Origin of the sequence: Pseudomonas syringae KCTC 12500 (genome assembly GCF_000507185.2) — a bacterium.
In the GTDB taxonomy this organism is placed as follows: Bacteria; Pseudomonadota; Gammaproteobacteria; order Pseudomonadales; family Pseudomonadaceae; genus Aquipseudomonas; species Aquipseudomonas syringae.
Genome location: NZ_AYTM02000002.1, coordinates 1,928,291 through 2,389,663, shown reverse-complemented (window position 1 = coordinate 2,389,663; position 461,373 = coordinate 1,928,291). Strand labels below are relative to the sequence as shown.

General features: G+C 59.2%; 380 protein-coding genes, 1 other RNA gene and 15 pseudogenes (2 of these 396 only partly in view). 184 read left to right on the top strand and 212 right to left on the bottom strand.

Going from position 1 to position 461,373, the window contains the following annotated elements:
* A protein-coding gene (gene argH / locus V476_RS10970) for an argininosuccinate lyase (protein WP_003340027.1) crosses the window boundary here: on the bottom strand, positions 1-664 show its start. The gene continues 731 nt to the left of window position 1, outside the view; 664 of the gene's 1,395 nt are visible here — the first part of the coding sequence; it begins with the start codon at positions 662-664; its stop codon lies beyond the left edge, outside the window.
* Between the two features lie 133 nt (positions 665-797).
* On the opposite strand from argH, the gene V476_RS10965 reads away from it, so the two are divergent.
* The 8 genes from V476_RS10965 (at position 798) to V476_RS10930 (ending at position 8,374) form a co-directional block, all read left to right on the top strand.
* The gene (locus tag V476_RS10965) at positions 798-1,880 is read left to right on the top strand and encodes a sensor histidine kinase (RefSeq protein WP_003318424.1); all 1,083 of its coding nucleotides are present in this window, start codon (positions 798-800) and stop codon (positions 1,878-1,880) included.
* A complete protein-coding gene (locus tag V476_RS10960; RefSeq protein WP_003421579.1) occupies positions 1,877-2,623 on the top strand; it encodes a LytR/AlgR family response regulator transcription factor in 747 nt (248 codons plus the stop codon). Before V476_RS10965 ends, V476_RS10960 begins: the two co-directional genes overlap by 4 nt.
* 231 nt (positions 2,624-2,854) lie before the next feature.
* Positions 2,855-3,796, top strand: a complete 942-nt coding sequence (hemC, locus tag V476_RS10955) for a hydroxymethylbilane synthase (RefSeq protein ID WP_017278951.1) — start codon at positions 2,855-2,857, stop codon at positions 3,794-3,796.
* Positions 3,793-4,566 (top strand): uroporphyrinogen-III synthase, encoded by a 774-nt coding sequence (locus tag V476_RS10950; protein WP_024958962.1) that lies wholly within the window; start codon positions 3,793-3,795, stop codon positions 4,564-4,566. The genes hemC and V476_RS10950 overlap by 4 nt, the downstream gene beginning before the upstream one ends.
* A 53-nt stretch (positions 4,567-4,619) precedes the next feature.
* Positions 4,620-5,741 carry a uroporphyrinogen-III C-methyltransferase gene (locus tag V476_RS10945; protein ID WP_024958963.1) on the top strand — a complete coding sequence of 374 codons (1,122 nt, stop codon included), beginning with the start codon at positions 4,620-4,622 and terminating at the stop codon, positions 5,739-5,741.
* On the top strand, positions 5,738-6,982 hold the full coding sequence (locus V476_RS10940; protein WP_004403524.1) for a heme biosynthesis protein HemY: 1,245 nt from the start codon (positions 5,738-5,740) through the stop codon (positions 6,980-6,982). Before V476_RS10945 ends, V476_RS10940 begins: the two co-directional genes overlap by 4 nt.
* Before the next feature lie 216 nt (positions 6,983-7,198).
* The gene (locus V476_RS10935) at positions 7,199-7,726 is read left to right on the top strand and encodes a disulfide bond formation protein B (protein ID WP_024958964.1); all 528 of its coding nucleotides are present in this window, start codon (positions 7,199-7,201) and stop codon (positions 7,724-7,726) included.
* A 174-nt stretch (positions 7,727-7,900) separates the two neighbouring features.
* The gene (locus V476_RS10930) at positions 7,901-8,374 is read left to right on the top strand and encodes an Rsd/AlgQ family anti-sigma factor (RefSeq protein ID WP_003340038.1); all 474 of its coding nucleotides are present in this window, start codon (positions 7,901-7,903) and stop codon (positions 8,372-8,374) included.
* Between the two features lie 78 nt (positions 8,375-8,452).
* Here V476_RS10930 and V476_RS10925 read toward each other — a convergent pair whose 3' ends face one another.
* Entirely contained in the window at positions 8,453-9,130 is a 678-nt protein-coding gene (locus tag V476_RS10925) for an FKBP-type peptidyl-prolyl cis-trans isomerase (protein ID WP_003340040.1), read from the bottom strand.
* A 216-nt stretch (positions 9,131-9,346) separates the two neighbouring features.
* Here V476_RS10925 and V476_RS10920 point away from each other — a divergent pair, with 216 nt between their 5' ends.
* Positions 9,347-10,363 carry an AlgP family protein gene (locus tag V476_RS10920; protein WP_024958965.1) on the top strand — a complete coding sequence of 339 codons (1,017 nt, stop codon included), beginning with the start codon at positions 9,347-9,349 and terminating at the stop codon, positions 10,361-10,363.
* On the opposite strand, the gene V476_RS10915 is transcribed toward V476_RS10920, so the two are convergent.
* Positions 10,360-10,836, bottom strand: coding sequence for a TIGR02444 family protein (locus tag V476_RS10915; protein WP_024958966.1), 477 nt, complete (start codon positions 10,834-10,836; stop codon positions 10,360-10,362). The two genes, V476_RS10920 and V476_RS10915, sit on opposite strands and share 4 nt — an antisense overlap.
* A gap of 46 nt (positions 10,837-10,882) precedes the next feature.
* Between V476_RS10915 and V476_RS10910 the strand changes: the two genes are divergently transcribed.
* The 6 genes from V476_RS10910 to V476_RS10885 all read left to right on the top strand — a co-directional run bounded on the left by V476_RS10910 (position 10,883) and on the right by V476_RS10885 (position 17,136).
* Positions 10,883-12,793: an ATP-binding cassette domain-containing protein gene (locus tag V476_RS10910; RefSeq protein ID WP_004403512.1), complete on the top strand. Its 1,911-nt coding sequence runs from the start codon at positions 10,883-10,885 to the stop codon at positions 12,791-12,793.
* Between the two features lie 16 nt (positions 12,794-12,809).
* Entirely contained in the window at positions 12,810-13,403 is a 594-nt protein-coding gene (locus tag V476_RS10905; protein ID WP_024958967.1) for a mechanosensitive ion channel family protein, read from the top strand.
* 240 nt (positions 13,404-13,643) lie between these two features.
* Positions 13,644-14,276, top strand: coding sequence for a LysE family transporter (locus tag V476_RS10900; protein ID WP_003421569.1), 633 nt, complete (start codon positions 13,644-13,646; stop codon positions 14,274-14,276).
* 156 nt (positions 14,277-14,432) lie between these two features.
* Positions 14,433-16,331 carry a cytochrome c/FTR1 family iron permease gene (locus V476_RS10895; protein WP_024958968.1) on the top strand — a complete coding sequence of 633 codons (1,899 nt, stop codon included), beginning with the start codon at positions 14,433-14,435 and terminating at the stop codon, positions 16,329-16,331.
* 208 nt (positions 16,332-16,539) lie between these two features.
* Positions 16,540-16,767 (top strand): hypothetical protein, encoded by a 228-nt coding sequence (locus V476_RS10890; protein ID WP_010423119.1) that lies wholly within the window; start codon positions 16,540-16,542, stop codon positions 16,765-16,767.
* Positions 16,768-16,851: 84 nt separating this feature from the next.
* The gene (locus V476_RS10885; RefSeq protein WP_003318443.1) at positions 16,852-17,136 is read left to right on the top strand and encodes a hypothetical protein; all 285 of its coding nucleotides are present in this window, start codon (positions 16,852-16,854) and stop codon (positions 17,134-17,136) included.
* A gap of 68 nt (positions 17,137-17,204) precedes the next feature.
* Here V476_RS10885 and V476_RS10880 read toward each other — a convergent pair whose 3' ends face one another.
* Positions 17,205-17,492, bottom strand: coding sequence for a YheV family putative zinc ribbon protein (locus tag V476_RS10880; protein WP_003318444.1), 288 nt, complete (start codon positions 17,490-17,492; stop codon positions 17,205-17,207).
* Positions 17,489-19,576, bottom strand: coding sequence for an oligopeptidase A (gene prlC / locus V476_RS10875; RefSeq protein ID WP_161780141.1), 2,088 nt, complete (start codon positions 19,574-19,576; stop codon positions 17,489-17,491). The genes V476_RS10880 and prlC overlap by 4 nt, the downstream gene beginning before the upstream one ends.
* A 76-nt stretch (positions 19,577-19,652) precedes the next feature.
* Here prlC and V476_RS10870 point away from each other — a divergent pair, with 76 nt between their 5' ends.
* Entirely contained in the window at positions 19,653-20,198 is a 546-nt protein-coding gene (locus tag V476_RS10870) for a gamma carbonic anhydrase family protein (RefSeq protein WP_024958970.1), read from the top strand.
* A gap of 171 nt (positions 20,199-20,369) precedes the next feature.
* Here V476_RS10870 and V476_RS10865 read toward each other — a convergent pair whose 3' ends face one another.
* Positions 20,370-21,425: an aminopeptidase gene (locus V476_RS10865; RefSeq protein WP_024958971.1), complete on the bottom strand. Its 1,056-nt coding sequence runs from the start codon at positions 21,423-21,425 to the stop codon at positions 20,370-20,372.
* Positions 21,426-21,518: 93 nt separating this feature from the next.
* Between V476_RS10865 and V476_RS10860 the strand changes: the two genes are divergently transcribed.
* On the top strand, positions 21,519-21,947 hold the full coding sequence (locus V476_RS10860) for a PA0061/PA0062 family lipoprotein (protein ID WP_003318448.1): 429 nt from the start codon (positions 21,519-21,521) through the stop codon (positions 21,945-21,947).
* On the opposite strand, the gene V476_RS10855 is transcribed toward V476_RS10860, so the two are convergent.
* On the bottom strand, positions 21,948-22,181 hold the full coding sequence (locus V476_RS10855) for a DUF1161 domain-containing protein (RefSeq protein WP_003318449.1): 234 nt from the start codon (positions 22,179-22,181) through the stop codon (positions 21,948-21,950).
* Positions 22,182-22,299: 118 nt separating this feature from the next.
* Entirely contained in the window at positions 22,300-22,731 is a 432-nt protein-coding gene (locus V476_RS10850; protein ID WP_003340074.1) for an OsmC family protein, read from the bottom strand.
* A 212-nt stretch (positions 22,732-22,943) separates the two neighbouring features.
* Here V476_RS10850 and V476_RS10845 point away from each other — a divergent pair, with 212 nt between their 5' ends.
* On the top strand, positions 22,944-23,945 hold the full coding sequence (locus V476_RS10845; RefSeq protein WP_024958972.1) for an LLM class flavin-dependent oxidoreductase: 1,002 nt from the start codon (positions 22,944-22,946) through the stop codon (positions 23,943-23,945).
* A gap of 136 nt (positions 23,946-24,081) precedes the next feature.
* On the opposite strand, the gene V476_RS10840 is transcribed toward V476_RS10845, so the two are convergent.
* On the bottom strand, positions 24,082-24,306 hold the full coding sequence (locus V476_RS10840) for a DUF1161 domain-containing protein (RefSeq protein WP_003318454.1): 225 nt from the start codon (positions 24,304-24,306) through the stop codon (positions 24,082-24,084).
* 145 nt (positions 24,307-24,451) lie between these two features.
* On the bottom strand, positions 24,452-24,667 hold the full coding sequence (locus tag V476_RS10835; RefSeq protein ID WP_003318455.1) for a dodecin: 216 nt from the start codon (positions 24,665-24,667) through the stop codon (positions 24,452-24,454).
* Between the two features lie 165 nt (positions 24,668-24,832).
* Between V476_RS10835 and V476_RS10830 the strand changes: the two genes are divergently transcribed.
* Positions 24,833-25,159 carry an ElaB/YgaM/YqjD family protein gene (locus tag V476_RS10830; RefSeq protein ID WP_003318456.1) on the top strand — a complete coding sequence of 109 codons (327 nt, stop codon included), beginning with the start codon at positions 24,833-24,835 and terminating at the stop codon, positions 25,157-25,159.
* Here V476_RS10830 and V476_RS10825 read toward each other — a convergent pair whose 3' ends face one another.
* Positions 25,160-26,116, bottom strand: coding sequence for a LysR family transcriptional regulator (locus V476_RS10825; protein WP_024958973.1), 957 nt, complete (start codon positions 26,114-26,116; stop codon positions 25,160-25,162). It abuts the gene before it with no gap.
* 79 nt (positions 26,117-26,195) lie between these two features.
* Here V476_RS10825 and trpB point away from each other — a divergent pair, with 79 nt between their 5' ends.
* The 3 genes from trpB (at position 26,196) to V476_RS10810 (ending at position 28,887) form a co-directional block, all read left to right on the top strand.
* Positions 26,196-27,425: a tryptophan synthase subunit beta gene (trpB, locus tag V476_RS10820; RefSeq protein WP_003318458.1), complete on the top strand. Its 1,230-nt coding sequence runs from the start codon at positions 26,196-26,198 to the stop codon at positions 27,423-27,425.
* Positions 27,422-28,231, top strand: coding sequence for a tryptophan synthase subunit alpha (trpA, locus tag V476_RS10815; RefSeq protein WP_003421561.1), 810 nt, complete (start codon positions 27,422-27,424; stop codon positions 28,229-28,231). The genes trpB and trpA overlap by 4 nt, the downstream gene beginning before the upstream one ends.
* 125 nt (positions 28,232-28,356) lie before the next feature.
* Positions 28,357-28,887 (top strand): anti-virulence regulator CigR family protein, encoded by a 531-nt coding sequence (locus V476_RS10810; protein ID WP_003437105.1) that lies wholly within the window; start codon positions 28,357-28,359, stop codon positions 28,885-28,887.
* 34 nt (positions 28,888-28,921) lie between these two features.
* Here the strand turns inward: V476_RS10810 and V476_RS10805 are convergent, their stop codons facing one another.
* The 8 genes and pseudogenes from V476_RS10805 to V476_RS10770 all read right to left on the bottom strand — a co-directional run bounded on the left by V476_RS10805 (position 28,922) and on the right by V476_RS10770 (position 38,109).
* Positions 28,922-29,746, bottom strand: a complete 825-nt coding sequence (locus V476_RS10805) for an alpha/beta fold hydrolase (protein ID WP_024958974.1) — start codon at positions 29,744-29,746, stop codon at positions 28,922-28,924.
* A 213-nt stretch (positions 29,747-29,959) separates the two neighbouring features.
* The gene (locus V476_RS10800) at positions 29,960-30,292 is read right to left on the bottom strand and encodes a DOPA 4,5-dioxygenase family protein (protein WP_024958975.1); all 333 of its coding nucleotides are present in this window, start codon (positions 30,290-30,292) and stop codon (positions 29,960-29,962) included.
* Positions 30,293-30,420: 128 nt separating this feature from the next.
* Positions 30,421-30,849, bottom strand: a pseudogene (locus tag V476_RS28860) (hypothetical protein).
* Positions 30,850-30,922: 73 nt separating this feature from the next.
* A complete protein-coding gene (locus tag V476_RS10790) occupies positions 30,923-31,528 on the bottom strand; it encodes an immunity protein Imm33 domain-containing protein (protein WP_024958978.1) in 606 nt (201 codons plus the stop codon).
* A gap of 144 nt (positions 31,529-31,672) precedes the next feature.
* On the bottom strand, positions 31,673-31,978 hold the full coding sequence (locus tag V476_RS10785; protein WP_024643261.1) for a hypothetical protein: 306 nt from the start codon (positions 31,976-31,978) through the stop codon (positions 31,673-31,675).
* Between the two features lie 155 nt (positions 31,979-32,133).
* The gene (locus V476_RS26995) at positions 32,134-33,084 is read right to left on the bottom strand and encodes an RHS repeat domain-containing protein (RefSeq protein WP_080278385.1); all 951 of its coding nucleotides are present in this window, start codon (positions 33,082-33,084) and stop codon (positions 32,134-32,136) included.
* Between the two features lie 23 nt (positions 33,085-33,107).
* Entirely contained in the window at positions 33,108-36,716 is a 3,609-nt protein-coding gene (locus tag V476_RS28855) for an RHS repeat domain-containing protein (RefSeq protein WP_235810952.1), read from the bottom strand.
* A 442-nt stretch (positions 36,717-37,158) separates the two neighbouring features.
* Complete coding sequence (locus tag V476_RS10770; protein ID WP_024958981.1) at positions 37,159-38,109, bottom strand: choline sulfate utilization transcriptional regulator; 951 nt, start codon at positions 38,107-38,109, stop codon at positions 37,159-37,161.
* A 114-nt stretch (positions 38,110-38,223) separates the two neighbouring features.
* Here V476_RS10770 and betC point away from each other — a divergent pair, with 114 nt between their 5' ends.
* The 4 genes from betC (at position 38,224) to V476_RS10750 (ending at position 42,816) form a co-directional block, all read left to right on the top strand.
* On the top strand, positions 38,224-39,729 hold the full coding sequence (gene betC / locus V476_RS10765) for a choline-sulfatase (RefSeq protein WP_024663968.1): 1,506 nt from the start codon (positions 38,224-38,226) through the stop codon (positions 39,727-39,729).
* Positions 39,730-39,765: 36 nt separating this feature from the next.
* The gene (locus V476_RS10760) at positions 39,766-40,692 is read left to right on the top strand and encodes a choline ABC transporter substrate-binding protein (RefSeq protein ID WP_024958982.1); all 927 of its coding nucleotides are present in this window, start codon (positions 39,766-39,768) and stop codon (positions 40,690-40,692) included.
* Between the two features lie 166 nt (positions 40,693-40,858).
* Positions 40,859-41,176: a hypothetical protein gene (locus V476_RS10755; RefSeq protein ID WP_024958983.1), complete on the top strand. Its 318-nt coding sequence runs from the start codon at positions 40,859-40,861 to the stop codon at positions 41,174-41,176.
* Positions 41,177-41,247: 71 nt separating this feature from the next.
* A complete protein-coding gene (locus V476_RS10750) occupies positions 41,248-42,816 on the top strand; it encodes a SulP family inorganic anion transporter (RefSeq protein ID WP_024958984.1) in 1,569 nt (522 codons plus the stop codon).
* Positions 42,817-43,073: 257 nt separating this feature from the next.
* On the opposite strand, the gene aroE is transcribed toward V476_RS10750, so the two are convergent.
* Together aroE and hemF are read right to left on the bottom strand one after the other, a co-directional pair.
* A complete protein-coding gene (gene aroE / locus V476_RS10745; protein ID WP_024958985.1) occupies positions 43,074-43,898 on the bottom strand; it encodes a shikimate dehydrogenase in 825 nt (274 codons plus the stop codon).
* Positions 43,898-44,812 carry an oxygen-dependent coproporphyrinogen oxidase gene (hemF, locus tag V476_RS10740; protein ID WP_024958986.1) on the bottom strand — a complete coding sequence of 305 codons (915 nt, stop codon included), beginning with the start codon at positions 44,810-44,812 and terminating at the stop codon, positions 43,898-43,900. Before hemF ends, aroE begins: the two co-directional genes overlap by 1 nt.
* A gap of 171 nt (positions 44,813-44,983) precedes the next feature.
* On the opposite strand from hemF, the gene V476_RS10735 reads away from it, so the two are divergent.
* Complete coding sequence (locus V476_RS10735) at positions 44,984-45,958, top strand: quinone oxidoreductase family protein (protein WP_003318470.1); 975 nt, start codon at positions 44,984-44,986, stop codon at positions 45,956-45,958.
* 36 nt (positions 45,959-45,994) lie between these two features.
* On the opposite strand, the gene tsaC is transcribed toward V476_RS10735, so the two are convergent.
* From tsaC to V476_RS10720, 3 genes are all read right to left on the bottom strand, one after another.
* On the bottom strand, positions 45,995-46,552 hold the full coding sequence (gene tsaC, locus V476_RS10730) for an L-threonylcarbamoyladenylate synthase type 1 TsaC (RefSeq protein WP_003340101.1): 558 nt from the start codon (positions 46,550-46,552) through the stop codon (positions 45,995-45,997).
* A 38-nt stretch (positions 46,553-46,590) separates the two neighbouring features.
* A complete protein-coding gene (gene dprA / locus V476_RS10725; RefSeq protein WP_024958987.1) occupies positions 46,591-47,709 on the bottom strand; it encodes a DNA-processing protein DprA in 1,119 nt (372 codons plus the stop codon).
* Positions 47,710-47,832: 123 nt separating this feature from the next.
* Positions 47,833-48,855, bottom strand: coding sequence for a LysM peptidoglycan-binding domain-containing protein (locus V476_RS10720; protein ID WP_024958988.1), 1,023 nt, complete (start codon positions 48,853-48,855; stop codon positions 47,833-47,835).
* A 125-nt stretch (positions 48,856-48,980) separates the two neighbouring features.
* Between V476_RS10720 and def the strand changes: the two genes are divergently transcribed.
* From def to V476_RS10695, 5 genes are all read left to right on the top strand, one after another.
* Entirely contained in the window at positions 48,981-49,487 is a 507-nt protein-coding gene (gene def / locus V476_RS10715; protein WP_003318474.1) for a peptide deformylase, read from the top strand.
* 53 nt (positions 49,488-49,540) lie between these two features.
* A complete protein-coding gene (fmt, locus tag V476_RS10710) occupies positions 49,541-50,485 on the top strand; it encodes a methionyl-tRNA formyltransferase (protein ID WP_003340111.1) in 945 nt (314 codons plus the stop codon).
* Positions 50,482-51,807 carry a 16S rRNA (cytosine(967)-C(5))-methyltransferase RsmB gene (rsmB, locus tag V476_RS10705; protein WP_024958989.1) on the top strand — a complete coding sequence of 442 codons (1,326 nt, stop codon included), beginning with the start codon at positions 50,482-50,484 and terminating at the stop codon, positions 51,805-51,807. Before fmt ends, rsmB begins: the two co-directional genes overlap by 4 nt.
* A 4-nt stretch (positions 51,808-51,811) precedes the next feature.
* Positions 51,812-53,185 (top strand): Trk system potassium transporter TrkA, encoded by a 1,374-nt coding sequence (gene trkA / locus V476_RS10700; RefSeq protein WP_003315933.1) that lies wholly within the window; start codon positions 51,812-51,814, stop codon positions 53,183-53,185.
* A gap of 154 nt (positions 53,186-53,339) precedes the next feature.
* Positions 53,340-55,703 (top strand): FdhF/YdeP family oxidoreductase, encoded by a 2,364-nt coding sequence (locus tag V476_RS10695; protein ID WP_024958990.1) that lies wholly within the window; start codon positions 53,340-53,342, stop codon positions 55,701-55,703.
* A 68-nt stretch (positions 55,704-55,771) separates the two neighbouring features.
* On the opposite strand, the gene V476_RS10690 is transcribed toward V476_RS10695, so the two are convergent.
* Both V476_RS10690 and V476_RS10685 read right to left on the bottom strand, forming a co-directional pair.
* Complete coding sequence (locus V476_RS10690) at positions 55,772-56,659, bottom strand: lysophospholipid acyltransferase (RefSeq protein ID WP_003304634.1); 888 nt, start codon at positions 56,657-56,659, stop codon at positions 55,772-55,774.
* Positions 56,660-56,697: 38 nt separating this feature from the next.
* Positions 56,698-57,249, bottom strand: a complete 552-nt coding sequence (locus V476_RS10685) for a DNA-3-methyladenine glycosylase I (protein ID WP_024958991.1) — start codon at positions 57,247-57,249, stop codon at positions 56,698-56,700.
* Between the two features lie 80 nt (positions 57,250-57,329).
* On the opposite strand from V476_RS10685, the gene glyQ reads away from it, so the two are divergent.
* From glyQ to V476_RS10665, 4 genes are all read left to right on the top strand, one after another.
* Positions 57,330-58,277 (top strand): glycine--tRNA ligase subunit alpha, encoded by a 948-nt coding sequence (glyQ, locus tag V476_RS10680; RefSeq protein ID WP_002551326.1) that lies wholly within the window; start codon positions 57,330-57,332, stop codon positions 58,275-58,277.
* Positions 58,274-60,328, top strand: a complete 2,055-nt coding sequence (gene glyS / locus V476_RS10675; RefSeq protein WP_024958992.1) for a glycine--tRNA ligase subunit beta — start codon at positions 58,274-58,276, stop codon at positions 60,326-60,328. Before glyQ ends, glyS begins: the two co-directional genes overlap by 4 nt.
* 12 nt (positions 60,329-60,340) lie before the next feature.
* Positions 60,341-60,883: a D-glycero-beta-D-manno-heptose 1,7-bisphosphate 7-phosphatase gene (gene gmhB / locus V476_RS10670; protein ID WP_003340124.1), complete on the top strand. Its 543-nt coding sequence runs from the start codon at positions 60,341-60,343 to the stop codon at positions 60,881-60,883.
* Positions 60,884-60,948: 65 nt separating this feature from the next.
* Positions 60,949-61,719: a lysophospholipid acyltransferase family protein gene (locus V476_RS10665; protein ID WP_003315938.1), complete on the top strand. Its 771-nt coding sequence runs from the start codon at positions 60,949-60,951 to the stop codon at positions 61,717-61,719.
* A gap of 638 nt (positions 61,720-62,357) precedes the next feature.
* Here the strand turns inward: V476_RS10665 and V476_RS10660 are convergent.
* The 5 genes and pseudogenes from V476_RS10660 to dnaA all read right to left on the bottom strand — a co-directional run.
* Positions 62,358-62,534 (bottom strand): annotated as a pseudogene (locus V476_RS10660) (helicase); the annotation flags it as partial.
* Positions 62,535-62,649: 115 nt separating this feature from the next.
* On the bottom strand, positions 62,650-65,067 hold the full coding sequence (gyrB, locus tag V476_RS10655; protein WP_003340175.1) for a DNA topoisomerase (ATP-hydrolyzing) subunit B: 2,418 nt from the start codon (positions 65,065-65,067) through the stop codon (positions 62,650-62,652).
* A gap of 4 nt (positions 65,068-65,071) precedes the next feature.
* The gene (gene recF / locus V476_RS10650) at positions 65,072-66,175 is read right to left on the bottom strand and encodes a DNA replication/repair protein RecF (protein WP_003340176.1); all 1,104 of its coding nucleotides are present in this window, start codon (positions 66,173-66,175) and stop codon (positions 65,072-65,074) included.
* Positions 66,176-66,197: 22 nt separating this feature from the next.
* Positions 66,198-67,301, bottom strand: coding sequence for a DNA polymerase III subunit beta (gene dnaN / locus V476_RS10645; protein ID WP_003421522.1), 1,104 nt, complete (start codon positions 67,299-67,301; stop codon positions 66,198-66,200).
* Positions 67,302-67,339: 38 nt separating this feature from the next.
* Complete coding sequence (dnaA, locus tag V476_RS10640; protein ID WP_024958994.1) at positions 67,340-68,875, bottom strand: chromosomal replication initiator protein DnaA; 1,536 nt, start codon at positions 68,873-68,875, stop codon at positions 67,340-67,342.
* Between the two features lie 584 nt (positions 68,876-69,459).
* Here dnaA and rpmH point away from each other — a divergent pair.
* From rpmH to V476_RS10525, 23 genes and pseudogenes are all read left to right on the top strand, one after another.
* Positions 69,460-69,594 (top strand): 50S ribosomal protein L34, encoded by a 135-nt coding sequence (gene rpmH, locus V476_RS10635; RefSeq protein ID WP_002551315.1) that lies wholly within the window; start codon positions 69,460-69,462, stop codon positions 69,592-69,594.
* A gap of 16 nt (positions 69,595-69,610) precedes the next feature.
* Positions 69,611-70,012: a ribonuclease P protein component gene (gene rnpA, locus V476_RS10630; RefSeq protein ID WP_002551314.1), complete on the top strand. Its 402-nt coding sequence runs from the start codon at positions 69,611-69,613 to the stop codon at positions 70,010-70,012.
* On the top strand, positions 70,005-70,250 hold the full coding sequence (gene yidD / locus V476_RS10625) for a membrane protein insertion efficiency factor YidD (RefSeq protein WP_002551313.1): 246 nt from the start codon (positions 70,005-70,007) through the stop codon (positions 70,248-70,250). The genes rnpA and yidD overlap by 8 nt, the downstream gene beginning before the upstream one ends.
* Before the next feature lie 2 nt (positions 70,251-70,252).
* A complete protein-coding gene (gene yidC / locus V476_RS10620) occupies positions 70,253-71,944 on the top strand; it encodes a membrane protein insertase YidC (RefSeq protein WP_003315945.1) in 1,692 nt (563 codons plus the stop codon).
* A gap of 78 nt (positions 71,945-72,022) precedes the next feature.
* On the top strand, positions 72,023-73,393 hold the full coding sequence (gene mnmE / locus V476_RS10615; protein WP_024958995.1) for a tRNA uridine-5-carboxymethylaminomethyl(34) synthesis GTPase MnmE: 1,371 nt from the start codon (positions 72,023-72,025) through the stop codon (positions 73,391-73,393).
* Between the two features lie 576 nt (positions 73,394-73,969).
* Positions 73,970-75,862, top strand: a complete 1,893-nt coding sequence (mnmG, locus tag V476_RS10610) for a tRNA uridine-5-carboxymethylaminomethyl(34) synthesis enzyme MnmG (protein WP_004403388.1) — start codon at positions 73,970-73,972, stop codon at positions 75,860-75,862.
* Positions 75,859-76,503 carry a 16S rRNA (guanine(527)-N(7))-methyltransferase RsmG gene (rsmG, locus tag V476_RS10605; protein ID WP_003367844.1) on the top strand — a complete coding sequence of 215 codons (645 nt, stop codon included), beginning with the start codon at positions 75,859-75,861 and terminating at the stop codon, positions 76,501-76,503. The genes mnmG and rsmG overlap by 4 nt, the downstream gene beginning before the upstream one ends.
* 18 nt (positions 76,504-76,521) lie before the next feature.
* Positions 76,522-77,313: a ParA family protein gene (locus tag V476_RS10600; protein ID WP_002555991.1), complete on the top strand. Its 792-nt coding sequence runs from the start codon at positions 76,522-76,524 to the stop codon at positions 77,311-77,313.
* A gap of 9 nt (positions 77,314-77,322) precedes the next feature.
* A complete protein-coding gene (locus tag V476_RS10595; RefSeq protein ID WP_003315951.1) occupies positions 77,323-78,195 on the top strand; it encodes a ParB/RepB/Spo0J family partition protein in 873 nt (290 codons plus the stop codon).
* Positions 78,196-78,341: 146 nt separating this feature from the next.
* Entirely contained in the window at positions 78,342-78,749 is a 408-nt protein-coding gene (locus V476_RS10590) for a F0F1 ATP synthase subunit I (RefSeq protein WP_002555989.1), read from the top strand.
* A gap of 16 nt (positions 78,750-78,765) precedes the next feature.
* Positions 78,766-79,635: a F0F1 ATP synthase subunit A gene (gene atpB, locus V476_RS10585; RefSeq protein WP_003315954.1), complete on the top strand. Its 870-nt coding sequence runs from the start codon at positions 78,766-78,768 to the stop codon at positions 79,633-79,635.
* Between the two features lie 138 nt (positions 79,636-79,773).
* Positions 79,774-80,031, top strand: a complete 258-nt coding sequence (gene atpE / locus V476_RS10580; protein ID WP_002555987.1) for a F0F1 ATP synthase subunit C — start codon at positions 79,774-79,776, stop codon at positions 80,029-80,031.
* A gap of 57 nt (positions 80,032-80,088) precedes the next feature.
* Positions 80,089-80,559: a F0F1 ATP synthase subunit B gene (locus tag V476_RS10575; RefSeq protein ID WP_003315955.1), complete on the top strand. Its 471-nt coding sequence runs from the start codon at positions 80,089-80,091 to the stop codon at positions 80,557-80,559.
* Between the two features lie 12 nt (positions 80,560-80,571).
* Positions 80,572-81,108, top strand: coding sequence for a F0F1 ATP synthase subunit delta (locus V476_RS10570; RefSeq protein WP_003315956.1), 537 nt, complete (start codon positions 80,572-80,574; stop codon positions 81,106-81,108).
* A 21-nt stretch (positions 81,109-81,129) separates the two neighbouring features.
* Positions 81,130-82,674 carry a F0F1 ATP synthase subunit alpha gene (atpA, locus tag V476_RS10565; protein ID WP_003315957.1) on the top strand — a complete coding sequence of 515 codons (1,545 nt, stop codon included), beginning with the start codon at positions 81,130-81,132 and terminating at the stop codon, positions 82,672-82,674.
* Positions 82,675-82,724: 50 nt separating this feature from the next.
* Entirely contained in the window at positions 82,725-83,585 is an 861-nt protein-coding gene (gene atpG / locus V476_RS10560; protein WP_003367855.1) for a F0F1 ATP synthase subunit gamma, read from the top strand.
* A 27-nt stretch (positions 83,586-83,612) separates the two neighbouring features.
* Positions 83,613-84,992 carry a F0F1 ATP synthase subunit beta gene (gene atpD, locus V476_RS10555; RefSeq protein ID WP_002555982.1) on the top strand — a complete coding sequence of 460 codons (1,380 nt, stop codon included), beginning with the start codon at positions 83,613-83,615 and terminating at the stop codon, positions 84,990-84,992.
* A 43-nt stretch (positions 84,993-85,035) separates the two neighbouring features.
* On the top strand, positions 85,036-85,461 hold the full coding sequence (locus V476_RS10550; RefSeq protein WP_003413751.1) for a F0F1 ATP synthase subunit epsilon: 426 nt from the start codon (positions 85,036-85,038) through the stop codon (positions 85,459-85,461).
* Between the two features lie 125 nt (positions 85,462-85,586).
* Complete coding sequence (glmU, locus tag V476_RS10545) at positions 85,587-86,954, top strand: bifunctional UDP-N-acetylglucosamine diphosphorylase/glucosamine-1-phosphate N-acetyltransferase GlmU (RefSeq protein WP_004403369.1); 1,368 nt, start codon at positions 85,587-85,589, stop codon at positions 86,952-86,954.
* Between the two features lie 215 nt (positions 86,955-87,169).
* Positions 87,170-87,937, top strand: a complete 768-nt coding sequence (locus V476_RS10540; protein WP_003413748.1) for a DeoR/GlpR family DNA-binding transcription regulator — start codon at positions 87,170-87,172, stop codon at positions 87,935-87,937.
* A 9-nt stretch (positions 87,938-87,946) separates the two neighbouring features.
* Positions 87,947-89,782 (top strand): glutamine--fructose-6-phosphate transaminase (isomerizing), encoded by a 1,836-nt coding sequence (gene glmS, locus V476_RS10535; RefSeq protein ID WP_024958996.1) that lies wholly within the window; start codon positions 87,947-87,949, stop codon positions 89,780-89,782.
* A gap of 844 nt (positions 89,783-90,626) precedes the next feature.
* Positions 90,627-92,036: a hypothetical protein gene (locus V476_RS10530; protein WP_024958997.1), complete on the top strand. Its 1,410-nt coding sequence runs from the start codon at positions 90,627-90,629 to the stop codon at positions 92,034-92,036.
* 407 nt (positions 92,037-92,443) lie between these two features.
* Positions 92,444-92,971: pseudogene (locus V476_RS10525) on the top strand (IS21 family transposase); the annotation flags it as partial.
* A gap of 254 nt (positions 92,972-93,225) precedes the next feature.
* On the opposite strand, the gene V476_RS10520 reads toward V476_RS10525, so the two are convergent.
* Genes V476_RS10520 through V476_RS10480 form a run of 9 tightly spaced genes read right to left on the bottom strand, consistent with a single transcriptional unit; the run spans position 93,226 to position 119,586 of the window.
* Entirely contained in the window at positions 93,226-94,857 is a 1,632-nt protein-coding gene (locus tag V476_RS10520; RefSeq protein WP_027903009.1) for an ATP-binding cassette domain-containing protein, read from the bottom strand.
* A complete protein-coding gene (locus tag V476_RS10515) occupies positions 94,850-96,079 on the bottom strand; it encodes an MFS transporter (protein WP_024958998.1) in 1,230 nt (409 codons plus the stop codon). Before V476_RS10515 ends, V476_RS10520 begins: the two co-directional genes overlap by 8 nt.
* A gap of 58 nt (positions 96,080-96,137) precedes the next feature.
* Positions 96,138-96,719, bottom strand: coding sequence for an isochorismatase family protein (locus V476_RS10510; protein ID WP_024684158.1), 582 nt, complete (start codon positions 96,717-96,719; stop codon positions 96,138-96,140).
* A gap of 7 nt (positions 96,720-96,726) precedes the next feature.
* A complete protein-coding gene (locus tag V476_RS10505; RefSeq protein WP_024684159.1) occupies positions 96,727-98,130 on the bottom strand; it encodes an FAD-dependent oxidoreductase in 1,404 nt (467 codons plus the stop codon).
* Positions 98,127-99,014, bottom strand: coding sequence for an ACP S-malonyltransferase (locus V476_RS10500; protein ID WP_024958999.1), 888 nt, complete (start codon positions 99,012-99,014; stop codon positions 98,127-98,129). Before V476_RS10500 ends, V476_RS10505 begins: the two co-directional genes overlap by 4 nt.
* Positions 99,004-104,427, bottom strand: a complete 5,424-nt coding sequence (locus tag V476_RS10495) for a beta-ketoacyl synthase N-terminal-like domain-containing protein (RefSeq protein ID WP_024959000.1) — start codon at positions 104,425-104,427, stop codon at positions 99,004-99,006. The genes V476_RS10500 and V476_RS10495 overlap by 11 nt, the downstream gene beginning before the upstream one ends.
* Positions 104,411-109,867 carry a beta-ketoacyl synthase N-terminal-like domain-containing protein gene (locus V476_RS10490; RefSeq protein ID WP_024959001.1) on the bottom strand — a complete coding sequence of 1,819 codons (5,457 nt, stop codon included), beginning with the start codon at positions 109,865-109,867 and terminating at the stop codon, positions 104,411-104,413. Before V476_RS10490 ends, V476_RS10495 begins: the two co-directional genes overlap by 17 nt.
* Positions 109,868-112,885 (bottom strand): alpha/beta fold hydrolase, encoded by a 3,018-nt coding sequence (locus V476_RS10485; protein ID WP_024959002.1) that lies wholly within the window; start codon positions 112,883-112,885, stop codon positions 109,868-109,870.
* The gene (locus V476_RS10480) at positions 112,882-119,586 is read right to left on the bottom strand and encodes an SDR family NAD(P)-dependent oxidoreductase (RefSeq protein WP_024959003.1); all 6,705 of its coding nucleotides are present in this window, start codon (positions 119,584-119,586) and stop codon (positions 112,882-112,884) included. The genes V476_RS10485 and V476_RS10480 overlap by 4 nt, the downstream gene beginning before the upstream one ends.
* A gap of 110 nt (positions 119,587-119,696) precedes the next feature.
* Between V476_RS10480 and V476_RS10475 the strand changes: the two genes are divergently transcribed.
* Positions 119,697-120,491 (top strand): autoinducer binding domain-containing protein, encoded by a 795-nt coding sequence (locus V476_RS10475; RefSeq protein WP_080278387.1) that lies wholly within the window; start codon positions 119,697-119,699, stop codon positions 120,489-120,491.
* An 84-nt stretch (positions 120,492-120,575) separates the two neighbouring features.
* Entirely contained in the window at positions 120,576-121,145 is a 570-nt protein-coding gene (locus V476_RS10470) for an acyl-homoserine-lactone synthase (protein ID WP_024959005.1), read from the top strand.
* 739 nt (positions 121,146-121,884) lie between these two features.
* On the opposite strand, the gene V476_RS10465 is transcribed toward V476_RS10470, so the two are convergent.
* From V476_RS10465 to V476_RS10410, 12 genes are all read right to left on the bottom strand, one after another.
* On the bottom strand, positions 121,885-122,889 hold the full coding sequence (locus V476_RS10465; protein ID WP_024959006.1) for an SdiA-regulated domain-containing protein: 1,005 nt from the start codon (positions 122,887-122,889) through the stop codon (positions 121,885-121,887).
* A gap of 41 nt (positions 122,890-122,930) precedes the next feature.
* Positions 122,931-124,460: an ArnT family glycosyltransferase gene (locus V476_RS10460; protein WP_024959007.1), complete on the bottom strand. Its 1,530-nt coding sequence runs from the start codon at positions 124,458-124,460 to the stop codon at positions 122,931-122,933.
* Complete coding sequence (locus V476_RS10455) at positions 124,457-124,741, bottom strand: lipid-A-disaccharide synthase N-terminal domain-containing protein (protein WP_003316004.1); 285 nt, start codon at positions 124,739-124,741, stop codon at positions 124,457-124,459. Before V476_RS10455 ends, V476_RS10460 begins: the two co-directional genes overlap by 4 nt.
* A complete protein-coding gene (locus tag V476_RS10450) occupies positions 124,738-125,481 on the bottom strand; it encodes a glycosyltransferase family 2 protein (RefSeq protein WP_003316005.1) in 744 nt (247 codons plus the stop codon). Before V476_RS10450 ends, V476_RS10455 begins: the two co-directional genes overlap by 4 nt.
* Before the next feature lie 11 nt (positions 125,482-125,492).
* Positions 125,493-126,488, bottom strand: coding sequence for an NAD-dependent epimerase/dehydratase family protein (locus V476_RS10445; RefSeq protein WP_024959008.1), 996 nt, complete (start codon positions 126,486-126,488; stop codon positions 125,493-125,495).
* Positions 126,485-127,813, bottom strand: a complete 1,329-nt coding sequence (locus V476_RS10440; protein WP_024959009.1) for a UDP-glucose dehydrogenase family protein — start codon at positions 127,811-127,813, stop codon at positions 126,485-126,487. Before V476_RS10440 ends, V476_RS10445 begins: the two co-directional genes overlap by 4 nt.
* Positions 127,814-127,996: 183 nt before the next feature.
* Entirely contained in the window at positions 127,997-129,040 is a 1,044-nt protein-coding gene (locus V476_RS10435; protein ID WP_024959010.1) for a FecCD family ABC transporter permease, read from the bottom strand.
* Positions 129,037-129,987: an ABC transporter substrate-binding protein gene (locus V476_RS10430; RefSeq protein WP_024959011.1), complete on the bottom strand. Its 951-nt coding sequence runs from the start codon at positions 129,985-129,987 to the stop codon at positions 129,037-129,039. The genes V476_RS10435 and V476_RS10430 overlap by 4 nt, the downstream gene beginning before the upstream one ends.
* 1 nt (position 129,988) lies before the next feature.
* Complete coding sequence (locus tag V476_RS10425; protein WP_024959012.1) at positions 129,989-130,768, bottom strand: ABC transporter ATP-binding protein; 780 nt, start codon at positions 130,766-130,768, stop codon at positions 129,989-129,991.
* 276 nt (positions 130,769-131,044) lie between these two features.
* Positions 131,045-131,458, bottom strand: coding sequence for a VOC family protein (locus tag V476_RS10420; RefSeq protein WP_024959013.1), 414 nt, complete (start codon positions 131,456-131,458; stop codon positions 131,045-131,047).
* A gap of 159 nt (positions 131,459-131,617) precedes the next feature.
* A complete protein-coding gene (locus V476_RS10415) occupies positions 131,618-132,565 on the bottom strand; it encodes a methyltransferase (RefSeq protein WP_024959014.1) in 948 nt (315 codons plus the stop codon).
* Complete coding sequence (locus tag V476_RS10410; RefSeq protein WP_024959015.1) at positions 132,562-134,013, bottom strand: iron-containing redox enzyme family protein; 1,452 nt, start codon at positions 134,011-134,013, stop codon at positions 132,562-132,564. Before V476_RS10410 ends, V476_RS10415 begins: the two co-directional genes overlap by 4 nt.
* Positions 134,014-134,348: 335 nt before the next feature.
* Here V476_RS10410 and V476_RS10405 point away from each other — a divergent pair, with 335 nt between their 5' ends.
* Positions 134,349-134,867, top strand: coding sequence for a DUF4142 domain-containing protein (locus tag V476_RS10405; RefSeq protein WP_003401379.1), 519 nt, complete (start codon positions 134,349-134,351; stop codon positions 134,865-134,867).
* 121 nt (positions 134,868-134,988) lie between these two features.
* On the opposite strand, the gene V476_RS10400 is transcribed toward V476_RS10405, so the two are convergent.
* On the bottom strand, positions 134,989-135,186 hold the full coding sequence (locus V476_RS10400) for a hypothetical protein (protein WP_024959016.1): 198 nt from the start codon (positions 135,184-135,186) through the stop codon (positions 134,989-134,991).
* A 36-nt stretch (positions 135,187-135,222) separates the two neighbouring features.
* On the bottom strand, positions 135,223-136,104 hold the full coding sequence (locus V476_RS10395) for a manganese catalase family protein (protein ID WP_003340229.1): 882 nt from the start codon (positions 136,102-136,104) through the stop codon (positions 135,223-135,225).
* 427 nt (positions 136,105-136,531) lie between these two features.
* Here V476_RS10395 and V476_RS10390 point away from each other — a divergent pair, with 427 nt between their 5' ends.
* From V476_RS10390 to V476_RS10360, 8 genes and pseudogenes are all read left to right on the top strand, one after another.
* On the top strand, positions 136,532-136,756 hold the full coding sequence (locus V476_RS10390) for a DUF6555 family protein (protein WP_003316018.1): 225 nt from the start codon (positions 136,532-136,534) through the stop codon (positions 136,754-136,756).
* Positions 136,757-137,181: 425 nt separating this feature from the next.
* Positions 137,182-139,212: a methyl-accepting chemotaxis protein gene (locus V476_RS10385; RefSeq protein ID WP_024959017.1), complete on the top strand. Its 2,031-nt coding sequence runs from the start codon at positions 137,182-137,184 to the stop codon at positions 139,210-139,212.
* Positions 139,213-139,393: 181 nt separating this feature from the next.
* Positions 139,394-140,413: pseudogene (locus V476_RS29305) on the top strand (methyl-accepting chemotaxis protein); the annotation flags it as partial.
* 39 nt (positions 140,414-140,452) lie between these two features.
* On the top strand, positions 140,453-141,316 hold the full coding sequence (locus V476_RS29300; protein WP_373365895.1) for a methyl-accepting chemotaxis protein: 864 nt from the start codon (positions 140,453-140,455) through the stop codon (positions 141,314-141,316).
* Between the two features lie 479 nt (positions 141,317-141,795).
* Entirely contained in the window at positions 141,796-143,550 is a 1,755-nt protein-coding gene (locus V476_RS10375) for an ABC transporter permease (protein ID WP_024663810.1), read from the top strand.
* Between the two features lie 22 nt (positions 143,551-143,572).
* Entirely contained in the window at positions 143,573-144,877 is a 1,305-nt protein-coding gene (locus tag V476_RS10370; protein ID WP_024959019.1) for an ABC transporter ATP-binding protein, read from the top strand.
* Between the two features lie 51 nt (positions 144,878-144,928).
* Positions 144,929-145,996 (top strand): sensor histidine kinase, encoded by a 1,068-nt coding sequence (locus V476_RS10365; RefSeq protein WP_024959020.1) that lies wholly within the window; start codon positions 144,929-144,931, stop codon positions 145,994-145,996.
* Positions 145,996-146,634, top strand: coding sequence for a response regulator transcription factor (locus V476_RS10360; protein WP_003340244.1), 639 nt, complete (start codon positions 145,996-145,998; stop codon positions 146,632-146,634). Before V476_RS10365 ends, V476_RS10360 begins: the two co-directional genes overlap by 1 nt.
* Positions 146,635-146,740: 106 nt before the next feature.
* Here V476_RS10360 and V476_RS10355 read toward each other — a convergent pair whose 3' ends face one another.
* The 3 genes from V476_RS10355 to V476_RS10345 form a co-directional block, all read right to left on the bottom strand.
* Positions 146,741-148,624, bottom strand: coding sequence for an acyltransferase family protein (locus tag V476_RS10355; RefSeq protein ID WP_024959021.1), 1,884 nt, complete (start codon positions 148,622-148,624; stop codon positions 146,741-146,743).
* Between the two features lie 95 nt (positions 148,625-148,719).
* The gene (locus V476_RS10350; protein ID WP_024959022.1) at positions 148,720-150,003 is read right to left on the bottom strand and encodes a membrane protein; all 1,284 of its coding nucleotides are present in this window, start codon (positions 150,001-150,003) and stop codon (positions 148,720-148,722) included.
* 376 nt (positions 150,004-150,379) lie between these two features.
* On the bottom strand, positions 150,380-151,999 hold the full coding sequence (locus V476_RS10345) for a glucan biosynthesis protein D (protein WP_024663184.1): 1,620 nt from the start codon (positions 151,997-151,999) through the stop codon (positions 150,380-150,382).
* Between the two features lie 528 nt (positions 152,000-152,527).
* Between V476_RS10345 and hflK (V476_RS10335) the strand changes: the two genes are divergently transcribed.
* The 5 genes from hflK (V476_RS10335) to cfaB all read left to right on the top strand — a co-directional run bounded on the left by hflK (V476_RS10335) (position 152,528) and on the right by cfaB (position 159,960).
* A complete protein-coding gene (gene hflK / locus V476_RS10335; protein WP_024959024.1) occupies positions 152,528-154,474 on the top strand; it encodes a protease modulator HflK in 1,947 nt (648 codons plus the stop codon).
* Between the two features lie 11 nt (positions 154,475-154,485).
* Positions 154,486-155,508 (top strand): protease modulator HflC, encoded by a 1,023-nt coding sequence (gene hflC, locus V476_RS10330; RefSeq protein ID WP_024959025.1) that lies wholly within the window; start codon positions 154,486-154,488, stop codon positions 155,506-155,508.
* A complete protein-coding gene (gene hflK / locus V476_RS10325) occupies positions 155,505-156,575 on the top strand; it encodes a protease modulator HflK (RefSeq protein ID WP_016569356.1) in 1,071 nt (356 codons plus the stop codon). The genes hflC and hflK (V476_RS10325) overlap by 4 nt, the downstream gene beginning before the upstream one ends.
* Positions 156,572-158,536, top strand: coding sequence for a heavy metal translocating P-type ATPase (locus V476_RS10320; RefSeq protein WP_024959026.1), 1,965 nt, complete (start codon positions 156,572-156,574; stop codon positions 158,534-158,536). Before hflK (V476_RS10325) ends, V476_RS10320 begins: the two co-directional genes overlap by 4 nt.
* A gap of 236 nt (positions 158,537-158,772) precedes the next feature.
* Positions 158,773-159,960 carry a C17 cyclopropane fatty acid synthase CfaB gene (gene cfaB / locus V476_RS10315; protein ID WP_024959027.1) on the top strand — a complete coding sequence of 396 codons (1,188 nt, stop codon included), beginning with the start codon at positions 158,773-158,775 and terminating at the stop codon, positions 159,958-159,960.
* A 46-nt stretch (positions 159,961-160,006) separates the two neighbouring features.
* Here cfaB and cls read toward each other — a convergent pair whose 3' ends face one another.
* Positions 160,007-161,446 (bottom strand): cardiolipin synthase, encoded by a 1,440-nt coding sequence (cls, locus tag V476_RS10310; RefSeq protein WP_004419280.1) that lies wholly within the window; start codon positions 161,444-161,446, stop codon positions 160,007-160,009.
* 169 nt (positions 161,447-161,615) lie between these two features.
* On the opposite strand from cls, the gene V476_RS10305 reads away from it, so the two are divergent.
* Together V476_RS10305 and V476_RS10300 are read left to right on the top strand one after the other, a co-directional pair.
* Positions 161,616-162,137 (top strand): DUF3617 domain-containing protein, encoded by a 522-nt coding sequence (locus tag V476_RS10305; RefSeq protein WP_003316040.1) that lies wholly within the window; start codon positions 161,616-161,618, stop codon positions 162,135-162,137.
* 200 nt (positions 162,138-162,337) lie between these two features.
* Positions 162,338-163,564, top strand: coding sequence for an N-acetylmuramoyl-L-alanine amidase (locus V476_RS10300; RefSeq protein ID WP_003340262.1), 1,227 nt, complete (start codon positions 162,338-162,340; stop codon positions 163,562-163,564).
* Between the two features lie 5 nt (positions 163,565-163,569).
* Here the strand turns inward: V476_RS10300 and V476_RS10295 are convergent, their stop codons facing one another.
* Positions 163,570-163,953 carry a hypothetical protein gene (locus V476_RS10295; RefSeq protein ID WP_024649894.1) on the bottom strand — a complete coding sequence of 128 codons (384 nt, stop codon included), beginning with the start codon at positions 163,951-163,953 and terminating at the stop codon, positions 163,570-163,572.
* Positions 163,954-164,093: 140 nt separating this feature from the next.
* On the opposite strand from V476_RS10295, the gene zigA reads away from it, so the two are divergent.
* Positions 164,094-165,302 carry a zinc metallochaperone GTPase ZigA gene (gene zigA / locus V476_RS10290; RefSeq protein ID WP_024959028.1) on the top strand — a complete coding sequence of 403 codons (1,209 nt, stop codon included), beginning with the start codon at positions 164,094-164,096 and terminating at the stop codon, positions 165,300-165,302.
* The gene (locus V476_RS10285) at positions 165,302-165,952 is read left to right on the top strand and encodes a DUF1826 domain-containing protein (protein ID WP_024959029.1); all 651 of its coding nucleotides are present in this window, start codon (positions 165,302-165,304) and stop codon (positions 165,950-165,952) included. Before zigA ends, V476_RS10285 begins: the two co-directional genes overlap by 1 nt.
* Positions 165,953-165,955: 3 nt before the next feature.
* On the opposite strand, the gene V476_RS10280 is transcribed toward V476_RS10285, so the two are convergent.
* Entirely contained in the window at positions 165,956-166,330 is a 375-nt protein-coding gene (locus V476_RS10280) for a hypothetical protein (RefSeq protein ID WP_010422769.1), read from the bottom strand.
* Between the two features lie 52 nt (positions 166,331-166,382).
* Here V476_RS10280 and V476_RS10275 point away from each other — a divergent pair, with 52 nt between their 5' ends.
* Entirely contained in the window at positions 166,383-167,354 is a 972-nt protein-coding gene (locus V476_RS10275) for a CobW family GTP-binding protein (protein WP_024959030.1), read from the top strand.
* Between the two features lie 143 nt (positions 167,355-167,497).
* Here the strand turns inward: V476_RS10275 and V476_RS10270 are convergent, their stop codons facing one another.
* Positions 167,498-167,890, bottom strand: coding sequence for a DUF3301 domain-containing protein (locus V476_RS10270; protein WP_003316050.1), 393 nt, complete (start codon positions 167,888-167,890; stop codon positions 167,498-167,500).
* A gap of 118 nt (positions 167,891-168,008) precedes the next feature.
* Between V476_RS10270 and pdxY the strand changes: the two genes are divergently transcribed.
* Entirely contained in the window at positions 168,009-168,875 is an 867-nt protein-coding gene (gene pdxY, locus V476_RS10265; RefSeq protein ID WP_003340274.1) for a pyridoxal kinase PdxY, read from the top strand.
* Between the two features lie 46 nt (positions 168,876-168,921).
* Here the strand turns inward: pdxY and V476_RS10260 are convergent, their stop codons facing one another.
* On the bottom strand, positions 168,922-169,407 hold the full coding sequence (locus V476_RS10260) for an acyl-CoA thioesterase (protein ID WP_003316052.1): 486 nt from the start codon (positions 169,405-169,407) through the stop codon (positions 168,922-168,924).
* A gap of 291 nt (positions 169,408-169,698) precedes the next feature.
* Between V476_RS10260 and V476_RS10255 the strand changes: the two genes are divergently transcribed.
* The gene (locus V476_RS10255; protein ID WP_003421442.1) at positions 169,699-171,462 is read left to right on the top strand and encodes a cation:proton antiporter; all 1,764 of its coding nucleotides are present in this window, start codon (positions 169,699-169,701) and stop codon (positions 171,460-171,462) included.
* Between the two features lie 38 nt (positions 171,463-171,500).
* Here the strand turns inward: V476_RS10255 and V476_RS10250 are convergent, their stop codons facing one another.
* The 3 genes from V476_RS10250 to uvrD all read right to left on the bottom strand — a co-directional run bounded on the left by V476_RS10250 (position 171,501) and on the right by uvrD (position 175,269).
* Positions 171,501-171,908, bottom strand: a complete 408-nt coding sequence (locus V476_RS10250; protein WP_003316056.1) for an SMI1/KNR4 family protein — start codon at positions 171,906-171,908, stop codon at positions 171,501-171,503.
* A 131-nt stretch (positions 171,909-172,039) separates the two neighbouring features.
* Positions 172,040-172,885 carry a Tim44 domain-containing protein gene (locus tag V476_RS10245; RefSeq protein ID WP_003421439.1) on the bottom strand — a complete coding sequence of 282 codons (846 nt, stop codon included), beginning with the start codon at positions 172,883-172,885 and terminating at the stop codon, positions 172,040-172,042.
* 200 nt (positions 172,886-173,085) lie between these two features.
* Complete coding sequence (uvrD, locus tag V476_RS10240) at positions 173,086-175,269, bottom strand: DNA helicase II (RefSeq protein ID WP_024959031.1); 2,184 nt, start codon at positions 175,267-175,269, stop codon at positions 173,086-173,088.
* Between the two features lie 308 nt (positions 175,270-175,577).
* On the opposite strand from uvrD, the gene hexR reads away from it, so the two are divergent.
* Both hexR and V476_RS26980 read left to right on the top strand, forming a co-directional pair.
* Positions 175,578-176,444 (top strand): transcriptional regulator HexR, encoded by an 867-nt coding sequence (hexR, locus tag V476_RS10235; RefSeq protein WP_003316059.1) that lies wholly within the window; start codon positions 175,578-175,580, stop codon positions 176,442-176,444.
* Positions 176,445-176,588: 144 nt separating this feature from the next.
* A complete protein-coding gene (locus V476_RS26980; protein ID WP_003316061.1) occupies positions 176,589-176,774 on the top strand; it encodes a PA3496 family putative envelope integrity protein in 186 nt (61 codons plus the stop codon).
* On the opposite strand, the gene V476_RS10230 is transcribed toward V476_RS26980, so the two are convergent.
* Positions 176,728-177,678 (bottom strand): LysR family transcriptional regulator, encoded by a 951-nt coding sequence (locus tag V476_RS10230; RefSeq protein WP_024959032.1) that lies wholly within the window; start codon positions 177,676-177,678, stop codon positions 176,728-176,730. The two genes, V476_RS26980 and V476_RS10230, sit on opposite strands and share 47 nt — an antisense overlap.
* A 160-nt stretch (positions 177,679-177,838) precedes the next feature.
* On the opposite strand from V476_RS10230, the gene V476_RS10225 reads away from it, so the two are divergent.
* Together V476_RS10225 and oadA are read left to right on the top strand one after the other, a co-directional pair.
* On the top strand, positions 177,839-179,254 hold the full coding sequence (locus tag V476_RS10225; protein ID WP_003401293.1) for an acetyl-CoA carboxylase biotin carboxylase subunit: 1,416 nt from the start codon (positions 177,839-177,841) through the stop codon (positions 179,252-179,254).
* A gap of 100 nt (positions 179,255-179,354) precedes the next feature.
* Positions 179,355-181,163, top strand: a complete 1,809-nt coding sequence (gene oadA, locus V476_RS10220) for a sodium-extruding oxaloacetate decarboxylase subunit alpha (RefSeq protein WP_024959033.1) — start codon at positions 179,355-179,357, stop codon at positions 181,161-181,163.
* Between the two features lie 152 nt (positions 181,164-181,315).
* Here the strand turns inward: oadA and V476_RS10215 are convergent, their stop codons facing one another.
* The 3 genes and pseudogenes from V476_RS10215 to V476_RS10205 form a co-directional block, all read right to left on the bottom strand.
* Positions 181,316-181,984, bottom strand: a complete 669-nt coding sequence (locus V476_RS10215) for a GNAT family N-acetyltransferase (protein ID WP_024959034.1) — start codon at positions 181,982-181,984, stop codon at positions 181,316-181,318.
* A gap of 15 nt (positions 181,985-181,999) precedes the next feature.
* Complete coding sequence (locus V476_RS10210; RefSeq protein ID WP_024959035.1) at positions 182,000-182,446, bottom strand: GNAT family N-acetyltransferase; 447 nt, start codon at positions 182,444-182,446, stop codon at positions 182,000-182,002.
* Positions 182,443-182,772: pseudogene (locus V476_RS10205) on the bottom strand (FMN-binding negative transcriptional regulator); the annotation flags it as partial. The pseudogene V476_RS10205 and the gene V476_RS10210, both read right to left, overlap by 4 nt.
* 43 nt (positions 182,773-182,815) lie before the next feature.
* On the opposite strand from V476_RS10205, the gene V476_RS26975 reads away from it, so the two are divergent.
* Positions 182,816-184,191, top strand: a protein-coding gene (locus tag V476_RS26975) for an IS3 family transposase (protein WP_103715870.1) whose coding sequence is annotated in 2 segments (ribosomal slippage) — positions 182,816-183,287 and positions 183,287-184,191 — 1,377 coding nt in all. Because the reading frame shifts where the segments join, the coding sequence is not laid out codon by codon here.
* Positions 184,192-184,268: 77 nt separating this feature from the next.
* Here the strand turns inward: V476_RS26975 and gshA are convergent.
* The 3 genes from gshA to V476_RS10180 all read right to left on the bottom strand — a co-directional run bounded on the left by gshA (position 184,269) and on the right by V476_RS10180 (position 188,805).
* Positions 184,269-185,861: a glutamate--cysteine ligase gene (gene gshA, locus V476_RS10190; RefSeq protein WP_024961496.1), complete on the bottom strand. Its 1,593-nt coding sequence runs from the start codon at positions 185,859-185,861 to the stop codon at positions 184,269-184,271.
* Positions 185,862-186,103: 242 nt separating this feature from the next.
* On the bottom strand, positions 186,104-186,487 hold the full coding sequence (locus V476_RS10185) for a PaaI family thioesterase (protein ID WP_003314033.1): 384 nt from the start codon (positions 186,485-186,487) through the stop codon (positions 186,104-186,106).
* A complete protein-coding gene (locus V476_RS10180) occupies positions 186,487-188,805 on the bottom strand; it encodes a Tex family protein (RefSeq protein ID WP_024961497.1) in 2,319 nt (772 codons plus the stop codon). Before V476_RS10180 ends, V476_RS10185 begins: the two co-directional genes overlap by 1 nt.
* Before the next feature lie 299 nt (positions 188,806-189,104).
* Between V476_RS10180 and ompR the strand changes: the two genes are divergently transcribed.
* Together ompR and V476_RS10170 are read left to right on the top strand one after the other, a co-directional pair.
* Complete coding sequence (gene ompR / locus V476_RS10175; RefSeq protein WP_003318889.1) at positions 189,105-189,845, top strand: osmolarity response regulator transcription factor OmpR; 741 nt, start codon at positions 189,105-189,107, stop codon at positions 189,843-189,845.
* Positions 189,846-190,007: 162 nt separating this feature from the next.
* Positions 190,008-191,312 carry an ATP-binding protein gene (locus tag V476_RS10170; RefSeq protein WP_024961498.1) on the top strand — a complete coding sequence of 435 codons (1,305 nt, stop codon included), beginning with the start codon at positions 190,008-190,010 and terminating at the stop codon, positions 191,310-191,312.
* A 253-nt stretch (positions 191,313-191,565) separates the two neighbouring features.
* Here V476_RS10170 and V476_RS10165 read toward each other — a convergent pair whose 3' ends face one another.
* From V476_RS10165 to V476_RS10150, 4 genes are all read right to left on the bottom strand, one after another.
* Entirely contained in the window at positions 191,566-192,033 is a 468-nt protein-coding gene (locus tag V476_RS10165; protein ID WP_024961499.1) for an inhibitor of vertebrate lysozyme family protein, read from the bottom strand.
* 2 nt (positions 192,034-192,035) lie between these two features.
* Positions 192,036-192,200, bottom strand: coding sequence for a DUF1328 domain-containing protein (locus V476_RS10160; protein ID WP_002555679.1), 165 nt, complete (start codon positions 192,198-192,200; stop codon positions 192,036-192,038).
* Between the two features lie 53 nt (positions 192,201-192,253).
* Positions 192,254-192,541 carry a hypothetical protein gene (locus tag V476_RS10155; RefSeq protein WP_003318892.1) on the bottom strand — a complete coding sequence of 96 codons (288 nt, stop codon included), beginning with the start codon at positions 192,539-192,541 and terminating at the stop codon, positions 192,254-192,256.
* A gap of 229 nt (positions 192,542-192,770) precedes the next feature.
* Positions 192,771-193,610 carry a BON domain-containing protein gene (locus V476_RS10150; protein WP_003347445.1) on the bottom strand — a complete coding sequence of 280 codons (840 nt, stop codon included), beginning with the start codon at positions 193,608-193,610 and terminating at the stop codon, positions 192,771-192,773.
* 197 nt (positions 193,611-193,807) lie between these two features.
* Here V476_RS10150 and algB point away from each other — a divergent pair.
* A pseudogene (gene algB, locus V476_RS10145) lies at positions 193,808-194,263 on the top strand (sigma-54-dependent response regulator transcription factor AlgB); the annotation flags it as partial.
* Positions 194,264-194,296: 33 nt separating this feature from the next.
* On the opposite strand, the gene V476_RS26970 reads toward algB, so the two are convergent.
* From V476_RS26970 to V476_RS10125, 3 genes are all read right to left on the bottom strand, one after another.
* Positions 194,297-195,672 (bottom strand): IS3 family transposase gene (locus V476_RS26970; protein ID WP_103715870.1). Its coding sequence is split into 2 segments (ribosomal slippage): positions 194,297-195,201 and positions 195,201-195,672, totalling 1,377 coding nucleotides; the frame shifts between segments, so codons are not numbered across the junction.
* A 205-nt stretch (positions 195,673-195,877) separates the two neighbouring features.
* The gene (locus V476_RS10130; protein ID WP_003425976.1) at positions 195,878-196,828 is read right to left on the bottom strand and encodes a homoserine kinase; all 951 of its coding nucleotides are present in this window, start codon (positions 196,826-196,828) and stop codon (positions 195,878-195,880) included.
* Positions 196,829-196,864: 36 nt separating this feature from the next.
* Entirely contained in the window at positions 196,865-197,152 is a 288-nt protein-coding gene (locus V476_RS10125) for a DUF2782 domain-containing protein (RefSeq protein WP_003318904.1), read from the bottom strand.
* A 74-nt stretch (positions 197,153-197,226) separates the two neighbouring features.
* Between V476_RS10125 and polA the strand changes: the two genes are divergently transcribed.
* Positions 197,227-199,992, top strand: coding sequence for a DNA polymerase I (gene polA, locus V476_RS10120; RefSeq protein ID WP_024961494.1), 2,766 nt, complete (start codon positions 197,227-197,229; stop codon positions 199,990-199,992).
* 241 nt (positions 199,993-200,233) lie between these two features.
* Here polA and yihA read toward each other — a convergent pair whose 3' ends face one another.
* Positions 200,234-200,869, bottom strand: coding sequence for a ribosome biogenesis GTP-binding protein YihA/YsxC (gene yihA, locus V476_RS10115; RefSeq protein ID WP_003341625.1), 636 nt, complete (start codon positions 200,867-200,869; stop codon positions 200,234-200,236).
* A gap of 293 nt (positions 200,870-201,162) precedes the next feature.
* Here yihA and V476_RS10110 point away from each other — a divergent pair, with 293 nt between their 5' ends.
* From V476_RS10110 to V476_RS10095, 4 genes are all read left to right on the top strand, one after another.
* Complete coding sequence (locus tag V476_RS10110; RefSeq protein ID WP_003425972.1) at positions 201,163-201,807, top strand: thiol:disulfide interchange protein DsbA/DsbL; 645 nt, start codon at positions 201,163-201,165, stop codon at positions 201,805-201,807.
* 9 nt (positions 201,808-201,816) lie between these two features.
* Complete coding sequence (locus tag V476_RS10105) at positions 201,817-202,692, top strand: endonuclease/exonuclease/phosphatase family protein (protein WP_024961493.1); 876 nt, start codon at positions 201,817-201,819, stop codon at positions 202,690-202,692.
* Positions 202,689-204,758: a GGDEF domain-containing protein gene (locus tag V476_RS10100; protein ID WP_024961492.1), complete on the top strand. Its 2,070-nt coding sequence runs from the start codon at positions 202,689-202,691 to the stop codon at positions 204,756-204,758. The genes V476_RS10105 and V476_RS10100 overlap by 4 nt, the downstream gene beginning before the upstream one ends.
* Positions 204,759-204,853: 95 nt before the next feature.
* The gene (locus V476_RS10095; protein WP_024961491.1) at positions 204,854-205,633 is read left to right on the top strand and encodes an N-acetylmuramoyl-L-alanine amidase; all 780 of its coding nucleotides are present in this window, start codon (positions 204,854-204,856) and stop codon (positions 205,631-205,633) included.
* A 28-nt stretch (positions 205,634-205,661) separates the two neighbouring features.
* On the opposite strand, the gene V476_RS10090 is transcribed toward V476_RS10095, so the two are convergent.
* Together V476_RS10090 and V476_RS10085 are read right to left on the bottom strand one after the other, a co-directional pair.
* Positions 205,662-207,449 carry a KinB sensor domain-containing domain gene (locus V476_RS10090; protein WP_010413459.1) on the bottom strand — a complete coding sequence of 596 codons (1,788 nt, stop codon included), beginning with the start codon at positions 207,447-207,449 and terminating at the stop codon, positions 205,662-205,664.
* Positions 207,450-207,459: 10 nt separating this feature from the next.
* A pseudogene (locus V476_RS10085) lies at positions 207,460-208,359 on the bottom strand (sigma-54 interaction domain-containing protein); the annotation flags it as partial.
* Between the two features lie 35 nt (positions 208,360-208,394).
* Here V476_RS10085 and V476_RS26965 point away from each other — a divergent pair.
* Positions 208,395-209,770 (top strand): IS3 family transposase gene (locus tag V476_RS26965; protein ID WP_103715870.1). Its coding sequence is split into 2 segments (ribosomal slippage): positions 208,395-208,866 and positions 208,866-209,770, totalling 1,377 coding nucleotides; the frame shifts between segments, so codons are not numbered across the junction.
* Positions 209,771-209,916: 146 nt separating this feature from the next.
* Here V476_RS26965 and znuA read toward each other — a convergent pair.
* Positions 209,917-210,858: a zinc ABC transporter substrate-binding protein ZnuA gene (gene znuA / locus V476_RS10070; RefSeq protein ID WP_024959389.1), complete on the bottom strand. Its 942-nt coding sequence runs from the start codon at positions 210,856-210,858 to the stop codon at positions 209,917-209,919.
* Positions 210,859-210,925: 67 nt separating this feature from the next.
* On the opposite strand from znuA, the gene V476_RS10065 reads away from it, so the two are divergent.
* Genes V476_RS10065 through V476_RS10050 form a run of 4 tightly spaced genes read left to right on the top strand, consistent with a single transcriptional unit; the run spans position 210,926 to position 213,729 of the window.
* Positions 210,926-211,408: a Fur family transcriptional regulator gene (locus V476_RS10065; protein ID WP_003425978.1), complete on the top strand. Its 483-nt coding sequence runs from the start codon at positions 210,926-210,928 to the stop codon at positions 211,406-211,408.
* Positions 211,408-212,193, top strand: a complete 786-nt coding sequence (gene znuC / locus V476_RS10060) for a zinc ABC transporter ATP-binding protein ZnuC (protein ID WP_003341613.1) — start codon at positions 211,408-211,410, stop codon at positions 212,191-212,193. The genes V476_RS10065 and znuC overlap by 1 nt, the downstream gene beginning before the upstream one ends.
* Complete coding sequence (gene znuB, locus V476_RS10055) at positions 212,186-212,974, top strand: zinc ABC transporter permease subunit ZnuB (protein ID WP_024959390.1); 789 nt, start codon at positions 212,186-212,188, stop codon at positions 212,972-212,974. Before znuC ends, znuB begins: the two co-directional genes overlap by 8 nt.
* Before the next feature lie 38 nt (positions 212,975-213,012).
* Positions 213,013-213,729, top strand: a complete 717-nt coding sequence (locus V476_RS10050) for a PA5502 family lipoprotein (protein WP_024650022.1) — start codon at positions 213,013-213,015, stop codon at positions 213,727-213,729.
* A gap of 175 nt (positions 213,730-213,904) precedes the next feature.
* Here the strand turns inward: V476_RS10050 and katE are convergent, their stop codons facing one another.
* On the bottom strand, positions 213,905-216,055 hold the full coding sequence (katE, locus tag V476_RS10045) for a catalase HPII (protein ID WP_024959391.1): 2,151 nt from the start codon (positions 216,053-216,055) through the stop codon (positions 213,905-213,907).
* A gap of 307 nt (positions 216,056-216,362) precedes the next feature.
* Between katE and V476_RS10040 the strand changes: the two genes are divergently transcribed.
* From V476_RS10040 to V476_RS10025, 4 genes are all read left to right on the top strand, one after another.
* Positions 216,363-217,370, top strand: a complete 1,008-nt coding sequence (locus tag V476_RS10040) for a methionine ABC transporter ATP-binding protein (protein ID WP_024959392.1) — start codon at positions 216,363-216,365, stop codon at positions 217,368-217,370.
* The gene (locus V476_RS10035) at positions 217,370-218,044 is read left to right on the top strand and encodes a methionine ABC transporter permease (RefSeq protein ID WP_003317371.1); all 675 of its coding nucleotides are present in this window, start codon (positions 217,370-217,372) and stop codon (positions 218,042-218,044) included. Before V476_RS10040 ends, V476_RS10035 begins: the two co-directional genes overlap by 1 nt.
* A gap of 51 nt (positions 218,045-218,095) precedes the next feature.
* Entirely contained in the window at positions 218,096-218,869 is a 774-nt protein-coding gene (locus V476_RS10030; RefSeq protein WP_003392501.1) for a MetQ/NlpA family ABC transporter substrate-binding protein, read from the top strand.
* 283 nt (positions 218,870-219,152) lie between these two features.
* Complete coding sequence (locus V476_RS10025; protein ID WP_003425986.1) at positions 219,153-220,052, top strand: DMT family transporter; 900 nt, start codon at positions 219,153-219,155, stop codon at positions 220,050-220,052.
* Between the two features lie 38 nt (positions 220,053-220,090).
* Here the strand turns inward: V476_RS10025 and V476_RS10020 are convergent, their stop codons facing one another.
* Both V476_RS10020 and V476_RS10015 read right to left on the bottom strand, forming a co-directional pair.
* Entirely contained in the window at positions 220,091-220,723 is a 633-nt protein-coding gene (locus V476_RS10020) for an SCO family protein (protein ID WP_003392498.1), read from the bottom strand.
* A gap of 63 nt (positions 220,724-220,786) precedes the next feature.
* Positions 220,787-221,281, bottom strand: coding sequence for a cytochrome c oxidase assembly protein (locus V476_RS10015; RefSeq protein ID WP_024959393.1), 495 nt, complete (start codon positions 221,279-221,281; stop codon positions 220,787-220,789).
* Positions 221,282-221,560: 279 nt separating this feature from the next.
* Between V476_RS10015 and V476_RS10010 the strand changes: the two genes are divergently transcribed.
* The gene (locus V476_RS10010) at positions 221,561-222,211 is read left to right on the top strand and encodes a hypothetical protein (RefSeq protein WP_004414456.1); all 651 of its coding nucleotides are present in this window, start codon (positions 221,561-221,563) and stop codon (positions 222,209-222,211) included.
* Between the two features lie 120 nt (positions 222,212-222,331).
* Here V476_RS10010 and V476_RS10005 read toward each other — a convergent pair whose 3' ends face one another.
* From V476_RS10005 to V476_RS09985, 5 genes are all read right to left on the bottom strand, one after another.
* The gene (locus V476_RS10005) at positions 222,332-223,864 is read right to left on the bottom strand and encodes a SulP family inorganic anion transporter (protein ID WP_003392495.1); all 1,533 of its coding nucleotides are present in this window, start codon (positions 223,862-223,864) and stop codon (positions 222,332-222,334) included.
* A 104-nt stretch (positions 223,865-223,968) separates the two neighbouring features.
* The gene (locus V476_RS10000) at positions 223,969-224,709 is read right to left on the bottom strand and encodes a carbonic anhydrase (protein ID WP_004409041.1); all 741 of its coding nucleotides are present in this window, start codon (positions 224,707-224,709) and stop codon (positions 223,969-223,971) included.
* Between the two features lie 207 nt (positions 224,710-224,916).
* A complete protein-coding gene (locus V476_RS09995) occupies positions 224,917-225,975 on the bottom strand; it encodes a PA0069 family radical SAM protein (RefSeq protein WP_024959394.1) in 1,059 nt (352 codons plus the stop codon).
* 120 nt (positions 225,976-226,095) lie between these two features.
* Positions 226,096-226,764, bottom strand: coding sequence for an isoprenoid biosynthesis glyoxalase ElbB (gene elbB, locus V476_RS09990; RefSeq protein ID WP_010413499.1), 669 nt, complete (start codon positions 226,762-226,764; stop codon positions 226,096-226,098).
* A 217-nt stretch (positions 226,765-226,981) separates the two neighbouring features.
* Complete coding sequence (locus tag V476_RS09985) at positions 226,982-227,644, bottom strand: DedA family protein (RefSeq protein WP_003392491.1); 663 nt, start codon at positions 227,642-227,644, stop codon at positions 226,982-226,984.
* A 231-nt stretch (positions 227,645-227,875) separates the two neighbouring features.
* On the opposite strand from V476_RS09985, the gene hemB reads away from it, so the two are divergent.
* Positions 227,876-228,886: a porphobilinogen synthase gene (hemB, locus tag V476_RS09980; protein WP_024959395.1), complete on the top strand. Its 1,011-nt coding sequence runs from the start codon at positions 227,876-227,878 to the stop codon at positions 228,884-228,886.
* A gap of 16 nt (positions 228,887-228,902) precedes the next feature.
* Entirely contained in the window at positions 228,903-231,113 is a 2,211-nt protein-coding gene (ppk1, locus tag V476_RS09975) for a polyphosphate kinase 1 (RefSeq protein WP_003392490.1), read from the top strand.
* Here the strand turns inward: ppk1 and ppx are convergent.
* The 5 genes from ppx to V476_RS09950 all read right to left on the bottom strand — a co-directional run bounded on the left by ppx (position 231,100) and on the right by V476_RS09950 (position 236,706).
* Positions 231,100-232,602: an exopolyphosphatase gene (gene ppx / locus V476_RS09970; RefSeq protein WP_003341571.1), complete on the bottom strand. Its 1,503-nt coding sequence runs from the start codon at positions 232,600-232,602 to the stop codon at positions 231,100-231,102. The two genes, ppk1 and ppx, sit on opposite strands and share 14 nt — an antisense overlap.
* Before the next feature lie 1,255 nt (positions 232,603-233,857).
* Complete coding sequence (locus V476_RS09965) at positions 233,858-234,592, bottom strand: amino acid ABC transporter ATP-binding protein (protein ID WP_003317352.1); 735 nt, start codon at positions 234,590-234,592, stop codon at positions 233,858-233,860.
* Complete coding sequence (locus V476_RS09960) at positions 234,579-235,229, bottom strand: amino acid ABC transporter permease (RefSeq protein ID WP_032619528.1); 651 nt, start codon at positions 235,227-235,229, stop codon at positions 234,579-234,581. Before V476_RS09960 ends, V476_RS09965 begins: the two co-directional genes overlap by 14 nt.
* Entirely contained in the window at positions 235,226-235,891 is a 666-nt protein-coding gene (locus tag V476_RS09955; RefSeq protein ID WP_003317350.1) for an amino acid ABC transporter permease, read from the bottom strand. Before V476_RS09955 ends, V476_RS09960 begins: the two co-directional genes overlap by 4 nt.
* 29 nt (positions 235,892-235,920) lie before the next feature.
* A complete protein-coding gene (locus V476_RS09950; protein ID WP_003317349.1) occupies positions 235,921-236,706 on the bottom strand; it encodes a transporter substrate-binding domain-containing protein in 786 nt (261 codons plus the stop codon).
* 250 nt (positions 236,707-236,956) lie between these two features.
* Between V476_RS09950 and V476_RS09945 the strand changes: the two genes are divergently transcribed.
* The 6 genes from V476_RS09945 (at position 236,957) to V476_RS09920 (ending at position 243,041) form a co-directional block, all read left to right on the top strand.
* On the top strand, positions 236,957-237,661 hold the full coding sequence (locus tag V476_RS09945; RefSeq protein ID WP_003365835.1) for a FadR/GntR family transcriptional regulator: 705 nt from the start codon (positions 236,957-236,959) through the stop codon (positions 237,659-237,661).
* Positions 237,662-237,782: 121 nt separating this feature from the next.
* A complete protein-coding gene (trxA, locus tag V476_RS09940) occupies positions 237,783-238,112 on the top strand; it encodes a thioredoxin TrxA (protein ID WP_024959397.1) in 330 nt (109 codons plus the stop codon).
* A 231-nt stretch (positions 238,113-238,343) separates the two neighbouring features.
* Entirely contained in the window at positions 238,344-239,603 is a 1,260-nt protein-coding gene (rho, locus tag V476_RS09935; protein ID WP_002551560.1) for a transcription termination factor Rho, read from the top strand.
* 127 nt (positions 239,604-239,730) lie between these two features.
* Entirely contained in the window at positions 239,731-241,197 is a 1,467-nt protein-coding gene (gene ubiD / locus V476_RS09930) for a 4-hydroxy-3-polyprenylbenzoate decarboxylase (RefSeq protein ID WP_003403254.1), read from the top strand.
* Complete coding sequence (locus V476_RS09925) at positions 241,197-242,165, top strand: CDP-6-deoxy-delta-3,4-glucoseen reductase (protein WP_016566929.1); 969 nt, start codon at positions 241,197-241,199, stop codon at positions 242,163-242,165. The genes ubiD and V476_RS09925 overlap by 1 nt, the downstream gene beginning before the upstream one ends.
* A gap of 207 nt (positions 242,166-242,372) precedes the next feature.
* A complete protein-coding gene (locus tag V476_RS09920; RefSeq protein WP_003317342.1) occupies positions 242,373-243,041 on the top strand; it encodes a gamma-glutamylcyclotransferase in 669 nt (222 codons plus the stop codon).
* On the opposite strand, the gene glpT is transcribed toward V476_RS09920, so the two are convergent.
* Positions 243,042-244,391, bottom strand: a complete 1,350-nt coding sequence (gene glpT / locus V476_RS09915) for a glycerol-3-phosphate transporter (protein WP_003317341.1) — start codon at positions 244,389-244,391, stop codon at positions 243,042-243,044. It abuts the gene before it with no gap.
* A gap of 274 nt (positions 244,392-244,665) precedes the next feature.
* Between glpT and V476_RS09910 the strand changes: the two genes are divergently transcribed.
* Positions 244,666-245,331: an energy transducer TonB gene (locus V476_RS09910; RefSeq protein WP_373365904.1), complete on the top strand. Its 666-nt coding sequence runs from the start codon at positions 244,666-244,668 to the stop codon at positions 245,329-245,331.
* Complete coding sequence (locus V476_RS09905; protein WP_024959399.1) at positions 245,328-245,963, top strand: hypothetical protein; 636 nt, start codon at positions 245,328-245,330, stop codon at positions 245,961-245,963. Before V476_RS09910 ends, V476_RS09905 begins: the two co-directional genes overlap by 4 nt.
* 585 nt (positions 245,964-246,548) lie before the next feature.
* Here V476_RS09905 and V476_RS28850 read toward each other — a convergent pair.
* The 5 genes and pseudogenes from V476_RS28850 to V476_RS09875 all read right to left on the bottom strand — a co-directional run bounded on the left by V476_RS28850 (position 246,549) and on the right by V476_RS09875 (position 251,432).
* Complete coding sequence (locus V476_RS28850; RefSeq protein ID WP_024959400.1) at positions 246,549-247,013, bottom strand: hypothetical protein; 465 nt, start codon at positions 247,011-247,013, stop codon at positions 246,549-246,551.
* 327 nt (positions 247,014-247,340) lie between these two features.
* Positions 247,341-248,132 carry a hypothetical protein gene (locus tag V476_RS28120; RefSeq protein ID WP_024959401.1) on the bottom strand — a complete coding sequence of 264 codons (792 nt, stop codon included), beginning with the start codon at positions 248,130-248,132 and terminating at the stop codon, positions 247,341-247,343.
* 47 nt (positions 248,133-248,179) lie between these two features.
* A complete protein-coding gene (locus tag V476_RS09890; protein ID WP_003350197.1) occupies positions 248,180-248,449 on the bottom strand; it encodes a bacteriocin immunity protein in 270 nt (89 codons plus the stop codon).
* Positions 248,446-250,344 (bottom strand): annotated as a pseudogene (locus tag V476_RS09885) (S-type pyocin domain-containing protein). Before V476_RS09885 ends, V476_RS09890 begins: the two are co-directional and overlap by 4 nt.
* Positions 250,345-250,430: 86 nt before the next feature.
* Complete coding sequence (locus V476_RS09875) at positions 250,431-251,432, bottom strand: NADPH:quinone oxidoreductase family protein (protein ID WP_024959403.1); 1,002 nt, start codon at positions 251,430-251,432, stop codon at positions 250,431-250,433.
* A gap of 130 nt (positions 251,433-251,562) precedes the next feature.
* Here V476_RS09875 and V476_RS09870 point away from each other — a divergent pair, with 130 nt between their 5' ends.
* The gene (locus tag V476_RS09870; RefSeq protein WP_003317335.1) at positions 251,563-251,970 is read left to right on the top strand and encodes a flagellar basal body-associated protein FliL; all 408 of its coding nucleotides are present in this window, start codon (positions 251,563-251,565) and stop codon (positions 251,968-251,970) included.
* A gap of 6 nt (positions 251,971-251,976) precedes the next feature.
* On the opposite strand, the gene V476_RS09865 is transcribed toward V476_RS09870, so the two are convergent.
* Entirely contained in the window at positions 251,977-252,426 is a 450-nt protein-coding gene (locus tag V476_RS09865; RefSeq protein ID WP_003414138.1) for an EVE domain-containing protein, read from the bottom strand.
* Between the two features lie 193 nt (positions 252,427-252,619).
* Between V476_RS09865 and V476_RS28590 the strand changes: the two genes are divergently transcribed.
* Positions 252,620-252,772 carry a hypothetical protein gene (locus tag V476_RS28590; RefSeq protein ID WP_003317333.1) on the top strand — a complete coding sequence of 51 codons (153 nt, stop codon included), beginning with the start codon at positions 252,620-252,622 and terminating at the stop codon, positions 252,770-252,772.
* Between the two features lie 45 nt (positions 252,773-252,817).
* Here the strand turns inward: V476_RS28590 and V476_RS09855 are convergent, their stop codons facing one another.
* The 4 genes from V476_RS09855 to V476_RS09845 form a co-directional block, all read right to left on the bottom strand.
* Entirely contained in the window at positions 252,818-253,429 is a 612-nt protein-coding gene (locus V476_RS09855) for a 5-formyltetrahydrofolate cyclo-ligase (RefSeq protein WP_003317332.1), read from the bottom strand.
* A 94-nt stretch (positions 253,430-253,523) separates the two neighbouring features.
* A non-coding RNA gene (gene ssrS / locus V476_RS26950) (6S RNA) lies at positions 253,524-253,702 on the bottom strand.
* Positions 253,703-253,732: 30 nt separating this feature from the next.
* Entirely contained in the window at positions 253,733-254,062 is a 330-nt protein-coding gene (locus V476_RS09850; RefSeq protein WP_003317331.1) for a cell division protein ZapA, read from the bottom strand.
* Positions 254,059-254,268, bottom strand: a complete 210-nt coding sequence (locus tag V476_RS09845; RefSeq protein WP_002551573.1) for a TIGR02449 family protein — start codon at positions 254,266-254,268, stop codon at positions 254,059-254,061. Before V476_RS09845 ends, V476_RS09850 begins: the two co-directional genes overlap by 4 nt.
* Before the next feature lie 150 nt (positions 254,269-254,418).
* On the opposite strand from V476_RS09845, the gene V476_RS09840 reads away from it, so the two are divergent.
* From V476_RS09840 to V476_RS09825, 4 genes are all read left to right on the top strand, one after another.
* Positions 254,419-254,973, top strand: coding sequence for a YecA/YgfB family protein (locus V476_RS09840; protein ID WP_004414488.1), 555 nt, complete (start codon positions 254,419-254,421; stop codon positions 254,971-254,973).
* Positions 254,974-255,048: 75 nt separating this feature from the next.
* Positions 255,049-256,383 carry a Xaa-Pro aminopeptidase gene (gene pepP, locus V476_RS09835; RefSeq protein ID WP_003426021.1) on the top strand — a complete coding sequence of 445 codons (1,335 nt, stop codon included), beginning with the start codon at positions 255,049-255,051 and terminating at the stop codon, positions 256,381-256,383.
* On the top strand, positions 256,380-257,567 hold the full coding sequence (gene ubiH / locus V476_RS09830) for a 2-octaprenyl-6-methoxyphenyl hydroxylase (RefSeq protein WP_003426025.1): 1,188 nt from the start codon (positions 256,380-256,382) through the stop codon (positions 257,565-257,567). The genes pepP and ubiH overlap by 4 nt, the downstream gene beginning before the upstream one ends.
* Positions 257,568-257,618: 51 nt before the next feature.
* Complete coding sequence (locus V476_RS09825; RefSeq protein WP_024959404.1) at positions 257,619-258,848, top strand: 2-octaprenyl-3-methyl-6-methoxy-1,4-benzoquinol hydroxylase; 1,230 nt, start codon at positions 257,619-257,621, stop codon at positions 258,846-258,848.
* Between the two features lie 196 nt (positions 258,849-259,044).
* Here V476_RS09825 and V476_RS09820 read toward each other — a convergent pair whose 3' ends face one another.
* Positions 259,045-260,037, bottom strand: a complete 993-nt coding sequence (locus V476_RS09820) for an AraC family transcriptional regulator (RefSeq protein ID WP_024959405.1) — start codon at positions 260,035-260,037, stop codon at positions 259,045-259,047.
* A gap of 611 nt (positions 260,038-260,648) precedes the next feature.
* On the opposite strand from V476_RS09820, the gene V476_RS09815 reads away from it, so the two are divergent.
* The 4 genes from V476_RS09815 to V476_RS09800 all read left to right on the top strand — a co-directional run bounded on the left by V476_RS09815 (position 260,649) and on the right by V476_RS09800 (position 264,774).
* Positions 260,649-261,959 carry an MFS transporter gene (locus V476_RS09815; RefSeq protein WP_080278439.1) on the top strand — a complete coding sequence of 437 codons (1,311 nt, stop codon included), beginning with the start codon at positions 260,649-260,651 and terminating at the stop codon, positions 261,957-261,959.
* A 213-nt stretch (positions 261,960-262,172) separates the two neighbouring features.
* Positions 262,173-262,754: an alpha/beta hydrolase gene (locus V476_RS09810; protein ID WP_003317322.1), complete on the top strand. Its 582-nt coding sequence runs from the start codon at positions 262,173-262,175 to the stop codon at positions 262,752-262,754.
* Positions 262,755-262,837: 83 nt separating this feature from the next.
* Positions 262,838-263,788, top strand: a complete 951-nt coding sequence (locus tag V476_RS09805) for a sigma 54-interacting transcriptional regulator (RefSeq protein WP_003426033.1) — start codon at positions 262,838-262,840, stop codon at positions 263,786-263,788.
* A 203-nt stretch (positions 263,789-263,991) separates the two neighbouring features.
* Positions 263,992-264,774 (top strand): MetQ/NlpA family ABC transporter substrate-binding protein, encoded by a 783-nt coding sequence (locus V476_RS09800; RefSeq protein WP_003317320.1) that lies wholly within the window; start codon positions 263,992-263,994, stop codon positions 264,772-264,774.
* Between the two features lie 257 nt (positions 264,775-265,031).
* Here the strand turns inward: V476_RS09800 and V476_RS09795 are convergent, their stop codons facing one another.
* Positions 265,032-266,285 carry a lipase family protein gene (locus tag V476_RS09795; RefSeq protein WP_024959407.1) on the bottom strand — a complete coding sequence of 418 codons (1,254 nt, stop codon included), beginning with the start codon at positions 266,283-266,285 and terminating at the stop codon, positions 265,032-265,034.
* A 178-nt stretch (positions 266,286-266,463) separates the two neighbouring features.
* On the opposite strand from V476_RS09795, the gene V476_RS09790 reads away from it, so the two are divergent.
* Positions 266,464-267,690: an MFS transporter gene (locus tag V476_RS09790; protein WP_024959408.1), complete on the top strand. Its 1,227-nt coding sequence runs from the start codon at positions 266,464-266,466 to the stop codon at positions 267,688-267,690.
* 115 nt (positions 267,691-267,805) lie between these two features.
* Here the strand turns inward: V476_RS09790 and V476_RS09785 are convergent, their stop codons facing one another.
* Positions 267,806-270,904, bottom strand: coding sequence for an autotransporter domain-containing protein (locus tag V476_RS09785; RefSeq protein ID WP_024959409.1), 3,099 nt, complete (start codon positions 270,902-270,904; stop codon positions 267,806-267,808).
* A 218-nt stretch (positions 270,905-271,122) separates the two neighbouring features.
* Between V476_RS09785 and V476_RS09780 the strand changes: the two genes are divergently transcribed.
* The 10 genes from V476_RS09780 (at position 271,123) to V476_RS09735 (ending at position 283,709) form a co-directional block, all read left to right on the top strand.
* Entirely contained in the window at positions 271,123-272,019 is an 897-nt protein-coding gene (locus V476_RS09780) for a TauD/TfdA dioxygenase family protein (RefSeq protein WP_003341514.1), read from the top strand.
* A gap of 16 nt (positions 272,020-272,035) precedes the next feature.
* Complete coding sequence (locus tag V476_RS09775; RefSeq protein WP_024959410.1) at positions 272,036-272,917, top strand: ABC transporter ATP-binding protein; 882 nt, start codon at positions 272,036-272,038, stop codon at positions 272,915-272,917.
* A gap of 232 nt (positions 272,918-273,149) precedes the next feature.
* Complete coding sequence (locus tag V476_RS09770) at positions 273,150-274,016, top strand: ABC transporter permease (protein WP_024959411.1); 867 nt, start codon at positions 273,150-273,152, stop codon at positions 274,014-274,016.
* 38 nt (positions 274,017-274,054) lie between these two features.
* Positions 274,055-275,074 (top strand): ABC transporter substrate-binding protein, encoded by a 1,020-nt coding sequence (locus V476_RS09765; RefSeq protein ID WP_003341510.1) that lies wholly within the window; start codon positions 274,055-274,057, stop codon positions 275,072-275,074.
* 491 nt (positions 275,075-275,565) lie between these two features.
* Complete coding sequence (locus V476_RS09760) at positions 275,566-275,781, top strand: DUF6124 family protein (RefSeq protein WP_003392450.1); 216 nt, start codon at positions 275,566-275,568, stop codon at positions 275,779-275,781.
* Positions 275,782-275,891: 110 nt separating this feature from the next.
* Entirely contained in the window at positions 275,892-276,839 is a 948-nt protein-coding gene (locus V476_RS09755; protein WP_024959413.1) for an RHS repeat-associated core domain-containing protein, read from the top strand.
* 70 nt (positions 276,840-276,909) lie between these two features.
* Positions 276,910-278,016, top strand: coding sequence for an RHS repeat-associated core domain-containing protein (locus V476_RS09750; protein WP_024959414.1), 1,107 nt, complete (start codon positions 276,910-276,912; stop codon positions 278,014-278,016).
* A 394-nt stretch (positions 278,017-278,410) separates the two neighbouring features.
* Positions 278,411-279,529: an efflux RND transporter periplasmic adaptor subunit gene (locus tag V476_RS09745; protein ID WP_024959415.1), complete on the top strand. Its 1,119-nt coding sequence runs from the start codon at positions 278,411-278,413 to the stop codon at positions 279,527-279,529.
* Positions 279,526-280,611, top strand: a complete 1,086-nt coding sequence (locus V476_RS09740) for an efflux RND transporter periplasmic adaptor subunit (protein WP_024959416.1) — start codon at positions 279,526-279,528, stop codon at positions 280,609-280,611. The genes V476_RS09745 and V476_RS09740 overlap by 4 nt, the downstream gene beginning before the upstream one ends.
* Positions 280,608-283,709 (top strand): efflux RND transporter permease subunit, encoded by a 3,102-nt coding sequence (locus V476_RS09735; RefSeq protein ID WP_024959417.1) that lies wholly within the window; start codon positions 280,608-280,610, stop codon positions 283,707-283,709. The genes V476_RS09740 and V476_RS09735 overlap by 4 nt, the downstream gene beginning before the upstream one ends.
* A 52-nt stretch (positions 283,710-283,761) precedes the next feature.
* On the opposite strand, the gene V476_RS09730 is transcribed toward V476_RS09735, so the two are convergent.
* The 13 genes from V476_RS09730 to V476_RS09670 form a co-directional block, all read right to left on the bottom strand.
* Entirely contained in the window at positions 283,762-284,265 is a 504-nt protein-coding gene (locus V476_RS09730; RefSeq protein ID WP_024693453.1) for a hypothetical protein, read from the bottom strand.
* Positions 284,266-284,394: 129 nt separating this feature from the next.
* Positions 284,395-285,021 (bottom strand): class I SAM-dependent methyltransferase, encoded by a 627-nt coding sequence (locus V476_RS09725; protein WP_003317298.1) that lies wholly within the window; start codon positions 285,019-285,021, stop codon positions 284,395-284,397.
* A gap of 56 nt (positions 285,022-285,077) precedes the next feature.
* Complete coding sequence (locus V476_RS09720; protein WP_003341491.1) at positions 285,078-285,722, bottom strand: methionine ABC transporter permease; 645 nt, start codon at positions 285,720-285,722, stop codon at positions 285,078-285,080.
* Positions 285,712-286,842: a methionine ABC transporter ATP-binding protein gene (locus V476_RS09715; protein WP_024959418.1), complete on the bottom strand. Its 1,131-nt coding sequence runs from the start codon at positions 286,840-286,842 to the stop codon at positions 285,712-285,714. The genes V476_RS09720 and V476_RS09715 overlap by 11 nt, the downstream gene beginning before the upstream one ends.
* Positions 286,839-287,627, bottom strand: a complete 789-nt coding sequence (locus V476_RS09710; protein WP_024959419.1) for a MetQ/NlpA family ABC transporter substrate-binding protein — start codon at positions 287,625-287,627, stop codon at positions 286,839-286,841. The genes V476_RS09715 and V476_RS09710 overlap by 4 nt, the downstream gene beginning before the upstream one ends.
* A 475-nt stretch (positions 287,628-288,102) precedes the next feature.
* Positions 288,103-289,464 carry an LLM class flavin-dependent oxidoreductase gene (locus V476_RS09705; RefSeq protein WP_024960023.1) on the bottom strand — a complete coding sequence of 454 codons (1,362 nt, stop codon included), beginning with the start codon at positions 289,462-289,464 and terminating at the stop codon, positions 288,103-288,105.
* Positions 289,464-290,669: an SfnB family sulfur acquisition oxidoreductase gene (locus tag V476_RS09700; RefSeq protein WP_024960024.1), complete on the bottom strand. Its 1,206-nt coding sequence runs from the start codon at positions 290,667-290,669 to the stop codon at positions 289,464-289,466. The genes V476_RS09705 and V476_RS09700 overlap by 1 nt, the downstream gene beginning before the upstream one ends.
* A 25-nt stretch (positions 290,670-290,694) precedes the next feature.
* Complete coding sequence (locus tag V476_RS09695; RefSeq protein WP_024960025.1) at positions 290,695-291,867, bottom strand: SfnB family sulfur acquisition oxidoreductase; 1,173 nt, start codon at positions 291,865-291,867, stop codon at positions 290,695-290,697.
* A 538-nt stretch (positions 291,868-292,405) separates the two neighbouring features.
* Positions 292,406-293,125 carry a hypothetical protein gene (locus V476_RS09690; protein ID WP_024960026.1) on the bottom strand — a complete coding sequence of 240 codons (720 nt, stop codon included), beginning with the start codon at positions 293,123-293,125 and terminating at the stop codon, positions 292,406-292,408.
* A 577-nt stretch (positions 293,126-293,702) separates the two neighbouring features.
* Positions 293,703-294,446 carry an L-cystine ABC transporter ATP-binding protein TcyN gene (gene tcyN, locus V476_RS09685; RefSeq protein WP_024661619.1) on the bottom strand — a complete coding sequence of 248 codons (744 nt, stop codon included), beginning with the start codon at positions 294,444-294,446 and terminating at the stop codon, positions 293,703-293,705.
* Positions 294,447-294,449: 3 nt separating this feature from the next.
* Positions 294,450-295,118, bottom strand: a complete 669-nt coding sequence (gene tcyL / locus V476_RS09680) for a cystine ABC transporter permease (protein ID WP_003403129.1) — start codon at positions 295,116-295,118, stop codon at positions 294,450-294,452.
* Positions 295,115-295,912: a cystine ABC transporter substrate-binding protein gene (gene tcyJ / locus V476_RS09675; RefSeq protein WP_024960027.1), complete on the bottom strand. Its 798-nt coding sequence runs from the start codon at positions 295,910-295,912 to the stop codon at positions 295,115-295,117. The genes tcyL and tcyJ overlap by 4 nt, the downstream gene beginning before the upstream one ends.
* A 220-nt stretch (positions 295,913-296,132) precedes the next feature.
* Entirely contained in the window at positions 296,133-297,131 is a 999-nt protein-coding gene (locus tag V476_RS09670) for a D-cysteine desulfhydrase (protein WP_003317287.1), read from the bottom strand.
* 197 nt (positions 297,132-297,328) lie between these two features.
* Between V476_RS09670 and epsC the strand changes: the two genes are divergently transcribed.
* Entirely contained in the window at positions 297,329-298,282 is a 954-nt protein-coding gene (gene epsC, locus V476_RS09665; protein WP_003341466.1) for a serine O-acetyltransferase EpsC, read from the top strand.
* A 12-nt stretch (positions 298,283-298,294) separates the two neighbouring features.
* Here the strand turns inward: epsC and V476_RS09660 are convergent, their stop codons facing one another.
* From V476_RS09660 to hutC, 6 genes are all read right to left on the bottom strand, one after another.
* Positions 298,295-299,002: an anti-sigma factor gene (locus tag V476_RS09660; RefSeq protein WP_003392419.1), complete on the bottom strand. Its 708-nt coding sequence runs from the start codon at positions 299,000-299,002 to the stop codon at positions 298,295-298,297.
* A complete protein-coding gene (locus V476_RS09655) occupies positions 298,999-299,565 on the bottom strand; it encodes a sigma-70 family RNA polymerase sigma factor (protein ID WP_024960028.1) in 567 nt (188 codons plus the stop codon). The genes V476_RS09660 and V476_RS09655 overlap by 4 nt, the downstream gene beginning before the upstream one ends.
* Before the next feature lie 103 nt (positions 299,566-299,668).
* Positions 299,669-300,202, bottom strand: coding sequence for a DUF3455 domain-containing protein (locus V476_RS09650; protein WP_003365928.1), 534 nt, complete (start codon positions 300,200-300,202; stop codon positions 299,669-299,671).
* 105 nt (positions 300,203-300,307) lie between these two features.
* Positions 300,308-301,483: a Na+/H+ antiporter NhaA gene (gene nhaA, locus V476_RS09645; RefSeq protein ID WP_004414562.1), complete on the bottom strand. Its 1,176-nt coding sequence runs from the start codon at positions 301,481-301,483 to the stop codon at positions 300,308-300,310.
* A 49-nt stretch (positions 301,484-301,532) separates the two neighbouring features.
* Positions 301,533-302,129 (bottom strand): HutD/Ves family protein, encoded by a 597-nt coding sequence (locus V476_RS09640; RefSeq protein WP_024960029.1) that lies wholly within the window; start codon positions 302,127-302,129, stop codon positions 301,533-301,535.
* Complete coding sequence (hutC, locus tag V476_RS09635) at positions 302,126-302,836, bottom strand: histidine utilization transcriptional repressor HutC (protein ID WP_161420743.1); 711 nt, start codon at positions 302,834-302,836, stop codon at positions 302,126-302,128. Before hutC ends, V476_RS09640 begins: the two co-directional genes overlap by 4 nt.
* 204 nt (positions 302,837-303,040) lie before the next feature.
* On the opposite strand from hutC, the gene V476_RS09630 reads away from it, so the two are divergent.
* Complete coding sequence (locus V476_RS09630; protein WP_024960030.1) at positions 303,041-304,405, top strand: formimidoylglutamate deiminase; 1,365 nt, start codon at positions 303,041-303,043, stop codon at positions 304,403-304,405.
* 180 nt (positions 304,406-304,585) lie between these two features.
* On the opposite strand, the gene V476_RS09625 is transcribed toward V476_RS09630, so the two are convergent.
* The 6 genes from V476_RS09625 to V476_RS09600 all read right to left on the bottom strand — a co-directional run bounded on the left by V476_RS09625 (position 304,586) and on the right by V476_RS09600 (position 313,710).
* Positions 304,586-305,164: a lipocalin family protein gene (locus V476_RS09625; protein ID WP_003304589.1), complete on the bottom strand. Its 579-nt coding sequence runs from the start codon at positions 305,162-305,164 to the stop codon at positions 304,586-304,588.
* A 3-nt stretch (positions 305,165-305,167) separates the two neighbouring features.
* Complete coding sequence (gene bamE / locus V476_RS09620; protein ID WP_003304592.1) at positions 305,168-305,422, bottom strand: outer membrane protein assembly factor BamE domain-containing protein; 255 nt, start codon at positions 305,420-305,422, stop codon at positions 305,168-305,170.
* Positions 305,423-305,673: 251 nt separating this feature from the next.
* Positions 305,674-306,684: a class 1 fructose-bisphosphatase gene (locus tag V476_RS09615; RefSeq protein ID WP_003341445.1), complete on the bottom strand. Its 1,011-nt coding sequence runs from the start codon at positions 306,682-306,684 to the stop codon at positions 305,674-305,676.
* A gap of 133 nt (positions 306,685-306,817) precedes the next feature.
* Positions 306,818-308,167: a DUF3999 domain-containing protein gene (locus V476_RS09610; RefSeq protein ID WP_024960031.1), complete on the bottom strand. Its 1,350-nt coding sequence runs from the start codon at positions 308,165-308,167 to the stop codon at positions 306,818-306,820.
* Positions 308,168-308,193: 26 nt separating this feature from the next.
* Positions 308,194-311,007, bottom strand: coding sequence for a DUF2339 domain-containing protein (locus V476_RS09605; RefSeq protein ID WP_024960032.1), 2,814 nt, complete (start codon positions 311,005-311,007; stop codon positions 308,194-308,196).
* Positions 311,008-311,259: 252 nt separating this feature from the next.
* The gene (locus V476_RS09600; RefSeq protein ID WP_003427706.1) at positions 311,260-313,710 is read right to left on the bottom strand and encodes a glycogen/starch/alpha-glucan phosphorylase; all 2,451 of its coding nucleotides are present in this window, start codon (positions 313,708-313,710) and stop codon (positions 311,260-311,262) included.
* 280 nt (positions 313,711-313,990) lie between these two features.
* Here V476_RS09600 and pip point away from each other — a divergent pair.
* From pip to mdoH, 4 genes and pseudogenes are all read left to right on the top strand, one after another.
* Positions 313,991-314,963 (top strand): annotated as a pseudogene (gene pip / locus V476_RS09595) (prolyl aminopeptidase).
* Positions 314,964-315,002: 39 nt separating this feature from the next.
* The gene (gene dtd, locus V476_RS09590) at positions 315,003-315,440 is read left to right on the top strand and encodes a D-aminoacyl-tRNA deacylase (RefSeq protein ID WP_024960033.1); all 438 of its coding nucleotides are present in this window, start codon (positions 315,003-315,005) and stop codon (positions 315,438-315,440) included.
* 263 nt (positions 315,441-315,703) lie between these two features.
* Positions 315,704-317,647: a glucan biosynthesis protein G gene (locus tag V476_RS09585; protein WP_024649753.1), complete on the top strand. Its 1,944-nt coding sequence runs from the start codon at positions 315,704-315,706 to the stop codon at positions 317,645-317,647.
* Complete coding sequence (gene mdoH / locus V476_RS09580; protein WP_024960034.1) at positions 317,640-320,222, top strand: glucans biosynthesis glucosyltransferase MdoH; 2,583 nt, start codon at positions 317,640-317,642, stop codon at positions 320,220-320,222. Before V476_RS09585 ends, mdoH begins: the two co-directional genes overlap by 8 nt.
* Positions 320,223-321,899: 1,677 nt before the next feature.
* Here mdoH and V476_RS29295 read toward each other — a convergent pair.
* The 13 genes and pseudogenes from V476_RS29295 to ubiE form a co-directional block, all read right to left on the bottom strand.
* Positions 321,900-322,616 (bottom strand): methyl-accepting chemotaxis protein, encoded by a 717-nt coding sequence (locus V476_RS29295; RefSeq protein WP_371834360.1) that lies wholly within the window; start codon positions 322,614-322,616, stop codon positions 321,900-321,902.
* A 141-nt stretch (positions 322,617-322,757) separates the two neighbouring features.
* Positions 322,758-323,810 (bottom strand): annotated as a pseudogene (locus V476_RS29290) (methyl-accepting chemotaxis protein); the annotation flags it as partial.
* A 235-nt stretch (positions 323,811-324,045) separates the two neighbouring features.
* Complete coding sequence (locus tag V476_RS29555) at positions 324,046-324,909, bottom strand: methyl-accepting chemotaxis protein (RefSeq protein WP_445081738.1); 864 nt, start codon at positions 324,907-324,909, stop codon at positions 324,046-324,048.
* A pseudogene (locus tag V476_RS29550) lies at positions 324,901-325,872 on the bottom strand (methyl-accepting chemotaxis protein); the annotation flags it as partial. The pseudogene V476_RS29550 and the gene V476_RS29555, both read right to left, overlap by 9 nt.
* Positions 325,873-326,051: 179 nt before the next feature.
* Positions 326,052-326,759 (bottom strand): 16S rRNA (uracil(1498)-N(3))-methyltransferase, encoded by a 708-nt coding sequence (locus V476_RS09565; protein ID WP_010405758.1) that lies wholly within the window; start codon positions 326,757-326,759, stop codon positions 326,052-326,054.
* The gene (gene tatC / locus V476_RS09560; protein WP_003316630.1) at positions 326,756-327,556 is read right to left on the bottom strand and encodes a twin-arginine translocase subunit TatC; all 801 of its coding nucleotides are present in this window, start codon (positions 327,554-327,556) and stop codon (positions 326,756-326,758) included. Before tatC ends, V476_RS09565 begins: the two co-directional genes overlap by 4 nt.
* Positions 327,553-328,029 (bottom strand): Sec-independent protein translocase protein TatB, encoded by a 477-nt coding sequence (gene tatB / locus V476_RS09555; protein ID WP_003316631.1) that lies wholly within the window; start codon positions 328,027-328,029, stop codon positions 327,553-327,555. Before tatB ends, tatC begins: the two co-directional genes overlap by 4 nt.
* 4 nt (positions 328,030-328,033) lie before the next feature.
* Positions 328,034-328,309, bottom strand: a complete 276-nt coding sequence (locus V476_RS09550) for a twin-arginine translocase TatA/TatE family subunit (RefSeq protein ID WP_003316632.1) — start codon at positions 328,307-328,309, stop codon at positions 328,034-328,036.
* Positions 328,310-328,353: 44 nt separating this feature from the next.
* A complete protein-coding gene (locus V476_RS09545) occupies positions 328,354-328,686 on the bottom strand; it encodes a phosphoribosyl-ATP diphosphatase (protein WP_002551631.1) in 333 nt (110 codons plus the stop codon).
* A gap of 2 nt (positions 328,687-328,688) precedes the next feature.
* Positions 328,689-329,081: a phosphoribosyl-AMP cyclohydrolase gene (hisI, locus tag V476_RS09540; protein WP_003432368.1), complete on the bottom strand. Its 393-nt coding sequence runs from the start codon at positions 329,079-329,081 to the stop codon at positions 328,689-328,691.
* Between the two features lie 67 nt (positions 329,082-329,148).
* Entirely contained in the window at positions 329,149-330,768 is a 1,620-nt protein-coding gene (gene ubiB / locus V476_RS09535; RefSeq protein WP_024961477.1) for a ubiquinone biosynthesis regulatory protein kinase UbiB, read from the bottom strand.
* Positions 330,765-331,388, bottom strand: a complete 624-nt coding sequence (locus V476_RS09530; RefSeq protein WP_003316636.1) for a ubiquinone biosynthesis accessory factor UbiJ — start codon at positions 331,386-331,388, stop codon at positions 330,765-330,767. The genes ubiB and V476_RS09530 overlap by 4 nt, the downstream gene beginning before the upstream one ends.
* A complete protein-coding gene (ubiE, locus tag V476_RS09525) occupies positions 331,388-332,158 on the bottom strand; it encodes a bifunctional demethylmenaquinone methyltransferase/2-methoxy-6-polyprenyl-1,4-benzoquinol methylase UbiE (RefSeq protein WP_003341410.1) in 771 nt (256 codons plus the stop codon). The genes V476_RS09530 and ubiE overlap by 1 nt, the downstream gene beginning before the upstream one ends.
* Positions 332,159-332,302: 144 nt before the next feature.
* Between ubiE and V476_RS09520 the strand changes: the two genes are divergently transcribed.
* The 4 genes and pseudogenes from V476_RS09520 to V476_RS26935 all read left to right on the top strand — a co-directional run bounded on the left by V476_RS09520 (position 332,303) and on the right by V476_RS26935 (position 335,066).
* The gene (locus tag V476_RS09520) at positions 332,303-332,581 is read left to right on the top strand and encodes a polyhydroxyalkanoic acid system family protein (RefSeq protein WP_003316638.1); all 279 of its coding nucleotides are present in this window, start codon (positions 332,303-332,305) and stop codon (positions 332,579-332,581) included.
* Positions 332,582-332,646: 65 nt separating this feature from the next.
* Positions 332,647-332,845 (top strand): annotated as a pseudogene (locus tag V476_RS09515) (phasin family protein); the annotation flags it as partial.
* Between the two features lie 10 nt (positions 332,846-332,855).
* Entirely contained in the window at positions 332,856-333,587 is a 732-nt protein-coding gene (locus V476_RS09510; RefSeq protein WP_024961476.1) for a phasin family protein, read from the top strand.
* Positions 333,588-333,690: 103 nt separating this feature from the next.
* Positions 333,691-335,066, top strand: a protein-coding gene (locus tag V476_RS26935; protein WP_103715870.1) for an IS3 family transposase whose coding sequence is annotated in 2 segments (ribosomal slippage) — positions 333,691-334,162 and positions 334,162-335,066 — 1,377 coding nt in all. Because the reading frame shifts where the segments join, the coding sequence is not laid out codon by codon here.
* A 1-nt stretch (position 335,067) separates the two neighbouring features.
* On the opposite strand, the pseudogene V476_RS09495 reads toward V476_RS26935, so the two are convergent.
* The 5 genes and pseudogenes from V476_RS09495 to hutU form a co-directional block, all read right to left on the bottom strand.
* Positions 335,068-336,471: pseudogene (locus V476_RS09495) on the bottom strand (HAL/PAL/TAL family ammonia-lyase); the annotation flags it as partial.
* Positions 336,472-336,483: 12 nt separating this feature from the next.
* Positions 336,484-337,314 (bottom strand): quaternary amine ABC transporter ATP-binding protein, encoded by an 831-nt coding sequence (locus V476_RS09490; RefSeq protein ID WP_024663819.1) that lies wholly within the window; start codon positions 337,312-337,314, stop codon positions 336,484-336,486.
* Entirely contained in the window at positions 337,311-338,162 is an 852-nt protein-coding gene (locus V476_RS09485) for an ABC transporter permease (RefSeq protein WP_003343849.1), read from the bottom strand. Before V476_RS09485 ends, V476_RS09490 begins: the two co-directional genes overlap by 4 nt.
* A gap of 73 nt (positions 338,163-338,235) precedes the next feature.
* Positions 338,236-339,204: an ABC transporter substrate-binding protein gene (locus tag V476_RS09480; protein ID WP_003413481.1), complete on the bottom strand. Its 969-nt coding sequence runs from the start codon at positions 339,202-339,204 to the stop codon at positions 338,236-338,238.
* Between the two features lie 113 nt (positions 339,205-339,317).
* On the bottom strand, positions 339,318-341,015 hold the full coding sequence (gene hutU / locus V476_RS09475; RefSeq protein ID WP_024960317.1) for a urocanate hydratase: 1,698 nt from the start codon (positions 341,013-341,015) through the stop codon (positions 339,318-339,320).
* Positions 341,016-341,664: 649 nt separating this feature from the next.
* Here hutU and betT point away from each other — a divergent pair.
* On the top strand, positions 341,665-343,620 hold the full coding sequence (gene betT / locus V476_RS09470; protein WP_205902143.1) for a choline BCCT transporter BetT: 1,956 nt from the start codon (positions 341,665-341,667) through the stop codon (positions 343,618-343,620).
* A 169-nt stretch (positions 343,621-343,789) separates the two neighbouring features.
* Here betT and V476_RS09465 read toward each other — a convergent pair whose 3' ends face one another.
* Positions 343,790-344,836, bottom strand: a complete 1,047-nt coding sequence (locus V476_RS09465; RefSeq protein WP_024960318.1) for a LacI family DNA-binding transcriptional regulator — start codon at positions 344,834-344,836, stop codon at positions 343,790-343,792.
* Between the two features lie 117 nt (positions 344,837-344,953).
* Entirely contained in the window at positions 344,954-345,121 is a 168-nt protein-coding gene (locus V476_RS28845; RefSeq protein ID WP_003384477.1) for a hypothetical protein, read from the bottom strand.
* Here V476_RS28845 and V476_RS09460 point away from each other — a divergent pair.
* The 4 genes from V476_RS09460 to mgrA all read left to right on the top strand — a co-directional run bounded on the left by V476_RS09460 (position 345,056) and on the right by mgrA (position 350,838).
* Entirely contained in the window at positions 345,056-347,323 is a 2,268-nt protein-coding gene (locus V476_RS09460) for a TonB-dependent receptor (protein ID WP_032629331.1), read from the top strand. The two genes, V476_RS28845 and V476_RS09460, sit on opposite strands and share 66 nt — an antisense overlap.
* Before the next feature lie 34 nt (positions 347,324-347,357).
* Positions 347,358-348,683: an LLM class flavin-dependent oxidoreductase gene (locus tag V476_RS09455; protein ID WP_024960320.1), complete on the top strand. Its 1,326-nt coding sequence runs from the start codon at positions 347,358-347,360 to the stop codon at positions 348,681-348,683.
* 100 nt (positions 348,684-348,783) lie between these two features.
* Positions 348,784-349,719, top strand: a complete 936-nt coding sequence (locus tag V476_RS09450; RefSeq protein ID WP_027903026.1) for a sulfonate ABC transporter substrate-binding protein — start codon at positions 348,784-348,786, stop codon at positions 349,717-349,719.
* Between the two features lie 81 nt (positions 349,720-349,800).
* Entirely contained in the window at positions 349,801-350,838 is a 1,038-nt protein-coding gene (gene mgrA, locus V476_RS09445) for an L-glyceraldehyde 3-phosphate reductase (protein ID WP_003426913.1), read from the top strand.
* Here mgrA and V476_RS28100 read toward each other — a convergent pair.
* The 8 genes from V476_RS28100 to glnA all read right to left on the bottom strand — a co-directional run bounded on the left by V476_RS28100 (position 350,804) and on the right by glnA (position 359,054).
* Positions 350,804-350,989 (bottom strand): hypothetical protein, encoded by a 186-nt coding sequence (locus tag V476_RS28100; RefSeq protein WP_146050777.1) that lies wholly within the window; start codon positions 350,987-350,989, stop codon positions 350,804-350,806. The two genes, mgrA and V476_RS28100, sit on opposite strands and share 35 nt — an antisense overlap.
* A complete protein-coding gene (locus V476_RS09440) occupies positions 350,986-352,779 on the bottom strand; it encodes an amidase (protein ID WP_024960321.1) in 1,794 nt (597 codons plus the stop codon). The genes V476_RS28100 and V476_RS09440 overlap by 4 nt, the downstream gene beginning before the upstream one ends.
* 105 nt (positions 352,780-352,884) lie before the next feature.
* On the bottom strand, positions 352,885-354,318 hold the full coding sequence (gene ntrC / locus V476_RS09435; RefSeq protein WP_024960322.1) for a nitrogen regulation protein NR(I): 1,434 nt from the start codon (positions 354,316-354,318) through the stop codon (positions 352,885-352,887).
* Positions 354,315-355,400, bottom strand: a complete 1,086-nt coding sequence (gene glnL, locus V476_RS09430) for a nitrogen regulation protein NR(II) (RefSeq protein ID WP_002555720.1) — start codon at positions 355,398-355,400, stop codon at positions 354,315-354,317. The genes ntrC and glnL overlap by 4 nt, the downstream gene beginning before the upstream one ends.
* Positions 355,401-355,682: 282 nt before the next feature.
* A complete protein-coding gene (locus V476_RS09425; protein WP_024960323.1) occupies positions 355,683-356,300 on the bottom strand; it encodes a DUF4124 domain-containing protein in 618 nt (205 codons plus the stop codon).
* 11 nt (positions 356,301-356,311) lie between these two features.
* Complete coding sequence (locus V476_RS09420; RefSeq protein ID WP_024960324.1) at positions 356,312-356,848, bottom strand: DUF4124 domain-containing protein; 537 nt, start codon at positions 356,846-356,848, stop codon at positions 356,312-356,314.
* Positions 356,849-356,925: 77 nt separating this feature from the next.
* Complete coding sequence (locus V476_RS09415) at positions 356,926-357,483, bottom strand: chorismate mutase (protein ID WP_003343819.1); 558 nt, start codon at positions 357,481-357,483, stop codon at positions 356,926-356,928.
* Positions 357,484-357,647: 164 nt separating this feature from the next.
* Positions 357,648-359,054: a glutamate--ammonia ligase gene (glnA, locus tag V476_RS09410; protein ID WP_003343817.1), complete on the bottom strand. Its 1,407-nt coding sequence runs from the start codon at positions 359,052-359,054 to the stop codon at positions 357,648-357,650.
* Positions 359,055-359,390: 336 nt separating this feature from the next.
* Between glnA and thiI the strand changes: the two genes are divergently transcribed.
* The gene (gene thiI / locus V476_RS09405; RefSeq protein ID WP_024960325.1) at positions 359,391-360,845 is read left to right on the top strand and encodes a tRNA uracil 4-sulfurtransferase ThiI; all 1,455 of its coding nucleotides are present in this window, start codon (positions 359,391-359,393) and stop codon (positions 360,843-360,845) included.
* Between the two features lie 142 nt (positions 360,846-360,987).
* Positions 360,988-362,808 carry a translational GTPase TypA gene (gene typA / locus V476_RS09400; RefSeq protein ID WP_003316380.1) on the top strand — a complete coding sequence of 607 codons (1,821 nt, stop codon included), beginning with the start codon at positions 360,988-360,990 and terminating at the stop codon, positions 362,806-362,808.
* Positions 362,809-362,906: 98 nt separating this feature from the next.
* Here typA and V476_RS09395 read toward each other — a convergent pair whose 3' ends face one another.
* The 3 genes from V476_RS09395 to V476_RS09385 form a co-directional block, all read right to left on the bottom strand.
* The gene (locus tag V476_RS09395; protein WP_003316379.1) at positions 362,907-363,731 is read right to left on the bottom strand and encodes a DeoR/GlpR family DNA-binding transcription regulator; all 825 of its coding nucleotides are present in this window, start codon (positions 363,729-363,731) and stop codon (positions 362,907-362,909) included.
* A 130-nt stretch (positions 363,732-363,861) separates the two neighbouring features.
* Positions 363,862-364,635, bottom strand: coding sequence for an L-iditol 2-dehydrogenase (locus V476_RS09390; protein WP_024960326.1), 774 nt, complete (start codon positions 364,633-364,635; stop codon positions 363,862-363,864).
* A 39-nt stretch (positions 364,636-364,674) separates the two neighbouring features.
* On the bottom strand, positions 364,675-365,991 hold the full coding sequence (locus V476_RS09385; protein WP_024960327.1) for an ABC transporter substrate-binding protein: 1,317 nt from the start codon (positions 365,989-365,991) through the stop codon (positions 364,675-364,677).
* A 282-nt stretch (positions 365,992-366,273) separates the two neighbouring features.
* Between V476_RS09385 and V476_RS09380 the strand changes: the two genes are divergently transcribed.
* Positions 366,274-367,173, top strand: a complete 900-nt coding sequence (locus V476_RS09380) for an AraC family transcriptional regulator (RefSeq protein ID WP_024960328.1) — start codon at positions 366,274-366,276, stop codon at positions 367,171-367,173.
* Here V476_RS09380 and V476_RS09375 read toward each other — a convergent pair whose 3' ends face one another.
* Positions 367,174-368,433: a cation:proton antiporter gene (locus tag V476_RS09375; protein WP_003343805.1), complete on the bottom strand. Its 1,260-nt coding sequence runs from the start codon at positions 368,431-368,433 to the stop codon at positions 367,174-367,176.
* Between the two features lie 278 nt (positions 368,434-368,711).
* Positions 368,712-369,041, bottom strand: a complete 330-nt coding sequence (locus V476_RS09370) for a DUF2790 domain-containing protein (protein WP_003426956.1) — start codon at positions 369,039-369,041, stop codon at positions 368,712-368,714.
* Positions 369,042-369,259: 218 nt separating this feature from the next.
* On the opposite strand from V476_RS09370, the gene V476_RS28445 reads away from it, so the two are divergent.
* Together V476_RS28445 and V476_RS09360 are read left to right on the top strand one after the other, a co-directional pair.
* A complete protein-coding gene (locus V476_RS28445) occupies positions 369,260-369,481 on the top strand; it encodes a hypothetical protein (RefSeq protein WP_003343801.1) in 222 nt (73 codons plus the stop codon).
* A 472-nt stretch (positions 369,482-369,953) separates the two neighbouring features.
* Positions 369,954-371,279, top strand: coding sequence for an OprD family porin (locus V476_RS09360; protein ID WP_024960329.1), 1,326 nt, complete (start codon positions 369,954-369,956; stop codon positions 371,277-371,279).
* Positions 371,280-371,338: 59 nt separating this feature from the next.
* Here the strand turns inward: V476_RS09360 and V476_RS09355 are convergent, their stop codons facing one another.
* The 17 genes and pseudogenes from V476_RS09355 to V476_RS09275 form a co-directional block, all read right to left on the bottom strand.
* Positions 371,339-372,301, bottom strand: coding sequence for a fatty acid desaturase family protein (locus tag V476_RS09355; protein ID WP_024960330.1), 963 nt, complete (start codon positions 372,299-372,301; stop codon positions 371,339-371,341).
* On the bottom strand, positions 372,288-372,905 hold the full coding sequence (locus V476_RS09350) for a phosphatase PAP2 family protein (protein WP_024960331.1): 618 nt from the start codon (positions 372,903-372,905) through the stop codon (positions 372,288-372,290). Before V476_RS09350 ends, V476_RS09355 begins: the two co-directional genes overlap by 14 nt.
* Positions 372,906-372,939: 34 nt before the next feature.
* A complete protein-coding gene (locus tag V476_RS09345) occupies positions 372,940-374,034 on the bottom strand; it encodes a glycosyltransferase family protein (RefSeq protein WP_024960332.1) in 1,095 nt (364 codons plus the stop codon).
* Positions 374,031-374,774, bottom strand: a complete 744-nt coding sequence (locus V476_RS09340) for a hypothetical protein (RefSeq protein WP_024960333.1) — start codon at positions 374,772-374,774, stop codon at positions 374,031-374,033. The genes V476_RS09345 and V476_RS09340 overlap by 4 nt, the downstream gene beginning before the upstream one ends.
* On the bottom strand, positions 374,771-375,763 hold the full coding sequence (locus V476_RS09335; RefSeq protein ID WP_024960334.1) for a hypothetical protein: 993 nt from the start codon (positions 375,761-375,763) through the stop codon (positions 374,771-374,773). Before V476_RS09335 ends, V476_RS09340 begins: the two co-directional genes overlap by 4 nt.
* Positions 375,764-375,816: 53 nt before the next feature.
* Positions 375,817-376,878, bottom strand: coding sequence for a glycosyltransferase family 2 protein (locus V476_RS09330; protein ID WP_024960335.1), 1,062 nt, complete (start codon positions 376,876-376,878; stop codon positions 375,817-375,819).
* Positions 376,879-377,068: 190 nt separating this feature from the next.
* Positions 377,069-377,797 (bottom strand): DKNYY domain-containing protein, encoded by a 729-nt coding sequence (locus V476_RS09325; protein ID WP_024960336.1) that lies wholly within the window; start codon positions 377,795-377,797, stop codon positions 377,069-377,071.
* Positions 377,798-378,300: 503 nt separating this feature from the next.
* Positions 378,301-379,356 carry an SEL1-like repeat protein gene (locus V476_RS09320; protein ID WP_024960337.1) on the bottom strand — a complete coding sequence of 352 codons (1,056 nt, stop codon included), beginning with the start codon at positions 379,354-379,356 and terminating at the stop codon, positions 378,301-378,303.
* 136 nt (positions 379,357-379,492) lie between these two features.
* Entirely contained in the window at positions 379,493-380,548 is a 1,056-nt protein-coding gene (locus tag V476_RS09315; protein ID WP_024960338.1) for an SEL1-like repeat protein, read from the bottom strand.
* Positions 380,549-380,684: 136 nt separating this feature from the next.
* Entirely contained in the window at positions 380,685-381,740 is a 1,056-nt protein-coding gene (locus V476_RS09310) for an SEL1-like repeat protein (protein WP_024960339.1), read from the bottom strand.
* Positions 381,740-382,993 (bottom strand): annotated as a pseudogene (locus tag V476_RS09305) (phospholipase D-like domain-containing protein); the annotation flags it as partial. The gene V476_RS09310 and the pseudogene V476_RS09305, both read right to left, overlap by 1 nt.
* 125 nt (positions 382,994-383,118) lie before the next feature.
* Positions 383,119-384,174: an SEL1-like repeat protein gene (locus V476_RS09300; protein ID WP_024960341.1), complete on the bottom strand. Its 1,056-nt coding sequence runs from the start codon at positions 384,172-384,174 to the stop codon at positions 383,119-383,121.
* A complete protein-coding gene (locus V476_RS09295; RefSeq protein ID WP_024960342.1) occupies positions 384,174-386,039 on the bottom strand; it encodes a phospholipase D-like domain-containing protein in 1,866 nt (621 codons plus the stop codon). Before V476_RS09295 ends, V476_RS09300 begins: the two co-directional genes overlap by 1 nt.
* Positions 386,040-386,196: 157 nt before the next feature.
* On the bottom strand, positions 386,197-389,088 hold the full coding sequence (locus tag V476_RS09290; protein WP_051128932.1) for a type VI secretion system Vgr family protein: 2,892 nt from the start codon (positions 389,086-389,088) through the stop codon (positions 386,197-386,199).
* A 435-nt stretch (positions 389,089-389,523) separates the two neighbouring features.
* Complete coding sequence (locus V476_RS09285) at positions 389,524-392,676, bottom strand: CusA/CzcA family heavy metal efflux RND transporter (RefSeq protein WP_024961102.1); 3,153 nt, start codon at positions 392,674-392,676, stop codon at positions 389,524-389,526.
* A 24-nt stretch (positions 392,677-392,700) separates the two neighbouring features.
* Positions 392,701-393,954, bottom strand: a complete 1,254-nt coding sequence (locus V476_RS09280; RefSeq protein ID WP_024961103.1) for an efflux RND transporter periplasmic adaptor subunit — start codon at positions 393,952-393,954, stop codon at positions 392,701-392,703.
* Between the two features lie 67 nt (positions 393,955-394,021).
* On the bottom strand, positions 394,022-395,248 hold the full coding sequence (locus tag V476_RS09275; RefSeq protein ID WP_024961104.1) for a TolC family protein: 1,227 nt from the start codon (positions 395,246-395,248) through the stop codon (positions 394,022-394,024).
* A 251-nt stretch (positions 395,249-395,499) separates the two neighbouring features.
* On the opposite strand from V476_RS09275, the gene V476_RS09270 reads away from it, so the two are divergent.
* The 3 genes from V476_RS09270 to V476_RS09260 all read left to right on the top strand — a co-directional run bounded on the left by V476_RS09270 (position 395,500) and on the right by V476_RS09260 (position 398,079).
* Entirely contained in the window at positions 395,500-396,174 is a 675-nt protein-coding gene (locus V476_RS09270; protein ID WP_003420115.1) for a heavy metal response regulator transcription factor, read from the top strand.
* On the top strand, positions 396,171-397,562 hold the full coding sequence (locus tag V476_RS09265) for a heavy metal sensor histidine kinase (RefSeq protein ID WP_024961105.1): 1,392 nt from the start codon (positions 396,171-396,173) through the stop codon (positions 397,560-397,562). The genes V476_RS09270 and V476_RS09265 overlap by 4 nt, the downstream gene beginning before the upstream one ends.
* Before the next feature lie 115 nt (positions 397,563-397,677).
* Positions 397,678-398,079, top strand: coding sequence for an MAPEG family protein (locus V476_RS09260; RefSeq protein WP_003316365.1), 402 nt, complete (start codon positions 397,678-397,680; stop codon positions 398,077-398,079).
* Between the two features lie 46 nt (positions 398,080-398,125).
* Here V476_RS09260 and V476_RS09255 read toward each other — a convergent pair whose 3' ends face one another.
* The gene (locus tag V476_RS09255; RefSeq protein WP_003316364.1) at positions 398,126-398,542 is read right to left on the bottom strand and encodes a DUF1090 domain-containing protein; all 417 of its coding nucleotides are present in this window, start codon (positions 398,540-398,542) and stop codon (positions 398,126-398,128) included.
* A gap of 40 nt (positions 398,543-398,582) precedes the next feature.
* A complete protein-coding gene (gene ligB, locus V476_RS09250; RefSeq protein ID WP_024961106.1) occupies positions 398,583-400,268 on the bottom strand; it encodes an NAD-dependent DNA ligase LigB in 1,686 nt (561 codons plus the stop codon).
* A 286-nt stretch (positions 400,269-400,554) separates the two neighbouring features.
* On the opposite strand from ligB, the gene V476_RS09245 reads away from it, so the two are divergent.
* On the top strand, positions 400,555-401,175 hold the full coding sequence (locus tag V476_RS09245; RefSeq protein ID WP_024961107.1) for a LysE family translocator: 621 nt from the start codon (positions 400,555-400,557) through the stop codon (positions 401,173-401,175).
* Positions 401,176-401,256: 81 nt separating this feature from the next.
* Here V476_RS09245 and metK read toward each other — a convergent pair whose 3' ends face one another.
* The gene (gene metK, locus V476_RS09240) at positions 401,257-402,447 is read right to left on the bottom strand and encodes a methionine adenosyltransferase (RefSeq protein ID WP_003372639.1); all 1,191 of its coding nucleotides are present in this window, start codon (positions 402,445-402,447) and stop codon (positions 401,257-401,259) included.
* Positions 402,448-402,467: 20 nt separating this feature from the next.
* The gene (locus V476_RS09235; RefSeq protein WP_024961108.1) at positions 402,468-403,463 is read right to left on the bottom strand and encodes an ArsR/SmtB family transcription factor; all 996 of its coding nucleotides are present in this window, start codon (positions 403,461-403,463) and stop codon (positions 402,468-402,470) included.
* Positions 403,464-403,721: 258 nt separating this feature from the next.
* Between V476_RS09235 and tkt the strand changes: the two genes are divergently transcribed.
* From tkt to fba, 7 genes are all read left to right on the top strand, one after another.
* Positions 403,722-405,719, top strand: coding sequence for a transketolase (tkt, locus tag V476_RS09230; protein WP_003393691.1), 1,998 nt, complete (start codon positions 403,722-403,724; stop codon positions 405,717-405,719).
* Between the two features lie 119 nt (positions 405,720-405,838).
* Positions 405,839-406,882 (top strand): erythrose-4-phosphate dehydrogenase, encoded by a 1,044-nt coding sequence (epd, locus tag V476_RS09225; RefSeq protein ID WP_003411999.1) that lies wholly within the window; start codon positions 405,839-405,841, stop codon positions 406,880-406,882.
* A 22-nt stretch (positions 406,883-406,904) separates the two neighbouring features.
* Entirely contained in the window at positions 406,905-408,068 is a 1,164-nt protein-coding gene (locus V476_RS09220; RefSeq protein WP_024961109.1) for a phosphoglycerate kinase, read from the top strand.
* A 27-nt stretch (positions 408,069-408,095) separates the two neighbouring features.
* Complete coding sequence (locus tag V476_RS09215) at positions 408,096-408,326, top strand: lipoprotein (RefSeq protein ID WP_003316354.1); 231 nt, start codon at positions 408,096-408,098, stop codon at positions 408,324-408,326.
* Positions 408,327-408,410: 84 nt separating this feature from the next.
* Entirely contained in the window at positions 408,411-408,608 is a 198-nt protein-coding gene (locus tag V476_RS09210; protein WP_003316353.1) for a hypothetical protein, read from the top strand.
* Positions 408,609-408,660: 52 nt separating this feature from the next.
* Positions 408,661-408,987 (top strand): MliC family protein, encoded by a 327-nt coding sequence (locus V476_RS09205; protein WP_024961110.1) that lies wholly within the window; start codon positions 408,661-408,663, stop codon positions 408,985-408,987.
* Between the two features lie 113 nt (positions 408,988-409,100).
* Positions 409,101-410,165, top strand: a complete 1,065-nt coding sequence (gene fba, locus V476_RS09200) for a class II fructose-bisphosphate aldolase (protein WP_003316351.1) — start codon at positions 409,101-409,103, stop codon at positions 410,163-410,165.
* 175 nt (positions 410,166-410,340) lie between these two features.
* Here fba and V476_RS09195 read toward each other — a convergent pair whose 3' ends face one another.
* From V476_RS09195 to V476_RS09175, 3 genes are all read right to left on the bottom strand, one after another.
* The gene (locus tag V476_RS09195; protein WP_051128927.1) at positions 410,341-411,288 is read right to left on the bottom strand and encodes an IS110 family RNA-guided transposase; all 948 of its coding nucleotides are present in this window, start codon (positions 411,286-411,288) and stop codon (positions 410,341-410,343) included.
* A gap of 1,215 nt (positions 411,289-412,503) precedes the next feature.
* Positions 412,504-412,923, bottom strand: a complete 420-nt coding sequence (locus V476_RS09180; protein ID WP_003316349.1) for a DUF3010 family protein — start codon at positions 412,921-412,923, stop codon at positions 412,504-412,506.
* A gap of 55 nt (positions 412,924-412,978) precedes the next feature.
* Positions 412,979-413,389, bottom strand: coding sequence for a lysozyme inhibitor LprI family protein (locus tag V476_RS09175; protein WP_003347277.1), 411 nt, complete (start codon positions 413,387-413,389; stop codon positions 412,979-412,981).
* Positions 413,390-413,616: 227 nt separating this feature from the next.
* Here V476_RS09175 and V476_RS09170 point away from each other — a divergent pair, with 227 nt between their 5' ends.
* The 6 genes from V476_RS09170 to etfB all read left to right on the top strand — a co-directional run bounded on the left by V476_RS09170 (position 413,617) and on the right by etfB (position 421,363).
* Complete coding sequence (locus V476_RS09170; protein WP_003316346.1) at positions 413,617-414,594, top strand: dipeptidase; 978 nt, start codon at positions 413,617-413,619, stop codon at positions 414,592-414,594.
* Positions 414,595-414,678: 84 nt separating this feature from the next.
* On the top strand, positions 414,679-415,209 hold the full coding sequence (locus tag V476_RS09165) for a DUF5943 domain-containing protein (RefSeq protein WP_024649247.1): 531 nt from the start codon (positions 414,679-414,681) through the stop codon (positions 415,207-415,209).
* Positions 415,210-415,224: 15 nt separating this feature from the next.
* Positions 415,225-417,285 carry a dimethylglycine demethylation protein DgcA gene (dgcA, locus tag V476_RS09160; RefSeq protein WP_004415601.1) on the top strand — a complete coding sequence of 687 codons (2,061 nt, stop codon included), beginning with the start codon at positions 415,225-415,227 and terminating at the stop codon, positions 417,283-417,285.
* 109 nt (positions 417,286-417,394) lie between these two features.
* Positions 417,395-419,356, top strand: a complete 1,962-nt coding sequence (gene dgcB, locus V476_RS09155) for a dimethylglycine demethylation protein DgcB (protein WP_024961217.1) — start codon at positions 417,395-417,397, stop codon at positions 419,354-419,356.
* Positions 419,356-420,576: an electron transfer flavoprotein subunit alpha gene (gene etfA / locus V476_RS09150; protein WP_024961218.1), complete on the top strand. Its 1,221-nt coding sequence runs from the start codon at positions 419,356-419,358 to the stop codon at positions 420,574-420,576. Before dgcB ends, etfA begins: the two co-directional genes overlap by 1 nt.
* Positions 420,566-421,363, top strand: coding sequence for an electron transfer flavoprotein subunit beta (gene etfB / locus V476_RS09145; RefSeq protein WP_024961219.1), 798 nt, complete (start codon positions 420,566-420,568; stop codon positions 421,361-421,363). Before etfA ends, etfB begins: the two co-directional genes overlap by 11 nt.
* Before the next feature lie 2 nt (positions 421,364-421,365).
* On the opposite strand, the gene V476_RS09140 is transcribed toward etfB, so the two are convergent.
* The 3 genes from V476_RS09140 to gbcA form a co-directional block, all read right to left on the bottom strand.
* Positions 421,366-428,499 (bottom strand): phosphoinositide-specific phospholipase C-related protein, encoded by a 7,134-nt coding sequence (locus V476_RS09140; protein ID WP_080278618.1) that lies wholly within the window; start codon positions 428,497-428,499, stop codon positions 421,366-421,368.
* A 769-nt stretch (positions 428,500-429,268) separates the two neighbouring features.
* Positions 429,269-431,713 (bottom strand): fibronectin type III domain-containing protein, encoded by a 2,445-nt coding sequence (locus tag V476_RS09130; protein WP_024961222.1) that lies wholly within the window; start codon positions 431,711-431,713, stop codon positions 429,269-429,271.
* A gap of 179 nt (positions 431,714-431,892) precedes the next feature.
* Positions 431,893-433,191, bottom strand: coding sequence for a glycine-betaine demethylase subunit GbcA (gene gbcA, locus V476_RS09125; RefSeq protein ID WP_004415612.1), 1,299 nt, complete (start codon positions 433,189-433,191; stop codon positions 431,893-431,895).
* Between the two features lie 309 nt (positions 433,192-433,500).
* Between gbcA and gbcB the strand changes: the two genes are divergently transcribed.
* The gene (gbcB, locus tag V476_RS09120) at positions 433,501-434,601 is read left to right on the top strand and encodes a glycine-betaine demethylase subunit GbcB (protein WP_003393669.1); all 1,101 of its coding nucleotides are present in this window, start codon (positions 433,501-433,503) and stop codon (positions 434,599-434,601) included.
* A gap of 314 nt (positions 434,602-434,915) precedes the next feature.
* Positions 434,916-435,092, top strand: coding sequence for a hypothetical protein (locus V476_RS28090; protein WP_154218250.1), 177 nt, complete (start codon positions 434,916-434,918; stop codon positions 435,090-435,092).
* 172 nt (positions 435,093-435,264) lie between these two features.
* Here V476_RS28090 and V476_RS09115 read toward each other — a convergent pair whose 3' ends face one another.
* Positions 435,265-435,537, bottom strand: coding sequence for a hypothetical protein (locus V476_RS09115; RefSeq protein ID WP_003347256.1), 273 nt, complete (start codon positions 435,535-435,537; stop codon positions 435,265-435,267).
* A 119-nt stretch (positions 435,538-435,656) separates the two neighbouring features.
* Positions 435,657-435,887, bottom strand: a complete 231-nt coding sequence (locus V476_RS09110) for a DUF6124 family protein (RefSeq protein ID WP_024961223.1) — start codon at positions 435,885-435,887, stop codon at positions 435,657-435,659.
* Positions 435,888-436,264: 377 nt separating this feature from the next.
* Here V476_RS09110 and V476_RS09105 point away from each other — a divergent pair, with 377 nt between their 5' ends.
* Positions 436,265-437,101 (top strand): 23S rRNA (adenine(2030)-N(6))-methyltransferase RlmJ, encoded by an 837-nt coding sequence (locus tag V476_RS09105; RefSeq protein WP_003347252.1) that lies wholly within the window; start codon positions 436,265-436,267, stop codon positions 437,099-437,101.
* A gap of 259 nt (positions 437,102-437,360) precedes the next feature.
* Here the strand turns inward: V476_RS09105 and msrA are convergent, their stop codons facing one another.
* From msrA to V476_RS09075, 6 genes and pseudogenes are all read right to left on the bottom strand, one after another.
* Positions 437,361-438,008: a peptide-methionine (S)-S-oxide reductase MsrA gene (msrA, locus tag V476_RS09100; protein WP_024961224.1), complete on the bottom strand. Its 648-nt coding sequence runs from the start codon at positions 438,006-438,008 to the stop codon at positions 437,361-437,363.
* Between the two features lie 150 nt (positions 438,009-438,158).
* Positions 438,159-440,850: pseudogene (locus tag V476_RS09095) on the bottom strand (bifunctional diguanylate cyclase/phosphodiesterase).
* Positions 440,851-441,100: 250 nt separating this feature from the next.
* Positions 441,101-442,513, bottom strand: coding sequence for a multidrug transporter subunit MdtD (gene mdtD, locus V476_RS09090; RefSeq protein ID WP_024961225.1), 1,413 nt, complete (start codon positions 442,511-442,513; stop codon positions 441,101-441,103).
* A 9-nt stretch (positions 442,514-442,522) separates the two neighbouring features.
* On the bottom strand, positions 442,523-443,848 hold the full coding sequence (locus tag V476_RS09085) for a TldD/PmbA family protein (RefSeq protein ID WP_024961226.1): 1,326 nt from the start codon (positions 443,846-443,848) through the stop codon (positions 442,523-442,525).
* Positions 443,848-445,290, bottom strand: a complete 1,443-nt coding sequence (locus V476_RS09080) for a TldD/PmbA family protein (RefSeq protein WP_024961227.1) — start codon at positions 445,288-445,290, stop codon at positions 443,848-443,850. The genes V476_RS09085 and V476_RS09080 overlap by 1 nt, the downstream gene beginning before the upstream one ends.
* A gap of 123 nt (positions 445,291-445,413) precedes the next feature.
* Complete coding sequence (locus V476_RS09075) at positions 445,414-446,454, bottom strand: threonine aldolase family protein (RefSeq protein WP_003316332.1); 1,041 nt, start codon at positions 446,452-446,454, stop codon at positions 445,414-445,416.
* A 99-nt stretch (positions 446,455-446,553) separates the two neighbouring features.
* Between V476_RS09075 and V476_RS09070 the strand changes: the two genes are divergently transcribed.
* Positions 446,554-447,300 carry a TraX family protein gene (locus V476_RS09070; protein WP_003316331.1) on the top strand — a complete coding sequence of 249 codons (747 nt, stop codon included), beginning with the start codon at positions 446,554-446,556 and terminating at the stop codon, positions 447,298-447,300.
* Between the two features lie 204 nt (positions 447,301-447,504).
* Here the strand turns inward: V476_RS09070 and V476_RS09065 are convergent, their stop codons facing one another.
* Together V476_RS09065 and V476_RS09060 are read right to left on the bottom strand one after the other, a co-directional pair.
* The gene (locus V476_RS09065) at positions 447,505-448,701 is read right to left on the bottom strand and encodes a class I SAM-dependent rRNA methyltransferase (protein ID WP_003393654.1); all 1,197 of its coding nucleotides are present in this window, start codon (positions 448,699-448,701) and stop codon (positions 447,505-447,507) included.
* 85 nt (positions 448,702-448,786) lie between these two features.
* A complete protein-coding gene (locus tag V476_RS09060; protein ID WP_024961228.1) occupies positions 448,787-449,326 on the bottom strand; it encodes a type 1 glutamine amidotransferase domain-containing protein in 540 nt (179 codons plus the stop codon).
* Positions 449,327-449,565: 239 nt separating this feature from the next.
* Here V476_RS09060 and V476_RS09055 point away from each other — a divergent pair, with 239 nt between their 5' ends.
* The 3 genes from V476_RS09055 to V476_RS09045 all read left to right on the top strand — a co-directional run bounded on the left by V476_RS09055 (position 449,566) and on the right by V476_RS09045 (position 451,672).
* Entirely contained in the window at positions 449,566-450,378 is an 813-nt protein-coding gene (locus V476_RS09055; RefSeq protein WP_170855983.1) for an HDOD domain-containing protein, read from the top strand.
* Positions 450,379-450,423: 45 nt separating this feature from the next.
* Positions 450,424-451,236, top strand: coding sequence for a bifunctional DNA-formamidopyrimidine glycosylase/DNA-(apurinic or apyrimidinic site) lyase (gene mutM / locus V476_RS09050; protein WP_003316327.1), 813 nt, complete (start codon positions 450,424-450,426; stop codon positions 451,234-451,236).
* A gap of 97 nt (positions 451,237-451,333) precedes the next feature.
* Positions 451,334-451,672, top strand: a complete 339-nt coding sequence (locus tag V476_RS09045) for a hypothetical protein (RefSeq protein WP_003348751.1) — start codon at positions 451,334-451,336, stop codon at positions 451,670-451,672.
* A gap of 9 nt (positions 451,673-451,681) precedes the next feature.
* On the opposite strand, the gene V476_RS09040 is transcribed toward V476_RS09045, so the two are convergent.
* Both V476_RS09040 and coaD read right to left on the bottom strand, forming a co-directional pair.
* A complete protein-coding gene (locus tag V476_RS09040) occupies positions 451,682-451,933 on the bottom strand; it encodes a YfhL family 4Fe-4S dicluster ferredoxin (protein WP_003316325.1) in 252 nt (83 codons plus the stop codon).
* A 98-nt stretch (positions 451,934-452,031) separates the two neighbouring features.
* Entirely contained in the window at positions 452,032-452,511 is a 480-nt protein-coding gene (coaD, locus tag V476_RS09035; protein ID WP_003348749.1) for a pantetheine-phosphate adenylyltransferase, read from the bottom strand.
* Positions 452,512-452,879: 368 nt separating this feature from the next.
* Between coaD and V476_RS09030 the strand changes: the two genes are divergently transcribed.
* Positions 452,880-453,542, top strand: a complete 663-nt coding sequence (locus tag V476_RS09030; protein ID WP_003393649.1) for a TetR/AcrR family transcriptional regulator — start codon at positions 452,880-452,882, stop codon at positions 453,540-453,542.
* Between the two features lie 54 nt (positions 453,543-453,596).
* Positions 453,597-454,454 (top strand): sulfurtransferase, encoded by an 858-nt coding sequence (locus V476_RS09025; protein ID WP_024961229.1) that lies wholly within the window; start codon positions 453,597-453,599, stop codon positions 454,452-454,454.
* Between the two features lie 14 nt (positions 454,455-454,468).
* Here the strand turns inward: V476_RS09025 and V476_RS09020 are convergent, their stop codons facing one another.
* The 5 genes from V476_RS09020 to V476_RS09000 form a co-directional block, all read right to left on the bottom strand.
* On the bottom strand, positions 454,469-455,503 hold the full coding sequence (locus V476_RS09020) for a hydrolase (RefSeq protein WP_024649263.1): 1,035 nt from the start codon (positions 455,501-455,503) through the stop codon (positions 454,469-454,471).
* Between the two features lie 112 nt (positions 455,504-455,615).
* Complete coding sequence (locus tag V476_RS09015; RefSeq protein WP_024961230.1) at positions 455,616-455,909, bottom strand: HigA family addiction module antitoxin; 294 nt, start codon at positions 455,907-455,909, stop codon at positions 455,616-455,618.
* 131 nt (positions 455,910-456,040) lie between these two features.
* Complete coding sequence (rsmD, locus tag V476_RS09010) at positions 456,041-456,625, bottom strand: 16S rRNA (guanine(966)-N(2))-methyltransferase RsmD (protein ID WP_003411937.1); 585 nt, start codon at positions 456,623-456,625, stop codon at positions 456,041-456,043.
* Positions 456,625-458,115, bottom strand: a complete 1,491-nt coding sequence (locus V476_RS09005; protein WP_024961231.1) for a M16 family metallopeptidase — start codon at positions 458,113-458,115, stop codon at positions 456,625-456,627. Before V476_RS09005 ends, rsmD begins: the two co-directional genes overlap by 1 nt.
* Positions 458,112-459,464: a M16 family metallopeptidase gene (locus tag V476_RS09000; RefSeq protein ID WP_024961232.1), complete on the bottom strand. Its 1,353-nt coding sequence runs from the start codon at positions 459,462-459,464 to the stop codon at positions 458,112-458,114. The genes V476_RS09005 and V476_RS09000 overlap by 4 nt, the downstream gene beginning before the upstream one ends.
* 256 nt (positions 459,465-459,720) lie before the next feature.
* Between V476_RS09000 and ftsY the strand changes: the two genes are divergently transcribed.
* On the top strand, positions 459,721-461,205 hold the full coding sequence (ftsY, locus tag V476_RS08995; RefSeq protein WP_024961233.1) for a signal recognition particle-docking protein FtsY: 1,485 nt from the start codon (positions 459,721-459,723) through the stop codon (positions 461,203-461,205).
* Positions 461,202-461,373, top strand: the 5' end (the start) of a protein-coding gene (gene ftsE / locus V476_RS08990; protein ID WP_002555631.1) for a cell division ATP-binding protein FtsE. 500 nt of this gene lie beyond the right edge of the window; 172 of the gene's 672 nt are visible here — the first part of the coding sequence; the start codon lies at positions 461,202-461,204; its stop codon lies off the right edge, out of view. Before ftsY ends, ftsE begins: the two co-directional genes overlap by 4 nt.

The window sequence follows — 461,373 nt, the reverse complement described above, 5'->3', positions numbered from 1 at the left end:
CCAGCAGTGTGCAGGTCAGCTCGCGGTCGATCGGGTAGGTGGTGCCCGCCAGCGCCGCGCTGCCCAGCGGCATGCGGTTGAGACGCTTGCGGCAGTCGACCAGACGCTCGTAGTCGCGGCTGAGCATTTCGAACCAAGCCAGCATATGGTGACCGAATGTTACCGGCTGGGCCGTCTGCAAGTGGGTAAAACCGGGCATGATGGTTTCAGCTTCACGCTCGGCCTGGCCCAGCAGGCCTTGCTGCAAACGTGTGATTTCGCTGAGGATCAGGTCGATTTCGTCGCGCAGCCACAGACGGATATCGGTGGCGACCTGATCATTGCGGCTGCGACCGGTGTGCAGCTTCTTGCCGGTGATACCGATGCGGTCGGTCAGGCGTGCTTCAATGTTCATGTGCACGTCTTCCAGATCGACGCGCCAGTCGAACTGGCCAGCCTCGATCTCGGCCTGAATGGTGTTCAGGCCGTCAACGATGGTATCGCGCTCGGCGTCGGTCAGTACGCCCACCTTGGCCAGCATTGTGGCGTGGGCGATGGAGCCCATGATGTCGTGGCGATACAGGCGTTGATCGAAGGTGACGGAGGCGGTGAAACGCGCGACAAACGCGTCGACGGGTTCACTGAAGCGGCCGCCCCAGGACTGGTTGGTCTTGTCGGTGCTCATGGATTCGCTCGTTGCTGACTGAAAGTGACGTGCCCGATACCTGGCACAAGAACGAACGCGATGATAACAGGGTTGATGCATTTTTATCCCCGGACAGCTTGCCGCTGACGAGGCCAGGGCAGAGACTGGAGCCATGCGAATCGAACCTGTGAAACACGATGCCCGGCCCGCGCCCGGCAAAGACTTTTTCCTCCCTGAACTGTGCCTGCCGCAGGCATTGCTGGTGCTCGTCGTGCTGGCGGAGCTGCTGGTTCTGGTTCTGGTGCTGGTAGAACCGATGCGCAGCGGCTTCGACTGGGTACGCCTGGCGTTGATGTCGCTGTTTGTGCAATGGATCGTGCTACTGTCCGCAGCGCTGCTGTGCGGGTTGCGGCCTTGGCTGGCGCGATTGACGCCGGGCCTGGCGGGCATGCTCAGCTGCCTTTTGGTGGTCGGCTTGACGCTGCTGTGCACAGCCGTCACCGATGTCTGTCAGCTTACCGGGCGAATTTCGGTCAGCGGCATGGTCGAGCGTTATCTGCGCTACTCGACGATTGCCCTGATCATGTCCGCTCTGATGCTGCGCTACTTTTATCTGCAGAGTCAGTGGCGCAAGCAGCAACAGGGCGAACTGCGCGCCAGGATCGAATCGCTGCAGGCGCGCATCCGCCCGCATTTCCTCTTCAACACACTCAACAGTATCGCCAGTCTGGTGGCCAGCAACCCGGTCAAGGCCGAGCAGGCGGTGCTGGATCTTTCGGACCTGTTTCGCGCCAGTCTGGCCAAGCCGGGCAGCCTGGTGACATGGGGTGAAGAGCTGGCATTGGCAAAACGATATTTATCGATTGAGCAATATCGTCTTGGCGAGCGTCTACAGTTGGACTGGAGGGTGAGTGCAATTCCCGATGACTTGCCAATCCCCCAGCTAACCTTGCAGCCATTACTTGAAAACGCTTTGATTTATGGCATTGCTCCGCGGGTTGAAGGGGGCGTTGTAACAGTCGAAGCGAACTATGAAGGGGGAGAGTTCATATTGAGCGTCAGCAATCCCTATGAAGAAGTTGCCAATCGGCAGACTTCCAACGGTACTCAGCAAGCTCTGACGAATATAGGCGCACGAATTGCGGCACTTTTTGGCCCGCATGCCAGTCTGAGCGTGGAGCGCCGTGACGGTCGTCACTACACCTGTCTACGCTATCCTTGTGCGAGACTCACGCAGGAAGCCAGAGCTATATGAATGTCCTGATCGTTGATGACGAACCCCTGGCCCGCGAGCGATTGAGCCGCATGGTCAATGAAATCGAGGGTTATCGAGTACTGGAACCCAGCGCTTCCAATGGCGAAGAAGCCTTGGCGCTGATCGAAACCCACAAACCGGACGTAGTGCTGCTCGATATCCGCATGCCGGGTCTCGATGGCCTGCAGGTCGCAGCGCGACTGTGCGAGCGCGAAGCACCGCCTGCAGTGGTCTTTTGCACCGCCCATGATGAGTTCGCCCTGGAAGCTTTCCAGGTCAGTGCGGTCGGCTATCTGGTCAAGCCAGTGCGTCCCGAGCACCTTATCGATGCGTTGAAAAAGGCCGAGCGGCCAAACCGCGTGCAACTGGCGGCGTTGACCCGCCCGGCTGCCGAAAGCGGATCGGGCCCACGCAGCCACATCAGCGCGCGTACCCGCAAAGGCATCGAGCTGATTCCCCTGGATCAGGTGATCTACTTTATCGCCGATCACAAGTACGTGACCTTGCGTCACGAGGGCGGCGAAGTGCTGCTGGACGAACCGCTCAAAGCGCTGGAAGACGAGTTCGGCGACCGTTTCGTGCGCATTCACCGCAATGCGCTGGTGGCCCGCGAGCGAATAGAACGGTTGCAGCGCACCCCGCTGGGGCATTTCCAGCTGTTCCTCAGAGGGCTCAATGGCGATGCACTGATCGTCAGCCGCCGCCACGTCGCCGGAGTCCGCAAAATGATGCAGCAGCTCTAGCGCTTGGCCGCTCTGGAGCCTCTGCGCCCAGGCCGATACATGGAACGGGGAGAATCCCGGATCCATGTGTTTTTCGGCTGGCCTGCGGGCCGCCTTCCCCATGCGCCCCTCAGGCACTGCCGTTTGATTGATCGGCTTGGTGTCTGAAGCAAGTTCCAATCGGCGCCGAAGCCGCCCCGACCGAGATTGAGCTGTTATTATCCGTCGCATTCACTCAGTACGGATTGTTCAATGTCCTCTCGCGAAATCCGCATCGCCACTCGCAAAAGCGCGCTGGCACTCTGGCAGGCCGAATACGTCAAGGCTCGCCTGGAACAGGCCCACCCCGGCCTGCTCGTGACGCTGGTGCCCATGGTCAGCCGTGGCGACAAACTGCTCGACTCCCCGCTGTCGAAAATCGGTGGCAAAGGCCTGTTCGTCAAGGAACTGGAAACCGCGCTTCTAGAGCACAACGCCGACATCGCCGTGCACTCGATGAAAGACGTGCCAATGGACTTTCCACAAGGCCTGGGCCTGTTCTGCATCTGCGAGCGTGAAGATCCGCGCGATGCATTCGTCTCCAACACCTTTGCCAGCCTGGATCAGTTGCCGGCGGGCAGCATTGTCGGCACCTCCAGCCTGCGCCGTCAGGCCCAATTGCTGGCGCGCCGACCCGATCTGCAGATCCGTTTCCTGCGCGGCAACGTCAATACCCGTCTGGCCAAACTGGATGCCGGTGAGTACGACGCCATCATCCTCGCTGCCGCTGGCCTGATCCGCCTGGGTTTCGAAGACCGTATCACCTCGGCGATCAGCGTCGATGACAGCCTGCCAGCCGGCGGCCAGGGCGCGGTGGGTATCGAATGCCGCAGCGTCGACGCCGAAATTCATGCGCTGCTTGCCCCTCTGCATCACGAAGACACCGCCGTGCGCGTAATTGCCGAGCGTTCGCTGAACAAGCACCTCAACGGTGGCTGTCAGGTGCCGATCGCTTGCTACGCCGTGCTGGAAGGCGATGACGTCTGGTTGCGCGGCCTGGTAGGCGATCCATCCGGCAGCGTGTTGCTGCACGCGGATGCCCGGGCACCTCAGACATCCGCCCAGGCGTTGGGTGTGCAGGTGGCCGAAGCGCTGCTGGAGCAGGGCGCCGCCGACATCCTGAAAGCGGTCTACGGCGAGGCCAATAACGAATGAGTGGCTGGCGTCTGCTGCTGACCCGCCCGGCCGAAGAGTCGGCAGGGCTGGCCAGGGTGCTGGCCGAGGACGGTATCTTCAGCAGCAGCCTGCCCCTGCTTGAAACCGAGCCGTTGCCCTTGACGCCTGCACAGCGTTCGATCATTTTCGAGCTGCTCAATTATTGTGCAGTGATCGTGGTCAGCAAACCTGCCGCGCGACTGGCCATCGAGCTGATCGACGAAGTATGGCCGCAGCCGCCCTTGCAACCCTGGTTCAGTGTGGGTTCAGCAACCGGGCAGATACTGCTTGATTACGGGCTCGATGCGAGCTGGCCGGAGCAGGGCGACGACAGCGAAGCCTTGCTTGAACTGCCGCGCCTCAAACAGGCGATTGCCGTACCGGGAAGCCGTGTGTTGATCATGCGCGGTGACGAGGGGCGCGAACTGTTGGCCGAGCAACTGCGCGGGCTGGGGGTGGGCGTTGATTACCTGCCGCTGTATCGTCGCTACCTGCCGCAGCATGCGCCCGGCGCCCTGGCGCAACGTGTCGCGGTGGAACGCTTGAACGGGCTGGTGGTCAGCAGTGGGCAGGGTTTTGAACATTTGCTTCAGTTGGCGGGGGATTCATGGCCGGACCTGGCCGATCTACCGCTGTTTGTACCGAGCCCCCGGGTTGCCAGCATTGCGCGGGCAGCCGGAGCAAGGACCGTTATTGATTGTCGTGGCGCCAGCGCCGCGGCATTGCTGGCAGCGTTGCGGGAACAACCTCAGCCTGCCGTCAAGGCGTAATGATCGACACCTGTCGTTTACGCTATTACGCCAAAATGCAAAGGATGGGATACGTGAGCGAAACAGCCTTGCCTAAAGACGAAGAATCGGTGTTGAAAACGCCTGCATCCAAGCCTGAGCCAGTCCGCACCGAGCGCACCGGCAGCCGCAACAGTGGCCTGGTGTTCCTGGCCTTGCTGCTGGCAATTGCCGGTATCGCCGTCGCCGGCTGGGGAGTCTGGCAACTACGCATGTTGCAGGCCGGGCATCAGCAACAGCGCGGGCAGGTCGAGGACATCGCGGAACAGACCCTGGTGCTGGCGCAGAATGACCAGCAACTGAGCGCACGCATCGCACAATTCCCGCCAGCCAATCAGCTGGAAGACAGCCGACGTCTGGTCGCGCAACTGCAAGGCGATCAGCAGCGCCTCAGCCAGCGACTCGAAACCGTGCTGGGGGCGAGCCGCAAGGACTGGCGTCTGGCCGAGGCCGAGCATCTGCTGCGTCTGGCCAGCCTGCGCCTTTCAGCGCTGCAGGACATCAACAGTGCGCAAGCGCTGGTTCAGGGAGCCGACGAAATTCTGCGTGAGCAGGACGATCCAGGCTCATTCGCTGCCCGCGGGCAACTGGCCAAGAGCCTTGCCGCCCTGCGCAGCGTCGAGCAGCCGGACCGCACGGGGCTGTTTCTACAACTGGCGGCATTGCGTGAGCAGGCTGTGCAGCTCAACAAGCTGGCTCCCGAATACGAAGACAAAGGCGAGTCGCTTATGGGGCTGACCGCCGACAAGACCGAAACCAGCCGGTGGTCGCAGTGGTGGGACGAGATCTCCCATTACTTCCGCATCGACTTCAACGCCGACAAGGACATCCGCCCGGTACTCGCCGGCCAGAGCCTTTCGCAGGTACGCCTGGCCCTGAGCCTGGCGTTGGAGCAGGCGCAGTGGGCAGCGCTTAACGGCGAGCCCGAGGTTTATTCCAAGGCCATCACCGAAGCGCAAAGCGTTCTGAAAGCCAACTTCGATCAGGACGACCCACAGGGCAAGGCACTCGGCCAGGGGCTTGATGCTGTTGCCAGCCAGCCGGTATCGGTGAAGACACCAGATCTGGCACCGACCCTGAGCGCCGTGCAGGCCTACCTTGAACGCCGTCACGCTGCCGGCCAGCCAGCCGAGGCGCAACAGGGGACCAGCCGATGAAGCGCTTCTATGTGCTGTTATTCATCGCGATCGCCGCTGCGGCGCTGATCGGGGTCGCCGTCGCCGAGCATTCCGGCTATGTCCTGATCGCCTATCAGAACTTCCGCTATGAATCGAGCCTGTGGGCGACCCTGGCGCTGCTGGTCGTTGCGCTGCTGGTGATCGCGCTGCTGAGGCTGCTGATCAGCCTGCTGACGACCTCAGGCCGCGTGGTCAACCCATGGTCGCGTCGCAACCGCCGTCGTCGCGTGCAAATAGCCATCGAGCAAGGCCAGATGGACCTTGCCGAGGGCCGCTGGTCCAGCGCCCAACGTCATCTGCAACGCGCGGCCGAAGCCGATACTCATCCGCTGCTCTACTACATCGGTGCTGCACGTGCTGCCAACGAGCAGGGCCGCTACGAAGACTGCGACGCCTTGCTGGAACGCGCGCTCGAGCGTCAGCCACAAGCCGAGTTGGCGATCGCCCTGAATCACGCTCAACTGCAGCAGGACCGCGGTGACACCGACGGTGCGCTGACCACACTGCTGGCCATGAAAGAGCGTCATCCGCATAACCCACAGGTGCTTCGTCAGCTGCAACGCCTGCATCAGCAACGTGGTGACTGGTCCGATGTTGTCCGTCTGATGCCGGAACTGCGCAAGGACAAGGTCCTGCCCCCCAAGGAACTGGCCGAGCTGGAACGCCGCGCCTGGGGCGAGAACCTGAGCCTGGCGGCGTACAGTGAAGGCATCGAAGGCGCACCGACCGGTCTGCCTTCACTGGAAAGCGCCTGGCAAGGGCTGGGTTCTGCGCAACGTCAGGAGCCGCAACTGGTGCTGGCGTATGCCGATCAATTGCGCCGTCTAGGTGCCGAAGCCCAGGCTGAAGAGGTGCTTCGTAGCGCCCTCAAGCGCGAGTACAACAGCCATCTGGCGCGTCTGTACGGGCTGGTTCGCGGCACCGATCCGTTGAAGCAGCTGCAAGCGGCGGAAGGCTGGCTCAAGCACCATCCTGCTGATCCAAGCCTGTTGCTGAGCCTGGGACGTATCTGTCTGCAAGGCCGCTTGTGGGGCAAGGCGCGGGATTATCTGGAGAGCAGTCTGCGTATGGAACGCAATCCCGAAACCTGTGCCGAGCTGGCTCGTCTACTGGGCCAGCTGGGCGAGACGGATCGCAGCAATCAGCTGTTTCAGGAAGGCCTGGGCCTACTCGACGAGCGCCTCCTGTCGCGCCCCTTGCCGGTGCTGACCAAGGCGTGAATCCACCGGAGAGTCCTCGGTGAGGGCTCTCCGTGCTGCCTCGCCACCCCGTCAAATTCAACGCGTGAGAATCGTCCTACATACATGTGTAAAAGAACCACGCGGCGGTGTGTTCTTTTTCCTCGGTAAACAGCGACGCATCCGTACGCCGCCACCTTGAATGCGCCGCCCCCTTTCCTCTACCGTAATCGTCTCGTCCTTTGTTACGGATTTGCCATGTATCTGGCTCGCACACGCTTTCTGTTTTTCCTGGCATCGCTGGCCTGTGCATCAATCATTGGCGTCGCCTTTTACCTGCAGCAAGCTGTCGGTCTCGACCCTTGCGCGCTGTGCATGGTGCAACGGGCTGCATTCATCATCTGTGGCGTACTTGCGCTCTGCGCTGCCTGCCACGCCCCTGGCCCGACAGGCACGCGGCGCTACAGCCTGGCGCTTCTGCTGGTCGCTCTGGCCGGGCTTGCCACAGCAGGCACACAGGTGTGGTTGCAGACCGCCTCGGCCGATCAATTGATACCTGTTATTACCAGACTGGAGCACGTATTGAGCCTGCTCTCCCTGGACATGTGCATCGACCGGCTGCGAAGCGACGCGCTATTTTGCGCCGAAATCACCTGGACACTGTTCGGTATCAGCCTGCCGGAGTGGAGTCTGCTGGGTTTTACGGGTCTGGCGCTGTTGCCGCTGTATCCCCTTTTCAGCGAATTCAGCCACTGGCTGGCGACCAGAGATCGGGGCAGCCATTAAACGCTTGTATGAACTTTATCTCCTGCGTACCTTGATGGCCTTGTCGAGCGGGCATAATCTGGGCCGCACGCGTCACTGGAAATATGCTGTCCTGACGCATTTATCAGGCTTGGTCCCGGCTAATCACCCGGACCGGCACAGGACTGCATGCCCCTGAAGGGAAGAGAGAAGACCATGCTGGAAAGTTGTCAGAATGCTCAGGAACGCTGGGGCGGAGTGAACAAGCTGATCGATCGCTGGCTTCAAAGCCGTCTCGAACTGGTCGAAGCCTATGACGCGCTGGGCGACACGCCCGAAGCGCTGGCAGCCGACCTCGAGGGCCTGCAGAACTTCTGCGGGATTCTTGTGGATTACGTCTCTGCCGGGCACTTTGAAGTCTACGAACAACTGGGTGATGAAGCCCGGGCGTTCAATGACGAGCGTGGGCTCGAACTGGCAGACACGATCTATCCACGTCTGGACGTCATCACCAAGTTTGCCCTGACGTTCAATGATCGCTGCGAAAAGGGCGACTGCTCGGATGCGGCGGTGGTAGCCCGGGAATTCAATCAGCTGGGGCAACTGCTGCACGAGCGTTTCGAGCTGGAAGACTGCCTGATTGAAGTGCTGCACAACTCGCACAAGGAAGAGATCGCCGCTCAGGCGTGACCGTGTCGGTGACAGCGCTACACGCCAAGGGTGCTTATCGCACCCTTTCGCATGTCTGAACGCCGGTTTTACGCCCGCTTACTGTGAAACTGCAACCAGCTCGATTTCAAATACCAGCGGTGTAAACGGATCAATCAGATCACCAGCGCCCTCGGCGCCATAGGCTTGATCCGAAGGGATCACCAGCCGCCACTTCGCGCCAGTCGGCATGTTCTGCAAGGCGCTGGTCCAGCCGCTGATCACGCTGTCGAGCCGGAACCACTGGGGCTGGGTGCTCTGATCGAAGATCGTGCCGTCCGGCAAACGACCGACATAACGCACTTCAACCCGGCCATCGGCACTGGGCTTGGGGCCGGTACCCGGGGTCAGCTCGGTCATGAGAATGCCGTCAGCCATCACCTTCACACCCGGTTTGGCCTTCTCGCTGTCCATGAACGTGCGCTCGGCCTTGAGGGCCGCCTCGGTCGGCGCATCCGTACCGGCAGTCTCGGCCTGGGCGATAGCGGCGTCATGCTCGCGCAGAATCTGGTCGATGCGGTCCTGCTTGAGCGCCAGCGGCTTGCCCTGGTAAGCCTGCTGCAAGCCTTCTACCAACGCCTTGAGGTCCAGATCAGGGACTTCCTGATGCAACCGCTCGCCAAGGCTTGCACCCAGGCTGTAGGCGAGATCGTGGCCGTCACTGGACGCCGGTGGCGCCTCAGCGGCCTGAGCCAGGGGAAGCAAGAGGAACAACGACGTTAACAGGTAGCGCGACATTAATGCTCTCCGGCCTGGGAAGGCAGCGATTATGCCTGCGCCAGCGCGAGTAGTGACGAGTCTTGTGACGTGAATTTCACAATGCCTTTGCATCGTGTCGAGCAATCATTTCTCTCAGTATGCAACAGGGACCCATGGATGCTGTCAAGATGCCCTAGCGGCGATGCGCGCAGAAGCCTAGTATGAGCCGCAATTTCGTCACCCAGGAGGTAAGTCATGTCGGCCAAAAAGAAGCCAGTAAATACTCCGTTGCATTTGCTCCAACAATTATCGGGCAGCTTGCTTGAACATCTGGAAGACGCCTGTTCCCAAGCCTTGGCTGATGCCGAGAAACTGCTCGCCAAGCTTGAGAAACAACGCGGCAAGGCGCAGGAAAAACTGCACAACTCCCGCATCAAGCTGCAGGACGCTGCCACTGCCGGAAAATCCAAGGCGCAGGCCAAGGCCAAAGGTGCCGTGTCCGAGCTGGAAGAGTTGCTGGACGCTCTCAAGGATCGTCAGACCGAAACCCGCACTTACATCCTGCACCTCAAGCGTGATGCCCAGGAAAGCCTGAAACTGGCCCAGGGTATTGGCCGCGTGAAAGAAGCGGTCGGCAAGATCCTGACCACTCGCGACGCCAAGCCTGTCGCGCCTAAAGCCGCCGCCAAGGCACCTGTTGCCAAGACACCCACTGCCAAAGCTCCCGCAAAAACCGCAGCCAAAGCGCCGGTTAAAGCGGCCGCCGCCAAGCCAGTCGCCAAAGCCGCAGCCAAGCCTTCCGCAGTTGCCAAGCCAGCTGTCAAAACCGCTGCTGCCAAGGCCCCGGTAAAAGCCGCTGCCAAACCGGCCGCCCGCACGACTGCAGCAGCCAAGCCTGTCGCAGCCAGGACAGCTGCCGCCAAACCGGCTGCGGCCAAGCCTGCTGCCACCAAGGCGCCGGCTGCCAAGACCACCGCCAGCAGCGCTGCCAAACCAGCAGCAGCAAAAGCGGCGGCCGCCAAACCTGCGGCGAAAGCGCCTGTGAAAGCGCCCGTCAAGGCACCGGCCAAAGCACCTGCCAAGGCACCTGTGAAAGCAGCGGCCAAGCCTGTCGCCAAACCTGCGGTCAAGCCTGCCGCGAAGCCAGCCGCCGCCAAACCGGCCACGCCAGCACCTGCTGCTGCAGCCAAGCCGACAACGCCTGCACCTGCTGCGCCAGCCGCCGCACCGGCAACACCTGCCAATGGCGCAACGCCAACCAGCGCTTCCTAAGTCTGGTCGACGGCAAGTCCAACCGCGATGCGCAGCACATGCAGCGCATCGCGGTTTTTTTCTGCGTCCCCTTCGGCAAGCTCGAGCAGCCACTCCTCTGCATTCCTTGCCTCACCCGCCGGCCAGTCCCCGGTCAGCGCCTCAAGCTTCATCATCAGACCCTGTTCGGCCTCCAGTTCCAGCGCCTTGACCTTCATTCGTAATGGGGTGAGCAACGCATCTTCAAGCGCCGCATTACGCCATTGGTTACGCAAATCCCGCAGCGGACGCACCACATCGTCATGCCAGGGTGTCGCCAATTGCTTTATTTGCCCCACTCGCTGAGCGTCACACGCCACGTCGCGCGTGCCCAGCCACACCCCGCAAAGCACCATGCACACGTTGGCCCCGTTGGCTTGCAGCGTCAGACAAGCCTGTTCCACACCCGGCCGGGCGTAGAAATCGAGGGTGAAACTCCAGAGCGCTGAAGGCATAGTGATCCACCTGTTCAGGACGAAGCTGGTAGACTCCGCCGCCATTATGATTCGACTTCAAAGCCTTACCTTACAGCGTGGTCCGCAACGTCTGCTAGAAGACGCCGAGCTGACTCTGCACGCCGGCCATAAAGCCGGTCTGATCGGTGCCAATGGCGCCGGTAAATCCAGCCTGTTTGCCCTGTTGCGTGGAGAGCTGACGCCGGATGCCGGCGACTGCCTGCTGCCCGCCGACTGGCGTATCGCGCACATGCGCCAGGAGGTCGACACACTCGAACGCCTGGCCGTGGATTACGTGCTCGATGGCGACGAGCGCCTGCGAGAAGTACAGAGCTCGCTGGCCGAGGCCGAAGCCGCGCAGGACGGCGCCGCTCAGGCACGTCTGCATTCGGAGCTCGACAGCGCCGACGGTTACACCGCCGACGCACGCGCTCGCAAGCTGCTGGCCGGGTTGGGCTTCACCAACGAGCAGATGGAGCGTCAGGTCGGCAGTTTCTCCGGTGGCTGGCGTATGCGCCTGAACCTGGCGCAGGCATTGATGTGCCCCTCGGACCTGCTGCTGCTCGACGAACCGACCAACCACTTGGACCTCGACGCCATTCTGTGGCTTGAAGACTGGCTCAAGAGTTACCCCGGCACCTTGCTGCTGATTTCCCACGACCGGGATTTTCTGGATGCCGTGGTCGATCACATCGCCCATGTCGAGCAACGCAAGATCACCTTGTATCGCGGCGGCTACAGCGCCTTCGAGCGGGCTCGTGCCGAACGTCTGGCCCAGCAGCAACAGGCCTACGAGAAGCAGCAGGTGCAACGTGCGCACATGGAAAAATACATTGCGCGCTTCAAGGCTCAGGCCACCAAGGCCCGTCAGGCACAAAGCCGGATCAAGGCGCTGGAGCGCATGGAAGAGCTGTCCGCAGCGCATGTCGACTCACCGTTCAACTTCGTCTTCCGTGAGTCCGACAAGATATCCAGCCCTCTGCTGGACCTGTCCGACGCGCGTCTGGGTTATGGCGACAAGACCATCCTCGAGAAGGTCAAGCTGCAACTCACGCCGGGCGCACGCATCGGTCTGCTGGGTCCGAACGGCGCAGGCAAGTCGACGCTGATCAAAAACCTCGCCGGCGAGCTTGAGCCGCAAAGCGGTCGGCTGGTGCGTGGCGAAAACCTCACCGTGGGCTACTTTGCCCAGCATCAGCTCGACTCACTGGACGCCAAGGCGACGCCGTTGCTGCACTTGCAGCGCCTGGCACCAACTGAGCGTGAACAGACGCTGCGCGATTTTCTTGGCGGTTTCGACTTCCGTGGCGCGCGTCTGGATGAGCCGGTGCTGAATTTCTCCGGTGGCGAGAAAGCCCGTCTGGCGCTGGCGCTGATCGCCTGGGAAAAGCCCAACCTGTTGCTGCTCGACGAACCGACCAACCACCTCGACCTGGAAATGCGCCTGGCGCTGACCATGGCCTTGCAGGAGTTCGGTGGCGCGGTACTGGTGGTGTCTCACGATCGGCACTTGCTCAAGAGCACGACCGATGACTTCCTGCTGGTGGCCGACGGTCGCGTGCAGGAGTTCGACGGCGATCTGGATGACTACACGCGCTGGCTGGCCGATTACCGGCTGCGCAACGCGCCGGTCAGCAACACGCCCGTCAACGCCGACAAGACCGACAAGAAAGCCCAGCGCCAGCAGGCAGCGGCCTTGCGTCAGCAACTGGCGCCGCACAAGCGCGAAGCCGACAAGCTGGAGCGTGATCTCGGACTGGTGAATGAAAAGCTCGCCAAGGTCGAAGAAGCACTGGCCGACAGCACCAACTACGAGGCGGCCAACAAGGACAAGCTGCGCGATTTGCTGGCCGAACAGGCCAAGCTGAAAGTGCGTGAATCCGAGCTGGAAGACGCCTGGATGCACGCTTTGGAACTGCTGGAGTCAATGCAGGCCGAACTGGAAGCATTGTCGTGAGCGAGGCAGGCAAGTGATGGACATGTTGGGCCTGCCAGTATCCGCTTACTGGCTTGAACCGCTGCTGGTGGGTGCGCAGATTATGCTGATCCTGTTAGCCGGTTACGTACTGCAACGCATCGTCGGTGGTTTTCTGACCGGTCTGGGCGAGCGTTATCCGTTGCCGCCAGAATTGCTGGTGCCGGTTCGCGGCGGTTTGCGCTGGTTCATCATGGGCAGCGCCTTTGTCCTCGTCCTGGGCCGACTCGGGGTGTCGGCCACGGTGCTGTGGACGGCACTGTCGGGCTTCGTCGCCGTTGCGGCAGTGGCGTTCTTCGCCATGTGGAGCGTGCTGTCGAACCTGCTCTGCGCCATTCTGATCTTCACCATCGGCCCGTTCCGTATCGGTGACATGGTCGAGTTGGTCGATACGCTGGACAAGCCGGGCGTGAAGGGCAGGGTGGTTGCCATCAACCTGATGTTCACCACGCTGATCGAAACCCCGGAAGCCGGTGGCGCATTGGTTCAGGTGCCCAACAGCCAGTTTTTCCAGAAGTCGGTGCGCCGCTGGCGCGGCAGCGATCTGTTTCCGCAGATGGTGGTTGCAAAGCAGCCGGATGAGCAGGATTAGGGTCTTTACGAAAAGTGGCTGCGCTCGGTGATGCTGCGTTAAAAACAGGCTCGAGCGCGAGTCCGATCGGAATACTCATTTACAACACGTAGAGTCGAACGCGACCCCGGCCGTTCCTCGCCTGTTTTTGCCTTGCCTGACCTTCGCTCGCCGACTTTTCGTAAAGACCCTAGAAATCGTTAGCGTTCCAAAGCAACCCGCATTAATTTACTGAGCATTCGACTTTGTATGAGGTGCACGATGGCGCTTGAAACGTGGCTGGGCTTTTTTGCGGCCTGCTGGATTATCAGTCTGTCTCCCGGCGCGGGCGCCATCGCTTCGATGTCCTGCGGCCTGCAATACGGCTTCTGGCGTGGCTACTGGAATGCCCTGGGCTTGCAGATTGCGTTGGTGGCACAGATCGCCATTGTCGCGGCAGGTCTGGGTGCAGTGCTGGCGGCCTCCGATATGGCGTTCACGCTGATCAAATGGTTCGGCGTCGCGTATCTGGTCTATCTCGGCATCAAGCAATGGCGCGCCCTGCCAGCCGACCTGGCCGATGAATCCGCTGTGCGCCCGGTGGGCAAACCGATGACGCTGGTATTGCGTGGTTTTCTGGTGAATATCAGCAACCCCAAGGCGCTGATTTTCATTCTGGCGATCCTGCCACAGTTCATCGACACGGCCGCTCCGCTGCTCATCCAGTACGCGATCATCGCGGCGACCATGGTGGTGGTCGATCTGATCGTGATGGCGGGCTACACCGGGCTGGCCTCCAAAGTGCTGCGCCTGCTCAAGACGCCTCGCCAGCAACGTCGAATGAATCGCACCTTCGCCAGCCTGTTCGTGGGCGCGGCAGGTTTCCTCGCGACGTTACATCGCGGTACGGCCTGAAACGTGTCGGTCTTGAGCCCTGAGCAGACACCCGCTTTGCTCAGGGCAACTGAAGGCTGAATGTAAGATTCTGTAACAAAAATGGACCTCGACTATTGAGTAGTGCCGTTGCGGCGTTAACAATGCAACGCTTCGCATTCCCGTCGAGATTCTGCAATGCCCGTCCATTCTCGTTTTCTTGCCTGGTTACTGTTGCCGCTCTTGGCGTTGGGCAGTTGCATTGCGCTGGCCGACCCGGTCGAGGGTGCGGCCCAGGCGCTGCATCTGCTCGATTACCTGGGGGCCGATTATCCGGCGACCGTGGCGGACGGCAAGGTTGTGGACACCGTCAAATATCAGCAGCAGGTCGATAACCTGGCTGCGTTGCAGGGCATGGTCATTGCCTTGCCACAGCGCGCCGAGCGTGAGGCTCTGGAGCAGGCGGTAACCCAGTTGAAAAGCGCTGTGACGGGTCGGCAGGACGCTGTGCAGGTCAGTCGTCAGGCACGGCAGTTAAGTGCGAAGCTCGCGCTTGCCTATGAGGTCAGTCAGGCCCCGGCCATTACGCCGGACCCCGCCCGTGGCGCGCCCCTGTACGCTCAGTATTGTTCGGTGTGCCATGGCGACAGCGGTGCAGGGGATGGACCGGCAGGCATCGGCCTGGAACCGCCCCCCTCGAACCTGCGGGATACCGCGCGGCTGGATCGCCTGAGTCTTTACGATCTGTACAACGCGACCGGGCTGGGGATTGCCGGCACCGATATGCCCGCGTTCGCCGACCAGCTGGACGATCGCCAGCGCTGGGACATCGCGACCTATATCGCCAGCTTCAGCGCACAACCTGTCGCCCAGCCAGCCAAGACCTTCAACCTCGCCGATCTGGCTCGCCAGACGCCGGCCGAAGTCCAGGCTGCCGAAGGTCCGGACGCTACCGCCACCTTCCGGGCCCAACGCGCTCAGCCACCTCAGGTGCAGCGCGGCCCGGCGCAACTGCTGGATTACACCAGTGTAACGCTGGACAAGAGCCTGGCAGCCTACAAGGCTGGTGATCGCGAGCAGGCCTATGATTTGTCGGTCGCGGCATATCTGGAGGGTTTCGAGCTGGTCGAAAGCTCGCTGGATAACGTCGACGCCAATGTGCGCAAGGACACTGAAAAGAGCCTGATGGCTTACCGGCAGTCCTTGCAGGACAGCATGCCGCTACCTCAGGTTGCGCAGAAGCTGGAAGCAGCCAAAGGCAAGCTCAAGGAGTCGGCGGACCTGTTGGGTAGCGACGGCCTGAGCCTGTCGCTGAGCTATATTTCGGGCCTGCTGATCCTGCTGCGTGAAGGACTGGAAGCGATTCTGGTACTGGCGGCGATTCTGGCGTTTCTGCGCAACACCGGCCAGCAGTCTGCCGTACGCAGCGTCAACATCGGCTGGGGCCTGGCGCTACTGGCCGGGCTGGCCACCTGGGCGCTCGCGGCGTATGTCATCGACGTCAGCGGCGCGCAACGTGAATTGCTGGAAGGTGCCACCGCGTTGTTCGCCAGTGTGATGGTGCTCTGGCTCGGGGTGTGGATGCACGACCGTCGTCACGCTGCTGCGTGGCAGGACTACGTCAAAAGCAGCCTGGTCGGCGGCGGCGGTCGTTTCGGCTTCGCGCTGCTGGCGTTCTTCTCGGTCTACCGCGAACTGTTCGAAGTCATCCTGTTCTACGAAACCCTGTGGCTGCAGGCAGGCCCTGCCGGGCACGATGCCGTGCTGGCGGGCGGTGCCACGGCGCTGGTGCTGCTCGTGGGCCTGGCGTGGGTCATCCTGCGCGGTTCGGCGAAGCTGCCGCTGTCGCTGTTCTTCGGCATCAATGCTGCGCTGCTCTGCGCACTGTCCGTGGTGTTTGCCGGTCACGGCGTCAAGGCGCTGCAGGAGGCGGGCATATTCGGCACACGGCCGGTGCCGTTCTTCGAGTTCGACTGGCTGGGCATTCACGCCGACCTGTACTCGCTCGGCGCACAGGCGATCGCCCTGATTGCCATTGCAGTGCTGTACGGCAGAAGTCGTCTGGCCGAGAAGCGCAGGCTGCAGACGGCAGACTGACGTTTGCCTGCCAGGGACAAGTGGTGCTCACCGCTTGTCCCTGCTTCCCCCGCAGCGTTGTTGCGATTCTGCGTCTTGACTTCCCGCCCTGTACAAAAAACCACCTGTTACTTCTGCCAGTAGACGCCCTTTTTCTTCAGGCCTAGTGTAGCGAAACGCCAACTCGGCTATCGGGTACTGGCGCATTTACCTGACAACGGGGTGGGTGATGGCCAAGTATGAAATTCGGTTGTGGGCTGAAGACATTGAGGAACATGACCATCCTGAAATAGCCATTGAATTTTATGAAAACGATGACCTGCAAGAACACGCCTGGGTCAGGCTGCACCCGCAGGGAAAACACAAGATTCGCGGCGAACTGGGCAGGGATGAGGAGGTGCTGACGGTTCTGGCGCTGGCCTTCAGGAAGAAGGTGGCTGAGTTGGCCGATTGGTGACGCCTGGTAATAAAACCTGATTTACGCAGGTGCCGGAAAGGTATGCAGTACTGGCATCTCAATCAATAAAAGAGGATTGAGAACATGGCTAATTATGAAGTAAGACTTTCAAGCGCCGAACTTGAAGGCGACGCGACGCCTGAAGTACTCGTAGAGTTCTGGGACAGTGAAGCTGTCAATGAAAGAACAGGCCGCAAGGGAGACGTGGCGTTTACGGCGTTTGTAACGGCTTCCGGTAACGGCGACGGTTACGATACGGTCAAGAGCAAAGCCGACGTTGATGGGGTAGAGGGAATCGATGGCAAGGATGACGCCATTTTGATCGAACTGGCCAAAGCATTCACCAAAATGAATCTTTCCATCAAGTAAACAGCGACACGACCGTCAGGAGTGAGGGGCACTTTCGATGCCCCTCGACATGCTGAGTCAGACGTTGATCACTCCAGATCAACCGGCTTCTTCAACTTCGGATTCGGGAAGAACTGCACACCCTGCACCTTCGGATCCGCCGGTTTGACCACCGCCTTGTTGACCCGCGTACCCAACTCCTTCGGTATCGAAATACCCTGCTCGTTGAGCGTATCGCTGTAGCCGCAACTCACGCACTCGCGATGCGGCACGTCGTTTTCGTTCCACATCATCAGTTTGTCAGGCTCGCTGCACGCCGGGCACACCGCCCCGGCGATAAAGCGTTTCTTGGTAATGACTACCGGTGTATCGGTCATGCTGCCGCGTCCTCACTCAAGCCACTGTGACGCAACAATGCGTCAATCGACGGCTCGCGTCCGCGGAAGTCGACGAACAGCACCATCGGTGCCTGCGAACCGCCACGCGCCAGAATGGCTTCGCGGAAGGCGCGTCCGGTTTCAGCGTTGAGCACGCCATCTTCCTCGAACTTCGAGAACGCATCGGCGGACAGCACTTCAGCCCACTTGTAGCTGTAATAACCGGCTGCGTAACCGCCTGCGAAGATGTGCGCGAAGCTGTTCGGGAAGCGGTTGTAGGCAGGCGGACGCATCACCGAGACTTCATCACGAACGCCTTCCAGAACTTCAAGCACGCTGCGGCCATCACCGTGAGTGGCGTGCAGCTCGAAATCGAACATCGAGAACTCCAGCTGACGCACCATCATCAGGCCGGACTGAAAGTTCTTGGCAGCGAGCATCTTCTCCAGCAGATCCTGCGGCAGTGGCTCGCCGGTTTCGTAATGACCGGAGATCAGCGCCAGGCCTTCGGGCTCCCAGCACCAGTTTTCCATGAACTGGCTCGGCAGCTCGACGGCGTCCCAGACCACGCCATTGATACCGGATACCCCGGCATGCTCGACGCGGGTCAGAAGGTGATGCAGGCCGTGACCGAATTCGTGGAACAGCGTGGTCACTTCGTCGTGCGTCAGCAGCGCAGGCTTGCCGGCAACAGCGGGTGTGAAGTTGCACACCAGATTGGCCACCGGGCTTTGCAACGTGCCTTGCGCCGTACGGCGACGGTCACGCGCGCCGTCCATCCAGGCACCACCACGCTTGTTGGCGCGGGCGTACAGATCGAAGAAGAAGCGCCCGACGTGCTGGCCGTTTTCCTTGATCTCGAACAGACGAACATCCGGATGCCAGGTGTCGAAGCCTTTCTGCTCGGCAATCTCAATGCCGTACAGGCGCTGAACGATGGTGAACAGGCCGCCGAGCACCTTATCGACAGGGAAGTAGGCACGCAGGATTTCCTGGGAAACGCTGTAGCGCTGCTCGCGCAGCTTCTCCCCGTAGAAACCGCTGTCCCAGCTTTGCAGATCCGGGCAGCCCTGTTCGGCGGCATAAGCCTTGAGCTGCTCCAGATCCTGGGCAGCAAACGGCTTGCTGCGCTTGGCCAGGTCACGCAGGAAGCTCAGCACCTGATCGCTGGACTCGGCCATCTTGGTCGCCAGGCTCAGTTCAGCGTAGTTGGCATAGCCGAGCAATTGCGCGAGTTCCTGACGCAGGTCGAGGATCTGCTCCATGACCGGCGTGTTGTCGTTCTTGCCCGCGTTCGGGCCTTGATCCGACGCGCGGGTGGCGTACGCCGCATAGACTTCTTCGCGCAGTGCTCGGTCTTCGGCGTAGGTCATCACCGCGTAGTAGCTCGGGAATTCCAGCGTGATCAGATAGCCTTCCAGATCCTTGGCCTTGGCGGCGGCGGCCATCTGCTGTTTGGCAGAATCGGTCAGGCCGGCGAGGGCGGACTCATCGGCGACCAGCTTGGTCCAGGCCTGAGTGGCATCGAGCAGTTGGTTGGAAAACTGGCTGCCCAGCTCTGACAGTTTGCTCTGCACTTCGGCGTAACGCTTCTGCTGCTCTGGCGGCAGATCGATACCGGACAGGCGGAAGTCACGCAGTGACTGCTCCAGAATGGTCTTCTGGCCAACGTCGAAACCGGCGGCTTCCGGGCCATTGGCCAGAGCTTCATAGGCCTGGAACAGTGCGCGGTTCTGGCCCATCTCGGTGGAGTAGGCGCTCAAGGCCGGCAGGCACGATTCATACGCTTCGCGCAGCTCGGCGCTGTTGCACACGGCATTGAGGTGGCTGACGGGGCTCCAGGCAGCGCCCAGGCGGTCGTTCAGCTCGTCCATGGTCAGCACCAGCCCGGCCCAGGTCGGTGTCGAACCCTGTTTGGCGAGGATGTCGGCAATCGCGGCACGGTTATCCGCCAGGATCTGTTCGATAGCAGGTTTGACATGCTCGGCACGAATCGCCGAAAAGGGTGGCAGGTCGTACGATTGCAGAAGAGGGTTGTTCGCGCTCACGGTTTTGCACCTTGCCTTGAAGAAACACTCAGCCATCTTAATTACAATCGACGCCGACCGCAGCAACCAAACCCGCTCTACACGCCTATCACTGCCAAAGAAGGAGCCTATCGTGGCCATTCGCAAGTTTCAGGAGCACACCCCAGCCCTCGGCGAACGGGCCTTTGTCGATCATTCAGCGGTGGTTATCGGTGACGTCGAAATCGGCGCCGACAGCTCCGTCTGGCCGCTGACCGTAGTACGCGGCGACATGCACCGCATCCGCATCGGCGCCCGCACCAGCGTGCAGGACGGCAGCGTGCTGCACATCACCCACGCCGGCCCCTTCAACCCGGACGGTTTTCCACTGCTGATCGGCGATGAAGTGACCATCGGTCACAAGTCCATGCTGCACGGCTGCACAATCGGCAACCGCATCCTGGTCGGCATGGGCACCACCATCATGGATGGCGCGGTTGTCGAAGACGAGGTGATCATCGGCGCAGGCAGCCTGGTGCCGCCGGGCAAAGTGCTGGAAAGCGGCTTTTTGTACGTCGGTCGCCCGGTCAAACAGGTGCGCGCACTCACCGAAAAGGAAATCGCCTTTTTCCCGTACAGCGCGACTAATTACGTGAAGCTCAAGGATCAGCACCTGGCTGAGGGGTTTGATAAGGGTTGAGGCCCGCTATTAATAATGCGCTCTGCACTCAGTCGGCCTTCAATTCTGGCCGAAGGCCGTAGGCGCGAGCCGGGGCGACGCTTCGCTTGTTCGCGAAGACCGCGGTTCAAACGCCCTTTGTGTGGGCGCTGTGCCGACCTCTTCGCGAGCAAGCTCGCTCCCACAGGAGCTTCAAGGCATCAACGCCCGCAGCGCCGCCTTGCGCGCCTCGACCGGCATCGCGCCCAACTTTTCCACAGCGTTATAAAACGCCTGCCAGTCGCCATTCACCTGCCTGAACAACGTCTCGAACGCTGGCACCCATTGATCGTAAAGACCAAAAGGCAGCAGTTTGGCGTTGTTCATCGGGCTGTTGATCCAGGCATCGAAACGCTTGTCGCCAGCCCACTGCTCATCCCGCAACGCCCGATAGTCACGACGCATCCGCTCGAATGCTTCAGCCTTGCGCGCGCGCATCACCTCAGCCGACAGGGGTTGACGATAAAGCCCCTTGAGTCGCTCCCGGGTGTCGAGTACCAACCGGGTAAACTGATCACGCCGCGCCGACTGCGAAACACTCTCCGGCGGTAATCCCCGCGCCGCACGCCATTGCCGCGTACCTTCCTGCTCGACGAAACTGGCGTAGGACTCGTTGAACTCGGTGTCGTCCTTCACATAAAAACGCTGATGCGCCAACTCATGAAAAATCAGCGTGGCCAGACGCTCGTCACCCCAGCCCATCATCGAACTGAGAATCGGATCATTGAACCAACCCAGCGTCGAATAGGCTTCCACGCCACTCAAATACACATCCTTGCCCGCCTGGCGCTGCAACGCAGCCTCGCCACGCGCCCCGCCAGGGCTGTAATAACCGCGATACGCGACACACCCTGCAATCGGAAAACAATGCGTGACCGGCTCCAGCGAGAACTCGTCCGTCGCGAACACATTCCACACCACATAAGGGCGGCCCAGGTCCGCATACAGGCGGTAACTCTTGTTGTCCGGCAGATGCAAATGCTCACTGGCAAACGTGCGCGCCAACTGCGACCGGACCAGATGCTCGCGCAAACCCGCATCCCGAGTCGGGTCAGCCACGATCTTCTCTACCGGCTCGCGCGCCTGCAGCAACTGCCACTGTCCTTGAGCCAACTGGCCGTAATAGGAAACGCTGGAGCAGCCGGCAAGCAGCGTGACGGCCGTCAGCGCTAGCAGGTGGCGAAGGCGTGGTAGGGAGAATGTGGCCATGAAGGGAAGGGCTTTGGTGATGTGGAGAAGGTGATGTTATGCCGGACGGGTGTGGCAGGCTATGCTCAATTCACACAATCCGGAACCGCCCACATGCGCTTCACGACACTGCCGATCGCACTTGTACTCGCCACCCTCGCCGGATGCGCCGGTCCCTTGCCCGCCGTCAATCCGGACATGGCGTGGGTCGACATGCGCACCATCACCGGCCAGTTGATCATGGGCGACAAGCTCGATGGCAAGAACACGTATGACGGGCGCTACTTTCAAGTCACGCCGGGCAGCCATGAGTTGCAGGTGCGTTATGACTATGAGTACCGCTCGGGCGGCATGGGGATGATCGGCGACGAGTACACCGAGATCACCTGTTACGTCAGTGTTCGTTACGACCACTTCGCTGCCGGGCAGCGCTATGTGCTGGAGGTACGCTCACTGGCGAACAGTGTCGATGCCTGGCTTTACGATGCAGAGCGCAAGGTGGTGGCCGAGGAGGAAGAAGAGGGCGGGGTGCACTGCATCTGATCAGCGTCCGTTGAGCTGATAGATGATCTTTTTCGTACCGTTGTCGCAGCTGCCGACGATCATGCTTGGATCGGTGGCTTCTTCGTTGCTCACGATTTCCAGCGTATAGGACGTGACGTTGTTGGCCTGGATCTTGGCTTCGATTTCAGCCTTGAGTTCTTCGCAGGATTTCGGTGCCGCCAGGGCACTGGTTGCCAGCAGGGTGCAGGTCGCTGCCAGAATAAAACGTTTCATGCTCGACTCCTGATCATAATCAAACCATGCGTCAACCAACGCATGACCGATGAAGCAAGCCAGCTTTATACAGCAGATACAGGAGCGCACAAGGCGCCCCTGCAAGGCTGGCTGTGAATCAGCTCAGCAATGTCGCATCCAGGGTGATCTTGGCGTTCAGTACCTTGGAAACCGGGCAGCCTTCTTTGGCCTGCTTGGTCAACTCGTCGAACTTCTCTTGGGTCGCGCCTGGCACTTTGGCCTTGAGGGTCAAATGCACAGCGCTGATCGCGAAACCGCCTTCTACCTGATCCAGCGACACCTCAGCCTGAGTATCGATGCTTTCAGCAGTCAGGCCTGCACCGCCCAGAATCATGGACAGTGCCATCGAGAAACAGCCTGCGTGGGCTGCACCGATCAGTTCTTCCGGGTTGGTGCCTTTGCCGCCTTCAAAACGTGCCTTGAAGCCGTAAGGTGCTTCGCGCAACACGCCGGTTTCCGTGGAGATGCTGCCGATACCGCTTTTCAGATCACCTTCCCAGTGGGCGGATGCTTTCTTGACGATGCTCATAGTGGCTCCTTTTGGAATGAATTTGGATCGTTGCTGTTACAGCATTCTGAGGATAGACGGCTCTGGAAAGTTCAACCGTCGGAAAGACCTACCATTTCAGTAGGTTTTTCTACACTGCCCCATTGAAAAGCCGGACTTGCGCCCGCACTGCTGTTTCATCGTGGGCAGCTCCAGCAGCCGGCCCATCACAATTCGAGGAGCTACCCCGGCCTATGAAACGTCTGGCAGATGTAAAAATTTCCACCCTTGATCTGGTGCCGGTGCGCCACGACAAAGGGCCCGCCGAATCGCTGCGCAACTCGCTGAACCTCGCCCAGCATGTCGAAAAGCTCGGTTACAACCGCTTCTGGGTGGCCGAACACCACAACATGGACGGCATCGCTAGTTCAGCGACTGCGGTGCTGCTCGCCTACCTTGCAGGCGGCACGTCGACCATTCGTGTCGGGTCGGGCGGGATCATGCTGCCCAACCACGCGCCGCTGGTGATTGCCGAGCAGTTCGGCACCCTGGCCAGCCTGTATCCCGGCCGCATCGACCTGGGGCTGGGCCGCGCACCGGGCTCTGACCAGATGACTGCGCGTGCCTTGCGCCGCGAGCGCTCCGGCAGTGCCGATGACTTTCCGGATGATGTCACCGAGCTGATGGAATATTTGGGCCCGCGCACGCCTGATCAAAAAGTGATCGCCGTACCCGGTTCAAACACCAACGTGCCGATCTGGCTGCTCGGCTCGAGCCTGTTCAGCGCCCAGCTGGCAGGCATGCGCGGCTTGCCGTATGCCTTCGCCTCGCACTTTGCGCCGCGTTACATGCACGAGGCGATTCGCGTGTATCGCAATCACTTCCAGCCATCGGAAGTGCTCGACAATCCTTACGTAATGCTCGGCGTGCCCCTGTCGGCAGCCGACACGGACGAGCATGCCGAATACCTGGCGACCTCGGTCTATCAGCGCATTCTGGCGCTGATGCGTGGACACAGCCTGATGCAGCGTCCGCCTGTCGAATCGATGGACGGTCTGTGGCTGCCACACGAGCGTGAGGCCGTAGCAAGCTTCCTCGGGCTGGCGATGGTGGGTGGCCCGGACAAGATTCGCGCCAAGCTGGACGTACTGCTCGAGCAGACCGATGCCGATGAGTTGATCTTCACCTGCGACATGTACGAGCATGAGGATCGACTGCGGTCCTACGAGATCCTCGCGCAGGTCGCACATGGCTAAGCGCTTTTCCGAATCGGGAAAAGCAGCCACAAACAGAATCGCCCCGGACTGGATGACAGCCCGGGGCGATTCTGTTCGTGAAACCTGCAAACGGGATTAACCGGGCAACCCGGCCTGAGCCGGGCCCGGTTGGCAATCAACCGCGCTGGTAAACGATTTCCTTGGTACCACCTTCGCAGGTGCCGACGACTTGCTTGTCGGCCGCGCTGCCTTTCTCGACCACTTCCAGCGTGTAGGACGTTACGCCCTTCGCCTGGAGTCTGGCATCGAGTTCACTTTTCAACTCTTCACATGGCTTGCCTGCCGCGAGGGCAGTGCCTGCAATGCTCAGCAAGCCTACGGCCAACAAAAACTTCTTCATGGGTAATCCCTCTCGTCCGGCCAAATGAAGACGCCATCGGAACAGGCGCCCATTGAAATCCCCACGCTCACACAGCGAACGCGTGGCCACATCTGCGTGTAGCGCAAGTTATGGCAATCGGCCAGCCGAAAGGTTCAGATCACCCTCAGCTGTTGGTGATGCGGAAGCCCACTTTCAATGTCACCTGGAAGTGCGCGACTTTGCCGTTTTCGATATGGCCGCGGGTTTCAGTCACTTCGAACCATTCCATCAGGTCGAGGCTTTTGCTGGCTTCGGCCAGGGCATTGTTGATGGCGTCTTCGATGGTGGTCGTGGAAGAGCCTACGATTTCAACTTTCTTGTACGTGTGATGATCCGACATGGCAGTTCTCCTGAGGTCTGAAAAAGACGCGATATAGAGCGCGCTCCCTGCTTCTGTCAGGAGAAGGCGCGCAAAAGTTCAGACCTTTGCAAAAATCCCATCGCACTTTCCAAAAAGCCCGGAGTCCGAAACAACACGCTCACTCATCATTGCAGGAGAAACACCATGGCTACTACGTCACTTCGCAAAGCCTCGTTGCAGAGTATGGAAGCTGAAATCGAGAGCCTCCTGAAGTCCCTCGAGGGCCTGAAAGCCGATGCTACCGACGAGTCGCGCAAGACTCTGAAGAATCTGAAAGCCAACGCTGAAAGCGCGCTGAGCCATTCGCGCAGCCTGCTCAGCGATGTCTACGAAGACGTCAAAGAGAAAACCCGCGAAAACGCACTGGCAACTCGTGACTACGCTCAGGAACATCCTTGGACCACCGCCGGCGTTGCGGTAGGTGCCATCGGCCTGATCGCTGCCTACATGCTGTTCAAGCGCGGTAACTGATCAGTTTCTGATCGGTTCCCCGGACCGCTTCAGCTCATTTTTCAACCATTGAGCAAGCTGTTGCGCCCGTCCATCGGCCGCACGTCTGGGTACCCAAAGCGCCAGCTGCGCCGGGGTTTCACTGAACCCCCAAGGCGCAGCCAGGCGACCGGCCTTCAGGTCATCGATGACCAGAGGTTCCGGCGCAATCGCGATGCCAAGGCCCGCCACGGCCGCCTCCAGCAAATAATACAAATGCTCGAAACCCTGCCCGTAACGCAATGACTGCGGGTCGATACCGTTCTGCTGCGCCCAGCTTGGCCACGCCTGCGGACGCGATGTGGTTTGCAGCAATGATTCTTCCAGCAACGCCTCGACAGGTGCATCGCACAGACGCTGGAATCGCGCGAAGCGTGGGCTCAACACCGGTCCGATCCGCTCGCTTGCCAGTTCGAATACCTGCATGTCTGCAGGCCACGGCGGCTCGGCAAAGATCAGCAGGGCATCAAGCCCTGGCCGACGCGGGTCAAGGTCACCTTCGCCTGCCGACAAGTGCAGACGCAGGTCCGGCAGCTCGGCATTCAGGCGGCTCAAGCGTGGGATAAACCAGCGCGCCAGCAGGCTGCCCGAGCACCCCAGCACGAACGGCGCATCTGCGCTGCCCTTGCTCAGCTCTGCACATACACCGCGCAACCGGTCGAACGCGTCGCCGCTGACATCGCGTAGACGAATACCTGCATCTGTGAGTTTCAAGCCTCGTCCGTCCTTGCTGAACAGGCTTACACCTAGGTGCTCTTCAAGCACTTTCAACTGGCGACTGACAGCGCCATGTGTGACGTTCAGCTGTTCAGCGGCCTGACTGACACTGCCAAGCCGGGCAGTGCTTTCAAAGGCGCGCAATGCATTGAGGGGAGGGAGGTCGCGGCTCATGATCTGTGAGTTTTCCTGACAGGTTGCAGCGATCTTATCGGTTTTCATCCGGCCTTGCGCTGGTTAAAGTGGACCCATTGCCAATACGGCTCAACCTATTCGCCCAATACCGCAACTGGAGCACTTCATGACCCAGACCAATTTCCGCAGCGGCCCCGACGCCAACGGCCTGTTCGGCTCATTCGGCGGCCGCTACGTGGCTGAAACCCTGATGCCGCTGGTGCTCGACCTCAACCGCGAGTACGAAGCGGCCAAGGTAGATCCGGAATTCATCAAAGAAATGGCCTACTTCCAGCGCGATTACGTGGGCCGTCCGAACCCGCTGTACTTCGCTGAACGCCTGACTGAGTTCTGCGGCGGCGCGAAGATCTACTTCAAGCGCGAAGAGCTCAATCACACCGGCGCGCACAAGATCAACAACTGCATCGGCCAGGTGCTGCTGGCCAAGCGCATGGGCAAAAAACGCCTGATCGCGGAAACCGGCGCCGGCATGCACGGCGTTGCCACGGCAACGGTCGCTGCACGTTTCGGCCTGCCTTGTGTGATCTACATGGGTGCTACCGACATCGAGCGTCAGCAGGCCAACGTGTTCCGCATGAGGCTGCTGGGCGCTGAAATCGTTCCGGTCACTTCCGGCACCGGCACCCTGAAAGATGCGATGAACGAAGCGCTGCGTGACTGGGTGACCAACGTTGAAGACACCTTCTACCTGATCGGCACCGTTGCAGGACCGCACCCTTACCCGGCGATGGTCCGTGATTTCCAGGCCATCATCGGCAAGGAAACCAAAGAGCAGATGCTGGAGAAGGAAGGTCGTCTGCCGGACAGCCTGGTCGCCTGTGTCGGTGGCGGTTCCAACGCCATGGGCCTGTTCCATCCGTTCCTGGATGACGCCAGCGTGGAAATCATCGGTGTTGAAGCGGGCGGTCATGGCGTCAGCACCGACAAGCACGCGGCCAGCCTGAACGGCGGCGTACCGGGCGTGCTGCACGGCAATCGTACCTACCTGCTGCAGGATGGCGACGGTCAGATCACCGATGCGCACTCGATCTCTGCCGGTCTGGACTATCCAGGCATCGGCCCGGAACACGCATTCCTGCACGAAGTGAAGCGCGTCGAGTACGTCAGCATCACCGATGATGAAGCGCTGGACGCTTTCCATCAGTGCTGCCTGCTCGAAGGCATCATCCCGGCGCTGGAAACCGCTCACGCCCTGGCCGAAGCCATGAAACGCGCGACCAACCTGCGCGACGACCACCTGATGGTCGTGTGCCTGTCCGGGCGCGGTGACAAAGACATGCAAACCGTCATGAACCACATGGCCGCCGCCGAACACACTCAGGAGCAGCTGGTATGAGCCGTCTAGAACATCGTTTCGCCCAGCTTAAAACCGAAGGTCGTGCGGCGCTGGTCACCTTCATCACCGCCGGTGACCCTGGCTACGACACTTCGCTGAAAGTCCTGAAGGGCCTGCCTGCGGCGGGTGCTGACGTGATCGAGCTGGGTATGCCGTTCACCGATCCGATGGCCGACGGCGTGGCGATTCAGCTGGCGACCCTGCGTGCTCTGGACGCTGGCCAGACCCTGCAGAAAACCCTGCAGATGGTCAGCGAGTTCCGTGTCGACGATCAGACTACGCCGATTGTGCTGATGGGTTACTACAACCCTATCCACCGCTTTGGCGTCGAAGCCTTCGTGACGCAGGCAAAAGAAGCAGGCGTTGACGGTCTCATCATCGTTGACCTGCCACCCGAGCACGACGCCGAGCTGGCGACACCTGCACAGGCGTCCGGCATCGACTTCATCCGTCTGACCACGCCGACCACTGACGATGCGCGTCTGCCGCGTGTGCTGGAACGGAGCTCCGGGTTCGTCTACTACGTGTCGGTTGCCGGTGTGACCGGTGCTGGCTCGGCCACCACCGAGCACGTCACTGAGGCCATCGCTCGCTTGCGCCGCCACACAGATCTGCCGATCAGCGTCGGTTTCGGTATCCGCACACCCGAGCAGGCCGCGGCGATTGCGCGTCTGGCTGACGGCGTGGTCGTGGGCTCGGCCTTCGTCGACAAGATCGCCAGCGCCGAGTCGCCGGAGCACGCCATCGACGGCGTACTGACGCTGTGCGCGGCACTGGCCGAGGGCGTACGTAGCGCTCGTCGCTGAGGGTAAAGTTTCTGATACAGAGGAATCAAAGCCTGAGCGGCGGCTCTATGTAGCAAGACATAAGGGGTTCATGACCAACGTCATGAACCCCTTTTTGCTGCATCGCGTGAAGTCTAGGAAGCACCATGAAACTGCCAAACCGTTTTATCACCGGACTGGGTATCTTGATGATCAGCGCCAGTCCGCTGCTGCACGCTGCACCACCTGATCAGCGCGGTGATGGCCCGGACGACAACCGTGGTGCCCAACAGCCAGGACCGCCGAACGACGGCGGGCCTAACCAGCGCGGCAATGACCGTGGACCGGGCAATGACAATGGCAGGGGTCCCGACAAAGGCCCGGGCAACCCGCCAGGCAGACAGGCGCATCAGGACAACCGCGGCGGCAACCGCCCACCGCAGGATTTCGGCCCGGTACGCGAGACTTTCCAGCAACACCGCGACGTCATCGGCCGGGGCCAGCCACTGCCGCCGGGCGTACACATCGCCAAGGGCCGTCCATTGCCACCTGGTTACGGCAAGCGCCTGGACAGCCGCTCGCTGCAATACCTGCCACAGTATGACGGCTACGAATGGCGCCGCTTGGGCACCGACGTCGTGCTGATCGCCGTGGGTTCGGGGATTGTGTACGCGATTCTGGATGGTGTGCTGAATTGATGGGGTGCTGACGTCCTTGAAGGCGCGGCTCAGCTCAACCCTGCTTCTGGTTAACCCGCGCCAGGAACGTCATCAGCGCACCCGATACGAACGCGGGATTTTCCAGATTGGTGATATGCCCCGCCTCAGGCACCAGCACGTAAGGGCAGCCGATCAGGTTCGCCATCTCATGCGTTTCCTCAGGCGGGCGCGGAATATCTGCATCACCACACATCACCAGCGTGGTGTCGGCATTCAGCTGTTCGATCAACCCGAGCCGGTCATCACGACCGAAAATCATTCTTCCCAGCGGTACCACGGACTGACGCAACTGCTCGGCATTCATGCCAGCAAGCGCTGCACGAAACGACGTGTACACAGGCGACTGCGGATCAATCCCAGGACGGAAGAAGATCGGTACAACGATATCCAGCAGCGGCTCAGGAAAGCTCCCGACTTCTTCCAGCTTGTCGAGCAACGAGAAATAGTAGGCTTTCTTGGCCTCGGTCTCTTTGCCCAGATAGGTGTCCATCAGCACCAGCCCGGTGATGCGCTCTGGCGCGAGCAGTGCAGCGATTGCGCCCCACATACCGCCGACCGACAGCCCGACGATGCTGCAACGCTCGATATTCAAATGATCCAGCAGCGCCAGCGCATGCCGCGCCAGGTCATCGAGATTGCGAGTGCCCTCCGGGAAACCGCTGGAATCCCCATGCCCCCACAGATCCGGCACAATCACCCGATACTGGCTGGCCAGGGTATCAATCTGCGCACTCCACATCGCCTTGTCCCAGAGATAGCTGTGACCGAGCAATACCACCGGGCCCGTGCCCTGGTCGGAATAGTGAAGTGTCTTACCGTCGATGAGTAGATCCGGCATTTCTGATGATCCTCTGTTCTGGTCTTTCAGCATTCAGCTCAAGCCGCCCGTAGCAGGCGAATTACCATGTTGAAGCGTATGCATGACCATCTTGTGGGTGTTTGCGCTGCAACGGACCTAGCGGTCATTTTTCAGCGGAGCTATCTTACATCGATCTTTTCAACGATGGATGCGCTAATAACCGCAGAAGGAAAATGGCCAGGAAGCTGGCTATCAGCCAGCCAGCGAGCTCAAGTTCAAAGGCCTGACCGCGCCCATCCAGATGGCATGATCGGTATGGTCGCGCAGCTCATCGCCCGTCAACGGATGCAGAAACACCACCAGCCCATCGCGATTCAACGCAAGCCACAGCGTAACGTCAGCCAACTGCTCATGCCCGAACGCCAACTGGCAACTCCAGTCCGGATGCGGCCCGACCAGCTTCTGATGGACGCGCCCCATCTGCACTGCAAATTTCTCGGTCGCGGCCTCGCACAGGGCTCGGGCCTGGTCCAGGGTTTGGGCGTTGAAATAGATGTGGGCGTGGTAGCCGTGGATGTCATGCATTGAGGTAGAGGCTCCTTTCTCGGCTGAAGGCCTGACTGATGCAGGAGTGTCGTCAGCCTTGATCATTTTTCTCGTGTGTAGACCGATAGTAGGTCCTGCATGAGGGTTGAGAAAGTCTCATGACCGTCTTAGATGTGAAGTCCCACAGCATCGAGCGGCTCCAAAACGACGCTCTTTGCCAATAAAATACACGCTGCACCGCAGACAGCCTCGAGCTCAAACAATACAAGCTTGCCGGTGCGAACGAGGTCCAGTTCTGTAAAAAGCCAGCGCTGTTTAAGTCGTCTGATTGAGGACCGCGTCCTTTCCTCAGGAAAAACAAACAATGTGCAGCTTCGATTTCTTGATCGTTACTGACATCGAGAAAATTTACGCGGTCGACAATATTCAAAACCCTCATACCATTCAGGCTAAAATCTTCGACACCCTTAGCAATTATTTTGATAACGCTTTTTGCCTTGCCACGGACTTGTCACGTGTATGCGAATTTGTTTTTCGGTCGAAAATACATGAATCGAATCAATCGTAGCCTCTACTAAAATATCCCATAGACTCATAACATCTCCTTTCGCTCAAAGCGGGGGCTGCTAAGAAAATTGACATCCCCCACCCATCGCTCATATTGAAAAATTATCGAAGTAGCCATATATCCGTCTGATTTTTATCTTTCCATACATCACCGCTTGCCTCATGGAACCGGTAACCAAAGGGCAAGGCTAAAAACTTCACAAGGTCAGGACGATGCTCTGCCACATGGTGTGCGTGAACCGTCTTTAGCGTTTGTGTATCGCCGTTATACCGGTCTGTGGTTATCCACCAGCCAGACATATGCTCGGGCGACGGATAGCGAACGCCCTCAACGGCGTCGCCCTCGAACACACCATCAGAAATGACTATCAGCGGATCGTGAAGTGGGACGGAATGCTCGACGCCGACTTTCGCACACAGCGCGTGCTGCTCGGCGCACATTTTTAGTGTAGTCGTAATTCCAAGCACATAATCGCCTGTTAAAGGAACTTGCTCAAAGAACATTAGCTCCTGACAATCATTGAGCTGCATTTTTGTTATCCATGAGCCATAGCCCAAAGTTTCATTTGGTGAAATTTTATGACCCGTTTCGAGATAATGAAAGACCGTCTCAACAAACTCAATTGCGTATTCTTCTAAATCTTCATCATGAGTCTGAACATTTATCTCGTAACCGTACTTTTGTAGAAGCCTATCGGTTTTTAGCATCAATCCAGATTTATTTAGGGATACATTTATCTTCACCGATTATCCCTCTAGACGCAGCGTAATTTTTTATACCATGTACAGCTAGCAAAGCAGGACGTGTATGCATACATACATACAAGCCCATGCTCGTTAAACCAAGTGAAGCTAATTCCATATGACCCGAGGAAATCCTGGCTTCGAAAGCTGCATAGCTTCCGGCCCATTAAACCCATCCGGGCTCATATCAATTCTAACTTTTGCTAAACCTTCGAAAACAAGCTCAATTTCCAGTTCGCTTTCTGAGACGCTTAAAAGCTTTTTCCCTTGTAGACCCTTAACTGTCGAGCCAATAATGCTGTATGAATTATAGACGCTCACTATAATATCCTCGGAAAAAAATAGTTGAAAATAGTCGTGAATAACAAGCGCCGTTACAACATCACTTCCAACAAGATTGGTAAGAACAGTCATCGCACAACACCCCATTAATCAATTGGAAAATGAATTTTTAAAAGTTGGAAAAGTACGTCCTATGTGAAGGACCACTCCCCGATCTAAACTATTCTGTAGAAATCCATCGCTTTTTAGTATCACCCTATATTGATTTATGGAACTACTTATCTTCACTATTCTATCGGGAAATGACTTTTAGAGTGTGACAAAGTCCGTCCTGTGTAAGGGTCGACACCCTGATCTAACCTGTTTTCGTATTTAATATAACCATTTTTGTAACCTGGGTTCTTACCTAGTGGACGTGTTGGATTCATGAGGCGCAGGGAACTAACTTGACCATTATCACCACCTTTACCATTAATAAAAGCAGAACCTGTGATATTTCCTGCACGATTCATATTAGGCGATGGGCCCGTCGCCCCCTTAGGTACAGGAAAAACAGTCCCATTCGGTGATATCAAGAAGTCAGGAGCTGCGGATGATGTAGCGGTGTCGACATGCGGACGTATATCGGATGCCCTTTCCAGCCCTCGTGCTCCCTGAATGGCCAAACCTGCTGCTCCAGGTACCATGGGAATCGCAGCGAGTACCCCATCTGCAGCGATACCGACACCATCTAAGGCAGCAGCACCATAATTCCCCTCTTTTACATTCTGATGAAAACTGGCCATCCCCACCGCTAAGCTCATCGTCTCGATAATGAGGTCAGCGTACAAACCGCTAGGATCAGAAAACTTATATGGATTATTATTTGCATAAGCATATCGATTAAAGCTATGCAGATTACTTTCCTGAAAGTCGACCGGATCAGCACCCATGAAGCGACCGAGCAGTGGATCGTAATACCGTGCGCCCATGTAAGAAAGGCCGATATTATCGTCAAATACTTTTCCATGAAAACCGACCTTGTTGCTACTGACTGGACTCGTTTGGTTTAGTTTTTCTCCATACGGTTTATAACTTTCCTTCCAGAGCAGATTGCCAGTTTCATCGGTCGCAACCATAGGGCTGCCGGATATATCATTATGAAAATAGGTAACGGTATTTGCCAAAGCGGCATGAGTCACCACGAGTGCCAGCATCGCGACACTGACTTTGCGAAATAGCTTTTTTATAATTTGCATGGTTCGGTTTCCTTGACACCCGATCATGGGCTTACCTGCTGTGCAATGCGCTGGTCACCCAAATAGAAATACTCGGTTAGCTTGTCTCCCTCGAGTTCCATCCGTAACCTTCCATCGGCATCTTGCATCTCGTATATTTTGTTGCCCGCAGAACTGACGGAACTGCGTTGATTCAAACCATCGTACTGATATTCAACTTTTTTGTCGGGACTCGCGCAGTTAACGCATACAAGATTGGGAACATTATTGTAAAGGTAAGCGTTGTCAGCACTACTGCTGACGTTGCCATAAGCATCGTAGTTTATACTATCAATGCGCGGTCCATCGACAGAAGTCAGGCGGTTTTGTATATCGTAGTTATAGTTCAGGCTTGAATCGCCAAACGTTTTTTGGGTCAAGTTTCCTACACCGTCGTAGGCGAGGGTTCCTACCCCCCAGAAACCATCGGCACTCACCAAACGATCAAGGCTGTCGTAAGCAAGGGTACGGTCCATGCTGTTGTCCACGCCGTCCCTGATGGTCAACAAGTTACCCGCACCATCATAGTCGTACATGCTTTTCAGGTAATCGACTCCAGCGGGTGAGGTAATGTTGAAAGAAGCTGGCCAGAGACGACTATTTTGTTCGTAACTGACCGCCGCACCGTTGGCATAGATGACCTGTTTAATCATACCGTTCGGCCAATAAGCAATATTGCTAACGTAGCCCGATACCATTGTGGGCCTGCCTAATACGTCTGGCGCATATTCAACTATGCGACCAGACGGATTATAAGTGAGGCTTTTCAGCCGATCATTTTCATCGTAGCCATAAGAAAGCTCAAACAGCTTACCTTCAATAGAAAGGCTTTCCGTTATGACGAACCCTGCAGGATTGTATGTAAAGCTTCGAATACCCGTACTGCTGTCCGCTATTAGCAGATTATTTTGTTTATCATAAGTATTTTTGATAGCGGGAGTGCCTTGCGCATAATTGATTGCAGTTTGTCGATTCTGCCCGTCGTATGTGTACGTTGTAACATCTGACTGCCCCACCTGCTTTGAAGTCATATTGCCTGCAATGTCTCGACCGTAGACGGTGTCTCCAGTTTCGGGATTGCTGACCGAGATCAAATAACCATTTGCGTTATAGCCGTAATGGCGTGTGAAATTGCCTTGTGTAACCGACGTCACTTGTTCGCGACCATTTCGAGTCAAGGTTATACTGGCTGCCGGATCCGACGGCTGAAATGACATCAGAGACAATTTTTCGGGGTCGCCATAGCCACGATAGTTATAAGTAGTGGAATTGCCTCGTTCGTCAGTTATGACTTTGTGGGCAAAACCGTAGGCAGTGCTCTGGTAGGTACCGTCCGCATGAGTGATCCGAATGACGCGACCCAGCGCATCATACTGATAACGGGTTCCCATACTTGAGTTAGGGTCTGAAGTAAACGTTACGCGGCCATAGGCATCGTACGCATAGGTGGTTGTTATATCACCTCTAACAATACTGGAGACACGACCAGACAGATCATATTGAGTTATCTCGGACAGATTGCCGCGCAGATTTGTCTTGCTGGTGGGTGTGTATATTATTTTTTGACCAGCGCCTTGCGGCGGAGTGATAGAGGTTACGCGATTCAACCTGTCGTATTCGTAGTGCGTTGTGTGGCCTTCACCGTTGGTCTCAGAGGTAACATTGCCAGCGTCGTCGACTGCACGCGAAATAGTAATACCCTCTGGCTGAACCTCAGTTTGCGGAGTACCGAGTTTATAATTCATGTAGCTGTAATGACGATCACCCGGGCGAATTTGCGTCGCTTGATTACCTTGAGCATCGTAGGTATACGCAGTCGCAACACCATCGCGATTGTAACTGATTAGCTTACCGTTCTCATCGTAGATACGATGTACAGAACTATCAGGTGACATCTGATCTATAGGACGACCTATTATCCATTTATCAGTATTATTATACCAAGTCAGCGTGGTAGTTCGACCATCACTATTAGGACCTGTTTCAGTCAATATTCCAGGATTGCCATAAGCATCGTAGTTAGAGTAGTGACTACTGTAGGTTGCGCCATCACGGACAAAAGTTCGCTCTTGAAGGTCAGCTGCCCAGATTGTATCGTCCGTGACTACACCGAGTTCAAACACATATTCTCTTCCATGCGAAATAAACCGTTGCTGCCACTTGTATGTTTCATAACTCCCGTCCGGTCGGGTAATTTTAACCGGACTCCCTATACTCCACACGGTATTATTTATAGTGTTTCCATCTGTAGCAATACTGTATCCAGGGCCAATAAACTCATGGATGGTTGTGCCATCCGGCCCGGTGATAACTGTACTATCGTATTGTCCAATATTTCCACGATTATAGGCATAAGCCCAGTGATTTCCGGCTGCATCAATTTTGCGGCTTATACGCTCGAAACGCGACCAGACAAAGCGTCCACCAAGACGGCCTTCTAGATCCACATATGAGTATTCATATGTCGTTTTTCCACCGCTGGGCTGCTCAATCGATATAAGTTTGCGAGCGGCAGCTCTTTGATCATTCGCATAACTTTCATTGGAAACTACTATCTGAAACCATTCTCCAGGGTGATAGGCATACTTCCAGACTTCTCCAGTAGGCCCAGTTACCTGCGCCAGGGCCTGAGAGTTCAGATAGTCTTTCGCGGTGTATCCATACTGAACCATGCGCTGATTATTATCGGCCAGCGAAAGAAGGCGGCCTGTCGCAGGGTCGTAATTAAAATCAACAGCTCTGCCGTCACTGGACGTTATCCTAGATAAAAGCATATCGGACTTTTCGCAGTTGGCGGCGTCTTCAAGGTTGGTTTGAAGACAGTGGTCAATATAAACACTCCCTGAAATTGGAACGCTTAAAGGGGGGCCAAATTGAGTATAGTCGTAAGCGATCCAGTTACCATTAAGGTCAGTTGCCTTTTTTGTCAGAAAAATAGATTCTGTAAAATCTGGATCTTCCATAGGAAACGATGTAACTGAAGCACTAAATTTCATATCTACATCGGCACGCCCCATGTCATACCTAATTCCAGATGGCGACGTTAGCGTAAGCACCATTGAATCGCAACGTAAACGCCAATTTGATTTGGTTCTGTCTTCATAAGGTGCAACACGATAAAATTTTTCGCTACTACCATCCGGAAGTCTTAAATTAAATCGGGCGCTGGGACGTTCACCTTGATTGTTACACAACTGAAAAGTTGAGTTCATGTAATAGTTAGGTGTCCCGCTACGATCACGAAGATGATAATTGGTGGCATGATAAATCTTCGGCGCTGCCGCGATTGTCCAACCGGGTCCTAAAGCGGTCCATTCCGTACTTTGCCTATATGGCGCAGCAAACCCGGCGGTTAAACGCTGTAGGTCGTAGCTTCGATGAATATTGATATCCATGCCTGCCGTCCCAGGAATACTTAAATCAATATGACTGACTTTGAGATTCCCGGACCAAGGGTCAACGCTGTCAACCGCATTAGAAACCAGCCCACGATTTTTCTTCGGTGCTAAATCATACGGCGTAGACTCTAACTCTTCAGAATGTCCAAGCTGACTTCCCAATAGCGCGCCAAACAGCAAAACTTTCATAATATTGTTTTTCTTTTTTCCAAGCACGTTAAATCCATCCATTATCTTAAATAGTAAAAAGCAAAGCTCATAGCAGCCTTCCACAGCCTTATTGATGTGATATAGATTTTTGGGCCTATGATCACTCGCTGCATGCCATAAACTGGTCAGTATTGATACGGCATGGGCAAAGCGCTCTATTTAGGAGCACTTAAACTGATCTATAAGTTAAATCTCAAATACTCGCTTTATGCGCTTTTAAGCAAGATCCATGATGATTGAAATTATCAAATCGCGTCACACACGTCTATTTGAGAAAGCCATAACTTAAAGTCATTCCAGATGCAGCCGCCATCTAATACACAACCTAAGCAATGCTATATGAGAACAAAAGTAAACCCGCTTACGTCCGTAAAACTTGTAAGAAATTTCCTATCTAACCAATAATTGCTTCGAACTTATATTTAATTCAACCTTGAACACCGCTTCCCTAAACCGCAATCGACGGCAATGGCCTACCCGTCAGCGAAACCCCGCTCAACGCCTGCTCGCTGGCCAGCCAGTCCACGAACTGCTGAACGATCTGCACGCGGCGTTTGCGCTGGGGCAGGACCACGTAATAGCCCTGACCGGAAATCGCCGCGCCGGCGATGGGGCGGCAGAGCAGGCCCTGATCGAGCAGGTCGTCGACCAGATGCTTCCAACCGATGGCGATGCCTTGTCCGCCGATGGCCGCCTGGATCAGCAGGGTGTAGTTGTCGAAGCGTAGCTGACCGGGCGCGGGGGCTTGGGGGATGTCGAGCGCGCGAAATACGCCCGCCCAGTCGAACCAGTTGTTGATGTTTTCGCCACGCAGGTGGAGGAGTGGAAAGTCGCACAGCGCATCGTTGGGCAGCGGCGTCTGGCGCCCGGCGAGCAATTGCGGGCTGCACACCGGGAAGACCTCTTCGCTGAACAGCCAGTGGCTTTCGCCCTGTTTGAAGCGCCCGTCACCGAACAGCACGGCAACGTCGATGTCGGCGCGTAACATGCTGTGGGTACGCTCGCTGGTGACCAGGCTGACGTCCACGTCCGGGTTGACCTTGTGGAAACGGTGCAGACGCGGCATCAGCCAGTAGGCGGCAAAAGCGAAGTCGGTCGCCACTTGAAGCACTTCGTGCTGATGGTGTTCGGTGATCGCTATCAATCCGCTGTCGATGGATTGCAGTCCGGCCTGCACATGGCTGAACAACACTTCACCGGCGTCGGTCAATTCGATACCACGGTAGATGCGGTCAAACAGACGGGTAGCGATTTGCTCTTCGAGGCGCTTGATCTGCTGGCTGACAGCGGGCTGTGTCGTGCCCAGTTCGAGGGCTGCCGCTGTGAAGCTGCGCAAGCGCGCCGCGACCTCAAAGGCACGCAGCAGGTCGAGTGACACATCGCCGAAAGATTCAAACATTAGCTGGGCTTATCCTAGGCATTGCTGTGTATGGGCTTTACCCTGAAAGTTATGGACTCCATTCTCATACCCGGCACTTTCGCATAACTTTTCACAATGGGACGCAGCGATTACATGAAGCGCAAAAATATTCTGTTCATCATGGCCGATCAAATGGCCGCGCCAATGTTGCCGTTTTACGCCCGGTCCCCGATTCTGATGCCGAACCTGAGCCGCATGGCTGCCAACGGCGTAGTGTTCGACTCGGCGTATTGCAACAGCCCGCTATGCGCACCGTCGCGCTTTACCCTGGTCAGCGGCCAGTTGCCGAGCAGGATCGGTGCGTACGACAACGCAGCCGACTTCCCGGCCGATATTCCGACTTATGCCCACTACCTGCGTGCGCTGGGTTACAAGACCGCCCTGGCAGGCAAGATGCATTTCTGCGGACCGGATCAACTGCACGGCTACGAAGAACGCCTGACCAGTGACATCTACCCGGCCGATTACGGCTGGTCGGTCAACTGGGACGAGCCGGACGTGCGGCCAAGCTGGTATCACAACATGTCTTCGGTGTTGCAGGCCGGTCCGTGCATTCGCACCAACCAGCTGGACTTCGATGAAGAGGTGCTGTTCAAGTCCCAGCAATACCTTTATGACCATGTGCGCCAGGACGGGGATGCGCCGTTCTGCCTGACCGTTTCCATGACTCATCCTCATGACCCGTACACCATCCCTCTGCCGTTCTGGGACCTGTACGCCGACGACGAAATACCGATGCCCACGCCGCACGCCAATCAGGCCGCGCTGGACCCGCATTCGCAACGGCTGCTCAAGGTCTATGACCTGTGGGACAAGCCCATGCCGACCGACAAGATTCGTGATGCACGTCGCGCCTACTTCGGTGCGTGCAGCTACATTGACCTCAACGTCGGCAAGCTGATGCAGACGCTCGATGAAGTCGGGTTGGCGGAAGACACCATCGTGGTGTTCTCCGGCGATCACGGCGACATGCTGGGCGAAAAGGGTCTCTGGTACAAAATGCACTGGTTCGAAATGGCCGCGCGCGTACCGCTGGTGGTGTACGCGCCGGGCCAGTTCAAACCGGGAAGGGTCAGTGCGTCGGTGTCGACTGCCGACTTGCTGCCGACCTTCGTGGAAATGGCCAAAGGCAAACTGGACGCCGGTTTGCCATTGGACGGACGCTCGCTGATGCCGCATTTGAAACGCAAGGGCGGACACGATGAGGTCTTCGGCGAGTACATGGCCGAAGGCACAACCAGCCCGCTGATGATGATCCGTCGTGGCGCGTACAAATTTATCTATTCGGAGCAGGACCCGTGCCTGCTGTTCGATGTGAAGAAGGACCCGAAAGAGCAGAAGGACCTGAGCCAGTCACCCGCCCATGAAAAGCTGTTCACTGACTTCCTGGCGGAAGCTCGGGCCAAGTGGGACATACCGGCGATACACCAACAGGTGCTCGCCAGCCAGCGCAGAAGGCGCTTCGTCGCCAAATCGCTGGCAACCGGCAAGCTGAAGAGTTGGGATCACCAGCCACTGGTCGACGCCAGTCAGCAGTACATGCGCAACCACATTGATCTGGACGATCTGGAGCGCAAGGCACGTTTTCCGCAACCTTGACCCTGCCCACACCAAAAAAACCAAAGGGGTACATCAATGAAGAAGTTATCCACAGCCGTTGCGGTCGCGGTCATGACCCTCGGCAGCCTTGCAGCGCAGGCAGAGGACGCCAGTTGCAGTACCGTGAAGATGGCCGATCCCGGCTGGAGTGACATTGCGGCCACCAACGCGATTACCAGCGTGGTACTCGAGGGCCTGGGCTACACGCCCAAGGTCGATACCCTGGCCGTGCCGATTGCCTATGGCGGTTTGAAAGACGGCAAGCTCGATGTGTTTCTGGGTAACTGGATGCCGGCGCAGCAGGGCTTTTACGACAAATTCGTGGCCACCGGTGATGTGACGCAACTGGCGAAAAACCTTGAGGGCACCGAGTTCACCCTGGCCGTGCCGGATTACGTCTGGGATGCCGGTGTGCATAACTTTGCCGACCTGAACAAGTTCGCTGACAAGTTCGACAAGAAGATCTACGGCATCGGTTCCGGCGCACCTGCCAACCTGTCGTTGCAGGAGATCATCAAGAAGAACGAATTCGATCTGGGCAAATGGAAGCTGGTGGAATCCAGCGAGACCGCGATGCTGGCCGAGGTCAATCGCAACGTGAAGAAAAAGGCCTTTGTGGTGTTCCTCGGCTGGACGCCGCACCCGATGAACGTGCAGATCAAGGGCATGCACTACCTCAAGGGCGGCGAGAAATATTTCGGCGACACCGGCTCGGTCTTCACCCTGACCCGCAAGGGTTATGCTCAAGCCTGCCCGAACGTCGGCAAGCTGCTGACCAATCTGAGCTTCACCCTGGACATGGAAAACAGCATCATGGCCGAGGTGGTCAACAAGAAGGTCAGCAATAGCGCAGCCGCCAAAGCCTGGATCAAGGCCAACCCTGCGTTACTGGACACGTGGCTGGAGGGCGTGAAGACGGTTGATGGCAAAGACGGGCTGGCGGCAGTGAAGGCGAAGTTGTAGGCCTCGACATTAAGTAGTGACCCGGCGTCAGGGGTTTCCACCGCGCCGGTTTTCAGCAATATTGGCACTTCAAAGCGTCATTCTGGAAGACACCAGCTGGGAACCAACGAAAGGGGATAAACCACTAGACTGCCGTGCGGCCTATCCGCTAACTCTGGAGAACAGTATGAAAATGTCACTTATACCCCTCTCGCTGGCCCTGATTCTGAGCGCATCCTTTGCCTCTGCGGGTAGCTGGCCACCAGAAACCAGCGCCAAAGTGCCTGGAAACGCTCTGGAATATCCGACCAAGCTGGAGGCCGTCAATGTCTCTATGGAAGAGATGCTCAATGCAGGAGCAACGGTCGTTTCTTCGTACGTGGCAGACATTGGTCCGGTAGTGACCCTCAAGAACAAGAAACACTATGTTATCTGCATGCTCAGAGGCGCTGGAACCGGGTCAGACACAAACGTCGCCACCTCGAAATGCTACGCCATGAACTAGCGTTCGCTCACGGCTCCGGGCAGAAACGGTCTGACGTAGTGATGCAGTGACCCATCCAACATGAGGGACCGATGCGCTGGCTCAATCGCCATAAATTTCTACCCTTTCTCGCCTGGCTGCCGCAGCAGAATCGCGCCAGCGTCGGGCGTGATGCGCTGGTGGGCCTGAGTGGCGCCATTCTGGCGCTGCCGCAATCCATCGCTTACGCACTGATCGCCGGGCTGCCGCCTGAGTACGGTCTCTACGCTGCGATTGTTCCAGTCCTCGTGGCCTGTCTGTGGGGATCGTCCTGGCACCTGATCTGCGGGCCGACTGCGGCTATATCCATCGTGCTGTATGCCAGTGTCAGCCCGCTCGCCGTCCCGGCCAGTCAGGACTACATCATGTTGATCCTGCTGCTGACCTTCATCGCCGGTGTGTTTCAGCTGTTGCTGGGGATGATGCGCTTCGGTGCGCTGGTGAATTTCGTTTCGCATTCGGTGGTGCTGGGTTTCACGCTGGGCGCTGCGGTGGTGATTGCGCTCGGGCAGATGCCCAATCTGTTGGGCATCGATCTGCCGAGTCAGACCACCGCCCTCAAAAGCCTGACCGCCGTGCTCGAGCATTGGCGTGAAGTCGATCTGTCTTCGCTGATGCTCGGTCTGTTGACCCTGGCACTGGGCATCGGACTCAAGCTTCTGGTGCCTCGCTGGCCGACGCTATTGATCGCACTGGTATCGAGTAGCCTGCTGGTGTGGCTGTGGCCAGCGATGTTCGGCCATGTCCGTGTGGTCAGCGCCTTCGTCGGCCATCTGCCGCCCTTCAGCCCGTTGCCGCTGGACGTCGAACTGATCCTCAAACTGCTGCCGACCGCCGTGGCGGTGGGCATGCTCGGGCTGGTCAACAGCCTGTCGATTGCCCGCTCGCTGTCGGCTCGTTCGCAGCAGATGCTCAATGCCAATCAGGAGGTGCGTGCCCAGGGGCTGTCGAACATGGTCGGCTCGCTGTTCTCCGGCTACCTGTCAGCCGGGTCTTTTACCCGAGCGGCATTGAGTTACGAGGCAGGTGCGCGCTCGCCGTTGGCGGGAGTGTTTTCTGCGTTGTGGGTGGCGTTGTTCGCGGTCGCCGGTGCCTCGTTGATATCGCACATTCCGATCCCGGCCATGGCCGCCTCAATTCTGCTGATCTGTTGGGGGCTGGTGGATCGTCGAGGCATTCGTGCGCTGTTCCGCGTCAGCCGCGCCGAGTTTTTCGTGATGGCGCTGACCTGTCTGGCCACCTTGTTGCTGGAGCTGCAAACCGCGATCTACGCCGGTGTACTGGCCTCGCTGCTCTTCTACCTCAAGCGCACCTCGCAACCGCGCGTCCAGCAGTGGCGCGAGGGCGACGAGGAGGTCCTGCGGGTCGGCGGATCGATCTTCTTCGGCGCCAGCCACTACCTGCAGACCCGCCTGCAACGTACCGAAGGTGTGCGAGTGGTGATCGATGCGCAGCAGATCAACTTCATCGATTACTCAGGCGTGGAGATGCTTCATCAGGAAGCCAGACGACTGGGCCGGCAGGGCAGAGTGCTGGTCCTGCGCAATGCCAGGCCGCAAGTGATCGAAGAACTGCACAAGCTGGAAGGGGCGGAGAAGTGCCCGATTCTGTTTGAGGATTGAGCTGTGAATCATCGTCGCGATGCTCTGCGTTCTACAAAGGTCCCGATAAGCCCGTAGATTTGGCTTCTGCCCGGAGGGCGTGGGAGCGAACTTGTTCGCGAAAGGGCAGGTATAATCGCCGAAAATACATCATCTGAAATACCGCCTTCGCGAACAAGCGAAGCGTCGCCCGGTTCGCTTCCACGGCCTTCGGCCAGAATCAAAAGCGGACTTGTGTATAACTCGGAGCATTGGCACGGTAGTCCGCAGATAGCCGATCAACCCGCAGCCAGCAATCTGCGCAACTCCGCCAATACAGGCGCTGAATCCGGGCGCACGCCGCGCCACAACAGGAAGGCTTCTGCAGCCTGTTCGACCAGCATCCCCAGGCCATCAACCGACTGCGCCGCACCCTGTTCTGTGGCCCACCGGCAAAAAGCAGTGGGCTCGTTGCTGTACATCATGTCGTAGCAGAAGGTCACTCCCGGCTGGATGAGGCTGGGCGCAATGGGTGGCAGCTCTCCGGCCAGGCTGGCCGAGGTGGCGTTGATGATCACGTCCACCGACTCTTCAAGCCAGTCGAAGCTGCTGGCAAATACCGGCCCGAGGTCGGCGAACTCCTGCGCCAGTCGCTCGGCTTTCTCGACCGTACGATTGGCGATCACCAACGCAGCGGGCTGTTGCGCAAGCAACGGCTCCAGCGCGCCACGCACCGCACCGCCTGCGCCCAGCAACAGAATGCGCTGACCACGCAGGCTGCGCGCGCAGTTGACCGTCAGATCACGTACCAGCCCCGCACCGTCAGTGTTATCGCCCAGCAGAGTTCCGTCGTCGAGCTTGCTCAGGGTGTTGACGGCCCCCGCACGCTGCCCGCGCTCGGTCAGGCTGTCGGCCAGGCGAAACGCCTCCTCCTTGAAAGGCACCGTCACGTTGGCACCACGCCCGGTCTGGAAAAACGCCTGGGCAAACGCCGTGAAATCGTCCAGCGGTGCCAGCGCGGTCTGGTAATTCAGTGCCTGACCGGTTTGCTCGGCGAACAGGCGATGAATCAGCGGCGACTTGCTGTGACCAATGGGGTTACCGAAGACGACATACTGGTCCATCAGTTATCCGCCAGCCAGTCGCGATCGGTCAGGAAGTAATCAGTCAGACGCGCCTCTTCGCTGCCCGGCGCGGCCTTCCAGTCGTAACCCCAGCGCACTTGCGGCGGCAGCGACATGAGGATCGATTCGGTACGCCCACCCGATTGCAGACCGAACAACGTGCCGCGGTCATACACCAAGTTGAACTCGACGTAGCGACCGCGACGGAATTCCTGAAACTCACGCTGCTGCACCGTATAGGCCGCAGCCTTGCGGCGGCGCACGATTGGCAGGTAGGCATTGATGAACGCATCACCGATGGCGCGGATGAAGGCGAAGCTGGTGTCGAAATCCCACTGGTTCACGTCATCGAAAAACAGACCACCGATGCCGCGCGGTTCATCGCGATGCTTAAGGTGGAAGTAACTGTCGCACCAGGCCTTGTAGCGCGGGTAGACATCGTCACCGAAGGGCGCACAGGCGCGCTCGGCAACTCGGTGCCAGTGCACGCAGTCCTCCTCAACGCCGTAATAAGGGGTCAGGTCGAAACCGCCACCGAACCACCAGACGGCCTCTTCACCTTCTTTCTCGGCAATGAAGAAGCGCACGTTGGCGTGGGACGTCGGCACGTGCGGGTTATGCGGATGGATCACCAGCGAAACGCCCAGCGCCTCGAAACCACGCCCGGCCAGTTCAGGCCGATGAGCGCTGGCAGACGGCGGCAGATTACTGCCGAAAACATGGGAAAAATTGACACCGCCTTTCTCGATGACCGTGCCATTCTCGATCACCCGCGTGCGACCACCGCCGCCCGCCGGACGCGTCCAGGCATCTTCCATGAAGTGTGCGCTGCCATCTTCCTGTTCAAGCGCAGTGCAGATACGGTCTTGCAGGTCGAGCAGGTAGGCTTTTACGGCCTCGGTACGGGTACTCATGAGGATCCCTTACGGCTGACGTCAAACGGCTGAGCCCCCGCAGCAAAAGAGGCGCAGGCAAATTGGCGCGTAGCATACCATCGGCGACGCGGGCTGGCAGTTGACGAAGGTCCGGGGAAGGAGTCCGATGGGGGCTTTCGCAGCTTGTTTTAACCATCAAGGAGAGAGCACATGGCAAAGCGTATCCAGTTCAGCGCTGTCGGAGGACCCGAGGTTCTTGAATATGTCGATTTCGAACCGGAGGCTCCGGGGCCGCAGGCGGTGGTTGTGCGTAACAAGGCCATCGGCCTGAATTTCATCGATACCTATTACCGCAGCGGGCTGTATCCGACGCCGCTGCCTTCCGGCCTCGGTGCCGAAGGGGCGGGGGTGGTCGAGGCGGTGGGGGCCGAGGTGACGCGCTTCAAGGTCGGTGATCGTGTCGCCTACGGCACCGGGCCGCTGGGGGCGTACAGCGAAGTGCACGTGCTGCCTGAAGCGAATCTGGTGAAGCTGGCTGACTCGATCAGTTTCGAGCAGGCCGCAGCCCTGATGCTCAAGGGCCTGACGGTGCAGTATCTGCTGCGTCAGACGTATCAAGTGAAGCCGGGCGAGATCATTCTGTTTCATGCCGCTGCGGGTGGTGTGGGCTCGCTGGCATGCCAATGGGTCAAGGCGCTGGGCGCCAAAATGATCGGTACGGTCAGTTCGCCGGAGAAGGCCGCACACGCTAAGGCGCTGGGTGCCTGGGAAACCATCGATTACAGCCACGAAGATGTCGCCAAGCGCGTGCTGGAACTGACCGACGGCAAGAAATGCCCGGTGGTCTACGACGGGGTGGGCCAAGACACCTGGCTGACGTCACTCGACTGCGTGGCGCCACGCGGGCTGGTAGTGAGCTTCGGCAATGCGTCCGGGCCGGTCTCGGGCGTGAATCTCGGGATTCTGGCGCAAAAGGGTTCGGTGTATGTCACCCGCCCGACGCTGGGCTCTTACGCCAACAATGCGCAGAACCTGCAGGCCATGGCTGACGAGCTGTTCGACATGCTCGCCAGCGGCAAGCTAAAGGTCGATGGCATTCAGCAGTACGCCCTGAAAGACGCCGCCAAGGCGCAGACCGAGCTGTCGGCCCGGCGCACCACTGGCTCGACCATTCTGATCCCTTGATCGTCTACCACTGAACCCGCGCTGTGTGCGCCAGCGTCAGCCGGCGCGCACGATCTGCGCGGTTGCGATATCGCGTATCACGCTGGGGTTCCGACGGCCGCCCAGGCTGCCGCCAAGAACCCCGTCGATCTGCCCGCGGAAATACTGCTCGACGCGCAATCTCGAACGCGCGGCAGGGCGACCCGCCGGGTTGGCGGAGGTGGAGATCAACGGACCGACCAGCGCGCACAGTTCACGCACAGTCGGGTGATCGGTAACACGCAGCGCCACGGTTTCGTGAATGCCGGTGATCCACTCGGGCAGCAGGTTCTGATGCGGTACCAGCCAGGTGTTGGGCCCAGGCCAGGTGCTGGCCATGCGGTCGAGCCACAGTTCGGGGAAGTCTTCGAACAGGAAGTCGAACTGGCGAATGTTGTCGGCAATCAGGATCAGGCCTTTTTCCACCGGCCGTGACTTGATCGCCAGCAGACGATAGACCGCTTCTTCATCCCACGGATCGCACCCCAGCCCCCAGACTGCCTCGGTCGGGTAGGCAATCACCGCACCGGCTCGAATATCCTGAGCGGCTTGTTGCACTCGCCAACTGCTGACCATTGTTTGTCTCTCCACTGAATCCTGGGGGCAGTTTAACCTCAGGGCGCTCTGGCGAACCATCGTCCTGCTTCACAGCTTATGCGTCCATCCAGTTCCAGCTCGGTCAGGCCTGCCAATACCTTGGGCAACGGCCAGCCGCATGACACCGACAGCCCCTCGCTGGTGTGCGGTGCGGCGTGCAGCAGCGCCAACAGCGGATGATCGCAAGGGCCAGGCTTCGCCGGCGTGACGGGATCGACGCTGGGCGCAACACGTTTCCAGTGCTGCAAGCCTTCAAGAATGTGCTCGACGGTCTCGACCAGTGTCGCGCCGTCACGTATCAACTGATGACAGCCCTTGGCGCCAGGGTGATGAATCGAGCCGGGTATCGCATACACCTCCCGTCCATGCTCGGCGGCCAGTCGCGCGGTAATCAACGAGCCGCTGGCGACACTGGCCTCGACCACCAGTATGCCCAGCGACAGGCCGCTGATGATTCGGTTACGTCGCGGGAAGTTGCTGGCCTGCGGTTCGGCGTCCAGCGGGAACTCGGAAATCACTGCGCCGCCCTGGGCGGCCATCTGCGCGGCGAGGGCGCGATGCTGCTGTGGATAAAGTTTTTCGAGCCCGGTGCCAAGCACGCCGATTGTAAGCCCACCGACATCCAATGCGCCCTGATGCGCGGCGCCGTCAATACCTCGCGCCAGACCGCTGGTGATCACAAAACCGGCAGCCGCCAGGCTGCGCGCAAAAGCGCTGGCGGTGTCCAGCCCGGGTCGGGAGGCGCGACGACTGCCGACCATTCCCAACTGCGGACGCTCGAGGATCGAAGGGTCGCCGGCAATGAAGATCAGCGGCGGTGGATCAGCGATCTGCGCCAGCAATGCGGGGTAGCCAGGGTCGTCCCACATCAGCAAATGCTGGGCCGGACGCTCCAGCCAGGCCAGTGCGGCACTGGCGCCATCACGTACTAATGGATCACGACGCGCCTCGGCACAGGCACCAGGAATGCCCAGCGCACGCCATGCGCTGGCCGGCGCACTGAGCGCCGACGAGGCCGATCCGAAGGCTTCGATCAGTCTGGAAAAGCGTTTCGGCCCTATCTCAGGCAGGCGGTGGATGCGCAAACGCGCTTCCAGCTCTGCGGGCGAAGAGGGGGCATTTTCGAACAATGGCATGAGATCGTCCCTGATCCATCGTGCATCCCGAATGATGCACAAACCTGTGGATAACTCTGTTGACAACAATTTGATAAGTGTCTGGTTCGTCACACAAATCCGTGTCAGATCTGAAACATGCGTCTACGGGTTGCGAACCTTGTCCATGATGGCCAAAGATCGGTTGGCTTGCAGGACCAAGGCGTAACTAAGCTTGTCGTAGGTACGGAAAACCATCAGCAGGCCGGCCCGTTCGTCGGGGATTTTTACCAGCTCTCCGGTGATTCGGTCGCGCACAGTCTCGCTGGTCTTGTAGATCGCCAGCACGTTGCCCTCGGTCAGGCCGTCGCGTTTGCCCTTGTCGAGGGTGACCACATCCAGCACGCTGACCTGGGTGACGCCGCGTGGTACATCCAGAATCAAACCGTCTATCGGCGCCTGCGGAGCGCTGGGCAGGAACGTCGAGCTGATGGCGCGCTCTTCGCTGCTTAACAAGCGGTCGCCCAGACGCACTTCCTGCGTGGAGCGCTGCAGAATCAGGGTCGAGACGTCACCCTCGGTGGCGACCACCTCGGCGCTGCCGACGTCATCGGCGTTGATGCCCAGCACTTCCTGGGTCTTGGGATCGATGTAGGTCTTGCCCTGACGGAAGATGCCATAGACGCTGTGCGACGGGTCAAGCGCGCCCCGTGCGTAGGCGCGATCACCGTTGCCACTGAGCACGCGCTCGGCATTGCCGGCGACGATGTAGGGGGCTTTTTCGAACTGCTCGGCGCTGTCGACAATCCGATTGCTGATCAGGAATGCGTTGATCGCCCCCAACGGAATGCTCGGAATGGCCTCGACCATCGGCGTACTGCGCACACGCGGTGACAACTTGATGGTGCCACGCGACTCGCCGCGATTGAGCGTCACACGCGGCTGACCATCGACCCAGGTCAGCGCGAGCGTGTCACCGGGGTAGATCAGGTCGGGGTCGTGGACTTGCGGATTGGCCCGCCAGATCTCGCGCCATTTCCACGGTTCACGCAAGAACTTTCCGGAAATGTCCCAGAGTGTGTCCCCGGCGACAACGGTGTAGCTCTGCGGATAGCCTTCCCTGAGTTGCACTTGCGCCTGCGCAAGACCGCTGGCGGTGAGCAGCAGGGCGAGTAGTGATTTCCTCATGCGGTGAATCCCTTTATCATGTTGCCTCACGCGAACCCTAGAGTCCTGTCCTGGGCTGCCTGCCTTGAACTCCCGGGCCCGGCACCCAACATTGACTTTACCTTAACAGTGCAGCTCTTACGTATATGGCCATTCTAAACATCCTCGAATTTCCCGATTCGCGCCTGCGCACCATCGCCAAACCTGTGGCGATGGTAGACGAAGGCATTCGCCAGTTGGTCGACGACATGTTTGAAACCATGTACGAAGCGCCAGGTATCGGCCTGGCAGCGACTCAGGTCAACGTCCACAAGCGCGTGGTCGTCATGGACCTGAGCGAAGACCGCAGCGAACCGATGGTCCTCATCAATCCTGAAATCGAAAAACTGACCGATGAAATGGATCAGTATCAGGAAGGCTGCCTGTCGGTTCCCGGTTTCTACGAGAACGTCGACCGTCCGCAAAAGGTCCGCGTCAAGGCACTGGACCGTGACGGCAAGCCTTACGAACTGGTCGCCGAGGGCCTGCTCGCCATCTGTATCCAGCATGAATGCGATCACCTGAACGGCAAGCTGTTCGTCGATTACCTTTCCAACCTCAAGCGTGACCGGATCAAGAAGAAGCTCGAAAAGCAGCACAAGCTCAACGCCTGATCCGTCGTTACCCCAAAAGGCCTGAACAGGCCTTTTTTTATAATGAGAACTCCATGACTGAGCCACTGCGCATCGTCTTCGCCGGCACCCCGGAATTCGCCGCCGAACACCTCAAGGCCCTGCTCGACAGCCCTCACCAGATCGTCGCCGTGTACACCCAGCCCGATCGCCCGGCCGGTCGTGGACAAAAGCTGATGCCCAGCCCGGTCAAGCAACTGGCGCTGCAACACGACGTACCGGTCATGCAGCCGCCCACACTGCGCGATCCTGCTGCGCAGGCTGAACTGGCAGCGCTGCAACCGGATTTGATGGTGGTAGTCGCCTACGGCCTGATCCTGCCGCAAGTGGTGCTGGATATTCCGCGCCTGGGTTGCATCAACAGCCATGCGTCGCTGCTGCCGCGCTGGCGCGGTGCGGCGCCGATTCAGCGTGCGGTGCAGGCCGGTGATGCAGAGAGCGGCGTGACCGTGATGCGCATGGAAGCGGGCCTGGACACCGGGCCGATGCTGCTCAAGGCCGTCACCCCGATTACCGCGCAGGACACGGGCGGCACGCTGCATGATCGCCTGGCCGAACTCGGTCCGCCTGCTGTGTTGCAGGCCATTGCCGGTCTGACGGACGGTTCGCTGGTCGGCGAGGTTCAGGATGACAGCCTGGCCAACTACGCCCACAAACTGAACAAGGACGAAGCGCGTCTGGACTGGACACGTCCGGCTGATGAGCTCGAGCGTCTGGTCCGCGCCTTCAACCCCTGGCCGATCTGCCATAGCACGCTGAACGAAGAAACCTTGAAAGTCCTGGCCGCCGATCTGGCCGAAGGGCAGGGCGCGCCGGGGACGATTCTTGGCGCCAGCAAGGATGGACTTATCGTCGCCTGCGGGCAGAACGCGCTGCGCCTGACCCGTCTGCAATTGCCGGGCGGCAAACCGCTGAACTTCACGGATCTGTTCAACAGCCGCCGCGAGAAGTTTGCCATCGGCACGGTGCTGGGCCAATGAACCCGCGTCTGGCCGCCGCCAAGGCACTGGCTGCCGTGCTCAGCGGCAAGGCCTCGCTGAACAGCTCGTTGCCGACTCAACTGGACAAGGTCGAGGTGCGTGATCGTGGCCTGACTCAGGACCTCGCATTCGGCACCGCGCGCTGGCAGCCACGCCTGTCGGCACTGGCGGCCAAGCTGCTGCAGAAGCCCTTCAAAGCCGCCGACGCCGACGTTGAAGCCTTGTTGCTGGTCGGCCTCTATCAGCTGTTCTACAGCCGCATTCCGGCCCACGCCGCCATCGGTGAAACCGTGGGTTGCGCCGACAGGTTGAAAAAGCCCTGGGCCAAAGGCTTGCTCAACGCCGTGCTGCGCAATGCGCAACGTGATGGCGAGGCGCTACTGATCGAGCTGGAACACGACCCGGTGGTGCGTACGGCCCACCCGCGCTGGCTGCAGAAAGCCCTGAAAGCCGCCTGGCCGGAACAGTGGGAAGCCATCTGCGCGGCCAACAATGCGCACCCGCCGATGATCTTGCGCGTCAACCGACGCCACAACCGTCGCGATCAATACCTCGAACTGCTCAACACTGCCGGCCTGCAAGCCAGCGCATGCACGTTCAGTCAGGACGGCATCGTCCTCGCCGAGCCGTGCGATGTGCGCTCGCTGCCCGGTTTTGCCGAAGGCTGGATCAGCGTGCAGGACGAAGCCGCGCAACTGGCCGCAGACCTGCTGGAGCTGGCCCCCGGGCAACGAGTACTCGATGCCTGCTGCGCACCGGGCGGCAAGACCTGCCATTTGCTGGAAGTGCAGCCGCAACTGAGCGGCGTGGTGGCGGTGGATCTGGAAGCCAAGCGTCTGGTGCGCGTGCGTGAAAACCTCGATCGCCTGGGTCTGGATGCCGAGCTGATTGCAGCCGATGCACGCGAGACAGCGCAGTGGTGGGACGGCAAACCGTTCCAGCGCATCCTGCTCGACGCACCGTGCTCGGCGACCGGCGTGATTCGTCGGCATCCGGACATCAAACTGACTCGCCAGGCAGACGACATCGCCGCGCTGGCGACGTTGCAGGGCGAGCTGCTCGACGCGTTGTGGCCTACGCTGCAGGTAGGCGGCATGTTGGTGTACGCGACCTGCTCGACACTGCCGACCGAAAACACCGACGTCATCGAGGCGTTTCTGGCGCGCACCTCCGGGGCCCGAGAGCTGGACATCGCCGGGCAGGCCGGACAGCCGCCCGCGGGTATCAAGCAAGCCCATGGTCGCCAGCTGCTGGCCCAGCAAGGCGGCCACGACGGTTTCTACTACGCCAAACTGATCAAGATCGCGGCGGCGCGGGAGTAAGCGCGTGAAAATCATCATTCTGGGTGCAGGTCAGGTAGGCGGTACGCTGGCCGAGCATCTGGCGGGCGAAGCCAACGACATCACCGTGGTCGACACTGACGGCGACCGGTTGCGCGATCTGGGCGACCGCCTGGACATCCGCACCGTGCAGGGCAAGGGCTCCTACCCGGCGGTATTGCGTCAGGCCGGCGCAGACGACGCCGACATGCTGGTAGCGGTGACCAGCAGCGACGAAGCCAACATGATCGCCTGTCAGGTGGCCCATACGCTGTTCCACACGCCGACCAAGATCGCGCGCATCCGTGAGGCGGCGTACCTGACACGCGCAGGCCTGTTCGATAAAAACGCGATCCCGGTCGACGTGCTGATCAGTCCGGAGCAGGTCGTCACCAACTACATCAAGCGTCTGATCGAATACCCCGGTGCGCTGCAAGTGATCGACTTCGCCGAAGGCAAAGCGCAGCTGGTCGCGCTCAAAGCCTACTACGGCGGCGCGTTGGTCGGACAGCCGCTGCGCCAGCTACGAGCGCACATGCCGAATGTCGACACACGCATCGCGGCGATCTATCGCCGCGACCGGGCGATACTGCCGCATGGCGACACGGTCATCGAGGCCGACGACGAGGTGTTCTTCATCGCCGCCAAGGCTGACATTCGCGCCGTGATGGGCGAACTGCGGCGCCTGGACGAGAACTACAAACGTATTGTCATCGCCGGTGGCGGCAACATCGGCGAGCGTCTGGCTGAAGCCATCGAAAGCCGCTATCAGGTGAAGATCATCGAAGTGAGCCCGGCGCGCTGCCGCTATCTGTCGGAGCACCTGGACAGTACAGTGGTTCTGCAGGGCAGCTCATCGGACCGCGATCTTCTGCTGGAAGAAAACATCAGCAACACCGACCTGTTCCTGGCGCTGACCAACGACGATGAAGCCAACATCATGTCGTCGCTGCTGGCCAAGCGTCTGGGCGCACGCAAGGTAATGACGCTGATCAATAACCCGGCTTACGTCGACCTGGTGCAAGGCGGCGAAATCGACGTTGCGGTCAGCCCGCAACTGGCAACCATCGGCACGCTGCTGGCCCACGTGCGCCGCGGTGATATCGTCAGCGTGCATTCGCTGCGACGCGGTGCAGCCGAAGCCATCGAGATCGTCGCTCACGGCGACTCGAAATGCAGCAAGGTCGTCGGCCGCGCCATCAAAGACATCAACCTGCCGACCGGTACGGCAATCGGTGCAGTCATCCGCGACGAACAAGTGCTTATCGCTCATGACATCACCGTGATCGAATCCGGTGACCATGTGATCATGTTCCTTGTGGACAAGAAGTGCATCCGCGAGGTCGAGCGGCTGTTTCAGGTCGGCCTGAGCTTTTTCTGAACCGCTCCTGAACAGGGGATGACCCTGACTGAACCTCTTGCCGACGCGCCCTGTCGGCAACGCTCGTCGACTCGGGCGAATTCTCTCTGAGCCCGTGTATCTCAGACACACGAGCATCATGCCTTCACGGGCTTTATGAGAGAGAACACACCCCATGTCCGAATCGGAAAATTCCCAGGCCCCGCTTCAGGGATCACAGACCGACGGCACACCGGCGGGTGGCTGGCCCGCGCTCAGTGCGGTCAACAAGCACCTGCTGCACCAGCATGTGCTGATCAAGGGCAACCGCACGCTGATGTCCATGAACAAGCCTGGCGGCTTCGACTGCCCCAGTTGCTCCTGGCCGGACCCAAAGAAGCCGCATACCTTTGAATACTGCGAGAACGGTGCCAAGGCACTGGCCTGGGAATCGACCAAGAAACGTGTGACGCCCGAGTTCTTCGCCCGGCACACGGTCAGCGAACTGGCGACCTGGAGCGATCATGACCTGGAAGCAGAAGGCCGTATTACCGAGCCGATGCGCTACGACGCCGCCACTGACAAATACCTGCCGGTCACTTGGGACGAAGCGTTCGCCGAGATCGGCGAAGAACTGCGCGGCCTGAGCGATCCGTGGAAGCTGGAGCTGTACACCTCCGGGCGCACGTCGAACGAAGCCGCCTTTCTCTATCAGCTGTTCGGTCGCCTGTACGGCATGGCCAACTTCCCTGACTGCTCGAACATGTGCCATGAAACCACCACCGCGGCGCTGCCCGAGTCGATCGGGGTCGGCAAAGGCACCACGACGCTGGAAGATTTCGAGAACGCCGACGCGATTTTCATCATCGGCCAGAACCCCGGGACCAACAGCCCGCGCATGATGTCCGAGCTGCACGCCGCCGCGCGCCGGGGCGCGAGCATCATCTCGTTCAACCCGCTGCGGGAGAGGGCGCTGGTACGTTTTGCGGCGCCGCAGGACCCGCGCGACATGCTCAGTCTGCATGGGGTGGAAATCAGCTCGCAGTACCATCAGGTCAGGATCGGCGGCGACATGATCGCCCTGCAAGGCGTTTGCAAGGCCGTGATCGAAGCCGATGACGTGGCGCAGCGTGAAAACCTGCCGCGTGTCCTCGATGTGGCGTTCATTGAAGAACACACCCATGGCTTCGAGCAGTACGCCGATTATTGCCGACAGTTGCCCTGGGACATCATCGAGCGCCATTCGGGTTTGACGCGTCAGGCCATCGAAGAGGTGGCGACGGTCTATAAGCGCTCGAAGGGGGTCATCTGCTGCTGGGGGATGGGCGTCACTCAGCACAAGCGTGGCGGTGATGCCATGCAGCAGATCATCAACCTGCTGCTGTTGCGCGGCAACATCGGCAAGCTCGGTGCGGGCGCTTGCCCGGTACGTGGACACTCCAACGTACAGGGCGACAGAACGATGGGCATCTATGAAAAGGCCGGCGAACCGTTTCTGGCCAGCATGAGCAAGGTGTTCGGTTTTGAAGCGTCCAGAGAAAAAGGCCATGCCGTGGCCGAGACCTGCGAAGCCCTGTTGCGTGGCGAGGTGGAAGCGCTCATCTCCATGGGCGGCAATTTCTTCCGTGCCATTCCGGACACCGATGTGATCTGCCCGACCGTCAGCCGTCTGAAAATGACGGTGCTGGTCAACACCAAGCTCAACCGCAGTGCGACGGTACATGGACAGAAGGCCTTTCTGCTGCCATGCGTGGCGCGTTCGGAACGCGACCTGCAGAACGGCGTGGCGCAAACCATCACGGTGGAGGACTCGATGTCGATGGTGCACGGTTCGACCGGCATGCTGGAGCCTGCGTCGAAACATCTGATTTCCGAAATCGCCATCATTGCCGGTATCGCCAAAGCGACGCTTGCGCCCAATCCCAAGGTGGACTGGGACAGCTATGTGGACGACTACGCCAGGATTCGCGACAAGATCGAAGAAGTGCTGCCCGAACAGTTCTATGACTTCAATCAGCGCATCCTCGAACCTGGAGGGTTCCGTCTGCCCAATGCTGCCAGTGAACGCAAGTGGGACACCGAGTCGGGCAAGGCCAACTTCCTCTTTCCCGAAGGCATCTACGACGAAGACGACACGCCGCCGGGCGCCGAGCATTTGCAGTTGATGACGATCCGCAGCCATGACCAGTTCAACACCACGGTGTATTCCAACGATGACCGTTATCGGGACATCTTTGGCGATCGCATGGTGGTGATGCTCAACCCGCAGGACATTGAACGCCTGGGGCTAAAGGCCGGGGACTACATCGAGTTTCAGACGGCGCTCGACCCGACCACGGCGCGGCGTGCAGCGGGTTTCAAAGTCATTCCCTACGACGTGCCGCAGGGTTGCTGCGCCGCGTACTACCCGGAAACCAACGGCCTGCTGCCACTGGCCAACCGGGATAAACACGGCAACACCCCTGCAGCCAAATCCATCCCGGTGAACCTGATACGAATGAGTCCGGAAGGGACTCAGGTGGCGCTGGGACGACGCGGGTTGATTGCGGCGGCCAGTTGAGGGAAACACTATCGTGCCCATGCTCCAGCGTGGGCACGCCGTTCCGGACGCTCCGCGTCCGTTCTTTCCTAGTACCAGCGCGCCTCGCCTGGCGGGCGTTTCTTGAAGCGCTTCATGGTCCACATGTACTGGCTCGGGTACGCCCGCACGTATTTCTCGACCACTTTGCTCATCGCCGCTGCCGAGGTTTCGGTGTCGGTGCTGTACATGGCTTCCGGAGCCGCTTCGAGTACCACTTTGTAACCCGATCCGTCCGGCAGGCGCATAGCGTGCAGGAATACGCCGACTGCCTTGCCACCGGCCAGCATGTTCGGCACGAACTTGCTGGTCAGCGCCTGGGTACCGCAGAAGGGCACGAAGATGCCGGCTGATTCGGCCGGCTCCGGATCGGCCGGAATGCCCACCGAGCCGCCTTTGCGCACTTCCTTGATGACACTGAGAATGCCTTCCTTGGTCGACGCCGCCACCCGGTTGCCCAACTGCACACGCTGCTTGCGCAACAGATCGTCCACGGCTTTCAGCTTGGGTGGGCGATAGAAAATGATCGGCTTGCACTGGCTGCAATAGAAGTGATTGAGCACTTCCCAGTTGCCCAGGTGACTGGTGATGCCGACCACGCCCTTGCCGGAGGCCAGCGCGTCCTTGAGCACATCGAGCCCTTCGACTTCACGCACCAGGTCGATCGATTTCTGTGCCGGCCAGATCCACGCACAGGCGCTTTCGGTCAAGGTCTTGCCGATGTCCATGAGACTGCGGCCGACGAGCTTTTCCAGCTCTGGCTCGCTCAACTCGGGGAAGCACTTGGACAGATTGATCCGCGCCACTTCCCGCGAACGGTTGGGCAGCTTCCACATCAGCCAGCCAATCGCGGTGCCTGTCCACTGCACAGCGCGCCATGGCAACAGCGCAAACAATCGCAACGCCCCGACCATTACGGCGCCTTTGAACTTATCCACAGATGACTCCCAGATTCTCGAGGCGGGTAGTGTAACCGTCAGCGGCTCAGGATCGTATACCGATCGCAATCGACGGTGTGGTCCATGACCATGCCGCTGGCCTGCATGTAGGCGTAACAGATGGTCGGGCCGACAAAGGTGAAACCGGCTTTTTTCAGTGCCTTGCTCATCGCTTCGGCCTCGGCGGTAATCGCCGGGACTTCGCTGCGATCCTTGAAGTGATTGATCTTCGGGGTACCGCCAACAAACGACCAGAGCAGAGCGACCGGGTCTTCCAGCGCCAGCCAGGCCCGCGCATTGGTGCGCACGGCCTTGAGCTTGAGGCGGTTGCGGATAATGCTCGGATCGAGCATCAGCGCCTCTATTTCGGCATCGCTCAGCTGCGCCAGGCGCTCAACGTCAAAACCGTGCAGCACTTCGCGATAACGCGCCCGCCGCTTGAGAATCGTGATCCACGACAGCCCGGCCTGGAACCCTTCGAGCAAAAGCAACTCGAAGAGCTTCTGCGCATCGCGCAGCGGCACTCCCCACTCCTGATCGTGATATGCGATGTACAGGGGGTCTTCGTTGCACCAAAAGCAGCGTGTCATAGGGCTCCCAACGAGTGGACGTGCGGCCGAATCGGGTATACTCCCGCTCTTTGAATCGCAGCCCAGCACAGGTGAAATTTGTGAGCCAGCCTACGCCAGCCGTGCGTACCTTCCAAGACTTGATCCTCGCCCTCCAGCAATACTGGGCAGAACAAGGTTGCGTGGTACTTCAGCCCTACGATATGGAAGTAGGCGCCGGCACGTTCCACACTGCCACGTTTCTGCGCGCCGTAGGCCCGGAAACCTGGAACGCCGCTTACGTACAGCCAAGCCGTCGCCCGACTGACGGCCGCTACGGCGAAAACCCGAACCGCCTGCAGCACTATTACCAGTTTCAGGTGATTCTCAAGCCGAATCCGGACAACTTCCAGGAACTGTACCTGGGCTCGCTCAAGCACATCGGCCTCGATCCGCTGGTGCACGACGTGCGCTTCGTCGAAGACAACTGGGAATCGCCGACGCTGGGCGCCTGGGGTCTGGGCTGGGAGATCTGGCTCAACGGCATGGAAGTCTCGCAGTTCACCTACTTCCAGCAGGTCGGTGGTCTGGAGTGCTACCCGGTCACCGGCGAAATCACCTACGGCCTTGAGCGTCTGGCGATGTACCAGCAGGGCGTGGACTCGGTCTACGATCTGGTCTGGGCTGACGGCCCGTTCGGCAAAGTGACCTACGGCGACGTGTTCCACCAGAACGAGGTGGAGCAGTCGACCTACAACTTCGAACACGCCAACGTCGACAAGCTGTTCGAGCTGTTCGACTTCTACGAAAGCGAAGCCGCACGCCTGATCGAGCTGGAGCTGCCATTGCCTGGCTACGAAATGGTCCTCAAGGCCTCACACACCTTCAACCTGCTGGATGCCCGTCGCGCGATTTCCGTGACGGCACGTCAGCAATACATCCTGCGCGTACGCACGCTGGCCCGCTCGGTGGCTCAGGCCTACCTGCAGGCCCGGGCCCGTCTCGGCTTCCCGATGGCGCCGCCCGATCTACGCGATGAAGTGTTGGCCAAGCTGGAGGCAGCGCAATGAGTGCTCAAGATTTTCTGGTCGAACTGGGCACCGAAGAACTGCCACCCAAGACCCTCGTCTCACTGGCCGATGCATTTCTCGCCGGCATTGAAAAAGGCCTCGCTGGCGCAGGTCTGACCTACAGCGCCAAACAGGTCTACGCCGCACCGCGTCGTCTGGCCGTGCTGATTACCGCACTGGCCACGCAACAACCGGATCGCAGCGTCAACCTCGACGGCCCGCCGCGTCAGGCAGCGTTCGATGCCGACGGTAATCCGACTCAGGCCGCCCTGGGCTTCGCCAAGAAGTGCGGCGTCGACCTGAGCGAAATCGATCAGAGCGGCCCGAAACTGCGTTACAGCCAGACCATCCTCGGCAAGCCGACGACGTCCCTGTTGCCGACCATCGTCGAAGACTCGCTGAACGACCTGCCGATCGCCAAGCGCATGCGCTGGGGGGCTCGCAAGGAAGAGTTCGTGCGGCCGACCCAGTGGCTGGTGATGCTGTTTGGTGATCAGGTAGTCGATTGCACGATCCTCGCCCAGAGCGCGGGTCGTCATTCGCGCGGTCATCGCTTCCATCATCCGCAAGACGTGCGCATTTCTTCGCCTGCCGGTTACCTCAGTGACCTGCGCGCCGCTCATGTACTGGCCGACTTCAACGAACGTCGCCAGATCATCAGTAAACGCGTCGACGAACTGGCCGCCCAGCAGGAAGGTACCGCCATCGTGCCGCCAAGCCTGCTGGACGAAGTCGCCGGTCTGGTCGAGTGGCCGGTTCCGCTGGTGTGCTCGTTCGAAGAGCGCTTCCTGGAAGTCCCTCAGGAAGCCTTGATTACCACCATGCAGGACAACCAGAAGTATTTCTGCCTGCTGGATGGCGCCGGCAAACTGCTGCCGCGCTTCATCACCGTGGCCAACATCGAGAGCAAGGACCCGGCACAGATCATCGCCGGTAACGAGAAGGTGGTTCGTCCACGCCTGACCGACGCCGAGTTCTTCTTCAAGCAGGACAAGAAGCAGAAGCTGGAAACCTTCAACGATCGCCTGAAGAACGTCGTGTTCCAGGCGCAATTGGGCAGTGTGTTCGACAAGGCCGAACGCGTGTCGAAACTGGCCGCCTACATCGCCCCCCGCATTGGCGGCGACGCCCAGCGTGCAGCGCGGGCCGGTCTGCTGTCCAAGTGCGATCTGTCGAGCGAGATGGTCGGCGAGTTTCCGGAAATGCAGGGCATTGCCGGTTACTACTACGCCAAGGCCGACGGCGAGCCTGAAGATGTCGCACTGGCGCTCAACGAGCAGTACATGCCACGTGGCGCGGGTGCCGAACTGCCGACCACGCTGACTGGCGCTGCGGTGGCCATTGCCGACAAGCTCGACACACTGGTCGGCATCTTCGGGATCGGCATGCTGCCTACCGGCAGCAAAGACCCCTATGCACTGCGTCGTGCTGCGCTGGGCATCCTGCGTATCCTGATCGAGAAGAAGCTCGACCTGAACCTGATCGAAACGGTGAAATTCGCCGTTACGCAGTTCGGCGCGAAGATCAAGCCAGCCGGTCTGGCGGAACAGGTCCTTGAGTTCATCTTCGATCGTCTGCGCGCGCGTTACGAAGACGAAGGCGTCGACGTGGCGGTGTACCTCTCGGTACGCGCCCTGCAACCCGCTTCGGCGCTGGATTTCGATCAGCGCGTCCAGGCGGTCCAGGCCTTCCGCAAACTGCCACAGGCCGCTGCACTGGCCGCAGTGAACAAGCGTGTATCGAATCTCTTGAGCAAGGCCGAGGGCAGCATTGCCCAGACCGTCGAGCCCAAGTATTTCGACAACGCCAACGAGTTCTCGCTGTACTCGGCCATCCAACAGGCCGATCACGCGATCCAGCCGATGGCTGTCGAGCGTCAGTACAGCGAATCGCTGGCGCGTCTGGCGATGTTGCGTGAGCCGGTCGATGCATTCTTCGAAGCCGTCATGGTTAACGCGGAAGACGCCAACGTACGTGCCAACCGTTATGCCCTGTTGTCGCGTTTGCGCGGTCTGTTCCTCGGCGTCGCCGACATCTCGCTGCTGGGCTGACAAGGAGTCGCTGTGAAACTGCTGATACTCGATCGGGATGGCGTGATCAATCATGACTCCGACACTTACATAAAGTCGGTGGCGGAGTGGCTGCCCATTCCTGGCTCGATCGAAGCTATCGCAGCGCTGAGCAAGGCCGGCTGGACGGTGGCCGTCGCCACCAACCAGTCGGGCATTGCCCGAGGTTATTACGATCTGGCCACTCTGGATGCCATGCACGTGCGCTTGCGCAAGCTGGTGGCGGAGCAGGGCGGCGAGCTCGGTTTGATCGTCTATTGCCCGCATGGGCCAGACGATGGCTGTACCTGCCGCAAGCCAAAACCCGGCATGCTGCAGGCCATCGCCCGTCATTACACAGCGGACCTCAAAGGTCTTTGGTTCGTGGGCGACAGCAAGGGTGACCTGCAGGCCGCATTGGCCGTCGATTCGCAGCCTGTGCTGGTGATGACCGGCAAAGGACGCAAGACACTGGAAGGCGGAGTGCCGGCAGGCACATTGATTTTTGACGATCTAGCGGCAGTTGCCGCAGAACTTATCCACAATAGCGCTCACTGAACAGTCAGCTCTTCAGGTTCAGGACGCTCAAGGAGCGGGCACCTGCCCGTACGGTAAACGTAACTATGTCGATCATGCAGGCAATCAGGACCTTCTTCTTTTACCTGTTGCTGGGCACCAGCTCGCTGCTGTGGTGCACGTTGAGTTTTTTCATCGCGCCTTTTCTGCCGTTCAAAGCCCGCTATCGCTTCATTAACGTCTACTGGTGCCGCTGCGCCATCTGGCTGACCAAGGTGTTCCTGAACATCAAGGTCGAAGTGACTGGCGCTGAAAACGTCCCGAAAACCCCCTGCGTGATCATCTCCAACCATCAGAGCACATGGGAGACCTTCTTTCTGTCGGCGTATTTCGAGCCGATGAGTCAGGTCCTCAAGCGTGAACTGCTGTATGTGCCGTTCTTTGGCTGGGCGATGGCAATGCTGCGCCCGATCGCCATCGACCGCGAAAACCCGAAAGCCGCACTCAGGGAGATTGCCAAGAAGGGCGACGAGCTGCTCAAAGATGGCGTCTGGGTATTGATCTTCCCGGAGGGCACACGCGTGCCTTATGGCCAGGTCGGCAAATTCTCTCGCGGCGGTACTGCACTGGCAGTGAACGCTGATCTGCCTGTGCTGCCTGTTGCGCACAACGCAGGCAAGTACTGGCCTCGCGACGGCTGGGCGAAAAAACCAGGCACCATTCAAGTGGTAATCGGCGAGCCAATGTATGCAGAAGGCACAGGCCCACGCGCCATTGCTGCATTGAATGACCGTGTGCAGACTTGGAATGAAGACACACAGCGCGCAATGGGTTCGCCTGTCGAGCCTGCAGCAACTCCCGAAAAAGTCCCGGCGTGATTTTGTGGATAACCTGTGTACGGTTTTTCCGAGATCGCTGAAAAAGACTGCTTAACCTGTTAATTCGTATACATATTTTTTCAGGCTATAAAAACCGGAAAAACGTGCATAAGTTTTAATGATGTATCAGAAACCGACCTGTAAGAGGTCGGTTTTTTTATGCGCGGGGGGTTGGCATGCAGGACTCGAATTGGCTTGTACAGGCTCAACAAATGGAGGCAAGCGTCCCTTGCAACGCTCGTGAGTCGAAGTCTTCTGGATCGGGCCTATTCCAATTCCGCTCGCCGCTGAGAAAAGCTCAAACCCTCTCTACGGTAATCAGTTCCACGTGGAACAATCCGATATCGCTGATGACAGTACGTCTCTCCTTAGCCAGCTAATACAACGTCTCTCTTTAACGAACGATCAAAGGATCAGATCAGGACATCTTTGACCTGGTCGAGATCGTTTGCCCAGAACGTGTTCACCCTCTACACCCAGAGTGTGGGCAAGGGGGCCTTTGCTGATCGAAGTTATATCCCCGTTGGAAAATGGGAATTTGATATTGATGAGGGCTGTTGAACAGGCCTGTAACTGTTGTTTTGCTCGGTTGCATCTTGAAATCCTTATCAGTGCTTTAAATCGAGCGGCAGTGACTTTTAAGCAATATCCAGTGCCGGGAGTGAGTTAACGATTTTGGGGTTTTCCAAGCTCACTGAGACAACGCGCTGGAACAGCTCCAGAGGGTACTTGGAGTTGCCCATCGTTTCGGTGACCCAGTCATTAGCGTCGTTGAAGATGCTGCTGGCTTCGTCGGTGTGCAAGGCTTGGCGCGCCTTCAAGCAGTCCAGTGCTATGTGAAAAGCCTTCAACCAAAAGAAAAAACCCCGGCGCTAGGCCGGGGTAGGGACACTTTTTGTCATGACAATTAACTTGCCCGTCGACAACTGATCAGAAGTCCAGGTTGGACACTGCCAGCGCATTGCTCTCGATGAAGTCACGGCGTGGCTCGACCGCATCACCCATGAGGGTGTTGAAGATCTGGTCAGCGCCGATGGCGTCTTCGATGGTGACTTTCAGCATGCGGCGCACACTCGGGTCCATGGTGGTTTCCCACAGCTGGTCCGGGTTCATTTCACCCAGACCTTTATAGCGCTGGATGGTGTGGCGCTTGGTGCTTTCGGCCATCAGCCAGGCGAGGGCTTCCTTGAACTCGTTGACGGGCTTCTTGCGCTCGCCACGTTGCACGTAGGCACCTTCTTCCAGAAGCGTGCTGATCTGCGCCCCCAGAGCGGTAACGGTCTTGTAGTCGTTGCTGCCGAAGAAGTCGCGGTTGAAGGTGACGTAGTTCGACAGGCCGTGGGAGATCAGTTCGACCTCTGGCAGCCAGACGTTGCGTTCACGGTCTTCACGCAGGCTGGCCTTGTAGACCAGACCCGACTTCTCGCCGGTGCGCAGACGCGCGTCGAACAGTGCCAGCCAGGCTTGCATGCCCTCGTGATCCGACAGCTGTTCGAGCGTGATCGGCGGCAGGTAGACGAAGTGCTCGGTCAGTTCCTGTGGGTACAGACGCGACAGGCGCTTGAGCGTCTTCATGACCATGCGGAAGTCGTTGACCAGCTTCTCCAGCGCGGTACCGGAGATACCCGGTGCCGATTCGCTGAGGTGCAGGCTGGCGTCTTCAAGGGCCGACTGGGTCATGTATTCTTCCATGGCCTCGTCGTCCTTGATGTACTGCTCCTGCTTGCCTTTCTTGACCTTGTACAGCGGCGGCTGAGCGATGTAGATGTAGCCACGCTCGATCAGCTCGGGCAACTGACGGAAGAAGAAGGTCAGCAGCAGGGTACGGATGTGCGAGCCGTCGACGTCAGCATCGGTCATGATGATGATGTTGTGATAACGCAACTTGTCGATGTTGTACTCTTCACGGCCGATACCGCAGCCCAGCGCAGTGATCAAGGTGCCCACTTCCTGCGAAGAGATCATCTTGTCGAAACGCGCTTTTTCAACGTTCAGGATCTTGCCCTTGAGCGGCAGGATGGCCTGGGTTCTACGGTTACGCCCCTGCTTGGCTGATCCGCCAGCAGAGTCCCCTTCCACCAGGTACAGTTCGGAGAGGGCAGGGTCTTTTTCCTGGCAGTCCGCCAGTTTGCCCGGCAAGCCAGCGATATCCAGCGCGCCTTTACGACGGGTCATCTCACGCGCCTTGCGCGCAGCTTCACGGGCGCGGGCTGCGTCGATCATCTTGCCGACAACCGCTTTGGCTTCGTTCGGGTTTTCCAACAGGAAGTCGGAGAAGTACTTGCCCATTTCCTGTTCGACAGCCGTTTTGACTTCGGACGAAACCAGCTTGTCCTTGGTCTGCGAGCTGAACTTTGGATCAGGCACCTTGACCGAAATGATCGCCGTCAGACCTTCACGCGCGTCATCGCCGGTGGTCGCGACCTTGTGCTTCTTGGCCAGACCTTCCTGCTCGATGTAGTTGTTCAGGTTGCGCGTCAACGCAGAACGGAAACCCACCAGGTGAGTACCGCCATCACGCTGCGGGATGTTGTTGGTGAAGCACAGCAGGTTCTCGTTGAAGCTGTCGTTCCACTGCAGAGCAATTTCGACACCGATACCGTCATCACGCTGAATGTTGAAGTGGAACACTTCGTTGACCGGCGTTTTATTGGTGTTCAGGTACTCAACGAATGCGCGCAGACCGCCTTCGTATTTGAACAATTCTTCCTTACCGCTGCGCTCATCCTTGAGGACAATGCCGACACCGGAGTTCAGGAAGGACAGTTCACGAATCCGCTTGGCCAGAATGTCCCAGCTGAAGTGGATGTTCTTGAACGTTTCAGCGGAAGGCTTGAAGTGGATCTGAGTGCCTGTGCTGTCACTTTCACCGACGATCTTCATCGGTTCCTGTGGAACACCATGAACATAGGTCTGTTCCCAAATCTTGCCGCTACGACGAACCGTCAGTAACAGAAGCTCTGAAAGGGCGTTAACCACAGAGACACCTACACCGTGCAAACCACCGGATACTTTGTAGGAGTTGTCATCAAACTTACCGCCAGCGTGGAGCACGGTCATGATGACCTCGGCTGCCGATACGCCTTCTTCTTTATGCACGTCTACCGGAATACCGCGGCCGTTGTCGCGCACGGTGATAGATTCGTCTGGGTGGATGATGATGCTGATGTCGTCGCAATGGCCTGCCAATGCTTCGTCGATCGAGTTATCAACCACCTCGAACACCATGTGGTGCAGACCGCTGCCATCGTCTGTATCACCGATGTACATTCCGGGACGCTTGCGTACGGCATCAAGTCCTTTCAGCACCTTAATGCTGGACGAGTCGTACGTTTGGTTTTCGCTCATGCAATCACTCCCGATGGTCGTGGGTCTGGGTGATACGGCCTTGTTCCACGTGGAACAAAGCGACTGGCGTTTCCGTCTGCCAGCCTTCCCTCAAAAATTCTTGATCTACACAGGTGATAAAAACCTGGCAGCGTAATTCTTCCAGCAAGCGGCAAAGCGCGCGTCGATGGTTGTCATCCAGTTCGGAGGGCAAATCATCTACCAGGTAAATACACTGGCCTCGACGGACCTGGCTGACCAGATGTCCCTGAGCAATACGCAGTGCGCAGACCACCAGCTTTTGCTGACCGCGAGACAGAATATCTGCCGCATTGTGCGCGCCTAATCTAAGGCGCAGGTCAGCTCGTTGTGGTCCGGCCTGGGTGTGGCCCATTTGCTGATCGCGGTGGAGGGAAGAGGCGAGCACTGTACTTAGCTCTTTTTCCTTGTCCCATCCTCGGTAGTAGCTCAGGGTCAAACCTTCAAGCTCAACAAGTTCGCTCAAAGTCTGTTCAAAGACCGGCTTCAGTGCCTTGATATAAGCCCGACGGAACTCGTCGATCTCATCACTTGCCGAGCACAGCTCACGGTCCCATGCCGCCTGTGAAGCGGCGTCAAGTGTACCATGCCGAAGCCACGAGTTCCGCTGCTTGAGGGCCTTCTGCAGGCGCTGCCACGTAGCCATAAAGCGAGGTTCCACGTGGAACACTCCCCAATCCAGAAACTGCCTGCGTATCTTCGGCGCGCCTTCGAGCAATCGGAAGCTGTCGGGGTTGATGAGCTGCAGCGGCAGAATTTCTGCTAGCTGCGCTGCGCTTCTGGCGTTTTGCCCGTCGATACGAATCTGGAACTCGCCTTGGCGGTCGCGTGAAACACCCAGATTGCTGTGTCCACCTTGCGCAAGATCGACCTGCCCGAAAACCGTACATGACGGCTGCTCGTACTGAATGACAGGCAACAGGCGACTGCTGCGAAACGAGCGGGCGATGCCCAGCAGATGGATAGCTTCCAGCACGCTGGTTTTGCCACTGCCGTTTGCGCCGTAGAGGATATTGATACGCGGGGAGGGGGAGAGGGTCACCGGGTGCAGATTGCGCACCCCGGTGACCGAGACGCGACTAAGAGACATCTAGGTTGCGCTTGACATGAATTTACAGACGCATCGGCATGACAACGTAGGCGGAGTCGTCATTATCAGACTCTTGCACCAGTGCGCTGCTGTTGGAGTCAGACAGAATCAGGCGAACCTGCTCAGTCGTCATAACGCCCAGCACGTCGAGCAGGTAGCTCACGTTGAAACCAATCTCCAGCGAATCACCGTTGTATTCAACGCTGATTTCTTCTTCTGCTTCTTCCTGCTCAGGGTTGTTGGCCTGAATCTTCAATTGACCGCTGGCCAGTTGCAGACGGATGCCGCGGTACTTCTCGTTGGACAGAATCGCCGTACGGCTGAACGCCTCACGCAGTGCCTGACGATCACCGAGCACCAGCTTGTCACCACCTTTAGGCAGCACGCGCTCGTAGTCGGGGAACTTGCCATCCACCAGTTTGGAGGTGAAGGTGAATTCGCCAGTGGTCGCACGAATGTGATGCTGACCCAGAACGATACTGACCGTGCCGTCCTGCTCGGTCAGCAGGCGCGCCATTTCGAGAATACCTTTACGTGGAACGATCACCTGATGGCGATCGGCATGTTCGATATCGGCAGACATCGAGCACATGGCCAGGCGGTGACCGTCAGTAGCCACTGCGCGCAAGATACCGGCGCTTACTTCCAGCAACATGCCATTGAGGTAGTAACGAACGTCCTGCTGGGCCATCGCAAAGCTGGTGCGCTCGATCAAGCGACGCAGTTTGCTCTGCACCAGAGTGAACGTCAGCGAGCCCGGACCTTCTTCGACGGTAGGGAAGTCATTGGCAGGCAGTGTCGACAGAGTGAAACGGCTACGACCGGCCTTGACGATCAGTTTCGAGTCGTCGAGCTTGATGTCGATCAGCGCGTCATTAGACAGGCTCTTGCAAATGTCCATGAGCTTGCGCGCAGGAACCGTGATCTCTCCAGGCTCGGCAGGCTCTTCCAGCTGGACGCGGCCAACCAGTTCGACTTCCAGATCCGTACCCGTCAGCGACAGTTGCTGACCTTCGACGACCAGGAGAACATTGGAAAGAACCGGCAAGGTCTGGCGGCGTTCGACGACGCCGGCGACCAATTGCAGGGGTTTCAACAGGGCTTCGCGTTGAATGGTGAAATGCATGGTCTAGTCCCTTGCCTTGATGAGCTGCACTGGCGTTATCACGTAGTCAGAGTGCGCAGCAGGTTCTTGTAGTCCTCGCGGATATCCGCATCGGATTCCTTGAGCTCGTTGATCTTTCGGCATGCGTGCAAGACGGTCGTGTGGTCACGGCCACCAAACACATCACCGATTTCCGGAAGACTGTGGTTGGTGAGTTCCTTGGAGAGCGCCATCGCGACCTGGCGAGGCCGGGCGACAGAGCGGGAACGACGCTTGGACAACAGATCGGAGATCTTGATCTTGTAGTACTCGGCGACGGTGCGCTGAATGTTATCCACACTGACCAGCTTGTCCTGCAACGCCAGCAAGTCCTTTAGCGACTCGCGAATCAACTCGATGGTGATGTCGCGGCCCATGAAGTGCGAGTGAGCGATGACGCGCTTGAGCGCACCTTCAAGCTCGCGCACGTTGGAGCGAATTCGCTGGGCAATGAAGAACGCTGCGTCATGAGGCAGATCGACCTTGGCCTGATCTGCTTTCTTCATGAGGATCGCCACGCGGGTTTCCAGCTCCGGAGGCTCGACGGCAACCGTCAGGCCCCAGCCAAAACGCGACTTGAGTCGCTCTTCAAGGCCTTCGATTTCCTTGGGATAGCGGTCGCTGGTCAGAATGACCTGTTGTCCGCCTTCCAGCAGCGCGTTGAACGTGTGGAAAAACTCTTCCTGCGAGCGTTCCTTGCGCGCAAAAAACTGGATGTCATCGATCAGCAGCGCATCGACTGAGCGGTAGAAGCGCTTGAACTCGTTGATTGCATTGAGCTGCAAGGCCTTGACCATATCTGCGACGAAGCGCTCCGAGTGCAGGTACACGACCTTGGCGTTCGGATTCTTCTTCAGCAGGTGGTTACCCACAGCATGCATCAAGTGAGTTTTACCGAGACCCACACCGCCATAAAGGAACAGCGGGTTGTAGCCATGCTTGGGGTTGTCGGCAACCTGCCAGGCCGCAGCGCGTGCCAGCTGGTTGGACTTACCCTCGACGAAATTCTCGAAGGTGAACGTACGGTTCAGGTAACTGGTGTGCTTGAGCGCACCTTCTACCTGAACGGTGCGCTGTTCTGCGCGAGCGGGCGCTTGTTGCGAGCTGGCACCCGCCATCGGATCAAAGCTGTCACGCGACGGCTCGTTGTGTGCTGCAACGTTCTGGACCGGTGCCGGCGTCGCTACTGCAGCAGCTGGCGCAGCCGTGGCAGGAGCCGGTGCCGAGACGCTGCTCACCGAATTGGCAGACAGCGCCTGGGAGGCTGCAGCGGCCAATGGCGCATTCGGAGCGGCACGGGGTGCGGAGCTGCGCTTGCTTCCTATTAATAAGGAAAGAGCAGGGGCAATGCCTTGACCGTGTTCGCCAAGAAGCTCGAGCAAACGACCAAGGTACTTTTCGTTGACCCAGTCGAGAACAAAACGATTGGGTGCATACACACGCAACTCGTCGCCTTCGGCTTCGACCTGTAGCGGACGGATCCAAGTGTTGAATTGCTGGGCAGGCAGCTCATCGCGCAAAAGCTCCACGCACTGCTGCCAAAGTTCCACTGACACGGATATCCCCTGAGTTGAAAGCCGGTGAGGCAAAAACAGCCGCCATTGTAACGACCCAGAGGCGACTTATCCACATGTAGGTTGCTCACAGACGGCTATAAATCAACGATTTATGCATGGCCCACACGACAAACGGTCAACGCGTAAGCGCTGTGGATAACCCGTCTTCAGCCCGTTGCATAAGTCGGGCTTGAACTCTGTGGATAACTTACCTGTGGATAAAGAGGCGTTCCATGCACAGCTTTTCCGAGGGTCCGGCACAGGCAAAGCACCGTTTCTCGACAACCTTTCTGACCTCTGTACACATTGAATAACAAGGGCTGTGTAATGTTATCCACAGAAAAGCTCTGCGTAAGAGTTATAAGCTTTATAAAGAAGCTTTAAATACTCTCTTCTTTTTATTTCTATAACAGGAGCGGGTTAGCGTAGCGGTGAATGAGAAGAAGAGGACGTTCAGCTATAAAAAGACGCCTATGAAGAAAAGCTGGTTGGAAATTGACCTGCGGGCCTGCTTTCTCTAGAATCCCCGGTCTCTTAAAACGGGGGCCATTCCGGCCCGTAGTGGACGAACCAGGTAACACGCCATGAAACGTACTTTCCAACCCAGCACTATCAAGCGCGCCCGCACCCACGGTTTCCGTGCACGTATGGCCACCAAAAACGGCCGCGCAGTTCTTTCGCGTCGTCGTGCCAAAGGCCGTAAGCGTCTGGCAGTTTGATAAATCGGCACAGGAGGTGAGTCGAGACTTCAGTCGGGAAAAGCGTTTGCTCACTCCCCGGCATTTCAAGGCAGTCTTTGACTCCCCTACCGGCAAGGTTCCGGGGAAAAATCTCCTGCTCCTTGCGCGCAACAACGACCTCGATCATCCCCGCCTGGGGCTTGTGATAGGTAAAAAGAGCGTGAAGCTCTCCGTCGAGCGCAATCGTTTGAAACGCCTGATGCGCGAATCATTTCGCCAACACCAAGACAGTTTGGTCGGTTGGGATATCGTTATCGTCGCGCGTAAAGGCTTGGGTGACGTAGAAAACCCTGAACTGATTCAGCATTTCGGCAAGCTCTGGAAACGTCTGGCGCGTAGCCGACCCATTCCGGAAGAAAAATCCGAACCTGCAGGGGTAGACAGTCCAGATGCGTAAACTGGCACTCGTTCCGATCCAGTTCTATCGCTATGCCATTAGCCCGCTGATGGCCAGTCACTGTCGTTTCTACCCCAGTTGCTCCTGCTACGCGTATGAAGCCATCGAAAATCATGGCCTTTTGCGCGGTGGCTGGCTGTCAATTCGTCGTCTTGGTCGCTGTCACCCATGGAATCCCGGTGGTTATGACCCGGTTCCAGCTGTCCCCACCTCCCGTTCTTCTTCGATGGCCGAGTAATCATGGATATTAAACGCACGATCCTGATCGTCGCCCTGGCAATCGTGACCTACGTCGGGGTTCTGAAATGGAACCAAGACTATGGCCAGGCTGCCATGCCGACCCAGAATGTTGCAGCCAGCACCACCGCACCGGGTATTCCGGATACGGCCGCTGGTACTAATGGTTCTGCAAGTGCCGATGTTCCAAGCGCAAACGCTACGGCCAATACGGCTGCAGCACCTCTTGAAACTCCGGCCGTAGCCAGCAAAGACCTTATCCACGTCAAGACCGATGTGCTCGATCTGGCGATCGATCCGGTGGGTGGCGACGTCGTTCAGCTTCGTTTGCCTCTGTACCCACGTCGTCAGGATCGTCCTGACGTTCCGTTTCAGTTGTTCGACAACGGCGGCGAGCGTACTTTTCTGGCACAAAGCGGCCTGACCGGGACCAACGGTCCTGATGCACGCGCTGCCGGTCGTCCGGTTTACACCTCCACACAAAAGACTTATCAACTGGCTGATGGCCAGGACACTATGGTCGTGGATCTGAAATTCTCGGAAAACGGCGTCAATTACATCAAGCGCTTCACCTTCAAGCGCGGTCTGTACGATTTGGTCATGACTTACGTTGTGGATAACCAGAGCGCACAACCCTGGTCGGGTAATCTGTTCGCGCAATTGAAGCGCGATGCCAGCTCCGATCCTTCTTCGACGACTGCTACCGGCACCGCTACCTATCTGGGCGCTGCCTTGTGGACTGCGGCCGAGCCGTACAAGAAAGTGTCGATGAAAGATATCGACAAGGGCCAGGTCAAGGAAACTGTCCAGGGCGGTTGGGTTGCATGGTTGCAGCACTACTTCGTGACTGCGTGGATTCCGGATCACAACGCAACCAACGCCGTTCAGACCCGCAAAGACAGCCAGGGCAACTACATCATCGGCTTCACCAGCCCAACTCTGTCGGTTGCACCTGGTGCACAAGGTGAAACCAGTGCCACCCTGTACGCAGGTCCGAAAAGCCAGGCGGTACTCAAAGAGTTATCCCCAGGCCTGGAGCTGACTGTCGATTATGGTTTCCTGTGGTTCATTGCCCAGCCTATCTTCTGGCTGCTGCAACATATCCACGCCATCCTCGGTAACTGGGGCTGGTCGATCATTGTTCTGACCATGCTGATCAAAGGCCTGTTCTTCCCGCTCTCCGCAGCCAGCTACAAGTCGATGGCACGTATGCGCGCTGTGGCTCCGAAGCTTGCATTGCTGAAAGAGCAGCATGGCGATGATCGTCAGAAGATGTCCCAGGCAATGATGGAGCTGTACAAGAAAGAGAAGATCAACCCGCTGGGTGGATGCTTGCCGATTCTTGTGCAAATGCCGGTTTTCCTTTCGCTGTACTGGGTACTCCTGGAAAGCGTGGAAATGCGTCAGGCACCATGGATCCTGTGGATAACCGACCTGTCGATCAAGGACCCGTTCTTTATCCTGCCGATCATCATGGGCGCGACCATGTTCATTCAGCAGCGTCTGAACCCGACTCCGCCGGATCCGATGCAGGCCAAGGTCATGAAAATGATGCCGATCATTTTCACGTTCTTCTTCCTGTGGTTCCCTGCCGGTCTGGTTCTGTACTGGGTTGTGAACAACACCCTGTCGATCGCTCAGCAGGCTTACATCACTCGCAAGATCGAAGCGGCTACCAAGAAAGCAGCTGCCTGATCTAACCTGTGAATAAGTTCTACAAGACGCCCCCTCGTGGGGCGTTTTGCTATCCGTCATTTGCCCGGGAGCCGGAGCATGAACGTTCCTCGTGAAACCATTGCCGCCATCGCCACAGCCCAAGGGCGCGGCGGTGTCGGTATCGTCCGGGTGTCAGGTCCTCTGGCGGGCAAGGCCGCCGAAGCCATTATCGGCCGGACCCTCAAGCCTCGATTTGCCCACTACGGCCCCTTTGTCGATGACGCCGGACAGGTACTCGACGAAGGCATAGCGCTGTATTTTCCGGGACCCAACTCATTCACCGGTGAGGACGTGCTTGAACTTCAGGGCCACGGCGGCCCCATCGTTCTGGACATGCTGCTGCAACGCTGCCTGCAACTGGGCAGCCGACTGGCTCGTCCGGGCGAGTTCAGTGAGCGCGCCTTTCTCAATGACAAGCTCGATCTTGCTCAGGCAGAAGCGATTGCCGACCTGATTGAGGCAAGTTCTGCACAGGCAGCGCGTAATGCACTGCGGTCACTGCAAGGTGCTTTCTCACGGCGTGTGGATAACTTGACCGAGAAATTGATCAGCCTGCGCATCTACGTAGAGGCTGCAATCGACTTCCCCGAAGAGGAAATCGACTTCCTTGCCGATGGCCACGTTCTGAACATGCTCGATGACGTGCGTGCCGAGTTATCCACAGTGCTGCGTGAAGCCGGGCAGGGTGCCCTGTTACGCGACGGCATGACCGTGGTGATTGCCGGACGCCCCAATGCGGGCAAATCCAGTCTGTTGAACGCTCTGGCGGGCAGGGAGGCGGCGATTGTCACCGAGATCGCCGGCACAACTCGAGATGTACTGCGTGAACATATCCACATAGATGGAATGCCCTTGCACGTCGTCGACACCGCAGGGCTGCGGGATACTCAAGATCAGGTGGAAATGATCGGCGTGCAGCGCGCACTCAAGGCCATCGGCGAAGCTGACCGGATTCTGCTGGTGGTGGATGCGACCGCGCCGGAGGCAGCAGACCCGTTCGCACTGTGGCCCGAATTCCTTGAGCAGCGTCCGGACCCGTCGAAAGTCACGCTGATACGCAACAAGGCAGATCTGAGTGGAGACCCCGTCGATCTGCAGACCAGCGTTGATGGCCACGTCACCATCAGCCTGAGCGCCAGGTCTGGTGGCGAAGGGCTTGAACTGCTGCGCGAGCATCTCAAGGCCTGCATGGGCTATGAACAAACCTCGGAAAGCAGCTTCAGCGCGCGTCGACGCCATCTTGAGGCGTTGAGCCATGCCAGTGACTCGCTGGAACACGGCAGGGCTCAACTCACCCTGGCGGGCGCTGGAGAGCTACTGGCCGAAGACCTGCGTCAGGCACAACAAGCGCTTGGCGAGATTACCGGCGCATTCAGTTCCGACGACCTGCTTGGCAGAATCTTCTCCAGCTTCTGCATCGGTAAGTAAACCTCCTGGCATGGCCCGCCCTGGGTCATGCCTTCAAGCACCACAAGACGCCTCTTTCAGCGGCAGCGTTATCCACATACTCGGCTATTTCCTCCTTTAATTCTGCCTCGACACCTGAATCTGACGAGCAGACATGCCCGAGGGAGGGATTTTCTGTGCCTGATTTTTGCTGAAGAGCCGTTTTTTTGTGGATTAAGCCCTGTGAATAACTGCCCTTCAGCTCGGTGGGTAAGCAGGGTGCAAACCTGAAGATAAATGCCCTTGTGGACAAGTGGCTATCTTATCAACAGGCTCAGGACGGTTATCCAAACCCCTCATACCCACATGAACACAGACTTTTGAATCTCTGTACACATTGAAAATAAAGGACTGTAGAGATCTATCCACAGAAAGGTGGCTCAGTAAGAATAAACATAAAAACAAGGCTTTATAAACTTTCTTTCCTTTTTATTTTCTTTATCCGCGAGTTTTCCACAGCTGGTTAAATTTTGTCCAACGGGTTTCATTCAGGTGGGGTAAGTCCCTATACTTGTCAGCTATCCCAATTTCTCATCGACAACAGGCACGAGGTGCGTGGTGGATTTCCCTTCCCGTTTTGAAGTGATCGTCATCGGTGGCGGTCATGCCGGTACCGAGGCCGCACTGGCGTCGGCACGCATGGGTGTCAAAACCCTGTTGCTGACCCACAACGTGGAAACACTCGGCCAGATGAGTTGCAACCCGGCCATCGGTGGTATCGGTAAAAGCCATCTGGTCAAGGAAATCGACGCCTTGGGCGGTGCCATGGCCATGGCTACTGACAAGGGCGGTATCCAGTTCCGCGTGCTGAACAGCCGCAAGGGGCCGGCAGTACGAGCCACCCGTGCACAGGCTGATCGCGTGCTGTACAAGGCAGCCATCCGCGAAACCCTGGAAAACCAGCCGAATCTGTGGATATTTCAGCAAGCCTGCGATGACCTGATCGTCGAACAGGATCAAGTGCGCGGCGTCGTGACCCAGATGGGTATGCGTATATTTGCCGAGTCCGTGGTGTTGACCACAGGTACGTTCCTTGGCGGACTTATCCACATCGGTATGCAAAATTACTCGGGCGGTCGGGCAGGTGATCCTCCCTCGATCGCACTGGCGCAACGACTGCGTGAACTACCGCTGCGCGTCGGCCGCCTGAAAACCGGGACCCCGCCACGCATTGACGGGCGTTCTGTGGATTTCTCGGTGATGACCGAGCAGCCAGGTGACACACCGATCCCGGTCATGTCGTTCCTGGGCAACAAGGAACAGCATCCGCCGCAGGTCAGTTGCTGGATTACGCACACCAACGCGCGGACTCACGAAATCATTGCGTCCAACCTCGATCGCTCGCCGATGTATTCGGGCGTGATCGAAGGTATTGGTCCACGTTACTGCCCGTCGATCGAAGACAAGATCCACCGCTTTGCCGACAAGGAAAGCCACCAGGTCTTCATCGAGCCGGAAGGGTTGACCACGCACGAGCTGTACCCTAACGGCATTTCCACGTCGTTGCCATTCGACGTGCAATTGCAGATCGTCCAGTCGATTCGCGGCATGGAGAACGCACACATCGTTCGCCCTGGTTACGCCATCGAATACGACTATTTCGACCCGCGTGATCTGAAATACAGCCTGGAAACCAAGGTTATCGGCGGTCTGTTCTTCGCTGGCCAGATCAACGGCACGACCGGTTACGAAGAGGCAGGCGCTCAGGGCTTGCTGGCCGGGACCAATGCCGCGCTGCGCGCACAGGGTCGAGACAGCTGGTGCCCGCGTCGCGATGAAGCGTACATCGGCGTTCTGGTCGACGACCTGATCACCCTTGGTACGCAAGAGCCTTACCGGATGTTCACTTCCAGGGCCGAATACCGTTTGATCCTGCGCGAAGACAACGCTGACCTGCGACTTACCGAAAAGGGCCGCGAACTGGGCCTGGTCGACGACGCCCGCTGGGCTGCGTTCTGCACCAAGCGTGAAAGCATCGAGCTGGAAGAACAGCGTTTGAAAAGTACCTGGGTGCGTCCCGGTACCGAGCAGGGCGATGCGATTGCTGCACACTTTGGCACGCCGCTGACCCACGAATACAATTTGCTCAACCTGCTGACTCGTCCGGAAATCGACTACGCCAGCCTGATTTCAATCACTGGCCAGGGCTGCATCGATCCCCAGGTCGCCGAGCAGGTCGAGATCAAGACAAAATATGCCGGTTACATTGACCGCCAACAGGACGAAATTGCCCGTCTGCGCGCCAGTGAAGACACTGGTCTGCCGGAAGACATCGACTACGCCGCGATCTCCGGCCTGTCGAAAGAAATCCAAAGCAAGCTGGGGATAACTCGTCCGCAAACACTCGGACAGGCCTCGCGCATCCCCGGCGTCACGCCTGCGGCGATATCGCTGTTGATGATCCATTTGAAAAAACGCGGCGCGGGCCGTCAGTTGGAGCAAAGCGCTTGAGTTCTATGGTCACCCCGCAACACGCCCAAGAGTTATCCACCGGTGCCCGGGAATTGGGGATTGACCTCAGCCCGGCCCAGCACGAGCAACTGCTGGCGTATCTGGCGTTGTTGATCAAGTGGAACAAGGCCTACAACCTGACTGCGGTACGCAACCCGGACGAAATGGTATCGAGGCATCTGCTCGACAGTCTCAGTGTGGTGCCCTTCATCGAAGGTACACGCTGGATCGACGTCGGCAGCGGCGGTGGGATGCCCGGCATTCCCATGGCCATCCTGTTTCCGGAGCGCAAAGTGGCGCTGCTGGACAGCAATGGCAAGAAAACCCGGTTTCAGACCCAGGTCAAACTTGAGCTGAAACTGGATAATCTTGAAGTTATCCACAGCCGTGCAGAAAGTTATCAGCCTGAAGTGCCTTTCGACGGGATCATCTCCCGTGCGTTCAGCAGCCTGGAAGACTTCACCGGCTGGACGCGTCACATGGGCGACGTCAATACACGCTGGCTGGCAATGAAAGGGCTGCATCCTGACGATGAGCTGGTAGCATTGCCCTCGGATTTTCACCTCGATAGCGCACACGCCTTGACCGTTCCGGGTTGCCAAGGCCAACGCCATCTGCTGATACTGCGCCGCACGGCATGACTGGGAACACAAGCAAGAATGGCTAAGGTATTCGCGATAGCGAACCAGAAAGGTGGGGTCGGCAAGACCACCACATGCATCAACCTCGCCGCGTCACTGGTCGCGACCAAGCGCCGTGTGCTGTTGATCGATCTCGATCCCCAGGGCAATGCGACCATGGGCAGCGGTGTGGATAAACACAACCTGGAAAACTCCGTCTACGACCTGTTGATCGGCGAATGCGATCTGGGCGAGGCCATGCAGTTTTCCGAGCACGGTGGTTATCAACTGCTTCCGGCCAACCGTGATCTGACGGCGGGCGAAGTGGTTCTGCTGGAAATGCAGATGAAAGAGAGTCGTCTGCGCAATGCGCTGGCGCCTATCCGCGAGAATTACGATTACATTCTCATCGATTGCCCACCTTCGCTGTCGATGCTGACCCTGAACGCGCTGGTCGCGGCAGACGGCGTAATTATCCCCATGCAGTGCGAGTACTTTGCACTTGAAGGTCTCAGTGACCTTGTGGATAACATCAAGCGCATCGCTGAACTGCTCAACCCGCAGCTGAAAATCGAAGGCCTGCTGCGCACCATGTATGATCCGCGGCTGAGCCTGATCAACGACGTTTCGGCGCAGCTCAAGGAACACTTCGGTGAGCAGCTGTACGACACCGTGATACCGAGGAACATCCGCCTGGCCGAGGCACCGAGTTTCGGCATGCCGGTACTGGCGTATGACAAGTCGTCTCGTGGTGCGCTGGCCTATCTGGCCCTGGCAAGTGAACTGGTTCGTCGTCAACGTCGCGGCGCAAAAACCGCTCAGCCAACCTAAGGAATTCCCATGGCCGTCAAGAAACGAGGTCTCGGACGTGGGTTGGACGCACTTCTGAGCAGTCCAACCGTCAGTTCGCTGGAAGAACAGGCCGTCAAGGCCCCGCCAAGTGAGTTGCAGCATGTGCCGCTGGACCTGATCCAGCGCGGCAAGTACCAGCCGCGTCGTGACATGGACCCGCAGGCACTTGAAGAACTTGCGCAGTCGATCAAGTCGCAGGGCGTGATGCAGCCGATCGTGGTGCGTCCTATCGGTGACAACCGCTTCGAGATCATCGCGGGTGAGCGTCGCTGGCGTGCCAGCCAGCAGGCAGGTGTCGAGACGATCCCGGCGATGGTTCGCGATGTACCGGACGAAACCGCGATTGCGATGGCGCTGATCGAGAACATCCAGCGTGAGGACCTCAACCCGATCGAAGAGGCCATGGCGCTGCAGCGCTTGCAGCAGGAGTTTCAACTGACCCAGCAGCAGGTGGCTGATGCCGTCGGCAAGTCGCGAGTCAGTGTCGCCAACCTGTTACGCCTGATCGCCTTGCCGGAGGCCATCAAGACGATGCTGTCTCATGGCGATCTGGAAATGGGCCATGCGCGTGCATTGCTCGGACTGGGTGAAGATCGGCAGGTCGAAGGTGCGCGACATGTTGTCGCACGCGGGCTTACCGTACGCCAGACCGAAGCACTGGTCAGGCAGTGGCTGAGTGGCAAGGCAGAGGCCGCCGAGCCGGTGAAGACCGACCCGGACATCAGCCGCCTCGAACAGCGCCTGGCCGAGCGTCTGGGCTCTGCGGTGCAGATTCGTCACGGTCAGAAGGGCAAAGGGCAATTGGTTATCCGTTACAACTCGCTGGACGAGCTTCAGGGAGTGCTCGCTCACATCCGCTGAAACAATTGCTCTGTAGCGTATAGTCGGAAATCACTACCCGACTGTTGAATAGGGGCTTAACCGCCCCTATACTCTGCGCGCATTTTGTCGGCACAAATTATGCCAAGTTATTGATCATGGCGACCGACATCAAAGGAGCAGTTGCGATGGAATCCCGCATGCCAGACCGCTTGCCGTTCTATCGCCTAGCGGTTTTCCCGCTTTTGCTGGCTCAATTGATCGTGCTGCTCATGGCCGCATTGGTGCTGTGGCAGTGGCAAGGAGTCGTTGCAGGATATTCGGGACTCTGCGGAGGCCTGATAGCCTGGCTACCCAATTTATACTTTGCTCACAAGGCATTCCGGTTTTCCGGGGCCAGAGCAGCGCAAGCCATCGTTCGGTCGTTCTACGCCGGCGAGGCAGGCAAACTGATTTTCACGGCAGTGCTTTTTGCATTGACGTTCGCAGGTGTGAAGCCTTTGGCGCCGCTGGCTGTATTCGGCGTGTTCATGTTGATCCAGGTGGTCAACTGGTTCGCTCCCCTGCTTACGAGAACAAGACTTTCGAGACCTTAGGGCGTTTGAGGCAACCATGGCAGAGCAAACAGCTTCGGGCTATATCCAGCACCACTTGCAGAACCTTACATTCGGGCACCTGCCTAATGGCGAATGGGGCTTTGCCCACACCGCAGCGGAAGCCAAGGAAATGGGTTTCTGGGCCTTCCACGTCGATACCCTCGGCTGGTCGGTTGCGTTGGGTCTGATTTTCGTTCTGATCTTCCGCATGGCGGCCAAGAAGGCAACTTCCGGTCAGCCTGGCGCACTGCAGAACTTCGTCGAAGTTCTGGTCGAGTTCGTCGACGGCAGCGTGAAAGACAGCTTCCACGGCCGCAGCGCGGTCATCGCGCCACTGGCGTTGACCATTTTCGTCTGGGTATTCCTGATGAACGCGGTCGACCTGGTACCGGTGGACTGGATTCCACAGCTGGCAATGATGATTTCGGGTGACTCGCACATTCCGTTCCGTGCCGTTTCGACCACTGACCCGAACGCCACGCTGGGCATGGCCCTGTCCGTGTTCGCACTGATCATTTTCTACAGCATCAAGGTCAAGGGCATCGGCGGTTTCATCGGCGAGCTGACCCTTCACCCGTTTGGCAGCAAGAACCTGTTCGTTCAGGCGCTGTTGATCCCGGTCAACTTCCTGCTGGAATTCGTGACGCTCATCGCCAAGCCGATTTCCCTGGCTCTGCGTCTGTTCGGCAACATGTATGCTGGCGAGCTGGTCTTCATTCTGATCGCCGTGATGTTCGGCAGCGGTCTGTTGTGGCTCAGCGGTCTGGGTGTAGTGCTGCAGTGGGCGTGGGCTGTGTTCCACATCCTGATCATCACCCTGCAAGCGTTCATCTTCATGATGCTGACCATCGTCTACCTGTCGATGGCTCACGAAGATAACCATTGAGATTCGTCTCAGGACGCGTCTGATGACCGTCTCGCCTGTGGCGAGGCGGTGCCCGCGAGGGCTGATGTAGAAACGATTTTGTTTTACCGCTTCAATTAAAAAAACCTAACCAATACGACGTAAAAGTCGGGAGGAAAGATGGAAACTGTAGTTGGTCTAACCGCTATCGCTGTTGCACTGTTGATCGGCCTGGGCGCACTGGGTACTGCAATCGGTTTCGGCCTGTTGGGCGGCAAGTTCCTGGAAGGCGCAGCGCGTCAGCCGGAAATGGTTCCAATGCTGCAAGTTAAAATGTTCATCGTTGCGGGCTTGCTCGACGCCGTGACCATGATCGGTGTTGGTATCGCTCTGTTCTTCACCTTTGCGAACCCCTTCGTTGGTCAACTCGCTGGCTGATCACTCGAATTTTCGAGTTGATTGGTGTGATGGACAACGAACGAGCGAGGTGTTGGCGTGAACATTAATGCAACCCTGATTGGCCAGTCCGTTGCGTTCTTCATTTTTGTGATTTTCTGCATGAAGTTCGTGTGGCCTCCGGTCATCGCGGCTTTGCACGAACGTCAGAAGAAGATCGCGGATGGACTGGACGCTGCTTCCCGAGCAGCTCGCGACCTGGAGCTGGCCCAAGAAAAAGCGGGTCAACAACTGCGCGAAGCTAAAGCTCAAGCAGCCGAGATCATTGAGCAAGCCAAGAAACGCGGTACTCAGATTGTCGACGAAGCCCGTGAAACGGCACGCGTTGAAGCTGACCGTGTGAAGGCTCAGGCTCATGCCGAGATCGAGCAGGAACTGAACGGTGTCAAAGACGCCTTGCGCGCCCAGTTGGGTAGCCTGGCAGTCAATGGCGCAGAGAAGATCCTGGGTGCCACAATCGATCAAAACGCGCACGCGGAGCTGGTTAACAAACTGGCTGCTGAAATTTAAGCGAGGGCGATCATGGCAGAACTGACCACGTTGGCCCGACCTTACGCGAAGGCGGCCTTCGAGCATGCGCAGGCCCACCAGCAGCTGGCCAATTGGTCAGCCATGCTCGGCCTGGCTGCTGCGGTGTCACAAGATGACACCATGCAGCGCATGCTCAAGGCCCCGCGACTGACGAGCGCACAAAAGGCCACCACTTTTATTGAAGTGTGTGGCGAAAAGTTCGATGCCAAGGCACAGAATTTCATTCACGTCGTTGCTGAAAACGACCGCCTCCCGCTCTTGCCGGAGATCGCCGAACTGTTCGACCTGTACAAGGCCGAGCAGGAAAAATCGGTCGATGTGGATGTCACCAGTGCTTTCGCATTGAACCAAGAACAGCAAGACAAACTCGCCAAGGTTCTCAGTGCACGGCTCGGCCGGGAAGTGCGCCTGCATGCTGCGGAGGATGCCTCTCTTATAGGGGGTGTCGTCATCCGCGCCGGCGACCTGGTTATCGATGGCTCAGTTCGTGGCAAGATCGCGAAACTAGCCGAAGCATTGAAATCTTGAGTTTGAAGGGGCAGCAGAGCAATGCAGCAACTCAATCCTTCCGAAATAAGTGAAATCATCAAGGGTCGCATCGACAAGCTCGATGTAACCTCCCAAGCCCGTAACGAAGGCACAGTCGTCAGCGTGTCTGACGGTATCGTGCGGATTCATGGTCTGGCCGACGTAATGTACGGCGAAATGATCGAGTTTCCGGGCGGCGTCTACGGTATGGCGCTGAACCTTGAGCAAGACTCCGTGGGTGCCGTTGTACTGGGCGCTTACACGACTCTGGCTGAAGGCATGAGCGCCAAGTGCACTGGCCGCATCCTCGAGGTTCCGGTGGGTAAGGAACTGCTGGGTCGCGTTGTCGATGCACTGGGTAACCCAGTTGACGGCAAAGGTCCGCTGAACAACACCGAGACCGATGCGGTCGAGAAAGTTGCTCCAGGCGTGATCTGGCGTAAGTCGGTAGACCAGCCTGTACAGACTGGCTACAAGGCTGTCGATGCCATGATTCCTGTCGGCCGTGGCCAGCGTGAGCTGATCATCGGTGACCGTCAGATCGGTAAAACCGCTCTGGCCATCGACGCAATCATCAACCAGAAGAACAGCGGCATCTTCTGCGTCTACGTAGCGATCGGTCAGAAGCAATCGACCATCGCCAACGTTGTTCGCAAGCTCGAAGAAAACGGCGCACTGGCTAACACCATCGTCGTGGCTGCAAGTGCTTCCGAATCCGCTGCGCTGCAGTTCCTTGCACCGTACTCGGGTTGCACCATGGGCGAGTTCTTCCGCGACCGCGGTGAAGACGCGTTGATCGTTTATGACGATCTGTCCAAGCAAGCAGTGGCTTACCGCCAGATTTCCCTGCTGCTGCGCCGTCCACCAGGCCGTGAAGCTTACCCAGGCGACGTGTTCTATCTCCACTCCCGTCTGCTGGAGCGCGCATCGCGTGTTTCCGAAGAGTACGTAGAGAAGTTCACCAACGGCGCAGTGACCGGCAAAACCGGTTCCCTGACCGCACTGCCGATCATCGAAACCCAGGCTGGCGACGTTTCCGCGTTCGTTCCGACCAACGTGATTTCCATCACCGACGGTCAGATCTTCCTGGAATCGGCCATGTTCAACTCCGGCATCCGTCCGGCTGTGAACGCCGGTGTTTCGGTATCCCGTGTGGGTGGTGCCGCTCAGACCAAGATCATCAAGAAGCTTTCCGGTGGTATCCGTACCGCTCTGGCTCAGTACCGTGAACTGGCGGCATTCGCCCAGTTCGCTTCTGACCTGGACGAGGCGACCCGCAAGCAACTTGAGCATGGTCAGCGCGTTACCGAGCTGATGAAGCAGAAGCAATACGCACCAATGTCGATCGCTGACATGGCGCTGTCGCTGTATGCCGCTGAGCGTGGGTTCCTGACTGACGTCGAAATCACCAAGATCGGCAGCTTTGAACAAGCGCTGATTGCTTACTTCAACCGCGATCACGCCGATTTGATGGCGAAGATCAACGTGAAGGGTGACTTCAATGACGAAATCGATTCTGGCATGAAAGCCGGCATCGAGAAGTTCAAGGCCACCCAAACCTGGTAAGCCGCAGCGGGGGCCGCAAGGCTCCCGCTTGCTAACCTGATAGGTGTTACATGGCAGGCGCAAAAGAGATTCGCAGCAAGATTGCGAGCATCAAAAGCACGCAAAAGATCACCAGCGCCATGGAAAAAGTGGCGGTTAGCAAAATGCGCAAGGCTCAAATGCGCATGGCTGCTAGCCGTCCTTACGCGGAGCGCATTCGTCAGGTGATTGGTCATCTGGCAAACGCCAACCCGGAGTACCGCCACCCGTTCATGATCGAGCGCCCTGTTAAGCGCGTCGGTTATGTCGTAGTGAGCAGTGACCGTGGTCTGTGTGGTGGCTTGAATACCAACCTGTTCAAGACTCTGGTCAAGGACATGGCGGTGAACCGTGAAAACGGTGTAGAGATCGATCTGTGCGTGGTCGGCAGCAAAGGTGCGGCATTTTTCCGCAACTTCGGCGGTAACGTCGTCGCTGCGATCAGCCACCTGGGCGAAGAGCCGTCGATCAACGACTTGATCGGCAGCGTCAAGGTGATGCTGGATGCCTACCTGGATGGCCGTATTGATCGCCTGTCCGTGGTATCCAACAAGTTCATCAACACCATGACCCAGCAACCAACAGTGGAGCAATTGATTCCGCTGGTGGCAACCCCGGATCAAGGGCTCAAGCACCACTGGGACTATCTCTACGAACCCGATGCCAAAGAGCTGCTAGACGGCCTTATGGTTCGCTACGTGGAATCGCAGGTGTACCAGGCGGTGGTCGAGAACAACGCAGCTGAACAAGCAGCGCGGATGATCGCGATGAAGAACGCCACAGACAACGCCGGTGATTTGATCAGCGATTTGCAACTGATCTACAACAAGGCGCGTCAGGCAGCGATCACCCAAGAGATCTCGGAAATCGTCGGCGGCGCTGCCGCGGTTTAACGGTTCAAATATTAGAGGAACCAGCTAATGAGTAGCGGACGTATCGTTCAAATCATCGGCGCCGTGATCGACGTGGAATTCCCACGCGATAGCGTACCGAGTATCTACAACGCGCTGGAAGTTCAGAGCGCGGCAGGAACCACCCTGGAAGTTCAGCAGCAGCTGGGTGACGGCGTGGTTCGTACCATTGCGATGGGCTCCACCGAGGGCTTGAAGCGTGGTCTGGAAGTAACAGACTCTGGCGCAGCCATCTCCGTACCGGTCGGTAAAGCGACGCTGGGCCGGATCATGGACGTACTGGGCAACCCGATCGACGAAGCTGGCCCGATCGCCACCGAAGAGCGCTGGGGCATTCACCGTCCTGCACCGTCCTTCGCTGAGCAGGCAGGCGGCAACGACCTTCTGGAAACCGGCATCAAGGTTATCGACCTGGTCTGCCCGTTCGCCAAAGGCGGTAAAGTCGGTCTGTTCGGTGGTGCCGGTGTCGGCAAGACCGTAAACATGATGGAGCTGATCCGTAACATCGCCATCGAGCACAGCGGTTATTCCGTGTTCGCCGGTGTGGGTGAGCGTACTCGTGAGGGTAACGACTTCTACCACGAGATGAAGGACTCCAACGTTCTGGACAAAGTGGCACTGGTCTACGGTCAGATGAACGAGCCGCCGGGTAACCGTCTGCGCGTAGCACTGACCGGCCTGACCATGGCCGAGAAGTTCCGTGACGAAGGTAACGACGTTCTGCTGTTCGTCGACAACATCTATCGTTACACCCTGGCCGGTACCGAAGTATCCGCACTGCTGGGCCGTATGCCTTCCGCAGTAGGTTACCAGCCGACCCTGGCTGAAGAGATGGGCACTCTGCAAGAGCGCATCACTTCCACCAAGAATGGTTCGATCACCTCGATCCAGGCCGTATACGTACCAGCGGATGACTTGACTGACCCGTCGCCAGCGACCACGTTTGCCCACTTGGACGCCACCGTCGTACTGTCCCGTGACATCGCCTCCCTGGGTATCTACCCGGCGGTAGATCCACTGGACTCGACTTCGCGCCAGCTGGACCCGAACGTCATTGGCCAGGAACACTACGACACCGCTCGCGGCGTTCAGTACGTGTTGCAGCGCTACAAAGAGCTGAAAGACATCATCGCGATCCTGGGGATGGACGAGCTGTCGGAGACCGACAAGCAGTTGGTTAACCGTGCTCGTAAGATCCAGCGCTTCCTGTCCCAGCCTTTCTTCGTGGCAGAAGTCTTCACCGGTGCTTCGGGTAAATACGTTTCCCTGAAAGACACCATTGCTGGCTTCAAAGGCATCCTCAACGGTGACTACGACCACCTGCCAGAACAAGCGTTCTACATGGTCGGCGGCATCGAAGAAGCGATCGAGAAAGCCAAGAAACTGTAATCCCGGCGCCCGGCAACGGGCGCTATTAGGTTGAGGCAAGCAAATGGCTATGACAGTCCATTGCGACATCGTCAGCGCGGAAGGGGAAATCTTCTCCGGTCTGGTCGAGATGGTGATTGCGCACGGCAACCTGGGTGATATCGGTATCGCTCCAGGCCACGCGCCGCTGATCACTGATCTGAAGCCGGGCCCGATCCGCTTGATCAAGCAGGGTGGGGAAGCCGAGGTGTTCTACATCTCTGGTGGTTTCCTTGAAGTTCAGCCGAACATGGTCAAGGTGCTTGCCGATACTGTGCAACGTGCTGCCGACCTGGATGAAGCTTCTGCTCAGGCGGCCGTACTGGCTGCAGAGAAGGCCCTGAACGAGAAGGGCGCAGATTTCGATTACGGATCTGCAACTGCTCGTCTGGCCGAGGCTGCAGCTCAGCTGCGCACCGTTCAGCAAATTCGCAAGAAGTTCGGCGGCTAACCCTGCTGCACTCGATGCGCGATTGAGAAAAAGGGTAGCCTCGGCTACCCTTTTTCTTTTTTCAGATTTCCTCTTTCAAGTCAGCCCGTCTTCGGTCCGGTTGCCGCTCAGTTGGTAGTCCTATCATGTCTCTCGATATCGTTATTCTCGCTGCTGGCCAAGGTACCCGGATGCGTTCCGCGCTGCCGAAGGTTCTGCACCCCGTGGCCGGCAATTCCATGCTGGGTCATGTTATCCACAGCGCACGTCAGTTATCCCCAAGTGGAATACACGTCGTGATCGGGCACGGCGCCGATGCCGTGCGTGAACAGCTGGCAGCCGATGACTTGAATTTCGTGATGCAGGACAAGCAACTCGGTACCGGCCATGCGGTTGCTCAGGCGCTGCCCGCGCTCACGGCTGACACCGTATTGATTCTTTATGGCGATGTACCGTTGATCGAAGTGGAAACACTTTCGCGCCTGCTCGAACTGGTTAACCCGCAGCAACTGGGTCTGCTGACCGTTACGCTGGATGACCCGACCGGTTACGGCCGTATCGTTCGCGACGATCAGAATCGTGTCTGTGCCATCGTCGAGCATAAAGACGCGAGTGACGCGCAGAAGGCTATCACCGAAGGCAATACCGGAATTCTCGCGGTGCCTGCCGCTCATCTCGCTGATTGGCTGGGGCGGCTGTCCAACAACAATGCCCAGGGTGAGTATTACCTCACCGACGTGATCGCCATGGCGGCTAACGACGGCCTGGTGGTTGCCACAGAGCAGCCCCACGACGCGATGGAAGTGCAGGGCGCCAATGATCGCAAGCAGCTTTCCGAGCTGGAACGTCATTACCAGATGCGCGAAGCCCGTCGTCTGATGGCGGCTGGCGTGACCCTGCGCGACCCTGCGCGCTTCGATGTGCGCGGTGAAGTCAGCGTCGGGCGCGACGTGCTGATCGATATCAATGTGATTCTTGAAGGCAAGGTCGTGATCGAGGATGACGTGGTCATCGGTCCGAACTGCGTCATCAAGGACAGCACCCTGCGCAAGGGTGTCGTCGTTAAAGCCAACAGCCACATCGAAGGCGCAATCCTGGGTGAGGGCAGTGATGCAGGTCCGTTTGCGCGCCTGCGACCAGGCAGCGTGCTGGGTGCCAAGGCGCATGTGGGTAACTTTGTCGAGCTCAAGAATGCGAACCTCGGCGAGGGTGCCAAGGTCGGCCACCTGACGTACCTGGGCGACGCCGAAGTTGGCGCACGCACCAATATCGGTGCCGGCACCATTACCTGTAACTATGATGGTGCCAACAAGCACAAGACCACGTTGGGTGCAGACGTCTTCATTGGTTCCAACAACTCTCTGGTTGCGCCTGTGGATATCCTGGACGGTGCGACGACTGCAGCCGGTTCGACCATCACCCAGAACGTTCCTGCTGAACAACTCGGCGTAGCCCGCGCCCGCCAACGCAATATCGAAGGCTGGAAGCGGCCGGTGAAAATCAGGAAAGACTGAGTTATCCACAGCGTCTGATGACCCGCGTGCCAATGCTCGGCATTGGCACGCGTGGGAATGCCGTTCCTGACGCTTCGCGTCAAACCCCAGGCTCAAAAGCCGGTGTCACGAGTATTTGATAGAAATTGCGCCGCCCCATCCCGAAACCTTGACCAAACCCCAAAAATAGGTTTTGATTGCCTTCGTTATCTTTCGAAACGAAACTTAAGGCAGTCATGTCGAAGCGTAATACACCACAACGTCGCCACAACATTCTCGCCCTGCTCAATGAGCAAGGTGAAGTCAGTGTGGACGACTTGGCAAGACGCTTTGAAACTTCCGAAGTTACGATTCGAAAGGACCTGGCTGCGCTTGAAACCAACGGCCTGCTGTTGCGCCGCTACGGGGGCGCCGTGTCGCTTCCCCATGAGCTTATAAGCGATGGCAGTCAGCCGGTTTCCCGTTACAAACAGGCCATCGCCCGTGCTGCGGTTTGCAGAATTCGCGAGCACGCCAGAATCATCGTCGACAGCGGCAGCACCACGGCTGCATTGATTCCTGAGCTGGGCCAGCAACCCGGCCTGGTGGTCATGACCAATTCCCTGCATGTTGCGCGCGCCCTGACCGAGCTGGAACACGAACCGGTCCTGTTGATGACGGGCGGAACGTGGGACCCGCACTCGGAGTCTTTTCAGGGGCAGGTCGCAGAGCAGGTACTGCGCTCCTACGACTTTGATCAGCTGTTCATCGGTGCCGACGGCATCGATCTGGTGCGTGGCACCACCACCTTCAACGAGCTGCTGGGCTTGAGCCGGGTCATGGCGGAAGTCGCCCGGGAAGTGGTGGTCATGGTCGAAGCCGACAAGGTCGGTCGCAAGATCCCCAATCTGGAGCTGCCCTGGAGCAGTATCCACACCCTTATTACTGATGATCGCCTGCCCAGTGAGGCACGCGATCAGATACAGGCCCGCGGCATCAATCTGATTTGTGCTGCTGTCAGCTAGGAGATAACCATGTGTGGAATCGTCGGCGCCGTTGCTGAACGTAATATCACGGCCATTTTGCTCGAAGGCCTCAAGCGCCTTGAATACCGCGGCTATGACAGCGCGGGCGTGGCAGTCTTCAGCAACGAAGGCATCCTTGAGCGCCGTCGTCGCTCGGGCAAGGTCTGTGAACTGGAACAGGCACTTGCCGGCGAGCCGCTGATCGGCCGTCTGGGCATCGCCCACACGCGTTGGGCAACCCACGGCGCCCCGTGTGAGCGTAACGCCCACCCACATTTCTCGGCCAACACGCTGGCAGTTGTCCACAACGGCATCATCGAGAATCACGAAGCGCTGCGTGAACAGCTGAAAGGCCTGGGTTACGTCTTCGCATCCGATACCGACACCGAAGTCATCGTCCATCTGCTGCACCACAAGCTCAAGGACACCGCCGATCTGGCGGTTGCCCTGAAAGCTGCGGTGAAAGAGCTTCATGGCGCCTATGGTCTTGCGGTCATCAATGCCGCGCAGCCGGATCGCCTGCTGGCAGCCCGCAGTGGCAGCCCGCTGGTTGTCGGCATAGGCTTGGGTGAACACTTCCTGGCCTCCGACCAACTGGCGCTGCGTCAGGTCACCGACCGTTTCATGTACCTGGAAGAGGGCGACATCGCCGAGATCCGTCGCGACAGCGTGCAGATCTGGAACGTCGACGGTGTGTCGGTCGAGCGCGAAGTGGTGCAATACCATGAAGGCGCCGAAGCCGCCGACAAGGGCGAGTACCGCCACTTCATGCTCAAGGAAATTCACGAGCAGCCCAAGGTCGTACAGCGCACCCTCGAAGGTCGTCTGGGGCAGCAGCAAGTGCTGGTCCACGCATTCGGCCCACAGGCTGCCGAGCTGTTCGCCAAAGTACGCAACGTTCAGATCGTGGCCTGTGGAACCAGCTACCACGCCGGCATGGTCGCGCGTTACTGGCTTGAAGGCCTGGCCGGCATCCCTTGCCAGGTCGAAGTGGCCAGCGAGTTCCGCTATCGCAAGGTAGTGGTTCAGCCGGACACCCTGTTCGTCTCGATCTCGCAGTCCGGTGAAACCGCCGACACCCTGGCAGCGCTGCGCAACGCCAAGGAACTGGGCTTTCTGGCCAGCCTGGCGATCTGTAACGTGGGCATCAGCTCACTGGTGCGGGAATCCGACCTGACCCTGCTGACCCAGGCCGGTCCGGAAATTGGCGTGGCATCGACCAAAGCTTTCACCACCCAGCTGGTCGCCTTGTTGCTGCTAACCCTGTCCCTGGGTCAGGTCAAGGGATCGCTGGAGGAGGGCGTCGAAGCGCAGCTGGTCGAAGAACTGCGTCGCCTGCCAACCCGCCTCGGCGAAGCGCTGGCAATGGACGGCACGGTCGAGAAAGTCGCCGAACTGTTCGCCGAGAAGCACCACACCCTGTTCCTTGGGCGCGGCGCACAGTTCCCGGTGGCAATGGAAGGCGCACTCAAGCTCAAAGAGATTTCCTACATCCACGCCGAAGCCTACCCGGCCGGCGAACTCAAGCACGGCCCGCTGGCGCTGGTCGACGCCGACATGCCAGTCGTCACCGTCGCACCAAACAACGAACTGTTGGAGAAACTCAAATCCAACCTGCAGGAAGTGCGCGCACGCGGCGGCGAGTTGATCGTATTCGCCGATGAGCAAGCCGGCATGAAGAACGGCGAAGGCACCCACGTCATCGCCATGCCACACATCATCGATGCTTTGGCACCGATTCTGTACACCATCCCGCTGCAGTTGCTTTCGTATTATGTGGCTGTGCTGAAAGGGACGGATGTGGATCAACCGCGGAATCTGGCGAAGTCGGTGACGGTGGAGTGAGTTATCCACAGGGGTTATGATTTTGATTTTTGATAATTAAAACTGTCGCATGTGAATTAAATCTGTCGCAGGTTTCTCCAAAATAGTTTCTCGCCCCATCACTTAGACAGCCCTCTTTGCCTCTCGGGGTCCGTTCGCGTCGCTGACGACGTGACGGACCCTATTCGCTCTGTTAGATGCCGACTAGCTGTACCTGAGTTAAAAATCTTATGCGGCCAAAAATACAACCCAATGAGTCACTTCGTTCTTATGTCGAACGCAGCATATTTTTGAGTTTTGGCCACCCTGATAAAGTAATCAGCGATGCGTCAAAGTTTGTGATGAAAAATGGAAATGTTCGAGCAATTGCAGAGTATCTCGGGTGGGATGGGTGCTATGGGTTCAATTGGTTAATCCATAATCACACTAGTTATCCGTTGAAATCTTTATTCAAAAGCGATATTGCGGACTTTTCTTATCCGGGTACAAAATTTGAACTCTATAATAACTTTATAGAGAATGAAGAAAGGAAGCCTGCGTTTTGTCCGAGTGGTGTTAAAGACGACATGAAAAAGCATGGGTTTTCCTACTGGCGCCGCATACCAAATTTTATAAATGTCTGCGCTACTCATAAGTTAACACTTGTAGTTGATTGTCCATTTTGCGGTGTAACACTTTCTGAGCATGGCGCTGGTAAGGGATTTAGGTCTATGTAGGAAGGCTGCAAAGGTCGAAATTTTTCGGAAATACAAGCCCGGAGTTCCGGCGGCAAGGGATAGTTGCAGGTGTAGCAGCGATTGTTCTCACGCATAGGTCCGCCAATGAAGATGCTAACTGGGCCATTGACGTTTGTGACAGGGGAGTGATGACGCCAGAATGTGCAGAGTTCTTCGTGCGCAGTTCCCATCTTTTGCATCACCCGGTGCTCTACATTACCCGTGGTCTGGTGGCATTGCTTGACGAATCTCCCCTCGGGAAAGACGCGCATTCCCTGCTAGTCAGGCTTTCTGCGCATCCATACGAGCAGATTTGTGTAGAGGCAATTGGAGGGATGTTGAGGTCTTGGAACCGGCTGCCAGAGGTAGCGTGGTCAGCACTTGACCTGGCGGTATCATTAGCAATGACTGAGCATCATCCGTTCACGATACCTGAGGAAGAGAAAGAAAGGCTTAGCCGAGCTCGCATTTCGCTTTTGATATCGAAAGCGTTGCACTGGGTCAACTCCTCCGAGCGAGAACCTAAAGAGCTTCCTCAAATGCCTCCGGCTTGGGTACCTGTCGCAGACGAGGCTCCATTGAAAAGAATGGTTCGTGGGCGAGTAATCACCGCAGAGTGGGATTATCCATCAGTTGAGCCCAACATTGATTGGTTAGGAAAAATCCTTAGTTACATCCCACTCGAGGCAGCACTGTCAGACCTACAGCGCAAGCCGCTCTTGTTGGCATGGTGCGACGATTTGGTTCTGTGGACGATTGAGCGTGTTTACCCTTCGTGGGCAATAAAAGAAGGGAGGCCAAACCGTGAGGAAAAGGCGTCGGATCTATTTGTATGGAGGCGTTGCCTCTTCGGGTTTCTCGGGAAACTGTCTCTTTTCATCAGTACCGCGGAAAGCTCTACACGGTTTATTGAGCCAGCTGCTGCCACAAGCGATAAAATCTTTACCTCCCTGATGGTCAGTTACCAAGAGAGTTTGATTTGTAGCTTGCTTGATGAGGCCGAGCTCTCAGATGTTCCGTTGACGCTGCTCAGGCTGATAGTGTCGAGGATGATTGCCTGCGAAAGCTTCCGGTACTCTGGCAGGTACGGTTCTCTTTCAGATTCCGACTTATCTACCATGGTTAGAGAAGTATTCTTTGTCGAGATCGAGAATGCAGGTGGCGCGGCGCGATTTGCCAACGGAGACTGGCGTGAGCTCCCTGCGGTTTTTGACGTCACGGCACCTTTACTGAATGCCCATGGGAGTGTGGCGGTGGTAGCTGATGCATTTGTAACCCAGTGCGAGCGTGCGTTTGAACATTACCCCCTAGATCGTTTTGCTGCACAGCTAGATATCGTTCTCACTCAAGCCGACGGCGTGCCGGCGGGGTGGCGGGATAGGACTCTACCCGCAAGAATCGCCAATCTCATTCAAAGGTTTTCCGAGAAGGTGTCCCCGCTTCCTAATGAGACGGCACAGGTCCTGCTGCGAGGACTTGATGCTCTAGTGGACATGGGAAATCGCCGCGCAGCGGCAGTGCAGGTCACTGAAGCATTCAAAACCGTGAGGATTACTTGAGAGAACAAAGCTCTTAGGGGAGCCAGAGACAGTCTGGAAACGGGGCTCGACTGCACCCGACGTGGCAGGGAAACGTGTGATTGGCCGGCTATCAGGTCGTGAAGCGGGCTACCGAATGCCAGGGGAACTCAGTGATGGAGTGGGCGGGGGGAGATTTGGCTTCTCGCCAACCCACCCGTCCTCTAGCTTGATGACCTCAAACACCCATCACTGCTGGCTGCGACAGATTTAATTCCCTAGAGCTTGATCTCGAGGCGCCGATTTTGGCCTTTGCGACAGTTTTGCGTTGCTTTGTTGCCGCTGACCGAAAACTGACCCAGTAGAGGCTCTTCTGCCGACTGAAAACTGACCCGGGTGTTCAACTGCTTCTGCTCACTTTTCGAGCAGGAGAACACAGGGTGATCAGCATGGAAATGTTGCTAAAAATCCGGCGGATGTACTTCCGCGACAAGCTCTCGCTGCATCAGATAGCCAAGCGTACCCTGCTGTCGAGAAACACCATCCGAAAATGGGTCAGAGCGCCCGAAGCCACTCAGCCAGCGTACCAACGGTGCGCAACCTTCAATAAGCTCAGTCTTTTTCACGAGACCTTGGAGCAGGCGCTCCAGGCCGATTCGTTCCGGCCAAAACACAACCGCAGGAGCGCCAAAGCACTTTTTGAGCAAATCAAGGCCGAGGGTTATGACGGCGGTTACAGCCAGCTCACGGCGTTTGTGCGCTCTTGGCGAGGCGAGCAAGGCAAGTTTTTACGCGCTTTTGTACCGCTGACGTTTGCGCTCGGTGAGGCCTTTCAATTTGACTGGAGCGAAGAAGGTCTGTTGATCGGTGGTCTTTTTCGACGTATCCAGGTCTCCCACATGAAGCTGTGCGCCAGCCGCGCATTCTGGTTGGTTGCGTACCCCAGCCAAGGCCACGGGATGCTGTTTGATGCCCATAACTCCGGCCGAGAAAAAGCAGAAGCCCAAGCGCACCGCATTGCCGCTTATGCAGACTTGACCCTGCTGCCGAGATTTCGCTGACCAAAGCTTCTACTTCGTAAAGCGGTAGCAGGTCTGACTTTGGGTTAACTCCTTATGGGGCAACGTCAGGTCGGCAGATGGGTCAATTCTGCATCAGCGATAACACCGGGCTTCAGATTCGGGAATTTCTTATCTGTCGATGCCCGGAATCGTAATTCAGCCTTCGCTATTCATTGCCCGCCATCATCCCACGGCTCGTAGCGCCAACCTGTTGGTTGCCAGATGAACTGGTGCGTCAATTCCAAGGCCTGCAGAAAATCAGGATCGTGAGCACTCACTATGAGCGCGCCTTTGAATTGTCCGAGCAACTGCTCGACTGCTTCCAAGGCCGCGATGTCGAGATGGTTGTTCACTTCGTCGAGCAGCAACAGTTGCGTCTGTTCGGGGCCGCCTGCCAGCCAGGCGAGCGTTGCGCGCAGGCGCTCGCCACCACTGAGCCGACCGAATGGCGTAGCCATCTGCCGAGCGTCGAGCCCGGCGTTGGCGAAGACCTGGCGAAAGCGGCCCTCCTCGACAGTGCCCAGCTCATTGCGTAGCACCTGCTCGATACTGTGCTCGGGGTCGAAGGTTTGAGCGTGCTGGTCGATCAGGTGAGTGCGTAAGATATGCCGGGCGATGCCGCTGGCGGGCGCCAGTTGCCCGGCTATCACCTTCAGCAGGGTTGATTTTCCGCAGCCGTTCGGCCCGATCACCGCGACTCGCATCGGGCCGTGCAGGGTGAGATCGATGAAGCGGCTGTCGGGGGGGCCGTAGGGGAGCTCGCAGTGTTCGAGCGTGACCACTTGGGTCGCGTTGGCGACCAGGCCGGTCGGGGCAAGCAGTTGGCTTGGGCGTACCGGCTCGACGTTCGCATTGGCCTGGTCGACCCGCTCTCGCGCCATTTGGCTCAGACGCGCCTGCTGGATGCGCTGATGGCCGCTGTGTTGCTCGGCGCGCTCTGCCTGCGCATTGGCGACGATGGCCGGGGTGCCTGTGGCACGCGCCACCTTACGACCATGACTGGCACTTTGCACTTCGCGCTGGCGGGCCATGGTGATCTGCTGCTCGACGCTGTCGCGTGCCGCGCGTGCCCTGACCAATGCAGCCTGTGCGTTGTCCTGCTCGGCCTGGCGCTGCTCGCGATAGTTGTTGTAGCCGCCGCTGTATTGAACCAGCGCGTCGCTGCGAAGCTCGAGGATACGATCGGCATGTTCCAGCAGCGCCCGGTCGTGGGAGATGACAATGCGGGTTTCCTTGCCTTGGCGCAGCTCTTTGCTCAACTGCTCGCGGGCCTGGCGATCCAGATGGTTGGTGGGCTCGTCGAGTATCAATACCCGCGCGCCGCCGAGGCGCAGACCGGCGAGCATCAGGCGTACAGTCTCGCCTCCGCTCAAGGCCTCGCTTGCGCGATCAAGCGGCAGATGTGCTAGGCCCAAGCGCGTCAGACAGGCGTGGATATCGCCCGGCAGGTTCCAGCGGTCGTCGATCAGGTCGAACAGCGCTGGGTCGCAGGCGCCCGCCTCGACCTCTGCCAAGGCCTGCAAAGCGTTATGTACCCCCAGCAGGTCGGCAACGGTCCCGTCGATAGGCCCTAGCCATTGCGGCAAATAACCGACACTGCCAGCACACTGGACGCTGCCTTCGCTCGCGGTCAGGCGACCCGCCATGATCTGCGCCAACATCGATTTGCCGCTGCCGTTGGGCCCGACGATGCCGGTGAACTGCCTGGAGAACGTTGCGTTGAGCCCCGAGAACAGCGGCCTGCCGTCTGGCAGGCGCAAGGTCAGGTCTTTGATGATCAAGGTGGCGTTGTCGCTACTCATCTCGATCTCTTCCCAAAACCAGGATGACCCAGCTCAGGGCCAGCGCAGCCACGCTCAACGAGGCCAGCAGCAGATTGCCCCAGACGCCGATTATCCCGCCGAGCAACGCCGTGACGGCTGCGGCGCCGGCAGCCAGTGAAGCGGCGATGCCCAGCACCGTGCCACGCAGGCTTGACTGCTCGCATGCCAAGGCATGCCCGATCAAAGCAGTGTAGGCCACCCCATAGGCGATCGCGGCAAGCGCACCGAAAACCAGGGCAAGCGAGTTGTCGAGCGTGGCCGCTAGCAATGCGCAGCTTACCACCAGCATGGGGATGGCAGCGCGCGCGATCTGTGGCGCTGGATACCGGGTTTGCAATGCTCCGGCCACCCAGATGAAGGCGATGCACATGCCGATCCCGACCACTGTTAGCAGTAGGCTGATGCTGCCTACGGTCTGGCTCTGGCGTGCGAGCATCCAGGGCAAGTACTGGTAGAAGAGATTCCAGCCGATTTGCAGCCAGAGTAGTGCAAACAATGGTCTGCGCGTGGCTGGCGAGGTGAAGCCGTTCAAGACCTGTCTGATCAGCGATGGGCCCGTTGTTGCAGCCGGAGCTGGGGTAGAGGTCAGCAAGAAGGCCATCAACAGGCACAGCACGCTGAGGGTCAGCGCGACCTGCAAGGGCAGGAGCAGGCTAGCTCCCGGTGTATGAGCTGCTAGCAGGATGCCCGTGAGCGCGGGACCGGTGAAAAACCCCGCAGTCATGGCAAACATTACCCAGCCAATGCGTTTCATTGCGCTGTCGGGGGTCTGGACCAGCATGGCCTGTGCTACCGGGACGCTACCGGCGAAGGTGCCTCCCAGCAAGCGCCCGGCGATCAGCAAGCCCACGCTGCCCACGCTCACGGCCCAAGTGCTCAGGGCATAACCGGCGACCGACCCTGTCACCGCAAGCAGAAGCGTTGGGCGCCGCCCGATGCGGTCTGAAAGCGCACCCAGCAGAGGCGCGCCCACCATCATCGCAAAGGCGTAGCCTGCCAACAGCACGCCGTAGAGCCAGGCGGTCCGAGCGGCAGTAGGTGCGCTGCCGAAAACCACCCCCGCAGGGTCGCCCGGGTCGAGCAGCATCGGTAGCATCGGCAGCAGCAATGCCGTGCCCAGGCCGTCGATGAAAATGATCATCAGCAGGATCAAGGGCGCGGCCTTGGCAGTGGCGGGTGTCTGCGAGAGAACGGCGGTCATGGCTGGCTCCTTGCGAAAAAGGTGCGAGTGGGCATGGTGTCAGGTGCGGCAATCCGAGTCATTCGCCGTAGGTCCTCAGGTAGCGGCCATCGAGAAAGCGTTGGCTCAGCGCCAGGTAATCGCATCGCTCCGACTGCGCCATGGTTTCGAAGAACAACATCTCGCGGGTGATCAGTTCCACACCGTGGCGTGACATGCGGGAGAGCGCGACCTCGTGATCCAGGACGCTGCGGGACGCCACTGCGTCTACCACAACCGAAACCTGGTCACCGCGTGCGCGTAGCGCCAGTGCCGATTGCAGGATACACACGTGGGTTTCCACACCCGCGAAAATCCAGTGATTGCCGGGCGTAGCGGTACGGAAGATGTCGATCCCCCGTTCATCGAGCACATTGAAGTGGCATTTGGAGAATGTTGTGCAAACACCTGCTGCCTTGCGTAGTCGTGCTGGCAGCGCGCCCAGCTTTTCATGGCAAACTAGAGCAACGGGCAGCTCGATTTCCTGGGCAAGCTCCGCCAGCCAGCAGCAATGCTCCAGCACGCGGCTAGCGTCCTGGATCATGGGCAGCAGATCGACTTGCATGTTGTTGATGATCAGGGTTTTTTTGCCATGGGCACGGGAAGGGATCGAAGATGTCATGCAAGCCTCATTGCAAGTAATGGCGCATCACGCGCGGTGCGAGACGCTCGACGGCGCCCATTTTTTCGGCGATGCGCAGCAGGCGCTGGTCCAGTTGGCGTATCAGTTTCCCGGACGCCGATTCAACGCCCATCAGGTCCTTGACCAGCTCGAACTGGATGCGTGCACTGGCATTGCTGCCTTGGTCCACTGACGCGCCGAAACGCTGGGCCAGCACCAGACCTGAGGTCAGGGCGCCTTCATGGCCGCCATAGGAGAAGTCGGTTCCGCAGTACCAGATTCGTTCACGGCCTTGGATCGCCCTTATCAGGGAGCGCCGATGCAGGTCGAGTGGTCGCAGCTTGGGCAGCTTCCACTGCTTGCGCAGGATGACCTTGGATGGGTCCAGCACCATTTTCGGGTCGAACGTCACGTAAAGCGGCGTGGATGAGGGCTCGAAGTGGGTGACTACTCGGGTCAGGGTCCCCCAGGCATTGTTCGCCTCGGCCGGTGCGTCTGCGGCTTTGACGAAGACGCAGTAACTTTCGGGCGAGCCGTGGGCGACCGCTGCGCTGTCACTGTGCAGGATGGCTTCGACCGGAACATATTCGTACGCCCCGAGCAGGGTTGTCTGTTCGGGAGTGGGCGTCTCGAGCAGGCGCAGCGCTTGATCGGCGTGGTTCGCCAGTACAACCTGGTCGAAATCCTGTGATCCTGCAAACGTGCTGACCTCCACGCCCCGCTCGTGCGGACGGACAGCCGTCACTGGGGTATTCAGGCGCACCCGCGGGCCGAGCACGCGATGCATGATCTTCAGGTATCCATCAATCCCGCCTGTGGCCTTGCGCCAGTAGGCGGGTGAGAAGAACGACAGCAGGTTCATGTTGAAGGAGACCGCGCAGTACACCAGGCTGTAGTCCAGTGAGGGACCATTGCATCCGGAGTACACGGTCAACAGCGGGAGCAAGGCTTGGTGGACAAAGCTGGAGTCGTAGCCCCGCTCCCTGACGAAATCTCCCACCGACCAGCTCTTGTAGCGTTCCTGGTGGAGGCTGACCTCAACCATGTCCTGATGAAACCGATCGAATGCCTGTCGCAGCGCCGGACTCAATGCTTTGCCGGTGTGCTGGTTGCTCCATAGCTCGGAGGCGTCGGGGTCCAGGCAACTGAATGACAACGGCGCGACGAAGGTTCCCACATCGAGCGCCTTGAGATGCGCCATCAAATTGGGTGCGAGCCGCTCCGTGAAATATTCGACACCCATGTCGGCATGGATTAGCTTGCCCTCATGTATCAGGGTGTGGGTGAAAGCGTGGCCACCCAACTGCTCGCCCGCCTCGAACAGGGTGACCTGGTGCAGCGCGGCGAGATGCCAGGCAAGCGTCGCGCCTGCGGTCCCGCCACCAACGATAGCGATTCGTTGTGGTTTCATCGCGATGCCTCTTTCGATTGGTGATGGGCGTCTATGGCAGCGATAAGGCGCGTAAGTACCTGGCCCGGGCCCGGCTCGATGAAGTCGAGCAGTGAATAACGTTGCCTCAGCACTTGGATTGTCTGCAGCCAGCGCACCGGGCTGGTCAGCTGGAAAACGATTTCTTCGAGCAGATGGGTGTCAGGTACCGGTCCGCCATGGGTGGTGGAAATCAATGGACAGGTCCCGGGGCTGAAAGTGACCCGCTCCACATAGCGACTCAGGGCTACGCGTGCGGTTTCCATGTACCGGGAATGAAACGCCCCGCTGACATTCAGATGCACCGCGCGCAGGCCGCGTTGTTGAAGGTCGTGTGCCGCGCGCTCGATGGCCTGGCTCGGACCGCTGAGCACGGTTTGCTCCGGCCCGTTCACGTTGGCAATGTCGAGACTGTCCAGCCCCTGTTCGAGCAGGTAGGCCTCCAGGCCCTGGGCGTCGATGCCCATCACCGCGAGCATCGCCCCGTCCCCGGCAGCCTTCATCAGCTGTCCACGCTCGATCACCAGTTTCAAGGTGTCTGCGAAACCGAGCCGGCCGCTGGCGTGGATGGCGCCGAACAGCCCCAGGCTGTGGCCAAGCATCAGGTCGGCTCGATCTATATCGCGGTCCTGGCGCATTGCCTCGAAGCTCATCGCGCTGACGACGAATACGGCAGGCTGCGTGAAAGCGGTGTCGGCAAGTCTGCCGGCATCTTCGAGCAACTCGGCTAGCCGCAGGCCCAGCAGTGTTTCAGCGATTTCGGTCATCTCGCGGAACCTGGGCAGAAGCTCCAGCCCCATTCCAGGAAATTGCGAGCCTTGGCCAGGAAAGACGATTGCCAGCGCGCCAGGTCGTTCAAAGTTCATGCAGCACCACCTTCGGGCGTGCCGCAGGCTTTTGCCCGCGCGCCACATCATGGGTTGGGTTCAGTGAAACCAAGCCTTGGATACGCAGGACCGGACTCATGTCCTGAGCAAGAAACTCGAAATCGTGGGTCACGCTCCGGGCGGTTTTTTCGCGTCGCTGGCAGCACACGTAGGCAATCGCCGCATGAGTGGACAGCCGCTCGACCTTCTCGGCCATCCAGGGTACCCAGGCCGGACCTGCCTCCCCGTCGTCGAGCAGTAGCGCGGTCTGCAGACCGGCGTCGATGATCGCGGGCGACAGTGGCAAAGCGAAGCTGCGCGCGGGCAGCACACTCGCCTGCACCTTGTCGTCTCCAACACAGGCCCAGCGCAGCAGGCGCAGTGAGTCACCGTAGCAATAGCCCATGCGTGCGAACTTCTGGTAGATCGCTGTGCGCGGCAGGTAATGGCCCGAGTCCAGTGTCCAAGGCTGCTGCTGGTCGTGGCTGTGCTGCTCCAGGGTGGAGGCGCTGGCGACAGTAGTGTTGGCGATGGTCACTGCAAACCTATCCGCTGTCTGCTCCGTGCCGACGCAATCAAACGACTGGGCGCGGGCCTCGAATCGCACATCCATCAGTCCAGCGGTTGAAGTGTCAGCCAGCAGGCGTGCCAAGTAGTAGCCTGCCGGTACTATCGCCTGTCCGTCGATGTTGTGGTCGGCCAGCAGCGTGTCAAGGCTTTCGAAACCCGACTCCCGAGCCTGCACCCAGAGTGGCGTGCCGTCGAAGCAATATTCCGGCAGCTCGAGCGGTTCATCGGCTGCGAACAGGGCGTGCCAATCTGGCAGTGCACCACCCAGATAAGCCTGGCGAACGCTGTCCAGGTCCATGTCTTGCTGCTGGTCCGGCATGCGCATCGAGTTCATCGCGTTTGCATCACAACCCGCCACTGCAGTGCTTTCACCGTTACCACGCAGGTCTACCAACGATAGCGCCAACTGGCGGCGCAGATCCTGCGTCGAGTCGCTGCACACGGCTAGGCGGTGGCGTAGGTGATCACGCTGGTGGGCAAGGCTGGCGGCCAGGCGTGGCAGAGGCACATCGTTTTGCTCCAACCATTGCAATAGCGCGATACGAGAGGCATCCAGTGCCTGAACACTATGGGCCGACAGCATGATCAGCTGTCTCGCCGATGTCGGATGTCTCGCCGGCCTCGAGGTCTGGATCGCAGAGCTCAGCAGCACGTGTGCGTTGGCACCTCCTGCGCCAAAGGACGACAACGCCGCGCGATAGGGTTGGTTATCGCGTGCAGGCCATGGCCTGGCATGGCGATTGACCATCAGCCCGGTCGCCTGAGGCTCCAGTAATGGATTGGCCGGGTGTGCATGCAGCGACGGGAGCAGTGTGCGATGACGCATCTGCAGCAGGATCTTCACTGCACCCGCCAGTCCGGCTGCCGACTCCAGGTGGCCGATGTGGCCCTTTATCGAGCCGATCGGCAGACGCGAGGTCTCTGTGCGTCCTTCGCCAAGCACCGCCGCTAGGCTCTTGAACTCGATCGGATCGCCGAGCGCGGTGCCGGTGCCGTGAGCCTCGACGTAGTCCAGTTGCGTCGGAGCCCACTTGGCCTTGTTCAAGGCCTCGCGAATCAGGCGGGACTGCGCCTGCGGGTTGGGTGCGCTGTAGCCGTTGGATTTGCCTCCGGCATTTAGTGCCGAGGCTTCTATCACCCCGTACAACGGATCCTCATCCGCCAGAGCCCGGTCGAGCGGTTTGAGCAGCATGGCGCACACCCCTTCGCCGTCGACGAAACCATCGGCGCCCTCGCCGAACGGTCGGCATACGCCCTCTAGCGAGAGCATGTGCAAGCGGCACAAGTCGTCGTACTGTCGAGGGTGTGCGATCACGTTCACGCCTCCGACCAGGGCCATGTCGCAGTCGCCCAAGCGCAACGCATTCACCGCAGTGTGCAGAGCGGTCAAGGAGGCAGAGCATGCGGTATCGACCGCCATGCTCGGACCGTGCAGATCAAAGTGGTATGACACCCGATTGGCGATCGACCAATGCAGTGATGTCGGCCTAGGGCCGTCGCTGTCTATCGGTGTCAGGTTGGCATAGCCGGTATTCATCACGCCGACGTACACCCCGGTTCGGCTGCCCTTGAGTCGCGATGCCGGATGAGCACCATGCAGAAATGTCTGGTACGCGGTCTCCAGGAACAACCGTTCCTGGGGATCCATCAGGGTTGCGTCCATTGGTGTGATGTTGAAGAACCCGTGATCGAACCTGTCGACGTCACTGAGAAATGCACCAACACCGGCATAGGTCGACGTTTGCATGTGCTCCCGGGGCCAGCGTGCGGGAGGTACCGGACTGCTCAGAGGCACGTCCTGCAGCAGTCGCTCCCAGAGCTGTGCGGTGTCCTCCGCACCCGGGAAACGTCCGCGGTAGCCGATGATGGCGATCGCTTGCGCCTGCGCTGGTTGATCGGTGCGCAGGTCAGCAGGCTGTGGTCCTTGCCCGGTCGTGGCGTGTGCATGACCCGCAGCTGTTACCTTGGCTTGCGCGCTCGTGGCGTGCTGGCCCAGATGACCGGCCAGTTGCGCGATGCTTGGGTATTCGAACAGCAAGGTCGCGGGCAGATAGCCGTAACGAGCCTGCAACGGCTTGATCAACTCCAGGCTGATCAGTGAGTCGATGCCGTAGCTGGCGAATGCAGCGTCATCGTCGAGTTCGTCGAGGGACATGTGCATGACCTTGGCGATGCTTTCACGCACGAAGTGCAGGGTGTCGGACTCCCCACCAGGCTGCGCGGCGGTTGCAGGGGCGCTGCTGTCCGCAACCTTGAAGGCTTCTGGGTGGCACTGCTCCAGATAGCCCGCCAGGTCGGCGAGGGTGGGGTATTCGAAGAACAGCGTGGCTGGCACGTATCCGACCTTGTCTTTGAACGGCTTCACTAACTCCAGCGCAATCAGGGAGTCGATCCCATAGTCCTTCAGTGCTCGCGTGGGGTCGAGGTCAGAAGGGGTCAGGTGCATGACCGAGGCGATCGCGTCCCGAGCGAACGCCATCGCCGAGCTCAAGCGCACCTCGTCGATGTTCGCGGCTGCTGCGCCCGAGGTTTGGCTGGCGCTGGCGGCAGGGGCCCTTTCGGCTGGCGCGCCTGCCGTGGCCGATACAGGAACGCGGGCGACGATCAGTCCTTGGGTTTGATTGCCGTGGTGCTCGGTGTTTTCGAAGCCGGTTTCGCGCAACAGCCGCTGCCAGGTGGCCGCGTCGAGCAATGGGCTTCCTTCTATTCGCTCGGGGCCGGTGTTGAGCCACCAGCCCTTGGTCAGGCCGAACGTCAAGGTTGCGTAGTGCTGCAGTGCCGTCACCTCGTTGAGCACGATTACGCCGCCTGGACGCAATGCGCGACGAATATTGCGCAGTGACTCGCGGATGTCGCGGGTGGCGTGGATCACGTTGGTCGCCAGCACGATGTCGAATGCGCCAAGCCATTGAGGAGGCTGTTCCACGTTGTAGATGCTGGCCTCGAAGCAGGGCTGGTCGAAGGTTCTTCTGGCCCGGTTGATGAAAGATAGCGAGAGGTCGGTGAAGCGGTACTGGCCTAGCCTGTGGCCCACGCGCGCCATCACTTGCTCGGTAGTGCTGCCTGTGCCAGCGCCAATCTCGAGCACGCGAAGCGGCTGTTCAGTGCTGTCGGCCAGACGCTCGACGATGGTCGCCATGGTCTGGTTGTAATAGTCGGCCACGGGGTTGTTACGGTACACCCCCTCTACCCGGTCGAAGCTGCCATGGGGGAACAGCACCTCTAGCGGATCGGTCTTGCCTTGCAGGATCGAGGCGAAGTCGGCCATGCAGGCGTCCAGCAGATCAAGGTGCGCGCGCAGGTGGGCAAAGCGCTGCAACAAGCTGTGTCGATCCAGCGCCTGGGGCGCATCCTCTATGGCGCTCAGTGCCTGGGCCAGTGCTTGGTGGTGAGCTGCGATGTTGGTGGGCATGCCTATGCGATGAATGGCGCGACGGGCGTATTCATCCAGCGCCACGCTGGCCTGCTCGTTGCGTCTGACCCATTCGGCCTGATCATCAAACGGGGGGATTAGGCTTTGAAGTTCATCGACTGGCACGACGCCTGGGCTGTCGGCGGTTTCGAAGCCCATGGCCAACAGGGCTTGTGCGTTGGCCTTGAGCGCCATCACCTGGCGTTGGTCGCTGCTGATCAGGGCTTCGATGGTGGCGATGCCGTCTTCGGCTTCGAGTGAGCCAACCCCGACCTTTTCCATGCGTTCCCGATAGTAAGGCGCGGCCACCGCGCCGACACTGCCCCAGTAACCCCAGTTGATGATCTTCGAAGGGATCTGGAAGGTCTCCTCAAGCAAGGCGGCCATGGCGTCCTTGACCGCGCAGGCGGCCGTGTAGGCGCCTTGGCCAGGATTGGCAAGGTGTGATTGGATCGAGGAAAAGAACAGCACGAAATCTACCGGATGCTGGCGCAGTGCTTGAATCAAACCATAGCTGCCCAGGAGCTTGGGCCGCAGATTGCGTTCAAGCTGGGCAGGCTGCAAGGTGTCTAGGGTCTGGTCGTGCAGATCCATCGCAGAATGAATCACCGCGTCGAACGGGCCGTGCGCTTCGAAGATCGCCTCGAGCGCTTGAGGCACGCTGATGTCGCAGGAGCTATGACGCATGAGTTCATGCAGTTCGAAGTCGGGCGCAGACCTCGAGACCAGGTGCACCCGCGCCTGATGGCGCTCAACCAGATAGCTGGCAAGCATCCGTCCCAGACCGCCCGTGCCACCCAGCACCAGATAGTGCCCGCCTTTGCGCAGGGCCAGGCCCGATACGCTGCTGTTCAGCGATGCCCGTTTGAAGTGGCGGACGGCATAGCCGTCCTGGGTGATGTGCACCGGTGTCGCGGGGGCATGTGTGGGGCGGTGGCTGAACGCGCGGTGCAAGGTGGCTACAGCGAAATCGCACAGGCTGAAGGCATTGATGCTCAGGTGGGGATACTCGCGACTGGCAGTCTGGGCCAGCCCCAGGCAGGTCGCATCCAACGGATAACGGACATCCTGGCCGGGTGGTCCTGCAAGGGCTCGGCAGGCAACCACATCGATCCGTGCGCGCTGTAGCCGGCTCAGAGTCTTGAGCAGATTCAGCACCGCCACTGTCACCGACGTTTGTGCCCCTTGTGCCCAAGGGCTGCGTACGATGATTGCGTAGTGATCCCCGGGTGGCAGGTCAAGCGGCGCTTCGGTAAAGGTTCGCACCCTCTGCTCGCCCAGTAGTCCTGCCATTTCCTCTGCCAGCGACGGCTGTGTTGCTGGCACCAGAATCCAGTCTGGCACCGATTCTTGGGGCGAATGCGCGGTCATGGTGAATTGCCAGTCAGGCTCGAAGAGGCCAAGGCTTGGTGTGTCAGCGTTGCTGTTCATGCGCGTCTCCCAAAATGTTCCCGGAATAAGGCTTGATACCCAGGTCTATGAATTGCGCGATCACTCGGAAACGGTCATCGCAGAGCAGGATCTGGGTCCTGAAGTCGCTGGTCTTCTCCGTCAAGGCGTAGTAGGTGCCGGCCGGGCAGTCCACAGGTGCGCTCCAGACCAGTGCGCCCAGGGTGAATGGCAATACGGGTGTACTGCGGCTCTCCAGGGTCAAGGCCAATCCCGATTGCAATGCCCCGTCGAGCAACCCCCACTGCTGGATCGCTTCAGTGCCGTGGCAAATCAGGCGTGCGCATGCGAGCGGCCCTTGCCGATCAACCCAGATGACGCTGCGAAAATCCCTGCTGTACTCGATACCCAAGGCATCGAATGCCTCGTAAAGACGGGCAGCATCTATACGCCGCGCATCCGGCAGGCGTCCTTGGACCTCACGCAGGCGCTGCAATGCCTGGCTGGTCGGAGCCGGGTAATGCAGGTCGAACGAGAGCGTCCCGTTGACCAACGGTGTGTCGCCTGACAGCAACCTGAACGTGCCATCGTCTGTAAGGGTCAGATCCAGCGCGCTATCGGCGGCGAACTGGCTGAGCGGTAAGCGCCAGGTGATGTCCACCAGGCTCCTGTGCAAGGTATCGTGGCGGGCGAGACGTAACCCCCAATACAATGCGCATACGCCGGGTAGAACGCCTTGGCGGTTCACCTGATGGTCTTGGAAGACAGGGTGACGTGCGGTCACCTCCGAGGGGCGATCGTGGCAGGGCTTCAAGTTCAGCTGCAAGGTCGATGGCAGTGGGTAGCGATAGCTGCCATCGAAGCGATAAGTTGGCAGGCGTACTGGGAGTATCGAGGGGTCGAACAGTGACGGCTCAAGCGTGCCCCCCTGCAGGTAGTTGCCTGCTGCCTGTTGCAGTGCAAGGTCTTCGATTGCAGGCAGGGGATGGTCTTCGATGATGCATTCCAGGGCCTGAAGCAGGCTCTGGTGATCGTGCACCGCCACGGCAACGCGCGAGGCCATTGCGGTGCGATGCAATCCCAGGGTCTTGGTAATGGCAGCAAGACTCGCATCCGGATGTTCCGTCAGCCAGGTTTTCAGAGCCTTGGCCTGACGCTTGAGTGCTGGCGCATCGAATCCCGAGAGCACTGCAAGGCAGGGGGCTTGGTTTTGCATTCGTTCGTGGCTGGCGGGCCGTGAGGGAACGTTTTGCACCACCGCGTGTGCCCCGGAACCTCCAAAGCCATAACTGCAGACCCCGGCCCGGCGAATATCGCCGGCCTTGGGCCAGTTCTGGTTGCCGGCCTTGGCTAGTGCCGCACCCTCCAGTTTCACCCGCGGGTTCTCAGGGCCTCGCTCCGGGTTTGCCGGCACCATGGCTTCGGCGACGACCTTGACCGCCTTGATCAGGCCGAACAGTCCGGCAGCAGCCTCCAGATGGCCGAAGGCGGCCTTGGACGTGCCAAGGCAGATCGGTGCGTCGCCCCGAACGTGCATGCTGCTCAGTGCGCGACTGATGCCTTCGGCCTCGATGGGGTCGCCCAGGCGCGTGCCTGTTCCGTGGGTCTCGATGAATCCGACGTCTGAGGTGCCGCCAAGGGAGCGATAAATACTTGCGATCATGTCAGCCTGGGCGCTGGCGCTTGGCGCGGTCAAGGATGCGGAGCGTCCGCAATGGCCGTCCTCGACCGCTGCCAGCAGCGCACACGGCCCCAGGCCGGGCACTGTCTCTCCGGCCCTACACAACAGCATGGCAAACACGCCTTCGCCCCTGACATACCCGTTCGCAGCTTCGGCAAATGGGGAGCAGACACCGTTCGGTGAGAGGAACTGTCCTGCACGCAATGCATCATCTGTGCGTGAATCGATCAGAAGATTCACCGCACCTACGAACGCCATGTCGCAGCGGCCCTGATGCAAATCGGCCGCAGCTCGGGCGAGTACGGTCAGACCGCTGGAGCAGGCCGTGTCGATCGTCACCGATGGCCCCCGCCAGTCGAATTGGTACGACAGCCGGTTGGCCAGGATGCTCGCCGAGGTGCCTGTCATGTCGTAGGCATGGGCCGTTTTTTGCCGCGCCGATACGACCGTGGCGTATTCGCAGCCTGTGGCCGCGATATAACAACCAACGCGCGCGCCGCGGTAGTCGTCGGGGACTAGGCCGGCATCTTCGAAGGTCCGCCAGCACTCTTGCAGTAGCAGACGCTGGCGTGGGTCCATGTGCGCAGCCTCAACGGCCGAAATGCCGAAAAAAGAGGCATCGAAGCTGTCGATGTCATTCAGGTAGCCGCCCGGCAAGATGCTCGGCGAATCGGATCTGACGCATGGGGCTATGCAATTGCGCTGCTCCAGCATCGCTTGCCAAAGTTCATCGATGTCCAGCCCTGCCGGGCCGACGCCTGCCATCCCGAGGATGGCCAGCGGCGCAGCCTCAAACTGGGCTGCTGGTTTGGGACTGGAAAGTTCGCTGGGCGTTTCGGTATGCAATGCGTTGGCGATGGCGGTGAGACTGCTGAGTTCGTAAAAGCGATGCGGCGCAATATCCACTGCGAGTTCGTGGCGCAAGCGCTCTGCCAACAAGTTGAAGCCGATTGAATCCACACCCGCAGCGACCAGTGACTGATTGGGGTCTTGGACCTGTACACCCAATGTTTCGGCAATTAATCTGCGCAGCTCGGTGATTCCCTGCGACTCGCTGTCGCGGCTTGGACCGCTCTCTTGCTCATGCGCCGAGCGAGCCAGCGTCTGCAACTCGGCTTGCATCAGCCTGCGCAAATCGAGCTTGCCGTTGGGGGTGTGCGGCCACTGGTCCACCAATACATAGCGTGATGGGCAACGCTGCTCGGGTAGCCGAGATTCGACTTGTGCGCGCAGCGTTTCCACGTCGAATGGACGGCCTTGAGCCGGTCGAATGAATGCGCACAGGTAGGCGACAGGCTCCTCGCGCACCACACAGCAAGGCTCCACACCGGGTGCAAGGCGCCTGATCAGCGCCTCAGCCTCGGACAGCTCCACGCGATGGCCGCGTATCTTGACCTGAGAGTCCAGCCGACCGAGGTAGTCGATACGTTGCTCGCCCCAGGCTACAGCTCGATCGCCGGTGCGGTAGGCGCGATTGCTCTGCGCGCTGAATGGCTCGATGAAGTTGTGCTGCGGGGCCGGCGGCAGGTAACCCGCTCCGACCAACGATCCGCTGATGAGCAGTTCGCCGGGAACACCCAAGGCGAGCGGCTGCAATTGATCGTCCACGACCTGCAGGGCGGTGTTGTCCAGCGGATGCCCGATGCTGAGCGGCATGCCGCGGGTGACGCGCTGGCAACTGGCCCAGATGGTGGCCTCGGTAGGGCCGTAGACATGAAACAGCGTATGGCCTGCAGCCAGGACCCAGTCTGCCATTTCCTGACTCAGACGCTCGCCACCGCACAGTAGGGTGATGGGGCGTCGTGCCTGCCAGTCGGAGTCTTTCAACAGACGCAGGCTGGATGGGGTGAGCTGCAGGATTTCGATCCGATCTCGCTCGATACGATCGATCAGTTGTCGGCCACTGCGTCGTACAGGGTCGTCGGCCATCACGATGCAGCCGTTGCTGCACAGCGGTAGCAGTGCTTCGAGCAAGGAAATGTCAAAGCTGAGTGGAGTCAGCGCAATCCAGCGCGCACCCGGATAGCAAAACGGCATCGCGGCCATGGCCGTCAGGAAGGCTGCCAGATTGTCACGGCCGATCTGGATACCCTTGGGGACGCCAGTACTGCCTGAGGAAAACATCTGGTAGGCAATGGGGTCGATTTCTTGCGAAGACGATGTAGACGTTCCTGCCCCGGACATCACCTGTGTTTCGATGTTCAGGAGCACCGCTTGGGGAGCCGCATGGGCAAGACGGGCATGGGTAGAGCGATCGCACAGTACGTAGCTGATCTGGGTTCGGTGGATCAGATCGCTCAATGCTTCGTCGGGCAGGCCGGCCTCAAGTGGGGTGAAGCGAACGCCGTGCTTGAGCGCTGCCAGCAGTGCGATCGGCAGCCAACGGTTGCGGCCGATGCAGACCCCGACTTGGCTGACTCCTTGTTGCGCCAGGCGTACAACGGTGGCATCGATACTGCTGCGCAGTGCGCTGTAGGTCAGCTCACCATCGTCGTCAATTACCGCAATCCGTTCTGCCTCGGCCTGTTCCAGTGCGCACAGCATCTGCTCCAGCGAAACGGGAGGGATTCGTTGGCCTCGTTCGCCAGGCTCTGGTCGCTTCAGTGTTGCCAGCGCTGCGAAGGGCTGCTGCGTGTCCTCGAGCAAGTCGTGTAGGCTGTGTTGAAACTGTTCTGCGAACTGCGCGAACCAGCGCGGCGTGCTGCGTTCGTGACTGGCTTCCAGGCGCACTTGCAGACATCCTCCGGCCATCGAGCACACGGCGGCCAGATCGTACGGTCCACCTGCGCATGGCAAGGCACGAACTTCGCAGACCTCGCCTATCGTTGGGGCGGTCGGTGTAAGCAGCCCAGGCGACTCATTGATGACGACATTGCCTGCGCTCCCCGCCGGGAACTGAGCCAGCAGCTCGTTCCATGGTGTGTGCTGGAAGGGACGGATGCGTCGACGTGTTTCGCCAATGTGTTGCAACAGTGTGTGAGCGTCTGAACAGGCATCCACATCGACAGGCAGAGGAACAAGGTTGCTGCAGGTCCCTGCGTCGGGGCCGCCAGGCACTTGTACTGTATGGCACAGCATTATCTTGGCGTTCTGCTCCCAAGCCCGCAGGTAGCGGGCAAGGGTCAGTGCCATGGCCGCGCAGGTCAGGCGAAATCCGCTGGTTTGCAGGGTGTTGCACTGATCGGGGGTGACCCGGCTCAAGGTCATTGTGGCTGTCCTGACCTGACCTGACCGGGGGCCTGAGGCAGGCGGCATCATCGGCAGGGATTGCTCAAGGGTGTAACCGGCGAGCAGCTCGCTCCAGAAACCTGCAGGCGCCGGTGTGCGTGGGCCGGCTGCGGGGCAGGGCACCGGCGTGCGGCCGGCGTAGCATTCGCTAAGGGCTGCCAGAAAGCGCTGTAGACTCACGCCGTCCATCACCAGGTGGCTGAAGAGGCAGTCCAGGTAGCACTGCCCGTCCTCAAGTGTCTGCAGGACGAAGCGATAGTGCTTTGAGCGGCCCTGCGTCAGGGATTGCAATGGTTGCGGGCAACTATCGTATTCCAGCACCTCAGGGCTGAGGGCCAGGCGCTTGCTGAGCAGCGTGCCGTTGTTGAGCAAAAACGTATTGCGCAGGCTGGCGAAGGGCCCGGCCAGCAACCTATACAGTGCATGGTCCAGAAGCTGGACATCCACCGATGATGCCAGCGCGAAGCGGTAGCTCAATATCAGTCCCGGATCGCCGGCATGCGTCTGGCTGCGGCGCCAGATCAGCGTTTCTTCTGGTGTGGCAGGACGGCAATCGGCAATGAGGGTGTCCATTCAAGCTACCTGAGTGACGTTGGCGGAGGGCTTGCTGACGTGTAGCCAGTCGAGCAACGTTCGGTTGACGAGCGTGGCGTGTGTCAGAGGCGAGAAGTGACCGGCATCGGCAATCTCCAAGAACCGTGCCTTTTCGAGCTGTCGCAGCGGCATGACGCACTGGGCCTGGATCACATTGTCCTGAGCGCCGTGGATGACCAGCAGCGGCACGTTCAGATCTCCCAATGCCTCGCGGATGTCGAATGTACTCAGCGCATTAATGTAGGCACCCAGGCTCCTGAGGTTCAGGCCCGCGCCGATCCGTGAGGCGACGCTGCCGTTACCCGGTAGAATTTGGTCGAACATCTCGCCGCGCCCCTCCAGTTCACTTTGCGCTTGCAGAGTGTCTTCCAGGATCGTCTCGCCGAACCACGGCGCGGCACTGATCACCGTGATGGGCCCTACGCAGGGCGAGTGTTGGAGCGCAGCATGCAGTGCCACGCAGCCTCCAAGCGACCAGCCGATGCACGGGACTGGCTGACCCGCCACGGACAGTTCCTCGCACAATTGCGCCAATTGCGCAGCGACCCTACCCAGATCGATCTCTGGGGTATCGGGCTGTACTGCGTCATGCAGCGGCAATTCGACGATGCAAGGATTCCAGCCATCACGACGCAGCATGGGCAACTGCTGCACCCAGATTCTGGGTGAGGCATTGAGCGGGCTGACCAGTATCACAGGCGGCAAGTTGCCTGCCTGGTCCAGCACTGTCAGGCCGCTGCGGGTCTGACGCCGGCGCAGGCCCAGTGGCAGGTCGGTCGCCGCTTGGTCAGCTACCCGGCCCGACTGCGCCGCACGTTCGATCAGCGTGGCCAGTTCGGCAAGAGTGCTTGCGGCAAAGGCCTGTTCGACAGCTATCTTCCCGCTCCGTTTCTGGAAGGGTGCCAGCAGCTGCAGTACCGTCAGGGAGTCGAGCCCAAGGCTGGACAGCGGAGCTTGGCTATCGACCTCTTCGAGTCGGTAGCCGCACAGCTGGGCCAGGCGTTGGCGCAGTTCCTCCAGCACGTTGGCGGATCCGCCAGCGTTGTCCTGGTCTGTGGCTGTGCTTGGCAGGCCAGGCCAGAACGCGCGGCGGGCGAAGGGGTAGGGGGGCACATGGATGGCCTGGGATACTCCGATGCGGGTAGCCATGCCTTGCAGCCAGCGAGCAGCGACGCCGTCGGGTCGACGAGTGCTGGCGGGCAGCTCTTGGTAGTCGCGAGCGACAACCACCCCTGTCGGAGTCGAGCGCCCCCATCGCGCCAGGGCATCGACCACTTGGTCGACCTGCTCTGCGCAGACCACCGCCCGCACGGCCTGAGGCGTTCTGGCGGCACAACTGGCACACACTTGTGCATATGACAGTGTGCCTTGGGCGAGAAATCGGGCCAGCAATAGTGCCGTTCTTTGTAGTCCGGCTTCACTGGCGGCGCTGATGCACAGGCCTTCGATATCGACCTGTACAGCGCTTGCGCTGCCTGGCTTGTGCAACAACACATGGGCGTTCACACCGGTGAAGCCGAACGCGCTGATGGCGATGCCGGCGCCGGGCGGCAGCGCATGTGCGGTGTGCGGGGATGATACCGGCATGATGTCGTGCCAGTGCGAAGAAGATGGCCTCAGCAGCGGCCCGGGTATCTGCTGCCGGTCCAGGGCCAATAGAGCCTTGAGCACGCTGAGTAGCCCAGAACTGACCAAGGTATGACCGAAGATCGTTTTGTTCGCCCCAAGGTATCGCAGCCCTTGTCCCTCGAGCTGCCCGTAGGTCTGCGCCAACGCCTTGGCTTCGAGCGGATCGCCCACTGGGGTTCCTGTACCGTGGGTCTCGATCAGGGCAATGTGCTCAGGTCCTTGCCCACCTTGTCGTCGCGCATCCTCCCAGGCTGCACGGATGACCTCGGTTTGCCCGCTCACACTCGGCGACATCAGGCCATTGCTGCGACCATCGTGGCCAACCGCACTGCCATCGAGCTGCGCGAGCATTGCCAGCCCCAGGTTCTGGGCCACCTCTTGGGTGGTCAACAACAGCGCTCCGGCGCCCTCGGCGGGTGCGAAGCCGTCAGCGCGTTCGTCGAATGCAAGACAGTGCCCGGAGGCAGAGAGCACCTGGCTTGCCTGTGCTAGGCGAAAAACTTCATCGGTGCAGAACAGCGTCGCTGCGCAGACGATAGCGGCATCGCACTCGCCACTGCGTAATGCCATGGCGGCTTGGTGTAGTGCCACCAGGAAGGATGAGCAGGCGGTGTCGATCGAAAGCACAGGTCCCGGCAGGTCGAAACAGTAGGCGATACGACCGGCCAAGGCGGAGAACGCATTGCCGGTGAAAGCCGCAGCACTGATTGCTTGCTCGCTGTGTGCGCTGAGTACGTGGCGGTAGTCGCCCGGCAGCCCGGTGGCGAATACGCCGCAACGCAGTGTCTTGAGCTCGGCCAGGGTCAGTCCGCTGCACTCAATGGCGTGCCAGGCCTGCTCCAGGGAAAGCCGTTGCTGCGGATCGACGCAGACCGACTCGTTGGGCGAGAGATGGAAGAAGCCATTGTCGAAGGCGTCGATGTCCCGCAGAAACCCACCCTTGAAGCTCCCGGTTCGTTTGTGATCACCCATGACGCCGGTTTGCGGTTTGCCGCTCTCGAGCACTGCCCACAGTTCGTCGAGCGATGCCGCACCTGGGAAACGACCGGCGGCGCCCACGATCACCGGTGTGCGTCCAGTCTTGGAGCGAGGGTTTTCGTTTGGAGTTGTCCGTGTTGTGGTCGAAGGTTCGATGCGTACTTGAAGCAGTTTCAATAGCTCGCGCAGCGAGGCGGCCTCAAACAGGTCCGCCGTGCGGCAGGGCACTGCGAAGCGTTGGGCAATGGCCTTCGCCAGCTGCGCCGCGAGGATCGAATCGACGCCACGTTCGATGTAGGGTTCGTCTGCGTCGAGCGGCTCGACTTCGAGCAGCGCATCGGCGAACAGTTTCTGCAGGGCCGATAACGATAATGCGTCAGGGTGAGTCATGAGGCCTCCAGGTCTGCGGCGGTTTCGAACCAGTAAGGTTTGCTGTCGAAGGCATAGCCAGGTAGCGAAATGCGTCTGCCGGGGCCCTTCAGGTAAATGCGTCTGAGCGTGTCGCGGCCCTGCAGGTAAGCGGACGCAAGCTCGGTGACGACGCTGTTGTCGAGCTCCAGCAGCGGCCCTTCGTTGACGTGGCTCCTGAGGGCGTGGGGCTCGACGTAGTGCAAGGCCGCGCTGCTCAACTGCTCGATCAATGAGGGCAGATCCATGGCGCTTACCACCAGTCGGTGCTCGAAGCTTTCACGCCCGATTGCCAAGGTCCGGGCCACGTCTGCTAGGGGCAGGTGCGGGTTGCTGCGCAGATGCTCGATCAGTTCATCGCGCATGCGTTCAAGCGATTCCTTGGTTCTGGCGCACAGGCCTACCAAGTGCAGTTGCCCAGGTTGTGCCGTGACTTGTTGTGTCGGTGCATCGGCCTGCGTTAGCACCACATGCGCATTGGTGCCGCCAAAGCCGAAGGAACTGATGCCTGCGACACGGTCGTTTGACCGCCAGGGCTGCTTTTCGGTGAGCAGTGAAAAAGGCGTGTCCTGTAGGTCGATTTCCCGATTTTGCTGACGGAAGTTCAAGTTGGCAGGCAGCCAGCCGGTCTCTATCGCCTTGATGACCTTGACCAAGGCCGGTACGGCTGCTGCAGGTTCCAGGTGGCCCGTGTTGGTCTTGACCGCTCCGACCAGCACGCTTGCCGGTGGCTTTGCGGGGGCTTGCTGGGCGATGAAGGCACTCAGGGCTTGCAGCTCTATCGGGTCACCAAGGCGCGTCCCGGTGCCATGCGCCTCGATGTAGCCCAGGCGCTCTGCCAACTCGGGCGTGTACGCCGCCAGCAACAGATCACACTGGGCGTTCGGGTTGGGGGAAGTCAGCGAATTGGCACGCCCCCCGTGATTGACCTGGCTGGCGACGATCCGCGCTCTGATGTTGTCGCCATCGCGCACCGCATCGGCGTAGCGCTTGATGAGGAAGGCGCCACACCCTTCACCGCGCACATAGCCATCAGCCGATTCATCGAACGTGGCGCAGCGAGCGCTCGCCGACAACACACCCATGCTGGCGGCCGCGTGGGTTACGACCGGGTCGATCATTAGGCTGACTCCGCCACACAGTACCGTATCGCACTCCTGTTCCTGCAGGGCCTTGATGCCGCGATGCAAGGCGACCAGTGTTGACGAGCAAGCGGTGTCGACCGTTTCGCTGGGGCCACTGAAACCGAATTGGTAGGACACCCGGTTGGAGAGCATCGCATGAGCGTTGCCCGTGGCGGCGAAGGGATGTTTTGAGCGACCCCACAGCTGCAGCAGCACCTGGTAGTCGTTGAACTGCACGCCCGCGAAGACACCGGTGCGGGTGATGTCGCCTGGTCGATAGCCCGCGTCGAGGCAGGCGTTGTATGCCGTTTGCAGGAACAGTCGATGCTGGGGATCCATCAGCATCGCCTCACGTGCCGAGAGACCAAAGAAGCGTGCATCGAAATGCTCGATATTCCGCACCGCACCGCCGTAGAGGTCCTCCTCGGGCCAGCGCGTCATCGGCACGATGGCGCTGCGCCCATGCAGGAGCGAGTCCCAGAATGTCTCGACAGTGTCCCCACCTGGCAACGTGGCGGCCATACCGATGATGGCATAGCCTGTGAGCGATTCATCGGGATGGCCGGCGTCGGGTGCTCTGCTCGTGCTCAGGCCTTGTGTGTCGGATGCCCGTTGGCTGTCGAGATAGCGGACCAACTGACTCGGGGTGTTGTAGCGAAACAGGGCGCTGGCGGCCATCGGCACCGAGAACCGAGCCTGTACGTTTTTCGCCAGTTCTTGTAGGCCGACCGAGTCGAGCCCCATCTCGCCCCAACGCGCCTCAGGATCAATCCTCTGCGCAGGAATGGCGGTGAGCGTCTCGAGCAGTTCGTTCACTGCCTCACGCAATGCATCAGGTGAGTTCGACTCGCAAGCCCGATTGCCTGCGGGATCTTGGCGAGGTGGTGCGAGCAACCGTTCGGTGATGCGTCCGGTATCGCCGCCAAGTACCGCCACCGCCCACACATCTGCGGCCAGTGCTGAGGGCAGTCGCAGTACCAGATCTACCCCAGTGTTCGCTTCAAGGGGCTCGAGCCCGGTTTCATGTGTCATGAACTGAAGGGTCTGGGTATCGACTTGCATGCCAGTGTCTTTCCAGAGCGGCCATGCGACGCTGAGGGTGCGGCCATGGCGCTGCCCGAGCGCCACCGCACGGCTACGCGCCTGGGCGAAACCATCGAGCCAGGCGTTGGCGTAGGCGTAGTCGGTCTGCCCTGCGTTGCCGAATGCCGCAGCGATTGAAGAGAACAGCATGAACAGGTCCAACGGGGCCGAGCCGATCGCTTCGTCCAGCGCCAGGGTGGTCTCGATCTTGCTGCGTGCGACTTGTTCAAAGTCTTCGAACGCCTTGTCGGTCAGTACCCCATCGCGCAGCACGCCGCTCGCGATCAGCACACCGTTCAGTGGGCTCATTTGGGCGAGCAATGCCTTGGCTGCCCCGACGTCTGCCAGGTCAGCGCTGTAGTAGCGAACCGTCCCGCCCTGCGCGCTCATTTGTTGGCACTCATGCCTGATGTGCGCGCTGTCAGGTCGCCGTCCTACCAGGCTGATATGGGCACCGAAGTCACTCGCCAGTCGGCGAGCGACGGCTTGGCCGATTCCGCCGAAGCCTCCGGCGATCAGGTAATGTCCGCCCTGACGCCATAGCGTCGGGGGTGCGACTGGCAACTCTATCGGGCGCCATTGCAGGCGTTGGCTTTGCGTGCCCTGCAGACGTTCGTGCACGTGGCCGCTGACTGGTATGAATGCTAGGCGTGCCAAGGCCTGCTGGAGAACATTGGGGTGCGCCAGCGAACCGCCGAGCTGCAGTGACAAGATCCTCAGCTGCGGTTGTTCCTTGCAAAGGCTGCGCAGCAAGCCGACGAGACCTGCTTGGGCATCGGGTTCGTTTGGCAGACAGACCATCAGTGATCTTGGGCCTTGCAGATGAGCAATGGCTTGGAACAGTGCCCAGTGCAGCGCGCGTTGGGTAGGCTCCTGCGCGATAGGGGTACTCGATGTGTTGCCTAGGGCAATGACGATGGGATGCTCTTGCGGGATGTCGTCGAGTGCGCGCTTGCAGGCTTGTACGAGGTTGGTGGTACGGGGGGCGCCGCAGGACGATGTTGGCGCCGGGTCGACCGGGTCCAGCACGACGATCCGATGCCCATGGCCTCGGAGTTGTCGATCCAGCTCCGGATCGACAATTAAGGTGAAGGGGCTGGTGAACGTGCGCGTTGTCTCGGACGCATTGGACGTGAAGTCCGCAACTGCGAGCAGAAGCCTATCATCGGTTTCTGGTGGTGGATTCGAGCTTTGTGGTTCGTGTGATACACGTAGTTCATTGGCCCACAGTGGTATTTTCTCGAAAGGATAACTCGGCAGGTCGAGCATCTTGCCCGGTGGGTTGTGGTGCCGCCAGTCGATGCTTTCCCCTGCCTGAAAGCGGCTGGCTGCCTGCTCGAGCTGAGCGCTGAAGCTCGCTTGGTGCGCAGTCGACGATGCCAGTGCGTTGGCCAGGTCATCCAGGTCGGTGACCAAGGCGCAGAACCTGTAGCGCATTGCCGGACGGGTCACGTTTAACGTGTAGGCGACGTCCTCCAGGCACAGCCCCTCCTGCTTAAGCAGGTAGTCGAGGATGGCGGCCTTGAGCGCATTCAACGACGCTTCACTTTGCGCGCTGATGGCCACTGCCATGGGTACGGCGTCATGTCGTGCCGGAGCATTCACCTGCGGCGGCATGTATTCGCCCACGATGACATGGGCGTTGGCACCACCAGCGCCGAAGCTGCTTAGACCGGCGTAGCGACGCTGGCCGTCAGGTGTGTTCCAAGGCACAAGTTCGGTCTGCGGACGAACTGTTCCCTCACCGACGGGTATCAATGGATTGGCGATGTCGCAACCGATCGTAGGGGCGAGCGAGCGGTGACGAAGTTGCAACACGATCTTGGCCAACCCCGCCAGACCGGCGGCAGGCTCCAGATGGCCGATATTGCTTTTGATCGATCCTACGGCGCAGTGCCCGTAATCACGCGCCCCATATATGCCGTTCAGCGCTTCGATCTCGATCGGATCTCCTAAGCGAGTGCCGGTGCCATGCGCCTCGATGTAGGTGATGTCGTGTGCCTGGCGGTCGGCATCGCGCAGTGCGGCTTCGATGACCTTGGTTTGCGCTGCTGCCGAGGGTACCGTGAAGCCGCTGCTGCGCCCGCCTGCGTTAACCGCGCTACCATGGATGACCGCATGGATGCGTGCGTCGGCATCGATTGCCTCCTGCAAGGGCTGAAGGACGAAGACCACGTGCCCTTCACCTGGGACATACCCGTCTGCCTGTGCACCGAAGGTATGACAGCGGCCCGTCGGGCTGAGGAATTTGCCCTGGCTGAGCACCCGATATTTATGTGGGCTGACCATGATATTGGCCGCGCCTACGATTGCCTGCCGGCACTCGCCGCGGCGCAGTGCTGCGATGGCCAGATGGAGGGCCGTCAGCGATCCTGAGCACATGGTATCCAAGGTCAGCGATGGCCCCCGGAAGTCGAAATGATAAGAAAGCCGGTTGGCCTGGGCAGAGAACGAGGTGTCGATGGGCTGGGACGCTTCCAATTGCTGGTAGTGTCCGTACATCGCTGCGATGAAAACCCCTACGTCTGGAGTCGGCGCGGCGAAGAATCCTGAGTTTTCCAGCGCATGGTGAGTCGTCTGCAGCAGTTTGCGCTCGGCTGGGTCCATGCGCTCGGCAGCTTTGAACGTGGTTTGGAAGAACAGGGGGTCGAACATCTCGACATTGTCGATGAAGCCGCCATGGCGGGCATAGCTACGTCCCGTGGCGCTGGCATCGCTGTCATAGAACGCGCGCCAGTCCCAGCGTTGCGATGGGACGGGGCGCACTGCCAATCGCGCTTCTGCCAGCAGCGGCCACAATTCTTCCATGCTGGTAGCACCTGGAAAAGAGCCCGCCATACCGACGATGGCAATATCCTGCGCCCGCCAGTGCGGCTCGTCTTGGGTGTGAGCGCGCACATGTGGGGAGGGGGCTCGCCAAGTGAGCTCGGGAGGGGACTGAGGTGCCACCGCGGGCTCGGGCTGCAGTCCAATGATTGCCGCGCGAGCCTCTATGTAGGCCGACAGGCTCGAGATACTCGGGTGCTCGAACAGGATGGAGCGGGGGACTCTAGTGACCATGCCTGCCTCGGCCAGGCGGCGTTCGATCTCTGCGGCAATGCTGATCGCCGCGACTGAGTCAGCGCCGTGATCCAGCACGTTTTCAGCCTCTGCGAGATTTTCCAGGCCAGTAAACTTGGCAATGGCTTGGCGCACCAGCAGCGTAGTATCCAGCGTTGGCGCGCGACTGGCTTTCGCCGCTTGTCGACCGGAGGGTGCCTCAGTCAGCAGCCTGCCAGCGTAAATCAGGGCGTCGGCGCAGCGGGCGGCAAGCAGCTCATCCATCGCCGCCAGGGCTTTGTCAGGGGCCATAGGCAACAGCAGTCCGCGGTCCTGGCCCATCGCCATACCGCTCACATCCCAGATACCCCAGCCGATGGTTGACCAGCCCGTATGGCCTTGCAGGCATTGCCGCTCAGCCAGAGCATGCAGGTAGGCGTTGGCTGATGCGTAGGCCGTCTGTCCGGCCAGACCGACGGTTGCTGATAGCGAGCCGAACATGACCACGCGGCGTATTGCCATCTCGTTCTGCAGATGCGCAAGGGCAAGGGCCGGCGCGATCTTGGTCTTCATGACCTTTTCCAAAGAGGAAGTCGTCTGCGATTGGAAAAGGCCATCTTCCAGATGACCGGCGAGGTGAAAGACGGTGTCCACCCGACCGTAGCGTTCATGGAGCGTCGAAAGCGTCTGTCGCAGGCTCTCGGTGTCCGTCGCATCGCCTTGGAAATAGCCTGAGCAACCCAGCGCTTTCAAGCGCGAGCGTCGTTCATCGCTCAAGGGCGAGCGGCCCATGACGAAAACCGGTTGCTGGCCGACGATATGTTCCAGCAGGTGCTGGCCGATGCCACCCAAGCCGCCGATGATCAGCGCCGGCCCGTCCTGGCTTCTGGTTTCGTTCGCGAGCGGCGTTACTTGTTGGTGCAGATGAGCCACTAGGCGCTTGCCGCCCTCGACTCGCAGGCGCCGAAGCCCTTCCTGCTGCATTAGCCCGCAGATGGTGAGTGACTGTGCCAGGCTCGCATCGCTTTCCAGCCAGGTGTGAGCCAGTTGTTCGGTTTCGCAGCGCAGGGATTGCAACAAGCCGTGCGCAGCAGCTGCGTCGGCGTTGGCGATACCGCTGAAAAGCAAAAGCTTCAGATGCGTGCCCGTCGCCAGCAGCGCGGCGATGATGCGATGAATCGACTCAAACTGGCTTTGCGCCAGCTGCCATGGGCCAGAGGTTTCGGTTTCGGATACAGCCACCAGCACAGTGTCGCCCGCCGCGAGGGCGCTGCCTGCGATCCGGTCGGCATCGATCGGAATGCAGCCGTCGGGGGTATCGCAGTGTTGGCCATCTGCTATTGCAAGCCACGTTCTACCGGTCGAGGCAGGGCTGCAAGATTCGGCAGACCATACGATTTTCGCGGTGTGGCAAGTCGAACGCTCATCGGATTGCATGGCATTGCCTTCTGGCTGCGGGCGGGAACAGGGATGCTAGGGCAGTGGCCAGATGCAAGAAATTACAAGAATTGGTAGGTGATTAATCGTGGCGTTTATTCGTATAAGCGATGTGTGGTCTGACCGGGGCTGCGAGACGGGCAAAAGCGCTCTACACTGTTCAGCCGGTGGATGACCAGGAGGGCTCGTCGGTGGGATTGGGAATGTTGGAGTGGTATAGCGACGTCATGAGAGAAATTTCGGCGGCTCATGAAATCGAAAATCTGGTGTCGATCCTGCACCGTGAGGCCATAGAGTGTGGCTTCGAACATGTTGGTCTGGCCTTGCAAGCGCCCACGCCTTTCACTCGGCGTAAGACGCTCATCATGGGCACCTATCCGCTTGAGTGGCAGGAGCGCTATGACGAGCAAAGTTATGGTGCGATTGATCCTGTGATTGAGCACAGCATGGCCAAAGCGGATGTCTTGAACTGGAGTGATGTTCAAGCCAGCTGCCACCGACGTTTCTTCGCCGAGGCCGCTCAGTTTGGCCTGGTTCATGGAATGACCTACAGTGCCTTGGCGACCAGCCGTGATACGCACGTCATCTCTTTTGCTCGAGGCCGTCGCCGGGTCAGTCAGATCGAGCAACTGGAGCTGGGGGTGAAGCTGCGTTGCCTGAGCGATGCCAGCCGCCAGGCGTTGGCGCGGTGGAACCTGTCGGCAGTCGAACGCTGCGTCCTTTCCGACAGGGAAGTGGAAATCCTCAGATGGACTGCAGACGGCAAATGCGTCAGTGATATCGCCCAGATCCTGTGCATCTCCGATAACACGGTGAATTTTCATATCAAGAAGATCGTCGGTAAGTTTGGATCGCCCAACAAGGCACACGCGGCCGCACACGCCGTGGCATTGAATCTGATCTGAACGCTCGCGCTACCAGAAGAGGTAGTTGTCGTTGATCGCTCGGTCATGGGGTAATTGCGTGCTTTCAAACTTCGGGTGATGCAGATGGAGATTCTGGCGGGCAGCGCGAGTGAACTGGGCGACAGTGTCTACCAATCGCTTATACGTTTTCGCTACGAGGTTTTCATCCGTAAATTGCGATGGCGCCTTCCCTTGGATCAGCAGACGGCCCGCGTAGAGACCGATCAGTTCGATACTCCTCATGCGCGCTACATCGTTGGTCTGGAGGACGGACAGGTCGTGAGTTGCGCTCGATTATTGCCCACGCTCAAACCTTATCTACTGGGAGAGGTTTTTGCGTGGATCAGCGATGCTCCGTTGCCGGTCGATCCACATGTGTGGGAAGTATCGCGCTTCGCTGCTGCCAAACAGGCCGGTCCTGATGTTGGGGCTGCGCTCTTTCGCCATGCGCTGTTAGAAGCGGGTGCATCGGGGGCCGATACTGTCGTGGCGGTCACGACGGTGCAGTTGGAAAGATACTTTCGCAGGCACGGCATTTGGCATGAGCGTATGGGCCCGACGCACCGACACGAGAACGACACACTGGTGGCGCTGCGTTTTCAGGCGGGGCAGCAAGGTGCCTTGCCGTGCCCACGACATAAGATGTCGGCTTGAACCAAGCCTCTCGCGCGTTCACCACGACCCCATCCCAGGCACCAGTGACACAGCGAACTGACTGGGGTAGCTGCGCTTGACGGTTGGGGTAACGGATCTCGGGCAAAGATTTCTCGTCGATTTCTCGCAGATTTTCTTTGTACCATTTTTCTACTTTTAGCTCCCGATGCAGTTTCCAGAAAGGTCCCGGCATCCTAGCTGATCCTCTGCCATCTGGCAGGTGTCACCGCCTTGAAGGATGACCCTCAGCACCCTGCTAGCAGAGCAAGAAGCGGTTAGAGCAGCCAAGGCAAATATCGATACGTGGAAGTGGTGTCGGTCAAATCAATGTAAAAGGGCAGCCAACGCCAGGTAATCGTTCCATTGATTTTCGAAAAGCCGTATCTATTTCCAATCCTCCACCTCACACCAAGAGCCGGATGCGAAACGCTAGGGAGCTTACAGAAAGGCTGGTGGCGATAGTCAGTGGCAGGATTTAGCCGCATGTCCAAACTTTATTCCAAATAAAAATTCTTCAGATTTGAGCTTAGGTACAAACTTTATTCCAAAGATCGCTTTCGGTAGGTACGAAAAATCAATGACTTAAGCCGATTTTACGTACAAATTTTATTCAAAAGAGACATTTGGCTTTTCAAAACTCAAAACCACCCCCTGTGGATAAACCCTCGCAACTCGCTGATCAACTCGACCAGCGATACTCCCAAAACAGACCCTACCCCCACACCCCCGAAAGTCGCCCTCAAGGCCTGATTTCTTCAACCGATCGTTCCGACACTTTCGAAAACTTGTAAAACAGATTCGGCTCACTGACGACGTACAGGTTGCCTGCGCGATCCATGGTCAGGCCTTCGGGTTGGGGGGCGCTGTGCTTGAGGTCGGAGAAGGTACCCAGCAGTGATCGAATGCTGACGAATCGTCCTTTGCTGTCCAGTTCTGTGATCGAGCGCGACTGGTCGCTGAGCAGCAGCAAATGGCCGGTTCGCGGATCGTAGTAGCCGTCTGAAAGGTCGCGTGCAGCGACACTTTTCGTGATCCAGTTCAGCCGGTCGACGATTTTGATCTGCAAACGGCCCTGATCGATGGAGCGCAAGACGCCGGAAACCTCGAACATCTGGCGTGGATCGCGTTCCTTGATCGCGAACAGGCGGTCGTTGGCGGGATCGTAGGTTACGCCTTCGAATCCCTTGTTATGAATACTGGGGTTGATCAGTAGCGCAATGAACTGAGCTTCCTCGACGTGGATGGGGCGTGCCTGCGGCGGCAACGTGATGATGTCCAGTTGCTGGAGATCTTCATCGCACAGCACGATGCGACCGTTGCCCAGATAAGCCACACCTTCGGTGTCGTCGAAACCGATCAATGGGTAGCGGGCGACTATGTCGCCGTTCACGTTCAGCGCCAGCACTTGCATGGGGCCTTTGTTGGTCACTGCCAGCAGTCGGTCATTGTCGTAGTCGTAGGTGATCCCGGAGATATTGGCGACGTCCGGTGCAAGTGGTTTGGCGTCGATAACCACATGGAAATCCGGCAGCCAGATATTTTTGTCGGCTGCCGTATTGCCCTTTAACCAGGTGCGACCGTACTGGTACAGCTGTTGGGGGACTTGGAAGTGTGTCGACACGGCGTAGGCCAGGATCAACAGCCCGAGGGCAGCTGCACTCAGCACGAGTTGTGCGAGTGATACCTGCCTTCGTGCGACGTTCGACCACGTCAGGCGCTTTGCCTTGATCGTTTCCAGCTGCATGGCGTCAGGCACTCCCGCGTGTTGGGCGGCTGGGCGGGGGATTAATCAACATTCTGCTGCCAGGCGAAGCGATAGGCCTGCATCGGACTTTCCGGTTTACACAGGCCGTTGTCGGCATCGGCATCGACGATGAACCAGTCAGCTCTGGAGGTCTGACCCAGCGGCCGGGCTTTTTCCGGCAAGAAGCAATTGGCCAGTTGCTCGCCTGGCACCAGCGCAAAGGTGCCGGGGTGTTCTCTTAGCCAGCGGGCGGCCTGTTCGGTTGCCGACGGCTTGGCAAAACCGAAATGCACAATGGGTTGGCGTGCATAGAGCCAGTGCCCCTCGCGCCAGTTGACCAGCACCAGATCGGCACCTTGCGTGACATAAGCGGCCTGTTCCATCAGTTCCTTGTGTGGGTTTTGGCCCTCTATGACGGGTTCGACGAACCCTCTGGCGAACCACAGACCAAGCCAGGCGACCACCACCACCGGGACGATTTGCCGGGCCCTGACGCGGTCGTGGAACCAGCGTTTCAACAGCCAGGGCAGCAAGGGGGCCGCTACCAGCACCAGACCAGGCAGCGCCGGAAAGATGTAGATCTTGCGTTTGCCACTGGAGAGGCTGAAGAACAGCAGCACCAGCAACACCCAGCCGAGCAGTACCAACACCCGGCCGTCGTGCTTGCTCAACTGTCGGCGCCAGGCCGGGATCAGCCAGGGCAGCACCAACACCAGCGGCAGCCAATACTGCGGGATGACTTTGACGAAGAAATACCAGAAGGGCTCGCGATGGTCCCAGGCGCTGGCGTAGCGATTGGCCGTCTGGTGCAAGAGTATTTCCTGCACATAGGCGAACCCTTCCGGGCCGCCGTCACGCACGACCGAGATAATCATCGGCACCAGCCACAGGCAGCAGGCCAGCAATAACACCAGCAGACCCAGCGCCCAGCGCGCGGCCTGTCCAGGCATGGCCACCACACCGTGCCAACCTTTACGCGCGGCATAGGCGTAAGGGATCAGCATCAACGCGGGAACAAAACCGACGCCTTTGGTGATAATGCCCAGGCCCATGGCCGCACAGCTGAAATAGAACCAGCCCCAGGCCGGCCCGAGCAACACGTGGCGAACCAGACCGTAGAAGCCCAGCGCAATCCACAGGCACAGAAAACTGTCGATCTGCCCGGTGCGCAGGATGCTGTAGGTCTGATAGGTCGCCAGGAACAACAAGGCAGCGTACCGACCGATGCGTCGGTTCCACAGGCGGGTGCCCAGATCGTAGAGGACTGCGGTGGTTGCGCCTGCAGAGAGCAGCCCGGGCAGGTAAAGCGCGATATTCGGGCTGCCGGTCAGCCAAATGAAGAATGCCGTCGCCCACATGAACAGCGGCGGTTTGTCGGCATAGATCTGCGCGGCCCGGTGCGGGACGAACCATGAGCCGTTCTGCAGCATTTCCAGGGCAACGCCGAGAAACCGCTCTTCATCCACGTTCTGCGGCAGACGCAAGCCCAGGCCGCCCCCGACCAGTAAAACGGCCAGCGCGACCAGTAGCCATCCCTCGAGGCGAGGCGAAAGGTGAGTTCGCACCGTCATTGCTCCTCGGATGTCTTGGCCTGTCGGCTGATCAGCTGCAGGTTGCGCATGTACACCAGCAGACCAAAGGCCTGGCCGGCGATGAAGACCGGATCCTGTCGATAAATGGCGTAGGCCAGCAGGATCGTGCTGCCCAGCATGCTCAGGTACCAGAAGCCCACCGGGATGATGCTGCGCTTCTTGAATTCGCTGTACAGCCATTGCAGGACAAAGCGGCCGGTAAATACGGCCTGCCCGACAAAGCCGAGGATCAGCCAGAAGGTCTCGTTGTCCGGCTTCATGACCGCAGTTCCTGTGCCTGAACATCCAGCCGAGTCCGGCGGATCAGCCACCAGACGCCGACCAGATCAAGAATGCCGACCAGCGCGCGGTCCAGGTTGCCGTACTTGGACACGCCAGCCTGGCGATGACGGTGGTTGACCGGGTGCGTGACCATACGGCCGTTATGTCGCTGAATCAGCGCTGGAATGAACCGGTGCATATGGTCGAAGTACGGCAGGCGCAGAAACGCGGCTCGCTCGATCAGTTTCAGGCCACACCCGGTGTCTGGAGTTGCGTCCTTGAGGAGCCGGCTGCGCAACCCGTTGGCAAAGCGCGAGGCCCAGCGTTTGCTGGCGGTATCGCGCCGATTCACTCGGTGGCCTGCCACCAGCTGTATCGCCCCGGAGCCGTTTGCGTGAGCGCGTACCAGCGCCAACATACCTGGAATGTCCGCAGGGTCGTTCTGACCGTCACCGTCCAGGGTCGCCAGCCAGGTGCCGTTGGCCGCCAGTGCTGCGTGATAGACCGAAGTGCTCTGCCCGAGCGATCGCTCGTGGCGCAGGATCCGCAACAAGGTCAATCCGCTGTCTTTGAGGTGAGTCAGCACTTTCAAGGTGTCGTCTGTGCTGCCGTCATCAACGACCAGAATCTCGTAGCGTTCCCCGTCCAGCGCTGTGCAAATCTCTTTTATCAGGCTGGGCAGGTTGTCGGCTTCGTTTTTGGCCGGGATCACGACGGAGAGAAAAGTGGGCGTGGTCATGGAAGTCCTTGTTATTGAAGTGGCGCACAGATCCGGGCCTGATAGTGCTCCCGATACCAGTCGACGAAGGCCCTGACGCCAGTGTCGACCGAGACCTGCGGTTGAAAGTCGATCCATTGGCTCAGCGCACTGACGTCTGCCCAGGTTTGCAGCACGTCGCCCGCTTGCAAGGGCAGGTAGCGCCGCTCGGCGCGCAGGCCTAGCGCGGCCTCCAGGCAATCGACGAACTCCAGCAGCTTGACGGGCTGACCCCGGCCGATGTTGAAGAGCTGATGAGGCGGCTCGCTGCCAACCGCATCGGGCGGCAGCAGGCGCAGGCGCAGGATGCTTTCGACAATGTCGTCGATGTAGGTGAAGTCCCGCGCCATTTCGCCGTGGTTGTAGATATCCACAGGCTGGCCGGCGAGCATGGCTTTTGTGAACTTGAACAGCGCCATGTCCGGCCGGCCCCAGGGGCCGTAGACGGTGAAAAAGCGCAGCCCTGTGGCGCGCAGGCCGTACAAGTGGCAATAGCTGTAGGCGGTGAGTTCGTTGGCGCGCTTGGTGGCGGCATACAGCGACAGCGGCCGGTCGACGGCATCCTCTACCTGAAACGGCATGCGCGTATTGGCGCCGTACACCGAGCTGCTCGACGCGTAGATCAGGTGCGCCGGTCGATACTGCCGACAGGCCTCGAGCACGTTGATAAAGCCGACCAGATTGGATTGGGCGTAAACATTCGGCTGTTCAAGCGAATAACGCACACCGGCCTGCGCCGCCAGATGAATGACCTGTTCGAAGGCGTTTTGCGAGAAGAGGGTGTACAGGCCTTCGGTGTCGGCTATGTCCAGCCTGTGGAAAGCGAACCCTGGATGGCGCTGGAGTATGTCCAGGCGCGATTGTTTAAGCTCGACGCTGTAATAATCGTTGAGGTTGTCGATGCCGACGACCTCCACACCGAGTTCGCCCAGACGCCTGGCGACATGAAAGCCGATGAACCCTGCAGCACCTGTCACCAGTACCTTCATGCCGGAGTCGCCCGGCCACGACCAATGCCGTAGTAGGTAAAGCCTGCCTCACGCAGTTGCGACGGGTCGAACAGATTGCGGCCATCGAACACCACGCGATCACCGAGCTTTTCGCCGAGCTGGTTCAGATCCAGTACCCGGTAGTCCTGCCATTCGGTCACCACCACCAGAGCGTCTGCGCCTTCCAGAGCATCCTGCTTGCACTGCACCAGCTGCAGGTCGTTTCGCTTACCGTAATGATGCCTGACCGCTTCCAGTGCCTGAGGGTCATGTGCCTGAACCCGGGCACCGGCTGCCCAGAGCGCTTTGAGCAGGGTATGGCTGGAGGCTTCGCGAATGTCATCGGTATTGGGCTTGAAGGCCAGTCCCCAGACGGCGAAGACCTTGCCACTGAGATCACCACGATAATGCGTATGGATATTTTCAAACAGGCGGTGCTTCTGGCGGCGATTGACCTGTTCCACAGCGTTGAGCAACGCCGTTTCCACGCCATGCTCGCTGGCTGTGCCGATCAGCGCCTGCAAGTCCTTGGGAAAGCATGAGCCGCCGAAGCCGCAGCCCGGGTAAATGAAGTCATAGCCAATGCGCGGGTCGGAGCCGATGCCTAGCCGCACCTGTTCTATGTCGGCACCCACCTGTTCAGCCAGGTTGGCGATCTCGTTGATGAACGAAATCTTGGTCGCCAGCAGGCAGTTGGCAGCATATTTGGACAGCTCTGCGCTGCGCGCATCCATGACCACAAACTTCTCGCGGTTGCGACTGAAGGGCTGATACAACTCGCGCATCTGCTCCAGCGCTCGCGGGCTGGCCCCGCCGACGATAATGCGATCCGGACGCAGGCAGTCACTGACCGCGCAGCCTTCCTTGAAAAACTCGGGGTTGCTGATCACTTCAAAGCCGTCATCGCGTCGCGTACTGGCAGCGATCTCAGCGAGCAGACGGTCAACGGTGCCCACTGGCGAGGTCGACTTGTTGACAATGATCGGGGCGCTCTCGGCGTGTCTGATCACCGAGTGCAGTACGGCAAGCACCTGGCTCAGGTCCGCCTTGCCATCGGCTTGCGCTGGCGTACCGACTGCGATGAATAGCAACTCTGCAAAGCGACTGGCGTGTACTTCATCGGTCGTGAAACTCAGTCTCTTGCAGTCCAGGCCATTGCGCAGGAGTTCGCCAAGACCAGGTTCGAATATCGGACATATGCCTTCGCGCAGCGCGTCGATGCGCTTGCTGTCGACGTCCATGCAACACACGGTATGGCCTACTTCAGCCAGACAAGCAGCAAGAGTAAGTCCCACATAACCGGTTCCGAACACTGTCACTCTCAAGTGTCGCTCCTTCTGCTTCATGCATGAATGGATGAGCCGGTTTGTATTCAGGTGCGTCGGCAGCCTTAAATAACCAGCGCAAAATAAATGTCATAAAGGTGTTAAGAAACGATGACACAAGTTTGTCATGTAGCCAGAAGGGTCGCGGTCAGTCCTGTTTGCCTGCAGCAAACACGTTGCCGATTACTGACCGCGCTTCATCATGAAAATGAAAAACAGCCCTCCTAACAAGGCGGTCGTAATGCCTATCGGCAGGTCTTCGGGGGCGATCAGCGTGCGGGAGATGACGTCGACCCAGACCATCAACAATGCGCCCAGAAGGGTGGCGACAGGCAACAATCGTCGATGCTCCGAGCCCACCAGACGTCTGGCCATGTGCGGCACCATCAGGCCGACAAAACCGATGGAGCCGCACAGGGCGACCAGTACGCCGGTCATCAGTGAGGCGATCAGAAAAACCAGCAGGCGCACGTTGCGCACTTGCAGGCCAAGGCTCACGGCGGTTTGATCGCCGCCCATCAGCGCGTTCAGTGAACGACCCAGCCCTTGCAGCAGGACCCAACCGCACAGCACCGTGATAAACGGCACCGCAAGCAATTCCCAGCGGGCCAGACCCAGCCCGCCGAGCATCCAGAACAGCACAGAGGAACTGGCGCGGTGGTCGCCCAGAAACAACGACAGGTTGGCAATTGCCATCATCACGAAGGACACGGCCACGCCGCCGAGCAGCAGGCGCTGGCTGTCCAGGCGGCCTTGGTGACTGGCCAGCCACAACACCAGGCACAGGCTGACCAGCGAGCCTACAAAGGCGGCCAGTGGCAATGTCAGCATGCCAAACACTTCGCCCACATGCATGACCACGATCACTGCGCCAAGCGTCGCCCCCGAGGTCGCTCCCAGCAAATGCGGGTCGGCCAGCGGATTACGGGTCGCGGCTTGCAGAACACAGCCAATCAGTGCCAGCCCTGCGCCTGCCAGCGCGCCCAGCAGTACGCGGGGCGTGCGTATCAGCCAGACGATGGTTTCCTGACCCGCTGTCCAGAGCGGTGAGTGTTCGGCAGTGCCTAAGACTTTGAACATCAGGATACCCATCACCCGGCTCAAGGGCACGGGGGCCGCGCCGAAGGTGATGCACACCAGGCACGACGTCAGCAGCAAAAGCGTCAGAGCGATCAACAGGCCCAGGTAACGACGCGGCCGTTCGGTCAGCCACTGCGCCAGCGTCATCGCTTCACGTCATGAAATGCCGCTGCAAGCGTTTCGATGGCCGTGACATTGTCGATGCCTGGCGTCACCGCCACATAGGGCAGCACGACATAACGCCGATTGCGGATCGCGTCCACGGATTGCAGTGCCGGATTGTTTTCAAGAAAGTGCTGTTTCTGCGCAGCGCTGACTTCGCCGTAGTCAACGATCACGATCACCTCGGGATTGCTTTGCACGACCGACTCCCAGTTGACGTGGGTCCAGCTGGCCGCGACGTCGCCCATGACATTGCGGCCGCCCGCAGCGCTGATCAGCGCCTGGGGAATGGCCAGGCGCCCGGCGGTCATCGGCCGGTCTTCGCCGCTGTCATACAGGAATACCCTGGGCGGCGATTTGCCTGCCACGCGTTTTTCGACGTCGCTCACGCTGCTGCGCATCTGTGCAACCAGCGTTTTGGCCCGGGTCTGCACATCGAATATCCGGCCCAGATTGAGCAGGTCGTTGTAGACATCCTCCAGCGTCGCTTCGGTGCGGGGCATTATCTGGGCGCAGGATTCGGTCAGTTCGTAGGCCTGAATGCCCAGCGGGGCGAGACTTTGCGGCGTGACATCGCCACCCACGCGCATGCCATAGTTCCAGCCGGCAAAATAGAAGTCGGCGTTGGCATTGAGCAGCGTTTCCAGAGATGGATATTTACTGGACAGCTCGGGCAGCTTGCCCAGCTCGCGCAACAGCGCCTGGTCGGGCTTGTTCCAGCCGGTGATGCCGCTGTAGCCGACCATGTGCGATTGCAAACCCAGGGCAACCATCATTTTGGTGAGGTTCACATCGTTGCTGACGGCACGCTGCGGCGCAGCCGTGAACGTCACCGAGCGGTCGCAGCTTTGCACCGTGACGGGGTAGGCGGCATGCGCCATCGGGCTGCATAGCAACGCGGCAAAAGCCAAGCGGGCGGACAGGCAGTTCATGTCAGGGTATCCAGGTGATGCGTGGGTAGTCACGCAGAGGGTGGCTGTCGACCAGCGCCTTGGCGCCGAACACGTTGAACAGCATTTCCGGGGTCAGCACCTCCCGGGGCGTGCCTTGCGCAATGAGCCGGCCGTGATGAATGACACACAGGCGATCACAGAATGCCGCCGCCAGGTTCAGGTCATGAATACTGGCCAGCGTGGCCATGCCGAGCTGTTTGACCAGCCCGAGCAATTCCAGTTGATGGCGCGGGTCGAGGTGGTTGGTGGGCTCGTCCAGCACCATCAATCGGGGTTCTTGCACCAGCGCCCGCGCCAGCAGACAACGCTGCTTCTCGCCGCCGGAAAGCGTGTCGAACCGATGCTGCTCATAGCCCGCCAGCCCGACGGCGTTCAGCGCGTTTTGTACAATCGCGCGGTCGTGGTCACTGTCTGCGGCAAAGAACCCCTGATGAGGCGCGCGACCCATGTTTGCCACATCCAGCAGCGTCAGGCCGAATGCATCGGGAAACTCCTGGGCAACCACTGCCACGTGCCGGGCGCACCAGCGCGGGCTGCAGGACCAGATATCGCGGGCGTTGATGGCGACCTTGCCGCTGCGCGGGCGGCTGTAGCGGAATGCGCAACGCAGCAGGCTGGTTTTGCCGCTGCCATTGGGCCCGATCAGGCCGACGAACTCGCCTGCGGCGATCTGCAGGTCGATATCCTTCAAGGCAAAGTGTTCGTGCGTGCAGACTGACGTCTGTTCCGGTGCCCACGCGAGGCGTTCCAGCGCCAGCATCAAACACGCGGGCCTACAGTGACGTGCCGCGAGGGCGGCTCACCCGGTAGCCATTGCCAAGCGTGCTGACCGACCTGCAAGGCGTGCTTTGTGGTGACTGGAAAGGATTGGGAAACAGGCTTGATCATGGCGTGGGAAGGTCGCTAGGGAAGGCTGCGTTAAGAGTCTTTAATTGTTATAACATAACATTCGAAGTGCAGCACTCTCGCTTATCAACCTTCGATAACCCTCGGTGTATCGACCCACCTTTCGCAGGCTGCACCTGACCTGGACGATTCAATAAATCGTCCAGCAGCCCGGCGTGAGAAGTTCGACGAGATTTTCATCGGGGTCGCGGAAGTAGATACTTGATCCGCCCTTGGGCCATTCGGTGCGGCCTTCGATGGCGACGCTGGCCCTGGCAAGGCGATCAGCCCAGGGTTGCATCTCGTCGGCATTGATGGCGAAGCACACATGAATCCGGCCCTGTGCGTCGTGCGGTGGTATCTCTCCGCCGCTCAGGTACTGCGTCTGCAGTGACGCGCCGCGCTTGAACAGCAGCAGAGTGCTCACGCCGCCGACATTGAAGGCCACCAATGTCGCGCTTTCGAACATCACTTCCAGTTCAAGGGTGCCGGAATAGAATTCCTTGGCGTTCGTCAGATCTTCTACGTAGAGGGCTGTTTCGATAATCCTGTTCAGGCGTGGCATGTGTCGTCATCCTTTTCGGTGCGCTACGAGCCTGCATCGATCAACAGCAAGGTGTTGATCGATGGCTCGTAGCAAGTGTCACCGGGATGCTGACTGGCTGACCAATGCTCGGTTCTTATGCGCGCTATAAGCATGAACTATTGAAGATATTTCGGTGGGTCATGCGGGCCGTCGGGTGACGACCAGTTCGACTGCTGCAATACGGTCCACGTCCTCGTAGCCCTCTTCAAGCAGCTCTTCGCCGAAGACATCCGGGTCCAGTTCACGGTAGGTCCATGCCAGTGCCGCATGGTCGATATCGGCCTGCACCGCCTCGAAAAACGGATCGTGCTCGCCCACCATGGCCACGCCGGTGTAAAGCACCAGCGAGCCGCCCGGCGTGAGGCGGTCCAGTGATTCGCGCACGATGCGCACGGACAGGTCCGCGCCCAGTGCATCACCACCGTGGCGGTAGGCGCGGCGCTGGGTGTCTTTCATGTAGGGCGGGTTGGCGACGATCAGGTCGAAATTTCCACTCAGGCCCGAGAGAATATCGCTGTGGCAGCACTCCATATTCTTCAGCCCGGCGACCGTGGCATTGGTTTGGGCGAAATGCAGGGCCTTGGGGTTGATGTCGACGGCATGCACCTGAGCCTGCGGACGGGCGACCGCGATCAACATGGCACCGGCGCCCGTACCGCAGCCGATGTCGACGGCGCGGTTGATCGGGTGCGACGTGCCTTGCAGATGACGATTGATGGACTGCGCGAAGCGATAGGTATCCGGACCGAAAAATACCGAGTCTTCATCTGTGGTAGGAAACGCCGAATGCACCAATAGCAGATTATCCAGGCTGGAAAATCTCACCCGGCTTTTCAAGCCATCTTCCTTGCGTTCCAGAATACCGGCAGCCAGCAGGCCTTGAGCCTCTTCTACCGGCAACATGGATTCCGGTATCAGCCGACTCCAGCCGAAGACATCGCGCAGTGACGCGGCAGTACGATTTTCCGGGCGTTGATTGACGTGTTGATGGGTCAGGGGTGTGGGCGTGATAAAGCGATAGCCACTGGTATCAAGGCGCTGCGCCAAGGCAATCAGCGCGGCGCTGTCGGGGAGGGGATGACTCATGCCTGGGCTCCTGTCATGCGCTCGGCCATGCTGCTCACAAACAGACGCGTCGCGTGCAGGCCGGCGGCCGTTGCGTGTCTTGCTGGCGACATGCTTTCGATCAACGTGGACATTTTCTCCGAGGCGGGCGCAGATTCCAGTTTCCTGTGCAGTTCGCGAACGTCCGGATCAGCATCCGCCGAGGCAGGCACAGCAAGCTCAGGGGAGGGCTGAGCGCCGTCTTGCAGATTGCGGAAGCGCGAGCGAAAGGCTTCCGGAAGCCGTTTGCCGATCGTGGGTTGAGCGCTGCCATCCGACAGCCACTCACCGGCGATCCAGTCATGCACGAGTTGTTTTTCATAACCGTTGAAGACGCCGAACATCGGTGCACCGGCACCCTCGAACAGCTTCCAGAAACGGCTGTGCAGAGGGTCTTCGTGACGTTTGATCCAGCCCCTATTCTCCAGTACGGCAAGAAATTCCGGGATCTGATCGGGCTCGGCGAGCCACTCGTTGACGGTCTTGCCGTCGAGACGGCAGTAATCGGAATGCATGTGCTGACCGAACGTGCGCTTGCGCTCGAGCATGGCGATCACTTCCTGCTCCAGGTCGAACGACTGGATCACCTTAGTTGATCCCATGCCCAGCTCATTGAGGCGATAACCACTCGCGACACGACGATAAAACTCGTCGCGCTCCTGGCCGACAGGCATCAGTTCCAGGACGCTCTGCGCAGCCTTGCGCGCATGACCGGTGCTGGCGTTATCGATCGTCACATGCAGGGTGAAGTAGTAAGGGTCAATGCCCAGTTCATTCAGCTCGAATGATGTGATGAGCAAGTGCAGTGGCAGCTGTTCATAGCCCAGGTTGTAACCAATGACCTCGGGAAGGTACTGCTCGCCAAGCTGGCCCAGCGACAGCTGAATGGCACCCTGCAGGTAGGCGTCGTCTGCCAGTGGCGCGCTGGTATCGCAGTCCAGATCCGCCAGCAGTTTCCGATACAGGGAAACGTGATTCTGCGCCTGTTCGCCGTCACCGAGTTCCTCAAGGTACGTACGAATCAGGCCATGAAAGCGGTAGTCTGCCCAGCGCGGCAGCAATCCGTATAGCCAGGCGCCGTCGACCATTTTGGTCGGTGCAACTTGCTGAATGAAATACATCGCGTGCGCTTTGCTTTTGAAAAACCGTCTCGGTTTTCCTGCGCGGCGTTGCTCAAGATAGAGCGCATATTGATCAGCCACGACCCCTACGTTCTGCTCCATCCACTGTTCAAGCGCTTCAGGCTGGGCCGGAAGGTCGCAGTGTTCCCGCTCAGCCAGGGCCAGGCAGTGATTCAGAAACATGACCGCATCGTGTTGATGTTCGGGAGCACGTTCATTCATCCATGATTGATAGACGGTCTTTGAACGGGCTTCTTCAACGACGGTTTTGACGACGGCATCGCCTGTCATCACTTGAAGAGACGTCATGAAAATCGTACCTCGGCAGTTGAACATCACGATTGACGCAGTCATTCGAGACTTTCTGTTTTTCTGTGCAGCGTAGATAAGTGAGTGCCCCAGTACAGGGAAATTCAGCGTAATTTTCCGGGCGCCGATAGGTGGCGATCGTGCTTATTCCAGCGGGCGATGGTTGCGCGGAAAAAATGCATTGCCGGTCGGGGTTTACATCCGCAACAGGTGACCGCGGCATCGGCGTATGCCGTGTCCGATCAAAAAGGCTGAACGCAGGTATTTGAAGCCGGTCGTAACGTTTATGTCATCGATAACGATGACGTATTCAGCCCATAAAAGGATGACCGAAAATGAACAATTATTTTCGCATGAGCGCCATTGCCGTTGTGCTTTCGCTAGGTTCGCAAATGGCTGTTGCTGCTCAGGACGCTGATGATTTCGTAGAAGATGCTTCTGCCAAAGGCATCGCCGAAGTTCAGGTTGGCAAGCTCGCACAGGATGAGAAAGGTGTCTCTGCAGATGTGAAGGAATTTGCAAAGCAGATGGTCACGGATCACACCGCTGCCAATGAGAAGCTGGCTGCGATCGCAAAAAGCAAGAACCTTGAAGTGTCCGAAGACCCTATGCTGATGGACAAAGCCAAGGCGATGATTCTGGAGATGCGCGAGAAGTCGTTCGACCAGGCTTACGCCAACAATCAGGTCTCCGCGCATGAACAGGCGATCAAGCTGTATAAGGAAGAAGCCGAGAATGGCAAGGATCCAGAGCTGAAGGCGTTTGCAAAGGCAACGCTGCCTACGCTGGAGAAGCATCTGGAGCATGCGAAAAAACTCGCTGCTGCGCATGGCGGTGATGCTGCCAAGAAGTAAATCCTCTGCACCGCATGACGGGATCTACACCCTGTAGAGCGTCATGCGGGTAACGCTGAGAAACCATCATTACGTTTTCAAAGTGACTGGTTGAGGCGCGTGCCGTTGATGATCCGTTGGATCATCGACGTGGCAGGTCGTTTTCAAGAAGAGTTCCAACGCCGAAACCCTTGGTCGCCATCACCACTTGAAAGCCTCGGCGTGCAAGCAGTGCCTGCGCCTCGAAGGCACGAAGCCCTTTTACAAACACCCTGTCGGTCAACGCGCTATCCAGCTGGTCGCGAGGCGTGAGAGGTTGACTGGAGCTGAGTTTTTTCATGATTCCATTCTCCTGATCAAAACTAAGGTTGCCGTTTCAAGCGTCTTTGCCCTGGACAAAACCAGAGCCCAGGTCCGCACCGGTGATTGGGTTGGCGGCCGGGTCGGACTGGGTCCGTTCCTTCATCATTTCCAGCACTTCTGTATCTTTTTCATCCAGCGTGACCGAGGCCGTACCATCGCCGCCATCGACAGCCGCTTGTGGCGATTCCACATACTCCCAGTCACCGCCCTGATTCCAGGCGCCGCGTACATTGGGCTCGCCGGACATGTTGAAGTACTTGTTGGTGAATTCCGGCATGCCAGGCAGTTTGCCCTGCGGGAAGTTGGGCTGGATGGCGTGCAGGGCTTTTTCAAAAGACAACTGGTGTGCAATTTCGCGAGTCATGAGAAAGCCCAGCGCTTCTTTAACGCCCGGGTCATCCGTCACGTTCATCAATCGCTCGTAAACAATCTTGGCTCTGGATTCTGCGGCGATGTTGGAACGGAAGTCTGCTGTTGGCTCACCGATGGTATCGATATAAGCCGCTGTAAAGGGCACGCCGGCAGAGTTGGTCAATGGCGCACCGGAGCCGTACAGCAGGCTAGTGATGTGTGAGTCATTGCCGTTACCGTTGATAGAGCGATACAACTCGCCTTCTTCTTCGATGCCTTCAGCCAATTGACCTTTAGCGCCCTTATTGAGCATGACAATAATGGAACCCACAATTTCAAGGTGGCTCAGTTCTTCGGTGGCGATATCCATCAGCAGGTCTTTACGGCCTGGGTCTTCTTCGCTCAACCCTTGAGTGAAATAGCGTCCGGCTGCAGCCAGTTCACCCTGAGCCCCGCCGAACTGCTCAAGCAGAAGGTTGGCCAGTCCAGGATTGGGTCTTGCTACACGTACGGTATATTGAAGTCGCTTGTTATACATGAACATGTCGTATCCTCAGGCTTTGATCTCTCGGGAAGCGTCAACCCATGTGCATGGGCTCGATTCAACGCAGTCACAGGTTATGAGAGACTGAAGAGCACGATCGTTACTGCTAACTTTTTTAAAAAGGACCGACGGTGTTTAAACTGCAGTTCAATAGAAATTGATTATTCCCCCGGCGTCGCTGAATGGACGTTCATCGTGGCGGAGAAGCCTACTTGGACTGACCTGTAGGCGCTCACTGTTCAAGGTAGGAAACAGCGTGAAAAGCGCTGTTATAAACAAACTCTATCGTCAACTAAACCCCAGAGTTCAGTTATAAGGACACATAGCTTATGGCTATATGACATCATTTAAATGATGGTATTAATATTTTGAATTTTTTGAAACTGCTGTGATCTGTTTTGCGAGTCGACAAAGCAGGAGCACCCCAATGGCTGATGAAAAACACTACCGTATCGATTACCTGCTGCATGGCAGTTACAAGACGTTCTACATAAGGGCAGGTGCCATGGACAACAAAGAGGCCTGGCACTGGGCTTCAGTGGATGCCGGGTTCGGTGCGATCCCCAAGTACCGTTCCGACCCGGTGCCGAAGCTGAGTAAGCCTCAGGCGGAAAAGCTCGGTCTGTCGAACGTGGAGTGGGCGAGGGCTTGAATAGCCCTCGATCACCTCGATACGACGCTTACCGTCGTGCGTCACCGTGGCGCACGACGGTATTACCCTTTTGCAAAGTCTACGGTCGCCAGACTGTCAGATGAACGGTTGTTTCCCGCCTGATTCACCTGAATACCCTCATTCGGGTCATGCCTGCTGCAAGCGTCTTAGCGGCAAATCGCTCTAGCCCGCCATCCTCCCGATGATCTTGACCTCACGTTAACCGTGGCTTGGTCGATAGCCCGAGTATCAGGCTATGGCACCCACTGAACTTCCTGATAGGCCATTGCTCTCAAGTGATGTCAATGTGCCTCTATCTGAATGGATTGCCGCGTTCAGCACAGCACAGCCGGCCCTTATTACCCGTGATGCAAAGAAAGGAGCTTTTCCACCCGGATTGGACCCCTAATTAAAAAGAGAAAACTATGAACATCCTTTCGCCTGGTATCTACCTGACCAATCGCCTGCGCTTCCCTGCCAAGTTTGCCGTTTTAGCCATCATTATCGTTATCCCGCTGATCGTTCTCGGTCTGCGGGTTTTCAACAGCCTGAATGCAAGCATCGACACCGTCGCGCAAGAGCGCGTTGGCCGTGAGTACCTGCAACTGACCACCCCCGTTCTGCGACTCTCCATGCTGCAGCGTGCGGTCAGTAACCGTCTGCTGGCCGGCGATGCCTCTGCCGCTCAGGATATGACCAGCAACCGCGCTCAGCTCGAGACTGCTCTTGCTAACCTTGCCGACATGGATGCGCGACAAGGGCAGCAGCTGGAAACCGAGAACCGCGTACAGCGCCTGCGCGAAAGCACCCGTTCCCTGATGGACAGTATCAAGCCAGGCCTGTCGCAGGATGAAGTGTTCGCCCAGTGGAATGAGCAACTGGCCCAGACACTCAACTTTATCTACTACGTCTCGGCTACCTCAGGCATGGTGCTGGACGAAGATTACGCCTCGCTGTTTCTGATCGACCTGAGCACCATCCGTATGCCCCGGGAAATCAACGTCGCCGGTCAGATCCGCGGTATTACGGCAGGTTTGATAACCGGTCAGGGGCTGAGTGTATCGATGCGCGGCTCGCTCGAGAGCCTGCTGAAGATCGAACTGCAATTTCGTGCGGAGCTGGAGCAAAGCATTCGACTGCTCAAGCGCCGTTCGCCAGAACTGGCCGCGCGCATCAGTGACCCGATCACTGCCTCTACAGCAGCGATGGACAGCTTTCGCGGCGACCTGCACGCGTACGTAAAAGGCACAGAGTTCTCGGTGCAGCAGGGGCAGGCGCTGAGTGCGCGCGGCAACGTCGTTGTTTCGGGCCTCTACAAGGCTCAGGACGAAATTCAGACTGCGCTTCAGGATGAGTTGAATACGCGCTACGACGCTCTGGTGCTGCAACGCGAAGTCGTCATTGCCATGTGCGTGGTCATGGGTTTGCTGCTGCTCTATGCGTTCTGCAGTATCTACCGCGCCTTGCGCCTGACCATCGACAGCCTGCTGGGCGTTACCCGCCGTCTGGGCGAGGGCGATCTGAGTGCCCGCGTAGCGGTCGTCAGCAAGGACGAAGTGGCGGATATCGCCAACGGCCTGAACCTGATGGCCGACGCCTTCGCCAGTTCTATCTCGCACATGGACCGCACCTCTTACGAACTGACGGATGTCGCGTCCCGGTTGGGCGCATCCATCGGCCTGGCCAAGCAGTCGATGAACGCGCAGCAGGCTGAAACGGAGCAAGTGGCGACCGCGATCAACGAGATGACCGCGAGCGTCGCCGACGTGGCGCAGAACACCGAAGGTGCTGCGCTGGCCGCCGATGAAGCGAACACTGCGTCACGTAACGGGCTGCGCATCATGCATCAGGCTCACTCGACCATTCAGGCGCTGGCCGAAGAAGTGGAACTCAGTGCCCAGAAAGTCCAGGCGCTGGCCCTGCACAGTCAGTCGATTGGTGGCGTTATCCAGGTCATCAGCACCATTGCCGATCAGACCAATCTGTTGGCCCTCAATGCTGCCATCGAAGCTGCGCGGGCGGGCGAGCAGGGTCGCGGTTTTGCCGTGGTGGCTGATGAAGTCCGGACGCTGGCTTCGCGCACTCAGGCGTCGACCGAAGAAATTCGCGGCATCATCCAGCAGCTGCAAGGTGCGACCGACGCTGCCGTGCAGCAGATGCAGGCCGGGCAGCAGAAGGCGCATGCGTGTATCAGTGCCGCCAGCGATGCCTCGGGCAGCCTGTCGAGCATCAGTCAGGGCGTGGAGCGTATCGTCGAGATGAACACGCAGATCGCCAGTGCTGCCGTACAGCAGCATGCGGTCTCCGAAGACATCAACCGCAATGTCATGGAGATTCGTAACAGCTCCGGGACGTTGATGCTGGGTATCGATAACAATGCGGTCACCGCCGATGAACTGGCGCGGGTCGCCAGCGACATGCGCAATGTCGTGGCGCGTTTCAAACTGACTGCCTGATTGAATCGGGGGCTGTTCAGCCCCCGATTTCCCTCCCGAATCGGCGCGCTCGCGCGGATTGCCTTTTTCCGATCAAGTTTTGCTCTTCTGCGGCCGATAGCTCTGGCGCGCGGGTTTGCTGTCCATAAAAACAAATCTCAGCTCTTTCGTTGCGCACAAAAAAGCATTTTCAGGAGATTTTATGAACAGCAGATTTGCGAATATCAGCGTCAACATGAAGTTGGCATTGGGCTTTGGGACCGTTCTTTTCTTCACGGCTGTCCTCGCCCTTGTTGGCTGGACCAGCCTCGACAAGCTCATCTATCGCACCGACCGAATCGGCGATATCACCAGGCTGAGTGACAACCTGACCACTCTGCGAATCGCGCGTCTGCAATACATGTTGACGGACGGCGATGAAACCGCAGCGCAGAACATGCGAAGCAAGCTGGATGTGTTCAAGGCGCAGCAGCAATCACTGCTCGTCAGCTTCAACAATCCGGTCAACCTCAAGCCGCTGCGCGAACTGGCCGATGTCACTCGCGACTATGAAGCATCCCTGAACAGCATGCGCGCCGCGTACCAGGCCGGTGCCAACGTGCGCAACGAGATGACCGCCAATGGCACAGCAGCGATGCAGGCCGTCGAGTCGTTGAACAATGCGGTCATGCAGATAGATCCTTCTGACCCGGCACGCTTCGATCTGGCCCAGTTGGCAAACAGCGCTCGGCAAGACCTGGTTCTGGTGCGTTATGAAGTGCGCGGCTATACCGGCAATCCGAATGACAAGACCGAGACAGCAGCTTTTCAGCAGCTCGATAGCGCGATCAGTCATCTGGACAGGCTCAAGGCCGCTTTTGGCACTGCCAACCGCGAACAGATCGCACAGTTTGAAAGCGCTTTACGCAATTACCGCAGCTCGGTCGATACCTTCAAGGCGACCACTCAGACAGCGGCGAGCGTGCGCAAGGATCTGACTACTCAAGGCGCCACCATCGTCAAGCTGGGCGAAGAGTTGTATGGCCTGCAGATGCAGATGGGCAAGGAAGACACCGCTCACGCGCGCAGCCTGCAGATGGGGTGTGTGGTGTTGGTCATGCTGCTGGGCATTCTTGCCGCTGTGGTCATCACGCGTCAGATCACTCGTCCATTGCGCGATACGCTGGCCATCGTCGAACGTATTGCGTCCGGCGACCTGACCCATACCGAAGCGGTCACCCGACGCGATGAACTGGGCGTCTTGCAGCAAGGCATCCAGCGCATGGGTACGACGCTGCGTGAACTGATCTCTGGTATTCGCGATGGCGTCACGCAGATTGCCAGCGCGGCCGAAGAACTGTCGGCGGTCACCGAGCAGACCAGTGCAGGGGTCAACAGCCAGAAGGTCGAGACCGACCAGGTGGCCACCGCCATGCATCAAATGTCGGCGACTGTTCATGAAGTGGCACGCAATGCCGAGCAGGCGTCCGTGGCGGCCTCCGATGCCGACAAGCAGGCGCGTGAAGGCGACAAGGTCGTCGGCGAGGCGATCCAGCAGATCGAACGACTGGCTGCCGAGGTGATTCGCTCATCTGACGCAATGAACGTGCTTGAGCAGGAAAGTGACAAGATCGGCAAGGTCATGGATGTGATCAAGGCGGTCGCCGAGCAGACCAACCTGCTGGCCCTCAATGCCGCCATCGAAGCCGCGCGTGCCGGGGAAGCCGGCCGGGGTTTTGCCGTGGTGGCCGACGAAGTTCGCGGCCTGGCGCAACGTACCCAGCAGTCCACCGAAGAAATCGAAGGGCTGGTGTCGGCCTTGCAGAATGGCACGCGTCAGGTGTCGGGCATCATGCTTGGCAGTCGCACGCTGACTGACAGCAGTGTCGAACTGACGCGCAGGGCCGGTACGTCGCTGGAAAGCATCACCCGTACGGTATCGAGCATTCAGGCGATGAACCAGCAGATCGCTGCGGCTGCCGAGCAACAAAGTTCGGTGGCCGACGAAATCAGCCGCAGCATCGTCAATGTTCGCGACGTATCCGAACAGACCGCCGAAGCCAGCGAAGAAACCGCAGCCTCCAGCGTCGAACTGGCACGCCTCGGTGGCCAGCTGCAGATGATGGTCAGCCACTTCCGGGTGTGATCCACCTGACGGTCATGCCCACGCGGAGCAGACGGACACTTATCGTTGCGCACGCTCCAGCGTGGGGATGCATTTGGTGAGGCTCTGCGTCACAGCTCCACGTCGCGCCACCTGCTCAAGAGAGGACGCGGAGCGTCCGGAACGGCATACCCACGCGGAGCATGGGCACGATAGGTGTTCTCATGAGCGCCTATCGTTCCTCACGCTCCAACATGGGCGCGATAATGTTCTTTTGCGCGACGCTAAACTGGCCTGAATAACGGGGCGATAGTTATATAACTATACGTTGGTATACCTCACTCATACTTACAGATAAACATGAGCTACTTTTGCAGGTTTCTAGTGTTGATCGAAACGCTATAAGCTTTACCTCACTGTACTGCAACTATTAACTCACGGCCTTTATCTGTTATCGCTGACTGCCTGTTTGCTTATAAAACGGGTGGGTCTGCGTCTGCGCGGCCGGCTCGAGGTGAGCAATGCATTCGATATTTGAATTCGGTAAAAGCCTGCGGACGCCCCGTTTCGTAAAACCCGGTGCACGCACGCCTTATTGGGCCGATGGTATTTGCCTGGCCATTCTGACGCTGTTCATTGGCCTGTTCATTTATGGTCTTGGCCAGATGATGCAGCCGCTGACCGTGCTGAATTCCAGCCCCATGAGCCTCGACCCGGCGCGCCTGCCCGAATATGCCTTGCGCACCACGCTGCGTATGTTCATCGCGCTGGGCGCTTCATTGATCTTCACTTTTGTCGTGGCCACGCTGGCAGCCAAAAGTCGCAAGGCCGAGCAGGTGATCATCCCGGCGCTGGATATTCTTCAGTCGGTGCCGGTGCTGGGTTTTCTGACGTTCACCGTGACCTTCTTCATGGGCCTGTTTCCCGGTCGGCAGATGGGCGTCGAATGCGCAGCGATCTTTGCCATCTTCACCAGTCAGGCCTGGAATCTCGCGTTCAGTTTCTATCAGTCACTGCGTACTGTGCCGAGTGATCTGAACGAAGTCAGCCGTCAGTTCGGGCTGTCTGCGGTATTGCGTTTTACACGCCTGGAACTGCCATTCGCCATTCCGGGGCTGGTGTGGAACATGATGATGTCGATGTCCGGCGGCTGGTTTTTCGTGGTCGCCTGCGAGGCCATTTCGGTCGGCGATACCACGGTCAATCTGCCGGGCATTGGGTCCTGGCTGGCGCTGGCCATCGAGCAGAAGAACCTGGCTGCGATTGCCTGGGCAGTGGGCGCAATGGCGCTGGTGATTCTGGCCTATGACCAATTGCTGTTCAGGCCTATCGTCGCCTGGGCGGACAAATTCCGCTTCGAGCAAACCGCATCGTCGAAGCGTCCGCGCTCATGGATGTACAGCCTGCTGGGCCGTTCCCGTGTGGCACCGATGCTGGGTTCGGTCCTGGCTGCACCGTGGAAGTGCCTTATGCTGATCGACTGGCGGGTGTTCTCCCGGCTGTGGAAAGTGAAGCTCACCCCAGGCGTCGCCCGTGTGCTCGACTACGCGTGGCTGGGGCTGGTCATGGCTGCCTGCCTGGCTGGCAGTGTGTACCTGTTCAGGTTCATCGAGGCGTCACTGGGCGCCAGCGACATGGTCACGGCCTTTGGTCTGGGCTTGGCGACGATGGTGCGTGTGATCGTACTGATCGTTATCGCAAGCCTGATCTGGGTCCCCGTCGGTATCTGGATCGGCCTGCGTCCGGTCTGGGCTGAACGCTTGCAGCCAATCGCGCAGTTCATGGCGGCGTTCCCGGCCAACGTTCTGTTTCCTTTTGCGGTGATCGCGATTGTCGGCCTGCACCTGAACCCGGACATCTGGCTGTCGCCGCTGATGGTGCTCGGCACCCAGTGGTACATCCTGTTCAACGTGATCGCCGGGGCCAGTGCCTTGCCGACTGACCTGCGCGAAGCGGCGACCATGTTCAACATGCGCGGCTGGCAGTGGTGGCGCCGTGTCGCGCTGCCCGGCGTGTTTCCCTACTACATCACCGGTGCGCTGACCGCGTCGGGTGGTTCGTGGAACGCCAGTATCGTCGCCGAAGCGGTTTCCTGGGGCGATCAGCACCTGGAAGCTGCAGGCCTGGGGTCATACATCGCCAATGCGACCCAGGCGGGCGACTTTCCACGCGTCGCACTGGGCATCGTGGTCATGTCGGTCTTCGTGATTGCGTTCAACCGGTTGCTGTGGCGCCCCCTGTACGGGTTTGCCGAGCGACGTCTGAGTCTTGTCTGATCTTGTGTAAGGGGAGGGCGCCATCATGATGGCTGTCGAAACGCGTTGCCTGGTAGATGTTCAGAAGGTCCGACATGTGTACGGCAAAGGCAGCAAAGAGCGCCTGGTGCTGGATGACGTGACACTGACGCTCAACGAGAACGAAATAGTGGGCCTGCTGGGCCGGTCCGGTTCGGGCAAGTCGACCCTGCTGCGCTCCATCGCCGGGCTGGTGGTGCCCACCGAAGGTGAGGTGAATTTCCCGCGCCGTGCGCAAGGGCGGGCGATGTCGGTGGGCATGGTGTTCCAGAGCTTTGCGCTGTTTCCCTGGCTGACCGTGCTGGAAAACGTCGAAGTCGGCCTTGAAGCACAAGGTGTGCTCGCCGCGGTACGCCGCAAGCGCGCACTGGCGGCCATCGATCTGATCGGCCTGGACGGTTTCGAGAGCGCTTATCCCAAAGAGCTGTCCGGAGGCATGCGTCAGCGGGTGGGCATGGCGCGCGCGCTGGTCATCGATCCTGACGTGCTATTGATGGACGAACCGTTTTCTGCGCTCGACGTGCTCACCGCCGAAACCCTGCGCACTGACTTGCTGGACATGTGGAGCGAAGGGCGCATGCCCATCAAGTCGATCCTGATGGTGACGCATAACATCGCCGAAGCCGTGCTGATGTGCGACCGCATCCTGCTGTTCTCCTCCAATCCTGGGCGGGTGATCAGCGAGATAAAGGTCGATCTGCCCCAGCCGCGCAACCGCCAGGACCCGATCTTCCGGGCGCTGGTGGAAGAAATCTACGTGCTGATGACCCAGGACAACGACGCCGGCGAGATTCGTCAGGGCGTGTTTCCGGGTACCGGGCTGGGAATGGTGTTGCCGCAGGTTTCCACCAACGCACTGGCCGGGCTGATCGAGGCGATTCACGCGCCGCCCTACAGCCTCAAAGCCGACCTGCCGGAGCTGGCTGCTGCGCTGCACTACAACGCCGACGAGCTGTTTCCGATTGCCGAAGTGCTGCAACTACTGCGCTTCGCTGAACTGAAGGGCGGCGACATTCGCCTGCTGCCAGCCGCCAATCGCTATGCGCTGGCGGATGTCGACGAGCGCAAGCAACTGTTCGCCCAGCACCTGCTGAGCTTCGTGCCGCTGGTGGCGCACATTCGGCGGGTGCTGGATGATCGTCCCACGCACACGGCACCGGCACGGCGCTTTCGCGATCAACTCGAAGACTTCATGTCTGAAAGCGATGCCATGCAGACCCTCAACGCAGTGATTCAATGGGGGCGCTACGCGGAGTTGTTCGCCTATGACGAACTGGCTGATCAGTTCAGCCTGGACAACCCGTCCTGAGGTTTGTAGGACATACTCAACGGGCCTTTTGCAACCAGCGGGATGATGCGCATGCGTGAACCGGAATCCTACGGCAAGGCCGCTATGGCGGTGCGGCTGATCGCTTTGCTGATGCTGGCGCTGGTCATTGCGGTTGCCGATACCTTGACCGACCTGGAAATCGCCGTGGGCGTATTCCAGATTGTTGTGGTGCTGCTGGCGGTCAGGTTCCTGCCGGCCACAGGCGTTATCGCGATGGCGTTGCTGTGCATGGTGCTGACCGTGATCAGTTATGAGATGACGACCTCCAGAGGCAGTGAGGCGTCCGGGCTGATCAATTGCATTATCAGCCTTTCGGCCATCGCCATGACCACCTGGCTGGCGCTGCGCATGGCGCTGGCCATTCGCTCGGTACATGAGGCGCGCTCACAGCTGGCGCGGATCGCACGGGTCAATCAACTGGGTGAACTGACGGCGTCCATTGCCCACGAGATCAATCAGCCGCTGTCGGCCATTGTCACCAGCGGCAATGCCTGCCAGCGCTGGCTGGCCACCGAGCCGGTCAATCTGGAAAAGGCCCGGCAGGCCGTCGACCGCATGATCAGTGACGCGAACCGCGCAGGCGACATCATCGTGCGGGTGCGCGCCCTGGCGAAGCGTTCGTCCACTCACAAGGAGTGGATCAGCGTGGCCGATACCGTCGCCGAGATCGTGGCGCTGGCACACAGCGAGATAGAGGGGCAGGGCGTCGCACTGCTGGTCGACGTTCCGGAGGGCCTGCCGCCGCTGCTGGCTGATCGGGTGCAGATCCAGCAAGTGTTGCTGAACCTGATGCTCAACGGCGTCGATGCGATGAAAAAGCTCGAGGCGGATCAGGCGCAACTGGAGATTCGGGTGGGCTGGCATGACGGCGGCGATATCGGATTTGCGGTCAGCGACAGTGGTATCGGCGTGCAGCCGGAAAACATCCATCGGTTGTTCGACGCGTTCTACACCACCAAGGAGGAAGGCATGGGGATCGGTCTGGCGATCAGTCGTTCGATCATCGAAGCTCATGGCGGGCGCATCTGGGTCACGCCCAACCCTGCAATCGGTGCTACGTTTCACTTCACCCTGCCCACCGGAAAGATGGAAACCTGATGAGCACAGCCGCCACCGCCTCACCGACCGAAGAGCCGATCATCTACGTCCTCGATGACGACCTGTCGGTGCGCTCCTCGCTGGAGGACCTGCTGGCCTCGGTCGGATTGCGCAGCATGCTGTTCGGCTCGACCCGCGAGTTTCTGGACACCCCGCGCCCTGATGCGCCGGGCTGCCTGATTCTGGACATCCGCATGCCGGGCATGAGTGGCCTGGATTTTCAGGAGCATATGGCCAGGTCAGGGATTTCCCTGCCGGTCATTTTCATCACCGGGCATGGCGACATTCCCATGTCCGTACGGGCCATGAAGGCCGGTGCGGTGGAGTTTCTGACCAAGCCCTTCCGTGACCAGGACTTGCTCGACGCCATTCAGCAGGGGTTGGCGCAGGATCGCAGCCGGCGCCAGAGTGCCGCCGTGGGTGCCGAACTGCAGCGCCGCCACGCCAGCCTCAATCTCGGTGAGCAGCAGGTGATGGAGCTGGTGGTCAGCGGCCTGCTCAACAAACAGATTGCAGCCCGGCTGAACGTGAGTGAAATCACCGTCAAGGTCCGCCGTGGTTCGGTGATGCGCAAGATGGAAGCCGATTCCCTGGCCGACCTCGTCAAGTTCGCCGAGCGCCTCAAAGAGCTGCACTGATCGACGACTCACACCGAGCCCTCATCGTTATACACAAGTCCGCTTTTGATTCTGGCCGGAGGCCGCTACAGCCTCCAGAAACAGGACGTTTGTACTCAGCGGCTGACTAATTCACCAATTGCGGCAGTACATAGTTGCGCACCACGTACAGCGAACCTTCTGCGCTCAAGTGTCCCGAGTCGATCTGCAGCAGAGAGCGGTTGTCTTCCAGGCGTACCCGGCAGGCATCGGCGACGCACAGTTTGTCGATCAGTGACACGAACTGGATGCCTGCCGATGCGGCCAGTGCGCGGGTTGCCTGATCCACCAGCATGACGCTTTGATCCAGAGCCGGATCGCGGATGTGCGATTCGCTCAGCCCCCAATGACGGTTGGCGATGACGCTGGGCAGCGACGGGTTCCACTGCGGGACCGGGCCGATCAGCACGATATGCTTCACGCCAAGGCTCTTGAGCCGGGTCGCTATCTGCGTCCAGTCGGTCTTGTCATGCCCGTCCTTCTGCGCGATGACCACGATGTCCGGACGCAGCTTTTCGATGCCCTGCAGGGCCGTTCTGTTGGAGTAGTCACAGGCCCTGCTGGTCGCAGAGGTACGTCCTTGATGGTCACTCAGAGCGGGGCGGCAACTGGCTGAGGCGACCTGATAGAAGGGCGTGCTGTGTGTCAGCAAGGTACGCAAGCCGAGCGACAGCGCCTGCGCGTGAGAGTCGCCCCACAGGAACACGCCGCCCGCACCTTGCTTGCGCGTGCAGGCTTCGTCGATGGCTGATTGGCCGCGTTGGGTCAGGGCAGAGAAGGCATCACATTTCAGCCAGTAAGGCTCATACAGGTTGTGCTGACGATCAGCGTATTCCTGAATGAAACGCGCCTTGTCCGAAACGCTGACCGGGCGCAGTGGCGATACCACGCCGCCGGTCGCACTCACCAGTGCTCCGCAGACGAATACCAGAGCGATCAGCGTGCCGAACGTGGCATATCTGCTGCGCTGATCAGACGACGGCCTGCTGGCGTTCTGCTCGATCAGCCACCATGAGACCAGACCCAGCGTCACGGCCATGCCGATGCCCACCAGCACTGCGCGGGTCTCGCCCAGTAACCCGGCGTCATTCATCCACACCACCACCGGCCAATGCCAAAGGTACAGCGAGTACGACCGTGTGCCGGTCCATTGGGCGAGCGGGTTACAGGTCAGCAGTGAGTCGTTGCGTGCGGCGACGATCACCGCGAACGTCCCCAGCACCGGCATCAGCACCAGATAACCCGGCCACGTGTCCTGCACGGACAGCAGAAAGAAACCGGCCACGATCAGCGTCAGTCCGATGTGTTCCAGAACGCGCTGCTGCAGGGCCTTCAATTGCAGCGGGAACAGACAGGCGACGCCACCTGCCAGCAACTCCCAGGCGCGGGTCGGCAGCAGGTAAAACGCCGCCTCCGGCCATTGCGAGGAGGCATACACGCACGCTACAAAGCCTGTCAGGCTTGCGCCCAGTACCCACCAGCGCAGGTTGTGCAGCGCGACGAAGCGACTGAGTATCAGCAGCACGATCGGGTACAGCAGGTAGAACTGCCATTCCACCGACAGCGACCAGGTGTGCAGCAGCCATTTCTCATGGGCACTGGCGGTGAAATACCCCGCCTCACGCCAATAGACAATGTTGGAAACGAACCCCAGGCTGCTCGCCACGTGTGTGCCCAGCGCGCGGTAGTCCAGCGGCAGCAGGGAAAACCAGCCCAGCAGCAGCAAGGCAAAACACAGCGCAGCGAGGGCCGGGACGATGCGCCTGGCCCGTGACGTGTAGAACGTCGCCAGCCTGAACTTACCGCTCCTCAAGCCGCGCAGGATGATCCCGGTGATCAGATACCCCGAGATCACGAAAAACACGTCTACACCGGCAAAGCCACCAGGCAGCCATTCGGGGTGAAAGTGGAAGAGCAGTACCGCAATCACTGCGATGGCGCGCAGGCCATTGATGTCTTTTCTGAAGTCCATTTGAGAAAGCCATCCGTTGGCTGATCGTGAGGAAGAGGCTGCCGGTGATCAGCCGAAACGTGTCGGCGGCCAGCGCGGTGATGATGGGGTGGCGGTCAGCGTGCAGTCGACGACAGACCGGGCGTATGGCTCGCAGACGGTTCTCTGCCGGCAATCACATGACCAATGGCCAGGCCGATGAACAGGTTGGCAACAGCGACCTCGAACATGTCGGTGGTCCAGCTGATCAGGCACCAGCAGAAGCTGATTGCCAGCAGCATATGGCCGACACGGGTCTGATCATCGATCAGTCGGAACAACAGCGAAATCTGCAGCGTATACAGCAGCAAGCCGAGCACGCCCAGCATTGCCCAGAGGTACAGGGCGGAGCTGTCCATACCGAGAAAGACCCCGGCGCCGTCCACCGGAAACAGCCCCATCGTGCTGCCGACCATGCCGAAGCCTGCGCCGCTGATCATCCAGCCTTCGCGACTCATCGCATTGATCAGGCCGGGCCAGGTGTTGATCATCCGGTCATACAGCGAGGCCAGAGAGCCGCCGCTGCTGACCGCGTAGGCATCAGGACTCACGATCAGCCCAAGCGCCGGCAACAGCAGACCGATGCCCACCACCACGGTGCACACTGTCCTGCAGGTCCAGCTCATCCGCCGCAACAACAGCAGCACGATGGTCAGCGCGAAGGCCGCGGCTGGCGCTTTGCTGGTGGTCAGCACGATGGCGTAAAGCGCCACTGCACTCAGCAACAACATCATCAGGCGCGAGCGCAGGAACATGATCAGGTACAGCGTGTAGAAGGCGATCATGATCGACAGCACGTTGGACACTCTGGCGAAACCGGCAATGCGATCCACCTCGTCCGCACTCCATGAGGTATTGGCGCTCAACTGGGTTTCACCGACGCTGTAGCTGTAGCCCTTCCACGGCACGGAGGTGAGCTTGTCCATGGCAATCCCCAGTAGTGAGGCCAGCAGGCAGAACGCAATGGCGCGGTACAACAGCTTGCGGCGATACAGCAGGTGCCGGCCACATACCAGGCCGAATACCAGCGGGCTCAGCGCGAACAGGCTAAACGCCAGGTTGTGCACGCTGGCGCGATGCAGCATGGCCAGCAGCCCGGAAAGCAGCCACAGAATCATGAATGTCCAGAACAGCCTTCCTGCCCTGAAGGTGCGCAGTTCGAGCGCAAACAGCAGGATGCAGGCGGCTTTGGGCAGATAGAGCAGGGGACTGAGACCTGCCTGATCGAAGTAGAAGCGCAAGGCTCCGGAAAAGGTCTCGACCAGCATCAGGCCGATGGCGACCCACACCACCACCGTGGACTTGTCAAAGGACATCAACGACGACCTGGCGTCGACGCCGTTCGCAGTATTCAACGCCATGCTGGCTGCCTTGTGAAATACGTCAGGGGAATTGCGCGGACAAAGCTACCGCCCGACGATCACGGGGACGTGTCGACACAGGCAGGCTTTGGGAGATGGGGGTCTGGAGCGGACGCTCGCAACGGCATGACAACAGGTATATCAGTCGCAGTTGGGGCAACTGTCAATTAATTAGTCAGGATTAATGGTTATGCGCCGCACGACCCGTGCCCGGGACAGGACGCGGAGCGTCCAGGACGGCGTGCCCACGCTGGAGCATGGGCACGATAGTGTTCCTGAGAACCCCTGTCGTTCCTCACGCTCCAGCCCAGACACTTATCGTTCCTCACGCTCGTGGGAATGCCCTTCGTGACGCTCTCCGTCACCCATCTGCGGATTACGGGTACTTGCGTCTGTCCGGTGCAGGCGGGAAGTACTGATAGAGCCAGGTCTCGCTCAGCGTACGGTCGCCAGTGCGGATGAACATGCGCATTTCGACCGGCTCGACCGAGTCGCTGTCCGGTACCCAGTCGAAGGTGACGCGGTAGCCCTTGATGTCCGGCAGCACGAGGATGTTGAAGTCCTGCACCTTGCCATGAGTGACCGTGACGATGGGTTCGATTCCGGTGCCTTCCGGCAAGCGATCCAGACCGCCGCCGTTGAAGTCCACCGCGAAGCGACGGGCCCAGGTTGTCGGGTAATGCTCGCCCGGTGCCCAGCCTTCGAGGAAGCCGCCCATGCCTGAGCGTGTCGCGTGGACCTGTGCCAGCGGCGTGCTCACCGGCGGCAGCGGGCTCCAGAACAGCTTGTAGCCGAAGTTCATCGAATCCCCGGCCTTGACCGGCGTCTTCGGTGTCCAGAACACCACGATGTTGTCCATCGTCTCGCCGGTGGTCGGCAGTTCCAGCAGGCTGACCTCGCCTTCGCCCCACGCCGTGATCGGCTCGACCCACAGGCTTGGACGGCGGCTGTACCAGACGACCGTGTCCTGGTAGCTGGAGAATTCATGATCGCTCTGTACCAGCCCGAAACCTTTCGGATCGGTGTCGGAGAACGCACTGAATTGTGGTTTGGCCGGGTTGTTCAGCGGACGGCAGATCCACTCACCGTTGCCACGCCACATCGACAGGCGATCCGAGTCGTGGATTTGCGGGTGGATGGTGTCGCACATGCGGCGTTCGTGAGTGCCGCAGCTGAACATGCTGGTCATCGGTGAAATGCCCAGCTGCTGGATATCGGTACGCGCATTGACGTGCGCGTCGATTTCCATGACCACCTGGCCAGCCTGACAGTCGATGTCGAAGCGGTAGGCACCGGTCGCGCTCGGCGAATCGAGCAGTGCGTAAACCACGAAGCGCGTCGCGTTCTTGTCCGGTGTTTCAAACCAGAACTTGGTGAAGTCCGGGAATTCTTCCTGACGCTTGGCGTAACTGTCGATGGCCAGGCCGCGGGCCGAGAGGCCGTATTGCTTGTTGCTGTCAACGGCGCGGAAGTAGCTGGCGCCGAGGAACGAAACGACGTCATTGATGGCGATTTCAGGCGCCTTGAACAGCTTGAAACCGGCAAAGCCCAGGTCGCCCTTGACCTGGTTCTTGTCGATGCCGCTGTTCTCGTAGTTGAACAGGTCATGGCGGAAGTGCACTTCGCGCGCCTGCTTGCTCTGCGGATCGACGCTGTACATGCGCACGGGCGTCTTGAAGCCCATGCCGACGTGGAAGAAATGCACGTCGAGCTGGCCGTGGACGTCTTTCCACAGCGAGTGATTCGGGTCGTAGCGGATGGCATTGAATTGCTGCGGCGTCATGTTCGCAAGTACCGGTGGCAGCACCTGCTTGTTGCTCACATACCCTTTGCTCGCAAGCTTCTTGGCATGCGCCTGCAACTCTGCAAAATCGAAGTGTTCGATCTCGCCATCGGCTGCGGCGGCCAGTGCCCGCGCAGCAAAAAGCCCTGAGGCCGATACGCTGCCGTAGGCGGCCAACGCCATGGACGCTTTCAGGAGATTTCTGCGATTCATAAAGGTGAAGCCTCTGAGTAATTCTGTGCGTCCTGCACAAAAAATGGCGCGCCAACGACTCCTTGCCGAACGCAAACTACCCACAACAGATAACAAAGACGAGATACGGTTCGGAAATTGGCCAAAAAAAAACGTCGATCATGGGTAATGAATCCGGCGTATTGACGGCTATGACGCTGTTTTTTTACTCGCTTTAGACTAATCGATTAAGCGCATCGCCGCTTGGCGCAAGGCTTTCAGACGATCGGGGCAAGAAGCGCCGATCAACTCGATGCCTTCGGCCGACGCTAAAAACTTTTTTGCCAAGCAATATTCAGCAATCATTTTGCTGACGCACGGGCTCGCCACCTGCACAACTTCCGGTCGATCTTCCCGTTGGGCAGCGCCGCTATCGCACATTCGTTCAGCTAATAGTCCTGACGAAAGTTTCACTCCGCGTGTTATATCGTAACGCTATGATTCACTGGCATTCAGATGCCAATGCAGGGCTCTCCAAAGGGCGATAAATAAGCGGGTGCCGGGGTAGTGATGCGGGTTGATTTGGATGAGCACGAAGGCCTTGAAGGCCTGCCGCGTTTTCAAATGGCGGTGCAACAGGTTCGGCGTCTGGGACGATTGATGTATGTGACCGGTGGGGCAGGAGCATTCGGGCTGCTGCTGGCGTTGTCCATCGATCTGTTTTCCCCTGGCTCTTTGTGGATGGCTGTGCTGTGCAACGCCTCGGCGGCGTTGTTTCTGCTCACGGCGGGCTTGCAGTCGGCGCGACATGTCGCGCTGTGGCGGGCTCGCGCGCTGCGTTCGCCGGATGCGGACACGCTCGACGAAAACCTGTCTGCTGGCGACGAGAGCGGCTGGTACGAGCGCCTGCTTGAACGGCTGAGTGATTTCGGCAAATCGCTGGTCAGGCATGTGGGCAGCTCGGCCCTGTGGCTTGCCGGTTGGGCGGTGCTGGCGTTGATCGTCGTTCGCGCCTTCTGGAACCTGGCGCTGTCCGGTGCCGACCTCTCCACCGCCGGTAGCCTGGCCGGCAGCGTTATGCTGCTGTTGGCGTTCGGGCTGCTGGTCATCGAGCGACAGCTGAGCAGCGAGTCCGACAGTCAGTCGCCGGAGGCCGGAGCGCTGGCGCAACTGGTGCGCATGACGCTCATCGTTCTGCTGATTGGCGCGCTGTGCCTGTTCTTCTCCAGTGCAGAGCGTGTCTGGCCTGCGCGGCTGGCGGTGTTGATCGGCCTGCTGCCGCTTGGCGTGGCGCTGGAGTTCCTGCTGCGCGCTGTGCTGTCGGTGTTCAGCCCGCGCAACCCACGTAGCGAACCGCGCCTGCTGGCCGCCAGTTTCATCGCTGACCTGTTGCGCTGGCCGCCGCGCCCGCTGCTCGCCCTGCAGCACGAACTGCACAACCGTTTCGGCATCGATCTGCGCCAGATCTGGGCCTTTACCTACATGCGTCGCGCCTTTTTGCCGGTGCTGGCGGTGGTCGCAGCGCTGGGCTGGGTGCTGAGCGGCGTGCATGAAATCCCCATGCAGGGGCGGGGCATTTATGAGCGCTTCGGCAAGCCGGTCGATGTATTCGGTCCCGGTCTGCATGTGGGTTTGCCTTGGCCGTTCGGGCGCGTGCTGGCGGTTGAAAACGGCGTGGTTCATGAGCTGGCGACCAGCGTTTCTGCCGCCGACACCTTCGAGCAGACGCTGGACCCGGCCGAAGGCCCGCCACCGGGCAGCGCCAACCGTCTGTGGGATGCCAGCCATATCAACGAAAAATCCCAGGTCATTGCCAGCAGCGCCGGCGACAAGCAGAGCTTTCAGATCGTCAACATGGATGTGCGATTCGTCTACCGCATTGGTCTGACGGATGCCGCAGCCATGGCGTCGACCTATAACAGCGCTGACATTCCGGCCTTGATTCGCAGCACGGCCAGCCGGGTGCTGGTGCATGATTTTGCTTCGCGCACGCTGGATGAACTGCTCGGCGAACAGCGTAGCGAGCTGGCCGATGACATCGGCAAGGCCGTGCAGGCCGACTTGCAGCGTCTGGACAGCGGCGTCGAATTGCTCGCCACGGTGGTTGAAGCCATCCACCCGCCCGCCGGTGCTGCCAACGCCTATCATGCTGTTCAGGCTGCGCAGATCGGTGCACAGGCGCTGATCTCCCGCGAACGCGGCGCGGCCAGCGACAAGGCCAATCAGGCGCAGCTCAATGCCAGCGTGGCGCGTGATCAGGCCAGTGCCGCCGCCCGCGAGATTCTGGCCGGCGCACAGGGTGCAGACCTGCGCTTCAGTGCTGAACGTCAGGCCTATGCCAAGGCAGGCCAGGCGTTTTTGCTGGAGCAATACCTGGCCCAACTGACCGAGGGCCTGGGCAATGCGAAGTTGCTGATACTGGATCATCGTCTGGGCGGCGACAGTGCGCCGACCATCGACCTGCGTACCTTCACCCCCCCGGCAGACCCAACGGCGCCGCGTAAAGCCGTTCAGTAAGGAGTCGTCCCTTGAGTCTGTTCCATCATCATCACGATCACGCCGACCACGATAGCCATGACAGTCATGGCCATCACCACCATCATCATGGCGCGAGCGGCCCGGCAGCGTTCCCCTGGCGACGGGCAAGCCTGGCTGCGCTGCTGATCGCGTTTGCGATTGCAGCAGCGAGCCTGGTGCAGGTGCGTTCGGGCGAGGCGACTGTCGTCACGCGCTTCGGCAACCCGTCCCGGGTCCTGCTGGAGCCGGGCCTCAACTGGCGCTGGCCGGCACCGTTCGAGGCGACCATCCCGGTGGACCTGCGCCTGCGCACCACCTCCAGCGGTCTGCAGGACGTCGGTACTCGCGATGGCTTGCGCATCATCGTTCAGGCCTACGTGGCGTGGCAGGTGCAGGGCGACGCCGACAACGTGCAGCGCTTCATGCGCGCAGTACAGAACCAGCCCGACGAAGCGGCGCGGCAGATCCGCACTTTTGTCGGCTCGGCGCTGGAAACCACGGCGAGCAGTTTCGACCTCTCCAGCCTGGTGAATACCGACGCCAGCAAGGTGAATATCACCGCCTTCGAAAATCAGCTGCGCCAGCAGATCGATCAGCAACTGCTGGCGACTTACGGAGTGCGTGTCTTGCAGGTCGGCGTTGAACGACTGACCCTGCCGTCGGTGACGCTCAACGCTACGGTGGACCGCATGCGCGCCGAGCGCGAGACCATCGCCACCGAGCGCACCGCCGTGGGCAAGCGAGAGGCGGCGCAGATTCGTTCGGCCGCCGAGCGCGATGCACGGATTGTCGAAGCCGATGCCACGGTCAAGGCGGCCGATATCGAAGCACAGTCGCGGGTTGAAGCCGCGCAGATCTATGGCCGTGCCTATGCGGGCTCGCCGCAGCTCTACAACCTGCTGCGCTCGCTGGACACGCTGGGCACCATCGTAACGCCCGGCACGCGTCTGATACTGCGTACCGACGCTGCGCCGTTCCGCGTGCTGGTGGACGGCCCGCCGACGCTGGATGGCAAGAGCGGAACGCAGCCATGAGCCAGCCGGTCGACGAAGCCGTGGCGCAGCGCCCGCCGGTGAACAGCCCCTGGTTGCAGGCGAGTCGTCTGGCGTTTATTGGGCTGTATGGTGTGACACTGCTGGCCGCGCTGGCCTGGGCGACGTCCAACGTGCGCCAGATCGACCCACAGAACCGCGCGGTGGTCATGCACTTCGGCGCGATCGAACGGGTTCAGAACGCAGGATTGCTGGTCGCCTGGCCGCAGCCGTTCGAACAGGTGGTGCTGCTGCCTTCGGCTGATCGGGTGATCGAGCGGCGCGTGGAAACCCTGCTGCGTTCGCCTGCCGCGTTGAAGGCCGATGAAATCGCGACCCTGTCGGCACCCATGAGTGATGCACTGGCAGGCTCCGGTTTTCTGCTGACTGGCGATGCCGGTGTGGTGCAACTGGACGTCACGGTGTTTTACAAAGTGACTGACCCCACTGCCTTCGTGTTGCAAGGCGAGCATGTATTGCCCGCGCTGGACCGACTGGTCAATCGCAGCGCTGTGGCGCTGACGGCAGCGCGGGATCTGGACACCATTCTGGTTGCCCGTCCCGAGCTGATCGGTGCTGACAGCCAGGCTGCCGAGCGCCGTGAGCGGCTGCGTGGCGATCTGGTGCGCGGCATCAATCAGCGTCTGGCCGAGCTCAAGGCGACCGGCATGGGCATCGGTGTCGAGGTCGCTCGGGTGGATGTGCAGTCGAGCCTGCCGACCTCCGCAGTCAATGCGTTCAATGCCGTGCTGACGGCCAGTCAGCAGGCCGATCAGGCTGTGGCCAATGCACGCACTGATGCCGAAAAGCTGACCCAGACCGCCAATCAACAGGCCGACCGAACCCTGCAAGTGGCGCACGCACAGGCGTCCGAGCGTCTGGCCAAGGCGCAGGCGGCCACTGCAACGGTCGTCAGCCTGACCCAATCAGCCGAAACCCGCAGCGACCCCGGCCTGATGCAACGCCTCTACCGTGAACGTGTACCGGCCATTCTGCATCAGGCGGGTTCGGTGACCACGGTCGACCCCAAAGACGATTCCCGCCTGATCATTCAGGGAGCACCACAATGAGTGGCGAAGCCGTTCACACCCACGACGCCGACCAGCCGCAAGCGCCTGGCAGTCTGCTGAGCAGCGCAGAACAGCGCAGTGCCGCCCGGCAACTGACCCTCGCGATGCTGGCCTTGGGCTTGCTGGGATTGGGACTGGTCTGGCGTTTTTTCGCCCCGGAGCAGGAAGGTGTCAGCCAGTTGCTCTTGGGCGCTGCATCACTGTTGGTGGCAATACCGGTGATCAGCGCCGGCTGGCACAGCTTGCGGCATCCGAGCCTGCACGGCATCACCGACCAGTTGATCGCGCTGGCGATGCTCGGTGCCTGGGCCACCGGTGACCTGATGACCGCCGCCTTGCTGCCGATCATCATGATCTTCGGCCATGTGCTGGAAGAGCGCAGTGTGATCGGCTCGCAGGAGGCCATTGAGGCGCTGGGGCGCCTGACCCGCAGCCAGGCGCGTTTGCTGGGCGCCGACGGCAGCGTGCGCGAGGTCGACAACGCGACGCTGAAAGCCGGCGATCAGGTGGAAGTGCGAGCGGGCGACCGCGTTCCGGCGGACGGTCGGGTGCTGTCCGGGCAAGCCAGTCTGGATACGTCGTCGATCACCGGCGAATCGGTCCCGCTGGAAGCCATTGTCGGGGTCGAGGTGTTCGGTGGCGCCATCAATCTGGACGGCCTGCTGCGCATTGAAGTGACCCGCATCGGCGATCAGTCCACGCTGGGCAAGGTCATCGCGCTGATGCAGAGCGCAGAGCGCTCCAAGCCGCCTATCACGCGTCTGCTGGAGCGTTACGCAGGCAGTTACATGGTACTGGTCTTGCTGATCGCGGCGCTGACCTGGTTTATCACTCAGGATGCGCAGGCGATGCTGGCGGTGCTGGTTGCGGCCTGTCCCTGTGCGCTGGTGCTTTCGGCACCCGCCACTGCCATTGCCGGTATTGCGGTTGCGGCCCGGCACGGAATTCTGATCCGCAGTTCGGCGTTTCTTGAAGAATTGGCTGACCTCAACTCACTGGTTGTGGACAAGACCGGCACCCTGACCTATGGCCGTCTACGCCTGCAGTCCGTGCAGGCCGACGGTCCACAGCATCCGCAATTGCTGGAGCTGGCCGCGAGCCTCGGGTCGGCCAGCAGCCACCCGGTGAGCCGGGCTTTGGCCGGGCTGGTGGACAACGCCCGGCTGCTGCCGTTGACCGACACCCGTGAGCGCCAGGGTCTGGGGGTGGTGGCCTCGACCGGGCAGGGTGATGCGGCACTGGGCCGCCCGGAGTTGTTCGCGCAGATGGGCATCATCACGCCTGCCGTCCCTGCACATGACGGCCCGCTGGCCGGGCTGTCGCTGGACGGTGTTTTTCTCGCCTGGCTGCTGCTGGCCGACAGCGTCAAACCCGAAGCCCAGGCAGCACTGTTCGAATTGCGTGGCCTGGGCCTGGGGCGACAGTTGCTGTTGACCGGCGATCGGCAGAGCGTGGCCGACAACCTGGCGCACGATATCGGCATCGCTGACGTGCAGGCGCAGGCGCTGCCTGAGGACAAGCTCAACCGAGTCATGGGTGAGATTGCCAAAGGGTTCCGGCCGATGGTGGTGGGCGACGGGGTCAACGATTCGCTGGCCCTGAAGGCGGGCGTGGTCGGCGTGGCGATGGGCGCGGGCGGGGCGGATATCGCGCTGGCGTCCGCCGACATCGTGCTGATCGGCAGCGACCTGCGCCGCCTCGGCACCTGCGTGCGACTCAGCCGCCAGTGTCGTCAGACCTTGCAAGTCAACGTCATCATCGGGCTGGGCTGGACGCTGGCCATCGTGGCACTGGCCGCCTTTGGTCTGCTTGGTGCTGCGGGTGCGATGGTCGCGGCTATCCTGCACAATCTAAGCACCCTGTTGGTATTGGGCAACGCCGGACGTTTGCTGCGCTTTCAGGAGCCATTGCTCAAGCTCGAAGACGTGGGTGTGCAACATCAGGTCTCACGCCTGCACTGATGATCAGTGCGTCAAACGGCTTGAGCTTTGACTAATTCTGTTACAGATTAAGCGCTGTGTTTCATTGTGTGATCCAAATTCAGGCTGACTCTCGGCTCGAATCAGAGGGCACAGGGCTGTTCCCCCGCAGTTGATTCATAGCAGTTTTGCCGTCGCCAATGCCTTTTCGGGCCCTTTTGCGGGGCCCTTGCTGGATTACTCTTTTTTGAGTTTCTGGATAAGGGGGTGATTTTGAAATGCTTACACAACTTCCAACGGCCCTGCAGAATCTCCATCTGCCGTTGCGGCTAAAGCTCTGGGACGGTCATCAGATGGACCTCGGGCCGTCGCCCAGCGTCACGATAGTCGTCAAGGATCCGCAACTGGTCTCCGACTTCAGCCACCCCAGCCTGGGCCTGCTCGGCAGCGCGTTCGTGGAGGGACGGCTGGAGCTGGAGGGTTCAATCAGCGAAGTGGTCCGGGTCTGCGATGAACTGACCCACGCGCTGGTGGACGATGACGACAGCGCAGGCAATCCGATCCGGGTCGAGCATGACAAGGACACTGATGCGGCGTCGATTGCCTACCACTACGATGTTTCCAACGACTTCTACCAGCTCTGGCTCGACAGGGAGATGGTCTACTCCTGCGCGTATTTCAAGACCGGCGACGAATCGCTGGAGCAGGCGCAGCAGGATAAATTCCACCACCTGTGCCGCAAGTTGCGGCTCCAGCGCGGTGAGTACTTGTTGGACGTCGGCTGCGGCTGGGGCGGGCTGGCGCGTTTTGCTGCTCGCGAATACGGCGTGAAGGTCTTCGGCATCACCCTGAGCCAGCAACAATTGGCGCTGGCTCGCGAGCGGGTTCAAGCCGAAGGTCTGCAGGACAAGGTCGACCTGCAACTGCTCGATTACCGTGACCTGCCGCAGGATGCGCGCTTCGACAAGGTGGTCAGTGTCGGCATGTTCGAGCACGTCGGGCATGCCAACCTGCCGTTGTACGCGCAACGCCTGTTCGGCGCGGTGAAGGAGGGCGGCCTGGTGATGAATCACGGCATCACCGCCCGGCATACCGACGGTCGTCCTGTCGGGCGTGGTGCCGGCGAGTTCATCGATCGCTATGTTTTCCCCAATGGCGAGCTGCCGCACCTGGCCATGATCAGCGCCCAGATCAGCGAAGCCGGGCTTGAAGTGGTCGACGTCGAAAGCCTGCGCCCGCACTACGCGAAAACCCTCGAGCACTGGAGCGCTCGACTGGAAGCCCGGCTCGACGAAGCCGCGCGCATCGTGCCCGAACAGACCCTGCGCATCTGGCGGCTGTACCTCGCAGGCTGTGCCTATGGATTCACCAAAGGCTGGATCAACCTGCACCAGATACTCGCCGTAAAACCCTTCGCCGACGGCAAGACTGGGCTACCGCTGACGCGTGAGGATATTTACGGGTGACGTCCCGTTTAGCCCCTCAAGGCAAGCAGCGTAGCGAGCACAGGTCTCACAGAATCGGTGAAATCAGCCGCGCCACACGCATACCCAGTTGATGCAGACGCCGCGTTTCGTGGCTTTCCTGCACGGAGATTTCGCGGGCGAGGTTGAAGTCGGCGGTGAGCATGGATTCCACCTGGCTAGAGAAGTCGCTGTCGACCGTCAGCAGCATCAATTCGAAGTTAAGGCGGAACGAGCGGTTGTCTAGGTTGGCGCTGCCGATTGCGGTAATCTCGTTGTCGACCAGGACGACCTTCTGATGCAGGAAGCCCGGTTCGTAGCGGAATACCCGCACTCCGGCACGCACAGCATCGAAGGCGTACAGACTTGAGGCGGCATACACCACGTAATGGTCGGGGCGCGACGGCAGCAGCAGGCGCACGTCCACGCCGCGCAACACTGCCAGGGTCAGCGCAGCGGTGACGGCTTCGTCAGGGATGAAGTAGGGGCTGGTGATCCACACGCGTTCTTCGGCCGCGTGGATGGCTTCTACGAAGAACAGCGAGCAGGTCTCCTGCGCATCAGCCGGGCCACTGGTCAGCAACTGGCAAAGCACACCGTCTTCGGGAAATTCATCAGGCAGGCTGAGCGGTGGCAGTTCGCGAGTGGCCCAGAACCAGTCCTCAGCGAACGACTCCTGCAAGCAGGCGACCACCGGGCCGATGACTTGCACGTGAGTATCGCGCCATGGGGCCAGCGGCGGCTTCAGGCCCATGTATTCATCACCCACGTTATGACCGCCTATATAGCCTTTCAGGCCATCGACGACGACGATCTTGCGGTGGTTGCGGAAGTTGATCTGAAAGCGATTGAGCCAGCCGCCGCGTGTGGCGAAGGCTTTTATCTGCACGCCACCGTCGCGCAGCTTATCGATATAGGCACCTGGCAGAGCGTGGCTGCCGATGCGGTCGTAAAGTACAAAGATCGCCACGCCTTCGGCGGCTTTTTCCAGCAGCAGCGATTGCAGTTCGCGCCCGAGTTTGTCGTCATGAATGATGAAGAACTGAATCAGGATGGTCTTTTTCGCTTCACGGATGGCCTGAAAAATGGCTCCGAAGGTTTCCTCGCCATTGATCAGCAACTTGACCTTGTTGTTGGCCAGCGCCGGCATGTTGCCCAGCTTGGGCATTGCACGCAGCGCCGCATACGCCTCTGATCGACGCGCAGCCACAGCTTCTTCCATCCATGGGCGCCAGTTGAGGTCGCCGATCGCGATCCGCATTTCCTGGTTGGCCTGGCGGCGCGCCTTGATGTACGCGTCGAATGAGCTTCGGCCGAACACCAGATAAGGCAGTAAGGTGAAATAGGGAATGAACAGCAGCGGCATCGCCCAGGCAATTGCGCCTTGGGAAGTCCGCACCGTCAGCAATGCATGGATGGCGGCACCTGTACCGAGTAAATGAATGAAACCCAGGACGTAACCGAAAAAGTACGGGTCGTGATAATCCATGTGGAACAATGCTCCTCGCCTTTGCTGCCTAACAGACCACAGCTGAACAGGAATGTCGCTATTTAATTCCGGGTGCAACTGGGCGACATGTCTGCCGTCTAAGGTTTATCTTTTGGCTGGATTATTCCAGTCTCGTTTTCATCCGCAATGCCCGATCAGGAATCTTGAAATGAACAAACGCATGTTGGCTTGGATGTTTTGTCTGGCGGCTCCTTTGGCTCAGGCGCAGATGCTGCAACCGGGGTTGTGGGAGCTGACGTCCAGCAATATGAAAGTGGACGGACAACAGCTACCGGACATGCAGTTGATGCTGGGGCAGTTGCAAAACCTGCCGCCCGAGCAGCGCGCGATGATGGAACAGATGATGAAGAAGCAGGGCGTCACCCTGGGCGGCAAAGGTGTGAGGGCTTGCCTGACTCAGGCGCAAGTACAGTCGGACGACATTCCGCTGACTGACCCGGCATCCGGATGCACGCAAAAAATTACTGCGCGCAACGGCAAGACCTGGAATTTTCAGTTCAGCTGCCCGAAAGCCAAGGGCACCGGGCAGGCGCAGTTCCTGAGTGATCGTGAGTTCACCACCAATGTTGTGGGTACATTCAACGCTACCGGTCAGCAACAGAACGGCAGCATGGACACCCGTGCAGTGTGGCTGGGGCCACAATGTGGCAACGTCGCCCCGCGTACCTGATCAAATTCATGGAGTTATGTTCCACGTGGAACACGCTGCGCAGAGGTGATGATTTTTTGTCGCCTTTGACAGCGTTTCAGATGACTTAATCTTCATGAAGGGCCTCATCTTTCGTCCGTAACTGCATGTTATATTGTTACTAATGATGTGGATGAACCCTTCGTGAGCCGGGATGCTCAATTTGCTCTTTGAGACGTTCCATGCACCGACGCCAAGTGTTGCTCAACATGCTGCTGGCCAGCGCGGCCCTTACGTTGCCGTTGGGTGCCTTCGCCACGCAGATCCGTAACGCCCGCCTTTGGCGTACCAACGACAAGCTGCGACTGGTCCTCGACCTGAGCGGCCCGGTGCAATACAAGACCTTCACCCTGACAGCCCCCGACCGCCTGATCATCGACGTCAGCGGTTCGCGGCTGACCGGCGACTTCAGCCAGTTGGCGCTGGACCGTACCGTCATAAAATCGATTCGTTCCGGGCACTACGGCCAGGGTGACGACACACGCATCGTGCTGGACCTCACCGCACCGGTACAGCTCAACAGTTTCCTGCTTGGTCCGGAAGGCGGGCAGGGGCATCGGCTGGTGCTGGACATGAGTTCCACGGCCCATGCTCCTGTGCAGATGGCTGAGCTGCCGCCGCCGGTGCCTGTGCCGATCCCGACCAGCAAGGCGCACACCGGACGCGACATCATGGTGGTGGTCGATGCCGGCCATGGCGGCAAGGATCCTGGTGCCGTGGGTTCGCGGGGGGAGCGCGAAAAAGATGTGGTGCTCTCCATCGCTCAATTGCTGGCCCGACGCTTGAAGCGCGAGAAAGGCTTCGACGTACGTCTGGTGCGCAACGATGACTTTTTCGTACCGCTGCGCAAGCGTGTCGAGTTCGCGCACAAGTCCAACGCCGACATGTTCATTTCCGTGCACGCCGATGCTGCGCCTCGTCTGACGGCATCGGGTGCGTCGGTGTTCGCTCTTTCCGAAGGTGGTGCAACGTCGGCAACGGCGCGCTTCATGGCTCAGCGGGAAAACGGCGCGGACCTGCTGGGTGCCACGTCGCTGCTCAATCTGAAGGACAAGGACCCGATGCTTGCCGGGGTGATTCTCGACATGTCGATGAACGCCACCATTGCGGCCAGTCTGCAACTGGGTCACACCGTGCTGGGCAGTCTGGAAGGCATCACCACGCTGCATCAGAAGCGTGTTGAACAGGCCGGGTTCGCCGTTCTCAAATCACCGGACGTGCCGTCGATTCTGGTCGAAACCGGTTTCATCTCCAACAGCCGCGATAGTCAGCGTCTGGTTACTGCGCGTCATCAACAGGCCGTTGCCGATGGCCTTTTCGATGGCCTGCAGCGCTATTTCCAGCGTAACCCGCCAGTGGATTCGCACATGGCCTGGCTGCAGGCGCAGAAGCAGGAACAGCCGGTCTGACCGGCTTAGCGGCAGCCGTTCAAGCGGCTGCAGGTGATCTTGCTGCGCGTACCGCTTGAGCTGGATACCCGAGTGATTGTCGTCCAGCCTACGCGCTGCACAGTGCCTGCCCAGGCTTCGCCGTCGGAAGCCAGCCCGGTAAAAAACGTCAACTGGCCATAGCGACTGTTGGTCTGTGCCCAGCGGCGCTTGTCGAGTACCTCGTAACCCTTCAACCAGGTCGTTGATCCGGCGGTGGCCACGCTGTAGCTATTGCCGTGCGCATCGTTGCACGCCAGCAGCGTCGCACTGCGCGTGCAGGTGGCGAGATCGGCGGAGGGTCTTGGTGGTGCAGCCATCAAATGCGCGCTGATCAGCAGCGCCATCAAGCCTGTTGAAACCCGTCTCATGAAGATCCCTTCAGCAAGGCCATAGCTATTTACAGTTGTTATACTATAACATCCTGTTGTGATTAGAGTTGGCTGCCAGAGGGATTCGTCGCAGCTGACATGAACAAGGTTCAAACCTTGCAGCTGCCTGGAGAATCCTGATGGCAAATCTTCTACCCGTTACCGTCCTGTCCGGTTTTCTCGGGGCCGGAAAAAGCACTTTACTCAATTACGTGCTGCGCAACCGTGAAAACCTGCGGGTTGCGGTGATCGTCAATGACATGAGCGAGATCAACATCGACGGCAGCGAAGTTCAGCGTGATGTCAGCCTGAACCGTGCCGAAGAAAAGCTGATCGAGATGAGCAATGGCTGCATTTGCTGCACCCTGCGCGAGGATCTGCTCGAAGAGGTCAGCCGTCTGGCTCAGGACGGTCGTTTTGATTACTTATTGATCGAATCCACAGGAATCTCCGAGCCGTTGCCCGTGGCTGAAACCTTCACCTTCCGCGACGAGGCCGGCAAAAGCCTGATGGACCTGGCGCGCCTGGACACCATGGTCACCGTGGTCGACGGCGTGAACTTCCTGCTCGATTACGAGGCGGCAGACGGCTTGTCCACACGCGGTGAAACCATGGGAGAAGACGATGATCGCTCGATTACCGACCTGCTGATCGAGCAGATCGAGTTTGCCGACGTCATCCTGCTCAGCAAGATCGACCTGATCAGCTCCAGTGAGCGTGAAGAGCTGATGGCGATCCTCAAACGCCTCAACCCGGAAGCCGAGATTGTGCCGATGGTGATGGGCCATGTGCCGTTGGCGACGATTCTCAACACCGGACGTTTTGACTTCCAGCGCGCTTCCCAGGCACCGGGCTGGCTCAAGGAAATGCGCGGCGAACACCTGCCGGAAACCGAAGAGTACGGCATTGCATCAACGGCCTATCGTGCTCGCCGACCGTTCCATCCGGAGCGCTTTTTCGATTTCATCAATCGTCCCTGGAGCAACGGCAAGCTGTTGCGCTCCAAAGGCTTCTTCTGGCTGGCCAGTAAATACAAGGATGCGGGCAGCTGGTCGCAGGCAGGCGGCTTGATGCGTCATGGTTTTGCCGGGCGCTGGTGGCGTTTCGTGAACCGCGACAGCTGGCCCGACGACAAGGAAAGTGTCAGTTCCATTCTGGAGAACTGGACGACTGAAACCGGCGACTGTCGGCAGGAGCTGGTGTTCATCGGCCAGAACATTGATTTTGCGCAGTTGACTGCCGAGCTGGACAACTGCCTGCTCACTGATGCGGAGATGGAGGCGGGCGCCGACCGTTGGCGTGCGCTGGCCGATCCGTTTGGCGATTGGCATGAAGAGGTGGCTGCCTGATGCTGGCTTATCGTTTTAAACCTGAAACCGCAATCCGACAGGCACAGGGCGATACGCCCGACGTGCTGGGCGATATTCTGCAGGATGGCGTCAACCTGGCGCTCTGGCAGCGTCAACTGCCTGCGCACATAGAAGACTTCGGTGCCTTGCTGCTGTCGATGGGTGAGCCTTTAGCCGAGTCCATGACCCTGGAAGTGCAGGGCGGCGAGGTCGAGCCTGACTTGAGCGCGCTGGCATCGGGCTATTCCGACCTGCTGGGCTATCAGGGATTCATTGCCGACGTTTCCTGGCTGGTCGGCGCCTATGCCTGTCTGCTGGGTGCCGAATGCGTTGGCCTGCGCTTGCGGGTGCTCGACAAGGCCATGTGCCCGCGCTTCCATGTCGACCACGTGCCTGTGCGTCTTATCACCACTTACGGTGGGGTTGGCAGTCAATGGCTGCATGAAGGGGTGATGGACCGCAAACAACTGGGGCATCTGGACGCCGAGCCGACAGATGTCGCCCATATCCAGCAGATCAATAGTGGTGAAGTAGCGCTGCTCAAGGGCGAGCGCTGGCACGGCAATGAAGGTTTTGGCCTGATCCATCGCTCGCCGCAACTGCTGCGCAATGAGCGCAGGTTGATTTTGACGCTGGACTGGATGGCGTGATGCTCAGTCAGGCGTTATCCACTGCCCCTTGCTCTGGCCTTCGCAAAAGGGCTTGAGGTACAGCGCGTCACCGGCGACGCCGTAATAGTGGATGTGCTCGCGATACGGCATATTGGCAACCTGCGCATTGCGGCAAACGCCGAATGCGCCTGCCGGGCATTGTTGCGAATAGGTGGTCTCGGTCTTCTGCCCGGCCAGTTGCGGCTGGCAGAAGCTGTCGTGAAACAGGTTTGCCGGAATGTTGATATTTTCCTGGCAGACCTTCACGTCGAGCCTTTCGGCCTGGCTGTGGACCAGACACGCTTCGGCCCACGCCGAGCCGCAAGACGCTGTCAGCAGCATCAACGCCAGGCGGGCAGACAGCCGCATTACTTGCATCGGTATCCTTCCTTGCTCTTCAATGAACAACGCATTCGCCAAAAGTGATCTCATGCTGCAAAACATACCGACGCATGTCATCGGTGGCCCGTTGGGCGCCGGCAAGACCAGCCTGATCAAGCGTCTGCTGGCGCAGAAACCTGCCCATGAGCGCTGGGCTATATTGATCAATGAGTTCGGGCAGATCGGCCTGGACGCCGCGCTGCTGACCACGGATGCCGATGGTATCGCACTTGGCGAAGTGGCTGGCGGCTGCCTGTGTTGCGTCAATGGCGTGCCATTTCAGATCGGCCTGGGGCGTTTGTTGCGCAAGGCGCGGCCGGACCGTCTGTTGATCGAGCCTTCGGGGCTGGGCCATCCCGCGCAACTGATGACGCAATTGCGCGAAGCGCCGTGGCGCGGCGTTCTGGATGTTCAGCCCGGCGTGGTGGTGCTGGATGCGCAGGCAATGCTCGCCGGACAACCGTTGCCGAGTACTCAGCAGGAAGCCCTGGCGCACGCCGGGCTGGTGGTCATGAACAAGTCCGAGCAACTGGATGATGTCGCTCGCCAGGCATTGGCCGAACAGTTGCTGCCGCATGCCTTGATCTGGACCCGACACGGCGAGCTGCCCCTGAGCCGTGTGCCGGGGTTCGCCAGTGGCACCGCTGTGGATAAACAGACTGTGGATAAGCTGATGCTGCCCAACGGCGTCGGCCACTTGCCCGCGCTATGGACCGACCCGAAGGTGCCGATCTGTCTGAGTCAGGTCAGTGCTGACGGCTGGAGCATCGGCTGGCGCTGGCATCCCTCGCAGCGCTTTGATCTGCAGCGCATCCTGCACTGGCTGGAAAGCCTTGATTGGCGGCGGGCGAAGATGGTTATCCACAGCGAGGGCGGCTGGTATTCCGGCAACGTGGTAAATGGGGCTCCGCTGGCCTGGCAAATCAGCGAATGGCGTCAGGACTCTCGCCTGGAGTTGATCTTTTCCACAGCGCAGGATGTGGATAAGTTGCAGGCGCAGATGCGGGAGTGTCTGGCGTGACAGGTGACAGGTGACAGGTGATAGCTGAGGGCAGCACGCAGAGCGTCCGGGACGGCATGCCAACCCGGAGCCCTGGCACGCTAGTCAGCCGGATTTGCGCATGGAGATGAGCGCTGAATCGCGGCAACAAGAGTCGTGCGTGGCTACTGCTTCCATTTCTGATGCGATTGACGCCATTCGCTCATCTGAATAACTTCAGCGCTGGGTGGTGGTGTTTTGATTTCAAACGGGTAGGGTGCCAGTTCGATTTGCGCAGTGTGCGCGCCGAACATGGTGATCGTGCCAGGGTGACGTTGCTCGCCGGTCACCGTGAACTCGAAGCCATACACGCGGGCCAGGCGTTTGCGGCCCTGAGCGTCGCGGGCGAAGGTCAGGCGGCGCAGGGCAACCGCGTCGTCCAGCAATTGCAGCTCAAGGCGTTCGCAGTGCTGCTTGACGCGTGCCAGCGCCTTTTCGCGCAGACCATGGGCGTGCCACCACCAGGCCGCGGCGCTCGCGAACAGCATCAGCACGAAGATGTTTCCCAGGGTCAGCATGACGGAGTGCTCCAGCGTAGGAGTCGTCAGCTTAACTGTCCTGAGTGATTTACAGCCATACTGCGCGACTTATATTTCTCATTATTGCATTTGCATCGTGTTCAGGATTCCGCCCCCCATGAAACGTACGCCTCATTTGCTCGCTATCCAGTCCCATGTGGTATTCGGCCACGCCGGCAACAGCGCAGCGGTGTTCCCGATGCAGCGTATCGGGGTCAACGTCTGGCCGCTCAACACGGTCCAGTTCTCCAACCACACGCAATACAAGCAGTGGACCGGCGAAGTGCTGGCTCCGCAGCAGATTCCTGCGCTGATCGACGGGATTGCCGCCATCGGCGAGCTGGGCAACTGCGATGCGGTGCTGTCGGGGTATCTGGGCAGTGCGGCGCAGGGCAGGGCGATCCTCACGGGCGTGGCACGCATCAAGGCGGCCAATCCGAAAGCGCTGTACCTGTGCGACCCGGTGATGGGCCATCCTGAAAAAGGCTGCATCGTTGCGCCCGAAGTCAGTGATTTCCTGCTGCAGGAAGCGGCGGCCATGGCGGACTTCATGTGCCCCAATCAACTGGAGCTGGACAGCTTCTCGGGGCGTAAGCCCGAATCACTGCACGACTGCCTGGCGATGGCGCGTGCCTTGCTGGCGCGTGGTCCCAAGGCGATTGTGGTGAAACACCTCGATTACCCCGGCAAGGCCGCCGATGGTTTTGAAATGCTGTTGGTCACTGCCGAGGCCAGCTGGCATCTGCGCCGCCCGTTACTGGCATTTCCGCGTCAGCCGGTCGGCGTGGGTGATCTGACCTCCGGGTTGTTTCTGTCGCGTGTGCTGCTCGGCGACGATCTGGTTGCAGCGTTCGAGTTCGCTGCGGCCGCCGTCCACGAGGTGCTGCTGGAAACCCAGGCCTGTGGCAGCTATGAGCTGGAACTGGTGCGCGCTCAGGATCGCATCGCGCATCCACGGGTAAAGTTCGAAGCCGTGCGTTTGTAATAGAGCTGCTATCAAAGGCTCGGGCATCGATGCCCGAGCCGGGTAATTACAACGCTTCTTCCTTGATGTCCTGATAACGCTTTTCCAGTTCCTGACGAATCTGGCGGCGTTGCTGCGCCTGGATGAAACGCCGCTTGGCATCGGCCGATTCGGGCTCCAGGGGCGGGACGCTGGCGGGCTTGCGATTGTCGTCCACGGCAACCATGGTGAAGAAGCAGCTGTTGGAGTGACGTACCGAGCGTTCGCGGATATTTTCGGTGACCACCTTGATGCCCACCTCCATGGAGGTGTTGCCGGTGTAATTGACCGAGGCGAGAAAGGTCACCAGCTCACCGACGTGCACCGGCTCACGGAAAATCACCTGGTCTACCGACAGCGTCACCACGTAGCGTCCGGCGTAGCGGCTGGCACATGCGTAGGCCACTTCGTCCAGGTACTTGAGCAATGTGCCGCCGTGTACGTTGCCAGAGAAGTTGGCCATGTCCGGGGTCATCAATACAGTCATCGACAGCTGGGCGTTTCCGGGTTCCATAGCGTACTCACACGGTCAAGGTGTTCAAGGGGCGCCTATGCTGGCGCTCAAGGGGCTTGCGACAGTTATCGGGACGCTGGCCAGCAGGCGGCCGTCACGCGTCATAACTATCTGTTTCCATATATTGCACCGCCTTTATGTCGAAGGGGGCGGTGTTAACCTGCAAAAACCTGTGGGTCGGGTTTTTTCCTACGTCTTTATCGGATTTTAGTGACGAAAAGGATAGCTGTCGCCCTGAAGGGCGCGGCGATATCGGCTTGCAACGTCATCATCACAAGGAGCTTCGCCATCATGCATGCCATCAATTTCATTCAGGATCTGGCAGTGATCATGCTGGTGGCCGGTGTGGTGACCATTCTTTTCCATCGCCTCCGGCAGCCGGTCGTACTGGGCTATATCGTTGCCGGGTTCATCATCGGTCCGCACACCCCGCCATTCAGTCTGATCCACGACGAAGACACCATCAAAATTCTGGCCGAACTGGGGGTGATCTTCCTGATGTTCTGCCTCGGGCTGGAGTTCAGCCTGCGCAAGCTGTTCAAGGTCGGTGCCACGGCGTTCATCGCGGCCTTTCTGGAAATTGCCCTGATGATCTGGATCGGTTATGAGATCGGGCAGTTCTTTGGCTGGAAAACCATGGACTCGCTGTTTCTCGGCGCGATTCTGGCGATCTCTTCCACCACCATCATCGTCAAGGCGCTCAACGACCTGAAGATGAAGAACCAGCGCTTTGCCCAGTTGATTTTCGGCGTGTTGATCGTGGAAGACATTCTCGGTATCGGCATCATTGCGCTGCTGTCCGGGATCGCCGTCAGCGGCTCGGTCAGTTCCGGGGAAGTGTTCTCCACCGTCGGCAAGCTGTCGCTGTTCATGATCGTGGCGCTGGTGGTCGGTATCCTTGTTGTGCCTCGACTGCTGTCCTATGTCGCCAGATTCGAAAGCAACGAGATGCTGCTGATCACCGTCCTGGGCCTGTGTTTCGGCTTCTGTCTGCTGGTGGTCAAGCTGGAATACAGCATGGTACTCGGCGCCTTCCTGATCGGCGCGATCATGGCCGAGTCGCGTGAGCTGCTGAAGATCGAGCGCCTGATCGAGCCGGTTCGCGACATGTTCAGCGCGATCTTTTTCGTGGCCATCGGTTTGATGATCGATCCGGGCATCCTGCTGCAATATGCCTGGCCGATCGCCGTCATTACCGTTGCCGTAGTGCTGGGCAAGATGCTGTCCTGCGGCCTGGGCGCCTTTATCGCAGGCAACGATGGCCGTACCTCACTGCGCGTGGGCATGGGACTGTCACAGATTGGCGAGTTTTCCTTCATCATCGCAGCGTTGGGCATGACCCTGCAGGTCACCAGCGACTTCCTGTACCCGGTGGCAGTCGCCGTATCCGCCATCACCACCCTGCTGACACCGTACCTGATTCGCGGCGCAGACCCGTTGTCGCTCAAGCTGGCGGCGATCATGCCCCGGCGCGTTGCACGGGTGTTCGGCATGTACGGCGAGTGGCTGCGCAGCATTCAGCCGCAAGGCCAGAGTGCAGTGCTGGCCGGGATGATCAGGCGGATTCTCTTGCAGGTCGGCGTCAACCTGGCACTGGTGATGGCGATCTTTTTCAGCGGTGGCTATTTTGCCGAGCGTCTTGGCGGCTACATGAGCGAATGGGTGGGCGATGTCAGCCATCAGAAAGCCTGGATCTGCGGCGCGGCGCTGCTGCTGTCACTGCCTTTTCTGATTGCTGCGTACCGCAAGCTCAAGGCACTGTCGATGCTGCTGGCCGAGATGGGCGTGAAGCCCGAGATGGCGGGCCGGCATACCGTGCGCGTGCGCAAGGTCGTGGCCGAGGTGATTCCGCTGTTATCGCTGATGGTGATTTTCGTGATGCTGGCGGCGCTGTCGGCAAGCATTCTGCCGGCCAACGAACTGCTGCTGGTGGTTGCTCTGGTTGCTGCGCTGGTCGCTGCATTGCTGTGGCGCTGGCTGATCCGTGTGCATACCCGGATGCAGATTGCGTTACTGGAAACACTGGGTAACCATCAAGAGAACTCCGGGCACTGAGGCCCGGAGATTCTTGAATACTGCGCAGCAGAGGTGTCTCAGCTTTCCAGCCAGACATCCCGAGCCCAGTGCCAGACCGATTCCCAGCTGTCTTCGGTGACCAGTTCTTCCTCGGCGGACCACAGCAATACAGTGCCGTCTTCCTCGACGCAGTAGTAGTCGTCACCGTCCTGACAGATCGGGATCAGCTCGCGTGGCACGCCCAGATCCCAGGCCGTAGCGGCCACGTCAGGCAGGTAAGTGTGCGACTGCGGGTCGGTCACAGTGACGGGTTCAAGGCTGCCATACACCACATCGCTGACTGTCAGGAGAAATTCCTTGAAGACAAACGGAATGTTGATGAACAGCTGTTCCTCGATCTCTACCAGTTGGTCTTCGTCAGGCAGCTCAAGCGGAACCGGAACCGGTTCATTTGCTTCACGCAGTTGTTCAATGACTTCTTCCACGACACAGATCCTCTCACTTGATGGCGCGGGTTATACAGTAGCGTAAAGCCTTTCTCAAAATAACTATCCGAACGGATAAACAAAAAACCCCGGACATGTCCGGGGTTCTGAACGCGAGAACGGGTTCTGGTTCAACCGTTCTGGCGAATTCCTGCCACCAGCCAAGGCTGGTTATCGCCTTGCGGGCGTTCCATGTTCCAGCTTTCGCTGAACACTTCGCCCTGGTCGAAACGCGACGTCTTGGACACGCCCGAGAACGTCAGTGTGGCAATGGTCTTGTCGGCACGATCATCCACACCGTCCAGCTGGACCTGAAGGTTTTCGATGTAGGTCGACTGGAAACCGTCGCCCAGGTCCGCACGTTCCTTTTTCAGGAACTGCAGCATTTGCGGGGTGACGAACTCGGCGATCTTGTCCATCTCGTTGGCGTCCCAGTGCTGCTGCAGCGACTGGAAGTGGCCGCGAGCAGCGTCCAGGAAGCGCTGTTCATTGAACCAGGCAGGTGCGTTGATCACTGGCGCAGTGGAGGCCGGGGAAGAACTGCCGAAGATCGGGTTCTGCGCAGGCTGGCTGGTTTCGCGCTGGTACGGTGGTGCACCGGCAGCGGCCATTTTCGGCTGTTGCTGCTGCCGACGACGCGCAATGAAGCGGAAGATCAGAAAGGCGATGAGGCCCATGATCAGGATGTCGAACAGTTGCAGGCCGTTGAAGCCGTCCCCCATGAACATCGACGCGAGAAGGCCACCGGCAGCGATACCGGCCAATGGGCCCAGCCAGCGCGAAGCACCGCTTGGCGCAGCGGCAGGACGACCCGCAGCGTTAGGCGCTGCCGCAGGTGTGGAAGGCGCGGCCTGACGTGTCTGATGCGTAGGCGCCGAGCCCATGCTCTTGCCGCCACCGAAGCGCGCGGCGTTCACATCCAGGCTCATGGTGAGCCCGATGCACAGCGCCATCGCGATGCTTAGAAAACGTTGCATAAGGGTATTCCCGTTTTGTGATTGCACGCGCGCCATGTTGCACAGCGGATGGCGACATGACCAGCGCGTTAGTGTTTCGGACTTTTACATAAACAGCGTAGGACTTTTCTACGCGCTTCGTAAGATGTGTACGAGGATTATCGTTCCTCACGCTAGCGTGGGAACGATAGTCAGGGACGTATGGGCGATGATCGACCGGCCTACAACGGCACCAGCTTCGCGTAGCCCATCATCAGCCACTTGCTGCCCTCGGGGAAGTTGACCTGCACCCGGGCCTGGGCGCCAGCGCCTTCGAAGTTGAGGATCACACCTTCGCCGAATACCGCATGCTGGACGCGCTGGCCCATGGTGAACTCGGTTTCCGGAATGCCGGTGCCGTTGAACAGGCTGCTGCTGTTGAATTTCGGCGAGCCGCCGAACGGACGGTTGACGCTGTTGGACAGCCGGACTTCCTGAATCAGCGCCGGCGGGATTTCGCGTACGAAACGCGAGACCTTGTTGTAGGTTTCGCTGCCGTACAGACGACGCGTTTCGGCGTAGGTCATCACCAACTGTTTCATGGCCCGGGTGATGCCGACATAGGCCAGGCGCCGTTCCTCTTCAAGACGGCCCGGTTCTTCCAGACTCATCTTGTGCGGGAACAGCCCTTCCTCCATGCCCACCAGGAACACGTGCGGGAATTCCAGGCCCTTGGCGCTGTGCAGGGTCATCAGCTGAATGCTGTCTTCATGCTCCTGCGCCTGGGTGTCGCCCGCTTCCAGCGAGGCATGCCCCAAAAACGCGGCCAGTGGCGTCAGGTCTTCTTCGCTTTCGTGATTCTCGAAAGCACGGGCAGCGCTGACCAGTTCCTCAAGGTTTTCTACCCGCGCCTGACCTTTCTCGCCTTTTTCCTGCTCGTGATAGGTAATCAGCCCGGACTGTTCGATCACCGTCTGGGTCATCAGGTGCAGCGGCATTTCCATGACCTTGGCCGCGAGGTTCTCGATCAGCTCGATGAAACCGCCCAAGGCAGTGGCGGCGCGTCCGGTCAGGCCCTTGTTGGCAACCAGCAGGCGCATGGCTTCCCACATGGAGACGTCGGCATGACGCGCATGCTCGCGAATCGCTTCGACGGTTTTTTCACCGATGCCGCGCGCCGGAACGTTGATCACCCGCTCCAGTGCCGCATCGTTGCCACGGCCTTCCAGCAAGCGCATGTAGGCCATCGCGTTCTTGATTTCGGCACGTTCGAAGAAGCGCTGTCCGCCGTAAATGCGGTACGGAATGCGCTCACGCAGCAGGGCTTCTTCAAGCACCCGCGACTGGGCGTTGGAGCGGTACAGAATGGCGATGTCGTTGCGCGAAATACCGGTTTTCAGCGCGCTTTCGATGGTCTCGACCACGTAACGCGCTTCATCGTGCTCGTTGAACGCGGCGTACAGATTGATCAGCTCGCCATCGCCGACGTCGGTCCACAATTCCTTGCCCAGGCGACCACTGTTATTGATGATCAAGCCGTTGGCGGCCTTGAGGATGCTCGCTGTGGAGCGGTAGTTCTGCTCCAGGCGGATGACTTCGGTGTCCGGAAAGTCCGAGGAATACTGGTGGATGTTCTCGATCTTCGCGCCGCGCCAGCCGTAAATGGACTGATCGTCGTCGCCGACCACCATCAGGCTGTCGCCCCCCTGGGCGAGCAGGCGCAGCCAGGCGTACTGCACGGCGTTGGTGTCCTGGAACTCGTCCACCAGGACGTGACGGAAGCGGCGCTGATAATGCGCCAGCAAGCCCGGGTTATCGCGCCACAGGTCGAGAGCGCGCAGCAGCAGCTCGGAGAAGTCGATGACGCCGGCCCGCTGGCAGGCGATCTCGTAGGCTTCGTAGACGCTTTTCATGGTGGTCAGGAACAGGTCGCCGCTGGCCTGAATATGTTTCGGGCGCAGGCCTTCGTCTTTCTGACCATTGATGAACCACTGGGCCTGACGTGCAGGCCAGCGTTGTTCGTCCAGACCCAGCTCGCGCATCACGCGCTTTACCAGACGCTGCTGGTCATCGCTGTCGAGAATCTGGAAGGTCTGCACCAGCCCGGCTTCCTGCCAGTGCGCCCGCAGCAGGCGATGGGCCAGCCCGTGGAAGGTGCCCACCCACATGCCAGCCGGGCTGATGCCCATTAGCTGCTCGATACGGTGGCGCATTTCGGCGGCAGCCTTGTTGGTGAACGTCACCGACAGGACCGAATGCGGGGAGGCTTGCTCGACCTGCATCAGCCATGCGATGCGATGCACCAGCACACGGGTTTTGCCGGAGCCAGCACCAGCCAGAACCAACTGACGACCCAGAGAGGCGGCTACGGCCTGACGTTGGGCATCGTTGAGGGAATTCAGAAGAAGAGAGAGATCATCGCGCATCAGCGCATTCTAGGGTGCCGCGCGATGACGGGCAAACCATGCTTTGCGTCAGCCAATAAAAATAGCGGGGGCGCTGACGACCGGTCGTCGCCTGTTGTCGGGCGCGAATGCGTTGCGTCTACCTTTATGGGTGAACAGGCAGGGTCTGACTGGCGAATGGGCCTAATGTAGGATTATTCCCACAATTGCCGCTGATAACGCCCGCACGGCGCGTTCCGGCTTCGTTTAACTGGGCGGCTGGCGGGTCATGTAGTATAACTACAAGAAAGCTACAACCATCCCATCTCTCTTTTTGCCGAGTCTGCCCCTTGAATCTGCTGCAACACATCGCCCAGTCACGTAATTTGCTGCGCAAATCGGAGCTCAAGGTAGCCGACCATGTGCTGCTCGACCCTGCGGCCGTGATGCACAGTTCCATGGCAGATCTGGCGCACAGTGTCGGTATCAGTGAGCCGACCATCGTGCGTTTCTGCCGCGCCATCGGCTGCTCCGGGTTTCAGGACCTCAAGCTCAAGCTGGCGCAGAGCCTCGCGGCGGGCGCAAGTTTTGGGCAGTTCGCGATTCACGAAGACGATTCGGTTGCCGACTACAGCCTGAAGATTTTCGACACCACGCTGCACACGCTCATGGAAGTGCGCGAAAACCTCGACCCCCATGCGTTGCAACTGGCAGTCACGGCCATGGCCGGGGCCAATCGGGTCGAGTTCTATGGGTTTGGCGCGTCCGGCGCAGTGGCCGCTGATGCGCAGCACAAGTTCTTTCGTCTACTGCTGACCGCTGCGGCGTATTCCGATCCGCACATGCAGGCGATGTCAGCTGTCACGCTCAAGCCGACAGATGTCGCGGTGTGCATTTCGCAGTCAGGCCGTTCGAAGGATTTGCTGATCACCGCCAATCTGGTCCGCGAGAGCGGCGCGACGCTGATCACGCTGTGCCCCAGCCAGACACCGCTGGCCGAGCTGTCGTCGGTCAACCTGGCCATCGATGTGCACGAAGACACCGAAATCTACACGCCGCTGACTTCCCGTATTGCACACCTGGTTGTCATTGATGTGCTGGCAATGGGCGTCGCCATGGCGCGCGGCCCCGGTCTGGTCAACCACCTCAAGAGCGTCAAGCGCAGCCTGCGGGGCTTGCGCCTGTCACCAAAGTCGATCAAGACCCACGAAGACTGAGCCGATCCCGTTACATCAAATTTCATCGATCTGTCACCTGCGTGCCGCCTGACTGTCACTGTCACGCTCCATTCTGGTGCTCCCACAAAACGTATTGGGAGACAGGACATGGCTCGGCATTACGATGATTTACCCACCAGCACCGTGAAAACCCGCCGTCAGCAGGAAGATCAGCGTCGCATGGAGTTTCGTCGGGCAATTGAAAGCTACAGCGAGGCACGTCAGCTCAATCAGGAGCTGTGTGACTACATGGATGGCATGGATAACGCCGTTTGGCAGACGATCAAGTTGCCCGCGGTCGACCGTCGAAACGCTCGACAAGCTGGCTGATCTGCGCACGTTCGGTGCGGATGAACGCAAGAAACGCATGTGCCACAGGTGAAAGGCGTTTGTCCCCGGCCTGAGCCACGCACCAGCTTCGATACAGTGGCAACTCCGCCACGGGCAGCTCGACCAGGGCGCCTGTGGCGAGTTCCTGGCAGACCGCGTGTCGGGTCAGCATCGCCAGGCCCAGCCCGGCTACCACGCATTCACGTTGTGCTTCGCTGGAGGACACTTCCAGCGTCTGCGTGAAATGCACGCGCTTCTCTTTGAAGAACTCCTCGCAGGCCCGACGCGTGCCCGATCCTGTTTCCCGGGTCAGCAACGGCCATGGCTCCAGATCTTTCAGGTTCAGCGTCGCGCGGCTGCTCAGCGGATGGTCAGGCGGCGCTACGGCGACAATCGGGTTATTCAGGAACGGCAAGAACTCCAGGCCCATGTCCAGCGGCACTGCCGACATCACCACAAGATCATCGCGGTTATCCGCCAGGCGCCTGATGACTTGCGCGCGATTGACCACCATCAGGCTCAGGTTGACTTCCGGGTGCTGGCGCTTGAAGGCGGCGAACAGGTGAGGGATGAAGTACTTGCAGCTCGATTCGACTGCCAGCTTCAACTGGCCTTGCAGCGAGCCCTGCATGTCGGAAAGCTGCATGTCCAGGCTTTCCAGGCGCCCGAAAATATCCCGGCTGGCCTGTTGCAGCGCTTGCGCCGCTTCGGTCAGGTAGAGCTTTTTGCTGACGTATTCGAACAGCGGCTGGCCGATCAGCTCTTCGAGCTGGCGAATCTGCAGGCTGACAGCGGGTTGTGTCAGCGACATCTCTTCGGCCGCGCGGCTGTATGAGCGCAGATCGCACACTTCATTGAAAATGCGCAGTTGACGCAATGTCATACGCATCAATGACTTACGCATTTATAAAGGCTCCGCGATACGACTGAAGCGCCAACTATAAGCTTTTACTTATGCACCTCCCAACTTTTACTCATTTTTGTTAATCCTCGATTGGGCATAGGGTGGCCCTGCGACATTCAGTCACATACACGGTTACAAGTGTGGGTCGAGGGAAACGCCAGTGATAACAAAAATTCTGATCGCCAACCGTGGGGAGATTGCCGTTCGCATCGTGCGTGCATGCGCCGAGATGGGCATTCGCTCGGTGGCGATCTTTTCCGAAGCGGACCGGCATGCCTTGCATGTCAAACGTGCGGACGAAGCCTATAGCATTGGTGCCGAACCTCTGGCGGGTTATCTGAACCCGCGTAAATTGGTGAATCTGGCAGTGGAAACCGGTTGCGATGCGTTGCATCCCGGCTATGGCTTTCTTTCCGAGAATGCCGAACTGGCCGATATTTGTGCCGAACGAGGGATCAAATTCATCGGCCCCTCAGCAGAAGTTATTCGTCGCATGGGGGATAAGACCGAGGCCCGGCGCAGCATGATCAAGGCCGGCGTACCGGTCACGCCCGGCACCGAAGGCAACGTGGCAGATATCGACGAGGCGCTGGCCGAGGGCGAGCGCATCGGTTACCCGGTGATGCTCAAGGCCACCTCCGGGGGCGGCGGACGGGGTATCCGCCGCTGTAACAGCCGCGAAGAACTCGAGCAGGCCTTCCCGCGCGTGATTTCCGAAGCGACCAAGGCCTTCGGCTCGGCAGAAGTCTTTCTTGAGAAATGCATCGTCAATCCCAAGCACATTGAAGCGCAGATTCTGGGCGACAGCTTCGGCAACGTGGTGCACCTGTTCGAGCGCGACTGTTCGATTCAACGACGCAACCAGAAACTCATCGAAATTGCTCCCAGCCCGCAGTTGACCCCCGAACAGCGCGCCTACATCGGCGATCTGTCGGTACGTGCGGCCAAGGCAGTCGGTTACGAGAATGCCGGCACCGTGGAATTTCTGCTCGCCGAGGGCGAGGTGTACTTCATGGAGATGAACACCCGGGTGCAGGTCGAGCACACCATCACCGAAGAAATCACCGGCATCGATATCGTTCGCGAGCAGATTCGTATCGCCTCCGGTCTGCCGCTGTCGGTGAAGCAGGAAGACATCATCCATCGCGGTTTTGCCCTGCAGTTCCGGATCAACGCCGAGGACCCGAAGAACAACTTCCTGCCCAGCTTCGGCAAGATCACTCGTTATTACGCGCCCGGCGGGCCTGGCGTGCGTACCGACACGGCGATCTATACCGGCTACACCATTCCGCCGTTCTATGACTCGATGTGCCTGAAGCTGATTGTCTGGGCGTTGACCTGGGAAGAGGCCATGGACCGCGGCCTGCGTGCGCTCGATGACATGCGCCTGCAAGGGGTCAAGACCACGGCTGCCTATTACCAGGAAATCCTCCGCAACCCGGAGTTTCGCAGCGGTGAGTTCAACACCAGCTTTGTCGAGAGCCACCCCGAGCTGACCAATTATTCGATCAAACGCAAACCCGAAGAGCTGGCCCTGGCCATCGCCGCCGCCATTGCCGCCCATGCAGGCTTATGAATAAGCAGCTGCAAGTTTCAAGCTATAAGCTGCAAGTAAAAGCCGAGTCGCTCTTACTTTAAGCTTGCAGCTGACAACTTGCAGCTCGAAAGGACTACCCATGACCAAGAAGATCTTTGTAACCGACACCATCCTGCGTGACGCTCACCAATCGTTGCTGGCAACCCGCATGCGTACCGAAGACATGCTGCCGATCTGCGACAAGCTCGACCAGGTCGGCTACTGGTCGCTGGAAGTCTGGGGCGGCGCTACCTTCGATGCCTGCGTGCGTTTTCTCAAGGAAGACCCGTGGGAACGTCTGCGCCAGCTGCGTGCGGCCTTGCCCAATACCCGGTTGCAGATGCTCCTGCGCGGCCAGAACCTGCTGGGCTATCGGCATTACAGCGATGACGTGGTCAAGGCGTTCGTCGCCAAGGCGGCGGTCAACGGTATTGATGTGTTCCGTATTTTCGATGCCATGAACGATGTGCGTAACCTGCGGGTTGCCATCGAGGCGGTGAAAGCGGCGGGCAAACACGCGCAGGGCACCATCGCTTACACCACCAGCCCGGTGCACACCATCGAGGCCTTCGTGGCGCAGGCCCGGCAGATGGAAGCCATGGGTTGTGACTCGGTGGCGATCAAGGACATGGCCGGCCTGTTGACGCCTTATGCCACGGGTGAGCTGGTCAAGGCGCTGAAGGCCGAGCAGTCGTTGCCGGTGTTCATCCACTCGCATGACACGGCGGGTCTGGCCGCGATGTGTCAGCTCAAGGCGATCGAAAGCGGCGCGGACCATATCGACACGGCGATCTCCAGCTTTGCCTGGGGCACCAGCCATCCGGGCACCGAATCGATGGTGGCCGCGCTCAAGGGTAGCGAATTCGACACCGGCCTGGATCTGGAGCTGCTGCAGGAAATCGGTCTGTACTTCTACGCGGTGCGTAAGAAATACCATCAGTTCGAAAGCGAATTTACTGCAGTCGACACGCGGGTACAGGTTAATCAGGTGCCGGGCGGGATGATTTCCAACCTGGCCAATCAGTTGAAAGAGCAGGGCGCGCTCAACCGCATGAGCGAAGTGCTGGCTGAAATTCCGCGCGTGCGCAAAGACCTCGGCTATCCGCCGCTGGTAACCCCGACCTCGCAGATCGTCGGTACTCAGGCGTTCTTCAATGTGTTGGCTGGGGAGCGTTACAAAACCATCACCAATGAAGTGAAGCTTTATCTGCAAGGCGGCTACGGCAAGGCGCCGGGTCAGGTGGATGAAAAACTGCGCCGTCAGGCGATCGGCAATGAAGAGCTGATCGATGTTCGTCCGGCCGACCTGCTCAAGCCGGAGATGACCAAGCTAAGGGCTGATATCGGCGCACTGGCCAAGTCCGAAGAGGACGTGCTGACGTTCGCCATGTTCCCGGACATTGGCCGCAAGTTCCTTGAGGAACGTGCAGCCGGGAAACTGGCACCGGAAGTGCTGCTGCCGATTCCCGAAGCCGGAAGCGTGGCAAAGGCAGGCGGTGAGGGCGTACCGACCGAGTTCGTTATTGATGTGCACGGCGAAACCTATCGGGTCGACATCACCGGTGTGGGCGTCAAGGCCGAGGGCAAGCGCCACTTCTACCTGACCATAGACGGCATGCCGGAAGAGGTGGTGTTCGAGCCGCTCAACGAATTCGTCGGCGGCGGGGCTAGCAAACGCAAACAAGCCCACGCACCGGGTGACGTCAGCACCACCATGCCCGGCAACATCGTCGATGTGCTGGTCAAGGAGGGCGATGTGGTCAAGGCCGGTCAGGCAGTGTTGATCACTGAAGCGATGAAGATGGAGACCGAGGTTCAGGCATCGGTAGCGGGCAAGGTCGTCGCCATCCACGTCGCCAAAGGCGACCGCGTCAATCCGGGCGAAGTGCTGATCGAGATCGAAGGTTGAGCTGACGCCTGAGCATCATCCAAAGGTTTACCTCAGGGAAGCACTCGTGGCTTCCCTTTTTTTATTCTGTGCAGGCGCGGCCAGTGGTCACGACTATCGTTCCGCACGCTCCAGCGTGGTAATGCAGTTCTGGACGCTCTGCGTCCTCAGGATTACCGAAACGCCTCAAGCCCCTTGATCTGTTGCCCGTCAGTGAAGTTATCCACAGCCAGCCAGCGCTCAAAGGCGTTCTGCCGCTCAGGCCATTCGCTGTCGAGGATCGAATACCACGCGGTATCCCGGCTCTGGCCTTTGACCACCATGTGCTGGCGGAAGGTGCCTTCGTAGCTGAAGCCGAATCGCTCGGCAGCGCGTTTGGAGCGGGCGTTGTTGGCGTTGCACTTCCACTCCAGGCGACGATAGCCCAGTGCGAAAATCTCTCTGGCCAGCAGGTAAATGGCTTCGGTGCCTTTGGGCGTGCGTTGCATGGCCGCGCTGAAGGTGACATGACCTATCTCGATACGCCCATGGGCAGCGACGATCGACATCAGGCTGATGACGCCTTCGGCCTTATCGGTCTGCTGATCGACCACGGTGTAAAACCACGGATCGGTGGCCGCCTGATGCCCGGCCAGCCATCTATCGAAAGCGCTACGGTCGCTGAACGGCCCGTATGGCAGATAATCCCACAACTTCGGGTCCGCATTCGGACCCTCGAGTGCCGCCCACAAGTCATCGGCGTGACGCGCGGCATCGAGTTTTTCCAGGCGAATGAAACGGCCTGTCAGTGTATGGGCCGAGGGCAATGCAGCGGCTTGCCAGTCCAGCAGGGTGTCGGACATCAGTCACTTCCTGTTTCAGAGTGCTTTACGAAATTGTATGAGGCCGGGCCGTTCGGCGATTCGCTCGTACAACTGAATGGCCGTGGCGTTGGTTTCGTGGGTCAGCCAGTGCACCTTGTCGCAACCGTCTGCCTTGGCCGTGGCGTAGACAAACTCGATCAGTTGCCTGCCGATGCCTGTCCCGCGTTGTTCGGGGGCGACGATCAGATCCTGCAGGTAACAGGCGTTGTTGATGCTCCAGTTGGAGCGATGGTAGATGAAATTCACCATGCCCACCGCCTCGTCACCCCGCCAGGCGAGCGCCGAGTGAGTCGGTTCGTTCGCGTCCACAAGGCGTTGCCAGGTGATGTCGCTGACGCCTTCGGCCAGCTCGGTGTTGTAGAAGCGCAGATAGGCCTGCCACAGAGGCAGCCACGCGTGATGGTCGTCGACGTTAACGGGGCGAATCTGCACATCGGTCATGAGCTGCTCCCTTCGCTCATCAAGCGAGCGACGTGTTGGTCATTTGCATCCTGGCTTGAGGCGAGGCCGTCGCGCACACCGGCCATGTCCGCAGCGCTGCGATTCTGACTGAGTTTACGTTTGCCCTGCAGCCGCTGCACCGGAATGGAGAACCCGACAATCGCTCCGAGCATTTTTGCGATGTAGTCCGCCGGCGCATCGTCAATGGACCAGGGTTGCGCTCGGTTGGATTCATGGCGATGGGTCAAGTCAGCCAGCAACTGATGCAATTGCGTAGCATCGGTAAAAACCTCGGCCTGCCCATAAGCATGCACGGCCACATAATTCTGGTGTGACCCCCGAAGGTTGGATGCAACCTTTGGAGGCGTCATGGGTAAATATACAGAGCAGGCAAAACTCGCAGCCGTGAAAGAGTATTGTGCTGGCAAGGCAGGTTTGAGGGATGTTGCGCATCGCCACGATGTGGATTTTTCCTGCCTTAGGCAGTGGGTTGCGGCCTATCAGATTCATGGCGTAGCGGGCCTGCAAGAGAAAAAACGCCAGCGCTACAGTGACGAGTTCAAGCTGACTGTTTTGAAGCGCATGCATGATGAGCGTTTATCTCTGCGCCAGACAGCGGCCTTGTTCGATATCCGTCAGTTCGGCATCATCGGTCTATGGCAGCGCCATTATGAAGAAGGGGCCTTTGATGCCTCCTCCAAGCCACCCACAAAAGCCGGACGCCCAAGAAAGATGACGACTGCACTTCCGCCTGTGAACGCCCCCTCAATCGACGATGAATCGCGCTCGCGTGACGAGTTGCTTGCCGAGGTGAAGCAACTGCGGATGGAGGTCGACTATCTAAAAAAGCTCGATGCCTTGGCTCAGAAGAAGCAACGAATAGCGCAACAGAAAAAGCGCAAATCGTAACCGAACTGAGACTGGGGCATTCTCTGGGTGGCCTGCTGAAGCTTGCCGGTCTGGCGCGCAGCACTTTTTACTATCAACAAAAGGTACTGCAAGCGGGCGATAAGTACGCCGGGCTGAAAGACCTGATTCAGACAGTTTTCTACGATCATAAAGGCCGGTATGGCTATCGTCGTATCACGGCGGCGTTGCGGCGCGCAGGCCATCTTGTGAACCACAAGACGGTGCAGAAACTGATGGGGCAGCTTGGCCTGAAGAGCCTGGTGCGAGTGAAGAAATACCGCTCTTACAAGGGCGAAGTAGGCAAGGCTGCGCCCAACATTCTCAAGCGTGATTTCAAGGCCCAGCACCTTAATGAAAAATGGGCCACGGACGTCACCGAGTTCAAAGTGGGAGGCCAGAAGCTCTATCTGTCGCCCATCATGGATCTGTACAACGGCGAAATCATTTCCTATGCAATCGCCAGGCGCCCGCTGTACTCCATGGTGGACGAAATGCTTGAAGGAGCGTTCAAGAAGCTTGAGCCGCATGAAAAGCCTATTTTGCACTCAGACCAGGGCTGGCAATATCGGATGCCTGTTTACCAACGATTACTCAATGAGCATTCGATCACATGCAGCATGTCGCGCAAGGGCAACTGCTACGACAACGCGGCTATGGAAAGTTTTTTTGGCACGCTGAAGTCCGAGTTTTTCTATCTGAACAAATTTAACAATCTGGATGAGCTTCATGCGGGCATCGACGAGTACATTGAGTATTACAATCAGTCACGCATCAAACTGAAACTTAACGGCCTGAGCCCTGTGGAGTTCAGAATGCAGGCCGCTCAGGCAGCGTAGAAATAATCGTCCAACCTTCGGGGGTCATACCACTCCGCGTGGGAATGCCGTTCGTGACGCTCTGCGTCATCTGTGCATCAGTTGCTGATCGACAGAATGCTCGCCTGATACGAACCCACGAACGTGTCGAAATCCACCACTTCTTCCGTTGCTTCCAGCTCGACCTGTTCCTCGATGGAGGTTTTGGCCTGGGCTTCGAAGTCTGCCTGTTCCTGAGCGCTCAGCGGGTGAGTGCGGAAGTATTCGGCGTGGACCTGGCTCTGGCGCAGGGAGAACGCGGTAAAGCCCTCGTTATGCGCTTCCATGCTGGCCAGCACCTGGGCAGACGGTGTGAGCGCGGTATCGTCGATCTTGGCCTGTTGCACCGCAATCGATTTGAGGTGCTCATCGGTGCCCTGAGCCTGATCGAGCAAGCGGGCAATCGGCGTGATCTTCTCCACCAGCTCGGTTGCCCAGGTCTTGAGATCGACAGGGCGGTTGTCACGCATCAGGCTCAGGCCCGGGCGACGCCCTTCCTTGACCACTGACAGGAAGTTCGAGCTTGCGTTGGAGCACTCGTGGCTGGCCAGTTGCCGGCTTTCCTCAAGGGCGCAATACAGCACGAAGGCATCGATGAAGCGCGACTGCTCCAGGCTGATGCCGGTCGGCAGAAACGGGTTGATGTCCAGGCAGCGCACTTCGACGTACTGCACACCACGGGCCACCAGCGCCTGAATAGGGCGTTCGCCGCTATAGGTCACACGCTTGGGGCGAATGTTGGAGTAGTACTCGTTCTCGATCTGCAGCACGTTGGTGTTGAGCTGTACCCACTCGCCGTTCTGGTCATGGGTGCCGACCTCGACGTAAGGCTTGTAAGGCGTGGCCACGGCCTTGCGCAGGCTGTCGGTGTAGCTGACCAGATCGTTGTAGCAAGGGGTCAGGTCGGCCTGGGCGTCACTCTGATAACCCAGGTCGCTCATACGCAGACTGGTGGCGTACGGCAGATACAGGGTGTCTGCGTCGAAGTGCTGCTCCAGCTGATGCTTGCGGCCGCGCAGGAAACCCGCGTCGAGTGCCGGTGAAGCGCCGAACAGGTACATCAGCAGCCAGCTGTAGCGGCGGAAGTTACGGATCAGCGCAATGTAGGAATGCGACTGGTAGTCGCGCGCATCGCCTGCAAAGTCCTCGGTCTGCTTGAGCAGCCCCCAGGCGTCTTCCGGCAACGAGAAGTTGTAGTGAATGCCGGCAATGCACTGCATGGTCTTGCCATAACGCAGCGCCAGGCCCTTGCGGTATACGTACTTGAGCTTGCCGATGTTCGACGTGCCGTAATAGGCGATCGGTATGTGCTCTTCATCGGGCAACGGGCACGGCATCGACGGGCTCCACAGCAGCTCGTCACCCAGCTTGCTGTAAACGAAGCGGTGGACCCGGTCCAGGTTGTCGATGGTCTCGGCCGGGTTCTTCAAGGCTGGTGTGATGAACTCCAGCAGCGATTCGGAATAATCGGTCGTCACCTGACCGTTGGTCAGGGCGGCACCCAGAGCTTGCGGGTGGGGCGTCCGGGCCAGTTCTGCCGTTGCGGTAACGCGCAGGCACTCACGCTCGATACCGTGCAGGCACTGCTCCAGAAGAGAGAGGTTGTTACGCTCGCCGAGCAATGCAAGACGACGGTTTAAAAGTTCGCTCAAGGTGTAATCCTTCACGCATCGGTCGCCCCGATATGGGGGTGGACTTGACGGTCTACAAGGGTGAAGAAAGGAACTGGCGTAGTCGCCTGGTTGGTCGGTAGCGCCTGTTCACAATCACTGCTCTTTGTCGTACTACCCAAATGGACTCGGCACCACGCTAATGGTGCCGAAATTAACCCAAATGATGTCGGTACGGCTAGGTTCAGTTCGCAGGGATGCTGTTCATCAGCCCTCGATCAAGTCTAGATCACCGCAAATGTGCCTTGGGCTTTGGCCACAAGCTTGTCGCCCTGAACGACTTCGGCCTCGACCACCAGCGTGCGGCGACCCGCGTGCAGCACCTTGGCGATGCACAGGACTTCGCCCTCGGAGACGCCACGCACGTAGTTGATCTTGCACTCGATGGTCACGCTGCGCTGGTCGAAACCGTGAACGCTGGAACAGGCCAGGCCCATGGCGATATCGACCAGGCTGAAGATTGCACCGCCGTGCATCACGTTGCCGCGATTGCGCAGGTGCGCCTCCAGCGGCAACGCAACCTCGGCAACGCCCTCGTCCAGACGCCGCAGCTCGCAGCCGAGCATTTTGAAGTAGGCGCTGTGGGTCAGATCTTCAGGAATATCCATCAGCGCTTCTTCAGTTGCTTGGCATTGGCGAACAGCGACGCCATGGCATTGTTGGCGGGCGCTGGCGCAGTGGTTTCCTTGCGCGGCGCGTTGTTCTGGCGAGGCGAAGAACCTGGACGGGCACCGCGTGCACCATCGATTTTCTCGCCGGGCGTATCGCTCATGCGCATCGACAGACCGACGCGTTTGCGCGGGATATCGACTTCCATGACCTTCACTTTCACCACATCACCGGCCTTGACCGCTTCACGCGGGTCCTTGATGAACTTCTCGGACAACGCCGAGATGTGCACCAGACCGTCCTGATGCACGCCGATATCGACGAATGCACCGAAGTTGGTGACGTTGGTGACCACGCCTTCGAGGATCATCCCCAGTTGCAGGTCCTTGAGGTCTTCGACCCCGTCCTGGAACTCTGCGGTCTTGAACTCCGGACGCGGATCGCGGCCCGGCTTTTCGAGTTCCTGGAGGATGTCTGTCACAGTTGGCAGACCAAAGGTCTCGTCGGTGAATTTCTTCGGGTCCAGACGCTTGAGAAAGCTGGCGTCGCCGATCAGCGAGCGAATATCGCGGTCGGTTTCAGCCGCAATGCGCTGCACCAGCGGGTAGGCTTCCGGGTGAACGGCGGAGGCGTCGAGCGGGTTGTCACCGGTCATGACGCGCAAGAAGCCGGCGGCCTGTTCAAAGGTCTTTTCGCCCAGGCGGCTGACTTTCTTCAGCGCCGAGCGGGTTTTGAACGCGCCGTTTTCATCACGATGCGCAACGATGTTCTGCGCCAGCGTGGTGTTGAGGCCGGAAATGCGTGCCAGCAGCGCCACGGAGGCCGTATTCACATCCACGCCCACGGCGTTTACGCAGTCTTCCACCACTGCATCCAGGCCGCGCGCCAGCTTGAGCTGCGAAACGTCGTGCTGGTACTGGCCGACCCCGATGGATTTCGGGTCGATTTTCACCAGTTCGGCGAGCGGGTCCTGCAAGCGACGGGCAATGGACACCGCGCCACGGATCGACACGTCGAGGTCCGGGAATTCCTTGGCGGCCAGTTCCGATGCCGAGTACACCGACGCGCCTGCTTCGGAAACCATGACCTTGGTCATCTTCAGACCTGGGTATTTTTTGATCAGGTCGGCAGCCAGCTTGTCGGTTTCACGGCTGGCGGTGCCGTTGCCGATGGCAATCAGATCGACCGAATGTTTGGCGCACAGTGCGGCCAGTACGGCGATGGTCTGGTCCCACTGGTTTTTCGGTACGTGCGGATAGACGGTGGCGTAGTCGAGCAGTTTGCCGGTGGCGTCGACCACGGCGACCTTGCAGCCGGTACGCAGGCCAGGATCGAGGCCCAGCGTGGCACGCTGACCGGCCGGAGCGGCCAGCAACAGGTCGTGCAGGTTGTGGGCGAACACATTGATCGCTTCGGTTTCCGCGCCGTCACGCAGCTCACCCAGCAGATCGGTTTCAAGGTGGCTGTACAGCTTGACCTTCCAGGTCCAGCGCACCACTTCGGCCAGCCATTTGTCTGCCGGGCGGTTCTGGTTCTGGATGCCGAAACGCTCACCGATCATCAGCTCGCACGGGTGCATGGCGCCCGGCAATTCTTCACCGACTTTCAGTGCCGAGCTCAGGAAGCCTTCGTTACGACCGCGGAAAATCGCCAGCGCACGGTGCGACGGCATGCTCTTGAGCGGTTCGTCGTGTTCGAAGTAGTCGCGGAACTTGGCGCCTTCCTCTTCCTTGCCCGGCACCACGCGTGCGCTGATCACCGCTTCCTGCTTGAGGAAGCTGCGCAGCTTGTCCAGCAGCGAGGCATCTTCGGCAAAGCGCTCCATCAGAATGTACTTGGCGCCTTCCAGCGCAGCCTTTACATCAGCAACGCCTTTATCCGCGTCGACGAAGCGGGCTGCTTCTGCTTCCGGAGCCAGGCTCGGGTCGTTGAACAGGCCGTCGGCCAGCTCGCCCAACCCGGCTTCAAGGGCGATCTGGCCCTTGGTGCGGCGTTTCTGCTTATAAGGCAGGTACAAGTCTTCGAGGCGGGTCTTGGTGTCGGCCAACTTGATATCGCGGGCCAGCTCCGGGGTCAGCTTGCCTTGCTCTTCGATGCTGGCAAGAATGCTGACGCGCCGCTCGTCCAGTTCACGCAGATAACGCAGGCGCTCTTCCAGATGGCGCAGTTGCGTGTCATCAAGACTGCCGGTCACTTCCTTGCGGTAGCGGGAAATGAAGGGCACGGTCGAGCCTTCATCCAGTAGTGCTACGGCCGCTGCGACCTGTTGTGGGCGTACGCCGAGTTCTTCGGCGATGCGGCTGTTGATGCTGTCCATAAAACCACCTGGAGTTGTGAGCAAAAAACTGGGCTATGTACGAATTGCCTTGCCTGGGTATCGTGCGCCAGCATTTATTTTCAGGGCTGGCGAACCGCCATGAGTCCGGCGTTGCCTGACTTCGAGGGCGGCGCATTATACCCAGCGAAGCCGGATTAGGGGATCGGCCGATAAATGGGGTGTTTTTTCGGCGAAAACGCAGGCACAAGTGTCGCCTCCAGTAAAATCTGCTAACAATGCACAAGGTGCGCATCACCGCAGCTACGCCATAATGCGCCCCGAGATCAGAGGAGCATCCGATGAGCAGCACCGCACAAAATGCCGAAGGCGAAAAAATCCTTATTGTCGATGACGATCCGGGGCTGAGCAGCCTCCTGGAACGTTTTTTCACCAGCAAGGGCTATCGTGCCCGCGCCGTGGCAAATGTGGAGCAAATGGACCGGTTACTGGCCCGTGAGGTGTTCAACCTTGTGGTGCTGGACCTGATGCTGCCCGGCGAAGACGGCCTTTCAGCCTGTCGTCGTCTGCGTGCCGCAAACAATCAGGTGCCGATTATCATGCTGACCGCCAAGGGCGATGAGCTGAGCCGCATCAAGGGGCTCGAACTGGGGGCTGACGATTATCTGGCCAAGCCGTTCAACCCGGACGAGCTGATGGCGCGGGTCAAGGCGGTGTTGCGTCGTCAGGCTGCACCGGTGCCCGGCGCCCCTGGCAGCGAAGACGAGTCGGTCAGTTTCGGTGACTACGTGCTGTCTCTGGCAACCCGCGAGCTCAAGCGCGGTGAAGAAGTGCACATGCTCACCACCGGTGAATTCGCGGTACTGAAAGCGCTGGTCATGCACGCTCGCGAGCCGCTGACCCGCGACAAACTGATGAACCTGGCGCGTGGCCGGGAGTGGGATGCGCTGGAGCGATCCATCGACGTGCAGATTTCCCGTCTGCGTCGTCTGATCGAGCCTGATCCTTCCAAGCCCCGTTATATCCAGACGGTCTGGGGCGTAGGTTATGTATTCGTTCCGGACGGCGCCGGAAGTCGCTGATAACCCGGTTGTCGGCCCAGAAATCCGTCATTGCTGCCAGTCACGTCGATAATCTTTACAGGTTTATCGACGTACTGGTTTTTTGCGTTCGTCCATCGGGTCCGGCCCGCGTTCGGCAAACCTGCGAGCCCCGCTCGCCCTGCAAAGTGTATGGCTGCAGTTATGAAGACTCCGCTCTGGTTCCCGCAAAGCTTTTTCTCCCGCACGCTCTGGCTGGTGCTCATCGTCGTGCTGTTTTCCAAGGCCCTGACGCTGGTTTATCTGCTGATGAACGAAGACGTGCTGGTCGACAGGCAATACAGCCACGGCGTTGCTCTGACCCTGCGCGCGTACTGGGCAGCCGGTGAAAACGATCGCGAGGCGATTGCCGAGGCGGCGGGTCTGATTCGGGTGGTGGGCGGTGGCGTGCCGGAAGGCGAGCAGCACTGGCCTTACAGTGAGATCTATCAGCGGCAGATGCAGGCTGAGCTGGGCGCCGATACGGAAGTGCGTCTGCGGGTACACGCGCCACCCGCGCTGTGGGTGCGAGCGCCGAGCCTGGGTGATGGCTGGCTGAAAGTGCCGCTTTATCCGCACCCGTTGCGCGGTCAGAAAATCTGGAACGTGCTGGGCTGGTTCCTGGCCATCGGGTTGCTTTCCACTGCATCTGCCTGGATTTTCGTGCGTCAACTGAGTCAGCCGCTCAAGCGTCTGGTGTTTGCGGCGCGCCAGTTGGGGCAGGGGCGCAGCGTACGCCTGCCGGTCAGCGACACGCCGAGCGAGATGACCGAAGTCTACCGGGCCTTCAATCAGATGGCTGAAGACGTCGAGCAGGCCGGGCAGGAGCGCGAGCTGATGCTGGCCGGTGTTTCCCACGACTTGCGCACACCGCTGACGCGCCTGCGCCTGTCTCTCGAACTGATGAACGACAATGAGTTCTCCGAAGGCATGGTGCGTGATATCGAGGACATGGACGCCATTCTCGATCAGTTCCTGGCGTTCATCCGCGATGGGCGCGACGAAGAGATCGAAGAGGTCGATCTGGGGCACCTGGTGCGCGATGTGGTTGCCCCCTTCAATGACGATGAAGACAGCATTCGTCTGTGCCTGGAGCCCATTCCGCCGTTCCCGCTGCGCCGCGTCTCGATGAAGCGCCTGCTGACCAATTTGATTGGCAACGCCAAGCACCACGCCGGTAACGGTATCGAAGTCGCCGCCTATGTATCCGGTGACCGAAACGCGCCTTACGTGGTGTTGAGCGTGCTGGACAGGGGCGCGGGCATCGATCCGTCCGAGCTGGACACCATCTTCAACCCGTTCATTCGTGGTGATCGCGCACGCAGTGGCAAGGGCACCGGCCTCGGCCTGGCCATCGTCAAGCGTATCGCTGCCATGCACGGCGGCAACGTCGAGTTGAGAAATCGTTCGGGGGGTGGACTGGAAGCACGCGTAAGGCTGCCACTGATGCTGCCGAGGGATGCAATTTAACAAGAGGGCGAAGCGAGAAGGGAAATATAAAGCGCCGTGCAGGGTCACAGGAAGCGTTCGAAACGTCGACGCATTCTCGTGGTCCTGCACGGCGGCTTGCCTGACCCGGCCCTTGGCGGAGGTACTCCCTGTACCCCTAGGTCACGCCGATCCACTTGATCAACGCGTCCCGGCCCCTTGGTCATGCGCGTACCTTCTCAGGCCGCACAAAGCCGAAAAGTGTCGACTCCTGAGCCGACACCTTTCTTCTGGATCAATACCAGTTAGGGTCCTTGCGCAGCTCTTCATTCAAGAGCTTTTGCATACCCTCGTCAGGCTTACCCAGGTAACGGTAAGTCGCGTGACGTGTTGGCGATTTGTCTGCAGGAAGACCGGCAGGCACTTCAACCAACATGGCATAAGCGTCTTTCTTGTCGAGGCTGAAAGCCACGATCAGGCGCTTGCTTTTGCACGTATCGGCCGTCTCGCAAAGCGGTCCAACCAGATAGTTGTCATCGTCCTCACGGGCCGCTGTCATCTGCTGCTCGGAAGCACCGGACAGGTTGATCACCCAATCCGGCAAACGCTCTTCCTTCTTGACGACCTTCGCCCAAGTGGTGCGGTACTTGGGGGCGGAGCTTAGAAGCTCATTGACCCGAGACTGCCCATCATTGGCTGCCATGACCATGGCACTGCCACCCATCAACAGGGCGGCGGCCAGTGTGCGAAATGACGTGTGCATTATCAGCCTCGACCGCGACGACCGAAGAAGAACGACACAACGAACATCACCAGGAAGACGACGAACAGGATCTTGGCGATACCAGTAGCCGTGCCCGCGATACCACCGAAGCCCAGTACTGCAGCGACGATAGCGATGATCAGAAACGTGATTGCCCAACTCAACATGGTGATACTCCTTTTGATGCCGTTTTAATAAGGGTGCTGCTTTTAAGGTCGGGTCAGAAAACCCATTTTTGCTGTGGAGCGACTTCATCTACAGAAACCAGGCCGTCGACATTACGCAGGCTTGAGGACATGTCCTTGACCGCTGGTGCACTAACACCGCGGTAGGAGGTGCTGCTGGTCTGGATGAATTGCTGTTTCGGTTGAGCTGCCTCGTTGGCTTGATTCCAACGCTGGAACTGCTGAATGGCGATCAGAGTGACGAGCAAGGCAAGGAGCAGAAAAAGACCTTGCTGAAGGTGCAGGGGAGAGATACGCAATTGTGCAATACGCTGGCTGTTCATCTGCAAAATCCCCTTGCCTGAGTGGGCATTCAATCTGATGGGTCGTTGTGGATCGACCTTTGTTGAATGAGTTATTGCAGACTGCATGCCAGTTTTTTGATCGATATAAATTTCTTTAAAATCAATGGTTTAATAAGTTTGGTGAGGGCATGTTACCAGCAAGCTGCACGATTACCCCTTTGTAATCGTGCGTTCTGCACGAAGCGCTCAGCGCGATGGCGCTGAACCCTCAGCCTGCGCTGCGTGCCATGACCTTCAGTGCGTCGCCGTTGACGCCTTTGACACCACGAATGTTTTTCGCGATTTCCACCGCCAGTTCTTTCTCGGCGAAGTTGGCGACCACGCCATTCAGGCTGACGACACCGGCCTTGGTATCCACTTTGATGTTCAGCCCATCCAGCGTGCGGCTGTAGATCAGGCTTGCCTTGACCTTGCTGGTGATCCAGGCGTCACTCATTTCCTCGGTCGGGGTCAGCGACTGTGGCTGGGTCTTGGCCGCAATCGAGTCGGCTGCGCTGAGGCTGATCAGGTTGTTGACGCTGACCACGCCATCGGTATTGCTGGCCAGGCTACCCGCCAGCTCTTTGGCTTCGGGACTCTGTGCACGGCCCTTGAGGGTGATGACGCCGTCCTTGCTGTCGACCTCGATATTCAGCGCTTCGGTCACGCTGCTCCACAGCAGCTTGGATTTCACCGTTGCGACCAGCGTTGCATCCTCGAACCGCTGAGCCATGTTGGTCCGGGTGCCAGGCTCGGTGGCGACAGCAGGATCCACCTCGAGCTGGTTGTCGACCTTTTCGATGCCTTTGGTATCCAGTGCGATGCGCTCGGCCAGCTCGCGGTCCACTTCGTTTTCAACCTTGCCCTTGAGCGTCGCAGTGCCTTGCTCGACACCCACATCGATCTTGAACGGGCTCAGATGCTTGTTCAGCGCGAAAGCTGTCCAGATCGAGCCTTCCTGACGCGCCTCGGTGAGCTGAGTAGGCAGATCAGGCTGGGCGAGTACCGGGCCGCTGCCCAGTAGCGCAGCGGCGGCGGTGATCAGAGCAATCTTTTTCAGTGAAAACATAGGAGTGTTCCTTTTGCGGTGAGATTTCGTCTCCGAATAGACGGTTTTGACGGCATAAACGCGGATTAGTCAGGCTGTTCGCCATTAGCTGATCAGAAAGCTACCATGCATGCCGAAGAATCAATCAGAATTGACCATGCAACTTGCCCGATGATTCCGAGACTAACTGAGACAATTCATTAAGGAGCGTAGGAAAAATGGAAGCAGCCACTGAGAATCAGGGCCGTATTCTGCTTGTGGACGATGAGTCCGCCATCCTCCGCACTTTCCGATACTGTCTGGAAGACGAAGGCTACAGTGTTGCCACTGCCAACAGCGCAGCCCAGGCCGACACGCTCATGCAGCGTCAAGTATTCGATCTGTGCTTTCTCGATTTGCGTCTGGGCGAAGACAATGGCCTGGACGTGCTGGCGCAGATGCGGATTCAGGCGCCGTGGATGCGTGTGGTGATCGTGACTGCTCATTCGGCGGTCGATACGGCTGTCGATGCCATTCAGGCTGGCGCAGCCGACTACCTGGTCAAGCCGTGCAGTCCTGACCAGTTGCGTCTTGCGACGGCCAAGCAGCTTGAAGTTCGACAACTGTCTGCACGTCTCGAAGCACTGGAAGGTGAGGTTCGCAAGCCCAAGGATGGTCTGGATTCCCACAGCCCTTTGGTATGACCCCCGAAGGTTGGACGATTATTTCTACGCTGCCTGAGCGGCCTGCATTCTGAACTCCACAGGGCTCAGGCCGTTAAGTTTCAGTTTGATGCGTGACTGATTGTAATACTCAATGTACTCGTCGATGCCCGCATGAAGCTCATCCAGATTGTTAAATTTGTTCAGATAGAAAAACTCGGACTTCAGCGTGCCAAAAAAACTTTCCATAGCCGCGTTGTCGTAGCAGTTGCCCTTGCGCGACATGCTGCATGTGATCGAATGCTCATTGAGTAATCGTTGGTAAACAGGCATCCGATATTGCCAGCCCTGGTCTGAGTGCAAAATAGGCTTTTCATGCGGCTCAAGCTTCTTGAACGCTCCTTCAAGCATTTCGTCCACCATGGAGTACAGCGGGCGCCTGGCGATTGCATAGGAAATGATTTCGCCGTTGTACAGATCCATGATGGGCGACAGATAGAGCTTCTGGCCTCCCACTTTGAACTCGGTGACGTCCGTGGCCCATTTTTCATTAAGGTGCTGGGCCTTGAAATCACGCTTGAGAATGTTGGGCGCAGCCTTGCCTACTTCGCCCTTGTAAGAGCGGTATTTCTTCACTCGCACCAGGCTCTTCAGGCCAAGCTGCCCCATCAGTTTCTGCACCGTCTTGTGGTTCACAAGATGGCCTGCGCGCCGCAACGCCGCCGTGATACGACGATAGCCATACCGGCCTTTATGATCGTAGAAAACTGTCTGAATCAGGTCTTTCAGCCCGGCGTACTTATCGCCCGCTTGCAGTACCTTTTGTTGATAGTAAAAAGTGCTGCGCGCCAGACCGGCAAGCTTCAGCAGGCCACCCAGAGAATGCCCCAGTCTCAGTTCGGTTACGATTTGCGCTTTTTCTGTTGCGCTATTCGTTGCTTCTTCTGAGCCAAGGCATCGAGCTTTTTTAGATAGTCGACCTCCATCCGCAGTTGCTTCACCTCGGCAAGCAACTCGTCACGCGAGCGCGATTCATCGTCGATTGAGGGGGCGTTCACAGGCGGAAGTGCAGTCGTCATCTTTCTTGGGCGTCCGGCTTTTGTGGGTGGCTTGGAGGAGGCATCAAAGGCCCCTTCTTCATAATGGCGCTGCCATAGACCGATGATGCCGAACTGACGGATATCGAACAAGGCCGCTGTCTGGCGCAGAGATAAACGCTCATCATGCATGCGCTTCAAAACAGTCAGCTTGAACTCGTCACTGTAGCGCTGGCGTTTTTTCTCTTGCAGGCCCGCTACGCCATGAATCTGATAGGCCGCAACCCACTGCCTAAGGCAGGAAAAATCCACATCGTGGCGATGCGCAACATCCCTCAAACCTGCCTTGCCAGCACAATACTCTTTCACGGCTGCGAGTTTTGCCTGCTCTGTATATTTACCCATGACGCCTCCAAAGGTTGCATCCAACCTTCGGGGGTCACACCACTCCGCGTGGGCATGCCGGTCTGGACGCTCCGCGTCCTCTTGCGACGCAGAGCGTCACCAACTGCATTCCCACGGAGCATGGGAACGATAGTCAACTGTCCAACTTTTTGGGATCAGCTCAGAGCGTTGGGACGACAATCGACTCGCGGAGACAGGTCTGGTCTCAGAGCGCAAACGGCAATGCAATGTGCGCTTCCTGGCGCTCGGCCAGGCGGCGCTCGAACTCCGCAGGATCATGAATCAGCACATCCTGCCCGGCGAAGGTTTCGGCGGCGATCAAACGTGACAGCCAGAAACGCACACAAGCGATACGCAACATAGTCGCCCAAAGCTTCGACTCCGCAGCCGTAAACGGTCGCAAGCCCGCATAGGCGCCCAGCAAGGCGCGCGCGCGGACAGCGTCGAGCTGACCGTTTTCCCGGGAACACCAATCGTTCAGGGCAATCGCCAGGTCGTACAACATCGGACCCGAGCAAGCATTGTAGAAATCGATCAACCCGGTCAGGTGCGTACCTTCGAACAGTACGTTGTCGCGGAACAGATCGGCATGCAGATTGGCGCGCGGCAGCGCCATGATCTGCGGCTTGAACGCCTCGATCTCCTGAAGGCTCTTTTCAAGCAGCGCTCGCTGAGTCTCGCCCAGGTGCGACAGAAAATTGCGCCCCTCACTCAGCATCCAGTCCAGGCCGCGATCAGTCTTGCGCTCGACGATCTGCCCACGGGTCGCCAGATGCAGGTTGGCCAGCAACTCGCCGATCTGCACGCAGTGCTGGGTGTTCGGCTCGCTGATGTGCTTGCCCGGCAGACGCGGCTGCAAAAGCGCCGGTTTGTCTGCCAGCTCGCGCAGCGCCTGACCGTCGGTGGTGCGCAGCGCATAAGGCACTGGCAGATCGGCTTCATGCAGCACGTCGAGCAGCTCGATGAAGAACGGCATCTCCTGAACCGGGCCGCGCTCGACCAGCGTCAGCACGAACTCGCCCTGCTCCAGGCTGATGAAGTAATTGGTGTTTTCACTACCGGCAGCGATGCCCTGATAGTCAAGCAGACGGCCGAGCCCGTAAGGGGCGAGAAATGTTTCCAGCTCGGGCCGAGCCAGTGGGGTAAAAACGGACATATCAGGACTGCCAACGATTGAAGTGAATGTAGGGTGCTACCAGCTGAATATTTCCCACTGCGGGATCAGCATGTCCGGTTGGTCCGAACGAATGAAATTGGGGCTTGTACCATCGGCGCGCACCAGAAAATAGGGTTTGCCGTGTTTCGGGGTGATTTTAACCGCATACAGAAAGCCGTTCTGGCGGTATTCCTGAATGGTTCTGTCACCGTCAGTGCGAATAGTAACGTCCGGCGCCGCAGAAGGTGGATCTTCTGCTGCAACAACGAACAAAGGGCAAAAGGCCAACAGCCCGGTCAATATCAGTCGATTTACCTTGCGCATGATAACCTTGTCCCTTTGTCGTCAATGGTTCGCGCATTCTAGCGCCGCCCCCGCCGAAAAGGTTGATTCTGCTCATGACCCAAGCGCCACTCGTCCTGGTAGACGGTTCCTCTTACCTCTACCGCGCCTTCCACGCACTGCCACCACTGGCCACCTCCAAAGGATTGCCGACCGGTGCCGTCAAGGGCGTGCTCAACATGCTCAAAAGCCTGCGGCGCCAGTATCCGGACAGCCCGCTCGCCGTGGTGTTCGACGCCAAGGGCGGGACGTTCCGTGATGCGCTGTATAACGATTACAAAGCCAACCGGCCGAGCATGCCGGATGATCTGCGTGTGCAGGTCGACCTGCTGCATGCCTGCGTCAAAGGTATGGGCTACCCGTTTCTGTGCGTCGAAGGCGTCGAAGCCGATGACGTGATCGGCACGCTGGCACGCAGCAGCGCGGCAGCCGATCGTCCAGTGGTGATCTCCACCGGCGACAAGGACATGGCGCAACTGGTCGACGGCCACATCACCCTGGTCAACACCATGACCGGCAGCGTGCTGGATGTGGCGGGCGTGAAAGAGAAATTCGGCGTCGGTCCGGAGCACATCATCGATTACCTGGCTTTGATGGGCGACAAGGTCGATAACATTCCCGGCGTGCCCGGCGTTGGCGAGAAGACCGCAGTCGGCCTGCTGGTCGGCATCGGCGGTGGCATCAAGGAGCTTTACGAGAACCTCGACAAGGTCGCTTCCCTGCCGATCCGTGGCGCCAAGACCCTGGCCGCCAAACTCGAAGAACATCGTGAGATGGCCTTTCTGTCTTACGAACTGGCGACCATCAAGATCGACGTACCGCTGGACATCGAGCTGGATCAATTGCATTGCGGCGAGCCCGACCGCGACACGTTGATGGAGCTGTACGCCGAGCTGGAATTCAAGAGCTGGATCGAAGACCTGCAACGCGACGCCAAACGTGCCGGCCAGGAGCTGACCGTCGAAGAGCCGACTGTTGAGGACAGGGAAGCGGCTTATGAAGTCATTCTTGAACAGGGCCAGTTCGATGCGTGGCTGAAGAAGCTGCAGGCAGCGCCGCTGTTTGCCTTCGTCACCCAGAGCAACGGCACCGATGCCCAGCGTGCGCAACTGGTCGGCCTGTCCTTCGCCATTCAGACCCACGAAGCCGCCTACATTCCGCTGACCCACTCGTACATGGGCGTGCCGCAGCAGTTGGACCGCGACACCGTGCTCAAGGCGCTCAAGCCGCTGCTGGAAGACCCGGACAAAACCAAGGTCGGCCAGCACGCCAAGTTCGCTATCAACCTGCTTGCCAATTGCGCGATCGACGGCGATCAGGCTCAAGGTATCGACCTGCAGGGCGTGCGCTTCGACACCATTCTGGAATCCTACGTACTGGACTCCACCGCCACCCGCCACGACCGCGACAGCCTGGTGGCCAAGTACCTGACGCACACGCCGATCAATTTCCAGGAGATTGCCGGCAAAGGTGCCAAACAGCTGAGCTTTGACCAGATTGCACTGGAACAGGCGGGTAATTACGCCGCCGAAGAAGCGGACCTGACCCTGCGCCTGCATGAAGTCTTCGACGCACGGCTGGCCGCGATTCCGACCCTGCAGCCGGTATTGAACGATATCGAGATGCCGCTGGTGCCTGTGCTGGCGCGTATCGAGCGCCAGGGCGCGCTGGTCGATGCCAACCTGCTGGGTATCCAGAGCGTCGAACTGGGCGACAAGATGACTGCGCTGGAGCGCGAAGCCTTCGCCATTGCCGGCGAAGAGTTCAACCTCGGCTCACCCAAGCAGCTGGGCGTAATTCTCTACGAGAAACTCGGCATGCCGATTCTCAGCAAGACCGCCACCGGTCAGGCATCGACTGCCGAGGCCGTGCTTGCCGAACTCGCGGAGCAGGATTTCCCGCTGCCCAAGGTGTTGATGCAATACCGCTCGATGAGCAAGCTCAAGAGCACCTACACCGACCGCCTGCCAGAGCAGATCAACCCGCGTACCGGGCGGATTCACACCTCCTATCATCAGGCGGTGGCCGTCACCGGTCGCTTGTCGTCCAGCGATCCGAACCTGCAGAACATCCCGATTCGTACCGCTGAAGGCCGGCGCATTCGTCAGGCGTTCGTGGCCCCGAAGGGTTACAAACTGCTGGCCGCCGACTATTCGCAGATCGAACTGCGCATCATGGCGCATCTGGCCCAGGACGAAGGCTTGCTGCACGCGTTCCGCAATGACCTGGACGTTCACCGCGCGACGGCTGCAGAGGTATTTGGCGTCGAGCTGGAAAACGTCACCACTGACATGCGTCGCAGCGCCAAGGCGATCAACTTCGGCCTGATCTACGGCATGAGCGCGTTCGGTCTGGCCAAGCAGATTGGCGTCGATCGCAAGCAGTCACAGGCGTATGTCGACCGCTACTTCGCCCGCTACCCTGGCGTGCTGAACTACATGGAGCGCACCCGCGCCCAGGCTGCCGAGCAAGGTTTTGTCGAAACCATCTTCGGTCGTCGCCTGTACCTGCCGGATATCAACGCCAAGAACCAGTCCCTGCGCAAAGGCGCGGAGCGCATGGCGATCAACGCGCCGATGCAGGGCACCGCTGCGGACATCATCAAGAAAGCCATGGTGGCGGTGAACGGCTGGCTGGACGAGTCCGGCCTGGATGCACGGGTCATCCTGCAGGTTCATGACGAACTGGTACTTGAAGTGCGCGAGGACCTGGTCGATCAGGTCAGTGAACAGATCCGTCCACACATGAGCGGCGCAGCAGAACTGGCAGTGCCGTTGCTTGTGGAAGTGGGGGTTGGCAACAATTGGGACGAGGCTCACTGAGCCTGAAATGGCGAACCTGTACGCAGGTTCGTCAAATATTGTAGGAAATGTGAACTTTTCTTCACTGCTGGAACTTAACCGTTTGGACAGGAGTCAGACGTGTCGATTGGTTGAAAAATCGATCGTGCTCCTAGTTGTGTTAAGTGTTGGCAGTTATCCAGATCCCACCCTAAGGTCTGGACCTTAAGCCCCGGAACTTCCCCCTCCCCATGCGAAGTCCGGGGTCTTTTTTGCCTGCGATTTACTCCGCAGGTGCCTTGTCTTCCAGTTCCATCCAGTCGGCCAGCACGGTGTAGGCCTCTTCCAGCCCCATGCGCTTGGGGGCCGAGAACAACTGGATGCTCACTGCATCGCCCCAGCCTTTGCGAATCTCGGCCTGAACCTTGAGCAGCGTGTTCTTGGCCGCGCCATAGGTCAGCTTGTCAGCCTTGGTCAACAGAATGTGCATCGGCATGTTGCTGGCGATGGCCCAATCCAGCATCAGTACGTCGAAGTCGGTCATTGGATGACGGATATCCATCATCAGGATCAGACCCTTCAGGCTTTCGCGGCTGCCCAAATAGGCTTCCAAGTGACGCTGCCAGTGCAGTTTGAGCGGAATGGGCACTTTGGCGTAGCCGTAACCAGGCAGGTCGACCAGACGGCGATCTTCGTCCAGACCGAAAAAGTTCAGCAACTGGGTACGCCCCGGCGTCTTCGATGTGCGCGCCAGGCTGGCGTGGGTCAGGGTGTTCAGCGCGCTCGATTTGCCCGCGTTGGAGCGACCGGCAAACGCGACCTCAAAACCTTCGTCGTCGGGGCATTGGTCGACCTTGGCGGCGCTGAGCATGAACGTGGCCTGTTGGCACAGACCGAGGATGGGGTTTTTGAGTTGCATGTGATTTCCGGTGAATACCTGCCTGCAAGGGGTGCGGCAGGAGGTGTCGGTTTCGTTTGGATCCGTGCGCATATAATGACACACCTGCCCCCCGACCCACACTCACACCGTATCGAGCCGATCTGATAGATATGCTGGAACATTCAGACATGACCTGCTTCACTCCTTGTGCAAAAAGGCCGTCCTCGGTCGCCCATTTTTACAACCTCAGCGTTACACTAACGAACTCAGGCTTTCGCGTCCGGTCGAAACACCGTCGCTTGAAGGCGATTCAATCTGCTCAGGAGTAAAGCATGCGTAATCTGATCATCAGCGCCGCTCTGGTTGCCGCCAGTCTGTTCGGTATGTCCGCCCAGGCTGCCACGCCCATCGAGGCCGGCAAGCAATACGTAGAGCTGGCAAGCGCTGTGCCTGTTGCCGAGCCAGGCAAGATCGAAGTCATCGAACTGTTCTGGTATGGCTGCCCGCATTGCTACGCGTTCGAGCCGACCATCAATCCATGGGTCGAAAAACTGCCGTCCGACGTACATTTCGTGCGTATTCCTGCCATGTTCGGCGGCCCTTGGGACGCTCACGGCCAACTGTTCATCACCCTCGACACCATGGGCGTCGAGCATAAAGTCCACGCGGCCGTATTCGAAGCCATCCAGAAAGGCGGCAAGCGTCTGACCGACAAGAATGACATGGCTGATTTCGTCGCCACTCAGGGCGTGAACAAGGACGAATTCCTGAAGACTTTCGATTCTTTCGCGGTCAAGGGCAAGATCGCCCAGTACAAGGAACTGGCCAAGAAGTATGAAGTGACCGGCGTGCCGACCATGATCGTCAATGGCAAGTACCGCTTTGACCTGGGTTCTGCCGGTGGTCCGGAAAAGACCCTGGAAGTTGCCGACCAGTTGATTGCCAAAGAGCGAGCGGCTGCCTCAGCCGCCAAGTAAGCGCACGTCATGCGCCGCTGGGGCAAAGGCAGTACCCGTATCGTTGGCCTGCATGATCCGCAGGTCAACGAACATCATCTGCTGCAAAACGGCCTGCCGGAAGACGGCAGGCTGCGTTTGCTCAGTTTCAATATCCAGGTGGGTATCAGCACCCAGCGCTACCATCATTACCTGACGCGCAGCTGGCAGCACTTGCTGCCGCATGGTGGCCGGGCTGGCAACCTGCAGAAGATCGGCGCTCTGATCAACGATTTCGATCTTGTCGCGCTGCAGGAAGTCGACGGCGGCAGCATGCGCTCCGGCTTCGTCAATCAGGTCGAGCATCTCGCCCAACTGGGCGGCTTTCCGTACTGGTATCAACAGCTCAATCGCAACCTCGGACGCCTGGCCCAGCACAGCAACGGCGTGCTGAGCCGTCTGCGTCCGACCAAGATCGAGGATCACCCGCTGCCAGGCCCCGCCGGGCGCGGCGCAATTCTTGTGCGTTTCGGCGAGGGCGAGGATGCACTGGTCGTGGTCATGATGCACCTGGCGCTGGGGACCCGAACCCGAACCCGGCAGCTTGCGTACATTCGCGAACTGATCGGCGGTTATCGCCATCAGGTGCTGATGGGCGACATGAATACCCACGCCAATGACCTGCTTGAGCACTCTCCGCTACGGGATCTGGGGCTTCTGGCCCCGCAGATAGAGGCGACCTTTCCGAGCTGGCGGCCACAACGCTGCCTCGATCACATTTTGCTCAGCCCGACCCTGACGCTCGAGCGCGTGCAGGTACTGGCGCAACCCATTTCCGATCACCTGCCTGTCGCTGTCGAGATTCGCCTGCCAGACTCATTGCGTGGGGACTCACTGCCTGTGCCCTCTGGTGGAAGCCTTGCATGAGCGACGACGCGGAGCGTTGGAAAGAGAAATACCTCAAAGGGATCGAGCAGCAGGACACACTCGAAAAGCGCTGGGATGCGCGGCTCGATTTGTTGCGACGCGGTCTGGTACGCAGCAGTCTGGCGGCTGAGGGCTCTGACCGCGCCGTCGACGAATGCATGAAGGAAATGCGCGAAATCGTCCGCAAGGACGATATGGATGCGGGCCTGGCAGCCTTGATCCCGCGCCTTGAAAAAGCCGTACTGGACTCTGAGCAACGCCGCGAAGTACGGGCCGCTCAAATCAGTTCGGCACTGACCGCACTGGTTGCACAGCTACAGTCACTACCGCTGCCACGCGAAGTACGCAGGCCGCTCAAGCGCTTTGCCAAGGAGCTTGAAGAGCGCGCCTCCCAGGCCCGTGAACTGCCCCTGCTGCTTGGCGAGTTGAGCAATTTGCAGGGCCAGGCACTTACCCAGATTGAAAAACCCGAAGAAGGCCCGCGCCAAGGGTTGCTGCAACGCCTGTTCGGTTCACGCGAAGGCCACAGCAACGAGCCCCATCCTGAAGCGGCTCACCCCGAAGACGCCCCCCCCACACCGGAATCGCATGAGCCCGAAGCCGAGCGGCAAGCAGCAAGCGCTCACGCTCCGCCAGACGCCTCTCCTGGCGAAGCCGAGGCCGTTGATTCCCCTACCGCAGCCGCCGTCGCCGCAAACAGCCCACTGCCGACGCCTGCCCCGCAAAGCGCTGCGCCTGCCGCAGTGATACCCGCTGCAGTGACGCCTGAAGAACCTGCGCCACCGACCACTGCCACGGACATTGCACCGATATCGGTAGAAGCCGTCGCCGGGCCTGCACCTGCCACCGTCGAACCCATCGATTTCGCGGATGTTCTGGCGCCAGTCCCATCAGTGCCTTACCAACAGCGGCCCGCGCCAATCGACGTGACAGTCGCAGAACCCGACGCAGAGGCCGAGCAGCAGCCCGAGTCGGCAGAGGGCGAAGAAGGTTACGCGCTGCCCTCCTCACCAGAGCCCAGTTACAGCTCGGTGGCGGCGCACATTGAACAGACTTTGCTGGGCCTGCTGGACGACCTGACCCTGTCCGAGCACTTTCGCCCGCAGGTTGAGGATATGCAGTTACGCTTGAAACATGGGCTTAACTGGTACGAGTTGCTGCCGATCCTCGACGATCTGGCGGTGTTGATGCTGGCGATCAATAACGGTGGTCAGCAGGAGTTCGGCACTTACCTCAAGCAGCTCAATGAGCGGCTCGAATCGTTTCAGAGCCATTTGCAGGCCGCCAGTGAAGATCACGCCGAGGATCAGACCACTGCGCGCGACCTGAACGACCAGTTGCGCGAACAGGTGGGCGGCCTGCAAAGCAGTGTTCAGGACGCCTCCGATCTGCCCAGCCTCAAGCGGGTGCTCGACAATCGGCTTGAGGCCCTGCTCGGCACCATGGATCACTACCAGCTCAAGCGCGATGCCCGCGAGCGCGAAGTGGCCTCGCGCCTGCAAGGTCTGGCGGCCCGCGTCGCGAGCATGGAGCAGGAAGCCCTGGGTTTCAGGACTCATCTGGAGGAACAGCGTCAAAAGGCCCTGATCGACCCGCTCACCGGACTGCCCAATCGTGCAGCCTGGGGCGAGCGACTCGAACAGGAGATGGCCAGGTGGCAGGAAGAAAAAAACAGCTTGCTGGTGTGCATTCTGGACCTGGACCATTTCAAACGCATCAACGATGGCTACGGGCACCTGGCTGGCGATAAGGTATTGAAGATCGTCGCCAATGTCCTCAGCAAACGCCTGCGCGCCGACGACTTCATGGCACGGTTTGGCGGCGAAGAATTTGTCATGCTGCTGCCCGCGACATCTCCCGCCACCGGGCTGACGCTCCTGGATGAACTGCGCGCCGCCGTCGAGTCGTGCCCTTTCCACTTCAAGGGTGAGCGAGTCACCATCACCGTCTCCATTGGACTGACGGCTTTTCGCCCGTCAGAGAAGAGCGACACCGCCATCAAACGTGCTGATCAGGCGCTTTACAAGGCCAAGGAGAACGGCCGGAACCGCATCGAACAGGGCTGACTGAAACATTTTGACCTGAACAAATAGCGGGTGCCCCATGCTATTCGCACACATTTTGTTATGATGTTTCATTTCCTGCCGACGCTGCCGACCTCATGAAGCTGTATTTCTCTGCCTTGCTCATGCTTCTCCTCACTGCCTGTGCCAGCGGCCCCAGGCTGGACACCAGCCATCCCTCGGTAAATTTCGATGGCCGTGCCCAGTACATCGTGATGCATTACACCTCGACGTCGCTGGAACGCTCGCTGCAATTACTGACCCATGGCGAGGTCAGCGCCCACTACCTGATCGGTGACGACAGCAAGGCCACCATCTACAAGCTGGTCGATGAAAGCGCGCGTGCCTGGCATGCCGGCGAAAGCGAGTGGGAAGGCCGTACCTGGCTCAACTCCAGTTCGATCGGCATCGAGATCGTCAATCCGGGCTTCAAGGAAACGCCGACAGGTCGCCTGTGGTATCCGTACACCGAAGCGCAGACCCAGTCGATCATTGTCTTGCTCAAGGACATCGTCAAACGCAACAGGATCGACCCCAAACACATCATCGGTCATAGCGACATCGCCCCGTTGCGCAAGCAGGATCCGGGGCCATTGTTCCCATGGAAACGCCTCGCTGCCGAAGGTCTGGGCAACTGGCCGGACGAACGCCAGGTTGCCCAGCGTCAGGCATTGCTGGCAGTCAATCTGCCGAGCATCACCTGGTTCCAGCAGCAATTGGCACGCTTGGGCTACAGTACCCCGCAGACCGGTGAACTGGACGTCGCAACACGCCAGGTACTGGCCGCCTTCCAGATGCACTATCGCCCGGCACGCTTCGACGGCGAGCCTGACGCACAGAGCGCGGCCATCCTGCAGGTGCTCAATCACTCGAATTGAAGCGCGTGAGGGCTTGGTGCTCAAGCCCTCAGAGCGGTAAAGCCATATAGAACTGCGTGCCCTGCCCCGGCCGTGAATAAACGCCCATGCGTCCGCCGTGCAGCTGGACAATCTCCTTGCACAGCGCCAGCCCGAGCCCGGCGCCGCCTTTCTTGCGGCCGACCTGGACGAAGGGTTCGAAGATCCGCCCCTGCTGTCCGTAGGCAATGCCCTCGCCGTTATCTTCGACGCTGATGATCGCCCGCTCACCGTGACGCCTGGCCTGCAGGCGAATCAGGCCGTTCGGCGGCGTGTGACGCAAGGCATTGTCCAGCAGATTATCCAGTACCCGCTCCAGCTGGGACTGATCGGCATGCAGGCGCGGCATCGGCTCCTGCATATCCAGCATCAGCACAATATCCTGCTCCTGGGCCTGATCCTCAAAGCGCGCCTTGGCTTCTTGCAGCAAGGTCTCGATGGAGCACGGTGCAAGTTTGAGCTTCTGCAGACCGTTCTGATAACGCGAGAAATTCAGCAGGTCGTTGATGAGCTGCATCAGGCGCTGCATTTCTTCGGTGACCGTATTGAGCAGATCGGCCTCACGGGACTCGGGAGCAAAATGCAGACGCTCCTGAAGAAGGCCGAACGCCATGTGCATCCCCGTAACCGGCGTGCGCAACTCATGCGAGGCGCGCAGGACGAACTCGCTGCGTACCCGCTCGAAAGCACGTTGCTCGGTCACGTCGTGCAGCACCATCACCGCACCCAGGATGTGGCCTTTGGTGTGGCTGACCGGCGTCATGCTGTAGGTCAGCAGTCGCGACTCGCCGTCGATTTCGATGGCCAGGTCTTCCGGCGCACGTTCCAGCGTTCCGCCTCGCAGCACCAGATGCAATTGCTCATCCAGCTCGGGGCGGCCCAACGCCTCGCCCAGACTGTGCCCGAGGCGACTCTCGTCCCATCCGAGCTGGCGCTGCGCAACAGGGTTGAGGTGCTCCAGGTGGCCCTGGCGATCAATCATCAGCAGGCCATCGTCGATACTGTCGAGAACCGCCTGCAGACGTTGCTGGCCCGCCAGAAGCTCATCGACGTTGGTCGCCTGATGCTGGCGCAGGGCTTCGGCCATGATGCCGAAGCGCCGGGTCAGCAGGTTCATTTCGGCGGCCGAGGAAATGGGCAGCGTGACCTCGTAATCACCCTCACCAATGCGATCGGCAGCCTTGGCCAGCGCCTCGATCGGCGCACCGAAACGGCGGGCGATGCCATGCGCGGTCACAAAGCCGATGCACAGCACAGCCAGCCCGACCAGGCCCAGCAAGCCGGCGATCCACAATGCACGATCCCTGGAGTTGATCTCGGCGTTGCTGATGTTCTCCAGCGCCTTGCGATGCACATCCATCAGACCGTTACGCAACGTGTCGAAACTTTCGCTCAATTGCGAGTTGCCGCGTATGCCTCGCGGATCATTGCCATACTGCTGCCAGGCGGCAATGAATCGCTGATAATCGCCTCGGGTCTTCTCAAAACCGTTGCGCACATCTTGCTGGGTGTCCTGCGCCGATCCCTCCTCCAGCAGCTCTTCGAACTGCTTCTGCATTCTTTGCAGCTCAGGCTCATTGCGATTGGAACCGGTCATCAACACCAACTGATCACCCATGTTCTGACGCAACTTCAGACCCAGATCGAGGATGGCGAAGTTATGCTGAATCAGCGATTCCTGAGTACGGGCCATCTGCATGACACTGACGAGCCCCAGCAGCAGCCCGAGCAAAGCGACCGTGATCAGCGCCGAAATGCTCAGAAAGAGGCGGGTGCGCAACTTCATGGCCAGCTTCATTTGAGGTATTTCATAGGTTGTACTGTTTTCGTTTGCGGTAAAGCGTCGAAGCATCGATACCCAGGGTCTTGGCGGCCTGATCAAGGGTCTCACTGGTTGCCAGTACGGCCCCGATGTGCGCCTTTTCAAGCTCGTCCAGACTCAAGGCCGCTCCCACCCGCGGTGCGTTGTTGGTCGGTTGCTCAGCCATGCCCAAATGACTGACCTCCACGCGCTCCTGTGGACAGATAATGCTGGCTCGCTCGATCACGTTGCGCAGCTCACGAATGTTGCCCGGCCAGCGGTAATTGAGCAGTGCCGCTCGGGCCTCTTCGCTGAAGCCGCGAGCCGGACGGGCGTACTCCTTGACGAAACGCGCCAGAAAGCGGTCCGCCAGGGTCAGAATGTCTTCGCTGCGCTCACGCAGGGCTGGCAGATTCAGGGTAATCACGTTCAGGCGGTACAGCAGATCCTCACGGAAACGTCCGCTGCGCACCATGTCCTCAAGGTTGAGGTTGGTGGCGGCCAGGATGCGCACGTCGGCACGTCGGGTCACCGGGTCACCGACGCGCTCGTATTCCTTGTCCTGAATGAAGCGCAGCAACTTGGGCTGCAGCGTCAGCGGGAAGTCACCGATTTCGTCGAGAAACAGGGTGCCGCCATCGGCCTGATTGACGCGACCCAGCGTACTTTCGCTGGCGCCGGTAAAGGCGCCGCGGCTGTGGCCGAACAGTTCGCTTTCCATCAGTTCTGCAGTCAGCGATGGGCAGTTGATCGTGACGCAGGACTTCTTGGCGCGTTTGCTCCAGCCATGAATCGCCCTGGCCAGTTCGCCCTTACCGGTACCCGACTCGCCCAGAATCAGGATGTTGGCATCGGTTACCGCAACCTGACGGGCCGTTTCCAGAATGGCCATCATCGAAATGGTGTGACCCCCGAAGGTTGGATGCAACCTTTGGAGGCGTCATGGGTAAATATACAGAGCAGGCAAAACTCGCAGCCGTGAAAGAGTATTGTGCTGGCAAGGCAGGTTTGAGGGATGTTGCGCATCGCCACGATGTGGATTTTTCCTGCCTTAGGCAGTGGGTTGCGGCCTATCAGATTCATGGCGTAGCGGGCCTGCAAGAGAAAAAACGCCAGCGCTACAGTGACGAGTTCAAGCTGACTGTTTTGAAGCGCATGCATGATGAGCGTTTATCTCTGCGCCAGACAGCGGCCTTGTTCGATATCCGTCAGTTCGGCATCATCGGTCTATGGCAGCGCCATTATGAAGAAGGGGCCTTTGATGCCTCCTCCAAGCCACCCACAAAAGCCGGACGCCCAAGAAAGATGACGACTGCACTTCCGCCTGTGAACGCCCCCTCAATCGACGATGAATCGCGCTCGCGTGACGAGTTGCTTGCCGAGGTGAAGCAACTGCGGATGGAGGTCGACTATCTAAAAAAGCTCGATGCCTTGGCTCAGAAGAAGCAACGAATAGCGCAACAGAAAAAGCGCAAATCGTAACCGAACTGAGACTGGGGCATTCTCTGGGTGGCCTGCTGAAGCTTGCCGGTCTGGCGCGCAGCACTTTTTACTATCAACAAAAGGTACTGCAAGCGGGCGATAAGTACGCCGGGCTGAAAGACCTGATTCAGACAGTTTTCTACGATCATAAAGGCCGGTATGGCTATCGTCGTATCACGGCGGCGTTGCGGCGCGCAGGCCATCTTGTGAACCACAAGACGGTGCAGAAACTGATGGGGCAGCTTGGCCTGAAGAGCCTGGTGCGAGTGAAGAAATACCGCTCTTACAAGGGCGAAGTAGGCAAGGCTGCGCCCAACATTCTCAAGCGTGATTTCAAGGCCCAGCACCTTAATGAAAAATGGGCCACGGACGTCACCGAGTTCAAAGTGGGAGGCCAGAAGCTCTATCTGTCGCCCATCATGGATCTGTACAACGGCGAAATCATTTCCTATGCAATCGCCAGGCGCCCGCTGTACTCCATGGTGGACGAAATGCTTGAAGGAGCGTTCAAGAAGCTTGAGCCGCATGAAAAGCCTATTTTGCACTCAGACCAGGGCTGGCAATATCGGATGCCTGTTTACCAACGATTACTCAATGAGCATTCGATCACATGCAGCATGTCGCGCAAGGGCAACTGCTACGACAACGCGGCTATGGAAAGTTTTTTTGGCACGCTGAAGTCCGAGTTTTTCTATCTGAACAAATTTAACAATCTGGATGAGCTTCATGCGGGCATCGACGAGTACATTGAGTATTACAATCAGTCACGCATCAAACTGAAACTTAACGGCCTGAGCCCTGTGGAGTTCAGAATGCAGGCCGCTCAGGCAGCGTAGAAATAATCGTCCAACCTTCGGGGGTCATACCAGAGCATGGGCACGATAGTGTTATCCCTGACGACTATCGTTCCTCACGCTCTGGTGTGAATGCAGTTCGTGACGCTCTGCGTCACACGGCAGTGCTGCGATGTGGGCGGTGGCAGTCAGAGACTGCTCAGGCAACCCGCCAAATCATCAGCCAGCTTTTGCAGTACTTGCTCGTAACCCTGCGCGGTGGCTGGGGTGTAGCCGCCCAGTCCGTCCAGTTCGGCCAGTTTGACCGGCAGGCCGGTGCTCAGTGTTTCGGTCAGGCGCGGGCGCAGGGGTGGTTCGCTGAATACGCAGGTCTTGCCGGCAGCTTTCAGGCGTTCGCGCATGGCGGCGACGTGCTGGGCGCCGGGCTGGATCTCGGCGGCGATGGCGAATACCCCGGCATGCTTGAGCCCATAGGCCTCTTCGAAATAATCGAAGGCCTCGTGGAACACGAAGTACGGCTTGCCTGCCACTGCGCTGACACGCTGCTTGATACGAGCGTCCAGCGTATCGAGACGTTTGCTGAAGGCCTCGGCATTGCTGGTGTAGCGTGTTGCATTGGCAGGGTCGGCAGCGCTCAGGTCAGCGGCCATTTTTGCGGCGATCACTCGCGCGTTGACGGTCGACAGCCACAGGTGCGAATCGAGACTGCCTGGCCGGTGGTCGTGGTCATGTTCATCTGCGTCGTTGTCGTGATCATGCTCGTGGTCATCATGCGAGGCGTTGTCTTCGCCAAAGTGGCGCAGGTGCATACCCGGCAGTGTCTGCACGGCAACCGTAGGCAGTTTGCGGCCTTTCAGGACGCGCGGCAGGAAGGTTTCCATGTCCGGGCCGATCCAGTAGAGCAACTCGACGTCCTGTACCCGCCGTACGTCGGATGGGCGCAGTGCGTAGTTATGCGGTGAGGCACCCGGTGGCAGAAGCACTTCCGGGTTACTGACGCCGTCCTGCACAGCCGCCGCAATCAGCTGCAGAGGCTTGATACTGGTCAGCACTCGGACCTCAGCCTGAGCAGGGGCGATGATCAGCAGGCTGACCCAGAAAACAGCAGCAAGATTTAAAAGACGGCGCACTCGAATCACTCATATCAGCCAGGAACGGGTAACATAATAACGTCTCTAGCCAATATCGTCGCTGCTCATGCCCAATACTCCCCTGGCCAGTCGCCCCCATGACCACTCTCACTGCGTGCATTCGGCCCTCGCCGAAGCTGATGCGCTGTGCGCCAAACAGGGTCTGCGCCTGACCACCTTGCGCCGTCGCGTGCTGGAACTGGTCTGGCAAAGCCACAAGCCGCTGGGTGCTTACGACATCCTTGCAGTGCTGAGTGATGAAGACGGTCGCCGTGCGGCCCCGCCAACCGTTTACCGTGCGCTGGATTTCCTCCTGGAAAACGGGCTGGTACACCGGATTGCCTCGCTCAACGCCTTCACGGGCTGCAACCACCCCACCCACGCGCATCAGGGCCAGTTCCTGATTTGCCGCTTGTGTCATGCGGCGATCGAACTGCAGCACCCGGCCATCAGCAATGCCGTGGTCGACGCCGCCGCAGGCGTCGGCTTCGCGGTGGAAGGCCAAACGGTCGAGATCGTCGGCGTGTGCGCTGGCTGCAAGGCCGCTTGATGTCGGATGCATTGATACGTCTGGACAAGGTCGCCGTTACGCTTTCCGGGCAAAACGTCCTGGATGACATCCAGTTGAGCGTCAAGCCTGGCGAGATCGTCACCCTGATCGGCCCCAACGGTGCTGGCAAGACCACGCTGGTGCGTGCGGTGCTGGGGTTGCTCAAGCCCGACTCCGGTAGCGTCTGGCGCAAGCCGAAGTTACGTGTCGGCTACATGCCGCAAAAACTGCATGTGGACCAGACGCTGCCGCTGTCGGTGCTGCGTTTCCTGCGCCTGGTTCCCGGTGTGGATCGCACGGCCGCAGCGTCGGCGCTGGAAGAAGTCGGCGCCGGAAAGGTCATCGATAGCCCGATTCAAGGCATTTCCGGTGGCGAGATGCAGCGTGTTCTGCTGGCACGCGCGTTATTGCGCAAGCCTGAGTTGCTGGTCCTCGACGAGCCGGTGCAGGGTGTCGACGTGGCCGGACAGGCCGAGCTGTACAGCCTGATTACCCGGCTGCGCGACCGCCACCAGTGCGGCGTGCTGATGGTTTCCCACGATCTGCATCTGGTCATGAGCACCACCGATCAAGTGGTGTGCCTGAACCGCCACGTTTGTTGCTCCGGGCATCCCGAGCAGGTCAGCCATGACCCGGCCTTTGTCGAGCTGTTCGGCAAAAATGCGCAGAGCCTGGCGATTTATCACCACCATCACGACCACGCCCATGATCTGCATGGCGCGGTGGTGAATGACGCTGCGACCTCCCACACTCATGTTCACGGAGACGGCTGCAAGCATGGCTGATTTTCTACTGTATGCCTTGCTCGCAGGCGTTGCTCTGGCCGTGGTCGCTGGCCCGCTGGGATCATTCGTGGTCTGGCGGCGCATGGCGTATTTTGGCGACACACTGTCCCACGCCGCGCTGCTCGGCGTCGCGCTGGGCTTCCTGCTCGATATCAGTCCGACCATCGCGGTGACGGTCGGCTGCCTGCTGCTGGCGGTGTTGCTGGTCACGTTGCAGCAGCGCCAGCCGCTGGGGTCGGACACGCTGCTGGGGATTCTGGCACCAAGCACCTTGTCGCTGGGGCTGGTGGTGCTCAGTTTCATGCACGAAGTGCGCATCGACCTGATGGCCTACCTGTTTGGCGATCTGCTGGCCATCAGCCCGGCTGATCTGGGCTGGATTCTGGGCGGCAGCACGTTGGTGCTGGTGCTGATCGTCGCGCTGTGGCGCCCACTGCTGGCAATGACCGTGCATGAAGAACTGGCGCGTGTCGAAGGCCTGCCGGTTGCTACACTGCGCATGACGTTGATGCTGCTGATCGCGGTGGTGATCGCGGTAGCGATGAAAATCGTCGGTGTTCTGCTGATTACTTCGCTGTTGATCATCCCGGCGGCTGCGGCACAGCGTCACGCCCGTTCGCCGGAGCAAATGGCGCTGGGCGCGAGCCTGTTAGGCGTGATAGCCGTGTGTGCCGGGCTATCATTGTCCTGGTTCAAGGACACCCCTGCCGGACCGTCTATAGTGGTATCTGCTGCGGCGTTGTTCTTGCTCAGCTTTGTTCTACCCAGGCGAGCGGTGTAGACTTGCTCGTTTTTTGCGCAAACTAGAGAATCGCAGGAATGAAGCCGTTCGCCCCACGCTATCTGCTGCTTGTCGCATTTTCCATCCTGTTGGGTGCCTGCCAGAGTGCGCCCACTGTCGAGGCGCCTGGCTCCGAGTCTCAGCCTGACGCGTTCGCTCAGCTCGAGCAGAACATCGCCGGCAATGAGCTGGCAACCGCCGAGGACCAATTGGCGGCGTTGCAGGCGGCCAATCCTGCCGACATCCGTCTGGAGCCTTTTCAGCGTCGTCTGGCCGAAGCCTATCTGAGCCGCAGCCAGATCAGCCTGCAGAAGGGTGACATGAACGCGGCGGCCTCTGCGCTGAGCCGTGCACGCGCCCTGATGCCCAAGGCACCGGCGCTGACCAGTGGCGTCAACGGCGCCATTGCCCATGCACGCAAGGCCGAGCTGGAAAAAGCCGAAGCGGATTTGAAGGCGGCCGAAGCCAGAAGGGTTGCCAAGCTGATTGATCCGTCGGCAGAAAGCACGACGATTGAGCTCAAGATCGGCGATATGCGTGCATTGCGTCGTCAACTGAACGATATCGCAGCCGATACCGTAGCGTTCAATTGTGAAGTGCTGATGGTGGTGCCGCGCACCGAAGACTATCCGTGGCTGGCTACGTTGCTGACCAAGCGGGTGGTCAAGACCAATCCGGATTTCGAACTGCAATTGCGTCGCCAGATCGAGCGCAATGAAAAAGCGCAGATCATCCTGACGCCAGCCAAGTCCTGAGTCGATCCTTCAAAGCGGACGCAGAGCGTCCAGAACTGCATTCCTACGCGGAGCGTGAGGAACGAGAAGTGTTCGGGAGTATAAGCGGGGGGAGAGAGCGTAAAAGCGGACGCAGAGGGTCCGGAAAGGCGCTCCCACGCCGGAGCGTGGGAGCGATACGCGTAGCAGCGTCAGATCAAGCCGGAACAGCCTTGGCTTTCACTTCACGATCCCACACACGGTGCTGAGCAATCGCGTGGAAGAACGCTTTGAACGACTTGCTATCGGATACCTCCAGCAGGCCCGCATCTTTTTCCAGGCGTAGCGTCTTCAACAGCTCTTCGGCTTCCCCGGCAAAGGAGATGGCTTTGAGGTGCTTGTAGGCTTCCAGGATGAAGTGCAATGCCACGCCGTCGCCTTCCAGCGCTTTGATCGACGCCTTGCCACCCGGCACGAAGACTGCGTCGAACGCTACCGAAGGCAGGCCTTCAGCCGAAGCGTCCACCGGCAGGCTCTTGCCGTCAGCTGTCTTGACCGGTGCGGAGGTCGGGCCCAATACCTTGGCGTGTGCGCCTTCGGCAGTCAGCGCGGCTTTCATGGCTTCGACCGCTTTGCTGTCGACGCCATCAGCCACCAGAATGGCAACCTTGCGCGAAACGATATCGCCAGACAGCAGGTTGACCTGGCTCAGCGCAGGCGACTCTTTAACCGAAGTCTGACGCACAGGTACGGTACCGGCAGTCGGTGCTGGCAAGCCGAGGTTAGCGGCTACACGCTTGGCCAGCTCCAGATCGATGTTGGCCAGAATCTCGTTGACCTGACGGGCACGAATGTACTCGCGCTCGACCTTGCCCAACTCGAAGCTGTAGGCCGCGATGATGTGCTCTTTCTCGTGATGGCTCATGCTCTGGAAGAACAGGGTGGCCTGCGAGAAGTGATCGCCGAACGATTCGCTGCGCTCACGCACCTTGTGCGCTTCAACACGCTCAGGGTAGGTCTCGAAGCCGCCATCTACCGGGCCGGCAGGGGTTTCTTTCGGCCAGCCGCCATCGATCGAGTTCGGCTCGTAGGAAGCGCGGCCCTTGTCGATAGTGGTGCGATGCTGTGCATCACGCTGACCGTTGTGGTTCGGTGCAATCGGACGGTTGATCGGGATTTCGTGGAAGTTCGGCCCACCCAGACGGCTGATCTGCGTGTCGGTGTAGGAGAACAGGCGACCTTGCAGCAGTGGATCGTTGGAGAAATCGATACCCGGCACGATGTGGCCCGGGCAGAAGGCGACCTGCTCGGTCTCGGCGAAATAGTTGTCCGGGTTACGGTTCAAGACCATCTTGCCCAGCGGGGTGACCGGGACCAGTTCTTCCGGGATGATCTTGGTCGGATCGAGCAGGTCGAAGTCGAACTTGTGCTCGTCTTCCTCGGCAACGATCTGTACACCCAGTTCCCATTCCGGGTAGTCGCCCATCTCGATGGACTCCCACAGGTCGCGGCGGTGGAAATCGGTGTCCTTGCCAGCGAGCTTCTGCGCCTCGTCCCAGACCAGCGAGCAGACGCCGAACTTGGGCTTCCAGTGGAACTTCACGAAGCTCGACTTACCTTCGGTGTTGATGAAGCGGAAGGTGTGGATACCAAAGCCCTGCATGGTGCGCAGGCTTTTCGGGATCGCACGGTCGGACATGGTCCACAGCACCATGTGCGCGGATTCCGGCACCAGCGAGACGAAGTCCCAGAAAGTGTCGTGAGCCGAGCCACCCGTCGGGATTTCGTTGTGCGGCTCGGGTTTCACCGCGTGCACGAAGTCAGGAAACTTGATCGCGTCCTGAATGAAGAACACCGGCATGTTGTTGCCCACCAGGTCGAAGTTGCCTTCGTCGGTGTAGAGCTTGACGGCAAAGCCACGCACGTCACGCACGGTATCGCCCGAGCCGCGTGGGCCCTGAACGGTGGAGAAACGCACGAACACCGGAGTCTTCTTGCCCGGATCACGCAGGAAGCCTGCTTTACTCAGGGCGCCGTGGTCTTCGTAAGTCTGGAAATAGCCATGCGCTGCAGTGCCACGGGCGTGGACGATACGCTCCGGAATACGCTCATGGTCAAAGTGCGTGATCTTTTCACGCATGATGAAGTCTTCGAGCAGCGATGGGCCGCGGCTGCCGACTTTCAGGGTGTTCTGGTTATCGGAAATCTTGACGCCGTGGTTGGTGCGCAGGGCCTGCTGGGTCGCGTCCGAGCGAAACTGCTCGAGACTTTCCAGCTTTTCGTTGGTATTGCCACGGTCCAGGGTGTCGGTACCTGCCATTTCGCTCTTGGGCGTTTCGGTTACAGGTGGTGCGTTCTTGCTAGCCATCAGAGACTCCTTATCTCGCCCCAATCATTGAGTTGGGTTCGCTGATTACGACTTCCCTGGCGTAAGCGGGAAATCACGGTATCCATGAAGTGACCGGAGCAAAAAACAGCCGTTCCTTTTATTTTCGTCATACGCTCACCAACGGTCGTGTTATGCCCATTGCGCAGGACCGCCGGTAAATAAATGCTAAGCACAGCGGGCCGGACAGGCTAAAATGCGCGCCCGGCTTTATCTGGCCGAGGTAACGAAGCAGGTGGTGCTCTAGCCACTGCGCTGATTTTTTAACGCGCCCCACAAGGTTCGCTCCGTGATCGAGTTTCATAACGTCCACAAAACCTATCGGGTGGCAGGCAAGGAAATACCGGCCCTGCACCCCACCAGCCTGCGCGTCGACAGCGGCCAGGTGTTCGGCATCATCGGCCACTCCGGCGCGGGCAAAAGTACCCTGCTGCGCCTGATCAACCGCCTGGAAACCCCGAGTGGTGGACAGATCGTGGTCGATGGCGAAGACGTCACTGCGCTCGACGCCAATGGCCTGCGCCGCTTCCGCCAACAGGTCGGGATGATTTTTCAGCACTTCAATCTGCTGGCGTCCAAAACCGTGGCCGACAACGTCGCCATGCCGCTGACCCTGGCAGGCGATATGCCGCGCAAGCAGATCGACCAGCGCGTGGCCGAGTTGCTGGAGCGCGTCGGCTTGTCCGATCACGCCAAAAAGTACCCGGCACAACTGTCGGGTGGCCAGAAGCAGCGCGTCGGCATCGCCCGCGCACTGGCTACCAAACCAAAAATCCTGCTGTGCGATGAAGCCACCAGCGCGCTGGACCCGCAGACCACTGCGTCGGTCTTGCAACTGCTGGCCGAGATCAATCGTGAGCTGAAGCTGACCATCGTGCTCATCACCCATGAAATGGACGTGATTCGTCGCGTCTGCGATCAGGTGGCCGTGATGGACGCCGGAGTGATTGTCGAGCACGGCAAGGTCGCTGATGTGTTTCTGCATCCACAACACCCGACGACCAAGCGCTTTGTGCAGGTCGACGAGCAGGTCGACGAAAACGAGCAGCGTGACGACTTCGCTCATGTTCAGGGCCGTATCGTGCGTCTGACGTTTCAGGGCGAGGCCACCTACGCGCCGTTGCTCGGCACAGTGGCGCGGGAAACCGGAGTCGATTACAGCATCCTCGCCGGTCGTATCGACCGCATCAAGGACACTCCTTACGGGCAGTTGACGCTGGCCATCACCGGCGGCGACATGGACGCCGCCTTTGCGCGCTTCACCGCCGCTGATGTTCATATGGAGGTGCTGCGCTGATGGACGCTTTTCTGAACCTGTTTTCCAATGTCGACTGGTACGAGATCTGGGTGGCCACTGGCGACACGCTGATCATGCTCGGTGTATCGCTCGGTTTCACCATCCTGCTCGGCCTGCCGCTGGGCGTGCTGATGTTTCTCACCTCGCCGCGTCAGTTGCTGGAGCACAAGCAGCTGTATGCCACGGTCGGGGTGATCGTCAACATGCTGCGCGCGCTGCCGTTCATCATCCTGCTGATCGTGATGATGCCGTTGACCGAGATCATTACCGGCACGTCACTGGGCATCCTCGGCACATTGCCTCCGCTGATCGCTGGCGCCACGCCGTTCTTTGCGCGCCTGGTAGAGACAGCCTTGCGCGAAGTGGATCGCGGCATCATCGAAGCCACCCAGGCCATGGGCGCGACCACTCGGCAGATCATCGTCAAGGCGCTGCTGCCTGAGGCGCGGCCTGGCATTCTGGCGGCGATCACAGTGACCGCTATTGCGCTGGTGTCTTTCACGGCCATGGCCGGTGCAGTGGGCGCTGGCGGGCTGGGCGACCTGGCGATTCGTTATGGTTATCAACGCTTCCAGAACGATGTGATGTTCGTGACGGTCGTATTGTTGCTGGTGCTGGTGCAGATTCTGCAGACCATCGGCGACAGACTGGTCGCGCATTTCACACATCGTTGATCGAACCCGTTGGTATTGGCCCGTCTCGTACGGGCCCAAAGGAGTTGTTGTATGAAGAAACTATTGGCCATATTCGCTGCTGTCACCGCTTTGTCCGCGCAGGCCAACGAAACTCTGACCGTCGCGGCCTCTGCCGTGCCGCACGCCGAGATTCTCGAGTTCGTCAAACCGACCCTGGCCAAAGAAGGCGTGGATTTGAACATCAAGGTGTTCAATGACTACATTCAGCCTAACGTGCAGGTGTCGCAGAACCGTATGGACGCGAATTTCTTCCAGCACCAGCCGTATCTGGATGAGTTCAACAAGGGCAAAGGTACTGATCTGGTGGCCGTGGCCAAGGTGCACATCGAGCCTTTCGGCGCTTACTCGGACAAGCTCAAGACGCTGGCAGACCTGCCCAACGGTGCCAACGTCGCGCTGCCCAATGACGCCACCAACGAAGGCCGCGCCTTGCTGCTGCTGGCCAAGGCAGGTCTGATCACCCTGAAGGATCCGGGCAACATCCTGTCCAAGCCTTCGGATGTCGTGAATAACCCGAAAGACCTGAAGTTCCGTGAACTGGAAGCGGCCACGCTGCCCCGCGTGCTGACTCAGGTCGATCTGGCGCTGATCAACACCAACTACGCTTTGAGCGCCAAGCTCGATCCGACCAAGGACGCGCTGATCATCGAAGGTGCCGATTCGCCCTACGCGAACATTCTGGTGGCCCGCCCGGACAACAAGGACTCGGACGCGATGAAGAAGCTGGTAGCCGCCTTGCAGAGCCCGGAAGTGAAAACGTTCCTGGCCGAGAAGTACAAAGGCGCTGTGGTTCCGGCGTTCTGATTTAGCTGCCTGCAGAGGATCGAGCGCGACGCGATACCCTCGATCCCGAGCCAGCTTCAAGTTGGCTCGACGCTCAGGGCGCTGTGTGGCAACCATCATGGCCCGCGCGCACTTCTACAGAACCTGTTCTGGATCAGTCTGGTAATCTGTCCCGGTGATTCCAGCCCTCTGGCCTGTCGCTGGTGATCTTGCTGACTGGCTCGGGGCAACGCTCAAACTTTGGTCCTTCAGGTAGGGACCGGCCTTTTATTAAACGACGCGTCAGCGACAGGGACTGTCATCAATGCAATCTAATTTCAGCAAAGGCATCTTCTTTGCGCTCTCCGCCGCAGCCCTCAACGCAACGATTGGAGTGCTCAGTAAAATCCTCATGAGTCATGGTTTTACCCCCAGCAGTGTGGCGGTTATCAAGACCATCCTGGGCTGCCTGCTCCTCTCGGTCTTATTGCTTTTCTTAAGGCGTCCGGCGTCGAAAGCGAAATGGGTACACGCAGCAGTCTGTGCATTCCTCGGCATTTTCGTACTGTTCCACTTTGAAACGTCCGCCTACCGAAGTTACGCAGCGGCAGGCGTCGTCGTGGTGCTGATGGCCAGCGCCTCGATTTCCTCGATTATTCTGGGGCGTATCTTCCTCAAAGACGCCATTACCGCGAATGCAGTGGTGGGGGCTGCGCTCGCTATTGCCGGGATCGCAGTGATTTTTGGCGCCGATATTCAGCAGGGCTTCACCCTGCAGGGTGCCGCACTCGCCTCTATTGCCGGTTGTGGTTACGGGGCTTTTTCAGTCGCCATGAAGCATATGGGTGTGGCAGGAGGGCTGCATTTTACCCGGCAGCTGCTGTTTTTTGGCGGGCTGTACCTTCTGATGCCAGCAGCGGCAGATGGTTTTGTGATCGGCGAACTGTCAGCGCTTGTGATTGCCGCACTGTTAGCGCTGGCGGCGTTGCCGACCATATTGGGGTTCTTTTGCACAACCAAGGCCATCGAGTACCTCAAACCGTCCCAGGTACAGGCATTGGAGTTGACCGAACCGCTGTTCGCCGCGCTGTTGGCGTTCGTGGTGCTCAATGAAGTGCCGCGTGAGAGCTTGTACGTCGGGGCGATGCTCATCATCGCAGGGTTATGTTTCTCCAATGAGCTGATTCGTTTGGGAAGCAAGGCGCCTGTTCGGTTGAGCGAGTAAACCTTTATCAGGTTCGTTGGAGCGGCAGAACGCTCGGTTTAATCCCGCTCCAGCAACCCCGGCAATTGTTTCACCAGCTTCTGGTTGTTCAGCGGGGCACGGATAAAGCCTCGCTGGGTACCGTCCGGGCCGATCAGGGCCAGGTTACCGCTGTGATCGACGAAGTAGTTCGGTTTACTGGTGTCTGCAGGAATGAACGGAATGCTCACGGCATTGGCCAGTGTCTGAATATCAGCGACAGGTGCCGTCAGGCCGATGTACTGCGGGTCGAAGTAGCCCAGGTACTGCTTGAGCTGCTGCGGCGTGTCACGGTTCGGGTCGACGCTGACCAGTACTACCCGCATGTGCTTGACTGCCTCTTCGGGCAGCTCGGCCCTGATCTGCTTGATTTGCGCCAGCGTCGTGGGGCAAATGTCCGGGCAGAAGGTGTAGCCGAAGAACATCAGCGTCCATTGGTCTTTCAAGCCATCAAGCGCTACAGCCGCGCCGTTCTGGTCGGTCATGCTCAGGGCTGGCAATTGGCGGCTTTTGGGGAGCAGCACAATACCCGCGTCGTTGAGCGCCGCCTGGTCCTGTGAGCTGCGACCAGGCAGCACCTGACTGAGGATCACGCCCAGAAGCAGGGCGACGATGGCGGCAGCAATGAAAACGGCTTTCTGGGTACGGGTCATGGTGTCAGCGCGAGTCGTGATCGGCGTAAGGTCGAGGATGATGGCCTATATTGCGCACCGAGCCTAGCGCGTGGTGACATCGAACAGCGTATAAGCCAGCGTCAGACTTTTTACATCGTCGGGCAGGTCACGGTCGACGATGAAGCGCACCGGCATCTCGATACGCTCGCCCGGTTGCAATGTCTGTTGGGTGAAGCAGAAGCATTCGGTCTTGTGAAACCACGCTGCCGCCTTTACAGGCGAAATACCCGGTACGGCCTGGGCTTGCATCGGCCTGTCGGTCGGGTTCTGCGCGATGAAGATCATCTCGTTGACCGCACCGGGGTGGACCTGCATCTGGCGGGACTGCGGGTAGAACGCCCAGGTCATCCCGGCCGCGTTGCCGGCAGTAAATTGCACCTCGACCTGACGAGAAGCGTCCTCCCCCTGCACGCCGACTCTGTCATGCCCGGTCAGCACGGCATAGAGCGACGGCAATGCCAATCCGCACATCAGCATGATTACCATTAAGCACGTCAAACGCAGAACGAGCCGTTTGGACAAAAGAGGCTGAGTCATGCGTGGCTCACTTTTTATGTCGGACAGCGTGTCGAAAGAGCTGCGGGCGACTTCAGAGTAGCCTGCTTATGCAAAACGCGAGCTGCAGCGCGTCCGCATAGCCGGGCACGGCAGCCGTATTTGGTCAGAAATTGAGCAAAGGCTGTTTTAATATAGCCAATGTATCTAAATGTGAGTCGCATATAGCAAAACCGTCTTAGGCGGTTAGTTAAGCAAGCTAACGTATGACTCTTCATCAACGAACCACGGGGTCTGACGCCTCAAGGAGTCCCAGCAGCCATGAACACCGCCGCATTGCGCGAGCAGATACAACTAGCCCATCAACATGAGGCCCGGACCGGCCACTTGCTGCAACAGCTGGAACAAAAGCTCCCACATCTTCATCCCGCCATTCATCTGCCGGAAGTCGACGCGAAAGACGTACTGACGCGTTTCGTCACGGCCTATATCGATCTGGTCCCCGATCTGCTGGACGCCGCCCATGAGGTCGCGCTGCAAGCCGGGATCGAAGGGCAGATAAAGCCGGTGCTGAAAATCGCCGAGCATTTTTTCGCGGCCCCGCCTTCCATCATGGATGGGCATGAAGGCCTGGAAAGCCTGTTGGACGAGGCTTATCTGGCCCACCGGCTGGTCGAGGAAGTGAATGACCTGTACATCAAGCATTTCGGTCAGCCGCTGATACCGTCAAATACCACGGTTGCCAGCGTGATCGCCCACCAGTTGATCGGCGAGCAATTTGCCAACCAGCTGGACGAAGCGGTGCACCATGCTGTCGATGAATTGCTTGATGAGGAGAGTTTCGCGCTGGACTCGGTCGAGGCCTATCGCGAGAAGCTGATCAGCCCTGCAACGGGGGCGGCCTGGCAGCGCTGGCCAAGCCTGTCACGGCAATTGGGCGTCGGCCTGGAGCTGGAGCGCTCCGCGGTCTGATTCAGAGGCCCGAATCACTGTCTTCGCCGGCAATGGAAGGAGCCGGATATCGCTCCGCTGCTACGCGAAGACCCATCCGGCTCCCATGTTTCCAAGGCTGTGATAACAAGGTAGCGACTATCAGGCCGCGCCCGAGCCGATCCCCGTTGTCGTGTAGATCCGCCCTTCAAGACGACGCTTCAGGCCACGCGATTCGATCAGCAACCGTGTGCCATGAGCGGCATTGGAACGACCCCATTCTTCCAGCAGTTCCAGACACGAGTGGTCGATGTAGGACAGATTGCCCAACGGCACATGCACCGTGCTGCCCTGCGGGATAGTGCCCAGTGCCTGAGTCAGCGCCGGCACCTTGAGGAAGGTTGCGGCACCGACCAGACGCAGCTCGAATTCCTTCTCGCCCGCCAGTTCGACCACATTGATCTTCAGGCGCGAAGCCTTGAACGCCAGTTTCACCAGAGTCAGGCCGAAACCGACCAGCACACCGGTCAGCAGGTCGGTGAAGATGATCGCAATGGCAGTCGCCGCATAGGTGAACATCGGCATCCGGCCATAGCGGCCCAGACCGCGAAACGCCTTCAGATCGACCAGCTTCAGGCCGGTGTAGACCAGCACGCCAGCCAGGCTCGCAACCGGAATGCTCTGCAGTACGCTCGACAGCAGCAACACGAATGCGAGCAGCCACAGGCCGTGGAAGATCGTCGAGAAGCGCGTGGTGGCACCGGCCTGGACGTTGGCCGAGCTGCGTACGATAACGCCTGTCATCGGCAACGCACCGAGCAGGCCGCAGAGCATGTTGCCCACGCCTTGAGCGCTGAGTTCCTTGTCGAAGTCCGAACGCTGGCCACTGTGCATGCGGTCAACCGCCGAGGCGGAAAGCAGCGTTTCGGCACTGGCGATGAACGCTACGACGATAGCCGCCACCAGAATGGCCGGGTCGGCCAGATTCATCAGGTCGGCCGGGCGAAGCCAGTCGATGGCGTCGGCCAGGTTGTCAGGCACTTCGACACGCTTGACCTGCAAGGCCATGAACAGGCTGATGCCGGTGGCGATGCCCACGCCCAGCAGTGCGCCGGGTACGAAGCGCAAAGACTGCGGACGGAGTTTTTCCCAGCCCCACATGATCAGCATGGTGCCCAGACCGAGCATACCGGCCTGCATGCCGGTGCCGGGTCCGAAGGCCTGGATCAGTGTGGAAGGGAAGGCGATCAGGTTGTCCAGCCCGGAGGGTTTGGGGCCGCTGTCAAACATCACGTGTGCCTGTGACAGTACGATCAGCACACCGATACCGGCGAGCATGCCATAGACCACTGCAGGTGCCGTGACCCGGAACCAGCAGCCAAGCTTGAATCGACCCGCCAGCAGCTGAAGCAGTCCGGCGAGTACCAGAATAGGACCCAGCATGGCCATGCCGTGCTCGCGCACCACTTCAAAAACCAGTACTGCCAGACCGGCTGCGGGTCCGCTGACCTGCAGCGGCGAACCGGCTATCCAGCCGACTATCAGCCCGCCCACGATGCCGGTGATCAGACCTTTGGCCGGAGGCATGCCGGATGCAATGGCGATGCCCATGCACAGCGGCAGGGCGACCAGGAACACGACCACGGAAGCGAGCAACTCCCGTGGTAAAGCGGTTTTCAATGCTGTAATACCCATGACGCTTCTCCGGGATTCTTCAGACGAGGCAAGACGGGCGACGCGCATCCTGCGCAGTCGCCATCAGCTGATTAAGAAGGGCTTGCCGTCAGTCGGACTGGTGATCAGTCGGCTGAAAAGCGTGCTTTCGGTGAAGCCATCGGCGTCGGTCCCTTACCGTCGAGCGGTATGAAACGATCGAGCTCGGCGTCATAAGCCAGGATTTCGCTGGTTTCGATGCTGTAGACCCAGCCGTGAATGAACAACTGGCCGCTAGCCATTTTCGCTGCGACCGAAGGGTGGGTGCGCAGGTGTTGCAACTGGGAGATCACGTTTTCCTGAGTCAGGACCTGCATGGTTTCCAGTTCGCCGCTGCAGCTGCAGTTCTGCTCGACCACCGTGCGGGCAACCTCGGCATGGCGCAACCAGGCTTTTACCGTAGGCATCTTGTCCAGGCTGTCGGGGTTGAGCACTGCGCGCATGGCGCCGCAGTCAGAGTGTCCGCAAACGATGATGTGCTGCACGCCCAGTGCAACCACTGCGTATTCCAGAGCGGTGGACACGCCGCCATTCATCTGGCCATACGGCGGTACGACGTTGCCGACGTTACGCGTGACGAACAGGTCGCCTGGCGAACTTTGGGTAATCAATTCGGGCACGATGCGCGAGTCGGCGCAGGTGATGAACATGGCCCGTGGAGATTGGGCGGTCGCCAGCTTCTTGAACAGTTCTTCCTGCTGGGGGAAGACCTCTTTACGGAAATGTACAAAGCCATCGACGATATGTTTCAACGCTACGTCGGCGCTGTCCGAATGGCTTGATGTGCTGGACGACGTAGCCGAATGCTGTTTACCGATGTCTGTCATGTCTTCACCCTCTCTGACGAATTGATGTGGATTCTTCATGCCTGTTTGACCAGAGCCGGATGTGATCCCTCTCTAAAAGGCATCACGAACAAATCCCTTGAGCGCTATCGCTGATGACACTCCGAGTAACAGACTAATCGCCGAAGCTTAAACGAAACTGAATGCGATGGCTCTGGGACGCGGGTTTGCACGATAGTACCAAGTTCGTCACAGCAGCGACATTTGCCCTCCCGGCGGACAAAACGCATCGCAATCGAGTGCAAATCTACCCCGTTTGTTCAATCCGAGCCGTTTGATCGCCAGCGCATAGCGTTGAGCCAGCAGGTCGGCAAACGGTCCTTCGCCACGCATTCGAGAACCAAACGTGCTGTCGTACAGGGCTCCGCCGCGACTTTGACGAATCAGACTCATGACATGATCGGCGCGTTGCGGGTAATGCGTCTTCAGCCACTCGTCGAACAGCGGCGCGACTTCCAGCGGCAGGCGCAGCATCACGTAGCTGGCGCTCAGGGCACCCGCAGCTTTCGCTTCGCTCAGCAGTGCCTCCAGCTCGCTGTCGTTGATCATCGGGATCATCGGCGCACACAGCACACCGACCGGGACCCCCGCCTGACGCAATACCCGAATGGCCCGCAAGCGAGCCTTGGGCGCCGCGGCCCTGGGTTCGAGGATGCATTTGAGTTCGTCATCCAGCGTCGTCAGGCTGATGAAGACCGACACCAGCCGCAGCCTGGCCATTTCTGCCAGCAGATCCAGATCGCGCAGGATCAGCGAGCCTTTGGTAATGATGCTGACCGGATGTCGATAGCGCAGTAACACCTCAAGCGTCGCCCGGGTGATGCGGTACTCACGCTCGATCGGCTGGTAGGGGTCGGTGTTGGCCCCGAGGGTGATGGGCGCGCAGCGGTAGCCGGGTTTGGACAGTTGTTGCTCCAGCAGCGCCGCCGCGTTGGTCTTGGCGATCAGCTTGGTCTCGAAGTCCAGGCCCGGCGACATGTCCCAATAGGCGTGGCTGGGTCTGGCGAAACAATAGATGCAGCCGTGCTCGCAGCCCCGGTAAGGGTTGATCGACCTGTCAAAGGGGATATCCGGCGAGCTGTTGCGGGTAATGATGCTTTTGGCTGTTTCGCTGGTGACCTGGGTGCCTTGCGTGAGCGGTACTTCCTGATACCAGCCATCGTCTTCAACCACCGACTGACTGGGTGCGAAACGGTTATGCGGATTGCTGGCAGTGCCTCGGCCACGAACCGGATAGAGACTGGACATCTGGCGTTACTCGTATACTGTTCATACATACAGTAAAGCATAAAGCCCGGATGGATCACCATGGCCAGCCTGCAAAACACCGCCCGTCTGACAGGCGGTGTTTTGTAGGCAGGGCGACGGTCAGGCATCGCCCTCGTGAGTCAGCTCCAGCACGCGGTCAACCAGCTTATTGATGCCCGAGGCCGCTTCGCTGATGCTCTTGGCGACCATATAGGCAGGTGTGCTGACCAGTTTTCGCGCTTCGTCCTCGACGATGTCATCGACGGCGCATTCAGCATGGCTGCCACCCATTTTAGTGATGGCCGCAGCGGTTTCAGGGTCGCTGCCGATGGTGCAGGTCACGCCGGGGCCATAGATCTTGGCCGCGAGTGCCGGGGTGATGCAGATCAGCCCGACCGGTTTTCCGGCTTCGGCAAACGCCTCGGCGAGCTCCAGCAGCCCGGCTTCGACCTGGCAGGCATGGCCTTGCAGGGCAAGGTCGGAAAGGTTCTTTGCCGAGCCGAAGCCGCCCGGGATGATCAGGGCGTCAAAGTCTTCGGCATTTGCTTCGCGGATGTCCTTCACTTCGCCCCGTGCAATGCGCGCAGACTCGACCAGCACATTGCGCGACTCGGGCATTTCCTCACCGTTCAGGTGATTGATGACGTGATGCTGAGCGATGTTGGGGGCGAAGCACTGAACCTGCGCACCGCGCTGATCCAGACGCAACAGGGTGAGAACGCTTTCGTGAATCTCGGCACCGTCGTAGACGCCACAGCCGGAGAGGATTACAGCCACTTTTTTCTGCATCGATTTCGGCTCCTTGTGCTCGATCAACTTAATGTTTGTTTTAATTTGTCTGTTCAGTTGATCGCTTTACGGGCCGAGTGTTCAGTTGAGGCATCGTTGGCGGTGCAAAGCCGGCTGAGCAAAGGTGCATGGGGAGGGCGGTGGTCGCGAGTTCGGCAGCGTCTGTGCGCTATCGCCGAGCGAGGCTTGTCAGCCTGCGCTCGGGAGGGGGGGACGTTTATTCGTCGGATTTTTTCGTCAGATCGACGGGCACGGTGACCGGCGTTTCCAGGTCGGAGGCCGCTGCCGATGCACAGAAACGGCTCTTTTCTTCACGCTCTTCACGGGCGATCCGGGCGTTCTTGACGCGTCGGCGTATCCACAGGGCCAGCCCCACCAGAACCAGTGCGCCCAGCACCCAGAGTTCATATTTCTTGACGTTACCCAGCAAGCCTTCGAGCACCGCGCCGAAGTGGTAAGCAGCCGAACCCAGCGCCGCAGCCCAGACAGCCGCGCCGATACCGTTCAGCAGAAGATAACGCCCGGGTGGATAACCCGACAGGCCGATGGCCACGGGCATGACCGTTCGCAGGCCGTACACGAAGCGGAAGCCCAATACCCAGATGTCCGGGTGCTTGCGGACCAGCCGTAGCGCCTTGTCGCCCATGAGTTGCCAGCGAGGCTTGCGCGCCAGAAGCTTGCGGCCGTGCTTGCGTCCCATGAAATACCACAACTGGTCGCCCGCATAACTGCCACAAAAGGCTACGAGGATGACGATATTGAGGTCCATGTATCCGCGGAACGCCAGGAATCCGGCAAGAACCAGAATGGTCTCGCCTTCAAAAAAGGTGCCGAGGAACAGGGCAAAGTAGCCGAATTCGTTCAAGAAATTCTGGAGCATTGTCTGGATGCTGGCGAAATGAACGCGCAGCCTAACGCGCCCAAGGCAATCATGAAAGTGTCCATATGTGTCTCGACGTTAAAGATTCTTGCAACCACAATGGTCGTATCCCCTTTAAGGCCGTGACCGCGACGTGCAGTCGCAGGTCGAACCATGACTGTCACACATTGGTCATAATGGCGGCTTATAACTGTCGCGCTTGCCCGCGTAAGCGGGCTCAGGAGTCTCGCCGTGAGCTTTACCCCCGCTAACCGCCTGTTTCCTCTCACTCGTCTGCGCCGTAATCGCCGCGACGACTTTTCCCGTCGGCTGGTGCGTGAAAACGTTGTCACTGTCGACGATCTGATTCTTCCCGTATTTGTTCTCGATGGTGAAAACCGTCGTGAGTCCATCGCCTCGATGCCTGGCGTCGAGCGCTTGAGCGTTGATCTGTTGCTCAAGGAAGCCGAGCACTGGGTCGCGTTGGGTATCCCTGCGCTGGCGCTGTTCCCGGTGACACCGCCGGAAAAGAAATCCCTCGACGGTGCCGAAGCCTGGAGCCCGGACGGCATCGCCCAGCGCGCGACCCGCGCCCTGCGTGACCGTTTCCCGGAGCTGGGCGTCATCACTGATGTGGCGCTGGACCCGTTCACCACGCATGGTCAGGACGGCATCCTCGACGAAGAGGGCTACGTTCAGAACGACATCACTGTCGACGCGCTGGTGAAACAGGCGCTGTCGCACGCCGATGCCGGTGCTCAGGTGGTCGCACCATCGGACATGATGGACGGTCGCATTCAGGCCATCCGCGAGTCTTTGGAGCTGGCCGGGCATGTGAATGTCAGGATCATGGCCTATTCGGCCAAGTACGCCAGTGCCTACTACGGTCCGTTCCGTGATGCGGTGGGTTCCTCCCTGAATCTGGGCAAGGCCAACAAGGCCTCCTATCAGATGGACCCGGCCAACAGCAACGAGGCTCTGCACGAAGTGGCAGCCGACCTTGCCGAAGGCGCCGACATGGTCATGGTCAAGCCTGGCATGCCTTATCTGGACATTCTGTACAGGGTCAAGGATGAGTTCAAAGTGCCGACCTTTGTGTATCAGGTCAGCGGTGAATACGCGATGCACATGGCCGCAATCCAGAACGGTTGGCTGAGTGAAGGGGTGATTCTCGAGTCCCTCACTGCCTTCAAACGCGCCGGCGCCGACGGCATTCTTACCTACTTTGCTGTTCGCGCCGCTCAACTGTTGAAGGGGCAATAGCCTCACAGGAACATTCATGAATACCGAAGCACTCATCGAAGCCGCTGTTCAAGTCGATGTCCCGGAGGCAACACCCGTGGTCGAACCTGACATCGAAGTAATCCCGGCCATCGAGGCACCCGCCGCTGCGGTGCCCGCTATCGTCGCTCCGAACCTGGACGATAGCAGCCTGTATATCCACCGTGAGCTGTCGCAACTACAGTTCAATATCCGGGTTCTGGAACAGGCGCTCGATGAGTCCTACCCATTGCTGGAGCGGCTGAAGTTTTTGCTGATCTTCTCCAGCAACCTCGATGAGTTCTTCGAGATTCGTGTTGCAGGCCTGAAGAAGCAGATCACCTTTGCCCGCGAACAGGCGGGCGCTGACGGTCTGCAGCCGCATCAGGCGCTGGCCAGGATCAGTGAACTGGTACACGGTCATGTGGATCGCCAGTACGCGATCCTCAACGATATTCTGCTGCCGGAGCTGGAGAAACATCAGGTCCGCTTCATTCGTCGCCGTCACTGGACGGCCAAGCTCAAGGCCTGGGTACGACGCTACTTCCGCGACGAGATCGCGCCGATCATCACCCCGATCGGCCTCGACCCGACGCACCCGTTCCCTTTGCTGGTCAACAAGAGCCTGAATTTCATCGTCGAGCTTGAAGGCATCGATGCCTTCGGGCGCGACTCCGGTCTTGCGATCATTCCCGCGCCGCGTCTGCTGCCGCGAGTGATCAAGGTGCCGGAAGATGTCTGCGGGCCTGGCGACAACTTCGTGTTCCTGTCGTCGATGATCCACGCCCACGCTGACGATCTGTTTCAGGGCATGAAGGTCAAGGGCTGCTACCAGTTCCGCCTGACCCGAAACGCTGACCTGGCGCTGGACTCCGAAGATGTGGAAGACCTGGCGCGCGCATTGCGTGGCGAGCTGTTCTCGCGTCGCTATGGTGATGCGGTACGCCTTGAAGTGGCGGACACCTGCCCGAAACACCTGTCGGACTACCTGCTCAAGCAGTTCAATCTGAACGAGTCCGAGCTGTATCAGGTGAATGGCCCGGTCAACCTGACGCGTCTGTTCAGCATCACCGGCCTGGACAGCCATCCCGAATTGCAATACCCGCCGTTCACGCCAGCTATCCCCAAGCTGCTGCAGAACAGCGAAAACGTTTTCAGCGTGGTCAGCAAACAGGACATCCTGTTGCTGCACCCTTTCGAGTCGTTCACGCCCGTGGTCGACTTGCTGCGCCAGGCAGCAAAAGACCCGCACGTGCTGGCGGTACGCCAGACGCTGTATCGGAGCGGCGCGAACTCGGAAATCGTCGATGCACTGGTCGATGCCGCGCGTAACGGCAAGGAAGTCACTGCGGTGATCGAGTTGCGTGCGCGCTTCGATGAAGAGTCCAACCTGCAACTGGCCAGCCGCCTGCAGGCCGCCGGTGCGGTGGTGATCTACGGCGTGGTCGGCTTCAAGACCCACGCCAAGATGATGTTGATCCTGCGTCGCGAAGCGGGCGAGATCGTGCGTTATGCGCATCTCGGGACCGGCAACTACCACGCCGGTAACGCACGTCTGTATACCGACTACAGCTTGCTGACCTCCGATGACGCGTTGTGTGAAGACGTCGGCAAACTGTTCAGCCAGTTGATCGGCATGGGCAAGACGCTGCGCATGAAGAAGCTGCTGCATGCGCCGTTCACGCTCAAGAAAGGCATGCTCGACATGATCGCCCGCGAGACGCAATTTGCGCTCGATGGCAAGCCCGCGCACATCATCGCCAAGTTCAACTCGCTGACCGATCCGAAGATTATCCGGGCGTTGTACAAGGCCAGCCAGTCCGGTGTGCGCATCGATCTGGTGGTGCGCGGCATGTGCTGCCTGCGTCCAGGCATCGCCGGGGTTTCGCACAACATCCATGTGCGCTCGATCATCGGCCGCTTCCTGGAGCACACGCGAGTGTTCTACTTCCTCAACGGCGGCGACGAGCAGATGTTCCTGTCGAGTGCCGACTGGATGGAGCGCAACCTCGACAAGCGCGTCGAGACCTGCTTCCCGGTGGAAGGCAAGAAGTTGATTCTGCGTGTGAAGAAGGAACTGGAGAGCTACCTGACCGACAACACCCACAGCTGGCTGTTGCAGTCGGACGGGCGTTACGTGCGCAGCACGCCGACCGGTAATCAGAACCCGCGAAGCGCCCAGGCGACTCTTTTGGAGCGCCTGAGCAACCCGGTCCTCAGCGTACGCTGAAGACGATGCCGACTCGGGTCAGCCACTCCGCTTCCAGCGCGAAGTCGGCCTGAGTCAGCTGGTTGTTTTCCAGCCAGCCTTTCGGGAATTCGGCGTCCAGATTCGGGCCGTCGGCACGCAACGTCACACGTGGCATCTCCTGGGTGCCACGAATGTGGTGAAACAGAATCGCAAAGCGCAACAGCACGCACAGGCGAATCAGCTTGATGCCTTCATCGCCGAACTCGGCGAACTTGTCCTTGGGAATATTACGGCGATGACCGCGCACCAGCAGTGCGAGCATTTGCTGGTCTTCGCGTGAGAAACCGGCCAGGTCGGAGTGCTCGATCAGGTACGCGCCGTGCTTGTGGTAGTGATAGTGAGCGATGTCCAGGCCGATCTCGTGCACCTTGGCCGCCCAGCTCAGCAGTTCGGCGTAGCTCTCGTGCTGCAGCTCCCAACTCTCGGCAACCTGCTCCAGCGCATGCAGCGCCTTGGCTTCAACGCGTGCGGCCTGCTCCAGATCGACGTGATAACGCTCCATCAGCGAGCTGAGCGTACGCTCACGCACGTCTTCGTGATGATGGCGGCCCATCAGGTCATACAACACGCCTTCACGCAGGGCACCTTCGCAGTGATCCATGCGCTTGAGCTCGAGGGCGTCGAAGATGGCTTCCAGAATCGCCAGGCCTGCGGGAAAAATGGCGCGACGGTCGGGTTTGATGCCGTCGAAGTCGATCTTTTCCACGTCACCCAGCTTGAACAGCTTGCGCTTGAGCCAGGCCAGCCCTTCGGCGTTGACCTCGCCAGCGCCGTAACCATTGGCCTTGAGCGCCACGCCGATAGCACGAATGGTGCCTGACGAACCGATCGCTTCATCCCACTTGAGGCGATGCAGCGCGTGTTCGATGCTCATGATTTCCAGACGGGCAGCGGTATAGGCCTGAGCGTACCGGGCCGGTGTCACCTTGCCGTCGCGGAAGTAGCGCTGGGTAAAACTCACGCAGCCCATCTGCAAGCTTTCACGCAGCAGCGGCTCGAAGCGCTGGCCGATGATGAATTCGGTACTACCGCCGCCGATATCGGCGACCAGACGTTTGCCCGGGGTGTCGGCCAGCGTGTGGGAGACGCCCAGGTAAATGAGGCGCGCTTCTTCGCGGCCGGAAATCACTTCCACCGGGTGGCCGAGGATTTCTTCGGCGCGGTGAATGAAGTCGTTGCGGTTACGCGCCTCGCGCAGGGCATTGGTGCCCACGATGCGCACCGCACCGAGCGGCAGCCCGTTGATCAACTGGGCGAAGCGTTTCAGGCAGTCGAGACCGCGTTGCATGGATTCTTCGGTCAACTGGCGCTCTTCGTCGATGCCAGCGGCCAACTGCACCTTCTCGCCCAGGCGCTCAAGAATGCGAATCTCGCCCTGATTGGCTTTTGCCACAACCATATGAAAGCTGTTGGAGCCCAGGTCGATAGCGGCGATCAGTGAAAAATTCTTGGGTGTTGAGTGCGGCATGGTCAGGAAGTCCGGTTCGATAACCGGACCATCGTGCCACGATCCATGCTTGCCGCCAACGCGAAGCTGTTCAGGCACCGGAAATACCCGGTATTACTCGCGCGCGTGGCGTATGGCTATCAATGCCATGTGGCGCAGAGCGTCACCAAAATGCATTGCCACGCTAAAGCATGCGGAACGAGAGGTATCCCTAAGAACGCCATCGTGTCTATGCGCCGCGCTCAGCGTAATACACAGTCTTCGTGGGAGCGAGCTTGCTCGCGAAGAGGCCGGTGCAGCCCCCGGAGATATGGTGTTTGGACCAACGCCTTCGTGAGCAAGCTCACTCCCACAATGATTTCTGTCCAGCGTGATGCAGCATGAAGCTGTGACGCGGAGCGTGAGGAACGATAAGTGCCTGCAACATGCTCCGCGCTCAGCGTTACACACAAGTCTTCGTGGGAGCGAGCTTGCTCGCGAAGAGGCCGGTGCAGCCCCCGGAGATATGGTGTTTGGACCAACGCCTTCGTGAGCAAGCTCACTCCCACAAAGATTTCTGTCCAACGTGATGCAGCATGTAGCTGTGACGCGGAGCGTGAGGAACGATAAGTGCCCGCAACATGCTCCGCGCTCAGCTTTACACACAAGTCTTCGTGGGAGCGAGCTTGCTCGCGAAGAGGCCGGTGCAGGCCCCGGAGATATGGTGTTTGGACCAACGCCTTCGTGAGCAAGCTCACTCCCAGAAAGATTTCTGTCCAGCGTGATGCAGCATTTAGCTGTGACGCGGAGCGTCACGAAATGCATTCCCACGCGGAGTGAGGAACGATAAGTGCCTCCAACATGCTCCGCGCTCAGCGTTACACACAAGTCTTCGTGGGAGCGAGCTTGCTCGCGAAGAGGCCGGTGCAGCCCCGGGAAATATGGCGTTTGGACCAAAGTCTTCGTGAGCAAGCTCACTCCCAAAAAGATTTCTGTCCAACGTGATGCAGCATGTAGCTGTGACGCGGAGCGTGAGGAACGATAAGTGCCCGCAACATGCTCCGCGCTCAGCGTTACACACAAGTCTTCGTGGGAGCGAGCTTGCTCGCGAAGAGGCCGGTGCAGCCCCCGGAGATATGATGTTTGGACCAACGCCTTCGTGAGCAAGCTCACTCCCACCAAGATTTCTGTCCAGCCAGACACTGCCGATTCAGCCCTTTTCCAGGCTCTTCGGGGTTTGTGTATAACGCTGATCGCTTCGCGTGGACATGCTGTTCCGGACGCTCTGCGTTCAGCGTCAGGCGTGCTCCACTGTGCCGATGAAGTTCGCCAGTTCCGGGGTTTTCGGGTTGGCGAAGAGTACTTTCGGATCGCCCACTTCATGCACCTTGCCCTGGTGCATGAACACCAGCTTGTCGCCCACTTCGCGCGCGAAGCGCATTTCGTGGGTGACCATGATCAGGGTCATGCCATCGGCTGCCAGCTGGCGCACCACGCTGAGTACTTCGTTGACCAGCTCCGGGTCCAGCGCCGAAGTGATTTCGTCGCACAGCAAGACCTTGGGCGACATCGCCAGCGCGCGGGCAATCGCCACGCGTTGCTGCTGACCACCGGACAGGCGATCCGGAAAGGCGTCGAACTTCTCGCCCAGTCCGACGCGTTCGAGCATCTTCCTCGCCAGTTTGGCGGCCTCGGCCTTTGGTACTTTCTGCACGACCTGCGGCGCAAGCATGACGTTCTCGCCCACGCTCAGGTGCGGGAACAGGTTGAACTGCTGGAACACCATGCCGACCTTCTGGCGCAGCGTGCGCAGGTCGGCGCGTGCCGCATCCAGGTATTCGCCATCGACCTCGATCACGCCATCGTTGATCGACTCCAGGCCGTTGAGCGTGCGCAACAGGGTGCTTTTGCCCGAGCCGCTGCGACCGATGATCGCCACGACCTGGCCTTCTTCGACCGACAGATCGATGCCTTTGAGCACGTGATGATCGCCATAGTATTTATGCAGGGCGGAAATTCTAAGCAGAGGCATGCAGTCTCCTTTCCAGATGGCGCGCGCACAGCGACAAGGGGTAGCACAGGATGAAGTAGCCCAGAGCAACGAAGCCATAGACCATGAAAGGTTCGAACGTGGCGTTGGCCAGCATGCTGCCGGTCTTGGTCAATTCGGTGAAGCCGATGATCGACGTCACCGCCGTGCCTTTGACCACCTGCACCGAAAAGCCGACCGTCGGCGCGACCGCGATGCGCAACGCCTGCGGCAGAATCACATAGCGCATCTGTTCGAACGGAGTCAGCGCCAGGCTCGCGGATGCTTCCCACTGGCCCTTGGAGATCGATTCGACGCAGCCACGCCAGATCTCCGCAAGGTAGGCGCTGGTAAACAGCGTCAAGGCCAGTGCCGCCGCAGCCCAGGGCGAAATGTTCAGTCCCATCAGCGCGACACCGAAGAACACCAGAAACAACTGCATCAACAGCGGTGTGCCCTGAAACAGCTCTATATAGAGTTTCGCGGTCACGCGAGGGCCGGATTTTTCCGAGGTGCGCATGCCCATTATCAGCAAGCCGATCAGCCCGCCGCCGATGAAGGCCACCAGCGACAAGGCCAAGGTCCATTGCAGGCCGATCAGCAGATTGCGCACGATGTCCCAGAGGGTGAAATCCATCAGCGGTTCCTCGAGATGTAGCGCCGCCCGATCCAGGCCAGCAATTGCCGGATCAGCAGCGCCATGGCCAGGTAGATCAGCGTGGTCACAATGTAGGTTTCGAACGAGCGAAAGTTGCGTGACTGAATGAAGTTGGCATAAAAGCTCAGTTCTTCAGTGGCAATCTGCGAGCAGACTGACGAGCCCAGCATAACGATGATGATCTGGCTGCTCAGTGCTGGCCAGACCTTGCCCAGCGCTGGCACCAGCACCACGTGGCGAAAGGCTTCATAGCGACTCATCGCCAATGCTGCCGATGCTTCAAGCTGACCCTTGGGAATCGCCTGGATACCTGCCCGCACGATTTCAGTCGAGTAGGCACCCAGGTTGATGACCATCGCCAGCACCGCTGCCTGCCATTCCGTGATCTGCACGCCCAGCGACGGAAGACCGAAGAAAATGAAGAACAGCTGGACCAGAAACGGCGTGTTGCGGATCAGCTCGACATAGATGGCAAAAATCGTCGCAAAAGGCTGAATCTTCCAGGCCCTCACGACGGCACCGACAATACCGAGACTGACGCCCAGCAGCGTGCCAATGGCCGTCAGTTCCAGCGTGAACAAAGCCCCGCGCAACAGCAGATCGATGCTCTGCAGGACCGGTGTAAAGTCGAAGTGATAAGCCATTGGTGAATCCTGTTACCGGAAAGCGGTGATCAGAGATCGGCAGGCAGCGGTTGCTTCAGCCAGGTCTGGGAGGCTTTTTCCAGCGAGCCGTCAGCCTTGGCGGCATTCAGAATCTCGTCGACCTTGCCCAGCAGTTCCGGCTGACCCTTGTTCACGCCGACATACACGGGCGAATCCTTGAGTTTCACTTTCAGCGCCGGGATGCGCTTGGGGTTGCGCTCGCTGATCGCGACCATCACCACGTTGCCGCTGGCGATCAGGTCGGTCTGACCGGCCAGATAGGCTGCGATGGTCGAGTTGTTGTCTTCGAAGCGCTTGATGACCGCGCCTTCCGGAGCCACTTTCGACAGCTCGATGTCCTCGATGGCGCCACGGGTGACGCTGATGGTCTTGCCTTTCAGGTCAGCGATGTCCTTGACCGGCGAATCAGGTGGACCGAATACCGCCAGGTAGAACGGTGCGTAAGCGCGCGAGAAGTCGATGACTTTCTCGCGGTCCGGATTCTTGCCCAGGCTGGAGATCACCAGGTCGACCTTGCCAGTAGTCAGGAACGGAATGCGGTTGGTGCTGTTGACCGGAGTCAGCTCCAGCTTGACCTTGAGCTTGTCAGCCAGCAGCTGTGCGGTGTCGATGTCCAGGCCGCGCGGTTTCATGTCCGGCCCGACCGAGCCGAATGGCGGGAAGTCCTGTGGAACGGCCACCTTAAGGGTGCCGCGCGCTACAACGTCGTCCAGGCCGTTGGCGTGGGCGGGTGTCTGGCTCAGCATCAGACTGGCAAACAGTGCAGTAAGCAGGGCGCTGTAACGCTTGGTCATATGAAGTCTCCGGGCGAAACGAAAGGTGTTGGCCTGTCTCCAGTGCACAGCGCATGCCATTCGCTCGTGAGCTGCCATGAATCAAGGTTTGCAGCGTGTTTATGGTCTTACTGGTCTGACCAGTCGAGCGGCTTCGCGCCCTGCTTTGGCGCGCTTTAAAGCCTTGCCGCCCCAGGGCTGGGCGTCGCTTGCCGAATGTTCGAGATGGGGATAAAAGGGATGTTTACTGGACTGACTGGCCTGAACAGTGATGCCGCACACTTCACTCGCAGTACCCGAATCAGCCCTCCGGGCCATTCGCAAATTGATCGCCGAGCAAGGGTACAAGCCCGGTGAGAGCCTGCCGTCGCAACGCGATCTGGCGGTATTGCTGGGCGTCAGTCGGGCGTCCTTGCGTGAAGCCCTGTCATCGCTCAGCGCGCTCGGAGTGGTCAGTGTCCAGCCCGGCAAAGGCGTGTTCGTGCAGTCGATTTCTGAACCAGAACAGCGCACGGGTGGTTTTTCCTGGCCTTATGAAGCTCAGGTTTCTCCGGCCGACACCTTTCAGTTGCGCTATGCACTGGAAGGTTTCGCTGCAGGCATGGCCGCCGTGACCCTGACCGCCGACGAGCGCGATGTATTGGAGGACAACGTCGAAGCCATGCGTCTGGAATTGCGTGCCGGTGACTTCGAGGCTGCGGCGCGGCTGGACTTCGAGTTTCATCGGCACATTCTGGTCGCCAGCGGCAATCAGGCGATGCTGGGGATCGTGACTGCCGGGGCCGACATCTTTCTGGAAAGCCAGAAGATGCCGTTCATCCGGGCGGCCAGGGTCATGGAAACCTGGCAGGAGCATCGCAAGATCCTTCGTGCGCTGGCCCGACATGCGTCAGGGCCAGCGCAAAAGGCCATGCAGGACCATATTCGTGGCGCGGCACTGCGCACCGGCATCGTGTTCGTGTCGCCCGCCAACTGAACGCCTGCCATAACTCCAGTCATGAGCCATCATAGTCAGACTCAATGAACCTTCGCTTCCTGAATCACCTGAGGCCCGCTATGATGAGCGTCGTTTTTAGCCTATGACCTCGGAGACTTCCATGAGTAGCGACCTTATCAAACACGTCACCGACGCCAACTTTGAAGCCGAAGTACTCAAGGCTCAGGGTCCTGTGCTTGTTGACTATTGGGCTGAATGGTGTGGCCCTTGCAAAATGATTGCCCCGGTTCTGGACGAAATCGCCGGTACCTATGAAGGCAAGCTGACTGTTGCCAAGCTGAACATCGATCAAAACCCGGACACTCCTGCCAAGCACGGTGTTCGCGGTATTCCTACGCTGATGTTGTTCAAGGACGGCAATGTGGAAGCGACCAAAGTGGGTGCGCTGTCGAAGTCGCAGCTGGCTGCGTTCCTCGACGCCAACATCTGAAGCGTTTCAAAGCCCCGCAAATCGCGGGGTTTTTTTCGGGTGTCGTACTAGACGCCTGGAAAATCAGGTGGTACATTCGGCCCCGCAACGGCTTCTCCGTTGCCCCCTGCTAGCCGTCGCCGACGCTCTCCTTTCGATTTAGTACGCGATCCTGTCGCCTTCTCTGCGGCGCGGCCTCATTAAGCCAAAAGCTTAATTTCCCCCTCCATACATGATTACGTCATTCCCCATATGAACCTGACTGAACTCAAGCAAAAGCCGATTACCGAATTGCTCGAAATGGCCGAACAGGCTGGCATCGAGAATATGGCCCGTTCGCGCAAGCAGGACGTCATTTTCTCCCTGCTCAAACGGCACGCCAAAAGTGGCGAGGAAATATCCGGTGATGGCGTGCTGGAGATTCTCCAGGACGGCTTCGGTTTCCTGCGCTCTGCAGACGCTTCCTACCTGGCCGGCCCGGATGACATCTATGTCTCCCCCAGCCAGATCCGCCGCTTCAACCTGCGTACCGGCGACACCATCGTTGGCAAGATCCGTCCACCCAAGGAAGGCGAGCGTTATTTCGCTCTGCTCAAGGTCGACACGATCAACTACGACCGTCCGGAAAACGCCAAGAACAAGATTCTGTTCGAAAACCTGACGCCGTTGTTCCCGACGATCCGCATGAAGATGGAAGCCGGTAACGGTTCCACCGAAGACCTGACCGGTCGTGTGATCGATCTGTGCGCACCGATCGGTAAAGGTCAGCGTGGTCTGATCGTTGCTCCGCCGAAGGCGGGCAAGACCATCATGCTGCAGAACATCGCGTCGAACATCACGCGTAACAACCCGGAAGTGCATCTGATCGTTCTGCTGATCGACGAGCGCCCGGAAGAAGTGACCGAGATGCAGCGCACCGTGCGCGGCGAAGTGGTCGCCTCGACGTTCGACGAACCGCCAACCCGTCACGTACAGGTTGCCGAAATGGTGATCGAGAAGGCCAAGCGCCTGGTCGAGCACAAGAAAGACGTCGTTATCCTGCTCGACTCCATCACCCGTCTGGCACGTGCCTACAACACCGTCATCCCGAGCTCCGGCAAGGTATTGACCGGTGGTGTCGATGCTCATGCACTCGAGAAGCCAAAGCGTTTCTTCGGTGCTGCGCGTAACATCGAAGAAGGCGGCTCGTTGACCATCATCGCCACCGCACTGGTTGAAACCGGTTCGAAGATGGATGAAGTGATCTACGAAGAGTTCAAGGGTACCGGCAACATGGAGCTGCCTCTGGATCGCAAGATCGCAGAGAAGCGCGTGTTCCCGGCCATCAACATCAACCGCTCCGGCACACGCCGTGAAGAGCTGTTGACCGCTGATGACGAGCTGCAGCGCATGTGGATCCTGCGCAAGCTCCTGCACCCGATGGACGAAGTCGCGGCTATCGAGTTCCTCATCGACAAGCTCAAGCAGACCAAGACCAACGACGAGTTCTTCCTGTCCATGAAACGCAAGTAACTGGCAGGCCGAAACAAAAAATGGTGTCCTTCGGGGCACCATTTTTTTTGCCTGCATGCCGCCGATTAGCTGCCTTGACGGGCTGGAGCAGGTACGATGTGCGTCTATTGGATAAATGGCCGGGTTAATGAAATTCAAAGATCTTAGGGATTTCGTGCAGCAGCTTGAGCAGCGCGGAGAGTTGAAACGCATCCAGATGCCGATCTCGCCTGTGCTGGAAATGACTGAAATCTGTGACCGTACCTTGCGTGCCAAGGGTCCGGCGCTGCTGTTCGAAAAACCGGTCGGTTTTGATATCCCGGTGCTGGGCAACCTGTTCGGCACGCCAGAGCGCGTCGCCATGGGCATGGGTGCCGAAGCGGTCAGTGAGCTGCGTGAAATCGGCAAGCTGCTGGCGTTCCTCAAAGAGCCCGAGCCACCCAAGGGCTTGAAGGACGCCTGGTCCAAGCTGCCGATCTTCCGCAAGGTCATCGCCATGGCGCCGAAGGTCGTCAAGGATGCGCCCTGCCAGGAGGTCGTCATCGAAGGCGATGACGTCGACCTCGGCATGCTGCCCGTACAGACCTGCTGGCCGGGCGATGTTGCGCCCCTGATTACTTGGGGCCTGACGGTCACCAAAGGCCCGAACAAGGAGCGCCAGAACCTCGGCATCTATCGCCAGCAGGTCATCGGTCGCAACAAGATCATCATGCGCTGGCTCAGCCATCGCGGTGGTGCGCTGGACTTCCGCGACTGGTGCGCCAAGCATCCTGGCGAGCCTTATCCGGTCGCCGTCGCACTGGGCGCGGACCCGGCGACCATTCTCGGCGCCGTGACGCCGGTACCGGACAGCCTCTCCGAATATGCCTTTGCCGGTCTGCTGCGTGGCTCGCGCACCGAACTGATCAAGTGCCGTGGCAGCAATCTGCAAGTCCCGGCCAGCGCCGAAATCGTGCTCGAAGGCGTGATTCATCCGGGCGAGATGGCTGACGAAGGGCCTTACGGCGACCACACCGGCTATTACAACGAAGTCGACAGCTTTCCGGTGCTGACCGTCGAGCGCATCACCCACCGTATCAAGCCGATCTACCACAGCACCTACACCGGCCGTCCGCCTGATGAGCCGGCGATTCTGGGCGTCGCGCTGAACGAAGTGTTCGTGCCGATTCTGCAAAAGCAGTTTCCGGAAATCGTCGATTTCTACCTGCCACCCGAGGGGTGCTCGTACCGCATGGCGGTGGTGACCATCAAGAAACAGTATCCCGGCCATGCCAAGCGCGTGATGCTGGGTGTCTGGTCGTTCTTGCGCCAGTTCATGTACACCAAGTTCGTGATCGTTACCGACGACGATATCAATGCGCGGGACTGGAACGACGTGATCTGGGCCATCACCACGCGTATGGACCCCAAGCGCGACACGGTCATGATCGACAACACGCCCATCGATTACCTCGATTTCGCCTCGCCGGTGTCCGGCCTGGGATCGAAAATGGGACTGGATGCCACGAACAAATGGCCAGGTGAGACCAGTCGCGAGTGGGGCAGGGCGATCGTCAAGGACGAAGCCACCACACGCCGGGTGGACGAAATCTGGACTCAGTTGGGAATAGATTGATGCGCGTAACCTTGCAGCCGTCAGGTGCGGTGCTGGAAACCCTGCCGGGGGAGCGGATACTCGATGCGGCACAGCGTCTGGGTTACGAGTGCCCACAGAGCTGTCGCAATGGCAACTGCCATGTTTGCTCGGCTCTGCTGGTCGAGGGCCAGGTAATGCAGTCGGGGCAGACGCTCGATCACGGCGAAATTCATACCTGTGTGGCCGAGCCGCTGACAGCGTGCGTGGTGCTCTGGGATGGCGTGCTGGCCAAGGGTGAGCTGCCGGTGCGCAGTTTTGCCTGCCAATTGAGCGAGTGCGTCGAAGTGGGTGGTGATGTCTGGCGGGTCGGCCTGCGCGCTCCGGCCGGCAAGCCACCGCGTTATCACGCCGGGCAGTACCTGATGATCGAGCGTGAGAACGGCGAGAAGTCGGCGTTCTCCATCGCATCGGCGCCGCACTGCGGTCGTGAACTGGAGCTGCACGTACTGGCTCGTGAAGACAGTGCGCGCAGCCTGATCGAGCAACTGCAACGCAACCGTATGGCGCGGGTCGAGCTGCCCTTTGGCGACACCCACCTCGCCGAGCTGCCGGACGGCCCGCTGGTGCTGATCGCGGCCGGTACGGGCATGGCGCAAATGAACAGTTTGTTGGAACACTGTCGCTCCACAGGCTTCAGTCATCCCGTGCACCTGTACTGGGGCGTGCGTCGCCCCGAGGATTTCTACCAGGTCAGCCACTGGGATGAGTGGGCGAAACTGCCGAATCTGTTCCTGCACAAGGTCGTCAGCGACCTGTGCGGCTGGGAGGGACGTTGCGGTCTGCTGCACGAGGCGGTTTGCGAGGACATCAAGGACCTGTCGGCCGTCCACGTCTACGCCAGCGGCTCGCCAGCGATGATCTACGGAACGCTGGACGCTCTGGTCGACGCCGGAATGGACGCCCATCAGATGCGCGCAGACGTATTCGCCTACGCACCGCGTGCGTAATGCCGGACTGACGGCTGCAGGAGTGGAGTGTAAATTGCTTTAACTGATTACAACCGATGGCGATGCCTGTTCGTCGCCAGGCAACTTTTAGTAGAGGCAGGCCGTTGGCCTGTGGCAACAACCGAACCACGACACCCTGATGCCGCTCAACCACGAGCGAGTCGGCGGGGCTCGGTAAAACTGACAGTCAGACTGTCAGGGGGGCAAATGGAGAATCCAATCAACGAGTTGGCCGCTGCGGTGCATGACGGCCTTGGCCTGACGTACCCGCCCGTTATCGATATGGGCCCGCAGCTTACCCGCGAGCAATTGCTCGCATCCATGAACACCACCATGCGTCGTCACAAGGGCGGCCCGGTCTGGCTGTTCGCCTACGGCTCACTGATCTGGCGTCCCGAGTGCACCGCCGTGGAGAGCCAGCGCGCCCGAGTGCACGGTTATCACCGCGGGCTTTACCTCTGGTCGCACGAACACCGTGGCACGCCGGAAGTACCGGGGCTGGTATTCGGTCTGGACCGTGGCGGTTCATGCACCGGCTTCGCCTATCGTCTGCCGGATGAATGCCTGGAAAAATCGCTGCTGGCCTTGTGGGAGCGCGAGATGCCGTACCCCTCGTATCGCCCGCACTGGCTCAATTGCCGCCTTGAAGATGGCCGGAAGGTGCAGGCCCTGGGCTTCGTACTCGAGCGGCATCTGCCCAGCTACGCAGGCAACCTGCCGGACAGCGTGCTCAGCCAGGTGCTGGCCAGCGCCAGAGGGCGCTACGGGACCACCCGCGAGTACGTGGAGCAGACCGCCAAGGCCCTGCGTAGCCACGCCATGCCAGACCTGAATCTGGAGGCGCGGCTCAAGCGCTGCAAGTCGGAGACTGCCTGATTAGCCTTTGATGTCGCGGGATGTGCTGGCGACCTGTTTGTGCCGCAGCGTCGGTGCGAGGAACACCATCGCCAGAATGCACGCGCCGATCAACAGCACGAACCCACCATCCCAGCCAAAGTGGTCAACCGTGTAGCCCATCGCCGCGCTGGCCGCGACCGACCCGCCCAGATAGCCGAACAGCCCGGTAAAGCCGGCGGCCGTGCCTGCTGCCTTCTTCGGTGCCAGCTCCAGCGCCTGCAGACCGATCAGCATCACCGGGCCGTAGATCAGGAAGCCGATGGACACCAGCGCGATCATGTCGACGGTCGGATTGCCTTCAGGGTTCAGCCAGTACACCAGCGTGGCGATGGTCACCAGAAACATGAACACCATGCCGGTCAGGCCGCGATTGCCCTTGAAGATCTTGTCCGACATCCAGCCGCACAGCAGCGTGCCCGGAATGCCCGCCCACTCGTACAGAAAGTAAGCCCATGAGGTCTTGTCGACCGTGAAGTGCTTGGCTTCCTTGAGATAGGTCGGTGCCCAGTCCAGTACGCCGTAGCGCAGCAGGTAAACGAACACGTTGGCCATGGCGATGTACCACAGGAATTTGTTGCGCAGCACGTACTTGACGAAGATTTCCCGGGCGCTGAATTCTTCTTCGTGGCTGGCATCGTAGCCTTCCGGATAATCGTTCTTGTAGTGCTCGATAGGCGGCAGGCCGACCGATTGCGGGGTGTCACGCATGGTCGCGAAGGCGAACACCGCGACCAGCAACGCAACCGCCGCCGGCACGTAGAACGCCGCATGCCAGTCGTTGGTCCAGCCCATACCGAGCAGGAACAGCGGGCCGATCAGGCCGCCGCCGACGTTGTGCGCCACGTTCCACACCGACACCACACCGCCGCGCTCTTTCTGCGACCACCAGTGGACCATCGTCCGCCCGCTCGGCGGCCAGCCCATGCCCTGGGCCCAGCCATTGATGAACAGCAGCACAAACATGATCGTGACACTGGACGTCGCCCACGGCGCGAAGCCGAAGATGAACATGATCCCGGCAGAGACCAGCAGGCCGAACGGCAGGAAGTAACGCGGGTTGGAGCGATCCGAAACGATGCCCATGAGGAATTTCGACAAGCCGTAGGCAATCGCAATGGCAGACATCGCCACGCCCAGCTGGCCACGCGTATAGCCTTCGTCGATCAGATACGGCATCGCCAGCGAGAAATTCTTGCGCAGCAGGTAGTAACCCGCATAGCCGATAAAGATGCCTGCGAAGATTTGCCAGCGAAGACGGCGATAGGTGCTGTCGACCTTTTCTTCGGGAAGGGGTGCCTGATGCCTGGCAGGGCGGAAAAACCCAAACATGGAGAAGCTCCTGATTATTGTTGTTTTTGCGAATGCGAATATTACATTTTCATTACAGAAAAAAGCAGTGCCTTCGGGCTGATTCTTTGTAGGAAATGCAGGCAGTCAGCTGTTGTTTTACGAACATTGCGCAAGTGTTTACAGACGTTTCAATTGTTTGGGATGGGTCCTACAGGCGTATCGGAAGTCGTGTGCTGACTGATGTGTCGGCAGGTTCATACCATCGTCATCACTGCGCCCTGGAGGTGCACCACGACGATGAGCCCCTACAACAATGAGAATGACCGCGTTCATGATTGCCGCAGCACTGGCCCCTCCCGTTGGCGCTGCAGAGCCATTTCTGGTGCCGATATACACGCCGACACCGGTTTTTCCACCTGAGCTGGTCAAGACCCGCTATGCAGGCAAGGTCCGCGCCCAGCTGTGGATCAAATCCGACGGACAGGTTCGTGAAGTCAGGGCGATCGAGAGCGGGCATCCGCAGCTCGCCGCAGCGGTGGAGCAGGCACTCCGCCAATGGCGCTATAAACCCTGGGTCGGAACAGTCGGCGCGCCGCCCATGACCACGATCACCGTGCCCGTCATTTTCGGTTCCCACGGCTATCGGCGCTTCAACACCGAAGTGACCGTGGGCCTGGGCAACATCCGCTGCGGCTACCTGAACCACGAAGTGAAATCCGCCCGCCAGGACTATCCCAAGGAACCACTGAGTAAGGTCGACGTGTTCTGGTACACCGGGCAGGCGCTGTTCGGCAGCCATGTTGCCCACCTGCGCAGCGAGCCCCAACGCCAGGTCCTGCTTGAGCAACTGGGCGCCGCGATACCGATGATGGTCAGCAATTGCCGAAGCAATCCCGATCGTCTGTACGGCGATTATCTGCCAGCGCCGATCAAGGTGTTGATGGTGGGGTTGGCTGAGCAAGCGGAGCGCAGCGAATGAGCTGCGTGCTGGGTTGCATGATGCTTACGGGGTTGCTTTCGGCGGGGGGAGCACAGGCGTTGCCGTCGCATCCGGTGCCGTTGCATATGCCTGAGCCGGGCTATCCGACATCGATGCTTCGTTCCTTCGTAAAACGCAGTGCCAGCATCAGAGTTTTCATTCAGGCCGATGGAGGCGTGCGCTTCCTCGAAGTGCTGGGCGCGCCCGATCCTAGGCTCATCGGCCTGACCCGAAGTGCTGTCGAACAGTGGGTCTTCGAACCCTGGCAGCCGTCTGCTTCTCATCCCGAGGGCGAAGCAGTTACGGTCACGTTCAATTTCACAGGGCGGCCACATGTCAACCCGCCGCTGGCAGCCAATGTCGAGCTGAAGCAGGTGTTGTGCTGGCAGCTGAATACGGAAATGTTCGAGGGACGCAAATGGCGCAAGGACGTCAAGCCGGATGCGCTGATGCGCACAGAGCTGTACCTGTCGAGCAGTCCGGTCATAAAGCATTTTCTCACCCTGGACGAGCGTCAGGCCCTGGTTCTTGAGCTGCTGGAAGCGACGCCGGGCATCGTCGCTCAATGCCAAAAAAATCCGATGCGCAGGTATGTTGATTATTTGCCGGAGAGTGTGAGGAAGGCGTTGTAAGGGTTGAGCGGTATTGATTACGGACATCGTGCGCGCCGCTTACTTGTGGGAGTGAGCTTGCTCACGAAGGGGCCGGTACAGCCGACGGATATCTCTCGTTTCGCACGCGTCAGCGGGAACGCCTTTCTTAAGGCTCCGCGTCACCATTCGCTCCATGAGGCACATTCAAGATTGGACGCGGAGTCTCCAGAGAAGCATGAGCGAGCATGGCAACGAAAATGTTTGTTGCCCTGTGAATAAGCCTTCGCGAGCAAGCTCGCTCCCACAGTTCAGGTAATCCTCCTGCTTTTGAGTGAGTTTCAGTCTGGAGGTCTGAACCGGATATCGTCGTCAGTTACCAAAATGATCCGACCTTCAGGTAGGTGGATTATTTGCCGGAGAATGTCAGATCTATTGTGTGGTGCCGGGGTCAAATCAGTGCTGACTTGACCCCGGCACCTTCAGCGAAATGATCAGTGAACCGCGCTCATATTTTGAATCGCTTCAAGCTGACTCATAGTCAGTACACGCCAAACGTTAAAGTCTATAGACTAACTCAGACTACTGAGTTTATGAGTTTAGTCTAGATCGAGATGAACTGGGTTGTCATGGTTTCTTTAGAATCGCAGCCAGCTCGCCAATGGTTTTTGCGTTTGCGATCTCGGTATTAACATCGGGGGTGAACTGGAGGCCAGTCACAAAAGCATGCTCAAGTTCGCGGTTAACAGCTTCCTCCACTTCCGCAGCATCAACCGTAACAGGGGTATAATTAGGGATGTTTTCGCCAATAACGACCCCTACAACAAAGCCACCAGCCGCGACTCGGTCTGCATAAAATTTCTTGAAACGATCAGGAATGCCGAGCCCTTTTCGCATCATGATGGCGAATACTGAAACTAAAAGCTTGTTTTTATCCAGAGGTTTGTACTCCTTGCTCAGATCGGAAAAACTGGTTTCTCTGGTGATCTTACTCACGGCTGCAGCAGTGCTTCCATAGTCTAGATTGACATCAAGGCGAAGCCATCCATGAATAGCTGATTCAACAACGTCTTCGATTTCATACTGGTCCATTGTACACCTCCCTTCGCATCGAAAATGATGCATATCCATACTCTCCGTAGTAGAGGCATCCGACTACTATCAAATGTACTAGCTATGCCTGAGTGTTTCACCTTGCTACGATAAATGCAGGGCAGAAGCATTAAGGCGCTGCATGAATGTAAATGAGCTGCTGGAGGCAGTACCGAACATTGTCGGCAAGTGCCGAGATAATCCGATGCGCAGATAGGTGGATTATTTGCCGAAGAGTGTGAGGAAGGCGCTGTAAGGGGGGGGCGCGTCAGCGAAGTGCCGTGGCCAACGCATTAATGCATTGGCCACGGCACTGTTGGTGAGCGGTTAGTGAGTAGCGCTCATATTTTGAATCGCTTCAAGCTGACTCATATTTAGCGCGCCGTGAGGGTTGATCGCATTCGAGAAGTCGGTGATCGCGATTTCGATAGTGCCTCTCAGCACCTTGATCGCATTATCGATTTCTCGCGACGCCTCAGGCCCGAACGTCATCTCTATCGCTCGGTTGGATTCGGCCTCTTTAGCGCGAGCTTCCTCGGCGTTGCGTAGGGCCAATGCGTGCTCGGCTTCTTCGACCTGACGCTGTGCAAGCTGGAACGCTGCCTCTATGGCTCGCTGCTGCGCAGCCTGCTCTTCCGCGAGTCGGCGAGCCGCCTCTTCCGCCTCGGCTCGCGCGCGCGCTTCTTCTTCGGCTTGGCGTTGTGCGGCTTCTTGGGCCATGCGCTCGTTATACTCGCGTTCCTGTTCTATTAGCCGAGCGTGCAACGATTCGAGATTGCCTTTGAGTTCATTTAGAAAACGGATGCTTTCTATATGAAAGCGGGCGTCTCCCGTCATGTAGAAAAAATCGGTAGGCACTCTGCCTGGTATAGCCCGTATCTCTGCGTTTAACTCCAGAGACGATTTATCCCAGGGATCAGCACCCCACAAAAAATACGAATTGTCGATGTGGTCCTGCCGCAACGGAGCGCGTTTGATGGCAATCAGCTGATTGATAGCATGTACGTGTTTATCAGTGATGTCGATGTAACGTATTCCGCTCCAGTCGCCGACCTGAGCCGCAAGCTCGGCTTGCAGAAAGCCAGGTAATTGCCGTAGGTGATGATGTAGTTCTTCCATGGATGATTTCCTTTTTATAGTGTTTGAACTGTTAGTTTGTGGAGTACTTAACTTTTGAATCCAGGCTTACTATTTTTAGCTCGCCATTCTTTGATTTCTTTCATAACCCCCGCGGCGCTATCCTCCCGGCCTTCGGGTGGATAACACAATAAATCTGATTTTTCTGGATGTTCAGTCACTTCTGCAACGTGATCGATAAGGCTAATGACGTATTCTTCAGCATTTTCTTTGGTTGCGCTTACGCCGTTAAAAAGTTCGTTCAGGATTTCCATGAACTCAGCTTCGGTATAGTCGCTCAATTGAGATTTGAGTTTCATTGGTTTTTCCTGTGAGCGTGAATATGGTCTTTCGGCGTCATGATTACCAAATTGTCCAAGTCGTAAACTGCTCCGCCTTCGCTAATCCAGTGCTTGTGATGGATTTCATATTTCACACGTTTACCTACCCTATCTGCTGCCCTGACAAGAGGTGCACGTTTATCTGATACCTCAATACGGCTTAATTCCCCAAGCTGTCGGCTCAACTCCGGGTCTTGTGATACCTATAACCAGATCGCTTCCCTTAATTTGGCAAAGCTTGCGAATGGTCGCCCACTCAGCTTTTCCGCAACACTGGAAGGAATCGGCGCTGGTTGGCTTGCCGTCGGCCCTCTCAGCCAGGTAGCTGTCACCGCCTCACCATACCCACTCGCAACCCCCGGAATCGACCTCGGGTCCTTGAACAGCAGGTAGCTATTCGGCAGCCCTGAATCAATCGGCGATATGAGAATGTAATCATCAGGATCATCTCGATCAATCGCCGGGTAAGCTTCAAGCTCGGGTACAAAAGGTGTCACCACGTTGCCTGGATCTACCGGCAAAGCGGGTGGTCCTGCGGGTGAGCTTGTCGAGCTGTCCGCCGGTCGTGCTATTGGCGTCCATATCAGTGCCGGTGTCGATTCCCCGTCACGGATAAACTCGTAGGAATTGTTCTGTGCGTTATAGGTGAAAGTTCTTACGCGAACCTTGGTACCAGCTTTCACACCGTCCGCAGCTACCCAGCGTGTAGCGCTTGTGCCAGCTTCATCGGATGTCAGTCGATGAGGCACATCCAGCGTGCCTTTGACGCTGGCAAGGTAGTGCAGATCGATATGCGGCGGCAGGTTGAGCTGCGACAGAGGTGTGGCGATAACGGCGGGCGGCAGTTCTGCGTCGCCCAACGGTTGTGGATACATCGCCAGCAACGTAACCAGATTGCTGCCCAATGTTCTGGTCGCAATCCTGATGAGTTGATCCTTCGCGATGTTGGTCGCAACGGTTCTGATGCCTGGTGCTGCGGTGGTGGTTGACGCGGGGGCAATAACTGACCACAACCTGTCGATGCCAGCGGCCTGTCGTGCTTCCTGACTCGCCGGTTTATTGGCCAGCGACAGTTCAGCATGGCGCATGGAAAGCGCTGCTGATTGTTCATTGAGCAGCGTGACCGACTCGGCAAGAAGCTTTGCTTCGTAGGTTTGAGATAAAGCGTTTACCCACGCTTCATGGGCCTGCTGCACACGTGGAGGATCACCCTGGCTGTAGTACACCAGATAGTTCAGGTGGTCTTTTTGTGTAGCATGGTCAAGCTCTTGACCGGTGAGACTCAGAGCCTGAGCGCGACGCTCTTCCAGTAACGAGCCTTTGGACTCAATTAAATAATTTATCCTGGCCTTTTCCTGAAGTATCAGGTCGCGTAGTTGCTGTTCGTCCGAGTGAACGACATTCAGATCAAGCCCCGACGCTATTTCTTCTTGAATAGCATTCGGCAGCGCTGCAGAGGCCTGAGAATAGTTTTGTGCCAATCCAGATTGTAAAGATGGAAAGACATTTGTCAGCGCTTCAAGAGCCTGTCGATGTGCCTGATCTTTTTCAGCCTGTGCGCGTACCTGCGCTTCAATACGTGCTCGTTCTGAGGCTTCTGCCTGGGCTCTTGCTTGAGCCGCTGCATCTTCTGCAGCCCGACGCTCTGCCTGCGCTTGAGCTTCAGCATAGGCTTGAGCCTGCGCTGCTTGCTGTTGTGCTCGCGCCCGTAAACGCCTTCTTCTGCGTTTACTGCTAGAGGCTCCAGTATTAGTAAAGCCGCCTCCAAAAAAGCCAGTGTTTTGGGGCTTGGATGAGCTTCCATGACTTATGGTTACAGTGCCGCTTGTCTGGTCATGTAATATATTTGTTTGTCGCTTTCTTCGTGTGGCCATACAGTTCTCCTTATCTGTATGGCTATGTTGTTTTAATTCCTAAGTGCCAGTGATATACATATTTATTAATAAGCTCGTGTTTCTGGCTAGTGGGATGATTTTATGAGATCAGCGCTTAACGCGATCACCACCTTCCCCACAGCCCTGCGTCCCCCCAACAAATCAATCGCCTCCCCAGCCCTTTCCAGCGGATAAACCGTCGACACCAGCGGCTTCAATTTCCCTTCTTCAAACCAGGCAAACAACTGCTTGAAGTTCGCCGCATTGTCCTGCGGTTGTCGCTGCGCAAACGAGCCCCAGAACACGCCGACCACCGAAGCGCCCTTGAGCAGGGTCAGGTTGACGGGCAGGTCGGGGATGCGGCCGCTGGCGAAGCCGACGACCAGCAGGCGGCCGTTCCAGGCGATGCTGCGGATGGCCTGGTCGAAAAGGTCGCCGCCGACCGGGTCGTAGATCACGTCGGCGCCGTTGCCGTGGGTGAGGCGTTTGATTTCCTCCTTGAGGCTGGTTTCGCTGTAGTTGATCAGTTCGTCCGCGCCTGCGTTTCTGGCGACTTCGAGTTTTTCTGCGCTGCTGGCGGCGGCGATGACGCGGGCGCCGAGGGCTTTGCCGATTTCTACGGCGGCCAGGCCGACGCCGCCGGATGCACCGAGCACCAGCAGGGTTTCGCCGGGTTGCAGGCGGGCGCGTTGTGTGAGGGCGTGCATGGAGGTGCCGTAGGTCATGCTGAATGCGGCCGCCGTGGTGAAGTCCATGCCCTGTGGAACCGGCAGCACGTTGTAGTGGGGCACGGCGACCTGCTCGGCAAAGCTGCCCCAGCCGGTGAGGGCCATGACGCGGTCGCCGGGTTTCAGATGGCTGACGTTTTCCCCGACGGCGGCTATCACGCCTGCGGCCTCACCCCCCGGTGAGAAAGGGAAGGGTGGTTTGAACTGGTACTTGCCCTCGATGATCAAGGTGTCGGGAAAGTTGACCCCGGCGGCGTGCACGTCGAGCAGAATTTCGTTCTTTTTGATCGCGGGGCCGGGGACGTCTTCGAGTACCAGTGTGCTGGCAGGACCGAAGGCTTTGCATAACAGGGCTTTCATCGGGCTATTCCTTTTCCGGTAATGGCCGATAAAGTCAGTTAAGCGGGTTCCCGGGTCAACAAGCATGGCCCTGCCTGATAAGCACACATAAGCTGTAAGCTACGTGGCAAACCGTATTAAGGAGTGGACTGTGAAAGCGTGGATTCTGATGTTGCTGGCCTTGTCATTGCCTGTCATGGCGCAAGAGGAAGCCAAGGAAGAAGGCGGCCCGCCAAAAGCGGCCTATGTCTCGCTGACGCCTCCGTTCGTGGGTAACTACGCGCTCGATGGCGGCCCCAAGCTGCGTGTCTACAAGGCTGACATTTCCTTGCGTGTAACCGGTGCCGACGCCGAGGCCGCCGTGAAGCGCAATGATGCACTGATCCGCAATCAACTGGTGTCGCTGTTCACTCAGCAGACCGTCGATACCATGAGCAGCGCCGAAGCGAAGGAAAACATTCGTCAGGAAGCGCTCAAGCAGGTTCAGCGCGTCATGAACGATGAAGAAGGCAAGCCGATTGTCGAAGACTTGCTGTTCAATAACTTCATCGTTCAATAACGTCCGTCAGCGCAATGCCAGGATCGCCGCCCATTGTTCGGCGGTGACCGGCATGACCGAGAGCCGGCTGCCTTTTTGTACCAGAGGCAGTTGCTCCAGCTGACTTTGTTGCTTGAGATAACCCAGCCCCAGCACGCGCTTGAAGGTCTCCACGAACTCGACGTCGATGGCACTCCACGGATTCTTTTCCTCCGTGGCCTTGGCGTCGTGATAGTGGCTCTCGGGGTCCAGTGCGGTGGGGTCCGGGTAGGCTGATCTGGCGATTTTTCCGATGCCGGCGATGCCCGGCTCCGGGCAACTGGAGTGATAGAAAAAGAACGCGTCGCCCTCTGCCATGGCTCTCAGAAAATTGCGCGCCTGATAGTTGCGCACCCCGTCCCAGCGAGCGTTGCCCAGTCGTTGCAGGTCGCTGATCGAGAATTCATCAGGCTCGGACTTCATCAGCCAATAGGCCATTGTGCTCACTCCACAGACAAAAGGTTCACGGTAATACGAACAGTTTGATGACAAACCGACAATCGGTTCGCGCCACTATTTGCGTACTGGTTCACGTTACCGCAAAATGCCGCCCTTCAAAGTTCCACGCTGTTGCACGGCCTATACAAAACCGATGCTGACATCGTATTGATTTGCCTAAGGAGGGCAGTCAATGAAACGCAAGCCTGATTTACTCTGGATTCTGGTTATTCTGTTTGGCTTGGGTGTCGTGACAACCGGTTATGCACAGAGCTTGTGGTCCACAAAGGATGATGCTCCAGTCGAGATCACACAGCAGCAGCAAAAAGTCCCCGGCAGGCATTGAGCCCTGCTTGTACTCTGATCGTTGATAGCCTTGTTGGCTGAACGATCAGAGTGTCTGCGTCACATACCAGCCTTTATCCGATACCGTGCCTTGCAGCGGTACATCCCAACTGGCCTGCGCCAGTCGATCGACTTTCTGACACTCGTGAGCCAGCCCCAGTAACACCGGCTTGCGCCAGGTCTTTCTGCGCGCCAGGTACGCCAGGCTGCGGTCGTAGAAACCTCCGCCCATGCCCAGGCGACCGCCTTCGTCATCGAAACCTACCAACGGCATCAGAATCAGGTCGAGCGCCCATATAGTGCGCTGCTTTGCCCGGTCGATGCGCGGCTCAGGGATGCGGAAACGGTTGGGGATGAATGTCTCGCCGGGGCGTACGCGCTGAAAAACCATGCGGGTGCGCGGCCATGCGTTGAGCACCGGCAGATAGGTTGCCTTGCCGCGACGCTGGGCTTCACGCAGTAACAGCCGCGGATCGATCTCGCCATCCATCGGCAGGTACAGCGAAACATGCCGGGCACGTCGAAACAGCGGGTGCTGCGCCAATTGACGATAAATATCCCGTGCGGCTTCGCGTTGCTGGCTCTGACTCAGGGCTTTGCGTGCCTTGCGTAGCTGGCGGCGCAATTGCGGACGAGTAAGTGACTGGGCGCTGATCATGAGCAGAAGGTCATGCAGGCTGATCCGGAAAGGAGGTTGAAGCCGGAGCGGGGTCGTCGTTGCCAGACAACAGGGCTGGCAACGAACTGAATATGGACTCCCCGACGAACCGCTGTCGGTTTAGCCCTTGAACCCGAAAGTTCAAGGTGGAGATTGCAGGAGGTTTTAAGGCTTTCCGTCGAGCGGACATGCACACCAACCCCAACGTGCAACCCCCGTGGTTGTGCGTATCGGCTCAGGGACATGACCGACTGGCAAGCACTCCAGGGAGCAGCGCGAGTATACAGAAATGCCCCGCAATAATCAGCCCCGAGTTGAATCCGGTGTGCCGGGCGTGTCTGTCGCCAGCACCAGATCGACCTTGTCGAGCAGATCGCGGACCTGTTCGCGGGTCGAACCGCTGGTCTGTACGTCAGGCAGATGTTCCTTGTGCAGCAGGTCGTGAGTGATGTTCAGGGCAGCCATCACGGCGATGCGATCTGCACCGATGACTTTGCCGCTGCTGCGGATCTCACGCATCTTGCCATCCAGGTAGCGGGCGGCGCTGACCAGGTTGGTGCGCTCTTCCTGAGGGCAGATGATCGAATATTCCTTGTCCAGGATCTGAACGGTAACGCTGTTGCCATTGCTCATGAGTCTTGCTCCAGGGCTTTAAGGCGCGAAATCATTGACTCGACCTTCTGCCGGGCGATTTCGTTTTTTTCAATCAGTTGGGCACGTTCCTCGCGCCAGGTCTTTTCCTGAGCTAATAAGAGTGCGTTTTGGCCTTTAAGTTGCTCGGCATACTTCAGGAGCAGCTCCACACGTTTCATCAGCGCTTGCAGGTCGGTGTCTTCCATTGTTTTCCACTGAATACTTTCTGATGAATGGCAGGGGGAGCGATGCTTGTGCTCAAGCTCGAACCGCCGTCCGGGTGATCTTGTCGCGCGGATAGTCTAGGATACAAGGCCTTCATTCTAGACATTGCGCCGTTTGGCGACTAGCTACCCATGCCCATTCAGAATTCTCCGTACAAAGCGTTCGCCACTCTGCTCAACAGTGGCGGTCACCAGGTATCTCCCGCCGAGCTGCATGGCCTGTTGCTGGGGCGCAGTTGCGCAGGTGCCGGTTTCGATAACGAAGGCTGGTTTGCCGACGCGTCGGTCCTGCTCGAAACCGAGCCGCAAGACAATATCCGTCAGGCGCTCGTCGGCTTGCAAGAGATGGTCAAGGGCGAGCTCACCGGTGACGACATGACCGTCGTGCTGTTGCTGCCGGGCGACGACGAACCGCTGACCGAGCGTGCTGCTGCGCTGGGCCAATGGTGTCAGGGGTTCCTGGCAGGTTTCGGTCTGGCCATTGGCGACAAGCCGCTGGGCACTGAAGCCAAGGCGGTTCTGGAGGATCTGGCGGCGATTGCCCAGGTTCAGGACGCGCTGGAAGAGTCCGAAGACGGCGAAACCGACTACATGGAAGTCATGGAGTACATGCGCGTAGCGCCGCTGCTGCTGTTCACTGAATTCAACGAGCCGTCCGCGCCGCAACCCAAGCCTTCACTGCACTGATAGCCGATCACTGCGACACCGGCCTGCGCGTGCCACAGCGCGAGCCGGTGGACTCCATCAGGACGCCTGCTGCCCATGATTCAGATCCCGAAGTCCGAGTACGCCCGCCGCCGCAAGGCTCTGATGGCTCAGATGGAGCCGGACAGCATTGCAATCCTGCCTGCCGCTGCGGTTGCCATTCGCAATCGTGACGTCGAGCACGTTTACCGGCAGGACAGCGACTTTCAGTACCTGAGCGGCTTTCCCGAGCCCGAAGCGGTGGTGGTGCTGATCCCCGGTCGTGAATACGGCGAGTACGTATTGTTCTGCCGCGAGCGCAATCCCGAGCGCGAGCTGTGGGAAGGCCTGCGTGCAGGACAGGAAGGCGCGATCCGCGAATACGGTGCGGACGACGCGTTTCCCATCAATGACATCGACGAAATCCTGCCCGGCCTGATCGAAGGCCGGGATCGGGTGTATTCGGCGATGGGTAGCAATCCTGAATTCGACCGGCACCTGATGGACTGGATCAACGTGATTCGCTCCAAGGCGCACCTCGGTGCCCAGCCGCCCAAGGAGTTCGTGGCGCTGGACCACTTGTTGCACGACATGCGCCTGTACAAGTCCGCTGCGGAAATCAAAGTCATGCGTTGCGCGGCGGATATTTCCGCGCGGGCCCATGTGCGCGCTATGCAGGCCTGTCGCGCGGGGCTGCATGAATTCAGCCTGGAGGCCGAGCTGGACTACGAGTTCCGCAAGGGCGGTTCGAAGATGCCTGCCTACGGCTCGATTGTCGCCTCGGGGCGCAACGGTTGCATCCTGCATTACCAGCAGAACGACGCGGTGCTCAGGGACGGTGATCTGGTGTTGATCGACGCAGGCTGCGAAATCGACTGCTATGCCAGTGACATCACCCGAACCTTTCCGGTGAACGGCAGGTTTTCCACCGAGCAGAAAGCCATTTACGAGCTGGTGCTCAAGGCCCAGCATGCGGCCTTCGAGGCCATTGGTCCCGACAAGCACTGGAACCAGGCGCACGAGGCGACGGTCAAGGTGATTACGGCCGGACTGGTCGAGCTGGGCCTGCTGCGCGGCGACGTCGGCGAGCTGATCGAAAGCGAGGCCTACAAAATGTTTTACATGCACCGTGCCGGGCACTGGCTGGGCATGGATGTACACGACGTCGGCGAATACAAGGTCGGCGGCGAGTGGCGCGTACTGGAGGTCGGCATGACGCTGACCGTTGAACCCGGGATTTACATATCCCCCGACAACCTGGAAGTCGCGAAAAAATGGCGAGGTATTGGTGTGCGAATCGAGGATGACGTGGTTGTGACCAGGCAGGGGTGTGAAATTCTGTCCGGCGGCGTGCCCAAGACCGTCGCCGAGATTGAGGCGTTGATGGCGGCTGCACAGGAACACGTCGCATGAGCCGCTTCAATATCGCCATCGTCGGCGGCGGACTGGTCGGTGCAAGCCTTGCGTTGTCGCTGCAGGCCGGTGCCAAGGCGCGCGGCTGGAAAATCGTGCTCATCGAGCCCTTTGCGCCGGGTGAAGCCTGGCAGCCCAGCTACGATGCGCGTTCTTCGGCACTGTCGTTCGGCTCGCGACGCATCTATGAACGGCTTGGCCTGTGGCAGCAGATTTCCCGACGCGCCGAGCCGATCCTGCAAATCCAGGTGTCTGACCGGGGTCGCTTCGGCGCCACGCGCCTGTCTGCGATCGAAGAGGGCGTTCCGGCGCTCGGCTATGTGGTCGAAAACGCCTGGCTCGGTCAGGCTCTGTGGGCCGGGCTGGACCGTGATGTGGTCAGTTGGCGTGTGCCGGCCGAGGTCAAACACATGCAGCCATTGGCCGACGGTTATCGCCTGAGCCTGAGTGACGACAGCGAGCTGGACTGCGACCTGGCGGTGCTGGCCGACGGTGGCCGTTCCAGCCTGCGCGAGCAGTTGGGTATCGGGGTGCGGCAACGGCCCTACGACCAGCATGCGCTGATTGCCAATATCACGCCGAGCGAAGCTCACTGTGGTCAGGCGTTCGAACGTTTTACCGAGGACGGGCCGATGGCGCTGCTGCCATTGCCGGATAACCGCTGTGCGCTGGTCTGGACACGTCCGGGCAACGATACCCAGCGTCTGGCCGAGCTGGACGACCGCAGTTTTCTGGAAGAGCTGCAGGGCGTATTTGGCTATCGCCTGGGCACGCTGCGTCAGGTCGGTGCTCGGCATGTCTACCCCTTGGCACTGATCGAAGCCGAAGAGCAGGTGCGCTCGCATCTGGTGATCCTGGGCAACGCGGCGCACAGCCTGCATCCGGTCGCCGGACAGGGGTTCAATCTGTCCTTGCGTGACGCCGATGCACTGGCCGAGACGCTGCTGGACAGCGACGCGCCGCCCGGTGAGCTGCCGACTCTGCAGCTCTACCGTGAGCGTCAGCGCCAGGATCAGCAATTGACCGTGGGCTTCTCCGACAAGGTGACACGCCTGTTCGGCAGCTCCCGGTCGGCGGTTGCCACCGGGCGTAACGTCGGGTTGCTCGGGCTGGACCTGCTGCCTGCCGCCAAGCGCTGGTTTGCCCGCCAGGCCATGGGTTTGGGGACTCGATCCGATGTGTGAATCACACACTTTAAACACAGGGCTTCGGCCGCAAGCGAGAACGGTTTGACCATGGAAACGCGCGCAGATGTGCTGATTGTCGGAGCCGGAATGGTCGGCAGTGCCCTTGCCTTGGCATTGCAGGGCAGCGGCCTTGATGTGCTGGTGGTCGATGGTGGACCGCTGAGCGTCGAGCCGTTTGATCAACAGTCGAGCTTCGAGCCGCGGGTCAGCGCCCTGTCGGCGGCCAGCCAGCGAATCCTCCAGCGGCTGGGCGTGTGGGACGGCATCGCAGCCCGGCGCATCAGCCCGTATGCGCATATGCAGGTCTGGGATGGCAGCGGCACCGGGCAGATTCACTTCTCGGCCTCCAGTGTGCATGCCGACGTGCTGGGGCACATCATCGAGAATCGTGTGGTGCAGGACGCGCTGCTTGACCGTCTGCATGCCAGCGACATCGGCCTGCTGGCCAATGCACGGCTGGAACAGATGCGTCACTCCGGCGATAACTGGCTGCTGACCCTGGCCGATGGTCGTCAACTGCGCGCACCGCTGGTAGTGGCCGCCGATGGTGCCAATTCCGCCGTGCGCCGCCTGACCGAAACGCCGACGCGTGAATGGGATTACCTGCATCACGCGATCGTCACCAGCGTGCGCACCGCCGACCCCCACAGAAAAACCGCCTGGCAGCGTTTCACCGATGACGGGCCGCTGGCCTTTCTGCCGCTGGAGCGCGAGGGCGAGCACTGGTGCTCCATCGTCTGGTCAGTCACACCTGCCGAAGCCGAGCGCCTGATGGTGCTGGAGGATGACCTGTTCTGCCGCGAACTGGAGCAGGCATTCGAAGGACGACTGGGCCAGGTGCTGTCTGCCGATAGCCGCCTGTGCGTGCCGCTGCGTCAACGTCACGCCAAGCGTTACGTTGCCAGAGGATTGGCACTGATTGGCGATGCGGCACACACCATTCACCCGCTGGCCGGGCAGGGCGTGAACCTCGGTTTCCTCGACGCCGCAGTGCTGGCTGAAGTGCTGACCCATGCCGCAAAGCGTGGCGAGCGCTGGTCTGACCTGCGTGTGCTGGGCCGCTACGAGCGCCGCCGCATGCCGCACAACCTCGCGCTGATGGCCGCGATGGAAGGCTTCGAACGCCTGTTCCAGGCAGACCCGCTGCCCTTGCGCTGGTTGCGCAACACCGGCCTGAAAATGGTCAACCGCATGCCTGAAGCCAAAGCGCTGTTCGTCCGCGAAGCGTTGGGGTTGTCGGGAGATCTGCCCGAGCTGGCGCGGATCGAAGCACGCTAGAAGCCAAGACATACCTACGCGGAGCCCAGGCGCGACGGTGTTCTTGCGGGACCGTTACGCTCGCGATCCCCCAGACAACTATCGTTCCTCACGCTCAGCGTGGGAATGCCCTTCGTGACGCTCCGCGTCACACATCTGCGCTGAGCCGCTTAATCAAGAGTGGACGCGGAGCATGGGCACGATGGCATGCCCTCCATCAACGCACCACGGCGCTGCGGTATTGTTCCGGTGTCAGCCCGGTCCAGCGTTTGAAGGCGCGGCTCAGGCAGTCGGTGTCGGAAAAACCTAACAGGTAGGCGATTTCGTTCAGCGAGCTTTGCTGATCGTTCATGTGCAAAAGCGCCAGGTTCTGGCGGCATTGATTGAGCAGCAGGTCATAGCAGCAGCCCTCGTCGGCCAGATGGCGCTGCAGGCTGCGCGGGCTCAGGTGCAGGGCTTCGGCAATGCTTCTGACAGTGGGCTCGCCGTCCGGCAGCAGGGTCTCGATGGCCGAGCGTACGCGCTGCTCCCAGATCAGTGACGGTAGCGGATCCCCTTGGGATTCCTGACCGTTCAGCTGTACAGGGCCGTCATCCAGGTGGCTGTCGAATTGATCACCGTCAAACTCCAGCAAGTTCTCCTGCGCCGCAAACATGACCGGTGAACGAAACAGGTCGTGCCAGGGCCGCGGGTCCTCGGGCGCGGGACGTTGCAGGTGCACGGCAAGCGGCGCATAGCCCCGGCCGAGCCGATTGCGGCAGGTGCGTACGTAAATCGCGGCAAATGCATCGAGCAGCTCATGGACCGGTGACTGGCAGGAGGATGGTGTGCCGAAGCGGAATTCATAACGCTCGCCGACTGTTCTGAAGTCCAGCTCTAGAGAGTCCTCGGCCATCGAGCGGTAACGTACGATGCGCTCGAATACCTCACGCAGCGAGCCGCTGGCCACCAGTGTGTAGCCCAGCGCATGAAACGCCGTCGGGCTGACAAAACGTGAAACACGTAGACCCAGAGCCGGATCAAGGCTGGCCTGAACTGCGCGTTGCCAGAGCGTGGCGGTGACATCCGGCGAGAATTGCGCATTGGCCTCACTCAGCCTGTTCAGGTCAATGCCCGCGCTCTGGCACAACGCATCGCTGTCCATGCCCAAGGCCGTGAGCTGCTTGCGCAGAGCGGGGGTCCAGCTGGCGAGACTGCTTGGCTCAGGCATGCACACGCCTCTTCCTGACATGGGGTGACGTCACCGTCAGGCCCGTGCCGATAAGGTCTCACCGAGCAACTCCCTTGCCTGACGCCGCCTTCAAGAATGAGAGCATTTATGACAGTTGTGCAAGTGTCATGACGCGTTTCTTGCCGTCAGGCAGAAAATAGTCCGCGCTGTCACCACTGAGCGACGCTCTATAGGCCGAAACGAGCTATGAGCAGGCGCCGATTATGCAGTCATCGTATAACGCTAAAGCGCGCCTCCCTTTCCCGACGCCTCGCTAGCCCATCCCTGATGCAGGTCAGAGCGTTTCTGTCATTTGACACTGGAATGGCAAATGACTATAAGTGCATCATGTTGTACGACAACATGAGACTTGAAAAAAATTACAACCACAAAAATAATTCAAAGAGTAACAACCTCATGATCAGTCTGAATTCTCAGGCCATAAACGCGTGCTCCTCGTGCGAAAAATCTGTTTTTACGCATGATCGTCGGCAGAAAGCGCCTAAAAGTCTTCTGAAGAAACCGTAATCTGAAGTTACATAAAACCAGCCGCCTCACGGCCTTGGCCGCGGGACGCTCATCGCCAATCTAAAAATAAACAGGGTGAAGAGATGAAGATAAAAGGCATTCGGTGGTGGATGGTGGGGCTGGTAACGGCCGGCCTGGTCGTCAACTACCTGGCACGCAACACGCTGTCCGTCGCAGCACCGACGCTCATGAGCGAACTGAGCATTTCCACCGAGCAGTACGCGCACATCGTTGTTGCCTGGCAATTGTGCTACGCCATCATGCAGCCCGTGGCGGGCTATATCATCGACGCGATCGGCACCAAGATGGGCTTTGCGATTTTCGCCATCGCCTGGTCTGGCGCCTGCGCTGCCGCCGCATTTGCAACCGGTTGGCAGAGTCTGGCGATCTTCCGCGGCATGCTCGGCCTGACCGAAGCAGCAGGGCTGCCGGCAGGCGTCAAGGCGACCACCGAATGGTTTCCGGCCAAAGAGCGCTCGGTGGCCATCGGCTGGTTCAACATCGGCTCGTCGTTTGGCGCATTGCTTGCGCCGCCGCTGGTGGTCTGGGCCATTCTGCAGAGTGGCTGGGAGCTGGCGTTCCTGATTGTCGGCGGTCTTGGCATTGTGTGGAGCGGCCTGTGGCTGCTGCTGTACAAGCACCCGCGCGATCAGAAACGTCTTGGCGATGCCGAACGTGACTACATCCTCAGCGGCCAGGAAGCGCGTCTGAAGGATGCACCTGCCCAGAAAGGCAGCTGGAAGCGACTGTTCAAAAACCGTAATTTCTACGCAATTGCCTCGGCGCGGATCCTCTCCGAGCCTGCCTGGCAGACCTTCAATGCGTGGATCCCGCTGTACCTGATGACCGAGCGTCACATGAATATCAAGGAAGTCGCGATGTTCGCCTGGCTGCCGTTTCTGGCGGCTGACATCGGCTGCGTACTCGGCGGCTACCTCAGTCCGTTGTTCCACAAGTACTGCAAGGTGTCGCTGTTCACTTCGCGCAAGATGGTCATGCTGTTCGGCTGCTCCTGCATGATCGGGCCAGCGTGCATCGGGCTGGTCGAGAGTCCCTACACCGCCATCGCCTTGCTGTGCATCGGCGGCTTTGCCCACCAGACCCTGTCGGGCGCGCTGTATTCGATCACCTCGGATTCATTCGGTAAAAACGAGGTTGCAACAGCGACCGGGATGGGCGGAATGTTCGGCTTTTTCGGGGCGGCGGCGTTCACCATGGTATTCGGCGTGCTGGTCACCAAAATCGGCTACAGCCCGCTATTCGTGGTGCTGGCGATCTTCGACATTGTCGCTGCAATCGTGGTCTGGAACGTTGCCCGTGAAGTCCCGCAGCACGACGAACCATTACCGCTGGCTGCGGGCGAGCGGGGGCCGCGTACTGTGCCTGCAACCTGAGGCCGTCGTAATCCTGTAACGAAGTGTGGATAGTCTTTGCCCTGAAAGTGATTTTTATTGGAGGCCGTTCCTCGAAGGCAGGGAGTGGCCTCTTTTTTTGCCTGTCAGCTGATATTCGTTTTGGGAATTAACAAATAGCTTCTTATTCCTTAGCGAATATACCTTCCATCCCTATACTCGTCTCATGAACGCATACATGCAGGAGGCGAATCCATGCATAACGAGTCGATCCGGTATCTGATCGTGCCAGGCTGGCAAGGGTCTCCTGATGATCATTGGCAGACCCACTGGCAGAACAGTCTGCCCAACAGCACGCGGGTGGAGCAGGCCGACTGGCTCAAGCCACGTCGTGAAGACTGGGTGGGTGAGTTGCAACGCACGATCGCCGCGCACGACACGCCAGTGATCCTGATCGCGCACAGCCTGGGTTGCGTCACCGTCGCGCACTGGGCCCGACTCGCGCCGCTGGAAACCTTGCGTCAGGTGCAGGGCGCACTGCTGGTGGCACCGGCCGACGTCGATCGTCCGAATTGCCCGCCTGCGTTGCGTAATTTCGCACCGATCCCTACTGATCTGTTGCCGTTTCCGACGCAGATCGTCAGCTCTGACAACGACCCTGCGGTCAGCTCCCAGCGTGCCATGGAGATGGCGCGTCACTGGGGTGCCGAGCTAGGCTTTCTGAGTCAGGCCGGGCATATCAACGTCAAGTCCGGCCATCAACGCTGGGAGCAGGGTTTCGCCTACCTGTATCGCCTGCAAAACCGTCTGGAGCAACACGCGCGTCGTCGTGCATGACCGGGCAGCTTGTTTATCGGACTCACCGGGTCCCGTCTTTTTAAACGCTTGAGCCACCGCAAGGGCTCAGGCGGGAGTGTGTCATGAGCCTTCACGAAAACTTCGGTCAGCCGCTGCTGACCTTTCCCGATGCGGAAAAAAGCCCACTGAGCATTCGCGCCAAGGCGCTGGTGTTTATCGATCCACGCTCGCGCCGGTTGCGTGAAGAAATGGAGCAACTGGCTCCCCGTTCTTTACCGGTACTGATCCGTGGCGAGTCCGGGACCGGCAAGGAATTGCTGGCGCGGCATATTCATCGCGGCAGCGATCGTTCGGGCTTGTTCGTTTCAGTCAACTGCGGTGCCATCAGTCCGACCTATGCCGACGCCGAATTATTCGGCTACGCCGCCGGAGCTCACAGTGGGACGGTCAGCAGTCGCGCAGGCTGGTTCGGTTCAGCCAATGGCGGCACCTTGTACCTGGACGAGATCGGCGACCTGCCGTTGCCGATCCAGGTCAAGCTGCTCGCGGCCCTTGAAAATCACGAAGTCACGCGAGTGGGCGCCCAGCAGCCGAGCCCGGTCGATGTGCGTCTGGTCGCCGCCACCAGTATCGATCTGGCCCAGGCCGTGGCCGCCGGGAAATTCCACGAGCGTCTTTATCATTACCTGAGCGAGGGCCGCCTTGATCTGCCTGCTTTGCGCGAGCAGCCGGGCAATATCCTGCCGTTGGCCGAATATTTTGTGGGGATCTACAGCCAGCGTCTGAACCTGCCGGTGCAACTGATCAGTGAGGATGCGCAGCGCACGCTGGAGGCTCACAGCTGGCCCGGTAATACCCGTGAGCTGGAGAACGTCATTCACTTTGCCTTGTTGGTCAGCAGCGGTGATGAAATTCGCGCACACGATATCAATCTGCCGGACATCGCCGATCCGTTGACGCTGATCGAGCGCCAGACGCAGCTATTGCTCGATGGTGGTGATCGCAGGCAGCTTTCCGCGCTCAGGCAATTGCTTGAAGCAGTCACCTCGGAGCTGGCGCGGCGTCCCGCTTGAGCGTGAGCCAGCGTGGTCTTGATGAGGTAAAGTAGATCCTGATACAAAAAAGCATAAGCACTCGATTAAAAAGTATTTTATCGGAATATAAAACATCGGTAATGTCAGCATGATGTCGCAGGGTTCAGACACCTGTGGCAAACCATTGAATAATAAGGTGTCATTTCTGGATGACACTCTCGGATTTTCGTTAAGGACATTGCATGAAAAAGACGTTTTTGCTGACCGCTCTGGCGGCTGTGTTCTCGATTGGCCTGGCTCACGCAGGTGAAAAGCTGGTAGTCGGCGCGACGCCCGTACCGCACGCGGAAATCCTTGAGCTGATCAAGCCGACCCTGGCCAAGGAAGGTGTGGACCTGGAAATCAAGGTCTTCACTGACTACGTACAGCCGAACGTGCAACTGAACGAGAAGCGTCTGGACGCCAACTACTTCCAGACCAAGCCTTACCTGGATGGCTTCAACAAAGCCAAGGGCGACAACCTGGTGACTGGCGTGGGCGTACACGTGGAACCGTTCGGTGGCTACTCCAGCAAGTACAAGACACTGGCGGATCTGCCTGAAGGCGCAACCATCGCTATTCCAAACGAAGGCAGCAACGCAGGCCGCGCACTGCTGCTGTTGCAAAAAGGTGGCCTGATCACCCTGAAGGATCCAACCAACGCCCTTTCCACGCCGAAAGACATCGCAACCAACCCGAAGAAATTCAAATTCCGCGAACTCGAATCAGCTGTACTGCCACGTGCGTTGAAGCAGGTTGACCTTGCCCTGATCAACACCAACTACGCGCTGGAAGCCAAGCTCAATCCGAAGAAAGACGCGCTGATCATCGAGGGTGCCGATTCGCCTTACGTGAACTTCCTCGTCACCCGCAAAGACAACGCCCACACCGACGCCATCGAAAAGCTGTCGAAAGCGTTGACCAGCCAGGAAGTCAAAGACTTCATCAACAAGAAGTACGACGGCGCGGTATTGCCTGCGTTCTGATTACTGATTCTCGCTCTCCCAACTATCGTGCGACGCTCCGCGTCACAGCTACATGCTGTATGGGGCTGGACAGAAATCTTGGTGGGAGTGAGCTTGCTCACGAAGGCGTTGGTCCAAACGCCATATTTCCGGGGGCTGCACCGGCCTCTTCGCGAGCAAGCTCGCTCCCACGAAGACATGTGTGTAAAGCTGAGCGCGGAGCATGTTGCGGGCACTTATCGTTCCTCACGCTCTGGTGTGAGGAACGATAACCTCAACTATCGTGCGACGCTCTGCGTCTCCCCACAATTCCCCGTCATAAACTCCCCCGAAAATGCTTTCTCGACAAAACGTGTCGAGTCCGGCAGTGAGCCATTCACTGCGCCGGAGTGATCCAGTTGCGGGTAGTAATGCCATTCGATGCGGTCGCCTGCCCTGCACGCGTCCTTGACCAGCGCGATCTGGCTGCGAACAGGTGAGATGACGTCCTTGCCCCCGGTACCGATAAATACCGGAATGTCCGACTTTACCGTCGGGTAGTCCGAATGGCGATTGACCTGATCCAGTGCTTTCTCGGGTGAGCGTTTGAAACTGTTGTTGAACGTCAGTCCATCCGCGACCACCTTGCGCTCGATGGCTTGCAGGCATTCACGCTGGCTGGTTTCAAACGCGGGCTTCGCGCGGTCGCTCAGGTAATCGGCGGGATGCAGCAACGGGTTGATCAGCGCGGCGGTACTCAATCGCAACAGGTTGTAGGCCAGCGACGGCGAGACCTGATCGCGGAAGTTATCCGGTCCGGTATGTTTCTCATGCAATTGAGCCATCGGATAAGGCGTCCCGGTCGCGACCACACCGACAATGTTCAATTCGGGCGCGTAAGTCTTCTGATACACGGCCGTAGCGAAAGCGGCACGGCCACCCTGGGACTGCCCAAACACAACCACCCGCGAAGACAGCTTGAACCCAGCACCTTGAACGGCGCGAATGCTGTCGAGCACACCATATGCCAGCGGACTGCTCAGCCCGAACGGATGCAGCCCCGGCGTCCCCAAACCCTCATAGTCAGTAGCCACAATCGCATAACCCCGGCCAAGCCATTCATTCAGGTAGCGCGTATCGCGATCACTGCGCCCTGTGAATGAAGGCGCACAGATGTCCGCGCTACCGACAGTACCGTGCGCCCACGCCATCAGTGGCCATCCGCCCTTTGGCGACTTACCTCTGGGCATGAACAGAGCACCTGACACTGCGACTGGCTGATTGTTGAGCCCGTCTGTTGAGGTGTACAGGATGCGGACATTCTGTCCGGCATTTTCGAGACTCTGCTTGTCCGTCAGCGGTTCGGAGCGCAGCAGTCGGCCCGGTGTCGGCGGCACTTTATCCGGCCATGTGTAAAAGGCAGGAACACCGCCCTCGCCATATCTGGTCGCATTAACAGATGGCCTGGCAGACCCTGGCGCGGCGCTGCAACCTGCGAGCAGGACCGTCAACAGGATGGCCAGAATGGCCGAGGACCTTGGCGATGAGTTCATCAGTATTTCTCCACGAGCTCACAGGAGAGGGCGTCTCAGCATGGATGTATCAAGCCAGGTATGACCTGAGGAATACTAACTGTAGCGAGCGCCGCCAGCATTAAAATCGTAAATCCAATAAGCTCCAACGCCTGGCTCGGTTAATCGCGATGTACGCCCCGGCCTATAGGAGTTTTCCATGCGTAAGGATTACCTCGCTTTCTTCGTCTCGCTTTTCCTGTCCAGGCTGGCGGATCAGATTCTGTTGTTCATTGTGCCGCTGGTGGTGTTTCAGACCACCAACAGCGCATCGTGGGCCGGGCTGGCGTTTTTCGTCGAATCGCTGCCGAGGTTTCTCGCGTTTCCGTTGTGTGGTGCCCTCTGCGACAAATGCCCGCCAGTCAAAATTCTGCATATCAGCCAGATCTACCGGGCATCGCTGTGCGTGCTGGCGATGGTGCTCTACGCCATCTTTGGCGGTATCGGATGGCTGGTGGTGCTGTCGGCATTGTGCGGGGTGCTGACCACGCAAGGCATCATGGCGCGCGAAGTGCTCATGCCGCATATCTTTCAGCACTACAGCTACACCAGAACGTTGTCCTATTCCCAGATCGCCGACCAGTCCGGGCTGGTTCTCGGGCCCTTGGTCGCGGCACTGGTGCTTGAAGTGTGGGCCTGGCACTGGGTCGTACTGTTGACCGCTGGCCTGTTTCTGCTGGCAGACCTGAGCATGCTCGCGTGGCAACGTCTCAGCCGTATCACGCTGGAGGTGTTCGAGCAGCATCAGGACATCTGGCTGCAGCCATTGCGGATTGCGTTCGGGCATATCCGCAGCCTGGCGGAATTGAAAAAGATCATCACGCTGGCAGTCGGCGTCAACCTGATCGTCGGCGTCACGCTGGCGACCTCGGCAGCCATGGTGATCGGAGAGTACAGCGCCGGCAAAGACAGCTACGCCGGCCTGCAGGCGGCGGGTGCGGTGACGACCATCGTGATCCTGTTCTTCCTGGCCCGCGTGGCTCTGCCTATGCGCGTGCTGGGTGGCGTCGGCTTTTCGATGATCTCGACAGGGGCATTCATCAGCGCCGTGAGCCCGAACCTGATTGGCTATGCGCTGGGGTTTCTGTTGATCGTCGGCTTCGACAAGATGTTCAACGTCTACATGCGCACCCTCCGGCAGCGGGTGATACCGCCTCAGGACTTCGGAAAGACGGTGGGCGTGATCACGTTGCTCAACAACCTGTCGCAGCCTCTGGCGGGTTTGCTGGTGGCCCTGCTCGCAGCGCCCCTGGGCATTCGCCAGGTCATCCTGAGTTTGGCCGTGCTGACGAGCGTTATCGGGGCGGGTGCCCTGTGGTGGTTTGCAAAGGCACGCAGCCCATTCCCGACCCCGATTGTTGAGGCTGATCGGGAGGCCGGGAAATGAAAGCGAGAGGGTTGGAGTGTGATGGAATTGAGGGTCAACGCAAGCGCGCTCAGACCCCCTGATAACTTCGGCAGGCTGCTCTCCGCCCCTACAGAGAGCAGCCGCCGCTTCAGCCTTAAAACGCCAATGTCACCCGAGCATTCAACGACTGATCCGATGCGTCGTTGCTCACCTGACCGTCGTAGCTCAGGCCTACGCTCAAGGTATCGCTCAACCCCAGGTCGACACCTGCGCCGAGCACCGCTGCGCTGCGGGCGATTGGGGCGCCGGAGAGTTCGAAGGTGCTGCCGCCGCTGAAGGCCGAGCGGCTTTCCGGGGTGACGTCGCCGTAGGCGCGACGCCAGCCCAGTGTGGCGTTGGGTTTGATCACGACGCTGCCAGCGTTCAGGCGGGTCGCTGCACGCAGGCCCAGGGTGCTGAAGGTGATGTGGTTGTCCTGGGATTTGTTCTGCAGGCTGATGGCGTTGCTGTTCTCGTCGAAGGCGTCGGTGTCCAGGCGTACGTGCGCCAGGTTGGCGAAGGGTTCAAGCTGTGCGTTGCCCATTTCCAGGGTGTAGCCCAGTTCGCCGAAGACCTGATTGGTCGCTGCCTTGTAGTCTTCCTTGAAGTGCTCGGACGAGCCCGGCAGGTCCAGCGTGCGCTTGGCGGTCAGCTCATGCCAGGTGTGTACCGCGCCGAGGCGCAGGCCCAGTTGGCCCCACTTCGCGCCGCCGTAGACACCCAGATGATAGTTGTCGCTGTCGGTCGAGCCGGACGCGTGGCGCAGGTCGAAGCTGCTGTTGCTGAAGCCTGCCAATGCACCTACACGCCAAGTGTCGTCGAGCGGTACGTCGGCGCCGAACAACAGGCCGCTGGTGCGGGTTTCGAGGCCTGAGGCGTCGCGGCTGCTGTCGGTCTGACCGGTCGCGCCGATGGCCTGGGTCCACACCACACCGCGCGAGGCGTCACCGGCGAGGGTTTGCGTGGTGCTGCCGAATGCCTGTGCGGATTGCGCTTGTTGCATGCGATCGTTCATGGCATTGCGCACCAGCCGGCTGTCTTCGATCAGTGCAGACTGCGTCGATGCATGCAGCTCGTTGGACAGCGCGCTGAACGTGGCCTGCGCCGTCGAGGCGTCGTCCTGCACCACCTGCCGCCACAGCGCGTTGCCTGCGCCCGCGCTGTCCAGCCCCTGCGCGACCGCCTTGGCGTTGCGCGTGGCCGCCAGGCTGGCGAAGGTTTGTGCGTTGCGATCCAGCGTCAGCCCGACATCGGTAGCGGTGTAGTTCAGCGTCGGGGTAAGGAACGCGAAGTTGGTTTGTACGGCGGCAAATGCACCGCTCACGCCACCGGCTGCGGAGAGGATCGAGTAACGGCTGGCGACCAGCCAGTTACCGCCCTCGACGAGTGACAGCGTGCTGTTATTGATCGTCGCGCGGCCGCTGGCGACGATGCGGTCGGCTTTGCCACTGGCGTCCGACTCCACTTGATAAACCGAACCCTGAGCCAGGTTGACGTCACCATTGACGTTCAGTTGCCCGACCGAATTACCCGGTGCGACCACGCCGCCCTGAGCGACGTTGATGCCGCCGACGGTGCCGTTGCCACCCAGCGTTGCGCCTTGCTGCACGCTGACGATGGAGTTACCGAGGTTGCCATTCACTGCCAGGCGACCGGCCTGCACGGTCGTCGCGCCGGACAGGCTGCTGTTGCCGGTCAGGTTCAGCGATCCGATACCGCGTTTGATCAGCGCACCGTTGCCGGTCAGGGTGTTGGCGAGGGTGTCGTTGGTGGACTGATCGACCACCAGCGTTGCGTTATCGGTGATCGTGCCGCTGCCGAAGGCCTGGGCATGACCGGTCAGGGTGCCGCCGTTGATCAGCGTGCCGCCCGAGTAGGTGTTGTTGCCGGTCAGGATCAGGTTGCCCGTACCGTTCTTGATCAGTGCGCCGCTGCCGCTGATGTCGTTGCGCCAGGCGTCGATGGCGTTATAGCCGCCCAGGCTGGCGTTCATGTTGACGGTGACGTTGGAATTGAACGCGCCGTAACCATCGCCTGCGGCATACAGGTTCAGGCGACCGTAGCCACCTGACTGATCGATCACTGCGTAGCCCGACGACAGTTCAGTGGTCGCCAGAATCTCGCGGCGCTGGCTGGCGTCCAGGTACGGGAAGCGTGTTTCCAGCAGCACTTCAGCGTTGGTTGGCACGACCGGGGCGAGGTTGGTCGGGCCGACCGGGTCGAAGCCGTAGGTCATGCGCGCGGTGTACAGCGCCTTGTCCTGTGCGTGCTGGGAAGTGCGGTCGGTGGCCGGGTCGATGGCCGTCATGCAATTGTTGACGTCGCCGCCGCACTGAGCAGTGAAATAGGCCAGCGCCTGTGCGCGAGCATCGGCGCGCAATTGCGTGTTGGCGGAATTGGACAGATTGTCGATTGCGAAATAGGTCGCCGTGATTCGCCCGCCCATCACGTCGAAGGGCGAGTGCATGCCCGCTTCGATGCGGTTGTCGCCGATCTCCGAAGCACGCAGCATCAGCTCGCTGAACCGCTCCGGGATCGCGTAGGCCAAGGCGTAGGCTGACAGGTAAGCGGCGTTGGTGTGACCGCTGGGGAAACCCGAGTCACTGGCCGGCGTGGTGCTTTCGGCCGGGCGCAGGGAGGGCGCGACGACGAATGCCAGGCTCTGTCCGTCGAGGCTCTGCCGCCATGGCCGTGGATACAGATAGTGGGACTTGGCCGGAGTCGTGGAGGCATCGTTGCGCACGGCGCCGACCAGATCGACCACCTTGCCCAGCGCTGAAGACGAACTGCCTGCGCCATTGCCTTTGTCGTCGTACTTGACGGTTTTGTTGCTGTCGTCGAATTGCGTGATGGTCGTGAACGCGCCCGCGCCGGCTTTGTAAGCATCGCTCAGCGAGCCCAGGCCGCTGATGGCGCTGTAGCTCTGGTCGCGGCGGTCATCGAAGTAGGCGGCGGTTTCCTGCGCCAGCGTGCGCGAGTTGGCGCGGTCGACCACGATCTGCAGGTTGCGCCGAAGCAGGCTCTGGCCGAGGGCGGTGGGCGTGCCGGTGTCCCAGGTTGCGCCGGTTGTCCACAGGGTATTGAACCCGGAGAGCAGATCGACACCGTTTATACGATTGTCATTGGCACGGCTCGCAGCCTGAACCGAGACGGCAAGCAGCGACAGTATCAATGACGACACCATTACATGGACAACCGGTTTATTGGATCGCATAGCGGGCGCTTCACTCAGGTCGAATAAGGCGCCGACCCTAGCAAGCCGTTCTGACACTTCGATGTAACTGTCATGACACATTTATGCTGGATTGGGCCTGCGAGGCACCCGCATGAAATATTCGGCGCTATCGTTATTCCTCAACGGTATTTAAATTCTCTTTCTTATACCTATAGAGTTTCGTCTTTCAGTCACACTGTTCTGGAGTCGGAGTTCTCATGCCAGCAGCCTCCCTCGCTTCATTGTCCGCTCAACCTGCTTCGCAATCCTTCGAAGTGCGTCCATTCACCGAAAAGGTGGGCGCGGAAATCGTTGGGCTGGATCTGTCCAGGCCGTTGAACGATGCCGACTTCGCTCGTGTGCATCAGGCACATCTGGATCACCATGTGGTGGTGTTCCGCGATCAGCAGATCACGCCGCAGCAGCAGATCGATTTCAGCCGGCGCTTCGGGGTGCTGCAGATCCATGTGCTCAAGCAGTTTCTGTTGGCCAACCACCCGGAAATCTTGATCGTCTCCAATATTGTCGAGAACGATAAGCCCGTGGGCCTGGGCGATGCCGGCAAGTACTGGCATTCGGACCTGTCTTACAAGGAGCTGCCGAGCCTGGGCTCGATGTTGTACGCCCAGGAACTGCCAAGTGAAGGCGGCGATACGCTGTTTGCAGATATGCACCTGGCGTGGGAAACGTTGCCGCAACACCTGCGCGATGCGGTTGAAGGGCGTTCAGCGGTGCACAGTTACACCGCACGCTACGCCGAGGGCCACAACGCCGCCAACTGGCGTCCGACCCTGACCGCCGAGCAACTGGCGCAGGTGGTCGAAGTCAGCCACCCGATCGTTCGCACCCACCCTGAAAACGGGCGCAAGGCGCTGTTCGTCAGCGAGGGTTTCACGACGCGCATCCTCGGTCTGCCGGAAGACGAGAGCCGTCAGATTCTCAACGAGATTTACGCGCACAGCGTGAAGCCCGAACACATTTATCGACACCAGTGGCAGGCCAACGACATGGTGTTCTGGGACAACCGTTCCCTGATCCATCTGGCTGCCGGCTGCCCGGCGCATCTGCGCCGCAAGCTGCATCGCACGACCATTCAAGGCACCGCGCCATTTTGATCCAGGAGAGCCGTTCATGAATGCTGTCGCGCAAGGCCACACGGCCAGCACCAGCACCCAACCGCAACCGGCTGCACAGCCCACTGCTGAAGCCTTGTTGCAAGTTCGCGGCGTCAGCCTCGAATACCGCACGCCAGAACGCGTGGTGCGGGCGACGCATCAGGTCAGTTTTGAAGTCGATCCGGCCGATCGTTTCGTGCTGCTCGGCCCATCCGGTTGCGGCAAGTCGACGCTGCTCAAGGCGGTGGCCGGTTTCATCGCGCCCAGTGAGGGCGAGATTCGCCTGGCGGGGCATCAGGTCACCGAGCCTGGCCCGGACCGCATCGTGGTGTTTCAGGAGTTCGACCAGTTGCCACCGTGGAAAACCGTGATCGAGAACGTCATGTTTCCGCTGCTGGCATCACGCACGCTGAAGCGCCCCGAAGCGCTGGAGCGCGCACGTTATTACCTGGAAAAGGTCGGCCTCAGCGCGTTTGCCGATGCCTACCCGCACACCTTGTCCGGTGGCATGAAGGCCCGTGTAGCAATTGCCCGAGCCTTGGCCATGCAGCCGAAAATCCTGCTGATGGATGAGCCGTTCGCCGCGCTGGATGCACTGACCCGCCGCAAGATGCAGGAAGAGCTGCTGGAGCTGTGGGACGAGGTGCGCTTTACGCTGCTGTTCGTCACGCACTCCATCGAAGAAGCGCTGGTGGTCGGTAACCGCATCCTGCTGCTGTCGCCGCATCCGGGCCGTGTACGGGCGGAAATCAACAGCCATCAATACGACCTGAAAAGTCTCGGCGGCGTCGGCTTTCAGCAAACCGCGCAGCGTATTCATCGGTTGTTGTTCGATGAGGGCGAGGCCGGGCCGGTGGAGCAGGATCTGAATTTTCAGGACATCCGGATTGCTTATTGACTGGCCGCACTGGTACAGGTTTTTGATTCTGGCCGAAGGCCGTAGGAGCGAACTCGTTCGCGAAGACGGTAGTTCAGACAATGCATCTTTTAAGAATGTAACGGCCCATTCGCGAACAAACTCGCTCCACGCCCTGCGAGCAGAATCAAAGGCTAAATAATGAATGCTGTGCGTATTAACGCTTCCCAGAGCGTTCTGTATACGCTTTTTACGACTACCGAGAACCCGAATCATGAGCCTCGCACCTCCCGCTCGCGAAGAATATGAAATCACGCTGGAGCCTTTCACTCAGGAAGACCTGGCCCGCGATCTGCCCCTGGCACAGCGCATCTGGCAACTGAGCTGGGTGCGCAAATGCGTCATCATGATCGCCCTGGCGGTGATCTGGGAACTGGCCGCACGTCTGCAGAACAACGACCTGCTGTTGCCGAGCTTTCTACAAACGGCTGCCGCCTTTTATGACGGGCTGATTTCCGGTGAGTTGCCGGGCAAGGTCTGGATCTCCCTGACCGTGCTGATTCAGGGCTACCTGATCGGCATCGTGCTGGCGTTCGCCCTGACCACCCTGGCAGTGTCCACCCAACTGGGCCGCGACCTGCTCAGCACCTTGACGGCCATGTTCAACCCGCTGCCGGCCATTGCCCTGCTGCCGCTGGCGCTGCTGTGGTTCGGGCTGGGTCAGAACAGCCTGATCTTTGTGCTGGTGCATTCGGTGTTGTGGGCACTGGCGCTCAATACTTACGCGGGCTTTCTGGGTGTCTCGGAAACCCAGCGCATGGCCGGGCGCAACTATGGTCTCAAAGGCCTGCGCTTTGTCTGGCACATCCTGATTCCTGCTGCCCTGCCATCGATTCTCGCCGGTCTGAAAATCGGCTGGGCCTTTGCCTGGCGCACGCTGATCGCCGCCGGGCTGGTGTTTGGCGCGTCCTCCGGCAAGGGCGGTCTGGGCTGGTACATCTTCCAGAATCGTAACGAGCTGTATACCGACAAGGTTTTTGCGGGGCTGGCGGCGGTGATCCTCATCGGCCTGCTGGTCGAGAACCTGCTGTTCGCCAACATCGAGCGCCTGACCGTCAAGCGTTGGGGCATGCAGCGTTGAAACGCCGTCTTTTTTTGAATAATCAGGGTGAGAACCACATGAATACTGCATTTCAACGCCCGGCACTGACTGTGTTGGCAGCGACGCTCGGCTTGTTTGGCGCGCTGCTCAGCGGCGGCGCTCAGGCTGAAGGCAAGATCAGCATCGCTCAGCAATTCGGCATCGGCTACCTGATCCTCGACGTGGTGCGCGATCAGAAACTGATCGAGAAACACGGCAAGGAGCAGGGCCTGGACATTGAGGTCGACTGGAACAGCATCTCAGGTGCCACGGCGATGAACGAAGCGCTGCTGGCCGGCGCACTGGACGTGGTGTCGGCAGGCGTGCCGCCGATGCTGACCGTCTGGGACCGCACCAAGGGCAAACAGAACGTCAAGGCGATTGCCTCGCTGGGTTCGATGCCCAATTACCTGCTGACCAACAACCCCAACGTCAAGACTCTCAAGGACTTCACCGACAAGGACCGCATCGCCGTACCGGCTGCGGGCGTGGGCTTCCAGTCGCGCACCTTGCAGATCGAAACCGCCAAGCTGTTCGGTAACGACAACTACAAGAAATTCGACAACATCTCGGTCAGCCTCGCGCACCCGGATGCGACTTCCGCGCTGATTGCCGGTGGCTCGGAAATCAACTCGCACTTTTCCAGCCCGCCGTTCCAGTATCAGGAACTGGAGAACCCCAACGTCCATAAGGTGCTCAGTTCCTATGACGTGCTGGGCGGCCAGGCGACGTTCAACGTGCTCTACACCACCGAGAAATTCCACGACAAAAACCCCAAGACCTACAAGGCGTTCTACGACGCGCTGGCTGAAGCCGAGAAGATCATCAAGGCCGACAAGCCCGCTGCCGCGCAGACCTACATCCGCGTCGAGCAATCGAAGCTGCCGTTGCCACTGGTAGAGAAAATCGTCGCCGACCCGGAAATCGACTTCACCGTCACGCCGCAGCGCACCTTCATCTACGCCGAGAAACTGCATGAGCTGGGCGTGTTGAAAAACAAGGCGGCGAGCTGGAAGGATTTCTTCTTCGAAGAAGCACACGGCACCGAGGGCAGCTGATCGGCGCTGCTTGAGGATGACGCGGAGCGTCACGGAGTGCATTCCACTGGAGCGTGAGGAACGATAGGCGATCTCAGGAATGTCATCGTACCCATGCTCCGCGTGGGTATGCATTTCTGGACGCTCTGCGTCCTCTTCTGAAAGATTCAGGTTACTTCCGCTCACGAAAAACCTGTCCTGCAGGACCTTTCCTTCAGTCTTTTCGCTTTCCTGCGTATGACCTTTCCTAGAAAATCCCGGGCCCTTGTGCCTGCCAACTCTGCACACTAGGCTGCGTCGGTCGCTGATTTTTTCAGCGACCGGGTTTAGCAGCCTGTTTGTGGATAACAAGTGGCGCAAGTGCCGTTTATGGCGGCTTTGCGTGGGGCACCTTCGGGTGCGCCGGTTGCTTGCGCTTGTTCCACACCGGTCTGCTAACCCGCGTCAAAGTCGCCACCCTTGTTTGTTTAGCAGCAGGCATCTGGTGGTCTTGTCAGCTAAAGGAATAAGCGATGATCAACTCAACCCCATCCCCGCCGCTCCCCAACTCTCTGGAAGACTCTCTGATGCAGGTCAGCGACATACTGCGCTGTGCCTCGGCCACCGCGTATGAAACCGGTGATAACCTCGATGGCCTGAAACGTGATCTGGCGTTCTCGGTGGTGCATCTGATCAATATGGCCAAGGCCGAGCTGGAGCGCTCGCTGGAATGCGTTCAGAACCCCTGACAATAATGATGAAACCTAGCAGTTCTACGAGTAGCCGCTGCGGTCCCTGCGGTGCATTGTTTGCTTGAAGAGGCCTGCCTCGCTGATCAAGACCACTCCGGTCACTCGCCATGCGCCAGCCAACCACATTGTGCCATTACCGCTACGACGCGCTTGACCGGCTCGCGGCTCGCACGCCTGCGATAGGAACCATTGCCCGTTCGTTCTATCAGTCCGACACGCTGGTCAGCGAGGTTCAGGGGGCGGAACACCTTCGTTTCCTGCATCGCGACCGTCAGTTGCTGGCCATGCAGTCAGCGCTCGCCACGTTGTTGATCGGCTCGGACCAACAGCACAGCGTGCTCCACACCGTATCGGCCGGATTGCCTGGCCCTATCGCCTACACCCCCTACGGGCATCGGCAAGCATTAAACCAGTTGCCAGGCTTCAACGGTGAGCGACCCGATCCGTTGACCGGTCATTATCTGCTGGGCAATGGTTATCGCGCCTACAACCCGGCACTGATGCGTTTCAACAGTCCGGACAGTATGAGTCCGTTTGGCAAGGGTGGTATGAATGCGTATGCGTACTGCGCGGGGGACCCGGTTAATCGGTTTGATCCGACCGGGCATGAGGTGGATGTTGGTCAGGTACTTTCATTTGTCTGGATAGGGCTCGGCTTGTTCGGTGCTTTCGTGGGTGTAAAGACGGCTGTTCCTGCGATAAAGGCTATCGCCAAGGGCGGCGAACCCTTATCAACGAAACTGATAGCGGCTTCAGCAGTCGGCCAGCTTGCAGCCAGCAGCGTGTTTACAGTAAGCCGGGTAATCAATGCGGTCGATCCTGACGCTCCTGCTGCGAATATTTTGCTCGCGACGGCAATAGGCATGTTGACTCCAGTGCTCGCCATTCGGATAGTCAGCCCACGCATCAGGCGTTGGGAGGGTACAGGGACAAATATAAAGCTGGTTACGCAAAAGCGTTCAAGCAGTGAAGTTGTTACTACCGCTAAACGCATTCGAAGAACAGCCGTCGGGGGTGATCAGCCAGACGATGCTGATACAGCTATGATGTATTGATATGTTTATCTGTACATGATTTCTATGGTCTGATTCACCCGAGTGCTTACTCCATCATCAAGGATCGATCATGGCTATTCTCTGCAAGTACACCTACGACCCGCTGGACCGCGTGTCCACATTGACTCCGCTGGCTCAGGCCGTTTCCAACCGGTTCTATAACGGCGGGCAACTGATGTCTGAGTTGCAGGGCGGCAGGCAACGAACCTGTATCCGTGCAGGCGGCCAGTTGCTTGCGCAACAGAGTCGCGAGGGCGATGAGGTCGTGACAACAATGATTGCCGGCGACCGCAGCAATAGCGTTCTGCACGTGAGCGAAGACGGGAGACCGGTTGATATCGCCTATACGCCGTTCGGGCATCATCAAGCCGGGCAGGCTATTGCAGATCTGCCCGGTTTCAACGGCGAGCAGCCTGATCCAGTCACTGGCCACTACCTGCTCGGCAACGGCTATCGCGCCTACAATCCTGTGCTGATGCGTTTTAACAGCCCGGACAGCCTGAGTCCGTTTGGCAAGGGCGGGTTGAATGCGTACGCGTATTGTGTGGGCGATCCGGTTAACCGGGTTGATCCGACGGGGCATTTCTCGGCGTTGGCTGCTTTGATATCAGGCATTGTACTTAGTGGTGCTGGAGCAGGCGCAATAGCAACGGCTGCCGGGCTCAAAGATTCGAACAGCGCGCTCGGTACCACGCTCACCGTCATTGGGAGCATTTCTTTGATGGTCGGCTTGGGGGCATTTGCTACGACGGGCTTCAAGTTAAAACAAGTCAGAGCCAAGATTAAAAAAGTCAATAATGATAAAAGTACGCTTGAAAAGCTGTTAGCTGGGTCGCGAACCGCTAGAGCGCAATCAAACGCTGGCCACAAGGAAATGATTAATAAATTGAAGCAGGAGTTAGGCGTGTATAAGAGCGTGAGGGGGGATGGCCGAGGTGTGGAAAATATCGTTCATCAAATTAACGGCTCGGAGATATTGCAGCTTGATAAGAAAATTTATTATGCGGAAAGTTCACTTTCTGCTGGGGATAGTCTCATGCTGCGCAATAAATACTTTAATGATAATCTGATAAAGGGTGTTATGAAAACGGATGGCGGTATGTTGGAAATGTCCCGTATTCGTGGGGGTGATGTATACGATAGCCAAATTTATAATATTGAGAGATTAAAAAAATAGGGTATTGATGGGGGCTACACAAAAAGCTGATATGCTCACTGTTAATACCGTTCTTGGGAATTGAGCCTGCCTGTATATAAACTAAATCATATCGGTTTGCTTTACCCAATATCGTGCGCTAGCCGGGAACAAGGGCACAGGTTCTCGGTAATGCGTCGGGTGTCGGTCAGCTTTCGTAGACAAGCCCACCCTCATGGCAATGTTGCCGGGCCTATACCTGCAATTTTTGAATCAGCTTCCAAAGACCTGCCTGGTTTATTTCAAGGCAGGTCCTCTTTTCAAACTCCTGCAAATAGCGCCTCCAATGAACCCTCCCTCTCGCATACAGTCGCATACTCACGCTATTCTCTCGCCCTGATCACGCCCGCATCCGGCAGTTGCACAAGGAGTCTGCATGCCCGTTCGACTTTCAAGACTGGTTACGTTCGTTCTGGCCGCTGCATTGGCGTTACTGGCCGGTTGTGGCGAAGAAAAGCCTGCCGCGCCCGAGCTGCCCAGGGTTTACGTGCAAACGGTAAAAAGCGCCGACTTTGCTGCCAGCGTTGCGCTGACCGGCGATGTTCAGGCGCGCGTGCAGACCCGCCTTTCATTCCGGGTCAATGGCAAGATCATTCAGCGCAATGTGGATGTGGGTGACCGGGTAACTGCGCGGCAAGTGCTGGCCCGGCTCGATCCGAAGGATCTGCAGACCAATGTCGATTCGGCCGCTGCTGCTGTGGCTGCCGAGCAGGCCCGCGTGAATCAGGCCAGCGCTGCGTTCGTCCGACAACAAAAGTTGTTGCCCAAGGGTTATACCAGCCGCAGCGAATATGACTCTGCGCAGGCTGCCTTGCGCGGCAGCGAAAGCTCGTTGAAGGCGGCGCAGGCGCAATTGGCCAATGCCCGTGAACAACTGGGTTATACCGCGCTGGTCGCCGATGCGCCGGGTGTGATCACCGCGCGTCAGGCTGAGGTCGGGCAAGTGGTGCAGGCCACCATGCCGATTTTCGATCTGGCGCGCGACGGTGCTCGCGATGCCGTGTTCAATGTCTACGAGTCGCTGTTCGTCAAGCCGCCGACCAATCAGGCTGTGCAGGTCACGTTACTCGATAACCCGAACATCAAGGTCAGCGGCAAAGTGCGCGAAGTGACCCCGGCGGTGTCGGCGCAAACCGGCACCTTGCAGATCAAGATCGCTCTGGACCCGCTGCCTGAAGGCATGGACCTGGGTTCGGTGGTCAGTGTGGCGCTCAGTGCGCCGGCCAATGCCAGTGTCGAGTTGCCTTGGGCGGCGCTGACCAAGGACCTCGGCGAACAGTTGGGCAAGCCTGCCGTGTGGGTGGTGGACGAGCAGGGCAAGGTCAATTTGCGCAAGGTCACCGTCACCCGTTACCTGACCGCCAAAGTCATCATTGGCGACGGACTCAAGAGTGGAGAGAAAGTCGTGGTGGCAGGCGGACAGTTGTTACACCCGGACATGCAGGTCGAAATTGCCGAACAGCCCAAGCAACCGAACGCACAGGTGCAGCCATGAAGCGTCTGTCATGCCTGCCGCTGGGCGGCCTGCTGTTGAGCGGTTTTCTATTGAGCGGCTGTGGCAAGGATGAAACACCTCCCGAGCCGGTGCGCCCCGTCGTCTTCGTCGAAGCAAAGCCTGAGTCGAATCAGGATTTCGGGCGCTTTGCCGGCAATATCCAGGCGCGTTATCAAAGTGTGCTGGGCTTTCGGGTGGCGGGTCGCATCGCCCGGCGCGACGTTGACGTAGGCGCTGAAGTCAAGAAAGGCGATTTGCTGGCAACCCTCGATCCGACCGATCAGCAGAACGCCGTGCGTGCCCGGCAGGGCGACCTGGCCAATGTGCAGGCGCAGTTCATCAACGCCCAGGCCAATGCTCGCCGCCAGCAGGAGCTGTTCGATCGCGGTGTCGGCGCCCAGGCGCAACTGGACATCGCCCTGACCGATCTGAAGACCGCCAGCTCGTCGCAGGAACAGGCCAAGGCCGCGGCTCAACAGGCCCGCGATCAATTGAGTTACAGCGAGCTGCGCAGTGATCACGACGCCGTGGTCACCGAATGGAAGGTCGAAGCCGGGCAGGTGGTGACAGCCGGTCAGGAAGTCGTGACCCTGGCGCGGCCGGACATCAAGGAAGCGGTGATCGACCTGCCCGATACACTGGCCGATCAGTTACCGTCCGACGTGGTATTCACCGTCGCCAGTCAGCTGAATCCGGAAGTGAACACCACTGCCACCATTCGCGAAATCGAACCCCAGGCCGACCGCACCACACGTACGCGCCGTGCGCGTCTGTCGCTGGCGCAAACGCCAGCGGCGTTCAGGCTTGGCACGGCCATCAGTGTGACGCTCAGCTCGACCATCACGCCGCGCATGCGTCTGCCGATCAATGCCCTGCAGGAAGTCGATGGCAAACGCCAGGTCTGGATCGTCGACTCGCAGAGCCAGACGGTGAACCCCAGAGCGGTGACTATTGCCAGCCGTGACAGCGACTCCTTCGTGCTGACCGATGGCGTCAAAGCAGGTGAAAAAGTGGTGAGCGCGGGCGTCAACAGTCTCAAGCCGGGCCAGAAAGTCAAAGTCGATGAGGAAAGCCCGCGATGAAAGGGAATTTCAATTTATCCGAGTGGGCCATCAAGCATCAGTCGTTCGTCTGGTACCTGATGTTCGTCGCGCTGTTGATGGGCGTGTTTTCCTACATGAAGCTGGGGCGCGAGGAAGACCCGTCCTTCACCATCAAGACCATGATTATCCAGACCCGCTGGCCGGGCGCGACGGTGGACGAGACCCTCGAGCAGGTCACCGACCGCATCGAGAAGAAGCTCGAAGAGCTGGACTCGCTGGACTACGTGAAGAGCTATACCCGACCGGGTGAGTCCACGGTTTTCGTGTACTTGCGTGATACGACCAATGCCAAGGCGATACCGGAAATCTGGTATCAGGTGCGCAAGAAAGTCGATGACATCCGTGGCCAGTTTCCGCAGGGGCTGCAAGGCCCGTCGTTCAACGACGAGTTCGGTGATGTGTACGGCTCGATCTATGCGTTTACCGCAGACGGTTTCTCGATGCGTCAGTTACGTGACTACGTCGAGAAGGTTCGCGCCGACATCCGTGACGTGCCCGGCCTTGGCAAAGTCGAGATGATCGGTCAGCAGGACGAAGTGGTGTACCTGAACTTCTCGACACGCAAACTCGTGGCACTGGGCATTGACCAGAGCCAGGTGGTGCAAAGCCTGCAATCGCAGAACGCGGTGACACCTGCCGGGGTGATCGAAGCCGGGCCGGAGCGGATTTCGGTGCGTACCTCCGGGCAGTTTGCTTCCGAGAAGGATCTGGCTGCCGTCAATCTGCGCATCAATGACCGTTTTTACCGTCTGAGCGACATTGCTGACATCACCCGTGGCTACACCGATCCGCCCAAGCCGCTGTTCCGCTTCGATGGCAAACCGGCGATCGGCCTGGCCATCGCGATGCAGAAGGGCGGCAACATCCAGTCGTTCGGCAAGGCGCTGCATGAGCGTATGGACGCTACAACGGCGGAGCTGCCAGTCGGCATTGGCGTGCACAAGGTATCGGATCAGGCCGAGGTGGTGAACAAGGCCGTGGGCGGCTTCACCAGCGCGTTGTTCGAGGCGGTGATTATCGTGCTGTTGGTCAGCTTCGTCAGCCTTGGGTTTCGCGCAGGGTTGGTGGTCGCGTGTTCGATTCCGCTGGTACTGGCGATGGTGTTTGTATTCATGGAATACAGCGGCATTACCATGCAACGGATTTCCCTCGGCGCGCTGATCATCGCCCTCGGCCTGCTGGTGGATGACGCCATGATTACCGTGGAAATGATGGTCACACGGCTGGAAATGGGTGAATCCAAGGAGCAGGCGGCCACGTACGCCTACACCTCGACAGCGTTCCCGATGCTCACCGGTACGCTGGTGACCGTGGCCGGCTTTGTGCCGATCGGTTTGAACAACAGCTCGGCGGGGGAATACACGTTCACGCTGTTTGCTGTCATCGCCGTGGCGATGCTGGTGTCGTGGGTGGTTGCCGTTCTGTTTGCGCCGGTGATCGGCGTGCACATTCTGAGCGCCAACATCAAGCCCAAATCCGAAGAGCCGGGTCGCATAGGCCGGGCATTCAACGGCAGCATGCTCTGGGCCATGCGTCATCGGTGGCTGGCGATTGCCATCACGGTTGGGTTGTTCGCCGCGTCGCTGTTCTCCATGCAGTTCGTGCAGAACCAGTTCTTCCCGTCTTCGGACCGCCCGGAAATTCTGGTCGACCTGAACCTGCCGCAGAGCGCCTCGATCAACGAAACGCGCAAGGTGGTTGATCGTTTTGAAGCGAGCCTCAAGGACGACCCGGACATCGAGCGCTGGAGCACCTACATTGGCCAAGGCGCGTTGCGTTTCTACCTGCCACTCGATCAGCAACTGGAAAATCCGTTCTACGCCCAGCTGGTCATTGTCAGCAAAGGCCTGGAAGAGCGTGGCGCGTTGACTGCCCGTCTGCAAAAACGCCTGCGTGATGACTTCGTCGGCATCGGGTCGTATGTACAGGCGCTGGAAATGGGCCCGCCGGTGGGTCGTCCGTTGCAGTATCGCGTCAGCGGCGAGAACATCGACAAGGTGCGTCAGCACGCCATCGAGCTGGCCACGCTGCTCGACCACAACCCGCATGTGGGCGAAGTGATCTACGACTGGAACGAGCCGGGCAAGGTCCTGCGCATCGACATCAATCAGGACAAGGCCCGGCAGTTGGGGCTGTCGTCGGAAGACGTCGCCAAGCTGATGAACAGCGTGGTCAGTGGTTCTACCGTGACTCAGGTGCGCGATGATATCTATCTGATCAATGTGGTCGGGCGTGCCGAAGATGCCGAGCGCGGCACACCGGAAACCCTGCAGAACCTGCAAATCGTGACACCGACCGGCACGTCGATCCCGCTGCTGGCGTTTGCCACGGTCGGTTACGAGCTGGAGCAGCCATTGGTCTGGCGCCGCGATCGCAAGCCGACCATCACCGTGAAAGGCGCCGTCCGCGACGCGATTCAGCCAACTGATCTGGTCAAACAGCTGCAACCGGAAATCAACAAGTTTGCCGCAGGCCTGCCGGTCGGCTACAAGGTGGCAACCGGCGGTACGGTCGAAGAAAGCAGCAAGGCACAGGGGCCGATTGCCAGCGTTGCGCCGCTGATGTTGTTTCTCATGGCGACGTTCCTGATGATTCAGTTGCACAGCATTCAGAAGATGTTCCTGGTAGCCAGTGTGGCGCCTCTGGGGCTTATCGGTGTGGTGCTGGCGCTGATCCCGACGGGGACGCCACTGGGGTTCGTGGCGATTCTCGGGGTGCTGGCGCTGATCGGCATCATCATCCGCAACTCGGTGATTCTGGTGACCCAGATCGATGCCTATGAAAAAAGCGGTTATCTGCCGTGGGACGCCGTGGTCGAAGCCACCGAGCATCGTCGTCGTCCGATCCTGTTGACGGCGGCAGCGGCCAGCCTGGGCATGATTCCAATCGCCCGGGAGGTGTTCTGGGGGCCGATGGCCTACGCCATGATCGGCGGCATCATCATCGCCACGCTGCTGACCTTGCTGTTCCTGCCCGCGTTGTATGTGGCCTGGTATCGCATCAAGGAACCGACCGACGAACAGCGTCGCGAAGCGGCTGACAAGGATGACGGGGAGCACGCGCAGCCGGCGCATTGAGGTCGGCGTGCCCTGCCGCTTGTGATCAGGAGGTAGGGTGCTTACGTGGCTATCAATCTTGCTCGCCATCGTCCTCGCCATCTACCTCGGCAAGGGACAGACTGAGGTTAGCGAACCGTACAGGGCCGTACAGCGGGACCAGCAATGAGTTTGAGAACGAGAAGCGAGACGTGTCAGAAGGCGCCGATAGATTTACGAAGCATTTTTCAAGCTCTTCTCCGAACGGAATGTCGCCTGAAAAATGTTCCCATTCCTGAGTGGCGAGGCCTATGACCGGTGTGAGATTCAGCGCGCCCTCTGAATTGTAGCCACCCACAGCTATCACAAAGAGCACCTTGTCAATGTCCAGGTCTGCGCTAAGCATATCGAACTCTATATGCAGGGTAGGAGCGGGCAGTTGAGCGATGAACTGACTTACGGTCACTCCAGTATTCAGTTTGATGCTCTGACCCTTGCCTCCGGGCGAAGGCTCGAACTCAGGATCGAAGCCCTCCGGCGCTGCCCAGTACTTGAGATCGTCGATGAAATTGCCGTTTTTCAAGAATTCGGTCGCCATGATCAGTTCCTTTGATCGGTTCAGATGGATTCCATTGCCAGCTGCCTGCGCAGATGGCCGCAAGTCCATCCTAAGGCGCGCGAGCTCCTCGGCGATACTGTCAGAAGTAGCAGTTCACAGCGCCGCACATCACTGACGCCGCCAGACACTCGCCAACCACGGCTGCTGTTCCCTCGGCAAGCCGGCGGGGCGGTAGTAATGCTCCAGTTCGACAAAACCGGCTTCGGTCAGCAATTCGCGCCATGATTCCAGGTCGTGATAAGCGCCGTAACGCTCGCCGTTCCAGCCTTCCTGATTCTCACCGCGCGGGTTGGAGCTGAACAGTACACCGCCCGGTTTGAGCGTGGCATGCAGCTGACGCAGGACGCGCGGCAGCTCCTGTTTGGGGATGTGGAACAGCACCGCGTTGGCGAAGAGGCCATCGAAGCGGCCGTGCGGCAGGTCGAGTTCGAGGAAGTTCTGCTGCAGCACTTCGCAACCGGTCTCGGCACGGGCCATCTCGGCGAAACGTTCGGAGCCGTCGAGTCCGACCGCCACATGGCCCATCGCGGTAAACGCTTTCAGGTCGCGGCCCGGCCCGCAGCCAAAGTCGAGAATCTGCCAGGGTGCCGGCCCTTCGATATGCCGCAGCAGGGCGTCGATATTCTGGCTGACGTCGTGGTCGCGGGTGCCTTCGCGGAAGTCGTCGGCCACGCTGTTGTAATTGCCGAGGGTCGCGGCGGTGATCTGCGCAAGGGTCTGTGGGTCGAGTTTCATCAAGGGCGGTCCGGTAAAGGAAGACCGCCAATATACCCTCGCTGCGTTGCGGCTGTTTAGCGCCTGTCGAAGCTGCGTGCCAATCGGTCGCCGCCCAGTTGCACCAGCGCTACGACCGCAACCAGCAAGACGATCACTGTCAGCATCACCTGCGTGTCGAAGCGTTGATAGCCATAGCGATAGGCAATATCGCCCAATCCGCCTGCACCGATGGCACCGGCCATGGCCGATGAGTTGATCATGGTCACCAGGGTAATGGTGAAGCCACCGACGATACCGGGGCGCGCTTCCGGCAGCAGCACATGCCAGATGATGTGCCAGCGCCGACAGCCCATCGCCTGCGCGGCCTCGACCAAACCATGATCGACCTCGCGCAGGCTCACTTCGGCGATCCGCGCAAAGAACGGCGTGGCGGCAATGGTCAGCGGCACGACGGCTGCCCATACGCCATAAGTGGTACCGACGATCATCCGCGTGAACGGAATCAGCGCGACCATCAGGATCAGAAACGGAATCGAGCGAAACAGGTTCACGAAGCCGCCCAGCACCCGGTTGATCCCCGGTGCTTCGTAGATGCCGCCTTTGGAGCTGGTCACTAGGATCACTGCCAGCGGAATGCCCAGCAGCAGTGCGATCAATGACGACACACCGACCATCAGAAATGTGTCGAGGGTGCCTTGCAGCAAGCGATCAACCCACATAACCCAATACCTCCGCGCGTGGCGCCAGTGTGCGGGCGCGTGCCAGTAGCTCGTCCCGGCTGTGCGGCGAGCCGGCAACCGACAGAATGAGATGCCCGATGGCCCGCTCCTGAATCCGCTCGACGCCGCCCTGCAGCAATTGCACCTTGCCGCCCAGCGCGGCAAACAGCGCGGCCAGATCCGGCCCTTCGTCACTGACACCGGTAAAATGCACGTCCAGCAGCAGGGCCGCATCGGGTCGTTGCGGCTGATCGCTCAGGCGCTCGGCCCACTCTTTCGGCAGCCCGGTTTGCAGGGGCGCCAGCAAGGTTTTGCTGACCTCGTGCTGCGGGTCGCCAAACACCTGCCATACCGGCCCCTGCTCGACGATTCGCCCCTGTTCCAGCACCACGACGCGGTGGCAGATATCACGGATCACCGCCATTTCATGGGTGATCAGCACGATGGTCAGGCCCAGGCGCTGGTTGATCTCGCGCAGCAGGCCGAGGATCGACTGGGTGGTTTCCGGGTCCAGCGCCGAAGTGGCTTCGTCGCACAACAGTATCGCCGGGTCGTGCACCAGCGCGCGGGCGATGCCGACACGCTGTTTCTGCCCGCCGGACAGTTGCGCGGGGTACGCCTTGTGCTTGTCCTGCAAACCCACCAGTTCCAGCAACTGGGCGACCTTGCGCGCGCGTTGCGCCTTGGGCACGCCGGCGACCTTGAGCGGCAGTTCGACGTTCTGCCAGACGGTCTTGGCCGACATCAGGTTGAAGTGCTGGAAGATCATGCCGATGCGTCGGCGCAGCTCCACCAGCTTGTTTTCGTCGAACTCGCCGATGTCCACCTGATCGATCAGTACGCGACCGCTGCTCGGTTGTTCAAGGCGGTTGATGGTGCGGATCAACGAGGATTTGCCTGCGCCGCTGCGGCCGATGATGCCGAAGATCTCGCCGCGCTGGACGGCCAGGTCGATATTGCCCAGCGCCTCCACCGGGCCTTGCTTGCCGTGATAGGTCTTGCCCAGGTTGATGAAGCGCACATGCGCGCGATTCAGCTCCGGATGCAGCTCGGCCTGCTGTGCACGTTGACCTGCGCCTGCTGTGTCGAGTGGCCGTTGGCGTTGCGCGGTCGCGGTCATTCTTTCCACCCGGCCTGGTAAAGCTTGCCGTTGACCTTGTCCAGTGAGGCGCGGACGACCGGCGAGTGCTGGTAAATGTCGACGAATTTCGCCAGCCGCGGGTCATCCTTGTGATCAGGCTTGATGACGAACTGAATCACGTATTCCGGGTGGTCCAGACCGTCGAAGAGGATCGCCGAGTCGGCGGGAAAGGTCTTGGCCAGACGGATGTAGGCGGGGTAGCCCTGCACCAGATCGGCATCGTCGTAGGCTCGCACCAGTTGCACGGCTTCGACCTGGATGAGCTTGAGTTTTTTCGGGTTGGCCGTGATGTCTTCTTCGGTGGCCTTGTAACCAACACCTTCCTTGAGCGTGATCAGCCCTGCCTTGGCCAGCAGTTGCAGGCCGCGTCCGCTATTGATCGGGTCATTGGCGATGGCCACTGTGGCGCCGGTCGGCAGATCATCGAAGCTTTTGTACTTTTTCGAGTACAGGCCTACGTTGTTGATGATCCCCGGTGCGTAAGGCACCAGACCGAAGCCGGCGGCGTCGTTGGCGTTGGTCAGGAACGGGATGTGCTGAAAGTAGTTCACGTCGATATCGCCGGCAGCGAGGCTGACATTGGGCGCGATCCAGTCGGTGAACTCGACCAGCTCGACCTTCAGGCCCTGCTTGCCAGCCTCTTCGACAGCGGCTTCGAGCGGTATGGCGAAGGCTGCCGTGGTCCCGACTTTCAGGGGTTTATCGTCGGCGTAAGCGGTCAGGGTCAACAGACCGAGGGCCAGTGCAGCGAGGGTTTTGCTCATGATGCGGTCCTTTTAAAAATCCCTAAGTCTCGTCCCCACGCCTTGTGCTTATTGCTCCCACAAGACCTGTGTACAACGCCAAGCGCTTCAGCGTGGGGGCGCATGTCGTCATCAAATACGGCGGCGTGCCGTCCCCGGCAGCGCCTCGGTCCTGTGGGAGCGAGCTTGCTCGCGAATAGGCCAGTGCAGACACAAAAAACAGGGCGTCTGGACAATCGCTTTCGCGAGCAAGCTCGCTCCCACAAAAACCTGTGTACAACGCCAAGCGCTTCAGCGTGGGGGCGCATGTCGTCATCAAATACGGCGGTGTGCCGTCCCCGGCAGCGCCTCGGTCCTGTGGGAGCGAGCTTGCTCGCGAAGAGGCCAGTGCAGACACAAAAAAACAGGGCGTCTGGACAATCGCTTTCGCGAGCAAGCTCGCTCCCACAAAAACCTGTGTACAACGCCAAGCGCTTCAGTGTTGGGGCGCATGTCTTCAGCAAATATGTCGGTGTGCCGCCCCCGCATGCCGTTCCGGTAAACGGTCGGTGCCTTGCGGAAACAGTTTTTTGCGCAAGCTGCCGTCCTGGTAAGCGGTCTTGTATGAGCCCCGGCGTTGCAGCTCCGGGATCACCAGGTCAATGAAATCCTCGTAACTTTCCGGGGTGACGATGCGGGTCAGGTTGAAGCCGTCCAGGCCGGTTTCGTCGATCCAGGATTCCAGTTCGTCGGCGACCTGTTCGGGCGAGCCGATCAAGGTGATGTAACGGCCGCCCAAGGCGTGCTGGTCGAGCAGTTTCTGGCGCGTCCAGTCGTTGTTTTTCAGGTTTTTGGTCGCGGACTGAATCGCGTTGTTTTTCACGTACTGAATGGGTTCGTCCAGTTCGTATCGGGAAAAATCGATGCCTGTAGACGCAGCGAAGTGCGCCACGCCGGCTTCGGCGCTGGCATGGCGGCGGTATTCGGCGTGTTTCTCCCGAGCCAGTGCTTCGGTGGCCGCGACGATCACGTTCAGGCCCATGAACACCTTGATGTCCTCCGGATTGCGCCCGGCCTGCACGGCACTGGCGCGCACCTTGTCGACCTGCTCGCGGGTCGCTGCCTTGTTCTGCCCGCTGATGAACACGCATTCGGCGTTCTGTCCGGCAAACTGCAGGCCGCGCTCCGAACTGCCGGCCTGAAACAGCACCGGCGTGCGTTGCGGCGACGGCTCGCAGAGGTGATAACCCTCGACCTGATAGAACTCGCCCTGATGCCTGACCTTGTGGACCTTGCCCGGCTGGGCGTAGACGCGCTGTTCGCGGTCGTTGATCACGGCATCGTCTTCCCAACTGCCTTCCCAGAGCTTGTACAGCACCTCCAGGTACTCGTCGGCCTGATCGTAACGGCGGTCATGTTCGTTCTGCTCGCTGAGGCCCATGGCCCGCGCCGCGCTGTCGAGGTAGCCGGTGACGATGTTCCAGCCCACCCGGCCACGGCTCAGGTGATCCAGCGTCGACATGCGCCTGGCAAACAGATAGGGCGCGTCGTAGGTCAGGTTGGCGGTCAGGCCGAAGCCCAGATGTCTGGTGACCCCGGCCATGGCCGAGACCAGCAGCAGCGGATCGTTGACCGGCAACTGGATCGCCTCCTTGAGGGTGACGTCCACCGAGTTCTGATAGACGTCATACACGCCCACGATGTCGGCGATGAACAGGCCGTCGAACAGTCCGCGTTCCAGCAGTTTCGCCAGGTCAGTCCAGTATTCCAGGCTGTTGAATTGCGTCGAGGTGTCCCGTGGATGGGTCCACAGGCCATGGTTGATATGGCCGATGCAGCTCATGTTGAACGCGTTGAGGAGGATCTTTTTACGCGCCATCAGATCGTCCCTCGCAAGGGAGGATTAGTGTCGTTGAGGTAGTAATTGCCGATGGCATGAAACTTCCAGCGTACCGGGTCGTGCAGCGTATGAACGCGCGCATTGCGCCAGTGGCGATCCAGGCCGTGTTCGGCCAGTGTGGATTGACTACCCGCCAGTTCGAACAGCGTGCTGCCGGCTGCCAGGGAAATCTCCGTACTGATGGCGCGCGCTTCGGCCACGGCGATCGACGCAGCGGCGACATTCTCGGCATTGCTGTCGGCCTGAGCGACATCCAGAAACTCACCAGCGCGCTCAAGCAGTGCTTCGGCGGCATGCAGGCGAATACCCAGCTTGCCGAAGCTGTGCAGCGTCAACGGGTCGTCCACAGCCTTTTCGATACCCGAATCGATCCATGGCCGGGTACGCGTCTGCACGAACGCCAGGGCGTCCTCGAAGGCAGCACGGGCAATACCGGTGTCGATCGCGGCGTGGAGAATCTGCGCCAGCGGCCCGACCGTGGTGGGGCGCTGGAAGGCGCTCTGGAACGGCACGACATCGCGGGCGCTGACATGCACATTGTCGAACACCACCGAGCCACTGCCCGTGGTGCGCTGCCCGAAACCGCTCCAGTCATCGATGACACTGAGACCCTCGCTGTCGTGCGGCACGAACACCAGTTGCTGCACACCCTCGTCGTCAACGACCGAGGTGGGAATACGTTGCGCATACAGCGCGCCGGTGGCGTAGAACTTGCGGCCGTTGATGCGATAACCGTCCCCGTCGCGGCTCAGGCGAGTGGTGCGGTCATGTGCGGTTCTGGTCCCCAGTTCGGCCAGCGCATTGCCGAAGCGTACGCCTGCCAGTGCCTCGGCGTACAAGCGCGCCTGCTGTTCCGGACTGCCGTTCACACGCAGCACTTCCAGAGCGTAAAAATGGTTTTGTGGAATCTGGCCCAGCGAGCCATCGGCTTCGGAAATCAGCTGGATCACCTTGGCCAGGGTGATGTTGGAAACACCCGCGCCGCCAAAGGCTTGCGGCACACTGATGCCCCACAGACCGGACTGGCTGAACAGCTCGAGTTCGGCATGCGGCAAACGGCGCTCGCGATCGCGATGTGCGCTGTCGGTTTTCAATTGCAGGGCCAGTTCGCGGGCTATATGCAGGGCCTGAGCGTCACTGGTGATCAGCGCTGCGTTATCGCGCGCTTTTGGGTTGGAACTCATGAAGGGTGTTCTCCAGTGGTCTGGTTCAGATCCAGGAATGGCGAGCAGGCAGGGTGCCGTTCAAATGCCAGGTGCCGACCGCGTGGTATTTCCAGCGCACCGGGTCATGCAGGGTGTGGACGCGTGCGTTGCGCCAGTGGCGATCAAGATTGAACTCGGCCAATGTCGCGCGGCTGCCTGCCAGTTCGAACAGCTTCTCGCTGGCCAGCAGCGAGATCTCGGTGGTCAGTACCTTGGCTCGCGCCACCGCGATGGAGGCGCGGGCTGCCGAGTGCTCATCGATAGACGCAGCGCTGATCTCGTCGAGCTCCTGGCCCGCCTTGCGCAGCAGGGCTTCTGCCGCGTGCAGTTCGAGTTTCAGCTTGCCGATGTCGGCGATCACGTAGAGGTCATCGCTGGCGCGCTCGACGTTGGCGTCGATCCATGGACGGGATTTCTCGCGTACAAAAGCAATCGCATCGTCGATGGCGCCGCGCGCGATACCCGCGTCGATCGCGGCCTGGATCAGTTGCGAAACCGCGCCCTGAATGTTCGGCGTCAGTGACAGGCGCCAGTTATCGACCACCAGCGCAGCGTCCACCGGCACGTTGTCGAGCAGTACCGTGCCGCTGGCGGTGGTGCGCTGGCCAAAGCCCGACCAGTCATCAACGATGCGCAGGCCCGGAGTGCCACGCTGGACGAAGGCCATTATCTGCCGCCCCTGGTCATCCAGCGCCTTGACCGCAACCCAATGTGCGAACAACGCACCCGTGGAGTAGAACTTCTGTCCGGTGATGCTCAGACGGTCACCGTTGGTGGTGATCCGTGCCTTGAGTTCCAGGGTATTTTTGGTGCCACGCTCGGGCCCTGCGTTGCCGATGCGCCAACCGTTCAGCACGCTCTGGAACAGCGTTTTCTTCTGCTGCTCGGTGGCGCTGCTCTGCAGCAAGTGCAGAATGCCGAACTGGTTTTGCGGAATCTGTCCCAGTGCCGGGTCGGCAGCAGAAATGATCCTGAAGACTTCGGCTACCGTGACGAACGACACTTGCGGGCCGCCGTACGCGCGCGGGATGGAAATACTGCCCAGTCCACTGCGGGTGAACTGTTCGATTTCAGCCCATGGCAAGGCGCGTTGTCTGTCGCGATTGGCGGCATTGATCTGCGCGGCCGCCGCCAGGTCGTGGGCTGCTGCAATGGCTTGCGCGTCGTTTTGCAACACGGTGGCCTTCAGCAGGCGGGGGGCAACGTCAGGTTCTTGTGGAGCCTCGACGCGGTGGGTCGCTACCGTTGCCGGATCAGACTCGCGTCGCTCACCGTCAATCGATACGACCCTGGGTTTATCCACAGGGGTAGTTGTGAAAGGGACCATCGGAACCTCGTAGCAGTAGGCCGCATCAGGTGCGGCTGGAAAACATCACGATGTCCGGTGGTCCGGTGCATATACCCTAAGCGTGTATAAAAGTTTTTAAAACGTGCTTTTTGGAATAAGCATAGATGGTTATTGTCAGTCGCCAATGCCTGTTTATGTACTCACCTTGCGTAACGCAACCTGTTAGACGCCTGCGCAGAAGCAAGTGTGGATGAAACATGGCGTATGCCGAAGCGACGTCGAACTTTCTTACCCGCGTGGCCAATGTTTAAGACACGTAATGAGCGTGAATAAATAACGCTGCGTTTTTAGAGTGTTCCGTGCGGTGCTGTCCATTGAACAGTATCGTGGAGTGACGCGGTTTATCCGACTGGCCATCGTCAGGTATTCAATGCCCCAACGGTTGGATCTTTATTATCCGGGGCGGTGCCCAAAGCGAGTTGTTGCCCACCCGGTCGATGACACAGTAACTCACTTCCAGCCGTTGCTCGTCTCCGCCTTCGTGTATCAACTCAGGCGGTACAACCAAATCGACCGGCTCACCGACATCGTCGGCGGTGAGCGGCGGCAGGTCCATACGCAGATCGCCCCAACGTATGGTGATCTCGTCGTGAACAGCCATGTTCAGATAAGGCTCGATGGTCATCGGCAAGCCGCCCTCCAGGTGTCTGCGCGAAAGGCCGTGGCGCATGACCGATGGCGCCACATAGAGTGGCGCCAGCCCCTGGTTTTCTTCCGTATTGGCGCTGACCAGCTGTCCTCCCGGTGCGTTGAGCTTGACCCATAGCTTGCGGCAGGGCGAGGTCACGGGTACTCCGCCTATCTTCATGACCCGGTAGTAGGTTCTCGCCTTGCCATTCTGCAGAAAGCTTTCCGGCACACGTAGGATGACCGGCTTGCCGACGTCGGATGCCTTCAAAATTGTTGACGCGACGTAACAACCGTCCCAAAACAGTTCGATCAGATCGCCTTCTTCCATGCTGCCGTAGGGATCAACATGAACAACGAGTTGAGAGGCGTTCCTCACGCCTATGCCATGCCGGCTCGCCAGCGGTACAGAAGGGATCGGCAAGCTCAGGGGGTGGGCGTTGCAAGTGCTTTGATTCATGTCGGGGTGCTCCTGATAATCAATAGTTCAAGTAAAGAATCGTCATAAGTTGTCATGTTCAAGTAATAAAGTGTGCGGTTCAGGCAGGGGGATAAGTACCTTAAATATCCAAGTTATGGCAAACATTACAAACGGTATGAATTGTGTACTTGAAACTTTGATGTCTCACTGGAATGAGTGAAGTAGGTGAGCTAATGGGCTTTGCGGGCACTTGTCAATGTGCGGAGTGCATTTAAGGCTTGTTTACTTGAAAACCGGATACTTCCTACGCTGTATGTTTGGAACCGTTGACTCCTCACTAAACAACTGTCCTACCACAAAGTATCAATGGCAACAGACTGTAACCGACGGGATTAAGGCTGTAAGGGAACGTCTGGCAAGACGGGCACGCAACGGCGCAGCCGGCTACGGATCAGGGCGCAGAACGGACGTACGCTAATTTTATTATTTCGATGATTTTTCGGAAAATTACGCGGGAATTCAGCAAGGATATTGAACGATCAATCCTCCCAGAAATGTAAGAAAAAAGCAGCGCGACTGAATACACGCTGCTTTTTGCGCAGGCTGATCTTCCTGATCAGGAGCGGGTACGCTCAAGAAACTGCCTTGTGCGTTCTTCTTTCGGGTTGGCAAACAGCGCTTTGGCTTCGCCTTGCTCCACGATCACTCCCTTGTCGATGAAGATCACCCGGTTGGCGACGTCCCGGGCAAAGCTCATCTCGTGAGTGACGATGACCATGGTGCGGTTCTCTTCAGCCAGAGCGCGAATGGTGGTCAGCACCTCGCCGACCAGTTCCGGGTCCAGGGCCGAGGTCGGCTCGTCGAACAGGATCACTTGCGGCTCCATCGCCAGCGCCCGTGCAATCGCCACGCGCTGTTGCTGCCCGCCGGAAAGGCGTCGCGGGTAAGCGTCTTCCTTGCCGCTCAGGCCTACCTTGGCGAGCAGCTTTCTGCCCAGCGCCTCGGCGGCTTCGCGGGCCACCTTCTTGACCACCACCGGGCCTTCGATGACATTTTCCAGTGCGGTGCGATGCGGAAACAGATTGAAGTTCTGAAACACGAACCCGACCTGCTGACGCAACTGGCGGATCAACCCCTGCTGCTGGTTCATGGAGCGAGTGCCATCAATCTCGATGTCACCGACCTTGATTCTGCCACTGTCAGGGGTTTCCAGCAGGTTCAGGCAGCGCAGCAGGGTGGTCTTGCCCGAGCCACTGGGCCCGATGATGGCCACCACTTCCCCGGCTTCGATACGCAGATCAATGCCCTTGAGCACCTGATTGCCTTTGAATGCCTTGGTGAGTTTTTCAACCACTATCATGTGTCAGGTCTCCAGATCGTGCCGGTTGACCCTGGCTTCCAGCTTGTTTTGCAGGTGCGAGAGCGCCGTTGCAAGGATCCAGTAGATCAGTGCAGCGGCCAGGTACATGGTGAATATTTCGAAGGTGCGTGCGGTGATCAACTGCGCCTGACGGAACAGCTCCGGGACCTGGATAGTGGCTGCCAGCGCCGTGTCCTTGACCAGCGAGATAAAGCTGTTGCCCAGTGGCGGCAATGCGGTACGTGCGGCCTGCGGGAGGATCGCCCGACGCATGGTCTGCCAGCGGGTCATGCCGATACTGGCCGCTGCCTCCCACTGGCCGCGCTCCACCGAACTGATGGCCGCGCGCAGGATTTCGCAGGCGTAGGCGGCCATGTTCAGGGAAAAACCGATCAGTGCGGCGCTCAGCGGTTCGAGCTGGATACCCAGCTCCGGCAGGCCGTAATAAATCACGAACAGCTGCACCAGCAAGGGCGTGCCACGAAAGAACGACACGTAGATGCGGGCTATCCAGTTCACCGGTTTGATGCGCGAAAGGCGCATCAATGCCAGGCCGAAGCCCAGCAGCAAACCGAAAAACATCCCGCCAAGACTGAGGAATACCGTGTAGTACGCGCCCTTGAGCAGGAAGGGCGCGGAGTCCAGCGCGAGCTGAAGGCTCTCTTCAATCATTGGGTGACATCAGCGTTGAAGTACTTTTCCGACAGCTTCTTCAGCGTGCCGTCGGCACGCAGTTTGTCGATGGCCTTGTCGATGGCCGCCAGCAATTCAGGCTCGCCTTTACGCAGGGCAATGCCCGACTCCTGGCGGGAGAATGCGTCGCCCGCCGGGACGAGTTTGTTTTTTGTCTTGGCAGCCATTTCCAGAGCGGCCAGACGGTCAACGAGGATCGCATCAATACGACCGACACTCAGGTCCTGGATCTTGCTCGGGTCATCGTCATAGGTTTTGACGATTGCGCCCGGAACGTTCGCCTTGAGCCATTCCTCGTAGTTGGTGCCCAGACCCACGCCCACCTTCTTGCCGCTCAGGTCTTTGGCAGACTTGATGGTGTCTGCGTTCTTCTTCAGAACCAGCGCCTGGATGCCGGAAATGGTGTAGGGCTCGGAGAAGTCGTACTTCTTCTTGCGCTCGTCGGAAATGGTCACCTGGTTGATCACCACGTCCAGACGCTTGGAATCCAGAGCGGCCAGGATGCCATCCCATTTCGAAGGCTGGATCTTGGCCTTCACACCCAGTTCCTTGGCCAGCGCTTCGGAAAACTCTACTTCGAAGCCGGTGAGCTTGCCGCTCTTATCCACAAAGCTGAACGGTGGGTAAGTGCCTTCCAGGCCGACATTGAGCGTACCGCTGTCCTTGATTTTCTGCAGTTGCTCGCCAGCCATGGCTTGCCCGGCGATACCGGCACTGAGCATCAAGCCCATTGCCGAGAAAAGAAACGTACGACGAATAGCGGAAATGTTCATGCGAGCCCCTTGTTGGTATGGAAGTGTCTGGCCATTTTCTGACCCGACTCGAGCAACTTCGTGCTGATTATTCAGCTTTTTTTCAGGCAGTTACGTCAGGTGTAAGGTTAAGCGTTGTGGTCTGTCGGGCGCGACTATATAGCCATCTGCTTATGAGGAAAAATAACAAAAAAAGTTATTTTCCCTCTGGAAAGGCATAAAAGCCGCGTGGGCTAGAACGTCACTGGTCGAACGCATCCGGATAGGCAAACAGCGCTGGCGCACCGCCGGTGTGCAGGAAGATCAGCGGGCCGTCGTTGAAGCGTTGACGGCCAATGCCATCGAGCAGCCCGGACATGGCCTTGCCGGTATAAACCGGGTCGAGCAACAGCCCTTCGTGGCTGGCCACCAGCTTGATGGCTGACAGCGTGCCGGCGTTCGGTTCGCCGTACCGTGGGGCGAAATACTCATCCCACAGTTCGACCTTGAAGTGCTCAGGCAGCGCAACGCCGAGCAACTCTGCGGTGCGCTCGGCCAGGCCCTGCACCTTGGGCAGCTGTGCTTCTTCACTGCGCGATACGGTCACGCCGATGACCGGCAATTGCGGCAGTTCGTGAGCCAGTGCCAACGCCAGACCACTGTGCGTGCCGGCACTGCCGGAGGCCAGAACGACAGCCGCAAAATCGATACCGGTCTGTTTGATCTGCTCGGCCAGTTCCAGCCCGGCGCGCACATAACCCAGCGCACCTACCGGGCTTGAGCCGCCGATGGGGACCAGATAAGGCTTTTTGCCGCTGGAACTCAGGCGCGCAGCCAGGGCCTGGAGTTGCTCGTCGGCGTTGTCGAGGTTTTCCACCAGCTCTACCTTGGCATCGAACAGCTCCAGTAGCAGGCGATTGCCATTTTTCAGGTAACTGGGGTCTTCGGTGCCGATAGGGTTTTCCAGCAGCGCCACACAGCCAAGGCCCAGGCGCGCGGCCAGTGCAGCGGTCTGGCGGACATGATTGGACTGGATGGCGCCGGCGGTGATCAGTGTGTCGGCACCTTGGGCCAGCGCATCGGCGGCCAGGTACTCGAGTTTGCGCACCTTGTTGCCGCCCAGGGCCAGCGTGGTGGTGTCATCTCGCTTGATGTAGATATCACGATCTGCCCAGACCGACAGGCGCTCGAGCTTTTCCAGAGCCGTTGGCGCGCTGATCAGGTCCAGGCGATTGAAGCGGGCAAGCTGATTTTTGATCATGGTCGTCGATAAGCCGTGTAAAGAGTCACCGGACTATAGGCAGACGTTTCTCACACGGCAACTTATCTGTGCGCACGGCGCTCTTCGCGTATTCCGACAGAAATTGTTGTTTTTTTCGTCTGAATGTTTGCCGTAGAGTGGTAACAGCAGCGGCCCTTACTGTCGGTCGCCACCCTTCACATCAAGGAGAGTCAAGCGTGAGCGATATTCCAGAAGCGTCCGCCGACGGCCGCTCCAGCCATTGGCAGTTGCAGCGCATCGTCAGCCAGTTGCGTGGCGCGCGTGAAGACTGGCGGGCTCGCAACAGGCGGGTGAGCGGTGAGCACGGTGGACGTGAGCTGCCTTCGCGTGCGGCCATGGGCGAGATTCTTGAGGCCTTGAGCGGTGCACTGTTCCCGATGCGCCTGGGCCCGGTGGACCTGCGTGAGGAAAGCGAGGACTTCTATGTCGGCCATACGCTCGATGTGGCGCTCAATGCGCTGCTGGCTCAGGCCCGGCTTGAATTGCGCTACGTGGCCCATCAGCAGGGTGGTGACCTGAACAGCATCGATGCGCGAGCGCTGGAGCTGATCCAGGGTTTCGCCATGGCCCTGCCCGGTATTCGTCTGTTGCTGGATACCGACGTGCTGGCCGCCTATCACGGCGACCCTGCGGCGCGCAGTGTCGATGAAGTGCTGCTGTGCTATCCCGGCATTCTGGCGGTGATCCACCATCGGCTGGCGCATTATCTGTATCGCGCCGGTTTGCCGTTGCTGGCGCGTATCAGCTCGGAAATCGCTCATTCAGCGACCGGTATCGATATTCATCCGGGTGCGCAGATCGGCCCGAGCTTTTTCATCGATCACGGAACAGGCGTGGTCATTGGCGAAACCGCGATCATCGGCGAGCGGGTGCGGATTTATCAGGCCGTAACCCTGGGCGCCAAGCGCTTCCCGTCGGACGAGGACGGCCAGTTGCAGAAAGGTCATGCACGGCATCCGATCGTTGAAGACGACGTGGTGATCTACGCTGGCGCGACGATTCTGGGGCGTATCACCATCGGCAAAGGTTCTACAATCGGCGGCAATGTCTGGCTGACGCGCAGCGTACCGGCAGACTGCAACCTGACCCAGGCCAACCTGCTGCAACAGGACGACTGCAGCCGCAAGTAGTCTGCCTTTGCGTCAGATCACCTTCACCGCCCGGCCGATGAACTGAATCGGCCCGGTGGGTTTGCCGATTGGCGAGCCAGTGGATTTCTCCAGTGTCAGCTCGAACAACTGATTGGGTTGCAGCGGCGGCAGTTTATCCAGCGGCACATGCAGGCTCTCTCCCGGCTTGACCAGGCCAAGCGAAACCGGGCCTTGCCAGTCGTCACCCTTGGTCCAGAACTCCAGCGCCCTGTCGGCCGGAACCTCGAACACCCCCAGCGGGATAAGCTGTATTTCCTGCGAGTTACTGGCCTGCACGACCCAGCCGGGAGCCTTGTCCTGCGGTCCTACGAGGACCACCAGATAAGACGGTTGCGCCGGTGCGCGGGTCAGCAGCGTCATGCCCAGTACCAGCGAAGCAGCCAGGCCTGCTCCGGCGAGGCCGCGCCAGATCGACAGGTTGTCCCACCAGCGAACGCGAGGTTTTTGCGGCGTGCTGGCAGGCGTGGTCATGTCCAGCAGGTTACGTTCGATGCGATCCCACAGGCCAGGCGAGGGCGTCACCGGTTCGGCCAGCTCGGTCAGGGGCAGCAGACGCTGCTCCCAGGCATTGACGGCAGCCTGCAGGTCGGGCTCGCGCGACAGGCGACGCTGCACGTCGAGCCGCTTCTGCGCCGAGAGCGTGCCGAGTACATACTCGCCAGCCAACTCATGAATGTTGTCGTCTAAAGGCCGGGTCATCCCATGCACTCCCGCAAAGCCGTCAGGCTGCGCTTGATCCAGGCTTTGACCGTACCCAATGGCGCGCCAATTTTCTGCGCGATTTCCTGATGCGAATAACCGTCTACGTAAGCGTGAAAAATACAGTTTCGTCTTACTGGTTCCAGTTGCTCCATGCATGAAGTAATCCGTCCTGGATTGACCCGCCAATCGAAGGCATCGCCGATTTCCTGCCAGCCTTCCAGTGTCGCCTGTTCCTGATGATCTTCACTGCCGTCGTCTTCGACACGCACCTCGCGAGCCGTGTTGCGCAACGTGTTGAGCGCCAGGTGGCGGGTCACGCTGAAGATCCAGCCACGTGCCGAACCACGCGAGGCATCGAAGCTAGCCGCGTGGGACCAGACTTTCAGGAACGCGTCATGCACGATGTCTTCGGCCAGCGCGCGGTCACGCACCAAGCGCTGAGCGACGCCGAGCAACCGGGCGCTTTCCTGTTGATAGAGACGCTGCAAGGCCTGCTTTTCACCGCGAGCGCAGGCCTGCAACGTGGCTTCGTAATCAAAGAGAGATTCGTGCGAAGACAAGATGATCCGCCATCAATGGAAGACTACTGCCTCGTTGATATCACGAGGCTCCCGCCCAGCAGCATAGCTTAATGCTGAGCGGTCACCCGGTTAGTGATGGCTATCAGCTTGCGGTCCAGAACAGGTAGTCGGCCTGATACTTGACCACTTCCTTCGCGCCCTTGTTGCTCTCTGCGCAGGCTTTGGCCGGGGCGACGCCGCCTTTCAGGGCCACACGCTGAATGTACGTCACGCCGGTCATTGCGCCCTTGCCTTCGGCCGGGTTGGCCTTGACCAGCTGGTACGGCAGGTTGCCAGCGCTCGAAGGGGCCACGGCGACTTGAGTGCCGGTTATTTTGGAACCGTCTTTGGCTTCCCAGGTAGCAGGCGGGCCGTAGTAGGTGCCGACCTGTTTGCCGCTCTTGTCGTTGAGCACCGCTTTAGGGCCGACGAACGCCCACTCCATTTCGTTGGGCATGTTGGCCTTGGCGCGGCACTCGTAGGTGATCTCGCCCACCCCGGTGGTTTGCATGCCGACCTTGTTGCCAGCCGGCACACGGACGCTTTCGGGGAGGTCGGTCTGAGCCATGGCAACAGATGACAGGCAAGTGAAGGCCAGAGTGGTACCAGCAAGGCAGAGCAAGCGTTTTGCGTTCATGCAGAAATCTCCAGAAGGTTTGACCGCGCTCAGCAACTCGAAGTGGCTGCTGAATGTACTACCCGCGAGAAACCCATCTGGATGCAGTGATTTGAAAATATTTTTTCAGGCCCGACTGAAACGGCTGCGCAGCAACACAATTCCGGCAATCGCGGCCAACCCCGAGCCGATCAGTACGCCGACCTTCACCTCGTCGATCAGGTGTTGCGAGCCGGGGAACGCCAGGTTGCCGATGAACAGGCTCATGGTGAAACCGATGCCGCACAGAATCGCCACGCCGTACAGTTGCACCCAGTTGCTGCCCTCCGGCAATACTGCCAGCCCGGCGCGGATGGCCAACACGGCGGCGAGAAACACGCCGATCTGCTTGCCCACGAACAGTCCCAGCGCAACGCCCAGTGGCACAGGATCGATCAGGTTGCCCAAGGTGATGCCGGCCAGCGACACGCCAGCGTTGGCAAAACCAAAGATCGGCACCACGGCGAAGGCCACCCAGTAGTGCATCTTTTCTTCGAGGAACAGCAGGGGCGAGCGGGCTTCTTCCTCGGGCTTGCCCATCGGGATGCACAGCGCCAGGGCGACACCGGCCAGCGTGGCATGCACACCCGATTGCAGGACGAAGAACCACAGCAGCGCGCCGAGCAGCAGATAAGGCAGCAGACGGCGCACGTTCAAACGATTCATGACGATCAGCACCGCCAGCGTCACGAAGGCGGCGGCCAGCATCGGCAGGTTCAGACCGGAGCTGTAGAAGAAGGCGATGATCGTCACGGCGCCCAGATCGTCGAGGATCGCCAGCGCGGCCAGAAACACCTTCAGCGAGGTCGGCACCCGATTGCCCAGCAGCGACAGCACGCCGAGGGCAAAGGCGATGTCGGTAGCTGCCGGGATCGCCCAGCCGCTCAGGGTCTGCGGATTGCCCCAATTGATCGCGATGTAGATCAGCGCAGGCACCAGCATCCCGCCTGCGGCTGCAAAGCCGGGCAGGGCGCGTTGCCCCCAAGTCGCCAGACCACCGGCGAGGACTTCACGTTTGATTTCCAGGCCGACCATCAGGAAGAAGATCGCCATCAGCCCGTCGTTGATCCACAGCTCGACTGAGAGGCCCAGCCAGACGCTGTGCAGGATCGAGAAATAGCCGGCAGACAGAGGCGAGTTGGCAACGATCAATGCCGCCAGCGCAGCGGCCATCAACACGATGCCGCCGGCTGATTCGGAGGCGAGGAAGCCGGCGAGGATGGCAATGCCTCTGGGCGTTTCCCGGTTCGGAACTTGAGTCATGGTCGTCCTTGAACGAAAAGCTGTTTTTATCAGATGTGCAGATAAGCGCTTACTGGCCTGTGGCGGTGAGCTCGATCAGGCAGCAACGGCTGGCGCGAGGTGATTGCAGTTCGACTTCAAGCAAACCGCCAGCGTTGTCCACCTGAGCGCAATCGTGTTTGCCGAGGACTTCCCACGGCTGACTGTCGACGCTGATCGCCACTTGCTCGGCCATGCTGAACAGCACCAAGGTGCTGGCTGAACTGAACAGGCGTTGCGGGTGACGCACGTCTATCCAGTGCAGGCGTGCAGTGTAGCGGTGTGGGGCATAAATCAGGTTGAAATCGCGAATCGGCCCGTCCAGCATGGTGCAATTGACCTGGCTGTCACCGCTGAATGCAAACGGGTCCGATGGCAGCAGCGGACGACTGCTCAGCCCATCCACGTCCAGCGTCATGCCCGCGCCCTGAAGGACCGTGATGATGCGCTGATAACCGGCAAACACCGAAAAACCGCCCGAGGTCTCAATGTCGGCAATCGACAGCCGCCATCCGAAGCCGTCCAGGTCCTGGCCTGCGTCGCGAGCGATTTCTTCCGTGCTGCCTCCGCCGTTCTTCCACGGCATGCGCGGGTAGTCGACGGCGCGCAAAATGCGGGTCTGGCTCATTTGGTAAAGCGTCCTTCCAGGCGGTGGCGGGAGCCGGGGTGGATCAGGCGCGCGGCGGTGACAGGCTGACGGCCTGACCAGGTACGGCGGCGAATCAGCAGGCAGGGTTCTCCCGCCTCTATCTGCAACAGCCTGCATTCATCGGCTTCGGCGAGAATCGCCTCGACCACATGCTCGCCTTCGGTGAGCGGCGCAACCTGCGAGAGGTAGGCGTAAGGCGTCTGCAGGGTAAAGTCCTGCCGGAGGTAGTCCGGAGCGACCTGGGCGTTCACGAAGCGGTCCTCGATCTGCACCGGGATGTCGTTCTCGTAATGCACGATCAACGAGTGGAAGACCCGCTGGCCTTCACGCATGTCCAGCGCCAGGGCGCGCTCGGAGCCAGCGGCTTCCTCCTTGAGGACCATAACCTTGCAGGTATGGCGATGGCCACGCGCGGCGATCTCGTCGGCAATGTTGTGCACTTCGAACAGCGCCGACTGGCTCTTGGGTTCGGCGACAAAGGTGCCGACGCCCTGCATGCGTACCAGCAGGCCCTCGGCGGTCAGCTCGCGCAGTGCCCGGTTTATGGTCATGCGGCTGAAGCCCAGTTGCGTCACCAGTTCGCTTTCCGACGGCACACGGTGGTGCGGCGGCCAGGTGCCGTTCTGGATTTGCAAGGCGATCATCTGTTTCACGCGGGCGTACAAGGGTGCAGGACTTTCGCCCATCTGGGCTGCCAGGGAAGAAGCGGCGGGCGGAGTCGACACGTGGGAGTCCTTGTTGTTCGAGACGGTGTTTTCGAGAGCATTCAGACGCTGCAAAGCGTCCACGCTAACCATTAACCAGCTGCTCGGCAAGCATGCAGACGGTTTACCGGTCACTCAAACGTCTGTATATGTATATACAAATTACAGTGATGAGGTGTGAAGTCAATGTCAGCCTTCTTTGCCGAGCGCGCGTTACTCTCCGACGGCTGGGCCAGCAACGTTCGCCTGGAGGTCGGTCAGGACGGTATTTTGACCCGCGTCGAGGCCAATGCCGAGCAGCAGGGCGCCGAGAAGGTTCACGGGCCTTTACTGCCTGGCATGCCGAACCTGCACTCCCACGCGTTCCAGCGCGCAATGGCCGGGCTGGCGGAAGTGGCGGGTAACCCTAACGACAGTTTCTGGACCTGGCGCGACCTGATGTATCGCCTGGTGGGGCGCATCAGCCCGCAGCAACTGGGCGTTATCGCTCGCCAGCTGTACATCGAGATGCTCAAGGGCGGCTACACCTCGGTTGCCGAATTTCATTACGTGCATCAGGACAGCGATGGCAAACCCTATGCCGACCCTGCCGAGCTCGCGCTGCAGATCAGCCAGGCAGCCGGTTCGGTCGGTATCGGCCTGACCTTGCTGCCGGTGCTGTACAGCCATTCCGGTTTTGGCGGGCAGGCGCCCAACGAGGGCCAGCGGCGTTTTATCCACAGCACCGACAACTATCTGGATCTGCAGGCTCGTTTGCGTCCGGTTCTGGCGGCTCAGTCTGCGCAGCAGCTGGGGCTGTGCTTCCACTCGCTGCGCGCGGTGACGCCGCAGCAGATCAGTGAGGTGCTGGCGGCCAGTGACCGGCAGTGTCCGGTGCATATTCATATCGCGGAGCAGCAGAAGGAAGTCGATGACTGCCTGAGCTGGAGTGGTCGACGCCCGCTGCAATTGCTGTATGAAAACGCGCCAGTGGATAACCGTTGGTGCCTGGTCCATGCGACCCATGCCGAGGCGGATGAAGTGGCCCTGATGGCGCAAAGCGGCGCGGTGGCAGGGTTATGCCTGACCACTGAAGCCAACCTCGGCGACGGGATCTTTCCGGCGGTGGACTACATTGCTCAGGGCGGTCGCTGGGGGATCGGTTCGGACAGTCACGTCTCGCTCAGCGTGGTCGAAGAATTGCGCTGGCTGGAATACGGCCAGCGTCTGCGCGATCAGCGCCGTAACCGGCTATATCGGAGCGATCAGCCCATGGTTGGTCGCACGCTATACGACGCTGCACTCGCCGGTGGCGCGCAGGCATTGGGGCAGCAGATGGGGACGCTGCAAGAGGGGCAGCGCGCGGACTGGCTGGTGCTGGATGGCAACGACCCGTACATCGCCACGGCTTCGGACGACGCCATCCTCAACCGCTGGCTGTTCGCCGGCAGCGATCGGCAGATCCGCGACGTGGCGGTCAACGGGCGGTGGGTCATACGCGAAGGACGACACGCCGCAGAAGAACAAAGCAAGCGCGAGTTCGCGCAGGTTTTGAGGGAGTTGCTGGGCTGATGCAAGGGAGGACGCAGAGCACTCGGCGTTATCCACGAGTCCGCTTCTGCTTCTGGCCAAAGGCCGTGGGAGCGAACTTGTTCGCGAAGGGGCCGGAAAGCGTTCTGAAGTTTATCGTTCGAACGACCGTCTTCGCGAACAAGTTCGCTCCTACCGGGCTTAGCCAGAATCCCAATTCGGTTACTTCTCGCCTTTGCCGATCTTCGAGTCATCCTCACGCCAGATCAGGCGTGAGGTGTCGTAGCCTTGCTGGCGGGCCTTGCTGAGCATGTCTTCTCTGACCGAGGCAGACACGGTCGGTGTACGCGACAACAGCCACAGGTACTTGCGATCCGGGTTGCCGACCACGGCGGTCCGGTAGCCTTCGCTGACGTCCAGAATCCAGTAATCACCCTTGGCAACGCTCGGCAGCAGGCGCGAGAACCAGTTGTCGAACACAACCCACAGCTTGTCGGTCTTGCCTGGAACCTGCGGTGAGGCGGTCCCGGTTGCTTCTTCCCACTTGCCTTCAATCGTGCGGCAGCGGTTGGTCACCGCGATATTGCCGTCATCCTTGAGCGTGTAACGGGCCTCGGACTGAGCGCACTTGCGCTGGAAGAACATCGGCAGGCGGGCGATCTCGTACCAGGTGCCCTGATACTGCTTGAGGTCGACGCTGTCGACAGTCTTGGGCTCGAGATTGTCAGCCGAGTGGGCAAAACCGATGGCCAAAAAGCTGGCCATGACACAAATTCCAAAACGTACCAGTACCTTGATCATGTGTTATTTCAGACCCTGGCCCGAGAACAGCACAACCTTGTCCGCTGCGTACTGCACGCTGATAAAGGTGTTCTGGTCGCCCCAGGTGCAGCTCGACATGCCCAGCGCACCGGAACATTCCGTCGGGCTGCCGAGCAAGGACTCGACTTGAGCCTTAGGCATGCCAGCGGACAGTTTGGAGTAGTTTTCCTGAGTGATCTTGCTGCAGGCAGCCAGCAGGACGCAGAACGAGATTAACGCGACAGAACGCAAGGACATGGATGTAGCTCCTGAACGGAAGGGGGTCGCGTCGCAGTGCAAGCCGGTGCAGTCTGGCGCTGGCGCAATACCGCAAGCTTAGAAGAGAAAAAGGGAATCTGGTTCCCGGACGGCGCAAGGATTTATGCCGTGGATCAGACAGTTGGCCCGCAGACGGGGCTGGCAGAAGGGCGGACTGCTGGTTTTTTCAAGTATCTGTTCACTCGGTAGTGATCGAGCATGGCCCGATCACTACTGGTGCAGACGACGTCTTATGCCTTGTGATACGCGGTGGCGCGCTCGACTTCTTCCTTGGAACCCAGGTACACCGCAACGCGCTGGTGCAGGCCTTCAGGCTGAATGTCGAGAATGCGCTGATGGCCGTCAGTGGACGCACCGCCAGCCTGTTCGACCAGGAAGGACATCGGGTTGGCTTCGTACATCAGGCGCAGCTTGCCCGGCTTGGAAGGCTCGCGGCTGTCGCGCGGGTACATGAACAGGCCGCCACGGGTCAGGATACGGTGCACGTCGGCCACCATCGCCGCGACCCAGCGCATGTTGTAGTTCTTTTTCAGCGGACCGTCTTCACCGGCCAGCAGCTCGCTCACATAGCGCTGTACCGGGGCTTCCCAATGGCGCTGGTTGGACATGTTGACCGCGAACTCCTGAGTGGACTCCGGGATGGTGATGTCTTCGTGGGTCAGCACGAAGCTGCCCATCTCGCGGTCCAGGGTGAAGCCTTTCACGCCATCGCCCAAGGTCAGGACCAGCATGGTTTGCGGGCCATAGATGGCGTAACCGGCGGCGACCTGTTCGGTGCCTGGCTGCAGGAAGGCCTTTTCATTCAGCGCTTCGTTCTGGCTCAGGTATTCGTTCGGGCAGCGCAGTACCGAGAAGATAGTGCCGACCGGTGCGTTGATGTCGATGTTCGACGAGCCGTCCAGCGGGTCGAAAACCAGCAGGTAGGCACCCTTCGGGTATTTGCCCGGGATCTGGTAGGCGTTGTCCATTTCTTCGGACGCCATACCGGCCAGGTGACCGCCCCACTCGTTGGCTTCGAGCAGAATCTCGTTGGAGATTACATCGAGTTTTTTCTGCACTTCGCCCTGAACGTTTTCGGTGCCCATGCTGCCCAGTACGCCGCCCAGCGCGCCTTTGGAGACGGCGTGACTGATTTCCTTACATGCGCGCGCCACAACTTCGATCAGGAAGCGCAGATCGGCAGGGGTGTTGTTGCTGCGAGTCTGCTCAATCAAGTAACGACTTAGTGTGACGCGGGACATGGATAGCTCCGAAAATAGGGGTATGAAAACCCGCGCAGTTTAACGCGAGTGGCGACGTAATACTGCTATGAGACTGGCTTAAGACTGTTTCAGTTCAGATGTCAGGCGAACCGCGCCTGACAGGTCGCCTGTTTCAGCGTTTTGCAGCGCGCAGCGTGCTGAACGCCATCCAGCCAAGGAACACCACGCCAAGCAGCAGCACGGCCCAAAGCCCCAGGCGTTTGAAGTCAGTACTTTGTTGCACGGCGATCGGCGCAGCGGACATGTTGGCCACAGCCGCTGTGGCTGGGCTCGCTGTGCCGAGAGTCGCGAGCTTTTCCGCACTCAGGTCAGGAATCAGCGTGGCCAGCGACAGGTTGGCAGCCTTGACGCTCGGGTTGCCGATTGCCAGGGTGAATGGCCCGTTACCGCGCGCCAGGAACACCACCTCCGTGGCAGGCACGGCCACACTCAACTGCGGCGCTTCACTGCCCAGTCCGCCGCCACGATCATCCACCACCAGCTTGAGCTGCTGAACGATGCGTCCGGACAGTTGCAGCTGGTCCTGCAAAACGTCGCTGTTGTTCTGCGACAAGCGATACAGCAGGCCGCTGCTGATCGGCTGCCAGGGCTTCCCGGCATCGAGCCGGCCGTAGAGCGTCGCCGGTGCCAGGCTGTTGGGCTGGGTGATGTCGATTTTGACGCGGCCTATCGGCAAGCCGGTGGGCAGTTGCCAGACATACTCGTTGGGGCTTTCGACGCTGCCCTTGACCGGTGGCGACCAGGTCAGCGGTGTGGCCGGAGTGTCGCTGCTGGCGCTCAGCAGGTGCGCAGAGATCAGCAGCGGCGCGCTGTGCGGGGAACGCCACAGCAGGCGCAGATAGCGGGCGCTCTGGCCGGGCAGGCCGACTTCGCGCTGTTCGACCACTTCGTCGGCAAACGACAGCCGCGCAACCTGTCCTTCGCCCCAGTTGCGCCAGTGCTGCAGGTCGTCACTGGCTTCGATGCTGAAATTCTGGAAGCCCTCCCGCTCGGTGCTCCAGTCGATGACCAGTTGTTCAAGCGGTGCCTTGATTGCGCTGGTGTCCAGCAACCAGCCGCGCAGCACCTCTTCGCCTGCTTCGATATCGCTTTGTGGCTGGACCTCGATCACGCTGCCGTTGCTGGAGCGCTCGATACGGATGACCGGTGCGGTGTCGCCTGCCTCCTGTGTGCTGTACAGGGCAAACCAGTTGACCTCGATCGGCGTCGGCTCCTGTTCGGGCGCGGGCTGGCGCGGCGTGATCGAGTAAGCCTGCGGCTGGCCCTCTGCATTGAACACGCGTACATCGCTCAGATCGGTCTGCCGGGCATTCAACTGGACGGCAAGCGGCAACTCGATGCGATACCACGGTCCTTCGCCGCTCAGGCTTAGCGGCGTCTGGCTGGCGAAGTCCGCCGGTTTGTCCTGGGCGAGGGCGGTTATCGCCGTGCACAAGGCCAGGCCAAGCACGGCGATCTTCATGGCAGGATGACTCAAGAACGGTTTCCTCATAGCGTGTCCGGTGCGGCAGTCGGGCCTGGGCCGGGTTTTTCGCCGACCTCTGTGACAGAGTGTTTCGGCGGTAAAGGTGCGAAATATCCCACCACCAATAGCAAAATGCCAACGCCGATGAACGAGACGATGCGCTCCATGCCGCCGCGATTGCTCAGCTCGACGAAGAACAGCTTGACCACCACCACCCCGATCAACGCTGCACCGCCCAGCCACAGCTGGCGGTTGGAGCGCATGTGACCGCCGATCATCAAGGCCAGTGCCATCAGCGTCCAGACTATCGACAACCCGGCCTGAACGCGCATGGAGTCGAGCAGCGCCCCGGTGTTCCATGGCACATCAGCCCAATGATGCGCCGTGCGCATGACCATTGCCGTAACCAGCGCGAAGAGTGACGCGCCAGCCACCAGCAAGGCAGCGTTACCAAGGCGCATGACGTGTTTGCGTAGCCACAGGCAGACCCCTGCCAGTGACAACAGCAAACCGATTTCCAGCGGGTTGAGCAGCGGAATATACGGCAGGGGATCCGCCGCGCCGTCGCTGAAGGTATTCGCCAGCCAGAACCACGCCATCATCAACACCGCCAGCGGCGCAGCGGCTCCGAGGTGATAGGCCTCGGGGCAGGCTTTTACCGGCCACAGCCATTGGCGCGTCGAGCTCATCGCCAGCAGGAACAGGCTCGGCACAATCGCCCAGCCCAGCCAGCGCCAGGCGTTGTAATGTTCGGACAGTTGCAGCAGGCCGAAGCGCAGTTCCAGCGCCAGCACGGCGATGATCAGCAGGCAGCCCACAGTGTGAGCGACGCGTCGGGCGAGGATGGATTGCATGCCGGTCAGATAGCGCAGGGTCAGCAGATGCACGGCAAACACCAGCAGCCAGGCCAGCCAGCCCAGGCGACCTGCGGGATGGTTGTGCAGGTCCACCGAGATCATCAGCAAAGCGGCGCTGAGTGGCGTCAGTACGCTGCACAGCGCGGCGAGATCCGGCCAGCGCAAACGGATGGCGATTGCCGCCCAGAACGCCACGCTGAGCGCAAGGGCTAGCAAAAACGCTGCAGCCAGATAGGCCTCTGGCGCGTGCAGCATCACAGCGCTGGTCAGTGAGACCATCCACCAGAACGCGCCCCAGATGATCAGCAGTGTTCGAGCGGTGCGCTGATCGATGAGGGTCAGCGAATTGAGGCGGAACACGCACCAGGCACTGACCATGGCTGCGACCGCCAGGATCATCGGCGTCCAGTAATCGTTGGCAAAGGCTTGCGGCGAGCTCTCGGTGCCGCCGCTGATCAGAATCGCGCTGGCGCCCAGTTGCAGCAGCAGGCCGAAAGCCTGTGCCAGCCTGCGCTGTTGGCGCAAGCCCAGCCAGAAAATCGCCGCGCCTTCCACGGCCCACGCGCTGGTTGTCCACTGCGAACCCAGGCCCAGCGGGATCGCCAGCGTGGCAAACACCACGCCCAGCGCCAGGCAGGTTTCCATCAGCAAGGCGGTTTGGCTTGGCGCACGTGCTGCCAGCCAGCGTGCCAGCGCCATGTAGATCAGGCCGAGCGCAAGCGCGCTGAACGCAGCGCCGAATTCCAGATGCTCGACCAGTGCATATTGCAGGCCGAACCCGGCTATCGGCGTGCCCAGCAACAGCGTGCCGTCGACATAATCGCCCTGGCGGGCAGCCCAGCGCAGCATGGCTTCGCGAGTGTGGTCGGGCGGCGCGCTGTCCAGCTCCAGCAGTTTGCGGCGGGCAAACAGCAGGCCGATGGCCAGATACATCAGGAAGAACACCATCAGAAAGGGCTCGGTGCTCCAGAACAATGCGGGTGTATAGGCCTGCAGGCCCCACGCGAAGCCGATGCCGAACGTGCCGAAGAAGCCGATCAGGTTGAGAATGCGCCAGGCCTTGAACCATGCGATGGCGATGATGCCCGCATTGAGCAGGGCAAAGTAACTGAACAGCGAGATATGGCTGCCTTGCCCGGTCGATGCCAGCAACGGTGCCGCGAAGCCGCCCAGCGCACCGGCGCAGGCGAGGGCCAGCGAGTTCTGTGTCAGCGCCAGAATGGCTGAGAAGCTGGTGATTGCGACCAGCAGCGCGAAGCCCAGCGTCGGGTCCAGCAGGGTGTGCAGTTTCATCGCGGCGAAGACAGTCAGGTACAGCACCCCCACGCCGGCGCCTTGCAGCATCAAGGCGTAAGGACCGTTGCGCATCCGCAGCCACCAGCCCAGACCGAGCAGAGCCATGGCGCTCGCGGCCACTGCGGCGTAGCGCGCTTCAAGCGGCACGACCATGCCTTCGGTGGCATAGCGCAGCAAAAACGCCAGGCCGAGGAACAGCACCACGACACCCACGCGCAACACGGTATTACCGCCCAGCAGCCAGTCTTTTGCGGCGTTGATCGCGCTGTCCAGCGGATTGGCTTTTGCTGTTCTGGTTGGCTGGAGTATCTGTGGTGCGGGCTCGGCAGGCGTTGTTGCCTGCGGCGCTTCGTCCGGTAGGTCCCAGATCAGTTCGGGGCCGTCGGTGGGCGCTTCGACGATGACTGCATCGAGTGGAAGCGGTGCAGGGGCCTGCGCAGGCGGCACGCCGGGCGCGGACTGACGTTCGAGTGCGCTCAGGCGCTGCTGAAGGACATCGAGCGATTCGCGGGTTGCGAGCAGTTGCTGCAGCTGATCGGCGGATTGCCTGCCAAGCAGACGCACGCGAATGCCGGCCCAGAAAACCCAGCCCATGACTGCACCCATCAGCGTACCGGTCCACTCGTCATAACTGAGCGAGTAGCCCAATAGCGCACCGCCCACCACCAGACAAATCCAAAGCACGCGACGACATCCTTTTCGGTGTGTGAAGGTTCATCGTGCGCAGTATATAGGGGCGGGCGGACATCGCTTGTAATGTTTTATGCCGGGGGCACCAGAGTCTCTGCAGGACTGAGACAGATCCTTGTGGCGCTTGTGGGAGTGAGCTTGCTCACGAAGGCGTCGTTTCGAGCGCCTTCTTTGCGGAGACCTTAATGGCCTCTTCGCGAGCAAGCTCGCTCCCACAGAGCCTGTGAGTCTGTTCAGGCTCTGACGTCAGTCCAGCGCTTTCCAGATGTCTCCGGCGTACTCGCGGATGGTCCGGTCCGAGGAGAACCAGCCCATACGTGCGGTATTGAGCACCGCCGAGCGCCACCATTCCTTGGAGTCGTGCCAGCGCTCTTCGACCTTGGCCTGGGCCGCCCAGTACGAGTCGAAGTCAGCGCAGACCAGGAAGCGGTCATAATCCAGCAACTGATCGATGAGGCCCACATAGCGGTTCGGATCATCCGGCGAGAACACACCACCCCGGATCGCCTGCAGCACATCGTTCAAGCGTCCGGAAGCAGCCACATCGTCATGCGCGCTGAATTCACCGGCCTGCTTGCGGGCTTCGACCTGTTGCGAAGACATGCCGAAGATGAACATGTGCTCCAGCCCGACCTGCTCGCTCATTTCCACGTTGGCGCCGTCCAGCGTACCGATGGTCAGTGCGCCGTTGAGGCCGAACTTCATGTTGCTGGTCCCGGACGCTTCCAGGCCTGCGGTGGAAATCTGCTCGGACAGGTCGGCCGCCGGAATGATGCTCTCCGCCAGGCTGACGTTGTAGTTGGGCATGAACACCACTTTCAGCAGACCGCGTACGGTCGGATCGTTGTTCACGGTCCGCGCGATGTCGTTGGTCAGCTTGATGATCAGTTTGGCCGAGTGATAGCTGGCCGCCGCCTTGCCGGCGAAGATCTTCACCCGTGGCACCCAATCGGTACCTGGCTCGGCCCGAATGGCCTGATACAGGGCGACGGTGTGGAACAGGTTCAGCAACTGGCGCTTGTACTCGTGGATCCGCTTGACCTGAACGTCGAACATCGCGGCAGGGTTGACGGCAATGCCCAAACGTTCATGAATGATCGCCGCCAGCGCACGCTTGCTGTGCAGGCGTTGATCGGCCATCTGCTTGCGGAACGACGACTTCTCGGCGAACGGCTCGAGCTCTTTGAGGCGCGTCTCGGCGTTGTCCAGAACATCCTCGCCGAGCGACTCGACAAGCATCTCGGTCAGCTTCGGGTTGGCCTGGAACAGCCAGCGGCGGAAGGTGATGCCGTTGGTCTTGTTGTTGATCCGCTCTGGATAGATCTTGTGCAGCTCGGCGAACACGGTCTTGCGCATCAGTTGCGTGTGCAGCGCCGAAACGCCGTTGACGCTGTGCGAGCCGAGGAACGCCAGGTTGCCCATGCGTACCCGACGACCGTTGTCTTCTTCGATCAGCGACACGGCACGCAGCACGTTGACGTCGTCGACGCCCTTGGCACGCAGTGTGTCGATATGCTGCGCGTTGATCAGGTAGATGATCTGCATGTGGCGCGGCAACATCCGCTCCATCAGGCCCACCGACCAGGTTTCCAGTGCTTCAGGCAGCAGAGTGTGGTTGGTGTAGCCGAGGGTGCCTACGGTGATTTTCCAGGCGGTGTCCCACGGGATGTTGTGGTTGTCGATCAACTGACGCATCAGCTCGGCCACGGCGATCGAGGGGTGCGTGTCGTTCATCTGAATCGCCGCATGCTCGGACAGATCCGTCAGTGTGGCGTGCTGGTTCAGATGGCGGCGCAGCAAGTCCTGCAGCGACGCGGAAACGAAAAAGTATTCCTGACGCAGACGCAGTTCCTGACCCGCTTCGGTCGCATCGTTCGGGTAAAGCACGCGGGAAATACTTTCGGCGCGCACCACTTCGGCAACCGCGCCGAAGTGATCGCCGGCGTTGAAGCGCTCCAGGTGCAGGTCTTCTACCGCACGGGCGCGCCACAAGCGCAGGGTGTTGACGCTCTTGCCGCGCCAGCCCACTACCGGGGTGTCATAGGCGATGGCCCGAACGGTCTCGCCCGGACGCCATACCTGACGCGAGTCGCCTGCTTCGGTCGGGACGGTGTCGACACTGCCGCCGAAGCCGATGGAGTACACCACCTCAGGGCGTTCGAATTCCCATGGGTTACCGAAGTCCAGCCAGTTCTCGGTCTGCTCCTGCTGCCAGCCATCGACGATGCCCTGACGAAACAGGCCGTGCTCGTAACGAATGCCGTAACCATGACCCGCAATGCCCAGGGTCGACATACTTTCCATGAAGCACGCAGCCAGACGACCCAGGCCGCCGTTACCCAGTGCCGCATCCGGTTCAAGCAGGCGGATACGCTCGATGTCCACACCCAGCTCGGTCAGCGCCTCGCGAGCGACTTCGAGCAGGCCCAGGTTACTGAGGCTGTCGTACAGCAGCCTGCCTATCAGGAATTCGAGAGACAGGTAGTAAACGCGTTTCTGAACCTTGCGATAGATCTGCCGCGTATGGTCCATCCAGTGTTCGACCATATGGTCGCGGGCGGCAAGGGCGACAGCTTCAAACCAGTCATGCTCAAACGCATGGTCGGGGTCCTTGCCCACCGAGTAGGTGAGTTTGGCGAGCACAGCGGCGCGAAAAGCGGCCACATCAGCGTCACGAACAAGTGGTTCCTGAGACATCGGTAAAACCTCAAGTAGTCTGACGAATGGAAAACGGGATTCTTAGACTGTAGGCGTGTCGTCAATTATTTCCTGAAAAAAAGCGAAATAATTCATGGCATAGCTCTCGCTTCGACCCAGCGCGACGGCTCTGGTTCGCGCACCGGTGAAATTGGCAAAACGCTTGCATCGTTCGTTCCATCCTGATCAATGACGTGCAGCATGCTGATTCTTCGTTTCGGGTTTATGATGCCCCACGGCAGAATAATAGAAGCCTCTGAACTGGACTTATGGAGCACTTATGCAGACTTTGTACCCGCAGATCAAACCCTACGCCCGGCACGATCTGGCCGTGGAACAACCGCATGTGCTTTACGTCGATGAAAGTGGCTCGCCAGAGGGGTTGCCGGTGGTGTTCATCCACGGCGGCCCGGGTTCTGGGTGCGACGCGCACAGTCGCTGCTATTTCGATCCCAACCTGTACCGCATCGTCACCTTCGATCAGCGCGGTTGCGGCCGTTCCACACCGCATGCCAGCCTTGAAAACAATACCACCTGGAAACTGGTGGAAGACCTCGAAGCGATTCGCGAGCACCTCGGGATCGATAAATGGGTGCTGTTCGGCGGTTCGTGGGGTTCGACCCTCGCTCTGGCCTAATGCACAGACCCATCCCGATCGCGTGCACGCGCTGATCCTGCGTGGCGTATTCCTTGCCCGGCAACAGGAAATCGACTGGTTCTATCAGGCGGGGGCCAGCCGTTTGTTCCCGGACTATTGGCAGGATTATGTCGCGCCGATCCCGCTGGACGAGCGTGACAACATTCTGACTGCCTTCCACAAGCGACTCACCGGTCCGGATCAGATCGCCCAGATGCACGCCGCCAAGGCCTGGTCGACCTGGGAAGGGCGTTGCGCAACCTTGCGCCCCAATCCGCAAGTGGTGGATCGCTTCGCCGAGCCGCACCGTGCGTTGTCTATCGCGCGGATCGAATGCCACTACTTCATGAACAACGCTTTTCTGGAAGACAACCAGCTGATTCGCGACATGCCGAAGATCGCGCACCTGCCGGCAATCATTGTGCACGGTCGTTACGATGTCATCTGTCCGCTGGATAATGCATGGGAGCTGCACCAGAACTGGCCTGGCAGTGAGCTGCAGGTAATTCGCGAGGCCGGGCATTCGGCAGCCGAACCGGGTATCGCCGACGCGCTGGTACGGGCCGCTGCAGAAGTTGCGCGCAACCTGCTCGACCTGCCGCCCGAAGAAGCGTAACAGTCATCCGGTATTGGTTTTGAGTCTGGAAAGGCATCTATGAAAGGTTTGTTGCAGCGCGTGCGAAGTGCGCGCGTCGAGGTCGGCACCGAGGTCGTGGGTGCCATTGAACAGGGCATATTGGTGTTGGTGGGAATAGAGCCTCAAGACACCCGCGCCAGTGCCGATAAGTTGCTGCACAAGTTGCTCAATTATCGAGTGTTCAGCGATGCCGAGGGCAAGATGAATCTGTCTTTGCGCGAGGTGGGGGGCGGCTTGTTGCTGGTTTCCCAGTTCACGCTGGCTGCGGACACCAGAAGCGGGTTGCGTGCGGGCTTCTCTAAAGCCGCACCTCCAGCGCTGGGTGCCGAGCTGTTCGACTATCTGTTGAGTCAGGCCAGAATCGCGCATCCCGCGGTAGCTGCGGGCCAGTTTGGTGCAGACATGCAGGTGCACCTGATAAATGATGGCCCGGTGACATTTTTGTTTGATACATAAGCTACGATTTCATGTTGTTCCCCTGAATTCATCTGTCTTGCGGGGATAAATTTCTTTGTCATACCTGATGCGTTGTGGCGCGCGCTACTGGATAATCGCGCGCTACGGGGATCGACACTGTTGGTCCATTTGGTATGACAAAAGCGGTTCTGACACCTGGTTGGGGAATCATTAAGCCCATTCGGAGTCGGAACAATGCTCGCCAACCCGGCATTGATAGCTGGCCGTTGGTTTTTTCATCTGTTTTTCGGCGAGGGTTGCTCGTGATTGTTAGTCCCTGTGATGCTCCAAAGACACCTGTCAAGCGGTTGCGTAGTGCACTTCTGGCAAGCTCGGCCCTTGTATGCCTGTTCAGTGCAGGTCAGCTATGGGCGTTCAACCTTGATGATGTAGCGGCGAAGGCCAAAGAAATGGCCGGGCAGAAGTTCGAGGCTCCGAGGAGCAATCTGCCGAACGAGCTGCGCGACATGAAGTTCGCCGATTATCAGAAGATCCGCTTCCGTGATGACAAGGCCGAATGGGCGGGTGAAAAGACTCCGTTCAAAGTGTCTTTCTACCACCAGGGTATGCACTTCGATACGCCGGTCAAAATCAACGAAGTGACCGCGACCAGCGTCGACGAGATCAAGTACGACCCGAATCGTTTTGACTTCGGCGATCTGAAGATCGACCCGAAATCCACCGAGAAACTGGGTTATGCCGGTTTCCGTGTCCTGTATCCGATCAACAAGGATGACAAACAGGACGAAATCATGACCATGCTGGGCGCGAGCTACTTCCGCGTGATCGGCAAGGGTCAGGTTTATGGCCTTTCCGCGCGCGGCATGGCGATCGACACTGCCTCGCCTTCCGGTGAAGAATTTCCGCGCTTCAAGGAATTCTGGATCGAGAAGCCAGGCCCGGATGACAACCATCTGGTGATCTTTGCACTGCTCGACTCGCCGCGTGCCACCGGTGCCTATCAGCTGACCCTGCGTCCGGGTACCAACACCCTGGTTGACGTGAAGTCGCGCATGTTCCTGCGTGACAAGGTCAACAAGCTGGGCGTTGCTCCTCTGACCAGCATGTTCCTGTTCGGCGCCAACCAGCCGTCGCGTGTGCCTAACTACCGTCGTGAACTGCACGATTCCAGCGGTCTGTCGATTCAGGCGGCCAATGGTGAGTGGCTGTGGCGTCCGCTGAACAACCCTAAACATCTGTCCATCAGCAGCTTCTCGGTCGAGAACCCGCGTGGTTTCGGTCTGCTGCAACGTGGCCGCGACTTCAGCCAGTACGAAGACCTGGATGACCGTTACGACAAGCGTCCAAGTGCCTGGATCGAGCCGAAGGGCGATTGGGGCAAAGGGACTGTCGAGCTGGTCGAAATTCCGACTGCCGACGAGACCAACGACAACATCGTAGCCTACTGGAAGCCTGAAACGCTGGCCGAGCCTGGCCAGGAAATGGCGTTCGATTACCGTCTGCACTGGACCATGCAGGAAAACTCGATTCACTCGCCGGATCTGGGCTGGGTCAAGCAGACTCAACGCTCCATCGGTGACGTGCGTCAGTCCAACCTGATCCGTCAGCCGGACGGCAGCCTTGCCTTCCTGGTCGACTTCGTGGGCCCGGTGCTGGCCGCACTGCCGGAAGACAAGACCATTCGCAGCCAGGTGACCACTGACGACAACGTCGAGCTGGTGGAAAACAACCTGCGCTACAACCCGGTCACCAAAGGCTACCGCCTGACCCTGCGGGTGAAGGTCAAGGACTCCAGCAAGCCGACCGAAATGCGCGCTTACCTGTTGCGTGAAATCCCTGCCGAACCGGGCAAGGAACCTGCGCTGCTCGTGGCTGACAAAGCCGAAGAGAAGAAGGCCGCCGCCAAGGAAGCTGCCAAGCCGGCAGTTGCCAAGGAGTCCGCCAACGACCAGGTAGAAATCGCCAAGGCCGACGCGCCGAAGCCGGAAGCTGCCAAGCCTGAGACTGCCAAGTCTGAAGCTGGCAAGGCTGACGCAGCAAAAGCTGACGCAGCCAAAGGCAAAGGCGAAGTCGCCAAGGCCGATGCAGGCAAAGCCGACGCATCCAAGGCTGACGTAGCCAAGGACAAGGACGGTAAGGAAATTCAGCAGCCTGAAACCGAGGCAGCACCCACCCATCCGGAACCGGCCAAGACGTTGCAAGTCATGACCGAGACCTGGAGCTATCAGTTGCCGAGCGATGAGTAATTCTCTACCGGTGCCAATGTCTCTGAACGAGTATCTGGCGCATTTACCGATGAGCGACGAGCAGCGGGCAGAACTTGCCGGCTGCACGACCTTCGCCGAGTTGCATGAGCGACTTTCCGCGCAGCCGGTCAATGACCCTGCCGAGGCCGCTCAGGCTTCGGTGGGTCGTCGTCTGACGCTGACCACCGCAGATCAGCTGGAGGACGCCGAGATGCTCGGCGTCGACGCCAGCGGTCGCCTGTGCTTGAAGGCTACACCGCCGATTCGCCGGACTAAGGTCGTGCCAGAGCCATGGCGCACCAACATTCTGGTGCGCGGCTGGCGTAGCCTGACCGGCAAAGGCAACCCGCCCAAGCCCGAGCATGATGATCTGCCGCGTGATCTGCCGAAGGCGCGCTGGCGTACCGTCGGTTCGATCCGTCGCTACATCCTGCTGATCCTCATGCTGGGTCAGACGATCGTGGCGGGCTGGTACATGAAAGGTATCCTGCCGTATCAGGGCTGGTCGCTGGTTTCGCTCGACGAAATCACGCGTCAGACCTTCGTGCAGACCGCCTTGCAGGTCATGCCTTATGCCTTGCAGACCAGTATTCTGTTGTTGTTCGGGATTCTGTTCTGTTGGGTGTCGGCCGGTTTCTGGACCGCGCTGATGGGCTTCCTCGAGCTGCTCACCGGTCGCGATAAATACCGTATCTCGGGTGCCAGTGCTGGCAACGAGCCGATCGAAAAGGGCGCACGTACTGCGCTGGTCATGCCGATCTGCAACGAAGACGTGCCCCGGGTTTTCGCCGGTCTGCGTGCTACGTTCGAATCGGTAGCTGCCACGGGTGACCTGGATCGTTTCGATTTCTTCGTGCTCAGTGACACCAACGAAACCGACATCGCCGTTGCCGAGCAACAGGCGTGGCTGGACGTGTGCCGCGAGACCAAAGGCTTCGGCAAGATCTTCTATCGTCGCCGTCGCCGCCGCGTAAAACGCAAAAGCGGCAACCTCGACGACTTCTGCCGTCGCTGGGGCGGTGACTACCGCTACATGGTCGTGCTGGACGCCGACAGCGTCATGAGCGGTGAGTGTCTGACCAGTCTGGTTCGCCTGATGGAAGCCACGCCGGACGCCGGTATCATCCAGACCGCGCCACGTGCGTCGGGCATGGACACGCTGTATGCCCGCATGCAGCAGTTCGCTACCCGGGTCTATGGTCCGCTGTTCACCGCCGGTCTGCACTTCTGGCAGTTGGGTGAATCCCACTATTGGGGTCACAACGCGATCATCCGCATGAAGCCCTTCATCGAGCACTGCGCCCTGGCGCCGTTGCCCGGCAAAGGCGCGTTCGCCGGTGCGATCCTCTCCCACGACTTCGTCGAAGCTGCGCTGATGCGTCGTGCCGGCTGGGGCGTGTGGATTGCCTACGACCTGCCAGGCAGTTACGAAGAGTTGCCGCCCAACCTGCTGGACGAACTCAAGCGTGACCGTCGCTGGTGCCACGGCAACCTGATGAACTTCAGGCTGTTCCTGGTCAAGGGCATGCACCCGGTTCACCGTGCGGTGTTCCTGACCGGTGTGATGTCTTACCTGTCGGCGCCGTTGTGGTTCTTCTTCCTCGTGTTGTCCACGGCCTTGCTGGCAGTGAACACGCTGATGGAGCCGACCTACTTCCTTGAACCACGTCAGCTGTATCCGCTGTGGCCACAATGGCACCCGGAGAAAGCCGTTGCGTTGTTCTCGACCACCATTGTCCTGCTGTTCCTGCCTAAACTGCTCAGCGTCATTCTGATCTGGGCCAAGGGCGCGAAAGGCTTCGGTGGCAAGTTCAAGGTCACCGTTTCGATGCTGCTGGAAATGCTCTTCTCGGTGCTGCTGGCTCCGGTGCGCATGCTGTTCCACACCCGCTTCGTACTGGCCGCTTTCCTGGGCTGGGCCGCGACCTGGAACTCGCCGCAACGCGACGATGACTCCACGCCGTGGATCGAAGCAGTGAAGCGCCACGGTCCGCAAACCCTGTTGGGCGCGTGCTGGGCCTTGCTGGTGTTCTGGTTGAACCCGAGCTTCCTGTGGTGGCTTGCACCGATCGTGGTGTCGTTGATGCTGTCGATTCCGGTGTCGGTGATTTCCAGTCGTACCAATCTGGGCGTCAAGGCGCGTGACGAGAAGTTCTTCCTGATTCCTGAAGAGTTCGAGCCGCCGCAAGAGCTGATCTCGACGGATCAGTACACCTACGAGAACCGCTGGCATGCGCTGAAACAGGGCTTCATTCGGGCTGTGGTCGACCCGCGACAGAACGCCTTGGCTTGCGCCCTGGCAACGTCGCGTCACCGCCAGGCCCAGCCGATTGAAGTGGTGCGTATGGAGCGTGTCGATCAGGCACTCAAGGTTGGTCCGGCAAAACTCGGCAATCAGGAACGCCTGATGCTGCTGAGCGACCCGGTTGCCCTTGGCCGCTTGCACGAGCGTGTCTGGAGCGAAGGTCATGAAGAGTGGCTGGCCGCGTGGAGAGCTTCCATCGAAGCCGATCCACATGCGCCTTTGCTGCCTTTGCAACCTGTCGGTAAAGCACCGGAGCCGGTCCCGGTCTAAAACCGCCCGGCTACGAAAAGAGCCCCTGACGCTTAGCGCGTCGGGGGCTTTTTTATTGCGTCTAGTGGTAAAGACCCGCGCAAGCGAGGGGTAGGGGCGAACTTGTTCGCGAAGACGGTCGTTCAGGCGATGCATGTTCGAAGGCTTGGCGACCCCTTCGCGGACAAGTCCGCTCCTACGCCCGTTGGGCAGAATCAAAAACGGCCTTCTGCCCGAGGAGTAGGAGCGAACGTGTTCGCGAAGACGGTCGTTCTGGCGATGCATGTCCGGAAAGCTTGGCGGCCCCTTCGCGGACAAGTCCGCTCCTACGCCCGTTGGGCAGAATCAAAACGGCCTCCTGCCCGAGGGGTAGGAGCGAACGTGTTCGCGAAGACGGTCGCTCAGGCGATGCGTTGTCGGAAAGCTTGGCGGCCCCTTCGCGGACAAGTCCGCTCCTACGCCCGTTGGGCAGAATCAAAACGGCCTCCTGCCCGAGGGGTAGGGGCGAACTTGTTCGCGAAGACGGTCGTTCAGGCGATGCATGTTCGAAGGCTTGGCGACCCCTTCGCGGACAAGTCCGCTCCTACGCCCGTTGGGCAGAATCAAAAACGGCCTTCTGCCCGAGGAGTAGGAGCGAACGTGTTCGCGAAGACGGTCGTTCTGGCGATGCATGTCCGGAAAGCTTGGCGGCCCCTTCGCGGACAAGTCCGCTCCTACGCCCGTTGGGCAGAATCAAAACGGCCTCCTGCCCGAGGCGTAGGGGCGAACGTGTTCGCGAAGACGGTCGCTCAAGCGATGCATGTTCGGAAAGCTTAACGACCCCTTCGCGGACAAGTCCGCTCCTACGCCCGTTGGGCAGAATCAAAACGGCCTCCTGCCCGAGGGGTAGGGGCGAACTTGTTCGCGAAGACGGTCGCTCAGGCGATGCATGTTCGAAGGCTTGGCGGCCCCTTCGCGGACAAGTCCGCTCCTACGCCCGTTGGGCAGAATCAAAACGGCCTTCTGCCTGAGGGGTAGCGAACTTGTTCGCGAAGACGGTCGCATCAGGCGATACATTTTTGGAAACCTTAACGGCCTTTTCGCGGACAAGTCCGCTCCTACGCCCGTTGGGCAGAATCAAAAACGGCCTCCTGCCCGAGGGGTAGGAGCGAACTTGTTCGCGAAGACGGTCGTTCAGGCGATGCATGTTCGAAGGCTTGGCGGCCCTTCGCGGACAAGTCCGCTCCCTACGCCCGTTGGGCAGAATCAAAAACGGCCTCCTGCCCGAGGGGTAGGAGCGAACGTGTTCGCGAAGACGGTCGTTCAGGCGATGCATGTTCGGAAGGCTTGGCGGCCCCTTCGCGGACAAGTCCGCTCCTACGCCCGTTGGGCAGAATCAAAAACAGCCTTCTGCCTGAGGGGTAGGAGCGAACGTGTTCGCGAAGACGGTCGTTCAGGCGATGCATTTTCGGAAAGCTTGACGGCCCCTTCGCGGACAAGTCCGCTCCTACGCCCGTTGGGCAGAATCAAAAACGGCCTCCTGCCCGAGGGGTAGGAGCGAACGTGTTCGCGAAGACGGTCGCTCAGGCGATGCATGTTCGAAGGCTTGGCGATCCTTTCGCGGACAAGTCCGCTCCTACGCCCGTTGGGCAGAATCAAAAGCAGGCTGGTGTGTAACGCCAAGCGCTCCAGCGTCGGAATCCTTGCGTCGCAGATCTATCAACCCACCCTGAATTTCCCCACCAGTGTCTGCAGGTGCGTTCCCAGTCTGGCGAGTTCGATGCTGGAGGCTGCGGTTTGTTCGCTGGCTGCGGCGGTCTGTTCGGAAATGTCGCGTACGCTGATAACGTTACGGTTGATCTGTTCGGCGACCACGCTCTGCTCCTCGCTGGCGGCAGCGATCTGTTCGTTCATGTGCTGGATCGTCGCCACGGTGCGGGTGATCTGCTCCAGTGCGCCTCCCGCACGACGGCTCAGTTCAACCGTGTTATCGGTCAGGGTGCGGCTGTTATCCAGCGTGGTTGCGACCTGTTGGGTGCCGGTTTGCAAGGCGGCGATCAGTTCTTCGATTTCCTCGGTGGACTTTTGCGTGCGTTGCGCCAGCCCCCGAACTTCATCGGCAACCACCGCGAAGCCGCGCCCGGCCTCTCCCGCGCGGGCGGCTTCAATGGCCGCATTGAGGGCCAGAAGGTTGGTCTGCTGTGAAACAGACTTGATCACATCGAGAACGCCGACGATCTTGTTGCTTTCCTGCTTGAGCGCGCTCATCGACTGCGTGGAGTTCAACACCTCGCGAGCCAGTTGCTCGATCTGAATGATCGCCTGCCCGACCACTTCATCGCCACTGCGTGCCTGTTGATCCGCCTGAGCGGCCGCTTGCGACGCTTCCTGCGCATTGCGCGCGACCTCCTGCACGGTTGCGGCCATTTCATTCATGGCCGTCGCTACCTGATCGGTTTCGTCTTTCTGACTGGTGACTCCGATGCAGGTCTGTTTGGTCACCGCGGACAACTGCTCGGCCGCGCTGGCGATCTGCGATACGCCCTCGCTGATGCCGCCAACCAGTTCGCGCAGGCTGACGGTCATGGTCTGCATGCTGCCTTGCAACTGACCCATTTCGTCACGGCGCGTGACCGATATGTCCCGGCTCAGATCGCCCTGAGCGATGCGTGCTGCGGCCCCCAGAGTCTGTTGCAACGGTACGGTGATCTGCCGGGTCATGATCCAGGCAGCAAGCAATCCGATCAGCAGTGCCAGGCCTGCAACACTGCTCAGCATGGCGCTGGCGTTGGCCGCCTCGCTGTCGCGCTGGGCGGTTTGCAGACGGTTCAGCGCCGCGACGGAGTCCAGCAGCGTTTCGCCAAGACCCGCCATGATTTCCTGATCCGCTTCAGCCTTGGTCTGTATCTGCTTGAACTCGCCTAGCCGTTCCCGATAACTCTGCAGGGCGGCAGTCGCCGGCGTCAGGCCCTGAAGACTTTCGTTGCCCTGATCCTGCGCGATCTGCCCGATTTCCTTGAGCGCTTCGTCGATGGCCGCAATGGCTGCGCTTTCATCCGCGTCGCGCGTGGTGAAGGTATACGTCTGCACCTGATAACGAGCGGTCTGGACCTGCTGCCTCAGTTGGGAAATGTTGGTGAATTCCTCCATCCGTTCGCTGCTGTCCTGTTCCTGGCTGACGCTTTTGAGCACCTCTACCTCAACCTGCGCGATGGCCTGCAAGGCCTGTTCGGAGGTCTGCTCCAGGCGCGTACGTATCTGGTTGCGGGTCTGTCGGTTGTCGCGAACGTCCGCGAAGGTCTTTTCGAGCCTGTTCAGCATCTCGAACTGGCCGTTGAGCAGCTTGATGGTTGCCTCCTCCTCACTCTGTGTGTGCAGCAGGGTGAGCTGGGCTTTCATTTCATTGAGCTTTTCTGTAACCAGCGCCGTGCTCTCCGGGGTTTTCTGGACGCGGTCGGTGATTCGCTCGGCGCGCAGGTCTTTGGTCAGACCGTTGAGCTGGGCGATGTCCGAGAGCGACTCCGAGCGGTCGATCATGGTGTACAGGCCATGCCAGCCCGTCAGTGTGATGATCAGCGTCAATAGCAGCACCAGGCCGAAACCCAGGGACAGCTTGAATCTGACGTTCATGTTGCCGAGCGCTTGGTTGATCAATCGGAACATTGGAATCTCCTGCAATGAGCGAACAAAAGCACGTTCCCAACTCGTCGGGACGTGCGTTGTGAGCGCATCGGCGTGGCGATTCATTGCGTGACCTGAGAAGGCCGTAGGAGATTTCCGAGCACGAAGGAGGGGTGAAGGGTGTCACATTTTGTCGAAAAAAATGGCCCGCGCCGTGTGCTGGCGCGGGCTGTGCGCTGACAGGTCAGACGGTGAAACGGCTCACCAGCACCTGAAGGTGGTTGCCCAGTCTGGCCAGTTCTACGCTGGACGCCGCGGTTTCTTCACTGGCCGCAGATGTCTGTTCGGACACGTCACGGACATTGATGATGCTGCGGTTGATCTCTTCGGCGGTCGCGCTCTGTTCTTCGGCGGCAGCCGCAATCTGTTGATTCATCGCCTGGATCGCCGAGACGGTTTTGGTGATGCTCTCCAGCGATCCACCGGCCCGACGAGTCAGCTCCACGCTGCTGGTGCTCAGCTCGCGGCTGCTGTCCATGACGGTTGTGGCCTGCTGTGTACCGCTTTGCAGACGGGCAATCAGTGCTTCGATCTCTTCGGTGGATTTTTGCGTACGCTGCGCCAGACTGCGCACCTCATCGGCAACCACCGCAAAGCCCCGACCGGCTTCACCGGCGCGTGCTGCCTCGATAGCGGCGTTCAAGGCCAGCAGGTTGGTCTGCTCGGCGACCGATTTGATGACGTCCAGCACGCTGCCGATCTTGTCGCTTTCCTGTTTCAGCGCGCCCATCGCTTCGCTGGAGTTGCCCACCGCAGAGGCGAGGCGCTCGATTTGTGCGATGGCCTCGTTGACCACCCGTTCCCCGTCACGGGCCTGACGGTCTGCCGTCACCGCTGCTTCCGAAGCTTCCTCGGCGTTGCGTGCGACCTCCTGAACGGTCGCCGTCATTTCATGCATGGCAGTGGCGACCTGATCGGTCTCGACCTTCTGGCTGTTGACCCCGGCACTGGTCTGCTCGGTAACCGCCGACAGCTCTTCCGCTGCGCTGGCAATCTGGGTGACACCATCGCGAATCCCGCCCACCAGTTCGCGCAGGCTCACCGTCATGCGCTGAATCGTGGCCTGCAGCTTGCCCAGCTCGTCCTTGCGATCAACGTTGAGGTTGCGGCTCAGGTCGCCCGAGGCCACCCGCTCTACGACCTCAAGGGTCTCCTGCAGCGGGGTGGTGATCTGGCGAGTGATGACCCACGCCGCGAGAATGCTCAGCACCAACGCCAGCGCAGTCGCTGCGGCGATCATCGTGACCGACTTGGCGCTGTCTGCGTCGCGGCTCTTGTTCTGTCGGGTAATCAGGTCGTTGCTGGTGGCGAGCATGCTGACGCCCAGAGTGGTCATTTTTTCCAGTGCTGCCTTGGAGGCGGCCTGGGCATCGCGGTAGCGGCCCACAGCCGCGCGGTAGCCATTGAGCCCGGCGATGGCCTGTTGCAGCATGGGCGAATAAGTGGAAGAAATGTCGCCAGCCAGCGTGTTGATCCCGGTCACAGCATCATCGATGGCTTTATTGGCATCCTTTTCGAAATCGGGACGGCCGCTGTAGGTGTAACCACGTACCTGAAAACGCGCCTGCTGAATCAGCTTGCTGACGCCGACGATGCCATTGAAGGCCAGGATGTTATCTTCCTTGAGCAGTTCGGCTTCGATCCTGTCGGCCTGATCCACCGCTTTGTCGGCGTTTTCGCCCATCTGGCTGCGGCTCGCTTCGCGGGTTTCGATCGCCTTGCTCATGTCCTCGAACGACTGGCGGTAGTCCCGCGTTGCCTGAATCTGGACATCCAGCAACTGCAGGTTCTCGGGGGATCGCAGCAGGTTTCTGGCGGTTTGCAGTGCAGCGTCGAGCTCATCGAGTGTACTTCTGACCTTCGCTGCAGTCTCTGCGTTGTACAGCACCTCGTAGCTCATACGGTTGATGCGCAACTGAAGGGTCAGCTCATTGACCTCTGCAATCGCAGTGACACGGTCCCCACGATCGATCAGCGCCTGATTGCTGAACCAGCCGGTGGCTGAAATCATCAGCGTCATCAACAGCACCAGACCAAAGCCGATCGCCAATTTCAGGCTGACACTCGCATTGGCGAGGCTTTTGGTTAAACCACGAGACATGATCACTCCTTGACTGCTTTTGTTCCTAAGTATCCGACTGCATCGGCCAGCTATCGGTTAACTGAAGCGATTGAGTCGACATTGACAACTTAGAACAAACGGGCAAGAAGTGCCGTTACAGCGGTTTCGACGCGCAGGATGCGTTCGCCCAGTTGCACGGGCTGCAAACCTGACTGACGCAACAGATCGATTTCGTAGGGTATCCAGCCACCTTCAGGGCCGATGGCCAATGTGACTTGCTCTGTGGCCGCACGCGGGCAGGCGGGGAAATCACCGGGATGGCCAACCAGGCCCAGTGTATCGAGCGCGATCTGTGGCAAGCGATCTTCAACGAAAGGCTTGAAGCGCTTTTCGATCACGATTTCAGGCAGCACCGAATCGCGCGCCTGCTCCAGGCCCAGAATCAGTTGCTCGCGGATGGCCTCGGGCTCTAGAAACGGCGTCTGCCAGAAGCTTTTTTCCACCCTGTAGCTGTTAAGCAGAATGACTTTCGGCACGCCCATGGTCGCGACGGTCTGAAACACCCGGCGTAACATCTTGGGGCGTGGCAACGCCAGCAACAGGGTAAGCGGCAGTTTTGCCGGAGGCGCACTCTGTAGCTCGACACGCAGCTCTGCTTCATGGGGGTCAAGGCGCAGCAGTTCGGCATTGCCCAGCAGGCCGTTGACCCTGCCCACCCGCAAGCTGTCGCCGACCTCTGCGCGGTGCACCTCCTGCATGTGCTTCAGGCGGCGGTCACGCAGGACCACCCGGTCAGCCGCAATGAAATCGGCTTCCTCAAGCAGCAGCAGATTCACGGTGTGGTCGCGGGCGGCTGGTCCTGCTTGTCAGCGTCCTCGACCTGGTCGTCCGGATGTTCACCTCGCTTCTTGATCATCGTGCTGCACAGTACGCCCAGCTCGAAGAGCAGCCACATCGGCACTGCCAGCAGCGTTTGCGAGAAGATGTCCGGCGGCGTCAGGATCATGCCGACCACGAAGCAGGCGATGATCACGTAAGGGCGGATCTTCTTCAGGTACTTGACGTCGACGATGCCGATCCACACCAGCAACACCACGGCCACCGGGATTTCGAAGGCCACGCCAAAGGCGAAGAACAACGTCATCACGAAGTCCAGGTAGCTGGCGATGTCGGTCATCATCGACACGCCTTCCGGCGTCACGCTGGCGAAGAAGTGGAAAATCAGCGGGAAGACCAGGAAGTAGGCAAACGCCATGCCTGCGTAGAACAGGATGATGCTCGACACCAGCAGTGGCACCGCGACGCGTTTCTCGTGCTTGTACAGGCCCGGCGCGATGAAGCCCCAGATCTGATGCAGGATGACCGGCATGGACAGAAACAGCGCGACCATCATGGTCAGCTTGAACGGCGTGATGAACGGCGAAGCCACATCGGTGGCGATCATCGTTGCGCCTTCAGGCAGATAGACCCGCAGCGGCGCCGAGACCAGTGTGTAGATCTTCTGCGTGAAGTAGAACAGGCCGGCGAAAATCAGGAAGACTGCCGCAACACAGCGCAACAGACGTGTACGCAACTCGGTGAGGTGCGAGATCAGCGGCATTTGCTGATCGTTTTCCGGGATATCAGCGCTCATGGTGCTCGCGGTGGCAATGACGAATCGTGGTCGGAAGGCGTCGGGACCGGTGTGCCGGCGTCAGCCGGTTTCGCGGTTTTCTCCAGCGACAGCGCGGTCTTCGGTGCCGCAGGTTGTGCAGGGCCGATTTCGTGGTGTGCGGCTTCATCGTGCGCGGGACTTGCGGCTTCGGCCGCTGCCGGTGCTGGCGACGGATTTACCGGCTCGGAGCTGTTTTCAGGCGGTTGATTGGGCGCGAACATTTTGCGCGCTTCGTCTTCCAGCGAGAGAATGTGCTCGTTGTGCAGCTGCCGACGAATCTCGTCAGCCCCGATTTCACGTTCAACTTCCTGTTTGATCGCATTGAAGCTGCGCTTCAACCGGCCGATCCATAAGCCTGCGGTGCGTGCAGCACCCGGCAGGCGCTCGGGACCCAGTACCAGCAAGGCAACCAGGCCAACGAGCAGCAGTTCAGAGAAGCTGATACCGAACATGGGCTTAAACCTGGTCTTTGCGGATCGGCTCGTCGACTTTGTGCGCTTGAGCGTCGATGGTATGTGGCTGATTCAGCGGCGAGCCCTGTGGGGCCGGCTGGGCCTGCTGGGGTTGAGGCGCAGGCTGTTCGGCTGGCTTGTCGTCATCATTCATTGCCTTGCGAAAGCCTTTGATCGATTCGCCGACGTCGCTGCCCAGGCCCTTGAGTTTTTTGGTCCCGAAAACCAGTACAACGACGATCAGGATGACGATCCAGTGTTTCCAGTCAAAAATACCCATGAAACAGTCCTCGTAAAAGATTTCAAGCTTGAAAGGGGAGAGCGTTACTCTGCCGTGCGAGCGGCTTTTTCCGCGTGGCCGGACAAGCCGAATCGGCGGTCCAGTTCATCGAGCACGGCCTGTGGGTGCTGACCCAGCGCGGCGAGCATCACCATGCTGTGGAACCACAGGTCAGCGGTTTCATAAATCACGTCACTGCAATCACCGCTGACCGCAGCGTCCTTGGCCGCGATGATGGTCTCGATCGACTCTTCGCCGAGCTTTTCCAGAATCTTGTTCAGGCCCTTGTGATACAGGCTGGCGACATAGGAGCTGTCGGCAGCGGCGTCCTTGCGGGATTCCAGCACTTCGGCCAGGCGGGACAACGTATCAGTCATGTTCAATGGCCTGCCTGGTAAATAGCATCAGGATCTTTCAGAACCGGGTCTACGGTCTTCCAGCCTGAATTTTCATACACTCGGTAGAAGCAACTTTCGCGGCCGGTATGGCAAGCGATGCCACCGATCTGCTCGACCATCAGGATAATGACGTCGGCGTCACAGTCCAGGCGCAGTTCATGCAGCTTTTGCACATGACCCGATTCTTCACCTTTGCGCCAGAGTTTGCCACGCGAACGCGACCAATAGATGGCACGGTTCTCGGACGCCGTCAGGCTCAGGGCCTCGCGATTCATCCAGGCCATCATCAACACCCGGCCGGTCTTGTGATCCTGAGCGATTGCAGGCACCAGACCGTCGCTGTTCCAGTGAATCTCGTCCAGCCAGTCTTTCATATCTACTCCGGCAGCCGGCTTTCATGCCCGGCGGATTGAACAGTGTGCCAGCGCCGTTCGCTGCTGGCTATCGGCGAACGATCAGATACAGCCCGGCGATCAGCATGATCGCCGCCGGCCATGCGGTGAGCGTCAGCAACTGGGTAGCGGCCTCGCTCATCACCCAGCCCTGTATCGCGCCGCCGACCAGCAATGCCGCACCGATCAGCCGCAGGACCGGCTCGTCCTTACGACCGTGCCATGGGCGCGGCGGATCCGAGGCGTGCGGGCGGGACATGCGCTCCAGCAGATCACGGGTCATGCCCGCGATGTGCGGCAATTGCTCGACCTGTGATTGCAGATTGCTCAGCAGGGTTTTCGGACTGACCCGTTCACGCATCCAGCGCTCCAGATAAGGCTGCGCGGTGCTCCACAGGTCCAGTTCAGGGTACAGCTGACGACCCAGCCCCTCGATGTTGAGCAGGGTCTTTTGCAGCAGAACCAGTTGCGGCTGGACTTCCATATTGAAGCGGCGCGCGGTCTGGAACAGACGCATCAGCACCTGACCAAAGGAAATATCCTTGAGCGGCTTTTCGAAAATCGGCTCGCAGACCGTACGGATGGCCGCTTCGAATTCATTGAGCTTGGTCTCTGCCGGCACCCAGCCCGAATCGATGTGCAGTTGCGCAACGCGACGATAATCACGTTTGAAAAAGGCAAACAGGTTACGCGCCAGGTAATCCTGATCTTCCGGGGTCAGGCTGCCGACAATGCCGCAGTCGATGGCAATGTACTTCGGCGCCCACGGGTTGACCGTGCTGACGAAAATGTTGCCGGGGTGCATGTCGGCGTGGAAGAAGCTGTCGCGAAAAATCTGCGTGAAGAAGATTTCCACGCCGCGCTCGGCGAGCAGTTTCATGTCAGTGCGCTGATCCGCCAGCCCGGCCATGTCGGTGACCTGAAGGCCGTAGATGCGCTCCATGACCAACACTTTCGGGCGGCACCAGTCCCAGTAGACTTGTGGCACGTAGAGAAGGTCAGAGCCTTCGAAGTTGCGTCGCAACTGGCTGGCGTTGGCCGCTTCACGCAGCAGGTCGAGTTCGTCGTAGATGGTTTTTTCATAATCCATCACCACCTGCACCGGGTGCAGCAGGCGGGCATCGGCGGAAACGCGCTCGGCGGTGCGGGCCAGAATGAACAGCCACGCCAGGTCCTGCCCGATGATCGGCTTGAGGCCGGGGCGTACCACTTTGACTACGACTTCTTCGCCGGTCTTCAGGCAGGCGGCATGCACCTGAGCGACCGAAGCGGACGCCAGCGGCTTCTCGTCGAAGCGGCTGAACACGTCACAAATGCGCGCGCCGAGCTGTTCTTCGATCAGCTTGATCGCCAATTGCTGATCGAACGGCGGCACGCGGTCCTGCAGCAGCATCAGCTCGTCGGCGATGTCCTCGGGCAGCAGATCGCGCCGTGTGGACAGCAGTTGCCCGAACTTGATGAAAATCGGCCCCAGGTCCTGGAGCGCCAGACGAAAGCGTACGCCCCGGCTCAGCTCGGATTTACGCCGTGGCAGCCAGCGCCAGGGCAGCACGAAACGCAGCGCGAGCATCCACCACGGCAGGGGCAGGGCGAACAACAGGTCATCAAGGCGATAGCGGATAACGACACGTTGAATGCGAAACAGACGGCGGACGGCAAGCAGCTTCATGCGTTATCGCTGGTATTGAGGGAGTGGGCAAGGCGGGCAAAGCGCGCCTCGAGGCGTTCCAGATCGAGCTTGATCTGATCGAGTTCGGCGAATCGTGCTTCGGCTTCGTGCTTGCCTACAAGGGTGCGCGATTCTTCGCTGAGGTAGTCGGCAACGTTCTGGCTGAGGCTGTTGAAGCTTTCCCGTGTCCAGCGCCCACTGTTGCGCAGGTGACTGCTGAACAACTGGCTGGCCACCGGGCCGATCCAGTTAGACAGTTCGTGCTCCCAGTCCAGCTCCAGGTCCTGAAGAATGCCGACCAGTTCCAGCAGCGCGCCGCTGTCACCGTCGAGTTCGACGTCCGGGCCGTGCAGCACAGCGGTCTTGTCCTTGCTCAGGGCCAGACGCACCAAGCTGGAAGCCGGCGCGCGCAGTGTGCAGTCAGCCTCGGCAGCCCAGTCAGCGGCGAGCAGCAAGCCTTCGTCGCTGGGCAGTATGAACAGCTTCAGGGACGGATCGCGACAGTCCACCGCAATGACTCGCCCGGACAGACGCGCCATGCGTGGCAGCGCGGTGCTGTCCAGGCGCAGCACCCGATTGATGCCGTGCTCGATACTGGCGAGCAGCCCCCGGAGCAACATCAGGGTTTGATACCGCGATGCAGGGCAACGACGCCGGCAGTCATGTTGTGATAGGTCACGCGGTCAAAACCGGCTTCTACCATCATCGACTTGAGGGTTTCCTGGTTGGGGTGCATGCGGATCGATTCGGCCAGATAACGGTAGCTTTCCGAGTCATTGGTGACCAGCTTGCCCATCAACGGCATGAACGCGAACGAGTAGGCGTCGTAGGCCTTGGACATCAGCTTGTTGGTCGGCTTGGAGAACTCCAGCACCAGCAGACGACCACCCGGCTTGAGCACGCGCAGCATGGAACGCAGCGCGTCTTCCTTGTGCGTCACATTGCGCAGGCCGAACGCGATGGTCACGCAGTCGAAATGATTGTCCGGAAATGGCAGTTTTTCGGCGTCTGCCTGGACGAACTCGACGTTGCCCGCCACACCCAGGTCCAGCAGGCGATCACGGCCGACCTTGAGCATGGAAGCGTTGATGTCAGCCAGGACCACCTGGCCGGTCGGGCCGACCAGGTTGGAGAATTTGCGGGTCAGGTCGCCCGTGCCGCCAGCAATGTCCAGCACGCGGTTACCGGTGCGGACGCCGGACAGCTCGATCGCGAAACGCTTCCACAGGCGGTGCATGCCGCCGGACAGCAGGTCGTTCATCAGGTCGTACTTGGCCGCCACCGAATGGAAAACCTCAGCGACTTTTTCTGCCTTCTGGCTTTCCGGTACATTTTTGTAACCGAAGTGAGTCGTAGGTTCGGCATCGCTGCCTTTGCGCTGATCGTTCATATCGCTTCACCGGAATAGAGTGCGGGTCATTCTAATCGCCAAGGCCGGCTTTGTCTTGACAAGGCTCACCTGCAACGCTTTCTTGGATGCGGGCGGGTGTATATAGTTGCGCCGCATTTCATATGACGATCAAGGAAGCCTCCGATGGCCAAGATAACCGTTGAACGCCCGCACGCCCTGGGCCTCGAGAAGGCTCGCGAAAAGGCCGAGCAACTGGTCGAGAAGCTTTCCACCCGATACGGACTGGCTCACGAATGGGCTGGCGACACCGTAAAACTGGAGGGCAAGGGTGCCAAGGGCGAGGTCGAGGTCGAAGAGGCTTTGATCCGCGTCAACATCGAGCTGAACTTCATCCTGTCGGCCATGAGCGGTTCGATCAAGACAGAAGTCGAGCGCGTTCTGGACAAGGCGCTCGCTGCCTGAACGCCGTATGCAGACCTGCTGATTTTTCTTCGCCCTCCGTGTGTTCATGCGCTCTTTTATGAGCGCAAATCGACAGAATCGAGCGTGCTTTCGACCTTCGAGTCGCAAAGGCCTTGAACCGGGTCGGTATCCCGTCTAAACATGATGTAGACACGCTCTTTGCCTGGCTCGATGAGCTGACGGCATTGCTTGAGCGTGTCGGGCCGATAAAAGCTCGAACGCTGCGTCCCGAAACGACTCGAGCGTTCCAAGTCTGGACGATAAGGAGAACAGGATGGCTGGCAAGAAAAAAACCGACAAAGATGGCAGCTCCTGGATGGGCGAGGTTGAGAAGTACTCTCGTCAGATCTGGCTGGCTGGTTTGGGCGCGTATTCCAAGATCAGCAATGATGGCAGCAAGCTGTTCGATACCCTGGTGAAGGACGGCGAGAAGGCCGAGAAACTGACCAAGGTCGAAGCGCAGAAACAGCTCGATGACGTCAAGAACACCAGCAAGTCGGCCAAGTCCCGCGTGGACGACGTGAAAGACCTCGCGGTTGGCAAGTGGAACGAGCTGGAAGAGGCTTTCGACAAGCGCCTGAACGGCGCGATTTCGCGTCTGGGTGTGCCGAGCCGCAGTGAAGTACAGGCGCTGCACAGCAAGGTCGACCAGCTGACCCGGCAGATCGAGCTATTGGTGGGCGCGAAAGCCAAGCCGGCTGCCTCACGCACGTTGGCGGCCAAACCTATAGCGGCGAAAAGCGCGGCGAAACCGGTGGTCAAGGCTGCGGCCAAGCCTGTCGCCAAAGCGGCGGACAAGAGCGTAGCGGCCAGGCCAGCCGTCAAGAAAGCAGCGGCCAGGCCCGTCGAGGCTACCAACAAGCCTGCCGCTGCGAGCACCGGCAAAACCAGCACCGCGACCAAACCTGCAGCAGCAAAAAAGCCAGCGGCAAGAAAGCCGGCGGCCAAACCTGCTACCAAGCCCTCTACGCCGGCCGCATCGGAAAAACCCGCTATTCAGTCCTGATACCCGGCTGCAACAAACAAGACCGGACGCAGAGCGTCCCGAACGGCATACCCACGCGGAGTGGTGTGACCCCCGAAGGTTGGATGCAACCTTTGGAGGCGTCATGGGTAAATATACAGAGCAGGCAAAACTCGCAGCCGTGAAAGAGTATTGTGCTGGCAAGGCAGGTTTGAGGGATGTTGCGCATCGCCACGATGTGGATTTTTCCTGCCTTAGGCAGTGGGTTGCGGCCTATCAGATTCATGGCGTAGCGGGCCTGCAAGAGAAAAAACGCCAGCGCTACAGTGACGAGTTCAAGCTGACTGTTTTGAAGCGCATGCATGATGAGCGTTTATCTCTGCGCCAGACAGCGGCCTTGTTCGATATCCGTCAGTTCGGCATCATCGGTCTATGGCAGCGCCATTATGAAGAAGGGGCCTTTGATGCCTCCTCCAAGCCACCCACAAAAGCCGGACGCCCAAGAAAGATGACGACTGCACTTCCGCCTGTGAACGCCCCCTCAATCGACGATGAATCGCGCTCGCGTGACGAGTTGCTTGCCGAGGTGAAGCAACTGCGGATGGAGGTCGACTATCTAAAAAAGCTCGATGCCTTGGCTCAGAAGAAGCAACGAATAGCGCAACAGAAAAAGCGCAAATCGTAACCGAACTGAGACTGGGGCATTCTCTGGGTGGCCTGCTGAAGCTTGCCGGTCTGGCGCGCAGCACTTTTTACTATCAACAAAAGGTACTGCAAGCGGGCGATAAGTACGCCGGGCTGAAAGACCTGATTCAGACAGTTTTCTACGATCATAAAGGCCGGTATGGCTATCGTCGTATCACGGCGGCGTTGCGGCGCGCAGGCCATCTTGTGAACCACAAGACGGTGCAGAAACTGATGGGGCAGCTTGGCCTGAAGAGCCTGGTGCGAGTGAAGAAATACCGCTCTTACAAGGGCGAAGTAGGCAAGGCTGCGCCCAACATTCTCAAGCGTGATTTCAAGGCCCAGCACCTTAATGAAAAATGGGCCACGGACGTCACCGAGTTCAAAGTGGGAGGCCAGAAGCTCTATCTGTCGCCCATCATGGATCTGTACAACGGCGAAATCATTTCCTATGCAATCGCCAGGCGCCCGCTGTACTCCATGGTGGACGAAATGCTTGAAGGAGCGTTCAAGAAGCTTGAGCCGCATGAAAAGCCTATTTTGCACTCAGACCAGGGCTGGCAATATCGGATGCCTGTTTACCAACGATTACTCAATGAGCATTCGATCACATGCAGCATGTCGCGCAAGGGCAACTGCTACGACAACGCGGCTATGGAAAGTTTTTTTGGCACGCTGAAGTCCGAGTTTTTCTATCTGAACAAATTTAACAATCTGGATGAGCTTCATGCGGGCATCGACGAGTACATTGAGTATTACAATCAGTCACGCATCAAACTGAAACTTAACGGCCTGAGCCCTGTGGAGTTCAGAATGCAGGCCGCTCAGGCAGCGTAGAAATAATCGTCCAACCTTCGGGGGTCATACCAAAACCCTGTGTCTTGAGAAATTCGAATGCCTGGGCCGCGAGCAAATACTCGATTGCCAGAATCTGTGTGGTATTGCCCAGCACCTTGTGCAGCTTGAGCGCGGCGCTGGTGCCCAGGCTCAGGTGATCCTCCTGCAGACCGGAAGTCACGTAGTTGTCGACCACGGCCGGTTGCGCCATCTGGCGGTTTTCTGCGCACAGCGAAGCGGCGACGTACTGGACGATCATCATTCCCGAGTTGACCCCCGGCTGGGTGACCAGAAACGCCGGCAGGCCGCTGACCATCGGGTTGATCAGGCGGTCCAGGCGTCGTTCGGCGATCGAGCCCAGCTCGGCCATCGCCATGCACAGCAGGTCTGCCGCCATGGCCACCGACTGGCCGTGTGGATTGGCCTGGGACACCACCCGGAAAGCCTCGGGCGTGCCGAGCAGCAGCGGATTATCGGTGACTGAATTGAGCTCGATCTCGACCTGGCGAGTGGCGTGAGCCAGTTGGTCGCGCGTGGCGCCATGCACCTGGGGAATCGAACGAATACTCAGCGCGTCCTGGGTACGAATGCCTTCGCTGCTGGCGAGCACGTCGCTGCCGGCCAGCAACGCGCGCAGGTTCTTGCCCACCTGCTGCATGCCCGGATGCGGCTTGAGGGCGAGGATGCTTGCATCGAACGCGTCCAGCTGGCCGCGCAGGGCTTCGAAGCTCATCGCGCCGATTACGTCGGCCCATTGGCTCAGGCGCTCGGCATCGGCAATGGCCAGACAGCTCAGGCCGGTCATGCACGGTGTGCCGTTGACCAGGCACAATCCGTCCTTGGCGCCGAGGATAACCGGAGCCAGACCTTCTTCATTCAGGGCCTGCTCGGCCGGGACGATCTGCCCGCGATAGCTGACCTGGCCGATGCCCAGCAACGCAACACCGACGTGCGCCATGTGCGTCAGGTAACCCACCGAGCCCTGCGCCGGTACTTGCGGCGTGACGCCCCGGTTGAGCAGGGCCAGCAGCGCTTCGACCACTTGCCGGTGAATGCCCGACTTGCCCTGGCTGTAGTTGAGAATCGCGGCGCAGATGATTGCACGGGTCTGCTCGTCGGCCAGTGGCGCACCGACGCCGCAGGCATGGCTGAGCAGGGTATTGCGCGACAGGCGACTGAGCTGGTCGCCTTGCAGTGACACATTGCACAGCGCGCCGAGCCCGGTGTTCACGCCATAGGCACGCTCGCCGCTGACAACAATGCGCTGCACGATGGCCTGAGCGTTGTCGATCCGTGCCCAGGCAGCATCCGACAAGGCGAGTTTTGCGCCATGTCGGGCCACGGCGACCACGTCCTGCCAGCCCGCAGGTGCTTCACCGATGACGATCTGTTCTGCTCGCGACATCTGCAACGGTCCTTAAAGGGTGGCTACGCGGCGCTGAACGAAACGATCCACGTAATCGTCGGCGGGCGAGTGGAGGATTTCTTTCGGCGTACCGACCTGAATCAATCGCCCGTCCTTGAGGATCGCAATGCGATTGCCGATGCGCACGGCTTCGTCCAGATCGTGGGTAATGAACACGATGGTCTTGTGCAGGCTGGCTTGCAGCTCCAGCAACTGGTCCTGCATCTCGGCGCGGATCAACGGGTCGAGGGCGCTGAATGCTTCGTCCATCAGAATGATGTCGGTATCGGCGGCCAGTGCGCGGGCCAGACCTACACGCTGACGCATGCCGCCGGAAAGCTGGTGCGGGTATTTGTTTTCATAGCCCTTGAGGCCTACGGTGGTGATCCAGTGCTGCGCGCGTTCCTGACACAGCGCCTTGCTCTCGCCACGTACGGTCAGGCCGTAGGCCACGTTGGCCAGCACGGTCTTGTGCGGCAGCAGGCCGAAGCTCTGGAACACCATGCTGATCTTGTGCCGGCGGAATTGGCGCAAGGCCTCCATGTCGTAACGCAGGATGTCTTCGCCATCGACCAGAATCTCGCCGCTGGTGGGGTCGATGAGCCGGTTGAAGTGACGCACCAGCGTCGATTTTCCCGAGCCGGACAGGCCCATGATGACGAAGATTTCGCCGCTGCCGATCGACAGCGACAGGTCGTTGACCCCGACCACGCAGCCGGTCTGGGCCAGCACCTGGTCCTTGCTCTGGTTTTGCCTGATCAACTCCAGCGCTTCTTTCGAGCGGTTGCCGAAGATCTTGAATACGTTTTTGACGACGATTTTACTCGGTTCCACGCTGCTCATTTGTGCGCCTCATGCCGTGGGCGGCCATAGGCCTGCGTGATACGGTCGATGACGACCGCCAGAATGACAATAGCCAGGCCCGCTTCCAGCCCGCGCCCGACGTTGAGGGTCTGAATGCCCACCAGAACGTCTTCGCCAAGCCCGCGTGCACCGATCATCGAGGCAATCACCACCATCGACAACGCCATCATGGTGGTCTGGTTGATCCCGGCCATGATGCTCGGCATCGCCAACGGCAGTTGCACACCGAACAGTTGCTGCCAGCGATTGGCGCCGAACGCGTTGATGGCCTCCATTACTTCACCATCCACCTGGCGAATGCCCAGATCGGTCAGACGAATCAGCGGCGGCGCGGCGTAAATCACTGTGGCGAAGATCGCCGGAACCTTGCCCAGACCGAACAGCATCAGCACCGGGATCAGGTACACGAAGCTGGGCATGGTCTGCATGATGTCGAGCAGCGGCATCAGCACCGAGCGCAGACGATTGCTGCGTGCCGAAAGGATGCCCAGCGGAATGCCGATCAGCACCGCGATGATCGTGGCGACCAGCATCAGCGCCAGGGTTTGCATCAGCTTGTCCCACAACCCGACCGCACCGACCAGAAACAGCAGGCCGACGATGACCAGCGTCGTGACGATCTTGCGTGTCGCGTGCCAGGCAATGCCGCCGACGATCATCAGCATCAGCCACCACGGCGCCATGCGCAGCAGGCCTTCGAGGTTGACGATGGCCCATAGCAGGGTGTCGGAGATGTGCCGGAACACATCGCCGTACTGCGTGACCAGTGAGTCGACGCCATCGTTGACCCAGTTGGCGATCGAGAAAGTGAAGCTTTCAGGAAACATAAGCGGCTCTCAAATGAGGTGTGTCGGGTCAACGACAGGGCTGTCGAACCGTTCGGTCCGACAGCCCGGTCGTTTACAACGAAGCGTCCACCTTCTTCGCGGCGTCTTCGCTGACCCATTTGTGCCAGACTTCGGGGTGCTCTTTCAGGAAAATCTTCGCCAGCTTCGGCGATTCGATGCGTTCCTTGGCCATGCGCCCCAGGTTCTGGTTGAGCAGGTCGATCGGCAGGTTGACCTTTTCCAGGATGGCGACCAGCTCAGGGGCCTCATCGTGGAACACTTTGGACACGCCGACCTTGATATCGATCGTCTTGTTGACCCCGGCTTTCTCTTCCAGACGCACCAGGTCTACCTGACCCATGAGCGGCGTGGGTGACCAATAGTAGGTCAGGATCGGCTCGCCACGTTTGTAGCTGGACAGAATCGCCGCATCCAGCGCCGGACCGGTGCCTGGGCGGAAGTTGGTGTATTTGCTTTCCAGGCCGTAGCTCTTGAGCATTTCGCTGTTTTCCAGCTCACAGGTCCAGCCGGCCGGGCAGTTGTAGAAGCGCCCCTTGCCAGGCTCTTCCTGATCCTTGAACACGGCTGAATACTGGGCCAGGTCGCTGATGGATTTCAGGTTGGGTGCCTTGGCTTCCAGCTTGCGTTTGGCGTCGCCTTCGATCACATAGCGCGGCACGTACCAGCCTTCCACTGCGCCGACGATCGGCGCGCCGACACCGACCACCTTGCCGGCAGCGGCGGCCTTGTTCCAGACCTCGCTGCGGCCGACCCATTCTTCGGCAAAGATCTGGATGTCGTTGGTGCCCAAGGCGTTTTCCATGGCGATGGAATTGCCGGGCAGGGCGTCAACGGTGCAGCCGTAACCCTTGTCCAGAACCACCTGCAGAATGTCGGTCAGCAGCATCGCGCTTTCCCAGTTAAGACCGGCGAATTTCACCGGCTTGCCTGATTCGCACCAGCCGGCAGCCTGACTTGCGCCTGCGCTGGCGAGCAGGCCAGCGGATACCAATGTGGTCAGCAGGGCCTTTTTCATATTCATTGTCGATGCTCCTAAGCCTGAAATGGATGACGGCAGCTTCAAGTAGGCATCCGGCCCGTGGGCATGCTCATGCCCGTCCCCGACGTGTGTCGGCCTGATGACCGACAACGTTGTCAACGTCCGATCATTGGCAGGTTCAAGCCCTGCTCTTTGGCACAGTCGATAGCGATTTCGTAGCCGGCATCGGCATGACGCATCACCCCGGTAGCCGGGTCGTTGTGCAATACGCGGGCGATACGCTCGGCGGCCTCATCGGTGCCGTCGCAGACGATCACCATGCCGGAATGCTGCGAAAAGCCCATGCCCACGCCGCCGCCGTGGTGCAGCGAGACCCAGGTCGCACCGCTGGCGGTATTGAGCAGGGCATTTAGCAGCGGCCAGTCGGAGACGGCATCAGAGCCATCACGCATGGATTCGGTTTCGCGGTTGGGGCTGGCGACCGAGCCGGAGTCCAGGTGATCACGACCGATTACCACCGGTGCCGACAACTCGCCACTGCGGACCATCTCGTTGAAGGCCAGACCCAGTTTGGCGCGTTGACCCAGGCCGACCCAGCAGATACGCGCCGGCAGGCCCTGGAAGCTGATGCGCTCGCGGGCCATGTCCAGCCAGTTGTGCAGGTGCTCGTCATCCGGAATCAGTTCTTTGACCTTGGCGTCGGTCTTGTAGATGTCCTGCGGGTCACCTGACAGCGCGGCCCAGCGGAACGGCCCGATGCCACGGCAGAACAGCGGACGGATGTAGGCGGGGACGAAGCCCGGGAAATCGAAGGCGTTGGTGACGCCGACTTCCTTGGCCATCTGGCGAATATTGTTGCCATAGTCAAAGGTCGGAATGCCGGCTTGCTGGAAGGCGAGCATGGCTTCGACGTGCTCGGCCATCGACTGCTTGGCGGCCTTGACCACACTGGCCGGCTCGCTCACCGAACGGGCACGGTACTCGTCCCAGGTCCAGCCTTTGGGCAGGTAGCCATTGAGCGGGTCGTGGGCGCTGGTCTGGTCGGTGACCATGTCCGGGCGCACACCGCGACGGACCATTTCCGGCAGGATATCCGCCGCGTTGCCACATAGGGCGATGGAGATGGCTTTGCCTTCGGCCGTGTATTTGGCGATACGCGCCAGTGCGTCATCGAGATCAGCGGCCTGTTCGTCTACGTAGCGGGTCTTGATACGGAAATCAATGCGGCTCTGCTGACATTCGATGTTCAGCGAGCAGGCCCCGGCTAATGTCGCGGCCAGCGGCTGCGCGCCACCCATGCCGCCCAGGCCTGCGGTCAGCACCCAGCGACCCTTGAGGTTGCCGTCATAGTGCTGGCGACCGGCTTCGACGAAGGTTTCGTAAGTGCCTTGCACGATGCCCTGGCTGCCGATGTAGATCCAGCTGCCGGCGGTCATCTGGCCATACATGGCCAGGCCCTTGGCATCCAGTTCGTTGAAGTGCTCCCAACTGGCCCAGTGCGGCACCAGGTTGGAGTTGGCGATCAGCACGCGCGGGGCATTTCTGTGGGTCTTGAATACGCCGACCGGCTTGCCGGACTGCACCAGCAAGGTTTCATCATCGTTGAGCTGAGTGAGGCTTTCGACGATCTTGTCGTAGCACTCCCAATTGCGCGCAGCGCGACCGATGCCACCGTAAACCACCAGCTCATTGGGGTTTTCGGCAACTTCCGGGTCGAGGTTGTTCATCAACATGCGCAGCGGCGCTTCGGTCAGCCAGCTCTTGGCGGTCAATTGAGTACCGCGTGCAGCCCGTACGACGCCTTCGCGATGACGGGTCCAGTCCTGCTTCAGGTCTTGGTTATTCTCGGTCACAAAAAAATCCTCGGCGATCAATTCGAACCACCCCGATGAAGGGCGAACAGCGCCTGGCGAAGCAGGCTGATTCAAGTGGGCAGCAGACAGAATGTTTAGCCTGTCTCTACTTGTACATACAAGCATATGCAATCAAAAGACCAACTTTTCGCTGCTGTTGTTTTTAAGCCGTCGAATTGGCCTGCAAGGCTTTATTTCCGGAGCCTTGCGGTTTTGGTCAGCGCGCAAGCATTGGCCCGAGAGGAGCGCTGTTCTGTTACCTGAATGACTTTTTGCGCAGTTTTGGGGCGGCAGGTAACAGATTGGTGCGAGGAGGGTGTGCATCGCGTTAAGACCGGAATCAAAGTGCTGCGGATGTTTGCAAACAGCGCGTTTGGGGGGCTGAAAATGGCCTCTTTAGCGTGGGAACGAACCCGCTCGAGCACGCGTCATACCCAGGCCTGAGCCAGCATTCACCGGCCTGCGATTAGGTCTCGCGGGTGTTTTCATGTTTAAATTGAACGCTCGTTCAAGTTAAACCGGTGGTTCGCTGCCCGCTCACAACAGGAGGCTTACCCTTGCCGTATCCGCTTTTTGCAATTGGTTTTATCAGTCCGGAGGTACTCAACCGATGAGTTCTTCGAGTTCCTCTTCAAGCGGCATGGTTCGCATGAATGCTCCAGTGTTCTATTTCGCTGCGAGTTTTATTCTGATTTTCGGCATCGTCGTGATCGCGTTCCCGCAAGCCAGCGGCGAATGGCTGCTGGCGGCGCAAAACTGGGCGGCCAACACGGTAGGCTGGTACTACATGATGGTCATGACCCTGTACCTGGTCTTCGTGGTGGTCACCGCCTTGTCGGGCTTCGGCAAGATCAAGCTCGGTGCCGACCACGACGAACCCGAGTTCAGTTACCTGTCATGGGCCGGCATGCTGTTTGCCGCCGGCATCAGCATCACGCTGTTCTTTTTCTGCGTTTCAGAACCCCTGACGCACCTGCTGCAGCCACCGCAGGGCGAGGGCGGTACCGCCGAAGCAGCACGCCAGGGCATGCAGTTGCTGTTTCTGCACTGGGGTCTGCATGGCTGGGGCGTGTTCGCGTTCGTCGGTATGGCGCTGGCCTATTTCGCTTATCGCCATAACCTGCCGCTGGCCCTGCGCTCGGCGCTGTATCCGCTGATCGGCAAACGCATCAATGGCCCTATTGGCTATGCGGTCGATGGCTTCGGCATTATTGCGACCATCTTCGGGCTCGGCGCAGACATGGGCTTCGGGGTGCTGCACCTCAATTCCGGTCTGGACTACCTGTTCGGCGTGGCGCACACCCACTGGATTCAGGTCGGCCTGATCACCCTGATGATGGGCGCGGCGATTCTGGTAGCGATCGCCGGGGTCGACAAGGGCGTACGCGTCATGTCCGACATCAACATGCTGCTGGCCTGTGCGCTGTTGCTGTTCGTGCTGTTTGCCGGCCCGACTCAGCATTTGCTTAATACACTTGTGCAGAACATCGGTGACTACCTGGGCGCACTGCCGAGCAAGAGTTTCGACGTGTACGCCTATAACGAGCCGAGTGACTGGCTGGGCGGCTGGACGGTGTTCTATTGGGCCTGGTGGATTGCCTGGGCGCCGTTCGTAGGCCTGTTCATTGCGCGTATCTCCCGTGGCCGGACCATCCGCGAGTTCGTCTTCGGTGTGTTGCTGATCCCGCTGGGTTTCACCCTGGCCTGGATGTCGATCTTCGGCAACAGCGCCATCGATCAAGTGCTCAACCACGGCATGACGGCGCTGGGTCAATCGGCTATCGATGATCCGTCGATGACCCTGTACCTGCTGCTGGAAACCTATCCGTGGAGCAAGACGGTCATCGCGGTCACGGTGTTCATCAGCTTCGTGTTCTTCGTCACCTCGGCCGATTCGGGCACGGTGGTGCTGTCGACACTGTCAGCCAAAGGCGGCAACCCTGACGAAGACGGTCCGAAATGGCTGCGGGTGTTCTGGGGTGTGGCCACGGCGTTGATCACCAGTGGCTTGCTGTTCTCGGGCAGCATCGATGCGCTGAAATCGGCCGTGGTGCTGACGTCGTTGCCATTCTCGTTGATTCTGTTGCTGATGATGTGGGGGCTGCACAAGGCGTTCGTCATGGAGTCGCAGCGCAAGATCGCCCAGTTGTACTCGCTGGCGCCAGTGTCCGGTTCACGACGCGGCGGCTGGCGTCAGCGTCTGAGCCAGGCGGTGCATTACCCGTCGCGAGACGAGGTGTATCGCTTCCTCGATCAGACCGTGCGTCCGGCGATTGAAGAAGTGACGGCGGTGTTCGTCGAGAAGGGCTTGAATGTGGTCAACGTACCTGACCCGTCCAACGACTCGGTGACCCTGGAAATCGGCCATGGTGAAGAACGTCCGTTCATTTACCAAGTGCAGATGAAAGGCTTCTTCACTCCGTCGTTCGCCCGAGGCGGCATGGGCTCCAAGCAATTGAACAACCGCCGCTACTACCGCGCCGAGGTGCACTTGAGCGAGGGTAGTCAGGACTACGACCTGGTGGGTTACACCAAGGAACAAGTCATCAACGACGTGCTCGATCAGTACGAACGGCATATGCAGTTCCTGCACCTGGTGCGTTGATCGGGGCGTGGGGGGCGGTTACAACTATCGTCCCTCACGTTCTGCGCCGCGCCACATAATCAGGAGAGGACGCGGAGCGTCCAGAACGGCATGCGACGCGGAGCGTCGCACGATGGTTACAGGGTCATCGTTCCTCACGCTCCAGCGTAGGCTCGAGATTGCGCCGGGCTCAGGTACTCTCCCGTTCCACCAGGCTGCACTCCAGCAGATTCAGGCGTTGTACTTCTCCCTCTAGCGGTAATACACCGAGGCTTTCAAGCACCCGCGTCGCAGCCATTACGCCGATCTGCAGGGCGGGCGGTTTGATGGTGGTCAGGCTGGGCAGCATCATTTCTGCGAAGGCGTAATCGCCAAAGCCCATCACGGCACAATCCTGTGGAATGCTCAGGCCTGCGCGCTGGCTGGCGAGCAGGGCGCCGGCTGCCAGGTTGTCGTTGGCGAAGAAGATCGCGTCAGGGCGGGGCGCTTGGTTCATCAGGGTGTCCATCGCCTGTTTGCCAGCCTCGAAGGGCGCTCGATCCGCGTCCGGGACGAAAACCCACGGCGTGATACCTAGCCCTTCCACGGTTGCGGCATAGCCGTCGCGACGCTCCAGTGCGCTGAAGTCGCCCGCGATGCTGTTCTGTACGAATGCGATGCGACGGTAGCCTTTGTCATGCAGATAACGGGCTGCCATCACGCCGACGTCGTAGTGCGAAAAGCCGATCTGGATCGGGCTGCGGTCGGGTTGATGGTCCCAGGTTTCGATCACCGGGACATCGGTCTGCTCGATCATGTTCTCGGTAGCAGGGCTGTGAAAGCGGCTGGTCAGCACCAGTGCCGCCGGTGACCAGCCCAGGAACGCCCGCACTGCGCTTTCCTCCTGCTCTGCGGAAAAGTAGCTGGACGCCAGCAGCAACTGGAAACCGTGCCGGCTCAGTGTGTCGCTGAAGCCCTGAATGGTATTGGCAAAGATCGGCCCGGAGATGTTGGGAATTACCATCGCTACCACCCGGCTGCGTGCCGATGCCAGGCCGCCAGCAACCAGATTGGGCACGTAGCCCAGTGCACTGACTGTGCTCGCAATCCGCTCGCGCAGTTCGGACGAAACCTGTTCCGGTTGATTGAAATAGCGCGACACGGTAATGGCCGACACCCCTGCCTGACGCGCCACGGCGGTGATCGTCACCCGGCCTGCGCCTCGGCGTTTGCGTATCAGAGGCTTCTCGTCGGCCATGCTCGATCACTTCGCATAAAAGTAAAAAGAATATAAAACTAATTTTTCAGTATTGGACGATCTATCAGTCGTTTCCTGATACTGGCGATGTTAGCGCTAACAAAGATGGTTTGTCTGCTACTCGCCACCGCGAATGCCCGGACCCGGTTTAGTCAGCACGCATAGGCGCCAGTGCGCATCGCACTGTCGGATCAGCGCATATTTCAGGTAGGCACGCAGATGCACACAACAGGTGGGGATAGCGTCAGACACACGCTTCTGGCGCAGGCGATCGATCAGGCTCATACGGCGCGGGGGCGCCGTTGTGGGTGGTTGCTGATGGGGCTGACGGCATTGCCGTGTGTTCCGGCCATGGCAGAGACAGCGGCAGGGCAGAATACAGAAACAGTAGCGCTGGAATCGGTGACCGTGACCGCCACACGCCGCGAAGAATCGCTGCAAAAAGTACCGGTCGCCGTGTCCGTGATCGAGGGCGAACAACTGGAACGCGATAACCGTAATGGCGTGGCCAGCATCGTGCAGCAGGTGCCATCGTTGAATTTCCGCACCGGGGCTTCCAACAAGGACACTTCGCTGTTCGTTCGCGGTGTCGGCACCATTTCCACCTCGCCAGGCGTCGAACCGACGGTGGCCACTGTGATCGATGGTGTGGTGTATGCGCGTCCGGGTCAGGCCACGCTGGACTTGCTCGACCTGGAACGCATCGAAGTGCTGCGCGGCCCGCAAGGCACGCTGTTCGGCAAGAACGCTTCGGCGGGCGTGCTCAACGTCACCACCAAGGCACCGACCGAAGAGACTCACGGTTACATCGATCAGTCCTATTACAGCGGCAATGAAAGCCGCACCCGTTTCGGTATTGGCGGCAGCCTGATTCCGCAGACCCTCAAAGGCTCGATCACGACGTTGTTCGGCAGCTATGACGGCAATGTCGATAACAAGCTCAATGGTCAGGAAATCAACGGCTACAACCGCAAGGGCGCACGCGGCAAGCTGGAATTCACGCCCAATGACGACATCACCTTCACCCTCGCAGCGGACTACATGCAGTCCCATGACGATGCGCCCAACGGTGTGGTGAGCAAAGCGCTGACCCCGTCCTTCGCCAGTGCCCTGGCGCCGGTACGTGCCGACAGCGATAACCGCAATGTCGTCAGCGATTACCGCAGCCATGTCGAGGACGTCAACAAAGGCCTGTCCGGTCAGCTCGACTGGCAACTGGGCGACTACACCCTGACCTCTATCACCGCCTGGCGCGGCTGGGACAACACGCAGTATCAGGACGGCGACCGGCTTGGCACTGTCACTGCGGCGTTCCCCGGCACCGAAGACAAGGGCGATCTGGCGTTCAACCAGTATTCCCAGGAGCTGCGTCTGGCGTCGCCGAAAGGCCAGTTTGTCGAATACGTCGGCGGTCTGTTTTACATGCACGGCAAGAGCGACGAGACCTATCAGCGCACGCTGATCACACCGACGACTCAGGATCGCGGCATCGCCGACTACAGCACCACCACCGACAGCTATTCGGTGTTCGGCGAAACCACGTTCAACTTCACACCGGACTTGCGAGCGATTGTTGGGGCACGCTGGACCCATGATGATCTGGAATACGATCATCGCCGCGTATCGACATCGGCTACGACTGTCAGCGGCATTCAGCCAGCGACCAGCAGTTCCGGCTCGGTGGATGAAGACGGCGAGTCCGGGCGTCTCGGTTTGCAGTACGACCTGAGCGACAGTGTGATGACCTACATCACCTACTCGCGCGGCTACAAAGGCCCGGCCTACAACGTGTTCTTCAACATGCAGCCGCGTGACACCGAGGCGCTCAAGCCGGAAACCTCGAACACCTGGGAGGTCGGCCTCAAGGCCACCACCTGGAACAATCGCCTGACCACCAATCTGGCGGTGTTCCACAGCGAGTACGACAACTATCAGGCGAATTTCTTCGACAGTGTTGCCGGACAGGTCGTGACGCGCCTGATCAACGCCGGCAGTGTCAGCACCGAAGGCGTCGAGCTGGATTACGCCCTGCAAGCCACCCGAAACCTGAAATTCTCCGGGGCGCTGTCCTACACCAGAGCACGCATCGACAGCTTCGCCTGCCCGGCCGGTGCGGCGGCGTCCTGCAACGTCGACGGTAAAACCCTGCCGTACAGCCCGGACTGGAAAAGCTACGTGCGCGCCGACTACACCATCCCGCTGGATAACGGCCTGGATATCGAACTGGGCACCGATTACAGCTGGCAGAGCGAAGTGCAGTACGACATCAGCCAGAACCCGGACACCAAACAGGGCGCTTACGGCATCTGGAACGCCAGCGTGGCACTGGCGGATTACAACAGCGGCTGGCGCGTTGCACTGCTGGGCAAGAACCTGGCCGACAAGTCCTATTCGCCAATGCTCGCCACCGGCGGGAATTACGTTTACCGATCCGTACCGCGTGATGACGAGCGTTATTTCGGCGTGCAGTTACGCAAGGATTTTTGAGCCGAGACCCCAGGCAACACGTAAGGAGTGAGGTATGAGCACGACTGCTCGACAGATGAAACTGGGCGCTTTCCTGATGGCCACCGGGCACCATGTCGCTGCCTGGCGGCACCCGGACGTGCCTGCGGATGCAGGGCTGGATTTCAAGCATTACCGGCACGTGGCCAGGGTCGCGGAGGCGGCAAAATTCGATGCGTTGTTCGTCGCCGACAGCGTGGCTGCCGCGACGGGTGATATCGCCAGCCGCATGGCGCGCTCCGATCATTTCGAACCACTGACCCTGCTCTCGGCACTCAGCGCGGTGACCGAGCATATTGGTCTGATCGCGACAGCGACCACCACCTACAACGAGCCGTATCACGTAGCCCGCAAGTTCGCCTCGCTGGATCATCTCTCCGGTGGGCGAGCGGGCTGGAATCTGGTGACGTCAGATGCCGCCGCCGAAGCGCAGAACTTCGGTCGCGCCGAGCATGTGGGGCATGCCGAGCGCTATAGCCGCGCACGAGAGTTTCATCAGGTGGTGACCGGCCTGTGGGACAGTTGGGCAGACGACGCCTTCACCCGCGATAAGGCCAGTGGCGAGTATTACGACCCGGCCAGACTGCATGTGCTTAATCATGAGGGCGAGCATTTCCGCGTCAAAGGCCCGCTGAACGTGGCGCGTTCGCCGCAGGGTCAGCCGGTGGTGGTGCAGGCCGGTTCCTCGGAAGTCGGACGTGATCTGGCGGCGCAGACGGCGGAAGTGGTATTCACCGCGCAGACCTCGCTGGCCAGTGCGCAAGCTTTCTACGCTGACCTCAAGGGCCGTCTGAGTGCTTACGGGCGGGCCGTCGATTCTCTGAAAATCATGCCCGGCGTGTTCATCGTCGTGGCCGAAACCGAAGCCTTGGCGAAAGCTAAATTCGAGTCGTTTCAGGAGCTGGTCGAGCCTCAGGTCGGGGTCGCTCTGCTGGGCCGCATGCTGGGCAATTTCGACCTGTCGGGCTACCCGCTGGACGGCCCGCTGCCGGAATTGCCATTGACCGACAGCGGCCAGCGCAGCCGGCAGAAACTGCTCACCGAACTGGCCGATCAGGAAAACCTGACCCTGGCGCAACTGGGGCGACGGATTGCCGGTGGGCGAGGGCACTACAGCCTGATCGGCACGCCGGAGCAGATAGCCGATGAGTTGCAACGCTGGTTCGAGCAAGGCGCGGCGGATGGCTTCAATGTGCTGGTGCCGCACCTGCCGGGCGGTCTCGAAGATGTCGCGAGACTGCTGGTGCCGGAGCTGCAGCGGCGCGGGCTGTTTCGCACCGAGTATGAAGGCACGACCTTGCGCGAAAACCTGGGCTTGCAACGGCCTGCTTATAGATTTTGATCGTTGCCGCATGCAAGTCCTGATGAGCGCAGAAAGCGGGCTCCCACGGCCTTCGGCCAGAATCAAAGGCAGATTTTTATACAGAATTAAGGGATCACCCATGAAATCATTTACGTTTATCGCCGCCATTCTGGCCTTTAGCGGCCTGTTCGGTACAGCTGCTGCCGACGAGCCCGACACCCTTCGCATCGGCTATCAGAAGGGTTCGATCACGCTGGTGCTGGCCAAGGAGCATAGCCTGCTGGAAAAGCGTTTTCCCCAGAAGAAAATCAAATGGGTCGAGTTTCCGGCCGGGCCGCAGATGCTGGAGGCGCTGAACATTGGCAGCCTGGACATCGCCTCCACCGGCGACATTCCGCCGATTTTCGCCCAGGTCGCAGGTGCCGACCTGGTCTACATCGGTGCCGAGCCACCCAAGCCGCAGGTGGAAACCCTGTTGGTGCGCAACGAAAGCCCGGTGCACAGCGTCGCAGAATTGAAAGGCCGCAAGGTCGCTCTGCAGAAAGGCTCCAGCTCGCATAACGTGGTGCTGCGTTTGCTCAACAAAGCAGGCCTGACGTTCAAGGATATTCAGCCAATCTACCTGACCCCCGCCGATGCTCGCGCGGCCTTTGAAAACGGCAGTGTCGATGCCTGGGCGATCTGGGACCCTTACTACTCCATCGCCATGAGCGAAGGCCACACTCGTCTGCTGGCCAACGGCGAGGGGCTTGGATTGTCCGGGCCGTTCTATACCGCACGGCGAGCGTTTGCCGAGGAAAATGCAGCGCTCGTGCAGCAGGTGCTCGACGAACTGACGGTGGCCGACGGATTGTCGCGCTCGCAGCGTGCCGAGAGTATTCAGATACTGGCGCGCAGCATGGGCTTGTCCGAAGCGGTCATGACTCAGTATCTTGACCATCGGCCTGTATCACCCAGCCTGCCGATCACGCCGGAGATCGTACGCGCGCAGCAGGCGACCGCTGATCTGTTTTACGACAACCACTTGATACCCAAGCGGGTCGACATTCAGCAGGTTGTCTGGCAAAAGCCATGATTCCGGCGTTGCGAACAGGCCTCACCTGTTCGCAAACGCAATCAAGACGCCTCGAATATCCCCCAGACAAGAGAGGATTCAATGACCTACATCGCTGCCGAAAATCGTTACGAAGACATGCCTTATCGCCGTACCGGCCGCAGCGGGCTGGTGCTTCCGGCACTGTCTTTGGGCTTGTGGCACAACTTCGGTGACAGCACGCCGATCGACACCCAGCGCGCCATGCTGCGCACGGCGTTCGATCTGGGCATCAATCATTTCGACCTGGCCAACAACTATGGCCCGCCGTACGGCAGCGCCGAGATCAACTTCGGCCGTCTGCTGCGCGAAGACTTCAAGCACTACCGTGATGAATTGATCATCTCCAGCAAGGCCGGCTGGGACATGTGGCCAGGGCCGTACGGGCAGGGCGGTGGTTCACGTAAATACGTGCTCGCCAGCCTTGATCAGAGCCTGCAACGTATGGGCCTCGATTACGTCGACATCTTCTATTCCCACCGTTTCGACCCGGACACTCCGCTGGAAGAAACCGCCAGCGCGTTGGCCACCGCGGTTCAGCAGGGCAAGGCGTTGTACATCGGTATCTCGTCGTATTCCGGGGCCAAGACCCGCGAAATAGCTGCGTTACTCAAAGAGTGGAAAGTACCGCTGCTGATTCATCAGCCTGCCTACAACCTGCTTAACCGCTGGGTCGAGAAAGACTTGCTCGACGCTACCGAAGAGCTGGGCGCTGGCGTGATCGCGTTTACTGCGTTGGCCCAAGGGCTGCTGTCGGACAAGTACCTGAACGGCGTGCCCAAGGATGCGCGGGTCAATCGTCCGGGGGGCGGCTCGCTGCAGGCTTCGCACCTGTCCGAGCAGAACATCGCCCACGTGCGCGCGCTCAACGAAATCGCCCAGCGTCGCGGTCAGAGCCTGGCACAAATGGCCCTGGCCTGGACGTTGCGCGATCCGCGCGTGACCTCAGCGTTGATCGGTGCGAGCCGTCCCGAGCAGATCATTGAAAACGTCGGCGCGCTGAAGAACCTCGCGTTCAGCCCCGAAGAACTGACCGAGATCGACAGCTTTGCGGTAGAAGGCGGGATCAACCTGTGGGAAAAACCTTCTCTGGCTGAGTAAGCACAGCCGTTTCCGGGTAATAACTCAGACCTTGCGTGGGCCGCCATCGGACGTTGAAAAATGCGTCTGGCGGCTCACTCGTCTGCGCGGGCAGCAACGCCGGGTTGTTCAGTGGCTTCCACTGGATAACAAAGAAGGAGGTCTGGTTCATGATTTTTTCCTCCTGCCCTCGGCAATGACCAGCGGATCGGCTGAGTATTGCCAAGGAATCTCGTCCAGTGTCCAGAGATGAAACGCTACGGGCGAGGCGAAATCCGGGTCTGGCGGCGCTTTGGTGTGATACTCGCAATAGTGCGTCTGAAAGTCGATGGCGGCTTGTACGAGCAGTGGTTCACTGAAGCGCCTGCCCCAGAACGCCGCCGTAACGGGTAATTGCTTTGGGACGCCGGTCGCGCCATGCCCGATGGGCAGTGTCAGCATGGGCCAGGCCAGCGCGTTGGGCATATCGAAGTACGTGCGCTGTACCGGTAGTGTCCTCACCAGTGCGTCTGCCCGCTCGCCGACGTGAGCACCGAGCGGCAGCACCATCATGAAGTCAATCTGATAGTCATTCAGGGCCTTTTCAAAATGCCCCTGCTGTAGACGGCGTCTGTTCTCTGCTTCGAGTCTGATCCCCACTGGAATCAGTGAGGCAACCTGATCGAATAACTCCGGATATCTTCGTAGCAAATAGTCTCTGTCGTCTTGATTCTCCAACACGTCTGCAAAGTCACGTACGGCCGACCAGTGCCGGGTTTCCAGTTGGTTGGCGTAACTGGTCACGGCTTGGGCGTTGACTCTCATCAGAGTGCTGCCATCACTGTCCAGCACGTCATGAATGGGTTCTGGCGAGGAGTAAGGAATGTTTTCAAGAATTTCAGCATCCAGCCAAGGAAAGTCGATGACCCTTGCACCCAGCGTCTCGAGCTGATCCTTGAACCTGATAAACGCTGCGCTGTAGTCCTCGTCGTAAGACTGCGCAGGGGGTTGACCGGACGACGACATCCAGTCCGTCTGCGGAATGCCTATGGTCAGCCCTTCCAGAGGAAGAGAACCGGGGGTCGGGGTAATGGAAAGCTGCTCGCCTATCGATGGGGCCGACAGACTTTGCGGGTCGTTTTCTCCATCAGGGCCGGCAATTATGGACAGTATCAGCGACGCATCGCGGATCGAACGGGCCATGGGGCCGACCACGTCCCAGCCGCTTCGCAGGGGCATCACGCCGGCGCCAGACACCAGTCCCAGCGATGGTTTTATTGCGCTGGCGCCATTCGCAGCCGCAGGAATGATAATCGAGCCGGCCGTCTCTTCGCCCAGCGCTGCGGCGCACAGTCGTGCAATCGGGGCGACCCCCGAGCCCTGACTGGACCCGCCCGGCGTACGTATCGGGTCCCATGCGTTCCCGGCAAACTGGCCGACCGTGTGGGTCGAGAGTTCGGAGCAGATGGTATGACCGATAATAAGAGCGCCCTGAGCCCTCAGCCGGGCTACGCATGTCGCATCACGTAATGCCAGGTTGCCGGAAAAGGCCTGAGTGCCGTTTTTGCTTTCAAGGCCCTGAATGGCGAAAGAGTCTTTTATACCGAAGGGAATTCCGCACAACGGAGGCGCCGGGCCGCGTTGATCGTCTGGAGTCGTCAGCCATTGATCGGCGAGTCTTGCCTGCTCCAACAGTGTCGAGAAATCTTCCAGCCGCACAAAAGCGTTGTATTTACCGTTATCGCCGTAGGTTTCTTGCGGGCCGTTGAACCGGGTGATGCGGCTCCAGTATTCGACTAGCACCTGTTCGGCGGTCAGTCTTTGCGGGTTGCCTTCGCGCAGCAGTGCGGCGAGTTCGACGATTTCGTAGTCAACAATCCGCTCGCGTCGTTCAATGCCTGCACCACGCGGCAGTGCCGCAAGCAAACGTAAATTGTTGGCGTGCTGTCGGGCGTCAGGTTCGCCGAGTAATGCACTTTCCATATTGATCAGCTCCTTATGACTCCTTGAGTGGAGTCAAAAGAAGCTAATCATTAATGGGCGTTGCGGGTAACTGTCAGAAATGGCAGTGAACGTCTTGAGGACGGCTCAGCCTTCGTCAGCCTCGTCGTCATCCCCGCCATCGATCTTCATGCCCAGTTCCTTGATCTTGCGGGTCAGGGTGTTGCGGCCCCAGCCCAGCAGCACGGCGGCATCGCGGCGGCCAGCGGTGTGCTTGAGGGCGGTTTCGATCATGATCCGCTCGAAGGTCGGCACGGCGCTGTCCAGCAGGCTGGACTGACCGCGAGACAATGCCTGGTCGGCCCACTGGCGCAGCGCCTGTTCCCAGTTGGTGACCGGCGCGGCGTCCTGCGGCAGGCTCAGCAGTTCCGGCGGCAGGTCGCTGATGTGCACTTCACGACCCGACGCCATGACCGTGATCCAGCGGCAGGTGTTTTCCAGCTGACGCACGTTGCCAGGCCACGGCAGATGCTTGAGGTACTCCTCGGTCTCGGCCTTGAGCAACTTGGGCTCGACCGCCAGTTCCTGAGCCGCGCGGCTGAGGAAGTGCTTGGCCAGGGTCGGGATGTCTTCGCGACGGTCTGACATGCGCGGAATGTGGATGCGGATCACGTTCAGGCGGTGAAACAAGTCTTCGCGGAACTTGCCGGCCTGCACCAGGGTTTCCAGATTCTGGTGGGTGGCAGCAATGATGCGCACATCGACCTTGACCGGCGTGTGACCGCCGACCCGGTAGAATTCGCCATCCGCCAGTACACGCAACAGACGAGTCTGGGTGTCGGCGGGCATGTCACCGATTTCATCGAGAAACAGCGTGCCGCCGTCGGCCTGTTCGAAGCGCCCACGACGCAGGTTGGCCGCGCCGGTGAAGGCGCCTTTTTCATGCCCGAACAGCTCGGACTCCATCAGGTCCTTGGGGATCGCCGCCATGTTCAGCGCAATGAACGGCGAGGCCGAACGCGGGCTGTGGCGATGCAAGGCATGAGCGACCAATTCCTTGCCGGTCCCCGACTCACCGTTGATCAACACCGTGATGTTGGAGTGACTCAGACGGCCGATGGCGCGAAACACTTCCTGCATCGCTGGCGCTTCGCCAATGATTTCAGGGGTGCGGGTCAGCGTCGGTGCAACGTCCAGGCCCTGTTGTTCCTGAGCGTGCTGATTGGCGCGCTTGACCAGCGACACGGCTTCATCGACGTCGAACGGCTTTGGCAGGTACTCGAACGCGCCGCCCTGATAGGACGCCACGGCGCTGTCCAGGTCCGAGTGGGCGGTCATGATGATCACCGGCAGACGCGGATGCTGCTCGCGAATCCGCGCCAGCAGGTCCAGACCGCTGGCACCCGGCATGCGGATGTCGGAAATGATCACGTCCGGTTGCTGACGGGCCAGACGGCTCATCACCCCGTCGGCGCTGTCGAAGCTTTGCGTGGTCATGCCTTCCTGTTGCAAGGCTTTTTCCAGTACCCAGCGGATAGAACGATCGTCGTCTACGATCCAGACAGTTTCACTACGGCTCATGTCGAAGCTGCTCCTTGTTCCAGCGGCAGGAAGATCGAGAACGTGGTGTGGCCGGGATGGCTGTCACACTCGATCAGACCCTGGTGCTGGCTGATGATGTTCTGGGTAATGGCAAGACCTAATCCCGTACCGTCCGGGCGGCCACTGACCATGGGGTAGAAAATGGTTTCCTGAAGCTCGGCCGGAATACCGGGGCCGTTGTCGATGATTTCGATCTTGCTCACCAGTCGATGGCGAACGTGGCCGATGGTGAACTGGCGCATGGCGCGGGTACGCAGGGTGATCCGGCCAAGGCGCAATTCGTTCTGGCCGCTGATGGCCTGCATGGCGTTGCGCACGATATTGAGCACGGCCTGGATCATTTGCTCGCGGTCGATCAACACGTCGGGAATGCTCGGGTCGTAGTCGCGCACCAAGGTGATGCAGCCCTGGCTTTCGGCCTCGACCAGGCTGCACACGCGCTCGAGCACTTCGTGCACGTTGGTCATCGCCAGCGATGGCAGCTTGTTGGAGCCGAGCATGCGGTCGACCAGATTACGCAGGCGGTCGGCCTCTTCGATGATGACGTTGGTGTAGTCCTTGAGACTTTCTTCAGGCAGCTCGCGGGCCAGCAGTTGTGCGGCTCCGCGAATGCCGCCCAGCGGATTCTTGATTTCGTGAGCTAGGCCACGCACCAGCATCTTGGTGGTTTCCTGCTTGGACAGCTGAGCTTCTTCTTTGGTGATGCGCAACAGCCGGTCACGCGGGTGTACTTCAAGCAACAGCAGGGTATCGCCCTTGCTGAGGATAGGCGTCACCGCATAGTCGACAGTCAGGGTCTGACCGGTCAGTGCGGTGAGCATCGCTTCGCGCTTGGTAAAAGGATGAGCCTGCTCGACTGCCTGACGCAGCGAACTCAATGCTTCGGCCGACTCGGTGAACAGCTCGCTGATGAATTGCCCATGGCTGCGCTGCCCGCTGATGGCCAGCAGCATTTCCGCCGCCGGGTTCATATACTCAAGTCGCAGGTCAGCGTTGAGCAGAATGGTGGCAGTGGTCAGGTTATCCAGTAACAGTCTGTGCAGCGCATCGCTGATAGTCATGAATCGTGTTGACCTCTTTTGGCACATTGCAGTCGCGCAATGCGGGTGCTGGTTGGTCTGCACCAGCAGGAGCAAGGCCACCAATACGGTGCTATGTCAGTGAAGTTGCAAAAAACAAACCAAGGCTCCGAAAAGAAGCGCTTTATCTGCAAAATCGGGCCGTTTTTGTAGAGAGTGCCCGCACACGGCGCTACCCGGCCAGGCTTCCTGAACCAGATTGGGCTGTATTGTTGCGCAGGCAGACATTGAGCGCACCAAAAAGGTGCTGGCGATTTGGCGAGATCAGAAGAAGGGCAGGATGCTGCTTTTTGGTTCCGGCTTGTCCTTGAGCGGACACTCCGGACGCGCGCCGTAGTCATCCTCCTTGCAGGGATGAGTCGCGCGCTTTTGCGCCAGGGAAATGCGCTGTACGTGAAACGGCTGGTTCGGGGTTTTTTCCAGAACACGGCCGAGCTCGTCGAAAATTTCTACCGACAGTTGATGCGTGCCGCGATCCACATTGCTCAACGGAAACACCGGACTGCGGCCGGCCTGGCCCACGGCAACGCCATCCAGCAGCAGCCGGTAGCTGTGCCCCGCCTGTAACACCGGTTCGCTGGTGACGGTAACGATCAGGTCGCCACTGGGATTGACCAGGGTAGCGTCCGGTTCGGGCACCAGAATTCTCAGCAACTGGTAATGAAACATCGGTTGTACTGCAGGTTTGGCAGGGTGGGCCTTCAAGGTGCGGGTCGGCGGTGTGCCGGTCATGTTGTTGCTGGGCGCGATGTCGACGCGAGTAGCGTTCTTGCGCGGCTGGTCGGTAAACACCCGATTACCCTGCGCGTCGATATAGGTGTAGACGTCGGCCACTGCGGGCAGCGTCAAGAGCAGCAACAGGCAGGTCAGCAGACCGCGCATCGTGTATCTGCTCATGGCTTGCCGAGGTGTACGCGCTGTACGGTCAGGGTGATGGTTTCACTCTGCTGAATGATCCGCTCGCCGTCTTTCACGACTACCGCGAAACTGTGTTCACCGCGATCTACGTTGACCACCTGAAAGCGCGGCAGGTTGGAGGGCTGCCCGTACAGGTTGCCGTCCAGCAGCAATTGCAGGCTGTGAGTCGGTTGCAGGCGTGGCTGGATCTTCACACCGATGATGAACGTGCCATTGTTGGCGCGTAACGCTTCGTCGGTGGGCAGGTCTTTCAGTTCCAGCACGTCGTAGGTCGTTTGTGGCTGCGATTGTGGCGCCGCAGGGGCCGGCTGCGGCGCACTGTTGACGACCGGTCTTGAAGGCGTCTGCGTTTCGATGCTGTTGAGTGGCGGCAACTCGACCACTTCGGTCTTGGCCCCGTTGGGCGGCTGGTTGCTGAACGCGGTGTTACCGTTCGCATCGGTGTACTTATAGATCTGCGCCAGCGCGGGCAGGCTGATCAACAGCAGCAGGCAAATCAGACTTTGACGCATGAGACTCTCGACAGCGGGGCAAGATTGGCCGTCAGCATAGAACACATCGCCCTATGCTGCGCTATCCGCCTGATGTGTCAGAGTTTCGCAGGGCAAAGGTCGGCTGTGGCCAGTACCAGCGCCTGATCGTGAATCGGGTCGGTCTGATAACGCTTCAGCGCCGCATCCAGTTGCATCTGGCAGGTTTCCGCCTTGCGCAGTGGCTGGAAGTCCGCGTAGGCCTGGAGCAACTGGGTCTGCAGGCGATCCAGTTTCGGACGGATGTCATCGACCAGGCTGAGCCTGACCGTGTCGGGCGCCTTACCTGCCGCGTGCCACTGGGCGAGCAGGGCGTTCTGCACCTGTTTATTGGCTTCGATCTGGGCGCGGAACAGGCGTTGAACGTCATCGGGGTTGAGCTTGAACTCGGCAGCACGGGCCTGGGCGGCACTGATCACTTGCAGCTCGCGCGGCGGGTCCTCGACGGCCTTGCCGCTGTCCCACTTGCTCAGGGCAACTTGATCGGCGATGGTCAGGCGCTCGCTGATCGCTTGCAGCAGAGGTTCAAGTGCAGAAGGCTTCTGCTCGGCAGTGAAGGCGAAACAGGTAGACATGAACGTCATCGTCAGCAGGGAAGTGGCCAGAATAAGGCGCATGGCAGTTCCATCTCGGTTCGGTTGGGAGGTGCAGATTTAACTCCAGGCGACCGGGCAGAGCCAGTGTTGCAGGGTGAACAAAAGTTCACGCGGTAAAATCCGGGCAAAAAAAAGACCTCCCGAAGGAGGTCTCCTGTAACGCCAACAATGCTGGCGTTGCTGGATCAGCAGCTGTAGTACAGCTCGTATTCCAGTGGGTGTACGAAGGTGCGAACCTTGATTTCTTCTTCGCTTTTCAACTCGATGTAGGCATCGATGAAGTCGTCGCTGAAGACGCCGCCCTTGGTCAGGAACGCGCGGCCCTTGTCCAGTTCTTCCAGGGCTTCTTTCAGGCTGCCGCAAACTTGTGGGATCTCTTTGGCCTCTTCAGGCGGCAGGTCATACAGGTTTTTGTCAGCTGCGTCGCCAGGGTGGATCTTGTTCTGGATACCGTCCAGGCCAGCCATCAACAGAGCAGCGAATGCCAGGTACGGGTTGGCTGCCGGATCCGGGAAGCGTGCTTCGATACGACGGCCGCGTGGGCTGTTGACGTAAGGAATACGGATCGATGCGGAGCGGTTACGCGCCGAGTAGGCCAGCATGACCGGTGCTTCGAAACCTGGGACCAGACGCTTGTAGGAGTTGGTCGACGGGTTGGTGAAGCCGTTCAGAGCCTTGCCGTGCTTGATGATGCCGCCGATGAAGTACAGGGCGGTATCGGACAGACCGGCATAGCCTTCGCCTGCGAAGGTGTTCTTGCCATCCTTGGAGATGGACATGTGTACGTGCATACCCGAGCCGTTGTCACCGTACAGTGGCTTGGGCATGAAAGTAGCGGTACGGCCGTAAGCGTCGGCAACGTTGTGTACGCAGTACTTGAGGGTCTGAACTTCGTCAGCCTTCTTGACCAGCGTGTTGAATTTCACGCCGATTTCGTTCTGGCCGGCAGTCGCCACTTCGTGGTGGTGAACTTCAACGGTCTGGCCCATTTCTTCCAGAGCGTTGCACATTGCGGTACGGATTTCGTGGTCGTGGTCGACTGGTGGCAGCGGGAAGTAACCACCTTTGACGCCCGGACGGTGGCCCTTGTTGCCGCCATCGACGTCGCCGTCGGTCATCCAGGAGGCCTGTTCGGAGAAGATCTTGAACATGGAACCGGAGATGTCGGACTTGAACTTCACTTCGTCGAAGATGAAGAACTCTGGCTCCGGACCTACGAATACGGTATCGCCGATACCGGTCGACTTCAGGTATTCCTCGGCACGGTGGGCAATGGCGCGCGGGTCGCGGTCGTAGCCTTGCATGGTCGAAGGTTCGATCACGTCGCACACCAGAACCAGGGTCGGCTCTTCGGTGAACGGGTCGAGCAGGGCGGTTTCGTCATCCGGCAGGAGAATCATGTCGGACGCTTCGATGCCTTTCCAGCCAGCGATGGAGGAACCGTCGAACATTTTGCCGACTTCGAAGAAGTCGTCTTCCAGTGCATCGCGCGCAGGCATGGTGACGTGCTGCTGCTTGCCCTTGGTGTCTGTGAAGCGCAGATCAATCCATTTAACGTCATGATCTTTGATGAGTTGAACCGACTTCGACATGGTGTCCTCCGGGTGGCTAGAGACCGACTTGATAGAGTTATGGTCCCTTGAATTTGGGTGATGCCGGCGCAGATACTCTGCCAAGGCAACCTGCCTCACAAGGGAGCAATTTGCATGCCAGTGCCCCGTGTTGGGTTTTTTGCCTCAAACGCAGGTTTTCAGGGGGCGAAAACGCACCACACGGGAAAAACACGCACCTTTATGGCGCTACAATTTGGTGCGACGACTCTTTTTGGTGCGTCGTTGATTGCGTGTACGATAACTGGTTAAACCTTGAGCAATTTCCGCTATAATCCGCGCCCCCCTTTTTTGGTCGGCACCTCACGCTCCGTTTCCATGAAACTAATCGTTAAAGTTTTCCCAGAAATCACCATTAAAAGCCCGCCGGTGCGCAAGAAGTTCATCCGGCAACTGGGCAAGAACATTCGTACCGTGCTCCGTGAACTGGACGCGGACATTGTCGTGGGTGGCGTATGGGACAACCTTGAGGTCGAAACCCGCCTGACCGACCCCAAAGTGCTGCAGGGCATCAGGGAACGGCTGAGCTGCATGCCGGGCATCGCCAACTTTCTGCAGGTCGCCGAGTACCCGCTGGGCGATCTGGATGACGTGGTTGCCAAGTGCAAACTGCACTACGCCGATCTGTTGCCTGGCAAGATGTTTTCAGTGCGTTGCAAGCGCGCCGGCCGACACGACTTCAATTCTATGGACGTCGAGAAATACGTCGGCAGCAAGCTGCGCATGCAGTGCGGCGCCGCCGGAATCGAGCTGAAAAAGCCCGATCTGGTCGTGCGCATGGAAATTCGCGACCAACGGTTGTTTGTGGTTCATGACCAACATCAGGGCATGGGCGGTTACCCGCTGGGCGCGCTGGAGCAGACCCTGGTATTGATGTCCGGCGGGTTCGATTCGACCGTTGCGGCCTACCAGATCATGCGCCGCGGCCTGATGGCGCACTTCTGCTTCTTCAATCTGGGCGGACGAGCCCATGAGCTGGGCGTGATGGAAGTCGCGCACTTCATCTGGAAGAAGTACGGCAGTTCACAGCGCGTGCTGTTCGTCAGCGTACCGTTCGAGGAAGTTCTCGGAGAAATTCTGCAGAAAGTCGATAACAGTCATATGGGTGTAGTTTTGAAGCGTATGATGTTACGCGCTGCATCTGCCGTGGCTGATCGTCTTGAAATCGATGTGCTGGTCACCGGCGAAGCGATTTCACAGGTTGCCAGCCAGACGCTACCCAACCTGTCGCTGATTGACGCGGCGACCGACAAGCTGGTCCTGCGGCCGCTGGTTGCCACCCATAAGCAGGACATCGTGGACCTGGCGACTGAAATCGGCACCGCTGATTTTGCCCGGCACATGCCTGAGTATTGCGGGGTGATTTCGGTCAACCCAAAGACCAACGCCAAGCGAAATCGCGTTGAGTACGAAGAAAAACAGTTCGACATGGCGATTCTCGAGCAGGCGCTCGAACGCGCGAAGCTGGTTTCGATCGATCGGGTTATCGACGATCTGAGCCGCAATGTCGATATAGAAGAAGTCAGCCAGGCGCTGGCCGGTCAGGTGATCCTCGACATCCGTCACCCGGATGCCCAGGAAGACCAGCCGCTGCAAGTCCCTGGCGTGGAGATACAGACGTTGCCGTTCTACGCATTGAACAGCCGTTTCAAGGCACTGGATGACACGCGCCAGTACCTGCTGTATTGCGACAAAGGCGTCATGAGTCGCCTGCATGCCCACCATTTGCTCAGTGAGGGACATGCCAATGTGCGCGTATATCGACCGAGCTAAGTGCCCGGGGCTGTTTGCCTGTGGCTTGCGTCACCGGCCCCCCGACACCTGTCGTCATGCCGTTACGGCTTTTGCCGACTCAAAATAGTAATCGCTGTCCTTAACCAGTCAGCAGACCGAATCCTCTGATCGAGATACACAAGTGATCGAAAATCTACGTAACATCGCCATCATTGCTCACGTTGACCATGGTAAGACCACCCTGGTAGACAAACTCCTGCGTCAATCCGGCACTCTGGAGCGCGGCGAGCTCAACGATGAGCGCGTGATGGACTCCAACGACCAGGAAAAAGAGCGCGGTATTACCATTCTCGCGAAGAACACCGCGATCAACTGGAATGGCTACCACATCAACATCGTGGACACCCCGGGCCACGCCGACTTCGGTGGTGAAGTAGAGCGCGTGATGTCGATGGTCGACTCCGTACTGCTGCTGGTCGATGCCCAGGACGGCCCTATGCCGCAAACCCGTTTCGTGACCAAGAAGGCTTTCGAAGCCGGCCTGCGTCCAATCGTGGTCATCAACAAGGTTGACCGTCCAGGCGCGCGTCCGGACTGGGTTCTGGACCAGATCTTCGACCTGTTCGACAACCTGGGTGCCACCGAAGAGCAGCTGGACTTCAAAGTCGTCTACGCCTCGGCCCTGAACGGCATTGCCGGTCTGGAACACACCGACATGGCTGAAGACATGACCCCGCTGTACCAGGCGATTGTCGATCACGTCCCTGCACCAAAGGTTGACCGTGACGGTCCGTTCCAGATGCAGATTTCCGCACTGGACTACAACAGCTTCCTGGGCGTCATCGGTGTTGGCCGTATCGCTCGTGGTCGCGTCAAGCCGAACACCCCGGTGGTTGCCATCGACGTCAACGGCAAGAAGCGTAACGGCCGTATCCTGAAACTGATGGGTCACCACGGTCTGCACCGCATCGACGTTGAAGAAGCAGCTGCCGGCGACATCGTCTGCATCAGCGGCTTCGACCAGCTGTTCATCTCCGACACTTTGTGCGACCCACTGAACGTCGAAGCGATGAAGCCGCTGACCGTCGACGAACCTACCGTTTCGATGACCTTCCAGGTTAACGATTCGCCGTTCTGCGGTAAGGAAGGCAAGTTCGTCACCAGCCGTAACATCAAGGAGCGTCTGGACAAGGAACTGCTCTACAACGTTGCTCTGCGCGTTGAAGAAGGCGACACCGCCGACAAGTTCAAGGTCTCCGGCCGTGGTGAGCTGCACCTCTCGGTACTGATCGAAACCATGCGTCGCGAAGGCTTCGAAATGGGTGTTGGTCGTCCTGAAGTGATCATCCGCATGGTTGACGGCGTCAAGCACGAACCGTACGAAAACGTCACCATCGACCTGCCTGAAGAAGCGCAGGGCGCGATCATGGAGCAAATGGGTAACCGTAAAGGCGACCTGACCAACATGGTTCCGGATGGCAAGGGCCGTGTGCGCCTTGAGTACAACATCCCGGCACGTGGCCTGATCGGTTTCCGTAACGAGTTCCTGACCCTGACTTCCGGCGCAGGCATCCTGACCAGCATCTTCGACCGTTACGACGTGATGAAGTCTGGCGACATGTCCGGCCGTCAGAACGGCGTTCTGGTTTCGGTTGCTACCGGCAAGGCGCTGACCTACTCCCTGGAAACACTGCAAGCCCGTGGCAAGCTGTTCCTGGGTCATGGCGAAGACGTGTACGAAGGTCAGATCGTCGGCATCAACAGCCGCGACAACGACCTGGGTGTAAACCCAACCAAAGGTAAGAAGCTCGACAACATGCGTGCTTCCGGTAAAGACGAAACCATCGCTCTGGTTCCGCCTATCCGTTTCACTCTGGAACAAGCGCTGGAATTCGTACAAGAAGACGAACTCTGCGAAGTGACTCCAAAGTCGATCCGCCTGCGTAAGAAAATCCTTGGCGAAAGCGAGCGTACTCGTGCTGCCAAGAAGTCGGGCAACTGAGTAATCGGTTAGTCGGCTAGACACAAAAAACCCGGTCGCCAGACCGGGTTTTTTTATGCCCGCTATTTGCCTCTGGTATCAGCCAGCCTTGAGGCAACCTACTTCGAACGGCCGCCCACTGGCGCCAGCAGCAACTCGATACGCTGCTTGCGAATCCCGTCGGCAGCCGCTTCGGCCAGGGCCGCGTCGGTGATGATGGTATCGAACTGTTCGAGCCCGGCGACCTTGTACATGCCGAAGGTGCCGTATTTGGAGCTGGTGGCGATCAGCACGGTTTGCGAGGCGGATTGCATGGCGGCCTGCTTGACCTCGACCTTCAGCGCCGACGGTGTGGTGGTGCCGCGTTGCAGGTCCCACGAGCTGGTAGACATGAAGGCCACATCGGTCGCCAGCTGGCGCAAGGTTGCCGCTGCCAGGCCGCCAACGCTGGAGCGGTTCGGATGATCGAGCAGCCCTCCGGTGTGAATCACATCCACATGCGCAGCATCGGCCAACGCGTTGACCACGCCGAAATCATTGGTGACCACGGTCATGCCCGACAGCGCGATGATGTGCGGGACGATTTCGAGTGTGCTGGTGCCTGCGTCCAGATAGATCGTCATGTCCGGGTGCAACAACCCCGCTGCGAGCCGCGCCATGCCCTGCTTGTGCGGCAACTCCACCACCGCCTTGGACTGGTGGCTGGGTTCGCTGTGGACCTGGCTGGCGATGCGCACGCCTCCGGTGACCGAGTAGGCACGACCTTCCTGCTCCAGCAGGGCGATGTCGCGGCGGATGGTCATGTGCGAGCAATCGAACATCTCCATCAACTGATGCACGCTGAGCACCTGATGCTTGCGTAACTGACGCAGCATCAGCTCCCGGCGCTGATCAGGGATCATAGGTGTACCGCCGGAAATGGCGATCTCCTCTTCAGTGGACATTCGTACTCCTGTACATCAATGAGCCGCCTCAGGCAGCAGACGGTCCGCGCATCTTAGCCAATCGCTTCGGCAATGGAAGCAGTTGCAGGCTTTTTTGCGCGGTTCGGCTCATCTTTACCGCCGTCGCACGTCAACTCATCCAGTTGCCACCGTCGACGTTATAGGTCTGGGCGACCACGTATTCGCTGTCCGCTGAAGCCAGGAAAATGGCCATGCCGGTCAAATCGTCCGCTGTGCCCATGCGCCCGAAAGGCACTTGCTCGCCTACCAGCTTTTTCTTCTCGCCCAACGGCCGGTTTTCGTGGCGGGCGAACAGCGCATCGACGCCGTCCCAGTGTTCGCCATCGACCACACCCGGCGCGATGGCGTTGACATTGATGCCGTGCCTGATGAGGTCCAGCCCGGCCGATTGGGTCAGGCTGATCACCGCAGCCTTGGTCGCGCAATACACCGCCACCAGCGCCTCGCCCCGGCGCCCGGCCTGGCTGGCCATGTTGATGATCTTGCCGCCGTGCCCTTGGGCGATCATTTGCCTGGCTGCTGCCTGCAAGGTGAACAGCGTGCCGCCGACATTGATCGAAAACAGCCGCTCGTAGCTGTCGCGGGTGATGTCGACGATCGGCGCCAGGTCGAACAGCGCGGCGTTGTTGATCAGGATATCCAGCTTGCCGACCTGGGCGACCACTGCGGCGATGGCCTGATCGATGGACGACTGATCCGTGACGTCCATCCGCACCGCATAAGCGTTGGGTCCCAGTTCTGTCGCTGTCGCCTGTGCGCGTTGCAGGTCGATATCGGCAATCGCCACACGAGCGCCTTCGTGAATGTACGCCTGCGCAAACGCCCGGCCGATGCCTCGCGCCGATCCGGTGATCAGCGCGCTTTTACCTTCAAGTCGTTTCATGGGTTCATCGTCCGTTCAATACAGTTGAGGGCTGGCGCTCTACTTCGGGTAGCCGGAACGTTTCATCTCGCGTTCGGTCACCGCCTGCGCGGCTGTGAGCGCCTGTTCAGTGGTGGTTTGCCCGGTCACCGCAGCAGAAAACAGCTTGCCGACCGAGGTACCAATGGCCTGAAACTCCGGAATGGTCACGTACTGGATACCAACGTAGGGCACGGGTTTGGCCGACGGGTGCGCCGGGTCGGCGTGTTGCATCATCTGCAGCGTGACCTTGGCGAACGGCGCAGCTTTCAGGTAAGCCTCGCTGTAGGTGGAGGTGCGGGTGCCAGGTGGTACGTTGCTGATGCCGTCTGTCTCGGCGACCAGCTGGATATACGCCTTGGACGTCGCCCAGGTGATGAACGCCTTGGCCGCATCCTTGTGCTTGGAGGTGGTCGGTATCGCCAGCGACCAGGCGTAAAGCCATGACGAGCCCTTGTCAGTCACTTCAACCGGCGCAGGTGCAAAGCCGACGCTGTCGACAACCTTGCTCTGCGCCTTGTCGGTGGTGAACGAGCCGGCCACGCTGGCATCCACCCACACCGCGCATTTGCCGCTGTTGAACAGCGCGAGGGTTTCGTTGAAACCGTTGCTCGACACGCCCGGCGGGCCATAGTTTTTCAGGGTGTTGACGTAGAAATTCGCAGCCTTGCTCCATTCCGGGCTGGTCAATTGCGGTTTCCATTGCTCGTCGAACCAGCGCGCGCCGAATGCATTGGCCATGGTGCTGAGCAAAGCGATGTTTTCACCCCAACCGGCCTTGCCGCGCAGGCACATGCCGTAAACGCCCTTGTCGGGCTGATGCAGCTTCGCGGCGAATTCGCCCAGCTGCGTCCAGGTCGGGTGTTCGGGCATGCTCAAGCCAGCCTGCTTGAACAAATCGGTGCGGTAATAAGTAATGGTGCTTTCGCCGTAAAAGGGCAGGGCATAGAGCGTGTCCTTGACTGACAAGCCTTGGCGCACCGAAGGAAAGATATCCTCCAGATCGTAGTCCGGCGCAAGGCCGGTGACTGGCTCCAGCCACTGTTTGGCGCCCCATAGCGGGGTCTCGTAGGTGCCGATGGTCAACACGTCGAACTGGCCGCCCTGCGTGGCGATATCGGTGGTCAGGCGCTGACGCAGGACGTTTTCTTCGAGCACTACCCAGTTGAGTTTGATGTCGGGATGCTGCTGCTCAAAGGTTTTCGACAGGCGCTGCATGCGGATCATGTCGCCGTTGTTCACCGTGGCGATGGTCACGGTTTCGGCGGCCTGGACAGTCAGGTTGAAAAGGGCGGCGGACACGCCTGCGGACAGGAAAAGCGTTTTCCGAATGTTCATCTTAGTGCTCTCCACCTCGCGCCTTGTCTGGCGGGAGTCATTGTTTTTGTTGTTGGCCACGGTTGAGTCACCCTGGTGGACGGCTCGATTACAGCAGCCCTCAGAGGGCTGAACAAACGCAGCGCGGATCATCGACTGATACTTTTTTAACCGAGCGCGCTCCGGCGGTCCGAAAGCAAAAAAGTATCAGTGCCGGTTTGATCGCGGGCTAGCCTTGGCTAGGCGCGAGGGCGTATGTTCAAGCGTCCACAGCGCATTCATAACGATAAAAAGGGGCATCCCGTGCCTGACAGCCGAGCCGCCTTGCTCGAGCAGCGCCCTGCCGAGCTTGAGGTTATCCTCCCGCAGCCCGACCACTGCTTTCGCTGGTACGAGCACGACTATCCCTACGCACTGGCGCGCTGGAACCATCATCCGGAATTCGAAATTCATCTGATCCGCCAGGGCAGCGGCAAGCTGGTGGCCGGTGATTACATCGGTGAGTTCGCAGCAGGGCATGTGGCCCTGATCGGTCCGGATCTGCCGCATGACTGGATTGGCGATCTGGCCCCCGGTGAGCATCTGCCCGGGCGGGACGTGGTGCTGCAGTTCGACGGTGTAGCGTTGCTCGCCTTGCGCGGCACGCTGCCGGAAATGGGTGACTTGCAGCGGCTGTTCGAGCAGGCGCGACGCGGCCTGGAGTTCACCGGTGCGACAGCGGTGCAGGCTGCACGCCTGCTTGAAAAGATTGGCCCTGCTCAGGGGCTGGAGCGGCTGATTCTGTTTCTGCAACTGGTCAACACGCTTATGAAAGCGCCTGCGCAGGAGGTTCGCCTGCTGGCCAGCACCTGGTATGCACCGACCCTGGATGCGCGCAGCTCCGAACGGATCAACAAGGCGTTCGACTATCTGCTGACCGAATTGACCAGCGATATTCGCCTGTCCGTTATCGCGCAGCGACTGGACATGAGCGATCCGGGGTTCTCACGCTTCTTCAAGCGCACCACGGGCCATTGTTTTATCGATCTGATGCGCAAACTGCGGGTCCAGCGGGCTTGCCGGCTGCTGCTGCACAGCGAGATGTCGGTGTCAGACATCTGCTTTGAAGTCGGCTATGCCAACCTGTCCAACTTCAACCGACACTTCCGCGTGGAGATGCAGCAGACGCCCAGTGAATACCGGCGCGCCGCCGCATCGGTCTGATCAATGCTCTGCCGGCTCTTTCGCCTGCGGGGCGCGGGTAACGGCATTCACCAGCTTGCCGATGGTCAGGCCCTGCAGAAGGATCGACAGCAACACCACGATGTAGGTGATACTCAGCAGCAGATCGCGTTCCGGCCCGGTCGGCAGGGCCAACGCCAGCGCAACCGAGACCCCGCCGCGCAAGCCGCCCCAGGTGAGGATGCGGATCGTGCCGTGCGGCACCTTGCGCCAGCGACGCAACAACAGGATGGCCGGGGCGACGGTGACGAAGCGCGACAGCAGAATCGCCGCCGCCAGCAGGCTGGCCGCAATCAGGTGCTGCCACGAGAACGGCAACAGCAACAGCTCCATGCCGATCAGCGCAAACAGCAGCGCGTTGAGCATGTCATCCAGCAACTCCCAGAAACCGTCCATGTAACGACGGGTCATGTCGTTCATCGCCAGATTGCGTCCCAGGTTGCCGATGATCAGGCCGGCCACGACCATCGCGATAGGACCGGACACATGCAGTTCAGACGCCATCGCCGAGCCGCCGATCACCAGCGCCAGCGTGAGCATGACCTCGATCTGATACTGCTCGATGCTCTTGATCATCAGGTACACGGCGTAACCGATCAGGCCGCCGAACAGCACACCGCCCACCGCTTCGTGGACGAACAGCAGAGCGGTTTCGCCAACCGTCGGCGTCTCGCCCAGCTGTGCGATACCCAGCAGCACGGTGAACACCACCACCGCGGTGCCGTCGTTGAACAGGCTTTCGCCGACGATCGTGGTCTTCAGCGGTTTCGAGGCGTTGGCCGTACGCAACACACCGAGCACCGCAATCGGGTCGGTGGGCGAGATCAGCGCACCAAACAGCAGGCAGTACAACGGGCTGACGTGCCAGCCGAACAGGGCAAAGATCCAGTAGGCCAGTGCGCCGATCACCGTGGTGGCAATCAGCACCCCGAAAGTCGCCAACAGGCCGATGGGCCAACGGTAGCTTCTCAAGTCGCCCAGGTTGACGTGCAGCGCCCCGGCGAACAGCAGGAAGGACAGCATCCAGTTCATCAGCAGGTCGCCGAAGTCGATCTGGCCGATCAATTGCTGAACGCGATCTTCCAGGCCGGGATAGCCCAGAAAGCTCAGACCCTGCAGCAGCAACGAGAACATCAGCGCGGTGACCATCACGCCAATGGTGGGGGGCAGACCGATGAAACGGTAGTTCACGTAGGTCAGCAGCGCAGTGAGGCAGATAAAACCAGCAGCGAGTTCAAGCATCGGTCATTCCAAATCCGTAATTGCAGTGTCTCGATCACCGTAACCGAGCCTGTGTTTGATGGACCGGAACTACGTCCAGACACATCTCGACACGCCACAGTGGGGTTTGCGTTGACCACGCAGAGGCGGTGATGTTGCAAAAAAGGCCGGAATCACCAAACGAAGCTGGATTTGAGACGGGAAAAGGAGGGGATTGCAGACGCAAAAAAGTCAGCCCGAATGACGGTCCGGGCTGACGGGGGATGTAACGCTGAGTGGCCTTCCTGGCAGGTTCAGAATCATTGGCTGTTTCTGCACCCGCCGAGGACCTGGTACTGAACCGTGTTCAGCTTGCCCTTGGAGTCTTCGTACGTCATCAGTTTTGGCATCACGCTACAGGTTTGCAGATCCGGGGACTTGCGGACCAGCTTGGCAACGTCCAGCTTCATGCCGTAGGTGTACTCCTTGATTTCCGGCATCGGCTTGTTATGGAGGGCGGCATACTTCTGCACGCTGGCCTGGTGTTCTTTGATCACCGTAGTGGCTTTGACCTCATCAGAGGTGTAGGCGAAAGCACTGATGGGCGAAAGGATGACCAGGGCAAGTAACAACGATTTGGCTGTGCGCATTTTCTTTTGTCTCCGTTTGAATGTGGCTTAACCCTAACCAATGCGCACTAACCGGAAGGTTGCTGAAACATTACAAATCGGTCATCTCGAAGATGTCAGCTTCCTAACAGTATTGTCATTGTTCGCTCACCTTCCTGTTAGCTCCCCCTCCGTAAGCTTGTTTCATCCCTGACGAGCGCCAAGCGCTGCGCAGGTCCGACATTCAACCGAGAAAGGTAATGATGATGAAACTGGTCAAATCGATGGTCTTCGCCGTAGCTGCCTTGTCCGCCACTGCAGCCTTTGCCGACGACGGTAACGAGTACGCAAGCCCCGCTGCCGACAAGATGCGCCTGGCGCAAGAGATGCGTTTCAAGGAACAGAACAGCAGCAAAGCCGAGCGGTACGTCAATGCCGACGAGAAAGCCGAGGCTGAACGGTCGACCAAGTCCGAAGGCTGATGCCTTTGCTACCCGACCCGCTGCACCCCTATTCGCCCTTTGTAGCAGCTCCCTGCTCCTTTGGTCGGGGCGAATCTTTAAGCGTCCTTCGGGGCGCTTTTTTTATTCCTGGCAGAAACGTCGGCGATAAGCGTTTTTCATGCATCTGCCCGAAGGGCGTAGGAGCGAACTTGTTCGCGAAGAGGCCGGCATGCTCGCTGCAAATGCACCATCTTCGCTAACCAGCGAAACGTCGCCCGGCCTGCTCCTACGGCCTTCGGCGAGAATAAAAACAGACGTATCCGTTCAATGCCTGTTTCACCGTATTGAACTAACGCAGGCGGTACTTCACTTCCTTTCATATTTGTAATCCCGCCGTCACCTCGACGTTATCTTCGCCACCTCAAGATGGTGCCCCGCTGGCAGCTCTCGCACCTATAAAAAGAGCCAGGTCGACACGTTCAAAACAATCTGCCGATCCATCGGAGCACATATGACCCAACTCAGAACATTGTCCCTTGCCCTATGCTCGACACTGGCAGGTGTAACGCCGATTACCGCACTCGCCGAAGAACAGAAAGAAGGCTTCATCGAAGGCAGCACGCTGACGGTACTCAACCGCAACTTCTACATGAACCGCGACCATCGCAATGGCGAGTCCAGCCCGACCGGCAATGGCTATTCAGAAGCATGGGCGCAGGGCATCATCGGCCGATTCCAGTCAGGTTTCACTCAAGGCACATTCGGTGTCGGCGTCGATGCCTTTGCCATGATCGGTATCAAGCTCGACACGGGGGATGGCAGAAACGGTGGGCGCAGCGCTTTCGATGTACTGCCGGTCGATGAGCAAGGCAACGCCCGGGACGAGTACACCAAAGTCGGCGGCTCGCTGAAGGCCAGGGCTTTCGACACCGTCGTGAACGTCGGCGATGTCTTCCCGTCGACGCCGGTGGTTGCCTTTGGCGACTCCCGCCTGCTGCCGGAGAGCTTCCGCGGCGTTACCGCCGTCAACAACAGCATCAGCGGCCTGACCCTGCAAGGCGGTCGCCTGCATTCCATGAGCCAGCCCGTCTCCAGCAACCTGCGCGACGGTTTCGCCACCTTCTACGGCGGCGCGGTCGACGCACCATGGGTCGCCTACTTCGGCGGCGACTACCAGGCCACCGACGCGCTGAGCCTTGGCCTGTACACCAGCCGACTCAAAGATGTCTGGGATCAGAAATACGCCTCGGCGGTATACGTACTGCCACTTTCCGATGACCTCGCACTGACCGGCAGCCTGAACTATTACAACGCCACCGACGAAGGCAAAAAGCTGCTCGGCGAATTCGACAACGACATCTGGAGCGCAAAACTCGCCCTGCAATACGGCGCACACACCCTGTCGCTTTCGCATCAGCGCAACGAAGGTGATGATGATTTCGACTACCTCAGGCAGTCCGACTCCATCTACCTGGCCAACTCCATCCAGTACAGCGACTTCAACTCACCCAAGGAGCGCTCGTGGATGGTCACCTACAACCTCGACATGTCCACCTTCGGCGTGCGCGGCCTGTCATTCATGACCCGCTACGGCAAAGGCACCGACGCCGACTACTCCAACGCCAACAGCACCTACATGCGCCGCGACGCACAAGGCAACCCGCTGACCGATCAAAAACGCTGGGAGCGCGATATCGAAGCGAAATACATCGTGCAGACCGGATCGCTGAAAGACCTGTCACTGCGCGTGCGCCAGGCAACGACCCGGGCCACGGCGTTCGAATCGGATCTGGATGAGGTGAGGGTGATTGTGGAGTATCCGTTGAGTGTGCTTTGAGGGGGATGATTGAGTGAGGCGTCCTTTGGGGCGCTTTTTATTCAGGCAACGGTATCCGCTTACAAACGCTTTCGGGACGCGGGGAAGCTGACGTCGCGCAGCACTCCACCGTATCCGCCGTATAGGTTCTCGCCCGGCAGCAGCCGTCGAGCCGTCAATTGCTGATGCGCCTGACGCAAATGGTAGAAAGGCATGCGCACATAGAGGTGATGCTCTATGTGGTAATGAATGGCATGCGGGCCAAATACAAACGTCTGCCAGTTCGGGCGCACTATACTGCGCGCGTTCTGGCTCTGGTCATCACAGGCCGGCAGGCCTGCGTGCTCCATGATCGCTCGAATCCGTCCCATCAGCGGCAGCAAGGTGACGGCAGGCAGCAACCATAATCCCGGATACAGCAGCGGATGCCCCGACCAGGCGAGCACACCAAACAAAAGCCCGTTGCTGATCAGCATCGAAAAGACTTCCCAAGCCGCCTGCCGAGGTGATTTATCGACCTTGGGCATGATTGCGCGATAGTCCCCACGGGCAAATCTGAATGCGCTGATGAAATATCCCACTCCACACAGATCAGCCAGTAATCGAGTGGCCAGCTTGCCTCTTGGTTGTGGGTAATCCCCCAGACCGAACACCGCGACTACCGGGTCATCGTGCTGCATGGGATGCATGTGATGCTTCAGGTGTCCGGCGCGGTAGGTCTGCATCGAGATAAACAGCGGGCCTGCTGCAGCCAGTTGGCCGATCACATCATTAGGTTTCTGCCGGGGCAACAATACGCCGTGGGCGCTCTCATGCATGATCACCGCCAGCGCCAACTGGCTGCGTGCGATGAGCAGGGCTGCAAACAGATAGGTTGCGGGGTGTGGCCAGAGCGCGGCGCAAGTGAACGCTAGCGCGATCAGGCCCCAGTCGGCCAATAGCGCCAGCAGGCTGATCCAGGGTTTGAGCACATACAACTCGGCGGCAGGTGTAAACGCTTTCAGCGCGAGGTTACCGCCTGTGCGTGATTCAGGCTTGGGCACGGGCGTTGTTTCCTTGTGGTCGAGTGGCCAGGGCACAGGCCAGAGCGAGCATCACACCGCCTGCGACATCTATCAGCGTGTGCTGCTTCAACGTCAGGGTCGACAAGCAGATCAGCAGCCCGGTAATGCCGATCAACGCTCTGTAAGGTTGACCCCAAAGCGCTCGGCAAGCCAGGCAGGTGACGGCCACGTGCAGGCTGGGGCAGCCGTTGGACGCCAGGTCCAGCTGCCAAAGCCGGCTCAAGCGTTGTTGTAGAAACGCATTGTCGATCAACCCGGTATCAGGCCGGGGTATGAACTCGGGGAACAGCCAAAAGCATAGCAAGGCCACGCCAAACGCGATCCCGGTTGCCGTTCTGAACGCCTTGAAGCGCTCGACGCTGGCGTACCCGGCTGCTAACAGCACGAACGGGAAAAATAGCACGTACACCCACCATGAATGTGCGGTGAACGGGATCAACTCATCCAGCGGTGTGACCCAGTTGTAGCGAGGGGTGACGGCGCGTTCCAGACAGATGAAAACGCCCAGGCCGAGCAGTAGCCCCAGCAACGCGATCAGCGCCTGACGGTAGTCGGGTTGGCGAAGCTGCACGGGCTGGCTCATGGCTGTTCGCTGGGCGATGGCATAAGCATTGAACTCATAAGTTGAGCAAACGGCTGTTCCAGGCGTTGATTCGCGCCTGGGCGCGCGCCTGACCTGCCGCGCCGGAAGGGTCGGGTGCGGAGACCGCACACAGTTGCCTGGCCGCATCGGCCACCTGATGCTGAAATTCAGCAGCATCGCCCCGCCAGGTCACCACGCGGTGCAACAGCTGCAACTGCGCAGCACGTGCGGCGTTGGTGGCTTGTTCGGGCTGATCGCTGACTACCAGGATGATCGGCCGTTGATAAACCAGCGCGATCGACAGCGCGGCCATGCCCGGTGCCGACACGATCAGTTGTGCCTGCGCTGCGCGGCTGGCCCAGTCCGGGTCAATGGCAAGCCAGCCATCGTGTCCGGCATAACCCTCGCCGATAAGGTGCTTGCTCAGCCCTGCAGCGGACAGGCCCGCGCTCAAGGCGTCGGCCAGGGCGGGCTCGGTGAAATGAGGGTTGAGGTAAACCGCTGCGCCATCGCCGATCCGGTCTGGCGTTACGGCAACCAGGGCTACCGGGGTTGGCAAGCGAAACACCTTTGGGGCGTCTGCGTCGTCAACGGCGTAGGCAAAATCATGCTCTATGCAGGCGCGAGCTGCGTTTATCTGGCGGTCAACAATCCAGCCAAACAGGCGCGCAAACGGACGTGGCCACATGCCCGCGAAATTATTGATCAGCGCGACCTTCAGGCTTGCCCCATACACATGCACCACCTTGCGCCGCCAGCCGGGCAGCATGCCCATGTACAGCAGCGCGGGGTGAAAGGAATCGTTGATCACCAGATCGACATCGCGCAGGCGACGTTGCAGCTGGCCGATATCACGCAGCATGCGACTTGGGCGAAACAGGTAGTGCGCGACATTGCGGTTGGTGGCCTTGCGCAGCATGTTTTGTTCGCTATCGAACTGCACGGCATAGTGCAGCGATAGAACCCCTGCCTCTATTCCGAAACGCTGCAGAAAACGCTGCCCTTGCTCAGAGGTAGTCATCACATCAACCTCGGCCCCGGCCTTGCGCAGCGCGTGCACCAGCAATTGCGCGCGCATCAGATGGCCGCGTGCATCGGCAGTCGCGAGATAAAGAATGCGTGTGCTCATCGGGCGCTGCCGCCCGCTTTGCGCAGCCCGCCAAACACCCAGCCAGCTACATACATCGCCACAGCGCTGGTCACGCCAAAGCCGGATTCTACAGTACGAATATCCTTCAATAACCGCGCCAGATGCACCCATTCATGAGGCGCCACGATACGCCGCAAGGTGTTCTCGCACAGGCGCACGTGGGCTTTCTCGTCGGCCAGCACTTTCGACAGCAACGGGTAGAAACTGTGTGCCGTGCCGATGACTGCGCAGTGACGGCCCAGCACGCGCTGGGCCATCTGCTCTGCGCAGAGCCCGGTAGCATAGGCGGGCACCAGCAGGCCCTGCTCGAAATTCGCTGAATGCCGCCGGGCCAGATGTTGCCAGCGACGAATTTTGTGCCGACTGAGCCAGTCCGGTGCCAGACGCTTTGATCCTTCATCGCCCATCGCATGCAAGGCCTCAGTGAACAGCACCACGTGACGACGCTCATCGGCCAGGTGCTGTTCGACCTGCCGTTCGAGCCAAGGCGGTGATTGCGGCATCAATTCGTCAAGTAATGCGCGCTCAGTAGCGTCCTCGCCGGCCAGGTACATGCGCAGCAGCATGCGTTCACCGCGTGGGCTGCGGTGCAGGCGTTTGAGTGCCGCGCGTTTGATCCGGTCCACCATGTGCGCTTGCAATGCACCGAGGCCTCGCACCTCGGGCGTGGCCAGGCAGCTGAAGTCGGATTCGCTGGCGCTGTGTTCGATCGCGCTCATTGCACAGGCTGCGGGCTACGGTGCCAGGCCAGGATCAGGCCGATGAAGCTGTCGCGTAAAAAGGCCGAGCCTGAGGCCGCAGCGGTCGGGAAGCGTTCTTCAGCACCGTTGTAACGCAGATAGCCCTTGCCACTTACCGCGCCCATTTCGAGGGTGTCGAGCTTTTTGAAGCCATGTTTGCGCACGTCGGCAAGAAGCGGGCTGTCTTCCAGGCCAAACACAAACAGTTGGCGCTGAACCACCCACACCGGAATCTGCCCGCTCAACGCCTGCAATTTGACATTCCAGGTGCCGGTTTCCAGTAGAGAACCCAGCTCTACGGTGCCCGGTTGATCCGAGGTGAAGCTGGCGCGCAGCAAAGACTTCGATACTTTGCCGACTCCCAAGGCAATGGTGATGTCGTTGGCATCAGGGGTTTTCACATCGCTTGGGTGAACCTCGATGAAATAGCTGGCCACTCTTGCGGCAAGTGACGGTTGCGCCAGAACATTGCGTGCCTGCTCGGCTGTGAACAGCACTCGCTCTCCTGTCCCTTCGCGAACGCTGATCTGGTAAGGGTCGAGTTTTATCTCACGAAACTTGCCACGCACCGGGGCGTGCACATAGGTATCGGGGGACCACACCTTGCCTGAGCGGCGCAGCAATACATGCAGGCTCAGCGGTACTCGCTGGCCATCGTCGGCCAGACCACTGCCGTGCAGCAACACGTCGCCTATAACGGTTTTGCTGTCATGGCTGGCGTCGGCGGTAAATACAATGGTGTGGGATTGAGGGTCTACGCTGGCATGGGCATCAGCCACGTCCAGGGCGATGCGGTTACAGTTGTCATCCGCGTTGCTGAGGTTTGTGGCGCAACCGCTGGCCGAAGCAAAGTGAAATACTCCGCGGCCTTTGAAATCGGAAGGCGCAGCCTGTGCCTGAGTACTCAGCCCCAGCAATGCCAGGCAAACGATGTAGCAGCCAAGCGAAGTGTTCGATAAAGATTTCATACTGACTTCCTGTGAGCACGCTTCCTGCGTGCGACGATGGGGTATGACGCGGCTCAATCCAGATTGCGGTGATAAGAGAGCGCTTCACTATGGCGTGCGCTGGCACGACCAAACGATAGGCCGCAACCGCGTATAACGGCACCGGCGGTGTCCAGCAGCGACAGCCCCACTACAAAAGTCATCGCAGTCAGGCGTCGTAATCCATGCAGTGGTGGCAGATGCTGGTGGTTAAGTGCGCGCAGGCTGTAGCCAAGGCGACCCACCATCACACACAACGGGCCGATGGGACCGCTGCGCCCGAGCCACTGTAGCCAGCCGGGCATATAGGCATGCACCAGATACGGAGTGAGGTCGACGCTGTCTCCACCTCGCAACCAGCGCAGTTTCAAGACTTCTCCCCGGCTGTCGGGCAAGCGGTGTTCGGTGTGCGCATGCGGTGCGTAGACCACCGCCACGCCCTCTGCCTGCATGCGCAACCCCATGACCTGACAATGCGCCCGGTAAACGCCGTCAAGGGGCTCGTAGCGGTGCCGCTCGAAAGCATCGCAGCGGAAGGCCACATTGTTTGCATAGAAATTGCGCGTGGCACCGCTGCGCAACGGGCTGGGGAAATACATGAAATCAATGGCAGTCAGCGCACTGCCAGCGATACTTGGCGCATAGCTGGTACGTCCAGCGACAGCAACCGGCGCATCGGCCTGATCAAAGGGTACAAGCAACTGTTCCAGCCAGTCGGCGCAAGGCAGGCAATCGGCGTCGGCAAATACCACGTACTGGCAGCGCGTTTGATCGACACAATCAAAGCCTGCATTCTTCGCATCGTAGTAGCCGGTGAGCGCGTCGATCTCGACAAAGTCCAGCGTGCGCCCTGCCAGCTCACACAACGCCTGACGCGCCTGCAGATCAAGGCCGTCATGGGTGATGACCCACTGCGCCAGCGAGAGGGGCGAAACACTCTGCTGCGCATACCGGGCAACCAGCCGCTTGAGGCTGCTCAATGCCTGCACGGCATCACTGCCACCACGCAGATTATTGGTCTCCAGCACTAGCGCCGTGGTTGCCGCGATGCCAGCGATACGATGCCCTGTGCCGTCGCCACGAGGCGGCACCGACATCCTGACTGTCGCTTCTTTGCTATCCATGCCTGAGTGTCTCTGGGAAAACGGGGGCGTTTGCGCGTCCGACTTGTCCAGTTGAGCGTGCAAAATTAGGAGATTGCCGGGCGCAATCACAGCATGATCCTTGAGATTATTCAAACGATGAGTTTTGCCAAGTGCTTTGGAGGAGAGACTTGGGTGCCAGTGTTCATATATTATTTTCATAATAATCAACATCCATAGGCACGAGTATTCTGGTTGATGACGGTGAGCCCGCTGCCAGCTCATAAAACGTCCCATGAGTATATAAGTAGATTTTTTGTGATGTTACAAACATAAACATATCGGGCGATGCCATGCCTTGAAAGTAATCAGCCCCGTTCTCTCGTAAAAAAATCAGATCATTTCCCAGTTTCCCCAGTATCCCGCTTCCCCAGTTCCCGGCAGTGAAAAAACTTTCCATGTCAGGAACGTAGGCGCACGTTTTAAGCCCATGTTCTGGGCATCTCACAGGTTTAAGAGGAGTAAATTGATTCAAATCGATTTTGCCAATCGGCTTTCCGCCTACAAATACCTCGTCTTCACTTTTTGAAAACTCATACTTGCGCCAGTTATCATCGGTGCCGAATGGGAAAAAAACTGAAAATAGTTCGGGTTTTGCACCTTCTATTTTGGCATGTTTGTAATAAACATGGTTCGTATCTTTTGCGTAGTGTGAATACTGATCCTTTTTCCAATAAGGTAAGGGCTCGCTGGTATCCTCCAAAGACTGAAAGGCGGTTGAGTCCTGAGTAACTAATTTAAGCCATCTATCTTCTATCGCATCGTACTGCCCTGGTCTTGAAAATAGACAGGCAGGTGATAGATTATATATTAATGCCGATGCATCTCCAGTTCCTGAGATACAGGGTGTATTTCTGGAGTGTTCTTGCCTCATCCAATAAATTTTCCCATCCTTCGCCACGTAATGAGTAGAAATTTTGCGCAGATTCGTTGAGCAGCGTCCAACGGGTCCAGGCGTTTCCTCTACATCACCTTGCTTATTGAAACGACCTTCAATTCTCTCTTTGCAAATCACAAAAGGTTTGATTTCCTCGGTGGATCGCTGCCCGGAGCAACTCGTCAGCATAAATGCTATCGCACTCCCGGTTGCGAGCTTCAATATATTCATTGGTCTCATTTTTAGCTTCCTTTCATTGAATGCAAAATTGTTAGCCGCGGGTCGGTATTCAAATAATTTTTTGATGCAATCTGTAATTTAAATGTGTTGTGATGGATTGGCCTTGACGGTCTGTGTTGGAAAAAGGCCATGGGTCGCAAGGTGTTGTCAGTATTTTATAATGCATCGATTAGCGTCCGGACAAAGGGAGGAAATGCAGGTTTGCATACACAGGCCAATGTCAGCACATGCAAAATTCTGCTCGGAACTGGACACTGTAATTAGTCTTTCTTGCGATAAGCAGGCGACCCCGGCAATGGCTTGCCTGTTTTAGGGTCAAGCACCATGGCCTTGGCCAACTGCTCGATCAGCTCTTCAGAAGGCTTGGGCGGCGGGATGTTGGCTTCACGCTCTTCAACCCATTTCAGCTTGCCATCCCATGCGGGGAGTTTGGCTGGTGGCAGTGGGACGATTTCGTTGATTTCGGGGACGCTTGGATTGGCGTAGGACCAATCTGCTAGAAGGCTCCAGATTTGCTTATAACGTTCGGCGCGTTCCAAGTCTTCCTGCTGGCCTAGATAATACAAGCGATCATCGGGTTGGGGTCCGCGAAAGCCCTTGCTCAAAAAAGACGCAGAGGTTTCATCACCTGCCGCTGCGCCAAGTTGAAAGGCTTCCAGAGCGGCCCGATATTGCTTGGCTGTTGATAGGTGGACACCCAATGCTCCAGCTGCCTTGCCGTTACCTTGCTCTGCAGCACAACGACGCATTTGTCTTGCAATATCCGGTGCAATATCAATGGGCGCGAGTTTTTCGGCAACGTATGCTTGCGCTTGCGCACTTCCCTCATCTGCCGCTTTGCGAAAGTAGCGCAGGGACATATCCTCGTCTTGTTGTAGACCCGCCGCGCCCTTTTGAAGATAGATGGCGATCATGTAATACCCCGAAGCCACATGCGCATCTATCAGCTGTTGGCTAAGTCGTAATCTTTCCCCTCCAGTGAGCTTGAACTGGCCACGCATAGCACCGTTCTGCAGGTTGACATTGGCCTTGTAGTGGTTGTTTTCTGCCGCGATGCGATACAGTCTCCCTATCTCGACGTCGGCCGTTTCATCCTGCTGAATCTGATTGTTTTTCTGCAACCAACGGGCGTACTTGAACAGCACGTCCGTTTCTGCCGAAGGGGCCGGGATTTTCTCGTGTACGCAGGTAAATGCCAGCTTGGCGTTGACTTCGCTCAACTGACTCAGCGGCGCGTCCTTCGTCCGTGAGGTAAGAGCATTGCCGGAGCTGCAGGCGGCCAACAGCAGGATCGAAAGCAACAAAGTCAGGCGCATCAGTCATGGTCCGTCATAGTAGCGTCGTGATAATAAGGTTCAACGAGCGCGCGTCGGGTTTGAGTTTGGGCAGAGATTTGCATGTGCCGATCACTGTCGACACATGTAAATCTCTGCTTGGCACATGGATCTGTGATCAATCTTCCTTACTGTAGACCGGGGAGACTGGCAACGGCTTGCCCGTTTTAGGGTCAAGCACCATGGCCTTGGCCAGTTGCTCAATCAGCGCTTCAGAAGGCTTGGGCGGCGGGATGTTGGCTTCACGCTCTTCAACCCATTTCAGCTTGCCATCCCAAGCAGGAAGTTTGGCTGGCGGTAGTGGGACGATTTCATTTATCTCAGGGACTTTTGGGTCGGCGTAGGACAACCTACTAAGTAATTTGCTAATTTGCTTATAACGTTCCGCACGCTCAAGATCTTCTTTTTGGTCTAAGTAGTATAAGCGATCATCCGGTTTTGGGCCGCGAAAGCCTTTTCCCAGAAAAGACGCAGCAACTTCATTACCTGCCGCTGCACCCAACTGGAATGCTTCTATTGCCTCTTTGTAATTCCTATCTATCGCGAGATCCGTACCTAACGCTAGCGCCGCACTCCCATTTCCCTGCGCGGCAGCGCAGCGACGCATCTGTCGTGCGATATCCGGAGCAATATCTATAGGCTCTAGCTTGTCCGCCACATAGGCTTGCGCCTGTGCACTTCCTTCATCTGCTGCCTTTCGGAAGTAACGCAGGGACATGTCTTCATCCTGCTGTAGCCCAGCCGCACCCTTCTGAAGGTAGATGGCGATCATGTAATAACCTGTTGCCACGTGTGCATCTATTAATTGTTGGCTAAGGCGCAAGCGTTCCCCGCCAGTCAGCTTGAACTGGCCGCGCATGGCACCGTTCTGCAGGTTGACATTGGCCTTGTAGTGGTTGTTTTCTGCCGCGATGCGATACAGTCTCCCTATCTCGACGTCGACCGTTTCATCCTGCTGTATCTGGTTGTTTTTCTGCAACCAGCGCGCGTACTGGAACAGCACATCCGTTTCTGCCGAAGGGGCCGGAATTTTCTCGTGTACGCAGGTAAATGCCAGCTTGGCGTCGACTTCGCTCAACTGATTCAGCGGCGCGTCCTTCGTCCGTGAGGTAAGGGCATTGCCGGAGCTGCAGGCGGCCAACAGCAGGATCGAAAGCAACAAAGTCAAGCGCATCAGTCATGGTCCGTCATAGTAGCGTCGCGATAATAAGGTTCAACGAGCGCGCGTCGGGTTTGAGTTTGGGCAGAGATTTGCATGTGCCGATCACTGTCGACACATGTAAATCTCTGCTTGGCACATGGATCTGTGATCAGTCTTCCTTGCTGTAGACCGGAGAGCCTGGCAACGGCTTGCCTGTTTTAGGATCAAGCACCATGGCCTTGGCCAGTTGCTCGATCAGCGCTTCGGAAGGCTTGGGCGGCGGGATGTTGGCTTCACGCTCTTCAACCCATTTCAGCTTGCCATCCCATGCGGGGAGTTTGGCTGGGGGCAGGGGGACGATTTCGTTGATTTCGGGGACGCTTGGGTTGGCATAGGACCAGTCACCTAGCAACTTACCAATTTTTTTATAGCGATCTACACGCTCCAAATCTTTCTTCTGATCTATGAAGTACAAGCGATTAACCGATGCAGGACCATCAAAACCACTCTCTAAAAAAAATGCTGCAGTTTCATCGCCCGCTGCAACACCAAGTTGATAAGCTTTAAGTGCCTTCTGATAATTTCCATCAATTGTTTGATCGTTACCTAATGCTGTCGCGGCCTTTCCGTTACCTTGTTCAGCAGCACACCAGCGCGTCTGTCGTGCAATGTTCGGAGCAATATCGATCGGTTCTAGTTTGTCTGCCACATAAGCTTGGGCCTGGGCACTTCCCTCATCCGCCGCTTTGCGAAAGTAACGCAAGGCCATTTCCGGATCTTTATGCAAGCCAGCGGATCCCCGCTCAAGAAATACAGCGATGAAGTAATAACCAGTTGCTATGCGCGCGTCGATCAACTGCTGACTTAATCTTAGATGTTCTTCGCCGCCTAACTTAAATTCGCCACGCATGCCGCCGTTCTGCAGATTGACGTTCGCTTTATAATGCTGGTTTTCAGCGGGAATTCGGTACAGTCGCTCGATTTCGAGATCAACTGTCTTGTCCTGCTTGATCTGGTTGTTTTTCTGTAACCAGCGAGCATACTGGAACAGCATATCGGTTTCTGACGAAGAGGCCGGAAACTTCTCGTGTACGCAGGTAAAGGCCAGTTTTGCATTAATGTCAGTCAGCTGATTCAAGGGGATGTCCTTTGTTCTTAGATTAACGGCATTGCTAGTGCCGCACGCGACCATCAGAACGCTTGAAAGCAAAAGAGTCAGACGCATTAGTCAAGGTCCGTCATAGAAGTATCGCTGTAATAAAATTCGTTAAGGGGAGCGTATGGAGACATTTTTTTTGACTGCAGTCTCTTGTTATTACCAATGATAGCGCTCCAGGCTTTAAATGCTATTTCAGGCTCATCCTGCCCCCCTAACCCCTTCGTATGCAAATCCCACAATCGCCGCCGCAACGGCTGACTAAACTCTGGATGCTCGTGGCAGATGTTCAGTTCACTATCGACCATCATGCTTCGAGTGTTGATGTTGGCCGAGCCGTGTGTGGTGTAGACGTCATCGACGATCATCAGCTTGGAGTGGATGTAGACCGGCATCCAGGGTTGGCCATCCTGCAAGTCACGCGCGACCAATGAGCAAACATGAATCTTCAACCCTGGCACTTCTTTGGCTACCAAGTTGGAAGTTTCAATCTCCTTGGTTTTCCTGTCCATCTCCGCTTGCCATTCGTCCAGCTTTCTCTGCCCGGCCCGATCATTTGGGCCATCTGGCCGAGGTCTGACCGGGGCTTCACTTTTCATCTCCTTGATCATTCGCAGCTTGGTGATGGCCGGAATGGTTTCTGCCCGACCCAGGCTGGCGAGCATTTCCTGGGTCTTGGCCGTGCCCATGCCGACCCCGTCCTTGGTGTCATTGGTGACGACAAAAAGATAGAGGGGCTCCTTGCGGCCTGCCTCGAAGTATTTCCCTGCCAAGGTCTTGAGGTGATCGGCCAGCGGCGGCCAGCGGAAGTACTGGTTCTCGATGTAGATGAACTGGGTGACGTTGTTGGCAGCCACCATGTAACCGCTCTGGATGTCTCGAACGGGTTTTTCATGGTCGCCCACGTCATCCTTGTGCTTGCGGTTAGTTTTGGGCTGGCCCACCTGAGCCTGGGTGCGCAACACTTGCATCATCAACCGCGTGCCGTTCTGGAACTGGAGACGATTGGAGGTCGGATCGCAATCGCGGCAGGCGAGCAGGTCCTCGCCGGTTTCCTTGCGCCAGGCGATGGCAAAGTTCTGGTGCACATCATGGAGGATCGGCCCGGACAACATGCACGAGATGTCCTGGCGTGGCGTAGAGCCGCGCGAGCCTAGATAGGGCGCAGGCTTGGTGCCTTCTTCACGGTTCAGTGCCGAGTGTTGATCGGTGTCCCAATACTCGTCCAGAGAATTGTGACCCATGACAAAGCCGACCGCGCTGGGCAGTTCATAGTCGACCAGTACACTTTTCTGGTGGTGCGAGGCGCTGGCGCTCATGGCAAAGGGAATATCAGAGTGAGCACGCGCATAATCGGGCTTCCATACCTAAAAGATGGGGCGCATAGATTTGCATGCACCGATACTGTCGGCACATGCAAACCCGTGCTGGGCACATGGGTATGTGATCAGTCTTCCTTGCTATAAACAGGGGAGCCCGGCAACGGCTTACCTGTTTTGGGGTCGAGCACCATCGTCTTGGCCAACTGCTCGATCAACGCTTCGGAAGGCTTGGGCGGCGGGATATTGGCCTCACGCTCTTCAACCCATTTCAGCTTGCCATCCCAAGCGGGGAGTTTGGCCGGCGGCAGGGGAACGATTTCGTTGATTTCGGGGACGCTTGGGTTGGCGTAGGACCAGTTACCGAGGGCTTTGCCAATTTGCCTGTATCTTTCTGCACGCTGAAGATCCTCCTGCTGGTCAAGATAATACAACCCATTATCTCTTTTAGGACCACGAAACCCATTGTCTAAAAAGGAAGCTGAGCTTTCGTCCCCAGCCGAGACCCCAAGCTGAAGCATCTCAAGTGCAGCCTGATAGTGACCGTCGTTCTTCAGGTCAACACCCAGTGCTCTTGCAGCTTTGCCATTGCCTTGCTCGGCTGCACAACGGCGCATTTGCCGAGCGATATCTGGAGCAATGTCGATTGGGAATAATTTTTCTGCTACAAACGCTTGTGCTTGCGCGCTTCCTTCGTCTGCTGCCTTGCGGAAGTAGCGCAGGGACATATTTTCATCTTGTTGCAGACCAGCCGCGCCCTTCTGAAGATAGATGGCGATCATGTAGTATCCCGAAGCCACGTCTGCATCTATTAACTGCTGGCTAAGGCGCAGTCTTTCCCCGCCCGCGAGTTTGAACTGGCCGCGCATGGCACCGTTCTGCAGGTTGACGTTGGCCTTATAGTGATTGTTTTCTGCGGCGATGCGATACAGTCTGCCAATTTCGACGTCGACCGCTTCGTCCTGCGGGATCTGATTGTTCTTCTGCAACCAGCGAGCATATTGGAACAGCACGTCCGTTTCCGCCGAAGGGGCCGGTATTTTCTCGTGTACGCAGGTAAATGCCAGTTTGGCGTTGACTTCGCTCAACTGATTCAAGGGAGTGTCCTTTGTCCGTAGAGTAATAGCGTTGCCGGAGCTGCAGGCAACCAATAGCATGCTTGAGAGCAAGAAGGTTAGGCGCATCAGTCAAAGTCCGTCATGGATGTTCCGGTGTAATTGAATTCAACTAGAGGGGCATGGGGTGGTCTTTTCTTCGGCCTAAGATCTGTATTAATCGTAATTATGTCTTCCCATGCCTTAAACGCCATATCAGGCTCATCCTGCGCCCCTATCTTGTTTGTATGCATATCCCACAATCGCCGCCGCAACGGCTGGCTAAACTCAGGATGCTCGTGACAAATATTCAGTTCGCTATCGACCATCATGCTGCGGGTGTTGATGTTGGCCGAGCCGTGGGTGGTGTAGACGTCATCGACGATCATCAGTTTGGAGTGGATATAGACCGGCATCCAGGGCTGGCCAGCCGGCGAGTCGGGTGCGACCAATGAACAGACATGAATCTTCAAGCCTGTTACTGGCTCCAGTTCCAGCTTGGTGTCTTCAATCTCCTTGGTTTTCCTGTCTATCTCCGCTTGCCACTCGTCCAGCTTTCTCTGCCCGGCACGGTCATTTGGCCCATCTGGCCGGGGTCTGACCGGGGCTTCACTTTTCATCTCCTTGATCAGTCGCAGCTTGGTGATGGCCGGAATGGTCTCGGCCCGGCCCAGGCTGGCGAGCATTTCCTGGGTCTTGGCCGTGCCCATGCCGACCCCGTCTTTGGTGTCATTGGTGATGACAAAAAGATAAAGGGGTTCCTTGCGGCCTGCCTTGAAGTACTTCCCCGCCAGGGTCTTGATGTGGTCAGCCAGCGGCGGCCAGCGGAAATACTGGTTCTCGATGTAGATGAACTGGGTGACGTTATTGGCAGCCACCATGTAACCGCTCTGGATATCCCGAACGGGCGCTTCATAGTCGCCCACATCATCCTTGTGCTTGCGGTTGGTTTTGGGCTGACCCACCTGAGCCTGGGTGCGCAACAGTTGCATCATCAACCGGGTGCCGCTCTGGAACTGGAGGCGCTTGGAGGACGGATCGCAATCACGGCAGGCGAGCAGGTCTTCGCCGGTTTCCTTACGCCAGGCGATGGCGAAGTTCTGGTGCACATCGTGAAGGATCGGCCCGGACAGCATGCACGAGATGTCCTGGCGTGGCGTTTGGCCGCGCGCACCCAGATAAGGTTCTGGTTTGGTGCCCTCTTCACGGTTCAGTGCCGAGTGTTGATCGGTGTCCCAATACTCGTCCAGCGAGTTGTGGCCCATGACAAAGCCGACCGCGCTGGGCAGTTCATAGTCGACCAGCACGCTTTTCTGGTGGTGCGAGGCGCTGGCGCTCAGGGCAAGCTGCATGCGAGTGCTGATGTTGGGATCAAGCGCTTGATACCTCACCCAGTAAGCAATCTCTGCCCGCTCTTTCGCACTGAACCCCCTGCTGACGAATACAGGGGATGTGCCGTTGACTCGCTCAGCCGCCTTGCCATCGGACACCGCGCACTCAGAGAACCAGTCGCGGTCGTAGTCATACTGATCAGGCGTCGAGCTTTGCATAGCCCGGGATTTTATCCGGATCACGCCTTTGCCCGGCAGATTGCCTTCGCCTGCTACGCCTGCAGAGTTGAAAGGCATTTCCCAGCCGAGTATGCGCACCTTCCTGCCTGCGGCGGCCTTGAGCCTGAGCAGTTCGCCAATGCAGGGGTGGCATCCGTCGCGGATGAAATACATGGAAGGCTGAAAGCCCCAGCAGATGATTTCGACGGATTTCTCGGCCTTGGCAATGGCCTCATAAACAGCTCTGAACGCTTCCTCACCGTTGACCAGCGGTCGGTAGGTGGCTGGAATCGGGCTGAATTCGCTTTCCTCGACGAACCAGCGCGGAACAATCCTGGCGCTGTTGGTGTGCGAGAGTGCGATGGGCACTGTTATGCGGTTGAGGCGGGGGAGTGGCGATTCCATGAGCGTTTCGTTCCTTATAGGTTTTGACACGCTGCCTGACCGGAGAGGCGAGCTGGATGGCTGACAGTTGATTGCACAGGCCGTGGCCGCTCTGCAGGTTCATCAGGATGCATGCCGGTCGCAACTCTGGTCTTGAATGGGCTAGTCGTTCCCATGTTCACGTTTCCGATTCTGACTCTGGGTTGTTCAACGAGGTGTACAGGGCGCGGAACTCGCTCTCGGTTCCTGCCCGAGACTTCGCTGAACCCGTTTGACTTCCATGACGATGAAATCCGCTATTGGCGAACTCGGCGTTGCTTTGTTCGCCTGTGTACTGCCCACCGACCGGTATGTCATAACGCATGCCGTTTTCCAATTCGAGGATGTAGGCACTGGTCGTGGGGTGGTGGTCAATGTCTATTGCCCCGGTTTTATCCATGACGCCTTGTTTGACGACTGACACACCGTCACGCAATTTGTAAGGCATGCCCGCCCATGCACTGGAACTTCCGGCGTTGGTTTGCCCTGCATAAAAGGTAAGCGCTTGGGTCACAGAGGACTCGGGCCAGGCAGGGTGGTCGCGATTAAGCTGTGCTGGCCCGCTAAACGTCTTCTTCGCCCCTTTGACATCAATCGTCCCCGGCGCGTGAATCTCGATGTTGCCGTCCTTGATGCGGATGTAGCCACCACCGCTGGTAAGCAATATGCCGTCCTGAGCGGCGATTTCTATTCCGGCAGCGGTCGAGGTGATTTTCACCCCTTGCTGCGCGGTCAGCTCCATCGCATCACTTTGCGCCTGCAACTCGATCTTGCCTTTGGCCACGAACAGTTTGGCTCCAGCATTCTGCGCGAACAGGCTGATGCTTTGCGCAACGCTGGCCAGCAGGGATTTGCCGCTGGCGATGCTGACGTCTTCGCCCGTGCTCAGGGTCAGGTGTTTGCCGCTGTGCAGGTGCGTGCTTTTCGGCGTGGCGGTGGCGATATCGGCAGGGGAGGAGGCGATCAGCAGAGGTTGCTGGTAACCCGGCGTTTTACCGCGTCCGCCGCTGCGGATTGCCCAGGCGGTATCACCGCCGTTGCGTTGCTGCTCGCCGGGGCCTTGGCTTGGGGCGCCGTCGTCACTGCCGTAGGTCACGTCGGCGTCGCTGTTGAGCTGGGTCAGGCTGTCCAAGCCTTCCTGCATGGGCAGGGCATTGTGCTGTTGGGCCGTATCGGACAGGGTCTTGACGCGTTGTTCACTGTTTTTCAGTTGCTGTTGCGCTTCGCTGGCATCGATCTGTGCGCCCTGAGCACCGCTGCGTTTCCAGGTGCTGAGGTACAAACCCTGCTGGGCGCGCAGTGCGCCGTAGGCATCGGTGCGCAATTCAAACCCGGTACCGCGCAGGCCTCCGCGATTGTTGCCGCGCTGGTCGATCAGGTAACCGAGGTTGAGCTGGGTATGCCCGTGGCTGCTGTGGATCTGGGTGCGGACCTGGCCGGTCGAGTCGTCCATCACCCAGTGGTTGAAACCTCCGCCGCCGACTTCCTTGCTCTTGTAGCCGGCCATCAAGCCGCTGGAGTGCCAGGCAGGTTTGTGACCACCGTAAACCTGGCCCATCACCAGTGGCCGGTCGATGTCGTTATCCAGGAAGGTGATGACCACCTCTTCACCGGCACGCGGCACGTGCACACTGCCCCAGTCCGGGCCGCTGCTCGGTTGCATCATGCGCAGCCAGCAGGAACCCAGCTCGCCGTCTTGGGAAAGCCGGTCCCAGTGAAAGCGTACGCATACCCGGTTCAAAGTGTCGGTAAACACCTCATGACCGTTGGGTGTGACCACCACGGCGGTCTGCGGGCCAGGATTATTCGGCTTGAAATGCTCCGACGGGCTGCGGAACGGCACGCTGTGCAACTGGCCTTCGAAGCGGTTGAGGAAGAAGCCGTGGCTGCCGACGCCCAGCGTATCTGCCACACCGGTAAGGGGTGATGGCTCAGGACGAACAGATCTGAACAGCGCCGCCAGACTGCCCGGCACTTCGCGGCGCTCCTCGGCCAGCGGCAGGTTGCTCTCGGCGAACATTTCGACTTCGATCAGCAGGAACTGACGCTCTTCAGCTGCTTTGCGTTCGTACAGCGGATGCTGGGTCAGCTCAAACCAGCGTCCGGCTTCCATCTGCCGCACGCCGCTTTGGCCTTGCACACGACGCGCTTGCGATTCACGCTGCTCGATCTGTACGCGACTCAGCCATTCGCCGCGGTCCTGCTTCTGCCAGCCGTACTGGCCTTGATACTCGTACCGCTCCAGCGCCTGCGGGGCCGAAGCGGCCTGCAAGGCCGGCATCACGGTTTCGCGTGGCTGGCCGTGGGCTAGGTAATCGACACTGCGCCAGTGCAGCTTGCCGCTAAGCAACTGCGAGCCACTGCTCCACTGAGTAATGCCGTCCTGTTTCTCGGTGGCGTTCTGAGTGTGAAACCGAATGCTCTGGGGCGCCAACGCGGGGAGGGTATCGACGGTATCGGTAAAGACGATGCAGTGCTTGTCAGCGGTATGTTCGACGTACCAGAAAAGACCTTCCTGTTCGCACCAGCGCTGCACGAAGTTGGCATCACTTTCATTGAACTGGGTGACGTAGGAGAGCGGGGCGTATTCGCGACGCAGGTCCAGGCGATAATTGCCCTTGGCCTGCTCGTACATCGAGAAAACGGCTTCAAGGATCGCCGGCAGGTTCTTGTCCTGCCAGATGCGGCAGTCGAGGCGGTACTCGAGCAGGCTGAACCAGGGCGCGAAGACCAGTTGCCAGTCATGCAGGCCGCCGTCATTGCCCAGATAGCGCACGCTCTCGACCAGGCCATGACGCTGCGCGGGAGAACCGTCATCGCAGAGGATGGCCAGGCTGACGGGTTGGCCGATGAGTTTTTCAGGATCGTATTCGGTGTCCTGCACCACCACGTCGAGAGTGTAGCGGGGCACGCGCCCGATGCGCTCGACCCCATGCATGCGCAGGGCCTGGAGCTGATGCTCACCCAGCGGCGTGGTGAGTTGCAGCAAGCGTCCGCTCTGGCTGAGAGGGGTGCCAAAGGTCAGGTCCATTGTGTAACTCCTTTACTTGCGCAAACTGTACGTCCTGCTTTTCAAATGGCCATTTCGTGCGGCGAATTGAAAAACACACAACGTTCAGCGTCGATCCTGTTTGCCGCCAATGCGCGAGCAACTGCGCTGTTAGTTGCCGATCCGGGGAGTGAGTTCCCACAGTGGCAGGAAATTCACGATCTTAAGTATCTTCGGCGCAACGCGCGCTGCGCTGGGTGATAAGGCTGCATTTCAACACATTTGGCAACTAGTTAGTAACGTGTTTCATGGTTCGAAATATCATTGCTCAAAGCTGCGGTGTCTACCTGAATCGTTCGCCAGCAAGTGTGCTGCGTTTCTGGAAATGGAGTAAGACTTTGGCTACAGACAGTGCCGACTGCGCTGTGCCAGTTGACGGTAACATCAGCTGGATCAGCGCAATTTTTACTTAAAAACCTATTTCAACGCCTCAACCACCTCCTCATCCTCCCGCCGATGCGCCCACTGATACAACGCCGGCAACACCAGCAACGTCAGCGCTGTCGACGACAGAATTCCGCCAATCACCACCGTCGCCAGCGGTCGCTGCACTTCGGCGCCAGTCCCGGTGGCGAGGGCCATGGGGATGAAGCCCAGCGATGCGACCAGTGCAGTCATCAGCACCGGGCGCAGGCGGGTGAGGGCGCCTTCGTTGATGGCGTCGTGCAGCGAGTGGCCTTGTTCGCGCAGGCTGCGGATGAAGGCGATCATCACCAGGCCGTTCAGCACCGCCACACCCGACAGGGCGATGAAGCCCACGCCTGCGGAGATCGACAGGGGAATGTCGCGCAGCCACAGGGCCATGACGCCGCCGGTCAGGGCGAACGGGATGCCGGTGAAGACCAGCAGGCCGTCCTTGAGGTTGTTGAACATCATGAACAGCAGCGCCAGTACCAGCAGCAGCGCCACCGGCACGACGATCTGCAGGCGTTTGGCGGCCGATTGCAGTTGTTCGAATTGCCCGCCCCAACTGGTCCAGTAGCCGGCCGGGATCTGCACGCCGTTGTCGATGGTGGTGCCCGCTTCTTCGACAAACGAGCCGAGATCCCGACCGCGCACGTTGGCGCTGACGATGACCACACGTTTGCCGTTCTCGCGGCTGATCTGGTTCGGCCCGAGTACCAGGTCGAGGCTGGCGACCTGGGACAGGGCGATGAAGCTGATCTGCTGATTGCCAGCGCTTGCAGGCACCGGAATGAGCAGGCTGGAGAGCCCGTCCACATCGGTTCGCAGTTGCTCGGAGAGGCGCACCACCATGTCGAAGCGGCGGTCGCCCTCATACAGCGTGCCCGCCTGACGACCGCCCAGTGCAATGGCGATGGCGTCCTGTACGTCGGCCACGTTGAGGCCGTAACGCGCGGCCTTGTCGCGGTCTATGTTGATGGTCAGCACCGGCAGCCCGGTGGTCTGCTCGACTTTGACTTCCGAGGCGCCCGGCACTTTTTGCAGGGTGGCGGCGATTTTTGCTGCGGTCTGGTTCAGCACGTTCATGTCGTCGCCGAAGACCTTTACTGCCACATCGCTACGCACCCCCGAAACCAGTTCGTTGAAGCGCAACTGGATCGGCTGGGACAGTTCGTAGTTGCTGCCCGGCACACTGGCGGCGGCTTTTTGCAGGTCGGCGATCAGTGTTTCACGGGACTTGTCCGGGTCAGGCCATTCGCTTTGCGGTTTGAGCATCACGTAGCTGTCGGAGATGTTGGGCGGCATCGGGTCGGCGGCGATCTCGGCGGTGCCGGTGCGGGCGAACACGCGCTGCACTTCCGGGACTTTTTCGATGATGGCTTTTTCCAGACGCTGCTGCATGTCCACCGACTGGGTCAGGCTGGTGCCCGGTACCCGCAGCGCCTGCAGGGCGAAGTCGCCTTCGCTCAGGCTGGGGATGAACTCGCTGCCCATGCGGCTGGCGGTGAAGCCGGACAGCACGATCAGCACCAAGGCCATGCCGAACGCTATCGAGCGATGGCCCAGTACCCAGCTCAGGATCGGCGCGTAGCGCTGGTGGGCGGTGCGCATCACCAAGCCTTCTTCTTCCTTGACCTTGCCGGTGACGAACATGGCGATGGCGGCAGGCACGAAGGTCACCGAAAGAATCATGGCGCCGAGCAGGGCGATGACCACGGTGAAGGCCATGGGGTGGAACATTTTGCCTTCCACACCGGTGAGGGCGAAGATCGGCAGGTACACGACCATGATGATCAGCTGACCAAAGATCAGCGGCCGACGCGCTTCTCTGGCGGCAGCGAAGACCTCGTGGAAACGCTCGCTGCGGGTCAGCATGCGGCCATGCTTTTGCTGGGCATGCGCCAGCCTGCGAATGGCGTTTTCGACGATCACCACCGCGCCATCGACAATGATGCCGAAGTCCAGCGCGCCCAGGCTCATCAGGTTGGCGCTGACCTTGTTGGTGAACATGCCGGTGAAGGTGAACAGCATGGCCAGCGGAATCACCATGGCGGTGATCAGCGCAGCACGGATGTTGCCGAGGAACAGAAACAGAATCACGATGACCAGAATCGCGCCTTCGATCAGGTTCTTCTTGACCGTTGCGATGGCTTTTTCCACCAGTGTGGTGCGGTCATAAACCGTTACGGCTTCCACACCTGCAGGCAGTGTGCGGTTGATCTCGGCGAGTTTGGCGGCCACCGCCTGCGAGACGGTCCGGCTGTTTTCACCGATCAGCATGAACACCGTGCCGAGCACCACTTCACGGCCATTTTCGGTGGCTGCGCCGGAGCGCATTTCCTTGCCGATACCGACCTCGGCCACGCTGCTGATTCTGATCGGCGTGCCCTGCACATTGGCGATGACGATGTTGGCGATGTCGTCCACCGTGCCCAACTGACCCGGTGCGCGAATCAGTAACTGCTCGCCGCCGCGTTCTATATAGCCTGCGCCGACGTTGGCGTTGTTGCGCTCCAGCGCTGCCACCAGATCGTTCAGCGTCAGCTTGTAGGCGGCCAGTTTTTTCGGATCAGGCGCAATCTGGTACTGCCTGGCGAAACCGCCGATGGTGTTGATCTCGGCCACACCTGGCACATTGCGCAGTTGCGGCTTGATGATCCAGTCCTGAATCACCCGCAGGTCGGTCGGCGTGTACGGCGTGCCGTCTTCTTTCAGCGCGCCCTCGCGGGCCTCGACTGTCCACAGGAAGATCTCGCCAAGGCCGGTGGAGATCGGCCCCATCATCGCATCGACGCCTTCCGGCAACTGGTCCTTGGCGATCTGCAGGCGCTCGTTTACCAGTTGGCGGGCGAAGAACAGGTCGGTGCCGTCCTCGAAAATCACCGTGACCTGTGACAGGCCCGAACGCGACAGCGAGCGCGTCTGCTGCAAACCGGGCAGCCCCGCCATGTTGGTCTCGATAGCGAAGGTGATGCGCTGCTCGGTTTCCAGCGGCGAGAAGCCGGGTGCGGACGTGTTGATCTGCACCTGTACGTTGGTGATGTCGGGGACCGCATCGATGGGCAGCTTCTGGTAACTGGCGATGCCCAGCCCAGCCATCAGCAGCACAGCAAGCATCACGACGATGCGCTGTTCAATCGCGAATTGAATCAACCGTTCAAACATGTGGGTGTACTCGTGGGACGCAGATCAATGGGCGTGCTCGGCGGAGCCTTTGCCCAGCTCCGACTTGAGGATGAAACTGCCGGCGGTGGCCACTTGTGTGCCGGCCGCCAGGCCCTTGACGATTTCCACGTGGCCACCATCGCGGCGGCCAAGTGTCACCGGCGTCAGTTGAAAACCTTCAGCGTTGCGCACGAAGACCGAGGGCTTGTCCTCGACCGACTGGATCGCCGATTCGGGAAGGCTGACCGCCACACTGGACTGCTCGGCGGCGACTTCCACCGAAACGAACAGGCCGGGACGCCACGCGCCCTGCGGGTTGGCCAGCGTCACGCGCACGGCCGCAGCGCGGGTCTGCTCGCCCAGCAGGCTGCCGACGTAGCCGACTCGTCCTTCGACCCGGGCATTCAGGTCGGGCGCACTGACGATGACCGGACGACCGACCACCACCTTGTCCAGATCCCTGGGCGCCACGCCGAAGGTGGCCCAGACACGCGACAGGTCGGACAGCGTGAAGGCGTTGCTCGCCTCGCTGACCATCTCGCCGATGCCCAGGTGCTTTTCAACGACCACGGCATCAAACGGTGCGATCAGCTCGTAGCGGCTTCCCGCTGAAGGGTGGGTGCTGGCACCGATGGCGCTGATCTTCTGCCGCGCGTTGGCCAGGTTGATGTCGGCCTCCTGAAAGTCCTGACGCGCTTGCAAGTAATCCTGCTCGGCCGAGATTTTGTCTTCCCAGAGTTTCTTTTCGCGTTGCAAGGTCAGGCGCGCCAGTTCCTGACGTCGCTGTGCAGCGTTCAATTCGCTGCGTTGATCGGAAATCTGCTGGCTGGCAATCACTGCCAGCACCTGGCCCTTTTTCACCGACTGACCCAGATCGACCTTCACCGCTTCGACCACGCCGCTGACCCGCGGCACGACATGCGCAGTGCGGTCTTCATCGAAGCGGATTTCACCGGGGAAGGTCACGGTCGTGCTCATCTGCCGGGGTTCGGCGCTGGCCAGCTCGATGCCTGCTGCCTTGATCTGCTCGGCAGTCAGCTCGATGTGTCCCTCTTCCTCTTCGTGAGAAGCTTCCGAGGCTGCGGTGTCCGGTTTTTTCGCCTCGTCGGCTTGGCCTGGCTCTTCAGCATGGCCCTGCCCGGATTCATGCGCGTGCTCATCGGCTGACGGTTCTGGTCCTGCTGCGAACGGCAGCATCTGCGGGTTCAGGGTCAGACTGCCCAGACCAATGATGACCACCACCGCCAGCGCGATGGCAATGCTTCGTTTGTTGTTCATGAAGGCTCCCGGCGATCAGGTGCATGCAGCACTTTTGGATACGCTCGATACAGGCGGAAAAGGAAAGTCAGGGGTTGAGGATGAAGCGGTTGAGATCACCGTGGATACGCTCGATGGCGACTCTGGCGTCGGTGGCGGTGGCCAGCGATTCGAGGTACTGGCTGCGCGCCGAGATCAGCGTTCGTTGCGCGTCCAGCACTTCGAGAAAGCCGAACTTGCCCATCTCGAAACCGCGCGTTGCCGTGTCGACGGCACGTTGCGCGGCGGGCAGGATCACGCGGTCGAAGGACTCGACTTCCTGCGCGGCGGTTTTCCATTGATCGAGGGCGGACTGCGTCTGGGTGCGCAGCCTCAGTTCGACGGCGTTGCGCAGGTCACGCGACTGGTCGGCACGGCGTGATGCCGCGAGCACGTTGCCTTGATTGCGGTCGAACAGCGGCAGTGGCATCGACAGGCCCACGACGTTGACTCGCTCGCGCTCTTCGCGGCTGTACTGGCTGCCGACGCTGACGGTCAGGTCCGGGATGCGCTTGGCGCGCTCCGACCCCAGCGCGGCTTCGCGCTGCTCGATCTGGGTCTGCGCCAGGCGCAGCTCGGCGGACTGATTGAGGGCGGTCAGTAGCTTTGCGCTCGGTGGCAGCTTGCCTGGCGACAGGTCGTTGTAGTCCAGACGTTCGAAAGAGGCGACCGGCGAACCGGTGGTGCGCGCCAGCTCGCGGTTGCTGTTGATTTTCAGGGTCTCGGCGCGGCGTACCAGCAGGTCGGTTTCAGCCAACTGCACTTGGGCGCGTGTGGCTTCCACCGGCGATACCTTACCCGCCCGGACTCGCCCTTCGGCAACCTCAAGGCCGCGCTCGGCCAGTGTTCTGGATTGGCGCGCCAGCTCCAGACCCGCCTGTGCCCGCGCCGCTGCGTAGAATGCCTGAACCACTTCGGCACGCAGCTCGTTGCCGCGACGCTCCAGCTCCAGACGCGCAGCGTCCTGACCCTTGCTGGCGGCCTCGATCCGCGCCCCGCGTTTGCCGCCCAGTTCCAGGGCCTGGCTGAGCATCACGGTGGTGGTGCTGGTCTCGCGGCGGGTGTCTTCCACTTCCCATGACGCTGTCGGGTTGGGGATCAGCCCGGCCTGCTGGCGATCGCCTTCGGCGACGCCTATCTCCCACTGGGCTGCGGCCAGTTCCGGGTTACGGGCGAAGGCTGCCTCCAGTGCCTTAGCCAGGCTGATGCCCTGGGCTGCGGCAATGCCAGGGGCAACAAACGGTAACAACACCAGGCAAAGTGCGGCGACTCTCATAGCGCAATCCCTGCCAATCGATCTGTACGCTGAGCGCGCACGTTATTCTCCAGTCGCATGACTCACCCCATCGAAAGCAAAAAACAAACAGGCACCAGGGCGCTGAAGTTGGCTGAGGGGACTGTATGCAACCGGAGTTATCAGAGGGATTGCTGCAAAATTACGATTTTGTTATCCAGCGGGATGGGCGTTTCTTTTCAGTACACTGCACGGCATCGTCATCCACCGTTCATCAAACAGGAAGCCTGGTTATGCGAATCCTTGTCGTCGAGGACGAGCCGAAAACTGCCGAATACATGCATCAGGGTCTGACCGAAAGCGGCTATATCGTCGATATCGCGGCAACTGGTCTCGATGGGCTCTATCTCGCGCAGCATCAGGCTTACGATGTGGTGATTCTGGACGTGAACCTGCCGGAGATGGACGGCTGGGAGGTGTTGAGCCGCCTGAGGAAGACCGTCAGTACGCGCATCATGATGGTCACTGCACGCGGGCGTCTCGAAGAGAAGGTCAAGGGCCTGGAAATGGGCGCCGATGACTATCTGGTCAAGCCGTTCGAGTTTCCCGAATTGCTGGCTCGGGTCCGCACGCTGATGCGCCGCAGCGAGCAGACCAGCACTTCCAAGGTGTTGCAGGTCGGCGATCTTGAGCTGGATCAGGGGCGCCACAGAGCGTTTCGCGGCAGCCAGCGCATCGACCTGACGACCAAGGAATTCGCGCTGTTGCACCTGTTGATGCGGCACAGCGGCGAAGTCATGTCGCGCACCCAGATCATCTCTCTGGTCTGGGACATGAACTTCGATTGCGACACCAATGTGGTGGAGGTGTCGATCCGCCGTCTGCGCGCGAAGATCGACGATCCGTTCGAGACCAAGCTGATTCACACGCTGCGTGGCGTCGGTTACGTACTGGAAGTGCGTGAATGAAGCTGACCCGTCTCTCGACACGTCTCGGATTGACGGTCGCGGCGCTCATCGGGTGCCTGGTGCTGATGATGGAAATGCTTGCCTATGCAGCCATTTCCCGTCAGCTCGATATACGTGCCGAAGACGCGTTGAACGAGAAGTTCAGGCAGATCGAACACAGCATGAGCGAGGGTTTTTTGGGGGTCGTCGACATCGTCCAGTACCCCCACACGCTGCGTGACCAGATCGTCGGGCATGACAGCTTCTCGCTGACCATTTTCGACGTGGGCAACCCTCGGCAAGAGTTGATGAGCGTCGGTAGCCAAGAGGGACGAAGTCTGCCGGTTCCTGATATCGATGCGCTGCCGCAAGGCTTTCAGGAACTGAAATCCGAGCAGGGCCACAAGATTCTGCTGGGTTACAGGACCGTACGCCTCAAGACCGGTCAGGACGTGCTGGTCAGGCTGTCCATGGACAGGGAAAGCGACACCGTGCTGCTGCACGCTTACGTCAGATCGACGTGTTTGGCCTTGCCGGTGATTCTGCTGCTGGTCGGCTTTGGCGTCTGGTGGGTGGTGCGTCGCGGGCTCAGGCCGCTGGGGGCGTTCAGGAAAGTCACTGCGCTAATCTCGGCCCGCGACCTGTCTCATCGCATGAAAGTGAAGGGCCTGCCTGACGAGTTGCGCGACCTGGCACATGCGGTCAACTTCATGTTGCACAGGCTGGACGGTGATGTGCAGCAACTGGCGCAGTTCTCGGACGACCTTGCGCATGAGCTGCGCTCGCCGATGAACAACCTGATGGGCAGGGCGCAGGTCACGCTGTCCAGACCGCGCCCGTCGGAGGAGTACAAGCAGGCACTCGAATCCTGCACCGAAGAGCTGGAGCGCATGTCGCGCATGATCAGTCAGATGCTGTTTCTGGCCAGCGTCAGCCAGCCCGCAGCGCCCTTGCCGGTCGAGGTCATCGATCTTCGTGAGGAGGCAGACAAGGTCGCCGAACTGTTTTCCTCCTCGGCGGAGGATCGCGACATCACCTTGCAGGTTCAAGGGCACGCCAGGGCGACCGGGGACCGGCTGATGATTCAGCGAGCGATTTCCAATCTGCTGTCCAACGCCATTCGTCACGGTCTGTCGGGCAGCGTCATTACCCTCACGCTTGCCACGCATGAGGATGAAGTGTCACTGGCAGTGCGCAATGCGGGGGATGGCATCGATGCCGAGCACTTGCCGCGCCTGTTCGATCGTTTCTATCGGGTGCATGTCAGCCGAGCGCGACAGCAGGGCGGGACCGGGCTCGGGCTGGCGATCGTGCGTTCCATCATGAGCCTGCACGAAGGGCAGGTTACGGTGCAGAGCGAGCCAGGCCAATTCACCACGTTCAGCCTGATCTTTCCTAAACTGGTGTAATGCGTCAGGTTGGTGGTCGTTCTTCAAGAACCTTTCGCTGACCCCCGGCTCATAGCTTGTGAGCGGGTATTGCCCGGATGCTTCCGATGAAGCTGAACCCTATAAGGATGGACGTATGACAGTTGCTTTCTGGTGCGTGCTGGTCGCAATCCTGCTGCCGATTATCTGTGCCGGTATCGCCAAGTTCGGCAGCGGCAAATTTGGCAGCGGGCATAACCATGACCCGCGTGCCTTTCTCGACAAACTGGAAGGGTTTCCGCGCCGCGCGCATGCTGCCCAGATGAACAGCTTTGAAGTGACCCCGGCGTTTGCTGCGGCGGTGATCATTGCGCACATTGCCGGTAACGCGCAGTTGGTGACGATTGATGTGCTGGCGGTGTTGTTTATCACCAGCCGCCTGCTGTACATCATTTTCTACCTGGCCGATCTGGCCGCACTGCGCTCGCTTGTCTGGCTGGTGGGCATGGGCCTGATCATCGCGCTGTTCGGGGTGTCGGCTTTCCCAGCCGTGTCCTGACAGTCTGTTCGCGACGCTGCCGATCATGGGCAGCGTCGCGACCTGATCAATCGTCTGACTGGACTTTCTCGAGTTCGGTCTGGGCTTCCTGCAATTCCTTGCGCGAATCGGCGAGCTTGTCCTTACGCTTGTTGATCTTCTCCGGATCGCCCTTTTCCATGGCCTTGTTCAGGTCGGTCTGACGGCGGCTGACTTCCTGCTTGGCGTCGAGCACTTTCTGCTTGCGCTGTTTGATCAATGACGTTTCGGTGCAGTTGGCATTGACCTCGGCCAGTGCCTTTTCAAGGTCGGACTGTTCCGCCTTGTTACCCTCGGTCTTGGCATACTGAATCTTGCTGCTGATTTCCTGGCTTTTGATCTGGCATTCGGACTGCACGGGGGAGGGCGCCTGTGCGTCTGCGAACACGGTTGTAGCGAGCAGCGTGCAGCTGGTGAAAAGAATCAGTGGCGATAAAAACTGCATATGAACTCCGTTTGAATACGGACAGAAAAATGAACGTCCGCTACTTAAAACCTGAAATGCTCTGTGCCTGCAATTGCTGGCTCAGTGCCTGTACCTGTGGGTCCTGAAAAAAAGCCCTCAGTCTGGCCGCACGACCAGGACCAATGCCGGGCTCTGCTTGCCATTGCTCAACGCTACGGTCAGCCAGTTCGTGCCAGTTGTCGGGCAGTCTGGCGCCTCCCGTGGGCGGCAGTCCGATGGCCTTGAGCCATGTCTGAAACGGCCGTTCGCGTGCGGTTTGCAGGCTGTCGAGCAGTTTAGCGCTACTGCGTTCAGCGAAGCCGGGAATGTTAACAAGCTCAGCATGATTCAGGGTCATCCAATCGAGTAAGCCCATTATTTGGCCGTTCTCGATAAGCGTGTTCCAGGTCCCCGGACCAACGCCGGGCAACGCCAGGCCTTTCTTGCCGCTGAGCCATGCCAGTCTGGCGCGGAACTGGCTTTCACAGCCTGGTGTGGCTTGCCAGCAGCTCAGTTCATGAAAGTCGTCGGCTCGTGGAATGATCATGTCAGCTCGTTCAGCAGCACGGGACACCACGCCATCGAGTCGTGGAATCGTCAGCCCGGCCAGGCTCACGGCGACCTGATCGCCAGGCCTGATATCCAGTGTTTGCCAGCGCTGCAGCGAGCCCGTGCTGATGCGGCTGACGGTACGATCATCGAGACGTACCGGGGTCAGCTCCAGCACCGGCGTAATCCTGCCACTGCGGCCGATCTTGAAGTTGACCTTGCGCACCTCGGCCAGCGCCTGGGCGTAGGGATGTTTCCAGGCGGCAATCCAGTAAGGCGCACTGGCTTGCCAGCGTTGCGCGGGTGGGCGTTGACCCTGGCGCATGATCACGCCATCCGTGGCGAACGGCAGGGGATTGCGATACCAATGCTCGCGCCATCGTGCGGCCTGGCCGTAGTTTTGCAGTGGATGCGTATAGGCCGCGCTGTCCTCAAAACCCATGGCTTGCAGGCCTGCGAGACGTTGCGCCATATCGGCCGGCCCGTTCGGCCAGTCCCAGACGAACAGCCCGATGGCGTCGGCCTGCTGCGGGCTGATCGTCTGCCGCGCCAGTAATCCTGCGACCTTGCTGCGCGCGTTGACGCTGCCGGACGCGGCCTGAATGTGGTCGTCCAGCCGCCAGTACAGCTCGCCTTGCAGTACTGGGGATTCAGCCTGGGGCAGTTGTTGAGGAATGGTTTTGATCAGTCGCGCCTGCGAGGTCCAGTCCTGCCCCTTGCGCCCGTCACCACGACTGATCGCCTGCACAAGCTGGCCTTGTTCGTAGATCAGCGTGACGGCTACGCCATCGACCTTGGGTTGAATCCACAGATCGTTGCGGCCCTTGAGCCAGTCCTTGACGCTGCCTTCGTCGGCCAGCTTGTTGACCCCCGTGTGCGGAACGGGATGAGGCAATGGGCCAACTGCTGTCTTTAGCGGATCGGACTCTGGGGTGGAAACGGCAAAGCACGAGCGCCACAGGCTCAGCTTCTGCCGCGCCTGATCGTAGAGCTCATCCGGGATTTGCGAAATGCCCTGCCGGTGGTAGCTGTCATCCCACGCGGCAATCTGCTGTTGCAACGCGGTGATTTCGCTGCGCGCCTTGGCGGCAGACCAGTCAGGGCATTGGCTGGCATGGCCGAGGCCGGGCAGAAGAAACACAAGAGCACACGTCATCAGGCGAAAGGTTGGCAGCATCGAAGCATCCTTGCTTTAGGAATGGGCCCGATGAGGCTAGTCGTTGTCGCGTGGTGATGGGGTAGGGCTTGGTTACCGGGTTTTGCCATTGCGCAGGGCGGTATGTCTACGCAGAGTGATCAGTGGCTGCACTGGCCTCTTCGTGAGCAAGCTCACTCCCACAAAGGCTAGGTACGCATGACTCTTGCCAACACAGCCCGGCCGCATTTCACGGCGCAGCTGTGTCTTGACCATTCATTAAAAAAAGCCAGACTGAGTAGCTGATTCAACTCAGGGACTGGAGCCAATGGACATCTCGACTCTCGCTGTATTCATTCCGGCCTGCTTTGCGCTGAACATGGCGCCCGGTCCGAACAATCTTCTGTCGATCAGTAATGCTACGCGCTATGGCTTCACCAGCTCATGCGTCGGCGGGGCGGGGCGCTTGCTGGCGTTTGTCATCATGATCGCCTTGGCCGGCGCAGGACTGACTGCTGTGTTGCACACGTCCGAATGGTTGTTTCATGTGATCAAGGTCGTCGGCGCGGCGTATCTGTTTTATCTCGCGGTGCAGCTATGGCGCGCCGACCCGGCTATACAGAACCAGGCAGAGGTTGCACCAGCCAACGCTGGCAGCCTTGCGCGTCAAGAGTTTCTAGTGGCTATTGGCAATCCGAAAGCGATCCTGCTGTTTACGGCTTTTCTTCCGCAGTTTGTGGATCACCAAAGTGATGTGTCAGGTCAGTTCGCGGTGCTAGGTGGTCTGTTTCTGGTACTGGAGTGCGTAGCGATCGCGTTGTACGCCGCGATGGGGATCCATGCTCGTCGCCTGTTGGCCAAACCCAGTGGCAAGCGGTTGTTCAACAGGGTGTGCGCAGGGTTGTTGGCGGGCGCTGCATCGGTACTGCTGGTGTCGCGGCGGGCTTGAAGTGTGACCGCAGAATGACTGCCGAGCAGACGAAAAAAAGCCCCGAAACGACCAGGTCGTCCGGGGCTTTTTTCTGGGTTTTTACAGGCCGGCAGCTGCGCGCAGGGCGTCGGCGCGGTCGGTTTTTTCCCAGGTAAAGGCGGTGAAGGTGTCATCGCCAACGGTCATTTCGACCGGGATACGACCGAAGTGGCCGTAGGCTGCAGTGGCCTGGTACATCGGGTGCAGCAGGTCGAGCATGGTGGTGATTGCGTACGGACGCAGGTCGAAGTTGTCGCGGACCAGCTTGATGATCTTGTCATCAGACAGCTTGCCGGTGCCGAACGTGTTCAGCGAGATCGAAGTCGGTTGAGCGACGCCGATGGCGTAGGACACCTGGATTTCGCAACGCTCGGCCAGGCCGGCAGCGACGATGTTCTTGGCGACGTAACGACCGGCGTAGGCGGCCGAACGGTCAACTTTCGATGGGTCCTTGCCGGAGAATGCCCCGCCACCGTGACGGGCCATGCCGCCGTAGGTGTCGACGATGATCTTGCGGCCGGTCAGACCGCAGTCGCCTACCGGGCCACCGATGATGAAGTTGCCGGTCGGGTTGATGTGGAACTGGGTGTCCTTGTGCAGCAGGTGCGCAGGGATGACGTGCTTGACGATCAGCTCCATCACGCCTTCGCGCAGGTCCTTGTACGACACATCCGGGTTGTGCTGGGTCGACAGGACGATGGCGTCGACGCCGACCACCTTGCCGTTTTCGTAACGGCAGGTAACCTGGGATTTGGCATCCGGGCGCAGCCACGGCAGCAGGCCGGATTTACGCGCTTCGGCCTGACGCTGCACCAACTGGTGGGAGAAGGTGATCGGCGCTGGCATCAGCACGTCGGTCTCGTTACTGGCATAGCCGAACATCAGGCCCTGGTCGCCAGCGCCCTGATCTTCAGGTTTGCTGCGGTCAACGCCCTGGGCGATGTCTACCGACTGCTTGCCGATGATGTTCATCACGCCGCAGGTGGCGCCGTCGAAACCGACGTCGGAGCTGTTGTAGCCGATGTCGAGGATGACGTTACGCACGATGTCTTCCAGATCGACCCAGGCCGAAGTCGACACTTCGCCAGCGATGATCGCCACACCGGTCTTGACCAGTGTTTCGCACGCTACACGTGCGTATTTGTCTTCAGCGATGATGGCGTCCAGAACCGCGTCGGAAATCTGGTCGGCGATCTTGTCCGGATGCCCTTCGGACACGGACTCGGAGGTGAAAAGTGAGTATTCGCTCATCTCTACGGGTTTCCTTCATTTTACCGATGGTGAGTGTCGCCAGCCGGTCGCTGAAAATGGCGAACCTGGATCTGGAAACCATTACGTAAGCCTACATAGAGGCTTTCCCCGGGAACTAGCCCCGCAGCGATGGCCCAACGGGCCAAGTCTTCCTGCTCGAAACCTAACCAGAGATCGCCACAGGCCTCCCTGGCCCAACTCTGGTCATGACTACACAATTCTGTTACCAGCAGGCTACCGCCGGGTTTTACATGTTCGGCCAGTTGCTTCAAGGCTTCGGCCGGTACCGCGAAATGATGCAGCACCATGTTGAGGACGACGCAATCGGCGCTGACTTTAGCGTCGGTCAGTGCGTCGGCCAGCCTCAGCTCAACGTTAGCCAGTGCATTGCGCTCGCAGACGCCACGCGCCAGGTCCAGCATCACCGGACTGTTGTCCATCGCGATGACCTGAGCGAAGCGTCGCGCCAGCTCAGGGAGGAAGCCGCCGTCACCGGGGCCTACTTCCAGAGCGGTTGCCTGGGCGCCGAAGCTCAGTTTGTCGAGCAAGGTCAGCAGGCTTTCGCTGTACTGCGCCAAACCGGCGATCAGGTCCTGCTGGGCACGAAACTTTTCTGCGGTACGGGCGAAAAAATCCTGGCTGGCCAATGCCCGTTGCCGATGCACCAGGCCAATACGGCTTTGTACGTCGTCCGGCAAGTCCAGCGTATCCACTTCATCCAGCAGCGCCGCATGCAGCCTGCCACCCGGCAACTCGGTATGGGGCAGGGCGCGCCGGTAGAAAATCGCGTTGCCTTCACGCCGTGTCGCTACCAGATCAGCCTGCGCCAGCACCTTGAGGTGGTGGCTCATGCCGGACTGGCCGATGGCGAAAATCTGCGCCAGTTCCAGCACGCCGAACGAGTCGTTGGTCAGCACACGCAGCACGTTCAGCCGCAAGGGATCGCCGCCGGCCTTGCACAATGCAGAGAGGTCGTCGCATGCATCGTGGCGAATGGCAGGTACACGCAGGTTCATAGCTGCGCAGTCTAGAGAGCGATTCGGAGTGTCGCAAGGGCAATATCAAAAAGTTTTGATATTGCTGGATGGATGGCGCCGGTCAGGCGTTGTGAACTTGTCGTGCAGACGGGTGATCCAGTCTTTGCGTGGCAAATAATGTCCGCAACCCCGGAAAAAAGCCTATGGTCGTCTATCTGTGATTGCCCCCGGCCTGTCCGTGAGGGAAAATAGCCTTCTTTTTCTCAATCCTATTTCTTAATTCCCAGGAGATCAGCGATGCCAAGCCGTCGTGAGCGTGCCAACGCTATTCGTGCCCTCAGCATGGATGCCGTGCAAAAAGCCAACAGCGGCCATCCGGGTGCCCCCATGGGCATGGCGGATATCGCCGAGGTTCTTTGGCGCGATTATATGAAACACAACCCGGCAAACCCTTCGTTCGCCGACCGTGACCGTTTCATCATGTCCAACGGCCACGGCTCGATGCTGGTCTACTCGTTGTTACACCTGACCGGCTACGACCTGTCCATCGACGACCTGAAAAACTTCCGTCAATTGCACAGCCGCACACCGGGTCACCCGGAATACGGTTACACGCCTGGCGTCGAGACCACCACCGGTCCGCTGGGTCAGGGCTTTGCCAACGCCGTCGGTTTCGCTGCTGCCGAGAAAACGCTTGCCGCGCAGTTCAACCGTCCAGGCCACTCCATCGTCGATCACCATACGTACGTGTTCATGGGCGATGGCTGCATGATGGAAGGTATTTCCCACGAAGCGGCCTCGCTGGCCGGTACGTTGCAACTGAACAAGCTGATCGCGTTCTACGACGACAACGGCATCTCCATCGATGGTGAAGTGGAAGGCTGGTTCACCGACGATACGCCTAAGCGTTTCGAGTCGTACGGCTGGTTGGTGATCCGCAATGTCGACGGTCATGACCCTGAAGAAATCAAGACGGCCATCGAAACCGCTCGCAAGAGCGATCAGCCAACGCTGATCTGCTGCAAGACCACCATCGGTTTCGGTTCGCCGAACAAGCAGGGCAAGGAAGAGTCCCACGGTGCGCCGCTGGGTGCTGACGAAATCGCCCTGACCCGTGCTGCACTGAAGTGGAACCACGGTCCTTTCGAAATCCCGGCTGATATCTATGCCGAGTGGAACGGGAAGGAAAAAGGCCTGGCTGCCGAAGCCGAGTGGGATCAGCGTTTTGCTGATTATTCCGCCGCCTTCCCGGAGCTGGCCAACGACTTCATTCGTCGCATGAGTGGGCAATTGCCTGCCGATTTTGCTGAAAAATCAGCGGCTTATGTCGCCGAAGTCAACGCCAAGGGCGAAACCATCGCCAGCCGCAAGGCCAGCCAGAACGCGCTGGGAGCACTGGGCCCGTTGCTGCCTGAAATTCTGGGTGGTTCGGCTGACCTTGCCGGGTCCAACCTGACCATCTGGAAAGGCTGCAAGAGCATCACCGGCGAAGACCCTAACGGCAACTACCTGCATTACGGTGTTCGCGAGTTCGGCATGGGCGCCATGATGAATGGCATCGCCCTGCACGGCGGCTTCGTGCCTTACGGCGCAACCTTCCTGATCTTCATGGAATATGCTCGCAACGCTGTGCGTATGGCCTCGTTGATGAAGAAGCGCGTGATCTACGTATTCACCCACGACTCCATCGGTCTAGGCGAAGACGGCCCGACTCACCAGCCGATCGAGCAATTGACCAGCCTGCGTACCACACCGAACCTGGACACCTGGCGTCCTGCGGATGCGGTGGAATCGGCCGTGGCCTGGAAGCACGCTATCGAGCGTGACGATGGCCCGTCGGCACTGATCTTCTCCCGTCAGAACCTGACTCACCAGGCGCGTGACGAGAAGCAACTGTCGTACATCGCGCGTGGCGGCTACGTGCTGCGTGATTGCGCGGCCGAGCCTGAGCTGATCCTGATCGCGACCGGTTCGGAAGTAGGTCTGGCCGTGCAGGCGTACGACAAGCTGACCGAGCAGGGTCGCAACGTGCGCGTGGTGTCCATGCCATGCACCAGCATTTTCGAAGCTCAGGATGCTGCGTACAAGCAGGCAGTGCTGCCGTTGCAGGTCAGCGCGCGTATTGCGATCGAAGCGGCTCATGCCGACTACTGGTACAAATACGTCGGCCTGGAAGGGCGCGTGATCGGCATGACCACCTTCGGCGAGTCGGCCCCTGCGCCAGCGCTGTTCGAAGAGTTCGGGTTCACGCTGGAAAACGTCCTGAGCACTGCTGAAGAACTGCTGGAAGACTGATCAACTGCCTCATGGTTGGTAGTTGATTTTGTGGGAGCGACCGGGGCGGATCGCCGCACCGGCCGCTCCCACAGGCTTTATCGTTTGCGCAATCAGATCCAGCCCCTGGCGAAAATTTCATGCCCCAGCCCCGCCCCTACAAAGTTGCTCTGAACGGTTACGGCCGTATTGGTCGTTGCGTCGTTCGCGCGCTGTGCGAGCGAGGGGCCAAAGCCGGGTTTGAAGTGGTTGCCATCAACGATCTGGCCGACATGGCCAGTCTTGAATACCTCACGCGCTTTGACTCCACACACGGCCGGTTCCCCGGCGAAGTGCGGGTTGAAGGGCAATACCTGCACATCAATGACCACCGGATCAAGGTGCTGCGCAGTGCGACGCCGGAAGGCATAGACTGGGCCGGTCTGGAAGTCGATCTGGTGCTTGAGTGCTCCGGCGTCTACAACACTCGCGAAGACGGCCAGCGTTTTCTGGAGGCCGGTGCGCCGCGGGTGCTGTTTTCCCAGCCGATGGCCAGCGAACGGGATGTCGATGCCACCGTGGTGTTCGGCATCAACCAGCACAAGCTGACTGGCCGCGAGCTGCTGGTCTCGGCCGCGTCGTGCACCACCAACTGCAGTGTGCCGCTGCTGCGCTTGCTGGATCAGGCCATCGGCCTGGAATACATGACCATCACCACCATCCACTCGGCGATGAACGATCAACCGGTGATCGACGCTTATCATCACGAGGATCTGCGCCGTACTCGCTCGGCCTTCCAATCGATCATTCCGGTATCCACCGGTCTGGCGCGCGGAATCGAACGGCTGCTTCCGGAACTTGCCGGCCGAATTCAGGCCAAAGCTGTTCGCGTGCCGACGGTGAATGTGTCCTGTCTGGACATTACCTTGCAGATGTCGCGAGACACCGATGCCGTGGAGATCAACCGTATCCTGCGTGAGGCCGCCACCAGCGGCCCGCTCAAGGGGCTGCTGGCTTACACTGAATTGCCGCACGCCAGTTGCGATTTCAACCATGACCCGCATTCGGCCATTGTCGATGCGAGTCAGACCCGCGTTTCCGGACCCCGGCTGGTCAATCTGCTGGCCTGGTTCGACAACGAGTGGGGCTTTGCCAATCGAATGCTCGACGTCGCCGATCACTTTCTGCGCGTCGCTGACCAATAACAGTAAAAAAACAGGAATGCTCATGACCGTCTTGAAGATGACCGACCTCGATCTGCAAGGTAAACGTGTACTGATCCGCGAAGACCTCAACGTCCCGGTAAAGGACGGCGTGGTCAGCAGTGATGCACGTATCCTCGCTTCGCTGCCGACCATCAGGCTGGCTTTGGAAAAGGGCGCGGCCGTCATGGTCTGCTCGCACCTTGGCCGCCCGACAGAGGGTGAGTTTTCTGCCGAGAACAGCCTCAAGCCGGTTGCCGACTACCTGAGCACGGCGCTGGGTCGTGACGTTCCTCTGGTTGCCGATTACCTGGACGGCGTCGACGTTAAGGCCGGTGATGTCGTTCTGTTCGAGAACGTTCGCTTCAACAAGGGCGAGAAAAAGAACACTGACGAGCTGGCGCAGCAATACGCAGCGCTGTGCGACGTGTTCGTGATGGATGCCTTCGGCACCGCGCACCGTGCCGAGGGTTCTACTCACGGCGTGGCCAAATTCGCCAAGGTGGCCGCCGCAGGACCGCTGCTGGCCGCCGAACTCGAATCACTGGGCAAGGCCCTGGGCGCTCCGGCTCAGCCTATGACCGCGATCGTTGCCGGCTCCAAGGTCTCCACCAAGCTGGACGTGCTCAACAGCCTGAGCGGCATCTGCAATCAGTTGATCGTCGGCGGCGGCATAGCCAACACCTTCCTGGCTGCGGCCGGTCACAAGGTCGGTAAATCGCTGTACGAACCTGATCTGCTCGACACCGCACGCGCCATCGCCGCCAAAGTCAGCGTGCCGTTGCCGACTGACGTGGTGGTTGCCAAAGAATTCGCCGAAAGCGCTGCCGCTACCGTCAAACTGATCGGTGAGGTCGCCGATGACGACATGATTCTCGATATTGGCCCGCAGACTGCTGCGCATTTCGCCGAATTACTGAAATCTTCCAGGACTATCCTGTGGAACGGTCCGGTCGGCGTGTTTGAGTTCGATCAGTTCGGTGAAGGCACTAAAACGCTGGCCAAGGCCATTGCTGAAAGCCAGGCGTTCTCCATCGCGGGCGGCGGCGACACGCTGGCAGCCATCGACAAGTATGGTGTTGCGCAAAAGATTTCCTACATTTCGACCGGTGGCGGTGCGTTCCTCGAGTTCGTGGAAGGCAAGGTTCTGCCAGCGGTGGAAGTGCTCGAACAACGCGCCAAGGCTTGAGTGAAAGCTTTGGACAAGGAGTGGTCAATGGTCAGGGCGTTACCGTGGTTTCTCATCGCAGGTTTACTGGCCGGTTGCGCGGGCAAGCCTGCGGCTGAAGAGGTGGAGAGCGACTCCCCGACTCAACCGCTCCAGCTAAGCTGCTATCAGGCGGGCTGGCAGGCAGAAACGGTGCCGGTGGTCTACAAGCGTGGCGGTCCGGAGGTTTGGGATCGTTATGAATTCATGCCGCGGACCGGCAATGTAGGCTGTCTGTGAGCCAGGTCTGAAACCCGTTGGCAACATTGACGGGCTTCAGCGGTCTTTAAAGGGTGGATATTTTTCCGCGAAAGGAGTTTCGCCATGAAGATCGCTGCCTTGGCTCTGATGAGCTGCATTGTACTGGCTGGTTGTACCGGTTCTGGCTCGCGTGCCAAGACCTGTCAGATATTCAGCCCGGCCGCCGTGAATGTGCCGACGACTGAAAACAGTCAACGGGTCGAGGCACATGTCACCGGTGAGCCGGCCGATGACCGAAATCAGGAACAGAACTGCCCCTGACAGTTGAAACGACCGGCACGTGCCGTGTTTCGCAGGGCAGCCAGGAGACGTAATGAAAGGCGTGATTGCCCTTGGGGTTTTGGCAGTGCTTGGCGGTTGTTCGAGCATGAGTTCACCGCAGCACAATGACCCCTGGAATCGCTGGGTATGCGACAGCAATGCAGAGGTCAACTGGCGCTACATCGACTCGGCCAAGAAGGAAGTCGATGTGCGTCTGAATCAGAGCGACCAGGTGTTCAGGCTAAAGGCCGAACCCGGCGCTGCCAGCGGTACGCTGTACAGCAACAATGTGTTGGCATTCGTCAACAAGGGTAGCGAGGGCCTGATCTACTGGGACGCTACCAACGATCTGATCGGTCGCGGCTGCAAGGCCAGATAAGTCGGATCTCGGGCACACACGCACGGCCTCGCGGCTGAGCTTATAACTTGAATGGCAGCCGCCACTACGGCAGGCTTGCTCGACTAACGACCCTACCGGGAGAGAAACAGACAATGGCACTTATCAGCATGCGCCAGATGTTGGACCACGCAGCCGAATTCGGCTACGGCGTTCCAGCTTTCAACGTAAACAACCTGGAACAGATGCGCGCCATTATGGAAGCGGCCGACAAGACCGACTCCCCGGTGATCGTCCAGGCTTCTGCCGGTGCCCGCAAATACGCCGGCGCGCCGTTTCTGCGTCACCTGATCCTCGCCGCGATCGAAGAATTTCCGCACATCCCGGTGGTTATGCACCAGGACCACGGCACCAGCCCTGACATCTGCCAGCGCTCGATCCAGCTGGGTTTCAGCTCGGTCATGATGGACGGCTCGCTGCGTGAAGACGGCAAGTCCCCAGCCGATTACGACTACAACGTCGACGTTACCCGTCGCGTGGTGTCTTTCGCTCACGCCTGCGGTGTTTCGGTGGAAGGCGAGCTGGGCGTGCTGGGTTCGCTGGAAACCGGCATGGCCGGTGAAGAAGACGGGGTTGGCGCGGAAGGCGTTCTGGATCACAGCCAGATGCTGACCGACCCGGAAGAGGCCGCTGACTTCGTCAAGCGCACTCAGGTCGATGCCTTGGCCATCGCCATCGGCACCAGCCACGGCGCTTACAAGTTCACCAAGCCGCCTACCGGCGACATCTTGGCGATCGAGCGTATCAAAGAGATCCACAAGCGCATCCCCAACACTCACCTGGTGATGCACGGTTCTTCCTCTGTTCCACAGGAATGGCTGAAGATCATCAACGAGTTCGGCGGCGACATCAAAGAAACCTACGGTGTGCCGGTCGAAGAAATCGTTGAAGGCATCAAGCACGGCGTGCGCAAGGTCAACATCGACACCGACCTGCGTCTGGCGTCCACTGGTGCCATCCGCGAATTCATGGCCAAAAACCCGAGCGAGTTCGACCCGCGCAAGTACCTGGCCAAGACTGTTTCGGCCATGCGTGACGTCTGTATCGCCCGTTACGAAGCATTCGGCACCGCTGGCAACGCCTCGAAGATCAAGCCGATCTCCCTGGACGCCATGTTCGAACGCTACGCGCGTGGCGAACTGGATGCCAAGGTCAACTGAGTTGGCTGAGCATTGAAGAAACCCGCAGAAATGCGGGTTTTTTTATGTCCGGCCAAAAGCACCTGCCAGGCGAATGAATGCTCCGCGCTCATGGTTAGACACAAGTACCGAAGAGCCTGAACAATCTCGCTTCTGCCCGGCGGGCGTAGGAGATTCTATGGTTTTGGCAAAGCCCTCAAGCCACTTTTGTTTGATATTCGCTCTGGTTCTTTAACAGAGCGAAGACTACTCGAGCCAACTTTCGGGAGAGCATGACCAGCGCTTGAGTTGTACTAAAGCCACGCTTTCTCTGCTCTTCATAAAAAGGCTTCCAGGCCGGCGTACGGCTCCCGGACATAGCCGCGTTGTGCAGCAACCGTCGGGCTTCTGGATCGCCGCGTTTGGTCAATCGACGAGGTCCATCACTTTGCCCTGATTTGGATACTCTCAGGTCCAGCCCAAGAAACGCGATAAAGGCGTTCGCTCCGCTGAACTCGCCTCGCTGAAAAGAAGTGACCAAACGAGCTGCAGTCAGAAAGCCGATCCCTTCTACTTTCATACAGCGGTTGACCTGCCTCATCAGACCGGCTTCCTGCAGTACATCGCGAATCTTCTTTTCAACGAGCGCCTCAAATCGTTTCATCGAGTTGACCTGATTGGCGAACGCTGTTCTCAGAAAAGGCTCGTTGGTCCAGCTTTGCACCAGGCCAGTACGAGCCTGAACCAAGGCTGCACGACGTCGGAACAGGCTCAGAAGCTGCCGATAAAGCGGGCTCGCAGGTATCCAGGGCCGCAACTCATCAAGCTCGTTTTTCAGGTATCGGGCCAACAAACGAGCATCTTGGGCATCGGTTTTGGCGCGTATGTTGACGCCTTTACGGTAATGACTGAGCTGATAGCCATCCACCATATAAATGTCACAGCCTGCTTCGTGGGCCGCATCCGCGAACAGGACGTGATAGACGTTAGTGGCTTCGATGGCGATGGCGCAGCTGCTCGCCAAGGCCTTCAGCCATTGGGTGATGGCGACTTTGGTATTGGGGATTGCCTCAAGTCGATCATATTGATCGTGGTAGATCACCAGCTCATTCTTGGCGACATCTACACCGATGATCGGTTTTTCCAGAGTAACCCGCATTGCCATAACGCCTCCTCGGGGATAAGGTTTACAGACTTGAAGGGGCCACCCAGAGGCGCAGGCTTGTTTCTATCGTAGGTTGTGAGCCTTAAGCATTCTTTATCGGCGCTTGGGTGAAAGGAGGAGGGGTGAAATCTCCTACGGGTCTGTACTGCGCGAACAGTCAGAAGCGAACTAAGTCCCTCCTCCTCCCTTCAAGTCTTACCATACAAGCGAACTTGTTCGCGAAAGGGCCGGTACATTCTCCGAAAATGCATTTTCTGAACGACCGTCTTCGCGAACAAGTTCGCTCCCACGGCCTCCGGCCAGAATCAAAAGCGGACTTGTGCGTAACGATGGGCACTCCGCGTGGGCATGCGGTTCCGGAAGCTCTTGAAGCTGAAGAGCCTGAACAATCTCGCTTCTGCCCGGCGGGCGTAGGAGCGAACTTGTTCGCGAAAGGGCCGGTATATTCTCCGAAAATGCATTTTCTGAACGACCGTCTTCGCGAACAAGTTCGCTCCCACGGCCTCCGGCCAGAATCCAAAGCGGACTTGTGCGTAACGATAGGCACTCCGCGTGGGCATGCGGTTCCGGAAGCTCTTGAAGCTGAAGAGCCTGAACAATCTCGCTTCTGCCCGGCGGGCGTAGGAGCGAACTTGTTCGCGAAAGGGCCGGTATATTCTCCGAAAATGCATTTTCTGAACGACCGTCTTCGCGAACAAGTTCGCTCCCACGGCCTTCGGCCAGAATCAAAAGCGGACTTGTGCGTAACGATGGGTACTCCGCGTGGGCATGCGGTTCCGGAAGCTCTTGAAGCTGAAGAGCCTCAACAATCTCGCTTCTGCCCAGCGGGCGTAGGAGCGAACTTGTTCGCGAAAGGGCCGGTATATTCTCCGAAAATGCATTTTCTGAACGACCGTCTTCGCGAACAAGTTCGCTCCCACGGCCTCCGGCCAGAATCCAAAGCGGACTTGTGCGTAACGATGGGTACTCCGCGTGGGCATGCGGTTCCGGAAGCTCTTGAAGCTGAAGAGCCTGAACAATCTCGCTTCTACCCGGCGGGCGCAGGAGCGAACTTGTTCGCGAAAGGGCCGGTATATTCTCCGAAAATGCATTTTCTGAACGACCGTCTTCGCGAACAAGTTCGCTCCCACGGCCTTCGGCCAGAATCAAAAGCGGACTTGTGCGTAACGATGGGTACTCCGCGTGGGCACGCGGTTCCGGAAGCTCTTGAAGCGTCTAAACGCTCTTCATCACCCCCGCACACGCCGCCTTGTACGCTTCGTGCTGATACTTGTTCAGGGTGTCGGGCAGGGCGAAGGTGTGTTTCTTGTTCTGCGCATTGATGGTCTGCGGTGAGATCAGCACCACGTTGCAATCGGACATCAGTTGAAAGATGGTTTCGATCTTGAAAGTGGTCGGGCCGCCAGCGAATTCGCCTTTCTTGCTGCGCTTCTTGATGACCACATGGCTGATGCCGTTTTCACGCACGAAACCGGCAAGTTGTGTGGAGAAGGCTTTGACGTTGGCGGCCTCGTCATCGTCCTCCAGTGCAAGCTTCTTCGTGGCGAGCGGCAAGTGCTCGATGTCGCCATTACGTCGCGTGGCGAGGGCGAAGATGGCTTCGCTGCCTTTGATTTCTACACCGCAAATAATCATGAGAAAACCTGATGAGCTCGTTCATATAAAGAGGCAGGTTATCTCATCGTAGACGTTATTCCTGAGCTATCGACTCCAGATACTCCGAGCGCTCGTCACTCATGCGTGCAACGCAATCGTTTTCACTGATGGTGAAGGCCTTACTACCTGCTGCAGAAGGAAAGACTTCAACCGCGCAGTCGGCGTCACGCAGCTTCTCCCAGGCTTGCTGGGCGGTCTTGAGCTTGCTGGTAAAGTCGTTGAACTGCGTCTTGTTGGCAACGAACTGCGACTGAACGCGCTTGAGCAGGTTGTCGAAGTTCTCCTTGAGCAACTGTTCGGCAGTGGTGCGGCTGTAGGCCGAGCATTCAAGGGTCTGCTTGTCGTCCTCGACACCGTCGCACGGCGACGCGTCAGGGTTCTGAGCGGCGTGTACGCCAGTCACAGCCGTCGTCATAAGGGCCAGGGTCAGCAAAAACGTTTTCATCGAGTCGCTCCGATCCATTGATAGGCTCGATTCTGTCTCAAGCGCGAGACATTGAACAGGTTTACGACATCGCACGACGACACGCCGTCCCCCTTTGTCGCATCTTGACGCTTTCGGCAAACCCCCTGTCGTTTTTGCACCCGGTTCCCCTGACCCTCCGGCATATGCTGACCCCATTAGCGCCGACAGCCGATTCGGCGCACCGGAATCAAAAAGGGGACAGCCTGATGAGCCCAGCCGAATTACACGCCGACAGCATCGTTATTGACGGGCTGATCATCGCCAAGTGGAACCGCGAGCTGTTTGAAGACATGCGCAAGGGCGGCCTGACCATGGCCAACTGCACCGTGTCGGTGTGGGAGGGCTTTCAGGCGACCATCAACAGCATCTGCACCAGCCAGAAACTGATGCGCGAAAACAGCGACCTGGTCATGCCCGTTCATACCACTGCCGACATCCGCAAGGCCAAGGAACTGGGCAAGACCGGTATCCTGTTCGGCTTTCAGAACGCGCACGCCTATGAAGACCAGATCGGCTACGTCGAGATCTTCAAGAAGCTCGGCGTGGGCATCGTGCAGATGTGCTACAACACCCAGAATCTGGTGGGCACGGGCTGCTACGAGCGCGACGGCGGGCTATCGGGTTTCGGTCGTGAGATCGTCGCTGAAATGAACCGCGTCGGGGTGATGTGCGACCTGTCCCACGTCGGCTCGAAAACCTCGGAAGAAGTCATTCTCGAATCGAAAAAGCCGGTCTGCTATTCCCACTGCCTGCCGTCCGGCCTCAAGGAACACCCGCGCAACAAGTCCGACGTCGAACTGAAGTTCATCGCCGACCATGGCGGTTTTGTCGGCGTGACCATGTTCGCGCCGTTCCTGGCCAAGGGCATCGAGTCGACCATCGACGATTACGCCGAAGCCATCGAATACGTGATGAACATCGTCGGCGAAGACGCCATCGGCATTGGTACTGACTTTACCCAGGGTCACGGCCAGGAATTTTTCGAGTACCTGACCCACGACAAGGGCTACGCCCGCCGCCTGACCAACTTCGGCAAGATCATCAACCCGCTGGGCATCCGCACCGTGGGGGAGTTTCCCAATCTGACTGAAACGTTGCTCAAGCGCGGTCACTCCGAACGCGTGGTGCGCAAGATCATGGGCGAGAACTGGGTCAACGTTCTGGCCGACGTCTGGGGCGAGTAACCCGCCCGCCATACCTTATCGAATTGAACCCCCACGGCCCTTCGAGCGGTGGGTGTAGCCCGAATCATCTGGAGTTTGACCGCCATGGCTAAAATCGCCCCGCAACTGCCCATCGAAGTCGACAGCGAAACCGGCGTCTGGACCTCCGATGCGTTGCCGATGCTCTATGTGCCCCGGCACTTTTTCGTCAACAACCATAGGGGCATCGAGGACGTGCTGGGCGCCGATGCCTACGCCGACATCCTCTACAAGGCGGGTTACAAATCCGCCTGGCACTGGTGCGAAAAGGAAGCCGAATGCCATGGCCTGGAAGGCGTTGCGGTGTTCGAGCACTACATGAAGCGTCTGTCGCAGCGCGGCTGGGGCCTGTTCAAGATCCAGGACATCGACATCGAAAAAGGCACTGCCAGTGTGAAGCTGGAACACTCCTGTTTCGTGTACGTCTACGGCAAGGTCGGGCGCAAGGTCGATTACATGTTCACCGGCTGGTTCGCCGGGGCCATGGATCAGATCCTCGCTGCCAGCGGCAGCACTGTGCGCACGGTTGCCGAGCAGGTTTACGGTGGTTCCGAAGAAGGTCATGACGACGGTCTGTTCGTCGTTAAGCCGCTGTAAATCGAGGATCGGGTTATGGCTTTCGAAGCGATGTTCCAGCCGATCCAGATCGGCAAACTCACCATCCGCAATCGCGTGCTGAGCACCGCGCACGCCGAGGTTTACGCCACCGATGGCGGCATGACCACGGATCGTTACGTGAAGTACTACGAGGAGAAAGCCAAGGGCGGCATCGGTCTGGCCATTTGTGGCGGCTCTTCAAGCGTGGCCATCGACAGCCCGCAAAGCTGGTGGAAGTCGGTCAACCTGGCGACCGACAGAATCATCCCGCACTTCCAGAACCTCGCCGACGCCATGCACAAGCATGGCGCCAAGATCATGATCCAGATTACCCACATGGGCCGTCGCTCACGTTGGGATGGCGATCACTGGCCGACCCTGCTGTCGCCATCGGGCATCCGCGAGCCGGTACACCGGGCAACCTGTAAAACCATCGAGCCGGAAGAAATCTGGCGGGTGATCGGCAATTACGCCAGCGCTGCGGCGCGTGCCAAGGCCGGTGGTCTGGACGGCGTCGAGTTGTCGGCGGTGCATCAGCACATGATCGACCAGTTCTGGAGCCCGCGCGTCAACAAGCGTACCGACGAGTGGGGCGGCAGTTTCGAGAACCGCATGCGTTTCGGTCTGGAGGTGATCAAGGCGGTGCGCAAGGAAGTCGGTCCCGACTTCTGTGTGGGGCTGCGCCTCTGCGGCGACGAGTTTCATCCCGATGGCCTCAGCCACGAGGACATGAAACAGATCGCCAAGTATTACGACGACACCGGCATGATCGACTTCATCGGCGTGGTGGGCTCTGGGTGTGACACCCACAACACCCTGGCCAACGTCATTCCCAACATGAGTTATCCACCGGAGCCGTTCCTGCACCTGGCGGCCGGGATCAAGGAAGTGGTCAAGGCCCCGGTGCTGCACGCGCAGAACATCAAGGACCCGAACCAGGCAACCCGAATTCTGGAAGGCGGTTATGTCGACATGGTCGGCATGACCCGTGCGCACATTGCCGATCCGCACCTGATCGCCAAGATCAAGATGGGCCAGATCGATCAGATCAAACAGTGCGTCGGTGCCAACTACTGCATCGATCGCCAGTATCAGGGCCTGGATGTGCTGTGCATCCAGAACGCCGCCACATCCCGCGAATACATGGGCGTGCCGCACATCATCGAGAAATCCGCCGGACCCAGGCGCAAGGTCGTGGTGGTCGGCGCCGGTCCTGCCGGGATGGAAGCTGCGCGCGTCTCTGCAGAACGCGGCCATGACGTGACCCTGTTCGAGAAAAAGGACTTCATCGGCGGGCAGATCACCACCGCATCGAAGGCACCGCAGCGCGACCAGATCGCCGGCATCACGCGCTGGTTCCAGCTGGAGCTGGCGCGCCTGAAAGTCGACCTGCGTCTGGGGACCGCCGCGGATGCGGCAACCATTCTCGACCTGCGCCCGGACATCGTGGTGCTGGCGGTCGGCGGTCATCCGTTTCTGGAGCAGAACGAACACTGGGGGGCCGCTGAAGGCCTGGTGGTCAGCAGTTGGGATGTGCTGGACGGCAAGGTGGCGCCGGGCAAGAACGTGCTGGTCTACGACACGATTTGCGAGTTTACCGGCATGTCGGTGGCCGACTTTCTGGCCGACAAGGGCTGCCAGGTCGAAATCGTCACCGATGACATCAAGCCGGGCGTGGCGATTGGCGGAACCTCGTTCCCGACCTACTACCGCAGCATGTACCCCAAGGAAGTGATCATGACCGGCGACATGATGCTGGAAAAGGTCTATCGCGAGGGCGACAAGCTGGTGGCGGTGCTGGAGAACGAATACACCGGCGCCAAGGAAGAGCGGGTCGTCGATCAGGTGGTGGTGGAAAACGGCGTGCGTCCGGACGAAGCGATCTATTACGCGCTCAAGGAGGGTTCGCGCAACAAGGGCCAGATTGACATCGACGCGCTGTTCGCCATTCAGCCACAGCCATCGTTGAGCCAGCCGGGTGACGGTTACCTGCTGTTTCGTATCGGCGATTGCGTGGCGCAGCGTAATACCCACGCGGCGATCTATGACGGCTTGCGGCTGTGCAAGGATTTTTAAAGGCAGCTGCAAGCTGTGAGCTGCAAGCGGCAAGTAAAAGCGTTTGCCCCGTGCTTTTTTCTTGAAGCTTGTAGCTTGACGCTTGCAGCTCGCACCTGAGGTCAACGTGATGCTAGACACTCTTCTTCCAATCCTGCTGTTCAGCGCCCTGGCCCTTGCGGCGCTGGGCGCCTGGCGGCGGGTAACCCTGTGGCGCAACGGTCGGTCCTCGAAAGTCGATTGGCTGGGTGGGCTGCTGGCCATGCCCAAGCGTTACATGGTCGATCTGCATCATGTGGTCGCGCGTGACAAATATATCGCCAACACCCACGTGGCCACCGCAGGCGGCGCGGTGGCCTCGATTGTGCTGGCGATTCTGGTGCACGGTTTCGGTCTGCATAATCGCCTGCTTGGCTATGCGCTGCTGTTGATGACGGCGGTGATGTTTGTCGGTGCGGTGTTTGTCTATCTTCGTCGTCTCAACCCGCCTGCGCGTCTGTCGAAAGGGCCGTGGATGCGCCTGCCGAAAAGCCTCATGGCGTTTTCTGCGAGCTTTTTTCTGGTCACGTTGCCGGTGGCGGGCATTCTTCCAGAGCACTTCGGCGGCTGGGTGCTGGTGGTCGTTCTTGGGCTGGGCGTACTGTGGGGCGTGAGCGAACTGTTTTTCGGCATGACTTGGGGCGGGCCGATGAAGCACGCCTTCGCCGGGGCGCTGCACCTGGCCTGGCATCGCCGGGCCGAGCGTTTTGGTGGCGGACGTTCTACGGGCCTGAAACCGCTGGACCTGAACGATCGCAGCGCGCCGCTGGGCGTGGAGAAACCCCAGGACTTCACCTGGAATCAACTGCTGGGCTTCGACGCCTGCGTGCAGTGCGGCAAGTGCGAGGCTGCCTGCCCGGCGTTTGCGGCAGGCCAGCCACTCAACCCCAAAAAGTTGATTCAGGACATGGTGGTCGGCCTTGCCGGTGGCACTGACGCAAAATTTGCGGGCAGTCCGTATCCATCGCTGGACGGCAAAGGCAAGCCGCTGGGCGAGCATGGCGGCAATCCTCATCAACCCATCGTCAACGGGCTGGTGGATGCCGAAACGCTGTGGTCCTGCACCACATGCCGGGCCTGCGTCGAAGAGTGCCCGATGATGATCGAGCACGTCGATGCCATCGTCGATATGCGCCGCCACCTGACCCTCGAAAAAGGCGCAACGCCGAACAAGGGCGCCGAAGTGCTGGACAACCTGATCGCCACCGACAACCCCGGCGGGTTTGCGCCGGGCGGGCGAATGAACTGGGCGGCGGATCTGAACCTGACGCTGCTCAGCGAGAAAAAAACCGTGGATGTGCTGTTCTGGGTGGGTGATGGCGCGTTCGATATGCGTAACCAACGCACCCTGCGCGCGTTCGTCAAAGTCCTCAAGGCGGCCGGTGTGGATTTCGCCGTGCTGGGCCTCGAAGAACGCGACAGCGGCGACGTGGCGCGACGTTTGGGTGATGAAGCGACCTTCCAGACGCTCGCCCGACGCAACATTCAGACCCTGTCCCAGTACAGCTTCCAACGTATCGTGACTTGCGACCCGCACAGCTTTCATGTGCTGAAAAACGAATATGGCGCTTTTGGCGGTGACTATCAGGTGCAGCATCACAGCGCCTTCATGGCCGAGCTGGTGCGCAACGGCGCCCTGACGCTGGGCCAGCACAAAGGGGCCAGCGTGACCTATCACGATCCGTGCTACCTGGGCCGTTACAACGGCGAGTACGAGGCGCCGCGTGAAGTGCTGCGTGCGCTGGGGATCGAGATCAGGGAAATGCAGCGCTCGGGCTTCCGTTCTCGCTGCTGCGGTGGCGGTGGCGGCGCGCCGATCACTGACATTCCCGGCAGACAACGGATTCCCGACATGCGTATGGACGACATCCGTGAAACCGCCGCCGAACTGGTCGCGGTAGGTTGTCCACAGTGTACCGCCATGCTCGAAGGCGTTGTCGAACCGCGACCGCTGATCAAGGACATTGCCGAACTGGTGGCCGATGCGCTGATTGAGGACGTTGTCCCCAGCACGCCAACGCCTGCCAAACGTGAACCCGCGGAGGTGCTCTGATGAGTGACATTATCCGCCGTGATCCACGCGCCGAGTGGATCGCCCGCAATCGACTGCACCCACTGCATGCGGTCATGCAGCCGGCGCAAAACAGCTGGATGGGGCCGAACGGCCTGATGCGCAAAAACGTGCATGGTCAGGGTTTTATCGGCCCCAACGGTATCAAGCGCATTGACCGCAGCGGCTTGCAACAGGGCGGCGCGGTCAAGCGTTCGGTTGCTGCCGACGTGCAGTTGCCGCTGCATATCCTCGTCGAGCCAGCGTTCTATATCACGGTGGTGCCCGATATGGTCGGCGGCCGTCTGAGCAGCCACGACCGTGACTTGCTGGGGCTGGCGCGTCAGTTGGCGGGGGCCGACGGTGCGGTGCTGGCGGTGGTGTTCGGCGAGCACAAGGAAGCTGCATTCGACACTGCGGGCGTGGATCGGCTGTTGCTTATCGACGGTGCCGAGTTCGACGGTTACTCACCGGAACAGCGCGTGCAGGGTTTGCGGGCTGTGGATAACCAGTTCAACCCGCGCCACTGGCTATTGCCGGACAGCCGCAGCGGCGGTGGTGAACTGGGTAGACGTTTTGCCGCCAGCATCGGCGAGCGACCTGCAACGCGGGTCTGGCAGGTCAAGGACCAATTGTGCATAAGTCGGGCAGGCGCTGGCCGCGAAGACCTGGTCCGGCCTCTGGGGCGCTTGATTCTGGCCGCTGTGGAGTGCGCCGAACCGGTCAGCGAAACCCGTCACGAGGTATTACCGGTCGAGTTGTCCACAGGCGTGGCGCGCAGTCTGCCGCGTATCGAGGACCTGGGAGCGGTAGCCGTCGATCCCCGGGTTATCCCCATGGCTGAAGCCGAATTCATTCTGTCTGGCGGCAATGGCGTCAGGGACTGGGACCTGTTTCATCAGGCCGCTTCGGCTCTCGGTGCCACCGAAGGGGCGTCGCGGGTGGCGGTGGACGATGGTTTCATGGGCCGCGAACGGCAGGTCGGCGCGAGTGGCACCTGGGTGACCGCAAGGGTGTATGTTGCCGTCGGTATTTCCGGAGCCATCCAGCACCTGCAGGGCATCGGCGCCTGTGACAAGGTCATTGCGATCAATCTGGATGCGGGGTGCGACATGGTCAAGCGCGCTGATCTATCGGTCATCGACGAGAGCGCCGAAGTACTCACGGCGCTGATCGCCGCCGTCGAAGCCTGGCGCAGCGGAGGTAAACGCGATGCAGCCTGAAGTGTCTGTGGATAAGCATGCGGTACAGATCATCAGTCTGGTGTCCATCGGGGCGCATCCGACATCAGGTCGTGCGCGCCGCGCTGAACAGGATGCGCGGGCCGTCGAGCTCGGTTTGCAATTGGCTGGGGATAACTTGCAGGTGCTGCACGCCGGCAATGCCGAAGAACCGGCGCTGCGTGCTTACCTTGGCATGGGGCTCAACGAGCTGCATGTGCTGGAGCAACCCGAGGGCGCCGATGCGCTGGTTGCGTTGACTGACTACCTCCGGGATTCTGCCGCACAGGTGGTGTTGGCTGGCAGCCAGGCTGAAACCGGTGAAGGGTCGGGCATGCTGCCCTTTCTGTTGGCTGAGAGGCTGGGCTGGCCACTGGTGACCGGTCTGGCTGAAGTCGAATCGCTGAATAACGGCAGCGCGCTGGTCTTGCAGGCTCTGCCTCGCGGCCAGCGTCGCCGGCTGAAGGTTCGTCTGCCGTTTCTGGCCACTGTGGATAACGCAGCTCCCAAACCCCGGCAGAGTGCGTTCGGGCCTGCGCAGCGTGGCACGCTGGACACCGAAATGGTTCAGGTCGTTGCCGATGAGTTATTGACCGCCCAAGCGCTGCAGCCAGCCAGACCGCGACCCAAACGCCTGAAAGTGATCAAGGCCAAGAGCGGCGCTGATCGCATGAAAGCCGCCACTGCCAAGGCCAATGGCGGCGGGGGCCAGGTGCTGAAGGGGCTGCGCCCTGAAGAGGGCGCAGCCGCGATTCTGAAGCTGTTGATCGATGAGGGCGTCGTAAAGTAAGGCTAGGGTCCTGTGCTGGCCTCTTCGACGGGCGGTTTGCCTTTCTGTTGGGAGGCGGGCCGGAAGTAGGCATAGGAAATACTCCCGTCCAGACCACCGCCATTGCTGACCTCGACTTTGACATCCGCGTTTTCGTAACTGCGGTTGAAACTGGAAATCGTGATGGGTAACAAAATGGCCCGTTTGAATGTCACGCCTGTACGGCCTTGACCAAAGCCGCCGTCCGGCCTGCCAGTAACCGAGAACACTGATCCCTTGCCGGCCTTGAGTATTTTGGCTGAGCGTATTTCATCGTTGTCGCAGCCAAAGCTGTTGTTGCCGTTGCCCATCTTGAATTGTCTGTCCACATTGAAAGGCACCGTGCAGACAATATTCTGTGTGGCCCCATTGGCTTCATAAAACACAATGCTTGCGTCGCTGATGTCGTTATCGTCTGGCTTGTTAAGCACTCTTATTCGTGAAACCTTACCGTCGAGCCCGTTATTGCGAGAGGCGAGCTTACGGTAATAGAACGTATCGGTCGTGCCCTCGAATGAATCGATTCGCACCCTTTTGCCCATGGGGACCGATTGTTTGACGTCTATGATCGTGAAGTCATCTTGCCGGTCACCGTTGGGGTTGTCGTACAGTTCGATACGCGTGCCTGCGCGGACGCCCTCCAGTTCCATGGACCTGACCTCATCGTTTTCACACCCGTTCGATGCCAGCCTTATGTCATATTGAACGCCGCTGTTGCCGCCGCTCTGATTAGCCGGCAATACGCAGGAGGTGTCCCCTCCACGATCGGCATAGTTGCGTTCGTAGAAATAAAGACCGCCTTGAGAAAGCGTCGCGGCATAGGGCAGTGCGTCACCCACCTGGTTGAAATCAATGCCCAGATAGTTGGGTTTGCGCCAACCGGTCGCTTCACCGCAATGGTTTTCTACCCTGCGCTGCAACCAGGTCAGGTTGTTATCCACGTCCCCTGCATGCAGCGTAGTACTGCCCCAGGCATGGAATTGATTGAGGACAAATAACCGCGGCAGGCCGCCGTCTCGGGTGCGTAACGAAAGGTCCATGTAACCGTAGCGGCTTTTGCACTGCCAGTCATGCACCAGCGACGTTGTACCCAGGTTATAGGTGTTCTCGACTTCTGTATCGGGTGCCCAAAGAACCTCGGCCTGCTTGCCGGCCAGCGTGTACCTTTTGGCCACTTCTCCGTTCGATAACATGACGAGGCGTTTGTTACTATCGATCATTTCCCTAAGCGTTGGCCAGCTGTATCCATTGGACACATGGCTGTAATCTGCCAATTCCGGCACTTGCTCCAGCACCGGACGCAGTTCGTCTGAGCTCAGCGTCGATTCGAACAGCAGGGAAATGACGGCATTTCGGTCTTTCTGCATATAGGCAACAAACTCTCTGAGTACGTCGCTTAACAAGGGCGCGTCCGCCCAGCATGCACCGATCGCCGGCAGATGGCATACCCGAACCCGTTTTTGCCCGTTGTAATCGCCCACATCCATGTGAATATCCAGCATAAACCCCCTGATACCGCGTTCCAGTTGCGGGGTAATGGCGTCCAGATAAGCGTTGTGCGCGGTGACCCAGGTGTACTGATCGAATGGCCTGGTAAAATCATTGATGCCCGGCGCTGCATAAGCGTCCTTGTTGACCTTGATCCAGTAGGCGTTTTCTGTTTCGGCGGTCGGGTAGTACCAATAGTGCGTCGCCGCGTTACCGGAAAATTTCGAACGGTAAAAATTGGTGTTATTCAGCGAGTGAATGGCGCCAGGATAAGTAGGCTCGTTCCATTCCTTCGGGTCCTGCCAGGTGCCTGCATGCTTGCCGGCATAGGTCCAGAAGCCATTGTCTGCGGCACCAGCAGGGTAATACCAGTTGTGTCTGGCAGGGCTGCCCTCCTGCAAGGCTTTGAAGAACCACGTCTGGCCGTCGTGATCGTAACGATGGATTTCCCCCACACGCGTAAATTCGTTCCACGTTTTGGGATCGGCGTAGTTACCTTCATTTTTGTAGAGGTATGTCCAGTCTGACGTGCTGTATTCCGAGGTCGGAAAGTACCAGCCTTTTTCAGAAGGACGACCCTCTTTTTCTGCGCGGAATAACAACCGTTCGCCCTGGTAGTCGTAGCTGTAGATATCATCCGGGTAGGCGTAGTCGTTCCAGGTATTGGGCACTTGGAGGGTGCCCCGTCCCTTGCTGAAGAACTCCCACCATGTAGAACTCTTGGCGGCAACGGGGGCATCTTTTACGGGCTGACCCTTGGGGTAGTCGTTCTTCCCTGTGAACTTCGACCTGAACAGCATGTGCTGATAGTCGATGGTGGTCTGGTGGACGAGCCCGGCCTGCGTCCAGTCAGCTACGCTTTTGGGCTGTTCGCGTGTTCCGTTGAGGTGCGTGACCTGAAGAAACTTCCAGGCCGGTGACTTTTCGACCAGAGCCGGAGGCTTCTTTTCTTCGTCCGCATCCAGTGGCGCGTTCGGAGGCAGCGTCCACTTGTCCTGTTCTGGAATGCCCTCCTTGTCGGAGTTCACGCTAAACAATAAACGCATCCTGCTGACTTCACGCACATGAACGGTACCGCGCCAGCTGACTTCGTCCCATTCCTTGGGGTCATTGAGCGTGCCCGCGTTTCTCGAAATGCCATAGAAAATCCAGTTTTCGGTGTCTCCTCGGTTGGCGGGGAATGGCCATTGGTTTAAAGAGGGAACACCGCTGTTTTTCGCGATGAAATAATGATCACCGTCCACTCGGGTTGTTTTTACATAGTCGCCCGGTATGACGGGCTCCTTCTCATCCTTGGGATCGCTGATAGTACCGGCGTGTCTTTCGGTTGCTGCGTATAGGTAATAGGCATTGCTCGTGGCGTCTGTGGGGTAGGTCCAGTGCTGCTGGTTGGGTATCCCGGCGATCCTCGCTTTGAAATAGAAGCGTATACCGTCTTTTTCTACGCGATGAATCGCTCCCCTCCAGGTGACTTCATCAGGTCCATGAGGGTCGGCAAAAGTGCCTGCATGCGACGTCGTGCCGTAATAGGCCCACTGCTCGGTGCTGCTTTCATCTGTCGGGTAGTACCAGCCATGGTCTGAGGGTGTCCCTGTCATCTGTGCACGGAAATAGAGGGTTTTGCCACCATGCTCATAGCGGTGCAGCCGGCCGGGCCAGGTATATTCGTCCCACTCTTTGGGATCGCTCAGGATGCCTAAGTGCTTGCTGATGCCCACGAAGTGCCAGGACTCGTTATCCGTCGGCGTCATTGGCCGCTCGCCTACCTCTACACCCATTTCGCCGGACTTTTTGGCCTCGAACAGAAATTTCGTTTCCCGGTCCTGATGGATGGCGCCCGCCCAGGTGGGCTGGTCGAAATACTTGGGACTGTTCAGCGTGCCTTGATAAATCGAGTAGCCAACGTGTTCGAAGTTGCTTTCGTTCCCGTAGCCCTCTTCATCATCCATGACATGCCCCCAGATTTTCGATCTGTAGAACGATCGGGTAAAGCTTTCGCCAATGCCGGTGGGGCGCTTCACCACATGCAGGGCGCCTGGCCAGGTTGCATCGGATTCAGGTTTCGGATCGAGCCAGGTGCCCGCGTGAATGCCCATGTCCAGATAAGACCATTGCTCGTTACTGTCAGGCGGTGCCGGATAGTGCCATCCTTCCTGGCCGGGCGCGCCATCAATGAGAGATCTTGCGAAGTAAGCCTTTCCATCGACTTCAAAGCGGTGAATCGCGCCAGGCCAGGTGATTTCGTAAGCATCCTTGGGCGATTGCAAGGTGCCTGCAAACTCACTTTTGCCGACATACGACCAGTCTTCATTGTCTCGCTGCGAGTCAGGCAGTGCGCGTTCAGCGTTGAAAACCCCGGCAAAACGAGCCTGATAATATTCGTCTGCTGTGCGGATAACCCTGACGGTGTCTCCAGGTCTGATCACCTCACCCGACTGTATCGGGTCGCGCTGTGTGCCAGCATGGGCAGTCCGGCCTATGAAGGTCCACCAGGCATTGTCGGTTTCTGTCGCAGGCAGGGGATGTTCGGCGCCGATGACTGCCAGGTTGCCCACAATTTTCGAGCTGTAATAGCGTCTGGTGTTTCCGTATTGCCTCATGTGGATGGCGCCGGTCCAGGTCACTTCCTGCTGATCCTTGGGATCGATAATCTCGCCCGAATGCCTGGATTCCCCGACCACCGTCCAGTAATCATTGTCCCCGTCTTGCGGAATCGGCCAGTTGTGTTCGGCAAGCAGTCCATCGACTTTGGAAAGCAGATACAGCGTACGGTCTCTGGCTTGCACCGCATGAATTCTTCCGGGCGAGGTAAAGCCGGAGGAGCCTTTCGGATCGGCCCAGGTGCCTTCTGGAACGTTCGCGCCCAGAGACTCCCAGTACTCGTTGTCGGTCCCGGGCGCGGGGTAACTCCAGTCATTGGCTTGGGGTACGCCGCGTGCGAGGGCGCGGTAATAGAAGTGTTGGCCTTCAATGGTAGTGGCGTGAATCAGCCCCTGGCTGGTCATTTCATCGAAGTCTTTCGGATCGGCAAAAGTACCTTTGTGTCGCACCAGGCCCATCACTTTCCAATACTGAGTGTCGCCCGCAGTCGGCAGAGGCCAATTGTCGGCGATCGGGTTTCCCGACTGCTGAGCGATGTAAAGCTGGCTCCTGCCTGATGAGCTGTACTCATGAACAGCGCCAATCCAGGTTTGGCCGCTCAATGATTTGGGGTCGGCGTAAGTGCCGGCCTGATCGGAAGTAAACATGAATTCCCAGAAGTCTGTGCTTGTCAGCCCTTCGGGGTAGGGTGTTTGCGAAGAGGGCTTTCCGGTCATCTTCGATTTGAGAAACGCCCGTTGCCCATTGATGGTGGCCACGTGTACCGCATCCGGCCAGGTAGGGTCGGTGAAGGGTTTGGGGTCAGAGAAAGTGCCTGCATGTTCTCCGGCGTACTCATAGAAGTCGTTGGACTCTTCACCGGAGGGATATATCGCTCCTGCATCCTGGGCAAATCCGGAAAACCTGCTGCGAAAGAGTTTTTGACGGGTCAGGCCAAGCTGGTCGGCAAAGATTGCGCCGGGCGTGTTGATGTCGTTACGTTCGCGTGGCGTTTCGGCGGTGCCGCCGTTGAGTGAGGACACGTAGCTCCACTGCTCATCGCTTATTTCACCCACCGGATAAACCCACCCCCCTGCAACCGGTTGAGCCTGCTGCCGGGCCGCAAAAATGAGGTGCTGATCTTCATCCAGGTGCAGCGCGCCCGGCCATGTGGCGTCATCACGGCCTTTGAAATCGTCTGCCGTACCGGCGTGTTTGAACACGGTGACGAACTCCCAGTGGGTGTTACTGGCAAGATCACTTGGGTAAGGCGTCGCGGCAGAGGGCATGCCGTCGAACAGTGAGCGCAGCGCTACACGCTGACCCTTGATCGAGGCTTCGTGCAGTGCACCGCCCCGGGTGATGTCATCGAAAGGCTTGAAGTCACTCCATGTGCCCGCGTGCCGGCCTGCGTAGATCCAATAAGGATCGACGGTACCCACCGTCGAGAAGCTGTCGAGATCGTTGGCGGGATAGCCCTCGTAATTGGAAACATAGAATGTGCGCGAGCCTGGAACAGTGTCATCCACGTAGACCGAACCTGCCTGGCTGTAGTCATCGAAGCGCCTCGGGGCTTCGAAAGTGCCCAGCGGTTTTATCTCCGGAATATATGACCAATGCTCGTTGCTTTCTGGCGTGACTGGCAGCGGCCAGTCATGCTCGGAGGGAAAGCCTTCTGCCAGCGAGACAAAATAGACCGGGTTGTGGTCGATCAGCATTTCATGTACTGCACCGGGCCAGGTAAATTCTTGTTGGGTCTTCGGGTCGGCTACTGTTCCTGCATGGAGGGAAGTCCCCAGTGACTGAAACTCGTCGGTCTGGCTGTAATCCCAGCCGGTTTCGGGCGCGGTCCAGGATTTCAGCGCTCGGTACAGTGCTTTCCCCTGGCCCAGCGGTGTTGAATGGATAGCGCCTACCCAAGTGTCGGTGTCCAGATCAGTCCTGGGGTCCCACCAGGTTCCGGCATTCTGGGTGATGTGGTGCACTCCCCAATAAGTGGTATTGGTGGGCAACGTCGGGTAAGGCTGTTCAACCGGCCCTGAGAAATGGGCCGCGAACGAAACCCATTTGCCCTGCATTTTGGCCCGATGCAGTTTTTCCAGCGCCGTGTTTTCTCCAAAGGCCTTCTGGTCTATGTTTGAGCCTTCATGTACACCCCGATAATCCCAGTACTGATTGTTTTGCGGGCCGCTTGGGAATTCTGCGTTCAGAAGGGGCGCAAATCCGATAAACGTGGAGGCGTAGTAGCGACTGCGTAGCGGGGTTAGCGGGTTGCGGTAATAAGAGCCTTGCGACACGCTCATGTCGGTCCAGGGCTTGGTAAGGGCAGCCGGAATGTTTGACCGGGTTCCCGCCAACTTCCAGTACCCAGCGCCTTGCTCTGTGTCGGGTGCAGGCCATCCATCGACGCCTGGGCGTCCGGTGTGCTGCGCCAGATATACGGTCTTGGACTGTTCGAAATACACGAAGACGCCAGGCCATACCAGATCCTGATCGGTCTTCATCGCTTCAGGCGTGCCGGGCTTGTCAAAGAATCCGATGAAGTCCCAGAAATCGTTGCTCTGCGCTGTCGTCGGATAGGGCGTTTGCGGACCGGGCACTCCGCTGATTTTCGAGCTCAGCAAGGCGCTTTTGCCTTCGATCATCGCCAGGTGCAGCGCGCCCTCGCGGGTCGGCTCGTCGAACGGCTTAAGGTCAGGGCCCAGACCTGAATGCTGGCCTGCATAGGTCCAGAATTGCGTCGAATGTGGTGTGTCGGGCAGGGCTGGATCGAGCTGATCAGGCTGGCTGTCGAAGGCTGCGATGTAGAACGCGACGGACTGGCCAGTGTGGGCGGAGAACACGGCTCCCTCGAAAGCGGGTTCTCCGGCCAGTCGTGGTTGTTCGAACGTGCCCGCATTCACTTCCTCGCGGACGCCCGGCACCTGCGCAGCTGACACCGCGGGTGATGCTATGGAAGAGGGGGCGTCTGGCGCAGCACTGACGAGCCAGGCCAATAGCAGGCCTGTGATGAACGCCACTGACAATACAGTCCTTTGATATTTTTTCATGGCACCGGTGCGTCCATTCACAATGGCTCGGAATCGCGTCTTTGATTAATCGAAGAGCGCTGAAAAAAGCCTATGCGCATGGCGCGCGTCGAGGTACTCGCAAACCTGATAGGTTGACGTGGCAGCTCGCCGGGACGGACTTACACACAATCCCTGTGCGTGTGCCTGTGGATAAAGTGTTCGTTAACCGCTGAAGCTCTTGTGGCACGTGGCTTGTGACGTAGCGATCAAAAATTGATCAATCTAAGTGGTTATTTCTATTAGCTTTTTGTGGATAAGCATTCAGGCGCTATCTGTCAGTCACTCATTTTGCCCACAATCTCTGTTGGTGTGACTGTGGACAACTTGTTCGTGGTTGTCTACAGGCCTTATATTCAGAGGGTCTTGATCTGTTGTTCAAAAAATGATCAGGGCGGTGTGCTGCTCGTGAAATCTTCTGGAAAGGGAGGTTTTTTCAGCCATTTCAGACATTGTCCACAGGGCATGGGGGATCTGGGCAAAGTTGTACCCAAAGTCTGTTGGCGCTTCTGTGGATAAGGTGTTCGTGCTCGTCTGTAGCCCAATGAAACCAGGCGCTACAGAGATTTGGTTAAAAAACATACAGGCTCTGTGACTGAGGCGCTCCCCGATAAGTCGTTGTTGTCCGGGCTATTTCCGGCCCGATGAAAAAACGACTTACCCATAAACGCTTTTTGGGTGCTGTGGATAAGTCGTTCAGTTATGACATCGTCACTGTCTGTTTATGAGTCAGAGCCGGTACGCATGAGGCTCACTGCCATTCTTTGGGCCAGTCGCGGAAACCTCTGCCGCCTGCTTGCTCGGTCCAGGGCGCCCATAACGTCGGTGCACTGCCTGGGTACCAGTCTACTTGTGAGTGGTGAGGATTGAGGCAGATGTAAGAGGCACCAGCATGCATCACCTTATCCCCCTTCACGTAGTCAGTATCTGTTTTCCATTCAGGCAATGCGGCGCTGGTCGAGGCCTGCACAACGTTGCTGGGCCCAGACAGTTCCAGATCTTTATCGCGTGCACCGACCAGATACTGATAGGTCTTGCCTGGGGTCAGGCCTCTGACGGTATAAGTCAGTACGGTTGAATCGACGGTCACAGTAGGCGCGTCGAAACTGTAGATATGGTAGACGTCAACGGCAGTACCCCCGGTAGGTGCATCCCATGCCAGTGAAACACTGGTGGTGGTCGCACCTGCCTGACGCAAGTTGCCGGGTGGCGCAGGTCGATCATTGGACGCCTCGGAGCCTGTAGTGGCCAGAAGTTCTTCAGAGAGTCCTGAGCTGTTACCCAGACTGTCGGTCGCGATGATGTGATAACCATAAAGGCGGCTTTGCAGAAGGCCTTCGTCGGTGAAGGGAGGAACCTTGCCCTTGCCTATCGAAACACCCTCGCGGAACAGCTCATAGTGAAACGGACCGCTGGCATCCGTCGAAACACTCCAGTCCAGCGTTATCGATGTGGTGGTCCGCCCGGTTGACCTGAAGTCGACAGGCACTGAAGGTTTTTCGGGTGCTGGATCGGTTGAGACTTCCAACAGGTTACTGACCTCTGACCACTGAGACTGTGTGTCTTTTGCAACTACGTAGTAGGTATACTTTTTACCTGCTGTGAGGCCATTATCGGTATATTCGGGCGGCTGATCAGCGAGGACCGCTGCAATAGGCCAGCCATCCCGGCCAATTGGATACTTGTCGATTCCGATGTCGCTGGAAGACAGTGTCCATTTCAGCGATACACTTTTATCGGTGACGCCTGCCAGGCTCAAGACCGGTGTGGTCGGCTTCGCACCACCGCCACTTCCTGCCTGAGTACTGACGCTGATGGCTGCGGAGAATGCCGAGGTGTTGCCCATGACATCGATGGCACGTACCTGATAACTGTAAGTGGTACCGGGCTGAAGGCCAGTGTCTTCATGCGAAGGACTGTCCGCAAATAGCGATACGCTGTTGTCGCGGCGCAGCTCATAGCGCAGTACCGGGTTCTGGCCTACCGACAGCGACCAGACGAGTTTCACCGAATCCGGGGTTTGTTCGGTTGACCTGAGGCCAGTGGGTACTGAAGGCTTGTCAGGTACGGGCGTTTCGCCGCCGGTGAGATAACCGTAGCGTTTGGCAAACTCCCAGTCATAGGCGCGACCTTTGCTGACGCCGTCATCCCGGTTATCGCCGTCACTGCCTTTACTAATGCCGTTATCCCAGTTGACCGACCAGGTCATCAGGCCGCGAATCGGGTTGCCGTCGTCCTGCAGTTTGTCCAGGGCGTATTTCACGTCGTCCGGATTGATCACATAACCTGTTGCGGCGGCGTCATTATTGGTGGGCAAGCCGATCGCAAGCCTGTTCGCCGGGATTTTGGTAAAGCCACGCGTGCCGTGGATCAGGCTGTCGGTCAGGTAGTAGAGAAATTCCTTTTTGTGGGCATCATTGTTTTGTGTCACCCATAGGTCGAGCTCGTCGACCCATATACCGTCGCCACCCTGGTTGTAGTATTGGGGGGCGATAAAGTCATAAATGTCTTCGAGAGCATTGATGTAGGCCAGGTAAGCCCCGCCGCTTGTCAACGATTCCAGAAGCTTCACAAAGTCTTTTAGAAACGGAAAGTACGTAGTGATTTCTTTCAATACAGGAAGTTTTTTGCTGGCCCTAAGGTAAGGAAACTCAGGGGCCATGCTGATAATGAAGTGTTTGCCTTCAGTGTTGTAATGCTCGCGCACCATTCTCAATGCGGCGGGTAATACGGTCCGGTTATCGGCAAAGGTAATGGCGGCCTGTTCGAGATCGATATCCAGGCCGTCAAAGCCATAGACTTCGACCAGCCGAATGATCTCGTACGCCAGCGCTTCTTCCTGACCGGCATGCAGCTCGATATGCGCATCGGCCCCGCCCAGCGAGATCAGCACCGCACGGCCCTGGGTATTGAGTTCTGCCACTTGCGCACGGAACTCTTCATCACTCATGTTATAAGGCTTGAAGGTCGGTATGCCGGAGCCTTTCATGAAGGCCACTGCGATGATGTTGTACGCTTCATGTATAGCTGTCAGCGGCATTTCGGCAAACATTCCCTGCTGGTAGCCCTGGCCGGGTTCCGAGCGCCAGTTATGCCAGAAGCCCATGAGGATATTTTTCCCGGATATATCCGTCATGGTCGATGCGGCGTCGACCTTCTTGTTTTTATATTGATTGATGATTTTTGGGTTGAGCATGATTCGTGTCTCCGTCCGTTGGATTGACTTCAACGAGAGTTGATCACGAAAGTTTTTTTCACGTAACTGTCAGAAATGACGGTATCGGCGGGAGGGCTTTTGTGTCGGCGTGGCTCGGGCTGACTCGCTTCCAGAATGAAGTGAGTCAGCCCTTGAGGATCGCGTTGGCGGGGTAGACGCTACTCGTGATTGACCGCTACGCCTTTCAAATACGGTGCAGGCTCTGCGCCGAGGTTTTCCAGCATGCGCGAGCTGTACCAGTCGACGAAGTTGACCACGCCGAATTCGTAGGTTTTCGAGTAAGGGCCGGGTTGATAGGCACTGGAGTTGATACCGCGCTGGTTTTCCTCGGCCAGACGACGGTCCTGATCATTAGTGGCGTCCCAGACCTGGCGCATACGCTCGACGTCGTAATCCACGCCTTCGACCGCATCCTTGTGCACAATCCATTTAGTGGAGACCATGGTTTCCTGTGCGCTGATCGGCCACACCGTGAAGACGATGATGTGATCGCCCATGCAGTGGTTCCAGGAATGCGGCAAATGCAGAATGCGCATGGAGCCCAGGTCAGGGTTCTGGATGCGGCCCATCAGTTTCTTGCAGCCGACCTTGCCGTCCATGGTCATCGACACTGTGCCTTTGAGCAGTGGCATGCGCACGATACGGTTGCGCAGGCCGAAGCTGGCGTGGGCGTAGGGAATTTTCTCTGCGTCCCAGGCAGCGGCGGACGCGGCCACATGATCCTTGAAGGTCTGATCGGCGCGGGGATCGGTAACGTCGTCCCATTCCAGCAGCGTCTTGAGCAATTCCGGGTGCGAGCCACTGCAGTGGTAGCACTCGCGGTTGTTTTCCAGCACCAGCTTCCAGTTGGCCTTCTCCATCAAGGTGGTTTGCACCGCCACCTTGGTGTTTTCCATGTCATAGGGTTCCATGTAATGGCGCAGCGTCGACAGGAACTCGTCGATGGCAGGCGGGTTCTCTGCCAGGCTGATGAAAATGTAGCCGCCCGCGGTCTTGACGTGGACCGGCTTGAGGCCGAACTGCTTCATGTCAAAGTCGTCGCCCATCTCGGTACCGGCATACAGCAGGCGACCGTCGAGTTCATACGTCCACTGGTGATAGTGGCAAACCAGTTTGGCGACTTTGCCTTTTTCGGCCGTGCACAGGCGCGAGCCGCGATGGCGGCATACGTTATGGAACGCGTTGACGACACCGTCAGGGCCACGCACGACCAGGATCGGGTTCTTGCCGATCTGCAGCGTGAGGTAATTGCCCTTGGTCGGGATTTCGCACGTCATCCCGGCAATCAGCCACTCTTTGTGAAAGATTTCCTGCATGTCGATTTCAAACAGTCGCTCATCACTGTAGAAGGGCTGCGGCAGCGAGTACGTGCGCTCGCGATTCTGCAGCATCTCGGCAGTGGCCTTGCGTGCAGGTTCCAGCGGATCGCCCAGGCTCAAGGTTGCGGTGACGTCCATCGATTAAATCCCTCATGACCGCGGCATGGGCGGCCTGCGAATGTGGCTGATACGGGTGTGATCGCGTTTCAAGCATGAGGATAGATCAGTCGATCATGCTGATGACCCTTGGTGGCGAGTGTGGAGCCGGGCGCGCAGTGAACCTTATCCATGGGCGACATGGCCGCATCCGTTCCCGACGCGACAGGCCTTGTTGGACGGGGCTGGTCGCGGTAAGTACGTGAATGTCGTTGATAGATAAATGGCCGCCTCGGGCGTTAAGCAGAATCCGCAACATGAGAGGCCGACAGTCGGCCGTGGAGATCGAGTATGTCCCAAAGTTTCCTGAGCCCGGTCACGACCCAGACATGGGCCAACGGGCGTCACCTGGTACGTGTCGTCAAAGTCATCCAGGAAACCTGGGACGTGCGCACGTTTTGCTTCATGGCCGACCAGCCGATCATGTTTTTCTTCAAGCCGGGCCAATTCGTGACCCTGGAGCTGGAGATCGACGGCCTGCCGATCATGCGTTCTTACACTATCTCCAGTTCGCCATCGGTGCCGTACAGTTTTTCGATCACCGTCAAACGCGTGCCGGGCGGCAGGGTTTCCAACTACCTGCATGACACGCTGATTGAAGGGCAGGAGCTGGCGGTACATGGGCCGGTCGGGCTGTTCAACGCCATCGATTTCCCGAACCCTAAGATTCTCTACCTCAGTGGCGGTGTCGGTATCACGCCGGTGATGTCCATGGCGCGCTGGTTCTACGACACCAACGCCAACGTCGACATGGTTTTCGTGCACAGCGCGCGCTCACCGAAAGACATCATCTACCATCGCGAGCTGGAGCACATGGCGTCGCGGATCGACAACTTCAACCTGCACCTGGTCTGTGAAAAACACGGGCTGGGCGAGCCTTGGGCGGGTTATCGCGGCTACCTGAACCAGAAGATGCTTGAACTGATGGCGCCCGACTTCATGGAGCGCGAGGTGTTCTGCTGCGGGCCGACGCCTTACATGACCGCGGTCAAGCGTCTGTTGCAGGAAAACGGCTTCAACATGGCGCAGTACCATGAAGAGTCGTTCGGTGCGACACCGCCAGAAGCCCGCGCCGACGCCGTCGAGCAGGCCGAAATCGCTGCCGACGCGCCGGATGTCGATGCTGCTGACCTGCATCAGGTGGAGTTCACCGACACTGGCAAGAGCATCCGCGTGGGACCGGGCGAAACCGTGCATGCCGCCGCCGCCAAACTCGGCCTGATGATCCCCAAAGCCTGCGGCATGGGCATCTGCGGGACCTGCAAGGTCATGAAGCTGAGCGGTGAAGTCGAGATGGAGCACAACGGCGGCATTACCGACGAGGATGTTGCAGAGGGGTACATTCTGTCCTGCTGCAGCGTGCCGAAGGGCGATGTGCGGATTGAGTATTGAGCACGCCTGAAACCCTGTGACGCAGAGCATCACGAACGGCATACCCACGCGGAGCATGGATACGATAGTCAGAGCCTTATCGTTCCTCACGCTCCAACTGGGAATGCATTGCGTGACGCTCCGCGTCACGGAACTGCGGATTGCGGATTGCGGTGTATCGCGCATGCGGAATGGCTCTGATGCATTTCTGTATCATAAAGACGATTTACACGGAGGTCTCCCGGCAGTAATCATCTCTTGGCACTGCGAGCTGAATGCCTATAACCCCCACAGGACGTGTGATAGGCCTGAACCCTATTTTTACAGGACGCATTATGGATACCTTGAATCCAAAAGCAGATTCATCCGTCAGTCATGAAATAGCTGATCTGGATGCACGCATGAGCGCCAAGGAGTCATTTGCTACACGCATTGGTCTTTTGCCGTTCGCAACCGGAGCTATTGCAGCGCTTATCTCATTGGTTGCAATGCAGGTCATTACTCACCTGTAAGTTGTATCAAGTGCGCTGAATCCCCGTTCATTTGCGGCGGTGGAAGTGCACATTCATCTTTCGGCAACCAGACAATCATGCTCTGGACTAAAACCCCTCGCTCAAAATGTTGCCGAGCATTTGGTGCAACGCGCTCAGAGCGGCATCCTTCTTTGAAGCATAAGCGCTGCGTTTATTGACCTGGTCCACTGTGACTCTGCTTATAAGCCGCCAGCGCGGGCAGCAGTTGCTGGTCGATCGCCTGGCGGACGGCGGGGAGGAGGGTGGCGCTGCCGGTGAGGAGTTGTTCTACCAGGCGTCGCAAGGCGGTCGCGCGTTCGGCGTTGAGGCCGCAGACGGCGTTTGCGCAGGCTTGTTCAGCGGTTGCGCCGCCGGGTGCTTCGAAGCCCAGGGCTCTGAGCTGGCCGAGCAGGTCTTCCTGGTCAATCAAATCCGCGTGCATCATGACGTCTGTTCCTTTGATCGGGCTTTTTCCGATTCTGGAAGGACAACCGCCTGCGGGCAACCCCTGCCTGTCGTGAGTGGCAGGATTGGCTACAAGTGCGTCGTTTTCAGTTCATGCGGTCATTCGGTTTGCAGGTTGTCTATGGTTCTGTCGACCATGACCTTGGCCATTTCCACCAGGTGCATGATCGACAGCGTCATGTCGCGCTGGCTGCCGGTCATGCTGTCGCTGAATTCACAGGCGCTGGTGGCTGCGCAGCGCAGCAAGTCACTGGCATGCATCAGGGCGTCTTCAGGGCTGACATCGGGGTTGGCGGTGAAGAGGGGCGGATCGGGGACGATTTTCAGCATGTGATGTATCTCCTGGAGTTTTAGAAGACCATCACCGTCGGCTACTAATCGAGGGTGGTGATCATGCGCAGGTAGTAGCCCGGTCCAGGAACCCCGGTGCATCCAAAGATGCCCCACGCACGACCACCATAAAAGCGCAGGCCGTGAAAGGGCACCTGCACAAGGTGGCGCAATGCGCCTGGATAACGAGGGCTACTAATCCTCACCGCTGAATATGCAGCGACGGGCGCAGAGTAGAGATCGAAACAGGCAGGCACAAGGGGCCGGGAGTTTCTCGGAAATTTCCTTCAAGTGAAAGAGACGAGTCCCGCAAATTCGTTACAAATTCTTGTTCATTGCTCAGGTTTGCTAAACTGCGCAGCTTGCCAGGAGCTGCCATGAATTACCGTCACGCCTACCACGCCGGCAACCACGCCGACGTCTTCAAACACCTGACCCTGACTCGCCTGATCGCCCTCATGGCGCGCAAGGAGCAGCCGTTCGCCTATCTCGACACCCACGCCGGACTCGGCCTGTACGACCTCAAAGGCGATCAGGCCACACGTACCGGAGAATGGCTGGAAGGTATCGGCCGCCTGTGGAACGCCACGGATCTGCCTGCGCTGGCGTCCGACTATCTGCAAGTGCTGCACGACATGAACCCGGATGGCGAGCTGCGCTACTACCCCGGTTCGCCGGAGCTGGCTCGCCGCCTGACCCGCGAGCGCGAGCGGGTGCTGCTCAACGAGAAGCACCCCGAAGACGGGCGTCTGCTCAAGGAGAACATGAAGGGCGACCGCCGCGTGGCGGTGCATCTTGGGGAAGGCTGGCATGTCCCGCGCGCCTTGCTGCCCGTGGCTGAAAAGCGCGCCGTGATGCTCATCGACCCGCCATTCGAGCAACTCGATGAAATGAAGCGTTGCGCGGTGGCGCTCAAGGAAACCATCGGGCGCATGCGTCAGACAGTGGCGGCGATCTGGTACCCGATCAAGGATACCCGCCTGCTGCGCCGCTTCTATCAGGACCTGGCGGAAACTGGCGCGCCCAAGCTGTTGCGCGTTGAATTGTTCGTCCACCCGCTGGACACACCGGCCAGCCTCAACGGTTCAGGCCTGGCCATCGCCAACCCGCCATGGGGTCTGGAAGAAGAACTGCGCGAACTGATGCCATACCTCGCCCAGAAACTGGGCCAGACGCAAGGCGGCTGGAAGATGGACTGGTTGATTGCGGAGTAGGCGTGTTCATAGCCAGGCCGAGTTGCGCTGCCTAGCGGACGCAGAGCGTCCAGAACTGCATTCCCACGCGGAGCTCAGCGTTATACATAAGCTCGCTTTTGATTCTGACCGTAGGTCGTAGGAGCGAACTTGTTCGCGAAAGGGCCAGTATATTCGGCGAAAATGCGTCACCTGAACTACTATCTTCGCGAACAAGTTCGCTCTTGCGCCCTGCGGGCAGAAGCCTGAAAAACGCTGTTTCCGGGCCGCCAGGCGCGAATCAGGCCGGCATGCACACCCCGGTGCCGCCCAGCCCGCAGTAGCCCTGTGGGTTCTTGGCCAGGTATTGCTGGTGGTAGGCTTCGGCAAAGTAAACCGTCGGGGCCTGCTCGATTTCGGTGGTGATGGTGCCCTTACCGGCCTTGTTCAGTTCCGCCTGGAACGTTTCGGCACTGGCTTTGGCGGCGTCGAGCTGTTCGGGAGTGGTGCAGTAAATCACCGAGCGATACTGAGTGCCGATGTCATTGCCCTGACGCATGCCTTGAGTCGGGTTATGCACTTCCCAGAACACTTTCAGCAGTGCTTCATAGCTGATTTTTGCTGGCTCGTAGACCACCAACACCACTTCGGTGTGGCCGGTCAGCCCGGAGCAGACTTCTTCGTAAGTCGGGTTCGGGGTAAATCCGCCCGCGTAGCCGGCGACAGTGCTCACCACACCTTCCTGTTGCCACAGACGACGTTCTGCGCCCCAGAAGCAACCCATGCCGAAGATGGCGAATTCGACATCGCTCGAAAACGGTCCCAACAGCGGATTGCCGTTGACGAAGTGAGTTTCCGGAAGCGCCATAGGTATTTCACGACCCGGTAGTGCTTGTTCGGCGGTAGGCAGTACGTTTTTATTCACTAGAATTTCCGAGCGCAAAGTCATGAACCAAATCCTCTCGTGTGGAGACAGGCAGCGGCGGTCAGGACGGATGATCAATACAAATGTATAGGTCCCGTTACACGCAGAAACAAGTGCTGCCGTGTAATAACAGATTGACAGTGTGCCCGAGAGAGCGGGGTGCAGGGAAGGTTGTCAGGCGGATGGGCGACGAGGGTAACGCTTCAGTTTCTTGATCAGCTCTTCGCCGGGGATAGGTCTGTCGAACAGATAGCCCTGGCCGACATCGCAGCGATGGCGCCGCAGGAAGGCCAGCTGAGCCGCGGTTTCAATGCCTTCGGCGACCACTTTGAGCTTGAGGTTGTGGGCCATGGCGATGACCGCAGAGGTGATTTCCATGTCGTCTTCATCATCCGGAATATCGCGGATGAAACTGCGATCGATCTTGATCACATCGATGGGGAATTTCTTCAGGTAACTGAATGACGAGTAACCGGTGCCGAAGTCGTCCATGGCCAACGACAGGCCGAGCTTCTTCAACGAGTCGAGTTGCTGGCGGGTGTCTTCTGTCGCTTCCAGCAACAGGCCTTCGGTCAGCTCCAGCTCCAGCAGCGAAGGGTCAAGCTCTTCTTCTTTGAGGATGGCGGCAATCGACGACACCAGTTCCGGGTCGGAGAACTGCTTGGGCGATACATTGATGGCTACTTGCAGGTTGCCGAACCCTGCGGCGGTCAGGTCCTTGCTCATGCGACAGGACTGACGCGCGACCCATTTACCGATGGGGATGATCAGGCCGGTCTCTTCGGCCACGCTGATGAACTGGTCCGGTCGGATCATGCCTTTTTCAGGATGGTTCCAGCGCAACAGCGCCTCCATTCCCAGCAGACGACCGGTCAGCAGGCACAGCTTGGGCTGATAGAACACCTCCAGCTCGTTCTGGGTCAGGGCGCGGCGCAGGTTGTTTTCCACGAACAGTTTGTAGCTGGCCTCGGCATTCAATGCTTCGGTGAACACCTGAACCTGATGTTTGCCGTTGGCTTTGGCCTTGTGCAGGGCCAGACCGGCGTTTTTCATCAGGGTCTGCGGATCACGACCATGCAGCGGCGCGCAGGCGAGACCCACCGAACCGGTGACGCTGATCAACTGATTGTCGACGAACATCGGCTTGTCCAGCGTGGCCAGCACCTGGGTGGCGGTGGCCTGTCCGGCTTCCTGATCGGTGTTGTCGATCAGCACGGCAAATTCATTACTGGCAAAGCGCGCCAGCACATCGGACGGGCTCAAGGTGTTGCGCAGGCGCCGCGCCAGGCATCAGCAGTTTGTCACCGGTCTGGTGGCCGAGGCTGTCGTTGATGCGCTTGAAATTATCGATGTCGACCAGCAACAGGCTCATCGGCGTATCGGTGTCGCGTGCAAAGCGTTCGTCCAGATTGCGGATAAAGGCCGGACGGTTGCCGAGGTTGGTCAGGTTATCGGTGTACGCCAGGCGCTCGATGCGCTGCTGGGCCAGCTTGCTCTGGGTGATGTCTTCGTAGATGCCGATATAGTGGGTCAGCTCGCGATTGTCGCCATACACCTTGGAAATCGACAGCTGGCCCCAGTAGGGTTCGAGGTTCTTGCGCCGGCTTTTGAACTCGCCCTGCCAACTGTTGCTGTTGGTCAGACTGGAGTTGGCTTCCAGCAGCAACTGGTTGAGGTTTTCCAGCGCGGGCAATTCCGACAGCTTGTGACCGGAGACTTCCTCCGAACTGTACTGGGTGATCGCCGTGAAACTCGGGTTTACGTATTCGACCACGCCGTTGCAGTTGACCAGCAGAAAGGCGTTGGCGCTTTGTTCTACCGCGCGCTGGAACAGGTGCAGTGCGTTGGTCGCAGCGCGACGGTTATGGTTGTTGATGACCTGGGCAAACTGGTCCGCCAGCTCGCCGGCGAAGGCGATCTCGTCGGACTGCCATTCGCGCGTCGAGCCGGACTGTTCCAGACACAGCACACCGATCACCTGACCATCGATGCGAATACTGGCATCGAGAACCGCCCTGGTTTCTCCCGGGTTCAGGATTTTGGCCATTTCGCAGGTACGCGGGTCAGTCTGGATATTGCTGGCGTCGATCGCCCGGCTGGTATTCAGCGCTTGCAGGTAGGTGGGGTAGGGGCTGATATCCACCGGCGTGCGCGACTGGTAGTCGCCGGTTTCGCGGCTGTAGTCGGTGATCGGCTCCAGGCGCTTGTCGTTGAGGTTCCAGATACTGACGTGGTCGACATCGTAAATATCGCAGGCGCTTTTGGTGATCAGCTCCGCCGCTTCGAGCAAGGTGTTGGCCGTGGTGTAGCGATGTCGGGTCAGGCGCAGGATCAGATCCTGCTGGGCACGCACGCGTTCCAGGTGGGCAAACTGGTCGCGCTGGGCGCGCTGATTGAGTTCCAGGGCAATCTGCAGGCGCAGGTTGCGGGTTTCCAGATCGGAGTCCGTGACGGGTTCGCCAGTCGTGACAAGGCCTTCGACGATCAGAAAATAACCACGTAATAGATGGCGGTTGTGCTGTTTGTAGGCTTCGCCGATTTCCAGCAGGCCAAGGGGGCCTTTGGGGGTGTGAAGGGTGTAGCGGATCAGGTAATTCGGGGAAGAGGCCAGTTGCTGCTGGATGTCATCGTGCAGTTGATAACGAGCTTCCGGCTCCATGAGGCTGGCGTAAGGGGATCCAATCAAGGCACAAAGGTCAACGGCTGCCAGTCCGAACTGCCTTTCGCAATTTGGATCGAGAAACAATAGCGCCCAATTGGCTTCATTCAGCCGCTCGAAACGCAGCATTCCCAGGCGCGAAGGCACTGGCAATTGCGTCACTACCTCGGCTGCGGATCTACCGGCAGCATCGGTTTGGCTTTTCATGAACAAACTCGCTTCCGAAATACTAGTCGCGACGGGGGTAAAACCCACTTTCGCGTATGGCAAGGTTGCATCATGCGGCCCGTGCTTACAAGAGACCACAGTGGCTTAGTGCTATAAAAGTGTCGGCCGGTTGTCCAGGTTCTTCAGTGTATCTGGTCGGATACTCAAATTCGTTGATTTTTCGGGCGAACCCCCCATTTTTCAGGGGAATTCGCTTTGCAGATTTGCTCTAGTCACGTGCCGTTGTCAATCAGGCTTTGGCCACGCGGTGTTCCTTCGCTGGCAATTGCAGAAAAATACCTGCTGCAAACATCGCCAGCACCCCGACACTCAGGAAGGTCAGCTGGAATGCCCCCAACATGCTGCTGACCTCGCCGGTGGCAACTTCTTCGCTGAAACCACCCAGCAAGGCTGCTGCGCTTGCCACGCCAAGACTCAGCGAGAGCTGCGCTACCACCGAAAGCAGGCTGTTGCCACTTGCTGCGCTGGCATCGTCCAGATCGATCAGTGTGACCGTATTCATGGCCGTGAACTGCAAGGAGTTGACCGCGCCGAGCAGTCCCAGATGCACGAGCAATACCCAGTAGGGGGTTTGCACATCCACCAGCGCCAGGCTGGCCAGGAGGATGCCCAGCAGCAGTGTGTTGCCGGTCAGAATCGTGCGATAGCCCAGCCGCTCGATCAGCCAGCGGGCGACGGTCTTGGCGAACATGCCCGCGGCCGCCAGCGGCAACATGCTCATACCCGCCTGAGATGGCGAATATCCCAGCGCTACTTGCAGCAGCAACGGCACCAGAAACGGCAGGGCACCGCTGCCCAAGCGGGCGAACAGGTTGCCCATGATGCCGACCGCAAACGTCCGGGTACGGAACAGTGACGGGGCAAACAACGGCGATTCTATGTGCCCGGCACGCAGCCAATACGCTGCCAGGCAGCCCATTCCGGCAAACAGCAGCAGCACCACGCGCATGTGTGGCAAGTGCAGCTCGCCCAGGCCCTCCAGAGCAATGGTGATCAATACCATCGCCGCGCCAAACAGGATGAAGCCGACGCCGTCAAACCGCGTTCGACCGCCTCCCGGAAGATCAGGGATGAAGTGTTTGACGGCATAGCAACCGAGGATGCCGACCAGAATGTTGATCAGGAAAATCCAGTGCCAGCTCAGGTACTCGACCATCCAGCCGCCAAGCGTCGGACCCAGCAACGGACCCAAAAGGCCCGGCACGGTGATAAAACCCATGATCCGCACCAGCTCCGATCGCGGATAGGCGCGCAATACGATCAGGCGTCCGATGGGCAGCATCAGCGCGCCCCCCAGCCCCTGAATCACCCGGGCGGCCACCAATACGTTCAATGACCAGGACAGCGCACACAGCAACGATCCGAAGCTGAACAGCAGGATGGCGCTGAAGAAGATGCGCTTGATCCCGAACCGGTCGGCGATCCAGCCCGAAGCCGGGATCAGCAGCGCAATGGTCAGCATGTAGGCGATGACGACCGACTGCATGCGCAATGGGTCTTCTGCCAGCGAGCGGGCCATGGACGGCAAGGCGGTGTTGAGAATCGTGCCGTCCAGGCTTTGCATGAAGAATGCGATGGCGATGACCCAGGGCATCCAGCGCAGGGTCTTTTCGTCCATGATCGGCGCTGCTGAGTTCTGCATAGGCTCCTGCTATAGCGTGAGGGTAAGTCGGCTGATCAATGCGCCAGGCAACTGGATTGAACCAGTCTGGCGCTGACTGTAGGTACTCGATTGGAGAATCAGTTCCCTTTCTTTGGTCAGGTCCTCCAGTGCGCTGCCCAGCAGGCTGTAGGCGCTGTCATCGAAACGCATGGTGCTCACCGGCGCGACGATCTTGCCCTCTTCGACCCAGAACGTTGCGAAACGTGTCATTCCGGTGAGGCGCGCAGCGGCGCGGTCGGAGAAGTTCAGGTACCACAGGTTACTGATGTAAAGACCGGTACCGAGCCTTGCAAGGATCTGATCCAGCTCCAGCGAACCGCCGGCAATGCTCAACGCGCTTGGACCTTCGCCATCATCCGCGCCGTTGGCAGGCAGGTCGTATTCGGCAGCGCTGCTCGAATCCACCAGTCGATCGCGGGCTTGCCCGTCGACGATCAGTTTCAGGTCCTTGCGTGGGTAGCCTTCGCGTGAAAACGCCGGCGAGAGCGAACCGCTGACTTGCTCGTCGAAGTTGACCAGCGGGCTGAAAAGTGTCTCGCCGTCATACAGCCTTTGTAGCGGGCTGCGTTTACTGGCCAGTGACTGCGCGGAAAATCCGCCCCAGGTGAGCATGCCGATGACTTCGTCCAGAGCCGCTGGCGCCAGGTACGCGCGGTATTGTCCGGGCTTTAGCGCATGCAGCGGGCGGCCGAGAAATTCCAGCTGTTCGCGGGCCTGCTGAAAACGCTGCGCGAAGGCTTCGTCGCTCCAGTGGTGACCCGCGTAGTTGGCTTTCACTGCCTGGCCGTTTTCGTGAAACAGGCTCCAGTCGAAATTGAAGCTGTTGGCCTGATGCCAGCCCAGCGCGCCCCACGAACTGGCGAAGCCGCGGTAAAGCGGGCCTGCCGCATAGAAACCTACCAGGTCCAGATCGCCTGCCAGTTCGCTGATCTGCTCGACGACCCGGGCGCTGTCCGGCAGCGGCAAGTCTTGAACGTTGCTGCTTTGCCAGGCATTCGTGTTTGGCAACAGATAGGGATCCCTGGCCAGCGACGGCAGTGTTTCGCGCAGTTGTTGCAGGGCGTCGACAAGGCGCTGCTGGTCGGTCTCGGCGTCGCCGGACAAGGTCAGTTCCAGATTGGCATGCCGGCCGTCATCGATCAGTTTGAACGTCACGATGACCTGCTGGACGCTCCCGGCCTGTCGAACCTGGCCGTGGTTGAACCGGATGAAGTCAGACGCCTCGGCGTCGTAGGCCAGAGTGAAGTGTTCCGTTGGGCTGATGGCAGCCTTGAGCACGGCGACCAGCGCCTCGAACTGCTGTTGGTGCGACATCAGGCATCTCCTCCAAACACATCGACATTGGCAAACACGCACGCCGGAGAGGCATGACCTACACGGATCACCTGGTTGGGTTCGCCCTTGCCGCAATTCGGCGTGCCGAGGACCTGAAAGGTGCTGGCATCACCGACTGCGCTGAGGTTTTTCCAGAACTGCGCAGAGATCGCCCGATAATTGGGGTTTTTCACCAAGCCCTTGAGCTCGCCGTTCTCGATCAGTTGGCCCCATTCGCAGCCGAACTGGAATTTGTTGCGTGCATCGTCGATGGACCAGGAGCGATTGCTCGACATCAGAATGCCGTGCTCGATGTTGCCGATCAGACTGTCCAGCGACTGGTCACCCGGTTCGATGTTCAGGTTAGCCATGCGATCGATGGGGGCACGGTTCCAGCTGGAGGCGCGGCTGTTGGCGACGCCCGCCAGGCCGCTGCGGTATTGCGACAGGGCACCGCCGAGCGGGCGTTGCAGCAGGCCGTCACGAATCAGGAACTGCTTGCTGGCTGACGTACCATCGTCATCGTGCGCGTAGCTGGCCAACTGCTCGGGAATCTCCGGGTCGAAAGTTACGTTCAGCAGGCTGGAGCCGTATTGCAGGGTGCCGAAGTCAGTCGTTTTGACGAAACTGGTGCCTGCGTAATTGCGCTCGTCACCGAGAATCCGGTCCAGCTCCAGGGGATGGCCGATGGACTCGTGAATCTGCAGGACCATCTGATCGGGCATCAGCAGCAGGTCGCGTGGGCCTGATGGCGTATTGGGGGCGAGGATCAGCTGCAACGCTTCGTCGGCGACGTTGGCGGCAGACCCGATCAGGCCACAACTGCTCAGCACTTCGATGCCACCTTGCTGGCCGAAGTTATGCCCGCCCAGAGTGCGCGTCTGGCTGTCGCGACCGTCGTAGGCCGTCACGCTCATGCCCGGAAACACAAAGCGCTGCGCCTGACGCAATTGCGCGCCCGCGCTGTTGAGGTAGATTTGCTCGACGGTTTCCAGCCCCAGTATGGCCTGCCAGTTGACCAGACGTTCGTCCACAGGGACCGCGCTGCACTCGGCCATCAATAGGCCGATGCAGTCGCTCAGCGATGGGAAGGCTTGATCCATGTTTGGCGACAGGTAGTCAGCCTTGGCGCTCGAGACCGCCTGATCGCTCAGGTCCAGCAGCGCATGCGGTGCCAGACGGCGGGCCAGGGTTTCGGCCTGCTGCAAGGCAGCCTGCAAACCCTTCAGGGAAATGTCGTTGGTGGCGGCGTAGGCTTCAACGCCATTCAGGCGCACGGTCAGCATGGCGCCCTCGTCGCTGATCAGTGACGGCGGCTCGGCCACATTCTTGCGCACGCACAGGCGTTGGCCGGTGCGGTGCACGTAACGTACGGAAAAGAATTGCGCTTCACTCTGCAGGGCAGCGAAATGCTGCTTGAGCCGGGCGGAGAAATCGAACATGCAGACAAGCTCCTTCTTGAGGGCGGTCGGTAAAGTCCGGACGGCCTTGCGGGCCGTTTGCCATTGAGAAGGAGATTACCCCGTCGCTCGTCAGGCTGCACCTGCAAGCTTGATCCAGACGCCTCAGCCCTGCATTACCAGCCTGATATCGGCGGCCAGTTCACGCACGCGCTCTTCTTCGGTGTCCCACGAGCACATGAAACGTGCGCCGCCGTTGCCGATGAAGGTATAGAAGCGCCAGCCTCGCGCGGTCAATGCAGCAATGGCCGGCTCCGACAGCTGCAGGAACACGCCATTGGCCTGCACCGGGAACATCAGCTCCACGCCAGGAATGTCCTTGACCAGTTCGGCGAGCAGTTGCGCACAGCGGTTGGCGTGGCGGGCGTGTTTGAGCCAGGCGTCGTTTTCCAGCAGGCCGACCCACGGTGCAGACAGGAAGCGCATTTTCGACGCCAGTTGCCCGGCCTGCTTGCAGCGATAGTCGAAGTCTTCAGCCAGATCATGGTCGAAAAACAGAATGGCTTCGCCCACCGCCATACCGTTTTTGGTGCCGCCGAAGCACAACACGTCAACGCCGGACTTCCAGGTCAGTTCAGCCGGGGAGGCCTCCAGAAAGGCGCAGGCATTGGAGAAGCGGGCACCGTCCATGTGCAGATGCAGGCCCAGTTCTTTGCAGGTCGCGCTGATCGCCTTGAGTTCTTCCGGCTGATAGACGCCGCCCACCTCAGTGGCCTGGGTGAGGGTCACCACGCGCGGCTTGGGGTAGTGAATGTCCTGACGCTTGAGCGCCACTTCACGAATCGATTCCGGGGTCAGCTTGCCGCCCGCGCTGCGTGCGGTCAGCAGTTTGGAGCCGTTGGAGAAAAACTCCGGCGCACCGCATTCATCGGTTTCGACGTGAGCCGTTTCCGAACAGATGACACTGTGGTAACTCTGGCACAGCGATGACAGCGCCAGCGAGTTGGCCGCCGTGCCGTTGAAGGCGAAAAACACTTCGCAGTCGGTTTCGAACAGTCGGCGGAAATCATCCGAGGCGCGTGCAGTCCATTGATCATCACCATAAGCGCGTTGATGGCCCTTGTTCGCCTGCTCCATGGCTGCCCAGGCTTCAGGGCAGATACCGGAATAGTTGTCGCTGGCGAACTGTTGGCTTTGGTCTGTCATGGCCGATTCCTTATGGGCAATTATGGTGCGCACTGTAGCGACAATATAAGGTTCGGTCATGTGTTGGCTGCATGACGCAATTCCCTATTCAGGAGCACTATGGATCTTTCCAACCCGCCTTTTCTGCCCGGACGCAACAAGGCGCTGGACCTGCTCAAGTGGCTGGCGATGTTGAGTATGGTGCTTGACCACCTTCGCTATGTGGGCTGGTCAGTCGATTTTCTTTACGTGCCGGGGCGTTTTGCCTTTCCCTGGTTCTGCCTGGCAATTGCCGTGAATCTTTCCCGGCGCAGCGCAGCGATTGTGGCCCCGCGGGTGCAATGGCGCTATCTGGGCTGGCTGCTGGTGTTTGCCGGGTTGTCGGAGATCCCGTATCGGCTGTTCATGGCTGACGCGAGCGTGCTGAATGTGATGCCGACCCTGCTGCTGGGGCTGGTGATTGCTCAGGGCTGGCAGCAGCGCAATCCGACAACCCGAGTGATGGCCCTTGTCGCCTTGCTGCTGACGGCGATCTTCCAGAAATACCTGATGTTTGGCTTTGCCGGTGTGCTGCTGCCGCTGGTCTTTGTGCTGGTGCTGGAAAAGCGACTTTGGTATGCGTTGTTCCCGGCGGTCTTTTGTCTGGCGGGTAATGCTTGGCCCCAGATGTTTGCCGGTGCGAGCTGGGGCGATCCGATTTCCATCGGTTCGATAGTGGCTTGCGTGTTGGCGCCTTTGCTGGGCATCGCGCTGCTGCGGGCAAAGCCCGGGTTCGCAGTGATCCCGATGCGGCGCTGGGCCTATGCGATCTATCCGCTGCACTTTCTGCTGTTGCTGGGCGTGCGGGGAGTGTTGGGCAGGGTTTGATCGGGAGTGTGCAGTTATCCCACACACTCTGCGTCGTCAGTGCCACTGTGATAAAAGAGCGTTTTTATGACCAGTGACTACAGGCAAAGCATGACTTTGCGCTGTCGCGCTGCGCGTCCGGAACGGCATGCCAATGCAGCGCATTGGCACTATAGTCAGGAACAGCGAGCGCTTGTAGGCGCGACGAGGCCGGGCGCTTCGGTGTCAACTGTTGGGCAGCAGCCGGCAGGTGATGCTCTTGATGTAGCGCGTTTCGGCAATGGCCGGGTGTACCGGATGGTCCGGGCCCTGGCCGCCGCGTTCCAGCAGCTGGATGTTGCGGTCCAGATGGCGGGCGCTGGTCAGGAGGATGTTCTGCAGGTCGTCTTCCGGCAGGTGCATCGAGCACGACGCGCTGACCAGAATGCCGTCCTTGCTGAGCAGGCGCATGGCTTGCTCGTTCAGGCGGCGGTAGGCGCCTTCACCGTTTTTCATGTCTTTCTTGCGTTTGATGAACGCCGGCGGGTCGGCGACGATCACGTCGAAACGTTCTTCAGCGGCTTTCAGTTCCTTGAGTGCTTCGAAGACATCGCCTTCGATGCAGGTCATCTTTTCTGCAAAACCGTTCAGGGCTGCGTTGCGCTCCACGCCATCCAGGGCGAAGGACGACGCGTCGACGCAGGTGACATCGCTGGCACCGAAAGCCGCTGCCTGAATCCCCCAGCCACCGATATAGCTGTAGAGGTCGAGCACACGCTTGCCTTTGACGTAAGGGGCGATGCGCGCGCGGTTCATGCGGTGGTCATAGAACCAGCCGGTTTTTTGCCCGGCCATGACCGGTGCTTCGAACTTCACGCCGTTCTCTTCCAGCGCGACCCATTCCGGTACCAGACCGAACACGGTTTCGACGTAACGATTCAGGCCTTCCGCGTCGCGAGCCGCCGAATCGTTTTTGAACAGAATACCGCTTGGCTTGATGACCTGGACCAGCGCCGCAATGATGTCTTCCTTGTGGTTTTCCATCGTGGCCGAGGCCAGCTGAACGACCAGAATGTCACCGAAACGATCGACCACCAGACCCGGCAGCAGGTCGGAATCTCCGTAGACCAGGCGATAGAAGGGCTTGTCGAACAGACGCTCACGCAGCGACAGCGCAACATTGAGGCGGTGGACGAGCAGAGACTTGTCGAGCGGCAGCTTGATGTCGCGGGACAGCAGGCGTGCGCAGATCAGGTTGTTGGGGCTCATGGCGACGATGCCCAGCGGCTTGCCGCCCGCAGCTTCGAGGATGGCCTGATCACCGGCTGCAAAACCATGCAGTGGGGTGGCGGCTACATCGATCTCGTTGCTGTAGACCCACAGATGACCGGCGCGCAGGCGGCGGTCGGCGTTGGCTTTGAGGCGCAAGCTAGGCAGGGACATGACGTCGCTCCTGAAAAAAGAGCGGGATTATAGCGCGTCATCTCGGCGCTGGGCCGGGATGACTGCAATTAACTGACGGAATCTGTCAGGCAGACAGTGCTTCAATCAGTTTGCTGTTGAAGGCGGGGATGTCGTCGGGCTGGCGGCTGCTGATCAGCTTGTCGTCGGTGACGACTTCCTGATCGACCCATTTTGCGCCCGCGTTGACCAGGTCGTCTTTCAGGGAGTTGAAGCTCGTCAGCGTCTTGCCCTTAACCAGGCCGGCAGAAATCAACAGCCAGCCGCCATGACAGATGACGGCCAGCGGTTTGCCGGCAGCGTCTATGTCTTTGACGATTTGCTGCGCGTCAGTGTCGACGCGAATGGTGTCGGAATTCTGTACGCCGCCCGGCAGGACTACGCCGTGGTAGTCGGTGGCATTGGCAGCCTTGAAAGTCCGGTCTACCTTGAAGTCGTCAGCTGGCTTGTCGTGATTCCAGCCTTTGACTTTGCCTTCTTCAGCGGAAAGGATTTCCACGGTGGCGCCTGCTTGCTCCAGCGCTTCTTTCGGACCGGTCAATTCAACCTGTTCGAAACCGTCGGTTACAAGTATTGCGATGCGCTTGCCAGTCAGTGCTTTGGACATGGGATCCTCCAGTGTCAGGCTTGATGGATGACGCACGGCAGGCCTTTTTGAGGCTGCCGTCTACGCCATGTACTTAGGGTCCGAAGCTATATACAAGGCAAAGTTCCGAGAAAATCTTCGTCCGGAGTGATGGACCGTTCACGTCCAAGAGGGGAGAATCCAGCCATTACTGCGAGTGAATACCTATGTCCGAAGAGCTTACCTCCGAGCAGATACAGCTAGCGTTGCAGGGCATCAGCGTGCCTCCCCAGCCACAGATCATGGTTGATCTGCAGATGGAGCAGTACATGCCTGATCCGGATCTGGGTGCCATCGCGCGCTTGATTGCACAGGATCCGGGGTTGTCCGGGGCGCTGCTGAAGATCGTTAACTCGGCGCATTACGGTCTGTCCAGCAAGATCGCCTCGATCGATAAGGCGGTAAATCTGCTCGGCAGTCGTACCGTCATCAATCTGATCAACGCACAGTCGATCAGAGGCGAGATGACTGACGAGGCCATTGTGACGTTGAACCGCTTCTGGGACACGGCCCAGGATGTGGCGATGACCAGTCTGACGCTGGCCAAGCGCATCGGCTCGCAAACGGTGGATGAATCCTATGCGCTGGGTCTGTTTCATGACTGCGGTATCCCGCTGATGCTCAAGCGCTTTCCCGATTACATGACGGTGCTGGAGGAGGCCTACGCCAATGCCGGACCTGACTGTCGGGTGGTCGACACTGAAAACCGTGCGTTCGACACCAACCATTCTGTGGTGGGTTATTACACGGCCAAATCCTGGCGTTTGCCGGAGCACGTCACCAACGCCATCGCCAATCATCACAACGCATTGGCGATCTTTCAGGACGACTCAAGCCGCGATCCCACGCTCAAGAATCTGCTGGCTCCGCTGAAAATGGCTGAACATATCTGCCAGTCCTACCGTGTGCTGGGCAGTCAGGATGTTGATCACGAGTGGGAAAGTGTCGGGCCGCTGGTGCTGGATTACGTCGCGCTGTCCGAATATGACTTTGAATACCTGAGGGAAAGCATTCGCGAGCTGGGCGCGCGCTGATCCGGCGCCGTCCCGGCCTGTCCTTTCTGCACGACCGAGTTGTCCATGCCTGAATTACCTGAAGTCGAAACCACCCGTCGCGGCATTGCGCCGCATCTTGAAGGTCAGCGCGTCAGCCGCGTGATCGTGCGCGACAGCCGCTTGCGCTGGCCCATTCCCGAAGATCTGGACGTTCGCCTGTCCGGCCAGCGCATCGTGCAGGTCGATCGGCGCGCCAAGTACCTGCTGATCCAGGCTGAGGTGGGCACCTTGATCAGCCATCTGGGCATGTCCGGGAATCTGCGTCTGGTCGAAGCCGGGCTTCCGGCGCTCAAGCATGAGCACGTCGATATCGAACTGGAGTCCGGGCTGGCCTTGCGATACACCGACCCGCGTCGCTTCGGCGCGATGCTCTGGAGCCTTGATCCGCACAACCACGAACTGTTGATCCGCCTGGGGCCGGAGCCGCTGACCGATCTGTTCGATGGTCAACGTCTTTACGAGCGTTCGCGTGGCAAGTCGATCGCGGTCAAGCCGTTCGTCATGGACAACGCCGTTGTGGTCGGGGTGGGCAATATCTATGCGACCGAAGCGCTGTTCGCCGCGGGCATCGACCCGCGCCGCGAAGCCGGGAGTGTGTCCCGGGCGCGTTACCTGAAGCTGGCCATCGAGATCAAGCGCATTCTGGCCTACGCGATAGAGCGTGGCGGCACCACCCTGCGTGACTTCATTGGCGGCGACGGCAAGCCCGGGTATTTCCAGCAGGAATTGTTTGCGTATGGGCGTGGCGGTCAGCCATGCAAGGTATGCGGTACGACGCTGCGTGAGGTCAAGCTGGGCCAGCGCGCCAGCGTTTACTGCCCGAAATGTCAGCGCTGAAATACGCATGACAGGGGCTCTGGGCCATTTGCTTAACCCACAGCCCTGTTTATAGTGATGGCACCTTAATTATTTGCTACGCCTGAAGGATCAAGCCATGAGCCCGTTTCGTATTCTCGCTGCCACGCTGGTGTTGTTCACCGGCCTGCAGGCGCTGCCAGCGGTTGCCGCCGATGTCACCACAGGCAGCGGCGATCCGGTCTACACCATCCAGAACCCGCCGGCGTTTGCCATGATCGGTGACTTGCTGATTGCCCGACCCTTGTTGATCGCGGCCACCGTTATCGGCACAGGCCTGTTCGTGATCGCCGCGCCTTTTGCAGCGGCAGGCGGCAACCTTGGGGCAACGGGCAAGGCGCTGGTGGTGGATCCGGGCAAGGCAGCCTTCGTGCGTTGCCTGGGTTGCACGGGCGACGGGTACGGCAAGCAGCAGTAAAGGCCGTTATCAGGCCTTGCTGGTGATGATCCGGTACTTGTCCATCAACTGTTCTTTGCTCTCGACGTGATTCTCATCCAGAGGGATGCAGTCGACCGGGCAAACTTGCTGACATTGAGGCTCGTCGTAGTGACCGACGCATTCGGTGCACAGGTTCGGGTTGATCACGTAGATCTCCTCACCTTGTGAAATCGCCTCGTTTGGGCACTCGGGTTCGCAGACGTCGCAGTTAATGCAATCGTCAGTGATGATAAGGGACATGAATTGCTCCTGCCGCAGCCGACGCCGGGGCACATTAAAACCAATGCGGCGAATTGTGCCGCATTAGGCTTCGGGATGCACCTTCACATGCAGCGAGTCTAGCGCTTGAAGCGCTCGGTCAGCGCCTGGGCAACTGCAGGATGTACGAATTTGGTGATATCACCGCCCAACGCGGCGATTTCCCGCACTAACGTCGAGGAAATGAACGAGTAGCGCTCCGAGGGCGTGAGGAACAGGCTTTCGACGTCCGGTGCCAGCTGACGATTCATATTGGCCAACTGAAACTCGTATTCGAAATCCGACACGGCACGAAGTCCGCGCAGAAAGACATTGGCATTCTGTTCCTTGGCAAAATGCGCCAGCAGGGTCGAAAAACCGACCACTTCCACATTGGGCAAGTGTTTGGTGACTTCGCGGGCCAGCTCGACGCGTTGCTCCAGAGGGAACAGCGGGTTTTTCTTCGGGCTGGCGGCAACCGCAATGACCACTTGGTCGAACAGGCGCGAGGCGCGCTCGACCAAATCTCCATGGCCCTTGGTAATCGGGTCGAAGGTGCCTGGGTACAACACTCGGTTCATCGCGTCGTCCTGGTCGGAGTCCGTTGTGGGATTCGGATGGTATCGCAGCCTTCCCGATGGGCCAAGCTGCGCGGCAGGTATCAAACGTCGTATTGCGCCGATTATCGGCCATGTTTCTGCTGAAATCCCTGATTTTGGGGCTATTTGGCGCAGTCACAGATGGCTGGTCGGCGGATGAAAAAGTTTGTAAGACGGACGCTGATTGACGAGCGGGGTGTTCTCGGGCTTTTCGATGCGTTCGGTGTTGACCCAGATGTGTATGCCTGCGTCGACCTGACACTCTTACCGCAACGATTCTGCCACCATTGCAGCATCAGCCTGCGCTAAGATTGCCATCATCTGATCAGCATAGAGTGGTCTGACCCAGCATGGCACCGCGTACCAAAACCCGTGAACGAATCGTGCAAACCAGTCTGGAACTGTTCAATCAGCAGGGCGAGCGTAGTGTGACCACCAATCACATCGCTGCGCACATGGAAATTTCGCCCGGCAATCTCTATTACCACTTCGCCAACAAGCAGGCGATCATCGCCGAACTGTTCTCCGAATACGAGGTGCTGATCGGCAGTTTCCTGACCCTGCCAGCCGACCGTACGCCGACCATCGAGGACAAGCGCGATTACTTCCTGGCGATCATCGACGCCATGTGGCGCTATCGTTTTCTGCACCGTGACCTTGAGCACCTGCTGACGTCGGATGAGGAACTGGCGCGGCGTTATCGGCGTTTTTCATACCGCTGCCTGATGCAGGCGATGACCATCTACCGGGGATTCATCAAGGCAGGCATCCTGAAGATGGATGAGTCGCAGATCGAATGGACCAGTCTCAACACCTGGATCGTCCTGACGTCGTGGGTGCGTTTTCTGTGCACCAATCGGGAAAACTCTACGGAGATCAACCAATCGGCTATTCGACGTGGCGTCTATCAGGTACTTATGCTCGAATCTGTTTTTGTCGCGCCTCAGGCTCGCGAAGCGTTCGATGCACTGTGCGAAACGTTTCACGCATCGCTGCCAGAGGTTCTGATGTGAATTCCGGGACCGAAGAGCAGCCAGCTTGTCGGTTCTCTGCCACGGGAGAGTGTCATGTCCATTGCGCAACTGATCAACCCTGAGCACCTGGCTGAACGCCAGAAAACTCCAGGCCTGGTGATTCTCGATTGCCGCTACGCGCTCGAAGACTCCGACTATGGTCAACGCAGTTATGCCCAGGGGCGTATCGAAGGCGCGTCTTTTGCCGATCTGAAGCGCGACCTCAGCGGGCCTGTGATAAAGGGCAAGACCGGACGTCATCCACTGCCCGATCCCGCCGCTTTGCTGCAATGCTTTCAGGCATGGGGCATCAACGCCGACAGCGATGTGGTGCTCTATGACGATGGTCCGGGAATGTATGCCGCACGGGCCTGGTGGTTGCTGGCCTGGATGGGCAAGCGTGAAGGCGTCTACCTGCTCGATGGCGGGCTGAAGGCCTGGCACGCCGCGGGGCTGCCGTTGAGCCTCGATGCGCCCAACCGTGAACCCGGTCATTTCAGCGGTGAGCCGGACATGTCCATGGTGCTCAGCGGCAGTCGCTTGCAGGGTCGTCTGGGACGCCCGGAAATGACCTTGATCGACGCGCGCGCCGAAGCCCGCTTTCGAGGCGACGTAGAACCTCTGGATCCGGTGGCCGGGCATATTCCCGGTGCGCAGTGTGCGGCCTGTACTGACAACCTTGGCGCGGATGGACGCTTTTTGCCGCCCGAGCAGCTCAGGCAGCGTTTCGCTGAAAAGCTGCAGGGCCGCCCGCCCGAGAGCCTGGTGTCCTATTGCGGTTCAGGTGTCACCGCCTGCCACAACCTGTTCGCCCTGTGTCTGGCCGGCTATCCGCTGGCAACGCTGTATGCGGGTTCGTGGAGCGAGTGGATCAACGATCCTGAGCGTGAAATCGCCACGGGCGCCGATTGATTCGTTATCAGTTATCAACTGGTGGGCGAGCCGTCGCGCTCTTGGGCGGCGCATAGCCACAGCGGGATGCGACGTTCGAGGTAATAGCGCGGATTACGAAGCGAGCCTTCGACGAAGCCGACATGCCCGCCCTTGGTGTGCAGTTCGAATTCGGTGCAGGACGATAGCTCGCTGGGCTCGGGCAGGCTGTGAGGGAACACGAACGGGTCGTCGCTGGACTGGATGATCAGCGTCGGCGTCTGAATCTGGCCCAGGTAGTAGCGGCTGGACGCCCTGCGGTAATAATCCGTGGCATCGGTAAAACCGTGCAGCGGCGCAGTCACCCGGCCATCGAAGTCCCAGAAGGTGCGCATGTTCTCCAGTGAGCCCAGCGCGGCGAGTTCGGCCAGGCCCTCGCTGATGCCTTCATGCTGGAACCGATGCTGCTTGTCACGGATATAGGCCAGCATTTCGCGCATGAAGTGGCGCTGATAAACCCGCGAGAAGCCTTGACCGATACGGTTGGCGCATTCGTCCAGACGAAACGGCACAGACACCGCCACGGCGCCCTGTAAATCACTGCCAGCGCCGGATTCGCCGAGGTACTTGAGCAGCACATTGCCGCCCAGCGAATACCCCGCCGCATAAATCGGGGCCAATGGCCGCAGCGAACGCAAATGGGCGATCACCTCGGCCAGATCCTCGCTCGCCCCGGAATGATAACTGCGCGACAGCAGGTTGGGTTCTCCCGAGCAACCGCGCCAGTTCAACGCCACACTCGGCCAGCCCAGCGCAGCCATGGCCTTTTGCAGGCCGGCAACATAGGGCGAGTTGGACGACCCGGTCAGGCCGTGCAATACCAGCACCAAGGGTTTATCGGACTCATCCGGACCATGCCAGTCCATGTCCAGAAAGTCCCCATCCTGCAACCACAACCGCTCGCGCGTCCGCGCCAGCAACGTCGGCTTGCGCAGCAGCGGCCCCCAAAGCGTCTGCAAATGCGGATTGCCCATGCCGACGGCCGGGACGAATGGATTGGCATGGGACAGAAAGGTAGGGCGTGTGGACACGTGCTTGCTCAACGATCAGTTCAGGGGTGACTGGCTATACGTTGCCACTAAGCAGTCCGGGATGTAAGGGGGGAATTCAAGTAGCGTGGTGGCTTGTCCCCGCGACGCGTTGCTAACCTTGACCTGCTCTGACATAAGGCTCGATTGGCGGCTGCTCGCGATGCTCGGCCTGCCAAAGGTCGTGATCGGCCTGAATGCTCAGCCATAGACGCGCGCTGCTGATGCCCGCCCGTTCAAGCCTTACTGCCAGGTCAGGGCTTACAGGCGCAAGGCCATGCAGTATTTCCGAAAGGGTCTCTCTGGCAAAACCCAGATGGCTGGCGAACTCCGAAACCGTGGTCTGCAGACCGGGAATCACCTCTTCAAGCAGGATTTCGCCCGGATGTGGGGGGTTATGCATTTCCACGGGGACCTCCGCTCAGTGGTAATCCAGATAATCGACCAGTTCGACATCTTGATTCAAGTAGGTCGCATTATCTGGGAGGGGATTGAGGCAGGAATGGAGCGCGCCAAACGCTCCATTCAGTGGTACTTGGGCTAGCCCCGCTGCCACAAGGCGTAATACACCTGCCCGGCCTTTTTCTCGCGGTGCAATCGCCAGCTGCCCGGCAAGCCGGTGGTCGATGGCGGTGTTTCGCTTTCGGTGTAGATCCAGGCGGTGTCGGCCAGCCAGCCGTGGCTTTCCAGCAGGTTGCAGGCTGAAGCCAGCAGGCCCTGATGGAAGGGCGGGTCGAGGAACACGACGTCGAAGGGCGACGCGGTGGCGGTTTCCAGATGGCGCAGGGCGTCGGTCTGGGAGACCTGGCCGCTGGTGCAGTTCAGTGCATTGAGGTTCTGGCGCAGGCTGGCGATGGCTGCCGCGTTGCTGTCCAGGGCCAGGCCCATGCTGGCGCCACGCGACAAGGCTTCGAAATACAGCGCGCCGCTGCCCGTGAAAACGTCCAGCACCCTGGCACCGGCGATGTAGGGGGCCAGCCAGTTGAACAGGGTTTCGCGCACGCGATCAGGTGTCGGGCGCAAGCCTGGGGCGTCGGGGAAGGTCAGGCGGCGGCTGCCCCATTCTCCGCCGATGATACGAAGCTGACCCAGGCCGTTGTGGCCCTTCGGACGTGGATTGGCCATCAGTGTTCCGGGACCCCTGCAGGTTGGCGGACGGGTTTGTCGGTCGGCGCCGGCAATGGTTTTTGCTCAACGGTCGGGCCCACGGTGACGATGACCATCTTGTCGGCGCTCAGGTGCTTGCTCATTGCCGCTTTCACCTGTTCGACGGTCACGTTCTGGGCGGTGGCCATGTAGTCCTCGAGGTAGGTCAACGGCAGGTTGTAGAAGCCGATGGCGCCCAACTGTCCCACGATGGCCGAATTGCTGGCTGCGGTCAGCGGGAAGCTACCGGTCAGTTCGCGCTTCACATCGTCGACTTCTTTCTGGGTCGGACCATTGGCGAGGAAGTCTCGAATGATGTCCTGCACCAGCTTGAGGGTGTTTTCGCTCATTTCCGCGCGCGTCTGCAGGCCGATCATGAATGGCCCCGCCACCTGCATGGCGGTGAAGCCGGAAGACACGCCGTAGGTCAGGCCGCGTTTTTCCCGCACTTCGGTCATCAGCCGGCTGCCGAAGCCGCCACCGCCCAAGACCGAGTTACCCACGGTCAGCGCCGCGTAGTCCGGATCGTTGCGGTCGACACCCAGCTGCGCGAGCATCTGATGCGTCTGGTTGGAGGCGAATTCGATGTGCGTAGTGCCGGCCTTGGGCTCGACCGGATCAGCGACCTTGGCCAGCGCCGGGCCTTTGGGCAACGAGGCCGAGACCTGTGCCGCGATGGCCTGTGCTTCGTCTCGCGACAGGTCACCGACCAGAGCAATCACTGCATTGCCCGCCGCATAGCCCTTGGCGTGGAATGCCTTGAGCTGAGCCAGGGTGATGGCATTGACGCTCTTGGCGTCGCCTTCGCTCGGGTGAGCGTAGGGGTGATCGCCGTACAGACGATTGAACAGTTCCTTGCTGGCGATAGCGCCTGGGTTCTGTTTCTGAGTCTCGAAGCTGGCGATCAACTGGTTCTTGATGCGGGCCAGAGAATCGGCAGGGAAGGTGGGCTTGCCCACCACTTCACTGAACAGCTTCAGGGCCGGATCGCGCTTGTCCGCAGCACTCAGGCTGCGTAACGAAGCCACCGCCATGTCGCGGTAGGATCCGTTGCTGAAGTCGGCGCCCAGACCTTCGAAACCCTGGGCGATCGCGTTGACGTCCTTGCCTTTGATGCCTTCGTTGAGCATGGCGTTGGTCAGCAGGGCAATGCCGGGCGATTTCTGGTCCTGGCTGCTGCCCGCAGCGAACGTCAGACGCATGTCGAACATCGGCAACTCGCGGGACTCCACGAACAGCACGCGAGCGCCCTCGGCGGTATTCCAGGTCTGGATATTCAGGGCGCGACGGGCCGGAGCCTTGCCGTCCAGTTCCTTGAGAGTCTGCAAGTTGCTGCCCAGCGCGGGAGCGGCCTGGCTTGGCTCGGCAGGGGCGTCGTCGGCCAGGGCTGGCAGTGCGACAAAGGCACCGAGCGAACCGGCCAGGATCAGGCCAAGCAGCGCATGACGTGGAGCATTGCGCGTGATCATTTGGCTTTCTCCTCAGGCAGAACGTGCGCAACGCTGAGGCGCTCACGGGTGAAATAGGTGTTGGCAGCTTTCTGGATGTCTTGCGGGGTTACGCTCTGCAGCGCCTCCAGTTCATTGTCCATCAGCTTCCAGGACAGGCCGACGGTTTCCAGCTCTCCGATCATGGTTGCCTGGCTGGTGATCGAGTCGCGCTCGTAGACCACACTGGCAATTACCTGAGCCCGGACACGCTCCAGCTCCTCGGCGGACGGTGCCTTGGTTTTCAGCTCATCGAGCAGGCGCCAGATTCCGGCTTCCACGTCGGCCAGGGTTTTCTTCTTCTGCAGGTTGGGTGTGGCGCTGATCATGAACAGGCTGTCGCCGCGAGCGAACGCGTCGTAACGCGACGAGGCACCGGAGACCAGCTCTTCGCCACGTTCCAGGCGTGAGGAAATGCGTGCGCTGTAACCACCGTCGAGCAGCGCTGCAATCAGGCGCAGTGCGTTGGCCGAGCGTGGATCCTCAGCAGTTGCGACACTCGGTACGTTGAAACCGTAGATCAGGCTCGGCAACTGGGTTTTGACGTGAAGGGTGATCTTGCGCTCACCGGGTTCGGCCAGTTCAAGCGGTTTTTTCGACGGCGGTACATCGCGGCGCGGGATCGATCCGAAGAAGCGTTCTGCCAGGGCTTTGACGTCGTCCGGCTGCACATCACCGACCACTACCAGCGTGGCGTTGTTCGGCGCATACCAGGATTCGTACCAGTGGCGCAGTTCTTCGACCTTCATGCGCTCCAGGTCCGCCATCCAGCCGATGGTCGGTGTGTGGTAACCGCTGGCAGGGTAGGCCATCGCCTTGAAACGCTCGAACGCCTTGCCCATTGGCTGGTCATCGGTACGCAGGCGACGCTCTTCCTTGATAACCTCGATCTCGCGGCTGAACTCGTCGGCGGGCAGTTTCAGGGTCGCCATGCGATCGGCTTCCAGTTCCAGCGCTACGCCCAGACGGTCTCGCGCCAGCACCTGGTAATAAGCGGTGTAGTCGTCGCTGGTGAACGCATTCTCTTCAGCGCCCAGATCGCGCAGAATCAGCGAAGACTCGCCCGGTCCGGTTTTGCTGCTGCCTTTGAACATCATGTGCTCAAGCGCGTGGGACAGACCGGTCTGGCCCGGCGTTTCGTAGCTGGAGCCGACTTTGTACCAGATCTGCGAAACCACCACTGGAGCCCGGTGGTCTTCGCGGACAACAACCTTCAGGCCATTGTCGAGGGTGAATTCGTGAGTCGGTTGCGGATCGGCAGCCAATGCTGTCAAAGGCAGACAAATTGTGCTGAGCAGCAGGCCTGCGGCGCGGCGGGCTAAAGCATTCATTCGTAGTTTGAACCTGTAGGACGGCCCGCTTGAACTTAGCGTCGGCGGGCGCGGGGGTGTTAGGATACTGATCCGTTTGCTTCAGAGACAGCCTTCACTGGCCGATTGCGAGTGAAACCTGTCTGAAACGCAGGTAAAGGTAGCTGCACAAGCGGCCGTTGAGTGAACAAGAAGTCCTAAACGCAGTCTGTTTTGCATGTCAGAATTTTTCCGGGTCGCCCTCTGGCGCCCCGCAACCTTGAGATAGCCGTCATCCATGTTTGGTTCCAACGACGACAAGAAGACCCCAGCCGAGGCTGGAGAGAAGAAAGGCCTGTTCGGATGGCTGCGCAAGAAGCCGCAGCAAGCCGAGCCGAAGCCAGCAGAATCATCCCCGATGCAACCCGACCCGATCGCCGATCAGGTTGCCGCGACGCCGCAGGTTGAGCCTCATGTTGCCTCGCAATCGGTGCCCGAAGTCACTGTCGAAGCAACTGCGCCTGCATCGCAACTGCATGTAGAGCCCGGCGCGCCGTCGCCTCAGCCCTGGTTGACCTTGCCGGTGACTGAAGAGCCGGTGGCCTTGAGCGACGAGCGCGAGCCGCATGTCACGCCGGCCATTCCTGAACAAAACCATGCCCAGGTTGTGCCCGAACCGCTGGAGCCTGAACCCGTCGTAGCGGAATCAGTAGCGGATATCGCGCCGCTGGCGATGCCTGAGCCGGTGCTGGTTCAGCCTGTTGCAGAGCCAGAGCCGCAACCGGTTCAGCCTGCTGCGCAAGAGCTTGCAGTGCCGGCACCTGCGCCGACACCTGAGCCGGAAACCGGCAAGGTCGGCTTCTTTGCACGTCTCAAGCAGGGCCTGTCGAAGACCAGCGCCAGCATTGGCGAAGGCATGGCCAGCCTGTTTCTGGGCAAGAAGGCTATTGATGACGACCTGCTGGAAGAAATCGAAACCCGTCTGCTGACCGCCGATGTCGGCGTTGAAGCCACCTCGGTGATCATCAAGAGCCTGACCCAGAAGGTCGCGCGCAAGCAGTTGACCGACGCCCAGGCACTGTACACCTCGTTGCAGGGCGAGCTGGCCGCGATGCTCAAGCCTGTCGAGCAACCGCTGGTGATCAAGTCCGAACACAGGCCGTTCGTGATTCTGGTGGTCGGCGTCAATGGCGCGGGCAAGACCACGACCATCGGCAAGCTGGCCAAGAAGCTGCAACTGGAAGGCAAGAAGGTCATGCTGGCGGCGGGCGACACGTTCCGCGCTGCAGCTGTCGAGCAATTGCAGGTCTGGGGTGAGCGTAATCACATACCGGTCATCGCCCAGCACACCGGTGCCGACTCGGCTTCTGTCATCTTCGATGCCGTGCAGGCCGCCAAGGCTCGTGGCATCGACGTACTGATCGCCGACACCGCCGGACGTCTGCACACCAAGGACAACCTGATGGAGGAGTTGAAGAAGGTTCGCCGCGTGATCGGCAAGCTGGACGCAGACGCTCCTCATGAAGTCCTGCTGGTCCTCGATGCGGGCACCGGGCAGAACGCTATCAATCAGGCCAAGCAATTCAACCAGACCGTCACGCTGACCGGGCTGGCGCTGACCAAGCTCGATGGCACCGCCAAGGGCGGCGTGATTTTCGCCTTGGCCAAGCAGTTCGGCTTGCCGATTCGCTATATCGGCGTCGGTGAAGGTATCGATGATCTGCGTACCTTCGAGGCCGAACCCTTTGTTCAGGCATTGTTTGCGGAGCGGGAGCGTCCATGATTCGATTCGAGCAGGTCGGTAAGCGCTACCCGAATGGACATGTCGGGTTGCATGAACTGAGCTTTCGAGTACGTCGCGGCGAGTTTTTGTTCGTCACCGGTCATTCCGGTGCCGGCAAAAGCACGCTGCTGCGCCTGTTGCTGGCCATGGAGCGTCCGACCACCGGCA

Bases quoted from the DNA above. Each gene is read 5' to 3' on its own strand.
- V476_RS10130 (WP_003425976.1), bottom strand. From the start codon at position 196,828: ATGTCCGTTTTTACCCCACTGGCTCGGCCCGAGCTGGAAACATTTCTC.
- V476_RS10285 (WP_024959029.1), top strand. From the start codon at position 165,302: ATGCTGGCTTATCGTTTTAAACCTGAAACCGCAATCCGACAGGCACAG.
- V476_RS09670 (WP_003317287.1), bottom strand. From the start codon at position 297,131: ATGATCAAAAATCAGCTTGCCCGCTTCAATCGCCTGGACCTGATCAGC.
- V476_RS09170 (WP_003316346.1), top strand. From the start codon at position 413,617: ATGAGCCCAGCCGAATTACACGCCGACAGCATCGTTATTGACGGGCTG.
- V476_RS10270 (WP_003316050.1), bottom strand. From the start codon at position 167,890: ATGCTGACCCTGGGAAACATCTTCGTGCTGATGCTGTTCGCGAGCGCC.
- zigA (WP_024959028.1), top strand. From the start codon at position 164,094: ATGGCAAATCTTCTACCCGTTACCGTCCTGTCCGGTTTTCTCGGGGCC.
- V476_RS09820 (WP_024959405.1), bottom strand. From the start codon at position 260,037: ATGCCTGAGCCAAGCAGTCTCGCCAGCTGGACCCCCGCTCTGCGCAAG.
- V476_RS09075 (WP_003316332.1), bottom strand. From the start codon at position 446,454: ATGACAGACCAAAGCCAACAGTTCGCCAGCGACAACTATTCCGGTATC.
- V476_RS09085 (WP_024961226.1), bottom strand. From the start codon at position 443,848: ATGTCGCACCAACAGCAGTTCGAGGCGCTGGTCGCCGTGCTCAAGGCT.
- V476_RS10210 (WP_024959035.1), bottom strand. From the start codon at position 182,446: ATGACCGATGTGCAGATTCGCCCCGTTAACGTCGACGACCATCACGCG.
- cls (WP_004419280.1), bottom strand. From the start codon at position 161,446: ATGGATTATCACGACCCGTACTTTTTCGGTTACGTCCTGGGTTTCATT.
- V476_RS10000 (WP_004409041.1), bottom strand. From the start codon at position 224,709: ATGACAGACATCGGTAAACAGCATTCGGCTACGTCGTCCAGCACATCA.
- V476_RS10405 (WP_003401379.1), top strand. From the start codon at position 134,349: ATGAACAATTATTTTCGCATGAGCGCCATTGCCGTTGTGCTTTCGCTA.
- V476_RS10860 (WP_003318448.1), top strand. From the start codon at position 21,519: ATGCGCTTCACGACACTGCCGATCGCACTTGTACTCGCCACCCTCGCC.
- ntrC (WP_024960322.1), bottom strand. From the start codon at position 354,318: ATGAGCCGTAGTGAAACTGTCTGGATCGTAGACGACGATCGTTCTATC.
- V476_RS09910 (WP_373365904.1), top strand. From the start codon at position 244,666: ATGAGAATGACCGCGTTCATGATTGCCGCAGCACTGGCCCCTCCCGTT.
- V476_RS09450 (WP_027903026.1), top strand. From the start codon at position 348,784: ATGAAATCATTTACGTTTATCGCCGCCATTCTGGCCTTTAGCGGCCTG.
- ubiD (WP_003403254.1), top strand. From the start codon at position 239,731: ATGAAATTCAAAGATCTTAGGGATTTCGTGCAGCAGCTTGAGCAGCGC.
- V476_RS10005 (WP_003392495.1), bottom strand. From the start codon at position 223,864: ATGGGTATTACAGCATTGAAAACCGCTTTACCACGGGAGTTGCTCGCT.
- V476_RS09625 (WP_003304589.1), bottom strand. From the start codon at position 305,164: ATGATCAAGGTACTGGTACGTTTTGGAATTTGTGTCATGGCCAGCTTT.
- V476_RS10065 (WP_003425978.1), top strand. From the start codon at position 210,926: ATGCCCAATACTCCCCTGGCCAGTCGCCCCCATGACCACTCTCACTGC.
- V476_RS09415 (WP_003343819.1), bottom strand. From the start codon at position 357,483: ATGCGCCTTATTCTGGCCACTTCCCTGCTGACGATGACGTTCATGTCT.
- glnL (WP_002555720.1), bottom strand. From the start codon at position 355,400: ATGACTATCAGCGATGCGCTGCACAGACTGTTACTGGATAACCTGACC.
- V476_RS10295 (WP_024649894.1), bottom strand. From the start codon at position 163,953: ATGAGACGGGTTTCAACAGGCTTGATGGCGCTGCTGATCAGCGCGCAT.
- V476_RS09030 (WP_003393649.1), top strand. From the start codon at position 452,880: ATGGCACCGCGTACCAAAACCCGTGAACGAATCGTGCAAACCAGTCTG.
- def (WP_003318474.1), top strand. From the start codon at position 48,981: ATGGCCATTCTAAACATCCTCGAATTTCCCGATTCGCGCCTGCGCACC.
- V476_RS10035 (WP_003317371.1), top strand. From the start codon at position 217,370: ATGGACGCTTTTCTGAACCTGTTTTCCAATGTCGACTGGTACGAGATC.
- V476_RS10345 (WP_024663184.1), bottom strand. From the start codon at position 151,999: ATGAATCGCAGAAATCTCCTGAAAGCGTCCATGGCGTTGGCCGCCTAC.
- V476_RS09290 (WP_051128932.1), bottom strand. From the start codon at position 389,088: ATGGACCTGACCTTTGGCACCCCTCTCAGCCAGAGCGGACGCTTGCTG.
- V476_RS10540 (WP_003413748.1), top strand. From the start codon at position 87,170: ATGTCGAAGCGTAATACACCACAACGTCGCCACAACATTCTCGCCCTG.
- rsmB (WP_024958989.1), top strand. From the start codon at position 50,482: ATGAACCCGCGTCTGGCCGCCGCCAAGGCACTGGCTGCCGTGCTCAGC.
- V476_RS10470 (WP_024959005.1), top strand. From the start codon at position 120,576: ATGGAGATTCTGGCGGGCAGCGCGAGTGAACTGGGCGACAGTGTCTAC.
- V476_RS09690 (WP_024960026.1), bottom strand. From the start codon at position 293,125: ATGAATCAAAGCACTTGCAACGCCCACCCCCTGAGCTTGCCGATCCCT.
- V476_RS09780 (WP_003341514.1), top strand. From the start codon at position 271,123: ATGCCAGCAGCCTCCCTCGCTTCATTGTCCGCTCAACCTGCTTCGCAA.
- dgcB (WP_024961217.1), top strand. From the start codon at position 417,395: ATGCTAGACACTCTTCTTCCAATCCTGCTGTTCAGCGCCCTGGCCCTT.
- V476_RS09045 (WP_003348751.1), top strand. From the start codon at position 451,334: ATGAGCCCGTTTCGTATTCTCGCTGCCACGCTGGTGTTGTTCACCGGC.
- V476_RS28120 (WP_024959401.1), bottom strand. From the start codon at position 248,132: ATGGAAGAACTACATCATCACCTACGGCAATTACCTGGCTTTCTGCAA.
- V476_RS09300 (WP_024960341.1), bottom strand. From the start codon at position 384,174: ATGCGCCTAACCTTCTTGCTCTCAAGCATGCTATTGGTTGCCTGCAGC.
- V476_RS09795 (WP_024959407.1), bottom strand. From the start codon at position 266,285: ATGAACTCATCGCCAAGGTCCTCGGCCATTCTGGCCATCCTGTTGACG.
- V476_RS10885 (WP_003318443.1), top strand. From the start codon at position 16,852: ATGGCTAATTATGAAGTAAGACTTTCAAGCGCCGAACTTGAAGGCGAC.
- V476_RS09750 (WP_024959414.1), top strand. From the start codon at position 276,910: ATGGCTATTCTCTGCAAGTACACCTACGACCCGCTGGACCGCGTGTCC.
- V476_RS09280 (WP_024961103.1), bottom strand. From the start codon at position 393,954: ATGAACAACAAACGAAGCATTGCCATCGCGCTGGCGGTGGTGGTCATC.
- V476_RS10430 (WP_024959011.1), bottom strand. From the start codon at position 129,987: ATGAACTGCCTGTCCGCCCGCTTGGCTTTTGCCGCGTTGCTATGCAGC.
- V476_RS09725 (WP_003317298.1), bottom strand. From the start codon at position 285,021: ATGAAACTCGACCCACAGACCCTTGCGCAGATCACCGCCGCGACCCTC.
- V476_RS09630 (WP_024960030.1), top strand. From the start codon at position 303,041: ATGTCAGCCTTCTTTGCCGAGCGCGCGTTACTCTCCGACGGCTGGGCC.
- tsaC (WP_003340101.1), bottom strand. From the start codon at position 46,552: ATGGTCAGCAGTTGGCGAGTGCAACAAGCCGCTCAGGATATTCGAGCC.
- V476_RS10015 (WP_024959393.1), bottom strand. From the start codon at position 221,281: ATGACTCAGCCTCTTTTGTCCAAACGGCTCGTTCTGCGTTTGACGTGC.
- V476_RS10880 (WP_003318444.1), bottom strand. From the start codon at position 17,492: ATGACCGATACACCGGTAGTCATTACCAAGAAACGCTTTATCGCCGGG.
- V476_RS10735 (WP_003318470.1), top strand. From the start codon at position 44,984: ATGGCAAAGCGTATCCAGTTCAGCGCTGTCGGAGGACCCGAGGTTCTT.
- V476_RS09760 (WP_003392450.1), top strand. From the start codon at position 275,566: ATGATCAACTCAACCCCATCCCCGCCGCTCCCCAACTCTCTGGAAGAC.
- V476_RS09840 (WP_004414488.1), top strand. From the start codon at position 254,419: ATGCCCATTCAGAATTCTCCGTACAAAGCGTTCGCCACTCTGCTCAAC.
- V476_RS09195 (WP_051128927.1), bottom strand. From the start codon at position 411,288: ATGGCAATGCGGGTTACTCTGGAAAAACCGATCATCGGTGTAGATGTC.
- V476_RS09260 (WP_003316365.1), top strand. From the start codon at position 397,678: ATGACAGTTGCTTTCTGGTGCGTGCTGGTCGCAATCCTGCTGCCGATT.
- V476_RS09375 (WP_003343805.1), bottom strand. From the start codon at position 368,433: ATGCTTGAACTCGCTGCTGGTTTTATCTGCCTCACTGCGCTGCTGACC.
- V476_RS09440 (WP_024960321.1), bottom strand. From the start codon at position 352,779: ATGGAAAGTGCATTACTCGGCGAACCTGACGCCCGACAGCACGCCAAC.
- V476_RS09345 (WP_024960332.1), bottom strand. From the start codon at position 374,034: ATGAGCACACGCATTCTTTATCTCGCGACTGCCGATGCACGCGGCCAT.
- V476_RS10755 (WP_024958983.1), top strand. From the start codon at position 40,859: ATGAAAATGTCACTTATACCCCTCTCGCTGGCCCTGATTCTGAGCGCA.
- V476_RS09395 (WP_003316379.1), bottom strand. From the start codon at position 363,731: ATGTCCACTGAAGAGGAGATCGCCATTTCCGGCGGTACACCTATGATC.
- V476_RS10920 (WP_024958965.1), top strand. From the start codon at position 9,347: ATGTCGGCCAAAAAGAAGCCAGTAAATACTCCGTTGCATTTGCTCCAA.
- V476_RS09070 (WP_003316331.1), top strand. From the start codon at position 446,554: ATGGATCTTTCCAACCCGCCTTTTCTGCCCGGACGCAACAAGGCGCTG.
- V476_RS10495 (WP_024959000.1), bottom strand. From the start codon at position 104,427: ATGAACAGCAACGCTGACACACCAAGCCTTGGCCTCTTCGAGCCTGAC.
- V476_RS09335 (WP_024960334.1), bottom strand. From the start codon at position 375,763: ATGAAATCTTTATCGAACACTTCGCTTGGCTGCTACATCGTTTGCCTG.
- V476_RS09875 (WP_024959403.1), bottom strand. From the start codon at position 251,432: ATGAAAGCCCTGTTATGCAAAGCCTTCGGTCCTGCCAGCACACTGGTA.
- V476_RS09425 (WP_024960323.1), bottom strand. From the start codon at position 356,300: ATGCGCGGTCTGCTGACCTGCCTGTTGCTGCTCTTGACGCTGCCCGCA.
- V476_RS10830 (WP_003318456.1), top strand. From the start codon at position 24,833: ATGGCTACTACGTCACTTCGCAAAGCCTCGTTGCAGAGTATGGAAGCT.
- V476_RS09660 (WP_003392419.1), bottom strand. From the start codon at position 299,002: ATGACCCGGCCTTTAGACGACAACATTCATGAGTTGGCTGGCGAGTAT.
- V476_RS09485 (WP_003343849.1), bottom strand. From the start codon at position 338,162: ATGTTTCCTGAAAGCTTCACTTTCTCGATCGCCAACTGGGTCAACGAT.
- betT (WP_205902143.1), top strand. From the start codon at position 341,665: ATGAATGCTCCAGTGTTCTATTTCGCTGCGAGTTTTATTCTGATTTTC.
- V476_RS09615 (WP_003341445.1), bottom strand. From the start codon at position 306,684: ATGTCCCGCGTCACACTAAGTCGTTACTTGATTGAGCAGACTCGCAGC.
- V476_RS09080 (WP_024961227.1), bottom strand. From the start codon at position 445,290: ATGTTCGATTTCTCCGCCCGGCTCAAGCAGCATTTCGCTGCCCTGCAG.
- V476_RS09390 (WP_024960326.1), bottom strand. From the start codon at position 364,635: ATGAAACGACTTGAAGGTAAAAGCGCGCTGATCACCGGATCGGCGCGA.
- V476_RS10415 (WP_024959014.1), bottom strand. From the start codon at position 132,565: ATGAGTCATCCCCTCCCCGACAGCGCCGCGCTGATTGCCTTGGCGCAG.
- V476_RS10360 (WP_003340244.1), top strand. From the start codon at position 145,996: ATGAGCACAGCCGCCACCGCCTCACCGACCGAAGAGCCGATCATCTAC.
- V476_RS09105 (WP_003347252.1), top strand. From the start codon at position 436,265: ATGAATTACCGTCACGCCTACCACGCCGGCAACCACGCCGACGTCTTC.
- dgcA (WP_004415601.1), top strand. From the start codon at position 415,225: ATGGCTTTCGAAGCGATGTTCCAGCCGATCCAGATCGGCAAACTCACC.
- V476_RS09060 (WP_024961228.1), bottom strand. From the start codon at position 449,326: ATGTCCAAAGCACTGACTGGCAAGCGCATCGCAATACTTGTAACCGAC.
- atpD (WP_002555982.1), top strand. From the start codon at position 83,613: ATGAGTAGCGGACGTATCGTTCAAATCATCGGCGCCGTGATCGACGTG.
- V476_RS09005 (WP_024961231.1), bottom strand. From the start codon at position 458,115: ATGATCACGCGCAATGCTCCACGTCATGCGCTGCTTGGCCTGATCCTG.
- V476_RS09420 (WP_024960324.1), bottom strand. From the start codon at position 356,848: ATGCGTCAAAGTCTGATTTGCCTGCTGCTGTTGATCAGCCTGCCCGCG.
- glmS (WP_024958996.1), top strand. From the start codon at position 87,947: ATGTGTGGAATCGTCGGCGCCGTTGCTGAACGTAATATCACGGCCATT.
- glpT (WP_003317341.1), bottom strand. From the start codon at position 244,391: ATGTTTGGGTTTTTCCGCCCTGCCAGGCATCAGGCACCCCTTCCCGAA.
- V476_RS09205 (WP_024961110.1), top strand. From the start codon at position 408,661: ATGAAAGGCGTGATTGCCCTTGGGGTTTTGGCAGTGCTTGGCGGTTGT.
- V476_RS10805 (WP_024958974.1), bottom strand. From the start codon at position 29,746: ATGCCGGATCTACTCATCGACGGTAAGACACTTCACTATTCCGACCAG.
- V476_RS10365 (WP_024959020.1), top strand. From the start codon at position 144,929: ATGCGTGAACCGGAATCCTACGGCAAGGCCGCTATGGCGGTGCGGCTG.
- V476_RS10320 (WP_024959026.1), top strand. From the start codon at position 156,572: ATGAGTGGCGAAGCCGTTCACACCCACGACGCCGACCAGCCGCAAGCG.
- V476_RS29295 (WP_371834360.1), bottom strand. From the start codon at position 322,616: ATGAATGAAATGGCCGCAACCGTGCAGGAGGTCGCGCGCAATGCGCAG.
- hflK (WP_016569356.1), top strand. From the start codon at position 155,505: ATGAGCCAGCCGGTCGACGAAGCCGTGGCGCAGCGCCCGCCGGTGAAC.
- V476_RS10490 (WP_024959001.1), bottom strand. From the start codon at position 109,867: ATGGACACCCTCATTGCCGATTGCCGTCCTGCCACACCAGAAGAAACG.
- V476_RS10500 (WP_024958999.1), bottom strand. From the start codon at position 99,014: ATGAACTTTGAACGACCTGGCGCGCTGGCAATCGTCTTTCCTGGCCAA.
- tatC (WP_003316630.1), bottom strand. From the start codon at position 327,556: ATGAGCGCTGATATCCCGGAAAACGATCAGCAAATGCCGCTGATCTCG.
- V476_RS10185 (WP_003314033.1), bottom strand. From the start codon at position 186,487: ATGGATATTCCTGAAGATCTGACCCACAGCGCCTACTTCAAAATGCTC.
- V476_RS09805 (WP_003426033.1), top strand. From the start codon at position 262,838: ATGAGCCTTCACGAAAACTTCGGTCAGCCGCTGCTGACCTTTCCCGAT.
- oadA (WP_024959033.1), top strand. From the start codon at position 179,355: ATGACCAAGAAGATCTTTGTAACCGACACCATCCTGCGTGACGCTCAC.
- V476_RS09210 (WP_003316353.1), top strand. From the start codon at position 408,411: ATGAAGATCGCTGCCTTGGCTCTGATGAGCTGCATTGTACTGGCTGGT.
- V476_RS10850 (WP_003340074.1), bottom strand. From the start codon at position 22,731: ATGAGCATCGTCAAGAAAGCATCCGCCCACTGGGAAGGTGATCTGAAA.
- V476_RS09385 (WP_024960327.1), bottom strand. From the start codon at position 365,991: ATGAACATTCGGAAAACGCTTTTCCTGTCCGCAGGCGTGTCCGCCGCC.
- hemF (WP_024958986.1), bottom strand. From the start codon at position 44,812: ATGAGTACCCGTACCGAGGCCGTAAAAGCCTACCTGCTCGACCTGCAA.
- nhaA (WP_004414562.1), bottom strand. From the start codon at position 301,483: ATGACTCAAGTTCCGAACCGGGAAACGCCCAGAGGCATTGCCATCCTC.
- V476_RS10810 (WP_003437105.1), top strand. From the start codon at position 28,357: ATGAAACTGCCAAACCGTTTTATCACCGGACTGGGTATCTTGATGATC.
- V476_RS09640 (WP_024960029.1), bottom strand. From the start codon at position 302,129: ATGAGCCAGACCCGCATTTTGCGCGCCGTCGACTACCCGCGCATGCCG.
- V476_RS10420 (WP_024959013.1), bottom strand. From the start codon at position 131,458: ATGCCACGCCTGAACAGGATTATCGAAACAGCCCTCTACGTAGAAGAT.
- V476_RS09955 (WP_003317350.1), bottom strand. From the start codon at position 235,891: ATGGCTTATCACTTCGACTTTACACCGGTCCTGCAGAGCATCGATCTG.
- V476_RS10435 (WP_024959010.1), bottom strand. From the start codon at position 129,040: ATGACGCTGGCGCAGTGGCTGACCGAACGGCCGCGTCGTTACCTGGGC.
- V476_RS10950 (WP_024958962.1), top strand. From the start codon at position 3,793: ATGAGTGGCTGGCGTCTGCTGCTGACCCGCCCGGCCGAAGAGTCGGCA.
- tcyN (WP_024661619.1), bottom strand. From the start codon at position 294,446: ATGATAGTGGTTGAAAAACTCACCAAGGCATTCAAAGGCAATCAGGTG.
- V476_RS09520 (WP_003316638.1), top strand. From the start codon at position 332,303: ATGGCCAAGATAACCGTTGAACGCCCGCACGCCCTGGGCCTCGAGAAG.
- V476_RS10455 (WP_003316004.1), bottom strand. From the start codon at position 124,741: ATGAAGCCGGACAACGAGACCTTCTGGCTGATCCTCGGCTTTGTCGGG.
- V476_RS10840 (WP_003318454.1), bottom strand. From the start codon at position 24,306: ATGAAGAAGTTTTTGTTGGCCGTAGGCTTGCTGAGCATTGCAGGCACT.
- V476_RS10050 (WP_024650022.1), top strand. From the start codon at position 213,013: ATGAAGCCGTTCGCCCCACGCTATCTGCTGCTTGTCGCATTTTCCATC.
- V476_RS10230 (WP_024959032.1), bottom strand. From the start codon at position 177,678: ATGCGTAAGTCATTGATGCGTATGACATTGCGTCAACTGCGCATTTTC.
- yidD (WP_002551313.1), top strand. From the start codon at position 70,005: ATGCGTAAACTGGCACTCGTTCCGATCCAGTTCTATCGCTATGCCATT.
- betC (WP_024663968.1), top strand. From the start codon at position 38,224: ATGAAGCGCAAAAATATTCTGTTCATCATGGCCGATCAAATGGCCGCG.
- cfaB (WP_024959027.1), top strand. From the start codon at position 158,773: ATGCTTACACAACTTCCAACGGCCCTGCAGAATCTCCATCTGCCGTTG.
- V476_RS09360 (WP_024960329.1), top strand. From the start codon at position 369,954: ATGACCCAACTCAGAACATTGTCCCTTGCCCTATGCTCGACACTGGCA.
- ubiH (WP_003426025.1), top strand. From the start codon at position 256,380: ATGAGCCGCTTCAATATCGCCATCGTCGGCGGCGGACTGGTCGGTGCA.
- V476_RS09315 (WP_024960338.1), bottom strand. From the start codon at position 380,548: ATGCGCTTGACTTTGTTGCTTTCGATCCTGCTGTTGGCCGCCTGCAGC.
- V476_RS10110 (WP_003425972.1), top strand. From the start codon at position 201,163: ATGCGTAATCTGATCATCAGCGCCGCTCTGGTTGCCGCCAGTCTGTTC.
- V476_RS09330 (WP_024960335.1), bottom strand. From the start codon at position 376,878: ATGTCGGTGCCGCCTCGTGGCGACGGCACAGGGCATCGTATCGCTGGC.
- V476_RS09890 (WP_003350197.1), bottom strand. From the start codon at position 248,449: ATGAAACTCAAATCTCAATTGAGCGACTATACCGAAGCTGAGTTCATG.
- V476_RS10665 (WP_003315938.1), top strand. From the start codon at position 60,949: ATGTCGATCATGCAGGCAATCAGGACCTTCTTCTTTTACCTGTTGCTG.
- V476_RS09140 (WP_080278618.1), bottom strand. From the start codon at position 428,499: ATGAAAAAATATCAAAGGACTGTATTGTCAGTGGCGTTCATCACAGGC.
- mnmE (WP_024958995.1), top strand. From the start codon at position 72,023: ATGAACGTTCCTCGTGAAACCATTGCCGCCATCGCCACAGCCCAAGGG.
- fba (WP_003316351.1), top strand. From the start codon at position 409,101: ATGGCACTTATCAGCATGCGCCAGATGTTGGACCACGCAGCCGAATTC.
- V476_RS09245 (WP_024961107.1), top strand. From the start codon at position 400,555: ATGGACATCTCGACTCTCGCTGTATTCATTCCGGCCTGCTTTGCGCTG.
- V476_RS09770 (WP_024959411.1), top strand. From the start codon at position 273,150: ATGAGCCTCGCACCTCCCGCTCGCGAAGAATATGAAATCACGCTGGAG.
- V476_RS09735 (WP_024959417.1), top strand. From the start codon at position 280,608: ATGAAAGGGAATTTCAATTTATCCGAGTGGGCCATCAAGCATCAGTCG.
- V476_RS10385 (WP_024959017.1), top strand. From the start codon at position 137,182: ATGAACATCCTTTCGCCTGGTATCTACCTGACCAATCGCCTGCGCTTC.
- V476_RS10930 (WP_003340038.1), top strand. From the start codon at position 7,901: ATGCTGGAAAGTTGTCAGAATGCTCAGGAACGCTGGGGCGGAGTGAAC.
- V476_RS10090 (WP_010413459.1), bottom strand. From the start codon at position 207,449: ATGAAGCTGGCCATGAAGTTGCGCACCCGCCTCTTTCTGAGCATTTCG.
- V476_RS09110 (WP_024961223.1), bottom strand. From the start codon at position 435,887: ATGCTGAAAATCGTCCCCGATCCGCCCCTCTTCACCGCCAACCCCGAT.
- gbcB (WP_003393669.1), top strand. From the start codon at position 433,501: ATGTCCCAAAGTTTCCTGAGCCCGGTCACGACCCAGACATGGGCCAAC.
- V476_RS09790 (WP_024959408.1), top strand. From the start codon at position 266,464: ATGCGTAAGGATTACCTCGCTTTCTTCGTCTCGCTTTTCCTGTCCAGG.
- glmU (WP_004403369.1), top strand. From the start codon at position 85,587: ATGTCTCTCGATATCGTTATTCTCGCTGCTGGCCAAGGTACCCGGATG.
- V476_RS10910 (WP_004403512.1), top strand. From the start codon at position 10,883: ATGATTCGACTTCAAAGCCTTACCTTACAGCGTGGTCCGCAACGTCTG.
- V476_RS09000 (WP_024961232.1), bottom strand. From the start codon at position 459,464: ATGAATGCTTTAGCCCGCCGCGCCGCAGGCCTGCTGCTCAGCACAATT.
- V476_RS10180 (WP_024961497.1), bottom strand. From the start codon at position 188,805: ATGGACAGCATCAACAGCCGCATCGCCGAAGAACTCGGCGTACGCCCA.
- fmt (WP_003340111.1), top strand. From the start codon at position 49,541: ATGACTGAGCCACTGCGCATCGTCTTCGCCGGCACCCCGGAATTCGCC.
- V476_RS10300 (WP_003340262.1), top strand. From the start codon at position 162,338: ATGCACCGACGCCAAGTGTTGCTCAACATGCTGCTGGCCAGCGCGGCC.
- V476_RS10485 (WP_024959002.1), bottom strand. From the start codon at position 112,885: ATGACTCACCCTGACGCATTATCGTTATCGGCCCTGCAGAAACTGTTC.
- V476_RS09950 (WP_003317349.1), bottom strand. From the start codon at position 236,706: ATGACCAAGCGTTACAGCGCCCTGCTTACTGCACTGTTTGCCAGTCTG.
- V476_RS09965 (WP_003317352.1), bottom strand. From the start codon at position 234,592: ATGCCTCTGCTTAGAATTTCCGCCCTGCATAAATACTATGGCGATCAT.
- V476_RS09480 (WP_003413481.1), bottom strand. From the start codon at position 339,204: ATGAATATGAAAAAGGCCCTGCTGACCACATTGGTATCCGCTGGCCTG.
- V476_RS09740 (WP_024959416.1), top strand. From the start codon at position 279,526: ATGAAGCGTCTGTCATGCCTGCCGCTGGGCGGCCTGCTGTTGAGCGGT.
- V476_RS10105 (WP_024961493.1), top strand. From the start codon at position 201,817: ATGCGCCGCTGGGGCAAAGGCAGTACCCGTATCGTTGGCCTGCATGAT.
- V476_RS10445 (WP_024959008.1), bottom strand. From the start codon at position 126,488: ATGAAGGTACTGGTGACAGGTGCTGCAGGGTTCATCGGCTTTCATGTC.
- V476_RS10750 (WP_024958984.1), top strand. From the start codon at position 41,248: ATGCGCTGGCTCAATCGCCATAAATTTCTACCCTTTCTCGCCTGGCTG.
- V476_RS09755 (WP_024959413.1), top strand. From the start codon at position 275,892: ATGCGCCAGCCAACCACATTGTGCCATTACCGCTACGACGCGCTTGAC.
- V476_RS09370 (WP_003426956.1), bottom strand. From the start codon at position 369,041: ATGCGCACAGCCAAATCGTTGTTACTTGCCCTGGTCATCCTTTCGCCC.
- V476_RS09065 (WP_003393654.1), bottom strand. From the start codon at position 448,701: ATGTCCCTGCCTAGCTTGCGCCTCAAAGCCAACGCCGACCGCCGCCTG.
- V476_RS10375 (WP_024663810.1), top strand. From the start codon at position 141,796: ATGCATTCGATATTTGAATTCGGTAAAAGCCTGCGGACGCCCCGTTTC.
- V476_RS10460 (WP_024959007.1), bottom strand. From the start codon at position 124,460: ATGACGGTGCGAACTCACCTTTCGCCTCGCCTCGAGGGATGGCTACTG.
- V476_RS26995 (WP_080278385.1), bottom strand. From the start codon at position 33,084: ATGCAAATTATAAAAAAGCTATTTCGCAAAGTCAGTGTCGCGATGCTG.
- V476_RS10150 (WP_003347445.1), bottom strand. From the start codon at position 193,610: ATGTTTTCACTGAAAAAGATTGCTCTGATCACCGCCGCCGCTGCGCTA.
- atpE (WP_002555987.1), top strand. From the start codon at position 79,774: ATGGAAACTGTAGTTGGTCTAACCGCTATCGCTGTTGCACTGTTGATC.
- V476_RS10425 (WP_024959012.1), bottom strand. From the start codon at position 130,768: ATGCTGGCGCTGGAACGCCTCGCGTGGGCACCGGAACAGACGTCAGTC.
- V476_RS10890 (WP_010423119.1), top strand. From the start codon at position 16,540: ATGGCCAAGTATGAAATTCGGTTGTGGGCTGAAGACATTGAGGAACAT.
- V476_RS10720 (WP_024958988.1), bottom strand. From the start codon at position 48,855: ATGAGGAAATCACTACTCGCCCTGCTGCTCACCGCCAGCGGTCTTGCG.
- elbB (WP_010413499.1), bottom strand. From the start codon at position 226,764: ATGCAGAAAAAAGTGGCTGTAATCCTCTCCGGCTGTGGCGTCTACGAC.
- V476_RS10515 (WP_024958998.1), bottom strand. From the start codon at position 96,079: ATGACCGCCGTTCTCTCGCAGACACCCGCCACTGCCAAGGCCGCGCCC.
- V476_RS10245 (WP_003421439.1), bottom strand. From the start codon at position 172,885: ATGCAACGTTTTCTAAGCATCGCGATGGCGCTGTGCATCGGGCTCACC.
- V476_RS09490 (WP_024663819.1), bottom strand. From the start codon at position 337,314: ATGAGCAGCGTGGAACCGAGTAAAATCGTCGTCAAAAACGTATTCAAG.
- V476_RS09810 (WP_003317322.1), top strand. From the start codon at position 262,173: ATGCATAACGAGTCGATCCGGTATCTGATCGTGCCAGGCTGGCAAGGG.
- V476_RS10520 (WP_027903009.1), bottom strand. From the start codon at position 94,857: ATGAGTAGCGACAACGCCACCTTGATCATCAAAGACCTGACCTTGCGC.
- gbcA (WP_004415612.1), bottom strand. From the start codon at position 433,191: ATGGACGTCACCGCAACCTTGAGCCTGGGCGATCCGCTGGAACCTGCA.
- V476_RS09460 (WP_032629331.1), top strand. From the start codon at position 345,056: ATGCACACAACAGGTGGGGATAGCGTCAGACACACGCTTCTGGCGCAG.
- V476_RS09545 (WP_002551631.1), bottom strand. From the start codon at position 328,686: ATGACTGATACGTTGTCCCGCCTGGCCGAAGTGCTGGAATCCCGCAAG.
- mdtD (WP_024961225.1), bottom strand. From the start codon at position 442,513: ATGCAGAACTCAGCAGCGCCGATCATGGACGAAAAGACCCTGCGCTGG.
- V476_RS10965 (WP_003318424.1), top strand. From the start codon at position 798: ATGCGAATCGAACCTGTGAAACACGATGCCCGGCCCGCGCCCGGCAAA.
- V476_RS09920 (WP_003317342.1), top strand. From the start codon at position 242,373: ATGGAGAATCCAATCAACGAGTTGGCCGCTGCGGTGCATGACGGCCTT.
- V476_RS09350 (WP_024960331.1), bottom strand. From the start codon at position 372,905: ATGAGCCAGCCCGTGCAGCTTCGCCAACCCGACTACCGTCAGGCGCTG.
- V476_RS10530 (WP_024958997.1), top strand. From the start codon at position 90,627: ATGACGCCAGAATGTGCAGAGTTCTTCGTGCGCAGTTCCCATCTTTTG.
- V476_RS10480 (WP_024959003.1), bottom strand. From the start codon at position 119,586: ATGCAATCCGATGAGCGTTCGACTTGCCACACCGCGAAAATCGTATGG.
- bamE (WP_003304592.1), bottom strand. From the start codon at position 305,422: ATGTCCTTGCGTTCTGTCGCGTTAATCTCGTTCTGCGTCCTGCTGGCT.
- dnaN (WP_003421522.1), bottom strand. From the start codon at position 67,301: ATGCATTTCACCATTCAACGCGAAGCCCTGTTGAAACCCCTGCAATTG.
- V476_RS09730 (WP_024693453.1), bottom strand. From the start codon at position 284,265: ATGGCGACCGAATTCTTGAAAAACGGCAATTTCATCGACGATCTCAAG.
- katE (WP_024959391.1), bottom strand. From the start codon at position 216,055: ATGGCTAGCAAGAACGCACCACCTGTAACCGAAACGCCCAAGAGCGAA.
- V476_RS09025 (WP_024961229.1), top strand. From the start codon at position 453,597: ATGTCCATTGCGCAACTGATCAACCCTGAGCACCTGGCTGAACGCCAG.
- recF (WP_003340176.1), bottom strand. From the start codon at position 66,175: ATGTCTCTTAGTCGCGTCTCGGTCACCGGGGTGCGCAATCTGCACCCG.
- ligB (WP_024961106.1), bottom strand. From the start codon at position 400,268: ATGCTGCCAACCTTTCGCCTGATGACGTGTGCTCTTGTGTTTCTTCTG.
- thiI (WP_024960325.1), top strand. From the start codon at position 359,391: ATGAAACTAATCGTTAAAGTTTTCCCAGAAATCACCATTAAAAGCCCG.
- V476_RS10895 (WP_024958968.1), top strand. From the start codon at position 14,433: ATGCCCGTCCATTCTCGTTTTCTTGCCTGGTTACTGTTGCCGCTCTTG.
- V476_RS10165 (WP_024961499.1), bottom strand. From the start codon at position 192,033: ATGCACACGTCATTTCGCACACTGGCCGCCGCCCTGTTGATGGGTGGC.
- hisI (WP_003432368.1), bottom strand. From the start codon at position 329,081: ATGAAAGACTGGCTGGACGAGATTCACTGGAACAGCGACGGTCTGGTG.
- V476_RS10030 (WP_003392501.1), top strand. From the start codon at position 218,096: ATGAAGAAACTATTGGCCATATTCGCTGCTGTCACCGCTTTGTCCGCG.
- V476_RS09265 (WP_024961105.1), top strand. From the start codon at position 396,171: ATGAAGCTGACCCGTCTCTCGACACGTCTCGGATTGACGGTCGCGGCG.
- V476_RS10835 (WP_003318455.1), bottom strand. From the start codon at position 24,667: ATGTCGGATCATCACACGTACAAGAAAGTTGAAATCGTAGGCTCTTCC.
- V476_RS09340 (WP_024960333.1), bottom strand. From the start codon at position 374,774: ATGAGCGCGATCGAACACAGCGCCAGCGAATCCGACTTCAGCTGCCTG.
- V476_RS10925 (WP_003340040.1), bottom strand. From the start codon at position 9,130: ATGTCGCGCTACCTGTTAACGTCGTTGTTCCTCTTGCTTCCCCTGGCT.
- hflK (WP_024959024.1), top strand. From the start codon at position 152,528: ATGCGGGTTGATTTGGATGAGCACGAAGGCCTTGAAGGCCTGCCGCGT.
- dtd (WP_024960033.1), top strand. From the start codon at position 315,003: ATGAAAGGTTTGTTGCAGCGCGTGCGAAGTGCGCGCGTCGAGGTCGGC.
- V476_RS10760 (WP_024958982.1), top strand. From the start codon at position 39,766: ATGAAGAAGTTATCCACAGCCGTTGCGGTCGCGGTCATGACCCTCGGC.
- metK (WP_003372639.1), bottom strand. From the start codon at position 402,447: ATGAGCGAATACTCACTTTTCACCTCCGAGTCCGTGTCCGAAGGGCAT.
- ppx (WP_003341571.1), bottom strand. From the start codon at position 232,602: ATGCCGCACTCAACACCCAAGAATTTTTCACTGATCGCCGCTATCGAC.
- V476_RS28850 (WP_024959400.1), bottom strand. From the start codon at position 247,013: ATGGACCAGTATGAAATCGAAGACGTTGTTGAATCAGCTATTCATGGA.
- V476_RS10905 (WP_024958967.1), top strand. From the start codon at position 12,810: ATGGACATGTTGGGCCTGCCAGTATCCGCTTACTGGCTTGAACCGCTG.
- V476_RS10695 (WP_024958990.1), top strand. From the start codon at position 53,340: ATGTCCGAATCGGAAAATTCCCAGGCCCCGCTTCAGGGATCACAGACC.
- V476_RS10960 (WP_003421579.1), top strand. From the start codon at position 1,877: ATGAATGTCCTGATCGTTGATGACGAACCCCTGGCCCGCGAGCGATTG.
- V476_RS10600 (WP_002555991.1), top strand. From the start codon at position 76,522: ATGGCTAAGGTATTCGCGATAGCGAACCAGAAAGGTGGGGTCGGCAAG.
- znuB (WP_024959390.1), top strand. From the start codon at position 212,186: ATGGCTGATTTTCTACTGTATGCCTTGCTCGCAGGCGTTGCTCTGGCC.
- tkt (WP_003393691.1), top strand. From the start codon at position 403,722: ATGCCAAGCCGTCGTGAGCGTGCCAACGCTATTCGTGCCCTCAGCATG.
- V476_RS09530 (WP_003316636.1), bottom strand. From the start codon at position 331,388: ATGTTGCTCCGGGGGCTGCTCGCCAGTATCGAGCACGGCATCAATCGG.
- V476_RS09275 (WP_024961104.1), bottom strand. From the start codon at position 395,248: ATGAGAGTCGCCGCACTTTGCCTGGTGTTGTTACCGTTTGTTGCCCCT.
- V476_RS10845 (WP_024958972.1), top strand. From the start codon at position 22,944: ATGAAACGTCTGGCAGATGTAAAAATTTCCACCCTTGATCTGGTGCCG.
- V476_RS09745 (WP_024959415.1), top strand. From the start codon at position 278,411: ATGCCCGTTCGACTTTCAAGACTGGTTACGTTCGTTCTGGCCGCTGCA.
- yidC (WP_003315945.1), top strand. From the start codon at position 70,253: ATGGATATTAAACGCACGATCCTGATCGTCGCCCTGGCAATCGTGACC.
- V476_RS09215 (WP_003316354.1), top strand. From the start codon at position 408,096: ATGGTCAGGGCGTTACCGTGGTTTCTCATCGCAGGTTTACTGGCCGGT.
- V476_RS10865 (WP_024958971.1), bottom strand. From the start codon at position 21,425: ATGGCCACATTCTCCCTACCACGCCTTCGCCACCTGCTAGCGCTGACG.
- coaD (WP_003348749.1), bottom strand. From the start codon at position 452,511: ATGAACCGAGTGTTGTACCCAGGCACCTTCGACCCGATTACCAAGGGC.
- msrA (WP_024961224.1), bottom strand. From the start codon at position 438,008: ATGACTTTGCGCTCGGAAATTCTAGTGAATAAAAACGTACTGCCTACC.
- V476_RS09865 (WP_003414138.1), bottom strand. From the start codon at position 252,426: ATGGCCTATTGGCTGATGAAGTCCGAGCCTGATGAATTCTCGATCAGC.
- V476_RS09775 (WP_024959410.1), top strand. From the start codon at position 272,036: ATGAATGCTGTCGCGCAAGGCCACACGGCCAGCACCAGCACCCAACCG.
- V476_RS09715 (WP_024959418.1), bottom strand. From the start codon at position 286,842: ATGACCGCGACCGCGCAACGCCAACGGCCACTCGACACAGCAGGCGCA.
- V476_RS10940 (WP_004403524.1), top strand. From the start codon at position 5,738: ATGAAGCGCTTCTATGTGCTGTTATTCATCGCGATCGCCGCTGCGGCG.
- polA (WP_024961494.1), top strand. From the start codon at position 197,227: ATGACCCAAGCGCCACTCGTCCTGGTAGACGGTTCCTCTTACCTCTAC.
- mdoH (WP_024960034.1), top strand. From the start codon at position 317,640: ATGAGTAATTCTCTACCGGTGCCAATGTCTCTGAACGAGTATCTGGCG.
- dprA (WP_024958987.1), bottom strand. From the start codon at position 47,709: ATGCCATTGTTCGAAAATGCCCCCTCTTCGCCCGCAGAGCTGGAAGCG.
- V476_RS09925 (WP_016566929.1), top strand. From the start codon at position 241,197: ATGCGCGTAACCTTGCAGCCGTCAGGTGCGGTGCTGGAAACCCTGCCG.
- yihA (WP_003341625.1), bottom strand. From the start codon at position 200,869: ATGCAACTCAAAAACCCCATCCTCGGTCTGTGCCAACAGGCCACGTTC.
- etfA (WP_024961218.1), top strand. From the start codon at position 419,356: ATGAGTGACATTATCCGCCGTGATCCACGCGCCGAGTGGATCGCCCGC.
- V476_RS10160 (WP_002555679.1), bottom strand. From the start codon at position 192,200: ATGTTGAGTTGGGCAATCACGTTTCTGATCATCGCTATCGTCGCTGCA.
- V476_RS09040 (WP_003316325.1), bottom strand. From the start codon at position 451,933: ATGTCCCTTATCATCACTGACGATTGCATTAACTGCGACGTCTGCGAA.
- hutC (WP_161420743.1), bottom strand. From the start codon at position 302,836: ATGGGCGAAAGTCCTGCACCCTTGTACGCCCGCGTGAAACAGATGATC.
- V476_RS09765 (WP_003341510.1), top strand. From the start codon at position 274,055: ATGAATACTGCATTTCAACGCCCGGCACTGACTGTGTTGGCAGCGACG.
- V476_RS29555 (WP_445081738.1), bottom strand. From the start codon at position 324,909: ATGACGGTGAGCCTGCGCGAACTGGTGGGCGGGATTCGCGATGGTGTC.
- mgrA (WP_003426913.1), top strand. From the start codon at position 349,801: ATGACCTACATCGCTGCCGAAAATCGTTACGAAGACATGCCTTATCGC.
- V476_RS28845 (WP_003384477.1), bottom strand. From the start codon at position 345,121: ATGAGCCTGATCGATCGCCTGCGCCAGAAGCGTGTGTCTGACGCTATC.
- V476_RS09180 (WP_003316349.1), bottom strand. From the start codon at position 412,923: ATGATTATTTGCGGTGTAGAAATCAAAGGCAGCGAAGCCATCTTCGCC.
- ompR (WP_003318889.1), top strand. From the start codon at position 189,105: ATGAGCAGCACCGCACAAAATGCCGAAGGCGAAAAAATCCTTATTGTC.
- glnA (WP_003343817.1), bottom strand. From the start codon at position 359,054: ATGTCGAAGTCGGTTCAACTCATCAAAGATCATGACGTTAAATGGATT.
- V476_RS10800 (WP_024958975.1), bottom strand. From the start codon at position 30,292: ATGCATGACATCCACGGCTACCACGCCCACATCTATTTCAACGCCCAA.
- V476_RS09320 (WP_024960337.1), bottom strand. From the start codon at position 379,356: ATGCGCCTGACTTTGTTGCTTTCGATCCTGCTGTTGGCCGCCTGCAGC.
- V476_RS10475 (WP_080278387.1), top strand. From the start codon at position 119,697: ATGTGTGGTCTGACCGGGGCTGCGAGACGGGCAAAAGCGCTCTACACT.
- V476_RS10785 (WP_024643261.1), bottom strand. From the start codon at position 31,978: ATGACTGTTCTTACCAATCTTGTTGGAAGTGATGTTGTAACGGCGCTT.
- V476_RS10550 (WP_003413751.1), top strand. From the start codon at position 85,036: ATGGCTATGACAGTCCATTGCGACATCGTCAGCGCGGAAGGGGAAATC.
- ppk1 (WP_003392490.1), top strand. From the start codon at position 228,903: ATGAATACCGAAGCACTCATCGAAGCCGCTGTTCAAGTCGATGTCCCG.
- V476_RS09270 (WP_003420115.1), top strand. From the start codon at position 395,500: ATGCGAATCCTTGTCGTCGAGGACGAGCCGAAAACTGCCGAATACATG.
- V476_RS10255 (WP_003421442.1), top strand. From the start codon at position 169,699: ATGCATGCCATCAATTTCATTCAGGATCTGGCAGTGATCATGCTGGTG.
- epd (WP_003411999.1), top strand. From the start codon at position 405,839: ATGCCCCAGCCCCGCCCCTACAAAGTTGCTCTGAACGGTTACGGCCGT.
- trpB (WP_003318458.1), top strand. From the start codon at position 26,196: ATGACCCAGACCAATTTCCGCAGCGGCCCCGACGCCAACGGCCTGTTC.
- V476_RS09995 (WP_024959394.1), bottom strand. From the start codon at position 225,975: ATGTCCAGTCTCTATCCGGTTCGTGGCCGAGGCACTGCCAGCAATCCG.
- ftsY (WP_024961233.1), top strand. From the start codon at position 459,721: ATGTTTGGTTCCAACGACGACAAGAAGACCCCAGCCGAGGCTGGAGAG.
- V476_RS10260 (WP_003316052.1), bottom strand. From the start codon at position 169,407: ATGGAACCCGGAAACGCCCAGCTGTCGATGACTGTATTGATGACCCCG.
- V476_RS09325 (WP_024960336.1), bottom strand. From the start codon at position 377,797: ATGAGGCAAGAACACTCCAGAAATACACCCTGTATCTCAGGAACTGGA.
- V476_RS09310 (WP_024960339.1), bottom strand. From the start codon at position 381,740: ATGCGTCTGACTCTTTTGCTTTCAAGCGTTCTGATGGTCGCGTGCGGC.
- V476_RS10590 (WP_002555989.1), top strand. From the start codon at position 78,342: ATGGAATCCCGCATGCCAGACCGCTTGCCGTTCTATCGCCTAGCGGTT.
- V476_RS10280 (WP_010422769.1), bottom strand. From the start codon at position 166,330: ATGCAAGTAATGCGGCTGTCTGCCCGCCTGGCGTTGATGCTGCTGACA.
- V476_RS10215 (WP_024959034.1), bottom strand. From the start codon at position 181,984: ATGTCCGACACCCTGCTGGACTGGCAAGCCGCTGCATTGCCCTCGGCC.
- aroE (WP_024958985.1), bottom strand. From the start codon at position 43,898: ATGGACCAGTATGTCGTCTTCGGTAACCCCATTGGTCACAGCAAGTCG.
- V476_RS09255 (WP_003316364.1), bottom strand. From the start codon at position 398,542: ATGCAGTTTTTATCGCCACTGATTCTTTTCACCAGCTGCACGCTGCTC.
- V476_RS09815 (WP_080278439.1), top strand. From the start codon at position 260,649: ATGAAGATAAAAGGCATTCGGTGGTGGATGGTGGGGCTGGTAACGGCC.
- pepP (WP_003426021.1), top strand. From the start codon at position 255,049: ATGATTCAGATCCCGAAGTCCGAGTACGCCCGCCGCCGCAAGGCTCTG.
- V476_RS10350 (WP_024959022.1), bottom strand. From the start codon at position 150,003: ATGGCGTTGAATACTGCGAACGGCGTCGACGCCAGGTCGTCGTTGATG.
- V476_RS09945 (WP_003365835.1), top strand. From the start codon at position 236,957: ATGCCGCACACTTCACTCGCAGTACCCGAATCAGCCCTCCGGGCCATT.
- V476_RS28090 (WP_154218250.1), top strand. From the start codon at position 434,916: ATGGATACCTTGAATCCAAAAGCAGATTCATCCGTCAGTCATGAAATA.
- V476_RS10825 (WP_024958973.1), bottom strand. From the start codon at position 26,116: ATGAAAACCGATAAGATCGCTGCAACCTGTCAGGAAAACTCACAGATC.
- V476_RS10570 (WP_003315956.1), top strand. From the start codon at position 80,572: ATGGCAGAACTGACCACGTTGGCCCGACCTTACGCGAAGGCGGCCTTC.
- ubiE (WP_003341410.1), bottom strand. From the start codon at position 332,158: ATGAACGATCAGCGCAAAGGCAGCGATGCCGAACCTACGACTCACTTC.
- etfB (WP_024961219.1), top strand. From the start codon at position 420,566: ATGCAGCCTGAAGTGTCTGTGGATAAGCATGCGGTACAGATCATCAGT.
- pdxY (WP_003340274.1), top strand. From the start codon at position 168,009: ATGAAACGTACGCCTCATTTGCTCGCTATCCAGTCCCATGTGGTATTC.
- prlC (WP_161780141.1), bottom strand. From the start codon at position 19,576: ATGGCTGAGTGTTTCTTCAAGGCAAGGTGCAAAACCGTGAGCGCGAAC.
- gyrB (WP_003340175.1), bottom strand. From the start codon at position 65,067: ATGAGCGAAAACCAAACGTACGACTCGTCCAGCATTAAGGTGCTGAAA.
- V476_RS10465 (WP_024959006.1), bottom strand. From the start codon at position 122,889: ATGCAGCTGGAAACGATCAAGGCAAAGCGCCTGACGTGGTCGAACGTC.
- V476_RS09550 (WP_003316632.1), bottom strand. From the start codon at position 328,309: ATGGGTATTTTTGACTGGAAACACTGGATCGTCATCCTGATCGTCGTT.
- V476_RS10900 (WP_003421569.1), top strand. From the start codon at position 13,644: ATGGCGCTTGAAACGTGGCTGGGCTTTTTTGCGGCCTGCTGGATTATC.
- mutM (WP_003316327.1), top strand. From the start codon at position 450,424: ATGCCTGAATTACCTGAAGTCGAAACCACCCGTCGCGGCATTGCGCCG.
- V476_RS09115 (WP_003347256.1), bottom strand. From the start codon at position 435,537: ATGATGCACGCGGATTTGATTGACCAGGAAGACCTGCTCGGCCAGCTC.
- V476_RS09455 (WP_024960320.1), top strand. From the start codon at position 347,358: ATGAGCACGACTGCTCGACAGATGAAACTGGGCGCTTTCCTGATGGCC.
- rpmH (WP_002551315.1), top strand. From the start codon at position 69,460: ATGAAACGTACTTTCCAACCCAGCACTATCAAGCGCGCCCGCACCCAC.
- trpA (WP_003421561.1), top strand. From the start codon at position 27,422: ATGAGCCGTCTAGAACATCGTTTCGCCCAGCTTAAAACCGAAGGTCGT.
- tatB (WP_003316631.1), bottom strand. From the start codon at position 328,029: ATGTTCGGTATCAGCTTCTCTGAACTGCTGCTCGTTGGCCTGGTTGCC.
- V476_RS09985 (WP_003392491.1), bottom strand. From the start codon at position 227,644: ATGCTCCAGAATTTCTTGAACGAATTCGGCTACTTTGCCCTGTTCCTC.
- V476_RS09850 (WP_003317331.1), bottom strand. From the start codon at position 254,062: ATGAGCAATGGCAACAGCGTTACCGTTCAGATCCTGGACAAGGAATAT.
- V476_RS10505 (WP_024684159.1), bottom strand. From the start codon at position 98,130: ATGAAACCACAACGAATCGCTATCGTTGGTGGCGGGACCGCAGGCGCG.
- rho (WP_002551560.1), top strand. From the start codon at position 238,344: ATGAACCTGACTGAACTCAAGCAAAAGCCGATTACCGAATTGCTCGAA.
- V476_RS09130 (WP_024961222.1), bottom strand. From the start codon at position 431,713: ATGCTCAACCCAAAAATCATCAATCAATATAAAAACAAGAAGGTCGAC.
- V476_RS10275 (WP_024959030.1), top strand. From the start codon at position 166,383: ATGCTGCAAAACATACCGACGCATGTCATCGGTGGCCCGTTGGGCGCC.
- ubiB (WP_024961477.1), bottom strand. From the start codon at position 330,768: ATGAAGCTGCTTGCCGTCCGCCGTCTGTTTCGCATTCAACGTGTCGTT.
- V476_RS10595 (WP_003315951.1), top strand. From the start codon at position 77,323: ATGGCCGTCAAGAAACGAGGTCTCGGACGTGGGTTGGACGCACTTCTG.
- V476_RS09710 (WP_024959419.1), bottom strand. From the start codon at position 287,627: ATGAGCAAAACCCTCGCTGCACTGGCCCTCGGTCTGTTGACCCTGACC.
- V476_RS10020 (WP_003392498.1), bottom strand. From the start codon at position 220,723: ATGACCCGTACCCAGAAAGCCGTTTTCATTGCTGCCGCCATCGTCGCC.
- V476_RS09465 (WP_024960318.1), bottom strand. From the start codon at position 344,836: ATGGCCGACGAGAAGCCTCTGATACGCAAACGCCGAGGCGCAGGCCGG.
- V476_RS10935 (WP_024958964.1), top strand. From the start codon at position 7,199: ATGTATCTGGCTCGCACACGCTTTCTGTTTTTCCTGGCATCGCTGGCC.
- V476_RS10510 (WP_024684158.1), bottom strand. From the start codon at position 96,719: ATGACATCTTCGATCCCTTCCCGTGCCCATGGCAAAAAAACCCTGATC.
- V476_RS10770 (WP_024958981.1), bottom strand. From the start codon at position 38,109: ATGTTTGAATCTTTCGGCGATGTGTCACTCGACCTGCTGCGTGCCTTT.
- V476_RS10390 (WP_003316018.1), top strand. From the start codon at position 136,532: ATGGCTGATGAAAAACACTACCGTATCGATTACCTGCTGCATGGCAGT.
- tcyJ (WP_024960027.1), bottom strand. From the start codon at position 295,912: ATGAACATTTCCGCTATTCGTCGTACGTTTCTTTTCTCGGCAATGGGC.
- hemC (WP_017278951.1), top strand. From the start codon at position 2,855: ATGTCCTCTCGCGAAATCCGCATCGCCACTCGCAAAAGCGCGCTGGCA.
- tcyL (WP_003403129.1), bottom strand. From the start codon at position 295,118: ATGATTGAAGAGAGCCTTCAGCTCGCGCTGGACTCCGCGCCCTTCCTG.
- V476_RS09845 (WP_002551573.1), bottom strand. From the start codon at position 254,268: ATGGAAGACACCGACCTGCAAGCGCTGATGAAACGTGTGGAGCTGCTC.
- V476_RS09705 (WP_024960023.1), bottom strand. From the start codon at position 289,464: ATGGCGCGTAAAAAGATCCTCCTCAACGCGTTCAACATGAGCTGCATC.
- uvrD (WP_024959031.1), bottom strand. From the start codon at position 175,269: ATGCGCGATGATCTCTCTCTTCTTCTGAATTCCCTCAACGATGCCCAA.
- V476_RS10395 (WP_003340229.1), bottom strand. From the start codon at position 136,104: ATGTTCATGTATAACAAGCGACTTCAATATACCGTACGTGTAGCAAGA.
- V476_RS10155 (WP_003318892.1), bottom strand. From the start codon at position 192,541: ATGAACAGCCAGCGTATTGCACAATTGCGTATCTCTCCCCTGCACCTT.
- V476_RS09700 (WP_024960024.1), bottom strand. From the start codon at position 290,669: ATGAGTTCCAACCCAAAAGCGCGCGATAACGCAGCGCTGATCACCAGT.
- glyS (WP_024958992.1), top strand. From the start codon at position 58,274: ATGAGTGCTCAAGATTTTCTGGTCGAACTGGGCACCGAAGAACTGCCA.
- V476_RS29300 (WP_373365895.1), top strand. From the start codon at position 140,453: ATGGGTACGACGCTGCGTGAACTGATCTCTGGTATTCGCGATGGCGTC.
- V476_RS09825 (WP_024959404.1), top strand. From the start codon at position 257,619: ATGGAAACGCGCGCAGATGTGCTGATTGTCGGAGCCGGAATGGTCGGC.
- V476_RS10125 (WP_003318904.1), bottom strand. From the start codon at position 197,152: ATGCGCAAGGTAAATCGACTGATATTGACCGGGCTGTTGGCCTTTTGC.
- V476_RS28100 (WP_146050777.1), bottom strand. From the start codon at position 350,989: ATGAACCAGACCTCCTTCTTTGTTATCCAGTGGAAGCCACTGAACAAC.
- atpG (WP_003367855.1), top strand. From the start codon at position 82,725: ATGGCAGGCGCAAAAGAGATTCGCAGCAAGATTGCGAGCATCAAAAGC.
- V476_RS09610 (WP_024960031.1), bottom strand. From the start codon at position 308,167: ATGAAGATCGCCGTGCTTGGCCTGGCCTTGTGCACGGCGATAACCGCC.
- V476_RS10915 (WP_024958966.1), bottom strand. From the start codon at position 10,836: ATGCCTTCAGCGCTCTGGAGTTTCACCCTCGATTTCTACGCCCGGCCG.
- V476_RS10010 (WP_004414456.1), top strand. From the start codon at position 221,561: ATGAACACCGCCGCATTGCGCGAGCAGATACAACTAGCCCATCAACAT.
- V476_RS10685 (WP_024958991.1), bottom strand. From the start codon at position 57,249: ATGACACGCTGCTTTTGGTGCAACGAAGACCCCCTGTACATCGCATAT.
- V476_RS10170 (WP_024961498.1), top strand. From the start codon at position 190,008: ATGAAGACTCCGCTCTGGTTCCCGCAAAGCTTTTTCTCCCGCACGCTC.
- V476_RS09855 (WP_003317332.1), bottom strand. From the start codon at position 253,429: ATGATCAGCGCCCAGTCACTTACTCGTCCGCAATTGCGCCGCCAGCTA.
- znuC (WP_003341613.1), top strand. From the start codon at position 211,408: ATGTCGGATGCATTGATACGTCTGGACAAGGTCGCCGTTACGCTTTCC.
- V476_RS09165 (WP_024649247.1), top strand. From the start codon at position 414,679: ATGGCTAAAATCGCCCCGCAACTGCCCATCGAAGTCGACAGCGAAACC.
- V476_RS10025 (WP_003425986.1), top strand. From the start codon at position 219,153: ATGCAATCTAATTTCAGCAAAGGCATCTTCTTTGCGCTCTCCGCCGCA.
- V476_RS09800 (WP_003317320.1), top strand. From the start codon at position 263,992: ATGAAAAAGACGTTTTTGCTGACCGCTCTGGCGGCTGTGTTCTCGATT.
- V476_RS10100 (WP_024961492.1), top strand. From the start codon at position 202,689: ATGAGCGACGACGCGGAGCGTTGGAAAGAGAAATACCTCAAAGGGATC.
- V476_RS09650 (WP_003365928.1), bottom strand. From the start codon at position 300,202: ATGAACGCAAAACGCTTGCTCTGCCTTGCTGGTACCACTCTGGCCTTC.
- V476_RS09285 (WP_024961102.1), bottom strand. From the start codon at position 392,676: ATGTTTGAACGGTTGATTCAATTCGCGATTGAACAGCGCATCGTCGTG.
- V476_RS09905 (WP_024959399.1), top strand. From the start codon at position 245,328: ATGAGCTGCGTGCTGGGTTGCATGATGCTTACGGGGTTGCTTTCGGCG.
- V476_RS10790 (WP_024958978.1), bottom strand. From the start codon at position 31,528: ATGCTAAAAACCGATAGGCTTCTACAAAAGTACGGTTACGAGATAAAT.
- trxA (WP_024959397.1), top strand. From the start codon at position 237,783: ATGAGTAGCGACCTTATCAAACACGTCACCGACGCCAACTTTGAAGCC.
- V476_RS09510 (WP_024961476.1), top strand. From the start codon at position 332,856: ATGGCTGGCAAGAAAAAAACCGACAAAGATGGCAGCTCCTGGATGGGC.
- V476_RS09295 (WP_024960342.1), bottom strand. From the start codon at position 386,039: ATGGAATCGCCACTCCCCCGCCTCAACCGCATAACAGTGCCCATCGCA.
- V476_RS28590 (WP_003317333.1), top strand. From the start codon at position 252,620: ATGAAACGCAAGCCTGATTTACTCTGGATTCTGGTTATTCTGTTTGGC.
- V476_RS10450 (WP_003316005.1), bottom strand. From the start codon at position 125,481: ATGACCACGCCCACTTTTCTCTCCGTCGTGATCCCGGCCAAAAACGAA.
- atpA (WP_003315957.1), top strand. From the start codon at position 81,130: ATGCAGCAACTCAATCCTTCCGAAATAAGTGAAATCATCAAGGGTCGC.
- V476_RS09785 (WP_024959409.1), bottom strand. From the start codon at position 270,904: ATGCGATCCAATAAACCGGTTGTCCATGTAATGGTGTCGTCATTGATA.
- V476_RS10305 (WP_003316040.1), top strand. From the start codon at position 161,616: ATGAACAAACGCATGTTGGCTTGGATGTTTTGTCTGGCGGCTCCTTTG.
- rsmD (WP_003411937.1), bottom strand. From the start codon at position 456,625: ATGGCCAATCCACGTCCGAAGGGCCACAACGGCCTGGGTCAGCTTCGT.
- V476_RS10355 (WP_024959021.1), bottom strand. From the start codon at position 148,624: ATGGACTTCAGAAAAGACATCAATGGCCTGCGCGCCATCGCAGTGATT.
- V476_RS09175 (WP_003347277.1), bottom strand. From the start codon at position 413,389: ATGAAAACGTTTTTGCTGACCCTGGCCCTTATGACGACGGCTGTGACT.
- V476_RS09235 (WP_024961108.1), bottom strand. From the start codon at position 403,463: ATGAACCTGCGTGTACCTGCCATTCGCCACGATGCATGCGACGACCTC.
- V476_RS10855 (WP_003318449.1), bottom strand. From the start codon at position 22,181: ATGAAACGTTTTATTCTGGCAGCGACCTGCACCCTGCTGGCAACCAGT.
- V476_RS28445 (WP_003343801.1), top strand. From the start codon at position 369,260: ATGATGATGAAACTGGTCAAATCGATGGTCTTCGCCGTAGCTGCCTTG.
- V476_RS10400 (WP_024959016.1), bottom strand. From the start codon at position 135,186: ATGAAAAAACTCAGCTCCAGTCAACCTCTCACGCCTCGCGACCAGCTG.
- V476_RS09720 (WP_003341491.1), bottom strand. From the start codon at position 285,722: ATGTGGGTTGATCGCTTGCTGCAAGGCACCCTCGACACATTTCTGATG.
- atpB (WP_003315954.1), top strand. From the start codon at position 78,766: ATGGCAGAGCAAACAGCTTCGGGCTATATCCAGCACCACTTGCAGAAC.
- V476_RS09600 (WP_003427706.1), bottom strand. From the start codon at position 313,710: ATGTCTCAGGAACCACTTGTTCGTGACGCTGATGTGGCCGCTTTTCGC.
- V476_RS09220 (WP_024961109.1), top strand. From the start codon at position 406,905: ATGACCGTCTTGAAGATGACCGACCTCGATCTGCAAGGTAAACGTGTA.
- V476_RS10410 (WP_024959015.1), bottom strand. From the start codon at position 134,013: ATGACGTCTCTTCAAGTGATGACAGGCGATGCCGTCGTCAAAACCGTC.
- V476_RS10095 (WP_024961491.1), top strand. From the start codon at position 204,854: ATGAAGCTGTATTTCTCTGCCTTGCTCATGCTTCTCCTCACTGCCTGT.